General features: G+C 72.6%; 388 protein-coding genes, 4 tRNA genes, 4 pseudogenes and 3 riboswitches (1 of these 399 only partly in view). Of the genes and pseudogenes, 228 read left to right on the plus strand and 168 right to left on the minus strand.

Going from position 1 to position 456,983, the window contains the following annotated elements; translation table 11 throughout:
• Together aceB and AB8735_RS29445 are read right to left on the minus strand one after the other, a co-directional pair.
• A protein-coding gene (aceB, locus tag AB8735_RS29440; RefSeq protein WP_372410510.1) for a malate synthase A crosses the window boundary here: on the minus strand, positions 1-1,292 show its 5' portion. 337 nt of this gene lie to the left of the window's left edge; only the first 1,292 of its 1,629 coding nucleotides appear in the window; its start codon is at positions 1,290-1,292; its stop codon lies beyond the left edge, outside the window.
• Positions 1,293-1,383: 91 nt separating this feature from the next.
• A complete protein-coding gene (locus AB8735_RS29445; RefSeq protein ID WP_372410513.1) occupies positions 1,384-2,079 on the minus strand; it encodes an NTP transferase domain-containing protein in 696 nt (231 codons plus the stop codon).
• A 157-nt stretch (positions 2,080-2,236) separates the two neighbouring features.
• Between AB8735_RS29445 and AB8735_RS29450 the strand changes: the two genes are divergently transcribed.
• Positions 2,237-2,608, plus strand: a complete 372-nt coding sequence (locus tag AB8735_RS29450; protein ID WP_372410515.1) for a DUF5955 family protein — start codon at positions 2,237-2,239, stop codon at positions 2,606-2,608.
• Positions 2,609-2,623: 15 nt separating this feature from the next.
• Here AB8735_RS29450 and AB8735_RS29455 read toward each other — a convergent pair whose 3' ends face one another.
• Positions 2,624-3,412: an IclR family transcriptional regulator gene (locus AB8735_RS29455; protein ID WP_344019839.1), complete on the minus strand. Its 789-nt coding sequence runs from the start codon at positions 3,410-3,412 to the stop codon at positions 2,624-2,626.
• A 238-nt stretch (positions 3,413-3,650) separates the two neighbouring features.
• On the opposite strand from AB8735_RS29455, the gene allB reads away from it, so the two are divergent.
• Positions 3,651-4,985, plus strand: a complete 1,335-nt coding sequence (allB, locus tag AB8735_RS29460; protein ID WP_344019841.1) for an allantoinase AllB — start codon at positions 3,651-3,653, stop codon at positions 4,983-4,985.
• Positions 4,982-6,106: an allantoicase gene (gene alc / locus AB8735_RS29465; RefSeq protein WP_372410518.1), complete on the plus strand. Its 1,125-nt coding sequence runs from the start codon at positions 4,982-4,984 to the stop codon at positions 6,104-6,106. The genes allB and alc overlap by 4 nt, the downstream gene beginning before the upstream one ends.
• A gap of 22 nt (positions 6,107-6,128) precedes the next feature.
• On the opposite strand, the gene AB8735_RS29470 is transcribed toward alc, so the two are convergent.
• Genes AB8735_RS29470 through AB8735_RS29480 form a run of 3 tightly spaced genes read right to left on the minus strand, consistent with a single transcriptional unit; the run spans position 6,129 to position 7,619 of the window.
• Entirely contained in the window at positions 6,129-6,800 is a 672-nt protein-coding gene (locus tag AB8735_RS29470; RefSeq protein ID WP_372410521.1) for a transcriptional regulator, read from the minus strand.
• Between the two features lie 25 nt (positions 6,801-6,825).
• Positions 6,826-6,987, minus strand: a complete 162-nt coding sequence (locus tag AB8735_RS29475) for a DUF6126 family protein (protein ID WP_344019845.1) — start codon at positions 6,985-6,987, stop codon at positions 6,826-6,828.
• Entirely contained in the window at positions 6,984-7,619 is a 636-nt protein-coding gene (locus AB8735_RS29480; protein ID WP_372410524.1) for a helix-turn-helix domain-containing protein, read from the minus strand. The genes AB8735_RS29475 and AB8735_RS29480 overlap by 4 nt, the downstream gene beginning before the upstream one ends.
• A 160-nt stretch (positions 7,620-7,779) precedes the next feature.
• Here AB8735_RS29480 and AB8735_RS29485 point away from each other — a divergent pair, with 160 nt between their 5' ends.
• Complete coding sequence (locus AB8735_RS29485) at positions 7,780-8,193, plus strand: ribonuclease domain-containing protein (RefSeq protein ID WP_344019847.1); 414 nt, start codon at positions 7,780-7,782, stop codon at positions 8,191-8,193.
• A gap of 222 nt (positions 8,194-8,415) precedes the next feature.
• Positions 8,416-9,078, plus strand: coding sequence for a 2-dehydro-3-deoxyphosphogluconate aldolase (locus AB8735_RS29490; protein ID WP_344019849.1), 663 nt, complete (start codon positions 8,416-8,418; stop codon positions 9,076-9,078).
• A gap of 30 nt (positions 9,079-9,108) precedes the next feature.
• On the opposite strand, the gene AB8735_RS29495 is transcribed toward AB8735_RS29490, so the two are convergent.
• The gene (locus AB8735_RS29495; protein ID WP_372410527.1) at positions 9,109-9,735 is read right to left on the minus strand and encodes a LysE family translocator; all 627 of its coding nucleotides are present in this window, start codon (positions 9,733-9,735) and stop codon (positions 9,109-9,111) included.
• A gap of 241 nt (positions 9,736-9,976) precedes the next feature.
• Between AB8735_RS29495 and AB8735_RS29500 the strand changes: the two genes are divergently transcribed.
• The 10 genes and pseudogenes from AB8735_RS29500 to AB8735_RS29545 all read left to right on the plus strand — a co-directional run bounded on the left by AB8735_RS29500 (position 9,977) and on the right by AB8735_RS29545 (position 19,388).
• Complete coding sequence (locus AB8735_RS29500) at positions 9,977-10,696, plus strand: GntR family transcriptional regulator (protein WP_344019965.1); 720 nt, start codon at positions 9,977-9,979, stop codon at positions 10,694-10,696.
• 168 nt (positions 10,697-10,864) lie between these two features.
• A complete protein-coding gene (locus AB8735_RS29505) occupies positions 10,865-11,875 on the plus strand; it encodes a sugar ABC transporter substrate-binding protein (protein WP_344019853.1) in 1,011 nt (336 codons plus the stop codon).
• Entirely contained in the window at positions 11,872-12,915 is a 1,044-nt protein-coding gene (locus AB8735_RS29510) for an ABC transporter permease (protein WP_344019855.1), read from the plus strand. The genes AB8735_RS29505 and AB8735_RS29510 overlap by 4 nt, the downstream gene beginning before the upstream one ends.
• Positions 12,912-13,739, plus strand: coding sequence for an ATP-binding cassette domain-containing protein (locus AB8735_RS29515; RefSeq protein ID WP_344019857.1), 828 nt, complete (start codon positions 12,912-12,914; stop codon positions 13,737-13,739). Before AB8735_RS29510 ends, AB8735_RS29515 begins: the two co-directional genes overlap by 4 nt.
• A 206-nt stretch (positions 13,740-13,945) precedes the next feature.
• Entirely contained in the window at positions 13,946-15,067 is a 1,122-nt protein-coding gene (locus AB8735_RS29520; RefSeq protein ID WP_344019859.1) for an ROK family glucokinase, read from the plus strand.
• Positions 15,064-15,633, plus strand: a complete 570-nt coding sequence (locus tag AB8735_RS29525; protein WP_344019861.1) for a hypothetical protein — start codon at positions 15,064-15,066, stop codon at positions 15,631-15,633. The genes AB8735_RS29520 and AB8735_RS29525 overlap by 4 nt, the downstream gene beginning before the upstream one ends.
• A gap of 39 nt (positions 15,634-15,672) precedes the next feature.
• Positions 15,673-16,450 (plus strand): annotated as a pseudogene (locus AB8735_RS29530) (alpha/beta fold hydrolase); the annotation flags it as partial.
• Positions 16,451-17,616: 1,166 nt separating this feature from the next.
• Positions 17,617-17,910: pseudogene (locus AB8735_RS29535) on the plus strand (carboxymuconolactone decarboxylase family protein); the annotation flags it as partial.
• Positions 17,911-17,931: 21 nt separating this feature from the next.
• A complete protein-coding gene (locus tag AB8735_RS29540; protein WP_372411934.1) occupies positions 17,932-18,576 on the plus strand; it encodes an MBL fold metallo-hydrolase in 645 nt (214 codons plus the stop codon).
• 29 nt (positions 18,577-18,605) lie between these two features.
• Positions 18,606-19,388 carry an exodeoxyribonuclease III gene (locus AB8735_RS29545; RefSeq protein ID WP_372410530.1) on the plus strand — a complete coding sequence of 261 codons (783 nt, stop codon included), beginning with the start codon at positions 18,606-18,608 and terminating at the stop codon, positions 19,386-19,388.
• Between the two features lie 18 nt (positions 19,389-19,406).
• Here AB8735_RS29545 and AB8735_RS29550 read toward each other — a convergent pair whose 3' ends face one another.
• Entirely contained in the window at positions 19,407-21,239 is a 1,833-nt protein-coding gene (locus AB8735_RS29550) for an SGNH/GDSL hydrolase family protein (protein WP_372410532.1), read from the minus strand.
• A gap of 149 nt (positions 21,240-21,388) precedes the next feature.
• On the opposite strand from AB8735_RS29550, the gene AB8735_RS29555 reads away from it, so the two are divergent.
• The gene (locus tag AB8735_RS29555; protein WP_372410534.1) at positions 21,389-21,838 is read left to right on the plus strand and encodes a DUF6278 family protein; all 450 of its coding nucleotides are present in this window, start codon (positions 21,389-21,391) and stop codon (positions 21,836-21,838) included.
• Positions 21,839-21,893: 55 nt separating this feature from the next.
• Here AB8735_RS29555 and AB8735_RS29560 read toward each other — a convergent pair whose 3' ends face one another.
• Complete coding sequence (locus AB8735_RS29560; RefSeq protein ID WP_344019869.1) at positions 21,894-22,676, minus strand: GntR family transcriptional regulator; 783 nt, start codon at positions 22,674-22,676, stop codon at positions 21,894-21,896.
• A gap of 253 nt (positions 22,677-22,929) precedes the next feature.
• Between AB8735_RS29560 and AB8735_RS29565 the strand changes: the two genes are divergently transcribed.
• From AB8735_RS29565 to AB8735_RS29580, 4 genes are read left to right on the plus strand one after another with little or no spacing between them, the layout of a single operon-like run.
• Positions 22,930-23,673: an amino acid ABC transporter ATP-binding protein gene (locus AB8735_RS29565; protein ID WP_372410536.1), complete on the plus strand. Its 744-nt coding sequence runs from the start codon at positions 22,930-22,932 to the stop codon at positions 23,671-23,673.
• Positions 23,674-23,688: 15 nt separating this feature from the next.
• On the plus strand, positions 23,689-24,603 hold the full coding sequence (locus tag AB8735_RS29570) for a glutamate ABC transporter substrate-binding protein (protein WP_372410539.1): 915 nt from the start codon (positions 23,689-23,691) through the stop codon (positions 24,601-24,603).
• On the plus strand, positions 24,600-25,244 hold the full coding sequence (locus tag AB8735_RS29575; protein ID WP_344019875.1) for an amino acid ABC transporter permease: 645 nt from the start codon (positions 24,600-24,602) through the stop codon (positions 25,242-25,244). The genes AB8735_RS29570 and AB8735_RS29575 overlap by 4 nt, the downstream gene beginning before the upstream one ends.
• Positions 25,241-26,110: an amino acid ABC transporter permease gene (locus AB8735_RS29580; protein WP_372410542.1), complete on the plus strand. Its 870-nt coding sequence runs from the start codon at positions 25,241-25,243 to the stop codon at positions 26,108-26,110. The genes AB8735_RS29575 and AB8735_RS29580 overlap by 4 nt, the downstream gene beginning before the upstream one ends.
• Positions 26,111-26,706: 596 nt before the next feature.
• On the opposite strand, the gene AB8735_RS29585 is transcribed toward AB8735_RS29580, so the two are convergent.
• Both AB8735_RS29585 and AB8735_RS29590 read right to left on the minus strand, forming a co-directional pair.
• A complete protein-coding gene (locus tag AB8735_RS29585) occupies positions 26,707-27,882 on the minus strand; it encodes a globin domain-containing protein (RefSeq protein WP_372410544.1) in 1,176 nt (391 codons plus the stop codon).
• Positions 27,883-27,990: 108 nt separating this feature from the next.
• On the minus strand, positions 27,991-28,437 hold the full coding sequence (locus AB8735_RS29590) for an Rrf2 family transcriptional regulator (protein WP_344019881.1): 447 nt from the start codon (positions 28,435-28,437) through the stop codon (positions 27,991-27,993).
• A gap of 131 nt (positions 28,438-28,568) precedes the next feature.
• On the opposite strand from AB8735_RS29590, the gene AB8735_RS29595 reads away from it, so the two are divergent.
• Together AB8735_RS29595 and ggt are read left to right on the plus strand one after the other, a co-directional pair.
• Entirely contained in the window at positions 28,569-29,459 is an 891-nt protein-coding gene (locus tag AB8735_RS29595) for an SGNH/GDSL hydrolase family protein (RefSeq protein ID WP_372410546.1), read from the plus strand.
• 107 nt (positions 29,460-29,566) lie between these two features.
• The gene (gene ggt / locus AB8735_RS29600) at positions 29,567-31,375 is read left to right on the plus strand and encodes a gamma-glutamyltransferase (protein WP_372410547.1); all 1,809 of its coding nucleotides are present in this window, start codon (positions 29,567-29,569) and stop codon (positions 31,373-31,375) included.
• A 3-nt stretch (positions 31,376-31,378) separates the two neighbouring features.
• Here the strand turns inward: ggt and AB8735_RS29605 are convergent, their stop codons facing one another.
• Complete coding sequence (locus tag AB8735_RS29605; protein ID WP_372410549.1) at positions 31,379-31,930, minus strand: isochorismatase family protein; 552 nt, start codon at positions 31,928-31,930, stop codon at positions 31,379-31,381.
• Between the two features lie 226 nt (positions 31,931-32,156).
• Between AB8735_RS29605 and AB8735_RS29610 the strand changes: the two genes are divergently transcribed.
• The 5 genes from AB8735_RS29610 to AB8735_RS29630 all read left to right on the plus strand — a co-directional run bounded on the left by AB8735_RS29610 (position 32,157) and on the right by AB8735_RS29630 (position 38,293).
• A complete protein-coding gene (locus tag AB8735_RS29610) occupies positions 32,157-32,999 on the plus strand; it encodes a nitrilase-related carbon-nitrogen hydrolase (RefSeq protein ID WP_372410550.1) in 843 nt (280 codons plus the stop codon).
• On the plus strand, positions 32,996-34,285 hold the full coding sequence (locus tag AB8735_RS29615; protein ID WP_372410552.1) for an aspartate aminotransferase family protein: 1,290 nt from the start codon (positions 32,996-32,998) through the stop codon (positions 34,283-34,285). Before AB8735_RS29610 ends, AB8735_RS29615 begins: the two co-directional genes overlap by 4 nt.
• Positions 34,282-35,667, plus strand: coding sequence for a dihydropyrimidinase (gene hydA, locus AB8735_RS29620; protein ID WP_372410554.1), 1,386 nt, complete (start codon positions 34,282-34,284; stop codon positions 35,665-35,667). The genes AB8735_RS29615 and hydA overlap by 4 nt, the downstream gene beginning before the upstream one ends.
• Positions 35,668-35,684: 17 nt before the next feature.
• Complete coding sequence (locus AB8735_RS29625; protein WP_344019895.1) at positions 35,685-36,683, plus strand: TIGR03842 family LLM class F420-dependent oxidoreductase; 999 nt, start codon at positions 35,685-35,687, stop codon at positions 36,681-36,683.
• A gap of 641 nt (positions 36,684-37,324) precedes the next feature.
• Positions 37,325-38,293, plus strand: a complete 969-nt coding sequence (locus AB8735_RS29630; RefSeq protein ID WP_372410556.1) for a hypothetical protein — start codon at positions 37,325-37,327, stop codon at positions 38,291-38,293.
• 32 nt (positions 38,294-38,325) lie between these two features.
• On the opposite strand, the gene AB8735_RS29635 is transcribed toward AB8735_RS29630, so the two are convergent.
• The gene (locus AB8735_RS29635; protein ID WP_372410558.1) at positions 38,326-39,381 is read right to left on the minus strand and encodes a biotin/lipoate A/B protein ligase family protein; all 1,056 of its coding nucleotides are present in this window, start codon (positions 39,379-39,381) and stop codon (positions 38,326-38,328) included.
• Between the two features lie 144 nt (positions 39,382-39,525).
• On the opposite strand from AB8735_RS29635, the gene AB8735_RS29640 reads away from it, so the two are divergent.
• From AB8735_RS29640 to AB8735_RS29650, 3 genes are all read left to right on the plus strand, one after another.
• Positions 39,526-41,262, plus strand: coding sequence for a gamma-glutamyltransferase family protein (locus AB8735_RS29640; RefSeq protein WP_372410559.1), 1,737 nt, complete (start codon positions 39,526-39,528; stop codon positions 41,260-41,262).
• Between the two features lie 79 nt (positions 41,263-41,341).
• Entirely contained in the window at positions 41,342-42,163 is an 822-nt protein-coding gene (locus tag AB8735_RS29645) for an inositol monophosphatase family protein (protein ID WP_344019903.1), read from the plus strand.
• 24 nt (positions 42,164-42,187) lie between these two features.
• Complete coding sequence (locus tag AB8735_RS29650) at positions 42,188-43,603, plus strand: phytoene desaturase family protein (protein WP_372410561.1); 1,416 nt, start codon at positions 42,188-42,190, stop codon at positions 43,601-43,603.
• A gap of 483 nt (positions 43,604-44,086) precedes the next feature.
• On the opposite strand, the gene AB8735_RS29655 is transcribed toward AB8735_RS29650, so the two are convergent.
• Positions 44,087-44,668: a Clp protease N-terminal domain-containing protein gene (locus AB8735_RS29655; RefSeq protein WP_372410562.1), complete on the minus strand. Its 582-nt coding sequence runs from the start codon at positions 44,666-44,668 to the stop codon at positions 44,087-44,089.
• Between the two features lie 5 nt (positions 44,669-44,673).
• Positions 44,674-44,898, minus strand: coding sequence for a hypothetical protein (locus AB8735_RS29660; RefSeq protein WP_344019907.1), 225 nt, complete (start codon positions 44,896-44,898; stop codon positions 44,674-44,676).
• Positions 44,899-45,015: 117 nt separating this feature from the next.
• Between AB8735_RS29660 and AB8735_RS29665 the strand changes: the two genes are divergently transcribed.
• The gene (locus tag AB8735_RS29665; RefSeq protein ID WP_372410564.1) at positions 45,016-46,503 is read left to right on the plus strand and encodes an AlkA N-terminal domain-containing protein; all 1,488 of its coding nucleotides are present in this window, start codon (positions 45,016-45,018) and stop codon (positions 46,501-46,503) included.
• Between the two features lie 13 nt (positions 46,504-46,516).
• Positions 46,517-47,032, plus strand: a complete 516-nt coding sequence (locus AB8735_RS29670) for a methylated-DNA--[protein]-cysteine S-methyltransferase (RefSeq protein ID WP_372410566.1) — start codon at positions 46,517-46,519, stop codon at positions 47,030-47,032.
• Positions 47,033-47,068: 36 nt separating this feature from the next.
• Here the strand turns inward: AB8735_RS29670 and AB8735_RS29675 are convergent, their stop codons facing one another.
• A complete protein-coding gene (locus AB8735_RS29675; RefSeq protein WP_344019912.1) occupies positions 47,069-47,386 on the minus strand; it encodes a hypothetical protein in 318 nt (105 codons plus the stop codon).
• A gap of 411 nt (positions 47,387-47,797) precedes the next feature.
• Between AB8735_RS29675 and AB8735_RS29680 the strand changes: the two genes are divergently transcribed.
• A complete protein-coding gene (locus AB8735_RS29680; RefSeq protein WP_372410567.1) occupies positions 47,798-48,595 on the plus strand; it encodes a Tellurium resistance in 798 nt (265 codons plus the stop codon).
• A gap of 76 nt (positions 48,596-48,671) precedes the next feature.
• Complete coding sequence (locus tag AB8735_RS29685; RefSeq protein ID WP_372410569.1) at positions 48,672-49,973, plus strand: NRAMP family divalent metal transporter; 1,302 nt, start codon at positions 48,672-48,674, stop codon at positions 49,971-49,973.
• Between the two features lie 13 nt (positions 49,974-49,986).
• Here the strand turns inward: AB8735_RS29685 and AB8735_RS29690 are convergent, their stop codons facing one another.
• The gene (locus AB8735_RS29690) at positions 49,987-51,312 is read right to left on the minus strand and encodes a radical SAM protein (protein ID WP_344019918.1); all 1,326 of its coding nucleotides are present in this window, start codon (positions 51,310-51,312) and stop codon (positions 49,987-49,989) included.
• Positions 51,313-51,791: 479 nt separating this feature from the next.
• On the opposite strand from AB8735_RS29690, the pseudogene AB8735_RS29695 reads away from it, so the two are divergent.
• Both AB8735_RS29695 and AB8735_RS29700 read left to right on the plus strand, forming a co-directional pair.
• Positions 51,792-52,103, plus strand: a pseudogene (locus AB8735_RS29695) (SH3 domain-containing protein); the annotation flags it as partial.
• A 1,242-nt stretch (positions 52,104-53,345) separates the two neighbouring features.
• Positions 53,346-53,966, plus strand: a complete 621-nt coding sequence (locus AB8735_RS29700) for a hypothetical protein (RefSeq protein WP_372411967.1) — start codon at positions 53,346-53,348, stop codon at positions 53,964-53,966.
• A gap of 66 nt (positions 53,967-54,032) precedes the next feature.
• On the opposite strand, the gene AB8735_RS29705 is transcribed toward AB8735_RS29700, so the two are convergent.
• On the minus strand, positions 54,033-54,980 hold the full coding sequence (locus AB8735_RS29705) for a MerR family transcriptional regulator (RefSeq protein WP_372410570.1): 948 nt from the start codon (positions 54,978-54,980) through the stop codon (positions 54,033-54,035).
• Positions 54,981-55,053: 73 nt separating this feature from the next.
• On the minus strand, positions 55,054-56,757 hold the full coding sequence (locus AB8735_RS29710) for a BCCT family transporter (protein ID WP_344019924.1): 1,704 nt from the start codon (positions 56,755-56,757) through the stop codon (positions 55,054-55,056).
• Between the two features lie 76 nt (positions 56,758-56,833).
• Between AB8735_RS29710 and AB8735_RS29715 the strand changes: the two genes are divergently transcribed.
• Positions 56,834-57,949, plus strand: a complete 1,116-nt coding sequence (locus AB8735_RS29715) for a glycerate kinase (RefSeq protein ID WP_372410572.1) — start codon at positions 56,834-56,836, stop codon at positions 57,947-57,949.
• A 568-nt stretch (positions 57,950-58,517) separates the two neighbouring features.
• On the opposite strand, the gene pssA is transcribed toward AB8735_RS29715, so the two are convergent.
• The 7 genes from pssA to ccrA all read right to left on the minus strand — a co-directional run bounded on the left by pssA (position 58,518) and on the right by ccrA (position 66,275).
• Positions 58,518-59,372: a CDP-diacylglycerol--serine O-phosphatidyltransferase gene (gene pssA / locus AB8735_RS29720; protein WP_344019928.1), complete on the minus strand. Its 855-nt coding sequence runs from the start codon at positions 59,370-59,372 to the stop codon at positions 58,518-58,520.
• The gene (locus tag AB8735_RS29725; protein ID WP_344019930.1) at positions 59,359-60,009 is read right to left on the minus strand and encodes a phosphatidylserine decarboxylase; all 651 of its coding nucleotides are present in this window, start codon (positions 60,007-60,009) and stop codon (positions 59,359-59,361) included. Before AB8735_RS29725 ends, pssA begins: the two co-directional genes overlap by 14 nt.
• A 181-nt stretch (positions 60,010-60,190) precedes the next feature.
• Entirely contained in the window at positions 60,191-61,396 is a 1,206-nt protein-coding gene (locus AB8735_RS29730) for an acyl-CoA dehydrogenase family protein (protein ID WP_372410573.1), read from the minus strand.
• 2 nt (positions 61,397-61,398) lie between these two features.
• Positions 61,399-61,920: a MaoC family dehydratase gene (locus tag AB8735_RS29735; protein WP_372410576.1), complete on the minus strand. Its 522-nt coding sequence runs from the start codon at positions 61,918-61,920 to the stop codon at positions 61,399-61,401.
• A gap of 4 nt (positions 61,921-61,924) precedes the next feature.
• Positions 61,925-62,893 (minus strand): CoA ester lyase, encoded by a 969-nt coding sequence (locus AB8735_RS29740; RefSeq protein WP_344019934.1) that lies wholly within the window; start codon positions 62,891-62,893, stop codon positions 61,925-61,927.
• On the minus strand, positions 62,890-64,902 hold the full coding sequence (locus AB8735_RS29745; protein WP_372410578.1) for a protein meaA: 2,013 nt from the start codon (positions 64,900-64,902) through the stop codon (positions 62,890-62,892). The genes AB8735_RS29740 and AB8735_RS29745 overlap by 4 nt, the downstream gene beginning before the upstream one ends.
• Positions 64,902-66,275 carry a crotonyl-CoA carboxylase/reductase gene (ccrA, locus tag AB8735_RS29750; protein ID WP_372410580.1) on the minus strand — a complete coding sequence of 458 codons (1,374 nt, stop codon included), beginning with the start codon at positions 66,273-66,275 and terminating at the stop codon, positions 64,902-64,904. The genes AB8735_RS29745 and ccrA overlap by 1 nt, the downstream gene beginning before the upstream one ends.
• A gap of 426 nt (positions 66,276-66,701) precedes the next feature.
• On the opposite strand from ccrA, the gene AB8735_RS29755 reads away from it, so the two are divergent.
• Both AB8735_RS29755 and AB8735_RS29760 read left to right on the plus strand, forming a co-directional pair.
• Positions 66,702-68,099, plus strand: a complete 1,398-nt coding sequence (locus tag AB8735_RS29755) for an MFS transporter (RefSeq protein ID WP_372410582.1) — start codon at positions 66,702-66,704, stop codon at positions 68,097-68,099.
• Positions 68,100-68,179: 80 nt separating this feature from the next.
• Positions 68,180-69,391 carry an MFS transporter gene (locus tag AB8735_RS29760; protein WP_372410585.1) on the plus strand — a complete coding sequence of 404 codons (1,212 nt, stop codon included), beginning with the start codon at positions 68,180-68,182 and terminating at the stop codon, positions 69,389-69,391.
• A gap of 54 nt (positions 69,392-69,445) precedes the next feature.
• Here AB8735_RS29760 and AB8735_RS29765 read toward each other — a convergent pair whose 3' ends face one another.
• From AB8735_RS29765 to AB8735_RS29795, 7 genes are all read right to left on the minus strand, one after another.
• A complete protein-coding gene (locus tag AB8735_RS29765; protein ID WP_372410588.1) occupies positions 69,446-69,997 on the minus strand; it encodes a DUF6193 family natural product biosynthesis protein in 552 nt (183 codons plus the stop codon).
• 84 nt (positions 69,998-70,081) lie between these two features.
• Entirely contained in the window at positions 70,082-70,363 is a 282-nt protein-coding gene (locus AB8735_RS29770) for a hypothetical protein (protein WP_372410589.1), read from the minus strand.
• Between the two features lies 1 nt (position 70,364).
• Positions 70,365-75,113 (minus strand): putative T7SS-secreted protein, encoded by a 4,749-nt coding sequence (locus tag AB8735_RS29775; protein WP_372410590.1) that lies wholly within the window; start codon positions 75,111-75,113, stop codon positions 70,365-70,367.
• The gene (locus tag AB8735_RS29780; protein WP_372410593.1) at positions 75,113-75,655 is read right to left on the minus strand and encodes a hypothetical protein; all 543 of its coding nucleotides are present in this window, start codon (positions 75,653-75,655) and stop codon (positions 75,113-75,115) included. Before AB8735_RS29780 ends, AB8735_RS29775 begins: the two co-directional genes overlap by 1 nt.
• Positions 75,652-76,080 carry an SseB family protein gene (locus AB8735_RS29785; RefSeq protein ID WP_372410595.1) on the minus strand — a complete coding sequence of 143 codons (429 nt, stop codon included), beginning with the start codon at positions 76,078-76,080 and terminating at the stop codon, positions 75,652-75,654. The genes AB8735_RS29780 and AB8735_RS29785 overlap by 4 nt, the downstream gene beginning before the upstream one ends.
• A gap of 127 nt (positions 76,081-76,207) precedes the next feature.
• A complete protein-coding gene (locus AB8735_RS29790; RefSeq protein ID WP_372410597.1) occupies positions 76,208-77,032 on the minus strand; it encodes a TetR family transcriptional regulator in 825 nt (274 codons plus the stop codon).
• Positions 77,033-77,111: 79 nt separating this feature from the next.
• Entirely contained in the window at positions 77,112-78,923 is a 1,812-nt protein-coding gene (locus AB8735_RS29795; protein WP_372410599.1) for a 3-hydroxyacyl-CoA dehydrogenase family protein, read from the minus strand.
• A gap of 342 nt (positions 78,924-79,265) precedes the next feature.
• Here AB8735_RS29795 and AB8735_RS29800 point away from each other — a divergent pair, with 342 nt between their 5' ends.
• Positions 79,266-79,907 carry a HEAT repeat domain-containing protein gene (locus AB8735_RS29800; RefSeq protein WP_344026354.1) on the plus strand — a complete coding sequence of 214 codons (642 nt, stop codon included), beginning with the start codon at positions 79,266-79,268 and terminating at the stop codon, positions 79,905-79,907.
• Between the two features lie 125 nt (positions 79,908-80,032).
• Here the strand turns inward: AB8735_RS29800 and AB8735_RS29805 are convergent, their stop codons facing one another.
• On the minus strand, positions 80,033-80,551 hold the full coding sequence (locus AB8735_RS29805) for an N-acetyltransferase family protein (RefSeq protein ID WP_372410601.1): 519 nt from the start codon (positions 80,549-80,551) through the stop codon (positions 80,033-80,035).
• A gap of 185 nt (positions 80,552-80,736) precedes the next feature.
• Between AB8735_RS29805 and AB8735_RS29810 the strand changes: the two genes are divergently transcribed.
• Together AB8735_RS29810 and AB8735_RS29815 are read left to right on the plus strand one after the other, a co-directional pair.
• On the plus strand, positions 80,737-81,198 hold the full coding sequence (locus AB8735_RS29810; protein ID WP_372410603.1) for an SRPBCC family protein: 462 nt from the start codon (positions 80,737-80,739) through the stop codon (positions 81,196-81,198).
• A 240-nt stretch (positions 81,199-81,438) separates the two neighbouring features.
• Positions 81,439-83,907: an MFS transporter gene (locus tag AB8735_RS29815; RefSeq protein WP_372410604.1), complete on the plus strand. Its 2,469-nt coding sequence runs from the start codon at positions 81,439-81,441 to the stop codon at positions 83,905-83,907.
• Between the two features lie 761 nt (positions 83,908-84,668).
• Here AB8735_RS29815 and AB8735_RS29820 read toward each other — a convergent pair.
• On the minus strand, positions 84,669-85,565 hold the full coding sequence (locus AB8735_RS29820; RefSeq protein WP_372410606.1) for a LysR family transcriptional regulator: 897 nt from the start codon (positions 85,563-85,565) through the stop codon (positions 84,669-84,671).
• Positions 85,566-85,814: 249 nt separating this feature from the next.
• Between AB8735_RS29820 and AB8735_RS29825 the strand changes: the two genes are divergently transcribed.
• From AB8735_RS29825 to AB8735_RS29860, 8 genes are all read left to right on the plus strand, one after another.
• Entirely contained in the window at positions 85,815-86,990 is a 1,176-nt protein-coding gene (locus AB8735_RS29825) for an MFS transporter (protein ID WP_372410607.1), read from the plus strand.
• 1,044 nt (positions 86,991-88,034) lie between these two features.
• A complete protein-coding gene (locus AB8735_RS29830) occupies positions 88,035-88,523 on the plus strand; it encodes a PhzA/PhzB family protein (protein WP_344026342.1) in 489 nt (162 codons plus the stop codon).
• 167 nt (positions 88,524-88,690) lie between these two features.
• A complete protein-coding gene (locus AB8735_RS29835) occupies positions 88,691-89,866 on the plus strand; it encodes a 3-deoxy-7-phosphoheptulonate synthase (protein WP_344026340.1) in 1,176 nt (391 codons plus the stop codon).
• Between the two features lie 160 nt (positions 89,867-90,026).
• Positions 90,027-90,650, plus strand: a complete 624-nt coding sequence (locus AB8735_RS29840; RefSeq protein WP_344026336.1) for an isochorismatase family protein — start codon at positions 90,027-90,029, stop codon at positions 90,648-90,650.
• Positions 90,647-92,581, plus strand: coding sequence for an anthranilate synthase family protein (locus AB8735_RS29845; protein WP_344026334.1), 1,935 nt, complete (start codon positions 90,647-90,649; stop codon positions 92,579-92,581). The genes AB8735_RS29840 and AB8735_RS29845 overlap by 4 nt, the downstream gene beginning before the upstream one ends.
• Positions 92,582-92,713: 132 nt before the next feature.
• Positions 92,714-93,550, plus strand: coding sequence for a PhzF family phenazine biosynthesis protein (locus tag AB8735_RS29850; protein WP_344026332.1), 837 nt, complete (start codon positions 92,714-92,716; stop codon positions 93,548-93,550).
• Positions 93,551-93,614: 64 nt separating this feature from the next.
• Positions 93,615-94,280, plus strand: a complete 666-nt coding sequence (gene phzG / locus AB8735_RS29855) for a phenazine biosynthesis FMN-dependent oxidase PhzG (RefSeq protein ID WP_372410611.1) — start codon at positions 93,615-93,617, stop codon at positions 94,278-94,280.
• Between the two features lie 85 nt (positions 94,281-94,365).
• Positions 94,366-94,872 carry a PhzA/PhzB family protein gene (locus AB8735_RS29860; protein ID WP_372410613.1) on the plus strand — a complete coding sequence of 169 codons (507 nt, stop codon included), beginning with the start codon at positions 94,366-94,368 and terminating at the stop codon, positions 94,870-94,872.
• A 32-nt stretch (positions 94,873-94,904) separates the two neighbouring features.
• Here the strand turns inward: AB8735_RS29860 and AB8735_RS29865 are convergent, their stop codons facing one another.
• Positions 94,905-96,242: an IS630 family transposase gene (locus AB8735_RS29865; protein WP_372406756.1), complete on the minus strand. Its 1,338-nt coding sequence runs from the start codon at positions 96,240-96,242 to the stop codon at positions 94,905-94,907.
• 84 nt (positions 96,243-96,326) lie between these two features.
• On the opposite strand from AB8735_RS29865, the gene AB8735_RS29870 reads away from it, so the two are divergent.
• Entirely contained in the window at positions 96,327-97,598 is a 1,272-nt protein-coding gene (locus AB8735_RS29870; protein WP_372410614.1) for an FAD-dependent monooxygenase, read from the plus strand.
• A gap of 56 nt (positions 97,599-97,654) precedes the next feature.
• On the opposite strand, the gene AB8735_RS29875 is transcribed toward AB8735_RS29870, so the two are convergent.
• From AB8735_RS29875 to AB8735_RS29895, 5 genes are all read right to left on the minus strand, one after another.
• Positions 97,655-98,215: an FG-GAP repeat domain-containing protein gene (locus AB8735_RS29875; protein WP_372410616.1), complete on the minus strand. Its 561-nt coding sequence runs from the start codon at positions 98,213-98,215 to the stop codon at positions 97,655-97,657.
• Positions 98,216-98,493: 278 nt separating this feature from the next.
• Entirely contained in the window at positions 98,494-98,691 is a 198-nt protein-coding gene (locus AB8735_RS29880) for a hypothetical protein (RefSeq protein WP_372410618.1), read from the minus strand.
• A gap of 532 nt (positions 98,692-99,223) precedes the next feature.
• A complete protein-coding gene (locus tag AB8735_RS29885; RefSeq protein WP_372410619.1) occupies positions 99,224-100,069 on the minus strand; it encodes a DUF5753 domain-containing protein in 846 nt (281 codons plus the stop codon).
• Positions 100,070-100,076: 7 nt separating this feature from the next.
• Positions 100,077-100,529, minus strand: a complete 453-nt coding sequence (locus AB8735_RS29890; protein ID WP_372411935.1) for a DUF6879 family protein — start codon at positions 100,527-100,529, stop codon at positions 100,077-100,079.
• Positions 100,530-100,569: 40 nt separating this feature from the next.
• A complete protein-coding gene (locus tag AB8735_RS29895; protein ID WP_372410621.1) occupies positions 100,570-100,797 on the minus strand; it encodes a hypothetical protein in 228 nt (75 codons plus the stop codon).
• 705 nt (positions 100,798-101,502) lie between these two features.
• Here AB8735_RS29895 and AB8735_RS29900 point away from each other — a divergent pair.
• Complete coding sequence (locus AB8735_RS29900) at positions 101,503-101,973, plus strand: hypothetical protein (protein WP_372410623.1); 471 nt, start codon at positions 101,503-101,505, stop codon at positions 101,971-101,973.
• A 39-nt stretch (positions 101,974-102,012) separates the two neighbouring features.
• Here the strand turns inward: AB8735_RS29900 and AB8735_RS29905 are convergent, their stop codons facing one another.
• The 3 genes from AB8735_RS29905 to AB8735_RS29915 all read right to left on the minus strand — a co-directional run bounded on the left by AB8735_RS29905 (position 102,013) and on the right by AB8735_RS29915 (position 104,218).
• A complete protein-coding gene (locus AB8735_RS29905) occupies positions 102,013-103,425 on the minus strand; it encodes a hypothetical protein (RefSeq protein ID WP_372410625.1) in 1,413 nt (470 codons plus the stop codon).
• Between the two features lie 140 nt (positions 103,426-103,565).
• Positions 103,566-103,829, minus strand: a complete 264-nt coding sequence (locus AB8735_RS29910; RefSeq protein WP_372410626.1) for a DUF6255 family natural product biosynthesis protein — start codon at positions 103,827-103,829, stop codon at positions 103,566-103,568.
• A complete protein-coding gene (locus AB8735_RS29915; RefSeq protein WP_372410628.1) occupies positions 103,829-104,218 on the minus strand; it encodes a DUF6415 family natural product biosynthesis protein in 390 nt (129 codons plus the stop codon). The genes AB8735_RS29910 and AB8735_RS29915 overlap by 1 nt, the downstream gene beginning before the upstream one ends.
• 251 nt (positions 104,219-104,469) lie before the next feature.
• On the opposite strand from AB8735_RS29915, the gene AB8735_RS29920 reads away from it, so the two are divergent.
• The 11 genes from AB8735_RS29920 (at position 104,470) to AB8735_RS29970 (ending at position 117,763) form a co-directional block, all read left to right on the plus strand.
• Positions 104,470-105,339 (plus strand): helix-turn-helix domain-containing protein, encoded by an 870-nt coding sequence (locus AB8735_RS29920; RefSeq protein WP_372410629.1) that lies wholly within the window; start codon positions 104,470-104,472, stop codon positions 105,337-105,339.
• Between the two features lies 1 nt (position 105,340).
• Positions 105,341-105,571 (plus strand): DUF397 domain-containing protein, encoded by a 231-nt coding sequence (locus tag AB8735_RS29925; protein WP_372410631.1) that lies wholly within the window; start codon positions 105,341-105,343, stop codon positions 105,569-105,571.
• 54 nt (positions 105,572-105,625) lie between these two features.
• Complete coding sequence (locus tag AB8735_RS29930; RefSeq protein WP_372411936.1) at positions 105,626-106,459, plus strand: M55 family metallopeptidase; 834 nt, start codon at positions 105,626-105,628, stop codon at positions 106,457-106,459.
• Positions 106,452-107,789 carry a M20/M25/M40 family metallo-hydrolase gene (locus AB8735_RS29935; RefSeq protein ID WP_344026281.1) on the plus strand — a complete coding sequence of 446 codons (1,338 nt, stop codon included), beginning with the start codon at positions 106,452-106,454 and terminating at the stop codon, positions 107,787-107,789. The genes AB8735_RS29930 and AB8735_RS29935 overlap by 8 nt, the downstream gene beginning before the upstream one ends.
• 5 nt (positions 107,790-107,794) lie before the next feature.
• Positions 107,795-109,768 carry a prolyl oligopeptidase family serine peptidase gene (locus tag AB8735_RS29940; RefSeq protein ID WP_372410632.1) on the plus strand — a complete coding sequence of 658 codons (1,974 nt, stop codon included), beginning with the start codon at positions 107,795-107,797 and terminating at the stop codon, positions 109,766-109,768.
• A gap of 113 nt (positions 109,769-109,881) precedes the next feature.
• Positions 109,882-110,661 (plus strand): 2,3-dihydro-2,3-dihydroxybenzoate dehydrogenase, encoded by a 780-nt coding sequence (locus AB8735_RS29945; protein WP_344026277.1) that lies wholly within the window; start codon positions 109,882-109,884, stop codon positions 110,659-110,661.
• A gap of 193 nt (positions 110,662-110,854) precedes the next feature.
• The gene (dhbC, locus tag AB8735_RS29950) at positions 110,855-112,063 is read left to right on the plus strand and encodes an isochorismate synthase DhbC (protein ID WP_344026376.1); all 1,209 of its coding nucleotides are present in this window, start codon (positions 110,855-110,857) and stop codon (positions 112,061-112,063) included.
• Positions 112,060-113,715 carry a (2,3-dihydroxybenzoyl)adenylate synthase gene (locus AB8735_RS29955; RefSeq protein ID WP_372410634.1) on the plus strand — a complete coding sequence of 552 codons (1,656 nt, stop codon included), beginning with the start codon at positions 112,060-112,062 and terminating at the stop codon, positions 113,713-113,715. The genes dhbC and AB8735_RS29955 overlap by 4 nt, the downstream gene beginning before the upstream one ends.
• Before the next feature lie 22 nt (positions 113,716-113,737).
• The gene (locus AB8735_RS29960; RefSeq protein ID WP_344026273.1) at positions 113,738-114,391 is read left to right on the plus strand and encodes an isochorismatase family protein; all 654 of its coding nucleotides are present in this window, start codon (positions 113,738-113,740) and stop codon (positions 114,389-114,391) included.
• 5 nt (positions 114,392-114,396) lie between these two features.
• Positions 114,397-116,949, plus strand: coding sequence for a condensation domain-containing protein (locus AB8735_RS29965; protein ID WP_372410635.1), 2,553 nt, complete (start codon positions 114,397-114,399; stop codon positions 116,947-116,949).
• A gap of 109 nt (positions 116,950-117,058) precedes the next feature.
• Positions 117,059-117,763: a 4'-phosphopantetheinyl transferase superfamily protein gene (locus AB8735_RS29970; RefSeq protein ID WP_372410637.1), complete on the plus strand. Its 705-nt coding sequence runs from the start codon at positions 117,059-117,061 to the stop codon at positions 117,761-117,763.
• Here AB8735_RS29970 and AB8735_RS29975 read toward each other — a convergent pair.
• Positions 117,748-118,746, minus strand: a complete 999-nt coding sequence (locus AB8735_RS29975; RefSeq protein ID WP_372411937.1) for a cytochrome c oxidase assembly protein — start codon at positions 118,744-118,746, stop codon at positions 117,748-117,750. The genes AB8735_RS29970 and AB8735_RS29975 overlap by 16 nt on opposite strands.
• Positions 118,747-118,926: 180 nt before the next feature.
• Between AB8735_RS29975 and AB8735_RS29980 the strand changes: the two genes are divergently transcribed.
• The gene (locus AB8735_RS29980) at positions 118,927-119,769 is read left to right on the plus strand and encodes a DUF2127 domain-containing protein (RefSeq protein WP_344026267.1); all 843 of its coding nucleotides are present in this window, start codon (positions 118,927-118,929) and stop codon (positions 119,767-119,769) included.
• A gap of 104 nt (positions 119,770-119,873) precedes the next feature.
• The gene (locus AB8735_RS29985) at positions 119,874-120,590 is read left to right on the plus strand and encodes a rhomboid-like protein (RefSeq protein WP_372411938.1); all 717 of its coding nucleotides are present in this window, start codon (positions 119,874-119,876) and stop codon (positions 120,588-120,590) included.
• On the opposite strand, the gene AB8735_RS29990 is transcribed toward AB8735_RS29985, so the two are convergent.
• Positions 120,552-120,625 (minus strand) — tRNA-Lys (locus AB8735_RS29990). The genes AB8735_RS29985 and AB8735_RS29990 overlap by 39 nt on opposite strands.
• 92 nt (positions 120,626-120,717) lie before the next feature.
• Between AB8735_RS29990 and AB8735_RS29995 the strand changes: the two genes are divergently transcribed.
• On the plus strand, positions 120,718-122,640 hold the full coding sequence (locus AB8735_RS29995; protein ID WP_372410639.1) for a sensor histidine kinase: 1,923 nt from the start codon (positions 120,718-120,720) through the stop codon (positions 122,638-122,640).
• Between the two features lie 208 nt (positions 122,641-122,848).
• Here AB8735_RS29995 and AB8735_RS30000 read toward each other — a convergent pair whose 3' ends face one another.
• The 3 genes from AB8735_RS30000 to AB8735_RS30010 all read right to left on the minus strand — a co-directional run bounded on the left by AB8735_RS30000 (position 122,849) and on the right by AB8735_RS30010 (position 125,032).
• On the minus strand, positions 122,849-124,159 hold the full coding sequence (locus AB8735_RS30000) for a hypothetical protein (protein ID WP_372410641.1): 1,311 nt from the start codon (positions 124,157-124,159) through the stop codon (positions 122,849-122,851).
• A 13-nt stretch (positions 124,160-124,172) separates the two neighbouring features.
• Positions 124,173-124,847 carry a 2OG-Fe(II) oxygenase gene (locus AB8735_RS30005; RefSeq protein WP_372410642.1) on the minus strand — a complete coding sequence of 225 codons (675 nt, stop codon included), beginning with the start codon at positions 124,845-124,847 and terminating at the stop codon, positions 124,173-124,175.
• 111 nt (positions 124,848-124,958) lie between these two features.
• Positions 124,959-125,032 (minus strand) — tRNA-Lys (locus tag AB8735_RS30010).
• 197 nt (positions 125,033-125,229) lie between these two features.
• On the opposite strand from AB8735_RS30010, the gene AB8735_RS30015 reads away from it, so the two are divergent.
• From AB8735_RS30015 to AB8735_RS30035, 5 genes are all read left to right on the plus strand, one after another.
• Positions 125,230-126,180 carry an alpha/beta hydrolase gene (locus AB8735_RS30015; RefSeq protein ID WP_372410644.1) on the plus strand — a complete coding sequence of 317 codons (951 nt, stop codon included), beginning with the start codon at positions 125,230-125,232 and terminating at the stop codon, positions 126,178-126,180.
• Complete coding sequence (locus AB8735_RS30020) at positions 126,173-127,282, plus strand: acyltransferase family protein (RefSeq protein ID WP_372410645.1); 1,110 nt, start codon at positions 126,173-126,175, stop codon at positions 127,280-127,282. The genes AB8735_RS30015 and AB8735_RS30020 overlap by 8 nt, the downstream gene beginning before the upstream one ends.
• The gene (locus AB8735_RS30025; protein WP_372410647.1) at positions 127,275-128,570 is read left to right on the plus strand and encodes a sensor histidine kinase; all 1,296 of its coding nucleotides are present in this window, start codon (positions 127,275-127,277) and stop codon (positions 128,568-128,570) included. The genes AB8735_RS30020 and AB8735_RS30025 overlap by 8 nt, the downstream gene beginning before the upstream one ends.
• On the plus strand, positions 128,567-129,241 hold the full coding sequence (locus tag AB8735_RS30030) for a response regulator (protein ID WP_372410649.1): 675 nt from the start codon (positions 128,567-128,569) through the stop codon (positions 129,239-129,241). Before AB8735_RS30025 ends, AB8735_RS30030 begins: the two co-directional genes overlap by 4 nt.
• 65 nt (positions 129,242-129,306) lie before the next feature.
• Complete coding sequence (locus AB8735_RS30035) at positions 129,307-129,921, plus strand: LysE family translocator (protein ID WP_372410650.1); 615 nt, start codon at positions 129,307-129,309, stop codon at positions 129,919-129,921.
• An 18-nt stretch (positions 129,922-129,939) separates the two neighbouring features.
• Here the strand turns inward: AB8735_RS30035 and AB8735_RS30040 are convergent, their stop codons facing one another.
• Positions 129,940-130,290, minus strand: a complete 351-nt coding sequence (locus tag AB8735_RS30040; RefSeq protein WP_344025491.1) for a VOC family protein — start codon at positions 130,288-130,290, stop codon at positions 129,940-129,942.
• 398 nt (positions 130,291-130,688) lie between these two features.
• Here AB8735_RS30040 and AB8735_RS30045 point away from each other — a divergent pair, with 398 nt between their 5' ends.
• The 3 genes from AB8735_RS30045 (at position 130,689) to AB8735_RS30055 (ending at position 133,930) form a co-directional block, all read left to right on the plus strand.
• Positions 130,689-131,915: an aminotransferase class I/II-fold pyridoxal phosphate-dependent enzyme gene (locus AB8735_RS30045; RefSeq protein WP_372410652.1), complete on the plus strand. Its 1,227-nt coding sequence runs from the start codon at positions 130,689-130,691 to the stop codon at positions 131,913-131,915.
• A gap of 63 nt (positions 131,916-131,978) precedes the next feature.
• On the plus strand, positions 131,979-133,109 hold the full coding sequence (locus tag AB8735_RS30050; RefSeq protein ID WP_372410655.1) for an MBL fold metallo-hydrolase: 1,131 nt from the start codon (positions 131,979-131,981) through the stop codon (positions 133,107-133,109).
• A gap of 26 nt (positions 133,110-133,135) precedes the next feature.
• Positions 133,136-133,930 carry a hypothetical protein gene (locus AB8735_RS30055; protein ID WP_372410657.1) on the plus strand — a complete coding sequence of 265 codons (795 nt, stop codon included), beginning with the start codon at positions 133,136-133,138 and terminating at the stop codon, positions 133,928-133,930.
• Between the two features lie 7 nt (positions 133,931-133,937).
• Here AB8735_RS30055 and AB8735_RS30060 read toward each other — a convergent pair whose 3' ends face one another.
• On the minus strand, positions 133,938-134,465 hold the full coding sequence (locus AB8735_RS30060; protein ID WP_372410659.1) for a GNAT family N-acetyltransferase: 528 nt from the start codon (positions 134,463-134,465) through the stop codon (positions 133,938-133,940).
• A gap of 234 nt (positions 134,466-134,699) precedes the next feature.
• Here AB8735_RS30060 and AB8735_RS30065 point away from each other — a divergent pair, with 234 nt between their 5' ends.
• The 3 genes from AB8735_RS30065 to AB8735_RS30075 all read left to right on the plus strand — a co-directional run bounded on the left by AB8735_RS30065 (position 134,700) and on the right by AB8735_RS30075 (position 136,891).
• Positions 134,700-134,984 (plus strand): hypothetical protein, encoded by a 285-nt coding sequence (locus AB8735_RS30065; RefSeq protein ID WP_372410662.1) that lies wholly within the window; start codon positions 134,700-134,702, stop codon positions 134,982-134,984.
• Positions 134,985-135,134: 150 nt separating this feature from the next.
• Complete coding sequence (locus AB8735_RS30070) at positions 135,135-135,911, plus strand: SGNH/GDSL hydrolase family protein (RefSeq protein ID WP_372410664.1); 777 nt, start codon at positions 135,135-135,137, stop codon at positions 135,909-135,911.
• Positions 135,912-136,042: 131 nt separating this feature from the next.
• A complete protein-coding gene (locus AB8735_RS30075) occupies positions 136,043-136,891 on the plus strand; it encodes a trypsin-like serine protease (RefSeq protein WP_372410665.1) in 849 nt (282 codons plus the stop codon).
• Positions 136,892-136,976: 85 nt separating this feature from the next.
• On the opposite strand, the gene AB8735_RS30080 is transcribed toward AB8735_RS30075, so the two are convergent.
• Entirely contained in the window at positions 136,977-137,303 is a 327-nt protein-coding gene (locus AB8735_RS30080) for a hypothetical protein (RefSeq protein ID WP_372410666.1), read from the minus strand.
• A gap of 490 nt (positions 137,304-137,793) precedes the next feature.
• On the opposite strand from AB8735_RS30080, the gene AB8735_RS30085 reads away from it, so the two are divergent.
• Positions 137,794-139,176, plus strand: coding sequence for an amino acid permease (locus tag AB8735_RS30085; protein WP_344025510.1), 1,383 nt, complete (start codon positions 137,794-137,796; stop codon positions 139,174-139,176).
• A 131-nt stretch (positions 139,177-139,307) separates the two neighbouring features.
• The gene (locus tag AB8735_RS30090; protein WP_372410668.1) at positions 139,308-139,679 is read left to right on the plus strand and encodes a nuclear transport factor 2 family protein; all 372 of its coding nucleotides are present in this window, start codon (positions 139,308-139,310) and stop codon (positions 139,677-139,679) included.
• On the opposite strand, the gene AB8735_RS30095 is transcribed toward AB8735_RS30090, so the two are convergent.
• Positions 139,669-140,478: a helix-turn-helix domain-containing protein gene (locus tag AB8735_RS30095; RefSeq protein ID WP_372410669.1), complete on the minus strand. Its 810-nt coding sequence runs from the start codon at positions 140,476-140,478 to the stop codon at positions 139,669-139,671. The genes AB8735_RS30090 and AB8735_RS30095 overlap by 11 nt on opposite strands.
• 72 nt (positions 140,479-140,550) lie before the next feature.
• Here AB8735_RS30095 and AB8735_RS30100 point away from each other — a divergent pair, with 72 nt between their 5' ends.
• Positions 140,551-140,856 (plus strand): 4a-hydroxytetrahydrobiopterin dehydratase, encoded by a 306-nt coding sequence (locus tag AB8735_RS30100; protein ID WP_372410671.1) that lies wholly within the window; start codon positions 140,551-140,553, stop codon positions 140,854-140,856.
• A gap of 65 nt (positions 140,857-140,921) precedes the next feature.
• Here the strand turns inward: AB8735_RS30100 and AB8735_RS30105 are convergent, their stop codons facing one another.
• Together AB8735_RS30105 and AB8735_RS30110 are read right to left on the minus strand one after the other, a co-directional pair.
• Entirely contained in the window at positions 140,922-142,751 is a 1,830-nt protein-coding gene (locus AB8735_RS30105; protein WP_372410672.1) for a long-chain fatty acid--CoA ligase, read from the minus strand.
• Positions 142,752-142,922: 171 nt separating this feature from the next.
• Positions 142,923-143,807 (minus strand): LysR substrate-binding domain-containing protein, encoded by an 885-nt coding sequence (locus AB8735_RS30110; RefSeq protein ID WP_344025521.1) that lies wholly within the window; start codon positions 143,805-143,807, stop codon positions 142,923-142,925.
• Positions 143,808-143,901: 94 nt separating this feature from the next.
• Here AB8735_RS30110 and AB8735_RS30115 point away from each other — a divergent pair, with 94 nt between their 5' ends.
• Positions 143,902-144,960, plus strand: coding sequence for a bile acid:sodium symporter family protein (locus AB8735_RS30115; protein WP_372410674.1), 1,059 nt, complete (start codon positions 143,902-143,904; stop codon positions 144,958-144,960).
• A 46-nt stretch (positions 144,961-145,006) separates the two neighbouring features.
• Here the strand turns inward: AB8735_RS30115 and AB8735_RS30120 are convergent, their stop codons facing one another.
• Positions 145,007-147,061: an exo-alpha-sialidase gene (locus AB8735_RS30120; protein ID WP_372411939.1), complete on the minus strand. Its 2,055-nt coding sequence runs from the start codon at positions 147,059-147,061 to the stop codon at positions 145,007-145,009.
• Between the two features lie 276 nt (positions 147,062-147,337).
• The gene (locus tag AB8735_RS30125; RefSeq protein WP_344025527.1) at positions 147,338-148,270 is read right to left on the minus strand and encodes a zinc-binding dehydrogenase; all 933 of its coding nucleotides are present in this window, start codon (positions 148,268-148,270) and stop codon (positions 147,338-147,340) included.
• 136 nt (positions 148,271-148,406) lie between these two features.
• Between AB8735_RS30125 and AB8735_RS30130 the strand changes: the two genes are divergently transcribed.
• Both AB8735_RS30130 and AB8735_RS30135 read left to right on the plus strand, forming a co-directional pair.
• Complete coding sequence (locus AB8735_RS30130) at positions 148,407-148,865, plus strand: MarR family winged helix-turn-helix transcriptional regulator (protein WP_372410676.1); 459 nt, start codon at positions 148,407-148,409, stop codon at positions 148,863-148,865.
• A 317-nt stretch (positions 148,866-149,182) separates the two neighbouring features.
• A complete protein-coding gene (locus tag AB8735_RS30135) occupies positions 149,183-151,714 on the plus strand; it encodes a GTPase-associated protein 1-related protein (protein ID WP_372410678.1) in 2,532 nt (843 codons plus the stop codon).
• Between the two features lie 46 nt (positions 151,715-151,760).
• Here AB8735_RS30135 and fdhD read toward each other — a convergent pair whose 3' ends face one another.
• Entirely contained in the window at positions 151,761-152,600 is an 840-nt protein-coding gene (gene fdhD / locus AB8735_RS30140; RefSeq protein ID WP_372410680.1) for a formate dehydrogenase accessory sulfurtransferase FdhD, read from the minus strand.
• Positions 152,601-152,828: 228 nt separating this feature from the next.
• On the opposite strand from fdhD, the gene AB8735_RS30145 reads away from it, so the two are divergent.
• A complete protein-coding gene (locus tag AB8735_RS30145) occupies positions 152,829-154,382 on the plus strand; it encodes an aldehyde dehydrogenase family protein (protein WP_344025536.1) in 1,554 nt (517 codons plus the stop codon).
• 10 nt (positions 154,383-154,392) lie between these two features.
• On the opposite strand, the gene AB8735_RS30150 is transcribed toward AB8735_RS30145, so the two are convergent.
• A complete protein-coding gene (locus AB8735_RS30150; RefSeq protein ID WP_372410681.1) occupies positions 154,393-155,757 on the minus strand; it encodes a DUF2254 domain-containing protein in 1,365 nt (454 codons plus the stop codon).
• Positions 155,758-155,863: 106 nt separating this feature from the next.
• Here AB8735_RS30150 and AB8735_RS30155 point away from each other — a divergent pair.
• A tRNA-Leu gene (locus AB8735_RS30155) sits at positions 155,864-155,951 on the plus strand.
• Positions 155,952-156,061: 110 nt separating this feature from the next.
• Here AB8735_RS30155 and AB8735_RS30160 read toward each other — a convergent pair.
• From AB8735_RS30160 to AB8735_RS30175, 4 genes are read right to left on the minus strand one after another with little or no spacing between them, the layout of a single operon-like run.
• On the minus strand, positions 156,062-157,270 hold the full coding sequence (locus AB8735_RS30160; protein ID WP_372410683.1) for a cytochrome P450: 1,209 nt from the start codon (positions 157,268-157,270) through the stop codon (positions 156,062-156,064).
• Between the two features lie 28 nt (positions 157,271-157,298).
• Positions 157,299-158,894 carry an FAD-dependent monooxygenase gene (locus tag AB8735_RS30165; RefSeq protein WP_372410684.1) on the minus strand — a complete coding sequence of 532 codons (1,596 nt, stop codon included), beginning with the start codon at positions 158,892-158,894 and terminating at the stop codon, positions 157,299-157,301.
• Between the two features lie 13 nt (positions 158,895-158,907).
• Positions 158,908-162,213, minus strand: coding sequence for a ferritin-like domain-containing protein (locus tag AB8735_RS30170; protein WP_372410686.1), 3,306 nt, complete (start codon positions 162,211-162,213; stop codon positions 158,908-158,910).
• On the minus strand, positions 162,210-163,739 hold the full coding sequence (locus AB8735_RS30175) for a flavin monoamine oxidase family protein (RefSeq protein ID WP_372410688.1): 1,530 nt from the start codon (positions 163,737-163,739) through the stop codon (positions 162,210-162,212). The genes AB8735_RS30170 and AB8735_RS30175 overlap by 4 nt, the downstream gene beginning before the upstream one ends.
• Before the next feature lie 382 nt (positions 163,740-164,121).
• Here AB8735_RS30175 and AB8735_RS30180 point away from each other — a divergent pair, with 382 nt between their 5' ends.
• The 3 genes from AB8735_RS30180 to AB8735_RS30190 all read left to right on the plus strand — a co-directional run bounded on the left by AB8735_RS30180 (position 164,122) and on the right by AB8735_RS30190 (position 167,434).
• The gene (locus AB8735_RS30180) at positions 164,122-165,150 is read left to right on the plus strand and encodes a DMT family transporter (protein WP_372410689.1); all 1,029 of its coding nucleotides are present in this window, start codon (positions 164,122-164,124) and stop codon (positions 165,148-165,150) included.
• A 334-nt stretch (positions 165,151-165,484) separates the two neighbouring features.
• Positions 165,485-165,964 carry an inorganic diphosphatase gene (locus AB8735_RS30185; protein ID WP_344025564.1) on the plus strand — a complete coding sequence of 160 codons (480 nt, stop codon included), beginning with the start codon at positions 165,485-165,487 and terminating at the stop codon, positions 165,962-165,964.
• A gap of 12 nt (positions 165,965-165,976) precedes the next feature.
• Entirely contained in the window at positions 165,977-167,434 is a 1,458-nt protein-coding gene (locus tag AB8735_RS30190) for a hypothetical protein (RefSeq protein WP_372410690.1), read from the plus strand.
• 23 nt (positions 167,435-167,457) lie between these two features.
• Here the strand turns inward: AB8735_RS30190 and AB8735_RS30195 are convergent, their stop codons facing one another.
• The 3 genes from AB8735_RS30195 to AB8735_RS30205 all read right to left on the minus strand — a co-directional run bounded on the left by AB8735_RS30195 (position 167,458) and on the right by AB8735_RS30205 (position 169,284).
• A complete protein-coding gene (locus tag AB8735_RS30195; protein ID WP_344025568.1) occupies positions 167,458-167,871 on the minus strand; it encodes an SsgA family sporulation/cell division regulator in 414 nt (137 codons plus the stop codon).
• Between the two features lie 289 nt (positions 167,872-168,160).
• Entirely contained in the window at positions 168,161-168,880 is a 720-nt protein-coding gene (locus tag AB8735_RS30200) for a sensor histidine kinase (protein WP_372410691.1), read from the minus strand.
• Between the two features lie 98 nt (positions 168,881-168,978).
• On the minus strand, positions 168,979-169,284 hold the full coding sequence (locus tag AB8735_RS30205) for a YciI family protein (protein ID WP_344025572.1): 306 nt from the start codon (positions 169,282-169,284) through the stop codon (positions 168,979-168,981).
• 41 nt (positions 169,285-169,325) lie between these two features.
• Here AB8735_RS30205 and AB8735_RS30210 point away from each other — a divergent pair, with 41 nt between their 5' ends.
• From AB8735_RS30210 to AB8735_RS30255, 10 genes are all read left to right on the plus strand, one after another.
• Positions 169,326-170,030, plus strand: coding sequence for an endonuclease V (locus AB8735_RS30210; protein ID WP_372410693.1), 705 nt, complete (start codon positions 169,326-169,328; stop codon positions 170,028-170,030).
• 27 nt (positions 170,031-170,057) lie between these two features.
• A complete protein-coding gene (locus AB8735_RS30215; RefSeq protein WP_372410695.1) occupies positions 170,058-170,987 on the plus strand; it encodes a dihydrodipicolinate synthase family protein in 930 nt (309 codons plus the stop codon).
• Positions 170,988-171,118: 131 nt separating this feature from the next.
• Positions 171,119-172,741: a M48 family metalloprotease gene (locus tag AB8735_RS30220; protein WP_372410696.1), complete on the plus strand. Its 1,623-nt coding sequence runs from the start codon at positions 171,119-171,121 to the stop codon at positions 172,739-172,741.
• Positions 172,742-172,783: 42 nt separating this feature from the next.
• Complete coding sequence (locus tag AB8735_RS30225; protein ID WP_372410697.1) at positions 172,784-173,845, plus strand: hypothetical protein; 1,062 nt, start codon at positions 172,784-172,786, stop codon at positions 173,843-173,845.
• Between the two features lie 77 nt (positions 173,846-173,922).
• Positions 173,923-174,312: an MmcQ/YjbR family DNA-binding protein gene (locus AB8735_RS30230; protein ID WP_372410699.1), complete on the plus strand. Its 390-nt coding sequence runs from the start codon at positions 173,923-173,925 to the stop codon at positions 174,310-174,312.
• Between the two features lie 70 nt (positions 174,313-174,382).
• Positions 174,383-175,540: a CaiB/BaiF CoA transferase family protein gene (locus tag AB8735_RS30235; RefSeq protein WP_372410700.1), complete on the plus strand. Its 1,158-nt coding sequence runs from the start codon at positions 174,383-174,385 to the stop codon at positions 175,538-175,540.
• Positions 175,537-176,679, plus strand: a complete 1,143-nt coding sequence (locus AB8735_RS30240) for an acyl-CoA dehydrogenase family protein (RefSeq protein ID WP_372410701.1) — start codon at positions 175,537-175,539, stop codon at positions 176,677-176,679. Before AB8735_RS30235 ends, AB8735_RS30240 begins: the two co-directional genes overlap by 4 nt.
• A 29-nt stretch (positions 176,680-176,708) precedes the next feature.
• A complete protein-coding gene (locus tag AB8735_RS30245) occupies positions 176,709-177,923 on the plus strand; it encodes an acetyl-CoA C-acetyltransferase (protein ID WP_372410703.1) in 1,215 nt (404 codons plus the stop codon).
• A 397-nt stretch (positions 177,924-178,320) separates the two neighbouring features.
• The gene (locus tag AB8735_RS30250; protein WP_372410705.1) at positions 178,321-180,495 is read left to right on the plus strand and encodes a 3-hydroxyacyl-CoA dehydrogenase NAD-binding domain-containing protein; all 2,175 of its coding nucleotides are present in this window, start codon (positions 178,321-178,323) and stop codon (positions 180,493-180,495) included.
• A gap of 163 nt (positions 180,496-180,658) precedes the next feature.
• A complete protein-coding gene (locus AB8735_RS30255; RefSeq protein ID WP_344025592.1) occupies positions 180,659-182,161 on the plus strand; it encodes an RICIN domain-containing protein in 1,503 nt (500 codons plus the stop codon).
• A gap of 29 nt (positions 182,162-182,190) precedes the next feature.
• Here AB8735_RS30255 and AB8735_RS30260 read toward each other — a convergent pair whose 3' ends face one another.
• Complete coding sequence (locus AB8735_RS30260; protein WP_372410708.1) at positions 182,191-183,117, minus strand: serine/threonine dehydratase; 927 nt, start codon at positions 183,115-183,117, stop codon at positions 182,191-182,193.
• A gap of 93 nt (positions 183,118-183,210) precedes the next feature.
• On the opposite strand from AB8735_RS30260, the gene AB8735_RS30265 reads away from it, so the two are divergent.
• Positions 183,211-183,906: a TetR/AcrR family transcriptional regulator gene (locus AB8735_RS30265; RefSeq protein ID WP_372410710.1), complete on the plus strand. Its 696-nt coding sequence runs from the start codon at positions 183,211-183,213 to the stop codon at positions 183,904-183,906.
• Here the strand turns inward: AB8735_RS30265 and AB8735_RS30270 are convergent.
• Positions 183,893-184,630 (minus strand): DUF4097 domain-containing protein, encoded by a 738-nt coding sequence (locus tag AB8735_RS30270; RefSeq protein ID WP_372410711.1) that lies wholly within the window; start codon positions 184,628-184,630, stop codon positions 183,893-183,895. The two genes, AB8735_RS30265 and AB8735_RS30270, sit on opposite strands and share 14 nt — an antisense overlap.
• 199 nt (positions 184,631-184,829) lie before the next feature.
• On the opposite strand from AB8735_RS30270, the gene AB8735_RS30275 reads away from it, so the two are divergent.
• From AB8735_RS30275 to AB8735_RS30285, 3 genes are all read left to right on the plus strand, one after another.
• Positions 184,830-185,474 carry a DUF4360 domain-containing protein gene (locus AB8735_RS30275; protein WP_372410712.1) on the plus strand — a complete coding sequence of 215 codons (645 nt, stop codon included), beginning with the start codon at positions 184,830-184,832 and terminating at the stop codon, positions 185,472-185,474.
• Positions 185,475-185,994: 520 nt separating this feature from the next.
• On the plus strand, positions 185,995-186,210 hold the full coding sequence (locus tag AB8735_RS30280) for a hypothetical protein (protein ID WP_372410714.1): 216 nt from the start codon (positions 185,995-185,997) through the stop codon (positions 186,208-186,210).
• Positions 186,211-186,223: 13 nt separating this feature from the next.
• Positions 186,224-186,931, plus strand: coding sequence for a helix-turn-helix transcriptional regulator (locus AB8735_RS30285; RefSeq protein WP_344025604.1), 708 nt, complete (start codon positions 186,224-186,226; stop codon positions 186,929-186,931).
• Between the two features lie 23 nt (positions 186,932-186,954).
• On the opposite strand, the gene AB8735_RS30290 is transcribed toward AB8735_RS30285, so the two are convergent.
• The 3 genes from AB8735_RS30290 to AB8735_RS30300 all read right to left on the minus strand — a co-directional run bounded on the left by AB8735_RS30290 (position 186,955) and on the right by AB8735_RS30300 (position 190,364).
• A complete protein-coding gene (locus AB8735_RS30290; protein WP_372410715.1) occupies positions 186,955-187,926 on the minus strand; it encodes a hypothetical protein in 972 nt (323 codons plus the stop codon).
• Between the two features lie 94 nt (positions 187,927-188,020).
• Positions 188,021-188,758: a MerR family transcriptional regulator gene (locus AB8735_RS30295; protein WP_344025683.1), complete on the minus strand. Its 738-nt coding sequence runs from the start codon at positions 188,756-188,758 to the stop codon at positions 188,021-188,023.
• Between the two features lie 88 nt (positions 188,759-188,846).
• A complete protein-coding gene (locus AB8735_RS30300) occupies positions 188,847-190,364 on the minus strand; it encodes a M1 family metallopeptidase (protein WP_344025608.1) in 1,518 nt (505 codons plus the stop codon).
• Between the two features lie 274 nt (positions 190,365-190,638).
• Between AB8735_RS30300 and AB8735_RS30305 the strand changes: the two genes are divergently transcribed.
• The gene (locus AB8735_RS30305) at positions 190,639-191,445 is read left to right on the plus strand and encodes a methyltransferase domain-containing protein (RefSeq protein WP_344025610.1); all 807 of its coding nucleotides are present in this window, start codon (positions 190,639-190,641) and stop codon (positions 191,443-191,445) included.
• A 112-nt stretch (positions 191,446-191,557) separates the two neighbouring features.
• Positions 191,558-193,522: a Xaa-Pro dipeptidyl-peptidase gene (locus AB8735_RS30310; RefSeq protein WP_372411940.1), complete on the plus strand. Its 1,965-nt coding sequence runs from the start codon at positions 191,558-191,560 to the stop codon at positions 193,520-193,522.
• On the opposite strand, the gene AB8735_RS30315 is transcribed toward AB8735_RS30310, so the two are convergent.
• On the minus strand, positions 193,506-194,489 hold the full coding sequence (locus AB8735_RS30315; protein WP_372410716.1) for an NAD(P)/FAD-dependent oxidoreductase: 984 nt from the start codon (positions 194,487-194,489) through the stop codon (positions 193,506-193,508). The two genes, AB8735_RS30310 and AB8735_RS30315, sit on opposite strands and share 17 nt — an antisense overlap.
• A gap of 565 nt (positions 194,490-195,054) precedes the next feature.
• Between AB8735_RS30315 and AB8735_RS30320 the strand changes: the two genes are divergently transcribed.
• The 3 genes from AB8735_RS30320 to AB8735_RS30330 all read left to right on the plus strand — a co-directional run bounded on the left by AB8735_RS30320 (position 195,055) and on the right by AB8735_RS30330 (position 202,407).
• Positions 195,055-196,704 carry an ABC-F family ATP-binding cassette domain-containing protein gene (locus AB8735_RS30320; protein ID WP_372410718.1) on the plus strand — a complete coding sequence of 550 codons (1,650 nt, stop codon included), beginning with the start codon at positions 195,055-195,057 and terminating at the stop codon, positions 196,702-196,704.
• A gap of 299 nt (positions 196,705-197,003) precedes the next feature.
• Positions 197,004-200,978 carry a Pls/PosA family non-ribosomal peptide synthetase gene (locus AB8735_RS30325; RefSeq protein ID WP_372410721.1) on the plus strand — a complete coding sequence of 1,325 codons (3,975 nt, stop codon included), beginning with the start codon at positions 197,004-197,006 and terminating at the stop codon, positions 200,976-200,978.
• Position 200,979: 1 nt separating this feature from the next.
• Positions 200,980-202,407: a M1 family metallopeptidase gene (locus AB8735_RS30330; RefSeq protein ID WP_372410723.1), complete on the plus strand. Its 1,428-nt coding sequence runs from the start codon at positions 200,980-200,982 to the stop codon at positions 202,405-202,407.
• Between the two features lie 164 nt (positions 202,408-202,571).
• On the opposite strand, the gene AB8735_RS30335 is transcribed toward AB8735_RS30330, so the two are convergent.
• Both AB8735_RS30335 and AB8735_RS30340 read right to left on the minus strand, forming a co-directional pair.
• On the minus strand, positions 202,572-204,914 hold the full coding sequence (locus tag AB8735_RS30335; RefSeq protein ID WP_372410724.1) for a Tex family protein: 2,343 nt from the start codon (positions 204,912-204,914) through the stop codon (positions 202,572-202,574).
• Positions 204,915-204,974: 60 nt separating this feature from the next.
• A complete protein-coding gene (locus AB8735_RS30340) occupies positions 204,975-205,772 on the minus strand; it encodes an enoyl-CoA hydratase/isomerase family protein (RefSeq protein ID WP_344025623.1) in 798 nt (265 codons plus the stop codon).
• A gap of 101 nt (positions 205,773-205,873) precedes the next feature.
• Between AB8735_RS30340 and AB8735_RS30345 the strand changes: the two genes are divergently transcribed.
• Together AB8735_RS30345 and AB8735_RS30350 are read left to right on the plus strand one after the other, a co-directional pair.
• Complete coding sequence (locus AB8735_RS30345; RefSeq protein ID WP_344025625.1) at positions 205,874-206,458, plus strand: DUF308 domain-containing protein; 585 nt, start codon at positions 205,874-205,876, stop codon at positions 206,456-206,458.
• A gap of 186 nt (positions 206,459-206,644) precedes the next feature.
• Entirely contained in the window at positions 206,645-207,172 is a 528-nt protein-coding gene (locus tag AB8735_RS30350) for an ATP-binding protein (protein WP_372410726.1), read from the plus strand.
• Here AB8735_RS30350 and idi read toward each other — a convergent pair.
• The 3 genes from idi to galE form a co-directional block, all read right to left on the minus strand.
• Complete coding sequence (idi, locus tag AB8735_RS30355; RefSeq protein WP_372410727.1) at positions 207,147-207,773, minus strand: isopentenyl-diphosphate Delta-isomerase; 627 nt, start codon at positions 207,771-207,773, stop codon at positions 207,147-207,149. The two genes, AB8735_RS30350 and idi, sit on opposite strands and share 26 nt — an antisense overlap.
• Positions 207,774-207,880: 107 nt before the next feature.
• Positions 207,881-208,813 (minus strand): cation diffusion facilitator family transporter, encoded by a 933-nt coding sequence (locus AB8735_RS30360; RefSeq protein WP_344025635.1) that lies wholly within the window; start codon positions 208,811-208,813, stop codon positions 207,881-207,883.
• 160 nt (positions 208,814-208,973) lie between these two features.
• The gene (galE, locus tag AB8735_RS30365; protein ID WP_344025637.1) at positions 208,974-209,960 is read right to left on the minus strand and encodes a UDP-glucose 4-epimerase GalE; all 987 of its coding nucleotides are present in this window, start codon (positions 209,958-209,960) and stop codon (positions 208,974-208,976) included.
• 285 nt (positions 209,961-210,245) lie between these two features.
• On the opposite strand from galE, the gene AB8735_RS30370 reads away from it, so the two are divergent.
• The 17 genes from AB8735_RS30370 to AB8735_RS30450 all read left to right on the plus strand — a co-directional run bounded on the left by AB8735_RS30370 (position 210,246) and on the right by AB8735_RS30450 (position 230,623).
• The gene (locus tag AB8735_RS30370) at positions 210,246-212,069 is read left to right on the plus strand and encodes a DUF5941 domain-containing protein (RefSeq protein ID WP_372411941.1); all 1,824 of its coding nucleotides are present in this window, start codon (positions 210,246-210,248) and stop codon (positions 212,067-212,069) included.
• Positions 212,066-212,803 carry a phosphocholine cytidylyltransferase family protein gene (locus AB8735_RS30375; protein ID WP_344025641.1) on the plus strand — a complete coding sequence of 246 codons (738 nt, stop codon included), beginning with the start codon at positions 212,066-212,068 and terminating at the stop codon, positions 212,801-212,803. The genes AB8735_RS30370 and AB8735_RS30375 overlap by 4 nt, the downstream gene beginning before the upstream one ends.
• Positions 212,791-213,852 (plus strand): iron-containing alcohol dehydrogenase family protein, encoded by a 1,062-nt coding sequence (locus AB8735_RS30380; RefSeq protein ID WP_344025643.1) that lies wholly within the window; start codon positions 212,791-212,793, stop codon positions 213,850-213,852. Before AB8735_RS30375 ends, AB8735_RS30380 begins: the two co-directional genes overlap by 13 nt.
• Positions 213,830-214,609 carry a CDP-alcohol phosphatidyltransferase family protein gene (locus tag AB8735_RS30385; protein ID WP_344025645.1) on the plus strand — a complete coding sequence of 260 codons (780 nt, stop codon included), beginning with the start codon at positions 213,830-213,832 and terminating at the stop codon, positions 214,607-214,609. The genes AB8735_RS30380 and AB8735_RS30385 overlap by 23 nt, the downstream gene beginning before the upstream one ends.
• Complete coding sequence (locus AB8735_RS30390; protein WP_344025647.1) at positions 214,606-215,502, plus strand: glycosyltransferase; 897 nt, start codon at positions 214,606-214,608, stop codon at positions 215,500-215,502. The genes AB8735_RS30385 and AB8735_RS30390 overlap by 4 nt, the downstream gene beginning before the upstream one ends.
• A 78-nt stretch (positions 215,503-215,580) precedes the next feature.
• Positions 215,581-216,525, plus strand: coding sequence for an ABC transporter permease (locus tag AB8735_RS30395; RefSeq protein ID WP_344025649.1), 945 nt, complete (start codon positions 215,581-215,583; stop codon positions 216,523-216,525).
• The gene (locus AB8735_RS30400) at positions 216,518-217,300 is read left to right on the plus strand and encodes an ABC transporter ATP-binding protein (RefSeq protein WP_372410730.1); all 783 of its coding nucleotides are present in this window, start codon (positions 216,518-216,520) and stop codon (positions 217,298-217,300) included. The genes AB8735_RS30395 and AB8735_RS30400 overlap by 8 nt, the downstream gene beginning before the upstream one ends.
• A gap of 410 nt (positions 217,301-217,710) precedes the next feature.
• Positions 217,711-218,601 carry a squalene synthase HpnC gene (gene hpnC / locus AB8735_RS30405; protein ID WP_372410732.1) on the plus strand — a complete coding sequence of 297 codons (891 nt, stop codon included), beginning with the start codon at positions 217,711-217,713 and terminating at the stop codon, positions 218,599-218,601.
• Positions 218,598-219,557 (plus strand): presqualene diphosphate synthase HpnD, encoded by a 960-nt coding sequence (gene hpnD, locus AB8735_RS30410; protein WP_344025656.1) that lies wholly within the window; start codon positions 218,598-218,600, stop codon positions 219,555-219,557. Before hpnC ends, hpnD begins: the two co-directional genes overlap by 4 nt.
• Positions 219,558-219,672: 115 nt before the next feature.
• Positions 219,673-221,106: a hydroxysqualene dehydroxylase HpnE gene (hpnE, locus tag AB8735_RS30415; protein ID WP_344025658.1), complete on the plus strand. Its 1,434-nt coding sequence runs from the start codon at positions 219,673-219,675 to the stop codon at positions 221,104-221,106.
• 70 nt (positions 221,107-221,176) lie between these two features.
• Entirely contained in the window at positions 221,177-222,241 is a 1,065-nt protein-coding gene (locus AB8735_RS30420) for a polyprenyl synthetase family protein (RefSeq protein ID WP_344025661.1), read from the plus strand.
• Positions 222,242-222,359: 118 nt separating this feature from the next.
• Positions 222,360-224,381 (plus strand): squalene--hopene cyclase, encoded by a 2,022-nt coding sequence (gene shc / locus AB8735_RS30425; protein WP_372410735.1) that lies wholly within the window; start codon positions 222,360-222,362, stop codon positions 224,379-224,381.
• The gene (locus AB8735_RS30430) at positions 224,381-225,037 is read left to right on the plus strand and encodes a 1-hydroxy-2-methyl-2-butenyl 4-diphosphate reductase (RefSeq protein WP_344025665.1); all 657 of its coding nucleotides are present in this window, start codon (positions 224,381-224,383) and stop codon (positions 225,035-225,037) included. The genes shc and AB8735_RS30430 overlap by 1 nt, the downstream gene beginning before the upstream one ends.
• A gap of 5 nt (positions 225,038-225,042) precedes the next feature.
• Positions 225,043-226,065 carry an adenosyl-hopene transferase HpnH gene (hpnH, locus tag AB8735_RS30435; protein ID WP_344025667.1) on the plus strand — a complete coding sequence of 341 codons (1,023 nt, stop codon included), beginning with the start codon at positions 225,043-225,045 and terminating at the stop codon, positions 226,063-226,065.
• Positions 226,066-226,070: 5 nt separating this feature from the next.
• Positions 226,071-227,237 (plus strand): flavodoxin-dependent (E)-4-hydroxy-3-methylbut-2-enyl-diphosphate synthase, encoded by a 1,167-nt coding sequence (gene ispG / locus AB8735_RS30440; RefSeq protein WP_372411942.1) that lies wholly within the window; start codon positions 226,071-226,073, stop codon positions 227,235-227,237.
• Between the two features lie 78 nt (positions 227,238-227,315).
• Positions 227,316-229,232 carry a 1-deoxy-D-xylulose-5-phosphate synthase gene (gene dxs / locus AB8735_RS30445; protein WP_372410737.1) on the plus strand — a complete coding sequence of 639 codons (1,917 nt, stop codon included), beginning with the start codon at positions 227,316-227,318 and terminating at the stop codon, positions 229,230-229,232.
• Entirely contained in the window at positions 229,229-230,623 is a 1,395-nt protein-coding gene (locus AB8735_RS30450; protein WP_372410739.1) for an aspartate aminotransferase family protein, read from the plus strand. Before dxs ends, AB8735_RS30450 begins: the two co-directional genes overlap by 4 nt.
• Before the next feature lie 48 nt (positions 230,624-230,671).
• Here AB8735_RS30450 and AB8735_RS30455 read toward each other — a convergent pair whose 3' ends face one another.
• On the minus strand, positions 230,672-231,244 hold the full coding sequence (locus AB8735_RS30455) for a hypothetical protein (RefSeq protein WP_372410740.1): 573 nt from the start codon (positions 231,242-231,244) through the stop codon (positions 230,672-230,674).
• Between the two features lie 164 nt (positions 231,245-231,408).
• On the opposite strand from AB8735_RS30455, the gene AB8735_RS30460 reads away from it, so the two are divergent.
• A complete protein-coding gene (locus AB8735_RS30460) occupies positions 231,409-232,788 on the plus strand; it encodes a hypothetical protein (RefSeq protein WP_372410742.1) in 1,380 nt (459 codons plus the stop codon).
• A gap of 62 nt (positions 232,789-232,850) precedes the next feature.
• On the opposite strand, the gene AB8735_RS30465 is transcribed toward AB8735_RS30460, so the two are convergent.
• Positions 232,851-233,651: a tyrosine-protein phosphatase gene (locus AB8735_RS30465; RefSeq protein WP_372410745.1), complete on the minus strand. Its 801-nt coding sequence runs from the start codon at positions 233,649-233,651 to the stop codon at positions 232,851-232,853.
• A 182-nt stretch (positions 233,652-233,833) separates the two neighbouring features.
• Between AB8735_RS30465 and AB8735_RS30470 the strand changes: the two genes are divergently transcribed.
• Positions 233,834-234,631, plus strand: a complete 798-nt coding sequence (locus AB8735_RS30470) for an SGNH/GDSL hydrolase family protein (protein WP_344025679.1) — start codon at positions 233,834-233,836, stop codon at positions 234,629-234,631.
• Between the two features lie 442 nt (positions 234,632-235,073).
• Here AB8735_RS30470 and AB8735_RS30475 read toward each other — a convergent pair whose 3' ends face one another.
• Positions 235,074-235,553 (minus strand): ATP-binding protein, encoded by a 480-nt coding sequence (locus tag AB8735_RS30475; RefSeq protein WP_344021806.1) that lies wholly within the window; start codon positions 235,551-235,553, stop codon positions 235,074-235,076.
• Between the two features lie 110 nt (positions 235,554-235,663).
• Between AB8735_RS30475 and AB8735_RS30480 the strand changes: the two genes are divergently transcribed.
• From AB8735_RS30480 to AB8735_RS30500, 5 genes are all read left to right on the plus strand, one after another.
• The gene (locus tag AB8735_RS30480) at positions 235,664-236,557 is read left to right on the plus strand and encodes a helix-turn-helix domain-containing protein (protein WP_372410748.1); all 894 of its coding nucleotides are present in this window, start codon (positions 235,664-235,666) and stop codon (positions 236,555-236,557) included.
• Positions 236,558-236,560: 3 nt separating this feature from the next.
• Positions 236,561-236,827 (plus strand): DUF397 domain-containing protein, encoded by a 267-nt coding sequence (locus AB8735_RS30485; RefSeq protein ID WP_344021811.1) that lies wholly within the window; start codon positions 236,561-236,563, stop codon positions 236,825-236,827.
• A 189-nt stretch (positions 236,828-237,016) separates the two neighbouring features.
• Positions 237,017-237,763, plus strand: coding sequence for an SAM-dependent methyltransferase (locus AB8735_RS30490; protein ID WP_372411943.1), 747 nt, complete (start codon positions 237,017-237,019; stop codon positions 237,761-237,763).
• A 37-nt stretch (positions 237,764-237,800) separates the two neighbouring features.
• Complete coding sequence (locus AB8735_RS30495) at positions 237,801-238,457, plus strand: alpha-ketoglutarate-dependent dioxygenase AlkB (protein ID WP_344021816.1); 657 nt, start codon at positions 237,801-237,803, stop codon at positions 238,455-238,457.
• 63 nt (positions 238,458-238,520) lie between these two features.
• Positions 238,521-239,699 (plus strand): MBL fold metallo-hydrolase, encoded by a 1,179-nt coding sequence (locus AB8735_RS30500; RefSeq protein ID WP_372410750.1) that lies wholly within the window; start codon positions 238,521-238,523, stop codon positions 239,697-239,699.
• A 95-nt stretch (positions 239,700-239,794) separates the two neighbouring features.
• Here AB8735_RS30500 and AB8735_RS30505 read toward each other — a convergent pair whose 3' ends face one another.
• The 3 genes from AB8735_RS30505 to AB8735_RS30515 all read right to left on the minus strand — a co-directional run bounded on the left by AB8735_RS30505 (position 239,795) and on the right by AB8735_RS30515 (position 244,845).
• Positions 239,795-242,914 (minus strand): amidohydrolase family protein, encoded by a 3,120-nt coding sequence (locus AB8735_RS30505; RefSeq protein ID WP_372410751.1) that lies wholly within the window; start codon positions 242,912-242,914, stop codon positions 239,795-239,797.
• A 270-nt stretch (positions 242,915-243,184) separates the two neighbouring features.
• Positions 243,185-244,081 carry a transketolase family protein gene (locus tag AB8735_RS30510; RefSeq protein WP_372410753.1) on the minus strand — a complete coding sequence of 299 codons (897 nt, stop codon included), beginning with the start codon at positions 244,079-244,081 and terminating at the stop codon, positions 243,185-243,187.
• A 41-nt stretch (positions 244,082-244,122) separates the two neighbouring features.
• The gene (locus tag AB8735_RS30515) at positions 244,123-244,845 is read right to left on the minus strand and encodes a transketolase (RefSeq protein WP_372410754.1); all 723 of its coding nucleotides are present in this window, start codon (positions 244,843-244,845) and stop codon (positions 244,123-244,125) included.
• 83 nt (positions 244,846-244,928) lie between these two features.
• On the opposite strand from AB8735_RS30515, the gene soxR (AB8735_RS30520) reads away from it, so the two are divergent.
• The gene (gene soxR / locus AB8735_RS30520) at positions 244,929-245,456 is read left to right on the plus strand and encodes a redox-sensitive transcriptional activator SoxR (RefSeq protein WP_344021826.1); all 528 of its coding nucleotides are present in this window, start codon (positions 244,929-244,931) and stop codon (positions 245,454-245,456) included.
• Between the two features lie 101 nt (positions 245,457-245,557).
• A tRNA-Pro gene (locus AB8735_RS30525) sits at positions 245,558-245,634 on the plus strand.
• Positions 245,635-245,938: 304 nt separating this feature from the next.
• Here AB8735_RS30525 and cynR read toward each other — a convergent pair.
• Entirely contained in the window at positions 245,939-246,847 is a 909-nt protein-coding gene (gene cynR / locus AB8735_RS30530) for a transcriptional regulator CynR (RefSeq protein WP_372410756.1), read from the minus strand.
• 126 nt (positions 246,848-246,973) lie between these two features.
• Here cynR and AB8735_RS30535 point away from each other — a divergent pair, with 126 nt between their 5' ends.
• The 3 genes from AB8735_RS30535 to AB8735_RS30545 all read left to right on the plus strand — a co-directional run bounded on the left by AB8735_RS30535 (position 246,974) and on the right by AB8735_RS30545 (position 248,739).
• A complete protein-coding gene (locus AB8735_RS30535; RefSeq protein WP_372410758.1) occupies positions 246,974-247,582 on the plus strand; it encodes a carbonic anhydrase in 609 nt (202 codons plus the stop codon).
• A gap of 119 nt (positions 247,583-247,701) precedes the next feature.
• Positions 247,702-248,172 carry a cyanase gene (gene cynS, locus AB8735_RS30540; protein WP_372410760.1) on the plus strand — a complete coding sequence of 157 codons (471 nt, stop codon included), beginning with the start codon at positions 247,702-247,704 and terminating at the stop codon, positions 248,170-248,172.
• 69 nt (positions 248,173-248,241) lie between these two features.
• Complete coding sequence (locus AB8735_RS30545; protein ID WP_372410762.1) at positions 248,242-248,739, plus strand: nucleoside deaminase; 498 nt, start codon at positions 248,242-248,244, stop codon at positions 248,737-248,739.
• A 117-nt stretch (positions 248,740-248,856) separates the two neighbouring features.
• Here the strand turns inward: AB8735_RS30545 and AB8735_RS30550 are convergent, their stop codons facing one another.
• The 3 genes from AB8735_RS30550 to AB8735_RS30560 form a co-directional block, all read right to left on the minus strand.
• The gene (locus AB8735_RS30550; protein WP_344021837.1) at positions 248,857-249,846 is read right to left on the minus strand and encodes a phospholipase; all 990 of its coding nucleotides are present in this window, start codon (positions 249,844-249,846) and stop codon (positions 248,857-248,859) included.
• Positions 249,847-250,042: 196 nt separating this feature from the next.
• The gene (locus AB8735_RS30555) at positions 250,043-251,335 is read right to left on the minus strand and encodes an ATP-binding protein (RefSeq protein ID WP_372410765.1); all 1,293 of its coding nucleotides are present in this window, start codon (positions 251,333-251,335) and stop codon (positions 250,043-250,045) included.
• Positions 251,336-251,337: 2 nt separating this feature from the next.
• Positions 251,338-251,796, minus strand: a complete 459-nt coding sequence (locus tag AB8735_RS30560; RefSeq protein WP_372410768.1) for a hypothetical protein — start codon at positions 251,794-251,796, stop codon at positions 251,338-251,340.
• Between the two features lie 454 nt (positions 251,797-252,250).
• On the opposite strand from AB8735_RS30560, the gene AB8735_RS30565 reads away from it, so the two are divergent.
• The 4 genes from AB8735_RS30565 to AB8735_RS30580 all read left to right on the plus strand — a co-directional run bounded on the left by AB8735_RS30565 (position 252,251) and on the right by AB8735_RS30580 (position 257,826).
• The gene (locus AB8735_RS30565; RefSeq protein ID WP_372410770.1) at positions 252,251-253,597 is read left to right on the plus strand and encodes a phosphatase PAP2 family protein; all 1,347 of its coding nucleotides are present in this window, start codon (positions 252,251-252,253) and stop codon (positions 253,595-253,597) included.
• A gap of 195 nt (positions 253,598-253,792) precedes the next feature.
• Positions 253,793-254,671 (plus strand): LLM class flavin-dependent oxidoreductase, encoded by an 879-nt coding sequence (locus AB8735_RS30570; protein WP_372410772.1) that lies wholly within the window; start codon positions 253,793-253,795, stop codon positions 254,669-254,671.
• 83 nt (positions 254,672-254,754) lie between these two features.
• The gene (locus AB8735_RS30575) at positions 254,755-255,405 is read left to right on the plus strand and encodes a 2'-5' RNA ligase family protein (RefSeq protein ID WP_372410774.1); all 651 of its coding nucleotides are present in this window, start codon (positions 254,755-254,757) and stop codon (positions 255,403-255,405) included.
• Between the two features lie 57 nt (positions 255,406-255,462).
• The gene (locus AB8735_RS30580; protein WP_372410777.1) at positions 255,463-257,826 is read left to right on the plus strand and encodes an ATP-binding cassette domain-containing protein; all 2,364 of its coding nucleotides are present in this window, start codon (positions 255,463-255,465) and stop codon (positions 257,824-257,826) included.
• A gap of 5 nt (positions 257,827-257,831) precedes the next feature.
• On the opposite strand, the gene AB8735_RS30585 is transcribed toward AB8735_RS30580, so the two are convergent.
• The 8 genes from AB8735_RS30585 to AB8735_RS30620 form a co-directional block, all read right to left on the minus strand.
• Positions 257,832-258,785, minus strand: coding sequence for an endonuclease/exonuclease/phosphatase family protein (locus tag AB8735_RS30585; RefSeq protein WP_372410778.1), 954 nt, complete (start codon positions 258,783-258,785; stop codon positions 257,832-257,834).
• A gap of 90 nt (positions 258,786-258,875) precedes the next feature.
• A complete protein-coding gene (locus tag AB8735_RS30590; protein ID WP_372410780.1) occupies positions 258,876-260,060 on the minus strand; it encodes an acyl-CoA dehydrogenase family protein in 1,185 nt (394 codons plus the stop codon).
• 21 nt (positions 260,061-260,081) lie between these two features.
• Positions 260,082-261,026, minus strand: a complete 945-nt coding sequence (locus AB8735_RS30595; protein WP_372410783.1) for a 3-hydroxyacyl-CoA dehydrogenase NAD-binding domain-containing protein — start codon at positions 261,024-261,026, stop codon at positions 260,082-260,084.
• Positions 261,023-261,790 (minus strand): acetoacetate decarboxylase, encoded by a 768-nt coding sequence (locus tag AB8735_RS30600; protein ID WP_372410786.1) that lies wholly within the window; start codon positions 261,788-261,790, stop codon positions 261,023-261,025. The genes AB8735_RS30595 and AB8735_RS30600 overlap by 4 nt, the downstream gene beginning before the upstream one ends.
• Positions 261,775-262,536, minus strand: coding sequence for a crotonase/enoyl-CoA hydratase family protein (locus AB8735_RS30605; protein ID WP_372410788.1), 762 nt, complete (start codon positions 262,534-262,536; stop codon positions 261,775-261,777). The genes AB8735_RS30600 and AB8735_RS30605 overlap by 16 nt, the downstream gene beginning before the upstream one ends.
• Complete coding sequence (locus tag AB8735_RS30610) at positions 262,536-263,771, minus strand: CaiB/BaiF CoA transferase family protein (protein ID WP_372410790.1); 1,236 nt, start codon at positions 263,769-263,771, stop codon at positions 262,536-262,538. Before AB8735_RS30610 ends, AB8735_RS30605 begins: the two co-directional genes overlap by 1 nt.
• Before the next feature lie 238 nt (positions 263,772-264,009).
• The gene (locus tag AB8735_RS30615) at positions 264,010-264,906 is read right to left on the minus strand and encodes a LysR family transcriptional regulator (RefSeq protein WP_344021863.1); all 897 of its coding nucleotides are present in this window, start codon (positions 264,904-264,906) and stop codon (positions 264,010-264,012) included.
• A 60-nt stretch (positions 264,907-264,966) separates the two neighbouring features.
• Positions 264,967-265,632 carry a MerR family transcriptional regulator gene (locus AB8735_RS30620; RefSeq protein WP_344021865.1) on the minus strand — a complete coding sequence of 222 codons (666 nt, stop codon included), beginning with the start codon at positions 265,630-265,632 and terminating at the stop codon, positions 264,967-264,969.
• Between the two features lie 131 nt (positions 265,633-265,763).
• Between AB8735_RS30620 and AB8735_RS30625 the strand changes: the two genes are divergently transcribed.
• Positions 265,764-267,071, plus strand: coding sequence for a YhgE/Pip domain-containing protein (locus AB8735_RS30625; RefSeq protein ID WP_372410793.1), 1,308 nt, complete (start codon positions 265,764-265,766; stop codon positions 267,069-267,071).
• Positions 267,072-267,182: 111 nt separating this feature from the next.
• On the opposite strand, the gene AB8735_RS30630 is transcribed toward AB8735_RS30625, so the two are convergent.
• Positions 267,183-270,986 (minus strand): AAA domain-containing protein, encoded by a 3,804-nt coding sequence (locus AB8735_RS30630; RefSeq protein ID WP_372410796.1) that lies wholly within the window; start codon positions 270,984-270,986, stop codon positions 267,183-267,185.
• Between the two features lie 120 nt (positions 270,987-271,106).
• Positions 271,107-272,324: a restriction endonuclease gene (locus tag AB8735_RS30635; RefSeq protein ID WP_372410798.1), complete on the minus strand. Its 1,218-nt coding sequence runs from the start codon at positions 272,322-272,324 to the stop codon at positions 271,107-271,109.
• Positions 272,325-272,997: 673 nt separating this feature from the next.
• Here AB8735_RS30635 and tkt point away from each other — a divergent pair.
• The 10 genes from tkt to AB8735_RS30685 all read left to right on the plus strand — a co-directional run bounded on the left by tkt (position 272,998) and on the right by AB8735_RS30685 (position 290,380).
• Positions 272,998-275,052, plus strand: coding sequence for a transketolase (gene tkt, locus AB8735_RS30640; RefSeq protein ID WP_372410801.1), 2,055 nt, complete (start codon positions 272,998-273,000; stop codon positions 275,050-275,052).
• A 37-nt stretch (positions 275,053-275,089) separates the two neighbouring features.
• On the plus strand, positions 275,090-276,532 hold the full coding sequence (gene zwf, locus AB8735_RS30645; RefSeq protein WP_344021871.1) for a glucose-6-phosphate dehydrogenase: 1,443 nt from the start codon (positions 275,090-275,092) through the stop codon (positions 276,530-276,532).
• 8 nt (positions 276,533-276,540) lie between these two features.
• Positions 276,541-277,140, plus strand: a complete 600-nt coding sequence (locus AB8735_RS30650; protein ID WP_372411944.1) for a histidine phosphatase family protein — start codon at positions 276,541-276,543, stop codon at positions 277,138-277,140.
• Positions 277,141-277,285: 145 nt separating this feature from the next.
• On the plus strand, positions 277,286-278,251 hold the full coding sequence (locus tag AB8735_RS30655; protein WP_372410803.1) for a CAP domain-containing protein: 966 nt from the start codon (positions 277,286-277,288) through the stop codon (positions 278,249-278,251).
• A gap of 169 nt (positions 278,252-278,420) precedes the next feature.
• Positions 278,421-281,699: a BTAD domain-containing putative transcriptional regulator gene (locus tag AB8735_RS30660; RefSeq protein WP_372410805.1), complete on the plus strand. Its 3,279-nt coding sequence runs from the start codon at positions 278,421-278,423 to the stop codon at positions 281,697-281,699.
• 264 nt (positions 281,700-281,963) lie between these two features.
• A complete protein-coding gene (locus AB8735_RS30665; protein WP_372410807.1) occupies positions 281,964-287,996 on the plus strand; it encodes a glycosyl hydrolase family 18 protein in 6,033 nt (2,010 codons plus the stop codon).
• Between the two features lie 132 nt (positions 287,997-288,128).
• The gene (locus AB8735_RS30670) at positions 288,129-288,566 is read left to right on the plus strand and encodes a MoaF N-terminal domain-containing protein (protein WP_372410808.1); all 438 of its coding nucleotides are present in this window, start codon (positions 288,129-288,131) and stop codon (positions 288,564-288,566) included.
• A 22-nt stretch (positions 288,567-288,588) separates the two neighbouring features.
• A complete protein-coding gene (locus tag AB8735_RS30675) occupies positions 288,589-289,089 on the plus strand; it encodes a MarR family winged helix-turn-helix transcriptional regulator (protein ID WP_344021882.1) in 501 nt (166 codons plus the stop codon).
• Complete coding sequence (locus AB8735_RS30680) at positions 289,086-289,916, plus strand: SDR family oxidoreductase (protein WP_344021884.1); 831 nt, start codon at positions 289,086-289,088, stop codon at positions 289,914-289,916. Before AB8735_RS30675 ends, AB8735_RS30680 begins: the two co-directional genes overlap by 4 nt.
• Before the next feature lie 56 nt (positions 289,917-289,972).
• Entirely contained in the window at positions 289,973-290,380 is a 408-nt protein-coding gene (locus AB8735_RS30685; RefSeq protein ID WP_372410809.1) for an ArsR/SmtB family transcription factor, read from the plus strand.
• Positions 290,381-290,391: 11 nt separating this feature from the next.
• Here AB8735_RS30685 and AB8735_RS30690 read toward each other — a convergent pair whose 3' ends face one another.
• The 5 genes from AB8735_RS30690 to AB8735_RS30710 all read right to left on the minus strand — a co-directional run bounded on the left by AB8735_RS30690 (position 290,392) and on the right by AB8735_RS30710 (position 295,953).
• Complete coding sequence (locus AB8735_RS30690; RefSeq protein ID WP_344021888.1) at positions 290,392-291,723, minus strand: nitrate/sulfonate/bicarbonate ABC transporter ATP-binding protein; 1,332 nt, start codon at positions 291,721-291,723, stop codon at positions 290,392-290,394.
• A gap of 14 nt (positions 291,724-291,737) precedes the next feature.
• Positions 291,738-293,429, minus strand: coding sequence for an ABC transporter permease (locus AB8735_RS30695; RefSeq protein ID WP_372411945.1), 1,692 nt, complete (start codon positions 293,427-293,429; stop codon positions 291,738-291,740).
• A 158-nt stretch (positions 293,430-293,587) separates the two neighbouring features.
• Positions 293,588-293,953 (minus strand): hypothetical protein, encoded by a 366-nt coding sequence (locus AB8735_RS30700; RefSeq protein ID WP_372410811.1) that lies wholly within the window; start codon positions 293,951-293,953, stop codon positions 293,588-293,590.
• Between the two features lie 47 nt (positions 293,954-294,000).
• Positions 294,001-294,180 carry a hypothetical protein gene (locus AB8735_RS30705; protein ID WP_372410813.1) on the minus strand — a complete coding sequence of 60 codons (180 nt, stop codon included), beginning with the start codon at positions 294,178-294,180 and terminating at the stop codon, positions 294,001-294,003.
• Positions 294,181-294,297: 117 nt separating this feature from the next.
• Positions 294,298-295,953, minus strand: coding sequence for an NRAMP family divalent metal transporter (locus AB8735_RS30710; protein ID WP_344021896.1), 1,656 nt, complete (start codon positions 295,951-295,953; stop codon positions 294,298-294,300).
• Positions 295,954-296,250: 297 nt separating this feature from the next.
• Positions 296,251-296,425: riboswitch (M-box (ykoK) riboswitch) on the minus strand.
• A 310-nt stretch (positions 296,426-296,735) separates the two neighbouring features.
• On the opposite strand from AB8735_RS30710, the gene AB8735_RS30715 reads away from it, so the two are divergent.
• Complete coding sequence (locus AB8735_RS30715) at positions 296,736-298,406, plus strand: APC family permease (protein WP_372410814.1); 1,671 nt, start codon at positions 296,736-296,738, stop codon at positions 298,404-298,406.
• 93 nt (positions 298,407-298,499) lie between these two features.
• The gene (locus AB8735_RS30720) at positions 298,500-300,719 is read left to right on the plus strand and encodes an NADP-dependent isocitrate dehydrogenase (RefSeq protein WP_372410815.1); all 2,220 of its coding nucleotides are present in this window, start codon (positions 298,500-298,502) and stop codon (positions 300,717-300,719) included.
• 66 nt (positions 300,720-300,785) lie between these two features.
• Here AB8735_RS30720 and AB8735_RS30725 read toward each other — a convergent pair whose 3' ends face one another.
• A complete protein-coding gene (locus AB8735_RS30725; RefSeq protein ID WP_372410816.1) occupies positions 300,786-301,439 on the minus strand; it encodes a class I SAM-dependent methyltransferase in 654 nt (217 codons plus the stop codon).
• 211 nt (positions 301,440-301,650) lie between these two features.
• Between AB8735_RS30725 and AB8735_RS30730 the strand changes: the two genes are divergently transcribed.
• From AB8735_RS30730 to AB8735_RS30745, 4 genes are read left to right on the plus strand one after another with little or no spacing between them, the layout of a single operon-like run.
• Complete coding sequence (locus AB8735_RS30730; RefSeq protein ID WP_372410817.1) at positions 301,651-302,034, plus strand: SdpI family protein; 384 nt, start codon at positions 301,651-301,653, stop codon at positions 302,032-302,034.
• Positions 302,035-302,081: 47 nt separating this feature from the next.
• Positions 302,082-302,759 (plus strand): hypothetical protein, encoded by a 678-nt coding sequence (locus tag AB8735_RS30735; protein WP_372410818.1) that lies wholly within the window; start codon positions 302,082-302,084, stop codon positions 302,757-302,759.
• Positions 302,756-303,388 carry an SdpA family antimicrobial peptide system protein gene (locus AB8735_RS30740; RefSeq protein WP_372410820.1) on the plus strand — a complete coding sequence of 211 codons (633 nt, stop codon included), beginning with the start codon at positions 302,756-302,758 and terminating at the stop codon, positions 303,386-303,388. Before AB8735_RS30735 ends, AB8735_RS30740 begins: the two co-directional genes overlap by 4 nt.
• A gap of 8 nt (positions 303,389-303,396) precedes the next feature.
• Positions 303,397-304,368, plus strand: a complete 972-nt coding sequence (locus tag AB8735_RS30745) for a sporulation-delaying protein SdpB family protein (protein WP_344022303.1) — start codon at positions 303,397-303,399, stop codon at positions 304,366-304,368.
• 82 nt (positions 304,369-304,450) lie between these two features.
• Here AB8735_RS30745 and AB8735_RS30750 read toward each other — a convergent pair whose 3' ends face one another.
• The 4 genes from AB8735_RS30750 to AB8735_RS30765 form a co-directional block, all read right to left on the minus strand.
• Positions 304,451-304,786 carry a hypothetical protein gene (locus AB8735_RS30750; protein WP_344021911.1) on the minus strand — a complete coding sequence of 112 codons (336 nt, stop codon included), beginning with the start codon at positions 304,784-304,786 and terminating at the stop codon, positions 304,451-304,453.
• Between the two features lie 313 nt (positions 304,787-305,099).
• Positions 305,100-305,615 (minus strand): DinB family protein, encoded by a 516-nt coding sequence (locus tag AB8735_RS30755; RefSeq protein WP_344021913.1) that lies wholly within the window; start codon positions 305,613-305,615, stop codon positions 305,100-305,102.
• Positions 305,616-305,721: 106 nt separating this feature from the next.
• Positions 305,722-306,492: an alpha/beta fold hydrolase gene (locus tag AB8735_RS30760; RefSeq protein WP_344021915.1), complete on the minus strand. Its 771-nt coding sequence runs from the start codon at positions 306,490-306,492 to the stop codon at positions 305,722-305,724.
• Positions 306,485-307,243 carry an alpha/beta fold hydrolase gene (locus AB8735_RS30765; RefSeq protein ID WP_344021917.1) on the minus strand — a complete coding sequence of 253 codons (759 nt, stop codon included), beginning with the start codon at positions 307,241-307,243 and terminating at the stop codon, positions 306,485-306,487. Before AB8735_RS30765 ends, AB8735_RS30760 begins: the two co-directional genes overlap by 8 nt.
• Before the next feature lie 134 nt (positions 307,244-307,377).
• Here AB8735_RS30765 and AB8735_RS30770 point away from each other — a divergent pair, with 134 nt between their 5' ends.
• Positions 307,378-307,881, plus strand: a complete 504-nt coding sequence (locus tag AB8735_RS30770; protein WP_372410822.1) for a hotdog fold thioesterase — start codon at positions 307,378-307,380, stop codon at positions 307,879-307,881.
• Between the two features lie 114 nt (positions 307,882-307,995).
• On the opposite strand, the gene AB8735_RS30775 is transcribed toward AB8735_RS30770, so the two are convergent.
• Positions 307,996-309,246, minus strand: coding sequence for an MFS transporter (locus AB8735_RS30775; protein WP_372410823.1), 1,251 nt, complete (start codon positions 309,244-309,246; stop codon positions 307,996-307,998).
• 139 nt (positions 309,247-309,385) lie between these two features.
• On the minus strand, positions 309,386-311,062 hold the full coding sequence (locus AB8735_RS30780) for a class I adenylate-forming enzyme family protein (protein WP_372410824.1): 1,677 nt from the start codon (positions 311,060-311,062) through the stop codon (positions 309,386-309,388).
• Positions 311,063-311,563: 501 nt separating this feature from the next.
• Between AB8735_RS30780 and AB8735_RS30785 the strand changes: the two genes are divergently transcribed.
• The 7 genes from AB8735_RS30785 (at position 311,564) to AB8735_RS30815 (ending at position 318,605) form a co-directional block, all read left to right on the plus strand.
• The gene (locus AB8735_RS30785; protein WP_372410825.1) at positions 311,564-313,405 is read left to right on the plus strand and encodes an AMP-binding protein; all 1,842 of its coding nucleotides are present in this window, start codon (positions 311,564-311,566) and stop codon (positions 313,403-313,405) included.
• Entirely contained in the window at positions 313,402-314,535 is a 1,134-nt protein-coding gene (locus tag AB8735_RS30790) for a beta-ketoacyl synthase (protein ID WP_372410827.1), read from the plus strand. The genes AB8735_RS30785 and AB8735_RS30790 overlap by 4 nt, the downstream gene beginning before the upstream one ends.
• On the plus strand, positions 314,532-315,437 hold the full coding sequence (locus AB8735_RS30795) for a beta-ketoacyl synthase N-terminal-like domain-containing protein (RefSeq protein WP_372410828.1): 906 nt from the start codon (positions 314,532-314,534) through the stop codon (positions 315,435-315,437). Before AB8735_RS30790 ends, AB8735_RS30795 begins: the two co-directional genes overlap by 4 nt.
• 64 nt (positions 315,438-315,501) lie before the next feature.
• Entirely contained in the window at positions 315,502-315,759 is a 258-nt protein-coding gene (locus AB8735_RS30800; protein WP_344021931.1) for an acyl carrier protein, read from the plus strand.
• On the plus strand, positions 315,756-316,496 hold the full coding sequence (fabG, locus tag AB8735_RS30805) for a 3-oxoacyl-ACP reductase FabG (protein WP_372410830.1): 741 nt from the start codon (positions 315,756-315,758) through the stop codon (positions 316,494-316,496). The genes AB8735_RS30800 and fabG overlap by 4 nt, the downstream gene beginning before the upstream one ends.
• 28 nt (positions 316,497-316,524) lie before the next feature.
• Positions 316,525-317,322, plus strand: a complete 798-nt coding sequence (gene thyX / locus AB8735_RS30810; protein ID WP_372410831.1) for an FAD-dependent thymidylate synthase — start codon at positions 316,525-316,527, stop codon at positions 317,320-317,322.
• Positions 317,323-317,393: 71 nt separating this feature from the next.
• Positions 317,394-318,605 (plus strand): acyl-CoA dehydrogenase family protein, encoded by a 1,212-nt coding sequence (locus AB8735_RS30815; protein WP_344021937.1) that lies wholly within the window; start codon positions 317,394-317,396, stop codon positions 318,603-318,605.
• A gap of 13 nt (positions 318,606-318,618) precedes the next feature.
• Here the strand turns inward: AB8735_RS30815 and AB8735_RS30820 are convergent, their stop codons facing one another.
• Together AB8735_RS30820 and AB8735_RS30825 are read right to left on the minus strand one after the other, a co-directional pair.
• Positions 318,619-319,623 carry a winged helix-turn-helix domain-containing protein gene (locus AB8735_RS30820; RefSeq protein WP_372410833.1) on the minus strand — a complete coding sequence of 335 codons (1,005 nt, stop codon included), beginning with the start codon at positions 319,621-319,623 and terminating at the stop codon, positions 318,619-318,621.
• Between the two features lie 322 nt (positions 319,624-319,945).
• Complete coding sequence (locus tag AB8735_RS30825; protein ID WP_372410834.1) at positions 319,946-320,314, minus strand: DUF4180 domain-containing protein; 369 nt, start codon at positions 320,312-320,314, stop codon at positions 319,946-319,948.
• A gap of 549 nt (positions 320,315-320,863) precedes the next feature.
• Between AB8735_RS30825 and AB8735_RS30830 the strand changes: the two genes are divergently transcribed.
• The 3 genes from AB8735_RS30830 (at position 320,864) to AB8735_RS30840 (ending at position 324,948) form a co-directional block, all read left to right on the plus strand.
• A complete protein-coding gene (locus AB8735_RS30830) occupies positions 320,864-322,150 on the plus strand; it encodes an RICIN domain-containing protein (protein WP_372410836.1) in 1,287 nt (428 codons plus the stop codon).
• 492 nt (positions 322,151-322,642) lie between these two features.
• Entirely contained in the window at positions 322,643-323,884 is a 1,242-nt protein-coding gene (locus AB8735_RS30835) for a DNA/RNA non-specific endonuclease (protein WP_372410839.1), read from the plus strand.
• A gap of 29 nt (positions 323,885-323,913) precedes the next feature.
• Complete coding sequence (locus tag AB8735_RS30840) at positions 323,914-324,948, plus strand: hypothetical protein (protein WP_372410841.1); 1,035 nt, start codon at positions 323,914-323,916, stop codon at positions 324,946-324,948.
• A 209-nt stretch (positions 324,949-325,157) separates the two neighbouring features.
• On the opposite strand, the gene AB8735_RS30845 is transcribed toward AB8735_RS30840, so the two are convergent.
• Positions 325,158-325,358, minus strand: coding sequence for a hypothetical protein (locus AB8735_RS30845; RefSeq protein ID WP_344022317.1), 201 nt, complete (start codon positions 325,356-325,358; stop codon positions 325,158-325,160).
• 112 nt (positions 325,359-325,470) lie between these two features.
• Here AB8735_RS30845 and AB8735_RS30850 point away from each other — a divergent pair, with 112 nt between their 5' ends.
• On the plus strand, positions 325,471-326,286 hold the full coding sequence (locus tag AB8735_RS30850) for an alpha/beta hydrolase (RefSeq protein WP_372410843.1): 816 nt from the start codon (positions 325,471-325,473) through the stop codon (positions 326,284-326,286).
• A 31-nt stretch (positions 326,287-326,317) separates the two neighbouring features.
• Here the strand turns inward: AB8735_RS30850 and AB8735_RS30855 are convergent, their stop codons facing one another.
• A complete protein-coding gene (locus AB8735_RS30855; protein WP_372410844.1) occupies positions 326,318-327,631 on the minus strand; it encodes an XRE family transcriptional regulator in 1,314 nt (437 codons plus the stop codon).
• A gap of 727 nt (positions 327,632-328,358) precedes the next feature.
• Here AB8735_RS30855 and amcB point away from each other — a divergent pair.
• The 3 genes from amcB to AB8735_RS30870 all read left to right on the plus strand — a co-directional run bounded on the left by amcB (position 328,359) and on the right by AB8735_RS30870 (position 330,456).
• Positions 328,359-329,513, plus strand: a complete 1,155-nt coding sequence (gene amcB / locus AB8735_RS30860; RefSeq protein ID WP_372410845.1) for a cyclophane-forming radical SAM peptide maturase AmcB — start codon at positions 328,359-328,361, stop codon at positions 329,511-329,513.
• Positions 329,510-329,701, plus strand: coding sequence for a multiple cyclophane-containing RiPP AmcA (amcA, locus tag AB8735_RS30865; RefSeq protein WP_372410847.1), 192 nt, complete (start codon positions 329,510-329,512; stop codon positions 329,699-329,701). The genes amcB and amcA overlap by 4 nt, the downstream gene beginning before the upstream one ends.
• 62 nt (positions 329,702-329,763) lie before the next feature.
• Entirely contained in the window at positions 329,764-330,456 is a 693-nt protein-coding gene (locus tag AB8735_RS30870; RefSeq protein ID WP_372410848.1) for a pentapeptide repeat-containing protein, read from the plus strand.
• 73 nt (positions 330,457-330,529) lie between these two features.
• Here AB8735_RS30870 and AB8735_RS30875 read toward each other — a convergent pair whose 3' ends face one another.
• Entirely contained in the window at positions 330,530-331,273 is a 744-nt protein-coding gene (locus AB8735_RS30875; protein ID WP_372410850.1) for a CbtA family protein, read from the minus strand.
• Positions 331,274-331,289: 16 nt separating this feature from the next.
• Positions 331,290-331,505, minus strand: coding sequence for a CbtB-domain containing protein (locus tag AB8735_RS30880; RefSeq protein WP_372410851.1), 216 nt, complete (start codon positions 331,503-331,505; stop codon positions 331,290-331,292).
• A 241-nt stretch (positions 331,506-331,746) separates the two neighbouring features.
• Here AB8735_RS30880 and AB8735_RS30885 point away from each other — a divergent pair, with 241 nt between their 5' ends.
• The 3 genes from AB8735_RS30885 to AB8735_RS30895 all read left to right on the plus strand — a co-directional run bounded on the left by AB8735_RS30885 (position 331,747) and on the right by AB8735_RS30895 (position 335,382).
• On the plus strand, positions 331,747-332,307 hold the full coding sequence (locus AB8735_RS30885; protein ID WP_372410852.1) for a histidine phosphatase family protein: 561 nt from the start codon (positions 331,747-331,749) through the stop codon (positions 332,305-332,307).
• Between the two features lie 205 nt (positions 332,308-332,512).
• Positions 332,513-333,793 (plus strand): isocitrate lyase, encoded by a 1,281-nt coding sequence (gene aceA / locus AB8735_RS30890; protein ID WP_344022305.1) that lies wholly within the window; start codon positions 332,513-332,515, stop codon positions 333,791-333,793.
• Between the two features lie 53 nt (positions 333,794-333,846).
• Positions 333,847-335,382 carry a malate synthase A gene (locus AB8735_RS30895; protein ID WP_372410854.1) on the plus strand — a complete coding sequence of 512 codons (1,536 nt, stop codon included), beginning with the start codon at positions 333,847-333,849 and terminating at the stop codon, positions 335,380-335,382.
• A gap of 44 nt (positions 335,383-335,426) precedes the next feature.
• Here the strand turns inward: AB8735_RS30895 and AB8735_RS30900 are convergent, their stop codons facing one another.
• Positions 335,427-336,299, minus strand: coding sequence for an NAD-dependent epimerase/dehydratase family protein (locus AB8735_RS30900; RefSeq protein ID WP_372410856.1), 873 nt, complete (start codon positions 336,297-336,299; stop codon positions 335,427-335,429).
• 172 nt (positions 336,300-336,471) lie between these two features.
• Positions 336,472-336,683: riboswitch (cobalamin riboswitch) on the plus strand.
• Positions 336,684-336,812: 129 nt separating this feature from the next.
• On the opposite strand from AB8735_RS30900, the gene metE reads away from it, so the two are divergent.
• Positions 336,813-339,125: a 5-methyltetrahydropteroyltriglutamate--homocysteine S-methyltransferase gene (metE, locus tag AB8735_RS30905; RefSeq protein WP_372410857.1), complete on the plus strand. Its 2,313-nt coding sequence runs from the start codon at positions 336,813-336,815 to the stop codon at positions 339,123-339,125.
• A gap of 138 nt (positions 339,126-339,263) precedes the next feature.
• On the opposite strand, the gene tgmC is transcribed toward metE, so the two are convergent.
• From tgmC to AB8735_RS30930, 5 genes are all read right to left on the minus strand, one after another.
• Positions 339,264-340,394, minus strand: coding sequence for an ATP-grasp peptide maturase system methyltransferase (tgmC, locus tag AB8735_RS30910; RefSeq protein WP_372410858.1), 1,131 nt, complete (start codon positions 340,392-340,394; stop codon positions 339,264-339,266).
• Positions 340,382-341,338, minus strand: coding sequence for an ATP-grasp ribosomal peptide maturase (tgmB, locus tag AB8735_RS30915; RefSeq protein WP_372410860.1), 957 nt, complete (start codon positions 341,336-341,338; stop codon positions 340,382-340,384). The genes tgmC and tgmB overlap by 13 nt, the downstream gene beginning before the upstream one ends.
• A 9-nt stretch (positions 341,339-341,347) precedes the next feature.
• Positions 341,348-341,623: a putative ATP-grasp-modified RiPP gene (gene tgmA, locus AB8735_RS30920; RefSeq protein WP_372410861.1), complete on the minus strand. Its 276-nt coding sequence runs from the start codon at positions 341,621-341,623 to the stop codon at positions 341,348-341,350.
• Between the two features lie 148 nt (positions 341,624-341,771).
• Entirely contained in the window at positions 341,772-341,921 is a 150-nt protein-coding gene (locus tag AB8735_RS30925) for a hypothetical protein (RefSeq protein ID WP_372410862.1), read from the minus strand.
• A 32-nt stretch (positions 341,922-341,953) separates the two neighbouring features.
• Positions 341,954-342,112 carry a hypothetical protein gene (locus tag AB8735_RS30930; RefSeq protein ID WP_344021980.1) on the minus strand — a complete coding sequence of 53 codons (159 nt, stop codon included), beginning with the start codon at positions 342,110-342,112 and terminating at the stop codon, positions 341,954-341,956.
• Positions 342,113-342,457: 345 nt separating this feature from the next.
• Here AB8735_RS30930 and AB8735_RS30935 point away from each other — a divergent pair, with 345 nt between their 5' ends.
• On the plus strand, positions 342,458-343,666 hold the full coding sequence (locus tag AB8735_RS30935) for a helix-turn-helix transcriptional regulator (protein WP_344021984.1): 1,209 nt from the start codon (positions 342,458-342,460) through the stop codon (positions 343,664-343,666).
• Between the two features lie 140 nt (positions 343,667-343,806).
• Here AB8735_RS30935 and AB8735_RS30940 read toward each other — a convergent pair whose 3' ends face one another.
• The 4 genes from AB8735_RS30940 to AB8735_RS30955 all read right to left on the minus strand — a co-directional run bounded on the left by AB8735_RS30940 (position 343,807) and on the right by AB8735_RS30955 (position 350,341).
• Positions 343,807-346,572 carry a SpoIIE family protein phosphatase gene (locus AB8735_RS30940; protein WP_372410864.1) on the minus strand — a complete coding sequence of 922 codons (2,766 nt, stop codon included), beginning with the start codon at positions 346,570-346,572 and terminating at the stop codon, positions 343,807-343,809.
• Positions 346,573-346,992: 420 nt separating this feature from the next.
• The gene (locus tag AB8735_RS30945; protein WP_344021986.1) at positions 346,993-348,021 is read right to left on the minus strand and encodes an SDR family oxidoreductase; all 1,029 of its coding nucleotides are present in this window, start codon (positions 348,019-348,021) and stop codon (positions 346,993-346,995) included.
• 38 nt (positions 348,022-348,059) lie between these two features.
• On the minus strand, positions 348,060-348,698 hold the full coding sequence (locus AB8735_RS30950) for a DsbA family protein (protein ID WP_372410865.1): 639 nt from the start codon (positions 348,696-348,698) through the stop codon (positions 348,060-348,062).
• On the minus strand, positions 348,695-350,341 hold the full coding sequence (locus AB8735_RS30955) for an MDR family MFS transporter (RefSeq protein WP_372410867.1): 1,647 nt from the start codon (positions 350,339-350,341) through the stop codon (positions 348,695-348,697). Before AB8735_RS30955 ends, AB8735_RS30950 begins: the two co-directional genes overlap by 4 nt.
• Before the next feature lie 149 nt (positions 350,342-350,490).
• On the opposite strand from AB8735_RS30955, the gene AB8735_RS30960 reads away from it, so the two are divergent.
• Positions 350,491-350,955 (plus strand): MarR family transcriptional regulator, encoded by a 465-nt coding sequence (locus AB8735_RS30960; RefSeq protein ID WP_344021992.1) that lies wholly within the window; start codon positions 350,491-350,493, stop codon positions 350,953-350,955.
• 78 nt (positions 350,956-351,033) lie between these two features.
• Positions 351,034-351,765 carry a polysaccharide deacetylase family protein gene (locus tag AB8735_RS30965; RefSeq protein ID WP_344021994.1) on the plus strand — a complete coding sequence of 244 codons (732 nt, stop codon included), beginning with the start codon at positions 351,034-351,036 and terminating at the stop codon, positions 351,763-351,765.
• Here AB8735_RS30965 and AB8735_RS30970 read toward each other — a convergent pair.
• Positions 351,708-352,931, minus strand: a complete 1,224-nt coding sequence (locus AB8735_RS30970) for an MFS transporter (RefSeq protein WP_372410870.1) — start codon at positions 352,929-352,931, stop codon at positions 351,708-351,710. The genes AB8735_RS30965 and AB8735_RS30970 overlap by 58 nt on opposite strands.
• 87 nt (positions 352,932-353,018) lie before the next feature.
• Here AB8735_RS30970 and AB8735_RS30975 point away from each other — a divergent pair, with 87 nt between their 5' ends.
• On the plus strand, positions 353,019-353,936 hold the full coding sequence (locus AB8735_RS30975) for an SMP-30/gluconolactonase/LRE family protein (RefSeq protein ID WP_372410871.1): 918 nt from the start codon (positions 353,019-353,021) through the stop codon (positions 353,934-353,936).
• On the opposite strand, the gene AB8735_RS30980 is transcribed toward AB8735_RS30975, so the two are convergent.
• Positions 353,867-354,841 carry a helix-turn-helix domain-containing protein gene (locus AB8735_RS30980; protein WP_372410872.1) on the minus strand — a complete coding sequence of 325 codons (975 nt, stop codon included), beginning with the start codon at positions 354,839-354,841 and terminating at the stop codon, positions 353,867-353,869. The two genes, AB8735_RS30975 and AB8735_RS30980, sit on opposite strands and share 70 nt — an antisense overlap.
• Positions 354,842-355,122: 281 nt before the next feature.
• Here AB8735_RS30980 and AB8735_RS30985 point away from each other — a divergent pair, with 281 nt between their 5' ends.
• Both AB8735_RS30985 and AB8735_RS30990 read left to right on the plus strand, forming a co-directional pair.
• The gene (locus AB8735_RS30985) at positions 355,123-356,139 is read left to right on the plus strand and encodes a hypothetical protein (RefSeq protein WP_372410874.1); all 1,017 of its coding nucleotides are present in this window, start codon (positions 355,123-355,125) and stop codon (positions 356,137-356,139) included.
• 93 nt (positions 356,140-356,232) lie between these two features.
• Positions 356,233-356,661, plus strand: a complete 429-nt coding sequence (locus tag AB8735_RS30990) for a hypothetical protein (protein WP_372410875.1) — start codon at positions 356,233-356,235, stop codon at positions 356,659-356,661.
• A 50-nt stretch (positions 356,662-356,711) separates the two neighbouring features.
• Here AB8735_RS30990 and AB8735_RS30995 read toward each other — a convergent pair whose 3' ends face one another.
• The 3 genes from AB8735_RS30995 to AB8735_RS31005 all read right to left on the minus strand — a co-directional run bounded on the left by AB8735_RS30995 (position 356,712) and on the right by AB8735_RS31005 (position 361,365).
• Positions 356,712-358,193, minus strand: coding sequence for a M28 family metallopeptidase (locus tag AB8735_RS30995; protein ID WP_372410876.1), 1,482 nt, complete (start codon positions 358,191-358,193; stop codon positions 356,712-356,714).
• Between the two features lie 175 nt (positions 358,194-358,368).
• A complete protein-coding gene (locus AB8735_RS31000) occupies positions 358,369-359,355 on the minus strand; it encodes a serine protease (RefSeq protein ID WP_372410877.1) in 987 nt (328 codons plus the stop codon).
• A gap of 219 nt (positions 359,356-359,574) precedes the next feature.
• Positions 359,575-361,365, minus strand: coding sequence for an FAD-dependent oxidoreductase (locus AB8735_RS31005; RefSeq protein ID WP_344022008.1), 1,791 nt, complete (start codon positions 361,363-361,365; stop codon positions 359,575-359,577).
• Positions 361,366-361,574: 209 nt separating this feature from the next.
• Between AB8735_RS31005 and AB8735_RS31010 the strand changes: the two genes are divergently transcribed.
• The 3 genes from AB8735_RS31010 (at position 361,575) to AB8735_RS31020 (ending at position 364,551) form a co-directional block, all read left to right on the plus strand.
• Positions 361,575-362,579: a winged helix-turn-helix domain-containing protein gene (locus AB8735_RS31010; RefSeq protein ID WP_344022011.1), complete on the plus strand. Its 1,005-nt coding sequence runs from the start codon at positions 361,575-361,577 to the stop codon at positions 362,577-362,579.
• Between the two features lie 156 nt (positions 362,580-362,735).
• The gene (locus tag AB8735_RS31015) at positions 362,736-363,515 is read left to right on the plus strand and encodes a hypothetical protein (RefSeq protein WP_372410878.1); all 780 of its coding nucleotides are present in this window, start codon (positions 362,736-362,738) and stop codon (positions 363,513-363,515) included.
• Between the two features lie 424 nt (positions 363,516-363,939).
• Complete coding sequence (locus tag AB8735_RS31020) at positions 363,940-364,551, plus strand: LuxR C-terminal-related transcriptional regulator (RefSeq protein ID WP_372410879.1); 612 nt, start codon at positions 363,940-363,942, stop codon at positions 364,549-364,551.
• 294 nt (positions 364,552-364,845) lie between these two features.
• Here AB8735_RS31020 and AB8735_RS31025 read toward each other — a convergent pair.
• The 4 genes and pseudogenes from AB8735_RS31025 to lanKC form a co-directional block, all read right to left on the minus strand.
• Positions 364,846-366,321: pseudogene (locus AB8735_RS31025) on the minus strand (ATP-binding cassette domain-containing protein); the annotation flags it as partial.
• Positions 366,269-367,984, minus strand: coding sequence for an ABC transporter ATP-binding protein (locus AB8735_RS31030; RefSeq protein ID WP_372410880.1), 1,716 nt, complete (start codon positions 367,982-367,984; stop codon positions 366,269-366,271). The gene AB8735_RS31030 and the pseudogene AB8735_RS31025, both read right to left, overlap by 53 nt.
• Before the next feature lie 133 nt (positions 367,985-368,117).
• Complete coding sequence (locus AB8735_RS31035; RefSeq protein WP_344022019.1) at positions 368,118-368,237, minus strand: SapB/AmfS family lanthipeptide; 120 nt, start codon at positions 368,235-368,237, stop codon at positions 368,118-368,120.
• Between the two features lie 61 nt (positions 368,238-368,298).
• Positions 368,299-370,881, minus strand: a complete 2,583-nt coding sequence (gene lanKC / locus AB8735_RS31040; protein WP_372410882.1) for a class III lanthionine synthetase LanKC — start codon at positions 370,879-370,881, stop codon at positions 368,299-368,301.
• 719 nt (positions 370,882-371,600) lie between these two features.
• Here lanKC and AB8735_RS31045 point away from each other — a divergent pair.
• Positions 371,601-372,899, plus strand: coding sequence for a hypothetical protein (locus AB8735_RS31045; RefSeq protein WP_372410883.1), 1,299 nt, complete (start codon positions 371,601-371,603; stop codon positions 372,897-372,899).
• A 453-nt stretch (positions 372,900-373,352) separates the two neighbouring features.
• Positions 373,353-374,123, plus strand: coding sequence for a hypothetical protein (locus AB8735_RS31050; protein ID WP_372410884.1), 771 nt, complete (start codon positions 373,353-373,355; stop codon positions 374,121-374,123).
• A gap of 75 nt (positions 374,124-374,198) precedes the next feature.
• Here the strand turns inward: AB8735_RS31050 and AB8735_RS31055 are convergent, their stop codons facing one another.
• Positions 374,199-374,537, minus strand: a complete 339-nt coding sequence (locus AB8735_RS31055; RefSeq protein WP_344022028.1) for a helix-turn-helix transcriptional regulator — start codon at positions 374,535-374,537, stop codon at positions 374,199-374,201.
• Positions 374,538-375,041: 504 nt separating this feature from the next.
• On the opposite strand from AB8735_RS31055, the gene AB8735_RS31060 reads away from it, so the two are divergent.
• The 3 genes from AB8735_RS31060 to AB8735_RS31070 all read left to right on the plus strand — a co-directional run bounded on the left by AB8735_RS31060 (position 375,042) and on the right by AB8735_RS31070 (position 378,817).
• The gene (locus AB8735_RS31060; RefSeq protein WP_344022030.1) at positions 375,042-375,698 is read left to right on the plus strand and encodes a DUF4360 domain-containing protein; all 657 of its coding nucleotides are present in this window, start codon (positions 375,042-375,044) and stop codon (positions 375,696-375,698) included.
• Positions 375,699-375,955: 257 nt separating this feature from the next.
• Positions 375,956-376,513: an ATP-binding protein gene (locus tag AB8735_RS31065; protein ID WP_372410887.1), complete on the plus strand. Its 558-nt coding sequence runs from the start codon at positions 375,956-375,958 to the stop codon at positions 376,511-376,513.
• Between the two features lie 231 nt (positions 376,514-376,744).
• The gene (locus AB8735_RS31070; protein ID WP_372410889.1) at positions 376,745-378,817 is read left to right on the plus strand and encodes a SpoIIE family protein phosphatase; all 2,073 of its coding nucleotides are present in this window, start codon (positions 376,745-376,747) and stop codon (positions 378,815-378,817) included.
• Here AB8735_RS31070 and AB8735_RS31075 read toward each other — a convergent pair.
• Positions 378,810-379,328, minus strand: a complete 519-nt coding sequence (locus tag AB8735_RS31075) for a helix-turn-helix domain-containing protein (protein ID WP_344022037.1) — start codon at positions 379,326-379,328, stop codon at positions 378,810-378,812. The genes AB8735_RS31070 and AB8735_RS31075 overlap by 8 nt on opposite strands.
• Positions 379,329-380,153: 825 nt before the next feature.
• On the opposite strand from AB8735_RS31075, the gene bla reads away from it, so the two are divergent.
• Both bla and AB8735_RS31085 read left to right on the plus strand, forming a co-directional pair.
• Complete coding sequence (gene bla / locus AB8735_RS31080) at positions 380,154-381,071, plus strand: class A beta-lactamase (protein ID WP_372410891.1); 918 nt, start codon at positions 380,154-380,156, stop codon at positions 381,069-381,071.
• A 124-nt stretch (positions 381,072-381,195) separates the two neighbouring features.
• Positions 381,196-382,359 carry an alanine racemase gene (locus AB8735_RS31085; RefSeq protein WP_372410893.1) on the plus strand — a complete coding sequence of 388 codons (1,164 nt, stop codon included), beginning with the start codon at positions 381,196-381,198 and terminating at the stop codon, positions 382,357-382,359.
• 190 nt (positions 382,360-382,549) lie between these two features.
• Here AB8735_RS31085 and AB8735_RS31090 read toward each other — a convergent pair whose 3' ends face one another.
• Together AB8735_RS31090 and AB8735_RS31095 are read right to left on the minus strand one after the other, a co-directional pair.
• Entirely contained in the window at positions 382,550-383,494 is a 945-nt protein-coding gene (locus AB8735_RS31090; RefSeq protein WP_372410895.1) for a LysR substrate-binding domain-containing protein, read from the minus strand.
• 15 nt (positions 383,495-383,509) lie between these two features.
• Positions 383,510-383,710 (minus strand): hypothetical protein, encoded by a 201-nt coding sequence (locus AB8735_RS31095; protein WP_372410897.1) that lies wholly within the window; start codon positions 383,708-383,710, stop codon positions 383,510-383,512.
• Positions 383,711-383,924: 214 nt separating this feature from the next.
• On the opposite strand from AB8735_RS31095, the gene AB8735_RS31100 reads away from it, so the two are divergent.
• The 4 genes from AB8735_RS31100 (at position 383,925) to AB8735_RS31115 (ending at position 386,903) form a co-directional block, all read left to right on the plus strand.
• Positions 383,925-385,085 carry an MFS transporter gene (locus tag AB8735_RS31100; RefSeq protein ID WP_372410899.1) on the plus strand — a complete coding sequence of 387 codons (1,161 nt, stop codon included), beginning with the start codon at positions 383,925-383,927 and terminating at the stop codon, positions 385,083-385,085.
• 105 nt (positions 385,086-385,190) lie between these two features.
• A complete protein-coding gene (gene panD / locus AB8735_RS31105; RefSeq protein ID WP_344022048.1) occupies positions 385,191-385,607 on the plus strand; it encodes an aspartate 1-decarboxylase in 417 nt (138 codons plus the stop codon).
• 318 nt (positions 385,608-385,925) lie between these two features.
• Positions 385,926-386,708 (plus strand): sigma-70 family RNA polymerase sigma factor, encoded by a 783-nt coding sequence (locus AB8735_RS31110; protein WP_344022051.1) that lies wholly within the window; start codon positions 385,926-385,928, stop codon positions 386,706-386,708.
• Positions 386,709-386,726: 18 nt separating this feature from the next.
• Positions 386,727-386,903, plus strand: a complete 177-nt coding sequence (locus tag AB8735_RS31115; protein WP_344022054.1) for a hypothetical protein — start codon at positions 386,727-386,729, stop codon at positions 386,901-386,903.
• Between the two features lie 59 nt (positions 386,904-386,962).
• On the opposite strand, the gene AB8735_RS31120 is transcribed toward AB8735_RS31115, so the two are convergent.
• Positions 386,963-387,202, minus strand: a complete 240-nt coding sequence (locus tag AB8735_RS31120) for a chaplin (RefSeq protein ID WP_372410902.1) — start codon at positions 387,200-387,202, stop codon at positions 386,963-386,965.
• Between the two features lie 289 nt (positions 387,203-387,491).
• Here AB8735_RS31120 and AB8735_RS31125 point away from each other — a divergent pair, with 289 nt between their 5' ends.
• Positions 387,492-388,973, plus strand: a complete 1,482-nt coding sequence (locus AB8735_RS31125) for an SDR family NAD(P)-dependent oxidoreductase (RefSeq protein ID WP_372410903.1) — start codon at positions 387,492-387,494, stop codon at positions 388,971-388,973.
• A 38-nt stretch (positions 388,974-389,011) separates the two neighbouring features.
• Here AB8735_RS31125 and tsaD read toward each other — a convergent pair whose 3' ends face one another.
• Positions 389,012-390,052: a tRNA (adenosine(37)-N6)-threonylcarbamoyltransferase complex transferase subunit TsaD gene (gene tsaD / locus AB8735_RS31130; RefSeq protein WP_372411946.1), complete on the minus strand. Its 1,041-nt coding sequence runs from the start codon at positions 390,050-390,052 to the stop codon at positions 389,012-389,014.
• 157 nt (positions 390,053-390,209) lie between these two features.
• Between tsaD and cbiE the strand changes: the two genes are divergently transcribed.
• Entirely contained in the window at positions 390,210-391,451 is a 1,242-nt protein-coding gene (gene cbiE, locus AB8735_RS31135) for a precorrin-6y C5,15-methyltransferase (decarboxylating) subunit CbiE (protein ID WP_372411947.1), read from the plus strand.
• Entirely contained in the window at positions 391,448-392,215 is a 768-nt protein-coding gene (gene cobM / locus AB8735_RS31140) for a precorrin-4 C(11)-methyltransferase (protein WP_372410905.1), read from the plus strand. Before cbiE ends, cobM begins: the two co-directional genes overlap by 4 nt.
• A 15-nt stretch (positions 392,216-392,230) precedes the next feature.
• Here cobM and AB8735_RS31145 read toward each other — a convergent pair whose 3' ends face one another.
• The gene (locus AB8735_RS31145) at positions 392,231-392,506 is read right to left on the minus strand and encodes a dsRBD fold-containing protein (protein WP_344022064.1); all 276 of its coding nucleotides are present in this window, start codon (positions 392,504-392,506) and stop codon (positions 392,231-392,233) included.
• A gap of 100 nt (positions 392,507-392,606) precedes the next feature.
• Here AB8735_RS31145 and AB8735_RS31150 point away from each other — a divergent pair, with 100 nt between their 5' ends.
• Positions 392,607-393,431, plus strand: coding sequence for a MerR family transcriptional regulator (locus AB8735_RS31150; RefSeq protein WP_372410906.1), 825 nt, complete (start codon positions 392,607-392,609; stop codon positions 393,429-393,431).
• Between the two features lie 2 nt (positions 393,432-393,433).
• Here the strand turns inward: AB8735_RS31150 and AB8735_RS31155 are convergent, their stop codons facing one another.
• Positions 393,434-394,270 carry a hypothetical protein gene (locus AB8735_RS31155; RefSeq protein ID WP_372410908.1) on the minus strand — a complete coding sequence of 279 codons (837 nt, stop codon included), beginning with the start codon at positions 394,268-394,270 and terminating at the stop codon, positions 393,434-393,436.
• Between the two features lie 217 nt (positions 394,271-394,487).
• Here AB8735_RS31155 and AB8735_RS31160 point away from each other — a divergent pair, with 217 nt between their 5' ends.
• A complete protein-coding gene (locus tag AB8735_RS31160) occupies positions 394,488-394,973 on the plus strand; it encodes a hypothetical protein (protein WP_372410909.1) in 486 nt (161 codons plus the stop codon).
• A 60-nt stretch (positions 394,974-395,033) separates the two neighbouring features.
• On the opposite strand, the gene AB8735_RS31165 is transcribed toward AB8735_RS31160, so the two are convergent.
• The 4 genes from AB8735_RS31165 to AB8735_RS31180 all read right to left on the minus strand — a co-directional run bounded on the left by AB8735_RS31165 (position 395,034) and on the right by AB8735_RS31180 (position 401,294).
• Positions 395,034-396,251 (minus strand): MFS transporter, encoded by a 1,218-nt coding sequence (locus AB8735_RS31165; RefSeq protein ID WP_372410910.1) that lies wholly within the window; start codon positions 396,249-396,251, stop codon positions 395,034-395,036.
• 94 nt (positions 396,252-396,345) lie between these two features.
• A complete protein-coding gene (locus AB8735_RS31170; RefSeq protein ID WP_372410912.1) occupies positions 396,346-397,086 on the minus strand; it encodes an arylmalonate decarboxylase in 741 nt (246 codons plus the stop codon).
• A 54-nt stretch (positions 397,087-397,140) separates the two neighbouring features.
• Complete coding sequence (locus AB8735_RS31175) at positions 397,141-397,365, minus strand: tautomerase family protein (RefSeq protein ID WP_344022076.1); 225 nt, start codon at positions 397,363-397,365, stop codon at positions 397,141-397,143.
• Between the two features lie 32 nt (positions 397,366-397,397).
• A complete protein-coding gene (locus AB8735_RS31180) occupies positions 397,398-401,294 on the minus strand; it encodes an amino acid adenylation domain-containing protein (protein WP_372410913.1) in 3,897 nt (1,298 codons plus the stop codon).
• Positions 401,295-401,655: 361 nt separating this feature from the next.
• Here AB8735_RS31180 and AB8735_RS31185 point away from each other — a divergent pair, with 361 nt between their 5' ends.
• Positions 401,656-402,327, plus strand: coding sequence for a FadR/GntR family transcriptional regulator (locus AB8735_RS31185; protein WP_372410914.1), 672 nt, complete (start codon positions 401,656-401,658; stop codon positions 402,325-402,327).
• A gap of 9 nt (positions 402,328-402,336) precedes the next feature.
• Here AB8735_RS31185 and AB8735_RS31190 read toward each other — a convergent pair whose 3' ends face one another.
• Positions 402,337-402,720 carry a VOC family protein gene (locus tag AB8735_RS31190; RefSeq protein ID WP_372410916.1) on the minus strand — a complete coding sequence of 128 codons (384 nt, stop codon included), beginning with the start codon at positions 402,718-402,720 and terminating at the stop codon, positions 402,337-402,339.
• Positions 402,721-402,730: 10 nt separating this feature from the next.
• Complete coding sequence (locus AB8735_RS31195; protein ID WP_372410917.1) at positions 402,731-403,870, minus strand: cobalt-precorrin-5B (C(1))-methyltransferase; 1,140 nt, start codon at positions 403,868-403,870, stop codon at positions 402,731-402,733.
• A 42-nt stretch (positions 403,871-403,912) separates the two neighbouring features.
• On the opposite strand from AB8735_RS31195, the gene AB8735_RS31200 reads away from it, so the two are divergent.
• Positions 403,913-404,683 (plus strand): cobalt-precorrin-6A reductase, encoded by a 771-nt coding sequence (locus tag AB8735_RS31200; protein ID WP_344022086.1) that lies wholly within the window; start codon positions 403,913-403,915, stop codon positions 404,681-404,683.
• Here AB8735_RS31200 and AB8735_RS31205 read toward each other — a convergent pair.
• Positions 404,680-405,810, minus strand: coding sequence for a transaldolase family protein (locus AB8735_RS31205; protein WP_372410919.1), 1,131 nt, complete (start codon positions 405,808-405,810; stop codon positions 404,680-404,682). The genes AB8735_RS31200 and AB8735_RS31205 overlap by 4 nt on opposite strands.
• Before the next feature lie 199 nt (positions 405,811-406,009).
• On the opposite strand from AB8735_RS31205, the gene AB8735_RS31210 reads away from it, so the two are divergent.
• The 7 genes from AB8735_RS31210 to AB8735_RS31240 all read left to right on the plus strand — a co-directional run bounded on the left by AB8735_RS31210 (position 406,010) and on the right by AB8735_RS31240 (position 414,124).
• Positions 406,010-407,614 (plus strand): carboxylesterase/lipase family protein, encoded by a 1,605-nt coding sequence (locus tag AB8735_RS31210; protein WP_372410920.1) that lies wholly within the window; start codon positions 406,010-406,012, stop codon positions 407,612-407,614.
• Between the two features lie 6 nt (positions 407,615-407,620).
• On the plus strand, positions 407,621-409,471 hold the full coding sequence (gene asnB, locus AB8735_RS31215; protein WP_344022092.1) for an asparagine synthase (glutamine-hydrolyzing): 1,851 nt from the start codon (positions 407,621-407,623) through the stop codon (positions 409,469-409,471).
• Positions 409,472-409,533: 62 nt separating this feature from the next.
• Complete coding sequence (locus AB8735_RS31220) at positions 409,534-410,259, plus strand: DsbA family protein (protein ID WP_372410922.1); 726 nt, start codon at positions 409,534-409,536, stop codon at positions 410,257-410,259.
• Positions 410,260-410,567: 308 nt separating this feature from the next.
• Complete coding sequence (locus AB8735_RS31225; RefSeq protein ID WP_372410923.1) at positions 410,568-411,737, plus strand: 3-deoxy-7-phosphoheptulonate synthase; 1,170 nt, start codon at positions 410,568-410,570, stop codon at positions 411,735-411,737.
• Between the two features lie 52 nt (positions 411,738-411,789).
• Positions 411,790-412,599, plus strand: coding sequence for a 2,3-dihydro-2,3-dihydroxybenzoate dehydrogenase (locus AB8735_RS31230; RefSeq protein ID WP_372410924.1), 810 nt, complete (start codon positions 411,790-411,792; stop codon positions 412,597-412,599).
• Positions 412,596-412,943, plus strand: a complete 348-nt coding sequence (locus tag AB8735_RS31235; RefSeq protein WP_344022101.1) for a hypothetical protein — start codon at positions 412,596-412,598, stop codon at positions 412,941-412,943. The genes AB8735_RS31230 and AB8735_RS31235 overlap by 4 nt, the downstream gene beginning before the upstream one ends.
• On the plus strand, positions 412,940-414,124 hold the full coding sequence (locus AB8735_RS31240; RefSeq protein ID WP_372410927.1) for an FAD-dependent monooxygenase: 1,185 nt from the start codon (positions 412,940-412,942) through the stop codon (positions 414,122-414,124). Before AB8735_RS31235 ends, AB8735_RS31240 begins: the two co-directional genes overlap by 4 nt.
• A gap of 142 nt (positions 414,125-414,266) precedes the next feature.
• Here AB8735_RS31240 and rfbB read toward each other — a convergent pair whose 3' ends face one another.
• Positions 414,267-415,250, minus strand: coding sequence for a dTDP-glucose 4,6-dehydratase (gene rfbB, locus AB8735_RS31245; protein WP_344022103.1), 984 nt, complete (start codon positions 415,248-415,250; stop codon positions 414,267-414,269).
• Positions 415,250-416,311 (minus strand): glucose-1-phosphate thymidylyltransferase, encoded by a 1,062-nt coding sequence (locus AB8735_RS31250; protein WP_372410928.1) that lies wholly within the window; start codon positions 416,309-416,311, stop codon positions 415,250-415,252. Before AB8735_RS31250 ends, rfbB begins: the two co-directional genes overlap by 1 nt.
• Positions 416,312-416,477: 166 nt before the next feature.
• Between AB8735_RS31250 and AB8735_RS31255 the strand changes: the two genes are divergently transcribed.
• Positions 416,478-417,608 (plus strand): nucleotide disphospho-sugar-binding domain-containing protein, encoded by a 1,131-nt coding sequence (locus AB8735_RS31255; protein WP_372410929.1) that lies wholly within the window; start codon positions 416,478-416,480, stop codon positions 417,606-417,608.
• A gap of 70 nt (positions 417,609-417,678) precedes the next feature.
• Here AB8735_RS31255 and AB8735_RS31260 read toward each other — a convergent pair whose 3' ends face one another.
• From AB8735_RS31260 to AB8735_RS31275, 4 genes are all read right to left on the minus strand, one after another.
• On the minus strand, positions 417,679-418,497 hold the full coding sequence (locus AB8735_RS31260) for a BTAD domain-containing putative transcriptional regulator (protein ID WP_372410931.1): 819 nt from the start codon (positions 418,495-418,497) through the stop codon (positions 417,679-417,681).
• 224 nt (positions 418,498-418,721) lie between these two features.
• A complete protein-coding gene (locus tag AB8735_RS31265) occupies positions 418,722-419,618 on the minus strand; it encodes an LLM class flavin-dependent oxidoreductase (RefSeq protein WP_372410933.1) in 897 nt (298 codons plus the stop codon).
• 37 nt (positions 419,619-419,655) lie between these two features.
• Positions 419,656-419,961, minus strand: coding sequence for an antibiotic biosynthesis monooxygenase family protein (locus AB8735_RS31270; RefSeq protein ID WP_344022112.1), 306 nt, complete (start codon positions 419,959-419,961; stop codon positions 419,656-419,658).
• Between the two features lie 36 nt (positions 419,962-419,997).
• Positions 419,998-421,521 carry an MFS transporter gene (locus AB8735_RS31275; RefSeq protein ID WP_372410936.1) on the minus strand — a complete coding sequence of 508 codons (1,524 nt, stop codon included), beginning with the start codon at positions 421,519-421,521 and terminating at the stop codon, positions 419,998-420,000.
• A 222-nt stretch (positions 421,522-421,743) separates the two neighbouring features.
• On the opposite strand from AB8735_RS31275, the gene AB8735_RS31280 reads away from it, so the two are divergent.
• Positions 421,744-423,039, plus strand: a complete 1,296-nt coding sequence (locus AB8735_RS31280; RefSeq protein ID WP_344022116.1) for an NDP-hexose 2,3-dehydratase family protein — start codon at positions 421,744-421,746, stop codon at positions 423,037-423,039.
• Positions 423,036-424,034, plus strand: a complete 999-nt coding sequence (locus AB8735_RS31285) for a Gfo/Idh/MocA family protein (protein ID WP_372410939.1) — start codon at positions 423,036-423,038, stop codon at positions 424,032-424,034. The genes AB8735_RS31280 and AB8735_RS31285 overlap by 4 nt, the downstream gene beginning before the upstream one ends.
• Here AB8735_RS31285 and soxR (AB8735_RS31290) read toward each other — a convergent pair.
• Positions 424,004-424,498, minus strand: coding sequence for a redox-sensitive transcriptional activator SoxR (gene soxR, locus AB8735_RS31290; protein WP_372410940.1), 495 nt, complete (start codon positions 424,496-424,498; stop codon positions 424,004-424,006). The genes AB8735_RS31285 and soxR (AB8735_RS31290) overlap by 31 nt on opposite strands.
• Positions 424,499-424,778: 280 nt before the next feature.
• On the opposite strand from soxR (AB8735_RS31290), the gene AB8735_RS31295 reads away from it, so the two are divergent.
• On the plus strand, positions 424,779-425,966 hold the full coding sequence (locus AB8735_RS31295) for an IS701 family transposase (RefSeq protein ID WP_372410942.1): 1,188 nt from the start codon (positions 424,779-424,781) through the stop codon (positions 425,964-425,966).
• On the opposite strand, the gene AB8735_RS31300 is transcribed toward AB8735_RS31295, so the two are convergent.
• From AB8735_RS31300 to cobG, 7 genes are all read right to left on the minus strand, one after another.
• A complete protein-coding gene (locus AB8735_RS31300) occupies positions 425,942-427,900 on the minus strand; it encodes a helix-turn-helix domain-containing protein (RefSeq protein WP_372410945.1) in 1,959 nt (652 codons plus the stop codon). The genes AB8735_RS31295 and AB8735_RS31300 overlap by 25 nt on opposite strands.
• Positions 427,901-428,120: 220 nt before the next feature.
• The gene (locus tag AB8735_RS31305; RefSeq protein ID WP_372411948.1) at positions 428,121-428,600 is read right to left on the minus strand and encodes a CocE/NonD family hydrolase C-terminal non-catalytic domain-containing protein; all 480 of its coding nucleotides are present in this window, start codon (positions 428,598-428,600) and stop codon (positions 428,121-428,123) included.
• A 15-nt stretch (positions 428,601-428,615) separates the two neighbouring features.
• Positions 428,616-429,665: an alpha/beta fold hydrolase gene (locus AB8735_RS31310; RefSeq protein WP_372410947.1), complete on the minus strand. Its 1,050-nt coding sequence runs from the start codon at positions 429,663-429,665 to the stop codon at positions 428,616-428,618.
• Positions 429,662-430,546, minus strand: a complete 885-nt coding sequence (locus AB8735_RS31315; RefSeq protein WP_372410948.1) for an alpha/beta fold hydrolase — start codon at positions 430,544-430,546, stop codon at positions 429,662-429,664. The genes AB8735_RS31310 and AB8735_RS31315 overlap by 4 nt, the downstream gene beginning before the upstream one ends.
• A 199-nt stretch (positions 430,547-430,745) precedes the next feature.
• Positions 430,746-432,251, minus strand: coding sequence for a precorrin-2 C(20)-methyltransferase (locus AB8735_RS31320; protein WP_372410950.1), 1,506 nt, complete (start codon positions 432,249-432,251; stop codon positions 430,746-430,748).
• Positions 432,248-432,874 carry a precorrin-8X methylmutase gene (locus AB8735_RS31325; protein WP_372410951.1) on the minus strand — a complete coding sequence of 209 codons (627 nt, stop codon included), beginning with the start codon at positions 432,872-432,874 and terminating at the stop codon, positions 432,248-432,250. The genes AB8735_RS31320 and AB8735_RS31325 overlap by 4 nt, the downstream gene beginning before the upstream one ends.
• Before the next feature lie 53 nt (positions 432,875-432,927).
• Positions 432,928-434,262 carry a precorrin-3B synthase gene (gene cobG, locus AB8735_RS31330; RefSeq protein WP_372410953.1) on the minus strand — a complete coding sequence of 445 codons (1,335 nt, stop codon included), beginning with the start codon at positions 434,260-434,262 and terminating at the stop codon, positions 432,928-432,930.
• 659 nt (positions 434,263-434,921) lie between these two features.
• A riboswitch (cobalamin riboswitch) is annotated at positions 434,922-435,005 on the plus strand.
• Positions 435,006-435,143: 138 nt separating this feature from the next.
• Between cobG and cobN the strand changes: the two genes are divergently transcribed.
• From cobN to AB8735_RS31355, 5 genes are all read left to right on the plus strand, one after another.
• Positions 435,144-438,743: a cobaltochelatase subunit CobN gene (gene cobN, locus AB8735_RS31335; protein WP_372410955.1), complete on the plus strand. Its 3,600-nt coding sequence runs from the start codon at positions 435,144-435,146 to the stop codon at positions 438,741-438,743.
• A gap of 390 nt (positions 438,744-439,133) precedes the next feature.
• Positions 439,134-439,364, plus strand: coding sequence for a hypothetical protein (locus tag AB8735_RS31340; protein ID WP_372410957.1), 231 nt, complete (start codon positions 439,134-439,136; stop codon positions 439,362-439,364).
• Positions 439,361-440,248, plus strand: coding sequence for an RNA polymerase subunit sigma (locus AB8735_RS31345; protein ID WP_372410960.1), 888 nt, complete (start codon positions 439,361-439,363; stop codon positions 440,246-440,248). Before AB8735_RS31340 ends, AB8735_RS31345 begins: the two co-directional genes overlap by 4 nt.
• Complete coding sequence (locus tag AB8735_RS31350; RefSeq protein WP_372410961.1) at positions 440,245-441,060, plus strand: hypothetical protein; 816 nt, start codon at positions 440,245-440,247, stop codon at positions 441,058-441,060. Before AB8735_RS31345 ends, AB8735_RS31350 begins: the two co-directional genes overlap by 4 nt.
• Before the next feature lie 213 nt (positions 441,061-441,273).
• Positions 441,274-442,170 (plus strand): alpha/beta fold hydrolase, encoded by an 897-nt coding sequence (locus AB8735_RS31355; protein ID WP_372410962.1) that lies wholly within the window; start codon positions 441,274-441,276, stop codon positions 442,168-442,170.
• Positions 442,171-442,182: 12 nt separating this feature from the next.
• Here the strand turns inward: AB8735_RS31355 and AB8735_RS31360 are convergent, their stop codons facing one another.
• Entirely contained in the window at positions 442,183-443,697 is a 1,515-nt protein-coding gene (locus AB8735_RS31360) for a carboxylesterase/lipase family protein (protein ID WP_372410963.1), read from the minus strand.
• Between the two features lie 213 nt (positions 443,698-443,910).
• On the opposite strand from AB8735_RS31360, the gene AB8735_RS31365 reads away from it, so the two are divergent.
• The 3 genes from AB8735_RS31365 to AB8735_RS31375 all read left to right on the plus strand — a co-directional run bounded on the left by AB8735_RS31365 (position 443,911) and on the right by AB8735_RS31375 (position 446,826).
• Positions 443,911-444,699, plus strand: a complete 789-nt coding sequence (locus AB8735_RS31365; RefSeq protein ID WP_344022143.1) for a hypothetical protein — start codon at positions 443,911-443,913, stop codon at positions 444,697-444,699.
• Positions 444,700-444,829: 130 nt separating this feature from the next.
• Entirely contained in the window at positions 444,830-446,092 is a 1,263-nt protein-coding gene (locus AB8735_RS31370; RefSeq protein ID WP_344022145.1) for a VWA domain-containing protein, read from the plus strand.
• The gene (locus AB8735_RS31375; RefSeq protein WP_372410965.1) at positions 446,092-446,826 is read left to right on the plus strand and encodes a hypothetical protein; all 735 of its coding nucleotides are present in this window, start codon (positions 446,092-446,094) and stop codon (positions 446,824-446,826) included. The genes AB8735_RS31370 and AB8735_RS31375 overlap by 1 nt, the downstream gene beginning before the upstream one ends.
• Positions 446,827-446,889: 63 nt before the next feature.
• Here AB8735_RS31375 and AB8735_RS31380 read toward each other — a convergent pair whose 3' ends face one another.
• The gene (locus AB8735_RS31380; protein ID WP_372410966.1) at positions 446,890-447,849 is read right to left on the minus strand and encodes a serine protease; all 960 of its coding nucleotides are present in this window, start codon (positions 447,847-447,849) and stop codon (positions 446,890-446,892) included.
• Between the two features lie 324 nt (positions 447,850-448,173).
• Between AB8735_RS31380 and AB8735_RS31385 the strand changes: the two genes are divergently transcribed.
• From AB8735_RS31385 to AB8735_RS31400, 4 genes are all read left to right on the plus strand, one after another.
• Complete coding sequence (locus AB8735_RS31385) at positions 448,174-448,659, plus strand: helix-turn-helix domain-containing protein (RefSeq protein ID WP_372410968.1); 486 nt, start codon at positions 448,174-448,176, stop codon at positions 448,657-448,659.
• Positions 448,656-449,306, plus strand: a complete 651-nt coding sequence (locus AB8735_RS31390; RefSeq protein ID WP_344022154.1) for a hypothetical protein — start codon at positions 448,656-448,658, stop codon at positions 449,304-449,306. The genes AB8735_RS31385 and AB8735_RS31390 overlap by 4 nt, the downstream gene beginning before the upstream one ends.
• Positions 449,299-450,513, plus strand: coding sequence for an MAB_1171c family putative transporter (locus AB8735_RS31395; RefSeq protein WP_372410971.1), 1,215 nt, complete (start codon positions 449,299-449,301; stop codon positions 450,511-450,513). Before AB8735_RS31390 ends, AB8735_RS31395 begins: the two co-directional genes overlap by 8 nt.
• Before the next feature lie 132 nt (positions 450,514-450,645).
• The gene (locus AB8735_RS31400) at positions 450,646-451,860 is read left to right on the plus strand and encodes a cytochrome P450 (protein WP_372410972.1); all 1,215 of its coding nucleotides are present in this window, start codon (positions 450,646-450,648) and stop codon (positions 451,858-451,860) included.
• Between the two features lie 321 nt (positions 451,861-452,181).
• Here the strand turns inward: AB8735_RS31400 and AB8735_RS31405 are convergent, their stop codons facing one another.
• The 3 genes from AB8735_RS31405 to AB8735_RS31415 form a co-directional block, all read right to left on the minus strand.
• Complete coding sequence (locus tag AB8735_RS31405) at positions 452,182-454,167, minus strand: ABC transporter ATP-binding protein (RefSeq protein WP_372410973.1); 1,986 nt, start codon at positions 454,165-454,167, stop codon at positions 452,182-452,184.
• 496 nt (positions 454,168-454,663) lie between these two features.
• On the minus strand, positions 454,664-455,254 hold the full coding sequence (locus tag AB8735_RS31410) for a YIP1 family protein (protein WP_372410975.1): 591 nt from the start codon (positions 455,252-455,254) through the stop codon (positions 454,664-454,666).
• Between the two features lie 97 nt (positions 455,255-455,351).
• The gene (locus tag AB8735_RS31415; RefSeq protein WP_344022162.1) at positions 455,352-456,848 is read right to left on the minus strand and encodes an APC family permease; all 1,497 of its coding nucleotides are present in this window, start codon (positions 456,846-456,848) and stop codon (positions 455,352-455,354) included.
• Positions 456,849-456,983 lie beyond the last annotated feature (135 nt).

Raw genomic sequence — 456,983 nt, forward strand, 5'->3', positions numbered from 1 at the left:
CGGAGGCCGACGCGCACGGCGTTGAGGAGGCCGTCGACGGTGGGCCGCGCCCCGGTCGTGTCGATCGCGATGAGCTGGGCGGCGGTCACGCGGACGTCCTCGCGGAGGCGCTCCTTCTGGTGCGGGCGGGTGCCGAGGACGGCGTCGAAGGAGGCGCGGGCGACGGGGACGAGGTCGGGGTGGGCGACCCAGGAGCCGTCGAAGCCGTCCGCCGCCTCGCGGTCCTTGTCGGCCCGGACCTTCGCCAGCGCGGCCTCGTTGACGGCGGGATCGCGCCGGGAGGGGATGAAGGCGGCCATGCCGCCGATCGCGTGGGCGCCGCGCTTGTGGCAGGTGCGCACCAGGAGTTCGGTGTAGGCGCGCATGAAGGGCACGGTCATCGTGACCGCGTTGCGGTCGGGGAGGACGAACCGCTCGCCCGCGTCACGGAAGTTCTTGATGAGGGAGAAGAGGTAGTCCCAGCGGCCCGCGTTGAGCCCGGAGGCGTGGTCGCGCAGCTCGTAAAGGATCTCCTCCATCTCGTAGGCGGCGGTGATCGTCTCGATGAGGACGGTGGCGCGGACGGTGCCGTGGGGGAGGCCCAACTGCTCCTGGGCGAAGGTGAACACGTCGTTCCACAGCCGCGCCTCGAGGTGCGACTCGGTCTTGGGCAGATAGAAGAAGGGGCCCTTGCCGGAGGCGGCGAGCCGGCGCGCGTTGTGGAAGAAGTAGAGGCCGAAGTCGACCAGGGCGCCGGGGACGGGGCGTCCGCCGGCGGTGAGGTGGCGCTCGTCCAGGTGCCAGCCGCGGGGGCGGACGACGACGGTGGCGAGCTCGTGCTCGGGGCGCAGGGCGTAGGTCTTGCCCCCGGGAGCGGTGAAGTCGATGCGCCGGGCGGAGGCGTCGATCAGGTTCAGCTGCCCGAGGACGACGTTCTCCCAGGTGGGGGAGGAGGCGTCCTCGAAGTCGGCGAGCCAGACACGGGCCCCGGAGTTGAGGGCGTTGACGGTCATCTTCCGGTCGGTGGGACCGGTGATCTCGACGCGGCGGTCCTCCAGGGCGGCCGGCGCGGGGGCCACCCGCCAGTCGGGGTCCTCGCGGACGTGGGCCGTCTCGGCGAGGAAGTCCAGCGTGCCGGTCCGCGCGATCTCGGCGCGCCGCTCGGCCCGGCGGGCCAGCAGCGCGTCGCGGCGCCCGGTGAACCGTTTGTGCAGGGCGGCGACGAACTCCAGGGCGGGGGCGGTCAGCACCTCCTCCTGCCGGGCGACGGGTGCACCGAGGACGGTCAGCGGGGACGGCGCTGCTGCGGGCATGGGCGGGTCACTCCTCGGACGGGACGACGCGGGTGGCACGGGGTGCCATGGGTGAGTGCCCTGCGGAATATAGATTCCTCATCACGGAACATCAATGGGTCGGGGGAGGTTTCCGGCCGGGCGGGGCTTCCCGGTGTGCTTCCCGGTGCGCTTCCGGGCGGAGAAGCGTGAGATCGGCGGGGGTGTCGATGTCGTCCGGAGCGCCGACGTCCGCGCACTCCACCAGCGTGAGCTCGTCCGCGTGCGCCGCCAGATAGGCCCGGGCGCCCCGGTCCCCGGTGGCGGCCCGGGCCGCGCCCGCCCAGTGCCGGCGGGCCAGCAGCACCGGATGCCCGCGCGCGCCCCCGTACGCCGCCGCCACCAGCGACGCCCCCGCGCGGTGCGCGGCCAGCACCCGGGCCACCGCCGGGGTGCCCACCCGCGGCTGGTCCACCAGCAGCACCACGACGGCGGTGGCCGGGGTGTCCACGAGGGACTCCAGCCCGGCGCGCAGCGAGGAGCCCATGCCGTCCGCCCAGCGGGAGTTGTGCACCACGGTGCAGGGCGTGGGCCCAAGGCGCGCACGGACCTCCTGCGCGCCCGCGCCCAGCACCAGGTGCAGGGGCGCACAGCCCGCCCCCGCCAGTGCGGCCAGCGCGCGCTCCATCAGCGTGCGCCCTCCGTCCTCCCCGTGCTCCAGGAGCGCCTTGGGCCGGCCGCCGAGGCGCCGGCCGCCGCCGGCCGCGAGCAGCAGCCCGGCCACCGGGGGCCCGGCGTCTGTCGCATCCGTGTCCGTCGTCACAGGCATGCCCCATTCCACCGCACGAGCGGGGGCCGTGTGTGCGGGGTCCGCGCGTTCGTCACACGACCGTGAACAGGCAGCCTGAATTTCGCTTTCCGTGTGGCGCGGCACACGGAAAGTGGCGTTAACTGATCCGGGCGAGCGCGTGGGCAGGGGGAGAGTCGTGGCGGAAGGCGCCGTAGTGGTGGAACAGGAGCTGACGGGCCGTCCTGGCGAACGGGATCCGAGAGCGGTCGAACTGAGCGCGGCGGTGTCCCGCCTGCGCCGTGCCCTGGCCGCTCACCCCGCCCTCTTACCCGACCGGGACGCCGCCGAGGACGAGCTCGCCGCGCTCGACGCGATGGCGGGCGCGGGCGAGCCGGAACTCTCCCGGCTGCGCCGCTCCCTGCTGCTGGTCGCGGGCGCCGTCGGCTCGGTCAGCGCCCTGGCCCCGGCCCTCGGTGACGTACGGACGGCGGTGGACCGCTTCGACGCGGAGAAGACGGGCGAGGTGAAGGGGCCGGGCTCCGGGGACGGGGCGGCCGGCGCCCCCTGACGCCGACGGGTCCGGTCAGGCGGACGGCGTCGTGGTCGCGAGCGCGGCCGACAGCTCGACGGCGATCTCCTTGAGCAGCGGCACGATCCGCTCCGTCGCCTCCTCCGTGACCCGCCCCGCCGGACCCGAGATGGAGATGGCCGCGGCCGTGGGGGAGTCGGGCACCGGGACCGCCAGGCAGCGGACGCCGATCTCCTGCTCGTTGTCGTCGACCGCGTAGCCGGAGTCGCGGACCCGGGCGAGGGCGTCGACGAAGGCGTCGGGCGTGGTGATCGTCTTCTCGGTCGCGGCCGGCATGCCCGTACGGCCCAGGATCGCCCGCACCTCGTCGTCCGGCGCCTGCGCGAGCAGTGCCTTGCCGACGCCGGTGGTGTGCGGCAGCACGCGCCGGCCCACCTCGGTGAACATCCGCACGGAGTGCCGCGAGGGCACCTGTGCGACGTAGACGACCTCGTCGCCGTCGAGCAGCGCCATGTTGGCCGTCTCGCCGGTCTCCTCGACCAGGCGGGCCAGGTACGGCCGGGCCCAGTGGCCCAGCAGCCGTGCGGAGCTCTCGCCGAGCCGGATCAGCCGGGGGCCGAGCGCATACCGCCGGTTGGGCTGCTGGCGGACGTAACCGCTGGCCACCAGGGTGCGCATCAGCCGGTGGATGGTGGGCAGCGGCAGCCCGCTGCTCGTGGCCAGCTCGCTCAGGCCCACTTCGCCACCGGCGTCGGCCATCCGCTCGAGCAGGTCGAAGGCGCGCTCGAGGGACTGGACGCCTCCGGTGGCGGAGGAGGTTCTGGGCTCGGCGGACGAGGGCACGGCGCGGGTCCTTCCGGGGGTGGGGTGGTAGTGCAGCCTACCGGGCCGTGGCCGGTGGCTCACGCTCGGTTCGTCCGCACGGAACCACCCTCCCGGCATCCGGAAAGCGCCGGGCGGTGCGAAGTGGATGCCGGAGGGGTTGACGAGCCCCCGGGGACGGCCGGAGACTGCGGGGCGTCGTGCTTCAACAGAACGTTGAAACAGGCCCGTTGGGGGCCGGACGATCGAGGGGGCTCCCATGGCCGGCCCGGAACTGGTGGTGCGCTCGACGAGGGTCGTGACGCCCGAGGGGACGCGCCCGGCCGCCGTCGCCGTCGCGGACGGCCGCATCGCCGCCGTCCTGCCGCACTCCGCCGCCGTCCCGCCCGGCGTCCCGGTCGAGGAACTGGGCGACGACGTGCTGCTGCCCGGCCTCGTCGACACCCACGTCCATGTGAACGACCCGGGGCGCACCGCGTGGGAGGGCTTCGCCACCGCCACCCGGGCGGCGGCCGCCGGGGGCGTGACCACCCTCGTCGACATGCCCCTCAACAGCGTCCCGCCCACGACGACGGTGGCCGGCCTGCGCGTCAAACGGGCCGTGGCCGGGCCGGCGGTCCACGTCGACGTCGGCTTCTGGGGCGGGGCGCTGCCCGGCAACCGGGCGGAGCTGCGCCCGCTGCACGACGCGGGGGTCTTCGGCTTCAAGGCGTTCCTCTCGCCGTCCGGGGTGGAGGAGTTCCCGCACCTGGGCCCGGACGACCTGGAGGCGGTGGCCCGGGAGGTCGCCGGGTTCGGCGGGCTGCTGATCGTGCACGCGGAGGACCCGGACCGGCTCGACCGCGCGCCGCGGCCCGAAGGCCCGCGCTACGCGGACTTCCTGGCCTCCCGGCCGCGGGCGGCGGAGGACGCGGCCGTGGCCCGGCTGGTCGCCGCGGCCGGGCGGTACGGCACGCGGATCCACGTCCTGCACCTGTCCTCCGCCGACGCGCTGGACACCCTCGCCGGCGCCCGGGAGCGGGGACTGCCGGTGACCGCCGAGACGTGCCCGCACTTCCTGACCCTGACGGCGGAGGAAGTCCCGGACGGGGCGACGGAGTTCAAGTGCTGCCCGCCCATCAGGGAGGCGGCCAACCGGGACGCCCTGTGGGACGCCCTCGCCGCCGGGGTCCTGCAGTGCGTGGTCTCCGACCACTCGCCCTGCACCCCGGAGCTCAAGGTCCCCGACTTCGGGCGGGCCTGGGGCGGCATCTCCTCGCTGCAGCTCGGGCTGCCCGCCGTCTGGACCGAGGCGCGGCGGCGCGGGTACGGCCTCGACGACGTGGCCCGCTGGATGTCCGCCGCGCCCGCCGCGCTGGCGGGCCTCACGGGCAAGGGGGCCGTCGAGGCGGGCCGGGACGCGGACTTCGCGGTCCTCGCCCCCGACGAGACCTTCACCGTCGACCCCGCCGCGCTCCACCACCGCAACCCGGTCACCGCCTATGCCGGACGGACCCTGTACGGCGTCGTACGGTCCACCTGGCTGCGCGGCCGCAGGATCCATCACCGCGGCGTCCTCGGCGGACCCGCCGGACGACTTCTGGAGCGCGCGTGACGTCCACCTTCACTGCCCTGACGTCCTTCACCGGTGCGGCGGAGCCCTACGGCGGAGGCGATCCGTACGCCGACTACCGCTCCGCCGCCGTCCCCTTCGCCGGTCTGCCCGATCTCGCCGACCGGCGGCTGGGCGGCGCGGTGGTCGCGGCCAACGACGAGTTCTTCGCCGAGCGGGAGAACCTGCTCGTCCCCGGGCCGGCCCGCTTCGATCCCGAACGGTTCGGCCACAAGGGCAAGATCATGGACGGCTGGGAGACGCGGCGGCGGCGCGGCACCTCGGCCGGGTCGCCGCATCCCGGGGACGGGGACCACGACTGGGCGCTGATACGGCTCGGGGCACCGGGGATCGTCCGCGGCGTGGTCGTCGACACGGCGCACTTCCGCGGCAACCATCCGCGGGCGGTGAGCGTCGAGGCCACGGCGGTCGACGGCACGCCGTCCGTGGCCGAACTGGCGGGCGCCGACTGGACGTTGCTGGTGCCGCCCACCCCGGTCGGCGGCCACGCCGCCAACGCCTTCGCCGTCCACCGCGAACGCCGCTTCACCCACCTGCGGCTCAACCAGCACCCCGACGGGGGAGTCGCCCGGATTCGCGTCCACGGCGAGGCCGTGCCGGACCCGGCCTGGGTCGGGGCGCTGGGCGTCCTGGACGTCGCCGCCCTGGAGAACGGCGGCCTCGTCGAGGATGCCTCCGACCGCTTCTACTCCTCCCCCCTCGGCACGATCCTCCCCGGCCGCCCGCGCCGCATGGACGAGGGCTGGGAGACGCGCCGCCGCCGGGACGACGGCCATGACTGGGTCCGCTACCGGCTGGCCGGGCGCGCGGCGCTGCGGGCGCTGGAGATCGATACGGGGTACCTCAAGGGCAACTCGGCCGGCTGGGCCCGGATTTCGGTCCGGGACGAGGCCTCGAAGGGCGAGTGGTCGGAGATCCTCCCCCGGACGCGCCTCCAGCCGGACGCGGTGCACCGCTTCCCGGTGGGGGGCGGGGGCGTCGTCGCCACGCATCTGCGGCTGGAGGTGTATCCGGACGGGGGGATAGGGCGGTTGAGGGTGTACGGGGAGCTGACGGAGGGGGCGGTGCGGGAGTTGGAGGGGCGGTGGGGGTGGGTGGGGTAGGGCGGGACCGGGGCAAAACCCCCTACCCACCACCCCCCACCCCCTCCCAGAACATCCCCTCAAACCCCTGCAACAACCGCGCATACCGCCACGCCAACCGCTCGCTCAACACCCCACTCCCCAGCCCCTCCTCCACCGCCGCCCGCACCAGGGCATCCGCATCCGCATCCCCCTCCTCACCCGGCGACCGCGCGAAGAAGTCGAAGAAGCCGCACGCTTCGTCGGAGAAGCCGTACCGCGCGCGCAACGCACGTCCCAGCACCCCGCAATAACCGCCCCACGTAGCGAAGTTGACGCTCAGGGCGACGACCACGTCCACCGGCTCCGCCTGCAGCGCCAGCCACGCCGTACAGGCGGGGTATGCCTGGCAGGCGAGCGCCGGTTCGTGGCCGCGGACCGCCGCGTCGTCCAGGCCGCACGCCGCGGCGAGCGGGCCGAGGAGGGCGAGCGCGGTGTCCTCGCCGTCCGCGAGGGCGGTGAAGAAGGCGGCCGTCGCCCCGGCCGAACGCCCGGCGAGATGGCGGTAGGAGACCCGGTCGGCGGCGATGACGTGGTGCTGTTCGAGGGTGAACGCGGCGAGCACCGAGCGCGGGGCGACGCCGTCGGCGATCAGGGGGACGAGGCGGTTGTCGCCCGCCCCGGCTCCGGCTTCCCGTGCCGCGGCGGCAAGGACGTCCTGGGCTGTACGCGCCATGCCGCCAGCGTAGCGACGACGCCGCTCAGCGGCCGCCCAGATAGAAGAGGAGGAAGAAGAAGCCGGCGACGAAGTGGACCGCGACGAGGTAGACGAAGGCGCGGAAGACGATCCCCCGCGGGGTGCGGTCCTCGATGTCCGTCTTCCTGGGCTCGCGGGTGGCGGTCGGCTCGACGATGTCGCTCATGAGTGTCCCCTCCGGTTCGTTCCGGCGTCCCCGAGGCACAGCCCCGCGGCGCCGCTCTGCATCAGCGTGTGCATGAACAGCAGGTCGGCCCCGCCCTGCGTGGCGGCGGAGATGCGGTGCGGGGTGAGCGAGTCGAAGTGCGCCGCGTCGCCGGGGCCGAGCAGGTGCGCCGTCCCGCCGAGGACCAGCCGGAGCCGGCCCCCGGTGACGTAGAGCCACTCCTCGCCGGGGTGCACCCGCACCAGGTCCCCCTGGCCGCCCGGTCCGTACGGCACGTGCAGGCGCAGGGCCTGCATGGCGCGGCCGGCCCCGCCGGCTCGCCAGTACGTCCAGCCGCCGGCCCGCTGGGCCTCCATGCGGTCGGCGCGCACGATCGGGTCGGCCGCCTGTGGCACCTCGCCGAGCAGGTCGGATACCGTCGTTTCGTATGTCCGTGCCAGGGCGAGCAGCATCGGCAGCGACGGGGTGCGGCGCCCGGTCTCCAGCCGGGACAGGTGGGCGGGCGAGAGGCCGGCGCGGGCCGCGGCGGCCTCCAGGGTCAGTCCGCTGCGGGTGCGCAGGGCGCGCAACTGCGGGGCGACGGCGGGCAGCTCGCCGTCCGCGGGGTCGGTGGGTCCGGGCTCCGGGCTCATGTCTCCGGTATAGCCCCGGCGTGCCTCAGGGGCAAAGTTCTTGCCTCTGAGGCAAAGGCCCACCCGAAAGTCTTCGGAAGATCAGGTTCCGGTGAACGATGCGGAAACATCGGCTTTTTGGCATTGACATGTCAGGATGCCGAGCCGCCATCCTGGGCGCATGAGCATCCCCCACCGCATCGCGAAGGCCGGCGTCCTCGCCGCCCTGGCCTCTTCCCTCCTCCTCGGCGGCACCGCCCTCGCGGCCCCCGCCCCCTCCGCCCCGCTCTCCGGGACGGCCCTGGCGTCCGTCGGCCACGTCTGTTACTCGGCGCTGCCGTCGCAGGCCCACGACACCCTGGACCTGATCGACGAGGGCGGCCCCTACCCGTACCCCAAGGACGGGACGGTCTTCAGCAACCGGGAGGGCGTGCTGCCCAAGCAGCGCACCGGCTACTACCACGAGTACACCGTGGTCACCCCGGGCTCGCCGGACCGGGGCGCGCGCCGGATCATCACCGGTGAGCAGTCCCAGGAGGACTACTACACCGCCGACCACTACCGCTCCTTCTCCCGCGTCGACTTCGGCTGCTGAGCGCCGGGTTCCGGGCGCCCGGCCCCCGTGCGGGCCGGGCCGCAGGGAGCAGCTGACGGAGCGTCATCCCGCCCGCGCCACAGGGCAGTAGTCCGCACGCCCCCCGCGCGCGCCTTCGCGCGAAGGGCGCCCGTGAGCCGGGGCCGGATGTCAGTGCCTGCCGTTACCGTTTTTCTCGTCCCGCAACACGATCCACGCGCACGAGAGAGGCGGCGAACTGCCGTGTACCGCTGGGAGATCACCCGGGCCGTCCTGGCCCAGCGCGTCATCGCCACGGTGCGGAGCGACAGCTACGACCGGGCGGCCGAGACCGCGGGGACGCTGCTCTCCGCCGGGTTCACCAGCCTGGAGATATCGCTCGCCACGCCCTTCGGGCTGGAGGCGGTCGCCACCCTCGTCCGGGAGGTCGGCGACGAGGCGGTCATCGGCGCGGGCGCGGTGCTCGACGCGGCCTCCGCGCGGCTGGCCGTCGAGGCGGGCGCCCGCTTCCTGGCCTCGCCGGTGCTCGACGCCGAGGTCGTCCGCACTGGCCACCGCTACGGCGTCCCCGTCCTCCCCGGCGTCGCCACCCCGGCCGAGATCGTCCACGCGCTGGAACTGGGCGCCGACGCGCTGAAGTTCTTCCCCGCCGCGGGCCACCGCCCCGGCGTGCTGCGGGACATCCGGGCCGAGCTGCCCCAGGCCGCCCTGGTGCCCAGCGGCGACCTGGCCGTCGACACCGTCCCCGAGTGGATCGCCGCGGGTGCCGTCGCCTGCGCCCCGGGCCCCGCCCTGGCGGAGGGCGACCGGGACGCGGTGGCCAAGCGGGCCGAGGAACTGCTCGCCCGGATCGCCGACGGCGAAGACGGGGAGGAGGACGAAGACGGCGACGAGGAATGCCGATGATGACGAGGAGTGCCGGCGGCCCGGCGGCGCTCACGCGGCCAACTGCCGTCCGAAACCGGCCAGCAGCATCGCCGAGGCGCCCAGCAGGAGCAGCGCCGCCCCGGCGAGCAGCACCCGGTAGGCCCGGGCCGTCATCCGGTGCCGGGCGCGGGCCACGACCGCCGCGAAGAGGGCCTTGCTGCCCACGAGCAGGGCGTAGAAGCCGATGACGAAGCCGCCCGCGCCGCCCGGCCCGTCCCGCCAGGCGTCCACCAGCAGCGGCGCCCCGGTCGTCAGCCAGAAGAGCCACGGGTGCGGGCTCAGCAGGTTGACGAGCGCCGCCTGCCGGAGCGTCCGGCGCTCCTGGTCGCGCGCCTCCGCCGTGTTCGCCCGCGGCATCTCGGCGGTCCGGGCCTCCCGGAGGGTGGAGGCGGCCAGCCACAGCAGGAAGAGCCCGCCCGCCACCCCGCCGGCGGCGACGGCCCGGTCCGGCAGCGCGGAGAGCGCCGTCACGGACAGCAGGACCACCGGCAGGTCGGTGAGCAGGGGCACCGCGGCCACCCGCAGCCCGGTCGCCAGCCCGCCGCGCAGCGTGCCGGCCAGGACCAGTGCGAGCAGGGGACCGGGGGTGATCCCGGCGCTGAGGCCCAGCGCCGCTCCGAGAGCCGTGATCCTCACCGTGTCCGTCCCTCCGGCACTGCGTCCGTCCCTCCGGCCCTTCCCGGGCCCGCCGGCTCCGTCCCGCGCCGGGCCCGATCCTGCCGCAGACCCGGGCCGGGCGCCTCCGGAGGGCGCCCGACGCCGTACGCGCCCCGCCCAAACCGGCCTTGTCCGTACATCCGGACCTCAGGACTTCCCGTCATCCGGCCCCGGGGCCTACCCTCCCTGGGTGGCGAAGCACCGACCCCTCCAGTTCAGCGTGGACCGCAGCAGCCCCGTCCCCCTCTACTACCAGCTGGCACAGCAGCTCGAGGCGGCCATCGAGCAGGGCGGTCTCGCACCCGGCAGCCTGCTCGGCAACGAGATCGAGCTCGCCGCCCGCCTGGGCCTGTCCCGGCCCACCGTCCGCCAGGCCATCCAGTCGCTCGTCGACAAGGGGCTGCTGGTGCGCCGCCGGGGGGTCGGCACCCAGGTGGTGCACAGCCAGGTCAGACGCCCGCTGGAGCTGAGCAGCCTCTACGACGACCTGGAGACCGCCGGCCAGCGGCCCGCGACCCGGCTCCTCTCCCGCACCGTCGAGCCGGCGAGCGCCCAAGTGGCAGCGGCCCTCGGAGTTCCCGAGGGGGCCGAGGTCGTCCATATCGAGCGGCTGCGCCTGGCGCACGGCGAGCCCGTGGCGCATCTGCGCAACGACCTCCCGGCCGGGCTCCTCGACCTCGACGGCGACGTCCTGGCGGAGACCGGCCTCTACCGGCTGATGCGTACCGCCGGTATCACCCTGCACAGCGCCCGGCAGACCATCGGGGCCCGGGCCGCCACGCCCGAGGAGGCGGAGCTGCTCGGCGAGCCGACGGGCGCGCCCCTGCTGACGATGGAGCGGACGACCTTCGACGACACGGGCCGGGCGGTGGAGTTCGGCTCCCACCTGTACCGGGCGTCGCGGTATTCCTTCGACTTCCAGTTGCTCGCCCGGCCCTGAGGCTGTCATCAAGATGTTCTGACAAAGTATTGACGCGGTGTGGCGTGCGCCACTAGAACTCAGTGACCCGGCCGACGGCCGTGACAGATGGTGACGGATACTGGGGCGTCGGTTCCGCGGAAGCGGGACCCGGCCGCACCGTGACAGACAGTGGAAGGGCAAGTCCTCGTGGCAAGGGTTCGGACAGGCGTACGTGCGGTGAGCGCCGTGCTTGCGGTGGCACTGGCCACCGCGCTGGCGGGGTGCAGCAGCACGGGCGGCAAGCGTGCGGAGGAGCGGGCCGCCAAGGCCGCCCAGGGGCGCGCCGCGGTCGACACCCCGCGGTGGACCTTCGCGATGGTCACCCATTCGGGCGATGGCGACACCTTCTGGGACATCGTGCAGAACGGCGCCAAGCAGGCGGCGGTGAAGGACAACATCAAGTTCCTCTACGCCCATGACGTCGAGGGCAACAAGCAGGCCCAGAACGTCCAGGCCATGATCGACCAGAAGGTCGACGGACTGATCGTCACCCTCGCCAAGCCGGACGCCATGAAGGACGTCGTGGAGAAGGCGAAGAAGGCCGGCATCCCGGTCATCACCGTGAACTCGGGCTCCGAGGAGTCCAAGAAGTTCGGCGCCCTCACCCACATCGGCCAGGACGAGACCATCGCCGGCGAGGCCGTCGGCGACGAGCTCAACAACCGCGGGAAGAAGAAGGCCGTCTGCGTCCTGCACGAGCAGGGCAACGTCGGCCACGAGCAGCGCTGCGCCGGGGTGAAGAAGACCTTCAAGGGCGACCTGGAGAACCTCTACGTCGAGGGCACCAACATGCCCGGCGTCCAGTCGTCCCTGGAGGCCAAGCTCCAGTCGGACCGGGACATCGACGCCGTCGTCACCCTCGGCGCCCCCTTCGCGCCGACCGCCGTCAAGGCCGCGCAGCAGGCCGGCAGCAAGGCCGAGATCGACACCTTCGACCTCAACGAGAAGGTGGCCGCCGCCCTCCAGGACGGCTCCCTCGGCTTCGCGGTGGACCAGCAGCCCTACCTCCAGGGCTACGAGGCCGTGGACCTGCTGTGGCTGTACAAGTACAACGCCGACGTCCTCGGCGGCGGCCGCCCGGTCCTCACCGGCCCGCAGATCATCACCAAGGACGACGCCAAGGCCCTGGCCGACTACGCGAAGCGGGGTACGCGATGAGCGCCCCCACCACCGCCGCGGACGGGGTGGAACCGGCGCCGGCGCGTTCGTACGGGCGCCGCCTCCTCGGCCGGCCCGAGCTGGGCTCGGTCGTCGGTGCCGCCGCCGTCTTCCTCTTCTTCGCCTTCGCCGCCGAAAGCTTCCTGCGCGCCTCCAGCCTCTCCACCGTGCTGTACGCGTCCTCGACGATCGGCATCATGGCCGTTCCGGTGGCGCTGCTGATGATCGGCGGCGAGTTCGACCTCTCCGCCGGTGTGATGGTGACCAGCTCCGCGCTGGTCTCCTCGATGTTCAGCTACCAGATGACCGCCAACGTCTGGGTGGGCGTGGGCGTCTCGCTGCTCGTCACCCTGGCGATCGGCTTCTTCAACGGCTTCGTGCTCACCCGCACCAAGCTGCCGAGCTTCATCATCACGCTCGGCACGTTCCTGATGCTGACCGGCCTCAACCTCGGCTTCACCAAGCTCATCAGCGGCACCGTCTCCACCAAGACCATCGGGGACATGGAGGGCTTCGACTCCGCCCGTGCCCTGTTCGCCTCGCACTTCACCATCGGCGGCGTCGACCTCCAGGTCACCGTCCTGTGGTGGCTCGGCCTCGTCGCCCTGGCCACCTGGGTGCTGCTGCGCACCCGCGCCGGCAACTGGATCTTCGCCGTCGGCGGCGGACCGGACGCCGCCCGCGCGGTCGGCGTGCCCGTCGCGCGCACCAAGATCGGCCTCTATATGGCGGTCGCCTTCTGCGCCTGGATCTCCGGGCAGCACCTGCTGATGTCGTACGACGTGGTGCAGTCCGGCGAGGGCGTCGGCAACGAACTGCTCTACATCATCGCGGCGGTGATCGGCGGCTGCCTGATGACGGGCGGTTACGGCTCGGCCATCGGGTCCGCGGTCGGCGCGTTCATCTTCGGCATGACGAGCAAGGGCATCGTCTACGCGCAGTGGAACCCGGACTGGTTCAAGTTCTTCCTCGGCGCGATGCTGCTGCTGGCGACCCTGCTGAACGCCTGGGTCCGGAAGCGCGCGGAGGCCAGTAAATGAGCGCCCTGGTGAAGCTGGCCGACGTCAGCAAGTACTACGGCAACATCCGTGCCCTCGAAGGGGTCTCCCTGGAGGTCCACGCGGGCGAGATCACCTGTGTGCTGGGCGACAACGGCGCCGGCAAGTCCACCCTGATCAAGATCATCGCGGGGCTGCACCGGCACGACGCGGGCACCTTCGAGATCGAGGGCGAGGAGGTCCGCCTCGGCTCGCCCCGCGAGGCCCTCGACCGCGGCATCGCCACGGTCTACCAGGACCTCGCCGTGGTGCCGCTGATGCCGGTGTGGCGGAACTTCTTCCTCGGCTCGGAGCCGACGAAGGGGGCGGGCCCCTTCAAGCGGCTCGACGTCGAGCTGATGCGCGAGACCACCCGCGCCGAGCTGCACCGCATGGGCATCGACCTGCACGACGTCGACCAGCCCATCGGCACCCTCTCCGGCGGCCAGCGCCAGTGCGTGGCCATCGCCCGCGCCGTGCACTTCGGCGCCAAGGTGCTGGTGCTGGACGAGCCGACGGCGGCACTCGGCGTCAAGCAGTCCGGCGTGGTGCTCAAGTACGTGGCCGCCGCCCGCGACGCGGGCCTGGGCGTGGTGCTGATCACCCACAACCCCCACCACGCCTACCTCGTCGGCGACCGCTTCGTCCTGCTCAAGCGGGGCGCGATGGCCGGCAGCCACGCCAAGTCGGAGATCGCGCTCGACGAGCTCACCCGCCAGATGGCGGGCGGCAGCGAGCTGGAACAGCTCAGCCACGAGCTGGAACGGGCCCCGGTGCCGGACGTCATCGGCGGCAAGCACATCGAGACGCCCGAAGAGAGCGCCTGACCACCCGCGGGGCCTGTCACCAGCAGGCCCCGCCGCCCGTTGTGCGGCGCACACCCCCGGTGAGGCACAATCGGCGACGCGGGCCGCGCCCGCACCGACCGCATCCGCGAGGCCCCGGCCTCCCGAGACCACCGCAGGGACGACGACCTCGTGCGAGCACGCCCCCGATCATCCGCCGCAGCCCGTCCCGTGACGGAGGTATCGCGATGAGCATCTACCGCGAGCGGGTGTACCGGGGCACGGCCAGAGCGACCGTCCTGCGCACCGCCGGCACCCGGGAGCGCCGCTCCCACCTCACGGCGCCGCGCGTGCCCACCGTCGGCATCGACATCGGCGGCACCAAGGTGATGGCCGGGGTCGTCGACGCCGACGGGGCCATCCTGGAGAAGGTCCGCACCGAGACCCCCGACAAGTCCAAGAGCCCCAAGGTCGTCGAGGACACCATCGTCGACCTGGTCCTGGACCTCTCGGACCGGCACGATGTGCACGCCGTGGGCATCGGCGCCGCAGGCTGGGTCGACGCCGACCGCAACCGCGTGCTGTTCGCCCCCCACCTCTCCTGGCGCAACGAGCCGCTGCGCGACCGCCTCGCCAGCCGCCTGTCCGTGCCGGTCCTCGTGGACAACGATGCCAACACCGCCGCCTGGGCCGAGTGGCGCTTCGGCGCCGGCCGGGGCGAGGACCACCTGGTGATGATCACCCTGGGCACCGGCATCGGCGGGGCCATCCTGGAGGACGGCCAGGTCAAGCGGGGCAAGTACGGGGTCGCCGGCGAGTTCGGCCATATGCAGGTCGTCCCCGGCGGGCACCGCTGCCCGTGCGGCAACCGCGGCTGCTGGGAGCAGTACAGCTCCGGCAACGCGCTGGTGCGCGAGGCCCGCGAGCTGGCCGCCGCCGAGTCCCCGGTCGCCTACGGGATCATCGACCGCGTCGGCGGCAACATCTCCGAGATCACCGGCCCGCTCATCACCGAGCTGGCCCGCGGCGGCGACGCCATGTGCGTCGAGCTGCTCCAGGACATCGGTCAGTGGCTGGGCGTCGGCATCGCCAACCTCGCGGCCGCCCTCGACCCGTCCTGCTTCGTCATCGGCGGTGGCGTCAGCGCCGCCGACGACCTGCTGATCGGGCCCGCCCGGGACGCCTTCCGCCGCCATCTGACCGGCCGCGGCTACCGGCCGGAGGCCCGTATCGTCAAGGCGCAGCTCGGCCCCGAGGCGGGCATGGTCGGCGCCGCCGACCTGGCCCGCCTGGTCGCCCGGCGCTTCCGCCGGGCCAACCGGCGGCGCGTCGAACGGTACGAGCGGTACGCGCAGGCCGGCCGCGGGTGAGCACCGTGGAGCACGCCGAGCGCGAGACGGAACACCCCGGGAGCCACCCCCCGGGGCCCCGGCGGTACCGCTGGCTCAAACCGGTGATCGTCTTCCTGCTGATCGCGATCCCCGCGGGCTACCTCTACATCTCCGCGATGCAGAGCCGCGGCGGCAGCGGCACCAAGCAGGAGCAGGCCGCCGCCACCGGCCTGGAGGAGGGCTGGCCCTCCCGGCTCCAGCGCCGCATCTACGAGGTGACCGTCGCGCCGGACGCCGAGGACGTGGCCCACTTCGAGACCAACTCCTGGAAGTCCAGCTCGCTGTACCTGCAGTTCACGACCACGAAGGACCGGCTCGGGCCGTGGCTGCACGCGCACGGGTTCACCACGTCCGACTTCGAGGACGACGACCTCACCATCGACGAGGACGAGGCGGCCCGGGTCGGCTGGAAGTTCGGCGAGGGGCACCACTGGACGGGCGCGGAGCGCGAGGAGGACAAGCCCAAGCCCAGCCTGGAGGTCGTCGTCAACCTGGACGATCCGAACCGTCCGCGCGTCTTCGTCGTGTCCACGACCACGCCCTGAGCCGACACCCGTTCGACTTCGTCGGATAGGTTGGCACGGGTGAGCGAGCAGCAGACCCTTCAGTACCGGACGGACGGCCCCGAGGACGCCCCCGTCCTCGTCCTCGGCCCCGCTCTGGGCACCACCTGGCACATGTGGGACCGGCAGATACCGGAGCTCATCCGCACCTGGCGCGTTCTGCGCTTCGACCTGCCCGGGCACGGCGGGGCACCCGCCCTCCCCGCCGTCACCGTCGGCGACCTCTCCGACCGGCTCCTCGCCACCCTCGACGCGCTCGGCGTCGAGTCCTTCGGCTACGCGGGCTGCTGCATCGGCGGTGCCCTCGGCGCCGATCTCGCGCTGCGCCACCCGCACCGGCTCGCCTCGCTCGCCTTCGTCGGCGCGGCCGCCCGCTTCGGCACGGCCGAGAGCTGGGGCGTACGGGCCTCCGAGGCCCGCTCCCACGGGCTCGGCCCGGCCGCGCGCACGGCGCCCGAGCACTGGTTCACCCCCGGCTTCGCCGCGGCCCAGCCCGCGATCGTCGACTGGGCCGTCCAGATGGTCCGCACCACCGACGTCCCCTGCTACTCCGCCGCCTGCGAGGCGCTCGCGGCCTTCGACGCCCGGCCCGGGCTCGGCCGCGTGGACGTGCCCACGCTGGTGCTCGTCGGTGCCGAGGACCAGGTCACGCCGCCGGCCGACGCACGGGTGCTGGTCGCCGGCATCCACGACGCACGGCTCGCGGTGGTGCCGGGCACCCGGCACCTGGCGCCCGTCGAGCAGCCGGCCGCGGTCACGGACCTGCTGGTCCGGCACTTCACGACGACGTGGCGGCAGCCGTCCGCCCGCCGCGCCGCCGCACCGGGCCCGCTGCCGCAGGCGTCGCCGGTGCCCGACCCGGGCCGGGCCGCGGAGCCCGCGGAGCACCTGGGGGCCGCCCCGGCGCCCCAGGGCGTCTTCGGCCCGCCGCCGACGGCGGCCGCGGGACAGTTCCGCGGCCCGGAGGGCGCCTACGCGGGCGGAGGCCCGGGCGACACACCGGCGGCGAGAGTGCCGTATGCCGGCGCCGCGTTCGGTGCCGGGCCGGGCGGCGCGGAGCCGTTCCGCCCCGGGGCCGACACCTCCGGGGCGGGTACGTCCGGGACGGGCATGTCCGGGGTGGGCACGGAGGCCGACCGTACCGGCCCGTCCGTCGTCGGCATGCCGCACCCGGCCGCGCCCGACGCGGGCCGGAGCGGCGAGGCAGCCCCCGATACGCCCCCCGTCGGGACGAAGCCGTCCCGCCGGGCCGCCGGGACCGACGACTGGCCCGGCCCGGAGCGCACGCCCGGGACCGGCACGTCCCCGGCCCAGGCGGAACCGTCCGTGCGCGCGGCGGGCGCCGACGACCGGTCCGGCGGACCGGCCGAGGCCCCTCCGGCCGGCACCCGGCCGCTCGAGGACATGGCCACCACCATCCTTCCGCGGACCCCCTCCGCCGGGCCGCCGCCCGCCGGCATACCGGCGCCCGCGGCTCCGGGCACCGGCGCCGAGGCCGCGGACCAGCCCTCCACCGGCGGCGTCCCGGCACCGGCGGTCACCGCCGCCGAGCCGCACTACGACGGCGCCGCGGCCCAGGACGCAACCCCGCCGGGCGGGGCTTCGCACCCTGCGACGGCCGCCGGGCCGCCCCTGGACGGCGGCACTCCGTTCCGCGCCGACGAACCGACCACGGACCTGTTCGTCACGAGCGGCCCCCCGCGCCCCGCCGCCGGCCTGCCGGAGACCGCCGCGGAGCCGTACGGCGAGGGCACCGCCCCGCCGGGGGACGGAGTGCCGTCCGTCACCGGCGTTCCGCACCCGGCCGTCGCCCCCGGGGAGCCGGACGCCGACAGCACCCGGGACGGCGCCGGCGAGCCGCACGCGCGAGCGGCCTCCCTCCGCCGTCGCGTCCTCGGCGACTCCCACGTCGACCGCGCCGAGGCCGAGGCCGCCGCGGACCCGTTCAGCCGGGACTTCGAGGAGTTCGCCAACCGGGCGACCTGGGGCGACACCTGGTCGCGCCCGGGGCTCGACCTGCGCACGCGGTCGTTGCTGACGCTGACCGCGCTCACCGTCGGCGGACACCTCGACGAGCTCGCCGCGCACGCACGGGCCGCGCTGCGGCTCGGGGTGAGCCCGGAGGAGATCAAGGAGACGCTCCAGCATGCCGCCCTCTACGCCGGACTCCCCGCCGCGCGGGCCGCGTTCGCGGCCGTCCGGCCGGAAGTGACGGCCCACGTCACTGCGGAGGACGGTGCGCCGGAGCGGCGCCCGTAGCACCATGGGGACATGGGGATCTTGAAACTCACCAAGTACGGCCACGCCTGCGTCCGCCTGGAGAAGGACGGCCGGAGCCTCGTCGTCGATCCGGGAGGGTTCACGGACGAGGACGCGGCCGTCGGCGCGGACGCGGTGCTCGTCACCCACGAGCACCCGGACCACTTCGACGAGGGCCGGCTGCGCCGTGCCCTGGAGGCGAATCCGGCCGCCGAGCTGTGGACGCTGCGCAGTGTCGCCGAGCAGGTCGCGGCCGCCTTCCCGGGCCGGGTGCACACGGTGGGGGAGGGCGACGCCTTCACGGCCGCCGGCTTCGACGTCCAGGTCCACGGGCAACTGCACGCCGTGATCCACCCGGACATCGCGCGCATCACCAACGTCGGCTATTTCGTGGACGGGACGGTCTTCCACCCCGGCGACGCCCTCACCGTCCCCGGGCGGCCGGTGGACACCCTGATGGTCCCGGTGATGGCCCCCTGGAACAGGGTCGCCGACGTCATCGACTACGTCCGCGAGGTCGCCCCGCGCCGGGCGATCGACATCCACGACGCGCTCCTGACCGACCTGGCCCGCCCGGTCTACGACCGGATGCTCGGCCCCGCCGGGCCGGGCGTCGGCGGCGCCGAGCACTCCCGGCTGGCACCCGGGGAGAGCGTGCGACTCTGACTGTCCGACCCGGCCGTTAGGGTGGCCGCATGCGCATCGCCACCTGGAACGTGAACTCGATCACCGCCCGCCTCCCCCGCCTGCTGGCCTGGCTGGAGAGCAGCGCTCCGGACGTGCTCTGCCTCCAGGAGCTGAAGTGCACCGAGGACGCCTTCCCCCGCGAGGAGCTGCGCGCCCTGGGCTACGAGGCCGCCGTCCACGCCACCGGCCGGTGGAACGGCGTGGCGATCCTCTCCCGCGTCGGCCTGGCGGACGTCGTCCCGGGCCTGCCCGGCGGCCCGGAGTACGAGGGCGAGCAGGAGCCCCGCGCGGTCTCGGCGACGTGCGGGGGCGCCCGCGTCTGGTCGGTCTACGTGCCCAACGGGCGCGAGGTGGAGCACGACCACTACGGCTACAAGCTCCGCTGGTTCGAGGCCCTGCGCGACGCCGTGGCGGCCGACGCCGAGGGCGGCCTCCCCTTCGCCGTCCTCGGCGACTACAACGTCGCGCCGACCGACGAGGACGTCTACGACCCGGCCGTCTTCGAGGGCGCCACGCATGTCACCCCCGCCGAGCGCGCCGCCCTCGCGGCCCTGCGCGACACGGGCCTGACGGACGTCGTCCCCCGCCCCCTGAAGTACGACCGCCCGTACACCTACTGGGACTACCGCCAGCTGTGCTTCCCGAAGAACAAGGGCATGCGCATCGATCTCGTCTACGGCAACGCCCCGTTCGCCGCGGCCGTCAAGGACGCCTACGTCGACCGGGAGGAGCGCAAGGGCAAGGGCGCCTCCGACCACGCGCCGGTGGTCGTGGACCTGGATCTCCCGTAGGCGCCCCCGCCCGTCCGCCTAGAGCCGCCGCAGGTCGACCGTGTCGGCGAACGCCTTCATCCCCGCGTCGTTGGGGTGCAGGTGGTCGCCGCCGTCGAAGCGCGGCAGCATCCGGTCCGGCTGCCGGGGGTCCCGGATCGCGCGGTCGAAGTCGAAGACCGCGTCGTAGAGTCCGCCGTTCTCCCGGATGTGCCGGTTGATCGCCGTGCGCTGCGCCTCCGCCGTCGCCGTGCAGTCCCCGTAGCCGCCGCACGGTGCGATGGTCGCGGCGACGACGCGCACCCCGCGCTCGTGCGCCCGCTCGGCGATGGACCGCAGCGCGGCGATCACCTGGGCGGCGGTGGTGTCGGCCCGGATGTCGTTGACGCCCTCGAAGACGACGACGGTACGGACCGAGGTCTGCGCCAGGACGTCGCGCTCCAGCCGGTGTCCGGCGCTCACCCCGCTGAGGGTGGTGCTGGTCCCGTTGCCCGGGTAGCGGTCGTCCACCACGCGGTTGCCGGAGATCCCGCTGTTGAGCACGCCGTACGAGGGCACCGCGGACTGTGCGCGCAGCCGGCGGGCCAGCAGGTCGGGCCAGCGGCCGTCGGCGTCGGGCCTGGACCGTTCCCCGTCGGTGATCGAGTCGCCGAGGGCCACGACCGAGCCCGCCCCGCCGCTCACGTCGATGCCGGTGAGCAGCGGCCAGCTGGTGAGCGACTCGGTGAAGGCGCCCGCGTCCCGGTCCTCGGTCCGGTCCCCGCCGTCGTCCTCGGTGAGGTACGAGTGCTGGTTGGTGTAGTAGTGCACCGGCAACGCCCGTACGGTGCCCGGGAGATGGAGGGAGACCAGGAGACTGGTGTCCGGCGGTACCCGGAATCCCAGCGGGTCGCTGAACTGCTGGGCGCCCGCCGGGATGACGACGTCCTCGCGGTCGCCGAAGGTCAGCGTCCGCGGCCGGCCGGCCGTCGTGGCGCCCTTGCCGCGCAGGGCGACGGTCGCGTGCCCGATCCGCACGGGCTGTCCGGCGAAGGTGTTCTCCAGCCGGATCCGGGTCCGTTGCCCGCCCACCGAGCTGTGCACGACCAGCCGCAGGGTCCGGTCGGTCCAGGGGCCCACGGCGGCGTACCCGGACGGGGGAGCGGCCCAGCTGCCGGTCCACCCGTTCGAGGGAGCGTGCAGGGCCATGGAGAAGATGTGCAGCTGCGTCGACGCGCGGGGGGCGCGCGGGAGGACGACGGACTCGACCTCCCGTCCGCGGGCCACCGGGACGGTCACCGCGTGCAGCCGGGTCGTCTCCGTCCGGTGCCCGGTGGGGGTGTTGAGGTGGGGGAGCGCGACGGCCTTGGTGCTGAGCAGCCCGCGCCGCCAGTCCGGGGCGGTCAGCCGGTAGGCGGTGTGCGAGCCGTCGCGGTAGCGGACGGTTCCGGTGCCGCTCACGTCGCCGCCGGGCCCGGCGGCGGAGCTGCTGGCGACGAGGAAGGAGAGCGCCCGGCCGCGGCCGCGCAGCCGGACGGTCTGCCCGGCGGCCCGTACGTTGTCGGGCTTCCCGGGCGCCGAACGCGGCCAGCGCAGCGGGGCGCCGTCGACGGTGAGCGCGCGGCCGGGCGTCCAGCCCGCCGCCCTGAGGTCCTGGGCGGAGAAGGAGCCGCCCGCCCCGTCGAAGTCCGCTTCGCCGGGGCGGGCGTCGTCGCTGACCGCCGCATTGTCGAAGAGCCGCTCCAGGGGGAGCGGCTCACTGCCTCGTAGGCCCGGATCGGCGAGTGCGGGGGCGTGCACGAGGCCGACGGCGCAGAGCGCCCCCGCCACGGCGGCCCCCGCCGCGCGCCACCGTCTGTGCCGTGGTGCCGTGAGCTTCGTTGTCCGGAGCATGCGTCTCATGCCTCCCGTGATTCCCAGGCTGGGATGTGGCGGGATGAAGCTAAGGAGACGAGCGGGGAACGTCAAGGAGGCCACGAGGGCACGTCCTCGCGCCGCGTGCCGGTGGTGGGCCCGTCCGCGCGGGTGCGATCCTTGCCGGTATGAACATTCCCTTTCTGGGCGGATGGCGCAGGCGGCACGGCGCGGCGCGCGGGGTGGCGGTCCTCGGCACGGAGGGCGCCGCGGGCCGGGACGCGGAGGGGCTCGCGGAGCTGCTGTCGGAGTGCGAACTCCTGCGCGCCCAGGCGGAGTCGGCGGGTGTGACGCTCGACGACGGCCCGGCCTCGTTGGAGGCCCTCGACCAGCTCCAGCCGCGCTGGCGCGACGACGAGGAGCTCCAGTCCTGGCTGGGCAACGACGCGGGGCTGTACCTGGGCACGGTGGTGGTGCGGACGGTTCCGGGGGCGGTGTGGTGTCTGTGGCCGGACGGGCAGCCGGTCGTGCGGCTGGTGGGCGGCCGCGAGGTGGATGTGGTGGAGGCGGGGCATGCGTGGGCGGCGGACGGGGTGCCCGAGCTGTCGCAGTTGTACGCGGAGCTGTCGGAGCACTGAGGGCTCCGGCCCGGCCGGCATCTGAGGATCTGCGGCCGGAGGCCGGACGGAACCCTCAACTGGTGAACGGGATGACGTACTCCAGCCGCCACCGGTCCGCCCGCACCACGATGTCCGACGTCTCCACGGCCCGGTCGTCCCCGTCGAAGTGCGTGCGCTCGACGACCGTGACGCACTGTCCGGCCGCGCAGCCGAGCGCCTCCGCCTCCGGTGTGGTCGCCGGCCGGGAGCCGACCAGCTCCCGGGCCCGGACGACCCGGACGCCGATGGCCGCCAGCCGCCCCCGCACCCCGCGCCGCGCGTACGGCCCGCGCTCGGGGAGGACGACGTCGGTGCCGGCGGTGACCGTCAGCGGCTCCCAGCTGGTGGCCAGCTGCACGGGGTGCCGGTCGGCCAGGTACTCGTACTCCGTGCACAGCACGGGCTCGCCCGCGGCGATGCCCAGCCGCTCGGCGATCGGCGCGGGCGCCGACGTCTCGCTGGAGGACGCCTCCCAGGTCAGCGCGGTGTCCCGGCGGCCGGGGCAGGGCCGCCCGGCGGGGTCGCGGGCCGGATGCAGCTCCGCGGCGAACGGGGTGTCGACCGCCCCCGTCGTGCGCAGCAGCGTGCCCAGCGGCGCCCGGTCGGTGACGAACACGCCCCGGCCGAACTGCCCCTGCGCGTACCCGGCGGCCTTCAGCACCCGCACCGCGCGGTCCACGGTCTGGTCGCTGGCCGCATAGGCGCGTTTGAGCTCGGAGCGGGAGGGGATCCGGGCGCCCACGACGAGCGAGCCGTCGTCGATCCGCCGCCGCAGGTCGTCCGCGATGCGCAGATATACGGGCCTGCTGTCGCCCACTCCGGGCTCCTTCCCCCACGTTCCCCCATCCGGACCCACAGGCTAGGTACCCAGGCTGGGTCTGTGTACCTAGGAAACCCCGAGGTGGGCGACGGGACGGGCGGGTGATTACCGCCGGAATCACCCGATGTACGCGTGTCGCCGGTGATGTCCCGGACGTGCTGGATAGGTTGCACCGACCGGCCGGGACGCGTCAGGCCGGAAAGGGCCGGGGCGGGACGGGACGACAGGGCGAGAGTGAGTTGGGCTGAGCATGGCCGTCGATCCGCTGATCGAACTGCGTGGCGTCAATAAGCACTACGGGGACCTGCACGTCCTGCAGGACATCGACCTCACCGTCGGCCGGGGCGAAGTGGTCGTGATCATCGGCCCGTCGGGCTCCGGTAAATCCACTCTCTGCCGCACCATCAACCGGCTGGAACCGGTGGAGTCCGGGACGATCCTGCTCGACGGGCAGCCGCTGCCCGACGAGGGCCGGGCGCTCGCCCGGCTGCGGGCGGATGTGGGCATGGTCTTCCAGTCCTTCAACCTCTTCGCCCACAAGACCGTGCTCGCCAATGTCTCCCTCGCCCCCGTCAAGGTCCGCGGGCGCGGCAGGGAGGAGGCCGACCGGCGTTCGCGCGAACTCCTCGACCGCGTGGGCCTCCTGGCCCACGCCGAGAAGTACCCCGCGCAGTTGTCCGGCGGCCAGCAGCAGCGCGTGGCCATCGCCCGCGCGCTGGCCATGGATCCGAAGGTGATGCTGTTCGACGAGCCGACCTCGGCCCTCGACCCGGAGATGATCAACGAGGTGCTGGAGGTCATGCAGCAGCTCGCCCGCGACGGCATGACGATGGTCGTCGTCACCCACGAGATGGGCTTCGCCCGCTCCGCCGCCGACCGCGTGGTCTTCATGGCCGACGGCCGCATCGTCGAGGACCGCACGCCCGAGGAGTTCTTCACGGCGCCGGAGAGCGACCGGGCCAAGGACTTCCTCTCCAAGATCCTCAAGCACTGAGCGGGGTGACGAACCGTGCAACGCCGCACCGCCGCACTGGCCTTCGCCGTCCTTTCCCTCCTCGCCGCCGCCTGCGGCCGGGAGGGCAGCCCGCCCGTCAAGGGCCCCAAGCCCGAGAACCTGCCCGCCTACACGGTGGACACCGGCTTCCAGCTGCCCGATTCGCCCACCTGGCGCTCCGCGAAGGGCCGCGGCCACCTCACCGTGGGAGTCAAGGAGGACCAGCCCTACCTGGGCGAGAAGGACCCCGCCACCGGCGTCTACTCCGGCTTCGACATCGAGATCGCCAGGATGATGTCCGCCTCGCTCGGCTTCGACCCGAAGAGCCTCGCCTACCGCACCATCGCCTCCGCCAACCGCGAAACCGCCCTCCAGAACGGCCAGATCGACTACTACGTCGGCACCTACACCATCAACGACCTGCGCAAGAAGCAGGTCGGCTTCGCCGGGCCGTACTACATCGCCGGCCAGTCGCTGCTCGTCCGCAAGGACGAGCACGACATCCACGGCCCGCAGGACCTGGCCGGGAAGCGGGTCTGCTCGGTCGCCGGCTCCACCCCGCTCCGCCGCCTCCAGCAGGACTACCCCAAGGCCGTCGCCGTCGCCTACGACACCTACTCGATCTGCGTCGACAACCTCCTCAGCTTCCAGGTCGCCGCCGTCACCACCGACGACACCATCCTCATGGGCTTCGCCGCCAAGGCGCCGAACGAACTCAAGCTCGCCGGCGAGCCGTTCTCCAAGGAGCCCTACGGCATCGGCGTCCCGCGCGCGGACACCGCGCTGCGCCTCGCCCTCGACGACGCCATCGTGGCGCACGAGAAGAACGGCGACTGGAAGAAGGCATACGACGCCACCCTCGGCCTGTCCGGCGTGCCCGCGCCGAAGCCGCCCGCCGTCGACCGCTACGGCACCGGGAGGACCGCGTGAACGTCCTGACCGACAACCTCTCGCGCTACGGCGAGGGACTGCTCGGCACCGTCGAACTCACCGTCTACGCCTCGCTGCTGGCCCTCGCCCTCGGCTTCCTGATGGCCGCCTTCCGTGTCGCCCCCGTCGCCTCGCTGCGCGCCTTCGGCACCGCGTGGGTCACCGTGCTGCGCAACACCCCGCTGACGCTGCTGTTCTTCGCGGTGGTGCTGGGGCTGCCGAGGTTCGGCGTCGCGCTGCCCTTCCAGCTCTTCGCCGTCCTCGCGCTGGGCTGTTACACCTCCGCCTTCATCTGCGAGGCCGTGCGCTCGGGCATCAACACCGTGCCCGTCGGACAGGGCGAGGCCGCGCGCAGCCTGGGCATGACGTTCCGGCAGACCCTGGGGACGATCGTGCTGCCGCAGGCCTTCCGCTCCGTCATCCCGCCGATCGGCTCCACGCTCATCGCCCTCGCCAAGAACTCGGCGATCGCCGGCTCGTTCAGCGTCACCGAGCTCCTCGGGACGTACAAGACACTCAACGAGCTCGGCTACAGCATCATCTGGACGTTCGTCTGGATCGCCCTCGGCTATCTGATCGTGACCCTGACCATCAGCGCGGTCTTCAACGTGCTGGAGAAGCGGTGGGGAGTGGCCCGATGACCGGCAGCACCGCCCTGTACGACATCCCCGGCCCGCTGGCCAGGCGCCGGCACCGGTTCTACGGCCTCCTGTCCGTGGCCGCCATCCTCGCCCTCGTCGGCTGGGTGCTCTATCTCCTCTTCGACACCGGGCAGTTCACCGCCGAGAAGTGGACGCCCTTCGAATACAAGGGCATTCAGGAGATGCTGCTGCGCGGGCTCGCCAACACGCTGCGGGCCTTCGGCTTCGCGGCGGTGCTGTCGCTCGCCCTGGGCGCCGTGCTCGCGTCCGGGCGGCTCTCCGACCACCGGCCCGTGCGGTGGGTGGCGACCGTGCTGGTCGAGTTCTTCCGGGCCATGCCCGTGCTGGTGATGATCTTCTTCGTCTTCGTCGCCCTCAAGGTCCAGCCGCTGCCCGCGCTCGTCACGGGCCTCACGCTCTACAACGGGTCGGTGCTCGCGGAGGTCTTCCGCACGGGCGTGGACTCCGTCGACCGCGGCCAGCGGGAGGCGGCGTACGCGCTGGGGCTGCACAAGACGCAGGTCATGGTGCATGTGCTGGTGCCGCAGGCGGTACGGGCCATGCTGCCGACGATCATCAGCCAGCTGGTCGTGGCGCTGAAGGACACGTCGTTGGGCTTCCTCATCACGTACGAGGAGTTCCTGCACGCGGGCAAGCTGATCGCGGGGAACCTGGACTACGGGCTGCCGTTCATCCCCGTCGTCATGATCATCTCGCCGGTGTACATCGGGATGTGCATGCTGCTGTCGTGGTTCGCGACGTGGGTGGCGAAGCGGGAGCGGCGGAGCCTGAAGACGAGGGCGGTGGAGGTGGCTCCGGCGGAGCCGGGGACGTTGTTGCCTGGGCCGGCGGGGCATCGGCCGTAGGGGGTTTTGCCCCTGTCCCGCCCTTTCGCCGTTTCCCGCAGGGGCTGCGCCTCTGCGTCACCCCCCTGCGCGCTGCCGCGCGCGGGGGTCGCGCTTCGCGCGGTGGGGGCGGTCCCGCGCTGCCGCGCGGGTGGCGGGGCTTCGCCCCTGCGCCCCACCGGGGGCTGCGCCCCCTGGCGCCCGCTCGGGTTGCGCCCGCTGGGCTCCGACCGGGGCTGCGCCCCTGGCCCCCTGAAGCGCTCTGTGGGCGCTGTCCTCAGGTGCCGGATGGGTTGGGTGTGTGCCCCGGTCCCGCCCTTTCACCGTTTCTTCCGGGGAGACCCCGGGCCCCGTCCGCTCTTCGGGCGGAGTCCTCAAGCGCCGGACGGGCTGAAGTGGCGCGCCGATCCAGCCCGTCCGGCGCTTGAGGACGAGCGGCGAAGCCGCGACAAACGGGGGCCAGGGGCGGAGCCCCGGTCAGGGGTGCAGGGGGCGAAGCCCCCGCCGGGGCGCAGGGGCGGAGCCCCGCCCACCGGGGCGGAGCCACGGTGCCCGGGGCCCCGGGGCTCCGCCCCGGAAGAAACGGTGAAAGGGCGGGCCAGGGGCAAAACCCCGCGTCAGCCCTCCGCCACCAGCCACAGATCCGGCCCGAACACCTCGTAATGGATGTCCGCCGCCGCAACCCCCGCCTCCAGCAACTGCCCCCGCACCGCCCGCATAAAGGGCAGCGGCCCGCACAGAAAGGCCACCGTCCCCGCCGGGACGTCCAGCGTGGACAGGTCCGCGTACCCGGTGCGCTCCGCCGGCCACGCCCCCGCCGGCCGCTCGTACCAGACGTGGGCCTCCGCGTTCGCCAACTTGCCGACGAGCAGCGGCAGATCGTCCCGGAAGGCGTGGTCCGCCTCGCTGCGGTCGGCGTGGACGGCGATGACCCGCCGCTCGGACGCCGTCGTCACCAGGTGCGCGAGCATGCCCTGCATCGGGGTGCAGCCGATCCCGGCCGAGGCGAGGAGCAGCGGCGCGTCGCCCTCGTCGAGGGTCACGTCGCCGAACGGGGCGCCGACGCGTACGACGTCGTCCGTGCCGACGTGGTCGTGCAGGTGGCGGGAGACCTCCCCGTCGCGCTTCACGGAGAACTGGAGGGCGCCGTCGGGCTGTCCGGAGATGCTGTACTGGCGGATCTGCCGGGCGCCGTCGGGGAGGGCGACCTGGACGGAGACGTACTGGCCGGGCCGGGCCGCGGGTGCCGGGCGGCCGTCGAGCGGCCGGACGGTGAAGGTGGTGACGTCGGCGGTCTCCGCGCGGCGGCCGGTGACGCGGCAGTCGGTGAAGACGTCCCCCGCGGGCACCCCGGCCTGCTCGTAGAGCCGGGTCTCCAGCTCGATCAGGGCGTTGGCCATCAGCCAGTAGACCTCGTCCCAGGCGGCCGCCACCTCGGGGGTGACCGCCTCGCCCAGGACCTCGGCTATCGCGGCGAAGAGGTGCCGGTGCACCAGCGGGTACTGGTCGGCGGTGATGCCGAGCGAGGCGTGCTTGTGCGCGATGCGCGAGAGCAGGGTGACCGGGTAGGTGTCCGGGTGCTCGACCAGGGATGTCGCGAAGGCGGCGAACGCGCCTGCCAGCGCCCGCTGTTGGCTGCCGACGGCCTGGTTGCCGCGGTTGAACAGATCGCGCAGCAGCTCCGGGCGGTCGGCGAAGAGCTTCCGGTAGAAGAGCGGGGTGATCTCCCCGACGGCTCCGCCCACGGCGGGCAGGGTGGCGCGGACGATCTCGGTCGACTTCGGGGACAGCATCAAGCGGCTCCTTGCGGTCGCACCTCGGATGCCGGAATATGCATCTGAGATTCGTATTTAACGGGGTGTGTGTGCCGCCCTCGCGGGCGGCGTTTCATGACGGTCCGGTCAGCCCCCCGGACGGGTGGGCAGGCCCAGCAGGACCGGACCGGTCGGGCTCCCGACCAGGTCCTGCATGGTCAGGGGATCGAGGTGGGCGAAGAACGCCTCCTGAGCCTCGCGCAGTGCGCCGCGCAGCCGGCAGGCCGCCCGCAGCGGGCACGGCGGGTCGTCCTCGCAGCCGACGACGTCACCCGTTCCCTCCAACTCCCGCACCAGGCGGCCGAGCGAGCCCGTGAGTCCGGCGGTGGTGAGCGCGAGCCCGCCGCCCCGGCCCCGGCGGGCCTCGACGACGCCCAGGTGCGTCAGGCGGCTGACCACCTTGGCCGCGTGCGTGTACGGCACGCCCATCGCGGCCGCCACCTCGCGGGTGGTCGGCGCGGCCTCGGTCTCGTCCACCACCGCCAGGCGCATGGCGATGCGCAGGGCGATGTCGGTGCTCTTGGTCAGTCGCACGGCCTCAGTCTAGACAATTGGTATCTGAGATTCCAATTAACCTCGGAGGGTCCCGGGCCGACCGGGATTGACAGGAAGTTAACCGCCGGTAAGTCTGTCGCCATTCATCGGACGATCAAACGGAGGATCAGGTGGCGGCTCAGGCACGCGCACACGGCGGGCGGTACGGAAAGGCGCTGGCGGCGGTCGGTGCCGCGACGGCCCTGGCGGCCGGCGCCGCGGCCCCCGCGACCGCGGCCGCCTGCGCCGGCGGCGAGCGCTACGTCGCCCTCGGCGACTCGTACACCTCCGCGCCGGGCGTCCCGGAGCAGAGCGGCGGCGACTGCGCCCGCTCCAGCGTCAACTACCCGTCCCTGACGGCGAAGGCCCTGCACCAGAAGTCCTTCAAGGACGTGAGCTGCAGCGGCGCCAGGACCGACGACTTCTGGCGCGCGCAGGGCGCGAACCCGCCGCAGCTCGACGCCCTGGGCAGGAACACCAGGCTCGTCACCATCGGCATCGGCGGCAACGACATCGGCTTCGGCGAGATCATCGGCACCTGCGCCCAGCTCTCCGCCGGCGACCCGGCCGGCGCCCCCTGCCGCAAGCAGTACACCGCGGCCGACGGCGGCGACCTGCTGAACCAGCGGATCGCGGACACCGCCCCCAAGATCGCCAAGGTGCTGAAGGCCGTGCACCGCAAGGCCCCGCACGCCCGCGTCGTGCTCGCCGGCTACCCGTCGATCATGCCGGACGACGGTGTGGGCTGCTTCCCCTCCGTGCCGATCGCCGCCGGGGACGTCCCCTACCTGCGCGACACCGAGAAGAAGCTCAACGCGATGCTCCGGGAGCAGGCGGGCAAGGCCGGTGTGCGGTACGCCGACACCTACGCCGCCACCGTCGGCCACGACGTCTGCACGTCCGGGGCGGACCGCTGGATCGAGGGCGCCCGGCCGTCCCGTCCGGCCGCGCCGTTCCACCCGAACGCCGACGGCGAGCAGGCCATGGCCCGCCCGGTGATCACCCAGGCGCGGGGCCGCTGAAACCGCGGGGCCGCTGAAGCGCCGTCGCGACGGAGCCGTGTCGCGCCCTGTCGTATGAGCTGTCCGGCGAGTAGGGTCACGGGCCTCTTCGACGACAGGGAGGCACCATGGCAAGACCGCCAGGACCCCGCCGGCTGACCGTCCTCTGCGCGTCCGCCGCGCTGGTGGCCGGACTCGGGGCCGTGCCGGCCGCCGCCCAGGGCGCCCCGGGCGCCCCCGCCAAGTCACCGCTCGCCACCGGCCGCGGCGGCGCCGTGGCGAGCGTCGATGCCGATGCGTCGGCGGCCGGCATCGAGGTGCTCAAGGGCGGGGGCAACGCCGTGGACGCGGCGGTGGCCACCGCCGCCGCGCTCGGCGTCAGCGAGCCGTACTCGGGCGGTATCGGCGGGGGCGGCTACTTCGTCTACTACCGCGCCAAGGACCACAAGGTCTTCACCCTCGGCGGCCGCGAGCGGGCCCCGCTCAGCGCGGACAAGAACCTCTTCGTGGAGAAGGGCCGCCCCGTCCCCTTCGACGAGGCCGTCACCAGCGGCCGCAGCGTCGGTGTCCCCGGCGCGCCCGCCACCTGGGACGCGGCCCTGCGCTCCTGGGGCAGCAGACCGCTCGGCAAGGTCCTCCAGCCCGCCGAGCGTCTCGCCCGCAAGGGCTTCACGGTCGACGCCACCTTCCGGCAGATGACCGCCGACAACGAGAAGCGCTTCCGCGACTTCCCGGACACCGCCCGGCTCTACCTGCCCGGCGGCAAGCTGCCGGCCGTCGGCTCCACGCTGAAGAACCCCGACCTCGCCCGCACCTACGAACTCCTGGGCAGGGAGGGCGTCGGCGCGGTCTACGGCGGGGAGCTGGGGCGCGACATCGTCTCGACCGTCCGCAAACCCCCCGTCGCGCACGGCACTTCGCGCGTGGTCCGCTCCGGCGACCTGACCGCGCGGGACCTGCGCGCGTACACCCTCGAACGGCCCGCGCCGACCCACACCACCTACCGCGGCCTCGACGTCTACGGGCCGGGCCCCTCCTCCTCCGGCGGCACCACGGTCGCCGAGGCGCTCAACATCCTTCAGGAGAAGGGCGATCTGCGCCGGGCGGACCGGGCCGCCTACCTCCACCGGTACCTGGAGGCGAGCCGCATCGCCTTCGCCGACCGCAACCGCTGGGTCGGCGACCCCGCCCAGGAGAAGGTGCCCACCGCCGCGCTGACGTCCCAGAGGTACGCCGCCTCGCGCGCCTGTCTGGTCAAGGACGACCGGGCGCTCACCAGCCCGCTGGCGCCCGGCGACCCGCGCCGCCCGGCGTCCTGCGCGTCGACGGGCCGGGCCGCGCCCACGCCGTACGAGGGGCAGCAGACCACCCATCTGACGACGGCGGACCGGTGGGGCAACGTCGTCGCCTACACCTTCACCCTCGAACAGTGGGGCGGCAGCGGCATCACCGTGCCCGGACGCGGGTTCCTGCTCAACAACGAGCTGACGGACTTCTCCTTCGTCCCCGTCACCCCCGGCGTCCACGACCCCAATCTGCCGGGGCCGGGCAAGCGGCCGCGCTCGTCCATCGCGCCGACGATCGTCCTCGACCACGGCCGGCTCGCCTTCGCGGTCGGCTCGCCCGGCGGCGCGACGATCATCACCACCGTGCTGCAGACCCTGCTCAACCATGTGGACCGCGGCATGCCGCTGGCCGACGCGATCGCCGCGCCGCGCGCCAGCCAGCGCAACGCCGCGACGACCGAGGTGGAGAAGGCCCTCTGGGACAGCCCGGTGCGCCGTCAACTGGAGGCCAGGGGGCAGGCCTTCAAATTGAGCCCGGAGATCGGTGCCGCCACCGGTGTGCAGCGGCTGCCGGACGGGCGCTGGCTGGCCGCGGCCGAGAAGGTGCGGCGCGGCGGCGGCTCGGCGATGGTGGTCCGGCCGGACCGGTAGTCCTCAGCCCAGCAGCGCCAGGACGTCGGCCGTGGCGGCGGTCTCGCCCAGCAGCGGGAAGACCTTCTCCACGGCCACCCGGTGCCGCTCCGCGTCCGGGTCGGTGATCGCGTCGGTCACCACCGTCACGTGGTAGCCGTGCTCGTGCGCCGCGCGGGCCGTGGACTCCACGCCCATGCCGGTGGCGATCCCGCCGATCACGACCTGGGTGACGCCCCGGCGGCGCAGCCGCTCGTCCAGGTCCGTGCCGTGGAAGGCGCCCCAGGTCCGCTTGGTGACGAGGATGTCGTCCTCCCGGCGGCCGAGTTCGGGCCGCAGCTCGGCGAAGCCGGGCGGGTACGCGCGGCCGCGCGGCGGTGCCTCCGTGCGGCCGGGCGCCGCCCCGGCGACGTTGACGAGGACGACCGGCAGTCCCTTGGTGCGGAAGGCGGCGGCCAGTTCGGCCCCGCGGGCGACGATCTCGTCCGCCGGATGGACGGTCGGCAGGGCGGTGATGCCCTGCTGGAGGTCGACGAGGATCAGTGCGGTGGTCGGGTCGAGCGTGGTGACAGGCATGCCCCCACCCTAAGAAAACGTAGGAAAACTTGCAAGCCTGCCTGTCTTTTCTGTCGGGGTCGTGCCGGTCTTGCCTCGGTGCCGGGCGGGGCCTACGGTCGCATCCACGCGGATCTTCGCGTCGTCACGCCCGCATCGTCGGGTCTGCACGCGCGTCGGCATGCCTGTATGCGTCGGCATGTCTACACGCGTCAGCCCGGCGAAATCCCCCGCGGAGGAGCAGCTCATGCCCAACGTTGTGCGCGCCGCCCTGGTCCAGGCCGCCTGGACCGGTGACACCGAATCGATGATCGCCAAGCATGAGGAGCACGCCCGCGCCGCCGCCGCGCAGGGCGCACGGGTGATCGGTTTCCAGGAGGTCTTCAACGCCCCCTACTTCTGCCAGGTGCAGGAGAGCGAGCACTACCGCTGGGCCGAGCCGGTCCCCGACGGCCCGACGGTCACCAGGATGCGGCAACTCGCCCGGGAGACGGGCCTGGTGATCGTCGTCCCCGTCTTCGAGGTCGAACAGCCCGGCCACTACTACAACACCGCCGCCGTCGTCGACGCCGACGGCAGCTATCTGGGCAAGTACCGCAAGCACCACATCCCCCAGGTCAAGGGCTTCTGGGAGAAGTACTACTTCAAACCCGGCAACCTCGGCTGGCCCGTCTTCGACACCGCCGTCGGCCGCATCGGCGTCTACATCTGCTACGACCGGCACTTCCCCGAGGGCTGGCGGCAACTCGGCCTGGCCGGAGCCCAGCTGGTCTACAACCCCTCCGCCACCTCGCGCAGCCTCTCGTCCCATCTGTGGAAGCTGGAGCAGCCCGCGGCCGCGGTGGCCAACGAGTACTTCGTCGCCGCCATCAACCGCGTCGGCCGCGAGGAGTACGGGGACAACGACTTCTACGGCACGTCGTACTTCGTGAACCCGCGCGGCGAGTTCGTCGGCGAGGTCGCCAGCGACACCAAGGAGGAACTGGTCGTCCGCGACCTGGACTTCGACCTCATCGACGAGGTCCGGCAGCAGTGGGCCTTCTACCGGGACCGCCGCCCCGACGCCTACGACGGGCTGGTCCGGCCGTGAGTGCCGTAGCCTCCCTGCATGCCCGGCACCGGGCCGTGCTGCCCTCCTGGCTCGCGCTCTACTACGACGAGCCGCTGGAGATCGTCCGCGGCGAGGGCCGCCAGGTGTGGGACGCGGACGGCCGCCGCTACCTCGACTTCTTCGGCGGGATCCTCACCACCATGACCGCCCACGCCCTGCCCGAGGTCACCGAGGCGGTCGCCGGGCAGGCCGGCCGGATCCTGCACACCTCGACGCTCTACCTCGACCGGCACATGGTCGAACTCGCCGAGCGCATCGCGGAGCTGAGCGGTATCCTCGACGCCCGCGTCTTCTTCACCACCTCCGGCACCGAGGCCAACGACACCGCCCTGCTCCTGGCCACCGCGTACCGCCGCTCCAACCAGGTGCTGGCGATGCGCAACAGCTACCACGGGCGCTCCTTCTCCACCGTCGGCATCACCGGCAACTCCGCCTGGTCGCCCACCAGTCTCTCCCCGCTGCAGACCCTCTATGTGCACGGCGCCGTCCGCACGAGCGGCCCGTACGCGCACCTGACCGACGCGGACTTCATCGCCGCGAGCGTGCGCGACCTGGAGGACATGCTCGGCCAGGCCCACGGCACCGTCGCCGCGCTGATCGCCGAACCGGTGCAGGGCGTCGGCGGGTTCACCGCGCCGCCCGACGGCCTCTACGCCGCCTTCCGCGAGGTCCTCGACCGGCACGGCATCCTCTGGATCAGCGACGAGGTGCAGACCGGCTGGGGCCGGACCGGCGACCACTTCTGGGGCTGGCAGGCCCACGCGGAGAACGGCCCGCCGGACCTCCTCACCTTCGCCAAGGGCATCGGCAACGGCATGGCGGTCGGCGGCGTCGTCGCCCGCGCCGAGGTCATGAACTGCCTGGACGCCAACTCCATTTCGACCTTCGGCGGCAGCCCCGTCACCATGGCCGCCGGCCTCGCCAACCTCCGGTACCTGCTGGACCACGACCTCCAGGGCAACGCCCGCCGCGTCGGCGGCCCGCTCCTGGAGCGGCTGCGCGCCGTCGCCGCCGGACTCCCGGCCGTCCGCGAGGTACGCGGCCGGGGCCTGATGATCGGCGTCGGGCTCGCCTCGCCGCAGGCCGCCGCCCGGGCCCTCGAAGCCGCCCGGGAACAGGGCCTGTTGATCGGCAAGGGCGGCCGGGCGGGCGACGTGCTGCGCATCGCCCCGCCGCTCTCCCTCACCGCCGCCGAGGCCGAGGAGGGCGCGGCCGTACTGGAACGGGTGCTGCGCGAGGTCGACGCGAAGGAGGCGGTGTCATGAGCCGGACCCTGATCCGCGGCGGACTGGTGATCACCGCCGCCGACGAGACGTACGCCGATGTCCTCGTCGAGGACGGCACGGTGGCTGCCCTGGCCGCGCCCTCCGCGGCGCTCGGCTGGACGGCCGACCGGGTCATCGACGCCACCGGGAAGTACGTCGTCCCGGGCGGCGTCGACGCCCACACCCACTTCGACCTCCCCTTCGGCGGGACCGCCTCCTCCGACGACTTCGCGACCGGCACCCGGGCCGCCGCCTGGGGCGGCACCACCACCGTGGTCGACTTCGCGGTGCAGCCGCGCGGCGGCGCCCTGCGCGAGGGGCTGGACGCCTGGCACGCGAAGGCCGAGGGCAGGTGCGCCGTCGACTACGCCTTCCACATGATCCTCTCCGATGTGAACGAGGCGTCGCTGAAGGAGATGGACCGGGTCGTGGGGGAGGGGGTGACCTCGTTCAAACTCTTCATGGCCTACCCGGGGGTGTTCTACAGCGACGACGGCCAGATCCTGCGGGCGATGCAACGGGCCGCCGGCAACGGCGGGTTGATCATGATGCACGCCGAGAACGGTCCCGCCATCGACGTCCTCGTCGAGCAGGCGCTCGCCGCGGGGCACACGGAGCCGCGGTGGCACGGCGAGGTGCGCCGGGCCCTGCTGGAGGCCGAGGCCACCCACCGGGCGATCCGGCTGGCCCAGGTCGCCGGCAGTCCGCTCTACGTCGTCCACGTCTCCGCGCAGGAGGCCGTCGCCGAGCTCGCCCGGGCCCGGGACGAGGGACTCCCCGTCTTCGGCGAGACCTGCCCGCAGTACCTCTACCTATCCACCGACAACCTCGCCGAACCCGGCTTCGAGGGCGCCAAGTACGTCTGCTCCACGCCCCTGCGGCCCCGCGAGCACCAGGCGGCGCTCTGGCGCGCGCTGCGCACCGACGACCTCCAGGTCGTCTCCACCGACCACTGCCCCTTCTGCTTCGCCGGGCAGAAGGAGCTCGGGCGCGGCGACTTCTCGAAGATCCCCAACGGGCTGCCCGGGGTGGAGAACCGGATGGACCTCCTCCATCAGGCGGTGGTGGACGGGCACCTCTCCCGTCGCCGCTGGATCGACATCGCCTGCGCCGCCCCCGCGCGGATGTTCGGCCTGGCCCCGCGCAAGGGCACCCTCGCGCCGGGCGCCGACGCCGACGTCGTCGTCTACGACCCGCACGCCGAGCAGGTGATCTCGGCCGCCACGCACCACATGAACGTCGACTACTCGGCGTACGAGGGCAAGCGGATCACCGGGCGGGTGGAGACCGTCCTCTCGCGCGGCGAAGTCGTCATCGACCGGCGGGAGTTCACCGGGCGTGCCGGGCACGGCCGCTACGTCCCCCGCGCCACCTTCTCTTGAGTTAAGGAGCCCGTCCCTTGGACTTCGGCCTCGTCCTGCAGACCGATCCGCCCGCCTCCGCCGTCGTGGAGCTGATGCGGCGCGCGGAGCGGCGCGGCTTCCGCTATGGGTGGACCTTCGACTCCGCCGTGCTGTGGCAGGAGCCGTTCGTGATCCACAGCCGCATCCTGGAGCACACGGAGCGGCTGATCGTGGGCCCCATGGTCACCAATCCGACGACCCGTACCCCCGAGGTCACGGCCTCCACCTTCGCCACGCTCAACGACATGTACGGCAACCGCACCGTGTGCGGCATCGGCCGCGGCGACTCCGCGATGCGCGTCGCCGGCCGACGCCCCAACACCCTTGCCGTGCTGCGGGATTCGGTCCGCGTCATCCGCGACCTGGCGGAGGGGAGGGAGGCGGACGTCGGCGGCACGGCCCTGCGCCTGCCCTGGGTGCGCGACGGCCGGTTGCCGGTGTGGGTGGCGGCGTACGGACCGAAGGCGCTGGCCCTGGCCGGGCAGGAGGCGGACGGCTTCATCCTGCAACTGGCCGACCCGTTCCTCACGGAGTGGATGGTCCACGCGGTCCGTACGGCCGCGGCCGAGGCGGGCCGTGACCCCGCGTCGGTGAAGATCTGCGTCGCGGCGCCGGCGTATGTCGGGGACGACTTGGCGCATGCGCGTGAGCAGTGCCGTTGGTTCGGCGGCATGGTCGGTAATCATGTGGCCGATCTGGTGGCCCGCTACGGAGCCCACTCCGCTGCCGTCCCGGACGAGCTCACGGAGTATGTCGAGAAGCGCCAGGGCTACGACTACAGCCACCACGGGCGGGCCGGGAATCCGTCCACGGACTTCGTGCCGGACGAGATCGTGGACCGTTTCTGCTTGCTGGGGCCGGTGGAGGCGCATGTGGAGAAGCTGGAGCGGTTGCGGGCGTTGGGGGTGGATCAGTTTGCGGTGTATGCGATGCATGATGCGCGGGAGGGGGTGATCGATGCGTATGGGGAGCGGGTGATTCCGGTGTTGGGGTAGGGGGTTGCCCCGGTCCCGCCCTTTCACCATTTCTTCCGGGGGCTCCGCCCCCTCGGCCCGGCACCGCGGCTCGCCGCGGTGGGCGGGGCTGCGCCCCTGCTCCCCGGCGGGGGCTGCGCCCCCTGCGCCCCTGCTTCCGGGGCTTCGCCCCTGGCCCCCTTTCGGGGCTCCGCCCCGGACCCCGTTGTCGCGGCTCCGCCGCTCGTCCTCAAGCGCCGGACGGGCTGGGTTTCGCGCCCGGCCGGATTCCAAAGCCCAGGCGGGCACTTCAGCCCGGGTGCGCACTTCAGCCGGGGTGCGTACTTCAGCCCGGGCGCGCACTTCAGCCCGTCCGGCGTTTGAGGACTCCGCCCGGAGGGCGGACGGGGTCCGGGGTTTCCCCGGAAGAAACGGTGAAAGGGCGGGACCGGGGCACACACCCAGCCCGTCCGGCGTTTGAGGACAGCGCCCGAAGGGCGCTTCGGGGGGCCAGGGGGCGTAGCCCCCGCCCACCCGCGCGGAGCGCGGGCGCGGGGTGGCGCAGGGGCGCAGCCCCTGCGGGAAACGGCGAAAGGGCGGGGAGGGGCACAACCCCCTACCGACGAGTAAGGTGATCTTGAAAAGACGGCGGCGGCCCGTCGCCGCAGACGCACCGCCGACCGGTGGACCACACAGAACAGGACACCCCCGTGCGCGTGAACGGCCGCCTCTCCGCAGCCACTTGTGCCACGCTGTTACTCGCCGGAGCCGGCATCGACGCCATCGGCCTCGCCGGAACCGCAGCCGCAGCCGCAGCCGCAGCCGCAGCCGCAGCCGCAGCCCCCGGGACCGTCACCGACGGCGGCGTCGGCGCCATCAAGGGCCCCGAGAGCCTGAAGCTCGGCGACGGCGGCGCGCTCTGCGTCTTCAGCGAGCGGCAGGAGCCGGCCGACGTCAAGGGCATCGCCAAGCAGATCGCCCAGCAGAAGCTCAAGCACCCCACCAAGGCCATCGGCGACATCGCCGCCGAGATCATGGGCAGCGGCGACCTGGGCCACTCCTGGACCGTCTACACGGCCCCGGACGGGAAGACCGTCGGCACGTACTCCTTCCAGTCGCCGTGGGACGGCCTCGCCTACAACCCCAAGTTCTGGACCGAGAGCAAGTTCCCCGGCGGTCTGGCCGTCGACTACCCGGACGACTGGGGCAACGACGCCAACGGCGACGCGGCCGACAAGTTCAGCCGCGGCACCCCCGCCGACCACCTCAAGTCCATCGGCTCCGCCACCGAGGACCACCCCACCAAGACCCGCACCGGCCGCTGCAAGCCGGTCAACGAGCAGGGCCGCAAGGCGTTCTTCGCCTTCGTCGACTCCCAGCGCGACAAGGCGTACGCCCCCGACCAGAACTGCACCAACTTCGCGGGCCGCGCCTGGGAGACCGCCACCGGCGAGCACCTCGGCTGGCAGGTCGAGCCGCGCTTCACCCCGTTCCCGGGCGTCGAGAAGTCCCTCTCCGAACAGATCTTCAAGGCCATCACGGGCCACGACGGCAAGGTCGGCGACCCGGGAACGCTCGGCGCGTCCATCCTCAAGGCCAACGGCGGCAGCAAGGACGGCGACGTCCACAAGGAGGTCGCGCTCGACCACTGACGCCGGCCGGGACCCGCGCGCGTCCTACGGGATTACGGGACGCGCGCGGTCCACTCCGCCGAGGAGAACTTCGTCCGCGCCAGCTCCTCGGCCCGCGCCAGTTCCTCCGGCGTGACCGACCCTTCCGTCAGCCCGTACCGCCCCCGGAAGGACTCGATCATCTTGGTGATGACGGCGTCGCGCGGCAGACCCGTCTGCCGCCGCAGCGGGTCGACGCGCTTCTTCGCCGACGTGGTGCCCTTGTCGGAGAGCTTCTCCCGTCCGATGCGCAGGACTTCGAGCATCTTGTCGGCGTCGATGTCGTAGGCCATGGTCACGTGGTGCAGCACCGCGCCGTTCCCGGACACCACGCGCTTCTGCGCCGCGCCCGCGATCTTGCCGGACTCGGTGGCGATGTCGTTGAGGGGCTGGTACCAGGCCTTGACGCCCATGCCCTCCAGGGCGCCCAGCACCCAGTCGTCCAGGTACTTGTAGCTGTCGGCGAAGGACAGGCCCTGGACGAGGGCGTCGGGGACGCAGAGCGAGTACGTGATGGTGTTGCCGGGCTCGATGAACATGGCCCCGCCGCCGGAGATCCGGCGCACGACCTCGATGCCGTGCCGCTCGGCACCCTCCGGGTCCACCTCGTTGCGCAGCGACTGGAAGCTGCCGATCACCACCGCCGGGGCGCCCCACTCCCAGACCCGCAGCGTCGGCGGGCGGCGGCCCGCGGCGACCTCGGTGGTCAGGACCTCGTCGAGCGCCATGTGCAGGGCCGGCGACTGCGGTCCGTCGTGGACGAGCTGCCAGTCGTAGTCCGTCCAGTCCGTGGCCTGGGCCAGCGCCCGGCGGACCGCGACGCCCACGGCCTCCGGGGTGAAGCCGAACAGCACCGCGCCCTCCGGCAGCGCCGCGTCGATCCGCGCCGCGAGCTGCGGGGCGGGCAGGTCGGCGGGGGCGCCCTCCAGCGCGCGGTCGATGTCGAGGAGCGCCTCGTCCGGCTCCAGGAAGAAGTCGCCGGCGACCCGGACGTCGCGCAGCACCCCCTCGCGGACCTCCAGGTCCACGACGACGAGCTTGCCGCCCGGCACCTTGTACTCACCGTGCACGACGCATCTCCTGTCGAAATCGGGCTGACCGGCGGGCCAGCGCCCTCCACCGTAACCGGGAGCGCGGACAGGGCCGCCCCCGGGCACCGGCCCCCCGCCGCCCGGCCCCTTGCGCGCCATCGCCAACTGTGCCTTCCTGGAAGCGTGTTCACCACGCGCCCCACCCTTCGCGGAACGTTCGGCATGGTGTCGTCCACGCACTGGCTCGCCTCGCAGTCCGCGATGGCCGTGCTGGAGGGCGGGGGCAACGCGTTCGACGCGGCCGTGGCGGGGGCGTTCGTGCTGCACGTCGTCGAGCCGCACCTCAACGGGCCCGCCGGGGAGGTGCCCATCATTCTCGCGCCCGCCGGCGGGCCCGTGCGGGTGCTGTGCGGGCAGGGACCCGCACCGGCCGGGGCGTCCCTCGCGCACTACCGGGCGCTCGGGCTGGACCTCGTACCCGGGAGCGGGCCGCTGGCCGCCGCCGTGCCGGGGGCGTTCGACGCATGGCTGCTGCTGTTGCGGGACTACGGGACGCGCTCGCTCGCGGAGGTGCTGGAGTACGCCATCGGGTACGCCGAGCACGGGCATCCGGCCGTGGAAGGGCTCGGCCGGGCCGTCGGGACGGTGCGGGAGCTGTTCGCCACCGAGTGGACCGACTCGGCCGAGGTGTACCTGCCCGGCGGCGTACCACCCGTCCCCGGGCGGCCCTTCCGCAACCCCGCCCTCGCCGCCACCTGGCGCCGGCTGATCGCCGAGGCGGCGGCCGGGGCGGACCGCGAGGCCCGGATCGACGCCGCGCGGCGCGTGTGGCGCGAGGGGTTCGTCGCCGAGGCGCTGCTGCGCGCCGCCGGCCGCCCCACCCTCGACACGACCGGGGAGCGGCACACCGGCACCCTCACCGGGGACGACCTCGCCGCCCACCGGGCCGGGTACGAGGAGCCGGTCACCTACGACTGGCACGGATGGACCGTGTGCAAGGCGGGCCCCTGGTCCCAGGGGCCGGTGCTGCTCCAGCAGCTCGCCCTGCTCGACGACCTCCCCGGGCGCGGGAGCCCGGAGTACGTCCACACCCTGATCGAGGCGGGCAAGCTCGCCATGGCCGACCGGGAGGCGTGGTACGGGGACGCCGCCGAGGTGCCGCTGGACGAGCTGCTGTCCGTGGAATACAACGCGGGGCGGCGGGCCCTGATCGACGCCACCGCCTCGTACGAGCTGCGCCCGGGCAGCCCGGGCGGGCGCGCGCCCCGTCTGCCCCGGTACGCGACGGCCCCCGCCGGGCCGGAGGCCCCTCCCGGCGGGGGCATGCCCGCGCTCTCCGGCGACACCTGCCACCTCGACGTCGTCGACCGCCGGGGCAACATGGTCTCCGCGACGCCCAGCGGCGGCTGGCTGCAGTCCAACCCGGTCGTCCCCGAGCTCGGCTTCCCGCTCGGCACCCGCCTCCAGATGGCCTGGCTGGAGCCCGGGCTGCCCAACTCCCTCGCCCCCGGCCGCCGTCCGCGCACCACGCTCACCCCGTCGCTGGCCCTGCGCGGCGGGGAGCCGGTGATGGCCTTCGGCACGCCCGGCGGCGACCGGCAGGACCAGTGGCAGCTGCCCTTCTTCCTGGCCGTCGCCGCCGGAGAGGACCTCCAGGCCGCCATCGACGCCCCCACCTGGCACCAGGAGAGCTTCCCCGGCTCGTTCCACCCGCGTGTGATGTCCCCCGGCGCCGTCACCGTCGAGTGGCGCGTGGGGGAGGAGACGGTGCAGGAGCTGCGCCGCCGCGGGCACCGGGTGACCGTGGACGGGGCGTGGTCGCTGGGGCGGCTGTGCGCGGTGGCCCGCGACCCGGAGACGGGTGTGCTGTCGGCCGCGGCCAATCCGCGCGGGATGCAGGGCTATGCGGTGGGTCGTTGACTGTGGGCGTTCACCGTCCGTAGGTGCTGAGGCCATCGTCACGTCCCCGGTTGTCAGTGCGGCGTGGTTCGATGGCCGTATGATCGATGAATTTCTCGCAGGTGACCTGACCGCCGTCGACGAGGCGGTCCGCAAGGCGGCCGCCGCCGAGATCATGCCGCGCTTCCGCCAGCTCGCCGCGGACGAGATCGTCGAGAAGAACGGCCCGCACGACCTGGTGACGGTGGCCGACCGGCTGGCCGAGGAGCATCTGACGGCCTCGCTCACCGCCCTGCTGCCCGGCTCCCGCGTGGTCGGCGAGGAGGCGGTGCACGCCGACCCGTCCGTCCTGGAGGCGCTGCACGGCGACGACCCGGTGTGGATCGTGGACCCGGTCGACGGCACCCGGCAGTTCGTCCACGGCGACCCCGGCTTCGCGACCCTGGTCTGCCTGGCCCACCGCGGCGAGCTGCTGGCGTCCTGGACGTACGCGCCCGCCCTGGAGCGGATGGCGACCGCCGTCCGCGGCGGGGGAGCGCGGCTGGACGGCGTCCCGCTGCGGGCCGGTTCGCCGGAGCCCGGCCGGGAGCTGACGGTGGCCATCTCCCACTTCGACTTCACCACCGACGAGGAGAAGCGCGTCCTGGGCCGGCTCACCACGGCCGGGGTCGCCCCGCGCCCGTGCGGCTCGGCGGGGCTGGAGTATCTGAACGTGGCGTGCGGGGACCTGGACGCGACGGCCTTCTCCTGGGAGAACCCCTGGGACCACGCCGCCGGCCTGCTGCTCGTCGCGGAGGCGGGCGGCGCGAGCGGGACCGTGGCCGGCGAGCCGTTCCGGATATCCGGGGGCAACGCCCTGCCGTTCGCCTCCGCGCGGGACGCCGCGACCCTCGGGCATATCCTGGGCCTGCTGGCGTCTTGATCTTCGTGTGAGGGGAGTCCGTCCGTGCCCACCATGCTCGACGCGGTCGTCGTAGGGGCCGGGCCCAACGGGCTGACGGCCGCCGTCGAACTGGCCCGCCGCGGCCTCGCCGTCGAGGTGTACGAGGCGGCCGACGCGATCGGCGGCGGCGCCCGTACCGAGGAGCTGACCCTCCCGGGCTTCCGCCACGACCCGTGCTCCGCCGTCCATCCGCTCGGCATCGGGTCCCCGGCGTTCGCCGCCATGCCGCTGGAGCGGCACGGGCTGGAGTGGCTGCACCCCGGGCTGCCGATGGTGCACCCGTTCCCCGACGGCACGGCCGCCGTCCTCTCCCGGCACGTCGGCGAGACGGCCGCCTCCTTCGGCGCGCGCGACGCGGGGACGTACCGCCGCCTGGTCGCCCCCTTCCGGGGCAAGTGGGCCGCGCTCGCCCGGGACTTCCTGCGCACGCAGTGGGACGGTCCGCCGCGCGACCCCATCGGCTACGCGCGGTTCGGGATGGTGGGCGGACTGCCCGCGGCCTGGCTCGCCCGGCGCTTCCAAGGGCCCAAGGCGCGCGGCCTGTTGGCGGGGCTCGCCGCCCACGGCATCGGCCCGCTCACCGGGCCCGGCACCGCCGGGATGGCCCTGGTCTTCGCGCTCGCCGCGCACGAGCGCGGCTGGCCCGTCCCGCGCGGCGGCTCGCAGTCCATCGCGGATGCCCTCGCCTCATACCTCCGCGAGCAGGGCGGCGCGATCCACACCGGCTTCGAGGTCAAGCGCCTCGACGACCTGCCGCCCGCCCGCGCCTACGTCTTCGACACCTCGCCGACCGCCCTCGCCCGTATCGCCGGGCTCGGCAACGCCTACCGCCGCTTCCGGTACGGACCGTCCGTCTTCAAGATCGACTACGCGCTGTCGGGGCCCGTGCCGTGGACGGCGGAGGCCGCCCGGCAGGCGGGCACGGTCCATGTCGGGCCCACCTACGAGGAGATCGACGCGGCCCTGGCCGCGGCCCTCCAGGGGCGGGACCCCTCCGTCCCCTTCCTCATCACGGCCCAGCCCAGCATCGTGGACCCCGGCCGGGCGCCGGAGGGCAAGCACACGTTCTGGGTGTACGGGCACGTTCCCAACGGCTGGGAGGGCGATGCGACGGAGGTGATCGAGCGGCAGATCGAGCGGTTCGCACCGGGCTTCCGCGACCTCGTCCTCGCCCGGGCCGTCGCGGGCCCCCCGCAACTCGCGGCCCGCAACGCCAACTATGTGGGCGGGGACATCGCGATCGGCTCGGTGGCGGGTTTGCGGCTGCTGATTCGTCCGAAGCTCGCCCGCGTCCCGTACGCGACGGCGCATCCCGCCGTCTACCTGTGCTCGTCGGCGACGCCGCCGGGGCCGGGGGTGCATGGGATGTCGGGGCATCATGCGGCGCGGGTGGTGTGGCGGAGGTTGTGCGGGGGGTAGGTGGGGGTGGTTCTTGCCCCCGGCCCGCCCTTTCGCCGTTTCCCCGGGGCAAGCCCCGGACCCGGCACCGCGCTTCGCGCGGGTGGGCGGGGCTTTGCCCCTGCGCCCTACCGGGGGGCTTCGCCCCCTGGCCCCTGAAGCGCCTTGCGGGTGCTGTCCTCAGGTGCCGGACGGGCTGGGTGTGTGCCCCGGTCCCTCCCTTTCACCGTTTCTTCCGGGGAGACCCCGGGCCCCGTCCGCCCTTCGGGCGGAGTCCTCAAGCGCCGGACGGGCTGAATATCAGCCCGTCCGGCGCTTGAGGACGAGCGGCGGAGCCGCGACAACGGGGGCCAGGGGCGGAGCCCCGGGAGCAGGGGTGCAGGGGGCGCAGCCCCCGCCCTACCGCGGTGGAGCCGCGGTGCCGGGCCGAGGGGGCGGAGCCCCCGGAAGAAACGGTGAAAGGGCGGGCCAGGGGCAAGAACCACCCCCGACACCCCCCACCCCTCACGCCACCGCGCGCAAATCCTCCAGAACCCCCGCCCGCAGATCCCGCGGCGTCGTGCCGAGACTCCGCAGCAGACCCGCCGTCGGCAGGTCGTCGAGCGCGGTGATGCCCAGCAGCACATGCTCGGTGCCGATGCGGTTGTCCTTGCGTTCCAGCGCCTCGCGCAGCGAGCGCTCCAGTGCCCGCTTGGCGCTCGTGTTGAACGGGATGTGCGGCTTCTGGGGTTTGGACGTCGATCCCCGGCGCAGCCACCCGCGCGGCGGCGCGGACGGCGGCCGGTCCAGCGCACCCGGCCCGAAGGCCGTCTCCGCGCTGGCGCGCACCGCGTCCAGATCGATGCCGAGGTGCCGCAGCGCCTCCGCGTCCTCCTCGTCCAGGGAATCGGGCGTCCTGATGGCCGCCCGGCAGGCGTCGGGGGTGATGCCGAGCCGGGCCAGCGTGCCGGTGCCCGGGGCGCCCGTGCGCGTCGTGATCGCCAGGAGGAGGTGCTCGGCGCCGATGCGGGGGTGGTTCAGCAGGCGCGCCTCCTCCTGGGCGACGACCACGGCGATGCGTGCCTCCTTGGTGAACCTCTCGAACATGCCTGTTACCTCCTGGCGTGCTTCTTGTGGACGGCCTGCCTGCTGACCCCGAGGGAGTTCCCGATCTCCTCCCAGGACCAGCCCTGCCGCCGGGCGTTGTCGACCTGGAGCGCTTCCAGTCGTTCGACCAGCCGTCGCAGCGCGGCGACGGCGCGCAGACCCACGCGGGGGTCGGTGTGCATGGCGGCCTCGGTGGTACCGAGGGCGTCCTTCGCTTCGGTTCCGGCCATGCTGTCAACCTTGGATGACAGACACCCGGACTGTCAACCGTCATTGACAGAAGGGTCCGGACGTCGATGTCGGATTTCCGCGAGCCGGGGCCGCCGCCACGGAGGATCCTTGAAGACATGCACACCGACGTCGACCGCTGCGTACGGGCCGTGCGGTCCAAGGACTCCCGCTTCGACGGCTGGTTCTTCACCGCCGTCCGCACCACGCGCATCTACTGCCGCCCCAGTTGCCCGGCCGTTCCGCCCAAGGACCGGAACATGACCTTCTACCCGAGCGCGGCCGCCGCCCAGCAGGCCGGCTACCGGGCCTGCAAGCGCTGCCGCCCCGACGCGAGCCCGGGTTCGCCCCGGTGGAACGAGCGCGCCGACCTCGTCGCCCGCGCCATGCGCCTGATCGCCGACGGCACCGTGGACCGCGAGGGCGTCCCCGGCCTCGCCGCCCGGCTCGGCTACAGCACCCGGCAGGTCGAGCGCCAGCTCCTCGCCGAGCTCGGGGCCGGACCCCTGGCCCTGGCCCGCGCCCAGCGCGCGCAGACCGCCCGGACCCTGATCGAGACCAGCGACCTGACCATGGCGGACGTCGCCTTCGCCGCCGGCTTCGCCTCGGTCCGCGCCTTCAACGAGACCGTCCGCGAGGTCTTCGGCCTCGCCCCGACCGAGCTGCGCATCCGCGCCGGCAACGGCCGCCCGCCGGCCGTCCCCGGCTCCCTGGCCCTGCGCCTGCCCTTCCGCGAACCCTTCCGGCCCGACAACCTCTTCGGCCACCTCGCCGCCACCGCCGTACCCGGCGTCGAGGAGTGGCGCGACGGCGCGTACCACCGCACCCTGCGCCTGCCCTACGGGCACGGCACCGTCTCCCTCGCCCCCCGCCCCGGCCACATCGACTGCCGCCTCTCCCTCACCGACCAGCGCGACCTCGCCGGGGCCATCAGCCGGTGCCGGCGGCTGCTCGACCTGGACGCCGACCCCGAGGCCGTGGACACGCTGCTGCGCACCGACACGCATCTGGCGCCGCTGGTGGACCGGGCCCCGGGCCGACGGGTCCCGCGCACCGTGGACGCCGGGGAGTTCGCCCTGCGGGCCGTCCTCGGCCAGCAGGTCTCGACGGCCGCCGCCCGCACCCTCGCCGCCCGCCTGGTGACCGCCCACGGCACCCCCGTCGCCGCCCCGGGCGGACTCACCCACCTCTTCCCCACCGCCGGGGACCTGGCCGCCCTCGACCCCGCCGGCCTCGCCATGCCGGCCGCCCGCCGCGGCACCCTGCTGCGCCTGGCCGAGGCCCTGGCCTCCGGGGAGCTCGACCTCGGCGCCGGATGCGACTGGACGCGCGCCCGCGCCGTCCTCGACGGCCTGCCCGGCATCGGCCCCTGGACGGCCGGGATCATCGCCATGCGCGGCCTCGGCGACCCGGACGCCTTCATCCCCACCGACCTCGGGGTGCGTCGCGCGGCCGCCGCCGCCGGGCTGCCCGCCACCCCGGGCGCCCTGACCCGGCACGCCGCGGCCTGGCGGCCCTGGCGCGCCTACGCTGTCCAGTACCTGTGGGCCGCGGACGACCACCCGGCCGCCCGGATGCCCACCGACCCCTCCCCGCACCGGAGTTGACCGGAGAAACGTGATGTCCGTCGTTCACACCGTCCTGGAGAGCCCCTACGGCCCGCTCACGCTGGTCGCCACCGACGGGCTGCTCTCCCACCTGTACATGACCGACCAGCGGCACCGGCCGCCCGAGGAGGACTTCGGGGCGCCCGGGGATCCCGGCGACGCCCCCTTCGCCGAGACGGCACGGCAGCTGAAGTCCTACTTCGACGGCGAGTTGACGCACTTCGACCTGCCGCTCGGCCTGCATGGCACGCCCTTCCAGCGCCGCGTCTGGGCCGGTCTCCAGGAGATCCCCTACGGCGTCACCGTCTCCTACGGGGAACTCGCCGAACGTATCGGGGCGCCGGGCGCCTCCCGGGCCGTCGGACTCGCCAACGGCAGGAACCCCGTCGGCATCATCGTCCCCTGCCATCGTGTGGTCGGGGCCGACGGCAGCCTCACCGGCTACGGGGGCGGGCTCGACCGCAAGCGGAGGCTGCTGGCCTTCGAGCGCGGGGTGGCCGGGGCGGGGGAGCAGGAAGGGCTGTTCTGAAGAGGGCCGAGGCCGTCGGGCGGGGGAGCGTCAAGGTCATTGGGGATCGCGGGACTTCACCGGGGCGCCCCCGTCGTCCGCCGTGAGCGCGAGGATCCGGGCCGCGCCCCGCGCCGCCAGCGCACGCCGGCGCTCCCAGCGGGAACGGGGCGGCAGGCTCCGGCCGTCCTGCCGGGGGACGAGCGCCAGGGCGCTCAAGCGGCGGCCGGCCCGGGCCAGTTCGGCCAGCAGCCGGTCGCGGTGGAGTCCGCCGCCGGTCGCGCGCAGGGCGGCGTACAGCCCTTCGATCTCGGCGACGGCCGCCCCGAGGCGCAGGTTGGTGCTGCCGGTCGGGGGTGTCCTGCCCTGCGGCAACTGCGGCCTCCTCGGCGGTAGTCGGTGCGTCGTGAGTTCTCGTTCTGCCGCGACACTTGCCCGTATGCGCAATCTAGCAACCCTTGGCGGCGGTTGTCGGCCCCTCCGTGGCATCGGGGTGGATATGCAGCGCGTTCGAGTATGTCGAAAATATCCGCGAAAAGGTTGGCGAGGGGTAAATTCCGCTTTCCGTGCGAACGTGCCCTTGCATGCGTAGATGCGTATTCTTATACTTTCACGTGTCCGACTCTGGCCCGCTGCCGTCTCCATGGTGTGGTGCGCCCGCATCGGCCGGGCGGTGATCGATTTCTTTTCCGGTGTCCCGACTTCCCCTGTTTTTCCCTCTGTTGACATGCCGATTTGTTGACGTGCCGCTTTGGAGGAGACCGCCGGGAAGGGAGCCGGACAACGATGTGGGAACACCGACGCGGGGGAAAGCCGCGCCTCGCCGGAATACCGGCGCCCGCCCCGCCGCCGGAGGCGGGCGGAAGTCTGTGGCACTACTTCGTCCGCAGCCGGCCGCGGGGGAGCGGTTTCGACGACCCCGTGCACCACCGGCTCTCCAAGAGCCATCCCGAAGTGCCGCTCACCGGCCGGGGAGCGGGGGCCGGCACCCTCCGGGTCCACCTCACCTGGCAGATGCCCTCCTGCGAACTGCGGCCCGCCGGACCGCCGTTGCTGTTCCCGCTGCGGCCGCGCTCCCCGGAGCTCTGGGAACAGCCCCAGGGCCCGGTCATGGTGACCGTCGATCTGGACCTGGCCTGCCTGTACGAACTGGCCGACGGGACAAAGGGCGTGGTGCAGCCGCTTGGCGGACTCGCCGGAAGCCTCCACGCCCCGCCCTATGTGAAGCTGGGCGACGACAACCGCTTCGGAGCGGCCTCCGGCGAGACGCTCTACATCAACCTGGACCGCGCCGCGGAATTCCGGCGCCTGCTGGTGTTCGCCTACATCTACAGCGGAGCCCCCGCCTTCAGCCGGGTGCACGCGACGGTCGGCTTCTACCCGCCCACCGGGCAGCGCTATGTGATCGAACTCCACGAGCGGGACCGGCACGCCCGCTCCTGTGCGGTGGCCCTCATCGAGCGCCGGCAGGACCGCCTGGTCCTGCGCCGCGAGGCCCGTTACGTCTACGGCTACCAGGCCGATCTCGACCGGCTCTACGGATGGGGCCTCCAGTGGGCGCGGGGGCACAAGGCCACGGACTGACCCACGGATCCATTCACGGATCGATCCACGACTGATCCACGACCCACGACAAGGGACGAAAAGGGAGAAGGCAGGGATGTCGTCCACACCTGGTTCGAGGATCACCGTCGGTGCCGACGGCTCCGGCACCCGCCGGGCCGCCCGGCACGGGCAGCCCATCACCTGGCGGAGCTATCTGCGCGCTGTCGGCCCCGGGCTCATCGCCGGCGCCTCGGACACCGACCCCACCACCGTCGCCACCATCGTGGTCATCGCCGCCGGCACCGTCTACGACATGGGCTGGTGCGTCCTGCTGCTGTTCCCGATGCTCGCCGTGATCCAGTCGATCGCCACCCGGGTCGGCATGGCGACCCGGGCGGACCTGCAGGGCGCCGTCACCGCGATGCACCGGCCGGCCTTCGCCCGGCTGCTGCTGGGCTCCATCCTGGTGGTCAACATCGTCACCATCGCCGCCGACCTGGAGGCCGGCGCCGCCGCCCTGGGGCTGCTCACCGGGCAGGACTGGCGCTGGTTCGCCGCACCGCTGTGCCTGGCGCTGCTCGCGGCGGTGATGCTGCTCGGGTACCAGGTCCTCCAACGGGCCATGAAATACCTGCTGCTGGTGCTGTTCGCCTACGCCGCGGCCGCGGTGCTCGCCCGCCCCGACTGGGCCGACGTCCTCCGCGGCAGCCTCGTCCCGCACCTGCACACCGGCAACACCTTCCTGTTCAACCTGCTGTCCCTGATCGGCACCACCGCCACCAGTTACGTCTACGTCTGGCAGACCATCTCCCAGGCGGAGGAGAAGGTCCCCTGGCACCTGCACCGCCTGCGGCAGTTCGACGCGCTCGCCGGCAGCCTCTTCGCCACCGTGGTCTTCTGGTTCCTTCTCGTCGCCGCCGGAGCCACGCTGGGGGTGCACGGCCTGGACGTCAACACCGCCCAGGACGCGGCCCGGTCACTGCGCCCGGTGGCCGGGCCGTGGGCGGGCGACCTCTTCGCGCTGGGGCTGCTGGCCTCCGCCCTGGTGGCGCTGCCGGTCATCGTCGCGACCACCGCGTACGTCACCGGCACGCACCTCAACTGGCGGCGGGGGCTGACCCTCCGCCCCCGGGAGGCCCCCAAGTTCTTCGCCGCCATGGGCGTGTCCGTGCTGGCCGGGCTGATCGCCACCTACGCCGAGGTGCCGCCGATCCAACTCCTCTACTGGGCGGGCGTCGCGGGCGCCATCGGCACGCCCATAGGACTCTTCGCGCTGCTGCGGGCCGCCTCGCACCGGAAGTTGATGGGCGGCCGCGTCCTCGGAACCGGAATGCAGGCCGCCGGATGGGCCGTCACGGTGCTGATCGCGGGGGTCAGCACGCTGGGCCTGTACCAGCTGATCGTGACGGGCCCCTGACGGGCGGAGGTGGTCAGTCCTCCGCGCCCTGCATGCCCTCGGGCAGGCTGTCCATGAACGAACTCACCGAGAACACCGCGCGTCCCGCCCCGGCCGGGCCGTAACCGGGCGGGGACGACAGCCCGAACTCCTCCATCGTGCCGCGGTAGGTCTCCAGCAGCCGGATGTGGTACTCCAGGGGCGCGCCCGCCGGGTTCTGCTTCCCCAGCGGAGTCGTCGGCTCCGGGCACCAGGTGGTGAACCGCGGGGTGATGCCGCGCGACATGAAGTACCGCAGGCCCTCCTCCGTGGAGGAGATGGCCTCGTCGACCGTGGTGAAGCCCGCCGGCGCCGCCATCTCCACGCCCGCGACGAAGTTGGGGATCACATTGCGCGGCCCGAAGATCTCCGCCGAGTCCAGGATCCGGCGGTGCCACTCGTCGCGGCCGACGTAACGCTCCTTGCCGGGGCAGTAGAGCTCGAACAGACGGCGGTCCCACACCTCGTAGTTGGGGTGGTAGATGCGGATCCCGTAGTCGTGGAAGCGCTGGACGTCCTCCTTGGGCAGGGCCTGCGCGACGACCTTGCCGATCCAGCGGCCCGGGAAGCGCTCCTCGATCGCCTGCGCGTAACGCCCGTAGAAGTCCGCCTCGCCGAGGCCCTTCACCTGGGACGTGATCGAGCCGCCGGTGAGCGTGTAGGCGCGGGAGGCGCCCGTGGTGTCGTGCTTGTCGATGATCTCCAGCGCCTCCAGCACCTCCTCGACCGACTTCACCCCGGTGTAGGGGCGGCCGGCCGCCTTGTGCTGGCGCCAGTTGTGGTTGATGTCGCAGTACTGGCACTCCTCCTTCGCGCCGAAGTACTGGCAGACCCGGAAGACCGTCAGGTAGATGAGGTAGCCCCACTGGATGGTCGGCGCGACCTCCATCACCGACTTCCCGTTCGCGAGCGCGTGCCGGTAGTAGTCCGGCATCGGCGGCAGGCCCACGTCCGCGATGTGCCGCCCGTCGAGCATCAGGCCCAGCGTGCCGTCGGGCGTGACGCCCACGCGGTAGGGCGAGTTCGGGTTGACCCGCACCGAGACGACGGTGCGCCGCAGGCCGTACGGGCCGCCGGTGAGGACGATCTCCTCCGGCGGGCGGTTCAGGGCGGCGGCGCCGAGCTCGGGGAGGGTGCCGTGGTCGAAGGAGAAGATGAAGTAGGACTTCGGTTTGACGCTGCCGTTCTCGTCGCCGGTGAGGGCCTCGGCGTCGAAGGCGATGCCGCCGCGCAGCAGGTCCTCCTTGATGACGGCTTCCCGCGGAACCCCGGGGAAGCGCGCCATCAGATCCTCGACCTCGTCCGTCCGGCTGCGTCCCATGACCGCTCCCTCGTGCGTGCGCGTGGTGTCGCCCGGCCGGTGCCGGGCCAGGTGCCGCCCCGGGCGCGGGCAACGACGCACAACGAAGTGCGCCGGGGCGGCACTTGCGCCCTCCGGGGACCGGACGGCGCGTTGCCGATGCTAACGTGCGGGTTCTCCCCGTACGCGACCTAGGTCCAGGGGCCGATACGGGCCGGTGCACGGCGCCCCCGTCACCACCCGGCGAGGGGCGCCCGCGCGGGGGTCCGCCGACGGCGGTGGCGGGACCGAAGCCCTCTGTGGCAATTTGTCGACTTTCTTTGAACGCTCCGCGGCGTACTCCTTCGTGCGCTTGTATGCCCGGTGGGTCCCCCGGGGGAGTGGCGTCCCGGCTGCATCCGGCCGTACCGCCAGGTCCGTCTCGCGGATGTCCCGCCTTCTCCGTGTTCCTGTGCCACTCCGAGCCCGTGAAGGGTGAAAGGAGTGATATGTCGATTTTTATGAAGAGGGTGGACGCCGTCACGACGAGGCGGCGGGCCCTTGCCGTGGGACTGCTGTCCTTGTTCTGCGCCTCGTCGGGGACGGCGCTGGGCGCGATCGCGGACGTGCTGGCGGCCGGGGGCGGCCCGGCCGTGGGGAAGGTGGTCGCGGGCGTCGGCCAGAACGTCCGCGCCGCGCCCAGCACCGGGGCGGCGGTCATCGGCGTGTACGAGCCGGGGGCCCGCGTCCTCGTCGACTGCAAGGCCAACGGCGAGCGGGTGCGCGGGGACAGCCTCTGGTACCGGCTCGCGGACCGGCGGGGCTGGCTGAGCGCGCGGTACGTCCGGATGTCGGGCGCGGTGCCGTTCTGCAGGGACCCGCACGGGGACGACGGACATCACGGCGACGGGGGCCACCACGACAAGCCGAAGCAGGACAAGCCAAAGGGCGCCCCTCCGGCGGTGGGCCCGGCGGGACCGCCCGGGCCTCCTGGGCCTCCCGGCCCTGGCGGACCGCCCGGCCCTGGCGGACCGCCCGGCCCTGGCGGACCGCCCGGCCCTGGCGGACCGCCCGGCCCTGGCGGACCTCCCGGCCCCGGAGGCCCGCCTGGGCCTGCCGGTCCGAAGGGCGATCCGGCCGTCGGACCGGCGGGGCCCAAGGGCGAGCCCGGTCCGGTTGGCCCGGCCGGCCCGCCGGGACCCGCCGGACCGCCGGGTCCGAAGGGTGATCCCGTTGCCGGGCCCACGGGCGCCCAGGGGAAGAAGGGCTCCGCCGGTCCGCCCGGCCCGCCGGGGCGCCCCGGACCCGGCGGTCCGAAGGGCGACAGGGGCGAGCCGGGGATCGTCGGACCTGCCGGGCCGGTGGGACCGACGGGACCTGCCGGACCGCCTGGTCCGAAGGGGGACCCGGTCGTCGGGCCGATGGGGCCGAAGGGCGAGACCGGGCCCACCGGGCCCACCGGCCCGCCGGGTCCGAAGGGAGATCCGGCCGTCGGGCCCGTGGGTCCGAAGGGCGAGAGGGGTGAGCCGGGTCCCGCCGGTCCCGCCGGTCCCGCCGGTCCCGCCGGTCCCGCCGGTCCCGCCGGGCCTGCCGGGCCTGCTGGTCCCGCCGGCCCTGTCGGTTCCGTGGGTGCCGCAGGGCCGTCCGGCTCCGCGGGGCCGAAGGGCGAGAAGGGGGACAGAGGCGACCTCGGTCCTGTTGGTCCCGTCGGTCCTGCCGGACCGCCCGGCCCGAAGGGGGATCCGGTCGTCGGCCCCGCGGGGTCCCGGGGTGAGAAGGGCGACCGGGGCGACCCCGGCCGCGTGGGTCCGGCCGGGCCCACGGGATCCGCCGGGCCTGCTGGTCCCGCCGGGCCTGCTGGTCCCGCCGGGCCTGCTGGTCCCGCCGGTCCGACGGGTCCCGCCGGACCGAAGGGATCCCAAGGGCCCGTCGGGCCGATGGGCCCGGGCGGGATGCCGGGCCCGGTGGGACCTGCGGGCCCCGCCGGCCCCGTGGGTCCGATGGGGCCCGCAGGCCAGAAGGGCGACCAGGGGGATCCCGGCGGACCTCCGGGGCCCGTCGGTCCCATGGGGCCCGTGGGACCCAAGGGAGACCCGGGCGACCCCGGCGGGCCTGCCGGGCCGATGGGACCGGCAGGGCCGAAGGGAGACCAGGGCGACACGGGGCCCAGCGGCGCGGTAGGACCGGCCGGGCCGGTGGGCCCGGTGGGCCCCAGCGGTGCGATCGGACCCACGGGCCCCAGCGGTCCCGCCGGTCCCACGGGTCCGTCCGGTCCGGCCGGAGCGACCGGTCCCGCCGGCCCTCCGGGGCCCGTCGGACCTCCGGGAGCCGCCGGTTCCAGGGGCGACAACGGCGCCCCGGGCCCCCGCGGCGAAACGGGTCCCGCCGGACCGCAGGGCCCGCCCGGTCCTCCCGGACCGCCCGGCGAACCCCGCCCCCTGGACCTCCACACCGTCGAGCGGGACTACACCGTCCCCGCCCTGGCCAAGTCGCAGCTGCTCAGCAGTCCCCCCTGCCCCACGGGCACCCGGATCATCGGCGGCGGGTACACCCAGCCGGGCAACCGGGACCAGGGCGGGATCGAGAAGCTCGACGCGTACCCCAGCGCGCGCGACAACTCCTACCTCGTCTCGGTCAACAGCACGAGCCCGACGGCCGTCCAGATGAAGGTCTTCGGCGTCTGTCTGGCGGGTTGACCGGCGGACGGACCGAGGCGGCGGACGACACCCCCGGCACCGCATCCGGCCCGGCCCCTCCCCGGGTCAGGCCGGATGCGCGCGCAGCCAGCCGAGGACCTGCTCCGCGTGCCGGTCGGGGGGGAAGACGGGATAGAAGACGTGCTCGACGACCCCGTCCCGCAGGACGAGCGTCAGCCGCCTGAACAGCCGCTGCCCGCCCGCCTCGAAGGTCGGCAGCTTCAGCTCGTCCGCCAGCCGCAGATCCGGGTCGGAGAGGATCGCGAACGGCAGGCGCAGCCGCTCGACCACCTCGCGCTGGTACGCGGTGTCCTGGCAGGAGAGCCCGAACACCCGCCCGGCGCCGGCCTCGACGAGCTCCTCGTGGTGGTCGCGGAAGCCGCAGGACTCGGGGGTGCAGCCGCGGGCGCCGGGTATGGAGTCCCAGCCCTCCGGCAGGTCCCGGTCGGGCCGCCCGGTCAGCGGGTACACATAGACCACGGTGCGCCCGGGCCCCGGCGCGTCGAGCCGTACCGTCCGGCCGCCGGTGTCCGTGAGTCCGACGCGGGGCAGGGCGAGGCCGGGCAGGTGGTCGCAGGCGCCGTCGTCCTGGGGGACGGGCAGCCGGGCGGGGAGCCGGGTGAAGTCGTCGTGCACGGGTTCTCCTCGGGGGACGGTGCTGTTGCGGTGGGCGGCCTCGTGCAGTTGCCGGACCAACGCGGCCCGGCGGTCGGACAGTTCGTCGATCCGCCGGGTCAGGTCGTCGATCGCGTCCTGGTAACCGGCCAGCGAGGCCGGGCAGTCGTCGGGGTGCGGCCGGCCGGACTCGATGCAGTCGAGGAAGGGACGGGTGAGCTCGACGGGGATCCCCAGCCGGCTGAGCGCCCGGATCTCCCGGACGATCCGTACGTCGTGCTCGTCGTAGTCGCGGTAGCCGTTTCCCAGCCGGCCGGGCGTGACCAGGCCCAGCGCCTCGTAGTAGCGCACCGCCTTGACCGTCGCGCCCGCCCGCCGGGCGGCATCGCCGATTCTCATCCCGCTCGCCTCCGCTGTCGTTCCCGCAGAAGCTAAACCCTGCCCCCGGGGGCAGGGTCAACAGGCCGTCGGTTCAGGACGGCCCGGGCCCGCCCTCCCCGTCGCCGCGCTCGCGGGCGCTCTCCGCGACGCGGCGCAGCCTGGCGTGCCGGACCGGGCCCTGCTCCGTGATCGCCTCGCCGATCATCGTGCGCAGGGCGTCGCGCAGGCCGTGGAGCGCGTGGTGGCGGGCCGGGCCCGCGCCGGGGTCGGTGCGCAGCTCGGTCAGGAGCGACCAGCACAGGGCGAGCATCACCAGCACGAAGGGGAGGGCGACGAGGATCGTCGCGGACTGGAGGGACTTGAGGCCGCCCGCCACCAGCAGGACGGCCGCCACCGCGGCCATGAGCACGCCCCAGGTGACGACCAGCCAGTTCCTCGGGTGCAGCGCCCCGCGGCTGGTGAGGGAGCCCATGACCAGGGACGCGGAGTCGGCGCTGGTGATGAAGTAGGTCATCACCAGAGCCATCGCGACCCAGGAGACGAGGGTGGACAGCGGCAGGGTCTCGAGCAGGGCGAACAGCGAGGCCTCCGCGCCCTGGGCGACGGTGCCGGCCATGTCGGCGGCGCCGGTCAGGTCCAGGCGCAGGGCGCTGCCGCCCATGACGCAGAACCAGAGGACCGTCGCCCCGCTGGGCACGAGCAGGACGCCGATGAGGAACTCGCGGATGGTGCGGCCGTGCGAGATGCGGGCGATGAAGGTGCCGACGAAGGGGGCCCAGGACAGCCACCAGGCCCAGTAGAAGACGGTCCAGGCGCCCAGCCACTTGGAGTCGGTGAAGGCGCCGGTGCGGGTCGCCAGGGTCACCAGGTCGTGCAGGTAGCCGCCGGCCGAGGCGGGCACGGTGTTGAGGATGAAGACGGTCGGGCCGAGCAGGAAGACGAAGAGCATCAGACAGGCGGCCAGCGCGATGTTGAGCGTGCTGAGCCATTTGACGCCCTTGTGGAGGCCGGAGAAGGCGGAGAGCACGAAGGCGGCCGAGAGGGAGCCGATGATGATCAGCTCCAGCGAGGTGGTGTCCTTGACACCGGTGGTGATGTTCAGCCCCTTGGACACCTGGAGGGCGCCCAGCCCCAGGCTCGTCGCGGTGCCGAAGACCGTGGCGAAGACCGCCAGCAGGTCGATGACCCGGCCCGGCCAGCCGTCGGCGCGCTCCTCGCCCAGCAGCGGGACGAACGCCGAACTGAGCCGGTTTCCGCGGCCCTTGCGGAATCCCGCGTAGGCGAGGGCGAGTCCGGCCATGCCGTAGATGGCCCAGGGGTGCAGCGTCCAGTGGAAGAACGAGTACTCCAGGGCGGTGCGGGCGGCGGCCGGGGAGCTGGGCTCGACGCCGCTGCCCGGCGGCGGGGACACGAAGTGCTGGAGGGGTTCCCCCACGCCGTAGAACATCAGGCCGATGCCCATGCCGGCGCTGAACATCATGGCGATCCAGGCCAGGTTGCTGAACTCGGGCTGGGAGTCGTCCGCGCCGAGCCGGATCCGGCCGTAGCGGCTGACGGCGATGACCACGCACAGCACCAGGAACACGTCGGCCCCGATGACGAACAGCCAGGCGAAGTTGGACAGTACCCAGCCGAGGGCGTCCGTGACGACGCGGTCGAAGGAGTGCTTGCCGACCGCCGCCCAGGCGACCACCGCCAGGACGGCGGCGGCGCCGATGGCGACGAGGGGCAGGTCCGGGCGCTCGTCCCGCGGGTCCCGCGGCGGGGCGTACTCGTCGGTCGTCTCGGTGCTCATGACGCCCCACTATGGCCGGGTTGGGGCGCATTGCGCGGCCTGGCACGCCGCGTCGGCGCCGGGCTACGGTCGGCGGATGACGGACGCACGGGTGCTCATCGCCGCGGACAAGTTCAAGGGTTCTCTGACGGCCGTCGAGGTCGCGGCACACCTGGGCGCGGGGCTGCGCCGGGCTGCGGCCGGGGTGCGCGTCTCGGCGCTGCCCGTCGCCGACGGAGGCGACGGGACGGTGGACGCGGCCGTGGCCGCCGGCTTCGAGCGCCGCACCGCGCGGGTGACCGGGCCGCTCGGCGCGCCCGTCACCGCGGCGTGGGCCCTGCGGGACGACACGGTCGTGGTGGAGATGGCCGAGGCCTCCGGCCTGCGGCGGCTGCCGCCGGGGCGCCTCGCGCCGCTGACCGCCACGAGCTTCGGCACCGGGGAGCTGCTGCGGGCCGCGCTGGACGCGGGCGCGCGGACGGTCGTCCTCGGCGTCGGCGGCAGCGCGTCGACGGACGCCGGGGCCGGCATGCTGGCCGCCCTCGGCGCGCGCCTCCTCGACGCGGCGGGACGTCCCGTCGGGCCGGGCGGTGCGGGGCTGGCCGCACTGGTCCGCGCGGACCTGTCCGGCCTGGACGCGCGGCTGGCCGCGACGGACGTCGTCCTGGCGAGCGACGTCGACAACCCGCTGACCGGGCCGGCGGGGGCGGCGTACGTCTACGCCCCGCAGAAGGGCGCCTCCGCGGCGGACGTCGCCGCGCTGGACGCGGCGCTCGCGAACGCGGCCCGGGTGCTCGGCCCGGCCCCGGCGTCCGCGCCCGGCGCCGGGGCCGCCGGAGGCGTGGGCTACGGGGCCCTGGTCGGCCTGGGAGCGGCCTTCCGGCCCGGAATCGAGCTGCTGCTGGAGACGCTGGGCTTCGACGCGGCGCTGGAACGGACCGACCTGGTGATCACGGGGGAGGGGTCGCTGGACGCGCAGACGCTGCGGGGGAAGGCGGTCGCGGGGGTCGCCCGGGCCGCCGCGGTCCGAGGGGTGCGCGTGCTGGCCGTCTGCGGCCGCCTCGCACTGTCCCCCGAGGACCTCCACGACCTGGGCGTCGCGCGCGCGTACGCGCTCACGGACCTGCAGCCGGACGTCACCCGCTGCATCGCGGAGGCGGGGCCGCTGCTGGAGCGGCTGGGGGAGCGGATCGGGCGCGATCTCCTCGCCTGACGGGCGAGTCCGCCCCGCCGGGCGGGCGCGGCCTGCCCGGCGGGGCAGGGCCTCTCGCGAGGGCAGGGTCCACTTGCGGGTGGCCGGCGCCGTCGGCGTCCGCTCCCGGTGGGGTGTGCACGCGCCTCCGGCGCGTCCTGTCCCCGCCCCCGCACCACCCGGCACCCCCCCCGCAGAGGTGGGGCTCATCCGTGGGTGGCCGACCGCCGTCGGCGTCCGCGGCGCCGGGGAGGGGCGGCCGGGCGGACCGGTACCCGCGGCCGCCGACGGCGCCCGGCCACCCACAGGACGGCCCGGCCAATGCGGCCGGGGTGCCGGGTGGTGCGGGGGCGGGGCAGGCCCGCGCCGTAGGTGCGGGAGCGTCCGACGGTCCGCGGTCGCCGGTGGTGCCCGGCCATCCACGGGCGAGCCCACCTGTCCCGGGCGAGGGTGCCGGGTGGTGCGTGGGTGGGGGAGGCCCGCGCCGCAGGCGCGGAAAGGCCCGGCGGCCCGCAAGCGGGCACAAGGCACGCGCCGCAGGCGCGCAAACGGCCCCGGGCAGAGCCCGGGGCCTTGAAGAAAGCACGCGCTACGGCAGCTGCGCCGCCCGCGCCTCCCGCCGGTTGTCGCGGAAGGTGTTCACGCGACGGGCCGTCGCGAAGAGCGGAATCACCGCACCCAGCACCAGCTGCAGCGCACAGCCGGTCTGGAGCAGCAGCTCACCGCCCGGTGCGTCGAACGCCCACGCCGCCAGCAGGCCCATGCTGAGCACGATCCAGCTGAGCATCGCCACCGCGAGGCGACCCCGCGGCTTGGGGTACTCGACGCGGCTCACCATCAGCCACGCCACACCCAGGATCGCCAGCAGCGTCGGGATGAACGGCAGCTCCAGCAGCACCACGGAGACCACCGTCAGGGCACCGAAGGGGCTCGGCATCCCCTGGAAGATCCCGTCCCGCATCGGCACGCACGAGAAGCGCGCCAGCCGCAGGATCACCGCGAGCAGCACCACCACGGCGGCGACCGCCGAGACCTTCTGGTGCGCGCCCTGGGCGACGACGCCCCACACCACCACGAAGTACGCGGGGGCGAGGCCGAAGCTGATCAGGTCGGACAGGTTGTCCAGCTCGGCACCCATCGCCGAGCTGCGCAGCTTGCGCGCCACCAGGCCGTCGAACAGGTCGAAGACCGAGGCGAGCAGCATCAGCATCACCGCCGTGGCCGCGCTGTTGCGCGCCATGCCGCCGTCCTCGTTGTTGGTGAGGTGGGGCATGAGGATGCCAGTGGTGGTGAAGTACACCGCCATGAAGCCGCAGATGGCGTTGCCCAGGGTGAGGGTGTCCGCTATCGACAGCCGCGTGGACAGCGGCATGTCGTCGACGTCGTCCTCGGGCTCGGCCTCGGGGACCCAGTCGACCTGTGTGTCGGGATCAATCACGGTCAAGGCGCGTCACTCCTGCCGTGGTGGCCTGGCCGACCTCGACGGCCGCCTCGACGCCCTCGGGGAGGTAGACGTCGACGCGCGAGCCGAAGCGGATCAGGCCGATGCGTTCGCCCTGCTCCACCTTGGTGCCCTGCGGAACGTAGGGAACGATGCGCCGGGCCACCGCACCGGCGATCTGCACCATCTCGATGTCACCGAGCTCGGTGTCGAAGTGCCAGACAACCCGCTCGTTGTTCTCGCTCTCCTTGTTGAAAGCCGGCACGAACCCGCCCGGGATGTGCTCGACCGACGTCACGGTGCCGGCCAGCGGGGCGCGGTTCACATGGACGTTGAGCGGGCTCATGAAGATCGCGACGCGGGTGCGCCCGTCCTTCCACGGCATGATGCTCTGCACCACGCCGTCGGCGGGCGAGATGACCCGGCCCTGGGCGATCTCCCGCTCCGGGTCGCGGAAGAACCACAGCATGCCGGCCGCCAGAGCGGTCGACGGCACGGCCAGTGCGGCCCAGCGCCCGGAGCGGCGGGCACGGGTGAGGCTGACCGCCGCCGTGGCGACGGTCGGGAGGAGCCACGGCGATGCTCCGCGCGCAAGGCGGACGACGCGGCCGCGTGGTGCAGAGGAAGAGCTGTGGGGCATGGGTGACCTTCGTAGCGGAGGGTGCCGCGTAACGATATGGGGGACGGCGGCTTTCCGGCGATGCTATCGGTTGCGAGCGACAACTGGCCAAGCGCCAGCGTCAGTCGATGGCCGGACATCGATGACAGGATGTGATCTACTTCTCGGCAAAACCTCCGCTAAACCACACTAATTCGGACAATTACCCCTGGATTCGGTACTCCTCGAGGAGTCGGCGACCGATGATCATTTTCTGGATCTCGGCCGTCCCCTCACCGATCAGGAGCATCGGTGCCTCGCGGTACAGCCGCTCGATCTCGTACTCCTTGGAGAAGCCGTAGCCGCCGTGGATGCGGAAGGCGTCCTCGACCACCTCCTTGCAGTACTCGGAGGCGAGGTACTTGGCCATTCCGGCTTCCAGGTCGTTGCGACGCCCCGAGTCCTTCTTGCGCGCCGCACTCACCATCATGGCATGGGCGGTTTCGACTTTTGTACCCATTTCGGCAAGCTTGAACTGAATCGCCTGATGCTGGGCGATGGGTTTGCCGAAGGTGTGGCGCTGCTGCGCGTAGGAGACGCCGAGTTCGAACGCACGCTGGGCGACGCCGCAGCCACGCGCCGCGACATTGACCCGGCCCACCTCGACGCCGTCCATCATCTGGTAGAAGCCCCGGCCCGTGGCGCCGCCGAGGACCCGGCCGGCCGGGACGCGCAGCCCGTCCATGATCAACTCGGTGGTGTCGACGCCCTTGTAGCCCATCTTGTCGATCTTCCCAGGGATGGTCAGCCCCGGCATGACCTGCCCGAACCCCGGCTCCTTCTCCACCAGGAAGGTCGTCATCGACTTATGTGGCGCCGTCCCCTCCGGATGCCCCTCGTCCGTGCGGCACAGCACCGCCACCAGCGTCGAGGAACCCCCGTTGGTCAGCCACATCTTCTGCCCGGTCAGGACGTAGTCGTCCCCGTCCCGCACGGCCTTCGACGTGATGGCCGACACATCCGAGCCCAGCCCCGGCTCGGACATCGAGAACGCGCCCCGCACCTCGCCCGTCGCCATCCGGGGCAGGAAGTGCTCCTTCTGCTCCTGCGTCCCGTGCTGCTTGATCATGTAGGCGACGATGAAATGGGTGTTGATGATGCCGGAGACACTCATCCAGCCCCGGGCTATCTCCTCCACGCACAGTGCGTAGGTGAGCAGCGACTCCCCGAGACCGCCGTACTCCTCGGGGATCATCAGCCCGAAGACGCCGAGTTCCTTGAGCCCTTCGACGATCTTCGTCGGGTACTCGTCGCGGTGCTCCAGCTCCGTGGCGACCGGGATGATCTCCTTGTCCACGAAGTCGCGGACGGTGGCGAGGATCTCCTGCTGGACGTCCGTCAGTCCGTCGGTCTGCGCGAGGCGGCCCATGCTCATTTCTCCTGCGTCTTCTGGCTGATCGGTTCCGGGCGGCCGGCCTGTTCTCCGCCCCGCTCCTCGATGTACTCGGCGGTCGGCACCATCACCTTGCGCCGGAAGACGCAGACCACGGTGCCGTCCTGCTTGTAGCCGCGGGTCTCGACGTACACGATCCCGCGGTCCGACTTCGACTTCGAGGGCGTCTTGTCCAGGACGGTCGTCTCGCCGTAGATCGTGTCGCCGTGGAAGGTCGGCGCGATGTGCCGCAGCGACTCGACCTCCAGGTTCGCTATCGCCTTCCCGGAGACGTCGGGCACGGACATGCCCAGCAGCAGCGAGTAGACGTAGTTGCCGACGACCACGTTCCGCTTGAAGTCGGTCGTCCGCTCCGCATAGTTGCTGTCCAGGTGCAGCGGGTGATGGTTCATGGTGAGCAGACAGAACAGGTGGTCGTCGTACTCGGTCACCGTCTTGCCGGGCCAGTGCTTGTAGACGTCGCCGACGGTGAACTCTTCGTAGGTGCGGCCGAACTGCACGGTGCTATGCCTCCGGGATCTCGAACTTCGACGTACGGGTCATGCCGGCGGCCCGGCCCTTGCCGGCGATCACCAGCGCCATCTTCCGGCTGGCCTCGTCGATCATCTCGTCGCCGAGCATCGCCGACCCCTTGAAGCCGCCCGCCTCGGAGGTGCAGTACGCATAGGCGTCCAGGATCAGCTCGGCGTGGTCGTAGTCCTCCTGCGACGGCGAGAACAGCTCGTTGGCGATCCCCACCTGGTCCGGGTGGAGCACCCACTTCCCGTCGAAGCCCAGCGCCGCCGCGCGCCCCGCGACCTCGCGGAAGCCGTCGGGGTTGCGGACCTGGAGGTAGGGGCCGTCGATCGCCTGGAGGTCATGGGCGCGGGCGGCCATCAGGATGCGCATCAGGATGTAGTGGTACGCGTCCGCGCCGTAGCCCGCCGGCTGCTCGCCGACGACCAGGGTCCGCATGTTGATCGACGCCATGAAGTCGGCCGGGCCGAAGACGATCGTCTCCAGCCGCGGCGAGGCGGCCGCGATGTCGTCCACGTTCACCAGGCCCTTGGCGTTCTCGATCTGCGCCTCGATGCCGATCCGCCCGACCTCGAAGCCCATCGTCTTCTCGATCTGGGTCAGCAGCAGGTCCAGGGCGACGACCTGCTGGGCGTCCTGCACCTTCGGCAGCATGATGCAGTCGAGGTTGGGGCCCGCGCCCTCCACGACCGTGATCACGTCCCGGTACGTCCAGTGCGTCGTCCAGTCGTTGACGCGCACGACGCGCGCCTTGCCCGACCAGTCGCCCTCGTTGAGCGCCTCCACGATCATGTGGCGGGCCTTCTCCTTGACGAGCGGCGCGCAGGCGTCCTCCAGGTCGAGGAAGACCTGGTCCGCCGGGAGGCCCTGGGCCTTCTCCAGGAAACGGGGGTTGCTGCCGGGCACGGCGAGGCAGGAGCGCCGGGGACGGAGCCGGTTCACGGAAGGCGTGGTCATGCGGAGACCTCCAGGGGGTCGAGCGCGTTCGCTGTGCGGATCTCATCGACGATACGACCGATGATCTCGGTGATGCCGAAGTCCTTGGGGGTGAAGACGGCCGCGACGCCCGCCGCCCGCAGGGCGTCGGCGTCCGCGGCCGGGATGATGCCGCCGACGATCACGGGCAGCTCGCCCGCGCCCGCCGCGCGCAGCCGGGCCAGCACGTCGGGCACCAGCGCGGCATGCGAGCCGGAGAGGATGGACAGCCCGACGCAGTGCACGTCCTCGGCCACCGCCGCCGAGACGATCTGCTCCGGGGTCAGCCGGATCCCCTGGTAGACGACCTCGAAGCCGGCGTCGCGGGCCCGTACGGCGATCTGCTCCGCGCCGTTGGAGTGCCCGTCCAGACCGGGCTTGCCCACCAGCAACCGCAGCCGCCCGCCGCCCAGCTCCTCGGCGGTCCGCGCCACCTTCGCCCGGACCGCGGCCAGCGGCGTCCCCGCCTCCGCCGTGACGGCCAGCGGCGCACCGCTGACGCCCGTCGGGGCGCGGAACTCGCCGAAGACGTCGCGCAGCGCCCAGGCCCACTCCCCGGTGGTCACCCCGGAGCGGACGCACTCCAGCGTCGCCGGCATCAGGTTCTCCGAGCCGGCCGCCGTCTTCTTCAGCACCGACAGGGCTTCCTGGGCGCGCATTTCGTCCCGGTCGTCGCGCCAGCGGTGCAGCGCCGCCACCACCCGCGCCTCGTTGGCGGGGTCCACCGTCATGATGGCGGTGTCGAGGTCCGCGGTGAGCGGGTTGGGCTCGGTGGACTCGTAGCAGTTGACGCCGACGATCTTCTCCTCGCCGGACTCGATGCGCGCCCGCCGGGCGGCGTGCGAGGAGACCAGCTCGGCCTTGAGGTAGCCCGACTCGACGGCCGCCATCGCGCCGCCCATCTCCTGGATCCGGTCGATCTCGGCCAGGCACTCGGCCACCAGCCCGTCCACCTTCGCCTCGATGACGTGCGAGCCGGCGAAGATGTCCTCGTACTCCAGCAGGTCGCTCTCGTGCGCCAGCACCTGCTGGATGCGCAGCGACCACTGCTGGTCCCAGGGGCGCGGTAGCCCCAACGCCTCGTTCCACGCCGGGAGTTGCACGGCGCGGGCGCGGGCGTCCTTGGAGAGGGTGACGGCCAGCATCTCCAGCACGATGCGCTGGACGTTGTTCTCCGGCTGGGCCTCGGTCAGGCCCAGGGAGTTGACCTGCACCCCGTAGCGGAAGCGCCGGTGCTTGGGGTTCTCGATGCCGTACCGCTCGTGCGTGACCTTGTCCCAGATGCGGCCGAACGCCCGCATCTTGCACATCTCCTCGACGAACCGCACCCCCGCGTTGACGAAGAAGGAGATGCGCGCCACCACGTCCCCCCGGCGCTCCTCCGGCACCTGCCCGGAGGCGAACACCGAGTCCAGGACGGCGATGGCCGTGCTCATGGCGTACGCGATCTCCTGGACCGGGGTGGCCCCCGCCTCCTGCAGGTGGTAGCTGCAGATGTTGATCGGGTTCCACTTGGGGATGTGGTGGACCGTGTACGCGATCATGTCGGTCGTCAGCCGGAGGCTCGGCCCCGGCGGGAAGACATGCGTCCCGCGCGAGAGGTACTCCTTGACGATGTCGTTCTGCGTCGTCCCCTGCAGGCTGCGGATGTCCGCGCCCTGCTCCTCCGCCACCACCTGGTACATGGCCAGCAGCCACATCGCGGTGGCGTTGATGGTCATGGAGGTGTTCATCCGCTCCAGCGGGATGTCCTGGAACAGCCGTCGCATGTCGCCCAGTTGGGAGACCGGGACCCCGACCCGGCCGACCTCGCCGCGGGCGAGGACGTGGTCGGGGTCGTAGCCGGTCTGCGTCGGCAGGTCGAAGGCGACGGACAGGCCGGTCTGGCCCTTGGCGAGGTTGCGCCGGTAGAGCTCGTTGGACGCCTCGGCGGTGGAGTGGCCGGCGTAGGTCCGCATCAGCCAGGGACGGTCCTTCTGACGTTCCGTCATCACTGGTCCCTGCTGTGCTTGTTGGTCCGCTCCGCTGGCGCGTCACGGAACAGGTTGATGGCGTCGATGTGGGTGGCCCGCATCTCCTCGTCCCGCACGCCCATGCCCTCCTCCGGGGCGAGGGCGAGCACGCCGACCTTGCCCTGGTGGAGGTTGCGGTGGACGTCGTACGCGGCCTGTCCGGTCTCCTCCAGGCGGTACGTCCGCGACAGCGTCGGATGGATCTTCCCCTGCGCGACCAGCCGGTTGGCCTCCCACGCCTCGCGGTAGTTGGCGAAGTGCGAGCCGACGATCCGCTTCAGCGACATCCACAGATAGCGGTTGTCGTACTGGTGCTGGTAGCCGGAGGTCGAGGCGCAGGTGACGATCGTCCCGCCCTTGCGCGTGACGTACACGGACGCGCCGAAGGTCTCCCGGCCCGGGTGCTCGAAGACGATGTCCACGTCCTCGCCGCCGGTGAGTTCACGGATCCGCTTCCCGAACCGCTTCCACTCCCTGGGGTCCTGCTCGTGCTCGTCCTTCCAGAACCGGTATCCCTCCGCGGCGCGGTCGATGACCGCCTCCGCGCCCATCCTCCGGCAGATCTCCGCCTTCTCCTCGCTGGAGACGACGCAGATCGGGTTGGCGCCGCCGTTGAGCGCGAACTGCGTGGCGTACGAGCCGAGTCCGCCGCTGGCGCCCCAGATCAGCACGTTGTCGCCCTGCTTCATCCCGGCCCCGTTGCGGGAGACCAGCTGCCGGTACGCGGTGGAGTTCACCAGCCCCGGCGCGGCGGCCTCCTCCCAGCTGAGGTGCCGCGGCTTGGGCATCAGCTGGTTGGACTTGACGAGCGCGATCTCGGCGAGTCCGCCGAAGTTGGTCTCGAAGCCCCAGATGCGCTGCTCGGGGTCGAGCATGGTGTCGTTGTGCCCGTCGGCGGACTCCAGCTCCACGGACAGGCAGTGCGCGACGACTTCATCCCCGGGCTTCCAGGCGTTGACGCCCGGCCCGGTGCGCAGCACGACGCCCGACAGGTCGGAGCCGATGACGTGGTACGGCAGGTCGTGCCGCTTGCCGAGCGGCGACAGCTTCCCGTAGCGCTCCAGGAACGCGAACGTCGGGACCGGCTCGAAGATCGACGTCCAGACGGAGTTGTAGTTCACCGAGCTGGCCATCACGGCCACCAGCGCCTCGCCGGGCCCGAGTTCGGGCACCGGCACCTCCTCGACGTGCAGCGACTTGCGCGGATCCTTCTCACGGGTGCTGAGCCCGGCGAACATCTCCGCCTCGTCCTTGTGCACGGTCACCGCGCGGTACGACTCGGGGAGGGGCAGGGCGGCGAAGTCCTCGGTCCCGGTGTCGGGGGAGAGGATGGCGTCGAGTATCTGGTTCACGGTTGTGCCTCCGGCGAAGCGCGTTCAGAGGAAACGGGCTTGAGGGAACGTCGGGGGGATGGTGCCGTCGGTTCGGGAGCGCGCGGGGGTGGTGCGCGCGGGAGGTGCGAGTGCGGTGCTTTCCGCCTGGTGACGCAGACGGGGTCCGGGCGCACGGAGTTGCCTTGTGGGGACAGCCGGCGCACGACGTCGGTGTCTGCGCGCCGGCCGCCCGGACGGGAATCAAGCTATGGCACGGCGTGCCACTCGACAAGACACTGGGTGCCAGGAATTTGAGACATCTGTCACCGGGGGTTCACAGATGAGCGGGGCCGGTCGTCGCCCCGGCGTGATCTGTGCCGCGAATCGGGCGCCGACGGGTTTGGGCCGCCGCCCAGTGCGAAGACGAGCCGCGGTAACGAGCCCCCGTCGAAAGGAAACCGAGTCGTGCCCGGAGACAGCGATGCCCCGACGGTGACAGTCACGGACGAACGACTGGTCAGGCGCGCGGTGAAGGCGGCGGCGCTCGGCAATGCCATGGAGTGGTTCGACTTCGGCGTCTACAGCTATCTCGCCGTCACCATCGGCGACGTCTTCTTCCCCTCCGACGACGGCACCGTCCGACTGCTCTCGTCCCTGGCCACCTTCGCCGTGGCCTTCCTCGTACGGCCGCTCGGCGGGCTCTTCTTCGGGCCTCTCGGCGACCGCGTCGGCCGCAAACGCGTACTCGCCCTGACCATGGTGATGATGGCCGCCGGCACCTTCGCCATCGGGCTGATCCCCTCCTACGCGGCCATCGGCTTCTGGGCCCCGGTCCTGCTGATCGGCTTCCGGATGCTCCAGGGTTTCTCCACCGGGGGCGAGTACGGCGGCGCGTCCACCTTCATCGCCGAGTACGCGCCCGACAAACGCCGCGGTTTCTACGGCAGTTTCCTCGAATTCGGCACTCTTGGTGGTTACGTCGGCGCCGCCGGGCTCGTCACCGTCATGAGCACATGGCTCGGCGGTGACGGGATGCGGGAGTGGGGGTGGCGCGTACCCTTCCTCGTCGCCGGGCCGCTCGGCTTCGTCGGCCTGTATCTGCGGCTGAAGTTGGAGGACACCCCGGCCTTCCGGCGACTGGCCGAGGAATCCGCGGCCCCGTCGGAGGCCATGGGGTTGAGGGAGATCCTCCGCACCCAGCGATCCCGGCTGGCACTCTGCGTCGTCCTGGCCGGCGCCTACGGCATCACCGACTACACGCTGCTCTCCTACCTCCCCACCTATCTCACCGACCGGTTGGGATACGACGACGCGCACGGCACCGCCGTCCTGATCGTCACCATGGTGCTGCTGATGTGCGTGATCACTTCCGTGGGACGGCTCAGCGACCGTGCGGGCCGCAAACCGCTGCTGATGGCGGGCATGGGCGGATTCGTGGCGCTGTCCATACCCGCCTTCCTGCTGCTCCGGCAGGGCAGCCTCGCCGCCGTGCTCGGCGGCATGCTCCTGCTCGGCCTCCCCCTCGTCTGCCTGCTCGGCACGATGTCGGCCGCGCTCCCCGCCCTGTTCCCCACCCGTGTCCGCTACGGCTCGCTGTCCATCGGCTACAACCTCTCGACCTCCCTCTTCGGCGGCACCACCCCGCTGATCATCACGGGTCTGATCCATGCCACCGGCAGTGACATGGCCCCGGCCTGGTACGCCACGGGGGCGGCACTGGTCGGTGTGGCCGCGGTGGCCCGCATGAAGGAGACGGCCCGGCAGCCACTGGAGGGCTCGCCGCCGTCGGTGTCGAGCGAGGAGGAGGCGGAGATCACCGGCTCCGGGGTGCGACGGGATGTGTGTCCTTCGTCTCGTCCGTGACGAGAGGGAACATCTGGGGCGGGTGGTCTTGTTGCGCAGGGTTTGTACCCCCGCCCTCCCTCCCCGGAAAGACCCTCCCTATGCCCCTGGCCCTGCTCGCCCTGGCGATCTCCGCCTTCGGTATCGGGACGACCGAGTTCGTCATGATGGGCCTGCTGCCCAACGTCGCCGACGACCTGGGCGCCTCGGTGCCCACCGCCGGATACCTCGTCTCCGCCTACGCCCTCGGCGTCGTCGTCGGCGCCCCGCTGCTCACCGCCCTGGGCGCCCGCGTCCCCCGCAAACGCATGCTCGTCCTGCTCATGGGTCTCTTCACCATCGGCAATCTTGCCTCGGCCCTGGCCCCCTCTTTCGGGCCGCTGGTCGCGGCCCGCGTGCTCGCCGGACTGCCGCACGGAGCGTTCTTCGGCGTAGGCGCCGTGGTCGCCACGCGCCTTGTCGCCGAGGGCCGGCAGGCACGGGCCGTCGCGACCATGTTCCTCGGCCTGACCGTCGCCAACATCGTCGGCGTCCCCTCGGCCACCCTGCTCGGCCAGCACCTGGGCTGGCGGGCCACCTTCCTGGTCGTCGCCGGCATCGGCCTCCTGGCCATGGCCGCGCTCGCCCTGCTCGTCCCGCGCGTACCGGCCGAGACACAGGGCGGCCTCGCCCGCGAACTGCGCGCCCTCCGCAACCGCCAGGTCCTGCTCGGCCTGCTGACCGCCGTCTTCGGCTTCGCGGGCGTCTTCGCCGTCTACAGCTACCTCGCCTCCATGGTCACCGAGGTCACCGGCCTCTCCGAAACCTCGGTCACCCTGGTGCTCGCCCTCTTCGGCACCGGCATGACCCTCGGCGCACTCGTCGCGGGCCCCCTGACCGACCGCGCCCTGCGCCCCACCCTGTACGGCTCGCTGGCGGCGCTGGCCGCCGTCCTGGTGTTGTTCAACTTCACCGTCCACGTGACGTGGGCAGCGCTGGTGACCGTCGTCGTGCTCGGCGCGGTCGGCTTCCTGACGACAACTCCCTTGCAGATGCTGGTCATGCGCCACGCCCGCCACGCCCCGACCCTGGCCGCCGCCTCCAACCACTCCGCCTTCAACCTCGCCAACGCGGGCGGTGCTTGGCTGGGTGGCGTGGCCATCGCGGCGGGGTGGGGGTGGACGTCGCCGACGCTGGTGGGGGCGGGGCTGGCGGTGGTCGGGCTGGCCGTTGCGGTGGTGGCGGGGCGGCTGGACCGCGGCGGCCGCGCCGACGGCTCGGCCGTGGTCGCCGCCCACGGCGAGCGGACGGCGGAGCGCCAGACCGTCGGCTGAACCGGGGCCGGGCCCGGCCGCTTCATGGCCTCTGGCCGACGGACGAGTGCCGGGTTACCGCAAATCCTGCGGCGTGTCGGTGGCTGCAACCCTCCACTCGTTCCTTGGTCTCTCCTCGGTCCCCTCCCACCGCATGGGCCACCGGTCGGTCCGCCACTCGGACCGGGCCAGGCTCGGCTGTTGAGGGCGAAGGAGCCGGAGGACTTGTCCGGCGTCGGCGAGTTGGTCGTCCTGTTCGGGGCGGGGAGAAGCCAGAACGGGCCCGGCCCTTCCCGCCGCCCCGGATGGGGTGCGCGGAGGTAGCGGAGATGGTCGTGCGGTCCGACCGGGATGGTGTCGGGCACCTTCCATGTCTCGGTGAGGAAGGGGGCCCAAGATGCGGTAGCCGCCGCCGGCAGCAGGCCGGATGTAGGGGATGTCCCATGTCCATCGCTTCTCTGCGCAGCGGCTGAAGTGCAGTTCGCCCATGCCGGTCCACGGGAACAACTGCCGCAGACGTGGCTCCCCATGGGCAGCGTCCAGAAGCTCGGTGGGTACTCGCCTGTCTGACCGGACGGCCTGCCACCCTGCTTCAACGATGGTATCGCTTGAAGAGCCTGTGTACATGACGCCATGGTGACTGCCCGTCTCCAGTGAAGAGAGGCTGAGTAGTCGGCCGAAACTCGATGGCTTCCACCGCCTGACACCACTTCAGCTGGGCCATACTGCCTGATCCCACACCTCCTCAAACTCCCGATGCGAAATTAGACTGGCAGAAAACTCCGGTTGCCCCATCACGTCTTCGATGACCCCGACAGGAACTTCGCTCAGGCCAACCATTGGGCCTTCGTGGGATTCGTCAGCCTTCAACACCTGCCCATCGCGAAACTCGGCTACCTTTCGAGTTTCGTAGCGGTCTGCCCCGATCTCGCTGAACAATACGACGGGCTCCTCCTTGAAGTCGTGATGCCAGACAACCTTCCAGTATTCCATGTCAGTTCTTTCCATGTCTTACCACCCTTCCCGTCAGATCCAAGGCGTCCTGGTTACGTATAACATACACATCGGACCGTTCCAGAGAGCGCATCACCTCAAGGCCTCTTACGTCGATCTCAATAAAGTGGGTGAACTTCGCACCTCCCCATGGTATTCGAAGGAACGCGTAGGACAGCTGTCCCGGCCTTTTTGTGCCAGGTGCTATGTCGGACAGGTATTGTCCATCGCCGAATCGAGCGTCCTTTGGGTTGTCGGCCTTCAGGGAAGGCCACATTTTGTTGCTTTCCAGTATGCCATTGTGGCCGGCTTCATTGGTGTAGTGAAAGAGAGTGCTCAGCTCGTCATCAGGAACTTGTTTCACCCCGTAATCCGGCGCAAGCCCCATCGGATCCACCCACGCATGCGGGTTGTCAACATACGCCACAGGGTTGGATGCAGGGGCCAAGCCCAGGGGATCCTGTGTGAGGTAGCGAGCCGTTTCGGAATCATAATGACGGTGGAAGTTGTAGTGGAGCCCGGTTTCCGGGTCGAAGTATTGGCCGGGGAAGCGGAGCGGGGTGTAGGCGGTGCTGTCCGTTGCCCAGGCGGTGGTTCCCCAGAGGGTGGTGCGGGTGCGCCAGGCTGTTGTGCCTGTCTCGTCGATGAGTTCTGTGGGGGTGCCGACGAGGTCGGTGATGATGGCGAAGAAGCGGCGGTCGATTTCGCGTTGGGACGCGTCGGCTGCCGATATTCGTTCGGTCTGGGCGATGGGGTGGAGGCCGTCGTGGTCCCAGGTGAGGGTGACGGGGTTGGGGAGGGTGGAGGCGGTGGTGGTCTGTTCCGTGAGAGTGGGGCCGTCCCAGGTGAAATCGACCTGTTCGGCGATTTCGTCGGCCGCAGTGAGGCGTTGCTTGGCTATTCGGCGGCCCAAAGGGTCGTAGAGGTAGCGCCAGCGGGTGCCGTCCGGGGTGACCACCGCGGTGAGTTGGTCTTCCGCGTTCCATTCGTAGCGCCAGGTGTCCGGCTTGCGGGACAGGCGGATCTTCTGGCGGAGGATGACGCGGCCCTGCGCGTCGTGTTCGTAACGGACGTTGCCCGCGCGGGTGATGCGGGTTCCGGTGTAGGCCCGGAGGCCCTGGGATTCCGTGCCGGGGTGGTCGGTCGGCCAGGTCGCCGCGGTTTGGTTGCCTGCTGCGTCGTAGGCGTAGCGTTCGGTCCAGCCGTGTGCGTGGACGGCGGTCACCCGGCCCGCCGCGTCGAGGTCGAAGGTGCGGGTACCGGTCGTGGAGTCCGCGATGCCGGTGAGGTGGCCGTCGGGGCGGTAGGTGTACGCGCGGTGGTGGAGGGGGGTCGGGCCGCTGGTCAGGGATTGTGATTGCAGGCGGCCGGCCGGGTCCCAGTGGTGTGCGAGGGTGAGGTCTTCGCCGAAGTGGCGGGCGATCTCGCGGCCCGCCGCGTCGTGTTCCATGGCGAAGGTGTGACCGGAGGCGGTCAGCGACGTGCAGTTGCCCGCCGCGTCGTAAGTCCAGGTGGTCAGTGCTCCGGCGGGAGTGATCCGGCGTACTCGACGGCTCAGTCGGTCGTATGCGTAGGTAAGGGTGCGGCCGTTGGTCGTCTCGGACTTGACCCTGCCCAGGCGGTCCCTGCTGTAGACCAGGGTCGCATCCGGGCCGGTGGCCTGCAGCAGATGGCCCGTGGCGTCGTGGGCGTAGGTGGTGACCGCGTCCCCCGCGGTCTTGGTGACCAGGCGGTCCAGCGCGTCGTACGCGTACGAGACGGTGTCGCCCAGGCCGTTCGTGCGGGAGGTGAGCCGGCCCGCCGCGTCGTGCGCGTAGGTGAGCGTGCGGCCGTCGAAGTCGGTCTCCGAAGTCAGGCGGCCCGCCGGGTCGTAGTCGTAGTCCCAGGTGAGGCCCTGGGGGTTGGTGACCCGGCGCAGGCGGAGCGACGTGTCGTGGGCGAACTCGTAACGGACGCCATCCGGGCCTGTCTTCGCCGTCAGTTGGTCGAAGGGGCCGTATTCGTAGTGCGTCTCGGCGCCGAGGGCGTCCGTGTAGGTGGTGCAGTTGCCCTCGCCATCGTAGGTCCAGTGTTCCTCCGCGCCGTCGGGGGCGATGCGGTGGGCCAGTTGGCCTTCCACGGTCCAGGCGAGACGGGTCGTGCTGCCGAGCGGGTCGGTGACGGCGACGACGCGGCCGAAGGCGTCGCGGTGGAAGGCTGTCACTCCGCCCAGGGGGTCGGTGGTCCCGATCGGCAGACCGGCCGCATCGCAGGTGACGCGGGTGGTGTTGCCGAGCGCGTCGGTGAGCGATACCAGGTGCCCCGTGGCGTCGTAGGTGTAGGACGTGGTGGCGCCCGTGGGGTCGGTGGTGGACGTGCGGTTGCCGGCGCCGTCGTAGGTGTGGCGCCATACGGTGCCGTCCGGGCCGGTTGTTGTCTCCGGGAGCCCGAGTTCGTTGAGGGTGGCCGCGAGGGTCAGACCGTCGGGGCGGGTCACCGTCGTCAGGCGGCCGTCCGCGTCGTAGGTGTACTCCGTCGTGCGGCCCAGGGGGTCAGTCCGCGACAGCAGGCGGTCGTGGCGGTCCCAGGCCGAGAGCGTCGTGGCACCGGTCGGGTCGGTTTGGGCGACGATCTGGGAGCGGCGGTTGATGGTGTAGGTGCTGGTGTTGCCGAGCGAGTCCGTGACGCGTGTTAAGCGCAGGCCCGTTGCAGGGTCGGGGGCGCCGTATTCGAGGGCGCAGCGCATGTGCCCCTCGGCGCCCGACTCGAAGACGCAGCGGTCCTGGTCGTCGTAGACGTACTGGTAGTGGGTGTGGTTGCGGTCCGTCCAGGAGGTGACCCGGCCGCGCTCGTCGTAGGCGAAACGGAGCGGCTGGCCGGAGGAGTTGTAGACCTCGGTCAGGTTGCCGTCGGTGTAGCCGTAGCGGATCAGCTCCGTGTCCGCCAGGTGCAGGGCCGTGATCCTGCCCGCGTGCGTGGTGACGCGGATGCGACGGCCGGAGTGGTGGGTAATGCCGGTCGGGGTGCCGTCGGCGTCGTAGTCGAAGGTGGTGCGGTGGCCGTTGCGGTCGGTGATCTCCTCAAGGAGGCGGATGTCCTCCGTTCCGTAGGATCCGTAGGAAGCGAAGTGCCGCGTGTGGCCCGCTTCGGGGATGTCGATGGTGTAGGTGCCGTCGGAGGACAGGTCCAGCGGCCAGCGAGGGCCCTGCACGGGGAGGGTGGGGACGCCCGGGGCCGGGTGGGGGTACTCCAGGAGACGGCCGTGTTCGTCGACGAAGATGACGCCTTCGCTGTCGATCTCCAGACGCTGGTCCACGGTGCTTGCCCAGGATGGGCCGAACCATCTGCCGCACCGGTAGCCGGACTTCACATGACGGGAGAAGACCAAGGGGAGCGTGCCGGGCAAGGACACATCCGTCTGCGGCAGGAACATGCGCCCCGTGGTGACATCCACTGGATCCGTACCGCCGGTCTCCACCTTCTCGGGGTGGGTTTTCGGCTCGTCCGCAAGCTCCTTGGCGGCCTTGCGGGCCGTGCTCTCGGCGGCTCCTTCGGCTGCTTCCTCCATCCCCTTTCTCGCCGCGTTCATCGCCACGCGGCGGGCCGCGGCGCCGCCCGCGCTCGTGCCGCCGGTCGCCAGGGCGGTCAGCGCGTCGAAGCCGAGGCGGCCGGCGGCCTCGGACGGGTCCTTGCCCCAGCCGGTGCCGAGCAGGGTGGACGGGATCTGGTCCGGGTGGTTGGCCAGGGTGACGAAGCCCGCGCCCAGGTTCGTCATGTGGTCCAGGTAGAGGGCCGGGTGCGTGACGTTGTACGGGTCGATCGGAATGATCGTGCGGGCGAACTTGACCGTGTCTGCCGCGCCCTTGAAGACGCCTCCCGCGACATGGGTGACCTCGACAGCGCCCGCCTGCTGGAAATCGTCGAGGTTCATCCCCATCCGGTCGGTGAACTCCGGCTTCTTGGGGGCGTTGCGCAGCGCGTTGCGGAGGGCGGAGGCGGCGGTCTCGGCTGCGGAGTTGCGCTGCTTTCGGGCCTCGGTCAGCATCTCCTGGGCCGCTTGGATTTTGTCCGCGCCGGCGTTGGGGCAGGATCCGGGCGGGGTGGGGCGTGTGCCGGGGTCCTTGCCCTTGTCCAGTTTCGCGTTGTACGTCTTGGCGGCGTCGTTGTAGCTGTCCACCTGAGCCTTGTAGGTGTCGAAGGCCTTCTTCTGGGCCTCCTTGCCCGCCTTGTAAGTGGCGATGGCCTCCTTGGCCTTGCCCTGGGCCCAGTGCACGGTGTGTTCGTACGCCTTGAGGGCCTTGGCCGCCTCCTCGCACGCCTGCTGGGCCTGGAGCCACTGCTTGGGGTGCATCGCGAACTTCTCGCGGAAGGCGTCGGCGCCCTTGCCCTTCCAGTGTTCGGAGTCCAGGTTCGACATGCCCCGGCCGACCCGTCCGAACGCGCTGGAGAAGTCGGTGAGATGGGAGGTGGCGGACTGGATCCTGCTCGTGCTTCCGTGGACGAGGTCCTTGGGGTCCTCGGTCTCCCCGAGTTGTTTCTCGTTGACGTGGGCGCCGAGGCGGGATGCCATGTGGTCGCCGAAGTCGTCCGCCATGTCGGCCATGTCGTGCAGGCCGACCTTGTCCAGGCCGTCACCGACCTTGTGGGCGGCGTAGTTGATGCCCTTGCCGAGCTGCTTCTCGCCCTCGTCGATCAGGTCCTCGGTCGCATCCCCGACCTTGTCGACGCCCTTCTTGAGGCCGCGCTTGATGCCTCCGATCGAGAAATCCATCAGCGCTCACCCGCGCGCCGGATCATGTCCAGGTCACCGCGGTGGGACTCGTACGTGTCCTTGGCCATGTTCTTGTTCGTCTCAATCATGTGGTCGAAGGAGCGGTCGAACGACTTGCCGCTGTAGTCCACGTGCGCGAAGTTGCCGTGGTCGGCGATCTCGTCCATCGACATCTTCTCGACCTGCTCGTCGGAGAGCGTCGGATCGGCACCGAGGGCGGCCACGCCGACCTTCAACGTCCCCTTGATGTACTGGTCGTTCTCGTAATAGCTACCGGCCGAGAGCCCTACCCGACGGGCGAACTGATTGCCATCCCGGACCAGGGAACGCACGCCCCACTCCCAGCGGTCGCAGAACTCCTTGAGAGCGTCCTTGAGTCCGTCGTGGCCGGTCTCCAACCCGTCCAGGGCGAGTTCCGAGAAACCACGGCCGGCCTGCGACTCACCGATCATCCCGAGCTCCTTCAGCTCGGACAACGCCCCCGTGATCCCCTGCGCAATCTGCCCCAACGCCTCGGGATCCGCCTTCAGATCCTCGCTCACGACGCCACACCCTCCCCGGTGTCGACCACCACTCCGTCCGGCACGACACCCGCCACGGGCGGGAGGAAGAATGGGGTTTCGCTGCCCACATCCAGGGCCACGCCCGTGGGCTCACCAACGGCTGGGATCACGACATCCAGCAGTCGCGCGCCGAGCACGCTGACGAACTCCCAATCAGCGCCCGCCCTTTCCGAGCGCTGCGCGGCGAAGCGCGCCAGCGCTGCCTCGTCCGTGAACGCGTGGATCCACCACAGGCCGCCGTACGCGGATGTCCACAAGCCGCCGCATTCGTCGAGCGGTACGAGCACTGCTGAACGCCGGAACTCACCGACAACTGCCGCAGGCTTTCCCCGTAACGCGTATAAAGCTGTCTTTTCCTGGCTCAACGTCACCGCATTCACCTCGCCGCACAGGTTAGCGAACACCCTGTGCCTTGGATGCGCGTACTTTGGGTGACGAACTCCCTTCACAGCACCCCCGGCCCCCGCATAGCGCGGAGGGGCCGGGCCACCGCCGCCGGGGCGGCAGCCCGTTCACCACCTTCGGTGGCCGTCAGCCCCGCCCGTCCTCCGGCCGCAGCACCTTCTCGATCGCCGCCATCACATCCGCCAGCGGCGCGTCCGTGCGGGCCACGGTGACGAACACCTCGCCCTCCGCATGGGCCGAGGCGGACGGCAGAGGATCACGGCCTGCGCCTATTCCCCGGCCCACCGTCTCGCGGACGATGGTGAAGGCGTGGTCCAGCTGGGCCTCCAGGTCGCCCTCGCCGCCGGCGCGGAGCCAGCGGCGGAGGACGTGGTTGTGGGCGGTGACGACGGCGGAGGCGGCGACCTCGGCGAGGAGGGGGTCGTCGTCGTGGTGGGTGCCCTCCTCGAAGTGGACGAGGAGGTAGCGGGTGAAGAGGCGTTCGTAGCGGGCGACGGAGGCGATCTCGCGCTCGCGGAGGGTGGGGACCTCGCGGGTCAAGCGGTAGCGCTCGACGGAGACCGCCGGGGAGGCCGCGTACATCCGCATGACCTCCTTGATGCCGCGGCAGATCGTGTCGAGCGGGTTCTCGTGCGCGGGCGCGGCGTCGAGGACCGCGGCCGCGCGCACGAGGGTGTCGTCGTGGTCGGGGAAGATCGCCTCTTCCTTGGAGCGGAAGTGGCGGAAGAAGGTCCGGCGGGCGACCCCCGCCGCCGCGGCGATCTCGTCGACGGTCGTCGCCTCGTAGCCCTTGGTGGCGAACAACTCCATCGCGGCGGCGGCGAGTTTGCGGCGCATGGTGAGCCGCTGGGTGGCGGCTCGGCGGCCGCCCGCGCTCTCGGGGGCGGCCGGGCCGGACCCCCTGGTGGCGGCCCCGCGCGACGGGCGGGCTGACTTGGCGGGCTGGGACATGTGGGGAACGTAACACGCGGCCGTGTGGGTGTGCGGGGACGGACCGTGGGGCGGTTCCAGCAGCCCGCCCCAGCCTGTGTCAGGACCCGGCATACTCGCGGAAGCCGCGTCCCGTCTTGCGCCCGAGGCAGCCCGCCGCCACCAGGTGCTCCAGCAGGGGCGCGGGTGCCAGACCCGGGTCGCGGAACTCCTGGTGCAGGACGCGTTCGATGGCCAGGGAGACGTCCAGGCCGACGACGTCGAGGAGTTCGAAGGGGCCCATCGGGTAGCCGCCGCCGAGCTTCATCGCGGCGTCGATGTCGTCGGGGGTCGCGTAGTGCTCCTGGACCATCTTCACCGCGTTGTTGAGGTAGGGGAACAGGAGGGCGTTGACGATGAAGCCGGCGCGGTCGCCGCAGTCGACCGGGTGTTTGCGGATCGCGGTGCAGACGGAGCGGGCCGTGGCGTGCGCCTCGTCGGAGGTGAGGACCGTGCGGACGACCTCGACCAGCTTCATCGCGGGGGCCGGGTTGAAGAAGTGCAGGCCGACGACGTCGCGGGGGCGGGCCGTCGCGCGGGCGCAGGCGATGACGGGGAGGGATGAGGTGGTGGTGGCGAGGACGGCGCCGGGCTTGCAGATCTTGTCCAGGGCGGCGAACAGGTCGCGTTTGGCGTCCAGGTCCTCGGCGATCGCCTCGACGGCCAGGTCGATGTCGGCGAGGGCGTCGAGGGTGCCGGACGGGGTGATGGCCGCGAGGGCTTCGTCGCGTTCGGCGTCGGTGAGGCGGCCCTTGGCCACCGAGCGGGTCAGGGACGCGGCGACGCGGGCCTTGGCCGCCTCCGCCTTCTCCGGTGAACGGGCGGCGAGGACGACGGAGAAGCCCGCCTTGGCGAAGACCTCGGCGATGCCGGAGGCCATGGTGCCGGAGCCGGCGACGCCGACCGAGCGGACCGGGAGGGGGGCCGTCCCGGCGGAGGCCGTGCCCGGTGTCTCCGCGTCGGGGACGACCGTCGCCGAGTCCGGTGCCTCGTACGTATAGAAGCCGCGGCCCGCCTTGCGGCCGGTGAGCCCGGCCGCGGCGAGCTGGCCCAGGATCGGCGCGGGCGCGTGCAGCCGGTCGTGCGAGGCGGCGTACATCGCCTCCAGGACGGTGCGTGCGGTGTCGACGCCGATCAGGTCCAGGAGGGCCAGCGGGCCCATGGGCAGGCCGCAGCCCAGTTTCATCGCGGCGTCGATGTCCTCGCGGCTCGCGTAGCGCGACTCGTACATCGCCGCCGCCTGGTTGAGGTAGCCGAACAGCAGGCCGTCGGCGACGAAGCCGGGCCGGTCGCCGACCGCGACCGGCTCCTTGCCCAGTTCCAGGGCGAGTTCGGTGACCGCGGCGACGGCGGCGGGCGCGGTGAGCACGGACGAGACCACCTCGACCAGTTTCATCGCGGGGGCGGGGTTGAAGAAGTGCAGTCCCAGGACGCGTTCGGGGTGTGCCGAGTCGGCGGCGAGGCGGGTCACGGAGAGGGCGTTGGTGCCGGTGGCCAGGACGGTGTCGGGGCGCACGACGGCGTCGAGGGCGGTGAGGACCTGCTGCTTGAGGGCGTAGTCCTCGGGCACGACCTCGATGACCAGGTCGGCGCCGGCCGCGTCGGCCAGGTCGGTCGAGGTGCGGAACCGGGCCAGCGCGGCGCGGCGTTCGTCCTCGGTGATGCGGCCGCGCGCCGCCCGACGGGCGGTGGCGGAGGCCAGCGCGCCGGTGGCGCGGCGGATGGCGGCCTGGCTGACGTCGATGCCGGTGACCTCGCGGCCGGCGCGGACGAGCACTTCGGCGATCCCGGTGCCCATCGTGCCGAGACCGACCACGGCGACGGTGGAGAGCGGGCCGGTGGACGCGGAGGGAGGGGTGGACTGACGGTCCATCGCAGGGCTCCAGAGGGTGGTGCGACGCGTCCCGGAGCGGGCGCGGCGACTTGACGACGGCCGCGGACGGGTAAGAGGCGTCCACGGGGGAGGAGTTGTGCGACCGGACGGCCCTGTCCCGGGGCCGTGCCGTACTGGAGTGCCGAACCGGCGGACCGACATCGAGGATGCCAAGTGCCAAAGGCGGCTGCGTCACCAGACCGCCCGAGCGCTGGGGTACCTCCCAGCGGTGGCTGGGGGAGAGGCTCGTGCCGGGAGGTTAACTCACCGGTAACCCAGAGCGCCAGGGTGCGTACCCACGACTTACGATGTGGTACAGGCCACTCGGGGAGGAGAGCAGGAATGGAAGAAGAATTCCGCGTACTGCTGAAGCGGGTACGGGCCGAACTGGTCTCCCCGGCCGAGTTCACGGCGTACGAGCGGCTCGTCGCCCTGGTGCGGACGGACGGGCGGGCCGCGCGGGACGCGGTCGCGGAGGTCCTGGTCGCACCCGAACGCCCGCTGTGGGCACGGGAGATCGCCGCCTTCGCGCTCGGGGTGCAGGGCGACCGCCGGGCCTTCGAGACGCTCGTGCTCCTCCTCAACTACCGCGAACCGGTGCGCTGCGCGACCGCCGCGCACGTCCTCGCGCGGCTGCGCGATCCGCGTACGGCGCGGGCGGCGGCCGCGCTCGCGACGAATCCGCTGCGCACGGCGTACGCGCTCTATCCCGTGCGGCTGCTCAGCGAGTTGCGCGCGCCCGAGTCCGTGCCGGCCCTCCTCGCCACGCTGGAGCGGCTGTTGGCGGCCCGGGACCACTGCTGGCCGGTCGCCCGCGCCTGTGTGGAAGGGCTGGGCATGCTGGGCGACCGCCGGGCGGAGGCGACGCTGGTCGCGGCGCGCGAGCACGAACGGCTGCGGCCGGCGGCGGTGGTGGCGCTGGCGCGGCTCAACGGGCGGGCGTTGCCGCGGGTGCAGGGGGTGCGGAGGGTGCCGCGGAGGTAGGGGGTGGGGGAGGTGCGGGGGCGTTCGCCGGGGGCTTCGCCCCCCCGGATCTCCGCCCCCGGATCTCTGCCCTCTGGATCTCTGCCCCCTGGACCTCTGTCGCTGGTCCCCTGCCGGGACAGCGATCACACGGCGCAGACGCGGACATAGCGCACCTCGGTCACCGGCGCGCCGCCCACCGGCTCCACGCGCTCCGCGCCGTCCGCCGCGAGCCCGGCGTGTTCGTAGAAGCGGCGGGCGCGCGCGTTGTCCCGGAGCACCCACAGCGCCTGGCGCATGGCGCCGCGCTCCCGCGCCCCCTGGAGCGCCGCGGCGTACAGCGCCCGGCCCACGCCCGTCCCGATCAGATCGGGGCGGACGTAGAGCGCGTACAGCTCGTCCGTGGCGGCCGGCAGGTCCGCGTCCCGGCACGGGCCGGAGCAGGCCCAGCCCACGACGCCGTCCGCCGCCTCGGCCACCAGGTCGACCACCGGGTCCGTACCCGACGCCAGGACCGTCCGGTGCCGGGCCGCGCCGACGGCCGGGTCCATCGCGTCCAGGTACGCCTGCGGCATCAGGCCCCGGTAGGCCGTACGCCAGCCGGCGACCCGGACCGCCGCGACCGCGTCGGCATCGGCCTCCGTCATCCTCCGTACGCGCACCATGCCGGCCCCCTCCTTGCGCGTCGTCCCGCACGTTAGCGTGGCCCCACGCGTCCGCAGCGGGAAACCTATGTATGTACGCAAAACGAGCGCACGCGGATTTGGGCGCCCGCGATGTTGGTGATTGGCTGTGGCCCGCGGCCGCAGGCAGCGGCGCGCACTGCACCGAACGTCCCGGAGGACACGTCATGGGCCAGGTCGAGGCCACCACGGAGCGGATCATCGCGGCGGACCCGGAGGAGGTCTTCGACGCGCTCGCCGACTACAGCGGCACCCGCGCCAAGCTGCTGCCCGAGCACTTCAGCGAGTACGAGGTGCGCGAGGGCGGCGACGGCGAGGGCACCCTGGTGCACTGGAAGCTCCAGGCCACCAGCAAGCGCGTCCGCGACTGCCTGCTGGAGGTCTCCGAGCCCTCCACCGGGCAGCTGGTGGAGAAGGACCGCAACTCCAGCATGGTCACCACCTGGACCGTCACCCCCGCCGGCGAGGGCCGCGCCAAGGCCGTCGTCACCACGACCTGGACGGGTGCCACCGGCATCGGCGGGTTCTTCGAGCGGACCTTCGCGCCCAAGGGCCTGGCCCGCATCTACGACGCCGTCCTCGGGCGGCTCGCGGCCGAGACGGAGAAGGGCGGGGGCGCCGCCTCCTGAGCTGCGGCCTCTCACGCGGCGTCGTGCGGCGCCACGCGGCCTCATGTGGCCTCATGCGACCTCATGTGATCGTCACCTGATCGAGTGGTTTCCCGGTCCGGCGCCGGACCGCCACCACCCCTCCGACCGGCGGAAAGCCAGCCGGGCCCAACGCTTGGGTAAATCGTCGCGCTTGCTCCCCGTTGTCGCGTAATGCGAGAAAAGGTCGGCCGGGACAGGCGCGACGACGGGAGCAGACACGTGGGCGGGTCCACCTCCGAGGCCACCTTGGCGAAGGGCGGCCGGCTCGCCCTGCCCGCCCCCGAACCATCACTGCCGCCCGGCCGGGAGGACGACCGGCCGGGCGCGGGCCGCGTACGGTTCGTCTTCGCCGGGCTCATCCTCACCCTGCTCCTCGCGGCGCTGGACCAGACCGTCGTCGCCACCGCCCTGCCGAAGATCGTCGGTGAACTGCACGGCCTGGACCGGATGTCCTGGGCCGTCACCTCCTACCTCCTCACCTCCACCGTCGCCCTGCCGCTCTACGGCAAGCTCGGCGACCTCCTCGGGCGCAAGGCCGTCTTCGTCTTCGCCATCGTCGTCTTCATCCTCGGCTCGGGGCTGGCCGGCTGGTCGCGCACCATGGACCAGCTCATCGCCTTCCGCGCGCTCCAAGGCGTGGGCGCCGGCGGCCTGTTGATCGGTGTGCAGGCGATCATCGCCGACATCGTCCCGCCCCGCGAGCGCGGCCGCTACATGGGCGTCATCAGCGCCGCCTTCGGACTCGCCTCGGTCGCGGGTCCCCTGCTGGGCGGGTTCTTCACCGATCACGCCTCCTGGCGCTGGTGCTTCTACGTCAACGTCCCCTTCGGGATGGTCACCCTGCTCGTCGTCCTCAAGGCGCTGGACCTGCCCCGGCCGGTCTCCCGCGGCCGGTTCGACGTGCTCGGCGCGCTGCTGCTGACCGTCGCCTCCACCTGTCTGGTGCTGCTGACCACCTGGGGCGGCACGGAGTACGCGTGGACCTCGCGCGTCACCATCGGGCTGGCCGCCGGAGCGCTGGGAACGGCGCTGCTGTTCGCCGTCGTCGAGCAGTACGCGGCGGAACCGATCATGCCGCCGAGGCTGTTCCGCGACTCCGTCTTCACCGTCTCCGGACTCGTCAACGCCGTCGTCGGCGTCGGGCTGTTCGGCGCCGCCAGCTATCTGCCCACCTTCCTGCAGATGGTGGACGGCGCCGACGCCACCGGCTCCGGGCTGCTGATGCTGCCGATGATGGGCGGCATCGTCGTGGCCTCGCTCGTCGCCGGGCAGGTCGTCAGCCGCACCGGGCACTACAAGCTGCTGCCCATCCTGGGCTGCGCCCTCTCCGCCGAGGGCATGTACCTCCTCTCCCACCTGGAGGCGGGCACCGAACGGCTGGTCTACAGCCTCTGGATGGCGGTCCTCGGCATCGGCATCGGGCTCGCGCTGCCCGTGCTCGTCCTCGCCGTGCAGAACTCCGCGCGCCCGGCCGACCTCGGGACGGCAACCAGCGCCAACAACTACTTCCGGCAGATCGGCGGTTCGATGGGGGCCGCCGTCTTCGGCACCCTCCTCACCCACCGGCTGGCGCACGGGCTCTCCGTCGAACTGCCGCCCAGGGCAGGGCTCCCGGACGCCGACTCCCTCACCCCGGAGCTGGTGCACGCGCTCCCCGCACCGCTGCGGGACGGCTACGTCAGGGCGTACGCGGAGGCCATGCCGCGGATCTTCCTCTACCTCGTTCCGGTGTTCGTCCTCGGCTTCCTGCTCGCCTTCCTGCTGAAAGAGAAACCGCTGGTGTCCCACAACGCCCCCTCCGAAGCGCCCACCGTCGTCCCGCCCGCGCGGAACGAACCCCCGCCACCGCCCCCGCTGATCACCGAGCCGGTCCCGTCCCCCACCTCCCCCTTCGTGGCCGAACCCGCCGTCTCCTTCGCCCACTTCGGCGCGGGCATCCCCGTCACCGGGGCCGTCCAGCACCACGACGGGACGACCGTGCCGCGGGCCGCCCTCACCCTGATCGACGTCCAGGGGCGGCAGATCGGGCGCGGGGCGAGCGGCGAGGACGGCCGCTACGCGCTGAGCACGCCCGGCACCGGGTCGTACGTCCTCATCGCCGCGGCAGGCGGCCACCAGCCGCAGGCGGTCACCGTGACGGTGGGGGAGCGGCCCGTCGAACTGGACGTCGTCCTCGGCGGGGCCGGGCGGCTGGCCGGCACCGTGCGCACGGCGGACGGCACGCCGGTGTGCGAGGCGCTGGTGACGCTGACCAACGTCCAGGGCGAGGTCGTCTCCTCCACGCGCACCGGCCACGACGGGGGGTACGTCATCGACGAACTCGTCGCCGGCGAGTACACGTTGGCCGCCAGCGCGCCCGCCTTCCGCCCGGCGGCACTGCCGGTGACCGTCCAGTCCGCGCGCGAGACCCGCCAGGACGTCGAGCTCGCGGGCGGCGCGGTGCTGCGCGGCACGGTACGGGCGGGTGGGGGGCGCCCCGTCGAGGACGCGCGCGTGACGCTGCTCGACGCGGCGGGGAATGTCGTCGACTCCGCGATCACGGGGGCGGACGGGACGTTCCGCTTCGTGGATCTGGCGGCGGGGGAGTACACGGTGGTGGCGGCGGGGTATCCGCCGGTGGCGACGGTGCTGCGGGTGGCGGGGGGTGGGCGGACGGAGCGGGATTTGCAGGTGGGGCATGCGGATTAGGGGGGTTGGGGGTGGGTTTTGCCCCCGGCCCGCCCTTTCACCGTTTCCTCCGGGGCTCCGCCCCGGGCCCGGGAACGCGCTGCCGCGCGGTGGGCGGGGCTCCGCCCCTGCACCCCGCCGGGGGCTGCGCCCCCTGCACCCCTGCTTCCAGGGCTTCGCCCCTGGCCCCCTTTTCGGGGCTCCGCCCCGGACCCCGTTGTCGCGGCTCCGCCGCTCGTCCTCAATCGCCGGACGGGCTGGAGTGCGTGCCCGGGCCGGAATGGCACGCCCGCGCCGGAAATCCGGCCGAGGCGTGCGATTCCCCAGCCGGGGTGCGCAATCGAGTCAGGGTGTGCACTTCAGACTGGGTGCGTGCTCAGCCCGGGCGCGCCATTTCAGCCCGTCTGGGGGTTGCCCCCTCCGGGGAGTTTGAGGACAGCGCCCGGAGGGCGCTTCGGGGGATGGGGGCGGAGCCCCCCAACGGGGTCTGAGGCAGGGCCCCGGTCAGGCTCAGGGGGCGCAACCCGAGCAGGGCCCAGGAGACGCAACCCAAGCGGGAGCCGGCGGGCACCCCAAGGGTTCCAGGAAGCGAAGCCCAAGCGGGGTCCAGGGGGCGCAGCCCCCGGCGGGGTGCAGGGGCGGAGCCCCGCCCACCGCGCGGAGCGCGTTCCCGGCCCCACCGCGCGGAGCGCGGACCCCGGGCGCCCCGCGCCCGGAGCGGGGTGGCGCAGGGGCGCAGCCCCTGCGGGAAACGGTGAAAGGGCGGGTCCGGGGCAAAACCCCTATTCGACATCCACCCGCATCGCCCGCTGCAAATGCCGAATCAACGCACTAGCCGCCGGATTGGCAGATCCATTCTCCCGCCACGCAAAGGCGATAGACCCCCGCATCGGCGGATCCGTCAGCGGAATCCCCCGCAAAGTCGTCGGCCGCATCACCGCGAACGGCGCCGGCAGAATCGCCACCCCGAGCCCCTTCGCCGCGAGTTCCGCCAGCAGATTCGGGTCACTCGCCTCGAAGGCGATCCGCGGCGGGAATCCCGCTTCGGCGCATGCCTCCTCCACGGTGGTCCGCGCCCCCACGCTCTCGTGGAAGACGATGAGCGGCTCGTCGCGCAGATCGGCGAGCCGGAGCCGGCTGTGGCCCGCGAGGGGGTGGTCGGGGCTGACCGCCGCGACGAGCGGCTCGTCGGCCACGGTCAGGGTCTCCACGCCGGACGGCACGGTGGTCGAGGGGGAGATCGCCACCGCGTCGAAGGTCCCTGCGCGCAACGCGGTGAGCAGGTGGTCCGACGTGGACTCGGAGAGGGTGATCTCGATCGCGGGGTGCTCCCGGTGGAAGTCCGCGAGCAGTCGCGGCAGATCGTAGGCCGAGGCCGAGGAGGCGACCATCCCGACCGAGACCCGTCCGCGCAGCAGACCCGTGTGCTCGTCCACGGCCTGCCGTACTCCGGCCACCGCGGCGAGCGCGGCCCGCGCGTAGGGCAGCACCGCCGCACCGACCTCCGTGAGGAGCACCGTGCGTCCGGTGCGGTCCAGGAGCTTCTGTTTCAGTTCCCTTTCGAGCCGGCGAATTTGAGTGCTCACACCGGGCTGCGCAACATGCAGTCTGGCCGCCGCTTTGGTGAAACTCCTTTCCTCCGCCACGGCAATGAAGTACTCCAACTGCCTCATCTCCATAAGGATTCATTATAACAGCCAGATGGGCCCTGTATTGGACTTATGGAAGGGGAGGCAAGAACATACCTGTCGGGCACGCCTGTTGAGGCTGTGCCCATGCACCTTGCACAGCAAGGACGTTGAGGTGACCGCTTGTTGGTCCACCCGCCGAAAAGTGGACTCTGCACAGGAGGTAAGCAGGTGTCAAATACCGTTGACGTTGGGCCGGGGCAGGTGTCCCGGTTCAGCGTTCCGCTCCTGGGATTTGGCGTGTTCGCGGTCGCCACGAACGAGTTCGTGCTGGCGGGGATGTTGCCGCATCTTGAGGACTCGTTGCATGTCTCGACGGCGGCCGCGGGTCAGGTGGTGACGGTCTATGCGCTGGCGTGTGCGATCCTCGGGCCGGTGCTGGCGACGGTGACGGCGGCGTGGTCGCGGCGGGTGGTGCTGCTGGGGGCCGCGTTGGTGTATCTGGTGGGTACGGTGGGTGCTGCTGTGGCGCCGAACTATGGGTTGTTGTTGGTGGCTCAGGCGGTTGCGGCGGCGGGTACGGGGTTGTTCGTGCCGGTGGGTGCGTCGTCGGGGGCTTCGTTGGTGCCGCCGGAGAAGCGGGGGCGGGCCATTGCGACGGTCCTTACCGGGTTCACGGCGGCGACGGCGTTCGGTGCTCCGATCGGTACGGCGTTCGGGAGCCGGTTCGGGTGGCGCGGGACGATGTGGTTCGTGGCGGCTCTGGCGGTGGTGGGCATCGTGGGGCTGTTGACGTTGGTGCCGCGGAACATTCCGGTGCCGCCGGCGGAGAGTCTGCGGAGGCGGTTCGTGCCGCTGGCGGATCCGCGGGTGCTGACGGCGCTGGCGACGACGGCGTTGGCGTTCACGTCGGTGTACGTCCTTTACACCTACATCGCGGACATCTTCGACGGTGCCACGGGTGGTTCGGGCGGTAGGACGGCGACGTTGATGTTCGTGCTCGGGGTGATCTCGATCGTGGGCAGTTATCTGGCCGGGATCGTGACGGACCGGATCGGGGGCCGGGGTGTGATGGCGATCTGCCTGGTCTGGGTCGCGGTGTGCCTGGCGTTGGTGCAGGTGTTCAGCGGGTCGTTCCCGGCGTCGGTCGGTTTCATCGCGGTCTTCGCGGTGGCCTGCTTCAGCATGAGCGCCCCGCAGCAGCACCGGCTGATCGGGCTGAACCCGCCGCTGGCCTCGGTGCTGGTCTCGCTGCACTCCTCGATCCTGTACGTGGCCATCGCCCTGGCCGGGGCCATCGGCGGTGCGGGACTGTCCATCGGCGGCTCCGGCAGCCTGGGGTACATCGCCGCGGTCATCGCCGTCCTCGGCCTCGCCTTCTCCGAGCTCGCCCACCGGCTCACCCAGCGCAAGGCAGCGGCGGTAGTGGCGGGTTCTGCCGAGCCGGCACAGGAGGCGACGACCGTCACCTCCTGACCGGAACGGTCACAACGGCCCGCGGCCGGTGAGCAACCCCTGGGATCAGGGGCCGCCCACCGGCCGCAGGCATATTCGCATCCCCGCACTCACGCCGCACTGTTTCGACGCGATGACATTGCGTCATGTCCACATGAAGTCAAGGGAGTTCCTTTACGACTTCCCCCTGTTCGTCTTCCCGGTCGCGGGTAGGGTTCCCATACGAAAGGCGTATAGCAGTCATATCCGGTTCGCATCGACGTGCCGTCCGGTGTCAACGACCTTTCGTCGCGGCCGGTGAATTCACGCCATGGCGCATTCGTGTGGGGTCGCGAAGGTTGAGTGGATCTCGGGGGATCCTTCTGTGGTATCCGTCACAGATTGCTGAACTGCCCTGGTGGGGACCATGATTTGAATGCATCCGCCCGATGTGCGTCTCAATTGGGCCCAAGACGTTGCGAGTCAAGCCCCATGCGTGTCAAATAGTCCTCATGCGGCGTACATCGAAATCCGTTGTCTGACGCCGCGGAGTGGGGCAGAATCAACCAAGTCGTTGGCTCCTGCGGAACCAACGGGACAGGTGTATCCAGGGGCGCCCGCGGTACGGCTACGCGAGGGGTGCTCCCGAACGGGGGATCCATATGAGCACCATCTTGTGTCCGACTGCGGCCGTACCGCCCGGCAGCGCGCTCTGTGCTGCCGTTGCCCGTCGAGCGGGCATCGCGACAGCTTCGCACTAGAGAACCGGGTCGGCATGGGTCGGCCCGGGCGTCGCGGCCGCGCCGCCCGCCGGTCAGGCGGGGCGCGCGGCGTCGGCGACCCTGTGCGCGGTCGCGCCGCTCCGGCCGGCTCCATGGCACCGAAACGATTCATCCGTCGGTCCGTCGTTCGCCGGGCCGCGTCGTCCAGCTGTGCCTTTGTGTACCTCGGCACCTCAACCGCCCTCTAGGAGTGTGTGGTTGGGTCTTCGGAAAGAGGCTGGATCCGGGCTCGTCCGGGGCCTGTCCCGACGGATTGCATCATCCGTACACCCGCATTCCATCCACCATCCATGGAGGGGCACTAATGTCCGATTCTGTGCAGTCGCAAGGGTTCACCGACAACGCCGAGCTGCGGCGGATCAACCGCGCCACGGTCGAGAAGTACATGAACACCAAGGGCCAGGACCGGCTGAAGCGGCACGAGCTGTTCACCGAGGACGGCAGTGGCGGCCTGTGGACCACCGACACCGGTGCGCCGATCGCCATCAACGGCCGGGACCGGCTGGCCGAGCACGCGGTCTGGTCGCTCCAGTGCTTCCCGGACTGGGAGTGGTACAACATCAAGATCTCCGGGACCGACGACCCCAACTTCTTCTGGGTCGAGTGCGACGGTCACGGGAAGATCCGCTTCGCCGGGTACCCCGAGGGCTACTACGAGAACCACTTCCTGCACTCCTTCGAGCTGGAGAACGGGAAGATCAAGCAGAACCGCGAGTTCATGAACCCGTTCGAGCAGCTGCGCGCGCTGGGCATCCCGGTCCCGGAGATCAAGCGCGAGGGCATTCCCACCTGATGGCGCCCATCGCCCATCTGACGGACCGTCAGTCATTCTGACGGTCCCGTCGGGCCGGGGGCGGGCCACGGCCGCGCAGCGGACCGTTTCGCCTGTCGTTCCGCCACCCCCCACCTCTTCTCGATCCACCGCTCCCCATCGCCGGATTGGAGTTCGAGTTCGTGATCATGGATAACGTTTTAGAAGACATCAGGATGCGTGATGCTCTGCAGCAGCCCGAGTGGGGTGATGTTCTGCAGGTCAGTCGTGTCCGGGACGCGTTGATGACGCGTCCGCCGCTGGTGCAGGCCTCGGATGTGGCCACGCTGCGCGGGCATCTGGCCAAGGTCGCCGCCGGGCAGGCGCTGATCGTCCAGGCCGGTGACTGCGCGGAGGATCCCCAGGAGTGCACGGTCGCGCATGTGGCGCGCAAGGCGGCGCTGCTGGACCTGCTGGCCGGTGCCCTGCGCCTGGTGGCGCACCGGCCCGTCATCCGGGTCGGGCGGATCGCGGGGCAGTTCGCCAAGCCCCGTTCCAAGCCGACCGAGATGGTCGACGGGGTCGAACTCCCCTCGTTCCGCGGCCACATGGTCAACGGCCCGGAGGCGGACGCGGACAGCCGCTGGCCCGACCCCCTGCGCATCCTGACCGGCTACATGGCCGCCGGCGACATCGTCGAGCACCTGGGCTGGCGCGAACGCGCCGCCGGCCGCGACGTGATCGAGCCCGTCGTCTGGACCAGCCACGAAGCCCTCCTGATGGACTACGAGGTGCCGATGCTGCGCACCGACGAGCAGGACCGGCTCTACCTGGGCTCGACGCACTTCCCGTGGATCGGGGAGCGCACCCGTCAGGTCGAGGGGGCGCATGTGGCGCTGCTGGCCGAGGTGAGCAATCCGGTGGCGTGCAAGGTCGGTCCGAAGATGACACCTGACGAACTCCTCGCGCTGTGCGAGCGGCTGGATCCGTACCGGGAGCCGGGGCGGCTGACGCTGATCGCCCGGATGGGTGCGGAGAATGTCGCGGAGCGGCTGCCGGCTCTGGTCGAGGCGGTGAGGGCGGCCGGTCATCCGGTGATCTGGCTGACCGATCCGATGCACGGCAACACCGTGTCCGCGCCGGGGGGTTACAAGACCCGTCTGGTGGAGACCGTGTCGCTGGAGGTCGCGCGGTTCCTGGAGGCGGTCACGACGGCCGGCGGGGTGGCCGGCGGGCTGCATCTGGAGACCACGCCGCACGACGTGACCGAGTGCGTCGTCGACGCGTCCGGGCTGTCCGGGGTCGGCGAGCGGTACACGTCCTACTGCGACCCCCGGCTCAACCCGTGGCAGGCCGTCAGCGTCGTCTCCTCCTGGAAGGCCTGACCCTCCCCGGGAAGCTGAGCCTCCCCGAGGGCTGAGCCTTCCCGAGGGCCGACTTCCCGGAAGGTCCGACGGCCGCCCCCACCGGGCGCGTTCGCACCGCTATTCGGAAGCGCCCGGCCGCGCTTCGCAGCACTACAGCCAGGAACTGGAAAGCAGGGCCATGTCCGGCATACCTCCCATAAAACCGTATCCGATGCCCTCCGCGGGCGATCTGCCTCCCACCGCCGTCGACTGGACGCCCGACGCCGACCGCGCCGTCCTCCTCGTCCACGACATGCAGCGGTACTTCCTCAAGCCTTTCCCGGACAGCGTCCGCGAGCCGCTCGTCCGCAACGCCGCGGCGCTGCGCGACCGTTGTGCCGCGCTCGGCGTACCGGTGGCCTACACCGCGCAGCCGGGCGGGATGACCGACGAACAGCGCGGCCTGCTCAAGGACTTCTGGGGCCCGGGCATGCGCCCGGAGCCCGCCGACCGCCTGGTGGTGGACGAACTGGCGCCGGCCGACGGCGACTGGGAGTTCACCAAGTGGCGCTACAGCGCCTTCTTCAAGTCGGACCTGTTGGAGAAGATGCGCGCGAGCGGCCGCGACCAGCTCATCGTGTGCGGTGTCTACGCCCATGTCGGCGTTCTGATGACCGCGGTCGAGGCGTACACCAACGACATCCAGCCGTTCTTCGTCGCCGACGCCACCGCGGACTTCTCCGAGGAGTACCACCAGTTGGCCCTGCGGTACGCGGCCGAGCGCTGCGCCCGGGTCGTCACAGCGAAGGAGATCTTCGCATGAGCACCCGTCCCGTCACCGGAGCCACCGGAGCCACCGGCGACCTGCTCGGCCGCGTCCTCGGCACCTCCGGGGACCGTCCGGCCGCCTACGCCCTGCTCCACCGTCCCGAGGCCACCGGCCCCGGCGTCCTGGACGTCCTGGTGGGCGAGGTGTCGCACCCCGCCACCCTGGCCGACATCGAGCTGCCGGACGCCCCGGCCGCCGGGGGCGCCCACCACGAGGTCCTCACGGTCATCCCGTACCGGCAGATCGCCGAGCGCGGCTACCAGTGCGCCGACGACGGCGCACCGCTGATCGCGATGACCGTGACCGGCCAGGAGCGGGTGCCCGTCACCGAGCTCGACCGCATCCCGCGGGTGCCCACCCGGCTCACCGGGGAGCACTTCGACCTCGACGACGACGCCTACGCGGAGACCGTCGGCCGGGTCGTCAAGGAGGTGATCGGCACCGGCGAGGGCGCCAACTTCGTGATGAAGCGCTCCTTCGTCGCCGACATCACCGACTACGGGCCGGACAGCGCGCTGGCGTTCTTCCGCCGGCTGCTCCAGCGGGAGTCGGGCGCCTACTGGACGTTCGTCGTCCACACCGGCGACCGCACCTTCGTCGGCGCCTCGCCCGAGCGGCACGTCAGCCTCGACCACGGCACGGCCGTGATGAACCCCATCAGCGGCACCTACCGCTACCCCGCCTCGGGCCCCAGCCTGCCCGAGGTGATGGAGTTCCTCGCCGACCGCAAGGAGACCGACGAGCTCTACATGGTCGTGGACGAGGAACTGAAGATGATGGCCCGGATCTGCGAGTCGGGCGGCCGTGTGGTCGGCCCGTACCTCAAGGAGATGGCCCGCCTCGCCCACACCGAGTACTTCATCGAGGGGCACAGCACCCGCGACGTGCGCGAGATCCTGCGCGAGACCATGTTCGCCCCCACCGTCACCGGCAGCCCGCTGGAGAGCGCCTGCCGCATCATCGGCCAGTACGAGCCGGCCGGACGCGGCTACTACAGCGGCGTCGCGGCCCTCATCGGCCGGGACGAGGACGGCGGCCGGGCCATGGACTCGGCCATCCTCATCCGCACCGCGGACATCGACGCCACGGGCCGGGTGAACATCGGCGTCGGCGCCACCATCGTGCGCCACTCCGACCCGGCCTCCGAGGCCGCCGAGACCCGGGCCAAGGCCGCCGGTCTCGTCGCCGCCCTGGAGTCCGGCACCGACCAGCGGCTGGGCAACCACCCCAGCGTCAAGGCCGCCCTGGCCCGCCGCAACGAGACCATCGCGGACTTCTGGCTGCGCGACCCCGAGGGCCGCCGCGCCGGCGTCCTGCCCGGACTCGAGGGACGCCGGGTGCTGGTGGTGGACGCCGAGGACACCTTCACCTCGATGATCGACCACCAACTCCGTTCGCTCGGGCTCCAGGTGACGGTCCGCCGGTTCGACGAGGAGTACTCCTTCGACGGGTACGACCTCGTCGTCATGGGCCCCGGCCCCGGCGACCCGCAGGAGACCGGCCAGGCCAAGATGGCCCACCTGCACGCCGCGGTGCGCACCCTGCTCGCCGAGCGCCGCCCCTTCCTGGCCGTCTGTCTCAGCCACCAGGTGCTCAGCCTCCAGCTGGGCTTCGGCCTGCGGCGCCGGGAAGTCCCCAACCAGGGCGTGCAGAAGGAGATCGACCTGTTCGGCCGGACCGAGCACGTCGGCTTCTACAACACCTTCGCCGCCCGCAGCGACCGGGACGAGACCGAGGTGGACGGCGTCGGCACGGTCCGCGTCAGCCGCGACCCGGCGACCGGTGAGGTGCACGCCCTGCGCGGCCCGCACTTCGCCTCCATGCAGTTCCACGCCGAGTCGGTGCTCACCCAGGACGGCCCGCGGATCGTCGGCACCGCGGTGCAGCAGGTCCTGGGCGTGCTGGAGGCGAAGGCCGCCGGCTGACCCCGGCCCCGGCCGGGACACCCCGGCCCGTGCCCCCGCCGGCGCGGGCCCCCGGCGGGACCGGTGCTCCGGTCCCGCCACCACCCATAGCTTTCGCAGCTTTCGCAGCTTTCGCACCGCTTGGAGCAGCACATGCATTCCTACGTCGTCGTCGACGCCTTCGCGACGGAACCCCTCAAGGGCAACCCGGTCGCCGTCTTCTTCGACAGCGACGACCTCTCCGCGGAGCGCATGCAGCGCATCGCGCGGGAGATGAACCTCTCCGAGACCACGTTCGTGCTGACGCCCAAGCAGGGCGGCGACCACCACATCCGGGTCTTCACCCCCGTCAACGAGCTGCCCTTCGCCGGGCACCCGCTGCTGGGCACCGCCATCGCGCTGGGCCGGCGCACCCAGGCGGACAAGCTGCGGCTGGAGACGGCCATGGGCATCGTCCCGTTCGAACTGGAGCGGGAGAACGGCGAGGTGACCGCCGCCTGGATGCAGCAGCCGATCCCGACCTGGGAGCCCTTCGACCGCACCGAGGAGCTCCTCGCCGCCCTCGGCATCCGCGAGTCCACGCTGCCGGTGGAGATCTACCGCAACGGTCCCCGGCACGTCCTCGTCGGCCTGGAGAGCGTCGAGGCCCTCTCGGCCCTCCACCCCGACCACCGCGCGCTCGGCGCCTTCGAGGACATGGCCGCCAACTGCTTCGCCGGCTCCGGCACCGAGTGGCGCAGCCGGATGTTCTCGCCCGCCTACGGCGTGGTCGAGGACGCCGCCACCGGTTCCGCCGCCGGTCCGATCGCCATCCACCTGGCCCGTCGCGGACTGATCGAGTACGGGCAGCGGATCACCATCACCCAGGGCGTCGAGATGGGCCGCCCGTCGCCGATGCGCGCGCTCGCCCACGGCGAGGGCGACCGCGTGGAGTCCGTCGAGGTCGGCGGCAACGGCGCCCTCGCCATCGAGGGCACGCTGCACGTGTGACCCTGCACGTGTGACCTGAACGCCCCCTGCAGACCGATCACTTCCTTCACCGCTGGAGTCACCCGTGAGCAATCCCCCCGCCGCCAAGAGGTCCGAGTCCATGACCGGCGACGTCGACGTCGAGTTCCCGGAGTTCGTCGAGCCGCCCGCCGAGCCCTACGGCCTGCTGCGGTCCTGGCTCGACGCCGCGAAGGAGGCGAAGATCCGCGAGCCCTTCGCGCTCGCCCTCGCCACCGCCGATGAGCGCGGCCGGACCTCGTCCCGGATGGTCGTGGTGTCCGGCGTGACCGACGAGGGGCTGCTCTTCACCTCCCACAGCACCAGCCAGAAGGGCCGCCAACTGGCCGCCAACCCCTGGGCGTCCGGCGTCCTGTACTGGCGCGAGACCAGCCAGCAGATCATCGTCGGCGGCCCGGTGCGGAAGCTCTCCGACGAGGAGGCCGAGGCCGCCTGGAACGCCCGCCCGGTCTTCACCCACGCGATGTCCTCGGCCTGCCGGCAGAGCACGGAGTTCGAGGACTACGCCCAGGTCCAGGCGGCCCGCGCCGAGGGCAGGCGGCTCGCCGCGCTGGAGACGCCGCTGCCGCGCCCCGCCTCGTACTCCCTCTACCGGCTGGAGCCCGAGCTGTTCGAGTTCTGGGCCAACGGCACCGACCGGCTCCACGAGCGGCTGCGCTTCGACCGCGACGGCGAGGGCGGCGGCTGGACCACCCGCCGCCTCCAGCCCTGAGCCACCGGGCCCTCTGCGCCCTTTGCATAGATCTGCACCCTCTGCATCCTCTGCACCCTCTGCACAGAAACGCCTGCGAACAGACATGAACGACAGCACGACGAGGACCCCTGCCCCGTCCGTCTTCACCAGTGACCTCGATCTGCGTGCCCGTAACCGGGAGGCGGTGGAGAAGTATCTGCGGACGGGTGCCGAGGCGCGCCTGGAGCGGTACACGCTCTACACCGAGGACGGCGAGACGGCCCTCTTCTACACCGACATCGGCCGGCCGATCGTCGTCAAGGGCCGGGACCGGCTCAAGCGGCACAACGAGCTCTCGCTGGAGGTCCTGCCCGACTGGGAGTGGATCGACGTCCGGATCTACGAGACCCAGGACCCGAACGTGATCTGGGTGGAGTGCGACGGGGAGGGGACGATCCGCTTCCCCCAGTACCCCGAAGGTCACTACCGCAACCACTTCATCCACGGCTTCACGCTCGAGGACGGCAGGATCAAGTCCAGCCGCGAGTACGCCAATCCGATCGAGCACATGCGGTCGCTGAGCATCGAGACGCCGCACATCAACCGCGACTGGATCCCGACGGACCACTAGTGTGATGCGCCAGAAATCAGAGGCGTAAGTGGCTAGGGAGTCTTGGTGTCGGGCGGGGCGATCTTCGCGAGGTAGTCCGCGAGCGAGTTGAGGATCTCGTCGGCGGTCTTGGTCCAGGTGAAGGGCCGTGGGTTCTCGTTCCACGTCTCGATCCATGCCCTGATGTCGTCTTCCAGGGCCTTCACAGAGCGGTGGACACCGCGGCGGATGAGTTTGTCGGTCAGCAGGCCGAACCACCGCTCCACTTGGTTGAGCCAGGAGGAACCGGTGGGGGTGAAGTGCACGTGGAAGCGGGGATGCCGGCCCAGCCACGTCCTGATCTCGGGGGTGTTGTGGGTGGCGTAGTTGTCGCATACCAGGTGCACATCGAGTTCGCGCGGCACTGCCTTGTCGATCGTGACCAGGAACTTCTTGAACTCGATGGCCCGGTGACGGCGGTGGAGTTCCGATATGACGGTGCCGTCGGCGATGTTGAAGGCGGCGAACAGGCTGGTGATGCCGTGCCGGAAGTAGTCGTGGGTACGCCGCTCGGGCATCCCCGGCATCATCGGCAGGACCGGCTGGGAACGGTCCAGAGCCTGGATCTGGCTCTTCTCGTCCACGCACAGCACTACCGCCTTCTCGGGCGGGTGGTGGTACAGGCCGACGACGTCGACGACCTTGGCGACGAACTGCGGGTCGGTGGAGAGCTTGAAGGTGTCCTGCAAGTGTGGCTTGAGATCGAACCGCTTCCAGATCCGCCCGACCGTCGACTTCGACAGGCCCGAGTGCTTCGCCATGGAGGCCCGCGACCAGTGCGTGTCCCGGCCGGGCGTGGACTCCAGCGTCGCCACGAGGACGTCCTCGACCTGGTCCAGCAGGATCGACGGCGGACGGCCCACGCGCGGCTCGTCCGCCAGTCCGTCCAGACGGCGGGCGATGAAGCGGGACCGCCAGCGGTTCACCGTCGCATGGGCAATGCCCAGCTCGGCGGCGACCTGCTTGTTCGTCCCGCCTTCCGCGCACCGCAGCACGATCTTCGCGCGCAGAGCGAGGTACTGCGCGGTCTTCGCCCGCCTCGCCCAGCGCGTCAGCTGGACATGCTCCTCGTCGGTCAGGACCAGTCCCGCCTTGCGCCGGCCCGGCCGCGGCGCGTCCGTCAGAGCATCCATCCGCCGCTCAGCGAACCGTGTTCGCCACTTGCGGACCGTGTCCGCCGTCACGCCGAGCTTCGCCGCCACACGCACGGTCGGCAGCCCCTCGGCGCAGGCCAGGACAATCCGCGCCCGTTCCGCCAGACGCGCCCCTGCCGCCCCGTCGGCCCACCGCGTCAGCTCCGTGAACTCCTCAGCGGACAACACAATTTCAACAGCACGAGGCCCTGGTGACATGAGAAAACCCTAGCCACTTACGCCTCTGATTTCTGGCGCATCACACTAGCAGCCCCCCGCGAACCTCCGTCTGGAGAACAAAACATGGAAACAACACACTCCTCCACCACCACCGCCGACGTCATCATCGTCGGCGGCGGCATCGGCGGCCTGACGGCCGCCCTCAGCCTGCACGCGGCCGGGATCAAGGCACTCGTCCTCGAATCCGCCCGCGAGATCCGCCCGCTCGGCGTGGGCATCAACCTCCAGCCCGCGGCCGTACGCGAACTCGACGAGCTCGGCCTCCTCGACGAGCTGGCCGCCCTCGGCGTACCGGTCGTGGAGCAGAAGTTCGTCAACAACAGCGGCCGCACCCTCTTCGGCGAGGCGCGCGGCAAGGCCGCCGGCTACAACTGGGACCTCTACTCCGTCCACCGCGGTGAGCTCCAGATGATGCTCCTGGACGCGGTCGTCAAGCGGCTGGGCCCGGACGCGGTGCGCACCGGCGTCCAGGTCGAGGGCTTCGAGGAGACGGCGGACGGAGTACGCCTCCACGCCGTCGACCGCGCGACGGGCTCCCAAGTCACCTTCACCGCAGGCGCCGTTGTGGGTGCCGACGGCATCCACTCCACCCTCCGCGGCCTCCTCCACCCCGACGAGGGCCCGCTCAAGTGGAGCGGCGTCACCATGTGGCGCGGCGTCGCCGAGGCCGAGTCCTTCGCCCCGGGCAACTCCGTCGTCATCGCCGTCGACGACAAGAAGACCGGGCTCGTCGCCTACCAGATCTCCGGCGCCGCCCTCAAGCGCGGCCGCACGCTGATCAACTGGGTCTGCCTCGTCCCCACCGGCAGGCCGGGCCCCCTGGGCAGCGACGTCAGCTGGAACGCCCCCGGAAAGATCGAGGACCTCCTCCCGCACTACGCGGACTGGGACTTCGACTGGGCCGACCTGCGCGACCTCTTCGCGAAGAGCGAGGAGATCCTCGAATACCCGATGGTCGACCGCGACCCCCTCCCGTCCTGGGGCCGGGGCCGCGTCACCCTCCTCGGCGACGCCGCCCATCCCGGTTACCCGGCCGGCGCCAATGGCGGCACCCAGGCGATCATCGACGCCCGGGTCCTCGCCTACCACCTGGCCGTCGAGCCCGACGTCACCAAGGCGCTGGCCGCCTATGAGGCGGACCGTGTCCCGGCGACCGCGGCGATCGTCCTCGCCAACCGCGAGGTGGACCGCGTGGGCCGCAACACGTCCGGTTCCGGGACGGCTTCGGGCAAGGACCTGGAGGAGCTGACGGACTCGTACGACAGGACGACGGGGGAGGCGGAGAAGCTGAACACCCGGGCTTCTCTGACGCCGCCGCGGGTCGAGCGGGGCTGAGGGCGGGGCGGGTGTCCTCCTGCCGGGCGCAGGAGGACACCCGCCAATGAGGCGGATCAGGCCGGGACGTCGCCCGAGACCCCGTACTGCTGGATCGTCTGGCCACCGTCCGTGGTGCGCAGGACGTACCAAGTGCCGTTCGAAGGCCGCCAGATCGCGAAGTCGGCCTTGCCGTCGCCGTCGAAGTCGCCGGAGACGGGGACGTCGCCCGCCGTTCCATATTGCTGGTCCACTCGTCCACCATCGCTACTGCGAATGACGTACCAAATCCCGTTGGACGGCCGCCAAACGGCCAGGTCGGCCTTCCCATCGCCGTCGAAGTCGCCCGGGACGGGGATGTCGCCGGACATCCCCCATTGCCGTATCGTCTGGCCGCCGTCGCTGCTGCGGATGATGTACCAGGTACCGTTCGACGGCCGCCAGACGGCGATGTCGGCCTTGCCGTCACCGTCGAAGTCGGCTCTGAATCGTTGCGGCGCGCTCGTGTCGGCGGTCGCCAGAGTGCGGGGCGCAGCCGGTTCCGGGTTCGCCGCGGCTGTGCCCGAGACTCCGGCGGTGACGCCGAGCAGCGCGAGGCAGAGGGCACTCAGGCGGGTGGAGGGCTTCGTTTTCCTCATGATGTCTCTCGATTCCTGTCGATGGAGCCGACAAGGGATGCGATGAGTTGAGTGCCATGAGGATGCCGGGTCGGGAGCTTCGGCAAAAGACATCGGCAGGTCACTGTCGGCGGCCGGAGGACGCCGTGGGACGGCGGCGCGTGAGCCGGTCCACGAGGACATCCGAGCGCCGAGCGAGTCATGTATACGGAATGCGCACCGCGAAGTGGCTACGGCGCAGCCCCGCCGCACACCTGAGGGGCATGCCGACGGGGCTGGCTGGCTGATGCAGGGCTGCTCTATGCCTGATTCCGGCTGGTCTCCCGGACGCAGTCGAGGCAGACCCATCCGGTCCGTGCGACGAGCCGTGTCCGTTCCTTCGGGTGCTTGCCGCACCACTTGGAGGGCCCGGACCGGTCGGGGAGGTCGCGCTTGATCAGCATCCCGATCACGGTCCGGTTCGACGGGGGTTTGTCGGGGAAGGGGGTGTCAGTCATCGTCGCTGTCGTCCTCTTCCGTGTCCGTGGTGGTCACGATCTCCTCGTTGAAGACGTCGTACCCGTTGACCTCGTCTTTGTCACCCATGTTGGGACTCCTCTCCTTGGCTGTGCGTTGGGGGCCCGGTCTGTTCGCTGCCATCGCCGGGCTCCTCTTCTCGTGGAGGAAGCGGGTGTTGGCGTCACCACCAGGAGTGCGGTTCACGGCTGCCGCCGGCGCAGCGGGGACAGGACAGCCTCCCCGTGTTCCGGCACGTGGTGCAGCCTTCCGGTGCGCCGCCCCCGATCCCGGCACAGTCCGGGCAGAACACCCGCCGATGCCCGGTGCAGGTGCCGCAGTACGTCACGACGTCCGCGTTGTAGAACGGATCGGTCGATGAGGTCCGTTGCCGTGGAATGCCCGGCGTCCCTGCACCGTCCCACGTGATCACGGCCGTGCCGCGCCCGTCCGCCTGCCGCAATTCCTCCATACCGACGACGCTAGGAACGGGTTCGTGGGACCGACAAGAAACTTGCGAAGACTTGCATTTGATCACCCGAGGGAGTCGATCGCCCCTGTGATCAGTGACCGGGCTTCGGCCCCGTAGCGCGCGATGATGGACAGCTCGTTGAAGGTCTCGGTGTAGTCCTGGATCTCCCGTGGCTGGGTGACGGTCAGGTGCGCCGAGACCAGTTCGACGTTTACCTGGGTGTCGTCGTACATGGTGAAGGATTCGACGGGCCAGCCTGAGCCGCGTGGGGTCCCCATGGGGATGATCCCGAGGCTCACGGACGGGAGGGAGGCCATGGCGATCAGGTGGCCGAGCTGGCCGACCATGGTGTTCGCGTCCCCTATGACGGTGTGCAGGACCCACTGCTCGATGAGGACGGCAAACCGATGGTCGCCGGACCGGAGGATGCGCTGCCGGTCCATGCGGACGGCCACCGCTTCGGCGACGTCGTCCGGGGTCTGTCTGAGGTTCACGATCGTGTTCAGGACGGCCGTGGTGTACTCCGCCGTCTGAAGCAGGCCGGGTACCACCCACGACTGGTACATACGGAAACGCCGGGTGCGCTCGAAGAGCGGGAGTACGGATTCCTGGGCGCCTTTCAGCCCTGCCCGTTCGATGCGCCGCCATTCCACGTACATTCCGTCGATGTTGCGGGCGGTGGCGATGAGGTCGGCGGTCTGGCCCTGTGCGCCGCAGTGCAGCGTCCAGGCCCTGATGTCCGCATCCGAGGGCGGGGTTTTGCCGTGCTCGATCCGGGAGCACTTCGACTCGTGCCACCCGGCGAGCGCGGCCAGCGCCCGCGCGGTCAGACCCGAGTCCTTACGGATCTCGCGCAGGCGCTGCCCCAGGGCTTCCCTGGCTTGCCGGACGCTGGACGACGAGGGCATATGAGGGTCAGGCCGGCCGGTACTCCTCGTGCGGTACCGCGCGTTCCCATACGGCCTCGAAGGCCGAGGAGCAGAGCTTCGCCGTCGCCGGTTCGGTGATCAGTTCCTCATCCACGAACCGACCGTCCCCACCGAAGTGGTTGACCACGACCGTGGTGCCATCCAGCAACCAGAAGTCGTTCCCCGGCAAGGACAGATCAGTGGCCCGGTGACGCGGCAGCCAGCGGACCTGTTCGCCCGCCGCGATGTTCGAGAACGTGATGTCGTACTCGAACCGTACGTAGTCGGATGCTGGCTCGCTGACGATCCGTGCGCGCCGTACCTCCACGTCCCGGGCGGTGATCTCCTGGACGAGAGTCAGCCATGGGCGCCACCAGGACGCGCGGTCGGCCGGGTTATCCCGGTGTCCCCGCTGCCAGGCGATGAACATCGGGTCGTCACGCATGTACCCGTCGCGCATCTCCAGGTGGACAGCGGAGCGCTGGCACTGGCGCAGGAGGTCATCGAACGCCGGGGCTGCCACCGCTGACCTCCGGGAAGAACTGCATCATCCGCCGGGGGAACTCGATCACGGTCTCGTGGTCCGGGATGTCCATCTGCGACAGCCGTTCCTCGTCCGTCACCTTCCACGACTGGAAGAGGTAGGTGTCCTTCACGTCGTCCCAGTACACCGTGGGCGACTTGCCGTCGGGGCTGTCGGGGTCCTTGCCGAGCTTGTGCAGGGCCATTGCCTTACCTCCCGAGTGCGGAGCGGCGTTCGTAGGCATGAGCTTGCATCGCATCCACATAGCGGTGCCAGCGACTTGCGCGAACTTGCACGAGAAGGTGGCGGGTTGGCGGCGGGCAGTGCGATGGAGCGGCCGGGCGGTTCGAGGCTTGGGAACCTGTACACGAAGTGCGGGTGCCGCAAGGGAAGGCCGCTTCGGGATGATGCGACAACGAGGTCACGACAACGTGAGTGGGGAGTGGCGGGGCTTCGCTGGCGCCTCCTGTTCGGCCTGCTGCGCGGGGCGGGTGTCCTCCTGCTGGGTGCGGGAGGACACCCGCCCCTGTCGTCGAGTGGCTGTAGGCCGAAGTCTGAGCTACCCATACGTGCGCGGTGGCCACTGCGGCAACTCCGATTGCAACGGACAGAAGATGTAACCACCTTGTACGTTCGGGCCCCTCTGGCGACTCCGCAGGTGCGGAGATGATCCGCGGACTTGCCGTTGTGGAGCCGATTACCGCTGTGTTCGCGAGATAGCAGGAGTCGGTACTGCTCTGGTGCCGAGACTGCCTGCGGCGGTGTCGGGCGCAGAACCCATCCACCATCCTGTGCAGGATCCTGGCTCGCCGGTTGCTCCGCCCCGGTTGGAGTCACTGTTCCCTTGGGGAGTTAGTACGCCTACGATCACCCGTTGCAGACGTCTGATTGATCGAAAGGGTGGAACGCGATGGCGCAGCGGTTATCCCGGCAAGAGTTCGACGTTCTGGTCTCGTACCACGGCTTCGGAATGCAGGAATCCGACGAGTCTTTCGTGCCCGTCGAATATCCCGACGACACTGAATTGGGCATCTTCCTTCAGGCGTTCCAAGGCCGCTTGGATCTCTCCAGTGCCGCACACACCCACATCGCCCCCTTGGCCGTCGAGGTGTGGGACGGCCCCCCGGCACCGGACATGAGCCAGGACTGGGAAGAAACCAAGGAGATCACACTCCACACAAAGAGTGGCGAGTTGGCCATCTGGGACGGCACGGGACGCGCTGACGCCGACGTCATCCGTCTCGGAGACGGCGGAGGCGCCTGGCAGGTGCGTGCGATGTCCTCCGGGCGCCAGGAAGCGGAACGCGCCGAGTACGAGTCGGACGCCTCCGTCAGCGGCATCGAGAAGTATCTGGTGCAGTTCTGGCGGGTAGCACCTTAGCCGGAGGCGAGGGGCGGCCGCGAAGGCCGCCCCTCAAGGTCAGTCGATCTTGACGATGAAGGCGTCGTCCTTGCCGTCGAGTATGCGGTATTTGGCGAAGAAGCTGTTCAGGAGGATACCTCCCGCGCCATTCTCCTTCTTGATGACGGGCTGCACCGAGAAGTTGTTCTCCGGGGCGCTGGGATCGTAGTCATGCTGCGCAGAACCTTCATAGGTGGCAGCGAACGGGAACTCATCGCAGTCGTACTTGTTCCCTTGACTGTAGTCCTTGCCGAAGTACTTGCGGCAGTTCGCCCTGGCAGCGTTCCGGTTGGCCTCGTTCCTCTTCTTGTCGCCCGCGAGCCGATGCAGCGGCTTTTTGAGATCCTTGCCCGGAACGTCCTTCTTGGAGTTCGGCGGTTGGGTCTTCTTCGGGTCGGTGAACGCCTTCTTGATGTGCTCGGCCGCTCCCTTCTCAGGTGCTCCCGGCTTCGTGCTGTAGTGCAGAGTCGAGATGTAGGAGAAGCCTGCGGCACCGCGCCGGGCACCGCTTCCGGATCCATTCTTAAGGTACTTGGCCGCATCCCACTTGGGAGCAAGCAGCGAGATCTGGGACGTTCCGCCTCCGATGTAGGGCTTGGGCAGCTCGACCTTGACCGTCGGCGCGTACACGGCCTCCACCAGGTCCGCCGGCCCGGTGCCCTGCCCCGCGGCGACGTTCACCGTGTGCAGGAAGTGCGCCGGCTTCATCCGCTTGAGATCGTCAAAAGACCGCGCACGGGGCATGTTCCCGCCGTTGGTGGCCTTGGCGCTCGCCGGCCAGATCTTACGCAACTGGTAGTTGATCCGGAACGTTTGCCCGGCGGTGGGAGGGCTTCCCGTCGTCTTGAAGTCGACGACGTCGTAATCGAAGCGGATCTGCCGGTCAGTGTCCTTCGCCACGGAGCCGCGAACGTAAAAGTTCAGGAAGCTGGTTCCAATCGGCTTCCTGTTCTTCACGAACGTCACGCCTATTCCCTTGGCAGTGCAGGCGGCGAAACGGGACTTGACGTAGAAGGGTGCGCCACCCTTCAGGCCATCCTTGCACTCCTGGAGCGAAACGGAACGCGGCGGATCCGGGTAGCTCAGCTTCGCTGCTGCCGCAGCCGTAGTGATCGGCACGGCGTCCGCTGGCGCTGCGGACGGAATGTTGCTCTTCGGCGCGTACTGCGCGGCGCGCCCCAAGGTCTCCTGCGCTGTCACAGGACGGGCGGCGTCCTGGGACGCCGCCTCAAGCCGTGCTGTACCTGAGCCATCTCGAAGTTCGTCCATCGACGGCATCTTCGTGCCGACGGGCACGACATAGACTTCGGCCCGCAGTTCATCGTTGTTCGGGTCAGCGGCAGTGGCCGCGGAAGTGGGCAACAGCAGTGCCGTCGCCGTAGCAGCGGCCAGGGCTCTGGCTATTCGTCGTGCCAAGGGTGCGGATTCCAAGGTTCCCCCTTGAGGGTCTCGCCGATGGGTCGTACACCCATCGGCCGCCCATGACACTGGAGAGGGCCCTTGCGCCGTATGCGCCTCCAGCACCGGATGGCGTGATGCTGTCGAGAAACGGCGCGTAATGGATCATTTGCTCAAGGCGCCGGGCGATCAGGCTTTCTCTCGCGCCAACGCGAGGGGTCACGCCGCGCTGCAGCCCCTGCGGCACTCGTCAGAACGGTGGCAGCGGCACGGTCGTGTGGGGAGGGGGCTACCGCCTGGGGCAACTCCTTGGGGCGCAGGGCGCCGTAGTCCGTGAAGCGGCGGGTGCCGCAGGTGGGGCAGCGGTCCTCGCCGTTGGTGGATTCCCAGCCGGACAGGTGTTGGCAGTGGCTCATGAGTCGGCCCACGGCGTGCATCAGGAGTTCTCCTTCGGGTGGGGCAATTGGGTGTGGTGATGGAGGAGTTGCTCGGCGGATCGGGCGAGGTTGCGGGTGTAGGTGATGGCCGAGATGTAGCCGTTGCCCGGTCCTCGGGCCAGGCGGCGGCGGGCCTCTCTTACGGCGGCGAGTGCGGGGGCGTCCGAGGGGCGGTCGTCCGCGGCGGTCTCCAGCTCCGTGGCGGTCCTGGAGATGTAGCAGTAGAGCCGGGCGATCAGTGCGTGGACGCGTTCGATCGGCGGTAGCTGCTCGTTCAGGGCCGTGGCTTCCCGGATCACGTCCTGGATGGAGGGGCGGGGCGGTGCCGGGGTGAGGGTGCGGGAGATGAGGCCGCCGCCGGTGTTGGCGGTGTGGGGGTAGAAGGGCATGGCGGTCCTTCAGGGGGAGTGCCGGGGGGATGCCGATGCTTCGGCTCGACCACGTTCCCGTAGGCATGAGTTCTGTCGCAAGGAAGGCCCAAAAAGACGTCGAAACTGGAATATGCCAGATCCGGGCATGGCTTGTGCGGGTGTCAACTGGCCCTGGAAGACTGGCGAGTGCGCCCGTCTGAAGGGCAGCAGGGGTGCACTGGCGCGGTACTGAGGCGCGTCAGCGGGTACAGCACGGAAGGGTTCGGGAGTTGGCAGCTCGACGCGGTTCGACGTTCCGTCGGAGGGAGCTCGGCAAGGAGCTCCGTCGGCTACGGGAGAGGAAGGGATTGACCACGAAGGCAGCGGCGGAGGCCATCGAGAGCTCGGAGTCCAAGCTCAACCGGGTCGAGTCCGGTCACAATCAGCTGCCACGCGTTCGTGACCTGGAGGATCTGCTCGTCGTGTACGGGGTCACCGACCCTGCGGATCGTGAGCATCTGCTGTCGCTGCATCGGGACTCGCTCAGTTCTGACTGGTACCGCCCGTATAAGGGCTTCATGCCGTCCGGGCAGCTGCTGTATGTGGGACTGGAATCGGAGGCATCCGCGATGCGGGCCTGGCACTCGCAGGTCGTTTTCGGGCTGCTGCAGACCGAGAACTACGCGCGAGCCATGTTCATGACCGCGAAAATGGTCGATGAACGCACGACCGAGTTCATCGAGTCGAACGTAGCTCTCCGGATGGCGCGTAAGAGGGTCATCCACGGTGACGATCCGGTCGAGCTCCGCGTGATCCTGGACGAGGGAGCGCTGCGCCGGGTGATCGGGGGACCGGACATCATGCGCGAACAGTACGAGGAGATCGAGAAGCTGGCCTCTCTCGACCACGTGAGCGTGCAGATCCTCCCGCAAGCCCTCTCTACGTATCGGGCGCCCGAGAACTTCGTGATGCTGGACTTCGACGCGGGATTTGAGCCCGTCGTCATGGAAGACGGCTCGTCGGTCTTGGCGGTGACCGACAAACCCCGCGAGGTCTGGAAGTACACGAGGAAGTTCGACGCAATGCGCGAAGGGGCGTTGGCCCCCGCCAAGACTGCGGACGTCCTCCACCGACTGGCAAGAGAGATCGATGATTACTGAGATGTGCTTGACAGCCCTGGAACTTGCCGATGAGGACTGCTGGTTCAAGTCCTCGCACAGTATCGAGACGGGGGGCGGCAGCTGCGTCTCCATAGCCGCCTTGCCCGACCGCGTCGGCATACGCGACGACAAGCGGCGCACCGGCCCCGCGTTCGTCGTGCCCCTGCCCGCCTGGGCCTCGTTCGTCGACGAGGTCCGGGCGGGGCGGTTCGGGTGGCGCCGATCGCGGTAACTGGCCTCAGGACCCCTGCCCCGGCGCCCCCGCCTGCGATACAACAGGTGGATGGTGAAGATCCTGATCTCCGCTGACATGGAAGGTGCCACCGGTGTCACCTGGCCCGCCGATGTGATTCCGGGGCGGCCGGAGTGGGAGCGGTGCCGGCGGATGTTCACCTCCGACGTGGACGCCGCCGCGCGGGGGTTCTTCGACGGGGGAGCCGATGCGGTGCTCGTCAACGAGGCGCATGCCAGCATGCGGAATCTGCTGCTGGAGGAGCTGGACGAGCGGGTCGAGATGATCACGGGGCGGCACAAGGGCCTCGGCATGGTCGAAGGGGTGCAGGGCGGGGACGTCGACGGGATCGCGTTCGTGGGGTATCACGCCGGGGCCGGGGAGGAAGGGGTGCTGGCGCATACGTACCTCGCCAATTCGATCACCGGGGTGTGGGTCGGCGGCACGCGGGCGAGTGAAGGGATGCTCAACTCTCTCGTCGTGGCCGAATACGGTGTGCCGGTGGTGCTGGTGACCGGGGACGACCGGACGTGCGAGGACGCCAAGGGGTATGGGCCCCGGGCGCGTTCGGTCGCCGTCAAGGAGTATGTGTCGCGGTACGCGGCGCGCTGCCGGACGCCGGGGCGGACTGCGAAGGAGATCCGGGCCGCTGCCCGGGAGGCTGTCGGGCTCGCGGAGCGGTACGAGCCCGCGCACGCCGGGCCGTTCGTCGTCGACGTGGAGTTCGACGCCGAACATCTGGCGGGGGCCGCCACCTGCGTCCCGGGTGTGGAGCAGCGCGGCGAACGGCGGGTTTCCTACACCACTTCGACCATGTACGAGGCTATCCGTTGCTTCAAGGCGGTCACCACCGTCGTCGCGGCGGCGGTGGAGGAACGGTATGGATGACGAGCGGGTGGACGGGAGCGCGCTGGACGAAGCGGTGCGGTTCACCTCCGAGCTGATCCGGATCGACACGACGAACCGGGGGAGCGGCGACTGCCGGGAGCGCCCGGCCGCCGAGTACGTCGCCGAGCGGCTCGCCGAGGTCGGGATCGAGCCGCTGCTGCTGGAGAAGAAGCCGGGGCGGACGAACGTCGTGGCGAGGATTCCGGGCGCGGATCCCACGGCGGCGGCGTTGCTCGTGCACGGGCATCTGGACGTGGTGCCCGCGGAGCCCGCGGACTGGTCGGTGCATCCTTTCTCCGGGGAGGTGCGGGACGGGCTGGTGTGGGGGCGCGGTGCCATCGACATGAAGGACATGGACGCGATGGTGCTGGCGATGGTGCGGTCCTGGGCGCGCACGGGCGCTGTGCCGCCGCGGGACATCGTGCTCGCGTTCACCGCCGATGAAGAGGACAGTGCGGATACCGGGGCGGCTTTTCTGGCGGGGGAGCACGCGGCGCTGTTCGAGGGGTGTACCGAGGCGATCGGGGAGTCGGGGGCATATACGTTCCACGCGGACGGGGGGTTGAAGGTGTACCCGGTGGGCGCGGGGGAGCGCGGTACGGCGTGGGTGGAGCTGACCGCGCACGGCACGACGGGGCACGGGGCCAAGGTCAACCGGGCCAACGCCGTCTCGCGGCTGGCCGCGGCCGTCGGACGGATCGGGGCTCATGAGTGGCCGGTGAGGATGACCCCGGTCGTGCGGGCGGCGCTGGATGAGCTGGCCGCTGTGCATGGGATCGACGCCGCACTTCCCGTCGACGCGCTTGTCGAAAAGCTGGGCAGGGCCGGTGTCCTCGTGGCGGCGACCGTCCGGAACAGCGCCAATCCGACCGTTCTGAGCGCGGGTTACAAGGTCAACGTCATCCCGGGCACGGCCACCGCGCTCGTCGACGGGCGGACCGTACCGGGCGGGGACGAGGAGTTCGCCGCCACCATGGACCTGCTGACCGGGCCGGACGTGGACTGGGCCTATCTGCACCACGAGCCGGCCCTGCAAGCCCCCGTCGACGCACCGCTGTTCGCGCGGATGCGCGCCGCGCTGGAGCACTTCGACCCGGAGGGGCGTGTGGTGCCGTTCTGCATGTCGGGGGGCACGGACGCCAAGCACTTCGCGCGGCTCGGCATCAAGGGCTACGGCTTCGCCCCCCTCAAGCTGCCCCCGGGCTTCGACTACCAGGGGCTGTTCCACGGCATCGACGAGCGGGTGCCGGTGGAGGCGTTGCACTTCGGTGTGCGCGTTCTGGACCGCTTCATCATGCACGACCCCGTATCCCTCAACGAGGAGGCGTAGAGATCATGGTGCCCACGGCGCCCTGCGGAACCTGGCCGTCCCCCGTGGACGCCGCCCTGGCGGCGTCCCATTCCATACGACCCGGCTTCGTGGGAACGGTCGGTGACGAGGTGTGGTGGGTCGCGTCCCGCCCGGAGGAGGGCGGGCGGCAGACGCTGGTGCGCCGCCGGGCGGGCGGCGCCGAGTCCGTTGCGCTGCCCGCGCCGTGGAACGTGCGGACGAAGGTGCACGAGTACGGCGGCCGGCCGTGGACGGCGGTGGCCCGTCCCCGGGGCGGTCCGCTGGTCGTGTTCGCGCACGGTGCGGATCAGCGGCTCTACGTGTGGGAGCCGGACGGTGCGGCGGAGCCCCGGCCGCTGACTCCGGTGTCCGCGGTCGGCGGCGGGCTGCGCTGGGCGGAGCCGGTGCTGGTCGGGGACGAAGTGTGGTGCGTCCTGGAGGAGTTCACCGGGCCCGGCCCGCTGGACGTACGGCGGGTGATCGCCGCGGTGCCGCTGGACGGCGGCGCGGCGGGCGACCGCGCGGCGGTGCGCGAGCTGACCGACGGGAAGCACCGGTTCGTCACCGGGCCGCGGCTCTCGCCGGACGGGACGCGGGCGGCCTGGCTGGCCTGGGACCACCCGCGGATGCCGTGGGACGGGACCGAGCTGCGTATCGCGCGTATAGAGGAGGGGCGGTTCATCGGGGCGCGGACCCTTCTCGGTGGGCCGGGGGAGGCCGTCGCCCAGGCGGAGTGGGCGGCGGACGGGTCGCTGCTGGCCGTGACCGAGCGGTCGGGCTGGTGGAATCTGCACCGGGTGGACCCGGAGAGCGGTGCGGCCGTCAACCTCTGTGAGAGGGAAGAGGAGTTCGGGGGGCCGCTGTGGCAGCTGGGGTCCCGCTGGTTCGTTCCGCTGGCCGGCGGGCTGGTCGCCGTGCTGCACGGGGCCGGCGGGAAGGCGCTCGGCGTGCTCGACCCCGAGACGGGGGTGCTGGCGGACGCGGCCGGGCCGTGGACGGAGTGGACGCCGGCCCTGGACGCGCACGGTCCCCGGGTCGTCGGCGTCGCGGCGAGCCCCGGGACCGGGTTCGAGGTCGTCGAGCTGGACACCCGCACGGGGCGGGCCCGGGTGATCGGGGCCCGGCACGAGGACGCCGTGGATCCCGCGTACTGTTCGCGGCCGGTGGCCCGGACGTTCGCGGGGAAGGACGGGCGGGAGGTGCACGCCCACGTCCATCTGCCGCGCCACCCGGAGCGGGCGGTGCCCGAGGGCGAGCTGCCGCCGTTCGTGGTGCGGGCGCACGGCGGGCCGACCGGGCGTACGCCGCTCGCGCTCGACCTGGGGGCCTCCTACTTCACCTCGCGCGGCATCGGGGTCGTCGACGTCAACTACGGCGGTTCGACGGGGTACGGGCGCGCCTACCGCGAGCGGCTGTGCGGGCAGTGGGGTGTGGTGGACGTGGAGGACTGCGCCGCCGTGGCCGAGGCGCTGGTCGCCGAGGGGGTCGCGGACCCGGCGCGGCTGGCGGTCCAGGGCGGCAGCGCGGGCGGGTGGACGGCGGCGCTGTCGCTGGTGACGACGGATCTGTACGCGTGCGGCACGTTGCTCTATCCGGCGCTGGACCCGACGGGCTGGGCGGACGGCGGGACGCATGACTTCGAGTCGCGCTACCACGAGAGTCTGATCGGGCCGCCCGATGACGTGCCCGAGCGTTATCGCGAGCGGTCGGCGCTGCGCCGGGCCGGGGAGATCAAGGCGCCGTTCCTGTTGTTGCAGGGGCTGGAGGATCCGGTCTGCCCTGCTGCGGAGAGCGAGCTGCTGGTGCGGGCGGCGGCGGAGCGCGGGCTGCCGCACGCGTATCTGGCGTTCGAGGGGGAGGGGCACGGCTTCCGGCGGGCGGAGTCGCTGGCCCGGTCGCTGGAGGCGGAACTGGGGCTGTACGCCCGGGTGTTCGGGTTCACGGCGGAGGGGGTGCCGGAGCTGGGCCTGACGCGCTGACACGGTCGACGGCGGGCGGCATCCCACCCCCCACGCGCCCGCCGATTCCCTCCCCCACCAGACGTGTGTAAGGTAAGGCTTACCTTATTCAAGCGGAATGGTGGGGAACCGTCGTGGAGCAGTCAGAACTCTCCGGCCGAGTCGCGCTGGTCACCGGCGCCGGGCAAGGCATAGGCGAGGCCGTCGTCCGGGCCCTCGTCGAACGGGGAGCCCGGGTCGCGGCCCTGGACCTGGTGCCCGACGGGGTGGAGAAGCTCGCGGCCGACCTCGGCGCGGAGCGCGTCGCGGCCCGTACCGCCGACGTCGCCGACGGCGCCGCCGTCGAGGCCGTCGTCGAGGAGGTCGAGCGCACGCTGGGCCCGCTCGACATCCTCGTCAACGTCGCCGGGATCCTGCGCCCTTCGCCCGTCGTCGAGCTCACCGACGAGGTGTGGGAGCGGACCTTCGCCGTCAACTCCACCGGCGTCTTCACCGCCTCCCGCGCCGTCGCCCGCCGGATGGCCGCCCGCCGCGCCGGCTGCATCGTCACCGTCGGCTCCAACGCCGCCGGCGTCCCCCGCACCGGCATGGCCGCGTACGCCGCCTCCAAGGCCGCCGCCACCATGTTCACCAAGTGCCTCGGGCTCGAACTCGGCCGCAGCGGCGTGCGCTGCAACGTCGTCTCGCCCGGCTCCACCGACACCGCCATGCAGCGGCAGCTGTGGGACGACGACAAGCCGCCCGCCAAGGTCATCGACGGCGACCCGGAGACCTATCGGACCGGCATCCCCCTCGGCCGCATCGCGCAGCCCTCCGACGTCGCCGAGGCCGTCGCCTTCCTCGTCTCCGACCGCGCCCGGCACATCACCATGCACGACCTCTACGTCGACGGCGGGGCCACGCTGCGCGTCTGACGGACCGTTTCGCCGGTCCGGAGCGCCGCCCCGCGGGCCGGCCGGCACCAGACCACACCCCCACCCACCGCCACCCCCACCCCACGCCCGGTGCAGGCGCACCGGAGGAACGGAGCACCCGGTGACCACGGCTCAGCACGTGACCGCCCGGCCGAGCGGATCCGACACCGTACCGGAAGCGATACCGGAAGCCATGCCGGAGGCCGTACCCGCCGGAACCGCAGCCGCCGGAACCGCACCGGGGCCGGACACCGTCGGCGCCGCGACCGCGCTGCTGGAGGCGTACGACCACCGCGACGCCCGCTTCTTCGCCTCGCCCACCCGCACCCTCCTCGCCCACGGCGTGCGCGCCGAAGTGCCGCACGGCGACACCCCGTTGCACCGCCGCGTCACCGAGACGCTCGACGCCCAGCTGCTCGACGGCCACGAGAACCCCGTCGTCATCGGCGCCGTCCCCTTCCTCCCGGGCGTCCCCGCCGCCCTCGCCGTCCCCCGGGCCGTCCGCTCCGCGCCCCCGCTCGCCGCGGACCCGCTGACCGTCCTGCCCGCCGCGCCCCCCGCCGCCCTCGACTGGGACGTCCGTCCCGTCCCCGCGCCCGAGGGCTACGCCGCCGCCGTCGCCACGGCCGTCGAGCGCATGAAGCGCGGCGAGTTCGGCAAGGTCGTCCTCTCCCGCACCCTGGAGCTCACCGCGCCGCAGGAGCCCGACCTGCCCGGGCTGCTCCGCCGCCTCGCCCGCCGCGACCCGTCCGGCTACACCTTCGCCGTCCCCTCCGGCCCCGGCCGCACCCTGCTCGGCGCCAGCCCCGAACTCCTGCTGTCCAAGCGCGGCGGACGCATCGTCACCAACCCCCTCGCGGGCTCCACCCCGCGCAGCGCCGACCTCGCCGAGGACGTCCGGCGGGCCGCGGCCCTCCTGGAGTCCGAGAAGGACCTGTACGAGCACGCCATGGTCGTCGACGCGATCCGCGACGCCCTCGCCCCGTACTGCCACACGATGGAGGTGCCCGAACGCCCCACCCTCGTGCGCACCGCCGCCATGTGGCACCTGTCCACCACCATCACCGCCGAGCCCGCCGACCCCGGGGTCTCCGCCCTCGAACTGGCCTGTGCCCTGCACCCCACCCCGGCCATCTGCGGCACCCCCGCCGACACCGCCCGCGAGGTCATCGGCGAGCTCGAACCCTTCGACCGCGGCGTCTACACCGGCATGGTCGGCTGGGGCGACGCCAACGGCGACGGCGAATGGGTCGTCACCATCCGCTGTGCGGAGGCCGAGGGCCGCATGCTGCGGCTGTTCGCCGGCGCGGGCATCGTCGAGCAGTCGGACCCGGCGGCCGAGACCGCCGAGACCGCCGCCAAGTTCCGCACCTTCCTCCAGGCCGTGGGGGTCGAGCAGTGAGCACCGGTACGACTCCCGACGCCCCCGGATATCCCGCCGAGTTCGCCGAGCGCTACCGCGACGCCGGCTGGTGGCAGGGCGAGACCTTCGGACGGATGCTGCGCGAGAGGGCCCTCGCCCACCCCGAGCGGATCGCGATCGTCGACCCCGCCGGGGAGACGCGCCGCTGGACCTACGGGGAACTGGACGAGCGCGCCGACCGGCTCGGCGCCGGGCTCCTCGCCCTGGGCATCGGCAAGGGTGACCGGGTCGTCGTCCAACTCCCCAATGTGGCCGAGTTCTTCGAGGTCGTCTTCGCGCTGTTCCGGATCGGCGCGCTGCCCGTCTTCGCCCTGCCCGCGCACCGCGACAGCGAGATCCGCCACTTCTGCGCGTTCACCGAGGCCGCCGCCTATGTGATCCAGGACGTGGCGGAGGGCTACGACTACCGCGAACTCGCCTCCCGCGTACGGGCCGACGTCCCCGGCCTCAAGCACGTCCTCGTCGTCGGCGACCCCGGCGAGCACACCGCGCTGGCCGACGTCCCCGCCGAACCGGTGCCCTTCGAGAACGGACCCGAGCCCCACGAACTCGCCTTCCTCCAGCTCTCCGGCGGCTCCACCGGCGTCCCCAAGCTCATCCCGCGCACCCACGACGACTACATCTACTCGCTGCGCGGCTCCAACGAGATCTGCCGGGTGGACGAGCACAGCGTCTATCTGTGCGCCCTGCCCGCCGCCCATAACTTCCCGCTCAGCTCGCCCGGCACGCTCGGTGCGCTGTACGCAGGCGCCCGCGTCGTCCTCGCCCCGCGCCCCAGTCCGGACGTCGCCTTCCCGCTCATCGAGCGCGAGGGCGTGACGATCACCGGCCTGGTGCCGCCGCTCGCCCTGGTGTGGACCGAGGCCGCGGCCGCCGGCACCCCGTACGACCTCTCCGGCCTGGACGTCCTCCTCGTCGGCGGCGCCAAGTTCAGCGAGGAGGCCGCCCGCCGGGTGACGCCCGCGCTCGGCTGCACCCTCCAGCAGGTCTTCGGCATGGCGGAGGGCCTGGTCAACTACACCCGGCTCGACGACCCCGAGGAGACGATCGTCACCACCCAGGGCCGTCCCATCAGCCCCGACGACGAGATCCGCGTCGTGGACGACGAGGACGCCGAACTGCCCGTCGGCGCCACCGGGCACCTGCTCACCCGCGGCCCGTACACCATCCGCGGCTACTGGCGCGCCCCCGAGCACAACGCCACCGCCTTCACCGCCGACGGCTTCTACCGCACCGGCGACGTCGTCCGGCTCACGGAGAGCGGGCACCTCGTCGTCGAGGGCCGGGCCAAGGACCAGATCAACCGCGGCGGCGAGAAGGTCGCCGCCGAGGAGATCGAGAACCATCTGCTCGCCCACCCGTCGGTGCACGACGCCGCCGTCGTCTCCATGCCCGACACCTACCTCGGTGAACGCACCTGCGCGTATGTGGTGTTGAGGGAGGGCGCGGAGCCGGTGAAGTCGCCCGCCCTGAAGAAGTTCGTCCGGGAACGCGGCCTGGCCGCCTTCAAGATCCCCGACCGGATCGAGTTCGTGGCCGCCTTCCCCCAGACCGGCATCGGCAAGGTCTCCAAGAAGGACCTCCGCGCCGCCATCGCTGCACACCTTGCCGCCGCGACCGAACAGCACTGATCAGTACGGAAAGGCCCGCACCATGGCGCTCCCCGCCATCGCCCCCTATCCCATGCCCACGGAGGCCGACCTCCCGGCGAACAAGGTCGACTGGACCGTCGACCCGGACCGCGCCGTCCTGCTCGTCCACGACCTGCAGAACTACTTCCTCGGCGCCTTCACCGAGGGCGCCTCGCCGGTCACCGAACTCCTCGCCAACGTCTCCCGGTTGAAGAAGGAGTGCGCCCGGCTGGGCGTGCCCGTCGTCTACTCCGCCCAGCCCGGCGGCCAGAGCCCCGCCGAGCGCGGGCTCCAGCAGGACTTCTGGGGGCCCGGCCTGCCCGACGACGCGCGGGCGAAGGCGATCGCCGACGCGGTGGCGCCCGGACCGGACGACACCGTCCTCACCAAGTGGAAGTACAGCGCCTTCGTCCGCTCCGACCTGGACGGGATGATGGCCGCGCAGGGGCGCGACCAGCTCGTCGTCGTCGGCGTCTACGCCCATATCGGCGTGATGATGACCGCCTGCGACGCCTGGATGCGCGACATCAGGCCGTTCCTCGTCGCCGACGCCGTCGCCGACTTCTCGGCCGAGGACCACGCCATGGCCCTGCGCTGGGCCGCCGCCAAGTGCGCCGTCGTCACCACCACCGACCGGCTCCTCACGGACCTCCTCACGGACCTCGAAGGGAACTGACGGTCATGTCCCCCACCCGAGGCCGGGCCCTCCCCGAGTGCGGACCCGCCGACCGCGCACCGCGGACCGCGGGCCCGGCCGACGGGGGGACCGCCGTTCCGGCGGGCCTGCCGCTGACGGCCGCCCAGGCGGAGCTGTGGCACGTCCAGGCCCGCGACCCCCGCAGCCCGGCGCTGAACACCGCCGCGTACCGGGAGATCCACGGGCCGCTCGACCCCGTCCTGTTCGCCGAGGCCCTGCACCGCACCGTCGGCGAGGCCGACGCCCTGCGGATGCGGATCACCGTGGGCCCGGACGGGCTGCGCCAGCGGCCCATCGCCCTCGAACCGCCCGGCCACGGCTTCCCGTTGTGCGCCGCCGACCTGCGCGGCGACGGCGACGCCCGCGCCACGGCCCTGGCCTGGATGCGCTCCGACCTGGAGCGCCCCTTCGACCTCGGCATGGGTCCGCTCTTCGCCCACGGCCTCTTCCGGACCGGCGACGCGCACTGGCTGTGGTACCGGCGCGTCCACGGCGCGGTGCTCGACACGCACGGCCACGCGCTGGTGGACCGCCGCGTGGCCGAGGTCTACACGGCCCTCGCGTCCGGCGCGGACCCCGGGCCCAGCCCGTTCGGCCGGCTGACCGACCTGGTCGCCAAGGACACCGCGTACCGGACCTCGGCGGTCCACGACCGCGACCGGGCGTACTGGCGGCGGAAGTTGGCGGGGTTCACGGGTGCGCCGCCCGCCGGGGCGACGGGGGACACCGGCCCCGCCGGCGCCCCCATCCGGCTGCGGCACACCGCGCACCTCGACGCCGCGGCCACCACCCGGCTGCGCGAACTCGCCGCCGCCGTGCGGGGATCCTGGACCGGGCTGCTCCTCGCCGCGCAGGCGCTGCACCTGTGCCGGGGCGGCCGCACCGGTGACGTCGTCCTCGGGCTGCCGATGACCGGCCGCACCTGCCCCGCCGCCCTCCGCGTGCCGGGAGCCGTGGCGAACGTGCTGCCGCTGCGGCTGACCATCGGCGAGGACACCACCTTCGCCGAGCTCGTGCGCCAGGCCGACCTCGGGATCCGCGAGGCCCGGCGGCACCAGCGGCGGCGCCGGGCCGGCATCCGCAGGGACCTCGGCCTGCCGGACGGCGGACGCTCCCTCGCCGGGCCGCTGGTGCACGTCGTCCCGCGGGAGGACGGGATCACCTTCGCCGGGGCCCCGACCACCCTGCACCCGCTGGCGTCAGGCGCGCCCGACGACCTCGTCGTCACCTTCCGGGACGCCGACGGGGGCGGGCTGCGCATCGACCACGACGCCGCGCCCGCCGTCGACGCGCACCGGCAGGACCTCGCCGGCCTGCTGGCCCGGCTCGCGGACCGCGACCCCCACCTCCCGCTCGCCGCCGAGGGCGAACACGCCCGCGCCCTGGCCGAGTTCAACGACACCGCCACCGCCCTGCCGCCGACCACCCTCATCGGCCCGGCCGAGGCCCGGGCGGCCCGCACCCCCGGCGCGACCGCCCTGATCGCGGACGGCGAGCGGCTGACGTACGCCGAGCTCAACGCCCGGGCCAACCGGCTGGCCCACCACCTGGCCTCCCTCGGGGTGCGCCCCGGCACCTTCGCCGGCATCGCCCTGCCGCGCTCCGCCGACCTGGTGGTGGCCGTGCTGGCCGTCCTCAAGGCGGGCGGCGCGTATTTCTTGGCGGAGGCGGGTTTCTTGGCGGAGGCGGGCGGACCGGCCGGGCCGTACGAAGGGCTCGCTCCCGTCTGCGTACTGACCTCGGGCGCGTCCGCGCCACCGGACATCACCGCGCCCGTCGTGGACCTGTCCGCGGTGGACCTGAGCGGGCTCCCGGCCACCGACCCCGGGCGCCCGCTGACCCCGCACCACCCGGCGTACGCCGTGCGCTCCGGCGGGCGGGCCCTCGTCGTCCCGCAGTCGGCGGCCGACAACCGGCTGCGCTGGCTCCAGGGGCGGTACGGGCTGACCGCCGACGACCGGTTCCTGCCGGCGGATTTCCACGACTCCCCGGCGGACCTGCTGTGGCCGCTGCGGGAGGGCGCCGCGCTGGTCCTCGGCGGCCCGGAGCCGGATGCCGCCGTCCGCGCGCACGGCGTCACCGTGGCCGCCCTCGGCGCCGGGCCCCTCGGCCGCCTCCTCGCGGACCCCGCCCCCACCCGCCTGCGGCACGTCCTGACCCACGGGACGCCACCCGGCCCCGCGGCGGCCGACCGCCTCCGTGCCCTGCTGCACCATCACTACGAGCCTGCCGGGGCCGCGGGCGCGGCGTGCCACACATACGGTCCGGGGGAGACGGACGTGGCCCTCCGGCCAGGCTGGAACGCCCGCCTCCATGTCCTGGACGCCACCCTGGCGCCCTGCCCGCCCGGCGTCACCGGCGAACTGTGCGTCGCGGGCGCCGTGCTGGCCACCGGCTGGCCGGGCCGCCCGGCCCGCACCGCGGCCCGGTTCACGGCCGATCCGTACGGTCCGCCGGGCACGCGCATGTACCGTACGGGCGAGGCGGCCCGTCGCCGCGAGGACGGCGGCGTCGAGCTGCTCGGCGACGTCCTGTGAGCCACACCCCGTGAGCCACACCCTGTGACTCCGGCCTCGGCGGATGCCGCCGCCGGGGCCGGTATCGATGTGACCGATGACTGACGTGACCGATGTGAGGAGCGTGCCCATGCGCCCACGGCCGTTCGGCGACGGCCCGCTGCCCGGCCCGTGGACCCCGGGCGGCTCCGACGGCCCGCACGTGTGGCTGCTGCGCGGCGCCGACGGCACCGGCGGCCACGAGCACGTCCTCGACCCGGGCGAACGCGACCGCGCCGCCGCCTTCGTCCACCCCGCGCACCGCGAGCGCTACGTCGCCGCCCACGTCGCGCTGCGCCGGCTGCTCGGCGCCTACCTGGGCCGGGCGCCGCAGGACGTCGCGCTGGTGCGCGAGCCCTGCCCCTGCTGCGGCGAGCCGCACGGCCGTCCCGCGGTGGCCGGGGCCCCGCTCCACTTCAACCTCTCGCACGCGGGCGACCTGGCGCTGCTCGCCTTCGCGGACGTGCCCGTGGGCGCGGACGTGGAGCAGGAGCCGAGGGCGTCCGTGGTCGCCGACGTCGCGGGGTCGCTGCATCCGCGGGAGGCCGCCGAGCTGCGCGCGTTCCCGGAGGCGGAGCGGGTGCGGGCGTTCGCGCGCTGCTGGACGCGGAAGGAGGCGTACCTCAAGGGCACGGGCACCGGGCTGGGGGAGTCCCTGTCGGTGACGTACGTGGGCTGCGGGGAGCGGCCGGCGTCTCCGGACGGCTGGTCGGTGCGGGACGTGGAGGTGGGGGAGGGGTACACGGCGGCCGTGGCACTGGCCGGGGCGTACCCCCGGGCTCAGCGGCGCCGGTAGCGCTCGCCCACCACGCCCCCGTCCGTCTCCCACCACGGGCGGGTCAGTTCCGCTTCTGCCTTCGCTTCCGTCTTCGCCCCCGCCCCCGCCTTCGCGGCAGGCACAGGCACCCGCTCCAGCTCCGCGTCCAGCCGCCGGTCCAGCGCCGCCGTCCGCCCCCGCTCCGCGCGCAGCCACTCCACGAACACGGCGATGAGGAACGGCAGTCCGACGAGTTCCGCGACGGCGATCATCAGCCCGCCGCCGAGCGCCTGGTCGTGCGCGGGCGAGGGGCCCCAGTCGTGCTGCCGTGTCGCGTACCAGCCGTCCGCCACCAGCGTCCCGCTGGTCATGACGACGATGCCGGGCACCGCGTCCACCAGCCCGTCCACGAAGACCAGGAGCGCCCGCACCGGATGGGTGCACCAGGAGGGCAGCAGCTCCTCGCGCGTCAGCATCGGCAGGACGAAGAGGCAGCCGGCCGTGAGCAGATGCAGGTACAGCAGCCGGTGCACCCACTCGTGGCGCAGCGCGGTCCCGAGGTACGGGGTCAGGTAGACGGCCAGTTCGGAGCCGAGCACCAGCCCGGTGGTCACCAGCGGGAAGGTCAGGACGCGCACCGTCCGGCCCCGCACCGCGCGGTCCAGCCGGGCGACGCCGCCCGCGGACAGGGCGCGGCGGGCCAGGCCCAGGGGGTCGCCGAGGGCCAGGCCGAGCGGGGCGAGGAGGTCGAGCGCGAGGTTCTGCAGGGCGGTGGGCCAGAACAGCTCGTGGCCGTAGACGGCGAGCGAGGACATCGTCGCCACGGCGATCGTCCCGAGCCCCAGGAGCGCGAAGGCCGCCGTGCGGGCGGGGGACCAGCGCTCGCCGCGCCGGTGGAGCCGGACCACGCCCCAGGCATAGAGCCCGCCGAGCAGCGCGACGAGCGCGAGCCCGAAGGGGTCCGCCTGCCAGGTGTCGAGCAGCCGGGCGGGCGTGGGGGCGGGAAGAACACCGTTTGCCATTGCCACGAGGGGTGAGCCTAGTGACGCCAAAAATCCGGCGGTTGGCGGGTCACCTCTCTTTGCGATCCCAAAACAAAGGAGGACGTAGGGCCAAGGGAGCGCCAAGGGGAGGCCAAAAGCGCTGCACACGGCGGGGTGGATCGCAATAATTCTGCGCGGACGGAACGAAGGGGGACATCGGTGGCGGACTCCCCGGGCCTGGTGCCCGCTCCGGGCGTACGGCCGCGGCGCCGCAGGATCGGCTACGAACTGCTGGAATGCGCGCTCCACGGCCACCGCCTCGTCGGCACCGACGCCGAGCGCGTCCGCCCCGGCGACGCGCTCCTGGTGCGCGAGACGTCCGACGGCCACCGCTGGCACCGCTGTCTGCGCTGCGACGCGTGGCTGCCGCTGCCACCGCCGGACCGGCCCGGGCGCGAGGTCCCCGAGGGGCGTCCGGAGATCGAACTCCCGCTGCGCGGCAGGCCGCTGCGGGACCGCTATGTGCTGCGGCTGATCGCGATCGACCGGCTGGTGCACTTCCTGGTCCTCGGCGTGCTGGCCGTCGCCGTCTTCCTCTTCGCCCACGAGCGCACCCGGCTCCGGGGCCCCTTCTACCGGATCGTCGACGACCTGCAGAACGGCGTCGGCGGCCCCAGCGGCCTGCGCGGCCACGGCCTGATCGCCGATCTGGAGAAGGCGTTCGATGTGCACGACCGCACCCTCTGGATCATCGGCCTGGTGATCGCCGCGTACGCCGTGCTGGAGGGCGTGGAGGCGGTCGGGCTGTGGCGCGCCAAGCGCTGGGCGGAGTACCTCACCTTCGTCGCGACGACCGTGCTGCTGATCCCGGAGCTCTACGAGCTGCACGAGCGCGTCAGCCCGTTGAAGCTGTGCACCCTGGTGATCAACCTCGCGGTGGTGGTCTATCTCCTGTTCGCCAAGCGGCTGTTCGGCCTGCGCGGCGGCAGGCGGGCGGAGGAGGCGGTGCGGGAGCGCGACAGCGGCTGGCAGGCGCTGGAGCGGGTCTACCCCGGCGGCTGATCGCGAGGATTTATCCGGTCCATACCGCTTCGGGCTACCATGCGCTCTCATCCCGCGCCCCACGACGCGGGGTTCGACCGGGAGCGGACGGGGTGACGGGCGGCATGATCGCAGGGGAACGGACGGCCCCGTGGGCGTCCCCGGTGCGGCGGCTGCCCGCGACGACGGGGTACGTGGCCCTGCTGCTGGCCATAGCCGCCTGGCAGGCGACGCTGTCCACCGGTCAGCAGGCGCGCTTCATCCGGCACATCAGCAGCAACGTCCACCACCTCGAAGTCGGCAAGTGGTGGACGCTCTTCACCAGCGCCCTGGTGGTGGACGGAGTGCCGGCCCTGGCCGGCATCGCCGCCGTCGCCGCCGTGCTCGGTCTCGCCGAGTGGCGCTGGGGCACCGCGCGCGGCGTGGGCGTCTTCCTCTTCGGCCACCTGGTGGCGACCCTGCTCACCGAGGGCGCGATGTGGCTGATGCGGCTGGCCCATGTGCCGGGTGCCCTGACCCGGGCCCGCGACGTGGGCATCAGCTACGGCCTCGTGGCCACGCTGGCCTGTCTGCTGGCCCTCGCGGGCGAGCGGATCCGGCGCGCGGGTCTGACGGTGCTCACGGCGGCGCTCACCGTGGCGTGGGTGGTCGATCACGAGCTCGCCGACGCGGGGCACTTGGTGGCACTGGGTCTGGGTGTGCTGGGCGCGCGCTCGCGCTGGCTGCGGGCCGCCGCCCCGGGCGCCGTTCCCCCAAGAAGCGGCGTGGCCCCGCCGGTTCACCGGCGGGGCCACGAATTCCAGTGCGCCACCAGGGACTCGAACCCCGGACCTACTGATTAAGAGTCAGTCGCTCTAACCAACTGAGCTAGCGGCGCGGGCAGAAGGTTACCCGATCTCCCGTTCGAAGCAAAACGATGCGGAGGTCCGGCAAGGATTGATCGACCAACTGTGAGCGCATACATACCTTGTGTCATCGAACGGCTCGCTCGCCCCTGTTGTCCCGGTCGTCCCGTCCACGAGGGGCTGGGGAGGGACGGCGCTCGCCGGACTGTGCCTGGCCCCCGTCGCGACCGCGCTCGCCCTGGCCGTCCTCGGCGGCGAACCCGCCGAACTCGCCCGGACCGGCGGCAGTCCGGTGACGGCCGTCTGCTTCCTGGCCGCCGGGGTCTCGGTCCTGCACGGCCGCCGCCCGGACCGACGGCGCCTCGCCCGCGCCCTGTTCGCCGTCTCCGGCCTCACCGGGCTGTACGCGCTCGCCGTCGTGCTCGACGGGACGGCGGCGGCGCAGATCGTGCACGACAGCGGTCTCGGTCCCCTGCCGCCCGGCTGGATCCCGCTCCTGACGAGCGCCGGGGCACTCGGCGGGGCGGGCGCGTTCGCCCTCCTCCCGCTCTGGTTCGCCGGGGACGAACGCGCGGCGCGGGCCGGCAGCGCGGCCACCGCCGCGGCGACGGTGGTCTACGGCAGCGCCCTGGCGTCCCCGTCCCTCGCCGACCGCTTCCCCTGGCTTCCGCAGGCGCTCGCTTTCGTCGTGCTGGGGTGGCTGGTCCCGCGCGCCGTACGCGCCCGGGGCGTCGCGCGCCACCGGCTCCTCGTCCTGCTCGCGGCCTGCGGCGCGTACTGGACGATCCGGTCGCTCGCGCAGGTGCCGCTCGCGCTCCTGCTGTTCGGCGGCACGGGGGCCGCCGTCGCCGCGGCCGTCGTCTGCGCCGCCGACCCCCTCCGGCCCGACCGGCTGCTGCGGCCCGTCGTCGTCGCCCTCGTCCTGGGCCTCACCCTCTCCCGTCTCTACGGCGGGCTGTCCGCGCTGCTGACGGACGGGTTCGGGACCTCGCGCGTCACCGCCGCCGCCGTGGCCTCGGGCCTGGTCGCCCTCGTCGCCCCGCCCGCCGCCCCCCGGCTGCTGCGCGCCCTCGACCTGCTGCCGTACGGCCGCCGCGCCCGGCCGTACGGCACACTGCACGGACTCGGCGACGAACTCGCCCGCCGCCGGGCGCCCGCGGAGACGGCCCGGACCGTCTGCGACACCCTCGTCCGCGGATTCCGCTTCCCGGCCGCGGCGCTGGCGGTGCGGACGCCGCAGGGCTTCCGCGAACTCGCCCGCGCGGGAGGGGCGTCCGCCGACAGCGCGACCGTCGACCTCCGGTACCACGGCGAGTGCGTCGGCCGCCTCACGGTCGGCGTGGCCGGCCTGGACGAGGACGACCGCGCCGTCCTCGAACTCCTCGCCGCCCGGCTCGCCCCCGTCGTCCGCGACACCGGACTCCACGAGGGCCTGCGGGCCGGGCGGGAACGGGTGGTGGCCGCCCGCGAGGACGAACGACGGCGGCTGCGGCGCGAACTGCACGACGGGCTCGGGCCCGCCCTCGCCACGATCCGGCTCAACCTGGAGACCGCCGGATCCCTCCTGCACGGTCCGGAGGCCCGGGTGCCCCGGCAGATGCTCGACGCGGCGCGCGCCGGTGCGGAGCACGGCATCCGTGAAGTACGCCGCCTCACGGACGGGCTGCGCCCGCCGGACGTCGACGAACGCGGCCTGCCCGCCGCGCTGCGCCTGCTCGCCGCCCGCTTCTCGGACGAGGCGCGGATCGCCGTCGAGATCCCCGACACCGTCCCCGACCTGTCCGCGGCCTGCGAGGCGGCGGCGTACCGCATCGCGGAGGAGGCGCTGACGCAGGCGGTGCGGCATGCGGGGGCGTCGGAGGCGGGGCTGCGGCTGGCGGTCTCGGACGGGGAGTTGGCGGTGGAGGTCTCGGACGACGGGACGGGGACGGCGGCGGTGCGTCTGCTGGCCGAACTGGCGGAGGAGGTCGGGGGTGCGGTGGCGGTGGATCCGCGGAGGGGTGGGGGGACGGTGGTGCGGGCGGTGGTGCCGGTGCGGGTGGGTTGAGTGGGGTGGATTGTGCCCCGGTCCCGCCCTTTCTCCGTTTCCCGGGGAGACCCCGGACCCCATTCGCCCTTCGGGCGAAGTCCTCAAACGCCGGACGGGCTGGATTCGGCGCGCCAATCCAGCCCGTCCGGCGTTTGAGGACACCCGCGCGGAGCGCAAAGAAACGGTGAAAGGGCGGGACCGGGGCAAAACCCCCGCGAAGCGGCCATCACCCCCGCGCCGTTACCGCCGGCGTCACCCCCACCACCCCCTCCCCGAACCGCCGGTCGCAATACCGCTCCAGACCCCCGTGCGCCGCCACCCACACCCCCATCTCCCCTTCCCCCGAAGGCGTCTCCGCGAGCAGCCGCTCGAACACCCGCCCGTGATACGCGACGGCGCCCCCGCCCAGCCGGCACATCGTCCACTGCCGGTCCGCCAGTTCGTCCACATGCGCCCGCAGCAGCACCTCCGCGTCGTGGCAGAAGGTGACGTCGTCCTCGAGCACCAGCACATGGGAGAGCCCCCGGCGCCGCGCCAGTTCCACCGCCCGCCGGTGGGACAGCGCGTACCCGACCGCCGGTTCGCCCGCCGCCACGGCGGGCAGGCGGTGGACGATCCCGTCGGCGCCGATCCGGCGGAAGCGCCGGGACGCGGCGACCCAACGCGACGGCGACGCGTCGGAGTTGACGCACACCACCGCGTCGAACCAGTCGAGCGGGTGACCCCGCTCCGCCGCATGTCCCGCCACCCACTCGTCGACCACGTCCCCGTACGCCTCCCGGCAGTGCTCGACGACCGGTTCGACCGCCAGCCCCGCCTCCTCCCACGCGAGGAGCCGGTCGCGGCAGAGCGCGGCCGGCTCCGGAGCGGTCGCGGCGAGGGGCCGGCGCCGCGCCCAGCGCAGGAACGGCAGGCACAACACCCGTGCCCCCGCCGCCCGGTACTTCTTGTGCAGGTATCCCTCCTCCGCGCCGTGCCCGCGCAGCCGCGGATTGAAGCCGGTCCACGCCTCCCGCCGGCAGGCGAACAGCCCCAGGTCCTGCATGCCGATCTCGAACGGCGGCGCGTCCGCGTCCGTGCCGCGCGGGTCGCAGCCCCACGTCCCGAACGAGGCGCCGTCGAACACCGGGTCCCGGTGGGTGCGCACGGTGCGCAGGTCGTCCTCCAGCAGGGGCCCCTGGAACAGGTCGCGCGTGCCGGGACGCGCGTCCGCGAAGGCGAGGAGGCGGGCGAGCGCGCCGGGCGCGAGCAGCACCCCGGAGTCCACGCACAGCACCCACTCGGTGCGGGCCTCGCGGACGGCGAGGTCCCGCAGGGCCGAGCCGCGCACCTGGTCGCAGGAGGCGTACCGCAGCCAGGGGAGCCCGCGCAGCGCGGGCGCGGCGGAACCGTCCGGATCGCCGTCGACGACGAGGAGGTCGCAGCGGGCGGCCGCCTCGGGATGGTGGAGGCGCAGCGCCAGCGCGCTGAAGTACGCCCCGTCGTGGTCCTCGTCGCGGACGACGACGGCGACGGTCAGCCGGACGGAAGGGGGCACGGGGGTCACGGGATCACCGGTCGGCCGCGCCGAGCCAGCCGTGGAAGGCGAACCGGCTGTCCAGCAGCTTCGCGGACGGGCTCGTCACGGGACGGATCTGGTACCAGGCGTCGGCGGGGAAGAAGACGAGCGAGTCGTGGTCGGGCTGCACGTCCCGGAAGGACTCGGCGATGCCCGGCCGTCCCTCGCGGACCGTGCTGTCGAAGATCCGGGTCTGGCCGCCGGTGAACCCGCGCGGCCTGCGGTGCAGGTGGTAGAGGAAGGTGACCCGGCCCGCACCGGCGGAGTCCCGGACCGGGGCCTGCCCCACCGCCCTTTCGCCGTCCGGGAGTTCGTTGTGCATGGTGAGGCCGAAGGACACCCGCGCGTCCGTCACCGGCACCCCCAGCAGCGTCATCACCATCGGCGCCAGCCGTGTCACCACGGCCACCAGCGAGGGGAACCGCGCCGTCTGGTCCGCGCAGCGCCAGACCGGCGGGACGCCCGACTCCGCCTCCGCGCCCCGGTCCCGGACCTCGGCCATCAGCGCGTGACAGCCCTCCTCCAGCAGCCGGTCGGCCGCTGCCGCGCCCAGCACGTCGTCGAACCGGCACAGCTGCGTGGCCAGGACCACCCCCGTCGTGGCCGTCTCCCGTGGCGCGGCGTCACCGGACGGCGGCGCCTCGGCCAGTCCCACGTACTCGCTCATCGGGTCACCTCCGCGTCCGGTGAGGGCATGCGGCAAGAGGTACCACCGGGCGTACGGCGCGAAACGACCGTGGCCCCCGACGGACGAACCGGCGGGGGCCACGATGATCAGTGCGCCACCAGGGACTCGAACCCCGGACCTACTGATTAAGAGTCAGTCGCTCTGACCAACTGAGCTAGCGGCGCGGGCAGAACGTTACCCGATCTTCTGTTCGGGTCAAAATCGCTGCTCAGACGGGTCGGCACCCCCTACCCGTCATACTTCCGGGTTACGCGCGAAGAGCCCACCGCAGCGGGACGCCGACCATCCGGCCCGGTCCCTATCGTCCGTACCGCACCCCAAGAACCCGGTCATCCGGTGACCCGGTACGGAAGGACCTCCGATGGCGCCCCGCCCGCCCGTACGCCGTACGCGCCGCACCCTGCTCGCCGCACTCGTCGCCGCCTCCGTGGCCCTGCCCGTCGCGGCCGAGGCCCGGCCCTCCGCCGTCCCGGCGCCCGCACCGGCCGCCCTGTCGCCGCTGCGGTCCGTCACCCCGGCCGCCCTCGACGGCCGTTACGCCGCCGTGCGCCGGGACATCCTGGCGGCGGAGCGGACGGCCGGGGCCCACGGCGACCACCGGCGCGCCGCCGCGCTGGAGGCGATGGCCGCGCCCGGCCGGCACTTCCTCTCCTTCGACGGCCGCGACGGCGGCCGGTCCGCCGAGGTCGTCGGCGACCTGTCCCGGGCCGACCGGATCGCCGTGCTGGTGCCGGGGTCGGACACCGGCCCGGAGACGTACGGGCGGCTGCGCGCCGGTGCGACGGCCCTCGCGGAACGGCTCGGCGCGCGCTCCGCCGTCGTCGCCTGGCTCGGCTACCGCACCCCGGCTGCGGCGAGCGCCGCGGCGCTCACCCCCGGCCGGGCGGACGCCGCGGCAGGTGAACTGCGCGGTTTCATCGAGGAGTTGCGGCGTGCGACACCTCGCGCCCGCGTCTCGGTGCTGTGCCACTCCTACGGCTCGGTGGTCTGCGGCCGGGCCGCCGCCGGGCTCGACGTCGCCGACCTCGTCCTCTACGGCAGCCCCGGCACCGGCGCCCCCGACGTCGCCGCCCTGCACACCCGGGCCACCGTCTGGGCCGGCCGCGCCGCCGGCGACTGGATAGCGGAGGTGCCGCACGCCCGACTCCAACTTCCCTTCACCACCGTCGGGTTCGGCGCCGACCTCGTGTCGCCCGCCTTCGGCGCCCGGCTCTTCGCGGCGGGCGACGGCGGCCACAGCGACTATCTGCGGCCCGGATCCGTACCGTTGGACAGCATCGCCCGCATCGTCACCGGGCACGGCCGTGCGTGACCTCGCCCGGCGCATCGACGCCGCGACCCCGCCCGGGCGCGACCGCGCCCTCGACGCCCTGCGCGCCTTCGCCATCCTCGGCGTGGTGCTCGGCCACTGGCTCGTCACCGCGCTCGTGGCCGACAGCGGCACCCTGCGCGCCGTCAGCCCGCTGCACGCCATGCCCGCCCTCGCACCCGTCTCCTGGCTGCTCCAGCCGCTGGCCGTCTTCTTCATGGTGGGCGGGCGGGTGGCCGCCGGGGGCTACGCGTCCCGGCGTGTGCCGTATCGGCGGTGGCTCGGGGCCCGGCTGTCACGGCTGTTCGGCCCGGTCGTGGCCGTGATCGCGGTCTGGTCGGCGGCGGCCGGGGCGATGCTGGCCGCCGGGACGTCCCCGGGGACGCTGTACGCACTGCTCAAACTGGTGCTCTCCCCGCTGTGGCTCCTCCTCGTCCTCACCGTGCTCACGGCGGCGACCCCGCTCGTCGCGCGCCTGCACCCGCTCTGGCCGTTCGCCGTCGTCCTCCTCGTCGACCTGGTCCGCTTCGGCCTGGACGGGCCCGCGAATCTCGGCTGGCTCAACGTGGCGGCGGGCTGGCTCGTCCCGTACTGCCTCGGCGCGCACCGTCGGACGACCGGCCGGGCCACCGGCTGGGCGCTGCTGCTCGGCGGAGCCGCCGCCACCGCCGCGCTCGTGCTGTGGGCCGGCTATCCCGCCGCCATGGTCGGCGTCCCCGGCGCCCGGATATCCAACCTCAACCCGCCCACCCTCGCCGCCGTCACCTTCGGCCTCGCCCAGTGCGGGGCGGCCCTGCTGCTGCTCGGACCGCTGCGCCGCGCGCTGCGCCGGCCCGCGGCCTGGGCGGCGGTGGCCCTGCTCAACCTCTCCGCCATGACCGTCTTCCTCTGGCACCAGACCGCGATGATGGCGGTCACCGCCCTCGGCCTCCTCGCCGGCCGGCCCCTGCCCGGACTGCACACCCTTCCCGACGGACCGGACTGGGTGCTGGCCCGGCTCGCCTGGCTGCCGGTGTTCGCGGCGGCGCTGCTGGTGTGCCGGTCCGCCTTCCATATTCACGAGCTGCGCCGCCCCGCCGGTGTTCAGGAGGTACGACATGTCTAGGGTGGATCTTGTGAAACGGGGGGACGGAGAGAACGGAAGAGGCGGCAGGGAACAGACGGTCGCCGCACTGCGCGCGATACCGCGCGCCCTGTTCACGCTCGCACGCGACCCCTTGCCGCGCTCCGTCTGGCTGGGCCCGCTGCCGCACTTCCACATCGTGCTGCTCGCCGCCCTCCTCGCCCTCTACAACGCCAACGAGAACACGCGCATCCTCGCGCCGTCCTCGACCGTGGCACTCCTCACCGCGCTCCAGTCCGTCCCCGCCGTCCTCGCGCTCTCCCGCCCCGTCCCCGCCTGGTGGCTGTCGACCCTCGCCCTGTTCCTGACCGGGCTGCTGGCGGACGAACCCGGTCCCGGGACGACCGGCTGGTGGCCCTGGACCCTGTCCGCGCTGCTCCTGCACACCCTCGTCCTGTTCCTGCTCGCCCTGCGGATCCGCCCCCTCGCGGCGGTCGTGGCACTGGCCGTCACCCTGCTCGCGGGAGCCGCCTGCATCGTGCTCGACGCGGGGCGCCGCCCCCAGGCCGTCGTCTGGGACGCATTGCTCCTCACCCTCGCCGTCGTGCTCGGCGCCGCGCTGCGCCAGGGCCGGGTGGCCCGCACCCGCCTCGCCGAGCAGCAGGAGCTCACCGCCGACGAACGGGCCCGCCGCACCCTCCTGGAGGAGCGCGGCCGCATCGCCCGCGAACTGCACGACGTCGTCGCCCATCACATGTCCGTCGTCTCCATCCAGGCCCAGGTCGCCCCGCACCTGGTCGAGAACCCCTCCCCGGAACTGCGGGAGAACCTCGCCGCCATCCGGGGCAGCGCGGTCGAGGCACTCACCGAACTCCGCCGCGTCCTGGGCGTGCTGCGCTCGGAGGAAGGCCCGGCCGGGGCGCCGCAGCCCACCCTCGCCCAACTCGGCGACCTGGTCGCCACGGTGCGCGGCGCCGGGGTCGCCGTCACCACCGCCACCACCGGCCCGGTGCGGCCGCTCCCGCCCGGCGTCGAGCTCTCCGCCTACCGCATCGTCCAGGAGGCGCTGAGCAACGCGATGCGGCACGCGCCCGGCGCGGCGGTGCGCGTCGAGACGGCGTACGGGGCCGGTACGCTCGCCGTCCGCGTCACCAACTCCGCGCCCGGGCGCCCCGCCCCGCCCTCGCCGGGCGCCGGCCACGGCATCCTCGGCATGCGCGAACGCGCCGCCATGCTCGGCGGCGACCTCGCCACCGGCCCGACCCCGGACGGCGGTTACGAGGTGACCGCCGTCCTGCCCACCACTCCTTCTGCCGAGGCTGCTCCGTGACGACGATCCGCGTACTCATCGCCGACGACCAGGTGATGGTCCGCCAGGGCTTCACCGTGCTGCTCGACGCCGAGCCGGACATCGAGGTCGTCGGCCAGGCCGTGGACGGACTCGACGCCGTCGGCAAGGTCGCCGAACTCGCCCCGGACGTCGTCCTTATGGACATCCGCATGCCCGTCCTCGGCGGCATCGACGCCACCCGCCGCATCACCGCCGCCTCCGACGCCGCCGTCAAGGTCCTCGTCCTGACCACCTTCGACCTGGACGAGTACGTCTACGAGGCGCTGCGCGCCGGTGCCTCCGGCTTCCTCCTCAAGGACGCCTCGGCGGAGGAACTCGCCCAGGCGGTACGGGTCGTGGCCGCCGGTGACGCCCTGCTCGCGCCGAGCGTCACCAGGCGGCTCATCGCCGAGTTCTCCCGGATGGGCGGGAGCAGTCCGCGGGCCCCGCTCAAGGAGCGGGTCGGCGCGCTGACCGAGCGCGAGACGGAGGTGCTGTCGCTGGTCGCCCAGGGCCTGTCCAACGCCGAGATCGCGGAGCGGCTCGTCGTCGCCGAACAGACCGTGAAGACCCACGTCAGCCGGATCCTGCTCAAACTCGGCCTGCGGGACCGGACGCAGGCGGCCGTCTTCGCGTACGAGACGGGCCTGGTGCGGCCTGCCGGCTACTGAACGACGGCCCGGCGTCCAGCTACCCCGATATCCCCGAGCGGGCGGCGCCCCCGCACACTGGCCGCATGTGGATGCAAACAGCAACGGCTGCGGGCGTGCTCGCCCTGCTCACGATCGTGCCCGGCCCCGACATGGCCGTGGTCACCAAGAGGGCCATCGCCTCCGGCCGGGCGGAAGCCCTCCGTACGGCCGCCGGGATCACCACCGGACTGCTCGTCTGGGGGGTGTTCACCGTCGTCGGGCTGGCGGCCGTGCTCGCCGCCTCGGCGGAGGCGTACTTCGTCGTCAAGATCCTCGGCGCGGCGTACCTCGCCTACCTCGGTGTCCAGGCGCTGTGGCAGAGCCGGAAGGCGGCCGTGCCGCAAGCGCGGGAGTCGAAGGGTGCGCGGAACGCGTACACGTCCGGCCTGGTGACGAACGTGCTCAACCCCAAGATCGCCGTGTTCTACACGGGTCTTCTGCCGACCCTGGCCCCGGACGGGCTGTCCACGGCGGCGGGCATGGGCCTGCTGGTCGGGCTGCACGCGGTGCTGACCATGGGCTGGCTCGGCGGCTACGTCCACGTCGTCTCGCGGGCGCGGTCCGTGTTCGAACGGCCGCGTGTGCGGCGCGCGTTGGACCGGGTGACCGGTGTCGTCCTGATCGGCTTCGGGGTGCGGGTCGCCACCGACGCCGGGTGACGACCCGCGGCCGTCCCGTCACTCCTGCTTGCGGTCCACGTACTCGAAGATCGCCCCGTCCGGGTGGCGGGCCACGAGGTTGCGGCCGATGGGCGTCGGCACCGGGCCGGCGATGATCTCCGCGCCGACGGCGCGGAGGTCCGCGAGCGCCTCGTCGACATCCGTCACCGCGATCGTGGCCGTGATCTTCCGAAGGACGGACAACTCCGCCTCGGGGCCGCTCATCAGGAAGAACGAACCGACGGCCGCGACGGCGACGCCGCCGCGCCGGAAGCGCATCGCCTCCGCCCCCGTCAGCCGTTCATAGACGGTGATCGACTCTTCGAGATCGCGGACACATACCCTCAGCGCAGTCCCCAGAATGTTCATGGGAGCCAGGCTAGTTGTCCGACGGTGGGGCGGAAGACGGCCTCACGGGGGAGTGGTGCGCGGCGAACGGCCTCTCCCTGTACAGGAGTTCGTCCGGGCGCGGCGCGGTTCACCCGTACCGGCGAAACGGGTGCCACCGCGCGGAGCGCGAGCCGGGGCGACGGTGCGGGGACCCGGGACGGGGGCACCCCCTCCGGGGGAGGTGAAAGGCGAGGGAGCGGGGCAGAATCCCCCGGGCCGCCCCCGCCCGGCCCCCTCGCCCCGCCGTCACCCGCCCGCCCGCGTCGGGCGGCCCCGCCCCGCCCCGTCTGCGAAGGTGGACGAAAAACGTGCCGTGCCGCAGGCCGGGGAAGAGCGGTGCGCGGCACGTACGCACACATGGAGGAGGTGCGCACGGAATGCAGCAGGGTTCCCCGCCGCCGCCCGTCGACTCCGGTGTTTCCGCCTTCCCCGGCCCCGAGCCCTCCCTGCCCGTGCTCCCCGAGCTCGCCGAACACCTCGCGGCGGACGCCGGGCGGGCGGCGTCCGAACCCCTCGGCGGTGGCACCGCCCTGCGCGAGGCCGCCTGCGGCTACTGGGCGCGGCGCGGGCTCGCCGCCGATCCGGCGAACGTCGTCGCCGTTCCCGGCGCCCAGCCCCTCCTGCTCGCCCTGTTCGCCTCGGCGGGCGGCGAGGTACTGCTCACCAGGCCCTGCGCGGCCTGGTACGGGCCGCTCGCCCGCCTCGCGGGGCGGCTGGCGTACCACGTGCCCGTCCCGGCCGAGTGCGGCGGCGTCCCCGACCCGTTCGCCCTGCTGGAGACCGTCGGCCGGATCCGGGCCGAGGGCGGGAGACCGCGCTTCCTCGTGCTGTCGGTCGCCGACGACACCACCGGCACCGTCGCCCCGCCCGAGATCCTGCACGAGGTCTGCGAGGCCGCGGCCGCCGAGGAGCTCACCGTCATCAGCGACGAGACCTGGCGGGACAGCCGGCACGATCCGCACGCCACGGTCTTCGTCGGCCCCGCCGAGATGTACCCGGACCGCGTCGTCGTCCTCGCCGACCTCGCGGGCGGCCCGGCCCCGGCCGCCTGGCCCGCCGCCGTCGCGCTCTTCCCCCGGGCCGCCCCCGGCCCCGTCCTGCGGACCCGCGCCCTCTCCGTCCTGGCCGCGCTGCGCGCCGAGCTCCCGCCGCCCGTCGCGGGCGCCGCGGCCTGGGCGCTCGGCGAGCCCGCGCCGGTCCGCGCCCGCGCGGCCGCCGCCGCGCGGCTGTACGCGTCCCTGACCGGCGCCGTCCACGCACGGATCACCGCCGCGGGGGCGATCGTCCGCCCCCCGCAGACGGGCCCGCACCTCTACGCCGACCTCGGCGAGCTGCGCGAACCGCTGGCCCGGCGCGGGGTGACCGACTCCGTCGACCTGGAGCGCCGGCTCACCGCCGCGCTCGGCCGGCCCGTCCTCGGCGGCCATCGGTTCGGGGACGAACCGGACGCCCTGCGCGTCCGCCTCTCCGCGCTGTCGCTGCTGGGCACCGACGACGACCTGCGCCGGCGTGCCCTCGACGACCCCGACCCGCCCGCGCTGCCGGACGTCGCCCGGGCGCTGGACGCCCTCGGCGCGGCGTTCGCCGAACTGGCCGGCGGCTGACCCGCCGCCGTCGGCCGGCCCGCCACCGTCGACGAGCCTGCTCTTCCCGAACGGAGCCCTTCGATGACCGAGCAGACCGAGCAGACCGAGCAGACAGGTCAGACCGAGCAGAACGATCAGACAGGTCGGACCGATCGGGGCGATCGGGGCGAGCGCCCGGGGCGCCGCCTCGCGGCCCCGCGCTCCACGGGGGAGATCCGCATCTGGCCCCGGTCGTTCGCCGACCGCCTGACCGCCCCGCTGCCGGGCGTCCGCGCCCTCGCCCGCCTCGCCCGGGAGGGACGGCTGCGTCCCTCCGCCGCCTCCCTGCGCGAGATCCCCGGCGTCCCGGTGGAGCCCGCCCCGCCGCCCGTCGTCAACGCGGCCACGGTGGCCGCCACTTGGGCGGGGCACGCCAGCTGGGTCCTGAGCATCGGCGGCCTCACCGTGCTCACCGACCCCGTCTGGTCCCGCAGGATCCTCGGCACCCCGCCCAGAATCACCCCGGTCGGGGTGGCCTGGGAGGACCTGCCGCGCGTCGACGCCGTCGTCATCAGCCACAACCACTACGACCACCTGGACGCCCCCACCCTCAAGCGGCTGCCCCGCGACACCCACCTGCTCCTGCCCGCCGGACTCGCCCGCTGGGCGCGCCGCCGCCGCTTCACCCAGGTCACCGAGCTCGACTGGTGGGAGGCCGTCGAACTGCCCGGCGCGGCAGGGCCGGTGCGCTTCGACTTCGTCCCTGCCCACCACTGGAGCAAGCGCACCGTCACCGACACCTGCCGCTCCCTGTGGGGCGGCTGGGTGCTGACGGCCCCGGGCGGGCAGCGCGTCTACTTCGCGGGGGACACCGGCTACGGCCACTGGTTCGGACGGATCGGCGCCCGCTACCCCGGCATCGACCTGGCGCTCCTGCCGATCGGCGCGTACGACCCGCGCTGGATGCTCGGCCCCGTGCACACCGACCCCGAGGAGGCCGTGCGCGCCTGCCAGGACCTGGGCGCCCGGGCGATGGCCCCCATGCACTGGGGGACGTTCCTGCTCTCCGCCGAGCCGCCGCTCGAACCCCTGCTGAGAGTGCGGGCGGCGTGGGCCGCGACGGGCCGCCCGCGGGACGAGCTGTGGGACCTGCCGGTCGGCGGGTCCCGGGTGCTGGAGCCGGGCCGGGACCGGGCGGTGCGGCCGGTCCCCGTGGACCCCTTCGCGACGTGACGGCGGGCGCTCCCGGCCGCCGGGGCATGAGCAGCTTCGACGACATCTACGACCGGCCCGATCCGCGTGCCTACTTCGCCCGGCTGGCACCCCTGGACTACCGGATCCCGCACCACGCGCAGCCCGTCTTCCGGGCCGCCGTCGCCGAGCTCGCCCGCCGCCGGCCCGGCGGCCCGGTCACGGTGGTGGACCTCTGCTGCTCCTACGGCATCAACGCCGCCCTGCTCAACCACGACCTCACCCTGGGCGACCTCTACGACCGCTACACGGGCCCGGCGACGGACGGCCTGTCCCGCGAGGAACTCATCGCCTCGGACCGGGAGTTCTACGCTTCCCGCCGCCGGCCGGACGCGTGCCCGGTCGTCGGCGTCGACGTCTCGCCACGGGCCGTGGCCTACGCGGCGGACGCCGGGCTGCTGGACGCCGCGTTCGCCGAGAACCTGGAGACGGCCCCCGCGAGCGCGGCCCTCGCCGCGGCGCTCGCACCGGCCCGGCTGGTCACCGTCACCGGCGGCCTGAGCTACATCGGTCCGCGGACCTTCGACGCCGTCGCCACCGCCTGCCACGGCCGCGCCTGGGTGGTCGCGTTCGCGGTACGGCCCGTGGACTACCGGCCGGTCGCCGACGTCCTGCGCCGGCACGGGCTGGTGACCAGGACTCCCGAACGCACCTTCCCCCAGCGCCGCTTCACCGGACCGGAGGAGCGGCGCAACGCCCTGGAGCGCGTCGGGGCGGCCGGGCTGGACCCGGCCGGGCGGGAGGCGGAGGGCTACTACCACGCCGTCCTCCACGCGTCGCGGCCCGCGCCGGACTGGGGCTGAGGGGGCTCTAGGGGCTCGGCTCCAGGACGTGCACGCGCAGCGGCACCCCGAGCGACGGGTGGCGGGTCTCCCGCTCCTGCCGCATGCCGAGCTTGCGCATGACCCGCTCGGAGGCGTCGTTCCCTATGGCGTGGACGCTGACCACCCGCGCCAGCCCGCGGCCGCTCAGCGCGAAGTCCAGCGCGGCGCGGGCGCCTTCGGTGGCCAGGCCGCGCCCCCAGTACGCCCGGCCGAGGCGCCAGCCGATCTCCACCGCGGGCAGGATCTCCGGCAGATAGCGCGGCACCGACAGGCCCACGAAACCGATGAGTTGGCGGCCCTGGCGCAGCTCGGCCGCGAACAGGCCGATGCCCCGCTCCTCCCACTCCCGTTCCCACGCCGCGATCCCGGCGGCGGTCTGCTTCCGGTCCTGTACGGACCCGTCGCCGATCCAGCGCATCACCTCCGGATCGGCGTTGATGGCGGCCATCGGCTCGATATCGTCCTCGCGCCAACGGCGCAGCGTCAGCCGGGGTGTTCGCAGCGTGGTCGTCATGGGGACATCCTGCCCATCCGCACGCCGCTCAGTCACATCCGGAGTACCCTGCACGCCTTCTGCATCCATGACCGGAATGCTCCTCCGTGTCCGCAACGGCATACGGGCCCGAGCCGGGAGGAACCGGTCACGGGCACCGGCCGAACCCTGTGTCCCAGGACGCCTCGTATAAGGTGACCGACCGAAATCAGACACCCCCACACGGGTCCATTCCGACCCGGTCTGGAGAGAGTTATGCGTCGACGCATATCCGCCCTCGCCGTCACCGCCGCCCTGGCCGGCGGCGTCCTGCTCGGCACCGCCCCCGTCGAGGCCTCGGCCTCGGGCCACACCGTCACCTGCAACTACCCCAAGATGCGCCAGGAGATCGCCCAGTTGAAGGCGAAGGCCAACCGGCTGAAGCACGAGGGCGAGTACGCCGCGGCCAAGCGGACCCTCGCTCAGGCGAACGCCATCCAGCGGAAGCTGAACATGTGCGAGGACGCCGAGCGGAAGGGCTCGCCCAAGTTCCCCGGGTGATTCCGGACGGGGGCGGGCGGGTCCCGCCCCCATTGGCCCGGCGGGTGGAGCGCGCGATATCGAACGTGCGAATGCCCGCCGGAGCGGGGCGTGGAGCGGCGGGGAAAGCGGTAGGGAACCTCTCCACCCAGGAAGGTGAAGGAGCCTCACGTGCGTATCTTCCGCCGCCTCGCCACGACCCTCACCGCCGCGCTCGCCCTGGTCTGCGCCGCGCCTCTGCCCGCCGCCGACGCGAGACCGGCAGCCTCCTACGCCGCGCTCGGCGACTCGTTCTCCTCCGGCCTCGGTGCCCACGACTACGACGCGGCCTCCGGCGCGTGCTTCCGCAGCCCGCACGCCTACGGCCCCCGGTGGGCCGCCGCCCACCACGTCGCCGACTTCTGCTTCCCCGCCTGCGCGGGCGCGACCGCCCACGACCTGGTGACCGGTCAACTCCCGGCCCTGGGACCGGAGACCGCCCTGGTCACCCTCACGCTGGGCGGCAACGACGTCGACTACGCCCGCGTCATGCAGGCCTGCAGCATCGGCCTGTCCGCGAGCTGCGCGGCGGAGGCGGACCGGGCCGAGCGTGCGATGGACCGCACCCTCCCCGCCCGCCTGGACGAGGCGTACGCGGCCATCGCCCACCGCGCCCCGCGCGCCCGCGTGATCGTCCTCGGCTACCCCCATCTCTTCGGCGGCGCCCCCTGCTTGATCCCGGCACCGCCGCGGGCCCACCGGCTGGACGCGGCGGTGGACCACCTGGACGCCGTCATCGCCGACCGCACGCGGGCGGCGGGATTCGCGTACGCGGATCCGCGGGGGAGGTTCGCGGGGCACGGGGCGTGTGCCGCGGATCCGTGGATCAACGGGGCGGGGCTGGCGGTGCAGGAGTCGTACCACCCCAACGGGGAGGGGTACCGGGGATACGAGAGCCTGCTGCCGTGAGGAGGAGGGTGCGGACCCCTAAGGGCCCGTGCCCCCACGGTATGACCCGAGAAGCGACCTCAGGCTGATCAATTCGCCGCCACATCTCCGTACTGTCGATCCCGCCCCGGACCGACATCCAAGGAGACCCAATGCCTCGCCTCTCGCGCCCGGTTACGGCCGTCGCGGCGGCCGCCGCCGCCCTGGTCCTGGCCGGTCCGCCGGCCCAGGCCATGACCGGCGGGCGGCAGTTGCCGGCCCCCGGCGCCGCCCCGTGGCTGGCCACCCTGGCCGTCAAGGGCGACGGTCCGCTGCTGCCGCGCGCGTCCTGCGGCGGGGCGCTGGTCGGGGAGGACACGGTCCTCACCGCCGCCCACTGCCTCGACGGAGTCGATCCCGCCCGGCTGGAGGTGCACATCGGCTCGTCCGTCCTCTCCCGCGACCCGGGGGTCGTCCGCGACCTCGCCCGCACCCGACTGCACCCGGAATACCGGCTCCTTCCGTCCCCCGTGGACCCCGGCGCCCCCGAACTCTCCTCCGCGCAGTACGACATCGCGGTGATCCGCCTCGCCGCACCCGTGCGGGGCGTCCGGCCCCTGGCCCTCGCCCGTCACCGTCCCGCCCCCGGCGCGGACGCGGCCATGTTCAGCCATGGCACCGTCGCCGCGCCCGACCCGTCCCGGCCGGACGTGGAGATCCGCGGTGACGTCCTGCGCCGCGGCGACCTGACGGCCGTCCCGCACGGGGAGTGCGCCGCCGGGACGCCCGCGACCGTGGACCGGGCCTCCACCTTCTGCGCCGGCGACCGCCGCGGCGGCGGCACGACGATGTGCACGGGCGACAGCGGCAGCCCGCTCGTCGTCCGGCAAGGCCGCCGCCCCGAGCTCGTGGGCATCGCCAGCTTCGGCGGCGAGACGGCGGGCAAGAGGTGCGGACAGCCGGCGGACGCGGCGTTCGCGGATGTGGCGGCGGTGCGGGAGTGGGTGGCGCGAGCTTCCTGACGGCCCGGGCGCAGCGGCGCGGCCCGTTGTTGCCGCGGGCCGCGTCGCGGGTTTCTCGGGCGGAGGAGCTTCAGGCGGAGAAGCTTCAGGCGGAGAAGCTGAGGAAGGTGTCCGCGTGCGCGCCGGTGTCCGGCTGGACGGTCGCCAGCGGCACTCCGATGCAATTCGGCAAGTTGTAGACCTTGACCGGACGATCGGTCTGATTGATCAGGACATGGTGCAGCGCGGTGGACAGGTTCGTGCAGCCCTGGGGATTCGGGTAATGCTTGAGCGGCAGGGCGTCCACCTGGAACACCACCACCTCTCCACCGGCCGCCTGGGCCGGAACTCCGCCCCCGAGCGTCAGCGCGGCGGCGAACGAGGCCGCGGTCAGGCCCATGACGAGACGGTTCTTCGCGGTGAATCGACGCATTTCTCCTCCAGATGTCGCTGGATCCGCAGGGGATTGCCGAGCCCTGCCAAGGAGTAAGCCAAGGGGTAGGGGGCGAAGCGGCGTGCGGAAAAGAAATTCCGAAACCATCGCCGCAGGAGTTCCTGCCCCTGAGGGAACGATGTCGGCGGCATGTGCCGACCGGCAACGGCCGAGTCAAGGATTAGCTCGCACGAGTTAATTAGTCGCGTATACGGATAACCCGCTCCAAATATGCCGACGCCGCGGTGGCGGGAAGGTCGCTGTGACCCCGGTCACTGCGATCGGCCGTCGGGTCCGCTGATACTGCTCGTCGCAGAGGCAGCGGACGAATGACGGCCCGCAAGCCGGTTCGCTGGACCATTTCCGGCCAAGAGGCACCCCGCACGGGACAAAAAAGCGCGATTTTGCGCCGGGCCCCCTACTGGTCACCATGTGCTCGTATCGCACAGATCTGCGACCTGCCCGCAGGATGAGAGGCGCACCACCCACCATGCACGACACGACCGACGGCACGCACACGCGCCGTTTCGGCCTCCCCACAGCGGTCGCGCTGGTGATGGGGAACATCATCGGCGGCGGCATCTTCCTGCTGCCCGCCTCCGTCGCCCCGTTCGGCACGGTCAGCCTGCTGGCCTTCGGCGTGCTGACCGTCGGGGCGATCGCGCTCGCGCTGGTCTTCGGCCGGCTCGCCGAGCGGCATCCGCACACCGGCGGCCCGTACGTGTACGCCCGCGCGGCGTTCGGCGACTTCGCCGGGTTCCTGTCGGCATGGTCGTACTGGACCATGACCTGGGTCAGCAACGCCGCCCTGGCGGTCGCCGGGGTCGGCTACTTCCACGTCCTGACCGGCGGCAAGGGCTCCATGGGCGCGGACCTGACCGTCGCCCTGGCCCTGCTGTGGCTGCCGGCGCTGGCGAACCTGGCCGGCACGCGCTGGGTGGGGGCCGTGCAGCTGGTCTCCACCGTGCTGAAGTTCGTGCCGCTGCTGTTCGTCGCGGTCGTCGGGCTGTTCTTCTTCGACCCGAAGAACCTCGGTCACTTCCACGAGGGCGGCGGGAGCTGGGCCGGCGGGCTGACCGCGTCGGCGGCGATCCTGCTCTACAGCTACGTCGGCGTCGAGTCGGCGGCCATGAGCGCGGGCGAGGTCCGCGACCCGGGCCGCAACGTCGGCCGGGCGAGCGTCCTGGGCACCATCGGCGCGGCCCTGGTCTACCTGCTGGGCACGGTCTCCGTCTTCGGCAGCGTCCCGCACGACAAGCTGGTCGACTCCACGGCGCCGTTCTCCGACGCGGTCAACGCGATGTTCGGCGGCGAATGGGGCGGCACGCTGATCGCGGGCGCCGCGGTGATCTCCATCGTGGGCGCGCTCAACGGCTGGACGCTGATGAGCGCCCAGATGCCGTACGCGGCGGCCAAGGACGGCCTGTTCCCGGCGGCCTTCGCCCGCAAGCGGCGCGGGGTGCCGACGGCCGGCGTACTGGCGGCGTCGGTGCTGGCCACCGGGCTGACCGTGATCAACTACGTGTCCGGCGCGGGCGGGGTCTTCAACATCCTCGTGCTGATCACCACGTTCTCCGCGACCGTCCCCTACCTGCTGGCCGCGGCCGCCCAGGTGTACTTCCTGCTGACCGGCCGGCGCGACCGCGTCCGCCCCGGCCGGCTGACCCGCGACATGGTCCTCGCGCTCGGCGCGTTCGCGTTCTCCTTCTGGCTGGTCGCCGGCGCCGGATACGAGGCGGTCTACCAGGGCGTGCTGTTCCTCTTCGCCGGCGTCCTCGTCTACGCGTGGATGGCGGCACGCCGCCCGAAGCCGGCGGAGACGCCGGAGACGGCGGAGGACGCCCCGGCCCCCGAGGTGGTCACGGCGGCGTAGGCCCTTACGTCAGGGGTAATCGCGCCCCTTTCCCGTTCACGACAGGGTGGAGCCATGGCCCCCGGAACCGCGCACTCGGGTCCGGGGGCCTTTCCGTACCCGTCGACCCGTCGAGAGAGGGAGAACCGACCATGTCGCGCTACGAGGACGCCGTCGCCCGCTACTTCACCGCCTGGAACGCCGTCGCCGCGGACGCCCGTGCCCGGGCCGTCGCCGCCGCGTGGACGGAGGACGGCACGTACACCGACCCGCTCGCCGACGTCCGCGGGCACGAGGCGCTCGCCACGGTGATCGCCGGGGCGCGGGAGCGGTTCCCCGGATTCGTCTTCCGGCCGACGGGGGACGTGGACGGGCACCACGACACCGTGCGGTTCTCCTGGGAACTGGTCTCGGAGGCCGACGGCTCCGCGCCCGTCGCGGGGTCGGACGTCGCCACGCTCGCGGGGGACGGGCGCCTGAGCGGCGTCCTCGGATTCCTGGACCGGGTGCCCGCTACGGCGTGAGCGCCTCCCGCAGATACGCGGCCGTCTCCGGGTCGGCGGGGAGGAAGGTCTCCAGGGCCAGTTCGGAGACGGTCACGTCCATGGGGGTGTTGAACGTCGAGACGGTGGAGACGAAGGACAGCGTCCGGCCGCCGTGTTCGAGCACCAGGGGGAGCGCGAAGGGGGCCGCCGGGCCGTCGTCCGTCCGTCCCTCGCCGGGCACGTCCGGCGGCGGATAGGCGCTGACCTCCTCATGGACGGCGCGCAGCGGCGCCGAGCGCAGGACGGCCAGCTGGCGCTCCATCTGGTGCAGCAGATGGGCGCGCCACTGGCCGTAGTTGCGGATGCGCGGGGCCATGCCGCGGGGGTGCAGGGTCAGGCGCATGGCGTTCATCGGCGGAACGAGCAGTTCCGCGGCGACGCCGTCCAGCAGCAGGGCGACGGCCCGGTTGGCCGCCACGACCTCGTAGGTTCCGTCCACGACGAGCGCGGGGCAGGGCTCATGGGCGCTCAGCAGGCGCTGAAGACAGGCGTGCAGTTCGCTCATCGCCGGGTCGTCCAGCGGCCGTTCGGGATAGTGCGGTGCGTAACCCGCGGCGACGAGGAGGGCGTTGCGCTCCCGGACGGGTATGTCGAGGTGGTCCGCGAGACGCAGGATCATCTCCTGGCTCGGCCGGGAACGGCCCGTCTCGACAAAGCTGATGTGGCGGGCGGAGGAGTCGGCGCGCAGGGCGAGCTCCAGCTGGCTGATACGGCGCCGGTTCCGCCACGTGCGCAGGAGCGTGCCCACCGCGGGGGCGCCGGACGGGGCAGTCGTCATGCCGCGACATTACCCGCGCCCCGTGGGACCCTTGTCGAACCGGTGTCGGCGGAGGACGAAGGGACAGGGGACATGCCGGTCGAACCGCTCTCGCAGCAGGACGTCGAGGAGCGCCTCAGGGAACTGCCCGGCTGGACGACGGACGGGGTGCTGCTCCGTCGCTCGTACCGCCTCCCGGGGCACTTCCCGGCGGTGGCCCTGGTGGTGCATATCGCCCGTATCCAGGAGGAGTTGGGGCATCATTCCGATCTGACCCTCGGGTACGACACCGTGACGATCGCCGTGAACACGCACAGCGTGGGCGGCAAGGTCACGGGGCTGGACGTCGAACTGGCCCGCAGGATCGAGGCGATCGCCCCCGGGCACGGGGCGCGCTGACGGCGCGACGGTCCTGTCCGCCCGCGGCCGTGCGGTGGACAGGGCCCGCCCGTGGCCGGGTCCGGTCAGAGTACGGCCTCCTCGTAAAGCGCGTCCACTTCCGTCGCGTACACCTTCTCTATGGCCTTGCGCTTGAGCTTCAGGGTCGGGGTCAGCAGCCCCTGCCCCTCGGTGAACCGGCCGGTGAGGATCCGGAAGGTGCGGACCGACTCGGCCGGGGGGAGGCCGGCGTTGGCCGCCACCACCGCCTCCCGGATCTCCGCCTCCAGCCCGGTGTCGCGCACCAGTTGGGCCAGGGGAAGCAGGGGTCTGCCGCGCAGCGCCAGCCAGTGCGCCACCTCCGCCCGGTCCAGGGTCACCAGGGCCGCGAGGTACGGGCGGCCGTTGCCGACGACCAGGCAGCGGTCGACGAGGGGGTGGGCGCGCACCCGGTCCTCCAGCGCCGAGGGCTGCACGCTCGCGCCGTCCGCGGTCACCAGGACCTCGCTCCGGCGGCCGCCGACGGTCAGATAGCCCTCCTCGTCGAGGGCGCCGAGGTCGCCGGTGGCCAGCCAACCGTCGTACAGCACCGCCCCGGTGGCGCGCGGGTCGTCCAGATAGCCGGAGAAGACCTGGGGGCCGCTCAGCCACACCTCGCCGTCCGGCGCTATCCGCACGCCCGTCCCGGGGACCGGCCGGCCGACCGTGCCGAACCGGGGGCGGTCCGGGGGATTGGCGGTCGCCGCGCCCGTGGTCTCCGTCAGCCCGTAGCCCTCGATGACGGTGATGCCGGCGCCCGCGAAGAACAGGCCCAGGCGGCGGTCCAGGGAGGAACCGCCCGAGAGCGCGAAGCGCAGCCTGCCGCCCAGGGATTCGCGGATCTTGGAGTAGACGAGCTTGTCGAAGACCTGGCGCTGGACGCGCAGCGCGGTGCCCGGCCCCGGGCCGGTGCCGAAGGAACGGTCCTCCAGGGCACCGGCGTAGCGGACGGCGACCTCGGCGGCCTTCTCGAAGGGGCGCTCCTTCCCGGCCCGTTCCGCCTCCCGGCGGGCGGTGGAGTAGACCTTCTCGAAGAGGTGGGGGACCGTGCAGACGGCCGTCGGGCGGAAGGACCGCAGGTCGGCGAGGAGCGCCTCCTGCGACCTCCTGGTCCGGTGCCCCAGCCGGATCCCGGCGCGCACTGACGCCACCTGCACCATCCGTCCCAGGACATGGGCGAGGGGCAGCGCCAGCAGCAGGGCGGGGTCCTCCCCGGGGGGCCGGAAGACGGGGGCCAGGCCGCGGACGATGTTGTCGGTCTCGGCCATGAGGTTGGCGTGGGTGAGGACGCAGGCCTTGGGGCGGCCGGTGGTGCCGGGGGTGTAGATCACGGTGGCCGGTGAGGCGGGGGTGACGGCGGAGCGGCGCCGGTGCACCTCCGTGTCCGGGATGCCGGCGCCCGCCGCGCCCAGTTCACCGGCGGCGTCCGCGTCCAGCTGCCAGAGGCGGACGAGGCGGGGCAGCCGGTCGATGACCGAGCCGACGGTCATGGCGTGGTCCCCGTGCTCGACGACGCAGGCGGTGGCGCCCGCGTCGTGCAGGGTCCAGTAGACCTGCTCGGCCGAGGAGGCGGGGTAGAGCGGGACGGACTGGGCGCCGACGCACCACAGGGCGAAGTCGAAAAGCGTCCACTCGTAGCGCGTGCGGGACATCAGCGCGACCCGGTCGCCGTCGCGGACGCCCTGGGCGAGCAGGCCCTTGGCGACGGCCAGGACCTCGTCGCGGAACGCGCCCGCGGTCACGTCCTGCCACGCACCCTCCGCCCTGCGGCCGAAGGCGACCCGGTCCGGGGCCTCGGCGGCGTGCTCGAACACGATGTCCGCCAGACCGCCGGCGGACGGGGCCGGTGCCAGCGGCGGGACGGTGAACTCGCGCAAATTCTCGCTCCTCGCGACGCTCCGCACAGCGCCGGTGACCGTACCCGATCCCGCTCCGGCGAATCCTCGGTACCGGAAGGCGGACGGGAAGTGCCCGATCCGGGCGGATTGTTGTGCACGGTGTGTCAGGTCCGCAGGTGGCGGGGGCGGTGGGAGTGGCGCGGGTGGTCGTCAGACGGGGTCCGCCGTGGTGTGCAGCCGGTCCCCGGCGGCCAGGACGGCCCTGGCGAGCGCGTCCGCGCTGCCGCGCGCCGCGTCGTCCCGCCCGGGGGCGGCGCCGTGCAGCAGCACCACGTCGATGCCGCCCAGCTCGGGCAGTCCGGCGCGGGCCGGTATGCGCACCAGGCCCGGCGGGATCATGCCGCTGGTGTGGGCCATCACGCCCAGCCCGGCGCGGGCCGCGGCGACCAGGCCGTTGAGGCTGCGGCTGGTGCACACCACCCGCCAGGGACGGCCGTGCCGCTCCAGCACCTCCAGGGCGCGCGCCCGGGTCACGGCCGGGGGCGGGAAGGCCACCAGGGGCAGGGGCCGGTGCGCGTCCAGGCGCAGCCGTTCGCTGCCGATCCACACCAGACGGTCGCGCCAGACGAGCTGCCCGTGCGGCTGGTGGGGGTGGCGCTTGACCAGGACGAGGTCGAAACGGCCGGAGGCCAGCTGCTCGTGCAGGGTCTCCGAGAGGTCGACCGTCAGCTCCAGCTCGACCTCCGGGTGGTCGCGGCGGAAGGCCTCCAGCACCTCCGGGAGCCGGGTCAGCACGAAGTCCTCCGAGGCGCCGAACCGGAGCCGGCCGCGCGGCCGGGTGCCCGCGAACCAGGACGCCGCCCGCTCGTTGGCCTCCAGGATCGTCCGGGCGAACCCCAGCATCGCCTCGCCGTCCTCGGTCAGCGCCACGCTGTGGGTGTCCCGGGCGAACAGCTGACGGCCGGCCGCCTCCTCCAGTCTGCGCACCTGCTGGCTGACGGTGGACTGGCGCAGGCCCAGGCGGTGGGCGGCCTGGGTGAAGCTGAGCGTCTGGGCCACGGTGAGGAACGTCCGCAGATGAGTGGGCTCGAACATATTTCCAGACTAGGCGGTCATCGCAGTCCGTGATGACAGTCAGCGTGCTGAACGGGGTTCCCGATGAGCCCAGGTCAGCGGCAGGCTGGCAGTCATGCCACGACCCGCCTTCCTCAGCCGTTTCCCCCTCGATCCCTATATAGCCGCCCTGCTGGGCACCGTCCTGCTGGCCGTGCTGCTGCCCGCCCGCGGACAGGCCGCCACCGTCGCCGACGGAGCCGCCAAGGTCGTGGTGGCGATGCTCTTCTTCCTCTACGGGGCCCGGCTCTCCACCAAGGAGGCCGTGGCGGGCCTGCGGCACTGGCGGCTGCATCTCACCGTCCTCGCCTGCACCTTCGTGGTCTTCCCGCTGCTCGGGCTGGCCGCCGGCGGCCTTGTGCCCCATGTCCTCACCCCCCGACTCCACGACGGACTGCTCTTCCTCTGCCTGGTGCCCTCCACCGTCCAGTCGTCGATCGCCTTCACCTCCATGGCACGCGGCAACGTGGCGGCCGCCATCTGCGCCGGCTCCTTCTCGAGCATCGTGGGCATCGTCCTGACCCCGCTGCTCGCAGCGGCCCTGCTCGGCAACAGCGGGGCCGGTTTCTCCCTGGACTCGCTGCTGTCGATCGTGTCCCAGCTGCTGGTGCCCTTCCTCGCCGGGCAACTGCTCCGCCGCTGGGTCGGCGGCTTCCTCGGCCGCCACCGGACGGTGCTGGGGCGGGTCGACCGTGCGTCCGTGCTGCTGGTGGTCTACGCGGCCTTCAGCGCCGGCATGGTGCGCGGGATCTGGCACCAGGTCACCCCGTGGCGGCTGCTGGCCCTGCTGGGGGTGGAGGCCGTGCTGCTGGCGTTCATGCTCACCCTCACCACCTATGGGACCCGCCGGATGGGCTTCCCCCGCGAGGACCGGATCGCGATCGTCTTCGCGGGCTCCAAGAAGAGCCTGGCAGCCGGACTGCCCATGGCCACCGTCCTGTTCGGGGCGGACGCCAGCCTGGCCGTGCTGCCGCTGATGCTCTTCCACCAACTCCAGCTGATGGTCTGCGCCGTGCTCGCCAAGCGGTACGGACGCGAGGCCGCCGCGACGGCCGTCCCCTCCATGCCCGCCCCCTCCGCGCCTTCCGGGGGAGCGGTGGTGTCCGCCAACGCCCCGGCCGAACAGGCCGGTTGACGGGGAGCCGCCGACGGCGGGGGTCGGGCGGCCCCGGTCCGGGCCGTCACCGGACCGCTCCGTCCACGCGGTCGAGCGGCAGCCACAGCACCGTGTCGCGCGGGGCGGGCGGCAGGCCCCCGGAACCGTCGGCCCGGGCGAGCTCCGCGTCCGACAGGGCCCGGCGATGGACCCGCACATCGTCCAGATCACCGGTCAGGAAGGCCCGGCCGTCGGGCCGTTGGGCCAGGTGCACCCCGAAGGTCGTGGTCCTGCTGACCGACCCCGGGACACCGGGTGCGGTGGCGGAGACGCCGTCCACGGTGAGCACGATCCGGCCGCCGGCCCGGCGCAGCGTCATCCGGTGCCACGCCCCGTCGTCATAGCGGCCGGGCACCGACACCTGCGCCGTCCGGGCCGGGCCCGGCCCCGCGACGGCGGTCACCCGGCCGGTGACGCGCCCCGCCTCCGGCTCCCCGAACAGCGCCACCTGCGGGGCCCCGCCGACCCCGCCCATCCAGAGGAAGGGCTGCTCGCCGCGGCGCGGACCGGGACCGTAGCGGAACCACAGGGAGGCGGTGAAGTCGCCCGCCCCGAGCGGGAGGGCGGTCCGGTAGGGGAGTCGTAGGGCATCGCCGCCGCCGGCCGCGGGGGCGGCCGCCGGAATCCCCGCTGCCGGACCGTCCTCCTGCGCGTACGCGTACTCACCGCCGGGCCTGCCGCCGTCGCCGGTCCGGGCCCCCGGCGGATGTCCCCCGGCGAAGCGCAGTCCGCCGCCGGACCGCCCGTCCACCGGCCGGGGGCGGCCGAGCACCACCGCTCCCCGGGCCCCCGGGGCCCGGTCCGGTGTCGTCGGGCCCGGTCCGCGGCGCGGGCCCAGCCAGTCCTCGGTGAAGCGGGCGAAGCGGATCTCCTGGCGGGCGTCCCTCCGCCCCGCCTCGTAGAGCAGGCCCACCGCGCCCGGGCCGGCCGGCGCCATGTCCGAGTAACCGGACCAGTCGGCGGTGACCGTACGGCCCCGCTCGACGTCCTCCCAGGTGCGCCCCTGGTCGTAGGAGGAGCGGACGGTCATCGTCCGGCGCCGGTCGGGATCGGCCGGCGCCGCGAACAGCCAGCGGCCCGGTCTCAGCGGCAGCACGGCGCCCTGCACCGTGGGCGTGTACAGATCGGGCAGGGCCCGGAACGGGGCGGCGAAGGTGCGGCCCCCGTCGCGGCTGACGGCGTCGTCGCGGTTGCCGAGGTCCGTGCCGTTCTGCTCGCGCCCGTTGACGTACACCGTGCCGTCCTCCCGCTCCGCCAGGGTGAGTTCCGACGGCCGCTGCCGGTAGGTGCCGTCCCGGGCGACGGGGTGGGTGTCCATCGCGCCGAGCCGCCAGTGGCCGCCTCCGTCGTCGCTGTAGGCCAGGGCCGCATGGCCCGCGGTGAGCCGGGTGCCGTCGTGGCTCTCCGCGTTGACGCCGACCAGGAGCCTGCCCCGGTGCGGTCCGTGGGCGAGCTGGATGCCGTGGCCGGGGCCCGTGGCGTACCAGGAGTTCCAGCCGCGCGGCCGCAGGCCGGAGGTCAGGTCGGCGGGGGCGGACCAGCCGGTGCCGTCGGTGTCGCTGTACTGGAGGTGGGGGACGCGGTCGCAGGGGACCGCGCAGCTCTCCGCGTCCGGACGGCCCCGGTTGGAGGTGGTGACCAGCAGGATCCGCCCGGTGCCGCGGTCCACGACGGGCGCCGGGTTGCCATAGGTGTCCCCGCCTCCCGCACCGACGACCCGCAGCGGGCCCCAGGTGCGGCCGCCGTCGGTGGACCGTTTGAGGACGATGTCGATGTCGGTGGCGTCGCCGCAGTTGTGCCGTCTGCCCTCGGCGAACGCGAGGACGGTCTCCCTGGTGGTGGTGACCAGCGCGGGGATGCGGAAGCAGGCGTAGCCGTGGCCCGGTTCGCGCCGGGCGTCGAACAGGACATGTTCCTCGAACTCCCCCCGGTGCGGGGTGGTTTCCGCCGGCCCGGTGCGGGCCGCCGCCGCAGGGGGGAGGGGGAGGAGCGCGAGCAGCAGTGCTCCTGCCAGCGCCGCCTCCGCCGTCCTTCCGGGCGCTCTTCGGCGTCTGGGGCGGGCCGGGCGGATGGACGGCAGTGGGGTGTGAGGCCGTCCGGGACGGCGGAGTGGGGTGGTGGGGCGTCCGGGAGAGCGCCGGACGGTCGACCGCGGTGCCATGGCCCGTTCCTTTGCGCGTCGGGGCAGGTCGTGACGTGACGTGACGTGACGTTACGTGGCGTGACGTGGCAGGGGCTGCCGGGCGGGAGCGGACGGAGCGTGCGCGGTGAACTCCCGTGTCCGGGGCGGTCACCGTACACGGCCCTTCCTCCCGCAAGGACCATGAAGCAGCACCGCGCCCGAGGATCGCGGGAGTCACACGGGACGCAGCACCACCTTGCCCTGATTGGCGCGCGACTCGATGATCTCGTGCGCCTTCGCCGCGTCCTCCAGGGGGAGCTCCGCGTGGATGCGCGGCCGCAGCCGGCCGTCGGCGGTCATGGCCCAGAGCTCCCGCCGCCACCGCTCCATCAGCTCAGGCTGGTGACGGGCTATCAGCGCCATCTGGAATCCGATGACCGATTTCGCGCCCACCAGCAGGTCGTACGCTTGGACGCTCCCTCCGCCCGAGCTGTAGGCCACCAGGCGCCCGCCCGGGGCGAGGGCGGCCACCGCGGGGGAGAGGAGCTCCCCGCCGACGGCGTCCAGCACGATGTCCACCGGCTCTCCCCAGGACTCCTGCCCGTAGACGACGACCTCGTCCGCGCCCAGCGAGCGGACGAAATCCGCCTTGGCCGGGGACCCGACGGCGGCCACCACACGGCTCGCACCACGTGCCTTGGCGATCTGGAGGGCGAGGTGCCCCACGCCGCTCGCCGCGCCGGTGACGAGGACCGACTCACCCTCGGCGGGCCGGGCCGCCTCGTACGCCCCCAGGGCGACCAGGCCGCAGCGCACCAGGGCGACGGCCTGGGCGGAGCTCGCCCCGCCGGGGATCCGCGAGGCCATCGAGGTGTGCAGGACCGAGTGGTCGGCATAGCCGTCGCCGAAGCAGAGGCCGGTGACGCGCTCGCCGACCAGGAAGCCGGTGACGTCCGGGCCCATGGCGACGATCTCTCCGGCCACCTCGCCCCCGAGGCTCGCGGGCAGCGGCTGCCCGCCCTCGCGGACCTTGCGCACCACGGGCAGGGTGACGCCCACCGCCTCGGTGCGCAGGAGCAGCTCGCCCGGGCCGGGCCGGGGGACCTCGGTCTCCTCGACGCGCAGGACCTCGGGGCCGCCGTTCTGGTGATAGCGGACACGACGCATGGTGCACCTCCACAGGGATGGCTTTGCCAGGACTGTTCGTTGGGATCCCCAACGGCTACGACGATACCGAACTGCGTTGGGAAGTCCAATGGTTTTTCATGGGGAATCCCAACGGGTTTTTCGCTACCCTCGACCCATGGCACACACCGACGCCCGCGCGGCCGGAGAGCCGGCCCTCGCCCACATCCAGACCCTGCCCAGCTGGCTGCTCAACCGCGCCTCGGCGCGCGGGCGGCGGCTCGTCTCCGACGCCCTCGCCCGGGACGGCCTGCGCATGCCCCACCATGCGGTCCTCTCCGCCGTGGCGGACCTCGGCCCGGTGGCCCAGGCCGAGCTGGGCCGCACCACCGGCTTCGACCCCAAGGACATGGTCGGCATCCTCAACGACCTCCAGGCCGAGGACCTCGTCACCCGCGCCCCCGATCCCGCCGACCGCCGCAAGAACGCCATCACCCTCACCGAGGAGGGCCGCCGCCGCCTCGGCCGGCTCACGGAGCTCGGCGACGAGGCCAACGAGGCCCTGCTGGCCGCCCTTTCGCCGGCCGAGCGCCGGCTCTTCCTCGCCCTGCTCGCGCGGATAGTCGACGAGGGCTGACGGCCGGCCGGCGAGGGCCCGCGTGCCTCGCGGCCGGAGCGGGGCGGGAGGCGCACGGGGGGTGCGCGGGAGGCGCGCGGGAGGGGGTGCCGGCCATTCCCCGAAAGTCCCGTCGTCCCCCGCGCGGATCTGGTGGGATGGCCTTCGCCGACGGGCGGGTGTGGAGGAGGGGTGGTGTCAGTGGTCCGGGACCGCGGAGGCCTCGGCGGGCTCGTGACGGGGCGGGTCGTTCCCCCGGGCAAACGGTGCGTATCCCGTGGGGAGTTGGAGAGCTCCCGTGCCGGGGGGCGCCCGGCCGGTCCACAGAGGGGGCGCGCATGACCCCGCACCAGCCGCCCCCCCTCCAGCAGCTGCACTACTCCCGCTCGTCCCCGGACTCGGCCCCCCGCTTCACCGCCGCAGGCCCCGACCTGCCCGCCCTCCTCCTCGGCGAGATCGAGCCACTGCTCACCTACGAGCCACTGGACGACTGCGAGCCACCGGACGACGGACCGGGCCGGGGCGCACCAGGCGGAGCAACACCGGGCGAAGCAACACCGGGCGGAGCAGCACCGGGCGCCGGCGCACCCTGCGACGGAGCCGCACCGGCCGACGCCGCCCCGCCCGGCGAGGGCCCCCGCTTCCCCGTCGTCTTCGGCCACCACCGGCTCGCCGACGGCACCCGGCTGCTGTGCCGCGCGGTCCGCACCGGCACCGACCCCCTGGGCCGGCGCCACCCCTTCCACGCCCACGCCGTGCGCCTGCCCCCGGACGGCCCCCTGCCCGGCGGGCTGCTGCCCGTCGAGGCCTGGGAGTCCCCCTCGTGGGCCGAGCGCACCCCCGGCACCGGCACCCCCGAGCCGCTCGCCGCCCTCGCCCCGGCCCGTCGCATCACCAAGGCCGGCCTGCTGGAGTTCGTCACGGCCCGCGCGGAGCGGCTCGTCCCGTTCCTCACCGATGTACGGACCCTCTTCCGCAGGCCCGACGCGCCCCAACTCCTCGTCATCGAGAGGGACACGGGCCGCATCGCCCACTGGATCGCCGTCGCCAGCGCCGTCCTGCCGCGCGACCTCGCCCACCGGCTCACCTTCACCACCTACACCCGCCGCCCCCTGCTCGCCCGGCAGCAGATCGTCGGGGCCCTGCCGGGCTCGGAGTTCGACTACGCCCATGTGGCCGGCGACCGCCGGTACCGCGTCCACGACTGCGCGGGCGGCCACTCCAGCCCCGCCCGTGACGAGCCCGATCCCTGGGCCTCCGTCGCCGCCCGCGTCCTGCTCGCGGACCGGCCCGCGCTGTTCACGGAGGCCGCCAGGTTCCGCACCGCGGCCGACCGGGACGCGACGCACGACGCCGGCCGCCTCGCCGCCCTGGCCCTCTGCGAGGGCATCCCGCTGGACGCGGCCGGCCGGACCGCGGCGGCCCGCTGGGCCCGCTTCCGCGCCTCCGCCGACCGCCGCGAGCCCAATCCGCTGCTCGCCCCGCTGCTGCGGGCCCTGGCGGTGGCGGGCCCGGACCGCCCGCCGGAGGAGTGGGCGGCCCTCGCCGAACTCGCCGAGTTCTTCGCCCCCTTGGCCTCCCGCACCCCTGGCGCCCAGCTCCGCCGCGACCTGCGCGCCGAGCTGGACCGCGCGGCCCCGGGGGAGCCCCTCGCCCGGGTGCTGGCCCTCGCCCGCCTCGCCGAGGCGCTGCGCGCCGACCACACCCCCGTCCTCACCGCCCGCCTCAGCGCCGCCCTGCTCGGTGACGCCGCCCCGGACCGCGACGCGGTGTGGGCCGCCGTCACCGCCCACCCCGGGCTCACCGCCGCCGTCCTCGGCACCCTGGAGCGCACCGCGGCGACGGGCGACCCGGCGTCCGTCGTCCACCTGCTCACCGGTGGCTTCCCGGCCGCCGACCTCCAGCGGCTCCCGCACCTGCGCATGGCCGCCGCCCTGGCCGACGGCTCCCTCCCGCGCCCCCGCCGCAGCCCGGACGACACCGGCGCCGCGCCCGGACCGAACGACCCCCGGAGCACCGGCCGTTCACCCGACCGGATCGCCTTCCTCGCCCAGCTCGTCAGAAGCGCGGGACGCGGCCAGGGCGCCAACCCCTCCGTACTGCGCACCGCCTTCCGCCTGGTCTGGGGCAGCTCCGCACCCACCCCCGCCGAGACCGCCGCACTGCTGGACGCCCTCCCCGCGGAGCGGCACCGCGCCGCTGGCCTCGACGACGTGCTCGTCCGGTCCGCCCTGGACAGCGCGCCCGACGACGCCGAGGCGCCGGCCGTGGCCAGGATCCTGGTCCTGCGCTGCGGCCCCCGGCTCGACCCGCGCCGGCACGCCGCGCTGCTCCTCCTCGACCAGGCGGGCGCCATCGACGACGGCCAGGAGGTCGCCGGCTTCACGGCCCGCGCCCTGTCCCTGCGCGCGCAGGCCCGCCCCCTGGAGCCCGGTATCGAGGACCGGCTGCGCCATGTCCTCGTCCGCAGACTGCTGTTCGGCGACCCCTGCCCCGACGAGCTGGCCGAGCTCGCCGCGTCCGGCGACGAGGAACTGCTGGGCGCCTATGCCCACGAGGCCCGCGGCGGGGGAGTGGACCTCGCGCTGCGCCGCACCCCCGCGTTCGCCGCCGCCTGCTTCACGGCCTGGTACACGGCCCCCGGCGTGAGCGCCCTCTGGGACGAGCTCCGTACCGGCCTGCTCGACGAGGTGCTGCGCCCCGCCATGCGCTTCCTCCCCCGGGAGCAGCTCGACGAGATCCAGCAGGTCCTCTACGAACAGGACCCGTCCTGGGAGGAGTTGTTCCAGGAGTGGAACAGGCGCCCCGGCGTCCTGGGCCGGCTCGGCGCGCTGCGCCGGTCCTCCCGCGGGGAGCGCAGGGCCGACTGAGGGGAAGGAGGTCACGGCAGCACGATGCGCTCTGAGGGGAAGGAGGTCACGGCAGCACGATGCGCTCCTCCCCGGCGTAGACGTTCATCGACGCCCCGCGCAGGAAGCCCACCAGCGTCATCCCCGTCTCCGCCGCCAGGTCGACCGCCAGTGACGAGGGGGCCGAGACGGCGGCCAGGACGGGTATGCCGGCCATCACGGCCTTCTGGGCGAGTTCGAAGGACGCCCTCCCGGAGACCAGCAGGACCGTTCCGGCGAGCGGCAGAAGCCCCTCGCGCAACGCCCGCCCCACCAGCTTGTCGACGGCGTTGTGCCGGCCCACATCCTCCCGGACGTCCAGGAGTTCGCCGTCCGGGGCGAAGAGCGCGGCGCCGTGCAGACCGCCGGTGCGGTCGAAGACCGTCTGGGCCGCGCGCAGCCGGTCGGGGAGTTCGGTGAGCAGCTCCGGCGCGAGGCGCAGCGGGGCGGGGCCGTCCGAGAGCGGCCAGCGCGCGGTCGTCCGCACGGCGTCCAGGCTTGCCTTGCCGCACAGGCCGCACGACGAGGTGGTGTAGACGTTGCGTTCGAGGCTGATGTCGGGGACGGGCACCCCGGGCGCGAGCCGGACGTCCACGACGTTGTAGGTGTTCCCGCTGCCGTCGGGGGACGTGGCGCCCGCGCAGTAGACGATGTTCGCGAGCTCGGCCGCGTCGCCGAGGACGCCCTCGCTCACCAGGAACCCGGCGGCGAGCGCGAAGTCGTCGCCCGGCGTGCGCATGGTGATCGCGAGCGGTTTGCCGTTCAGCCGGATCTCCAGCGGCTCCTCGGCGACCAGGGTGTCCGGGCGGGCGTTCACCGCCCCGTTGCGGATGCGGATGACGCGGCGGCGTGCGGTGACCCGTCCCATGGGTGATCAGTCCCGGTCTGTTCGGCGGCGGTGGACCGCTCCATTGTCACGGGCGTCATCGGCACGGATGCACGAACACCACCGGACCGTGCGCCCGTTACCGGAGGTCGCACGTGACGTGGGCCTCATCGCCCGCGGGCGTCCTGCCGCGTGCCGCACCGGGGACTACCGTTCGACGGGCAACGTGCTTGTTCCCCGCCCCGACTGTGCACCGAGAGCGGAGATTCCATGGCACCGACCCTCAACTCCCTGGTCCTGCGGCCCGGCGCCGAGTGGGACAGCGCCTGGCAGCGCTGTCTCGCGCTCGCCCCCGAGGCCTTCCGGGACGACCGCGTCCTCAACCTCTGGAACGGCGCCTGGCACGCGGACGGCCGTCCGCTGCCCGCCGTCAGCCCGGTCGACGGGACGCCCGTCGCGGGCCCGCCCCGGCTGGACGCGCCCGCCGCCCACCGGGCCGTACGCGCCGCGCTCGACCAGCACCGCGCCTGGCGCGAGGTGCCCCTCGCCGACCGCAAGGCCCGGGTGAGCGCCGCGCTGGACGCCCTCGACGAACACCGTGAGCTCCTCTCCCTGCTGCTCGTCTGGGAGATCGGCAAGCCCTGGCGGCTGGCCCAGGCCGATGTGGACCGGGCGATCGACGGCGTCCGCTGGTACGTGGACGGGATCGACCGCATGCTGGCCGGGCGCACCCCGCTGGCCGGGCCCGTCTCCAACATCGCCAGCTGGAACTACCCGATGAGCGTCCTCGTGCACGCCATGCTCGTCCAGGCCCTGGCGGGCAACGCGGTCGTCGCCAAGACCCCGACCGACGGCGGGCTGGCCTGCCTGACGCTGGCCAGTGCGCTGATCCACCGCGAGGGCGTCCCCGTCACGCTGGTCAGCGGCAGCGGCGGCGAGCTGTCCGAAGCGCTGGTGCGCGCGCCCGAGATCGGCTGTGTGTCCTTCGTCGGCGGCCGGGACGCCGGTGCCCGGGTGGCCACCGCCGTCGCCGACCTGGGCAAGCGGCACATCCTCGAACAGGAGGGCCTCAACACCTGGGGCATCTGGAACTTCACCGACTGGGACGCCTTCGCCCCGCAGATCCGCAAGACCTTCGACTACGCCAAGCAGCGCTGCACGGCCTACCCGCGCTTCGTCGTCCAGCGCTCCGCCTTCGCGGAGTTCCTCGCCCACTACCTCCCGGCCGTGCGCGCCGTGCGCTTCGGCCACCCGCTGGCCATCGACTGGCCCGCCGACGACCTGCCCGAGCTGGACTTCGGGCCGCTGATCAACGCGGCCAAGGCGAAGGAGCTGACGGACCAGGTCGCCGAGGCGATCGACCGGGGCGCGGTGCCGCTGCACCACGGCTCGCTCGCCGAGGGCCGCTTCCTGCCGGGGCAGGACCGCAGCGCGTACGTCCCGCCGGTCACCCTGCTCAATCCGCCCCCGTCCTCACCCCTCCACCACTCCGAGCCCTTCGGGCCCGTGGACACCATCGTCCTGGTGGACACCGAGGCCGAGCTCCTCGCCGCGATGAACGCCAGCAACGGCGCCCTGGTCGCGACCCTGTCCTGCGACGACCCGGAGACCTACGGGCGGCTGGCACCGCAGATCCGCGCCTTCAAGGTGGGCCACGGCGCGCCGCGTTCGCGCGGGGACCGGCAGGAGCTCTTCGGCGGGTTCGGGGCGTCGTGGCGGGGGGCCTTCGTCGGCGGGGACCTGCTGGTGCGGGCGGTGACCGAGGGACCGTCGGCGGACGAGCGGCTGCCGGGCAACTTCCCCGAGTACCACCTCATGCCCTGACCGGCCGGGATCAGCCGATGCCCTGCCGGTCGGGCACGAGGGCGAACTCCCGCTCCGCCGCGTCCGGCACCGCACGCGTCACGGCCTGCGCCAGCAGTGCGCGGTGCCGCTCCAGCGGCTCCCGCCGCGCCTCGGGGGCGAGCGCCCACAGGTCGTCCAGGCCCGCCATCAGCCGCCGGGTGACCTGGGGACTGCCGGTCGCGCACCGCCGGACCTCGGTCAGCCCGAGGTCCACCAGGTCCGTCCAGCCCGGCAGGTCCTGCACCAGCCGCACCGTCCCCGCGCGGTCGCAGTGGCACAGGGCCCCGAGCGGGCGCCGCGCGACCGCGGCCAGGAACTGCACGATCCGGTCCAGGCACTGCACGGCCGTCGTCGGGTCGTTCACCGCGGGCGACAAGGCGCGCTGGGCGATGTCGGACAGCTGCCGCAGCCCGAACCCGATGTCCTGGTGGAACGTCCGCTCCACCCCCACGGACACCGTGTACCGCAGGGCCCGCGCCGGGGGCGCCTTGCCGGCGCCGTGCACCGCGAGCACCGGCGTCCCCGGCACGACGTAGTCCCCGATGCGCGGGATCAGCCGCAGCACCACCCCGTGCCGCCGCGCCACCCGCACCAGCCGGGCGATGTGCACGTCCCGCAGCACGCCGGCCCGGCCGCGGTGGACGATCTCGGGCCCGGCGGGCGGCAGCGGGGCCGTGCCGCCGCCCCGGGCGTGCTTGTCCAGCACCCGCAGCGACTCCCGGATGATCCGGTCGATGACATGGCTGACCCGCATCAGCCGCAGCGTGGAGTTCACATAGGCGATGAACAGCCCCAGGCTCACCAGCACCAGCAGCACGCACACGATGCTGGAGAAGACCGGCACCGTGGTGACCTTCCGCGGATCGTCCTCCCCCTCGTACGAGGCCTGCACCAGCAGCGCGAACAGGAAGGTCGCCAGGAAGACGGCGAAGGCGCACTTGGTGATCCGGCTGCGCACATAGAGCCGGACGACGCGCGGCGTGAACTGGCCGCTGGCCATCTGGAGCGCGACCAGCGAGATCGAGAAGACCACGCCGACGAAGGTGAGCATCGCCGAGCCGGCCGTCGAGACGATCGTCCGCATATCGTTGGCGATCTTGATGAGCGAGGCGACGGTGTCGTAGTCCCCGTCCTCCTGCAGCAGCCGGACGAACAGCTCGTCCACCGCCAGCACCCCCACCGCCCCCACCACGGCCCCCACCAGCCCCAGCGTCGGCGTGAACCAGAACGTGTCCCGCAGATGCTCCCGCAACGGGGACAGCGGACGGGGAACACGCCTGGTGGGAGCGGGTACGGGACCCTCGGCCGGGGCCTCCGGGACGGTCGATGCAGGGGAATGTCCGTCATTGCCCATAATCGGACCTTATGTCCAGAGGGAAATGCCTGGTGAAAGGCGCTCCGAAACCTTGATAGAGTTATCCATGTCGCCGCGGGGAACACCCCGCAGAGACAGACACCTGGTCCGGGTGGCGGAATGGCAGACGCGCTAGCTTGAGGTGCTAGTGCCCTTTATCGGGCGTGGGGGTTCAAGTCCCCCCTCGGACACCAGCAGAGACCCCAGTTCATCTGGGGTCTTTCTGTTTTTTCGGCCCACGGCGTGACCAGTGGGTGACCAACGGGCCCGGTGGATCGTCGATCCGCCGGGCCCGCCCCGTGCCTCAGGCCGTGCGCACCAGCATCCGGGCCGGGCCGTGGAAGACCAGGTCGTCGGCGTAGCGGACCGGGCCGTCCGGGTCCTGGGCCAGGCGTAGGCCGGGGAGGTCGAGGAGGGCGGCGAGGCCGGTCTCGGCCTCGGCGCGGGCCAGGGGGGCGCCGACGCAGTAGTGCAGGCCGAGGCCGAAGCCGCAGTGGCGGCGGGCGTCGCGGCGGACGTCGAGGCGGTCGGGGTGCGGGAAGCGGCGGGGGTCGCGGTTGGCGGAGCCGAGGACGAGGGTGACCTTGGCGCCGCGGGGGATGCGGCGGCCGCCGATCTCGCCGTCCTCGTGGGCGATGCGGCTGATCATCTGGACGGGGGAGTCGTAGCGGACGAGCTCCTCGACCGCCTCCGGGAGGAGTTGGGGGCGGGCGCGCAGCAGGCCGAGTTGGTAGGGGTGGGCGAGGAGGGCCAGGAGGGACTTGGTGAGGAGGTTGGTGGTGGTCTCGTGGCCGGCGGTGAGGAGGTGGATGCAGGTGCCGACCAGTACGTCGTCGTCCAGGGTGGGGTCGGGGGATGCCGCGTGGAGCATCAGGTCGATCAGGTCGGGTTCACCGGAGGACGGGGCGGGTGTCGTCCTGCGGCGGGACAGTTCTGCGCGGAAGTAGGCGTCGAGTTCGCCGGCGGCCGCGTCGGCCACCGCGTAGGCGTCGGGGCGGCGGGCGGCCCGGGCGCTGGTGGCCTGTTGGAGGTCGACGGCGCGGGCCCGGAACCAGGGGCGGTCGTCGGCGCGGATGCCGAGCAGTTCGCTGATGACCAGGATGGGGAAGGGTGCCGCGAAGCGGTCCACGAGGTCGGCCTGTGCCTCCTCGGCCAGCGCGGCCGTCAGCCGTGCGGCGATCTCCCGGATGCGCGGCCGTAGTTGGTCCACCACGCGCGGGGTGAAGCTCCGGGCGACCAGGGCGCGGATCCTGGTGTGGCGCGGGGGGTCCATGAAGACCATCCAGTTGGCGGCGGTGCGGCGGAGGTGCGGACAGCTCGCGGGCAGGGGTGCGGGCAGTGCGCCCCTGCCGTAGCGGCGGTCGGCGAGGACGCGGGCCACGTCGTCGTGGCGGAAGACGTACCAGCCGGTGTCCGTCTCGTGTACGGGGTCGTCTTCCCGGTAGTGGTGGTAGAGGGGGTACGGGTCGGGGAGGTGGACGTCGGAGGTACGGAAGGGGCCGAGGGTGCTCATGGGTTCCTCCACGGGTGGGTGGCCGGGCTCATCGCGCGCCCCGCACCGTGTCCGCCAGCAGCACCGGGTCCAGCGGCGGCCGCGTCCCGCGCCAGGTGACGTGCCCGTCGGGGCGGACCAGGACGTACGGCCGTCCGTACAGCCGGGCGGCCGTGCGGTCGGGGCAGCGGGTGACGTGGAGCGGGACGCCCCGGTGGGCGAAAGCGCTGGTGACGGGGGTCATGGGCGCCGGGTCGGCGAAGCACAGCAGCCGGAAGGCGGGGCCGAAGAGGTCGAGGGTGGAGGTGCCGTCGGCCAGGCGGGCGTGCGGGGCGCGGGCGCCGGGCAGGGCCCGGGTGCGCCAGGTCCCGTCGTCGCCGTCGGGGTCGCCGACGATCAGCGGGGAGGCGTAGCGGAAGCCGAGGTGGGCGTCCGGGGCGTCGAACTCGGCGCGCACGCCCTCGCGTTCGAGCTGCTCGGCCAGGGCCGCGCGGGCCCGGGCCCCCGCCGTGTCGTCCCGCAGGATCTCCTCGGGCAGGGTGCGGTCCAGGGTGCGCCGCAGATGGGTGTGGGCCTCGGCGAGGCTGCGGCCGGCGACCGGGCGGCGTTCGGCGGTGTAGCTGTCGAGCAGGGCGGGGCCTGCCCAGCCGGCGAGCTCCGCGGCGAGCTTCCAGCCGAGGTCGGCGGCGTCGCAGATGCCGGTGTTCATGCCGAAGCCGCCGGACGGCGAGAGGGTGTGCGCGGAGTCCCCGGCGAGCAGCACCCTCCCGGCGCGGTAGTCGTCGGCGACCCGGTGGGTCAGGTGCCAGACGTGTTCGGAGACCAGCTCCAGCGGGGTGTCCGGGGCGACGGCGGTGCGCAGCAGCGTCATCGCGTCCAGGTGCCGCTCCGCCTCCGCGGTGACGGTCAGCCGGTACAGCTCGTCGCCGTCCATCGACCGCAGGGGGTAGCGCAGGGCGGGCGGCCGGACGAGGAAGTGCACCAGGGCCCGGCGCGGGCCCAGCAGTTCCCCCAGTTTCGGTGCGCGGAAGAGGATGTTGCGGAAGGTGCGGGTGCGGTGGAAGGGCGGGGCGGGGATGCCGAGCGCCTTGCGGACGGGGGAGAAGGCGCCGTCGCAGCCGACGAGCCAGCGGGCGCGCAGCTGAAGGGGGGTGCCGTCGGCGAGGCGGGTGGCCGTGGCGGTGACGCCGTCGTCGTCCTGGACGAACCCGTCGAGGCGGCAGCCCAGGTGCAGCGGGCCGGCGGGGTGCGCGCCGAGCTCGTGGACGAGCAGGGGGATCAGCCAGTGCTGCGGGCAGACCTGTTCGGGCTCGGGCGTCCACGGCGGCTCCGGGCGGGAGTCGGCCGTGCCCATCCGCAGCCGGTGGATCTCGTGGCCGCCGACGGCCGTGATCCAGGCGACGTCCAGCGGGTGGTCGCCGGGCCAGCCCGCGGAACGGATCGCGCCGGCGACGCCCCAGCGCCGGAACAGCTCCATCGAACGGGGGCCCACGGTACCGACCTTGGGGTGGCCGATCCGCCCGTCGCCCGCCTCCAGCAGCAGGAACGGTACGCCCCGGTATCTCAGGTCGAGGGCCAGGGCCAGGCCCACCGGCCCGCCGCCGACGATCAGTACGTCCGTCTCCCATGTCTCCCGTGGGGTCATCCGCCGTCCTCCCTCATGCTCGGCGCTCCTCGTGACCGAAGGCGTCGGCGTAGAACGCCGCCATGTCGGCGACCTGTTCGGGCACCGGCGCGCAGGCGCGCGCCGCGTCGGCCAGATGCGCGCAGCGCAGCGCGAGCGCGCGGCGCGCCACGTCCGGGCGCGGTACGGGCGCGGGCACGGCGTCCAGCTCGAAGGTGGGGCCCGCGGTGCGGCCGCGCCGGCCCGAGTCCATGGTGACCAGCAGCTCGGCGAGCGGGCGCATCATGCCCGTCATGATGTCGATGGAGGCGTTCATCAGCTTCGAGCGGCGCAGGCTGGTGTCGGGCCCGGTGCCGAAGTGCTGGACCATCAGGTGCAGCGACAGCGCGTAGGAGCGGTTGAAGAGCCGGGCGACCTCGCGCGCCGCCGGGTCCGTGACCGGGTCCTTGGCCGCGTCGCCCGTGCCCAGCGTGGGGTTGCGCAGCACCGGGTACGCCGGTTCCCAGGGCAGTTGCCGCCCGTGCGGGCCGGGGACGCGCTCGGTGGTGAGGAGTTCGCCGATGCGCAGGAACGTCTCGAAGTGCGAGGTGTCGGAGGGCGCGGCGGCGCCGAGCACCCCGCCCTCGCCCTGTTCGGTGATGAAGTCGACGGCGAACAGGGCGCTGGAGAGGTCGTCCACCTCCAACTGGTAGTCGGGGTGGGCGGTGTTGACGGACTCCCGCATGAAGACGTGGTGTTCGCCGCCGCCGCGCCCCTTGTCCACCAGGAAGAGCCCGGGGACGGTCCGCAGCCCCTCGCGGACGGCCGCGTACAGCTCGCTGACCGATCCCCACCCCGCGGTGCCGGGCGTGCCGTCGCGCGGTGCGTCGCCCTCGCGGCGGAGCTCCGGGGTGAGCGCGGCGGGCTGTTCGACGGCGATGTACCGCTGGACGCTGCCGATGCCCAGTCCCTCCAGGGCGAAGTCGAGAGGGACGGGCAACTGCCCGTTCAGCGTGCCGAAGTCGATCGCCGGGACGTGGAAGGGCTCGCCCGTGGCCAGGAGGATGTTGTTGACCAGCAGGAAGTGGATCATCTCCTCGCGGGCGACGTTCAGCAGGGCGCCGCGGATCCCGTCGTCGAGCGTCGCCCCGCCCCGGCCGCAGGCCAGCTCCAGCTGCCGGGGCGTCCAGCGCCCGGCGCGCACATAGGCCAGCCCCGCGCCGTGGGTGGGCACCGAGAAGGCCGCGTACAAGTACTGGAGCATCACGGCCAGTTCCAGGGTGGCCGCCTGCCGCAGGACGGTGTGCAGCCGGCCCCGGGTGGTGATCGGGGGCGGCGCGGCGGGGGACGCGTGCACCGGCAGCGGCGGGCGCGCGAGCGCCTGCCGGTTGCGCAGATAGGCGAGCAGGAGGCGGGCCTTGGGGTCGGTGAGGTCGCGGGTGGGCGGCATGTAGTACGTGCGGTCCTTGTTGCGGGGGTCGCACATCTGCCAGGCGAGTTCGGCATAGGTCTCGACCTTGCAGCGGTCGGCGAGGCTGAAGACCTCGGAGCGCATAAAGGTGGAGGTCTGCTCGTAGTAGGCGAAGACCTCCCGGTGGAGGAGGTCGAAGTCGACCTTCTCGCGCGGGATCCGGTCCAGGTGCCAGTCGTCGGGCAGCACGCGGACGGCCAGCGCGCCGACGCCCGCCCAGTGGCCCAGCGCGTCCTCGTCGTCGAAGGAGGCCCGGGCCGAGCCGGGGGCGCGGGGGTCGGTGCAGGGGGCGTCCGCCGGGCCCGCGGAGAGCAGGACCCGGCAGGTGCCCGCCCGTTCGCCGCGCAGCACGAGCACGCCGTGCCCCCGCTCGTCGGTGGTGAGCGCGCACTCCGGCGCGTACGCCTCGCCGTCCGGCGTGCGCACCCCGAGGACGACGGCGTCCCCGCAGCGGGCGCCGGGCGCGCCCGCCACCGGATCGGCGGGCAGCGCACGGGGGTTGTGGTACTGGCGGACGCGCACCCCGACGGCCGCCGGGCGCCCGCGCACGAAGGAGCGCAGGGGTACACGCACGGCGTGGTCCTCGCTCCGGGCGCGGTCGCGGTGGTGGAGCACCACCAGCGCGTCGTCGGACTGGACGACCGCCTCCCGCTCGGTGAGCAGCGTCTCCGGGCGGCCGTCGGCACCGGTCCGGGTCAGGCACAGCGCCGCGTCACCCGCGGCCCGCCAGCCGGGCGCGGGGACGGTGACGACGCCGCAGGTCGCGTCCGACGGATACGCGCCGGCGGGAATGCGGGCGACCAATGCGCCGTCGGTGGTGCGCAGTTCCAGCGGGCCCAGGTCGAGCGGCGGGCCGAGCCGGTGCAGCGGCCCCGGACCGGCCTGCGCCGCACGGCCGGTGACCGGCACCGCGGTGATCATGTCGAGGGCCGCACGGCCCTCCCGGACGTCCGCGGTGAGATGGCGCAGCGGGGAGCCGGGGACCGGGACGAGGAGCCGGCCGGCCGGGTAGGTGCGCAACTCCCCGTCGTGCCAGGGCGCTACGGTGCCCCGTACGCGCCACCGGCCGGGGGTGTCGGGAACCGTCGGGGACGCCATGTTGTCCAGCGCGAGGCGGACGACGATCCCGTCCGCCCCGTCCTCCACCGCGGCGCGCAGGGCGCCGGCGGTGGGGGACCGGATCCCGTCGAGCCACTCGGCGTCGGCGCGTGGGACCACGAACTGGTGGACGGCGCTGTAGCCCAGCCAGTCGGCGAGGGCGTGTTCACCGGTCCCGCCGGTCTCACCGGTCTCACTGGTCCCATCGGTCCCGCCGGTGTCCATGACGCGGGCGAAGGACGTCCAGCGCGGCGGCTGGAAGCCGGTGACGCCACCGGTGAACAGATAGCCGTCGTCGTGCGAGCGGCCGAGCCTGCCGAAGCAGAAGCGGCCGCACATCAGCGCCATGGTCCACCGCGAGGCCGGGTCCAGGTCGAAGACCCGGGCCCGGTTGACGGTGGTGCGCAGATAGGGGTTGTAGTGGCCCCAGACGTCGACGCTGCGGCCGACGAGCGGGTCGGCGGCGTCCGTCCGCCCGTCCGGGCCCTCGACGGCGGTGATCCGGGCGTCGAGCAGGAAGTGCCCGTTGCCGTCGAAGTTCCAGCCCATGGGCGCGCTGAACTCCCCGTCGGCGCACGGCCGTCCGGCGCCGTCGAAGCGCGGGCCGCGCCGGTGCAGCCAGGCGTGGTACTCGGCGGCCGGCCGGTCGGCGGGGAACGGCACGGGGACGGGACCGTCGTCGGTGAGGGCGGTGTTGGTCGCGAGGTCGTTGAGCCCGCTGCGCGGCCCGGTGGGCAGCCGGGTCGTCGCCACGCCCGCGAAGTGCAGCCGGGGCAGGTCGAAGACGCTCATCCGACGACCTCCTCCGTGCGGCCGCGCCCGTCCGGTATCCGCACCGGGCGCCGGCCCGGGACGTAGTGGACGAGCGCGTTGACGGCGTCGAGCGCGGAGCCGATCGCGCCCTCGATCCAGGCGGGCGCGGCCGAGCAGTGCTCGCCCGCGAAGAACAGCCGGCCCACCGGGCGGGCCGCGCGCCGCCGCTCCTCCTCGCACTGGGCGGCCGACTTGCCCCAGCGGGTGGCGCAGCCGACGGACCGGCGGGAGCTGCCCCAGGCGGCGCTGGTGGCGCCCAGCACCATGCCGGGGGTGCGCAACTGCGGGTGCATGGAGGCGAGTTCGTCGAGGACGACGCGGTGCCGCCGGCGGGCCGGCAGCCGGCCGAGCCGCTCGGCCTCGTCACCGATGGTGTAACTGGCCAGCAGCGCGGCCCCGCGCCCCGGTGCTCCGTCCACGGGCGGGTAGTACGTCTGGCGGATCAGCCCTCCGGTGAACGACGCACCGCCGCGGATGCCCTCGTCGTGCCAGAAGGGCTCCCGGCAGTGGAGGGCGACCTTCGTCGCCGGGCAGTAGACGACATCGTCCAGGACCGCGCGCTTGTCGTCGTCGAGACCGCGCAGGCGCATCGTCCGCAGGGCCGGGAAGGGCACGGTGCACACGGCGAAATCGGCTCGCCGGAGGGTCGTGCGGACGCCGTGGCCGACCCTCACCAGCACCTCGTCGTCCCGCACGCCGATGCCGGTGACGTGCCGCCCGCACAGGATCCGGCCCTTCAGCCGGGCGGCGAGCCGGCCGGGGAGCTGGTCCATGCCGCCGTCCAGGCGCAGCAGCGCCGGGCTGGTCTCGGTGAGGATGTCGTCGAGGAAGCTGTTGAGGCGTCCGCTGCACCCGGAGCGGATGTCGGGGTGGGCGGAGAACAGCGAGTGCAGGTCGATCCGGGCCCGGGCGGCGCCGCGCAGGTGCGGCGCGGGGTCGATCCGCGCGACCAGGTCCAGCAGCTGGTGGCGCAGGTCCGCGCGGAGCGCCTCGCGGAGGTCGGGCGGGGCGATGGCGTCGACGATGGCGGTCAGCCAGGCGCCGAAGACCACGACGGGGTCCTGTCCGCCGGGCCCGGGGTCCCGGGGGGCGAGGTCCGCGCGGAAGCCGGCGCACAGCGGGCCGGAGGCGTCGCGGATGCGTACGAAACCGCCGTCGGTGTGCAGGAAGGCGTTCTCCTCGGAGAGCAGGGTGCTGAAGGTGCGCAGTTTTCCGGTGAGCCCCATGCGGTCGATGTATTCCAGGGTGAGGCGGTGCCGGTCGGGAATGCGCATGGCGCCGAGTTCGACGGACGGGGCGCCCGGGCCGGTGCCGAAACGGTGGGTGCGGATGCGGCCGCCGATGCGGGAGTCGGCCTCGATTATGTCCACGCGGAACTGCCGTCGCTCCAGTTCGTAGGCCGCGGTGAGGCCCGCTATGCCGGCGCCGATGACCAGGACGTACGGCCGTTTCTGTTCGATTCGGTCGAATTCGTGTGCATGCCAAAATTCCGGTGTGCCGGACATTGAGTTTCCCCCCGTAAATGTTCGGCTATTTCCCGTTTGCGACTCCAAGGAATGGCATGCGGTTCCTCGGGGCGCAACGCTTTTTCCGGACAAGCGGGGATTCTGTGCCTACCGGCAGGTCACGGGGAAACGGCGTAGGGGAATTACGCCGGGCACATGCGCGGAAAGGGCATCCGTGGACCGCCAGGGACAATCCGGACCGCGCGGCGCCCCTACGGCGGAAGGACCGCCCCGGCCCCGCCGTCCGCTCATCCCTCCGCAGTACTCCATCGGCAGTAGGACCGAGTCCGTACCCGGGGACGACGACGCGGCGGGCGGGACGAGGCATGGTGGAAGGTATGGACGACGACCGTACGGACCGCCCGGAACGCAGAGGCGCCCCGTGAGCTCACTGGCGCTCTCGGTGCTGCTCTGCCTGGTGTCCGCCGTCTGCTACGCGGCCGCGGCCATCGTGCAGGAGCGGGTCGCCGCCGCGGCTCCCGACGGCGGCGGGGTGTACGGGCCGCTGCGCAGCGCCCCCTGGTGGGGGGCCGTGGCGCTCACCGGCCTGGGCGCCGGACTGCACGTCCTGGCGCTGGCCTGGGGCCCCCTGAGCCTGGTGCAGCCGATGGGCGCGCTCACCATCGTCTTCGCCCTCCCGATGGCCGCCCTCTTCGCCCGCCGGCCCGTCGGCGCGGCCGGCCTGCGCGGGGCCCTGCTCGCCACCGGCGGCCTCGCCGGGCTGCTCGCCCTGACCGGGCCGCCCCGCACCGAGTCCCTCTCCGCCGCCGAACGCCCCGTGCTCGCCGGTGCGGTGCTCGCCGGCGTCGCCCTGCTGATGCTCGGCGCCCGGCGGGCGCGCCGCCCTGTGGTGCGCGGCGTCGCCCTGGCCACCGCGGCCGGTGCCGCCTTCGGCATGGCGTCGGTCTTCACCAAGGCCGCGGCGGAGGACCTGGCCCACGGCCTCGGTGCGGGCGTGCTGGTGCCCACCCTGGCCGTCATCGCGGTGCTCGCCTCCGCGGGCATGCTGCTCTCCCAGTCCTCCTACCGCGGCGCGGGCCTGGCCGCCCCCCTGGCGACGGTCACCGTCGTCAACCCCGTCGTGGCCGCGGCGGTCGGCGTCGCCGTGCTCGGCGAGGACTTCCTGTACGGGCTGCCGGGCGGGGTGCTGGCGGGGCTGGCGGGCGCCGTCGCGGCGACGGGGGTGGTCCTGCTGACCTTCCGCGGGGTGAGTGTGCCGGAGGGGGTGGGGCGGGTGCCTGTGGCTCGGGATGGGGCGGGTTCGGACTCGGCCCCGGCCCCGGCCGCGGATCCGGAGCCGGACCCGGCTCCGGGCGTGCGGCCGCGGCCGCGGATCCGGCCGGGGGTGCGACCGCGGGGGCGGTGCCTGGTGCCGGCGGGGCGGGCGGAGGGGGAGGAGGGGCAGGGGTGAGGGGTGGTTTTGCCCCGGTCCCGCCCTTTCACCGTTTCTTCCGGGGCTGCGCCCCTCGCCCCCGCAATGCGGCTGCGCCGCATTGTCCTCAAACGCCGGACGGGCTGAGTTCGCGCCCGGGCGCGGAAACCAGCCCGTCCGGCGTTTGAGGACTTCGCCCGAAGGGCGAATGGGGGTCCGGGGGTCTCCCCCGGAAGAAACGGTGAAAGGGCGGGCCAGGGGCAAACACCCCCCACCCCCACGCCCCATGGTGCCCCGCAGCCCACCACGCCACCATGGTGTCGCGGCCGCGTCAAAGACGACGGGCCGTCAACTACCGGAGCGAGGAGCCCCCGTGGACTTCGACGTCGTCGTGGAAATCCCGCAAGGCAGCCGCAACAAGTACGAGATGGACCACGCGCTCGGCCGCATCCGGCTGGACCGGCTGCTCTTCACCTCCACCCGCTACCCGGCCGACTACGGCTACATCGACGGAACGCTCGGCGCCGACGGCGAGCCGCTGGACGCCCTCGTCCTCTCCGGCGAGGCCACCTTCCCCGGCGTGGTGATCCGCTGCCGGGCGATCGGGATGTTCCGCATGCGCGACGAGGCGGGCGAGGACGCCAAGGTCCTCTGCGTCCCCGCCGGGGACCCGCGCCACGAGCACCTGCGCGACCTGCGCCACCTCCCGCAGTTCGACCGGCTGGAGATCCAGCACTTCTTCGAGGTGTACAAGGAGTTGGAGCCCGGGAAGTCCGTCGACGGCGCCTGCTGGGCCGACCGCGCCGCCGCCGAGGAGGAGATCGCCGCGTCCCGGGCGAGGGCCCGCACCTGATAAAGAAAGACCATGGTCTCCGCCCGCGCCCCGCGCGCGTACCTCCCGGCCGTCGCCCTCGCGTTCGCCGTTCTCCAACTGTGCTACGCGGTCGCGCACATGGACCTCGGCTGGGACGAGACCGTCTACCTCTCGCAGACCGATCCCCACCGCCCCGCCGCCTTCTTCAGCGCCCCCAGGTCGCGCGGCATCAGCCTCCTCGTCGCGCCCGTCGTCGACGTCACCCCCTCGGTGGCGGCGCTGCGCGTGACGCTCGTCCTGCTGTCCTCGGCCGCGCTGTTCGCCGCGTACCGGGTGTGGGAGCCGCTGCTCTCCCGGGGCCGCGCCGCCCTCGCGGCCCTGCTGTTCTGCACGCTGTGGACCACCGTGCTCTACGGCCCGCAGGCGATGCCCAACCTCTGGGTGGCGCTCGCCGCGGTCGCGGCCGTCGGCTGGTTCCTGCGCGCCCGGCGGGAGCCCGGCCGCGCCGCGGCGCTCACCTGGCTCACCGGCACCCTCGCCGCCGCCACCCTCTTCCGTGCGCACGACGGCGTCTGGCTCGCCCTGCCGATGCTGGCCGCCTGCGCGGCGGTGCGGGAGTGGCGGCGGCCCGGCACCGTCGCCGCCGTCCTCGGCGGGCCCGCCCTGGGCGGCGCCCAGTGGGCGGCCGAGGCGTACGCGCGGTTCGGCGGCATCGGCCCCCGGCTCCGCGTCGCCGGCGACACCGAGGGCGGCATGGGCGCCCACCTCGGCGGCGGGCTGCGGGCCGCCTACCGCAGCCTCGACGGGCCTCAGCTCTGCCGCCCCTGCCACATCGCCGCCCCGCCGATCGCCCACACGCTGTGGTGGCTGCTGCTCCCCGCGCTCGCCGCCGTCGCCTGCGTCCTCGCCGCCCGCCGCCGCACCGGCGCGGCCACCGTCCATCTCCCCGTCGCCTGTGCGCTCCTGCTCGCCCTCCCGTACCTCCTGCTGCTCGACTACGCGGCCCCGCGCTTCCTGCTGCCCGCCTACGCCCTCCTCGCGCTGCCCGTCGCCGACCTCGCCGTCCGCGCCGTACGGACGGCCCGGCCGTCCGTCCCCCGCCGCGCCGTCGCCCTGCTGCTGTGCGCCGCCTTCGCCGGCCACCTCGCCGTCCAGGCGAAGGAACTGCGGGCGAACACGGCGGACGCCCGGGACACCACCGTGCGCTACCGCCGCGCCGCCCGGGAGCTCGGCCGCCTCGGGCTGGCCGCCCCCTGCCTGGTCACCGGGCCGCGCGCGCAGCCCGTCGGCTACGAGGCGGGCTGCGCCTCGGCCCAGACCATGGGCAACAACCGCTCCGCCACCACCGCCGACATCGTCCGGGCCGCCGCGTCCGAGCCCGTCGCCCTGCTCTACGACCCCGGCGACCCCTATCTGCCGCCGTACGCCCGTAACTGGAGACCCCACCGTCTCCCGGGCACCGACTGGCTCGCGTACATCCCCCGCACGCCCTTCAAGGACAAACCCTGAACTCCCTTCCGACCGGTCGGTATTCAGATCTGCCGCAACAGCGCCTCGACATCGCCGTCCAGATCCAGGAAGCCGGTCTCACCGCCCACCGGCACCAGCGCGTACGAGCGGGCGAGGAAGCCGCGCAGCTCCTCGGTGTCGATCTGGATCATCGCGACTCCCTCGGGGGCGTGGAACTCCAGGACCGTGCGGTCCGGGCCGCACGGCCACACCCGGACGTCGCCGCCGCCCGAGGGCGACAGCAGCCCGCCGGCCAGCAGTTCGCGCGCGAACGCCCACTCGACCTCGGCGCCGTCGAGCGAGGCGGCCGGGGGGAAGGCGATGTGCACGGCGAAGGGGTCGGCGCGCTCGTAGCGCAGATGGGCGGGGATCGGGCGGGGGCGGGGGGAGGACGCGATGAGCTGCGCCTGGACGGCCTGGTCGATGACAGGGGACAACGCCTGCTCCCTTGCGGTTGGTTGCCGACGGGCGGTGGGACCCGGGGCTCTACGCAGTGGGAGACGGCGGATCGACGGCCTCAGTGCAGGAATTGGGAGTGATATGCGTCACGGCCCTTGGGAAAACCCGGCATTCGGCCTCTGTGCCTATGGATGTGAAGCAAACACGCCAAGTGCCAAGGGTTTATGGCATAGCCGTCTTAGGTGCCCCGCCGCCGCGCCCACCCCTCCCGTCCGAAGGGGCTCCCTCCCCAACGCCCGCCCCGCACCGCACAGTTCCGCCGCTCCTTCAGTGCACCGGCAGCACCGCCAGCACCTCCCATCCCCCCGGCACCGGTCCCGCCGTCAGGGAGCCGCCGATCGCGTCCGCCCGTTCGGCGATCCCGACCAGTCCCAGCCCGCTCTCGCCCCCGGGGGCGCGCCGAGGCACGGCAGGCGCTTCGGCGCACTCGTCGCGCACCGACACGGACACCTGCCCCGCCGACCGCCGGAGCGAGACCGCGACCGCCCGCGCGCCGGGACAGTGCCGCGCCGAGTTCGCCAGCGCCTCGGCGACGATCCGGTGCACCGAGGCCGCCAGCCCCGGCACCGGCTCCGCGCCGAGATCCGGGTCCACCCACAGCTCCACCCGGGTGTCCGGGTGCGCGCGACGGAAGTCCTCGGCCAGCTCGCGCACCCGGTCCAGGCCGTGGAGCGGGGTGCGGTGCGGCCGGTCCTGGCCCAGGACCCGCAGCAGCCGGCGGGCCGTGGCCAGCGCCTCGTCGCCGGCGCGCTGGATGTCGCGCAACGGTGCGGCCGCCCTCTCGTCCGGCGTCACCGTACCGGCCGCCTTCGCCAGCAGCGTCATCGCGGCCACCTGATGGGCCACGAAATCGTGCAACTCGCCCGCCAGCCGCAGCCGTTCGGCCTCCCGGACGGCGGCCGCGGCCCTCGCCCGCTCCGCGTCCCGGCGCCGCGCGCCGCAGAACGCCGCTGTCAGAGGGGAGAGGCGCGGGCGCAGTCGGTTCATGGACCCATGCTGGGGGCCCGGTCACCGGCCCGGGATCGGCCGGTCGGCCAGAGCCCCCGGCCGAAAGGATGAAACTTGTACCACCGAACCGTCCGGCGTCAGGCCGGCGGCGGCCGCTCCTGGCGGTACGTCTCCAGGGCCGGCGCCGTCTTCGTCGGGACGAACTCGGTGATCGAGTACTCGCACACCCCCGCCACCGTGAACGGATCGCTCCGCGTGATCTCCTCGATCTTCTCCCGGTCCACGCCGGCCGCGAGGATCACCCCGCCGTCGCGCGGCACCTTCCGGCCGGAGGCCAGGAACAGCCCGGACGCGTAGTGCGCGTCCAGCCAGGCGACATGCTCCGCGTGCGCGGCTTCCACGCGCTCGAGGGGCGCGATGTAGGTCAGCTCCAGTACGAACATGATCGACAGGCTACGGGCCCGCCCCGTACCGTGGCCGCGTCATGAACCACACGTCCGATGAACTGCCCCCCGACTGGCCCACCACGGAGCGGCAGGCGCTCGCCGTCCAGCTCGACCTGCGCACGCGCGTCGTCCTGGACGAGCCGGGGCCGCCGCCCGGCGCGCCGCTCACCGCCGTCGGCGTCGACGTCGCCTACGACGACGAGCGGGACCTCGTCGCCGCGGCCGCCGTCGCGCTCGACGCGCGCACCCTCGACGTGGTGGCCGAGGCCACCGCCGTCGGCCGGGTCGCCTTCCCCTATGTGCCCGGCCTGCTCGCCTTCCGCGAGATCCCGGCCGTGCTCACCGCGCTGCGCCGCCTCGGCGCCGAGCCCGGCCTGGTGGTCTGCGACGGGTACGGGCTCGCCCACCCGCGCCGCTTCGGCCTCGCCGCCCATCTGGGCGTGCTGACCGGGCTGCCCACGATCGGCGTCGCCAAGAACCCCTTCACCTTCCACTACGCGCCGCCCGGCCCGGACCGGGGCGACGCCTCGCCGCTGCTGGACGGGGACGAGGAGGTGGGCCGGGCCCTGCGCACCCGGACCGGCGTCAAGCCGGTGTTCGTCTCCGTGGGCCACCGGGTGAGCCTGGACCGGGCCTGCGACCATGTCCTCGCCCTGGCCCGGGACTTCCGGCTGCCGGAGACGACGCGGCGGGCGGACGCACTGTGCCGACGGGCTCTGGCGGATGCGGTGACGGACGGGTAGGAACGGGCGTGCCCGCTGCCTACTCCTGTGGAGGCCCCTGTGCGACTCTCCGGCTTCGTCCCGCCCCTGTGCACGCCCTTCACCCCCGGCGGTGAGATCGACACCGCCTCCCTGCGCCGCCTCGTCGAGCACCTGCTCGCGGGCGGCGCCTCCGCGCTCTTCGCCCTCGGGACCAGCGGCGAGACGGCCCATCTGACCGCCGGGCAGCGGCGCACGGTCGTACGGACCGTCGTCGACGCGGCGGGCGGACGCGTGCCCGTGCTCGCCGGGGTCATCGACATGACCACCCCGCGGGTGCTGGAGCACGCGCGCGACGCGGCGGAGACAGGGGCGGACGTCCTCGTCGCCACCGCGCCGTTCTACAGCGGGGTGCACCCCGAGGAGACCGCGGCCCACTTCCGCCGGGTACGGGACGGCGCCGGGCTGCCGCTGCTCGCCTACGACATCCCGCCCTGCGTCCACAGCAAGCTGCCCGGCGACATGCTGCTGTCCCTCGCCGCGGAAGGCACCCTGATCGGCCTCAAGGACAGCAGCGGCGACACCAACGCCCTGCGCCGGCTGCTCGTCGAGCGCCACCGGCGCGGGCTGGAGTCCGTCTTCTCCGTCCTCACCGGCTCCGAACTGACGGTGGACGCGGCCCTGCTGATGGGGGCGGACGGGGTTGTGGCGGGGCTGGGGAACGTGGACCCGGCCGGGTACACGCGGGTGTACGAGCTCGCGCGGACGGGCGACTGGAAGGCGGCCGTGGCCGAACAGGACCGGCTGGCGGCCTTGTTCGCGCTGGTGGAGGCGGGAAGCGGGATGAGCGGGACGGCGTCCGCGATCGGGGGGTTCAAGGCGGCGCTGCGGCTGCTCGGCGTGATCGACTGCGCGGCGACGGCGCCGCCGTTGACGGCGCTGGGGGAGGAAGGGGTGGGGGCGGTGCGGGAGTTGCTGGTGGGGGCGGGGCTGCTCTGAGGAGTGTGCGCCGGGCGGGGTGATCCGACGCTGTTCGGCGTCCGGCGAAATTCCACCCACTCCCACCCCAATCGCACATATGATCCCCTGGTTGTTGCTTCGCCGACTCTTCAGCTGGGGGACCTCGCCCTGTGGGCACCTCTCTGCGCGCCCTCCGGGCCTTCGCCCTGCTGGCCGGATTCCATCTGCTCACCCTGGCCGTGCTCGGCACCCTCCTCGGCGCCGGCATCGCGGCGTGGACCTGGGCGCCGCCCGCCGTAGCGGTCACCGTGACGATCCTGTCCGTGCTGCTCGGAGTGCCGGTCGTGCGGAGCACCTTCCTGCTCGGCAGGCCGGGCCGCGCCGACGCCGTAGGACTGCCGCTCGGCGAGAGCGAGCAGCCCGGACTGTGGCGGACCGTCCGCTCGCTGGCCGAGCGGGTCGGCACCCGCGCGCCCGACGCGATCCTCCTCACCGGGGACGCGAACGCGGGCGTCTCCGAGGACACCCGGCTGCTCGGCCTGCTGCCCGGCCCGCGCCGGCTCTACATCGGCGTTCCGCTGCTGACCGGGCTCACCGAAGCGCAGCTGCACGCCGTGCTCGCCCATGAGCTCGCCCACTACGGCAACACCGACACCCGGCTCGCCGGCCTCACCCACCGCGGCCGTGACGGCGTGCTGCGAACCGTGGAGGCGTTCCAGGAGCAGGAGCGGAAGCGGATCGACAAGAAGCGCTCCCGCCGGGAGAAGGCCGCCGCCGCGGTCGCCGAGGGCCGCGGGGCGAAGGAGGTGAGCACCGGCCGGGCCGGGGCCACCTACCGGATGGCGGCCAAGCCCTTCCTCGCGTACGCCCGGTTCTGTCTGCGGGCCACCCACGGCGCCGGCCGGGCGCAGGAGCTCGCCGCCGACCGGACGGCGGCGCGGATCGCCGGACGGGACGCCACCGCGTCGGCGCTCCGGGAGATGGCCGTGCTCGACACGGCCCACGACTTCTATATGAGCCGCTACGCGACGATGGGCGTCCCGGCGGGCCTTCTCCCGCCGCGCGGCGAGGTCTTCGGCGGCCTGCGCAGACTGCTCACGGCCCCGGAGCGCCAGGAGGACCTGGCGACGCTGCGGAACGAACCACCGGCCGGTGCCCTCTCCTCGTACGACACCCACCCGGCGCCCGCCGACCGGATCCGCCTGATCGGGACGCTGCCCGACGACGGCCCTGCGGCCGCCCCGGCCGGGCCCGCGCTCGCGCTGCTGCACGATGCCGACCGGGTCCTGGCCGAGCTGGAGACAGCCGTCCTCACCCCGGAGACGCTGGCCCTGGAGCGGGTGGAATGGCGGGAGTTGACGCACCGGACCCTGCACGCGCGGGCGATGGAGGGAGCGCGCCCGCTGCGGGAGGCGCTGGCGGCGGAGGGCCCGGCGTCCCCGGCGAGCGCCACGGCGGACCTGACGGCGTTCCTCGACGCCGTCGACGCGGGTTCGCTGTGGCGGATCGCCGGCCACCTGCCCACATCACCGGAGGCCGCGCGGGCCCGGGGCAGGGCCGCCCGGGAGTTCCTGCGCCCCGCGCTGCACTCCGGGCTGTACGGCCTGACCGAACTCGCCCTGACCGAGACGGCGGCGGCCCGCTGGGAGCTGTCCTGGGCGGAGCCGGCGCGACTGCTGCTGCCGGACGGCCGGGAGACCGCCGAGGCGGTGGCGGCCGCGGTACGGCCGGCGGTCGGGGACGTCCCCGACACAGCACCGCTGCGCGAACTGCTGCGCTCGTCCGCCCTCTGAACTTTTCCCTATCCCTGTTTCTCGATCGGATTCTCTTCAGGCATGCTGCTGTCCCTCATCATCATCGCGGTGTCCGTCTTCCTCTGGATCAGGAGAAAGCGGCGCGCGTCCGCCGCACCGTCCGCCGCCCAACTCGCCGCTGCGGGATGGCTGCCGCCGGAGCGCCAGAACACGGGGCGGTCCTTCGCGGACCCCGAGGCCGACGCCATCGAGGCGGCTCTCGCCCGGGGCGACTGGGAGCCCGCCGCGCGGGCGCTCGACGCCACGGGCACCGACTGGGAGCGGCGTTCCGCACTCGTCGGGATCATCGCCAACGCGGCGTCGAAGGACGACGCCTGGCTCCGGGACTGGGAGGCCGCGCGCCCCGACGACCCGGGCGCGGCCGTCGTCAAGGCGGAGGCGAGGATCTTCGTGGCGTGGGACATCCGTGGCACGGCCTATGCCAAGGACACCACGGCCGAGCAGTTCATGGGCTTCCACCGGGTGCTGGACGAGGCCCGCGACGACCTCGACCGCGCCGTGGCCCTGGCCGCGCCGGAGGACCCCACTCCCTATGTCGCCCAGATACCGCTGTACAAGGCCACGGGCGCGTCGCACGACATGATGCGGGAGCTGTGGGCCGAGATCGTCTCGCGCGCGCCGTACCACTTCGACGCCCACGCCTCCGCTCTCCTGTACTGGTACCCGAGGTGGCGCGGATCCGAGGAGCTGGTGCGCGAGTTCGCGTGGGGGACGGCGCGCACGGCACCGCCCGGCAACCTGATGACCATGCTCCCGCTCCAGCACTGGTACGACCACCTCGACGCGGACGCCCCGGACGTCGCCTTCCGCTCGGTGGACCTCACCGCCATGGTCGACGCCGCGCTGATGGACGTGGCGGCCTGCCGTCCGGACCACCCCCGGCTGGCGGACGCACGGCACATGCTGGCGTACGTCCTGGCCAAGCAGGAGCGCTGGGCGGAGGCCGTGGAGCAGTTCCGGCGGGTGGACGGCTATGTGGCGGCCGTGCCGTGGACCCACTACCCGACCAAGGAGGCGGAGGCCTACTGCCTCTACCGCGACGCGTCGATCCTCGGCTCCGGGGCACTCCGTAACGGCCGCTGACGCCCCGGCCGGCGAGGCTGTGGCGGCTCCGGGGCGGGGCCTCCTCCCCGGAGCCCTCACCCTCTACCGTGTGGCACATGCACAACAGCGCCACCAGCCGTGCCACAATCCGCTCCTTCGCCCTCTCCCTCCCCGGCGCAGTCGAGGAATTCCCCTGGGGGGACAGCGCCGTCGTCAAGGTCAACAAGAAGATCTTCGTCTTCCTCGGCACCGAGGGGGACGAGGAGACGCCCGGCATGACGGTCAAGCTCACGGACGACGAGATCCACGGCCACGCCCTCGCCGTGCCGGGTGCCGAGCCCACGGGGTACGGGCTCGGTCCGCACGGCTGGGTGTCCGTGCCGCTGCACGGGGAGGGCGCCCCGGTGGAGCTGCTCTGCGACTGGGTCGAGGAGAGCTACCGCACCGTCGCCCCGAAGAGGCTGGTCGCCGAGCTGGACGCCAGGCCGTCAAATACGGTCACCTGAGCGGGGCTTGTGGAAACTGGAACACGTTCTTAACATCGCGGGTGTTACAGCGGCCTTGTCATACAAGGGTGTGAGCGCATTGGCGGAGCAGGAGCACACAGCGGGCGGCGGCCCCCTCGCGGGACTGCGAGTCGTCGAGCTCGCCGGCATCGGCCCCGGCCCCTTCGCCGCCATGCTCCTGGGCGACCTGGGCGCCGACGTCGTCCGGGTGGACCGCCCCGGCGGGCCCGGACTGGGCATCGACCCCCGGCACGACCTCACCAACCGCAACAAGCGCTCCGTCCTCGTCGACCTCAAGAGCAGTGAAGGGCCGGAGACGGTCCTCGGACTCGTCGAGCGCGCGGACGTGCTCCTGGAGGGCTACCGGCCCGGCGTCGCCGAGCGGCTCGGCGTCGGGCCGGAGGCCTGTCTGGCCCGCAACCCCCGCCTGGTGTACGGGCGGATGACCGGCTGGGGGCAGGAGGGCCCGCTGGCCGGCGCCGCCGGGCACGACATCGGCTACATCGCCGTCACCGGCGCCCTCGGACTGACGGGCGCGGCCGACGGACCGCCGTACGCCCCCGCCAATCTGCTGGGCGACTACGCGGGCGGCTCCCTCTACCTCGTCATCGGGATCCTCGCCGCACTGCGGCACGCCCGGGACACCGGCGCGGGCCAGGTGGTCGACGCGGCGATCGTCGACGGCACCGCGCATCTGACCGCGATGATCCACGGGATGCTGGCGGCGGGGAGCTGGCAGGACCGCCGCGGGGCCAACCTGCTGGACGGCGGGGCGCCGTTCTATGGAACGTATGCCACCGCCGACGGCGGCCACATGGCCGTCGGAGCCCTGGAGCCGCGCTTCTACGCCGAGTTCGCCCGGCTGCTGGGCCTGCCGGAGGAGGCGGCCGCGGCCCGTGACGACCCCGGCCGCTGGGGCGAGCTGAGGGATGCCGTCGCCGCGCGGTTCCGGCGGCGCACCCGCGCCGAGTGGACGGAGGTCTTCGAGGGCTCGGACGCCTGCGTGGCGCCTGTGCTGTCCCTGCGCGAGGCGCCGGACCATCCGCACCTCGCCGCCCGTTCCACCTTCACCCGCCACGACGGCACCGTCCAGCCCGCCCCCGCGCCGCGCTTCTCCGCCACCCCGGCCGGCCTGCGCCGCCCGCCCGCGCTGCCGGGCGCGCACACCGCGGAGGTGGCCCGCGACTGGGACGTGCCCCGGCTCGACCCGAAAGGTCAGCGATCATGAAACGTCAGCTCTTCGACGACGGGCACGAAGCCTTCCGCGCCACCGTACGGACCTTCCTGGAGCGGGAGTTCACCCCGCACCGCGAGCAGTGGGAGAGGGACGGCATCGTCTCGCGCGAGGCGTGGCGGGCCGCCGGGCGGCAGGGCCTCCTCGGCCTCGCCGTGCCCGAGGAGTACGGCGGCGGGGGCACCGCCGACTTCCGCCACAGCGCCGTTCTGGCCGAGGAGTTCGCCCGGGCCGGGGCCGCCGGTTTCGCCGTCCCCCTGCACAACGACATCATCGGCCCGTACCTGACGTCGCTGGCCGCCGAGGAGCAGAAGCGGCGCTGGCTGCCCGGCTTCTGCAGCGGCGAGACCGTCTCCGCCGTCGCCATGACCGAACCGGGCGCCGGCTCCGACCTCCAGGGCATCAGGACGTCCGCCGTCGACAAGGGCGACCACTGGGTGCTCAACGGCTCCAAGACCTTCATCTCCAACGGCATCCTCGCCGACCTGGTGGTCGTCGTCGCCCGGACCACCCCGGAGGGCGGGGCCAAGGGGCTGAGCCTGTTCGTCGTCGAGCGGGGGGCCGAGGGCTTCGAGCGCGGGCGCAACCTGGACAAGATCGGCCAGAAGGCGCAGGACACCGCCGAGTTGTTCTTCCGCGACGTCCGCGTGCCCAAGGAGAACCTGCTCGGCGAGCTGCACGGCGCGTTCGGCCATCTGATGGCCAACCTGCCGCAGGAGCGGCTGACCATCGCCGTCGGGTCCGCCGCCGCGGCCGAGCACCTCCTGGAGGCCACCAAGCGCTATGTGAAGGAGCGCGAGGCGTTCGGCGGGCCGATCTCCCGCTTCCAGCACATCCGCTTCGAGATCGCCGAGATGGCCACGGAGTGCGCGGTCACCCGGACCTTCGTCGACCGCTGCATCGCCGACCACGGCGCGGGCGAACTCGACGCCGTCCACGCCTCGATGGCCAAGTGGTGGGCCACCGAGCTCTACAAGCGGGTGGCCGACCGCTGCCTGCAACTCCACGGCGGGTACGGGTACATGGCCGAGTACCCGGTCGCCCGGGCGTTCACCGACGGCCGGGTCCAGACGATCTACGGCGGCACGACCGAGATCATGAAGGAGATCATCGGCCGTGCGCTGCTGGCCTGACCCCGTTACTCACCAGGAAGGCTGCTGACTTGAGCACCGAAGCGTACGTCTACGACGCCATCCGCACCCCGCGCGGGCGCGGCAAGGCCAACGGCTCCCTGCACGGCACCAAGCCCATCGACCTCGTCGTGGATCTGATCCACGAGCTGCGGCGCCGCTTCCCCGGGCTGGACCCGGCGGCGGTCGACGACATCGTGCTCGGCGTCGTCAGCCCCGTCGGCGAGCAGGGCTCCGACATCGCCCGGATCGCCGCCATCGCGGCCGGGCTCCCCGACACCGTCGCCGGCGTCCAGGAGAACCGCTTCTGTGCCTCGGGCCTGGAGGCCGTCAACCTGGCCGCGGCCAAGGTGCGTTCGGGCTGGGAGGACCTGGTCCTCGCCGGAGGCGTCGAGTCGATGTCCCGGGTGCCGATGGCGTCCGACGGCGGTGCCTGGTTCGGCGACCCGATGACCAACTTCGCGACGGGCTTCGTCCCGCAGGGCATCGGGGCGGACCTCATCGCGACAATCGGCGGCTACGGCCGCCACGACGTCGACGCCTTCGCCGCGCGCTCGCAGGAGCGGGCCGCGACGGCCTGGAAGGAGGGGCGCTTCGACCGCTCCGTCGTGCCCGTGCACGACCGGGCCGGGCTCGTCGTCCTCGACCGGGACGAGCATCTGCGGCCCGGGACGACGCCGGAGACCCTGGCCGGTCTCAAGCCGTCCTTCGCGGCGATCGGCGAGGCGGGCGGGTTCGACGCGGTGGCGCTGCAGAAGTACCACTGGGTGGAGAAGATCGACCACGTGCACCACGCGGGGAACTCCTCCGGGATCGTCGACGGCGCCTCGCTCGTCGCGATCGGCAACCGGGAGGTGGGCGAGCGGTACGGGCTCGTGCCGCGGGCCCGGATCGTCTCCGCGGCCGTCTCCGGCTCCGAGCCGACCATCATGCTCACCGGCCCGGCACCGGCGACGCGCAAGGCGCTCGCGAAGGCGGGGCTGACGATCGACGACATCGATCTCGTCGAGATCAACGAGGCGTTCGCGGCGGTGGTGCTGCGGTTCGTGGACGAGATGGGGGTGGATGTGGAGCGGGTGAATGTGAACGGTGGTGCGATCGCGCTGGGGCATCCGCTGGGGGCCACGGGGGCGATGTTGCTGGGGACGGTCGTTGATGAACTGGAGCGGACGGGTGGGCGGTTCGGGCTGGTGACGTTGTGCGTGGGCGGGGGGATGGGGGTGGCGACGGTGGTCGAGCGGGTCTGACCGCCGGAGGCGGTTTTCTCTCCCCGCCCCGCCCTTTCACCTCCCCCAGAGGGGGTGCCCCCACCCGGGGCAAGCCCCGGACCCGGCACCGCGCTCCGCGCGGTGGGCGGAGCTTCGCCCCTGCACCCCACCGGGGGCTCCGCCCCCTGGACCCCCGAGTCAGCCCGTCCGGCGTTTGAGGACCGGGGGTGTGCCCCCTCCGGGCGAGCCCGCAGGGCGCTCCGGGGTCCAGGGGCACAGCCCCGGTCAGGGGTCCAGGGGGCGAAGCCCCCGGTAAACGCGGCGCAGCCGCGTTACGGGCCCCGGGGCTTGCCCCGGAAGAAACGGTGAAAGGGCGGGCCCGGGGCACAACACCCCACCCCGTACCACCCGCACAGCAGCAACGGAGACGAGCAACGTGACCACCACCAACACCATCACCTGGACCCAGGACGACACCGGCATCGTCACCCTCACCCTCGACGACCCCAACCAGTCCGCCAACACCATGAACCGGGACTTCCAGACGTCCCTGGCCACGGTGGCCGACCGCCTCACCGCCGAGAAGGAAGCCATCCGCGGCGTCGTCATCACCTCCGCCAAGAAGACCTTCTTCGCCGGCGGCGACCTCCGCGAGCTGATCGCGATCCGCCCGGAGGACGCCGAGGCCGCGTTCACCGCCGTAGAGGCGGTCAAGCGCGACCTCCGCCGCATCGAGACCCTCGGCATCCCCGTCGTCGCCGCGGTCAACGGCTCCGCCCTCGGCGGCGGTTACGAGATCGCCCTCGCCTGCCACCACCGCGTCGCCCTCGACGCGAAGGGTTCGAAGATCGGCCTACCCGAGGTCACCCTCGGCCTGCTCCCGGGCGGGGGCGGCGTCACCCGCACCGTGCGCCTCCTCGGCGTCACCGACGCGCTGCTGAAGGTCCTCGTCCAGGGCACGCAGTACCCCCCGCGGGCCGCCCTGGACGCGGGGCTGGTGCACGAGGTCGCCGACACCCCGGAGGAACTCCTCGAAAAGGCCCGGGCGTTCATCGACGCGCACCTCGAGTCCCGGCAGCCCTGGGACACCGAGGGCTATCGGATGCCGGGCGGCACCCCGTCCCACCCCAAGCTCGCCGCCAACCTCCCCGCCTTCCCGGCCACGGTGCGCAAGCAGACGGCGGGCGCCCCCTACCCGGCGCCGCGCGCCGTCCTCGCGGCCGCCGTCGAGGGCGCGTCGCTCGACTTCGAGACGGCCTCCACCATCGAGTCGCGGTACTTCGTCGAGCTGGCGACCGGACAGACGGCCAAGAACATGATCCAGGGGTTCTTCTTCGACCTCCAGGCCGTCAACGCGGGCCGCAGCCGCCCCTCCGGCCCCGAGCCGCGCACGGTGCGCAGGGTGGCGGTCCTCGGCGCGGGCATGATGGGCGCCGGCATCGCCTACGCCTGCGCCAGGGCGGGCATCGAGGTCGTCCTCAAGGACGTCACGGCGGACAACGCCCGCAAGGGCAAGGCGTACGCGGAGGGACTGCTCGCCAAGGCGCTGGCCAAGGGACGGACGACCGAGCGGAAGCGCGACGAGCTCCTCGCCCGCATCACGCCCACCGCGGACGCCGCAGACCTGGCCGGCTGCGACGCCGTCATCGAGGCGGTCTTCGAGGACCCGGCGCTCAAGCACCAGGTGTTCCAGGAGATCCAGCACGTCGTCGCGCCGGACGCGCTGCTGTGCTCCAACACCTCCACCCTCCCCATCACCCTGCTCGCCGAGGGCGTCGAACGGCCCGTCGACTTCGTCGGCCTGCACTTCTTCTCGCCCGTCGACAAGATGCCGCTGGTGGAGATCATCAAGGGGGAGCGGACCGGCGACGAGGCCCTGGCCCGCGCCTTCGACCTGGTGCGCCAGATCCGCAAGACGCCCATCGTCGTCAACGACTCGCGCGGCTTCTTCACCTCGCGCGTCATCGGCCGCTTCATCACCGAGGGCGTCGCGATGGTCGGCGAGGGCATCCCCGCCGCGTCCGTGGAACAGGCCGCCGCGCAGGCCGGATACCCGGCCAAGGTGCTGTCGCTGATGGACGAGCTCACCCTCACCCTGCCCCGGAAGATCCGCGAGGAGACGCGGCGCGCCGTCGAGGCGGCCGGCGGCACCTGGGCCCCGCACCCCGCGGACGCGGTGATCGACCGGATGGTCGACGAGTTCGGCCGCCCGGGCCGCAGCGGCGGCGCAGGCTTCTACGAGTACGTGGACGGCCGCCGGGCCGGGCTCTGGCCGGGGCTGGCCGAGCACTTCGGGAAGGACCTCGCCCCCGGGGAGATCCCCTTCGAGGACCTGAAGGAGCGCATGCTCTTCGCCGAGGCCCTGGACACGGTGCGCTGCCTGGAGGAGGGCGTCCTGACCTCCGTCGCGGACGCCAACGTCGGCTCCCTGCTGGGCATCGGCTTCCCCGGCTGGACCGGCGGCGCGCTCCAGTACATCAACGGCTACGAGGGCGGCCCGGCGGGCTTCGTCGCCCGGGCCGAGGAACTGCGGGCGGCGTACGGCGAGCGGTTCGCGCCGTCCCCGCTGCTGCGGGAGAAGGCGGAGAAGGGGGAGTTCTTCCGGGACTGAGCCGACAGTCCGGCACAGGGCCCCCCGAACCGGGCTCCATCCGGTTCGGGGGGCCCTGTCATGCCACCGCGGATGGGCCATTGACCAGCCGTCAATCGACTGTCGATCAATGGTGTCTACGCTCCGGAGGTCATCTGCACCTGCCATGTATACGGAGTATCCGTTGCGCAGACATGCCATCGCCCTGACCCTCGCCGCCGCGAGTCTGGCCGTCGGCCTCCCGGCCGCCCAGGCCTACGCCGTGACCCCGGCCGCTCCCGCCCCGTCCGTGCCGCGGACGGCGGACGGCGGCGCCTACGCCCGGGCCACGGCCACCGATGCCCAGCAGCGTGCCTTCTGGACCCGGCACGACAAGGACGGCACCTTCCGCCAGTTCAAGGGGGAACTGCGCGACTGGAAGCCGAAGGCCGAGCGCCCGGGGACGAAGACGCCGACCGCCGGCCACACCATGAAGGCCCCCGCCACCGCGCCCCGGCAGAAGGGGAAGAGCCGGTTCGCGGCCGGCTCCGCGGGCGACACCGGGCTGCGCGCCACCACCGGCCGCATCCGCATCGCCTGGCCCGACGAGAACAGACCCGGCATATGGATCATCAGCCTGTGCACCGGCAATGTGATCACCAGTGACAGCAAGGACACCATCGCCACCGCACGGCACTGCATCCCCCACGACGACCAGGGCCGGGTCAACCCCAAGGCGGAGTACGAGTTCACCCCGGGCTACTCCAAGGACTCCAACGGCACCGAGCACGCCCCGTACGGGAAGTGGACGTACCGGGCCGTCGGCGTCGTCGGCGACTTCACCAACGCCCCGCAGAACAACGACACCGCGTTCGTGACGCTCAACACCCAGAACGGCACCCACGTCCAGGACGCCGTCGGTGCCTCCGGCTACCAGTTCGGCATCAACTCCCTGCCGGGCCAGGTGGTGTTCGCGGGCATACCCGCCAAGTCCAACCAGTTCCACACCTGCGCCAAGCAGCCCTACTGGGGTCCCGACAACCCGCCCCAGCTCCTGGGCAAGGGCGGCCCCTGCACCGGCGACAGCGATCTGTCCGGCGGCGCGAGCGGCGGCCCGATCCTCAACGGCGACACCTTCGACAACGGCCCCACCCAGATCGGCGACTTCTCCGGAAGCTACGGCGACGCCCCCGCCGCGGCGGTCTGGCGCGACGCGGCTTTCGCCGTCTTCCGCTCCCTGCAGGGCTCCGGCGGCGGCCGGCCGGCCCACGACAAGGTCACGACCCTGACCAACTGGAACAACAACCTGGCCGACCTCTACGCCTACGGGAAGGACAACGGCACGCCCGTCTACGGCTACCACGCCACGGGAGGCCAGAACCAGCAGTGGCATCTGTGGGACAAGGGCGGCGGCTACTTCCTGATCGAGAACCGCTACACCGAGCAGCAGGGCCTCACCGGGGCCAACTCCCGGGTCCTGGACTACAACTTCTCCAACGGCACGGCCATGTCGCACCAGCTGAACGGCGCCGGGACCGACAACCAGCTCTGGCGGTTCCGCGCCACCACCGGCCACCCCGGGTGGTACACGATCCGCAGCAAGCGCGATGACCTGTGCCTGACCGCTCCCGGCGGCGAGGGCCAGTTGGCGGTGACCTCCTGCGGCTCCGAGGACGGCCTCGACTCCATGCAGTGGAAGCTGCAGTGACGGAGTAGCCGACCGGGGCCACCGGCGCGTCAGCGCACCAGGTCCCCCGGGTCCGTGTTCGCCCCGCACAGCACGACGGCGACGCGCTCGCCCGGGGCGGCGTCATAGCCGGCGAGCCCGGCCAGCGCCGTGGCGCCGGCGTGCTCGACGGCGATGCGGTGCCCGTCCCACAACTGCCGCCGGGCGCGGACGATTTCCCCGTCCGGCACCAGGACATGGTGCACGTCGCCCCGCCGGGCCGCCTCCAGGGCCAGGGCGGAGGCCTGCCGCGCCCCGAGGGCGTCGGCCGCGACCGAGTCCACCGGGACGGGGACCGGGCGTCCCGCCGCCACGGCGGCGTGCAGCGCGCGGGAGCCTTCCGGCTCCACCGCCACCGTCCGGACGCCGTGCTCCCGCGCGGCCGTGGCCACCCCCGCGAACAGGCCGCCCCCGCCCACCGCGACGACCACCGTGTCCAGCCCGGGGAAGCCGTCGCGGATCTCGTCCAGCAGCGTCCCGGCCCCGGCGGCTATCAGCGGGTGGTCATAGGCGTGGGAGGACAGCGCGCCGGACGCCGCGGCGAACTCCGCGCAGGCCGCCTGGGCCTCGGCGTACTCCGAGCCGACCAGCCGCACGTCCGCGCCCAGGGCGCGCAGCCCCGCGACCTTCACCGCCGGGGCAGTGGCCGGCACGAACACGGTGGCGGGCACGCCCTCCTGCCGGGCCGCCCAGGCGCAGGCGAGGCCCGCGTTGCCGCCGGAGGCGATGGTCACCCCGGCGCCGGGCAGGGCGCCGGCCTCGCGGTGGGCCCGGAGGAAGTTCTGCGCGCCGCGGGCCTTGAAGGAGCCCGTGTGCTGGAGGAACTCCAGCGCCAGCCGGATGCCCGGCCGGTCGTGGGGAGCCAGGACGACCGGGCGGACGTGCCCGGCGATGCGGCGGGCGGCGTCCGTGACGTCGGCGTACGTGAGCTGGTCCACTGCGGTGCACTCCCGGGTGATACGTCGCGGGTGATACGTCGGCCGATACGGTGTATCGAATGGCCCGATACACCGTACCGTACGCTGGCACCCATGCCCCGACCTCCGGCTTCCCCCCACCTCGCGACGCCCGAGCGGATCGCCGAGGCCGCCCTCGGGATCGTGGACGAGCAGGGCCCCGGCGCCCTCAGCTTCCGCACGCTCGCCGCCCGCCTCGGCGTCGCGCACGCCACCCTGCAGCGCCGCTGCACCGACCTGGCCGGGCTCCTCGACCTGGTCACCGACCACCTCGCCGGGCTCCTCCCGGAGATCCCGCCCGGCACCGGCTGGGCGCGGGCCACCGAGGCCCGCTTCACCGCGCTCTACGAGGTGCTGACCGCGCACCCCGGGCTGGTGGCCCTGCGCGGGGGCCGCCCCTGGCTCGGCCCCGAACTGCTGAAGCGGCTGGTGGAGCCGCAGTTGGCGGACAGCCTGGCGGCCGGGATGAGTGCGGAGGAGGCCATCGCGGCCTACCGGCGGATGTATCTGCTCACCCTGGGCAGCGCCAGTTTCGTCGACCACCGCGACCCCGGGGCCGCCCGGGCGACGACCCGGACCGCGCTGGCCGCGCTCGACCCGGACGAATTCCCCGTACTGACCGGGCACCTCGGCACGATCCTGCCCGCCGTGGTGGACCACGAGGTCTACTACGGCGCGCTCCGCCAGCTCATCCGCGCCGCGGATCCGGAGAGCGGCACGGATCCGGGGGGCGGCACGGATCCGGAGGGCGGCGCCGTCAGCCCTGCCTGACCTTGATCTCGCCGCTGCTGGTGGTCAGATCCAGCCGGTACTTCCCGGCCGGGTCCTGGGAGACCCCGATGTCCTTGCCGCCGCTCTGCGTCTCCGCCGATACGCGGTAGCGCGCGTCCGGCATGGTCAGGACGAGGCGTCCGCTGGAGGTCTTCGCGGTCACGTCCTGCGGTTCGGCGGAGGTCAGGTCGATCTCCCCACTGGACGCGGTCGCCCGCACGGATCCGCCCTTGAGGCCGCGCCCGGTGATCTGTCCGCTGCTGGACCCGACGGAGACGTCCCCGGTGACCCCGTCCAGACCGATGGCGCCCGAAGAGGTCTTCACCCGCACCGCCCCGACGTCCGACAACCGGATCTCGCCGCTGCTGTTCTCCCCGCTCACCGGCACCCCGGCCGGCTCCTCGACCGTGTAGCTCACGGAACACTCGTCCCCGCAGTCCGCCAGCACGAGGGTGCCGTTCTCGACCCGGTGCGTGGCGCCTTCCGGCTTGTGCCCGTCGTGGTACTCGACTTCGCGGTGGACGGTGACCTTGCCGAGGCCCGCCCTGCCGTGGACCCGGACGCCGCCGGAGTTGTTGTCCACCCGCACCGAGGTGATCCTCTCGCTCAGCGCCGCGTCGTCCTCGAAGGTCTTGCCGGGCGTCAGTCCGTCGCAGGCGCTCAGCCCCGCGACTGCCGTGCCGGTGACGGCCAGGGCTGCGAGAAGACGGACGGTGCGGTGCATGGATGTTCCCCCGGCGGGCTGTGGCGTGTGATGTGGCAACGCTACGGTGCGGGTGGCCGCGGCGACATGGGGAAAACCCCCGGTTCGGCGTTCCGGATTCCGGAAGCCCCGCGGAAACGGCCTGTGCCGCTCTGTGCACGCCGCTTCCACGGTGGTGGCATGAAGCGAGCGTGCCCGTACGCGACGAACGGGAGGGCCCATGTTGGGATCGGTGATGACCGGCGGCACGGCCGTGGCGCTCGCGGCCGCCCTGCTGTCCCCCGGGACGGCCGTCGAGGAGAGACCGCCGCCGGGCAGCGTGGCGGTGGAGCTGCGGACGGTCAACGGATCGGGCTGCGGCGTCCGGACCTCGCTGGCGGTGGCACCGGACTACGCCGGATTCACCACCTCCTACGAGAGCTCCCCCGCCCGGGTGGGCGTCGGCTCCAGGCCGGGGGAGGCCCGCAGGATCTGTCAGCTCGCCCTGGACGTCCAGTTCCCACGGGGGTTCACCTACGCAATCACGGGTACGGAGCACACCGGATACGCGCGGCTGGCGAAGGGGGCCACCGGGCAGCTGACGGTCCGCCATTACGTCCAGGCGGTGCCGTCGTGGCCGACCCGTACCCACCGCTTCACCGGCCCCTACGACGACGTCTGGGAGACCGCCGATTTCGACGACGTCGGCACGGCCGAGTACGCCCCCTGCGGCGAACGGCGGTTGCTCACGCTCAGCACCGAACTGCGGGTGGACGCCGGCACGTCGGATCCCGCGACGACCACCAGCGAGCTGGGGCTGAACGACACCGGCAGCGACACGCTCGCCCGGTACCGCCTGGCCTGGAAGCGATGCCCGGCGGTCTGAAGATCCGGGCGGGGCCGTGAAGGGCCCCGCCGAGGCCGCGCACCGCTGCAACAGCGCACGACCGATCCCCTGTGGTGTCGAGTGGCAACGGCCGGGGAACCGTTGAACCAGGCGCATCGGGCGGTGTGTTCACGCCCGGCGCGGCGCCCGTCCGGCGACAGCCGAGCCGCCGTGTCCGGCCTCCTCCCGGTGATCGCTGGACGGTGCGGGCCTGTCAGGGACCAATTTCCGCTCTCTCCGGCAGGGGCTCAAGGGGCAGCACGCCGCGGAACCGGGTTCCGGCGGTGCCTCGGCCGCCCCGGCGGCCGGCCGTACGGATCCTGGCCAGGGGCAAAGGCCGCGGAGCCGTCCCACGGGAAGCGGGACGGAATGGGACGGCCGCACGTCGGCGGCCTTGTCGCGGCCGTCCGTGCTCCCGATGGTGGGAGCGGAGCTCCCTGTCCGCCGGTCCTGCAAGGCCGCGGGCGAACCGAACGGGAGCTCCGGTGTCGAGTGGCAACGAGCCGAGGAGGCAATCTTCTTGAGCAAGAACGCTCCCTTGCGCGTGACGCGCGGTGGCGGACCGCTCCCGACCCCCGCCGTCGTCATCGTCGTGGTCGTTCTGGGTGTCACCGCCGGCCTGCTGGCCTACGGCGTCCCCGTGGAGGATGTCGTCACGGCCGTCACGGCCGGCGGCGTGGCGGCGAAGGAAATCGTCCGCGGCCTGGCGGCCGTCTTCTCCCGCGACGGGGTGTGAAGGAGGGGCCGGAATGGGGCGTGTGAACAGCGCCCTGGACCAGCCCGACCCCGTCGCAACGCTGGCGCAGTGGCTGCGGTCGCTGCGCCGGCGGTCGGGCAAGAGCTGGAGCCAGGTGGCGCGGACCGCCGAGGAGTTGGGACTGCCGGTCTCCCGGTCGACGCTGGACCGGGCGGCGAAGGGCGAGGTGCTTCCCAAGTGGGGCACGGTCAGGGCGTTCGCGCGCGCCTGCGGGGGAGACGAGCGCGAGGCGAAGCGGCTGTGGACGAGGGCGGACCGGTCCGTGGCGGCCGGGCCCGGCGCACGGGTGCAGGGCGTGCTGCCGCCGCAGTTCGTCAGCGAACCGTGGGAGCTGTTCCAGGCGATGGCCCACCTGCGCCGGGAACACGGCAACCCGACCCTGCGGGAACTGGAGGAACGGGCCTATGTGGACGCCGGGCACAAGGTGAGCCTGCTGCCGCGCAGCACGCTCGGCCCGGCCCTGCGCGGCACCCGGTTCCCGAGGAAGGACCTGCTGCTGAGCTTCGTCCGCCACTGCGGGGGAGTTCCGGAACGGGGGCTGCGGGACTGGGCGGACGCGTGGGAACGGGCGGACGCGTTCCGCCGGGGGCGGGCGCGCCCGCCGGACGAGGTGGCCCGCCTGCGGGACGAACTGGCGCGGACGCGGGAGCAACTGGACCGGGCCCGGCTCGCGTTGGCGGAGGCGCGGGCCGCGAGCTGAACGGGCGCCGGACGGGGCCGGGTTCAGCAGACCCGGCACGTCCGGCGGGTCGCCCGCTGGAAGCCGAGCACGGCCCGCCCCAGCGCCACCCCGTAGAAGCAGAAACCGCCGTACGCGACCGCCACCACCCAGGGGGCGTGGCCGCCCGTCCCCGCGTCCAGCACTCCGGCCCAGGCGAGCGAGCCGTAGACGAGGAGGAACGCCCCGAAAGGGGCGAAGGCGCCCGCGCCCGCCCAGCCGAGGGCGAGCAGCGGCAGGCGTGGGAGCCGGCGGAAGCGGGGGAGGGACAGGACGAGGGCGAGGGCCATCCCGGTCAGGGCGAGGACGACGGTGAGGTCCACGCCGTGCTCGTACAGCCGGATCACCTGGTCCCCGGCGTAGTGCTCGTCGAGGCCCGGGTGCCGGCCGGAGCCCGAGTATCCGACGCGGGACCCGGCGGCCCAGGCCGACTTGAGCAGCGCGTAGGGGAGCAGGGCCGCCACCGCCACGTACCCTGCGCGGGTGCGGCGTTCGACCCGGGCCCGGCGCCCGCGCCCGCCGCAGTGCGGACAGACGCCGCGGGCGCGCCGCCGGTACGCGAGGGCCGTGCCGGTCCACAGGACGGCGCCGAGCGTGGCGACGCCCTGGTTGGCCCAGGCCGCCCAGTCCATCGGGTCCTGGTTGCGGGAGACCAGGTCGAGCAGGTGCGCCGGGCTGAAGAGGAAGCCGAAGCCGGAGACGAACGCGGCGGCGACCGTGCCCCAGGCGGCGGCCGGGGCCCACCGCAGCCCGGGCCGCCGCAGCTTCAGCAGGCCGAGCGCAGCCGCCGCGGTGTACAGGCCCGCGACCGTCCATTCCACCGCCGTGCCATGGGCCTTGGCGCCCAGCGCGTATCCGTAGGCGCGGCCCGGCGAGAGCGCCGCGCCCACCGCGCCCGCCGCGTAGGCCGCCGACCAGACGGCCGCCGCCCGGCCCGCCCACGCGGGCCAGGTGGTCCTGATGTCCGTGATTCCCATGCGGCCAGCCTGTCGCCGGTCCCGCCCCCGCGGCGTCGGGCCGGGGGAGGACCGGCCTCCGCCGCGCGGCGGAGACCCCGGTCACCTCCCGTGGTCACCTCCCGTACGTGGCCTTCAACTCCTCCGTCAGCGACCGCTGGAACGCCGTCATCAGCGCCTGCACCACCAGCGGCTGCATGTGCGCCGAGAGGGACTTCATGGACTCCACCTCCTCGGGGTCCGTGGCCCCCGCCTCGTACGGCCCCCACACCTCCTCGTGGAAGAGCCGGGTGAGCTCGCGCGCCGTCGAACGGGCCTGGTCCAGCAGGACGGTCCGGGCGGCGCGCAGGGTGGTGAGCGTCATGGGGACGGCCAGCAGCTGGACGCCGACGCCCAGCAGGCCGGGGTCCACCCGGAAGCGGACCTCCCCGTCCGCGTCCTCCTCGCGCCGGAGCACGTCCATCGCGGCGAGCTTGTCGATGTCCTCGTCGGTCAGCGGGCGGCCCGCGCGGCGCTCCAGCTCGGCGCGGGTGGTCTCCGCCGCCGCGTCCGGCACCCAGGAGGCCACGACCGCACGGTGGATGGCCAGGTCGTTGGCGCTGAGGTCGTCCGGGAGGCGGCGCAGATAGCGCTCGATGGCGGCCAGGGTGAGGCCCTGGTGCTGCAACTCCTCGATCAGGGCGAGGCGGGAGAGGTGCCCGGGTCCGTAGCGGCCCACGCGGCGGGGGCCGAGACAGGGCGGGGGGAGGAGGCCGCGGGTGCTGTAGAAGCGGATGGTGCGCACCGTGACCCCGGCGCGGGCGGCCAGTTGGTCGACGGTGAAGGACTCCGGCCCACCGGTGTCGTCGTCCATGGCCATGCGCAGTGCCTCGCTCTCCCCGCTCCGGTGGTCCAACACTATGGGTGTACCACCGGAGGGGGAAAGGTCCGGCCCGGTGCCGTCAGTGCTGGTGCGCGGCGAGGGCGGAGCGGATCTGCTGCCAGGACTTGGGCTGTGCGGGCTTGGCGGCGAGCGAACGCGCGCCCTTCGCGGCGGGCTTGGCGATGCCCGCCTTGGCCGCCGCCGCGGCGCCCGGCTTCACGGTGGTGAACAGCCAGGTGTCGAAGAGGGGCTTGAGCTTCTTGCCCGAGACCTGCTCGGCGTAGGCGACGAAGTCCTGGACGGAGGCGTTGCCGTAGCGGTTCTTCGCGGTCCAGCCCTTCAGGGTCTCGAAGAAGACCTTGTCGCCGACGGTGTTGCGGAACGCCTGCAGGGCGATGGCGCCGCGCTGGTAGACGGCCCCGTCGAACTGCTTGTCCGCGCCCGGGTCACCGGGCTTGACCGTCCAGAACGGGTCGTCCGCCGGGTACTGCGCGTAGGTGTAGTCGGCGAGTTCCTGCGCGGTGCCCTCGCCCTCCTTCTCCGACCACAGCCACTGCGCGTAGGAGGCGAAGCCCTCGTTGACCCAGATGTCCCGCCAGTTCTTCACCGAGACGCTGTCGCCGAACCACTGGTGGGCCAGTTCGTGCACGACGAGCGAGACGTTGGCGCCGTTCGCGAACGGCGCGGGGCTGTAGAACGGCCGGGTCTGGGTCTCCAGCGCGAAACGGGTGGGGACGTTGGGCACATAGCCGCCGGCGGCCGTGAAGGGGTACGGGCCGAAGACCGAGCTCTCCCAGTCGAGGACCTCGGAGGTGCGCTCGACGCTGGCCTTCGCGGGGGCGAGCTTGTCGCCCAGGTCCTTGCTGTAGGCGTTGACGACCGGCAGCCCGTTGGACGTCGTGTCCGTGGTGATCTCGAACTGGCCGACGGCCAGCGTCGTCAGGTACGGCGCCTGCGGCTGGGTGGAGCGCCAGTTGTAGCGCGTCCAGCCGAGTTTGGAGGTCTGCGAGGCGAGGACGCCGTTGCTGATGGCCTGGGTGCCGTCGGGGACGGCGACCGAGACGTCGAAGGTGGCCTTGTCACGGGGGTGGTCATTGCTCGGGAACCACCAGGCGGCCGACTCCGGTTCCTGTGCGACGACCCCGCCGTCGGGGGTGCGCTGCCAGGCGGTGAATTTCCCTACCTTGACGGCGGAGGGGGTTCCGCTGTAGCGGACGACGACGGTGATCTGTTTGCCCTGCGGCAGCGAGGCGGGCGGGGTGATCTCCAGCTCGTGGACGCCGGTCTTCGCGAACGCGGCCTTCTTCCCGTTGACCAGCACCTCGTTGACGTCCAGCAGGAAGTCGAGGTTGAAGCGGGACAGCGCCTGGGTGGTGGTGGCGGTGAGGGTCGCGGTGCCCTCCAGCCGGTCCGTCTTCGGCTGGTACTTCAGCCGCAGGTCGTAGTGGGAGACGTCGTAGCCGCCGTTGCCGGAGTCCGGGTAGTAGGAGTCGCCGAGACCCGGCGCACCCGGGGTGCCGTCGGCGGCCGAGGCGGGGACCCCGAGCAGCAGGAAGGCGGCGGCAGCGGCGCCGGAAACGAGAAGTCTGGGACGCACGGGACACTCCAACTCGTAAGGGGTGGACGAGCGATGGGGACAGCGAGGTGATGAAGATCGATCGCAGCCTATGCACTCATCGCGCGCCTGGGAATGGCCATGCCGAATCCGGACATGTGACTGACATCCGGCCGTCATCGCGGAGGGCGGACACCCCATGGAGCGAACGAATCCGGCCACCGAAAGGCCTCGTAGGACCGTTCCGTCACCGTTCGGGGTGATCGCGGGCAAGGACCACCGCGCGGCCCGCCCATCAGTCCTACGATCACCGCCCATGGCCCAACACACGCTGTCGCGTCCCTGGTCGGACGTGGATGCCAGTGCCGACCCCGCCCACCTGGTGACCACCCTGCGGCGGCGCACCAGTTCGCCGTTCCACACCTCCTACAAACGGCGCCTGAGGAACCTCCTGCACGCCCGCCCCGGGCAGCGCTTCCTCGACGTCGGCGCCGGTGCCGGCACGACGGCGCTCGCGCTGACCGCCGAGACCGGGGCCCGCGCGGTCGCCGCCGACCTGTCCCTGGCGATGGCCGGCGCGGCGCGCGCGGGCGGCGTCGGCACGGCGCTGGTGGCCGACGCCCACCATCTGCCCTTCCGCACCGGCAGTTTCGACGGGGCGTGGGCCGACCTCGTCCTCCAGCACGTGGCCGACCCGGGCCGGGTCATCGACGAGATGCTGCGCGTCGTACTGCCCGGCGGCCGCGTCGTGCTGGCCGCCCTCGACTACGGCACCCAGGTGCTGGACATCGGCGAACCCGAACTGGCCCGCCGCGTCCTCGCCCTGCGCGTCGACGACGGGGTGCGCGGCGGGGCGCTCGCCCACCAGCAGCCCGCCATGCTCGCCGAACGCGGCCTGGACGACGTGGCGGCCGAGGCGCACACACTGGTCGTCCGCGACCCGCGGACCGTCGACCACGTCCAGGGCATCCGCGACTGGGCCCGTACCGCGGCCCACCAGGGCCATCTCGCCCCCGCCGAGGCCGACCGCTTCGTCCGCCGCTTCGACGAGGCGGCGGCGACCGGCCGTTTCACCTACGCCGTGACCTTCTTCCTCACCTCCGCCACCCTGCCGGGCTCCTGACACCGAGGTCGGCTGTGGCCCGGAACTCCCTCCGTGACCCTTCTGCACGGGAGTTGACGCGCGTACTGTCCCGCCCGTGCTGAAACCCACACCGAAACCCGTACCGAACCGCATACCGAAGCCCACGCGGAACACCCGTATACCGTGGGCCGCTTTCCTCGCGACGGCCCTGACCGCCCTGCTGGCCGTCCTCCTCTCGCCGCCCGGTCAGGCGCACGCCGCACCCGACCGGGGGCGCGGCGGGGAGAGCAGACCCGTCTACTCCTACGACCGCGCCGTCCGCGAGTCGGTGTGGGTGGAGGTGAGAACCGGGGCCCGCCGCACCGACCGGGTCGCCGTGGACATCATCCGGCCCCGCGAACCCGCCGAACAGGGCCGCCGCGTACCGGTGATCATGGACGCCAGCCCGTACTACTCCTGCTGCGGCCGGGGCAACGAGAGCCAGAAGAAGACCTACGACGCACAGGGCAACCCCGTCCAGTTCCCCCTCTACTACGACAACTACTTCGTCCCCCGCGGCTATGCCGTCGCCCTCGTCGACCTCGCCGGGACCAACCGCTCCGACGGCTGCGTCGACGTCGGCGGCCGCTCCGACGTCCAGTCCGCCAAGGCCGTCGTCGACTGGCTCAACGGCCGGGCGCGCGGCTACGGTTCGCGCACCGGAACCACGCCGGTGAAGGCCGGCTGGTCCACCGGCGCCGTCGGCATGATCGGCAAGAGCTACGACGGCACCGTCGCCAACGGCGTCGCCGCCACCGGAGTGGACGGGCTGAGGACCATCGTCCCGATCGGCGCCATCTCCTCCTGGTACGACTACTACTTCGCCAAGGGCGCGGCCCTCTACGACGGCGGCCCCGACGGGCTCGCCTCCCGCGTCGAGAGCGACGGGGCCCACGCCCGCTGCGCCGCCGTCCAGCGTAAACTCGTCGAGGGCGCGCCGCGCAACGGCGACTGGACGCCGCTGTGGAGCGAACGCGACTACGTCCGCGACGCGGGCAGGGTGAAGGCCAGCGTCTTCGCGGTGCACGGCATGCAGGACCTCAACGTCCGCACCAAGCACCTCGGCCAGTGGTGGGACGCGCTCGCCGCGCACGGCGTGGAGCGCAAGATCTGGCTGTCGACGACCGGGCACGTCGACCCGTTCGACTTCCGCCGCGAGGACTGGGTGCCGACCCTCCACCGCTGGTTCGACCACTACCTGCTCGGCTACGACAACGGCATCGAGCGCGAGCCTGCGGCCGACGTCGAGCGCGCCCCCGGCCAGTGGTCCACCGACCGCTCCTGGCCGCCGGCCGGCACCCGGACGACCACCCTGCGCCCGGCCCCCGGACCCGTCGCCGGGGTCGGCTCACTGGGCCTCGGCCAGGCCGGGCCGGGCGCGACCGCGCGGTTCACCGACGACCCGCGGCACAGCGAGGCCGACTGGTCGGCGGCGGTCGACTCGGCGACGCCCGACAAGGCCGGGTTCGTCACCCGCCCGCTCACCCACGACCTGCGGCTGTCCGGCTCCTCGACGGTGCGGCTGCGCGTGACGCCGTCCACCTCGTCCGCCCACCTGTCGGCCGTCCTCGTCGACCTGGGCCCGGCCTCCGTCCGCGACTACGCGGGCGACGGCGAGGGCATCCGCACCCTGCCCGACCGCACCTGCTGGGGCGGCGGCACCGCGGGTGACACCGGCTGCTTCAAGCGCACCGAGGCCGACGTCAAGCAGGTCGACCGCACCGTCTTCAGCCGCGGCTGGGCGGACCTCGGCCACTACACGTCCGCCCGGCACGGCCGCGCCGTGACCCCGGGCCGGGCCTACACCATCACCCTCGACCTGGCCGCCACCGACCACGTCGTCCCGGCCGGGCACCGTCTGGCGCTCATCGTCGCGGGCACCGACGCCGGGCTGATCGAACCCGCCCCCACCACCCCGCAGTTGACCGTGGACCTCCACGCGACCTCGGCGGACCTGCCGCTGGTCGGCGGCGCCCGGGCCTTCGCCCGCGCCACGTCGGGCGCCGGCGCCGCGCCGTCGCCCCGCCCGGAACACCCGCGCGGACTGCGGATCCCCGCCCTCACCCACCTCCCTTGAATCCCTTGAACCCCTTGAGCGCGAGCGCCACGGCCTCCTGCGCACAGCCCCACGAGACCGTGACGCCCGCGCCGCCGTGCCCGTAGTTGTGCACCACCAGGGCGCCACCGGGCAGCCGTCCGGCCTCCAGCCGGACCCGGTGGCGCGCCGGGCGCAACCCCACCCGGTGCGCCAGCACCCGGGACTCCGTCAGCGCCGGATGTACCCGGGCGCAGCGGGCGATGAGCGTCTGGGCCACGGCCGGGGACGGGACGCGGTCCCAGACGTGCGGACGCGCCGTACCGCCGAGGACGAGCCCGTACGGCTGGGGGAAGAGATAGAGCGTGTCGGTCGCCCGGCCGTCGGCGGCGGCCCCGAACCACTCGGTCACGCCCGGGTTCTCCACGACGACCAGCTGCCCCTGCACCGGGTGGACGTGCGGATCCGCCGCGAGGTGACCGGCGCCCAGGCCCGAGCAGTTGACGACGACGGGCGCCGCCCGGCCCGCCTCGGCCAGGGAGTTGACCGGGCGCAGGGTGACCGTGCCGCCCGCCGCGCCCAACCGGCGCTGCAGATAGCCGAGATGGGCCGGCATGTCGACGAGCGGCAGCCGGGCGCGGACGGCGCGGTCCCAGCCCCTCGGCGTCTCCTCGGGCGTGGCGTCCCGCAGCCCCGGCACCTGCCGTGCCCACCCGCCCAGTTCACTCGCCGAGGTGCCCGCCTCCGTCCCGTCCACCCGGCGGACCCCGGTCTCCTCCGGCCGCCGCGCCAGCTCCGTCATGACGGCGAGGGAGGCGGCCGCCCAGCGGGCGACGGCACCGGCCGGCTCGATCCGGTACGGCCACCACAGCCCTCCGGCCACCGCGGAGGTCGTCTGCGCGGCGGTCTCACGCGTCCACACCTCGACGCGCGCGCCGCGCTCGGCGAGGAGGACGGCGGTGGTCAGCCCGATCACTCCGGAGCCGACGACGATCGCGTCGCTTGCCATGGGGTGAAGGTACCGGGTGGAGGGGGGAGTTGGGGGTGGAGGGGGTGGGTCCGGGGGTGGGGGGTTTGCCCCTGGCCCGCCCTTTCGCCGTTTCCCGCAGGGGCTGCGCCCCTGCGTCACCCCGCTGCGCGCTGCCGCGCGCGGGGTCCCGCGCTTCGCGCGGGTGGCGGGGCTTCGCCCCTGCGCCCCACCGGGGGCTGCGCCCCCTGGACCCCGCTCGGGTTGCCCCCTCCGGGGAGCTTGAGGACGAGCGGCGGAGCCGCGACAAACGGGGGCCAGGGGCGGAGCCCCGGAAGCAGGGGCGCAGGGGCGCAGCCCCCGCCCACCGCCCACCGCCCACCGCCCACCGCCCACCGCCCACCGCCCACCGCCCACCGCCCACCGCCCACCGCCCACCGCCCACCGCCCACCGCCCACCGCCCACCGCCCACCGCCCACCGCCCACCGCCCGGAGGGCGGTCCGGGTCCGGGGCGACCGCCCCGGGGAAACGGCGAAAGGGCGGGCCAGGGGCATCCAAAACCCATTCGGCACCCACCCCACCCCCCGGCTAAAGTCGATCCCGCCATGAACGCCACCCTCGTCGCCAAAGACCTCTCCGCCGGCCACGGCGACCGCACCCTCTTCTCCGGGCTCGACCTCGTCGTCGCCCCCGGCGACGTCATCGGGCTCGTCGGCGCCAACGGAGCCGGCAAGTCCACCCTCCTCCGGCTCCTCGCCGACGCCGGAGGCGGAGGCGCCCGCCCCGAGCAGGGCACGCTGCGCCTCAGCCCCCCGGCCGCCACCGTCGGCTACCTGCCGCAGGAGCCGGACCGCCACCCCGGCGAGACCGTCGGCGCGTTCCTCGCCCGCCGCACCGGCGTCACCGCGGCCCAGGCCGCGCTCGACGCCGCGACCGAGGCGCTCGTCGAGGGCGCGCCGGGCGCCGACGACGCGTACGCGACCGCCCTGGAGCGCTGGCTGGCGCTCGGCGGCGCCGACCTCGACGAGCGCGCCGAGGAGGTGAGCGCGGACCTCGGCCTCAGCGTCGGTCTGGACCGCCCGATGACCAGCCTGTCCGGCGGCCAGGCCGCCCGCGCCGGCCTCGCCTCCCTCCTCCTCAGCCGCTACGACGTCTTCCTGCTCGACGAGCCCACCAACGACCTCGACCTGGACGGCCTCGACCGGCTGGAGCGCTTCGTGACCGGACTGCGCGCCGGCACCGTACTGGTCAGTCACGACCGCGAGTTCCTCACCCGCACGGTCAACCAGGTGCTGGAGCTGGACCTGGCGCAGCAGGAGGTCAACCTCTACGGCGGCGGCTACGCGTCGTACCTGGAGGAGCGCTCCCGTGCCCGCCGGCACGCCCGCGAGGCGTACGAGGAGTACGCGGACACCCGGGCCGGCCTGGAGGCCCGCGCCCGCACCCAGCGGAACTGGATGGAGAAGGGCGTGCGCAACGCCCGTCGCAAGTCCACCGACAACGACAAGATCGGCCGCAAGCTCCGCGCGGAGTCGACGGAGAAGCAGGCGGCCAAGGCCCGGCAGACGGAGCGGCTCATCGAGCGGCTGGACGTCGTCGAGGAGCCGCGCAAGGAGTGGGAGCTGCGGATGGAGATCGCCGCGGCGCCCCGCTCGGGCGCCGTGGTGGCGACCCTGCGCGGCGCCGAGGTCCGCCGCGGGGAGTTCGCCTTCGGCCCGGTGGACCTCCAGATCGACTGGGCGGACCGGGTCGCGGTCACCGGCGCCAACGGCTCGGGCAAGTCGACCCTGCTGGCCGCCCTGCTCGGCAGGCTGCCGCTGGACGCGGGCACCGCCTCGCTCGGCCCCGGTGTGGTCGTCGGCGAGGTGGACCAGGCGAGGGCGCTGTTCTTCGGGCCGGAGACGCTGCTCGACGCCTTCGGGGCGGCGGTGCCGGAGCTGGCCCCCGCCGAGGTCCGTACCCTGCTGGCCAAGTTCGGTCTCAAGGCCGATCACGTCCTGCGGCCGGCCGCGACCCTCTCACCGGGCGAGCGGACCCGTTCCGCGCTCGCCCTGCTCCAGGCCCGCGGCGTCAATTTGCTCGTCCTTGACGAACCGACCAACCACCTCGACCTCCCGGCCATCGAGCAACTGGAGTCCGCACTGGCCTCGTACACCGGAACGCTCCTGCTCGTGACCCATGACCGGCGGATGCTCGACGCCGTGCACACCACGCGCCGGATCAAGGTCGAAGAGGGTCGCATTATCGAGCGCTGAACCTGTGGATTCTCGCTCGGATCGCCCGAACGGGGGAATTTCTTCCCGAAAACAACCCCAGTCGCAGGTCAACTCTTCGCCAAGGGGCAGGGCGGTCCCCCGGCCCGGGAAAACCGTGGTTTTCCGGAGAAACGGCACGTACCGTGGGAAAGGAGTCCGCCCCGAGGCATCTCCCCCGGGCGTTCGGTTTACGGAACATTGGACCTCGTCATACGAACCCGTGGGTGCGGAGCGACGTCTGTGGGTGCGGACGTCCGAGGGGCGTCCGCTTTTCCGACGTCGAATTGAGGCGTAAGGCCATGTCCCCGACTCTGTCCAGCTCCACGCCGCCCACTCCACTGGTTCCCTCGGTGGAGCGGGCGCGTTATCCGGGCGCACCGCCCCACGGTGAGCGCACCCTGATCGATGTCCTCGACGCCACGGCGGCCACGCACCCGGACGCCCCGGCCCTCGACACCGAGACCGGCGTGCTCACCTACCGGGAGCTGTGCGCCGCGGTCGAGGAACGGGCCGACCGGCTGCGCGCCGCCGGAGTCGGGCCGGGTGACAGGGTGGGCGTCCGCGTCCCCTCCGGGACCGCGGAGCTCTATCTGTCGATCCTCGCCGTCCTGCGCTGCTCGGCCGCGTACGTGCCCGTGGACGCCGACGACCCCGAGGAACGCGCCGCCACGGTGTTCCACGAGGCCGAGGTCTGCGGGGTCGTCGGCGCGGACGGCTCGCTCGCCGCGGGCCGGCGCAGGCCGGGAGCGGCCGGGCCCCGGCTCCCGCTGCCGGAGGACGACGCCTGGATCATCTTCACCTCCGGTTCCACCGGTGCCCCCAAGGGCGTCGCGGTGTCCCACCGCAGCGCCGCGGCCTTCGCCGACGCCGAGGCGGCGCTCTTCCTCCAGGACGAGCCGCTGGGCCCCGGCGACCGGGTCCTCGCCGGCCTGTCCGTGGCCTTCGACGCGTCCTGCGAGGAGATGTGGCTGGCCTGGCGGCACGGCGCCTGCCTGGTCCCCGCCCCGCGCTCGCTGGTCCGGGCGGGCCACGAGCTGGGCCCCTGGCTGATCGAGCGGGGGGTGACCGTCGTCTCCACGGTGCCCACCCTCGCCGCCCTGTGGCCCCAGGAGTCGCTGGACCGCGTCCGGCTGCTGATCGTCGGCGGCGAGGCCTGCCCGCCCGGCCTCGTCGAGCGGTTCGCCGTCCCCGGCCGCGAGATGTGGAACACCTACGGCCCCACCGAGACCACCGTCGTCGCCTGCGCCGCCCGGATGGAGCCGGGCGAGCCCGTCCGCATCGGGCTGCCGCTCGACGGCTGGGACCTCGCCGTCGTCGACGAGAACGGCGACCCCGTCCCCTTCGGCGCCGAGGGCGAACTGGTCATCTCCGGCGTCGGCACCGGCCGCTACCTCGACCCCGCCAAGGACGCCGAGCGCTTCCGCCCCTGCGCCGCCCTGGACAGCGAGCGCGCCTACCGCACCGGCGACCTCGTCCGCGCCGACGAGGCGGGCCTGGTCTTCACCGGCCGCGCCGACGACCAGGTCAAGCTGGGCGGCCGGCGCATCGAGCTCGGCGAGATCGACGCCGCGCTCGGCGAGCTCCCGGGCGTACGCGGCGCCGCCGCCGCGGTGCGCACCACCCCGTCGGGCTCGCAGCTGCTCGTCGGCTACCTCGTGCCCGGACCCGGCTTCGACCGGGGGAGCGCCAGAAAGCAGCTGGCCGAGCGGCTGCCCGCCGCCCTCGTCCCCGTCCTCGCCGAGGTCGACGACCTGCCCACCCGCACCTCCGGCAAGGTCGACCGCAACGCCCTGCCCTGGCCCCTGCCCACCACCGGCGACGACGGCACCGTGCGGACCGAGGAGCTGCACGGCACCGCCGCCCGCCTCGCGGAGCTGTGGGAGGAGCTGCTGGGCGTCCGGCCCGGCGCCGACGACGACTTCGTCCTCATGGGCGGCACCAGCCTGACCGCCGCCCGCATGGCCTCGGCCCTGCGCGCGCACCACCCCGGCGTCTCCGTCGCCGGCCTCTACCGGCACACCGTCCTCGCCGACATGGCCGAGCACATCGACTCCCTCGACACACCCGCCCCGGACCCCGCCGCCCACAAGCGGACCGTCCGGCCCGTGCGCCGCCGCACCGGCGCCGCCCAGATCCTCGTCCAGACCGCGCTCTACGGTGTCCAGGGCCTGCGCCTCCTCACCGGCCTCGCCGCCGCCGACAACATCCTCGGCCTGCTCGCCCCGCAGAGCTGGGCGCCGCACACCTCCTGGTGGCTGATCGCCGTCGCCTGGGTCCTGCTCCTCAGCGCCCCCGGCCGGTTCGCGATCGGCGCGGCCGCCTCCCGGCTGCTCACCCATGGGATCACCCCCGGCGCCCACCCCCGCGGCGGCCGGGTCCACCTGCGGCTGTGGACCGCCGAACGCACCGTCGCCGCCTTCGGCGTCCCGGCCCTGATGGGCACCCCGTGGGCCGTCTGGTACGCCCGCGCCCTCGGCTGCCGGGCCGGCCGCGATGTGGCCCTGCACGCCATGCCCCCGGTCACCGGCCTCGCCGAGTTCGGCGACGGCGCGAGCGTCGAGCCCGAGGCCGACATCGCCGGCTGGTGGCTCGACGGCGAGACCCTGCACGTCGGCGCCGTACGGCTGGGCGCGAACGCCCGCGCAGGACACCGCAGCATGCTGATGCCCGGCTCCTCCCTCGGCCCCGGCGCCGAACTGGCCGCCGGCGCCTGCCTCGACGGCCAGGTGCCCGCCGGACAGACCTGGGTCGGCTCGCCCGCCCGCCCCGACGCCGCCGCCCACCGCGCCGGCGGACCGGTCCGCCCGTCCGACGGCTGGCCCGAGCCCCGCGCCGGGCGCTCCCGCCGCTGGGCCGCCGCCTACGCCCTGTCCCTGGCCGGCATGCCGCTGCTGCCGCTGATCGCGGCCGTGCCCGCCCTCGTCGCCACCTACTACCTGATCAAGGGCAGCGGCTCGCTGGGCTCGGTCGCCCTGCGCGTCCTGCTCGCCGTCCCGGTGCTCACCGTCGTCACCACGCTGAGCTGGATGCTGGTCCTCGCGCTCACCGTCCGCGTCCTGAACCGGGGCATCAGGCCCGGCCTCCACCCGGCCTGCGGCGGCGTCGCCTGGCGCGCCTGGTTCATCACACGCCTGCTGGACGGCGCTCGCCGCAACCTCTTCCCCGTCTACGCCAGCCTCGCCACCCCCGTGTGGCTGCGGATGCTGGGCGCGAAGGTCGGCCGCCGCGCCGAGCTGTCCACCGTGCTCCCGCTGCCGTCCCTGCTGACCGTGGACGACGGGGCGTTCCTCGCCGACGACACCCTCGTCGCACCCTACGAACTGCGCGGCGGCTGGCTGCGCCTGGGCACCGCCCGCGTCGGGCGGCGCGCCTTCCTCGGCAACTCCGGCATCATCAGCCCCGGCCGCGCCGTCCCCGACCACGGCCTGATCGGCGTCCTGTCCGACGCGCCCGAGCACGCCGAACCCGGCACCTCCTGGCTGGGCCGCCCCGCCATGCCGCTGCCGCGCGTGGCCACCACGGGCGACACCGGCCGCACCTTCGAGCCGCCCCGGCGCCTCGTCGCGGCCCGCTCGGCCGTCGAACTCTGCCGCGTCCTGCCCCTGATGCTCGGCCTCGCGCTGGCCGACGTGGTGCTCATCGGCGAGCAGCAGGCCCTCAGCACCGGCGGCCTCGGGCTCGCCGCGCTCGTCGGCATCCCGCTGCTCCTCGTCTGCTCCCTGGCCGCCGGCCTTATGGCCACGGCCGCCAAGTGGCTGCTCATGGGCCGCTTCCGGACCAGTGAGCACCCGCTGTGGAGCTCCTTCGTGTGGCGCAACGAGCTGTACGACACCTTCGTGGAATCCCTCGCCGTCCCCTGGTTGGCGGGTCCCTTCACCGGTACCCCCGTGCTCAACTGGTGGCTGCGCACCCTGGGCGTGAAGATCGGCCGGGGCGTGTGGTGCGACACCCACTGGCTGCCGGAGACCGACCTCATCACCCTCGGCGACGGGGTCAGCGTCAACCGGGGCTGCGTCCTCCAGACCCACCTCTTCCACGACCGGATCATGCGTATGGACACCGTCCACCTCGCCGAAGGGGCCTCGCTCGGCCCGCACGGCATCGTGCTGCCCGGCACCCACGTCGGCGCGCACACCGCCATCGCCCCCTCCTCCCTCGTCATGCGCGGCGAGTCCGTCCCGGCGGGCACCCGCTGGGCGGGCAACCCCATCGCGGGCCAGCGGCCGCCGGCGGCCGTCCCGGTGCCCGCGACGGAGCGGGAAGCCGCTGCGTGACATGGGCGGCGGACGATTCGCCTGCAGCCGCCGGGCCCTGCTCGCGGCCGCGGTGCTCCCGCTGACCGCCGCCGCGGCGACCGGTTCCGGTCCCCGGCGGCGGCCGCGGCGGGAGCAGCCGCAGCCGTACTTCCCCGGGCACGGCTCGTACGGCCACCAGACCCTGGCCTACGACCTCAGGATCGGCTACGACCCCGGGGCGCGCTGGCTCGACGGCCACGCCCGCATCGAGGCCGTCGCCAACAGCGGGATCGACCGGATCGAGCTCGACCTCGCCCGGCTCGACGTGCGCGAGGCACGGCTCGACGACCGCCCCGTCGCCTTCCGGCAGCGGGGCGGCAAGCTCCTGATCACCGCGCCCCGGGCGCTCGAGGTGGGCCGGCCGTTCGAGCTGGACATCCGCTACGGCGGCCGGCCCCGCCCGGTCTCCTCCCAGTTCGGACCCATCGGCTGGGACCGCACCGGCGACGACCACGACGGCACGCTCGTCGCCTCCCAGCCGGTGGGCGCGCCGTCGTGGTTCCCCTGCAACGACCGCCCCGACGACAAGGCGTCCTACACCTTCGAGATCACCGTCCCCGGCGGCCACCAGGCGCTGGCCAACGGCTCGTTGGTGGAGCACCGGGAGACGGGCGGGGCGGCGCGCTGGACGTACCACCACCCCGGGCCCATGGCCAGCTACCTCGCGGCGGTCTACACCGGGCGGTTCGCCCGGGAGACCTGGACGGTCCAGGACGCGGGGGCGCCCGTGCCCGTGCACATCGCCTACCCCGCCGGGCTGGCGAAGGAGGTCCGGCACGACCTCGCCCGCCAGGGCCGGATCCTCCAGGTCTTCACCGACCTCTTCGGCGACTACCCCTTCGAGTCCTACGGGGTGGTCGTCGTCGACGCGGAGCTCGCGGCGCCCGTCGAGAACCAGACCCTCTCCGTCTTCGGCACCAACCACATGGACGGCAAACGGAGTTGGGAGACGCTCGTCGCCCACGAGACGGCGCACCAGTGGTTCGGCAACAGCGTCAGCCTGGGCGACTGGCAGCACATCTGGCTCAACGAGGGGTTCGCCACCTACGCCGAGTGGCTGTGGTCCGAGCACCTCGACGAGGACGACGCGGACACGCTCGCCCGGCGGGCCCGCGACGAACTGGCCGGCCGCCGCCAGAACCTGCGCATCGCCGACCCCGGACGGCGGCACCTCTTCGACGACCGCATCTACGTCCGCGGTGCCTGCGCCCTCCACGCGCTGCGCCTCTCGGTGGGCGACACCCGCTTCTTCCGTGTGCTGCGCACCTGGCACGAGGCGCGGCGGGGCGGGAGCGCGGACACGGACGCGTTTCTCGCGCATGCGACGCGGGTGACGGGGCGGGGTGTGGCCGACGTCCTCGGCCCCTGGCTCTTCGAGCGCCGGGTCCCGCGGTACGCGTCGGTGTAGGGGGGATTGAGCCCCAGCCCCGCCCTTTCACCGTTTCCTTGCGCTCCGCGCGGGTGTCCTCAAACGCCGGACGGGCTGAAATTCAGCCCGTCCGGCGTTTGAGGACACGGGTCCGGGCGGAGCCCGGAAGAAACGGTGAAAGGGCGGGCCAGGGGCAGAACCCCTCAGCGGCCGCCACGCTCCGGCCGCACCAGCCCCGCCCGCCGCAGCGCATCCGCCATCGCCCCGCCCGCCGCAGGCGAAGGCGCCTCCCGCCGCGGGCGCGGAGCCCCGCCACCCCGGCGCGGCTCGCGCGCCTCCCGCGGAGCCCGAGGCGCCCGTGCCTCGTCCTCCAACCGCAGCGTCAAAGAGATCCGCTTCCGCGCGACATCCACCTCCAGCACCTTCACCCGCACGATGTCCCCCGGCTTCACCACGTCCCGCGGGTCCTTCACGAACGTCCGCGACATCGCCGACACATGCACCAGTCCGTCCTGGTGCACCCCGACGTCCACGAACGCCCCGAACGCCGCCACGTTCGTCACGACGCCCTCCAGCACCATCCCCTGCTCCAGGTCGCCGATCTTCTCGACGCCCTCCTTGAAGGTGGCCGTCCGGAACGCCGGACGCGGGTCCCGGCCCGGCTTCTCCAGCTCGCGCAGGATGTCGGTGACGGTCGGCAGGCCGAAGGAGTCGCTGACGAACTCCTCGGGGCGCAGCGAGCGCAGCACCCCCGTGTCGCCGATGAGGGCGGCGACGTCGCCCCCGGTCCGCTTCGCCATCGCCCGTACCACCGGGTACGCCTCGGGGTGGACGCTCGACCCGTCCAGCGGGTCGTCCCCGCCGCGGATGCGCAGGAAGCCGGCGCACTGCTCGTACGCCTTGGGGCCGAGCCGGGAGACGTCCTTGAGCGACCTCCGCGAGCGGAAGGGCCCGTTCGCGTCGCGGTGGGCGACGATGTTCTCCGCGAGGGTGCCGCTGATGCCGGAGACCCGGGACAGCAGCGGGGCCGAGGCCGTGTTGACGTCGACGCCGACGCCGTTGACGCAGTCCTCGACGACCGCGTCGAGCGAGCGCGAGAGCTTCACCTCGGCCAGGTCGTGCTGGTACTGCCCGACGCCGATCGACTTGGGGTCGATCTTGACGAGCTCGGCCAGCGGGTCCTGGAGCCGCCGGGCGATGGAGACGGCGCCGCGCAGCGACACGTCGAGCCCGGGCAGCTCCTGGGAGGCGAAGGCGGAGGCGGAGTAGACGGAGGCGCCGGCCTCGGAGACCACGATCTTGGTGAGGCCGAGCTCGGGGTGACGGGAGATCAGGTCCGCGGCCAGCCGGTCCGTCTCGCGGGAGGCGGTGCCGTTGCCGATGGCGACGAGCTCGACGCCGTGCTCGCGGGCGAGCCGGGCGAGGGTGGCCAGCGAGGCGTCCCACTTGTTCTGCGGGACGTGCGGGTAGATCGTCTCGGTCGCGGCGACCTTGCCGGTGGCGTCGACGACGGCGACCTTCACGCCCGTGCGGAAGCCGGGGTCGAGGCCCATCGTCGCGCGGGTGCCGGCGGGCGCGGCGAGCAGCAGGTCCCGCAGGTTGGCGGCGAAGACGCGGACCGCCTCGTCCTCGGCGGCCTGGCGCAGCCGCAGCCGCAGGTCGATGCCGAGGTGGACGAGGATGCGGGTGCGCCAGGCCCAGCGGACCGTGTCGCCCAGCCACTTGTCGCCCGGCCGCCCCCGGTCGGCGATGCCGAAGCGGCGCGCGACGGCCTGCTCGTACGCGCTCGGTCCGGCGGGCGCCTCTCCGGGCTCCTCCGGCTCCAGCACCAGGTCGAGGACGTCCTCCTTCTCGCCGCGCAGCATGGCCAGCACCCGATGCGAGGGCAGCTCGGTGAAGGGCTCGGCGAAGTCGAAGTAGTCGGCGAACTTGGCGCCCGCCTCCTCCTTGCCCTCGCGCACCTTCGCCGCGAGCCGTCCGCGGGTCCACATCCGCTCGCGCAGCTCGCCGATGAGGTCCGCGTCCTCCGCGAAGCGCTCGGTGAGGATCGCCCGGGCGCCCTCCAGCGCCGCGGCGGCGTCCGCGACGCCCTTGTCGGCCGAGACGAACGCGGCGGCCGCGGCCGCCGGCTCGGTACCCGGATCGGCGAGCAGGCCCTCGGCCAGCGGCTCCAGCCCGGCCTCGCGGGCGATCTGCGCCTTGGTGCGCCGCTTGGGCTTGAAGGGCAGATAGATGTCCTCCAGGCGGGCCTTGGAGTCGGCCGCGCGGATCTGCGCCTCCAGCGCCGCGTCCAGCTTGCCCTGCGACCGCACGGACTCCAGGACCGCCGTCCGGCGGTCCTCCAGCTCGCGCAGATAGCGCAGCCGCTCCTCCAGGGTGCGCAGCTGCGCGTCGTCGAGAGCGCCCGTCGCCTCCTTGCGGTAACGGGCGACGAACGGCACGGTCGCGCCGCCGTCGAGCAGCTCGACGGCCGCCTTCACCTGCCGCTCCTGAACGCCGAGTTCCCCGGCGATCCTGCTTTCGACCGACGCACCGTTAGCCGTCACGATCCTGCTCCGCTTCTCTCTTCGAGCTCTCCGAGCCGCGGACTGCATTGTGGCAGGTGCCTACGACAACGCGGACCGCACCGCCCCGGGAGCGGCCGGCACCCGCCAGGCGAACCGCGGCGCTCTCCGCTCCAGGAACGCCGCCCGCCCCTCCGCCATCTCCGCGTCCCCCTGCCCGGCCCAGTACGCGGTCCGTTCCTCCGGAGCCGCGCCCGGAGCCGCCCCCGACGCGAACTCCTTCGCCGCCACCTGCGTCAGCAACGACCGCGACGCCAGCGTCGAGGCGAACTCCGCCACCCGCCCGTCCAGCGCGTCCGGCGCCCACACCTCGTCCACCAGCCCGGTGCGCAACGCCCGCTCCGTGCCGATGAGTTCGGCGGAGAAGAGCAGGTACTTGGCCGTCGCCGGGCCCACCAGCTCCGTCAGCCGCCGGGTGGAGGAGGCGGCGTAGACGATGCCCAGCCGGGCGGGCGTGACGCCGAAGACCGCGCCGTCCGCCGCGAACCGCAGGTCGCACGCCGTGGCGAGTTGGCACCCGCCGCCGACGCAGTGCCCCCGGACCGCGGCCAGCGTCGGCTTGGGGAACGCCGCGAGCGCCTCCTCGGCGGCCACGGCCAGGCCCCGGGGGTCGTCGTCCCGGGAGCCGCCCGCGAGGGAGGAGATGTCCGCGCCCGCGCAGAAGGTGTCGCCCTCGCCGGTCAGCACCACCACCCGCACGGCGGGATCGGCGGCGCACCGGTCCAGGAGCGCGGGGAGGGAGCGCCACATCCCGGGGGTCATGGCGTTGCGCTTGGCGGGGTTGGTGATCCGGATCGTCGCCGTGGTGCCGTCGACGTCCAGGTGCAGTGCGGGCTCCATGCGACGGATGCTAGCCCGGCGACGAAGGCCGGCCCGGCGCCGGATGCCGTCCGCGGCGGCCGATCCTATGATCGAGGCGGGGGCGCTGTGAGGAGGCCCTGATGAAAGGCACCAAGAGCGCGCCGAAACGGCTGAGCCGCGGCTTCGGCGTCCTGGCCCTGCTCGGCGGGATCCTGGTCCTCGCCGGTCTGGTCGGCCTGGTCTACGCAGGCTTCGCGACGCTCACCACGATGGTCCTGTTCGGCTGGCTGCTGCTGATCGGCGGGATCGTCGGCCTGTTGCACGCCGTGCAGTCCAGGGAGAGCGGCTACTTCTGGCTCGCCGTGATCGTGGCGGCGCTCAACATCGCGGCGGGTGTGGTGGTGCTGCGCCACCCGGTGGCGGCGGCCGAGACGCTGACGATGTTCGCCGCGCTGCTCTTCCTGACCGGTGGGCTGTTCCGGCTGGCGGGCAGCCTGGTGGTACGCGGGCCGCAGTTCGGCTGGATGCTGCTCCAGGGCCTCCTGGGGCTGCTGCTGGGCATCCTGGTGCTGGCGAACTGGCCGCACAGCAGCCTGTTCGTCATCGGTACGTTCTTCTCCCTGGAACTGCTCTTCGACGGGCTGGGCCTGATCGCGACGGGCCTCGGCGGGCGGCATGTCGTCCGCATGGTGTCGGACGACGGGAAGCGCTCACCGGAGGCTTGAGTTCCGGGTCGTTCGGCAAGTGGCGATCAGGGCAGCCAGGAACAGTCGTGGGAGTGACCGCGGCATACGCGTGCGATCAAATAGCGTCGATAGGCGGCGACTTCTGATCAGCGGTCCGGCGCGGACTGTGGTGTTCCCAACACTCGGCGTGTGCGGTGGAGCCACGGCGAGGGGTTGGTATCGGACATGGAGATCGTCGGGGGCGTCCCGCCCGAGCCGGGCCGGGCCGCGCCCCGCAAGCCCGTCGAGTGTGCCGGGTACGACGGGATCTGGCGGTTCACCGCCCCCGCGCTCCCCTCCACGGTGCCCCGCGCCCGGCACGGGGTGCACGACCTGATGCGCCGTCAGAACGTGCCGCTCCGCCCCGACCGCCTGGACGGTCTGCTGCTGATCGTCTCCGAGCTGGTCACCAACGCGGTGCAGCACGCCGCGGTGCTCTCCCCGGAGATCGTCGTGGAGATCTCCCTCGGTCAGGGATGGGTGCGGGTGGCCGTCGAGGACGGCCACCCGTTCCGGCCCCGCCCCCTGGAGGCCGACGAGGAACGCACCGGCGGCCGGGGGCTGTTGCTGGTGCAGGCGGTGGTGGACGAGGCCGGCGGCCGCTGCGACGTCGAGCACACGCCCGGCGGCGGCAAGGTCGTCTGGGCCGCCCTGCCGTACGGGTCGGCCGCCCCGGGCGGAGCGGCGCCTACCAGCCCGCCCCGGTCCCGATGAGCTCCCGCACCGCCGGACGCACCGCGTCCAGCACCGTCATGAACCAGGCGGAGAACGTCACCTCGCCCATCAGCTTCTCCAGCTCGGCCGGGGTCACGAAGGCGGTGTCCTCGATCTCCTCGGGATCCGGGTCCAGCCCCTCCCGCACGGTGCCCACGAAGAGGTGGTTGTACTCCTGCTCCACCAGCCCGGACAGCGGATCGGGGTGGTTGTAGCGCACGGTCCCGGCCTCGCGCAGGAGCGCGGGTGCCGCACCGAGCTCCTCGGCGGTGCGGCGGGCGGCGGCCACGAAGGGCGGCTCTCCGGGGTACGGGTGCCCGCAGCAGGTGTTCGACCACACGCCGGGGGAGTGGTACTTGCCCAGGGCACGGCGCTGGAGCAGCAGCCGCCCCGCGTCGTCGAAGAGGAAGACCGAGAACGCACGGTGCAACCGGCCCGGGGAGACATGTGCGGCGAGTTTCTCGGCGGTGCCGATGGTTCTGCCGTCCTCGTCGACCAGCTCCAGCATGATCGGTTCAGCGGAGTCGGCGGAGGCGGCGTCGGCGGACGCGGGGAGCGCGGTGGAGTCGGCGGAGCGGCCCTCGGCTGATGTGATCGGCATTGACCATCCTCGGTGTCGTCTTCGGCCTTCAGTCTGCCGTACGCCCCTTCTGCCGTACGACATGGCGGGCACAACGGCGGACGTCTCCGCCGGGGCCCGCCGCCCGCTCAGTGGCAGAGCCCGGCCTCGTGCTCCGCGTACCCGCCGGGCTCCAGCTGGAAGGTGCAGTGCTCCACCGCGAAGTGGGTTCCCAGGCAGCCCCGCAGGTCGTGCAGCATCTGCTCGTGCCCCGCGGCGTCCAGCGCCGCCCGGTCCACCACGACGTGCGCCGAGAGCACCGGCATTCCGGATGTGATCGTCCACACATGGAGGTCGTGCAGGTCCCGCACCCCCGGCAGCGCCGTGATGTGCGCCCGGACCTCGTCCAGGTCGACATTGCGCGGCGCCGCCTCCAGCAGCACGTCCAGCGCCTCGCGCAGCAGCTTCAGCGTCCTCGGCACGATCATCAGGCCGATCACCAGCGAGGCCACCGGGTCGGCCCGGGTCCAGCCGGTCGCCATGATCACCAGGGCGGCGACCACCACGGCCAGCGAGCCGAGGGCGTCCGAGAGGACCTCCAGGAACGCCCCGCGCACATTGAGGCTCTCCTTCTGCCCGCGCATCAGCAGGGACAGCGACACCAGATTGGCGAACAGGCCCACGAGGCCGAAGACGACCGTCGTGCCGCCCGGCACCGCCTCCGGCTCCGCCAGCCGCTGGACGGCCTCGACGAGGATGTAGCCGCCGACGCCGAGCAGCAGCAGACAGTTGAGCAGCGCCGCGAGGATCTCGGCCCGGGCGTAGCCGAAGGTGCGCCGCCCGCCGGGCGGCCGGTTGGCGAAGTGGATCGCCACCAGCGCCATCGAGACGCCCACCGCGTCGGTCGCCATGTGCCCGGCGTCCGCCAGCAGCGCCAGCGAACCGGTCAGGACGCTGCCGGCGATCTCCGCCACCAGCACCAGGAGAGTGATCCCCAGCGCGATGCGCAGCCGGCCGCGGTGGGCCGCGGCCGCGGTGCCGGTCCGCCCGTGCGAGTGGCCGTGGTCGTGCCCAGCCCCCATGCGCCGCCTCCCGTGTGCCGCCCGTGGTTCCTGCAGAGGTGCCCGGCCGGCGGGAGCGCCGTCCGGGACCTCAGTGAACTACGGGTGGCGGGTGGCGGGCAACGCGACACCGAACACCGTTGTCATCCCCTCTGACCTGCGGGGACGTAGGGCATGGCGGTCAGGCGCCGCGGGCCCCGGGGTGGTGCAGGCACCAGCCCTCCCAGGCCGAGACGACCATGGAGCGCACGTCGTGCCGGGGGCTCCAGCCGAGCCGCCGCCCGATCAGGTCGTTCGCCGCCACCACGCGCGCCGGATCGCCCGCGCGGCGCGGACGGGTCTCGGGCACGAGGTCGGTGCGGCCGGTGACCTCGCCGATCAGGTCGGCCATCTCGCGCACCGACACCCCCCGCCCGGTGCCGACGTTCAGCGTGAGGTCGCCGGAGCCCGGCTGCTCGTCCAGCGCGCGGGCCGCGGCGAGGTGGGCGGTGGCCAGGTCCTCGATGTGGATGTAGTCGCGGACGCAGGTGCCGTCGGGGGTGGCGTAGTCGTCACCGAAGACCAGCGGGCGCTCCCCGCGGGTGATCCGGTCGAACATCATCGGGATGATGTTGAACACACCGGTGTCGGCCAGCTCCGGCCGGGCCGCGCCCGCCACGTTGAAGTAGCGCAGACAGGCCGTGGAGATCCCGTGCGCGGCCCCCGCCGCCCGCACGAGCCACTCGCCCGCCAGCTTGGTCTCGCCGTAGGGGTTGATCGGGTGGCACGGCGTCTCCTCGGTGACGAGGTCGACGTCCGGCATGCCGTAGACGGCCGCGGAGGAGGAGAAGACGAAGCTCCGCACCCCCGCGTCCACCACCGCCTCCAGGAGCACGGTCAGCCCGTGCAGGTTCTCCCGGTAGTAGAGCAGCGGCTTCTCGACCGACTCCCCGACCTGCTTCTTCGCCGCCAGGTGCACCACACCGGTGACGTCCAGCTCCTTCAGCGCCCGGTCGAGGACGTCCCGGTCGAGGACCGAGCCGCGCACCAGGGTCACCTCCGGGGCCAGGCGCTCCGCGTTCCCGCTGGACAGGTCGTCCAGGACGGCCACCCGTTCCCCGGCCTCGGTCATCGCCCGGGCGACGTGCGCCCCGATGTACCCGGCCCCGCCTGTGATCAGCCATGTCATGCACGGCACCCTAGACCAGTCGGGGAGGGGGGCCGGTTTTGTCCCGGAGGGGCGTCCTCCGCCATGCTGGTTCCTGCCGCGACCGGGAACCGGACGGGCGCCCCGGACGTCCTTACGGCGACGGTCCCACCGGGTGCACGTGCGGTGAACGGCGCCTTCGAGTGATCCGATAGCCTCTGCCGGACGTGCCGCACGCCACCGACGACGGGGCCTGCGCGGCACCACCGCTGCCCGGACCCCTGCGCACCCGAGGCGGCCAGGCCCGCTTCCAAGGAGTGAGTTCGTCTGTCGACCGCCATCCTCACCGGCTTGCCGCCCGTCGGCTCCTCCCTGGAGGCCGATCTGCGGTCCCTGGGCTTCGACGTGCGCGTGGCGGACGGCGCCGCCGCGGTGGCCGCCACCCTGGCGGCCCTCCCCACGGGCGACCGCGTCGCCCTGGTCGATCACCGTTTCGTGGGGCACGTCCACAGCCTCCGCCTCGCCCTGACCGACCCCCGCTTCCCGGCCGCCGCCGTGCACGGCGCGGTCACTGCCCGGCCCGAGGCCCGGCCCGCGCTGCTGCGCGCCGCCTCCGCGGCCGACGGCCGGTACGCGGACGCCTTGGTCGGCGCGCAGCCCGCCGCCCCCTCGTGGTCCGTGCCCGTCCTGCCGGACGCCCTGGCCGCCGGCCTGGAGGCCGAGGGCATCGCCGTCCACCGCCCCGACCTGGGCGTCCTGGTCGCCGACGTCCCCGCGGACGGCCCGGCGCGCACCCGCGCGCAGGAGGCCGTCGCCGCCACCGACGACGAGGCCGTCCGGCTGCGCAGCGCGGTGAAGTCCCGCGACGGGTTCTTCACCACCTTCTGCATCAGCCCGTACTCCCGCTACATCGCGCGCTGGTGCGCCCGCCGCGGATTCACCCCCAATCAGGTGACGACGGCCTCGCTGCTGACGGCGCTGATCGCCGCCGCCTGTGCGGCGACCGGCACCCGGCCCGGCTTCGTGGCCGCCGGCCTGCTGCTGATCGCCTCGTTCGTCCTGGACTGCACCGACGGCCAGCTGGCCCGCTACTCCCTCCAGTACTCCACGCTCGGCGCCTGGCTCGACGCCACCTTCGACCGGGCCAAGGAGTACGCCTACTACGCGGGTCTGGCGCTGGGCGCGGCCCGCGGCGGGGACGACGTCTGGGCACTGGCGCTGGGCGCGATGGTCCTGCAGACCTGCCGGCACGTCGTCGACTTCTCCTTCAACGAGGCGAACCACGACGCCACGGCCAACACCAGCCCCACCGCCGCCCTTTCGGGCCGGCTCGACAGCGTCGGCTGGACCGTGTGGGCCCGCCGCATGATCATCCTGCCGATCGGCGAACGCTGGGCGCTGATAGCGGTCCTCACCGCGCTCACCACCCCGCGCATCGTCTTCGTGGTGCTGCTGATCGGCTGTGCGCTCGCCGCCTGCTACACCACCGCGGGCCGCGTGCTGCGCTCGGTGACGCGCAGGGCGCGGCGTACGGACCGGGCGGCGCAGGCGCTGTACGACCTCGCCGACTCCGGGCCGATCGCGGAGGCCGTCTCCCGGTTCGCCCGCGTCAAGGGCGCGGCGACCGCGCCCGTACTGGCCCTGGCGGGCGTCCTCTTCCTCGTCCCGCTGGTGTGGAAGCCCTTCGGCAGCCCGCTGACCCTGATCGGCGCCGCCGTCTACGCGGTCTTCGCCGGTCTGGCCGTCGCCGCGCCCCTCAAGGGCCCCCTCGACTGGCTGGTCCCGCCCGTCTTCCGCGCCGCCGAGTATGTGACGATCCTCGCGCTCGCCGCGCGCTCGGACGCCCCCGGGGCGCTCCCCGCCGCGTTCGGCCTGGTGGCCGCGGTCGCCTACCATCACTACGACACGGTGTACCGCATCCGCGGCGGCACCGGAGCGCCCCCGCACTGGCTGGTCCGGATGATCGGCGGCCATGAGGGACGGGTCCTGGCGGTCACCGTCGCCGCCGTCCTGTGGCAGGGTCGAGGCTTCACGATCGCGCTGACGGCCCTGGCGGCCGCCATCGCGCTGGCGGTGCTCATCGAGAGCGTCCGCTTCTGGGTGTCCGCAGGGGCGCCCGCAGTACACGACGAAACAGGAGAACCCGCATGATCGGCCTCGTGCTGGCTGCCGGCGCCGGACGGCGTCTGCGCCCCTACACCGACACCCTGCCCAAGGCCCTGGTGCCGGTCGACGGCGAGACGACCGTCCTCGACCTGACCCTGGCCAACTTCGCCGAGGTCGGTCTCACCGAGGTCGCGATCATCGTCGGCTACCGCAAGGAGGCCGTGTACGCGCGCAAGGAGGCGCTCGAGGCGAAGTACGGCCTCAAGCTCACCCTGATCGACAACGACAAGGCCGAGGAGTGGAACAACGCCTACTCCCTGTGGTGCGGCCGTGACTCGATCAAGCACACCGTGATCCTCGCCAACGGCGACACCGTGCACCCGGTCTCCGTCGAGAAGACGCTGCTCGCCGCGCGCGGCGACGGCAAGAAGATCATCCTCGCGCTCGACACGGTGAAGAACCTCGCCGACGAGGAGATGAAGGTCATCGTGGACCCCGAGAAGGGCGTCCAGAGGATCACCAAGCTGATGGACCCGGCCACCGCGACCGGCGAGTACATCGGCGTCACCCTGATCGAGGGCGAGGCCGCCGACGAGCTCGCCGACGCCCTCAAGGTCACCTTCGAGAAGGACCCCGACCTCTACTACGAGGACGGCTACCAGGAGCTCGTCAACCGCGGCTTCAAGATCGACGTGGCCCCCATCGGCGACGTCAAGTGGGTCGAGATCGACAACCACGACGACCTCGCCAAGGGCCGGGAGATCGCGTGCCAGTACTGACGAGGCTCATCCCCTCGCCGGTCGTCGTCGACATCCGGGCCGGAGCCCTGGACGATCTCGCCACGGTCCTCGCGGACCAGCGGATCTCCAGCTCCGGCAAGCTGGCCGTCGCCATCAGCGGCGGCTCCGGGGCGGCGCTGCGCAAGCGGCTCGCCCCGGCGCTGCCCGGCGCCTCGTGGTACGAGGTGGGCGGCGGCACGCTGGACGACGCGATCAAGCTGGCCGACGCCATGAAGTCCGGCCACTACGACGCCGTGGTGGGCCTCGGCGGCGGCAAGATCATCGACTGTGCGAAGTTCGCCGCCGCGCGCATCGGCCTGCCGCTGGTCGCCGTCGCGACCAACCTCTCGCATGACGGCCTGTGCTCGCCCGTCGCCACCCTCGACAACGACGCGGGCCGCGGCTCGTACGGCGTGCCCAACCCCATCGCCGTCGTCATCGACCTCGACGTCATCCGCCGGGCCCCCGGCCGCTATGTGCGCTCGGGCATCGGCGACGCCATCTCCAACATCTCCGCCGTCGCGGACTGGGAGCTGGCCAGCCGCGAGCGCGGCGAGGACATCGACGGCCTGGCCGCGGCCCTGGCCCGGCAGGCCGGCGAGGCCGTGCTGCGCCACCCCGGCAGCGTCGACGACGACGGGTTCCTCCAGGTGCTCGCCGAGGGCCTCGTCCTCACCGGCATCGCGATGTCCGTCGCCGGCGACAGCCGCCCGGCCTCCGGCGCCTGCCACGAGATCAACCACGCCTTCGACCTGCTCTACCCCAAGCGGGCCGCGCCGCACGGCGAACAGTGCGGCCTCGGCGCCGCCTTCGCGATGTACCTGCGCGGTGCCCGCGAGGAGTCCGCGCTGATGGTCCGGGCGCTGCGCCGGCACAAACTGCCCGTGCTCCCCGGCGACATCGGCTTCACCGAGGACGAGTTCGTCCGCGCCGTGGAGTTCGCTCCGCAGACCCGGCCCGGGCGGTACACGATCCTGGAGCACCTCGACCTCTCCACCGACCAGATCAGGGACGCATACGCCGACTATGCAGAAACCGTCAGTCGCTGAACTGCGCCCGGTCGTCCACCCCGTGGGTGTGAAGGACCGGCGCAGCGGTGAGCACTGGGCCGGCCGCCTCTACATGCGGGAGATCTCGCTGCGGGTGGACCGGCACCTGGTGAACACCAGGGTGACGCCCAACCAGCTCACCTATCTGATGACCGTCGCGGGTGTCCTCGCGGCCCCGGCCCTGCTGGTGCCCGGGATCCCGGGCGCCGTGCTCGGCGTGCTCGCGGTCCAGCTCTATCTGCTGCTGGACTGCGTCGACGGCGAGATCGCCCGCTGGAAGAAGCAGTACTCGATGTCCGGGGTGTACCTGGACCGGGTCGCCGCCTATCTGTGCGACGCCGCGGTCCTGGTCGGCCTGGGCCTGCGCGCCGCCGACCTCTGGGGCGGCGGCCGGATCGACTGGCTGTGGGCCTTCCTCGGCACGCTCGCCGCGCTCGGCGCCGTCCTGATCAAGTCCGAGACCGACCTCGTCGGCGTCGCCCGCCACCAGGCCGGCCTGCCGCCGGTCAAGGAGTCGGCCGCCGAGCCGCGTTCGTCCGGCGTGGCGCTGGCCCGCAAGGCCGCCGCGGCGCTGAAGTTCCACCGGCTGATCCTCGGCATCGAGGCGTCCCTGCTGATCCTGCTGCTCGCGTTCGTGGACGCGGCCCGCGGTGACCTGTTCTTCACCCGCCTCGGCACGGCCGTCCTCGCCGGGATCGCGATCCTGCAGACGCTGCTGCACCTGGTGTCCGTCCTCGCCTCGAGCAGGCTGCGATGAGCGCCGGGGGCCTGAAGGTCGGCGCGGTCGTCCTCACCATGGGCAACCGCCCCGACGAGCTGCGCGCGCTGCTGGAGTCCGTCGCCAAGCAGACCGGCGACCCGATCGAGGTCGTCCTCGTGGGCAACGGCTCCCCGCTGCCCGAGGTCTCCGTCCCCGGGCTGACCGTCCGCACCGTCGAGCTGCCCGAGAACGTGGGCATCCCGGCCGGCCGCAACGTCGGCATCGAGGCCTTCGGCCCGGCCGGCCGCGACGTGGACGTCCTGCTCTTCCTGGACGACGACGGGCTGCTGCCGAACCAGGACACGGCCCAGCTGTGCCGCGAGGCGTTCGACGCCGACCCGAAGCTCGGCATCATCAGCTTCCGCATCGCCGACCCCGACACCGGGGTCACCCAGCGCCGCCACGTCCCGCGGCTGCGCGCCTCGGACCCGATGCGCTCCTCGCGCGTGACGACCTTCCTCGGCGGTGCCAACGCGGCCCGCACCCGGGTCTTCGCCGAGGCCGGCGGGTTGCCCGACGAGTTCTTCTACGCCCATGAGGAGACCGACCTCGCCTGGCGGGCGCTGGACGCGGGCTGGATGATCGACTACCGGGCGGACATGGTCCTGCACCACCCGACCACCGCCCCCAGCCGGCACGCGGTCTACCACCGCATGGTCGCCCGCAACCGGGTCTGGCTGGCCCGCCGCAACCTCCCCGCGCCCCTGGTCCCGGTCTACCTCGGGGTGTGGATGCTGCTCACCCTGGCCCGCAGGCCCTCGGGCCCGGCGCTGCGCGCCTGGTTCGGCGGCTTCAAGGAGGGCTGGTCGACGCCGTGCGGTCCGCGCCGGCCCATGAAGTGGCGTACCGTGTGGCGCCTGACCCGACTGGGTCGCCCGCCGGTGATCTGACAAGCTCGTGTCTGAGAGCATCGGGCGCTGCCGGGGGCCTCTCCCCGGCAGCGCACTTAGAGGACGAAAGTGTCAACTGTGAGCGAGACAACGCACGACGGTGCGGTCGCGGTGAGTGCTCCGCCCTCACCGGACGGCGGCCTGTCCGCGGCCGAGCTGGCCGGGAAGTACGGCCTTTCGGTCAGCGGCGCCCGCCCGTCGCTGCCGGAGTACGCCCGCCAGCTGTGGGCGCGGCGGCACTTCATCTGGGCTTTCTCCCGGGCCAAGCTGACCGCCCAGTACAGCCAGGCCAAGCTGGGGCAGGTCTGGCAGGTGGCCACGCCGCTGTTGAACGCGGCCGTGTACTACCTCATCTTCGGCGTGCTGATGGACAGCAAGCGGCACGTCGGGGACGGCACCCCCAAGGCGTTCATCCCCTTCCTGGTGACCGGCGTCTTCGTCTTCACCTTCACCCAGAGCTCCTGCCTGGCCGGGGTGCGGGCGATCTCGGGCAACCTCGGTCTGGTGCGGGCCCTGCACTTCCCGCGCGCGGCGCTGCCGATCTCCTTCGCCCTCCAGCAGCTGCAGCAGCTGCTGTACTCGATGGTGGTGCTGGCGGCCATCGTCGTCGGCTGCGGCCACATGCCCCGGCTGTCGTGGCTGGTGATGGTGCCGGTGCTGTGCTGCCAGTTCCTCTTCAACATGGGCCTGGCCATGATCCTGGCCCGGATGGGCAGCAAGACCCCCGACCTGGCCCAGCTGCTGCCGTTCGTCCTGCGCACCTGGATGTACCTGTCGGGTGTGATGTACCCGCTGATCGACAACCTGAGGCGGATGAAGGCCGCGTCCTGGGTGGTGGACCTGGTCAGCGCCAACCCGGCGGCGGTCTACATCGACCTGATGCGCTACGCGCTGATGGGCCACATCCAGGGCGCCCCGCTGCCGCAGCACGTGTGGCCGCTGGCCATCGGCTGGGCCGTGCTCCTGGGCGTCGGCGGGTTCATCTACTTCTGGAAGGCTGAGGAGCAGTACGGCCGTGGCTGAGCAGAAAAAGACCGGCGAGCGCGTCCCCACCGTGATCGCGGACGACGTCCACATCGTCTACCGCGTCTACGGCGGCAACACCGGCCGCGGCAGCGCCACCGCCGCCCTGAACCGGATCATCAAGCGCACGCCCGGCGCCGGGGTCCGCGAGGTCCACGCCGTCAAGGGTGTGAGCTTCACCGCCTACCGGGGCCAGGCCATCGGCCTCATCGGCTCCAACGGCTCGGGCAAGTCCACCCTGCTCAAGGCCATCGCCGGGCTGCTGCCCACCGAGCGGGGCAAGGTCTACACCGACGGCCAGCCCTCGCTGCTGGGCGTCAACGCCGCGATGATGAACGACCTCACCGGCGAGCGGAACGTCATCCTCGGCGGTCTCGCCATGGGGATGTCCCGCGAGGAGATCCGCAGCCGCTACCAGGGGATCGTCGACTTCTCGGGCATCAACGAGAAGGGCGACTTCATCACCCTGCCGATGCGGACCTACTCCTCCGGCATGGCGGCCCGGCTGCGCTTCTCCATCGCCGCGGCCAAGGACCACGACGTGCTGATGATCGACGAGGCGCTGGCCACCGGCGACCGTTCGTTCCAGAAGCGCTCCGAGGCCCGCGTCCGCGAGCTGCGCGAGGAGGCCGGCACCGTCTTCCTCGTCAGCCACAACAACCGCTCGATCCGCGACACTTGCGACCGGGTCCTCTGGCTGGAGCGTGGCGAGCTCCTGATGGACGGGCCGACGGACGAAGTGGTCCGCGCGTACGAGAAGGAGACCGCCCGCTGACCGCGGGCGCCCCGCCCGGCGCCGAGGCCCCTGCCGTCACCGGCGGCACGGGGCCTCGATCCTTGCCCGAATGTGTGAAGTGACATCGACCGGCATATTGGCTGGGTCCCGTCGCGAGTGGCGTGGCATTGTATGGATCAAGCACGGACCTCGGCGAAGACCGGACTCCTGTACGGCGTACGCTGTACCGTGCTCGGGCGGCCCCCGCACCGGAGGAGCGGTGCGCCGTGGTGCTGCGCCGGGGCGGCTTCCGGGGGAGCCAGGGCGGGAGGTCGCGCTGCGGCGTGTCCGAAATAGGATGTTCTGGGTCGGCAGTGTAGAACGGGAGATGTGACGGCGATGGCTGTATGGACAGCGGGGCCTCTCCAGATCAGAGGCGCGTCCGCCGTCTTTGGCCCGGGCAGTCCGCGATGACCGCGATGACGGACGCCCACGCGCGCGCCGTGCTCGACAAGTCCGCGCACGAGAACTTCCCGGTCGCCCCCTTCTTCCTGCCGCGCCGCTGGCGGGACGATCTGATGGCCGTCTACGGATACGCCCGCCTCGTCGACGACATCGGCGACGGCGACCTCGCCCCCGGGGGGCGCGACGCCGAGCTGCTGGGCCTCGACCGCGAACAGGTGCACGACCGGCTCGCCATGCTCGACGCCTTCGAGGCCGACCTGCGGCGGGTGTTCGCCACCACGGGCACCGGCCCCCGCCATCCGCTGCTGCTGAGGCTGCGGCCCACCGTCCGCCGGTGCGGCCTGACGCCCGAGCCCTTCCTCGGCCTCGTCGAGGCCAACCGCCAGGACCAGAAGGTGCGCCGCTACGCCACCTACGCGGACCTCGCGGCCTACTGCGAGCTGTCGGCGAACCCCGTCGGCCGGCTCGTCCTCGGCATCACCGGCACGGCGAGCCCCGAGCGGACCCGCCGCTCCGACGCGGTCTGCACCGCCCTGCAGATCGTCGAGCACCTCCAGGACGTGGCCGAGGACCTCCGCCGCGACCGCATCTACCTCCCCGCCGAGGACATGGAACGCTTCCGGGTGGGCGAGGCCGACCTCGCGCGGCCCATCGGTGGCGCTTCGGTGCGCGCCCTGGTCGCGTACGAGGCGGAACGCGCCCACGACCTGCTGAATGAAGGCACCCCCCTGGTGGGTAGCGTCCACGGCAGGCTGAAGCTGTTGCTCGCGGGGTTCGTGGGCGGGGGGAGGGCCGCGCTCCGTGCGGTCGCCGCCGCAGGACACGACGTACTTCCCGGACCGCCCAAGCCCACCAGGCTCGGCCTGCTGCGCGAGGTGGGGGCGACACTGCGATGAGAGGGGTGAGCGGGACCGTGACGGGAACGCCACACGCGTCCGCGCCGGTACTCGCCGCGTACAGCTACTGCGAGGCCGTCACCGGACGGCAGGCCGGCAACTTCAGCTATGGCATCAGGCTCCTGCCCACCGCGAAGCGGCGGGCCATGTCGGCGCTCTACGCGTTCTCGCGGCGTGTCGACGACATCGGGGACGGCCCGCTGGACGACGAGGCCAAGCGGCTCCGGCTGGAGGAGACGCGAGCTGTGCTCGGCAGGATAAGGGACGGCGAGGTCGAGGAGGACGACACCGACCCGGTGGCCGTCGCGCTGGCGCACGCCGCGCGGCGCTTCCCCATTCCGCTCGGCGGGCTGGACGAACTGATCGACGGCGTCCAGATGGACGTTCGCGGCCAGACCTACGAGACCTGGGACGACCTGGCGGACTACTGCCGCTGTGTCGCGGGCTCCATCGGGCGGCTCTCGCTCGGGGTGTTCGGCACCGTCCCCGGCGCGCGGGACACCGAGCGCGCCTCGGAGTACGCCAACACCCTGGGCCTGGCGCTCCAGCTCACCAACATCCTGCGCGACGTGCGGGAGGACGCGGCCAACGGCCGTACCTATCTGCCCTCCGACGACCTCGCGAAGTTCGGCTGCTCCGCCGGCTTCGGCTCGCCGGTGCCGCCGCCCGGCGCCGACTTCACCGGCCTGGTGGCCTTCGAGGTCCGACGCGCCCGCGCGCTGTTCGCCGAGGGCATGCGGCTGCTGCCGATGCTCGACCGGCGCAGCGGCGCCTGCGTCGCCGCCATGTCCGGCATCTACCGGCGGCTGCTGGAGCGCATCGCCGAGACGCCGCAGGCCGTGCTGCGCGGCCGGGTCTCCCTGCCCGGCCGGGAGAAGGCGCTGGTGGCCGTGCGCGGTCTGTCCGGCTACGACGCGCGCACCGTGCACCGGCAGACCGCCAGGGGGCGCGCTTGATGACGCCGGCCCGCGCCGGCGGGCTCCCGGCGGAGCGGCGGTCACCCGGGGCGACGGGCGGTGCAACCCTCCGCACCGTGGGCGCGTCCCTGACATCGACCGAGAGGGTGGGATCATGACCGAGCGTTCCGCGGACGCGGCCGGCCGTCCCGACGGGGCGGCCGCGGTGGTGATCGGGGGCGGCCTCGCCGGTGTCACGGCGGCGCTCCGGCTCGCCGACGCCGGGCTGCGCGTCACCCTGCTGGAGGGGCGCCCCCGGCTGGGCGGCCTCGCCTTCTCCTTCCGCCGCGGCGAACTCACCGTCGACAACGGCCAGCACGTCTTCCTGCGCTGCTGCACGGCCTACCGCGGGTTCCTCGACCGGATCGGGGCGAGCCACCTGGCCACCCTCCAGGACCGGCTCGACGTTCCCGTCCTCGACGTCGCGCACCGCTCGGGCCGTCCGCGGCTGGGCCGGCTGCGCCGCGGCGCGCTGCCCGTGCCCCTGCACCTGGCGGCGAGCCTGGCCACCTATCCGCACCTGTCGCCCGCCGAGCGGGTGGGCGTGGGGCGCGCCGCGCTCGCGTTGCGCGGGCTCGACCCGGCCGACCCGGCGCTCGACGACGTGGACTTCGCGACCTGGCTGCACCGGCACGGCCAGTCGGCCCGCACGGTCGAGGCGCTGTGGGACCTCGTCGGCGTGGCCACGCTGAACGCCACCGCCGACCAGGCGTCGCTGGGCCTGGCCGCCATGGTCTTCAAGACCGGGCTGCTCTCGGAGCCCGGTGCCGCCGACATCGGCTGGGCGGCCGTGCCGCTCGGCGAGCTCCACGACGTTCGCGCCCGCACCGCCCTGGACAAGGCCGGGGTGCGGGTCGCGCTGCGCACCCGTGTCACCGGGATCGCCCGTGACGCGGAGGGCACCTGGCAGGTGGACACCGAGTCCGGGCCCGGCGGGGCCGAGCGGCTGGCCGCCGGCACCGTCGTCCTCGCCGTCCCGCAGCGCGAGGCGCACGGGCTGCTGCCCGAGGGCGCGCTGCCCGACCCCGCCCGGCTGCTGGGGATCGACACCGCACCGATCCTCAACCTGCATGTGATTTATGACCGCAAAGTGTTGCGGCAGCCGTTCTTCGCCGCCCTCGGCAGCCCTGTGCAGTGGGTCTTCGACCGGACGCACTCCTCGGGGCTGGCGGCCCGCTCCGGGCACGGCCAGTACCTGGCGGTGTCCCAGTCGGCGGCGCAGGACGACATCGACCGGCCCGTGGCCGAGCTGCGGGCGCGCTATCTGCCCGAGCTGGAGCGGCTGTTGCCCGCCGCCCGGGGCGCCACGGTCCGCGACTTCTTCGTGACCCGGGAGCGGACAGCGACGTTCGCCCCCGCTCCGGGCGTCGGCCGGCTGCGGCCGGGCGCCCGCACCGACGCGCCCGGCCTCTTCCTGGCCGGTGCGTGGACCGCCACCGGCTGGCCCGCGACGATGGAGGGTGCCGTGCGCAGTGGTCACAGCGCCGCGGACGCGGCCCTCTCCGGGCTCGGCCGGTCCAGTCGCCATCCTGTGCGGGAGGCGGTTTGACCCAGCGAGCCACCCAGGCGTGCGTCCCCCGGACGGGGCGCGCGTGAGCACGATCACCAGAGGAGAGACCGTGACTTCGGCGATCCCAGCATGCGACACCGGGGACGTCAGCGCCCTGCTGGAGCGCGGACGAACCCTTGCCACGCCGGTGCTGCGTGCCGCCGTGAACCGGCTCGCGGCGCCCATGGACACCGTCGCGGCCTATCACTTCGGCTGGATCGACGCCGACGGCCGGCCGTCCCACGGGGACAGCGGCAAGGCCGTACGGCCCGCCCTCGCGCTGCTGTCGGCCGAGGCGGCCGGCGCCGCGCCCGAGACGGGCGTCCCCGGGGCCGTCGCCGTGGAACTCGTGCACAACTTCTCGCTGCTGCACGACGACCTGATGGACGGGGACGAGCAGCGCCGGCACCGCGACACGGTGTGGAAGGTGCACGGACCGGCCCAGGCGATCCTCGTCGGCGATGCGCTCTTCGCGCTCGCGAATGAACTGTTGCTGGAGCTCGGCACCGCGGAGGCCGGCCGGGCCACCCGCCGGCTGACCACCGCGACGCGCAAGCTCATCGACGGCCAGGCCCAGGACATCTCCTACGAGCACCGCGAGCGCGTGACCGTGGAGGAGTGCCTGGAGATGGAGGGCAACAAGACCGGCGCCCTGCTCGCCTGCGCCGCCTCCATCGGTGCGGTCCTCGGCGGCGCCGACGACCGCACGGCCGACGTCCTGGAGGCGTACGGCTACCACATGGGCCTGGCCTTCCAGGCCGTGGACGACCTGCTCGGCATCTGGGGCGACCCGGAGTCCACCGGCAAGCAGACCTGGAGCGACCTGCGCCAGCGCAAGAAGTCGCTGCCGGTCGTCGCCGCCCTGGCCGCCGGCGGCCCCGCCTCCGAGCGGCTGGCCACCATCCTCGCGGAGGACGCCAAGCTCACCGACGCCCAGCTCGCCGACTTCGACGAGGAAGAATTCGCCAGCCGCGCGGCGTTGATCGAGGAGGCCGGCGGGCGGGAGTGGACCTCCAAGGAAGCCCGCCGGCAGCACGCGACCGCGATCGAGGCGCTCGACGGAGTTGACATTCCCTCCTCCGTCCGGGCGCAGCTCGTCGCCCTGTCGGACTTCGTTGTAGTACGAAAGAGATGATGAATATTCACACGGACTAGCCATCGCGGTCGCCGGTCGGCGCCAGCTCGCGTCGGCCGACGGAAACCCCAGGTACGGCAGTACGGCAGAGAAGCAACTCACTGCATTAGGGGAATTCATGACAGCGACGACCGACGGCGCCGGTACGGCGCCGTCCCGAGCAGCCGAGGACGGCCACGGCACGACCACGCTTTCCGGGCCTTCCGAAAGCGCGGTGCCCCAAGCGGCCGCGCGGGAGGCCGCCGAGCGGGCCACCGCCCGCGCGGTGCAGCACCTGTTGTCCCGCCAGGACGAGCAAGGCTGGTGGAAGGGCGACCTGGAGACGAACGTCACCATGGACGCCGAGGATCTCCTGCTCCGTCAGTTCCTGGGCATCCAGGACGAGCACATCACCCGCGCCACCGCGCGTTTCATCCGTTCGCAGCAGCGGCCCGACGGCGCCTGGGCCACCTTCCACGGCGGACCGGGCGAGCTGTCCGCCACCGTCGAGGCGTATGTGGCGCTGCGGCTCGCCGGGGACGCCCCCGGGGACGACCACATGGCCGCCGCCTCGGCCTGGGTCCGCGAGCGGGGCGGCATTGCCGCCACCCGGGTCTTCACCCGGATCTGGCTGGCCCTCTTCGGCTGGTGGCGGTGGGAGGACCTCCCCGAAATGCCGCCCGAGATCATGTACTTGCCGAAGTGGGTGCCGCTCAACATCTACGACTTCGGCTGCTGGGCCCGGCAGACCATCGTGCCGCTCACCGTCGTCGGCGCCCACCGCCCCGTGCGCCGCGCGCCCTTCGGCCTCGACGAGCTGCACACCGACCCGCGCCGGCCCAACCCGCCGCGCCCCCTGGCCCCGCCCACCACCTGGGACGGCTTCTTCCAGCGCCTGGACAAGGCGCTGCACGCCTACCGGAAGGTCAGCATCGGCCCGGTGCGCCGCGCGGCCATGAACGCCGCCTCCCGCTGGATCATCGAGCGCCAGGAGAACGACGGCGCCTGGGGCGGCATCCAGCCCCCCGCCGTCTACTCCATCATCGCGCTGCACCTGCTCGGCTACGACCTGGACCACCCCGTGCTGCGCGCGGGGCTCGAGTCGCTGGACCGTTTCGCCGTGTGGAGCAAGACGGAGGACGGCGAGCCGGTCCGCATGGTCGAGGCGTGTCAGTCCCCGGTGTGGGACACCTGCCTGGCCACCGTCGCGCTCGCCGACGCGGGGCTGGAGCCCGACCACCCGGCGCTGGTCAAGGCCGTCGACTGGATGCTGGACGAGCAGGTCACCCGGCCCGGCGACTGGTCCGTGCGCCGTCCCGAACTCCCCTCGGGAGGTTGGGCGTTCGAGTTCCACAACGACAACTACCCGGACATCGACGACACCGCCGAGGTGGTCCTCGCGCTCAAGCGGGTGCGTCACCCGCAGCCGCGCCGGGTCGAGGCCGCCGTGGAGCGGGCCATGCGGTGGACCGAGGGCATGCAGTCGAGGAACGGCGCCTGGGCGGCCTTCGATGTCGACAACACCAGCCCCTTCCCCAACAGGCTGCCCTTCTGCGACTTCGGCGAGGTCATCGACCCGCCCTCCGCGGATGTGACGGCCCACGTCGTGGAGGCGCTGGCCGTGCTCGGCCGGCAGCACGACCCGCGCGCCCGGCGCGGCATCGAGTACCTGCTGGCCGAACAGGAGGAGAGCGGCGCCTGGTTCGGCCGCTGGGGCGTCAACTACGTCTACGGCACCGGCGCCGCCGTCCCCGCCCTCGTCGCGGCCGGACTGCCCGCCTCCCACCCGGCGATCCGCCGCGCGGTGCGCTGGCTGGAGAGCGTCCAGAACACCGACGGCGGCTGGGGCGAGGACCTGCGCTCCTACCGCGACCCCGACTGGATCGGCCGCGGCGCCTCCACCGCCTCGCAGACCGGCTGGGCCCTGCTGGCCCTGCTGGCCGCGGGGGAGCGGGAGGGCGAGGCCGTCCGGCGCGGGGTGGACCACCTCGTCCGCACCCAGCGCGCGGACGGGTCCTGGGACGAGCCGTACTTCACCGGTACCGGCTTCCCCTGGGACTTCACCATCAACTACCACCTGTACCGCCAGGTGTTCCCGCTCACGGCCCTCGGCCGCTATCTCCACGGGGACCCCCTGACAGCAGGTCACCGGGAGGACTGATGGACCCGGGCACGGAACCGCCGCCGGCACCGCTGCTGATCGCCTGTGCGCTCGGCATCGAACGGCTCGCCCTGCGCGGCGGGTTGCGCGGTGACCGGAGCGCCGCGACGATCCTGCGGACCGGAATGGGCCCGCAGGCGGCGGACCGTGCCGTGACGCGCGCGCTCGGCGGGGACGGCGGCCCCGCCGCCCTCGCCGACGCCGCGGTGATCGCCACCGGCTTCTGCGCCGGTCTCGCCCCCGGGATGCACCCGGGGGACCTGGTCGTCGCCGACGAGACCCGGGACCATGAGGGACGCATCGACTGCGTCGGCGTGGAGTTGCTGGCCAAGGAGCTTGCGCGAGCGGTACCCAGGCGGGTGATCCACACCGGGCCGCTGGTAGGTTCCGACCATGTGGTGCGCGGGGCGGAACGATCCGCCCTGCACGCCGCGGGCGCCCTGGCCGTGGACATGGAGTCCGCGGCCACGCTCAGAAGCGCCGTCCGGGCGGGCACGCGCCCGGTTGCGGCCGTCCGGGTGGTCGTGGACGCTCCAGAACATGAGCTTGTCCGGATCGGGACGCTGCGCGGTGGAATATCGGCATTCCGCGTGCTGCGCACCGTCCTGCCGGCCTTTTTTGCTTGGCACCGATCGTTGCTGCTCCCCAGGAGGTGAGCCAGATGGCAATGCCGCTCCGACAGACCATCCGCGTAGGGACCTATCTCGCTGAACAGAAGCTGCGCAAGCGCGACAAGTTCCCCTTGATTGTCGAACTGGAACCGCTCTTCGCCTGCAACCTCAAGTGCGAAGGATGCGGCAAGATCCAGCACCCGGCAGGAATCCTCAAGCAGCGGATGCCGGTGGCCCAGGCCGTCGGCGCGGTGCTGGAGTCCGGTGCGCCCATGGTGTCGATCGCCGGTGGCGAACCGTTGATGCACCCTCAGATCGACGAGATCGTGCGGCAGTTGGTGGCAAAGCGGAAATACATCTTCCTCTGCACCAACGCCATGCTGCTGCGCAAGAAGCTCGACAAGTTCACGCCCTCGCCCTACTTCGCCTTCGCGGTGCATATCGACGGTCTGCGCGAGCGGCACGACCAGTCGGTGGCCAAGGAGGGCGTCTTCGACGAGGCGGTGGCGGCCATCAAGGAGGCCAAGCGGCGCGGCTTCCGGGTCACCACCAACTCGACCTTCTTCAACACCGACACCCCCCAGACCATCGTCGAGGTCCTCAACTACCTCAACGACGACCTGAAGGTGGACGAGATGATGATCTCGCCCGCCTACGCCTACGAAAAGGCCCCGGACCAGGACCACTTCCTGGGCGTCAAGGAGACCCGCGAGCTGTTCGCCAAGGCGTTCTCCGGCGGCAACCGCAAGCGCTGGAGGCTCAACCACAGCCCGCTCTTCCTGGACTTCCTGGAGGGCAAGGCCGATTTCCCCTGCACCGCCTGGGCCATCCCCAACTACTCGCTCTTCGGCTGGCAGCGTCCCTGCTACCTGATGAGCGACGGATACGTGCCCACCTACCGGCAGTTGGTCGAGGAGACCGACTGGGACAAGTACGGCCGGGGCAAGGACCCGCGCTGCGACAACTGCATGGCGCACTGCGGCTACGAGCCCACCGCCGTCCTGGCCACCATGGGCTCCCTCAAGGAGTCCCTGCGGGCCGTGCGCGAGACGGTCTCCGGAAACAAGGGCTGATGACCATGTCCCTCATGGAACCGGTGGTGTTGGGGGTGCCGTCCGTTCCGGCCAGGCTGGCCGACCGCAGGGTCAGCCGGGGGATCCGGGTCGGTTCCGTGGCCGTGGGCGGCGGCGCGCCGGTGTCGGTGCAGTCGATGACGACGACGCGGACGTCGGACATCGGTGCGACGCTGCAGCAGATCGCGGAGCTGACGGCGTCGGGCTGCCAGATCGTGCGCGTGGCCTGTCCGACGCAGGACGACGCGGATGCGCTGAAGGTGATTGCCGCCAAGTCGCAGATTCCGGTGATCGCGGACATCCACTTCCAGCCGAAGTATGTGTTCGCGGCGATCGACGCGGGCTGTGCGGCGGTCCGGGTGAATCCGGGCAACATCAAGCAGTTCGACGACAAGGTGAAGGAGATCGCCAAGGCGGCTTCCGGGGCGGGTACTCCGATCCGTATCGGGGTGAACGCCGGGTCGCTGGACCGGCGTCTGCTGCAGAAGTACGGCAAGGCGACTCCGGAGGCGTTGGTGGAGTCGGCGTTGTGGGAGGCGTCGCTCTTCGAGGAGCACGGTTTCCGGGACATCAAGATCTCGGTCAAGCACAACGACCCGGTCGTGATGGTCAACGCCTACCGCCAGCTGGCCGCGCAGTGCGACTACCCGCTGCACCTGGGGGTGACGGAGGCGGGTCCGGCGTTCCAGGGCACCATCAAGTCCGCGGTGGCGTTCGGGGCGTTGCTGTCCGAGGGCATCGGCGACACGATCCGCGTCTCCCTCTCGGCTCCGCCGGCGGAGGAGGTCAAGGTCGGTATCCAGATCCTGGAGTCGCTGAACCTGCGCCAGCGCCGTCTGGAGATCGTCTCCTGCCCGTCCTGCGGCCGTGCCCAGGTGGACGTCTACAAGCTGGCGGACGAGGTGACCGCGGGTCTGGACGGGATGGAGGTCCCGCTGCGGGTGGCGGTCATGGGCTGTGTGGTCAACGGTCCGGGCGAGGCGCGTGAGGCGGATCTGGGTGTGGCCTCGGGCAACGGCAAGGGCCAGATCTTCGTGAAGGGCGAGGTCATCAAGACCGTCCCGGAGTCGAAGATCGTCGAGACCCTCATCGAGGAGGCCCGGAAGCTCGCCGAGCGGATGGAGAAGGACGGCGTCGCCTCCGGTGGACCCGCCGTCACCGTGGCCCCGTAGCGGGTCCGACAGAAAGGCCCGGCGGAGCAGGGCGGGGCCGAGGAGAGCAAGGCCGACGAAGCCTAGGAGGGGGCCGGAGTGTCGTTACTGGAGAACATCCGCGGTCCGCGCGACCTGAAAGCACTGGCCGCAGAGGAACTCGACGAACTCGCCGAGGAGATCCGCCACTTCTTGATCCACGCCGTGGCGAGGACCGGAGGGCACCTCGGCCCCAACCTGGGCGTGGTGGAGCTCACCATCGCCCTGCACCGCACCTTCGACTCGCCCTCCGACCGGATCCTGTGGGACACCGGGCACCAGTCCTACGTCCACAAACTGCTGACAGGGCGTCAGGACTTCTCCAAGCTCCGCAGCAAGGGCGGGCTTTCGGGCTATCCGTCCCGGGAGGAGTCCGAGCACGACGTCATCGAGAACAGCCACGCCTCCACCGTCCTCGGCTGGGCCGACGGCCTGGCCAAGGCCAACCAGGTCCTCGGCCACTGGAACCGGCACGTCGTCGCCGTCATCGGCGACGGCGCGCTCACCGGCGGCATGGCCTGGGAGGCGCTCAACAACATCGCCGCCGCCAAGGACCGGCAGCTGATCATCGTCGTCAACGACAACGAGCGCAGCTACGCGCCCACCATCGGCGGCCTCGCCGACCACCTGGCCACCCTGCGCACCACCGACGGCTACGAGCGGTTCCTCGCCCGCGGCAAGGACGCCGTCCAGCGGCTGCCGCTGCTGGGCAAGCCCCTCTACGAGTCGCTGCACGGCGCGAAGAAGGGGTTCAAGGACGCCTTCGCGCCCCAGGGCATGTTCGAGGACCTGGGGCTGAAGTACGTCGGCCCGATAGACGGCCACGACGTGGCCGCCGTCGAGTCGGCGCTGCGCCGGGCCAAGCGTTTCCACGGACCGGTGCTGGTGCACTGCCGCACCGAGAAGGGGCGCGGTTACCGGCCCGCGCTGGAGGACGAAGCGGACCGCTTCCACACCGTCGGGGTGATGAACTCGCTGACCGGCGAGCCGCTTTCGCCCGCCACGGGGACCTCGTGGACATCGGTGTTCGGCGACGAGATCGTCCGCATCGGCGCGGAGCGGCCGGACGTGGTGGCGCTCACCGCGGCGATGCTCCACCCCGTGGGCCTCACCAGGTTCGCCGAGGAGTTCCCCGACCGGGTCTGGGACGTGGGCATCGCCGAGCAGCACGCGGCGGTGTCGGCGGCCGGTCTGGCGACCGGCGGGCTGCACCCCGTCTTCGCGGTGTACGCGACGTTCCTCAACCGGGCCTTCGACCAAGTGCTGATGGACGTGGCGCTGCACAAGTGCGGCGTCACCTTCGTCCTGGACCGGGCCGGCGTCACCGGTACCGACGGGCCCAGCCACAACGGCATGTGGGACATGTCGATCCTCCAGGTCGTCCCCGGCCTGCGGATCGCCGCCCCGCGCGACGCGACCCGGCTGCGCGCCCAGCTCCGCGAGGCCGTGGACGTCCCCGACGCCCCCACGGTCGTACGGTTCCCCAAGGCGACCGTCGGCGAGGACGTCCCCGCCGTGGACCGCGTCGGCGGCATGGACGTCCTCGCCCGCACCGGCGGGCCGGACGTCCTGCTGGTCTCCGTCGGCGCCATGGCCGAAGTCGCCCTGGAGGCGGCGGAGCTGCTCCGGGCGCGCGGCACCGGCTGCACCGTCGTCGACCCTCGCTGGGTCAAACCGGTCGACCCGGAGCTGCCGGGGCTCGCCGCCGGGCACCGGATGGTGGCCGTCGTCGAGGACAACAGCCGTACGGGGGGCGTGGGATGGGCCGTCGCCCAGGCGCTGCGCGACGCGGACGTGGACCTGCCGGTGGAGGCCATGGGCATCCCCGAGCAGTTCCTCCCGCACGCCAAGCGCGGTGAGGTCCTGGCGGACCTGGGGCTCACCCCCGCCGAGATCGCCGGCCGGATCAGCGCGGTCCTGGCCCGTAGGAAGGGCGGGGGCGCCGCCGCGCCCGCCCGTGAGGAGAACCACGCATGACCGACGGCGACACCAAGGGATTCGACCTGCCCCGGCTGCTGGCCGAGCGCGGTGGCGAGCGGTACGAGCTGCACTCCCGGCACCTCAACCACCAACTGCCGCGGATGCTGCACACCATCGGGTTCGACAAGGTCTACGAGCGGGCCGAGGGCGCGTACTTCTGGGACGCGGACGGGCAGGACTACCTCGACATGCTCGCCGGTTTCGGCGTGATGGGCGTCGGCCGGCACCATCCGGTCGTCCGCAAGGCCCTGCACGACGTGCTGGACGCCTCGCTCGCCGACCTGACGCGCTTCGACTGCCAGCCGCTGCCCGGTCTGCTCGCCGAGAAGCTGCTGGCGTACACGCCGCACCTGGACCGGGTGTTCTTCGGCAACAGCGGGACGGAGGCGGTGGAGACCGCGCTGAAGTTCGCCCGCTACGCCACCGGGAAGCCCCGCGTGCTGTATTGCACGCACGCCTTCCACGGGCTGACCACCGGGTCGCTCTCGGTCAACGGCGAGGACGGCTTCCGCGACGGCTTCGCCCCGCTGCTGCCGGACACCGCCGTCCCGCTGGGCGACCTCGGCGCGCTGGAGCGGGAGTTGCGGCGCGGGGACGTCGCGGCGCTGATCGTCGAGCCGATCCAGGGCAAGGGCGTCCTGGAGGCCCCGCCCGGTTATCTGCGTGCCGCGCAGGAGCTGCTCCACCGGCACAAGGCGCTGCTGATCGCCGACGAGGTGCAGACCGGCATCGGGCGCACCGGGGCGTTCTTCGCGTACCAGCACGAGAGCGGCGTCGAGCCGGACCTGGTGTGCGTGGCCAAGACGCTCTCCGGCGGCTATGTGCCCGTCGGGGCCACGCTCGGCAAGGACTGGATCTTCAAGAAGGTCTACTCCTCCATGGACCGGGTCCTCGTCCACTCCGCGAGCTTCGGCTCCAACGCCCAGGCGATGGCGGCGGGGCTCGCGGTGCTGTCGGTGCTGGAGGACGAGCGGCTCGTCGAGAACGCCCGGGTCACCGGCGACCTGCTGCGGTCCAGACTCGCGGCGCTGGTGGACAAGTACGAGCTGCTGCACGAGGTGCGCGGCCGGGGGCTGATGATCGGCATCGAGTTCGGGCGGCCCAAGTCGCTGGGACTGCGCGGCCGTTGGACGATGCTCCAGGCGGCCCGCAAGGGGCTGTTCGCGCAGATGGTCGTCGTGCCGCTGCTGCAGAAGCACCGCATCCTCACCCAGGTCTCCGGGGACCACCTGGAGGTCATCAAGCTGATCCCGCCGCTGGTCGTCGGCGAGAAGGAGGTCGACCGCTTCGTGGACGCCTTCACCGCGGTGATGGACGAGGCCCATGGGGGCGGGTCCTTGATGTGGGACTTCGGGCGGACTCTGGTGAAGCAGGCGTTGCAGGCGTAGGCGGGGTGCTGGGCACGGGCCGGGTCGGGAGACGGGCCAGGAGATGGGTCAGGAGACGGCGAACTCCGTGATGTTTCCGGTGGTCACGGCCTCGTCGCTCGTGGGGACTTGCTGGAATCCCTGCGTGTCGGAGGGGTTCTGGGCCGGGGGGTGCGGTCTGCCGGACAAGCGGAGCCGGACCGTGCCTCCCGGGCCCACGGGTCCCGAAGCCACGACGGAGACCTGTTCGCCGCAGGCCACCGGATCCGAGACCTCCCAGCTCACCGTGTCACCGGAGTGGTCCAGCCAGCCGATGGTCGGCGCCGCTCCGGGGGTGCACTCCATGGCGAGCGTCCCCTCCACTGTGTACTTGAAGTGCGGTGTGTCGGTGTTGTGCGCCGCGTCGGTGTTCTCTCCGGTCGCGCTCCAGCTGACTTCACCGGTGAAGGAGACCTGTGCGGACTGGTCCTGATTGAGGAACTGGACCGCCTGGTAGTTGGCCGTTCCGTCGCGGCGCCGCTGCTCGGCGGCGGTCGTGGACGGGACGGTGAGGGACAGCGCGAGCGCGGTGGCCGTGGGGAGGAGCACGGCGGTCCGGAGCGGGGTGGAGCGCGCGTGCCCCGTCGTCTTCGCTTTCTTCATGTCAGACACTCTTGGAGGTCGTGGGGCCTTTCGCACGCCGCGTGGGGCTGTCGGGGTAGGTGGGGAAGACCATCCGGGTCAGCCGGCTTGCGGTGGCCATTCCCCGGCCCTTGCATGGTCAGCGAGATCATCCACGGGGGGAGGACTCCCACTGGAGAAGCGACATGCCGACCGCCTCCCCTCGCTTCCGGGCGGGCTTCGTACTCATCGCCGTGCTGGCCCTGCTGCTCGGCTGCTGGCAGCCACCGGATGCCGCCCGGGCCCGGGCTCGCGTCGTCGCCGGGATGGCCCCGAACGACCAGGACCCCGTGCGCTCCCAGCTCTCCGATCAGGCCCTCGACGAGGGCGTCAAGGCGGCCTGCACGAGTGACCCCCAGCATGCCGCCTGCAAACTCCCCAAGGAGCAGTGGGGCAGCGTCGGCCGGACGATCTCCGATGACGCCACCCAGCTGCTGAACGACCCGGAGTTCACGGCGGAGTCCGTCAAGGCCCGGGAGGTCTTCCTGAAGTACGGCGCGAAGCGGGCGGCGCCGAATTTCAGCAAGTTGATCGATGTCGGGTTCAAGAAGGTCCTGCCCGGTGTGCAGACGGTCCTCGACCGCGAGGGGGAGATCTCCGCCGCGACGGGTGTCCTGGCAGCCGGAGTCGGTCAGCAGAAGTTCCCCATCAAGGAGGTCGTCTCGGCCGCGGTCGGTCTCATCCCGGTGGTGGGTGACATCAAGGGCCTCGTGGACGACGTGACCGCCCTGACGAATCCCTCGGATGTGGTGGGCTTCGTGGGAGGCGTGATCGGAGTGGTGGGCACGGCGGTGTCGGTGGTGTTCCCGCCGGCGGCGATCGTGGTCAGCGCGGTCAAACTCGCCTTCAACATCGCGGTGGCCATCTTCACTTCGCTGTTCGGATTCGGCGGGCCGCCGCCGAAGACCTACGACACGGTCGACGCGTTTGTGAAGGACGGCGGGACCGTCGCGATCGGCGAGGACGAGGTCACGGTCGATGTGTCGAAGGATCCAGGGGAACCGTGTGCCTATGGCAACGAGAAGGAGTCGCCCGGCGTCGACTACCCGTCGTTCACCTACGACGTGGGGCATCCCAACGAGAACAGCCAGGTCGGCGGGTACGAAATGCCCGTGAGGATCGAACCCGTCATGGCCGAGACCCCCTTCGCCGGCCGGATCGACGCGTGGCTGACGAACGGGCCGAACGGAGCGGTGCCGTACCACTGCGACGCGCCCTGGAGCAGCTTCACCCTCAATCTCCCCTTCGTCTTCCAGGGCAAGGGCATCGCGCACAACGCCTTCGTCCTGACGCCTCCCGGCGACATGCGGTGCACACAACTGGGCGCGGAGGAGACCATCGACGGAGAGAAGCACATCTGCAAGAACTTCGACGTGGACTACACGATCCAGGCGGCGTTCAGCGCGGAGTTCCTTCCCGCGGACAACAAGAAGCCGCTCAGCTACGGGAAGGTGGTCCCCGTCCACTACTACGGCACGGCGCCGTACTGGATCCCCGAGTCCGCTCCGGCCGCGAAGGCCGCGTGACAACGCGCCCTCGACCACGGGGAGTTCGCCGACGTGGTCGAGGGTGCGCGCCTCGGTGCGGGTCAGTCCGTCAGCAGCAGGGCGCGCAGCCGTTCCCGGGTGGTGTCGGTGAGGCCGAGGCCCTCGGTGAGGTAGCGCTCGGTCGTCCCCCAGCGTTCGTCCAGCGCGGCGAACGCGGCGGCGAGGTAGCCGGTGCGGGCCTCGAACAGCGGGGAGAGCAGCTCCTGCACCTCCGGGGTGGTCCCGGCCTCGGCCGAGCGCCTGAGCCGGTAGCGGCGGTGCGGGGCGTTGGACTCCAGGTAGTCCGCCTCGATGGCGTCGCGCGGCACGCCCAGCGCCAGCAGGGTCACCGCGATCGCCAGGCCCGCGCGGTCCTTGCCCGCCGCGCAGTGCATCAGCGCGGGCACCGAGCCCTCGGCCAGGGTGTGCACGACGCGGCTGTGCTCGGCGGTCTTGCCCGTGATCATCGCCCGGTAGGTGTTCTCCATGCGCTGCGCGGCCCGGCCCTCGCCGAGCTCGGTGCGCAGCAGCTCGGGGCCGCCCTCGCGGACCATCCGCCAGAACTCCTTGCCGTCCGCCGGGTCCGTCATCGGGATGTTGAGGTTCCGCACCCCGGGGAGCGTGACGTCCGGGCCCTCCTCGGCGATGTCGCCGTCGTTGCGGAAGTCCAGGACGGTGTGCAGGCCCAGCGAGTCCAGGAAGACCGCGTCCTCCTCCGTGGCATGGGCGAGGTGGCCGCTGCGGAACAGCGCGCCGGGCCTGACCCGCCTCCCGTCCGCGGCCGGGAGGCCGCCCAGGTCACGGAAGTTGATAACGCCTGCCAGCTGGGGCTCGGTGGCGGGGGCCTGCGGCGTCTGGGTCACGGGCAACTCCTCTGATCTCGGCTTGTTCGCGTGTGTGCCGTTCGGCGGCTGAACGGACCATACGCCGGTGTGCGCCGGCCTATTCCGGGTGGTGCGCCGTTTTCGGGGTGGGATACATCACGGGCCGTCAACCCCTGGTTACGGTGGCGTAGGTCACTCGGGGGCAGGAATGATGTGCTGACGTGGCAGACGATTCGAAATCATTGAGCAAGAGCGCGATCGGGTCGTACGCAGCCGTCGGGGACAGCTTCACCGAGGGCGTCGGCGACCCGGGGCCCGGCGACTCGTTCATCGGCTGGGCCGACCGACTGGCCGTACTCCTGGCCGACGCGGACGAGCGCGAGGAGGGGGCCTTCCGCTACGCCAACCTGGCGGTGCGCGGCAGGCTCCTCGACCAGATCGTCGAGGAACAGGTCCCGCGGGCGAAGGAATTGGGGCCGGACCTCGTCACGTTCTGCGCGGGGGGCAATGACATCCTGCGGCCCGGGTCCGATCCGGACGACGTGGCCGAGCGCTACGAGGCGGCGGTCGCGGACCTGGTCTCCTCCGTGGGGACCGTGCTGCTGTGCACCGGCTTCGACACGCGCGGCATGCCGGTGTTCAAGCATCTGCGCGGCCGGATCGCGACGTACACGGCCCATGTGCGGGCCATCGCCGACCGGCACGGGTGTCCCGTGCTCGACCTGTGGTCGCTGAAGGCGGTGCAGGACCGGCGGGCGTGGAGCGAGGACCGGCTGCACCTGTCGGCCGACGGGCATACGCGGGTCGCGCTGCGCGCGGCGCAGGTCCTGGGGCTGGCCGTGCCGGCCGACCCGGACGAGCCGTGGCCGGCGGAGGATGCGCGGACGCCGGCGGAGGTGCGGCGGGACAATGTCCACTGGGCGCGGGAGCATTTGGTGCCGTGGATCGGGCGGAGGCTTCGGGGGGAGTCTTCGGGGGACAATGTGGAGCCTAAGCGGCCGGATTTGTTGCCGCTGTAGGGGGTGGTGGGGGTTTGCTCTCCCCGCCCCGCCCTAATCCGTTTTCGCGGGGGCTGCGCCCCTGCGGGACCCCGCTGGCGCGCTGCCGCGCGGGTGGGCGGGGCTTCGCCCCTGCGCCCCTGGAGCGCCGGATGGGCTGGGTGTGTGCCCCGGTCCCGCCCTTTCACCGTTTCTTCCGGGGAGACCCCGGGCCCCATCCGCCCTTCGGGCGGAGTCCTCAAGCGCCGGACGGGCTGAATTCAGCCCGTCCGGCGCTTGAGGACGAGCGGCGAAGCCGCGACAAACGGGGGCCAGGGGCGGAGCCCCGGAAGCAGGGGTGCAGGGGGCGCGGCCCCCGCCCCACCGCGCGGCAGCGCGGTGCCGGGCCGAGGGGGCGGAGCCCCCGGAAGAAACGGTGAAAGGGCGGGTCCGGGGCACAAACCGCCGGAACCCCGGGCACGGCTCAGCGTGAGCGCGCCGTACATCCCGCCCGATGCGCCAGATCCGCCCACACCACACGCCCCCGCCCGCCCCCGTCATCGGGACGGACCCCCCACGCCTGGGAGAGGGCGCCGACGAGGAGGAGGCCGCGGCCGCTCTCCTCGTCGGCGCCGCTGCACCGCGCGCGGGGCTCGGTGGAGGCGCAGCCGTGGTCCGCGACCTCTATGCGCAGGAGGGCCGGGCTGACCCGGACCTGGCAGCTGACCTTGTCGCTGTCCGTGTGCCGGACGGCGTTGGTGAAGAGTTCCGAGACGACCAACTGGGCGTCGTCGCAGGCGGTTTCGTCGACACCCCACTCCCTCAGCCGGGCGAGGACTCGTCTTCGCGCCTCCGCCACCGAGGCGTTGAGGGCCGGGAAGTGAAAGGCGTAGGCGTCCGTCGGGCGCCCGCCGAAGCAGCCGCCGCGGCGCCCCAGCAAAGGTGCGTCTTGGGAGGGGACCACTCCGCAACTATGTGCGATGTGAGTCAGGTGTGGCAAGCTTCAGTCTGTAATTTGCAGAATCGGAAGCACAGTCTGTCGGCTTCGTATGCCGCGTGGCACACTGCTGGCATATGACGGCAGTTGGCGGGAGGGGACCAGTGGGGGAAGCGCGGCCGGCAGGGGCCCCGACCGTGCTGCGGGTCGTCCTCGGCAAGCGGTTGCACGATCTGCGGGAGGCGGCCGGGCTCTCCTTCCAGGAGGCGGGCCGCGCGCTGGACGTCACGCACGCCACGATCCGCAGGATGGAGAAGGCCGAGGTCGGCCTGAAGATCCCGTATGTGGAGAAGCTGCTGCGGATCTACGGCGTGGACGACCCGGCCGAGGTCGAGGGGTTCCTCGCGCTCACCCGCGAGGCCAACCGCCCCGGCTGGTGGCACCGCTTCCGCGACGTCCTGCCCGAGTGGTTCAGCGCGTTCGTCAGCCTGGAGGGCGAGGCCAACCTCATACGCGCCTACGAACCGCACTACGTCCCGGGCCTGTTGCAGACCGAGGACTACGCCCGCGCCGTGCTGCGCGCGGGCCAGCCGCACGCTCCCGAGGCCGAGATCGAGCGCGCCGTCGCCGTCCGCCGGGAGCGGCAGAATCTGCTCGCGCGGGAGAAGCCGCCCCTGCTGTGGGTGGTGATGGACGAGACCGTGCTGCGCCGCCCCATCGGCGGGCCGGAGGTGATGCGGGCCCAGGTCGCCCGGCTCATCGAGGCCAGCGCCCTGCCGCACGTACGGCTCCAGATCATTCCGTTCGCCGCCGGACCGCACCCGGCGATGTACGGGCCGTTCCACATCTTCCGGTTCCCCATCGAGGAGCTCCCGGACATCGCGTACGCCGAAAACCTCATCGGCGCCTCCTACTTCGACCAGCGCGAGGACGTCTCGGCCTTCCTGGAGGCATTGGACCGGCTCTGCGCGCAGGCCGCCCCCGCACACACCACCAAGGCATTCCTGGGTGGCATTCGTAAGGAGATCTGAACCATGGATCTGGATCGCGTCTACAACGGCATGCCTGCCACCGACCTCGGGACCGAGGGCTGGAGCAAGCCGTGGAGCGGCGGCAACGGGGGAAGCTGTGTCGAGGTCATGCGCCTGAGGGACGGCCGGGTCGCCCTGCGCCAGTCCACGGACCCGGAGGGTCCCGCGCTGATCTACACGCATAGCGAGATCGAGACCTTCATCCGGGGGGCGAAGGCCGGCCAGGCCGACTTCCTGCTCGCCGGCGCGGACGGCGGACCGCGGACGTGAGCGTCAACGCGGGGCGACCGCGCGTACGTCGGTCATGACCCGAACGTGAAGGGCGTACGAAGACGCCGAGCTGACGAGGCGTCAGGAGACCAAGGCACCAACGGGCAAACGCGAAAGGCAGGACGCAGCGTGACCGAGCAGGGCTTCCCGGCCGAACAGATCGACACCAGCCGGCCGCATCCGGCGCGGATGTACGACTACTACCTCGGCGGCTGGGACAACTACGAGGTGGACCGCGAGGCCGCGGAACGCGTGATCGGGCTGGTCCCCGACGCCCGCCCCAGCGCCCGCGCCAACCGGGACTTCATGCTGCGGGCCGTGCGCGAGGTGGTCCGCGGCGGCGTCCGGCAGATCATCGACATCGGCACCGGCATACCGACGTCGCCCAACACCCATGAGGCGGCACGGGAGATCGCACCGGACGTGCGCGTCGCGTACGTCGACAACGACCCGATCGTGGCGACCCACGCGGGCGCCAAGCTGACGAACACCGGCAACACCGGGTTCGTGCTCGCGGACGTCCGCGAGCCGGAGGCGATCCTGGAGCACCCGGTGGTGCGGGAGTTGATCGACTTCGACGAGCCGGTGGCGCTGCTGCTGGTCGCCGTCCTGCACTTCGTCAAGGACGAGGAGGACCCCGCCGGGATCCTCCGGACGCTCACCGAGGCGCTCCCCAAGGGCAGCCACCTCGTCCTCACCCACGGCACCGGCGACTTCCACCGGCACATCGAGGGCGACGCCGCCGAGGCGTACCGCAACGCCACGGCCCAGCTGACCGTGCGCGGCTACGAGCGGATCCTGCCGTTCTTCGACGGCTACGACCTGCTGGAGCCGGGCCTGGTCCAGGCGCCGCTCTGGCGGCCGGACGGCGAGACGCCCACCCGGTCCGAGCTGGCCAGGGTCGCCTTCTACGGCGGTGTCGGCGTCAAGCACTGACGCTCCCGGAGCCGGGGCGCCCGGTTACGCTGGCCGCATGGACGACGAGCTGTTCCCCCGCCCGTCGGCCGAGGTCGCCCCGGGTGCCGTGCACGTCCCCGGCTGGCTCGACCCGCCCGCCCAGCGCCGGCTGCTCGCGGCCTGCCGGGAGTGGGCCCGTCCGCCGGCGGGCCTGCGCACCGTCCGCATGCCCCGGGGCGGCGAGATGTCCGTCCGCACCGTCTGCCTGGGCTGGCACTGGTACCCGTACGGCTACGCGCGCACCGTCGTCGACGGCGACGGCGCCCCGGTCAAGCCGTTCCCCGGATGGCTGGACGCCCTGGCGCGGGACGCGGTCGCCCGCGCCCATGGCACGGACGCCGGTGAAGAGCCGTATGCCCCCTACGACACCGCGCTGGTGAACTTCTACGAGGCGGGCGCGAGGATGGGCCTGCATCGCGACAGCGACGAGAAGTCCGCCGCCCCGGTCGTCTCGCTCAGCCTCGGTGACACCTGCGTCTTCCGCTTCGGCAACACCCGCACCAGGACCCGGCCCTGGACGGACGTCGAGCTGCGCAGCGGCGACCTGTTCGTCTTCGGCGGCCCCTCCCGCCTCGCCTATCACGGGGTGCCCCGGACCTTTCCGGGCACCGCCCCGGCGGAGCTCGGCCTCACCGGCCGGCTGAACGTGACGCTGCGGGTCAGCGGCCTGTGACCGGGCCTGTCGGAGGTCCGAAGGATAATGGGGAGAACTCATGGGACAACCCTTGGAGGTGCCGTGACCGGCTTCCGCCCGACCAGCTCACCGCTCGACGCCCTGCGACCCGCGGCCTTCGGGGCCGACCCGTCGGGGGAGCGGATGGCACGCATCAGGCGGTCGCCGAATTTCCGGGACGGGGTGTTCGTCAACCCCGTCGCCGCCTCCCGGACGCCGTCCGGCTCGATGCCGGCCTTTCTGAGCACCTACTTCCGCAAGGAGGAGCGCGTCCGCCGCGCCCCCGTCCACGCGATCCCGGTGCACCCCACCACCGTGGCCGACCTGGCCGTGCCCGCCGCCTCGGGGCTGCGGCTGACCTGGATGGGGCATTCGAGCGTGCTGGCCGAGATCGACGGGCACCGCGTCCTGTTCGACCCGGTCTGGTCCGAGCGCTGCTCGCCGTTCGCCTTCGCGGGACCGCGCCGGATGCACCCCGTGCCCGTACCGCTGGCCGAGACCGGCCCCCTGGACGCCGTGGTGATCTCGCACGACCACTACGACCATCTGGACATGCCCACGGTCCGCGCCCTGATCCGCAGCGGGGCGGTCTTCGTGGTGCCGCTGGGGGTGGGCGCCCACCTGGAGCACTGGGGCGTCCCCGCCCGGCGGATCGCCGAGCTGGACTGGCACGAGTCCACGACGGTCGGCGGGCTCACGCTCACCGCCACCCCCGCCCGTCACTTCTGCGGGCGGGCGCTGCGCAACACCCAGCACACGCTGTGGGCCTCGTGGGTGGTCGCCGGGCCCGAGCACCGCGTGTACCACTCCGGTGACACGGGCTACTTCCCGGGCTTCGCGGAGATCGGCGCGCAGTACGGGCCGTTCGACGCCACGATGGTGCAGATCGGGGCGTACTCGGACATGTGGCCCGACATTCATATGACGCCCGAGGAGGGGCTGCGCGCCCACCTCGACCTGCAGGGCGGCGACCCCGGGCGCGGCATCCTGCTCCCCATCCACTGGGGCACCTTCAACCTCGCCCCGCACCCCTGGGCCGAGCCGGCCGACCGCACCGCCGTGGCGGCACGGCGGGCCGGGGCGCGGTACGCGGTGCCGCGGCCCGGGCAGCCCTTCGAGCCGGCGGACGGCCTGGCGCCGGACGCCTGGTGGCGGGAGGCGGCCGCGACGCCGGCCGGGGGCTGGCCGGCCCTGCCGCCCATGGCGGCCGTCGCCGCCCCGGCTCTGGTCACCGAGGGGTGACGCGGCGGGCCGGGGCGCGCCCCTAAGGGGCGCGGGGAACTGCGCGACCAGCTACGACGCACCCGCGGATGACATACCGGACGTCCAGCGGAGCGTTAGCGCTCCAGGTCGCAGCAGGAGTCGCGGCGCAGCCTCCGGCCCACCTCCCGCCAGTCCTCGCCGTGCGTGGTGCTGCCGCCGCGCAGGGCGGGGGCCTGGTCCCCGCCGTAGGCGGCCACCAACTCGTCCTGGGTGAACGGCACTCCGCCGCGCAGCACCGACTCCGTCCGCACCAGCGTGTCGAAGTCGTCGAACGGGTCGCCGTCGACCACCGTCATGTCGGCGAGCTTGCCGGGCTCCAGCGAACCCAGGTCGCGTTCCGCCCCGAAGGCCCGGGCGGGCAGCAGCGTCGCCGTCCGCAGGGCCTCGGCCGCGGAGAGGCCGTGGCGGTGCAGGGCCCGCAGACCCATATGGAGGGAGAGGCCGACCGGGACCAGCGGGGCGTCCGTGCCGAGGGCGACCAGGCCGCCGCCCGACAGGACCCGGCGGTAGACCTCCACCTCCCGGCGCAGCGTGGCCAGTTGGTCGTCGGTGGGCTTCTCGCCGGCCGTCTTGCGGACCAGCTCCACGTCCCACGGCGGCATCAGCCGTGTCACCCGCGGGTCCTCCGCCAGGGCGGGGGCGGAGCCCAGCAGCGGGACGGAGGTGAAGATGGTGGCGATCAGGCGGAAGTCGGTGCGGGTGTAGATCTCCTGCACGTCCTCGAAGGCCCGGCCGGTCGCCGTCGTCGCGTGCCCGAACTCCAGCCGCTGCGTGGCCTGCAGATGCGTCGTCAGGTCCTGGCCGAGCTGGATGCCCGGCGAGCACAGGTGGGAGCCGGTGCGCACCCCCAGCTCCTCGTGCGCGAACCGCGCCGACTCCTCGATGATCCAACCCGGCGCCCGGACATAGGTCTTCACGAAGTCCCAGTCCAGCGCCCCGGCCCTCGACAGCGAGCGGCGCAGGCCCTCCCGGGTGCGGTGCGCCCGGCCCATGCTGTACGCCACCCGCGCCCCGTCGAGGAGCTCCCCGCAGGTCAGCAGGCGCGGCCCGGCCAGCTCCCCGGCGGCCACCGCCTCGCGGATCCGGGCCTGTTCGTAGGAGGCGCCGCCGAGCGAGACGGCGGTGGTGATGCCGTAGGCGAGTTGGAGGGCGGTCTGCCGGCCGCCGTAGGTGATCTGCCAGGGGTGGGTGTGGGCGTCCCACAGCCCCGGGATCACCGTGCGCCGCGACGCGTCAATCCGCCGCTGCGCGGCCCGGCGCGTCCGGTGCGGCTCGACGGCGGCGATCCGGCCGTCGCGCACCACGACGTCCACGTCCTCGCGGACGGTGTCGCCGGTGCCGTCCCAGAACCGTCCGGCGTGCACCACGGTGTCGGCGGGCGTGGGCCGCCGGTAGCCGAGGGGGACCGGGACGGTGCGGGTCCGGCCGCTCTCCACGTCCAGCAGGCGCAGGCGGCCCGCCGACAGGTAGAGGAGGTGCCGGGAGTCCGCGGACCAGGACGGATGGTCGGCGGCCTCGTCGGTGAGCCGGCGCGGCGCGCCCGTCGGCGTGCCGTCCGGCGCGACGGGCAGCAGCCACAGCGCGGACTCGCTGATCACCGCCATGGAGCGGCCGTCGGGGGACCAGACGGGGCCCGAGTCGTAGCGGTCGGAGACGGAGGCGTGGGGCGCGAGGGCGTGCAGCCGGGACGAGCCGTCGGCCGTGTCCACGACGCGGATGAGGTTGTAGCCCTCGCGGAAGCGCTGGTTGAGGCGGTTGCGGTCGCAGTAGGCGAGGTGGCGCCCGTCGGGCGACCAGCTGGGACGGCCGGGCAGACCGCCCGCGCCCATGGGGGTCGCCAGGACCCGGTCCGTGCCCGCCGCCAGGTCGCGCACCAGCAGGTTGCCGGACAGGTCGAGGCAGGCCAGCCGCTTGCCGTCGGGGGAGAGGGCCGGGCTCACCCGGCCGCCGCCGGCCAGCTCGGTGTCCTCGCCGGAGGTCAGGTCGCGGCGGCGGACGGCCAGCAGGCCGTCGCGGTCGTCGGCGTAGACGAGGGCCTTGCCGTCGGCCGTCCAGGACGGCGCCAGCAGATAGCGGGTGGCGTCCGCCCGCACCACCCGGCGGGGCGGTTTTTTGCCCGAAATATCCATCGTCCAGAGGGAGTTGAGGGCGGTGAAGGCGACCTGGCGGCCGTCCGGGGACAGGGCGGGCAGGTGCACCGAGCGGACCGTGCCCGAACCGCCGACCTCGAAGTCGTAGCGCTTGACGCGGTAGCGCGGCCGGTCGAGCGGCAGCCTCGCGGCGAACGGGATCGCCGTCACGCGGCGACTGCCGCCCACCGTCACGATCCTGAACTGTCCCTCGACGGTGAGCAGCAGCTCGTCCCGGGAGACCCAGCGCGGCGGCACCGGTTCGACGTCGCCCTCGACCGGCACCGCGGCCCCGTCCACGACCAGGGTGCACGTGGCCGCGGGCGCGGGCGTCGTGCGCAGATAGGCCAGCCGCCCGCCCGGGCCGACGGCGGGCGTCATGATCTGCGCCTGCGCCTGCGTCGGATCGGTGAGCTCCGTGCGGACCGCGCCGCGCCCGTCCGCGGGGACGGACGCCACCGTACGGGCATCGAGCTTCCCGCCGGCCGCACCGGCGCGGACGAACAGCAGCCGCTTGCCGTCCGGCGACCAGACCGGGTCGAAGTCCTCCCAGGCGCCGCCCTGTTCCGGACCCTCCTGGCCCGGGAGTCCGGTGATCCGGGTGAGCGCGCCGGTGCGGACGTCCACCGTCCAGATCCGGTACGGGCTGCCGGTGACGGGGTCGCCGTCGCGTTCGGAGGCGAAGGCGATCCGGGTGCCGTCGGGCGACCAGGCCGGGCCCCGGTCGTCCCAGGGCCCGTCGGTCAGCTGCCGCAGCCCCGAGCCGTCCGGGCGCAGCGTCCAGATGTGGAAGCCGCCGCCCCGGTAGGCGGCGACGGCCAGCAGCCGGCCGTCGGGGGAGTGCACCGGCCGGGTCGGCTCCAGGTCCGGCGGGGTGATCGCGACGGCGTCGCCGCCCTTGCGCGGCAGCGACCACAGGACGTTCTGCACCTCGGCGACCACGCGGTCGCCGTGCAGGGAGGCCGCGCCGTTGGTGGCCCCGGTGAAGGAGAGGACGGTCTGCGGCGGCGGCCCGGCGGCGGCCCCGGCCGGTGCCGCCGCCTGCTCGATCAGGGTGCCGGTCATCCCCGCGACGGCGGCGGTGCCCGCGGTGGCCTGGAGGAATCTGCGTCGACTGAGGGGAGAAGGGTGGGTGCCCCGGGGGCCCTGGACGTCCAACTGTCCTCCTGTGATGAGGGAGTTGCGCGGAACGCGATGGCGGTACCGTGAAGGATCATGGTTCATGGTGCCCGGGTTCCCGGTCAACACCCCGCCCCGCACGTCCCTTTGCCGGGCTTTCCTCCGTGGGCCTTCTGTGGGCCTTCTGTGGGCCTTCTGCGGGCCCTCTGCGGGCCTTCAATTGAGGAAGGCGGTGAGACGCTGCCGCAACGATCGCGGGTCCAGCCCCAGTCCGGCCAGATGCTCCTCCATCGAGCCGTACCGGCGCAGTTCCCGGCGGGCGACCCCGAGCCCCAGCACCCGGTGCGGCATGTGCCCCAGGGCGTCGTTCGCCGCGGCGGTGGAGGTGCCGGCGACGTACGGCTCGACGAGCGCGACGTCCGCCGGGCCGGCGCCGACGGCGGAGCGCAGGCCCGTGCCGTCGAAGGGCCGGACGGTCGTCGCATAGAGCACCGTGACGTCCAGCCCTTCGACGGCCTCCAGCACGCTCTCCAGCAGCGGGCCCACCGCCACCACCACCCCGCGGCGTCCCTCGCGCACCGGCAGGAAGCAGCCGCCCGTGACCGGGCGGGGTTCGGCGTTGGTCTGTGCCGACAGCCGGACGTACACCTTGTCGTCGCCGGCGGCCACCGCGCGGCGCAGCAGCGCCTCGGCCTCGTCAGGGTGCCCGGGAACGTGCTGCGTCCAGCCGTCGAGGGTGTCCAGGAGCGCGACGTCCCCGGGCGACATATGCGTCAGGCCGCCCGCCGGCCAGTCGTACGAGGCGTTGGCGCTGACCAGCACACCACCGGCGCCCTGGTGCCCGAAGTCCAGCTTGACCTGCTCGAAGGCACGGTCGACCAGAAAGCTCGCGAAGGTGTGGACGATCGGCCGGAGCCCGGCCAGGGCCAGCCCGCCGCCCAGTCCCACCATGAGCTGTTCACGGATCCCGACGTTGATCACCCGGTCGGGGTGGGCGGCGCTCGCCTTCTCGAACCCCGCGAGGCCGATGTCGGCCAGGACGACCGCGGTGCGGGGGTCGGTGTCGAGGATCCCGGAGACGGTGGTCGCGAAGCGTTCGCGCATGGTGTCCACGATCGGTCCCTTCGTTTCGGTGGGGGTCGGTTCGGTGGGGGTCAGTGATGGCTGGGCTCGACCTGGACGACCTTCTCCACCCGGGCCACCACCACGTGCGGCCGCCCCGGATGCGGCGCGGTGAACGCCTCGTACAGCGCCTCGTGGTCCCGGCCGTCCACGGTCACCGCCGACCAGCCGGCCGCGGCGAACCGGGGGGCGATGCCGCCGGGCCAGCCGTGGGTGGCCGTGCTGTTGTCGATCACCACCGTGTGCAGCCGGTCGAGGCCCGTGGCCCCGGCGTAGGCGATCGCCTCGTGGTTGCTGCCCTCGTCCAGCTCCCCGTCCCCGATCAGCACCCAGACCCGGGGCCCGGTCAGTCCCCGGGCCCGCAGCCCGTGCACCGTGCCCACCCCGAGCGGCAGCCCGTGCCCCAGCGAACCGCTGGCGATCTCGACACCGGGCACCAGCGTCCGGTCCGGATGGTGCCCCAGCGGCGAGCCGTACGAGCCGAAGCCGCTCAGCCACTCGACGGGCAGGAAGCCCTTGGCCGCCAGCACGGCGTAGTACGCCATGGGCCCGTGGCCCTTCGAGAGCAGGAAGCGGTCCCGGTCCGGCGCCTCGGCCGTCTCCGGGGTGACGCGCAGGACCCTGTCGTAGAGCACCCACAGCGCGTCGAGCGTCGACGTGGCCGCGAAGCCGTGCTTCTCGTCCCCGGTCATCAGACTCATGAGACCGGCGAGGTCGTCGTACGTGTACGTGGTGTCCACCGAAGTCGAGGTCATGCTGATCAGGCTGCAACTTCAAGTGGGCTTGAAGTCAAGGGCGATCACTCGCCAGAGTGACCGGACCGCTACGCTCTGCGGGCATGACCGACCCGACGGAACTCATGACCATCGGCGAACTCGCCGCACGCAGCGGTCTCGCGGCCTCCGCCCTGCGCTACTACGAGGAACTCGGCCTGATCCGTTCGGAACGCACCCCCGGCGGGCGCCGCCGCTACCCCCGGGCCACGCTGCGCCGCGTCGCCTTCGTCCGCGCCGCCCAGGCCGTCGGGCTCTCCCTGGAGGAGGCCGGTGCGGCCATGGGCCGCCTGCCGGAGGACCGCGCCCCCACCGCCGCCCAGTGGAACAGCGTCGCCCGCACCTGGACCCGGCGCATCGACGAGCGCATCGACGAGCTGGAGCGCCTCAAGCGCCGCCTGACCAGCTGCATCGGCTGCGGCTGCCTCTCCCTGCGCAAGTGCGCGATCTACAACCCCGACGACGCCGCCGCCGGCCGCGGCGCCGGCGCCCGCTACCTCCTCGGCGACGAACCCCCGATACCCGAGCGGCGCGTCCCCCGCCGCCACCCCACCCCCCACGACGACGACCTCCCCCACCGCCCCGCCTCCTGACCGGCCCCCGCCCCGCGAAACCCGTGCGCGACCACCCCGTGGCGTGCGGTATTGTTCTCTTGCGCGGTCGGCAAGGGCGAAAGCCCGGGCCGGACGAGCACCGGGACGTGGCGCAGCTTGGTAGCGCACTTGACTGGGGGTCAAGGGGTCGTGGGTTCAAATCCCGCCGTCCCGACCAGCGATTTTCGCAGGTCGGAGCCCGTTTTCGCAGTGATGCGGAGGCGGGCTTTCGGTTGTTTTGGGGCGTGGTGGTCGCGGTGTGGTCGCGGGCCGGGCTCCGGGGGTATGGAGCGGTGGGTGAGGCGGGCGTTTGCGCCGGACCTCGGAACCGGTGATCCGCGACCGTCTGCGCGACCGCATCGCGGTCGAGCAGACGTCTGGTCTGCAGGGAATCCTTGGTGCCTCGTCGGGTGGGGGCAAGTGCGGCTTTTCGGCTGAGAGTTGGCGGGCAATCTGCCCTCGGTCCGCCCGTCGCCGTGTCGTCAGGAGGGCAGGGTGTATCCGCGCGTGCGGACCAGGTCGTGGGTGAGGCGGGTGAAGGCGTGGGAGGCGGCGCTGTGGTAGGTGCCTTCGTGGTGGAGGAGGGTGACGGTGCGGGTGGGCAGGGGTGGGTCCAGGGGGATGGGGGTGAGGTGGGGGTGGTCGTGGGTGATGGCGTCGGGCAGGACGGTGGCCAGGCCGGTGCGCCGGACGATTTCGGTGAGGGCCTGGACGGAGTTGGCCTCGACCGCGATACGGGGGGCGACCCGGTGCCGGGCGAAGTAGGCGTCGATGTGGCCGCGGGTGGCGAAATCGCCGCTGAGCAGGGCGAGTTGCTCCTCCTTGAGGGACCGTACCGGTAGGGGTTCCGGCCCTGTCCAGGGGTGGTGGGCGCCGGTGACGAGGCCGAGGGTCTCGGTGAACAGCGGGGTCGGGGTGACGCCGGGCAGGTGGGTCCCGGCGAAGGCGATGCCCAGGTCGAGATCGTCGGCGAGCAGGGCGGCCTCGATGCGGTCCTGGCTCGTCTCCGTCAAGGTCAGGCTGATGCCGGGGTGGCGGGTGTGGAGCTCGGCGGTGAGCGGGCCGATGAGGTAGGCGGTGAAGGTGGGGGTGACGCCGAGCCGTAGATGGCCGCGGGAGAGGTCCTGGACGTCGTGGACGGCGCGTTCGGCGGCCGCCAGGTCGCGCAGTGCGCGCCGGGCGTGGTCGGTGTAGACGGCGCCGGCGTCGGTGAGTCGTACCGTGCGGCCGGTGCGGTCCAGCAGTTGCACGCCCAGGGTCCGTTCCAGCTGCTTGATCTGCTGGGAGAGCGTGGGCTGGGAGATGTGCAGGTCCTCCGCGGCGCGGGTGAAGTTGCCGTGCTCCGCGACAGCGAGCAGATAGCGCAGGTGGCGCAGTTCGAGAGTGGCCATGGGGATGACTATAGATGGGGTCAATGAGTTTGATGGTCAGCATCTCTTGGACACTATGAGGGCAGGTCATGCATGGTGGATTTCGCCAGCCCACGGAGGCCGGCAGCCACCGAAGGGAGTGACCCCATGCCTGACCTCGCCGACGGCATCGCCCGTTTCCAGCAGGACGTCTTCCCGGCCAAGGCGGAGCTCTTCGCCCACCTGGCCGCGCATCACACGCCGCACACGCTGTTCATCGGCTGTTCGGACGCCCGGGTGGTGCCGGAGCTGATCACCCAGGGCGAGCCGGGTGAGCTGTTCGTCATCCGCACCGCCGGCAACCTCGTCCCCGCCTACACCCCCGGCGCCAACGGGGTGACGGCGAGCATCGAGTACGCCGTCACCGTGCTGGGCGTGACCGACATCGTGGTGTGCGGGCACTCGGCCTGCGGTGCGATGACCGCCCTGGCCGAGGGGCACGACCTCGGCGGCGCGCCGGTGGTCGCCGACTGGCTGCGTCACGCCGACGCCGCCGTGGCCCGTACCTCCGACATGGCGGCGGGCCCGGAGAAGGTGGGGGCCCTGGTGCGTCAGAACGTGTACGCGCAGCTGACGAACCTGGCCACCCACCCCTCCGTCGCCCGGGCGCTGGCGGAGAAGAAGGTGACGCTGCACGGCTGGGTCTTCGACATCGCCACGGGGCGCGTCGAGGCGCTCGGCCTCACCGGCGCAGGCGCCGCCGCCCTCGCGTCCTGACCGAGGCTTCAACCGGCCCTCTGTCCTGAGCAGTTGACGGAGCCGGTACCACCACCCAAAACCCGCCGTTCCGCTGCTTTCCGCGCGGACCGGCACCCTCCCAGAAAAGGATCCTTCCCATGGTGCACGCCCAGTTCGACCCCACCGCCCGCGAGGCCCTGGCCAACGCCGCTGTCGAGGCCAAGATGCGCAAGAACCTGTCCTGGCAGCAGATCGCCGACGCGTCCGGCCTGTCGGTCGCCTTCACCACCGCCGCCGTCCTCGGCCAGCACCCGCTGCCGGAGCGGTCCGCGAAGGCGGTCGCCGAGCTGCTGGGCCTGGACGGCGACGCCGCGCTGCTGCTGCAGACCATCCCGACCCGCGGTTCGATCCCGGGCGGCATCCCCACCGACCCGACGATCTACCGCTTCTACGAGATGCTCCAGGTCTACGGCACGACCCTCAAGGCCCTGGTCCACGAGGAGTTCGGCGACGGCATCATCTCCGCGATCAACTTCAAGCTGGACGTGAAGAAGGTCGCCGACCCCGAGGGCGGCGAGCGCGCCGTCATCACCCTGGACGGCAAGTACCTGCCGACCAAGCCGTTCTGACCCACGCGGCACGCGCGACACCGGGGCGGGCCGCACCGGCCCGCCCCTCCCGTTTCCCGAGGAGGAGCCATGGACTTCGTCCGGCGCACCATCGACATCGCCCGGCAGAACGTCGCCGAGGGCGGCCGCCCGTTCGCGACCGTCATCGTCAAGGACGGCGAGATCCTCGCCGAGAGCCCCAACAAGGTCGCCCAGACCAACGACCCCACCGCACACGCCGAGATCCTCGCCATCCGCGAGGCGTGCGTGAAGCTGGGCACCGAGCACCTGACCGGCACCACCATCTACGTGCTCGCCCACCCCTGCCCGATGTGCCTGGGCTCGCTCTACTACTGCTCGCCGGACGAGGTCGTCTTCCTCACCGCCCGCGACGCGTACGAGCCGCACTACGTCGACGACCGCAAGTACTTCGAACTCGACAGCTTCTACGGCGAGTTCGCCAGGAACTGGGACGAGCGCCGCCTGCCCATGCGCCACGAGCCGCGTGACGAGGCCGTGGAGGTCTACCGGTTCTGGCAGGAGCGCAACGGCGGCGAGCGCCGTGTGGCCGGCGTCCCCACCGCCTGAGCCCGTCCGAGAGGCAAGATGGAGCGGGTGCAAATCCCGCTGTCCTGGCATGAGAAGCGCCTTTCTGCCCGGGAGAAATCCCGGGCAGAAAGGCGCTTTCCCGACGGTCCGAGGCCGCTACCCGAACAGGCGGTCGCCGCTGTCGGCCATGCGGTGGGTGGCACTGTGGCCGTTCACCCAGTCACGGACGAGCTTGATGGCATTGGCGCACTGCCAGCCGTTGTCGTACTCGCGCACTCCGGTGAAGGCGCCGTAGCCCGCGATGATGCCGTCCACGCGGGCATCGCCCAGCAGTTTGTCGACGTACCACGGATCGTTGTAGGTGGTCGTCCAGGACAGCGTGGCCGCGAGCCGTCCGGCGGCACGGTCCCCGGCGCCCTTCTTCAATTCCGCGCACGTGTTGTAGGTGGCTTCCGTGCAGTTGCCGAACCCCTTGGTGATGTCGGAGTCGCCGTAGTCCATCGCCCGGCGGCCGGCCGGGAATCCGGAACCGGACCGGTTGAAGGCGCCCATGACCTGGTCGCGGGTCCCGGTCGTCGTGATGCCCTCCAGCTTGCCGAGCTTGCCTTCGAGGCTCTTCCAGCCCCTGCCGCCGACGTCCGGGGTGCTGCCGCCGTGGTACTCGTAGAAGCCGTAGAGCACCTGGATCCCGGCACCCGTCAACCTCTGTGCCTTGTCGCGCAGTCCGGCGACGCTGCACCCGCGGTTCGGTGCTTCTCCGCAGTAGTTCGGGTCCTTGATGTCCAGCCAGACCAGGCTCAGCCGGCGCCCTGCCTTGGCGTGGGAGACGATGCGGTCGATCATGCTGTCGAAGCTGGGGCCGTGCCGGGTGTCACCGGCCGAGGAACAGTCGTGATAGGCGCGCCATTCGTTCGGATTCCACCAGGCGCAGACGTCGATCTCGATGCCGTTGGCGCCGTGATTGAGCGCGGCATCGACGCCGTCCAGGGTGTCGACCCGGTGCGCGATGGCGTAGACCGCGTGCCGTTGGTCGGCCGCTGCCGCCGGGTTCGTACCGAGTGCGGTGATGCCGATGATTCCGCACAGTGCCGCTAACAGCGCCAGTAACGTCCGCGGGCCGGCGCCGTGTCGAAGGCGAGTGGTCAAGAAAGGTGCTCCTTCGTGTCCGTGTCGCCGCAGCTGTTCCCGCGGCGCTCACGGTGTGGAGGGTGTGACGGCGGATACGCCGTCCGTCCGTCGCGAAAATATCGCGCCAAGGGCAGATTTCATGACATGTTCTCGGCCTGCTTGCATCGTCAAATGGCCATATCGCGCACCGAGTTGGGAGGGAAGGTCGGGGGCCTCAACGGTCCGTCGAGTGCTGGTGCCGGGGGTTTTCGGGCAGCGTCAGCGTGGCGCGGGCGCCGCCGTCCGGCGGGTTCTCGTAGGTCACCCGGGCGCCCAGTACCTGTGCCTGTCCGGTGACGATCGTCAGGCCCAGGCCCGTGCCCCGCCCGCGTGCCCCGGTACGGAACCGGCGCGGGCCCTCGGCCAGCAGGTCGCCCGGGAAGCCGGGGCCGTGGTCGCGGACCCGTAGTGCCGGGGCGTCCACTTCCAGGACGAAGGGCGGGGCGCCGTGCCGCCGGGCGTTGGTGATCAGGTTGGTGAGGACGCGCTCGACCCGGCGGGGGTCGGTCTCCACGACCGCGTCCGTGCGGACGAGGACCTCCACGTCGGCCGGCACCGCGGGATCGTCCGCCGCCGCGCCCCGGGCCGCGGCGGCCGCCCGGCGGGCCAGGGAGCTCAGCTCCACTTCCTCGTACCGCGCCTGCTCGACGCCCGGGACGTCCAGGCGGGCCACCTCCAGGACGTCCTCGACCAGGAGGCGCAGGTGGCCGACGCCCTTCCTGACCAGGTCGGCCGGGCGGCCGGGCGGCAGCAGGCCGGCGGCGGTCACCAGTCCGGCCACCGGGGTGCGCAGTTCGTGGGCGACGTCGGCGGTGACGCGGCGTTCGGCCTCCAGGCGGGAGCCCAGGGCGTCGGCCATGGTGTCGACGGCGGCGCCCAGCTGGGCGATCTGGTCCGTGCCCGTGGGGCGGACCCGGGCGGTCAGGTCGCCGTCCGCGATCTGCCGGGCGGTGCGCGCGGCGGCGCCGATGCGCCGTCCGGCCCACGCCGCGACGGCGACGCCCAGCACACAGCCGAACGCCGTCGCTCCGGCGCCGGCGCCGATCAGTACCCGGTTCAGGTCGGCCTGGGCCCGGACCTGCGGGGCGTAGGACCGGGACACGGCGACGACGTCGTCGCCGCTGCGGGCGGCGGCCCACATCACCGGGTCCCGGCCGTTCCCGGGGGACTGGAGGTAGGTCGCCCGCACCGGGCGGTCGGTGACCGCCTTGCGCAGGGCGTCCGGCAGCTCCCGCGGGTTGACGAGCGCGTCGGTGTCGATGCCGATGGCATGGTCCTCCAGGGCGCGGAGGAGCTGGGCGTCGGCCGCGCGGGCCGCCTGGCGCTGCTGGTCCTCGGCGGTGCGCTGGTGCACCAGGAACGCGATGAGCGCGGCGACGACCGCGGCGGTCCCGGCGATGACCAGGGCGGTCTTGGTCCGCAGCCCGACGCGGGCCAGGACGGCGGCCGGTGACCGGAGGGCGGCCACCGCTAGCGCTCCGGGATCGGCAGGCGGACGTCGCGGAGCTCGGCCGCCTGGTCCGGCGGCAGGTGGGAGGACCGGATGGCGGCGCGGGTGTAGTACGCGACGTTCTCGTAGTCCTCCAGGCCGCTGAGCTCGACCGTGGCCGGATAGCCGGACTCCGTGCACGCGTCGGTGGTGCACCACATGCCGCTCACCCGGCCCGTGGCCGTGGCCTTCGCGCCGCCCCAGGTCTGCCAGCGCAGTCCGCTGAGCGAGGTGTGCTCGGTGACGCCGAAGGACGTGGGGCGCCGCAGCGGGCGGCCCATGGCGTCGGAGACGTAGACCGGGCCGGCGGCCGTCCGGGCGCTGCTCGGGACCGGGCCCTCGACGTGGAGCCGGTCGGGGCCGCCGCACCCGGTGGTCCCGACGGCCGTCAGCGTCAGCGCCAGCGCGGAGACGGTGGCCGCGGTCGTGGTCCTGCGCATCGCGCGCCTTTCGCGTCGGCGTCGGGAGGTGGCCTGCGGGGGCACGGCCCTCGTCAGGTCCCCAGAATCATACGTTCCGGAAATCACGGGCATTTCCGTCGGTCGTGGGGAGGGGTTCGTGCGGGCCCGGTCCCGGGCCGTCACCGCGCCTCGCGCCCGGTGGTCGTGTCAACCGTCAACGTCCTCAAGGGCTTCGGGGCCGCGGGAATCGGATGCGGCGGGCAACTCATGGCACTCTCGATGCCCACCGGGTGTCGGGAGTCGAGCGCCGCATCGGCCGGCCTTCGCGCCACCCGGGACCGGCGGACCCCACCCGCACCGCTAGCATGTTCGAACTTGTGGTGGCCCTCCTGTCGCCCGCCCTTGATCGAAAGCCGCACGTCCAGCACGAAGAGCGAACCCGTCAACTAAACAAAACAAATCGGCCAAGTAATTGATATCTAAAACATCGCGGGTGTTTTCGCGAATAACCGGCAGAACGACGCTCTCCGCAGGGCGCCGACCGTGGGCGATATTGTGGGCCGTGGTGGGTGTGGTGGCCCTCGGATTCTTTATCGCGTTGGAGATGACCGCACGTCACTACGGTCTACCGGGGCCTCTCACCAATCAGGCAAAAGAGGTGATATTCGCCCCCAAATCAGGGCCGCTGCTGTACGCCAGCATGGCGCTGATGATGGTGGTGCTCACCTGGCGGGAACGGTTCGTCGCGGCCGGTGTCGCGATCGGCATCGACGTCGTCTTCTTCGTGGTCCGATGGGCCGTCGACGCCAAGATGACCCCCGGCTACGGCCACCCCTTCGGCAACGGCGCGCTGTGGGTGATGCTGGGCTGTGCGGTCATCGCCCTCACGCGCCGCACCGGCCGGGAGCGCGCCCTGCTGCTGAAGGGCGTCGGGCTGGGCCTGTTGCTGGTGGCCGGCCGGAAGGTCGGTGACACCTGGCTGCTGATCACGTCGAAGACCCGCCCCACGGTGCTCGACCAGTACGTGGCGGTCGCCGATCACGCGCTGGGCAACCCGTCGTGGCTGGCGGGCCGGATCGTCGAGGCCACCGCTCCGATCGGCACCCATCTCCTCGACTGGGTCTACATCCAGCTCGCGGTGGCCGCGGTCGCCGTCACGCTGTACCAGCTGCGCAACGTGGCGGCCGAGCGCCGCTTCCCGAGCCACCATCTGGTGCGCACCTTCCTGGTGATCGGCCTCCTCGGCCCGGGCATCTACATGATCTTCCCGGTGGTCGGGCCGATCTTCGCCTACGGCGCCGACGGCGGGCACTGGGCGGTGGCCGACCTGTGGCCGAACACGCCGTCGCCGACCGACGTTCCTCACGAGATGCTGTTCAACGGGACCACCCCGCGCAACTGCATGCCCAGCCTGCACACGGCATGGGCCACCGCGATCTTCATCCATTCCCGCAAGGGCCCCCGACTGCTGCGGTACGCGGGGACGTTCTGGCTGATCGCCACGCTCGGCGCCACGCTGGGCTTCGGCTACCACTACGGCACCGACATCATCGCCGGTGTGGTGTTCACGCTCACGATCGAGGCGGGTCTGCGCTCGCTCGCGCGCGGCTGGGACCGGTCGGGGACGTGGATAGTCGCCTACGGTGCAACGATATTCACCGCGCTTCTGGTGTCGTATCGCTATCTGCCGATGGAAATGGCCGAATATCCCTGGGTGTTCGGGCCGCTTCTGCTGCTGGCGACGGCATCGGTGATCTACGGCTACGTACGGACCACCAGACAGTGGGAGTCGAAGGCCGTACCGGTGCGGCAGCCGGAACCACAGCCCGAACTGGTGTGAGGCGGCGGGCGGTCGAGGGCTCCGGTGCTCGTACGTGCTCCGGTGCTCGTACGTGCTCCGGGTGCGGTCACGGCACGATCCGTGCCCCGCACCCGGCACAAGGGCGGCCCGGTTGGGGTTTCATGGCTCCGGCGGCGGCCCCGGACGGCCGTGGCCCCGCCGTTCCCGCGTGAAGCACGTGAAGGGAGACACCCCATGACGCTGCCCGTACTCCTCGGCGCGAACATCGATCCCACCTGGGCCGACGCCCAGCAGCCGGTGCGGCTCGCGCGCCGGATGGACGCCGCGGGTCTGGACCTGCTCACCGTGCAGGACCACCCTTATCAGTCCGCCTTCTACGACACCTGGACGCTGATCGGCTACCTCGCGGCGGCGACCGAACGCGTCACCCTGGTGCCCACCGTGGCCAACCTCCCCCTGCGGCCCCCGGCGATCCTCGCCAAGTCGGCGAGCAGTCTGCACCGCCTGTCCGGGGGCCGGCTCCAGCTCGGGCTGGGGGCCGGGGCGCTGTGGGACGCCATCGCCGCCATGGGCGGCCCCCGCCGCACCCCCGGCCAGGCCGTCGACGCCCTCGACGAGGCGATCGACGTGATCCGCGCGGTGTGGAGCGATGAACGTTCGGTGCGCTTCGAGGGTGCGTACTACCGGGTCAAGGGGCTGCATCCCGGGCCGCCCGCCGGTCCGGACCTGGGGATCTGGCTCGGCGCCTACGGCCCCCGCACCCTGCGGATGACCGGCGCCAGGGCCGACGGCTGGATGCCCTCGCTCGGGTTCCTCCCTCTCGACCGCCTCAAGGACGCCGTCGCCCGCGTCGACGACGCCGCCCGGGAGGCCGGCCGCGACCCCGCCCGTCTGCGCAAGGTCTACAACCTCAACGGCCTGATCGGCACCGCCGATTCCGGTACGCCCTTCCGGGGCACCGTGCGGCAGTGGATCGAGCAGATCACCGGCCTGGTGCGGGACTTCGGGATGAACGCCTTCGTGTACTGGCCCGATGACGACCACGAACGTCAACTCGCGCTGTTCGCAGGGGAGGTCGCCCCCGCCGTACGCGAGGCCCTGGCCGCCCGCTGACGGCGCCGCCCTCCGGCGATGCGGACCAGCGATACCGGACCGGTGATGTGGACCGGTGCGGACGCGGCACCGACCATGGCCGTATGGGCAGGTACGCGGATCTCGGCGGGGCCGTGCCGGAGGGCGTGCTCGCGGTCGAGCCCACGGCGCGGACGGCAGTGGCGTGGCTGCCGCCGGACGGGCTGTGGCCGCTGATCCAGGACATCCGGTGGGAGCACGATCCGCAGGTGCGGCGGTGGCCCCCGCATGTGAACCTGCTGTTCGGCTTCGTGCCGGAGGAGGAGTTCGCGCGGGCCGTGCCGCTGCTCGCCGCCGGGGCGGCCGGGAGTGCGGCGTTCACGGCGCGCCTGGCCGGCGTGCGGTACTTCCGGCACCGGCACTACGCGACGGTGTGGCTCGATCCGGCCGCGGCGGACCCGGCGCCCTGGGCCCGGCTCCAGCGGGCGCTGGGGCTGGGGTTCCCGCTCTGCCGGGGGCGCGGCGGCCGCTTCACCCCGCATCTGTCCCTCGGCCGCACCCGGGACCCGGAGGGGCTGGCCGCCGAGTGCGCCGCCCGGCTCGGAGCGCTGTCGGCGGTGGTCGGGGAGGTGGTCCTGCTCTCCCGGCGCGGCGAGGGACCGATGCGGCCCAGGGCCGTGATCACGCTGGGGACGGGCGGGGTCCGCCGGGTGCCGGAGCACGGGGAGCACGGGGAGCACGGGGAGCGTGGGGAGTACGGGGAGCACGGGACGTAGGCTCGGAGGACCGGGGCCGCGCAGTGGTCCCGCCCTCACGACGGGGACGGAGCCACCATGAGCAGCAGGACCGACGTGCCGCACGCCGCCGACAGCCACGACCTGATCCGCGTGCACGGCGCGCGCGAGAACAACCTCAAGGACGTCGCCGTCGAGATCCCCAAGCGCCGGCTGACGGTGTTCACCGGCGTCTCCGGCTCGGGCAAGAGCTCGCTGGTGTTCGACACGATCGCGGCCGAGTCGCAGCGGATGGTCAACGAGACCTACAGCGCCTTCGTCCAGGGCTTCATGCCGGCGCTCGCCCGGCCCGAGGCCGACGTCCTCGACGGGCTCACCACCGCGATCATCGTCGACCAGCAGCGGATGGGGGCCGACCCCCGCTCCACGGTCGGCACCGCCACCGACGCCAACGCGCTGCTGCGCATCCTGTTCAGCCGGCTCGGCACGCCGCACATCGGCCCGCCCAGCGCGTACTCCTTCAACACCGCCTCGGTCCGGGGCAGCGGCGCCATCGCCGTCGGCACCAGGAAGGCGGTGAAGGCGACCTACTCCCGCACCGGCGGCATGTGCCCGCGCTGCGAGGGCCGGGGCGCGGTCTCCGACATCGACCTCACCCAGCTCTACGACGACTCCAAGTCGCTCTCCGAGGGCGCGCTGACGATCCCCGGCTACAGCATGGACGGCTGGTACGGCCGCATCTTCACCGGCTGCGGCTTCTTCGACCCGGACAAGCCGATCCGGAAGTACACCAAGAGGGAACTGCACGACCTGCTCCACCGGGAGCCGACCAAGATCAAGGTCGAGGGCGTCAACCTCACCTACGAGGGGCTGATCCCGAAGATCCGGAAGTCGATGCTGTCCAAGGACGTCGACGCCCTCCAGCCGCACGTCCGCGCGTTCGTGGAGCGGGCGACGACGTCCGAGGTCTGCCCCGAGTGCGACGGCACCCGGCTCAGCGAGGGCGCCCGGTCGTCGAGGATCGAGGGGATCAGCATCGCCGACGCCTGCGCGATGCAGGTCAGCGACCTCGCCGAGTGGATCCGCGGCCTCGACGAGCCCTCGGTGGCGCCGCTGCTCGCCCAACTGCGGCACAGCCTCGACTCGTTCACGGAGATCGGCCTCGGCTACCTCTCGCTCGACCGCCCGGCGGGCACGCTCTCGGGCGGCGAGGCCCAGCGCGTCAGGATGGTCCGCCACCTCGGATCCTCGCTCACCGATGTGACGTACGTCTTCGACGAGCCCACCACCGGCCTGCACCCCCATGACATCGGGCGGATGAACGACCTGCTGCTGAGGCTGCGGGACAAGGGCAACACGGTGCTCGTCGTGGAGCACAAGCCGCAGACGATCGCGATCGCCGACCACGTCGTCGACCTCGGCCCCGGCGCCGGTGCGGCGGGCGGCACCGTCTGCTTCGAAGGCACCGTCGAGGGGCTGCGCAGGAGCGGCACCGTCACCGGCCGCCACCTCGACGACCGGACCGCCCTCAAGGAGACGGTGCGCGCGGCCACCGGCAAGCTGGCGATCCGCGGCGCCACCACGCACAACCTCCGCAACGTCGACGTGGACATCCCGCTCGGTGTGCTCACCGTCGTCACCGGCGTGGCGGGCTCCGGCAAGAGCTCGCTCCTGCACGGGTCCGTTCCCGCCGGCGAGGGCGTGGTGTCCGTCGGCCAGGGCCCGATCCGCGGCTCCCGGCGGAGCAACCCGGCGACGTACACCGGGCTGTTCGACCCGGTCCGCAAGGCCTTCGCGAAGGCCAACGGCGTGAAGCCGGCACTGTTCAGCGCCAATTCCGAGGGCGCCTGCCCGACGTGCAACGGCGCCGGCGTCGTCTACACGGACCTGGCGATGATGGCCGGCACCGCCCTCACCTGCGAGGAGTGCGAGGGCAGGCGGTTCGACGCGGCGGTCCTGGAGTACCGCCTCGGCGGCCGCGACATCAGCGAGGTGCTCGCCATGTCGGTGACCGAGGCCGAGGAGTTCTTCGGCTCCGGCGAGGCGCGCACTCCGGCGGCCCACCGGATCCTGGGACGGCTCGCCGACGTCGGACTCGGCTACCTCGGCCTCGGCCAGCCGCTCACCACGCTGTCCGGCGGCGAGCGCCAACGGCTCAAGCTGGCCGCCCACATGGCCGACAAGGGCGGCGTCTACCTTCTCGACGAGCCGACCACCGGCCTCCACCTCGCCGACGTCGAGCAGTTGCTCGGACTGCTCGACCGGCTCGTCGACTCCGGCAAGTCGGTCATCGTCGTCGAGCACCACCCGGCCGTCATGGCGCACGCCGACTGGATCGTCGACCTCGGTCCCGGCGCCGGCCACGACGGCGGCCGGATCGTCTTCGAGGGGACGCCCGCCGACCTCGTCGCCGCCCGTTCGACCCTCACGGGCGAGCACCTCGCGGCCTACGTGGGCAACTGAACTCCTCAGTACGCGAGTTCGGCCAGGACGGGTGCGTGGTCGGAGACGGGTTTGCCGCGCCGCTCGGCCGGGTCCTCGGTGATGTCCGGGAGGGGTTCCAGGGCTCCCGTGAAGACCTTCTTGACCCGGGGGAGCAGGGCGTGGCTCACCAGGATGTGGTCGATCAGTTCGGGCTGTCCCTCGAAGACGCGGGAGACCGCGTCCTTCTTGATCAGCGGGGCCAGGTTCCACAGCCGTGCCCTGTCGCCGTCGTCCGGCCGGTCGAAGCCGCCGGTCCCGATGTGGGAGCCGGGAGGGCCGTAGAGGATCTGGGTGGTGGCGGCGGTGGGGCCGTCGTTGAAGTCGCCCAGGACCGCCAGGTCGTGCTTGCGTCCGTCGCCCTGGAGGAGTTCGTCGGCCAGGTGCCGCATGGCGACGGCCTCGGCGCCCCGCCGGAACAGCGCGTAGGCGGTGCAGCGGGCGCGCTCGCCCTCGTCGTGCGGGAAGTGGCGCGCGTCCGGCGGGGGCGGGAAGGTCAGGAGCTTGGACTTGAGGTGGCACACGGCGACCCGGAGGGTGTGCCCGGGCTTCGGCTCCACCTCGACGGCCAGTCCGCCGCGGCTCATCGTGCCGGACGACGAGCCGTCGTCCTCGGTCTGCACCGAGCTCAGGGGTTTGGGCAGGACCGCGGTGTCCTTGACGACCGTCAGGGGCAGCCGGCTGAGGAATCCGACGAAGATGCCCCGAGGGTCGGCGTGCCGGGAGTGCGCCGTGTGCCAGTCCCCGTCCAGCAGGCCGACCACGTCCGCCAGGGCGTCGAGGTTGCCGATCTCCTGGATTCCGAGGAGGTCGGGGGAGAGCCTGTTGACGGTCGCGGCGATCCCCTTGATCTTGGCCTCGTACTCCGCCTTCGTCTTGGGGCCGAACTTCTCCCCGAAACGAAACAGGTTCTCCAGGTTCCAGGTGCCGATGACTGTCATACGGTCAGTTTCGGGAGCGTCGGACCGCGTCGCCCGCCCAGATGGACCGGCCGGGTGAGGGGGGGACGCCTCCTCACCCGGCCGCGTCCGTCACACGAAGGCGCTGTGGCCGGTGACGGCCTTGCCGACGATGAGCGTGTTCATCTCCCGGGAGCCCTCGAAGGAGTAGACGGCCTCGGCGTCGGCGAAGAACTTGGCGATCTCGTAGTCGAGGACGATGCCGTTGCCGCCGAAGAGCTCGCGGGCCCAGGCGACGCACTCGCGCATCCGGGCGGTGGTGAACGCCTTGGCGAGCGCGGCCTGTTCGGCGCCGCCCCGGCCGGCGGCGACCAGCTGGTTGAGCCGGACGACCATGCCGAACATGGCGGTGACGTTGCCCAGCATCTTCACCAGAAGGTCCTGGACCAGCTGGAAGGAGCCGATGGGCCGGCCGAACTGCACGCGACTGACGGCGTATTCGCGGGCCAGCTCGTAGGCGCGCACCGCGATGCCCAGGGCCTGCCAGGCCACCCCGCCCCGGGTGTGGGCCAGGACGGCGGCCGTGTCGCGGAAGCTGTCGATGCGCTGCAGGCGGTCGGCCTCGGGGACCCGCACCCCGTCGAGGACGAGGTCGGCGTTCTGCACGGTCCGCAGCGCGATCTTGCCCTCGATCTTCGTGGCGGTGAAACCGGGCGTGCCCTTCTCCACCACGAAGCCCTTGACGTTGCCGTCGGCCGTATCGCGCGCCCAGACCACGACGAGGTCGGCGAAGGTGCCGTTGCCGATCCAGCGCTTGGCGCCGTCGAGGATCCAGGTGTCGCCCTCGCGCCGGGCGGTGGTGCGCATGCCGCCCGCGACGTCGGAGCCGCCCTCGGGCTCGGTCAGGGCGAAGGCGCCGATCTTCTCCATCGCGGCCATGTCCGGCAGCCAGCGCTCGCGCTGCTCCGGGCTGCCGCCGCCGTGGATGCTGCCCATGGCCAGACCGGTGTGGACGCCGGAGAAGACCGCCAACGAGGGGTCGACGCGGTTGAGTTCCAGGTTGAGGAAGCCGGAGAACAGTTCGCTGCGCGGGCGGCCGTCGCCGAATTCGGGGTAGGCGTATCCGGCCAGCCGGAGCTTGGCCATCTTCTCGACCGCGATGGAGGGGAATTCCGCCCGGTCCCAGGCGGTCTGCGCCAGCGGCTTGATCTCGCTCTCCAAATAGTCGCGAATGGTGGCCAGTTCGGCCCGTTCGGCCTCGCTGAGCAGCTCGGCGAAGCCGAAGAAGTCGGGGGTGGGGTTGGCGGGCTTGGGCATGGTGGCTCCTCCGTAGGTGATTCAGCCGTGGTCGATGTCGCGCAGCGCGGCGTCCAGGGCGAGCTGTTTGCGGTCGCGGAGCAGGGCGCGCTCCCGGTACGCCCCGGGGCCGGTCCCGTACGCGGCCTCGGTCTGGCCGACGACGGTGGCGACGGCGGCGTCGTCCAGCTCCGGGTGGCCGAGGCGCTGCCAGCCCTCGGCGAGGCCGGGGCCCAGGTGCCGCATCATGTGCCGGATGCCGCCGGGGCCGCCGCCGAGGTGGAAGCTCTCGAAGGGGCCGACGGCGGCGTAACGGCCGCCCAGCGACGCCTTCATCACCGTGTCGAGCTCCCCCGCGTCCACCACGCCGTCGAGGACGAGGTGGATGGCTTCCTGGAGCACCGCGCTCTGCAGCCGGTTGGCCGCGAACCCGGGAACTTCCTTGTGCAGCCGTACGGGTGCCTTGCCGAGGGCCCGGTAGAAGGCGACGGCCGCCTCGACGACGTCCTCCGCGGTGCGCTCGCCCGGCACGATCTCCACGAGCGGCACGATGTGCGGCGGGTTGAAGGGGTGCGCCACGAGCAGCCGCGCGGCCACCTCGTCCGGCAGTTCCGCGGCGATCCGCGAGGCGACGATCCCGGAGCTGGAGGTGGCCAGCAGCGCGTCGGCCGGGGCGTGCCGGGCGATGTCGGCGAACAGCCGCTGCTTGAACTCCAGTTTCTCCGGGCCGTTCTCCTGCACGATCCGGGCTCCGGCCACCGCCGAGGCCAGGTCGGGGGTGGTGCGGATGCGGGCGCGCAGCCGTGCCGCGTCGCTGCCGGGCAGTCCGGCGGCGAGCATCGGCAGGGCCTCGTCGACGGCCTTGTCCAGGTCCTCGCGCGGATCGGTGACGGTCACCTCGATTCCGTACGAGGCGAAGAGCGCGGCCCATGCGAGGCCGATGGTGCCGGCGCCGACGACAGCGGCTTTCTGCTCATCGGAGGTCATGACGCGTCCTCCTCGGTCAGGTAGTCGTGGACCGGGACGACCGGGTCCAGGGTGAGATCGGTGACGATGTGGGAGGCCGAGACGATCCCGCGCACCGGCAGGTCCGCCAGCGGCGCCAGGACGTGCGCGAAGAGCTGCAGCCGCGCGGGCCCGGCATAGGACTCCTTGATCACCGGATCGGTGATCCGCGTCCGGACGAGTTCGCAGACGCGCGGGGTGCCGTCGTAGCCGGGAACGGTCTTGAGCATGTACGTGGGCACGGAGATCTGCTCGCGGGCGAGCTCCGGGTCGAGCGGCCGCTGCTTGTAGCCCATCGTCGCGGTGGCCACCCGTACGCTCCCGCAGTCCAGCGTCCCGACCAGCGCGGCGTGTTCGGCGTGCAGGGCGGGCGTGCCCATCGCCTTCGGGTAGGCGCTCACCTCCCGGCCCGCGGCGGTGGCGGCGAAGCTGTCCAGGTACATCGCGTGCAGGTACTCGCCGCGCTCGTCCCCGAAGCGCACCGGGATCGCCTGCCCGGCCTCGACGTACGGGCCGTAGGCCGTGACGTCGCCCATCTTCATCACCTCGAAGCGCACCAGCGGTTCGGCGGGGTCGATGCGCAGCGGCTCGGGCACCACGGCCCGCAGTGCCTCGGGGTCGGTGCGGTAGACGATGCTGAGGTACTCGCGGTCGGTGAAACGGACCGCCACGGGGGCGTAAGCGGGCGCTGTGGCCGGCGTGTTGACGGTGGTCAGGATCTGTGCGCGGTTCACCGTCCGCTCCATTCCGGCGCGCGCTTCTCGGCGAAGGCGCGGACGCCCTCGGCGAAGTCGGCCGAGCGCAGCAGCGCGCCGACCTCGGCGGCCTGGGCGGCGAACGCCTCGGACTCCGGTGCGCCGTCCGCGAGTCGCACGGTCCGCTTCACCGCGGCCAGGGCCAGCGGCGCGTTGGCCGCGATCTCCTCGGCGAGCTCCAGCGCGGCCGGCAGCGCCCCGCCGTCGGGGGTCAGCCGGTTGACGACACCCAGCTCCCGGGCGCGTGCGGCCGTGACCGTCCGTCCGGTCAGCAGCAGCTCCATCGCCAGGTGGTGGGGGATGCGCCGGGGGAGCCGTACGACTCCGCCGCCACCGGCGATCAGTCCGCGTCGGACCTCGGGGAGGGCGAAGCGGGCGCCCTCGGCGGCGACCACCAGGTCGCAGGCCAGGGCCAGTTCGAAGCCGCCGCCCAGGGCGTGGCCCTCGACGGCCGCGATCAGCGGCTTGGCCGTACGCGCCTCGACGAGCCCGGCGAAGCCCTTGCCGGGCACGGTGACCTGCTCGCCGCGGGCGGCTGCCTTGAGGTCCATGCCCGCACAGAAGGTGCCCTCCGCGCCGGTGAGGACGCCCACCCGCAGCGCGGGGTCGGACTCCAGCCGGTCGACGGCCGCGGCGATGCCCAGGGCCACCTCGGCGTCCACGGCGTTGCGGGCCCGCGGCCGGTCGAGGGTGACGACGAGGGTGCCGCCGGTGGTTTCCGTCCGGACGCCGCTCATCAGCGCACCTCCTTGCAGTTGGGCGCGGCCTCGCGGTCGAGCTCGGCGAGCACTTCCTCCGTGTGCTGGCCGGGCAGCGGCGCGTGCCGCCGCACCGAGGCGGGGGTGGCGGAGAAGGCCAGCGGTATGCCGACCACCCGGTACGCGCCCTCGCTCGGGTGCTCGGCCACGTCCAGCAGATGGCCCGCGCGGACGTACGGGTCCTCGGGGGCGTCGTCGAGCCGCAGCACGGGGCCGACGGGGATGCTGTGCTTGGTGCACACCTCCGTCCACTCCTCCGTGGTCAGGAGCGGCGTGACCGTCTCCAGCAGCTCGGCGAGGGCCTCGCCGTCCCGCGCCGCGTCGATGAACTCGCCGTTGACGCGCGGATCCTCGGCCAGGTCGGGGCGGCCCGCCGCCGCGAACAGGTCGCGGAAGTTCTGCGGGCCGTACGGAATGATCATCGCCAGGCCGTCCTTGGTCGGCCGGGCCCGGTGTCCCTTGTTCATGGACAGCGGGAAGCCGGTCGGGCCCATCGGCGGCTCGAAGATCCGCCCCTGCAGGTGCTCGACCAGGTTGAACGCCAACAGCGTGTCCGCCATGGGCACTTCGACCCGCTGGCCCCGCCCGGTCGCGCGCTGGTGGACGAGGGCGGCCAGCGCCGCGTAGACGATCGTCAGCGCGGCGACCTTGTCGGCGAAGATGCTCGGCAGCACGACCGGCGCCCCGACGTCGCCCGCGCGCTGCGCCAGGTCCAGCAGGCCGGACGCGGCCTGCACCGTCTCGTCGTACGCGGCCAGCCGGGCCCGGTCGGAGTCCGGGCGGAAGCCCTGGGCGTGGACGTGGACGAGGCGGGGGTGGGACGGGGCGAGGCTGTCGTGGTCCATGCCGAGGCGGCGCAGGGCGTCGATGCGCATATTGGTGATCAGGATGTCGGCGGTGCTGATCAGCTCCAGGGCCCTGGCGCGTTCGCCCTCGTCCTTGAGGTCGAGCGTCACGCTGCGCTTGTTGCGGTTGACGTTGAGGTTGAGGGGCGTCATGCCGGGCGTGCGGTGCAGCGCGCCGACCCGGACGGTGTCCTTCGGCGACTCGATCTTGATGACGTCGGCGCCGAGGTCGCCGAGGATCTGCGCGGCGTAGGGGCCCATCACGACGGTGGCCATGTCGATGACGCGGACTCCGGCCAGGGGGCCGGCCGGTGCGTCTGTTTCTGCTGCGGCTTCTGCGGCTTCTGCTGTTTCTGCTGCGAATTCCATCACCACTCCAGTACGGAAAACGGGACGGGAAAGAGGGTGCGCCGGGAAGGGGAGTGCGTCGGGAAAGGGAGTGCGTGCCCTTGTCCGGGGCATTCCCGGGAATTCCCGGGGCGCATGGAAAACGCTAGTCCGGTGCGGTGGGGGAACCCAAGCGATCAGTGACACCGATGCGCGAAAAACGGCGTGACCGCAGTGGTCACGCCGTTTCCGGAATCGGTTCACGAGCCGGTCAGGGGGGTCAGGGGGCGAACTCGGCCCCCGCCTCCCTGATCAGGGTGTGCAGGTCGCCGTCCGGCTCGGCCCGGTCCCGGCGCCAGACGAGCCCGGTCGCCAGGGCGGGCGAGAAGTCCCGGAACGGCAGCACGACGCTCGCGTCCCGTCCGTCGCCGTCGCCGCGTCCCGCGTTGAGTAAGGTCATTCCGAACACCGAGCCGTTCGCCACGATCTCGCGCACGCTGGCGTAATCACCGATATTGAGCGTGAGCTCCTTATGGATTCCCGCGGCCTTCAGGCGCACTTTGAGCTGGTCGAAATAGGTCGGGAGCGTGCCGGGCGCCGACGTCACATAGGTGTGGTCGGTGAGCTCACTGAGGGACACCGATGTCCGCCCACCGAATTCGGCGGCCGGCAGCAGCGCGCCCAGCGGCTCGCGCAGCAGCTCCAGCACCTCGATCCCCTCGGCGTGCACGGGCAGGTGCACCAGGGCCATGGCCAGGTCGCCGCGCTGGACGGCGCTCACGAGGTTCGCGCTGTTCCCGGGCCAGCGCTTGACGTCGAACTCCCCGGCGCAGCGCTCCTCGACCCGCGCGAGCCGCTCCTTGAGCAGCGGGTGCAGGACCGGCACCACGCCCACGTACGCCGTCTGCCGCTCGGGCCCCAGGGCCCGGCGCAGCTGCCAGGGGATGTCGTCGAACCGGCCGAGGACGTCCTTCGCGACGGGCAGCAGCGCCGCGCCGGCGCGGGTCAGTGCCACGTGGTGCGAGTCCCGGTCGAAGAGCCGCTGACCGAGCTCGCGCTCCAGGTCCCTTATCCGCTGGCTCAACGGCGAAGTGGCCATGTGCAGTTGACGTGCCGCGCGGGAGAAGCTGAGATTCTCGGCGACCGCCACGAAGTAGCGCAGATGGAAGATCTCCATCGGCGCACCCTAGCCGGACGCCCCAGGGGGGTGCCGGGCGCTACGCGGGGGTGTCGGGCGCTATGCGGGGGTGTCGTCGTCCTCGAACGTCGTCCGGCGGCGGACCTGGTCCTCCTGGGCCAGGCGGCGCAGCAGTTCGAGCATCGGGCCGGAGAGGGCCAGGACGACGACCGCCTGCTCGGCCAGGCTCGGCGAGTCCTCGAGGGCGGCGGCGCGCTCCAGGTCCAGGCGGGCGATGGAGCGGGCCAGCTCCGCGTAGGCGACGAGGCGTTCGGGGCGGTAGTCGGCGTCGAGGCGGCGGAGCTCCTGCAGTGCGACGGCCAGCCCCTGGACGTGCGGGGAGGTGTCGGGCACCTGCCAGTCCATGGCCGCGATCAGACCGGCCACGTCCGCCCGCGCGGCGGTCGCGGCCTCCGTCTCCTCCTCCGCGTCGGCGCCCGGGGACTGGGTGACGGGCACCGGCAGGGCGTAGCTGATGGCCTTGAGGGTGCCGTCGGTGCTGTCCGACCGGTCGACCGCGGTCAGGACGTCGCGGGCGGCGGCGATGGACAGGCCGCCCGTGGTGGTCAGAGCCTTGATCAGCCGCAGGCGCTGGACGTGCTCGTCCCCGTACTCGGCCAGCGTGGCGGCCGTCGCCCGGCCGGCCGGCAGCAGGCCTTCACGACGGAAGTACTTGATGCTGGCGACCGGCACGCCGGTGGTGCGGCTGAGCTCCGAGATCTTCATGCGGCTTCCTCGTCGGTGTGGTGGCCGGGTACCCCGCGGTCGCGATTGGACACCCCCGCCAGATACTGTCACTATCTAGCACTGGATACCTTCAATATCTAGTTACTCTGTGTGATCGAACCGGAGCATTCATGCCTTCCCCTCAGCCCACCTCCGCGCTCCGCAGCCCGCGGCTGTGGATCGGCTCGGGCCTCATCCTCGCGGTGATCGCCGCTCTGTTCTCCCTGCTCTACGTGGGCGGCAACGTCAACCCCAAGGGCCATCTGCGCGATCTGCCCGTCGCGCTGGTGAACGAGGACAAGGGTGCCGTCGTCGCCAAGGGCAAGCGCCTCAACGCCGGTGACCAGGTCGTCTCCGGGGTCAAGAAGTCCGCCGAGGGCAACGACAGCTTCGACTGGCAGGTCCTCGGCAAGGACGAGGCCGACAAGAAGCTCGGCCAGGGCAAGCTCTTCGGCGCGATCGTCGTGCCGGAGAACTTCACCGCCTCGCTGGCCGGACTGATCAGCCCGCAGCAGACGAAGGCCGTCCGGCCGACGATCACCGTGCTGACCAACCAGTCGGCCGGCAGCTTCGGCTCGTCCATGGCGAGCCAGGCGACGCAGAAGGCCGCCCACGCCTCCTCCGCCCAGCTCGGCAAGGAGCTTCTCAAGCAGGCGAACGCCCAGGGCGCCAAGCTCGCCCCGGCCGCCCAGCTGATGCTCGCCGACCCCGTGAGCGTGCAGGTCGCCGACGGCCACCCGCTCGGCACCCACAGCGCCATGGGCCTGAGCGCCTTCTACTACGCCCTGGTCCTGGTCGTCTGCGGCATGCTCGGCGCCAACGCGCTGATCTCCCAGGTCGACACCTTCCTCGGCTACCTGCACACCGACTACGGCCCGTTCCGCCAGCGCAACCCCCTGCGCCACACGAGCCGCGTGCGCACCCTGGCCATCGACTCCGTGCTCATGGTCGGCCTCTCCGTGGTCATGGGCTCCCTGGTCGAGCTCGCCACGGTCGGCATCCTCGGCATGGACGCCTCCCACCTCGGCCTGCTGTGGGTCTACTCCGTGGCCACCATCGCCGTCGTCGGCATCGGCGCCCTGGCCCTGCTGCGCGCCTTCGGCACCCCGGGCATGCTGCTCTCGACGATCGTCTTCGTCGCCATGGCCGTCCCGTCCTCCGGTTCGACCGTGCCGCTGCAGGCGCTGCCCGACTTCTTCCGCCTGCTCTCGGAGTTCGAGCCGCTGCGGCAGATCACCGGCGGTCTGCGCTCGATCCTCTACTACGACGCCCAGGCCGACGCCGGCCTGACCCGCGCCTGGGTCTCCCTGGGCATCGCCCTCGTCGTCGCCGTGCTCTTCGGCTTCGGCATCACCCGCTTCTACGACCGCAAGGGACTGCACCGCGTCCCGAGCTCGGCGAAGTCCATCGAGGTGGAGCCGGAGACCGCGGCCGTCTGAGGCCGGGCTGTCGCCGGACCGGAAGCGCCCATCCGCCGTTGGCGGATGGGCGCTTCCGCGTATCCGGGACAACCGGAACTGCCGATGAATGGCCGTAACCGACGTGACGCGTCAGAGCCGCCCTGAATGGCTGCCGCCATGCCCCGGCCACGGGTGGCGCGGCAGCCGTGCGGAGTCCGCCAGCAGCGCGAAGTACGGTTCCCGGGCCCAGCTCTCCCGGTGCCCTATGACGAACAAGCGCCGTTTCGCACGACTCACCGCCACATTGAGGAGGTTCGGTGCGGCGGCCGCCCACTCCCGCGCCCGGGCTCCTTGGCGGGGGTGTGTTCCCAGTACAAGGATGACGACATCCGACTGCTTGCCCTGCATGGTGTGCACGGTGCCGATGTTCTGGGACACGAACGTCGCTACCTCCTTGTCATGAGCCTCCAGCCTCATGCCCCGCACGGTCCGGGAACACCCCTCGACGACCTCGCGGAACGGACTCAGAACGCGTATCCGGTCGAGGCCGACGCGCCACTCGCCGTTGAGCCGGGACAGGACGCCCGCCAAGGCCTCGCCCTCCTCCAGCACCCACTTGCCACTGGTCTCTCCCGGTGTCACGTCCACCCAACAGCTCAGGGGATAGACACACGCACGGCACCCCTCCCGGCCGGTCCGTACGCACTCGGCACAGCGAGGCCCGGGAAAAGGCTCCTCCTTGGTGCCGTACACCATGAGGCCGTCGTAGGCGATGTCATTGCTCAACGCGAAGATCGTCCGCTCACAACGCCGGTGCACCCGCAGAGGGGATCCGACCCAGACCGACTCCCTTTCCCCGTCGGCCCTTCGGTGCTCCACCTGCGTGCCCCAGCGGTTCACGCGATCCGCCACCCGCTGCGCCGAGGTCTTCGACGGGACCCATTCGTCCATGACTCCGAAGGATGACCGCAGCCGTTCCTGTACGGACACCGGCAGGGGCACGACCGGCTCCAGTTGCAGCGGGTCGCCGACGAGGACCGCTCGTCTGGCACGCCACAGGGCACCCACCGCGGCCTGTGGCGTCGCCTGGCCCGCCTCGTCCACCAGGAGCCAGCCCATCGCCTCCCGGCCGAGGGGTGCGAAAAGCCGGCCGCAGGAGGCGAAGGTGGTGGATACCACGGGCAGGATCAGGAAAAGCGTCTGCCAGACGGCCAATGCCGCATCGCCGGGTACGACGCCGGCGAACGTCTCCTTGAGGTGACGCAGATTCCCCCGGATCGCTGCCGCCTGTGACACGGCGAAGGCCTTGTGTAGATTCAAGGCGGCCAGGAACACTCGCGTACGGGCGGCGCAGAACGCCGCGTCCGACCAGGGTGCGGAGAGTTCTCGTTGTTCATCGGTGAGATCCTCCCAGCCCTCGGGGAGGTGCTGCGGCCAGTCGGAGCGCGCCCGGGCCAGCGCCTGTCGGGCGGCGCGCAATCCTCGTGCCGCGTACGCCGTTTCGTTCTGTGCCTCGCGGTGGGCGGCCTCGGCCTGGGACCGAGCCCGCTCCGCCACGGTGAAGGCCTCTTGACACAGCAGGACCGCGGCGTCTGCCCACTCGGACCGCGTCTGCAGCTGATTCTCGACGCTCTGCCACTCACGGAACGCCCGCCCCATGAAGCTGGGCCAACGACCGGGCCGATGGCCCTCACGGTGTTCTCGCAGCAGGCTCCGGGCGATGTGCGATTCCCCCTGGGCTGCTTCGAGTTCCGCCAGGGCTCTGCTGGCCCGTTCCACCGACTCCTCGTGGCGGGAGCGCGTCTGTGCTTCCGCTCGCTCGGCCTCGCCCAGGCGGGAGAGCAGACTGTCCATGTCGCGCAAGGAGGACCAGACGAGGCTCCGTTCGGCCCTCATGGTCTCCGCGGTACGCAGCGCCCGCACGAACGCCGTCTTCGCTTCGGCCCAGCCGGCCACTGCCGTTGTCCCGGCGGACACGGGCAAGGGCTGGGCCGTCTCCTCCTGGGGAAAACGCTTCCGGGCCGGCGGGTCGAGGAGCGGGGTGCCCTTCTCCAACGCCTGCAGCACATACTGCATACCTGGTTGCTTGGCCCGTTTCTTCGTGGAACCGCGATGGTTCCGGGGTGCCGCCGACCGCGAGGGCGTCCGGCCCCTCAGGCGGAGATCGTCCTCTGGTTTGTCACCCCACCAGTAGCGTGCCAGGAATTCCTTGCGTTTGTCCGCTCTGCCCAGGGGCGCGGCTATGGCGCCCCAAGCCGGTGCTCCGTCCAGCAGTGCGACGGCCTGGTCCAGGAAATACGAGGCTTCTTCGGGCCAGGCGCCTTCCAGCGCGGAAAGCGACGGAAGTTCCGCGGTGATGTTCTCCACGGCACCGTTGTTGGAGGAAGCGATGACGATTTCATGGCCGGTCAGGTTCGCCCATGGCTTCCTTACGCTGAGGTTCTGTCCGTCGCGCTGCCAGGTGATCCGGCCACCGAACGCCTTGTCTGGGTTTTCCAGGGAGGCCAGTTCCTTGGCGCGCTCGACCACCACCGACGCGATCAGGTCACGGAGCATGGTGGTCTTGCCGGTACCCGGGGGACCGTTCACCGAGAACAGGCCGGAGGCAGGACCGAGTTGCGCGACGATGCGATTCACCGAGAACTGCTGGCTCAGTGCCAGGGGCCGGTCATTGCGGGATGGCCATCGGCCCAGAGGGAGTTCGTCCGGAGTGACACTCTCCAGCACCGTCTGTGGTGCCCTGCGTACGTCGACACGATCCTGGTGCCGCACTGTACGCCCATCGGCCAGGTAGGCGGACAGCGCGTCGCCATATCCCGCTTCGGCGCTCTCGGAGACGCGCTCGAGGTCTTTTGGCAGAAGGCTGTTGAGAAAAGCCGGATCGGCATCGGGCAACGTGCCGTCCTTGCGCCGGCGTACCCGGTGGCTGTGGATCCTGATGCTTGCCGGTGACAGCAGACCGGTCACCCCGCACATCTCCGCCACGTGCGCGGCGAAGGCGACGAGGTCGGGAAGCGATACGGGCCGGGACGGAGACTCCGCTGCCGGTGTGGTGGACGCGTCCTGGTCTCCGTCGGTGTCCGGAGTGGACACCGGAGGTATGTGCGTCGGGCTCGAAGCACTGGCCGTCGTGGCATTCGGCCCGGACCGAGCGGTACGGGTCTCCTGGACGTTCTGGACGATCCGGCGGCCGATCGGGGTGAGCGCCCCGGCCACGATGCCGGCTCCGAAGTCTCCTATCAGGGCTCCCAGGGCACCCACCGCGGCGCCACCGAGGATCTCGCGGACGATGGCCCGCCAGCCGTGGGCCGAGGTCGGTGCCGATCCAGTATCCGCCGGGCCGAAGGTCGTGTCGTCGATCCGGGAGGCAGTTCCTGGCGGGACAGAGGTGACGGATGGCTCGCCATAGGGGATGTGGTGGTTGGTCAGGAGAGCGAGGGCCTCGGTCCACGCCTTCTCGGCATCCTCGAAGCCGTCCAGCCAGCTGGGATCGGCCGGCCCGGGGTCGTGTATCCGCCCCGTTGCCCAGGCACAACTGGAGAAGGCCGTGGTGCCGTCCAGGAGTACGCCACGGTCGTCGACGGTGATCGCGAAGACGGAGGTCTCACCGAGCTGCCGTGCGCCGCCGTAGTCCTCCTCGTTTTCTCCGCCGAACGACTCCTCAAGCGCTTTCCGAACCTGTGACAGAGGGAACACGCCGCCGTAGACCGTGTGGCGCCAGGCCTCCTTGGCCGTGTCGATGGCTTCACGCTGCAGGGGGTGACCAGGCTCCCACGGAAGTAGCGGCCAAGGCTGTCCAGGGCGTACATCGAGTTGCTGCACCCATTCCCGCGCGGACATCCGGGCACCGTTTCGGGGCGGTTTCGGGAGCTGCGGCGGACTGAACAGCTCGACAGCACGCCAGTACTGGAGAAGCCGTGCTGTGCTGTGGTGTACGGACTGCTGCTGGACCACGCCGACCGCCCCTCGTGCGATCCTCGACGGAAGTGCCGGTGACCGCCGGCGGAGATCCACTCTAGCCGGGGAGTGGCTCTCCGGAGGCGGCTCGCCAGCTCTTCTTCCGTGACTCCGTGGTCAGGAACGCCGTTTGGGCGGCACCGGTCCGGGGATGACGTCCTTGCCCAGGTGCTCCTTGATGAGGTACTTGAGCTCCGGACCCTCGATCAGCTGCAACCTGCCGTGCTGGCGGGCGAAGTTGTGGCTCGCCCTGCCGAACCACGAGGTGGTGATGAGGACACCCTTCGCAGCCCGTTTGTGCTCCACGACACCGGCCAGGGCCTGGACGGATTCAACACCCACAAGCTTGCTGTACCGCTTGGCCTGAATGATGCATTCACCGTTGAACACCGGGTCCTTGCTGACGGCCACGGCATCCACTCCCTCGTCCTTCGACGCCTGGGTGTTCCACGCCTCCATGCCGATGGCTTCGAAGAGCTGCCGGATGAGGTGCTCGAATTCCGTTGGTGTGAGCTTGACCAACACGGGCCTGCTGTCGAGATCCGCGACGACGTCCATGCTGTCCATGAGCCTGTACTTGCTCAGATCGAACTCGATGATGGGGCGGACCGGTTCGAGATCGTACGGGTTCGGTGACACCAGGGCATTGAGGCGCGTGAGACAAGCGGCCGGTTCCACTTGGCTCAGCCGCAGCCCGCCGAATTCCTCTCGACTCGTGCTCACTGTCACCAGGCAGGGGGAGACCTTGTGACCGGTGGCCCGGTCAACGGCGGTGACATGACCGTTGAGAGTCACGCCGTTGACCACTTTGTCCCGGTCGCTCGAGAAGATCTCGTGGACGGTCCGGAGCGTCATCTGCGCGAGCAGCGACGCGTACAGCTCCTTGCGTTCCTTCTCCGGCCGGGGGATGGGCGTGATCTCGTCCCGGGACTTGACGTACTTGTATCCCCGGACACTCGGAACCGCGTCCTCCGAGGGGAGTTGCATCTCGACCAGCAGGTCACCTGTGGCCGGGCGGAACGCGATGCGGTGCTTCCGGGGAAAGCCCTTCGGGTACGCCGAGGTGTTGAGCGCCTGTCCGAGGAACCATTCGACGGCTTCTGCCTCCCCAGCCCGGTAGTCCTTCATTCGCCGGTCGAGAGCCTCATTGTGCTCCTCGACTTCGCGGAGGGCCTGCCGCTCCTTCTTCCGGTGTTCGGTCCGTTTCCTTTCCAGGGTTCCCCTGCGCTGCTCCTCGGAACGACGGTGCGTCTCCTGGGCTTCGGCAAATCGCTCCCGGCCTGCGGCCACCTCGGATTCGTACCGTTTCCTGCCGATCCCCAACAGAGCGGACAAGCCGCGCGGTTCCTTCGGGGCGAAGTCTTCCCAACGGGGGGTGGGTTCGGGGTGGGACCACGGGCGCTCGTCCAGTGCCGCCGGTGTGTGTGCCCGGCGCAGCCGCTCGAAGGAGACCGGTGGATCGGACACCAGGGAATCCCGCAGCACCTGGTTGAGCTGCTCGACTTGGTGCTCGACTCCGGTGGTGCGCGTACCGGCGAGCTTCACCCGGCTCTGCTCGTGAGCGGCCTTGCGTTCGCGCTCCCGGCGTTTGCGTTCCGCCTCGGCAGCCCTCCGCTCCCGTTCGACCTGCTGGGCCTGCTGCCTCTCGGCACGTAGCGCCGCCTGCTGCTGTCGCTGGTGTTCGCTGTACCAGCTGTTCCGACGCTGAGCCATCGGATCCCTCCCCATGCGCGGACTCGCCGTGAGTCGCCGGCATATTCTCCCCGGGCACGAGCGCCAGTGGGCAACCGCTCCCCTCGGTGATGCCGCACCGTCCCAGCCCTGGTTCTGTGATCAATCGCTGCGGCCACTCTGGCAGATGCCTGTGGCAACAAGCGGCTGATGAGGAGGACTGATGGCCGATCCCGTGCGGCGGTGTCCGGGCGCCGGCACCGCCCCGGGATGCGGCCCCCCGCCCCACGGCGTCTACTGGAGGGGTCCATGCCCCTACCAGAGTCCGGGGACGCCCATGGCCGAGCTGGACACCCTCGCCGTCAACACCGTCCGCTGCCTGTGCGTGGACGCCGTCGAGCAGGCGGAGTCCGGGCACCCGGGTACGCCGATGGGGATCGCGCCGGTCGCGTACACGCTGTGGCAGAAGTTCCTGCGGTTCGACCCGGCCGATCCGATCTGGCCCAACCGGGACCGCTTCGTGCTCTCCGAGGGGCACGCCTCGACGCTGCTGTGGTCGCTGCTGCACCTGGCGGGGGTCCGGGCGGTCGACCCGGACTACGAGGTGCTGGGGCGGCCCGCGGTGACGCTGGACGACCTCAAGACCTTCCGGCAGCTGGACTCGCGGTGCCCGGGGCACCCGGAGTACCGCTGGACCAGCGGCGTCGAGACGACGACCGGGCCGCTGGGCCAGGGCGTCGCCACGTCCGTCGGGATGGCCCTGGCCGGCCGCTGGCTGGCCGCGCGCTACAACCAACCGGGCTTCTCCCTCTTCGACTTCGACGTCTACGCGCTCGCCGGCGACGGCTGCATGATGGAGGGCGTCGCCTCGGAGGCCGCGTCCCTGGCCGGGCACCACAGGCTGGCCAACCTCTGCTGGATCTACGACTCCAACCGGATCACCATCGAGGGCCACACCGACATCACCTTCACCGAGGACGTCGCCGCCCGCTTCCTGGCGTACGGCTGGAACGTGACGACCGTCGCCGACGCCAACGACCTGGCCGCCGTCGAACGCGCCCTCCACTCCTTCCGGGCCGAGACCGAACGCCCCACCCTCATCGTGGTGCACAGCCACATCGGCTACGGCTCGCCCGTCGAGGACTCGCCCGAGGCGCACGGCTCCCCCCTGGGCCCCGACGGGGTGCGGGCGGCCAAGCGGTTCTTCGGCATGCCGGAGGACCAGGACTTCTACGTACCCGACGGCGTCCGGGAGCACTTCGCGCAGGGGATCGGCGCCCGGGGCGCGGAGCTGCGCGCCTCCTGGGAACGGCTCTTCGAGGGCTACCGTGCCGCCTGGCCCGCCTTCGCCAAGGAGACCGAGCTCATCCAGCGCCGCGAACTGCCGGACGGATGGGACCAATTGCTGCCCGACTTCCCGCCCGACCCCAAGGGCCTGGCCACCCGCGACTCCTCCGGCAAGGTGCTCAACGCCCTGGCGCAGCGCCTGCCCTGGCTCATCGGCGGCTCGGCCGACCTCGCGCCGTCCACCAAGACCCTGCTGACCTTCGGCGGCGCCGGGTCCTTCCAGCCGGACAGCCCCCTGGGCCGCAACCTCCACCTCGGCGTCCGCGAACACGCGTCGGCCGCCGTCACCAACGGCATGGCGCTGGTCAAGCTGCGCCCCTACTGGTCCGGCTTCCTGATCTTCTCCGACTACGCCAAGGCGGCCATCAGGCTCTCGGCGCTGATGGAGATCCCGGCCATCCACATCTTCACCCACGACTCCATCGGCGTCGGCGAGGACGGCCCCACCCACCAGCCCGTCGAACAGCTCGCCGGGCTGCGGGCGATGCCCGGCCTGCTGGTCTTCCGGCCCGCCGACGCGGGCGAGGTGGTGGAGACCTGGCGGGCCGTCGCACGGCTCCACCACGAACCCGCGGCCCTCGTCCTGTCCCGGCAGAAGCTCCCGACCCTCGACCGCTCGGTGCTCGGCCCCGCCTCGGGCGTCGCGCACGGCGCCTACGTCCTGGCCGACGCGCCCTCCGGAGCGCCGCAGGTGATCCTGCTCGCCACCGGGTCCGAGGTCCATCTGGCCCTCTCCGCCCGGGAGGAGCTGGCCGCCGACGGCATCGGGGCCCGTGTCGTCAGCATGCCGTGCTGGGAACTCTTCGACCGCCAGCCCCGGGAGTACCGCGATCAGGTGCTGCCGCCCTCGGTGAAGGCCCGGGTGGGCATCGAGCAGGCGTCGACGTTCGGCTGGGACCGGTACGTCGGGGACCGCGGCACCGTCATCGGCATGAACACCTACGGCGCCTCGGCCCCGTTGAAGCAGCTGCTCACGCGGTTCGGGTTCACCCCCGAGCGGGTGGCGCGGGCCGCGCGCGAGCTGGTGGAGGCCGGCCCGTCGTGACGGACGGCCGGGCCGGGGGCGAGCGGAAGGAGCGACGATGAGCAGCCGTACCGCCGGGAACCACGGCCCGCGGCCCGAGGACCATGTCGTCGTCCTCTTCGGCGCCACCGGCGACCTCGCCAAACGCAAACTCCTGCCCGGGCTCTTCCACTTGGCCCGTGCCGGGCTCATGCCTGCCGGCTACCGCGTCATCGGCTCGGCACCGGCCGCCGACGCGCTCTCCACGGACGCGTTCCGCAAGCACGCCCGCGAGGCCGTCGCCGAGTTCGGCACCTCGCAGCCCGAGGGGCCGGCCTGGGAGGAGTTCGAGCGGGCGCTGTCCTTCGGCGCGGCCGACCCCGACGACACCGGGCCGTTGCAGACCGCCGTCCGCGAGGCCGAACAGGCCCTCGGCGGCAGCCCCCGGCGCCTGTTCCACCTCGCCGTACCGCCCAAGGCGTTCCCCTCCGTCATCGCCGAACTCGGCGCGTCCGGCCTCGCGGAGGGCGGACGCGTCATCGTCGAGAAGCCCTTCGGCACCGACCTGGCCAGCGCCCGCGCCCTCGACGGGACGATCCACGCCGTCTTCGACGAGTCCCGGGTCTTCCGCATCGACCACTTCCTCGGCAAGGAGTCCGTCGACAACATCCTCGCCCTCCGCTTCGCCAACGGCCTCTTCGAACCCGTCTGGAACCGCGACCACATCAGCCATGTCCAGATCGACGTACCGGAGAAGCTCACCATCGAGGGCCGGGCCGGGTTCTTCGAAGGGACCGGCACCTTCCGGGACATGATCGTGACCCATCTCTTCCAGATCCTCGGCTTCGTGGCGATGGAACCGCCCGCCGTCCTCACCGCCCAGGCCCTGCGCACCGAGAAGGCCAAGGTCTTCCAGAGCATGCGGCCGCTCGACCCGGCGCAGGCCGTCCGCGGCCAGTACGAGGGGTACCGCGCCGAACCCGGCGTCGACCCCCGCTCCGACACCGAGACCTTCGCCGCCCTGCGCGTGGACATCGACAACTGGCGCTGGGCCGGCGTCCCGTTCTACCTGCGCTCCGGCAAGGCCCTGGCCGAAGGGCGGCACGTGGTGACGCTCGGCTTCCGGGAACCGGCGCTGCGCATGTTCGCCGTCGACGTGCCGGACACCACCAACGAGCTGGTCATCGACTTCGACGACCCCGGCCGCATCACCGCCCGCTTCCTCGCCAAGGAACCGGGGCCCGAGATGAACCTCGGCGAGGCCGAGATGGTCTTCGCCTACACCGACTGCTTCAACACCGCGCACGCGCTGGAGGGTTACGAGCGCCTCATCCTCGATGCAATGCTCGGCGACCAGTCCCTGTTCACCAGCTCCGAAGGGATCGAGCGCCTCTGGGAGGCGTCCGCGCCGCTGCTGGAGAACCCGCCGCCCGTCGAGCCGTACGCCCGTGGGTCCTGGGGGCCCGACGCCGTCCACCGGCTCGTCGCCCCGTACCGGTGGCACCTCCCGGAGGGCGGGTGACGGCCGTCATGGGCGACATCCTGCTGATCCGTCACGGCGAGACCGAATGGAGCCGGACCGGCCGGCACACCGGCCGCACCGACGTGCCGCTCACCCCCGAGGGGGAGCTGCAGGCCGCCTCCCTGGCCCCCGCGCTCGCCGCCCGGCGGATCACCGCGGTGCTGTGCAGCCCGCTGCAACGTGCCGTGCGCACCGCGGAGTTGAGTCTGCCCCGCGGCCGGGGCGTCGTCCTCGAACCCGGGCTCATGGAGTGGGACTACGGCGCCTACGAGGGTCTGACCACCCCCGAGATCCAGCAGCTGCGCCCCGGCTGGGACCTGTGGCGCGACGGCGTCCCCACCGGCGGCCCCGAGCGCCCCGGCGAGACCCTCGCCCGGCTCGGCGAGCGCTGCGACACCGTCCTCGCCCGCGCCGAAGCCGCGCTCCACGACACCGGCGGCGACATCGCGCTCTTCGCCCACGGCCACGTCCTGCGCGCCCTGACCGCCCGCCGCCTGGGGCGGCCGCCGGCGGACGGGGCCCTCTACCGGCTGGACACCGGCACGCTGTCCGTCCTCGGCACCGAGCACGGACGGCGGGTGATCACCGGCTGGAACATTCCGCCCTGACCGGGGCCGAACGGTCCTGACCGGGTCAACGGATCGTCAATCGGACGTTGACCAATCGTTGAACACCTGTTCCTAGCCTCCTCGAGGAAATCACCCCGGGCGCACCGCGTCCCCGGGGCCGCTCGAGGAAGAGGAACGGGCCTCAATGCAGGCGTCGACCACCAAGTCGCCCACCACGTCGTCCATCGCGTCGTCCATCGCGTCGTCCACCGCGTCGCTCAAGAAGTCGTCGATATGGGGCACCCTGGCCCTGGCCGCGCTCGGCGTCATCGCCCTGCCGGCGCCGGCGCAGGCGGCCGCGCAGTCCGGGCAGGTCGCCGGGCTCGCCGGCAAGTGCCTGGACGTCCGCGGCGGCGGCCGGGGCAACGGCACCCCGGTGCAGCTCTACGGCTGCAACGGCACCGAGTCCCAGAAGTGGACGTACGCCGAGCAGCCCGGCCAGGCCGGCGCCACGATGACCGCGTTCGGCAAGTGCCTGGACGTCGCCTCCAGCGGCACCGCCGACGGCACCCCCGTCCAGCTGTGGGACTGCAACGGCAGCGGCGCCCAGAAGTGGGTGCGCCACCAGGGCGACGTCCTGGTCAACCCGCAGTCCGACAAGTGCCTGGACGTGCCCGCCGCCAACGCGAACGACGGCACCGCCCTCCAGATCTACAGCTGCAACCACAGCGCGGCCCAGGTCTGGAAGTTCTCCGGCAGCGACGGGCAGAACCCCGCCCCGGACCCCAAGTCGCTCCAGCGCCAGGTCTTCGACCTCGTCAACGACTACCGCGCGCAGCACGGCAAGGCGCGGCTCCAGTACGACCCGGTCGTCGAGCGCGCCGCCCAGGACGAGGCCGAGGAGCAGTCCCGTCGGCAGCAGCAGGGCCACTACCTCGACCTGATGGCCTCGCTCCGCAAGCACGGCTACCCCCGCCCGTACAGCGAGGTCGCCGAGAACGCGGCGGGCGCCCGCGGCTTCTGGAAGGACGCCCGGTCGGTGGTCGACGCCTGGATCAAGGAGCCGCTGCACGAGCGGAACATCCTCGACGACCGGCACAAGTACACCGGCGTCGGCGTCACGGTCGACGCCAACGGCACCTACTGGTGGGCGCAGGACTTCGTCGGCTGAGGACTGCCCGTTACTACGGTCCGTCACGACTGTCCGTTATGCAGGGACTCGACCCGGAGCGACCCCGGCTCGGGCGAATGGGTTGACGATCTACATCCGGGTCGTTTTCATAAGCGCGTACGAAAATGGGTTGGTTTCGGCGCGTGGAGGTACGCGGCAGGTGGGCGATGTGGGGGGCCTCCGTTTCTCGGTGCTCGGCCCGATGCTGGGCCGGGACGGGGATACCGCGCTGCCGCTGGGCAGCAGACAGCAGCAGGCGACGCTCGCCGTCCTCCTGCTGCGCGCCGGCCGGACGGTGACGGCCGCGGACCTGGTCGACGCGCTCTGGGGTGAGGCGCCGCCCAGGGCGGCCGTCGCCACGATCCGCACATATGTGTCGCGGCTGCGCAAGGTGCTGCACCGCGACCCGGCCGAGTCCGTGCTGGACTCGCTCGGCGACGGCTACCGGCTCCGGCTGCCCGACGACGCCGTCGACGCGGCGCGCGCCGAGGCGCTGGTCGCCCGGGCCGGGCGGGCGAAGGCCGGGGGACGGCCCGAGGAGGCCCGCGAACTGCTGGCCGGGGCGCTCGTCCTGTGGCGCGGCGAACCGCTGGCCGGGCTGCCCGGCCCGTTCGCCGAGCGGCAGCGCCAGTGCCTCACCGAACTGCGCCTCGCCGTTCTGGAGGAGCGCCTGGCCCTCGACCTGGACCTCGGCGGCTCCCTCAGCTGCGTCCCCGAGCTCACCGCGCTCACCGACGAACACCCGCTGCGCGAGGGCCCGTACGCCCTGCTGATGCGCGCCCTGTGCCAGGCCGGGCGGCGGGCGGACGCGCTCGGCGTCTACCGCCGGGCCCGCCGGATCTTCGTCGACGAACTCGGCGTCGAGCCCGGACCCCGGCTCACCGCCCTCCACCGGAGCGTGCTCGACGGCGACCCCACGCTCCTGACACCCCTCCCGTCCCCTGCGACCGTGGTGCGAGCGGCCGAGGCCGCCCCCTTCGTCGGCCGGCACACCGAACTCGCCGCGCTGGAGGCCGTCGCCGCGGCCCCTTTCGGGACCGTGCGCCTGGCCCTGGTCGGCGGCGAGCCCGGCGCGGGCAAGACCGCGCTCCTCCAGCGGCTGCGCGAACGGCTCGCCGGGCGCGGCTGGCGCTCCGTCCGGGGCCGCTGCCCGGAGAGCGACGGCGCTCCCGCGGCGTGGGCGTGGACGGAACTGCTGCGTGAGCTCGCCGCCCTCGGGCACGAACCGCCGCCCGCCGCCGCCCCGTTACTGGACATCTCCGCTCCCGCCGACACGGCCTGCTCCCGCTTCCGGCTGCACGAGGCCGTGGCTGGGCACCTGGCCACGGCGGCGGCCGCCGACCCGCTGCTCGTCCTCCTCGACGACCTGCACCGGGCGGACGAGGAGACCCTCGCCCTGCTGGGACACCTCGCCGAACGGGCCGAGGGCACCCCACTGATGATCGTCGCCGCCTACCGGACCGCCGAGGCCGATGCCGCGTTACGGGACCTGCTGGGCCGGCTGGCCCGCCACCACCCCGCCTGGGTCGAGCTCGGCGGCCTCGGCGACGACGACGTGGCCGCACTGGTCCGGCACGGCGCGCCCGAGGCCGACGACGCGACCGTGCGCGCCGTCGCCGAACGGACGGCGGGCAACCCGTTCTTCGTCCGCGAGACCGCCCGGCTGATGGGCGACCTGGGCGCCTCCGCCGCGCTCCACCGCGTCCCCGCCGGGGTGGCGGCGGTGATCCGGCGTCGGCTGGAGCGGCTCCCCGAGGGCACCCGGACCCTGCTCCGGCAGGCGACCGTCCTCGGCCGGGAGACCGACCTCGACGTGCTCGCCGCCCTGGCCGGCGGCGACCTCGCGACGGTGACCGCCGCGGTGGAGGCGGGAGTGGCGGAGGGGTTGCTCGTCGAGGAGACGGCCGGGCGGGTGCGGTTCGCGCACATGCTGGTCCGCGACACCCTCTACGACGGGATCCCGCTGGCGCGCCGCGCGCGCTGGCACACCGCGGCGGGGGAGGCCCTGCTGCGGGTGCGCCCCGGCCAAGTGAGCCTGCTCGCCCACCACTTCCTCGCCGCGGGCGACCGCGCCACCGCCTCCCGCGCCGCCACGTACGCCCGGGCCGCCGCCGAGCAGGCGCAGCGGCGCTTCGCCCACCGCGAGGCCGTACGCCTGTGGCGGGCCGCGCTGGAGGCGCACGACCGCTCCGGCTCCGGCGGCGGACGGCAGCGCCTGGAACTGGTGATGGGCATGGTCAGGGCGCTCGCCCTGGCCGGGGACGTGGTGGCCGCCCGGGAGCAGCGGGGCGCGGCCGTGGAGGCGGCCGAGGGCATCGGCGACCCGGAGTTCACGGCGGACGTGCTCGCGGCCTTCGACGTGCCCACGGTGTGGACCAATCGCCGCTACGCGGCCCGCGACACCCAGATCGTCGCCACCGCCGAGCGGGTGCTCGGCGAGCTCCCCGCCGGTGCGGCGACGGCCCGCTGCCGGGCGCTCACCACGCTGGCGCTGGAGCTCGACGGCGCCCAGGACGAGCGGGGGCTGCTGGCCGCCCGCCGGGCCGAGTCGGCCGCCCGCGAGCTGGCCGAACCGGTGCTGCTCGCCCAGGCGTTGCACGCCCGGCACGCGCACACCTTCCGGCGGGCGGGTCTGGCGTCCGAACGCGTCCGGATCGGCCAGGAGATCGTCGCCCTCGGCGTCCGCCACGAGCTGGCGCCCGTCGAGGTGTTCGGCCACCTGATCCTCTGCCAGGCGCATGCCGCCCTCGCCGAGCCGTCGATCGCCGACGCACACGCGGCGGCGGTCGAGCGCCTCTCCGACCGCTACGAACTACCGCTCCCCGCAACCCTGTTGTCCTGGTACCGCGCCATGCGCCTGTCGATCGACGGCCGCACGGACGAGGCGGACGCCGCGTACCTCCGCGTCACGGAGGGCCTCGACGGCACGTGGATGTGGGGCATCGAGCGGGACTTGCTGCACTTCGCCCGCTTCTGCCTGCGGGCCGCCGGTCATGGTTCGCTCCTCGATCTCGCGGGCGAGGCGCAGGACCAGTACGACCGTTGGGGCCCCATCTACGCCCGCGGCCAGGCCCTGATGCTCCTGGCCGACGGCCGCACCACCGAGGCCCGCGAGGTGGCGGCCGCGGCGCGCCCGCTCCCGCGCGACTACCTCCTGGAGGCCCGCCTCGGCCTGGCCGCCGTCCTCGCCGTAGAACTCGGCGACCGCGAGATGGCGTCCTCGGTCTACCGCCAGCTCCTCCCCGCCGCGGACGGCCTGGCGGGCGCGGGCAGCGGCGTCGTCACGCTGGGCCCGGTGGCCCACCATCTCGGCGCCCTGGCCCACCTTTTGGACCGCCCGCGCGAGGCCGCGGACCACTACCGCCGGGCGCGGGCGGTGGCGGAGCGGGCGGGGGCGCGGCATTGGGGGGAAGCGGCGCGGAGGGGGTTGGCGGGGGTGGGGGGCTGAGCGGCGGACCGGCGCCGTGGCTCACGTGTTTATCGGGTGTTGACGGGATCCGCATAGGTTCGTTCCTTTCCTGATCAACGACTTCCGACGGAAGTACCCATGAAACGAAGAAGAACCTCTGCAGGGCCCCGGGGCACCGCAGGACGTCCTGGACGCCTGCGGGCGTGGTCGGCGGCCGTGCTGTGCCTGACGCTTCTTGCCGGGCTGGTGCAGACGCTATGGCTTCCGACATCCCCGGCATCGGCTGAGGACGCGGACTTCAGAGTGGCGACCTGGAACATGCAGAACAAGGCGAACAGGCTCGACCTCGGAGTCCCGAGGCTGATGCTGGACCAGGGCATCAAGCTGTTGGCGCTGCAGGAAGTGCGCAATATGAAGGGGAGGAAGAACAAGGTTCACGTCGGTCTGCCCGGAACCTCTCTCGGGATCAAGGTGCTCAACGGCTACACGGTAGAGAGTTCCCGGTTCGACGTCGCGGGCCAGAGTTACTACTACTACCGTGCGTCCGTATATCTAAATCCACCGGGGGGAAAGGAACTCGAAAACCGTGACGTAGCGATCGTGACGAGAGAGGCGGTCGACTGGAACGACGTCGATGTCGTGCCGTTGCCGCTTAGTGTGAACGAAAAGCCCGAATTCGATAAACCGGGATCCGGCGACCCGGAAGGGCCGACGCGGACGCCACTGAAGGAGGATCTCGCTCCCCCGGCCATCGGCGTTCGCGTGAAGGGGACATGGTATTACTCGGTCCACGCGACCAATGGAAGCGACCGCGGCGAAACGAATAACGCTCCTGCGGCCATCAAGGCGATCCGTGATCGCTGGGCCGGCGGGGGCAACTGGGCGGTCATGGGTGACTTCAACCGCACGCCGGAAACATGGAAGTTCAAAGCGAAGGGAAAGTACGCCGACCTCGTGCTGCCCGACGATGAGAAACTCGTTGTTTCAGGGGAGAAGACGCGTCCCAAGAGCGGCAGGGAACTCGACTACCTTGTGGCCAAAGGGGAAGCCGTCAAGGACTACAAGGCCACCATGCTCAAGAGCATCAAGGCGCTCGGCTCCGACCATCAGGCAGTGGTCTTCTCCACCCAGCCCGTGGATCCGGAGAACGTGAATCCGGTCGCGGCCTGCAAGACGAATGCGAAGAGGGCGAGATCAGCCGGTTCGGCCGATGACGTGGAGCTCTGCATCAGCTCGGCGGCCGTCTCGATGGGCGACAGCTATATCTCCGGGGAGGGCGGACGGTGGGCGGGCAACGCCAACGCCTTCCCAGGGGGCGATGTATGGGGTACGGATCGCCGGGCGCGGTGCCCTGACGGGCAGGATTGTGTCTACGGAAAGACCTCCTACGACGGCGGCAATCGCTGCGACCGCTCCGACGTCGCTCCGCTCCTGGGGGCGGACCTGCCGGGAATCCCCAGAGAGCTGCGGTTCAACATCGCATGTTCGGGGGCCGAGACGAAACACATCACCAGCGAGTCGTTCAAGGGCGAGGACCCACAGGTCGAACAGCTCGCCGAGTTGGCGAGTGAACACAGTGTCGGACTGATCACCGTGTCCGTCGGCGGCAACGACATCGGCTTCTCGAAGATCGTTGAGGCATGTGCCTGGCGGTACTACATCGGCTTCTCCTCCGGCGTGGAGGGGCATTACTGCAATGACAGCTCCAAGGAGGAGAGCCTCTCCCGGGAAATGGACGCCGCCCAGGACAGGATCGCGGACACCCTCAAGAAGGTGCGCTCGGTCATGCAGGAGGAGGGCTATGCGGATGATGAATACGACCTCGTGCTGAGTACGTATCCGAATGCGCTGCCCAAGAGCTCGGACGACCGATACGACGTGGACGACAACAAGCAGAACGCGGGCGGCTGCCCGTTCCGGGGTTCCGACATGGACTGGGCGCGTGATTCGGTGATGCCGCGCGTCACAACCATGCTGTACCACGCGGCGAGTTCCGCGGACGCCTCCGTCCTGGACGTCGGCGATGCCTTTGCCGGGCACGAACTGTGTCACAAGAGCGCCAAGCAGGCCGCGAGGAGCAACTCGTCGGACAACCCGTTGCCGGAGGCGGAAGCGGAGTGGGTCCGGTGGGTGCCGTACCTGTACGAGAAGACCAAGGGATGGTTCTGGGGTTCGCAGGGGGACAAGCAGGAGGCCATCCACCCGAACGCCTTCGGCCAGCGAGCTCTCAGCGCCTGCCTGACGGCTTTCGCCAACGCACAGGCCGGGACCCGGGGCCGTTCGAGGGTGTCCACCTGTGCGGGAACCCCCGGCAAGGGAAGCGACGGCATGGGGTTGCGGCAGACCGTCAGGATCTCCGAGGCCCCGCGCAGCGCCATCGCAGGCAAGGCAAGGGTGCTCCAACGATACGCATCCGATTCCAAGTGGGTGTCCACCGGTCCGGACGACAGCCAGCTCGGCCGGTGGTACATCAACGGTGAGTTGCCCAGGACCGGTGGGAAGTTGGAAACCACCATCAGGAATGAGAGCGGGCAGTACCTCCAAGGAGACGGCGGAAGATCGTGGCAGTGGGCATCGGTCTCCGATACGCCCCGGGTGTGGACGCTCGAACGCCAATGGAAGGACGGATCGATCTTCCGGATCACGACCGACGGCGGGAAATGGTGCCTGGCCCCCAGGCGGGGGTGGGGCGCGCTCTGGCCATGCGACGATCCGGGACCGGTGGGCAAGTCTGCCCTGCTGTGGCAGATCGATACCGACATCATCAAAATCACGCCACGTGACACCGAGTTCAAGAGAAACACGGGACTCCTCACGTCCGCCAAGGACGGCCTCGTCGCCGACGTCGACGGCGCCGACCCGTCCCCCGGCACCCGCGTGAAGGGCCTCGCCCCCCACGACCACCCCGCCCAGAAGTGGACGATGCGCCGCTCCCCAGAAGGCTGGCAGATCATCAGCGCCCTGGACGGGCACCCCGCGCTCGCCCATGACACCGGGAAGCATGAGGCCCGGCTCGCCGAGGCGAAGGACGGGGACAACGACCAGCTCTGGCAGGTCGAGGACGCCGGTGACGGCTGGGCCGTCGTCCGCAACGGCGAGTCGTGTCTGACGGCGGGGGACGCCGACGCCACGCTCACCCTGGAGAAGTGCGATCCCAAGAGGGAGGCCCAGCGCTGGAAGGCGCCCGGCGTCACACCGGACAAGCCCGATCCGCAGGAGGCGAAGACCGGCTGGGTCAAGGGCCTCGACGGCAAGTGCCTGGAGGTCAAGGACGGCAACGACGGCAACGGCACCCCCGTCCGCCTCGCCGACTGCGCCCGCACCGCCGCGCAGACCTGGAAGCGGACGGGCTCCGGCACCATCGAGGCGCTCGGCAAGTGCCTGGACGCGGACGGCTCCGGGAAGAACTGGGCCACCAAGGTGCAGCTGGGGGATTGCGACGGCAGACCGGCCCAGCAGTGGAACGCCACCGACGGCAAGGAGCTGAAGAACGTCAACGCCGACCTCTGCCTGGACGTGCCGAATTCCATCTCGAACGACGGCCGTCAGCTCCAACTCTGGGGCTGCAACGACTCCCGCGCGCAGAAGTGGGAGTTCACCGAGCCCACCGGCGAGGACAAGCCGAAGAACGGCGACGCCGGCGACCCCTTCGACGACTCCGCCGACGACCGCGGTACCAAACCCGCCTCCTCCGGCGACTGCCGCCCCGAGGGCATGACCCCGACCGAGGGCGTCTCCACCCGCTACTGCGACGTCTACGACGACATGGGCCGCGAGTGGGTCGGCAAGGACCGCACCCGGCGCATGGTCGGGTACTTCACCGGCTGGCGGGCGGGGGAGAAGGGGGATCCCAAGTACCTCGTCTCCAACATCCCTTGGTCCAAGGTGTCGCACATCAACTACGCCTTCGCCCGCGTCGACAACGACCGGATCTCCATCGGCGACCCGGGTGACGCCAAGAACCCGGCGACCGGTATGACGTGGGACGGTGCGAAGAACGCCATGGACCCGTCGCTCCCGTACAAGGGGCACTTCAACCTGCTCAACACCTACAAGAAGAAGCACCCGGCCGTGAAAACGCTGATCTCCGTCGGCGGCTGGGCGGACACGCGGAATTTCTACGCGATGACGACCAACGGCGACGGGTCGGTGAATCAGGCGGGGATCGATACGTTCGCCGATTCCGTGACCGCGTTCCTGGACCGGTACGGGTTCAACGGCGTCGATATCGACTACGAGTACCCGACCGCCCTCCCCAACACGGGCAACCCCAAGGACTGGGACGTCTCCAACCCCCGTCGCAAGGGGCTTCAGCAGAGCTACAACGCGCTGATGAAGACCCTGCGCGAGAAGCTGGACAAGGCCGGGGCGGACAAGGGGCGTTACTACCTCCTCACCTCCGCCGGGTCCTCGTCCGGGTATCTCGTGCGCGGGCTCGACGCCGGACAGGCGCTCCAGTACCAGGACTTCGTCAACGTCATGACGTACGACCTGCACGGCTCGTGGAACAAGTTCGTCGGCCCGCAGGCGCCGCTGTACGACGACGGCAGGGACAACGAGCTGGCCGACGCCGGCATCTACGACGACAAGGGAGCCAACACCAAGGACTTCCAGAAGCACGGCTACTTCAACGTCGACTGGGCCTACCACTACTACCGCGGCGCGCTCCCGCCCGGCCGCATCAACCTCGGCATCCCGTACTACTCCCGGGGGTGGCGCGACGTACAGGGCGGCTCGGACGGGCTGTGGGGGACCGCGGCGATGCCGGACCAGTCCAAGTGCCCGGAGGGCACCGGGGGCCGGGGACCGGCCAACGCGCAGTCCTGCGGCCTGGGCGCGACCGGGATCGACAACGTCTGGCACGACACCGAGGACGGCCGTGAGGTCGGCGCCGGGTCCAACCCGCTGTGGCACACCAAGAACCTCCAGGACGGTGTCACCCCGGGGTATCTGGGATCGTTCGGGGTCAAGGACGGGAAGCTGACCGGCACTTACGCCGAGAAGTACTCGGCCGCGCTGGAATCCCCCTGGCTGTGGAACGACGCCAAGAAGGTCTTCCTCTCCACCGAGAACGAGCGCTCCATCGACGCCAAGGCGAAGTACATCGCCGACAAGGACATCGGCGGCGCGATGGTCTGGGAGCTCGCCGGCGACTACGGCAAGCGTTCCAACGGCGAATGGGGCATGGGGTACGACCTCACCACCCGCCTGGACAACGCCCTCAAGGGCGCGGGCGCGTACGGCAACGCCAAGGCCGGGGGACGGGCGCAGCCGAGGGAGGTGATCGACGTCAAGGCGGAGCTGGTGGACTTCCCCACGGGGAAGGACGACTTCTACCCGGTCCAGCCCAAGCTGCGGATCACCAACGACAGCAAGGTGACCCTCGGCCGGGGCACCGAGATCTCGTTCGACATCCCGACCTCGACACCGCCCATCGTCAAGGACAACGACTACAAGGAGATCAAGGGGCTCACCCCGGGGCACACCGGCCCCAACGCCGGTGGTCTGAAGGGCGACTTCCACCGGCTCACGCTCAAGCTCGGCTACTGCGAGGACCTGCCGCCGGGCAAGTACCGGGACATCGACCTCAAGTACTACCTGCCGATCACCGGCCCCTCGAACGTCACGTTCAGGATCGGGGACAAGGAGTTCGGCAGCACGGGCGACCGGCGCCGCGAGACCGACGTCGTCGATCCGCCGGCCCCCGCCTCCGGCGACCGCTGCCAGGCGGCCGACTACACGAAGGGGCAGGTCTACCGGCCCGACGGCGGACGGCTCTGGCGGATGTACGACAAGGGTGACAAGGGCTGGATGTTCGAGTATGGCGACAGCCCCTCGGGCCGTCCAATGATGATCGACAACAACCCCGACCAGTCCCGCGTCCACCTGGTGGAGCTCGGTGAGTCCAACCCCAACCAGTACTGGAAGTTCCGCCCGGCGGGGAACGGCCTCTACGCGATTGCCAGCGGCGACCGCTGCCTGACCGTGGCCGACTCCCGCAAGGACGTCGCCTCGGTCGGCTGTGACGGACGGGCCGAGCAGAAGTGGAAGCTCGTCCCGATCGCCGACAACGGGAGCGAAGGGGCACCCGGAGGGCCCCGGCACAACGGGGTGTTCAAGCTCCGCTCGGCCGTCGGCGACCATGACGTCGAGGTCGCCAACGGCACGACGACCCGGGAGACCCACCTTCTGAACGGTGACCCGTCGGCCTCGACGGCCGCGTTCGTGAAGCACGACGGCTGGTACTGGTACGCCCAGTGGTACACCACCGTCGCCCCGGGCCAGGCCGAGTCCAACGGCGGCAAGCCCTGGAAGAAGCTCGGCCCGGCCGCGTAGCGGACGGGGTGGAAGGGGCCCGGTGGAGCGGTGACGCTCCGCCGGGCCCCTTCTCGATGCCGAGGTTGACGTGTCAACCATGACCTCCGTAAGGTCACGGTTGACACATCAACCTCATCGGGAGGTCCCCCCATGACCCGCTTCCCCCTCCGGATCGGCGCCGCCGCGCTCCTCTCCGTCACCGCGATAGGGCTGAGCCCGGCCGTCGCCCAGGCCGCGGACTGCCCGCCGGGCAAGGCCGTCACCCGGACCGCCCCGCCGAAGTTCGCCGACCGCACGCTGAAGATCTCGTACGACAACGGCTTCGTCTTCCGGCTCGACTTCGACGGCGCCCGTACCGCGCACTGGAAGGTCCTCGCCGGCCAGGACCCCGCCGAGGGCACCGTCAAGGTCGCCCACCGCGAACTCGCCCCCGGCGTCTACCGGCTGAAGTGGACCGAGGCCGACGGCACGACCGTCGAGCAGGTCCAGGACTGGCGGAACCGGACCGTCCGCGCGGTGATCCGGTTCGAGCAGGACGGCAAGCAGCAGCGGCTGGACCTCAAGGGCACCTTCGCGACCGTGTGCTGAAGCCGTTCATTAAGGTGCTTCCGTGAGCGACACGGAGTGGTTGGACGGGGACGAACGACGGGCGTGGCGCGGCTACGTCGCCATGAGCGAGATGCTCGAGGCACGGCTGGGGCAGGATCTGCGCAGGGCCGGGCTGTCGAGCGCCGACTACACCGTCCTCGTCCTGCTCTCGGAAGCGCCGGAACGGCGGCTGGGCCTCGGCGAGCTGGGTGCCGAGGCCCAGTGGTCCAAGAGCCGGGTGTCCCACCAGGTCCGGCGGATGCAGGAGCGCGGACTGGTCGAGCGCACGGGCGACGCGGACGACCCGCGCCGGGCCCGCGCCGTCCTGACCGGGCGCGGGGCCGAGGCCCTGCGCGCCGCGGCCCCGCTGCACGTGGCCGGCGTCCGCCGCTACTTCCTGGACCACCTCACACGCGAACAGCAGGCCCAGCTCGTCGAGATCGCCCGCAGTGTCCTGCCGCACCTGGGGCCGGCCCCGCTGCCCCCGGAGCTGCGGGAGGGCCGGGGAGGGGAAGAAGCATGACAACGGAACCGCGCACCTACATCGTCACCGGCGGCGGAACGGGCATCGGCGCCGCCACCGCCCGGCTGCTCCGCGCCGCCGGGCACCACGTCGTCGTCTCCGGGCGGCGGGCCGGGCCGCTGCGGAGCCTCGCGGAGGAGACGGGCGCCCTCGCCCACCCCTCCGACATCGGCGACCCCGAGGCCGTCCAGGGGCTGGTGGATGCGGCCGTGGCCGCCCACGGGCGGCTCGACGGGCTCGTGCTGAACGCGGGCATCGGACGCAGCGGAGCCGTGGGCGAGCTGTCCGTCGAGGTCTGGGAGGAGGTCATGCGGACCAACGTCACCGGACCGTTCCTGCTGCAACGCGCCGCCCTGCCCCACCTGTTGGAGACCCGCGGCGCCGTCGTCGCGGTCGCGTCGGTGGCCGCGCTGCGCAACGGCGTGGGGAACGCCGCCTACGCGACGTCCAAGGCCGCCCTCCTCCAGCTCTGCCGCTCCCTCGCCGTCGACTACGGGGCGCGGGGGCTGCGGGCCAACGTCGTGTGCCCGAGCTGGGTGCGTACGGAGATGGCCGACGGGCGCATGGCGCGGTTCGCCGCCTCCGAGGGGCTGGGGGAGGGGGACGAGGGGCTCGACGCGGCGTACCGGGAGGCCACCCGGCTGACCCCGGCGGGCCGTCCCGGAGCCCCGGAGGAGGTCGCCGAGGCCGTGGCGTGGCTGCTCTCGCCCGCCGCCTCCTACGTCAACGGGGCGGTGCTCACGGTGGACGGCGGGGTGACGGCGCTCGATCCGGGGACGGCGGCGTTCGGTCTCCGCATCGAGCCGCGGGCGGGCGGGGAGGGCTGAGGCTCCGGGCGCGGATCAGGGGCCGCCGGATCAGGGGCCGCCTTTAGACTCGGTGCATGGACCCTCATGATTCGCCGGACCATTCCCGCGGCGTCGAGGAGGCCGTCGCCGTGCTGAAGGCCGTGGCCGACCCGACGCGTTTCCAGGTGCTGTGGGCGCTGGCGCAGCGCGAGCACTCGGTGGGGCAGCTGGCCGAGATGGTGGAGGCGCACGTGGCGGCGGTGTCGCAGCACCTCGCGCGGCTGCGGACCGCGGGGCTGGTGGTGTCGCGGCGGGAGGGCACGCGGATCTACTACCGGGCGGCCGGGGCGCATGTGCGCACGCTGCTCGAAGGGGCGGTGCTGGCCGCCCGGGCCGAGCCGGAGGGGCCGGGGACGGACGGCGGTACGGGCGGGACGGCCGCCGTGGCCCCGGCGCCCGCCCGGGCCACCGCGCGGCTGCGGCCCCGGGCCGTCAACGGCTAGGGCGTGTCCGGCTAGCGGGCGCCTTCGTCCAGGGCGTACTGCTCGGGCGCCGCGTCGTAGGAGTACAGCTCGGCGTAGCGGCCCCAGTCGGTGGCGGTCTCCAGCTGCTGGGTGACCTGTTCGCTGGTGTAGTGGTGGGCCAGCAGGTCGCGGAAGAAGCCGGCGCGCAGGGTGCCGCCGGTGCGGCGCAGGCTGGTGACGATCAGCTTGACCAGGGGCGCGGCCTCCTGCACCGCCTCCGCGAAGATCGTCTTGGATTCCTGGACGTCGGCGCGGGCGAAGGCCGTGCCGCGCGGGGTGAGGACCAGGTCGCCCTCGCTGATCACGGCGAAGCCCAGCAGGTCCAGGGCGTCCACCTGGGGCAGGAGGTCGTCCACCTCCAGGCCGAGCTCCTCGGCGAGGTCCGCGAGGTCGCAGCGGTTGCCGTGCATGGCGAGGATCTCGGCGAGGCCGGAGAGGCCGTCGACGCTGGCGCCGGGCAGCGGGGTGTTGGCGGGCGTGCGGCGGGCGAGTTCGGGGGAGCGGCCGGGCAGGTGCGGGGCGGTGTCCTTCTCGCGGCCGGTCATCACCTGGTAGATCGCGTCGATCAGGGCGTCGAACTCGGGCGCGTTGCGGTCCCGGGGCCGCTCCAGCGGGACGTCGAAGGCGGCCCGCAGGGTGCCCGGGCGGGAGCCGAGGACGACGACGCGGTCCGCCATCAGCACGGCCTCCTCGATGTTGTGGGTGACCAGCACCACGGCCCGGGTGGGGAACTGGCCCGACGCCCACAGCTCCATCAGCTCGCCGCGCAGGTTCTCGGCGGTGAGGACGTCGAGCGCGGAGAACGGTTCGTCCATCATCAGGACGTCCGGCTCGACCACCAACGCCCGTGCGAAGCCGACGCGTTGGCGCATGCCGCCGGAGAGCTCCTTGGGGTAGGCGGACTCGAAGCCGTCGAGGCCGATGAGGTCGATGGCCTGGAGGGCGGCCGTGGCGCGCTCGGAGGCGGGCACGCCCCGTGCCTCCAGGCCGAGTTCGACGTTCTGCTGGACGGTGAGCCAGGGCAGCAGCGCGAAGGTCTGGAAGACCATGGCCGTTCCGGGGTTGGCGCCGGAGAGGGGCTCGCCGCGGTAGGCGACGGTGCCCGAGGTGGCGGGGATCAGCCCGGCCAGACAGCGCAGCAGCGTGGACTTGCCGGAGCCGGAGCGGCCGAGCAGGGCGACGATCTCGCCGGCGCGCACCTCCAGGTCGATGCCGGCCAGGACGGGGAGTTCGCCGTCGGCCCCGGCGTAGGACTTGGTGACCGCCTCGGCGGTGAGCAGCACCTCGCCGTCGGGGTGCGGCGGCGTCACGGTGCGGATCATGGCAGGGCTCCTTCTCACAGGGAGTAGCGGGTCTCGGCCAGGCGGTAGAGGCGGCGCCAGACCAGCCGGTTGAGGCCGACCACGTACAGGGCCATCACCGCGATGCCGGCGATGAGGTGCGGGTAGTCGCCCCGGGAGGTGGCCCGCGCGATGTAGGCGCCCAGGCCGGTGGCGGTCAGCGTGGTGCCGCCGAAGGTGACGACCTCGGAGACGATCGAGGCGTTCCAGGCGCCGCCAGAGGCGGTGATGCCGCCGGTCACGTACGCCGGGAAGATCCCGGGGATGATGAGACGCTTCCAGCGCTGCCAGCCGCGCACCCCCAGGTCGTCCATGGCCTCGCGCAGGTCGGAGGGGACGGCCGCGGCGCCGGCGATGGTGTTGAAGAGGATGTACCACTGGGCGCCGAGCGCCATCAGCAGCACCCCGCCGATATTGATCGACAGCCCGGTCCGCAGGAAGAACCAGGTGGCCAGCGGGAAGAGGAAGTTGGCGGGGAAGCTCGCCAGGAGCTGGACGAACGGCTGGGCGATCCGGGCCAGTTTCGGCGAGAAGCCGATCCTCACCCCGATCGGCACCCACACCACCGTCGCCACCACCACCAGGACGACGACGCGGGCGAGGGTCGCCAGCCCGAGCAGCAGCGGCTCCCCGAACACCCCCAGGCCCGTACGGGCGTTGAGGTAGCCCAGCAGGTCGAGCACGCCCCAGACGACCAGCCCGCCGGCCACCACGGCGAAGACGAGGTCGCCGGTGCGGCGGCGCGTCCGGTTGACGGCCAGCGGCCGGTCGTCGGTGCCCAGCAGCCGCCCGGCCCGGCCCAGCGCCTCGCCGACGGGGCGCGCCAGCCGGCCGAGCAGCCGCGGCCAGGAGGAGCGGCGGACGAAGTCCAGCACCAGGGAGCGCTGGACGTCGGAGGCCTCGGACTGCTCGTTCTTGAACCGCTCGGCCCAGGCGGTCAGGGGCCGCCAGAAGACGAAGTTCACGCCGATGACCATGACGGTCATGGTGGCGACCGCCCAGCCGATCTTGCCCAGGTCGCCGTCGTGGATGGCGGTGCCGGCGAACGAACCGACGCCCGGCAGCGCGTACTTGTGCCCGGAGACGCTGATCGCCTCCGAGGCCACCAGGAAGAACCAGCCGCCGCCGAAGCTCATCATCCCGTTCCACACCAGCCCGATCGCCCCGGCCGGCAGCTCGATCCGCCAGAAGCGCATCCAGCGGGTGAAGCGGAACGAGCGCGAGACCTCGTCCAGTTCGCGCGGCAGGGTGATGAGCGAGTGGTAGAAGCCGAAGGTCATGTTCCACGCCTGGGAGGTGAAGATGGCGAAGACCGAGGCGCATTCGAGTCCCAGCAGGGAGCCGGGGAAGAGGGAGATGAACCCGGTCACGGCCACCGACAGGAAGCCCAGCACCGGGACGGACTGCAGGATGTCCAGGGCCGGGACCAGTACCCGCTCCAGCCGCCTGCTGCGGGCGGCCGCGTAGGCGTAGCAGAGGGTGAAGACGACGGAGGCGGCCAGCGCGGTGAACATCCGCAGCAGGCTGCGCGCCGCGTAGTACGGCAGCTCGGCGGGGTCGGTGTCCACCTTGACGACCTGCGCCGGGTCGAAGGAGACCGTGACGCCCTTGCCCACCCGCAGCAGCAGGTACAGCCCCACGAGCACCGCCGCGGCCACCACCGCGTCCACCCAGGAGGTGCGGGACAGCCGGCCGGTCAGCCGGGCGGGCAGGGAGGTCCGCCAGGCGGCGGAACGCGACGGGTAGGACACGGGGTGGCTCCTGTTGACGGCGGCGTGCCGTCGCCCCCCGAAGGGGGGTCAGGCGCTGCTGCCCGCGGGGCAGCCGGGGTGGTACGGGTCGGTGCTCACGGCAGTCTCGCTTCGTCGCGCTCCGCCCCCAGTCGAGCACACCCGGAGGGCATTGTCGCGGGCAGTGCTCCGCCGTTCCAGCGCACGCCGCGTACGCCCCGTTCCCCGGAGAGCCGGTCCACCAGGCGTTCCAGGGAGGGGGACGGGCCGTCCAGGGTGAAGTCCACCCGCAGGAGGACGGTGGCGCCGTTGTCGGCCGCGACGACGCGCAGGCCGTCCAGCCTGCCGTCGGCGGAGGCGAAGGCCAGCACGCACAGGGCGCGGACCTTGCCCTCGACGCGGCGGTCGCACAGGGCGTGGAGGGTGCCGGTCACCGGCGCGGGGCGCGGGGCCGGGCGGAGGCGGCGGGGCAGGAGCTTCATGGGACACCTCCCGGGGGTCGGATGTCGGAAAGGAGTTGGGGCGGCGGTCAGTGGGCGCGCGGCCGGGGGCGTGCCGGGGCGCCCGTCGTGTGCAGGACGGGGCTGTCGACGGCGCCGTCGGCGACGCGGCGCAGCGCCGTGCGGAGGGCGGTGCGGAGGGGAGCGCGGAGGCCCGTCGCGGTCGGGTACGGGGTCCGGGGGACGTGGAGGACGGACAGGACGGACATGCTTCGGTCACCTCCGTGGCACGGTGGGGTACGGGACAAGTCCCGCAGGGGGAAGGGGTGTTCCCGGGGCGGCGGCGGTGAGGGGAGGGCCGCCGCCCCGGGCGTTCCGGTGGCGCCTCAGTGGCCCAGGGCCAGCTGCGCGATGCGGACGATCACCAGGACCATGGCCGCGAGCAGGTAGGCGCGCAGGGCGGTGAGGCCGACCTTGCGGCCGGTGGAGATCAGCGGCCTGGGCAGCTCGTCCAGGGGCGGCATGCGCCAGGTGTCCCGGCCGGTGCGGTCCACCGGTCCGGAGAGCGCCCAGCCCTTGCGGCGGCGGCGCGTCTCGGCGTACCCGAGGGCGAGGATGCCCGCGACGCCGCAGACGCCCATGATGTCGAGGATCGCGCCCGAGGTGATGCCGGGGAACACCACGGCCGCGGTCAGGATCACCGACAGGGTGACGAGCACGGCGACGACCACCGAGGTGAAGACGTTCATCGCGCGGCCGTTGACCCAGGGGCCGAGCACGGCCTTGTCGTTGCAGAGCAGCAGCAGGAAGACCGAGGCGGAGGGCAGCAGGACGCCGGCGAGGGTCTGGACGCCCTCGGTGAGCAGGCCGAGCGGGGAGCCCGGAATGACCACGATGATCGCGGCGGCGAGGATCAGGCCGGCGAAGACCGCGTAGAAGCCCTTGGCGCCGCGTACGCCGCGGTGCAGCGAGTGCTTGAGGCCCATCACGTCGCCGATGGCGTAGGCCGTCGAGAGGGAGACGGCGGAGGCGCCGATGATCGAGGCGTCCAGCAGCGCGATGGCGAACAGCACGCCCGCGGTCTTCCCCGCGTACTTCTCCAGTCCGACGGCGACGTCACCGGCGTCGGTGAAGTTGCCGAACTCGGCGTGCCCGGCGAAGGCGGCGGCGCAGAAGCCCATCATGGCCGCCGCGCCGAGGACCACGATCACGATGCCCAGCCACAGATCGGCCTTCTCGTAGCGCATGAACCGGGGGGTGATGCGCTTGTCGATCACGTACGACTGCTGGAAGAACAGCTGCCAGGGGGCCACGGTGGTGCCGACGATCGCGATGATCAGCAGCATGACGTCGGAGAGCTGGGCGCCGTGCGGCATGCCGGGGACGACGAAGTCGTGCGCCATCCGCCCGGTGGACGGGTGGACGAGGAAGTAGACCGGGATCAGCAGCAGCGAGCCCGCGCAGAGCAGGACGGCGGTGCGCTCGAAGCGCCGGAAGGAGCCGGTGGACGCGGCGGCCACCACGATCACCGCGGCCAGCAGCACGCTGGGCACCTTCGGCAGTCCCAGGTAGCCCACGGCCAGGGTGATGCCGATGAACTCCGTCACGATCGTCAGCGCGTTGAGCAGGAAGAGGTCGATGACGGAGAACGCGCCCCAGAACTTCCCGAACCGCTCCAGGATCAGCCGGGCGTGCCCGACGCCGGTGACCGCACCGAGCCGCAGCACCATCTCCTGGTTCACATAGAGCACGGGCACCAGGAGCAGCAGCGTCCACAGCAGCGTGGTGCCGTAGTTCTGCCCGGCCTGGCTGTAGGTGCCGAAGGCGCCGGCGTCGTTGTCGCCGACCATGACGATGAGGCCGGGGCCGATGATCGCGAGGAGCGTCCTGAGCTTGGCGGACAGGCCGCGGCGCGGGGCCGTGTCGTCCATCCTGATGGTGCCGAGGGCGCCGCGGATGTCGCCGACGTGGGCGTCGTCGAGGACGGCGGTGCGGTGCGCCGTCACCGGCGGCGGCGTGGCGGTGGTGGTGAGGTCGGTCATGACAGCCTCCCGGTCCCCCGTCAAAAGGGGAGGTTCAGGGCACGCGGCAGCGATCCCCCCTGCGGGCGGGCAGCACGAGGACCCGGGGCGGTGGATACCGCACGGGTGGGTGCTGGGCGCGGGCGCGCAGGGAAGGTGGTTACCGCGTTCCGGAGGTCAACGAGGACGTGCGGATGCGGGGCCGGATGTGGCCCTGACTACTGTGACTGTGACTGCCATCCATGTCTCTCGCCTCCTCCCGGCCGGGGCGCGCGGGGGCGCCGTACGACACGGCAAGGAGCGGACCGGCCCATGACCGGTTCACCCCAACTCGTCAGAGCTTTGGCACTCCACGGCGTAGTCCCCGCAGGCGGGGCAGCCACTTGGGATCACCCCTTAGGCCGGGGAGACCTGTCCTGAACCTGGGCGTCTCTCGACGTCGTGGGGTCAGTGGCCTGTGTCCGTGAAGACGCCTCACCGAACGAGGTGCCTCATACATCGCTGTTTGCATCGCTGTTGTGAGCACTGCGAACGCTCAGCAGCATAGCGCCGTACTTGCGCGTTGACGCAACTACTTGACACAAGCTTGACCCCGAGGTCTACGGGCTGTGACGGAGCCCGCCCTTCCGGGCCCGGGCCGTTACCGTCGGTTGTCGTACTATGTCTGATGTCGCTGTTGCGTTTTCGGCTGTCTCGCGAGTTTCGATGTGCGGTGAACCAGGCCGGTGAGTGGCGCGGGCGGACCTCTCCGCCCGGCCCGGCAGGTGGCGTCACCAGTTTCCCGGCAGAACGGAAAGCACCTCGTGGACCTGAGCGCGGCCAATAACGCGGGCAACAAGAAGGGGCTCAGCCTCTTCGCCCTGATCATGATCGGGCTGGGGTCCATCTTCGGCTCCGGCTGGCTCTTCGGGGCCGGCCAGGCCGCACAGGTCGCCGGCCCCGCCGCGCTGGTGGCCTGGGTGATCGGCGCGATCTTCATCGGCATGATCGCCATGTCCTACGCCGAGGTCGGCGCCGCCTATCCGCTGCCCGGCGCCATGGCCCGCTTCGGCTCCATCTCGCACGGCCCGGTGCTCGGCTTCGTCACCGGCTGGGCCGTGTGGATCGCCACCGCCTCGCTGATCCCCATCGAGGCCATCGCCGGCACCCAGTACATGTCGTCCTGGAACTACGGCTGGGCCCGCGGCCTGGTCTCGAACGGCAGCCTGAGCGCCACCGGCATCGCCACCGCGCTCGTCCTGACCTTCGCCCTCTGGCTCGCCTGCTACTGGTCGGTCACCCTGCTGGCCCGGGCCAACAACCTGCTGACCCTGGTCAAGTTCGCCATCCCGGTCCTCGCCTGCGGCGCGCTCATCGCCTCCGGCTTCCACACCGGCAACTTCACCTCCCACGGCGGCTTCGCCCCCAACGGCTGGTCCGCGGTGCTCACCGCCGTCACCGCCTCCGGCGTCGTCTTCGCCTTCAACGGCTTCCAGGCCGTCGTCAACCTCGGCGGCACCGCCAAGAACCCCGGCCGCGCCATCCCGCTCGCCCTCGTCGGCGCGCTCTCCCTCGGCCTGGTCATCTACCTCGCGCTGCAGGTCGCCTTCCTCGGCGCCGTGCCCCCCGAGAAGCTCGCCGAGGCCGGCGGCTGGAGCGGCATCAACTTCGCCTCGCCCTTCGCCGACCTCGCCAAGCTGCTGATGCTCCACTGGGTCGTCACCATGCTCCAGTTCGGCGCCTTCATCTCGCCGAACGGCGCCAACATCGGCAACGTCGCCTCCTCCGCCTACCTCGCGCAGAACCTCGCCGAGACCGGCTTCTTCCCCAAGAAGATCGCCGAGGTGCACCCCCGCTACGGTGTCGCCCGCCCCGCGATGTGGCTCAACCTGGGCTTCTCCGTCCTCCTGCTGCTCACCATCGGGCACAGCTGGGAGGCCCTGGCCAGCGTCGTCTCCGCCGCGATGGTCGTCTCCTACCTCATGGGCCCGATCGCCGTCGGCGTCTTCCGGAAGACCAAGCCGCAGCTGCCCCGCCCGTTCAAGCTGCCCGCCGCGGCCGTGCTCTGCCCGGTGACCTTCGCCTTCGCCGCCTGCGCCCTGTACTGGTCGAAGTGGCCCAACACCGGCAAGGTCGCCCTCCTCACCCTGGTCTCCGTGCCGATCGCCGCCGTGGTGCTGCGCCGCAAGGGCGAGAAGAGCCTCGCCCGGCAGTTCGCCCCCGCCTGGTGGATGATCGCCTTCCTGCTCTGGCTGGCCCTGCTGTCCGCGCTCGGCAGCACGGAGTTCGGCGGCCACGGCGTCCTCCCGGGCGGCGTGGACATCGCCCTGGTCGCCCTGTCGTCCGTGGGCTTCTACTACTGGGCCGTACGGGCCGGTGTCCGCGCCCACGAGGCCGGGCTGCCCGGCCCCGACCCGGTCCTCGACGCAGCCGCCGCCGACGCCGCCGTCCCCGGGCCCCGGCAGCCCGAGCCCGCCGGGACCGCCGCCCGCTGACCCGGCGGGGCAGGGCCAGGTGAGCGACACCCCGGCGACGAGATATCTTGATATCAAGCAATGTTGCAAACGTGGAGTGGAGCGGAGCACCCGGTGACTGACTCGACCATCATCTACACGCACACCGACGAGGCGCCGGCGCTGGCGACGCATTCGTTCCTGCCCGTCATCCAGGCCTACGCCTCGACCGCCGGGATCACCGTGGAGAACCGCGACATCTCCCTGGCCGGGCGGATCATCGCGCACTTCCCCGAGTACCTGGAGGAGGGCCAGCGCATCGCCGACGCCCTCGCCGAGCTCGGCGCCCTGGCCAAGACCCCCGGCGCCAACATCATCAAGCTGCCCAACATCTCCGCCTCGATCCCGCAGCTGAAGGCCGCGGTCGCCGAGCTCCAGAGCCAGGGCTACGCGCTGCCGGACTATGTGGACGACCCGAAGACCGACGAGGAGCGCGAGATCCGCGCCCGCTACGACAAGGTCAAGGGCAGCGCCGTCAACCCCGTCCTGCGCGAGGGCAACTCCGACCGCCGCGCCCCCGCGTCGGTCAAGAACTACGCCAAGACGCACCCGCACCGCATGGGCGCCTGGACCCCCGAGTCGAAGACGAACGTCGCCACCATGGGTGAGGACGACTTCGCCTCCACCGAGAAGTCCGCCGTCATCGCCGAGGACACCACCCTCCGCTTCGAGCACGTCGCCGCCGACGGCACCGTCACCGAGCTGCGCAAGCCGCTGGCGGTCATCGCCGGCGAGGTCGTCGACGCCTCCGTGATGCGCGCCGCCGCCCTCAACACCTTCCTCGCCGCGCAGGTCGCCCGCGCCAAGGCCGAGGGCGTGCTGTTCTCCGTGCACCTCAAGGCCACGATGATGAAGGTCTCCGACCCGATCGTCTTCGGCCACGTCGTGCGCGTCTTCTTCCCGAAGACCTTCGCCGCGTACGGCGAGAAGCTCGCCGCCGCCGGCCTCTCCCCGAACGACGGCCTCGGCGCCATCCTGAACGGCCTGGCCGCGCTGCCCGAGGGCGACGAGATCAAGGCGTCCTTCGACGCCGAGCTCGCCGAGGGCCCGGAGCTGGCGATGGTCGACTCCGACAAGGGCATCACCAACCTGCACGTCCCGTCCGACGTCATCGTCGACGCCTCGATGCCGGCCATGATCCGCACCTCCGGCCACATGTGGGGCCCGGACGGCAAGGAGGCCGACACCCTCGCGGTGCTGCCCGACAGCTCGTACTCCGGCGTCTACCAGGTCGTCATCGACGACTGCCGCGCCAACGGCGCCTTCGACCCGGCCACGATGGGCTCCGTCCCCAACGTCGGCCTCATGGCCCAGAAGGCCGAGGAGTACGGCTCCCACGACAAGACCTTCGAGATCGCGGCCGCCGGTACGGTCCGCCTCGTCGACGCGGCCGGCAACGTCGTTCTGGAGCAGGCCGTCTCCGAGGGCGACATCTTCCGCGCCTGCCAGACCAAGGACCTGCCGGTCCAGGACTGGGTCAAGCTCGCCGTCACCCGCGCCCGCGCCACCGGCGCCCCGGCCGTCTTCTGGCTGGACGAGAACCGCGCCCACGACGCCCAGCTGATCGCCAAGGTCCGGCAGTACCTGCCGCAGCACGACACCGAGGGCCTGGAGATCAAGATCCTGTCCCCGGTCGAGGCCACCAAGTTCTCCCTGGAGCGCATCCGCCGCGGCGAGGACACCATCTCGGTCACCGGCAACGTCCTGCGCGACTACCTGACCGACCTCTTCCCGATCCTGGAGCTGGGCACCAGCGCCAAGATGCTCTCCGTCGTCCCGCTGATGGCCGGCGGCGGCCTCTTCGAGACGGGCGCCGGCGGCTCCGCCCCGAAGCACGTCCAGCAGCTGGTCAAGGAGAACTACCTGCGCTGGGACAGCCTCGGCGAGTTCTTCGCCCTGGCCGCCAGCTTCGAGCACCTCGCGCAGACCACCGGCAACGCCCGCGCCCAGGTCCTCGCCGACACCCTCGACCGCGCCACGGCGACCTTCCTCAACGAGGACAAGTCGCCCACCCGTCGCGTCGGCGGCATCGACAACCGCGGCAGCCACTTCTACCTGTCCCTGTACTGGGCCCAGGAGCTGGCCGGGCAGACCGTCGACGCCGACCTGGCCAAGGCGTTCGCCCCGCTCGCGGAGACCCTGACCGCGCAGGAGGGGAAGATCGTCGACGAGCTCATCGCCGTCCAGGGCTCCCCGGCCGACATCGGCGGCTACTACCAGCCCGACCCGGCCAAGGCGGCCGCGGTCATGCGCCCGTCGCAGACGTTCAACGCGGCGATCGCGTCGCTCGTCTGACGGAGCCTGACGGACCGTCGGTTTTCCGCCCCGGTCGGCCTCGTGCCGGCCGGGGCGGTTCCGTCTCTACGGGGCCGGCCTGCGCGCCAGCAGGAAGCCCTGCGGCGTCACCTCGAACGCGGCCGTGTCCTGCGGCTCGCGCACCATCCGGGTGTGCACCTCCAGCCCGGCCCGGCACAGCATCTCCGCGATCTCGTCCGGCTGCAGCCGGTGGAAGTCCAGCGCTATCGGGCGGCCGAACCCCTCCGTGCGGTGCGACGTCTCGTCGCCCACCTGGAAGCCGAGCAGCACCTGTCCGCCCGGCGCGAGCACCCGGTGGAACTCCGCGAAGACCCGCGGCCGTTGCTCCCTCGGCACATGGATGACCGAGTACCAGGCCAGCAGCCCGCCGAGCGAGCCGTCCGGTACGTCCAGTTCGAGCATCGAGCCGACGTCGAAGCGCAGGTGCGGGTGGTCGCGACGGGCGATCTCGATCATTCCGGGGGAGAGGTCGACTCCCGACACCGCCGTCCCCAGCCCGGCCAGATGGGCCGTCACCCGGCCGGTGCCGCACCCGACGTCGAGGACGGGGCCACTGTCCCGTACCAGCTCGGCGAAGCCGGAGAGCAGCGCGCGCTCCAGGGGCTTGGACGCGAGCTCGTCGCGGAAGCGGTCGGCGTAGTCGGCGGCGATGGTGTCGTACGACGTGCGGGTGGTGCGGAGGAAGTCGGGTTCGGTCATGGTCGTGACCGTATCCCGTACGGGGGCAGGGGGGCGCCCGGGCTCCGCGTGAAGGATTCACGCCGCTCCCGTGAGGATGCCACTCCCCGGGGGGCCGTTCCTTTGATGGGATGAGTCCCGCACTCGAACGGCGTTGTCGGCCAGAGGAATTCATGCGCGAGTTCCGGCATCGCAGTTGACGATGATGTCTACGTCCTTGGAGGACGAAGCAATGGATCCGGTCGCGGGATTGGTATTCGGCGTAGGCCTGCTCACGCTGGGCGCGCTGATCCACTACATGAAGAACCAAGTGGCGAGCGGAAACATCCGGCGCAACTCGGTGATCGGCATCCGGACCAAGGCGACGATGTCCTCGGACAGCGCCTGGGAGGCCGGGCACGCCGCGGCGACCCCGATGCTGACGGTGACCTGCCTGACCGCCTATGCGGTGGGTGCGACCACCTTGGCGATCGGCCTGGCGCTGATGCTGGGCGACACCAGGAATCCGGCGGTCATCATCGTCCCGCTGATCGGAATCGGCGCGGTTCTCGCGCTGCTCACGGCAGCGTCGGTCAAGGCGAATTCGGCTGCGCGCGCAGCGACTCGTGAGAAATAGGCAGTTCGGCGCGGGCTGGACTGCATCACATGTCAGGGGAGGACATCGTGAAGTTCACATCCAGGAACATCATTGCCACCGTGGTGGCGAGCTCCATCATCGCGGTGGGCGGCGTCGCCGCCCAGAGCGCCGTTGCCGCCGACGGCCGCGCGGTTTCCGCGCCGGGCAAGGCGCAGCTCAAGGAGGCGGCGAAGGAGACGGCCAAGTACAGCGACACGGAGCTGCTGCAGCTGCTCCTCGCCGCCCAGGGCCCGATCGCGGACGCGCATCCCGAGCTGAAGCGGATGCTCGGATTCAACGCCTCCAAGCCGCAGACCGATCAAGCGGCGCTGAAGAAGGTCATCAAGGGGTACCTGGCCGCCCACCCCGAGTTCCACAAGAAAATGGCGGTTCCGTTCCATTCCGGTGACCCGGTGCGCGTCGACGCCGCGCTCCGCGACTTCTCGGTGACCTTCAACGACTTCCTCAAGAAGAACGGTCAGCCGGTGAACACCGGCAAGGCCCAGGTGCGGGCCGCCGGCTGGTTCTACATGGGCGCGTACGTGGCCATCTATGTGAACGCCCTGGGAGCCGCCAACGCGGCTGTGTACACGAACGCCGGAGTCGCCACCAACGCCCTCGCCACCCTCGTGGTCGTCACGTGGTACCTCGAGGACGGCAAGCCGAGCGGTTCGGGCATCGAGCGCGACGCGTTCGTCGGCGCTCTGACCAACGCGCTGACGTGAGTCGCGGCCCGGCGACCACCGAGCAGAACGCCGACGAGCCGACCCCTGGGGGGAGGGACCCCGAGTCGATTCGCTCGATATCAGGTCTGGTCTCTGCCGCGGGCGGCATTCTCCTGGTCGGAGCTCTGCTGGCCGGTTCAATCTTCTTCTCCCTTCCGAGCAATGTGCTTTCCACGCGTGACGGGGGTGATCTCCGGGCGCTGTCGGCGAGGTTCCTGCCCCAGAGTTGGGCCTTCTTCACAAAACCTCCGAGCGATCCCGAGTTCGTTCCCTACACCGTGTCCGGTGATGGTGTCGCCTATGCGTCGCGACTGCCGAATTCGCGCGCCGACAATCTCTACGGACTGACGCGGCGTCAGCGTGCGCAAGGTCCGGAGGTCGCCAACATGGCGAACCAGGTGCGGGAGTGGAAGGACTGCGAGGAGCTGGAGGGGGATTGCCCGGCCGTGGTCGCCGGGTCCTCGGCGCCCGTCTCCGTCACCAATCCGTCCCCGGTGCCGACTCTTTGCGGGCGGTTGGTACTCGTGGAGACGAGGCCCGTCCCGTGGAAGTTCCGCGACAAGTACAAAGGTTGGCGCCTCGACAAGAAGGCCGCTCTTGTGGAGGCGAAGTGTACGCGAAACGACTAGCCGTGCTGATGGAGCGATCCGTCCGGCGTTTTCCTGCCGAGTCCCGGGCTCTCGGGGTGGGCAGATCGATGATCGCGCTTGCCCAGGCGTCGATCCTGATCTTTACGCCGGCATCGCATCTCTTCGTCCCGGTGGGCGGGGATGAGATCAAGGTCGACTGCTCGACCTCGGCCCAGGCCATGTCGCTGTACTGCCTGGCGGACTCCACGGACCGGCAGCTCCTCAACTTCGTTGTTCTGGCGCTGCTTCTGGTCGTCGCGAGCGGGATCCTGCCCCGGTATACGACCGTGCTGCATTTCTGGGCATCGCTCTCCATCGGCCAGTCGGTATCGCTGCCCGACGGCGGCGATGCCGTCGCGCAGGTCGTCACCTTCTTCCTCATCCTGGCCTGTGCCAATGACAGGCGGACGTGGCATTGGCAACGACCCGGTGGTGAAGAGCGGAAGGGGTCGGTCTGGCAGGGGATCGCCTGGGCCGGCTGGTGGGGCGTGCGACTCCAGGTCGCGTACATCTATCTCGACAGCGCCCTGGCGAAACTGTCCGTCGGCCCGTGGTCGGAAGGCAGCGCGACCTATTACGTCGCGCGTATGGAGAACTTCGGGGCGTCCGGCCTGTTCGCCGATCTGTTCCGCTGGTCGACGAGCATCACTCTGCTCGCCCTCCTGTCCGCATGGGGAGCGATGTTCGCGGAGTGCATGATCGCGCTGCTGCTGTTGCGGCGCGGGTCCCGGCAGGCGGTGGCCGCGCTGGTGAGCGCAGGCCTCCACGTGCTGATCATCCTTCAGCTCGGGATCGTCTCCTTCGGGTTCATCATGGTGGGGGCGGTCGTCTGCGCGGCGTCCCGGGGTCTGGACGTGAACGTCCCGCGGTTGAAGGGCCTGTTGGCGCGCACCCGCGGCTCCGCCCGGGAAGACCACCCGTCCGCGCCGGCGGATCCCGAACCGGCGAACAGGACCGACGCGGTGGCGATCGGTTCGTAGCAGGAGAGCAGGCCGACAAGGCCCCTGTGCAGGTGAGCCCCTGTGCCCCATCGGCACAGGGGCCTTGTGCGACGCAATCCGGTCAGCGGCGGACGGTCAGCATCAGCGCCGGCGAGGAGCGCCAGCCGCCGCCCGGGTGCCCGACCAGGTAACTGACCCGGATGGTCCCGGGCATGGAGCGTCCGATGGTGAACAGGGTGCTCCGGCCCACCTCGTCGGCTCCGACCACCCTCCGGTCGACCAGCGAGGTGCGCAGCACCCCGGTGTCCCAGCGGAGTTGGACCTCGTCGCCGCGGGTCATCCGCGGATACGGCTCGATGCGCACGATGAGCCCCGACGATCCGTTCAGCACGACGACGCCGTCCACCGCTCCGTCGACCGAGGGAGCGGCCAGCTGCGCAACAGATGCATCACTCATGTCCTGTTGTCCTGTCCTCATGCGGGTGTGCGGTGACTTCCGGCCAGGGGCGGGGAGCAGACCGTAGTCCCTTCCGGCGGTGCGTGCCAGACCGGCGGCCGCGGAGGAGGACGGAGCCGCGACGGTCGTGGGACGGTCGTGGGGCGGGGAGGCCGTGCGGTGGCCCGTGCCGCCCGGCTCCGGGCGGCTGGTGTACGCCGTCCCGGACACGCCCGCGTCGCGCTCCCGTACGCCGTGCGGAGGGCCAGGTCGTGGCCCGGCGCACGGAAGGCGTACGTCGGGGGGACTCCGCCCGCCGGGGGCGGAGCGCGCGTCAGGCCGGTCCCGCTCCCGCGGCCAGTGTCGCCGGCGCGTAGCCGAGGTCCGGCGGGACGGGGACGCCCAGCGAGCGGGCGATCGGCACGATCATCGCCAGGTGGTGGACGGCGTGGTGGGAGACGAAGAGCAGCTCCCGGCCGACGGTCGAACGGGTGCGGGCCAGCGCGCCGTCGGCGCCGACGACGGTGACGACCTCCACGGGACAGCCGAGGTCGCGCGGGGGCATGGTGCGCACGCGGGTCCGGAGGTTGGCCAGACGGGCCAGCGCCGCGCGGCGGTCGTGCTCCAGGACGCCGCCGCGGGTGCGCCGGTCGTAGTCGACGGTGCCGCTGTCCGCGCCGGCGAGGATCGCGGAGTAGTGGTCCACGCAGTGGCGCACATGGGGGGCGATGCCACTGGCGTCCCGGGGGCGGTGGAGGTACTGCGCGTCAGTGAGTATGCCCACCAACTCCTCCATCCGGAGCAGCTGTTCGGCGGAACGTTCGGTGACCGTGGCCGTGGGATCGTTCAACGATCGTGCTCGCTTTCTTCCGGGACAAGCGGAACAAGCTACCCACGGTAGTGCCCCGCTCACGGCGGACGGAGAGGTTCCGTGCCGGTGGGCGGGGCGTACGGGACTATGCCAGGCGCTTCAGGACGTCGATCACCGTGCGGCACGCCTCCGCGCCGGGCTCGATGGGCGTGTAATGGCCGGTTCCGGGGAGAAGGAGCAGCTCGGCATCGGTGTGCGCCGCCGCGTACGCCGCCGACTGCGCCGGCGGAACCTCCTCGTCCGCCTCGCCGTGCAGCAGGACCGTCGGCACCCCGGTGGTGCCCGCGGTCCGCACCAGCGAGAGCGGGTCGGCCAGAGGGAGGCGGTCCGGTACGAGGCCGGTCCCGCCCAGGAGTTGGAGGGCGGCGTCGTCGCTCAGACCGTCACGGACCGTGGCGGCGAGGTCGGCGACCGGCGCCAGGGCCAGGACCGCCGAGGGCAGGTCCCGGGTGAACCAGGGCGAGTCCGGGGGCAGCAGCCCCCGCGCCCCCGCCCACAGCGCGAGGTGCCCGCCCGAGCTGTGCCCGGCCAGGACGTACGGGCGCCCGCCCGGGATCGTGTCCAGGGCCAGCGCGACGTCGTCGAAGGTCTCCGGGTACCCGCCGGACCCGCCCGAGAGGCGGAAGCCGGGCAGCGCGACGGTGAAGCCGTGCTGCGCCAAGTGGGCCGCCAGCGGCGTCAGATGCGTGCGGTCGTAGCGCCAGAAGCCGCCGTGCAGCAGCACCACCAGGGGGCCCTCGCCCGGCCACAGGTCGTACTCCTGCTCCGGACGGCCGCCGTACCGGCCGCGCCCGGGGGGTGCCACCGGGGCGAGGCCGAGCACCCGCCGCTCCTCCTCCCGGCCGGACTCAGACATGGCTGCGGGCCGTCTCCTCCTGGAGCGCGGCCACGATCGCCGCCACCAGCGGCGCCGGGTCCGGCTGGAAGTAGAAGTGGCCGCCGGACAGCGTCCGCACCCCCCGGAACAGGGTCGTCCGGGCCGCCCAGGTGTGCATCAGGTGCGGGAAGGCGTAGGGGTCCTCGGCCCCGGCGAAGACCGAGAGCGGAACGGGCAGCGGGGCGGCGTCGGCACGCGGCCGCCAGCACTCGGCCAGGCGCAGGTCGGCGCGGAGGACGGGCTCGATCATCCGCCAGAGCTCGGGGTGTTCCAGGGTCTCGCGCGGGGTGCCGCCCAGGGCGACGACGGCCTCCAGCAGTTCGGGGTCGGGGAGGCCGAACCGCTGCTCGGGGCGCGGGTGGTGCTCGGGCGGGTTGATGGCGGACAGGCCCAGCCAGCGGGGGAGCGGCAGACCGCGGTCGCGGAGGGCGAGGGTCAGTTCGTAGGAGGTGATGGCGCCCATGCTGTGGCCGAAGAGGGCGTAAGGGGAGTCGAGATGGGGCCGGAGGTCGTCGAGGAACGTTTCCGCGAGTTCGGCCGCCGAGGTGTGCGGCCGCCCGGGACGGGTGGCCCGGCCCGGGGCCTCCATCAGGCACAGCTCCCAGTCCGGCGGCAGGAGGCCGGCCCACGCCCGGTAGGGGACGTGCGAACCGCCGGCGTGGTGGAGGACGAAGAGGCGCAGCCGGGCGCCCGGGACGGGGCGGGGGCGGATGATCGGGTCGGTGCTCACGGTGCGAGCGTACTGAGCGGGCGGGCGAGGAGTGCGGGCCGGGGCCCCCATGGCTGCCGGCCGGGCGCCGGCCGGGGCCTGATGGGTGCCGGCCGGGGCCCCGCGGACGTCAACCGGCCGCCTACAGTGGCCGGATGGAGAAGACCTTAACCACCGAGGCACCGTTCCCCACCACCGAGGCCCCGTCCGTCACCACCGACGCGTCGGCCGCCTGTTTCCCCGAGCACCTGCCCGCCGCGCTGACGGAGATCATGCAGGGGCACGGCTGCGTCCCCGACGCCCTGTACGCCAAGCTCGGCATGGAGGTGACCGAGGCGAGCGCCGAACGGGTCGCCGGGTCCATGCCGGTGGCGGGCAACACCCAGCCGTACAGCATGCTGCACGGCGGGGCGTCGCTGGCCTTCGCCGAGACGCTGGCCTCGATCGGCGCCGTGCTGCACGCCGGTCCGTCGCGCGTCGCCTACGGGGCGGAGGTGAGCGCCACGCACCACCGGGCCGCGCGTTCCGGCACGGTGCACGGTGAAGCGGTGGCGCTGCACCGGGGGTTGGGCTCGGTCACCTACGACGTGGCGATCCGTGACGACAAGGGACGCCGGCTGTGCAGCGCGCGGGTGACCTGCGGGGTGCGCCAGCGGTAGCGCTGCGCTGGCTGCGATGGGGTGTCGGTCGGCTGCGGCGCCGTCGTGGCTGGGCGCGCAGTTCCCCGCGCCCCTTATGGGGCGCGGCACTGCACCGGACTTCGACAATCCCGCTCAGCTCTTGGAGGGCTCCGAAGCGGGCGCCGCCTGTGCGGGGGCGCCCGCCGCCGTCTTCCGGCCCCGTCCGCCGCGCAGCGAGAAGCCCATGACGGCGAGGGTGAGTACCTGGAGGCCGAGCCCGGTCAGGCCGAGGGCGAACGCGCCGTGGCCGAGGACGAGTCCGCCGGCGAGGCTGCCGAGCGCCTGGCCGGCGTAGACGGCCGAGCCGGACAGCGAGAGCACCACCTGGGTGTGCTCCCCGCCGGCGTTGACCAGCCGCTTCTGCTGGGCAGGGTTGACGGTCCAGCCGATGAGCGACCACAGGACGGTCAGCGCGAACAGGCAGACGACGGTGGTGGCGTTGTCGCCGCCGTAGCGCGCGAGGACGGCGAGCAGCCCCATGACGCCGACGAGGAGGGTCGTGGAGAGCACCGCGATCCGCTGCGGGGGGAAGTGGTCGATCAGCCAGCCGGCCGCGAAGTTGGAGACCACGCCGCACACGCCGTAGACCAGGTAGACCCAGGTGAGGGCGCCGCCGTCGATACCGGCGGTCTTGTCGACGAACCAGGCCAGATAGGCGTAGAGCCCGAACATCGCGGCATAGGTCATCAGGCTGCCGAGCAGGATCGACGGCACGCCGGGCAGGACGGCGGCGCGGGCGCGCGCGGCGAGGGAGGCGACGCCGGCGGACGGCACGGCGGGCAGGGCGCGGGCGAGGCCGACCAGGGCGACGAGGCTGAGCGCGGCGACGAAGACGAACGCGGCCCGCCAGTTCACGAAGTTGGCGATGACGGTGCCCAGGGGGACGCCGAGGGCGCTGGCGAGGGTGAGGCCGCCGAGGATGGCGGTCAGGGCGCGGCCGCGTTCGGCGGGGGCGACGATGGTCGCGGCGCTGGACGAGGCGGAGGGCATGTACATCGCGGCCGAGAGGGCGGCGAGCACCCGGGCGACCATCATCACGGTGTAGTCGGTGGCGGCCGCGGCCAGCAGGTTGGCCAGGACGAAGCCGACCAGGGAGTACATGAGGACCCTGCGGCGGTCGAGGCTGCCGGTGCCGACGGCCAGTAAGGGCCCGGCGACGGCGTAGACGGCGGCGAAGACGGTGATCAGCAGGCCGGCGGTGCCCACGGACACCCCGAGGTCGTCACCGACCTCGGGCAGCACGCCGCTGACGAGGAAGGCGTCGGTGCCCAGCGTGAACGACCCCAGGGTCATGAGCAGGACCGGCCGGCGCGCCGGCGGGCTGGGGAACACCGCATTGATCATGCGCGTACTCAACGAGTCCTCCAGAAGGGGCGGGAGCGCGCTCCGGACGGAGCGGTTCCGGGGAACGCCCGCGGTCCCGGCGATCGCCTCGCCGGGACCGTTGGGACGGGACGGGAACGGGGACGGTGGTTCCGGCGGGTCAGCGGGTGGCGAACTCCGCCGCGTCCCGCGCGGCGAGGTACCCGCGCAGATCGGCGTAACGTTCCCGCAGTTGCCGCTTGAGCACTTTACCGGTGGGCCCGGTGGGGATGTCGGCGTCCTCCGCCGCGAGATCGAGGAGCGCGAGCGGCGGCTGGTCCTTTTCGGCCAGCGCGGCGTTGGCCCGCTCCAGCAGCGTCGCCAACGCCGCGCCGCCGGAGCCCTCGTGGAGGCGGACGACGGCCACGGGCACCACCGCGTCCCCGTCCCGCCCGGCGACCACCGCGCAGTCGGCGGCCTCGGGGAGGGCGAGCAGCAGGATCTCCTCCATCAGCACCGAGTAGCCGTCGCCGGAGTCGGTGCGGATGCGGTCGACCAGCCGGTCGACGTGGAAGAAGTCGCCGTCGGCGGTGCGGTGGACGAGGTCGCCGGAGAGCCGGAAATCGCCGAGGCGGCCGCGGTAGTAGGTGTCGCAGTCGTTCCAGTAGCCGGGGGAGAGGGAGGGGCTGCGCAGGGCGAGCAGCCCGACCTCGCCGTCCTCGGCGGGGGTGCCGTCCTCGCGCAGCACCGTGACGTCGGCCAGCGGGATCGGCCGGCCCAAGTGGCGCGGCCGGGCCGGGGATTCCGCGGTGATCGTGCGGCCCAGGGCCGCCCAGCCGAGTTCGGAGGCGCCCAGGCCGTCGCGGAAGGCCGAGCCGGGGACGGCCTTGCCGTCCTCCAGGTGGTGGCCGAGCCCGATCAGGGTGCGGATGTGGGCGTCGTGCGCGGAGTCGCCGGTGTTCATCCACTCCCGCACCGAGGCGAAGTCCTCGGGGTCCGGCCGGGAGTTGGCCAGGGCGGAGTGCACGGGGTGGAAGGCCTGGACGATGGTGGGCCGGTGGGTGCGCACGGCCCGGGCGAGGCCCTCGGGGCTGCGGTCGGACAGCGAGACGAAGGGGAGCCCCGCGAGGACCGCGTAGAAGGTGAAGGCGATCGCGCCGGAGTGGGAGGCGGCGATGGCCGAGAGCATCACCGAGTCGGCGGGCTCGGGGTGGGTCCCCAGCCGGAAGCGGGCCCCCGCCACGCTCTGCCGGTGGGTCCACACCACCAGCTTGGGCACGCCGGTGGTGCCGGAGGTGTGGCAGAGCACGACGGGGTCGTCGGCGCCGTGCCGGAACAGGGCGCTCTCCGGGAGCGGTTCGCCGTCCAGCCGCCCGGCCGTGCGCCGGGTGTGGATCCAGCGCGGGCCGTCGTCGAGCGCCGTGAGCGCCTTGAGCCCGGCTTCGAGGCGGGCGAGCCGGGTCTCGTCGGTGTAGATCCCCACGGGTCTGCAGCGTTCGACGAGGGCCAGGACGTACTCGGGGATCATCAGTCCGTTGAGCAGCACGGGTATCGCGCCCAGTTGGGCCAGGGCGGTGAGATGGACCTGGTCCTCGAAGGTGTCCTCGATGTGGACGACGACCCGGTCGCGGGGGCCGACGCCCCGGTCGCGGTACCAGGCCGACCAGGCGTCGGCGAGGGCGACGAGCTCGGTGAGGCTGAAGTGGCTCTGTTCCTCGCCCCGGGCGTTGACGACCGGCCGGTCGGCGACGAGGGCGGGGAGGTCGGGGGCCGGGCTGGTGCGCAGCGCCGTGCGCCAGGCGTTTCCGCCGCCGAAGTCCTGCTGGGCGAGCGCGGAGCGCGCTGCGGCGCTCCTCAACGTCCGGGGGGACAGCCGTGTTTCGGGGGACGGCTGCGTATCGGGGGACAACCGCAACGACCTCACCTTTTCCATGGGTAGGCATATCCGGGTAGGCGTATCCGGGTAGGCGTGTTCCCGGGCTGGGGGCAGGGCCGGGAACGCCGAGACATTAGCACCGGGTGCCCTCCGTCGAATTAGCCCGATTCGACGTTGTGCGGCGGGAGTTGCTCACCCGTGCCGGTGTTCGCCGCTGGGCGGGCGGGTTTACGCGCATTGTGTGACCCGTGAGTACCGGCCGAACGCAAGGAATCGGCCAGCGGGCCTGGCCGATTCCCCGTGTTCTGGGGCGCGTTGGTGTTCCCCGGTGGTGAGCGCGGCTACTCTGCGCTGGAACGTGTGTGCGTTCAACTGCGTTCAACGACGTCAGCGATCGTGAGCGGCGCCATGGCTGTCCACGTCCTGCCAAACGATTCCCCAGTGCCAGCACCAGTGGACGGGACATACCTCCAAGGGGGCGCCATGCCTGACTTATCGGTATACCCGCACGCCGACGGCGTGCTCGACAGGCTCCGCACGATCGTCGCCGACGTGCTGGAGGCCGCGCCGGAGAGCGTCGAGGACGACGCCCTCTTCTTCGAGGACCTCGCCCTCGACTCGCTGGAGAAGACGGAGATCGTCGCCCGGGTCGAGAAGGAGTTCCGCCTGAGCCTCGGAGCCGACGACGCCGCGCTGATGCGCAGCGTCGAGGAGTCCGCCGCCGTCCTGCGCGAACGTCTCGACGCGGCGGCCGGCACCGGCCTCGACCCGGTCGCCCTGCTGCTGGGCGGGCACCTCGCCCGCGGCCGCGGCGACCGGATCGCCTACACCGACCCCGACGCCGGCGACGTCACCTACGCCCAACTGCAGGCCGCCGCCGCCCGCTACGCCGGCCGGCTGGCCGGTGCGGACGTCCCGTCCGGCACCCGGGGCCTGATCGTCGCCGACGACTCCGTCGCCACCGTCGTCGCCGTCCTCGGCCTGTGGTGGCACGGCTGCGTCCCGGTCGTGATCAGCCCGATGCTCACCGACGAGGAGGTGCGCCACGTCGCGGCCGACTGCGGCGCCGCCGTCGTCCACCTCGACGCCGCCCCCAAGCGGCAGCGGTCCCTGGAGGCCCTCTTCGGCGACCGCCCGCTGATCGACGGCGCGGACGTCAGGGCCGCGCTCGACGGCGCGCAGTCCGACGGTCGCACGCAGTCCGACGGTCGCGCCCAGTCCGCCGGTCCGGCCGCCGCGACCTGGCCCGAGGACCGCGAGGCCCTCGTCCAGTACACCTCCGGAAGCACCGGCCTGCTCAAGGGAGTCCGGCACCGGGCGGGCGCGCTCGCCGCCGCCCTGACCGGGTTCGGCTCCGTGCTCGGCCTCCGGGAGGACGACACCGTCCTGTCCACGGCCCGCATGTCCTTCGGCTACGGCTTCGGCAGCACCGTGCTCTACCCGCTCGCCGCCGGCGCCCGCACCGTCCTGCTGCGCGGCGCCGTCGACGTCCACTCCGTCACCGCCGCGATCGGCCGGCACCGGCCGACCGTGCTGTGGTCGGTGCCCCGGCTGTACGCCGCCCTGGCCGACGCGGGTGGGCCGCACACCGAGCAGGTGCGGCTGTGCGTCGCCGCCGGCGAGCACCTCGCGGCCCCGCTCGGCGAGCGCATCCGCACCGCCTTCGGCGCCGATGTCGTCAACGGCCTGGGTGCCACCGAGGTCCTGCACATCGTCGTGGCCACCCCGCCCGGCCGCCCCCTGCCCGGCACCATCGGCGTCCCCGTCCCCGGGGTCACCGCCACCGTCCGCGACGCCGACGGACGGCCCGTTCCCGACGGCACCGAGGGGCGGCTGCACATCGCCGGACCCACCGTCGCCCTCGGCTACATCGGCCGCGCGGACGCCGCGGCCCGGACCTTCGCCGACGGCGGCGTCTACACCGGCGACATCGCCGTACGCCGGGACGACGGCACCGTCGTGCACCTGTGCCGCGCCGACGACCTGCTCAACCTCGGCGGCTACAAGGTCGTCCCCGGCGAGATCGAGGCCGTCGTCCGCGAGGTCGCCGGCATCAAGGAGTGCGTGGTCGTCGGCACCACCGACGGCGACGGCCTCGAACAGGCCGTGCTGTACGCCGTCCCCTGCCCCGGCGCGGACACCGCGGCCGTCCGGCGCGCCATCACCGCCACCCTCCGCGGACGGCTCGCCCCCTACAAGCGCCCGGCCCGCGTGGAGTTCCTCGCCGAACTGCCCGTCACCTCCACCGGAAAGCTGGCCGCCTTCCGGCTCAGGGACGGCGGACCGGCGGAACACCGGCTCAAAGAACGGGTGAATCAGCCGTGACCTGGAACATCACCGGCACCGGGGCCGTCGCCAACATCGGCGGCACCCCCGACCGGATCTTCGACGCGCTCTGCGCCGGGCAGGAGACCCGCGCCCCGCTCCGGGCCTTCGACCCCGCCAAGTACCGCGCCCGGTACGCCTACGAGATCGATGACCGCGCCGACGGCAAGGACGAACCGCTGCGCGCCACCACCTGGCTGATCCACGCGATCCGCCAGGCCCTCGCCGAGGCCGGCCTGTCCGAGGACCTCTCCCGCGTCCCCGTCCTCGTCGGCACCACCATGCGCGAACAGCGCAGCGCCGAACTCTGGTGGACCCGGGGCGCCCAAGTGGGCGCCGCCGACTTCCACTTCGGCGGGGCGCTGCGCGCCGCCTTCGGCGCCGCCACCACCTACACCTTCGCCAACGCCTGCTCCGCCTCCCTCTACGCGCTGGGCATGGCCACCGACATGATCGAAATGGGCGCCGCCGACACCGTCGTCGTCGCCGGGACCGACGCGGCCACCGAGAGCGCCTTCGGCACGCTCGACCGCGTCCAGAACGACACCCCCGAGGCGCTGCGCCCGTTCGACGTCTCGCACAAGGGGATGCTGATGGGCGAGGGCGCCGTCGCCGTCGTCGTCCGGCGGGCGGGCACCGGCGGGCCGGCCCCGCAGGCCCGGGTCCGGGCCGTCAGCATGAACTGCGACGCCCACCACGCCACCGCGCCCGACCCCGCCGGCATCCGCGCGGCGGTCCTGGAGGCCCACGAACGGGCCGGGGTCCGGGCCGCCGACATCGACCTGGTGATGCTGCACGGCAGCGGCACCCCGCGCAACGACGAGACCGAGGCGGCCGTCCTCGCCGAGGTGTTCCGGGGCGCCGGTGCGGGACCGCTGATGACGGCGATCAAGTCCATGACCGGCCACACGCTGGGCGGTTCGGGGCTGCTGAGCCTGGTGATGGCCGTCCACGCGATGCGGCGCGGCACCGTCCCGCCCGTCCTCGGCCTGACCGAACCCATCCCCGAGGCCGCCGGTCTCGGCCTCGTGCGGGACAGGGCGGCCACGGCCCCGGTCACCACGGCCCAGATCGACGCCTTCGGCTTCGGCGGCATCAACGCGGTGGCGATCGTGGAGGCGGCCCGATGAAGCACATCGTCGTCACCGGTACCGGACTGGCCGTCCCCGGCCTCGCCCGGCCGCTCGACCTGCTCGCCGACGAGCCGCCCGGGACGGGCTTCGACCCCGCGACCGCCCTGAAGGGAAAGGAGATGCGCGGCAAGGACCGCGCCTCCCGGCTCGGCCTGTGCGCCGCCGACGCGGCCCTGCGCGACGCCGGACTCCTCGCCGACGACGGCACGTACCGGGAGGCGGGCGAGACCACGGCCGTGGTCGTCAGCTCCAACCTCGGCACGCTGGAGACCGCCTGCGAGTTCACCGACACCATCGCCCGCGAGGGTGTCACCGGACTGAGCCCGCTCGGCCTCCCGCAGACCTCCAGCAACGTCGTCGCCGGCTGGATCGCCATCCGCTACGGGCTGCGCGGCCCCAACCTCACCGTCTGCAACGGCGCCACCAGCGGCCTCGACGCCGTCCACTGGGCCTGCCATCTGATCCTCGCCGGCCGCTGCCGGCGGGCCGTCGTCGTCGGTGTCGAACCGGCCTCCGAACCCGCCGGCAGGCTCCTCGGGCAGGAACCGCGCGACGTCACCGCCGCCGTGGTCCTGGAGAGCGCCGCCGACGCGATCGGACGCGGGGCCCGCGCCCACGCGGCCGTCTCCGCCTACGCCCGCGGCGCCGACGCCGCCCGCACCGTCGCCGCCACCGAGTCCCGCGCCCCCGTGCCCGTCCAACTGCGCCTGGCCACCGGCCATCTGGACCTCACCGCCCGGCTCGGCGACTGCTCCGGCGCGCTCGGCGTCCTGCAGTGCGCCGCCGGGGCCGACCATGTCCGCTCCCACGGGACCGGCGCCGTCCTCGCCGTCGCGGGCGGCACCGCCGCCGACGACGCGGCCGCCGCGCTCCTCCTCACGACCGAACTTCGCAACTGAACCTCGTAACAGAACTTCGCAACAGAACGTCGCAACAGAACTTCGCAACTGAAAGGACCCCACCGTGGCCGCTGTCGTGGAGATCGACGACCTGCGCACGATCGTCGCCGAGTCCCTGGAGCTCGAACCCGGGGACGTGGCGGACGACGCCCACTTCACCGACGAGCTCGACATGGACTCCCTCGCCCTGCTGGAGGTCTCCTCCCGGGTCGAGAAGCAGTACGGCATCGCCGTCCAGGACGCCGCCCTCGGCTCCCTGCGCACCCTCGCCGACCTGCTGATCCTCGTCGAATCCCTGCTGGCCGAGGGATCGGCGGCATGAGCGCACGGCCGGTGGCGCTGGTCTCCGGGGGCTCCCGGGGGATCGGCGCCGCGGTCGTCGGCCGGCTCGCCCGGGACGGCTTCGACGTCGCCTTCTGCTACCGCTCGCGCTCGGACGAGGCCGAGCACGCCGAGCGCGCCGCCGCCGCGCACGGCGCCCGCGTCCTCGCCCGGCGGGCCGATGTCGCCGACGCCGACGCGTGCCGGGACTTCGTCGCCGCCGCCGAGGACGAACTCGGGCCCGTCGCCGCCCTGGTGACCGCCGCCGGCATCACCCGGGACAAGGCCCTGGCGACGATGGAGGACGCGCACTGGAACGAGGTGCTGCGCACCAACCTCGACGGCACCTACCACCTCTGCCGTCCCGTCGTCGCGCGGATGGCCCGGCGCCGGTCCGGCGCCGTGGTCACCCTCTCCTCGCTCGCCGGGCTGTACGGCAGCGCCGGACAGGCCAACTACTCCGCCTCCAAGGCCGGGATCATCGGCTTCACCCGGGCCGTCGCCAAGGAGTACGGCTCCTTCGGCGTACGGGCCAACGTGGTGACGCCGGGCTTCATCGAGACGGAGATGACCACCGGCGTCCCCGAGCGCATCAAGAAGAAATATCTGAGCCGGATCCCGCTGTCCCGGTTCGGCACCTGTGACGAGGTGGCCGACCTGGTGTCCTTCCTCGTCTCGGACCGCGCCGCCTACGTCACCGGCCAGGTCCTGGGCGTGGACGGCGGACTGGTCATCTGAAACAGAACAGGCAAGGTAACCAAGTCACATGAAGCCCGTTGAACCCGAAGTCTTCCTCGTCGCCCGCCCCGGCATCGACTACACGGCCGTCGCGGCCTACCTGGAGGAGGTGGGCGGCGGCGACTGGCTGGCCCGGATGGACCGGGGCGAGCTGGACGGCGCCCTGAACGACCCGCAGAACCTCGCCGAGTTCGCCGGGCGGATCTGCTACCGGTCGTGGGAACCGGGCCTGAACCCCAACGTCACCAGGATCCGCACGGACCAGGACGCCTACCTGGCCAACATCCTCTCCAGCATGCACGGTTCCGTCCTGGAGCACGTGAGCTTCACCTTCGTCCTCCACCAGGTCAGCCGGGTCCTCACCCACGAACTGGTGCGCCACCGCGCCGGAGTGGCCGTCTCGCAGGAGTCCCTGCGCTTCGTCCGGCTCCAGGAACTGCCCTTCTGGTTCCCCGACTGGGCCCGGAAGGACCCGGAGCTCATGGAGCGGGCCACCGAAATGCTGGAGCGGATGGAGGAGTTCCAGGGCTGGATGGCCGGGCACTTCGGGCTCGACGAGGACGGCCGCCGCTTCGGCGACAAGAAGCACAAGACCTCGTTCATGCGGCGCTTCGCCCCCGAGGGAGTCGCCACCGGGCTGGCGTGGACCGCGAACGTCCGCACCCTGCGCCATCTGATCGAGGCGCGCACCGCGCCCGGAGCCGAGGAGGAGATCCGGCTGGTCTTCGGCCGGATCGGGGACCTCATGCGCACCGAGGCCCCGGCGCTCTTCTCCGACTTCCAGGTCGAGGACGGGGCCTGGGTGCCCCGCTGGCGCAAGGTCTGAACTCCCCTTGTTCGTTTGACGCCACTGATGCCACTGATTCCACTGATGCCACGTCGGAAAGTGATGACACGATGCCTGTGACAGACATTGCGCCCGGCACCTCCCGCGCCCCGCTGACCGGCCAGGAGATCCTCCGCCGGGCCAAGGAGGCCGCCCCGCAGCTCGCGGCCCGCTCCGAGGAGATCGAGCAGGCCAGGAGGCTCCCCGACGACGTCGTGGAACTCCTGCGCGACACCGGGGTGTTCCGCATGGCCTACCCCAAGGCCTGGCAGGGACCGGTGATGACCCCCGCCGAGCAGACCGAGGTCATCGAGGCCCTCGCCACCGGCGACGCCTCCGCCGCCTGGTGCGCCATGGTCGGGATGGACAGCGGGATCTTCGCCGCGTACCTCGCCGAGGACGCGGCCCGCGAGATCTTCCCCGAACTCGACATGATCACCGCCGGGGCGATCCCGCCGCGCGGCCGCGCCGAGCGGGTCCCCGGCGGCTTCAAGGTCACCGGCCGCTGGCAGTTCGGCAGCGCCATCACCCACGCCGACCGGGTCATCGCCGGCGTCCTCGTCTACGACGCCGACGGCAAGCCGGAGCCCAACCCCAACCCGCGCGGCGGACGCGCCCACTGGCGCATCGTCGTGGGCCGCCCCGAGCAGTTCGAGGTGATCGACACCTGGCACAGCACGGGGCTCGCGGGCAGCGGCAGCCGGGACTACGCGGCCGACGGGATCTTCATCCCCGAGGAGCACACCCTCAGCTTCGCCAACCCCGTCGTCCCCGGCCCCGAGGCCGAGCCCGACGCCATCCTGCGCACCATGCCCGGCGTCGCCCTCGGCGTCGGCCGCGCCGCCCTCGACCACGTCCGGACCATGGCCGGGACCCGCGTCGACGGCCAGAGCCGGACCCCCTGGCGGGACGAGTACCGCGTCCAGATGGCCGTCGCCCAGGCCGAGATGGAGCTGCTGGCCGCCCGGCACGCCGTCTACGGCACGCTGGAGCGCCAGTGGGAGCTCCTCACCCGCGGCGAGGAACTCACCCCCGACGACCGGGTGTCGGCGGCCCTCGCCCGCGTCAACGCCTTCCGCACCGTCCGCGGCCTCGTCGGCCGGCTCTTCGACCTGGTGACCACCTCCGCGGTCTACCGCCCCTCGGTCCTCGACCGGCACCTGCGCGACCTCTACACCATGTGCCAGCACGCCACCGTCCAGGACCAGATCCTCCAGTCCTCCGGTGCCATCCTGCTCGGCGGGACGCCGCGCAACCCGATCGCCGTCGGGCTCGCGGAGTAGCGCCGGGCGGCCCTCAGCAGGGCGTGCCGTCCAGCAGCGCCCGCCCCAGCGGCGTCAGCCGGTGCCGCACCGAGGAGCCCGTGCGCAGCGTCGTGATCAGGCCGGCCGTCCGCAGGACCGTCGCGTGCTCGCTCGCCGAGGCCGGGGAGACCCCCGCCCGGCGGGCGAGCTCGGCCGTCCCGCCCTCGGTGGCGGCGGCGTCCAGCACCCGGGCCCGCGTCTTCCCCAACAGCGCGACCAAATGCCCCAACTGGCCCCCGTCCTCCGCTCCCCGGGCCAGCACCGACTGGTACGCGCCCAGCTCGCGCGCCACCGGGTAGCGCACCTCCAGCGGTGCGTCCGGGTCCGCGCTGTCCAGCCGGAACACCGGGGCGGTCAGGAAGAACGTCGGCGTCAGCACCACCCCCCGCCCCTCCAGGGGCAGATCGACGTCCGCCGTGCACGGCGCGTGCAGCACCGGGGACTCCCAGCGCAGCGACGGGTGCAGCGTCGCGAGCAGGTGCTCCACTCCGTGCTCGGCCATGATCCGCACCCGGTGGGCCCGGTCCGCCTGGACGCAGGCGGCCAGCTGCCGCCAGTACGGCGCGACGGCCGCGTCGTAGTACGAGCGGAACGCCCGGTCGACGAGCCGGGCCGCCGTCCGGTCCCCCTCGTGCAGTTCCCCGATCCACCGGGGCACCGACGACCGCCACTCGTGCGCCACCGACAGATCGGCCGCCCACACGTGCCGCGGCATGCTCCAGGTCGCCTCCAGGCTGTGCTCCAGCGACATGGACCCGCGCACCCGGATGAACGCCTCCGGCACATACTCGTCCAGTCCCGCCGGCGCCAGCTCCAGCAACGGCCGCACCACCGGGCTCAGCTCCCGCAGCGACCGCTGCCGCCACCCCTCCAGCGCGGGTGTGCCGCTCCGCTGCAGCAGCGGCAGGCTGAACGTCGCCTCCGCCAGCGGGTCGGGCGTCGCCGTCAGCCGCACCCGGCCGAGGTCCTCGGCGCTGAAGTGCAGGCGCAGGCTCACGGCTCTCTCTCCTCCGACCTTCGACGTATTTCACCGTATGGGGCGTAGCAGGACAAAGGAATGCTTACTTCCACTTGTCCCGCTCGATGGTAAGCGTTCCCCCGCGCCCGTATTCGGCCAGGGCCGAACTCCTTTGCCCGCACTCGCCCCCGGACCCCAGACTTCCTTGTCGGGCCACAACACCCCAGGCCCATGCCAGGTGCCGTCCGGCCGCCGCGGGGGGATCCGTACAGGCGGTGGGGGGAAACGTCCACCTGGCAGCCGAAGGGCGCCGCTCCGTGTGGGGACGAAGCGGCGCCCTTCGGCATGGGCAGGCCCGGGCCTACCCCTTCAGCCGCTCCCGCAGCTCAGCCTCGTCCACGACGAACCAGGTCTGCCGCCCCCGGTTGCACTCCCGCACGAAGTCCCGCAGCGCCGAACTCTCCGCGGTACGCCCGGAGATGTCCCCGAGCACCACCAAACCCATGCGGTACTGGACGAACTTCTGCACGATCTCCCCGGCGACCCGGCTGCTCAACCGGAAGAACGCCTCGTCGAACCGCCCCACGGGAACGACGGCCCACTCCGCGCCCAAGTACCCGGCGTCACCGATGAGATCGAGTGCGTCGCGTTCACTGCCGATGGGGTCGCCCTCGGGGGAGCAGATCAGGACGGGGATGTCGTGGATGGTTTGGAGGGTGTTCGTGGTCATGGGGTGAGGCTACTTCGGTCCTATCGGTCGCTCGAAGGGGGACGTCTTCGGGGAAGGTCCCATGTGCCGTGCTGTGGTGCCCGGTTCGGCCCACTGTGATCGGCTGTTTGGAGGTCAGGTCCTGCCCAAGGCGCTCGGAATCGGAACGCATGCTTTGGCCGAATAGAAGTACCGTACGGCCGCAAACGCCCGCGCCTGCCGGAAGCCGCCAGCAGCGGACGGGCACCCGGGTGAACGATGGCTGTCGACCCGAAGATGCTGCTCATGAGAGATCGACAGAAGAAGTCAATCGATCAGGAGGCCCGTTGAGGCAAGCCGTCGCCGAGATTATGGCTCCGTGGATGAAATCCCGCTGAAACCGGGCCGAGTAGCGGGACGGAGAAGCCCCCCGGAAGGTCACGGTCCTGACATTGAGCCGACCAATTCCGACGTGTTCATGCCGCATCCGGTGACGCTATGTTCACCTCGATTGCGCACCATCACCCACCGCATAACTGGCAGGGGGCCGGCTTGCGGCAGATATGGCGCCCTGCCGGGGGAAGGGTCATCATGAGCCATTTAAGATCGCCTGGCCGTTGGGCCAGAGGGCTGGTTGCCCTCATGGCAGCCACTGCATCTGCGCTCGCCACCATGACTGTCGTGGCCGGTCCCGCTGCTGCCACGGTTCGTCCGAAGCCCGGTGTGGCGGCCGATCAGCCGAAGCTCGGGGACGCCTGTACGTCCGTCGATCTCGGTAAGCGGTATCCGTACGTCAAGACCGCGCAAGTGGTGCCGACGATCACGCACTTCAAGGGCTGGTATGTCACCGAGGGGTCGACGGGCTCCCAGACGATCGAGACGAGCACGCAGAGCGTGGTCACGGTCCAGGTCGGGCTCTCCGTGAGCATCCAGGGCAGCTTCCAGATCGGTGTGCTCGGGCAGGTGGGCGGGAGCCTGGGCCTGAACGTGCAGATGTCCTCCAGCCACACCAGCAGTGAGTCCAAGTCCATCACCTGGGACTTCCGCAGGCCCGGTTACTACGGCCTCTACGAGGGCACCCGCAAGGTCACCGGCCAGTACGGCAGCCTCAACTGCAACCGCGTCGACCAGGGCAACGGCACCTTCGCCACCAAATGGATCGCAGGCCCCGAGAGCGGCAACTTCACCACCTACACCACACTCGAGGAAGGCGCGGTCCGGTGCGAGGACACCGTGCCCGCCAACAGCATCATGAAGAAGGCGCAGGAGGTGCTCGGTTGCAGCACCGCAGCCGCCCGGGCACACGCACCCGCAGCGAAGAAGGCGCCCACGCCCGCGAAGAAGGATCCGGTCGTCCGGCCCCGGGGCTCCAAAGTGCCGCCGGGCTTCACCTGCGACCAGGGCTACTACAAGGTCGCCACACCTGAACGCTCCCTGTTCTGGACGGCACAGGCCGCCTGGGCCGGCAACGGCGTCCTGCTGAGTCCGGCCCCCTCGTTCGGCTACGACGACCAGTGGCAGGTGTGCCGCGGCCCGGAGACGGGCGGCTTCGCCGAGCACATCTTCATCAACCGGTCCAGCAACAAGTGCCTGGCCGTCGCGGAGGACACCGCGTCCACCGAAGGCGCCCCGCTGCAACAGGCCGACTGCAAGACCGACGACCTCCAACGCTTCTACGTCTACCGGGACGTTCCCGGCTCGGACAAGATCGGTGCCCAGAACAAATTCACCGGATTCATGATCGGACACGAGCGCACCGCAGACGGCCAACCCCTGCGCCAGTACAGCATGGGCAAGCCCGACGGCACCGGAACGTACGCCCTGGTGAAGACGGCGGATGCCGGGGACTGTTTCCCCTTCTGCCCTGCGGTCTCGTGACACAACTTCGGAATTCTTGAAGCGTCCTCACCCCGTCCAACCGATCCGCAGTCGGAACACCGGCCCCCTCCTATGAGCGAGCGGGTTTCTAGCCGAGGGACTCGACCGTCTGCCGAGTCCCCCTGGGGTGATACAGCTCAGCTGAGCAGTCGTCCGGCGTCCAGTCGCCAGGACCACATCGGCCGAGGCCCTCAGCACATTCGCCTTGCGCACCAAGTGGTCCCGGAACAAGCCCATACCCGGGGCCACTTCAGCACGCCACGCCTGCACGGGAACTTCATCGAACAGAGCCGACGCAGCTCGACATAGCGGAGCCATTCGAAGGCGTCACGGCCAGGGCAGGAGAGCGGTCCCGGCCGCCTGCACACGGCGTTTGGCGTATCGAAAAGACAAGGAGAGGGGACGGACATGTCCTTACCCGGTTTACGTCGCCACCACGGAGGACGGGGCCGAAAGCCGAACAGGCTGCGTCGCGCCCTGTCAGGGGCGACGGTGGCCGCGACGGCAGCCGCTGTCGCATTCGGTGGCACAACGACGGCCGCCGCCGCGCCCGCGCATCCCGCCGACCGCGGGAGCGCCGTCACAAAACGCCCGGTGGAACACACCATCACGTTCAAGATGACCACGGTGCGGGTGACGGAGCTGGTCACCAGAACCCCGGACCGCGCGGGCAATGTCACGGTACGGCTGGCCAATGGGAAGACCATTCCCATCCCGGCGGACACCAAGGACCTTGTGATGCGCCGCGCCGCCCAGCAGGCCAAGTCCCAGTTCAAGGCCGCCGAGCCCAGACCATGCGGCATCACCTGGGTCAAGCTCAAGGAGAAGTCCAACCACCACCCGTTCGCCATGGAGACCGGGTTCGATGTCTTGGGCGGGTCAGCCATCGGCTACAGGTGGCGCGTCACCATCAAGGGGCCGAACAACTACGCCCACGAGTACACGAGTCAAGGCAACCTTGCCTGGCGCGACAGCTGGCAGGGCGGCTACACGAGCGATAAGGACCAGGACGAGGGACTCTACACAGCCGAGGTCGATCCCGGCGTATCCCACTTCCAGTTCACGAACCGCGAGATCTGCGTTGCGGAGCCGGCGCGCAGAACGGAGCGCCTTACCAAGCCGAAGGCCGCATGCCTGAAGGTGATGGACCCCAATTCCGGCGGCGGGTGGATCCTGAACACCACCAAGGAGATCAAGCTCCGCAACCAGTCCGAACCGACCGGCCCGAAGGGTGATCGGGCAGCCGGGGCGGAGGCTTGTCTGACGAAGAACCTCGGCAACGGCAGCACGGCTGAGGGGGGCGAGAATGTCACCGGTTGGCTGGACGCGAAGAAGTTCCGCGACACGTACTCGCCTGGAACCTCGCTCGCCCGATGCCATCTGATCGCCAACAACCTCGGCGGGAAGGGAAGGGTAAGGGACGGCGGACTGGCCAACCTCGTCCCCTGCTGGCAGGTAGGGATGAACACCGGGACGCCCAGCATGCGGACCAACGAGATGAAGGTGGAGAAGGTGGTTAAAAAGCCGGCGGGTGAGGAGGGCGCCTTGGGGCCGGATGATGCGGTCCATTACAAGGTGATGCCCCTCTACAAGGACGACGACAGCACGATCCCCACGGGCGTCCTCATGAGCGCTTCGGTTCAGCGGGCGGACGGAACGGGGGAGCTGCTGTTCACCGCCGACTACGTCCCCAACACCGAGGGCAACACCGGGTTGCTCAACCTCGGTAACTGATCAACCAGTTCGCGCCATCGGGAGCCAGCATGAGTTTCACCACCCCACCGCGGCCGGTCGACATCACAGCTGTCTTCCCTCAACTGGCTCCGCTGGCACGCACAGCGACCCGCTTGCACCCACGCCCCGGGTCGCCGTCGAGGCACGACAGCTCAGTCGGCGGGCCGCTGCTGTGGCCCGCCGACGAGCCGTGGCCGTACTGCGACGGCCCGCACGTGCCGGACGGGAATCCGGCCACATCCCCGCAGGACGTGCGGCTGCAGCGGCGCATCCGGGCGGAAGCGGCGAGCCGACCGTCGGGCCATCCTCGCTTCACACCCGAGGAGGTGGCGATCCTCGAACGGATCGACGCCGGCCGTCCATGGCCCAAGAGCCCGGTCGCCATGCTGCCCGTGGCCCAGCTCTATGTACGTGACATTCCCCTGCTGCGTCCGCCCGGGCGGGCCGATCTGCTCCAGGTGCTGTGGTGCCCCTTCGATCACCCGCCGGAGCCCAAGCCCAGGACCGCGCTGTTCTGGCGGTCGGCCGCTGCGGTCACCGACGTCCTCACCACGCCTCCGGAGCCGGCCGTGGTTCAGTTCGGCGGCTATGTGCCGGAGCCGTGCCTGCTCGACCCGGAGCAGACCTCCGAATACCCCAATCGCATGGAGCTGACCAAAGAACTGCGGGAACAGATGCAGGACTGGAACACGTGGCAGGCGGCCGGCGCTGCTCCGGACAGCTCCTACGAGCCCGCCCCGGAGGAGTTCTACGGGAACGTGTTGTCCATCGCTCCCGGTTGGAAGGTCGGCGGCTGGACGCGCTGGGGCCTCACCGACCCCGTCCCCCGTATCTGCCCCGCCTGCGGTGCCGAGTTGGACCCACTGCTGACCATCGCCTCGTCCGAATGGGACGAGAGCACCCGCAGTTGGATCCCGTACGAGGAGCAAGCCCATGCCACGCCCTCCATCGCCAACCCTCACCCCGCGACCCCGGCCGAGACCGAGATCGCCGGAGGCTACGATCTGCAGCTCTACGCCTGCCCGGCATCACCGGACCATCCGCATACCGGTCTGATCCAGTGAGATTTCGGGAGGCCGGCTGCGAGAGAGACGGTGATGGCCGGGGCCGGGACGCGACTTGCCGGTGAACGTCCCCCCGGCGTCAACGCGTGGACGAAGGGCCCGCTGTCCGCATGAGACGTGTGGGGCGGATGCCGCAACGTTACGACGGAATCCGCCAGTTGCCGTCCAGTCCGGGGACAGGGCCGGGTCGCGAAACGCGGGAGGGGAGGTCAGACTTTCACTAGAACGTACGTTCCGGTGCCGTCGGGCTTGCCCATGCTGTACTGGCGCAGGGGTTGGCCTTCGGCGTTGCGCTCGTGTCCGATCACGAATCCGGTGTCCGATCCGGGAACGTCCCGGTAGATGTAGAAGCGTTGGAGGTCGTCTGTTTTGCAGTCGGCCTGTTGTGTTTGCAGGGTGCTCGTGGTCATGGGCGAGGCCGCTTCGGCCTTGTCGTCCGCCCGAAGGGAAGGGGGTATCTCCTTCGGAGCAGATCCCATGTGCCCTGCTGTGATGCTCGGTTCAGGTCGCTACGATCGGTGCATGTCTGAACTGGCGACGTCCTTCCTATCGCTGGACGGTACGAAACTTTCGGGTACCGTGATCTGCCCCGGTGAAGCGGTCAACGACCTGGCCGTTCTCGTTCATGGCGCCGGGGTGACCCGTGAAGAAGGCGGGTTCTTCACCCGCCTCGCCACCGGGCTCGCCGGTGCGGGGATGGCGTCCCTACGCTTCGACCTCCGTGCCCACGGGACCAGCGGAGGCCGCCCGGAGGACATCACGATCGCCGGGGTGGCCAACGATATCCGCGCCGCGGGCGACCGTCTCCGAGCGGTGACCGGGCTCGACCGCCCGGTGCACGTCATCGCGGCCTCGTTCTCCGGCGGCGCGGCGGCACTGCACGCCGCGCACCGACCGCAGGACGTGGGGCGCCTGGTGCTGCTGAACCCGAGGCTCGACTACCGCGAGCGGTACGTCACCAGCCGACCGTACTTCGACGACGAGGGGTACCTGTCGTCGGAGGCGACGAAGTCGCTGGACGAGCGGGGCTTCACCGAGCGAAGCCCGTTCGAGCTGGGCCGGGCCCTGCTCAACGAGGTCTTCCACCTCGCTCCAGAAGCCTTCCTGAAAGCCGTGCGTGCTCCGGTGCTTCTCGTGCACGGAACGAAGGACACCTTCGTTCCGGTGGAGTCGTCCCGCCGATACCTGCCGTTGTTCGGCGGCACGGCCGAACTGATGGAACTCGACGGCGCGCAGCACGGTTTCGCGGTGCACGAAGACCCGCGGTATCTGCACCCGCAGTCGCAGGCATGGCAGGCCCAGGTGGTGGAACGCGTCACGGCGTTCCTCGCTGGTTGAGCGGTCATGCACGAGACGATGAGAAGTGGCTTCAGCGAGGAAGCGCCGTCAGCGCATCCCGCAGCTCGCGCACGCTCGCTCGTCGGGCGTGGGGGCGCAGCGCGGTGACAGTACGACGAAGCTCGGTCAGTGCCTGGCCGAAGTGAGGTGTGGCCGCGAGGCGCAGTGCAGACAGTGCCGTGGTAGCCGCCGCGTCCGGATCTCCGGCCGAGGCGAATGCTCCGGAGAGGTGGGCGGTGAAGAACGCACGGTCCCTGGGGGCAAAGGTGCCCTTCGAAAGGTGCTCGCGCAGGAGCACGACAGCGCGTTCGGGCATACCGGATTCACGGTGGCAAATAGCGCTTTGGGCCATCAGCCGGTCTGCCGTGTAGCCGGCACAGAGCGGTCCGGTGCACGTGGCCGGCTCGGTCGGACCGGCGTCGGCGAGCGATGCGTGTGCCTGTTCCAGGATGTGGGTGACCAGGATGGCGTCCGATCCCGTCAGGGCGATGGCGCGGGCTTCCTGTTGGAGGGCCTCGGCACGAGCACGTGGTGGAAGTGTCCATGGCCCGTGGACGGCGGCATGTGCGAGGTCGCGCATCCGGGGCGCGTCGTCCCGGTCGGTGGCTTGTGCCTTGCGCAGCAGGACGTAGGCGTGCATCGGCCCGTCCCCGCCGACTGTGGCCCATTCGATCGCGCGGTCGTGGAAATACGTCGTGATGTGGCGCGGAGCACCGGCGTCGCGGTGAAGCCAAGCGGTGAACTCCGCAGCACGGGCGCCGACCGTGAGCAACTCGCCTCGGATGTCGGACGGTGCCTCACGGATGAGCTCGCCGACGGCACCGACGATCCCCACGGCAGCAGGGAGGGCCTGGCGAGGCCCGGCACTGCCATCGGTGCGAGCGGCTTCGTCCAAGGCGTGCCGCAAGTGAGCGACCAGATGACGGTCGGTGTAGCGGCGGGCGCGGTCGACGGCCGCTGCCAGGTGGTTGACGGCGGACGGGTCGAGCAGTGGTGCGACACCGGCCAGGACACCGCCGAGAAACGTTCGCCGCTCCACTGACTCCTCCCCACCTGCCTCGGCGGCCGACTCCCGGTTCACGCACGGTCGTGCAGAACGCAAGGGCACGAAACCCAGCTCTTCCAGCGGAACACCGAACATGGCTCGCAGGACGCGTCGGGCTACGGTATTGGGCCAGCCGGGCGTTGCCGATTCCCATCGGCGTACCTGGCGCACCGTAATAGTCGCCGATTCTCCCAGCGCGACGGCGTGGTGCTCATACGCCGCGGCCACGTCCGCCTGGGAGTGCCAGCCGAGACGTAAGCGGGCGGTGATGAACTGCGTGTTGCCCAGAGGTCGGGACACGGCTGCTCCTGGCGGGAGGAGTGCGGGGGAGCCACACGCTACTGCAGGACTCGAGGGCATGCGAAGTGTCCTGTGGTCTGACCTCGTTCCCAATTCGAAGAGGCGGTGGACTGGACAGCGAAGCCGGTGCCCTCGGCCCCAGCAGGTCGAGATATGCACCGTGGCTGCGCTGTCCGGAGGTGAGTGCGTGACGCATACGAAGACTGGGGCGCCTCCGCCTGTATGGGTAGTCCGTGGTGCCCGTCTGCTTATCGACGGCTGTGTGGCGGTGGTCACCCACGTAGGGAGCCCCTGGACCGGCGATCGTGGGCACGGGCCGGTCTATGTGCGCCCAGAGCGCGGTGGCTGCGAGTTCACCGTCGGCGGCCCGTTCGTACCTGCAGGCGGCGACCCCATCGACGAACGCCTCAGCAAAGGCCCTTCTCCCGGAGGTCTTCCCTGAGTTGTCAGCATCCGCCTGAGCAGTGCGGGGCCAAGGACGGCGTGACCACATGTTCGTGTGGTGCCCGGATCTTCGTGGACTACCGAGCACTCGGTGGGGTGGCCCTGAACCTCGGAGATCTATGCCCGGATGAACCAGCCGGTCGTACGAGAAGCGGCATGGGCAGCGCCACGCTCATCCGTAGTGGCACGACGAGGAGGGAGGTGATGGACGGCAGCACGAAAGAGGCAAGCAGAGGTGATCGATTCATGTATGGCGGCTGTTGCTGCCGTTGAGGAGGGTCACATGGGACAAACCCCCGATGGTGTGTCGCGTCGTCGATACGACCTGTGGATGGCGCCCCGGCCGCATACGGTCGTGCTCCAACCCACGAGCTTCTGCAACCTTGACTGTTCCTACTGCTACCTGCGGGACAGGGGATTGAAGAACGACATGCTGCCCGAGACGGCCGACGCCGTGGCGACATCGGTCGAGGGCCTTGTCGGAGGAGACCAGTCGCTGGGCCTGGTATGGCACGGTGGGGAACCCCTGACCTTGGGGACGGAGAAGTTCGCTGCTCTGCTGGCTCCGTTCGAGGCCCTGCGTCGTGAGGGCTGTGTGCATCACTACGTCCAGACCAACGCCACTCTCGTCACCGATGCATGGTGTGACCTGCTTGAGAGGTTCGAGTTCCGCGTCGGGGTGAGCATCGATGGCCCGGATGCCTTGAACACCCAGCGCGTGGACCGCCGGGCTCGGCCGGCCCATGAACGGATCGTTCGGGGAATCGCACGCCTGCGAGAGCGTGGTATTCCATTCACTGTCATCGCGGTTGTGGGCAGGGAGGCCATCGGCTCCCCGGAAGAACTGCTGCACTTCCTCGCTGAGCTGGGCTGCCGCTCGGTGGGCTTCAACATCGAGGAAACCGAGGGCGTGAACACCGAGCGGCTACCGCCCCACCGTGAGCAGGCCCAGGAGTTCTGGCAGCGGGTCCTGGCCTGGTCACGTCGGCACGAGGGCTTGGCGATACGTGAACTGGATCGGTTGTCCGAGTACCTCGACCTCACCCGGAGCGGCCGGTGGCAGGAGTGGGACCGCCGAAGGCTCGATCCCATTCCGACCGTGACCTGGAGTGGCGATGTCGTGTTGTTGTCGCCGGAACTGGCGGACACCACGGATGCCGCGTACGACGACTTCCTGGCCGGGAACGTGCGGGAGCAGACCATCACACAGATGCTGCGGAAGGCGCACCGTCTGCGCTACGTCCGCGAATTCCTGAGCGGCCTGGAGAGTTGCAGGGCCGAGTGCGAATTCTTCGACTTCTGCCGGGGAGCTCAGGCCGGTAACCGCTACTTCGAGAACGGCAGCCTGGACACCACCGAGACAAACTACTGCCGTGTCTCCCGGCAGGCCCTGGTCATGGCACTGTCCACCGCTGTGAAGGAGGAGCAAGCCGCATGACACTGCTCGAGCAGCTCACGGTCACCGACGCGCCCGTAGTACGCGAGTTGATCGCGGCTTACGGTGGGGCGCACGGCGACTACATCCACGCCAAGTTCAACAACAAGCCCACCTGGGACAACTGGGGCAAGTCCTCGGCGACCTTTGACAACAGGCCCACTTGGGACAACTGGAACAAGAAGAAGTAACCCCTTCTGTGGTGGCGCGCCCGCATGGGGCGTGCCACCGCCGGACACTGAAGGACGAACGCATGGATGAACGCAAGGTGGTGCGGCGCGCGAGCGTGACACTGCCAGCTCTGGACGAGCCGGGGCTTTACCTGTCGAGTGTTTCGTCGCTCGAGGGCGGCCGGGGAAAAGTATCCGAGTTCCGTTACTCCGACGTTGACCTCCGCGAGCTGGATCTCGCCGAGACACATCTGCTCGACGGCCTTATCCAGCGTGTACGGACCGGGCGTGCCAGGTTTCACGGGGTAGGGCTCGGGTCAGTACATCTTGCGGACTGTGAACTCACGGCGCTGCAATGGTCGGAGAGCAAGTTCTCCCGTGTTGTCTTCGGCAACTGCAAACTCATGGGGTCCCTGTTCAGGGAGGTGGCCTTAGACAACGTGCTCTTCGAGAACTGCAGATTCGACTACGCCACCTTCGACCGGGTCCGCGTCACCGGCCCGGTGATTTTCTCGAAGTGCACCTTTCGGGAGGCGGTCTTCAAGGCGTCCGACCTCAGCTCTGCTGTTTTCGAAGCGTGTGACCTGCGGTTCGTCGAGTTCGAGGGCGGTGGTGTGTACCGCGGCTGCGACCTACGCGACAACGACCTCTCGACCCTGCGAGGGGCAGCCAGACTTAGGGAGATCGTCATTGACCGTACGCAGGTTGCTCAGCTGGCCGAGGCGCTGGTTGCCGAGCTGAAGGTCACGTACGGCGAGGACATCGACAGCGCATGAGGTGATCCCGTATGAGGTGAAGCGCTCGTACCGGCCCGGCCGTTGGGACGGCCGGGCCGGTACGAGCGGTGTGTCAGTCCCCGGTGCCCGCCGGGCGGAGCCCGGGTGCCCCGGGCGAGAGCACCCGTTCCGCCGCCGTCCCGAAGAAGACCCCGAACGACGCCCACAGCGCGCACGGGACGGCGAGGGACGCCAGGCGGAAGTGCCAGAGGGTGGTGGCCGGGAAGTCCTCCGGGACCTCGTCGACCGCGGGGAGGAAGGCGTACGCCAGGGCGAGCGCGGTGATCAGGACGGTCGCCGCGGCCACCGTGGCGTGCCAGGGGCCCAGGCGCGGGGTCAGACGGCGGCCCAGGAGGAGGGCGCCGGAGCACAGCAGGACGCTGAGGGCGATCATCAGGAAGTAGAGCGCCGTGCGCCTGCCGATGGTGTCCGGTTCGCCCACCGAGGGTGGATTGGCGGGGTACTTGAGGAACGGGAGGAGGTGGAGGGTGAGGAAGGCTGCTGCGGAGAGGAGGAGCGCCGTGGGGCGCGGGCCGAGGTGGCCGGTGCGGCCCAGCAGGGCGCAGTAGGCGAGGGCCGCGAGGCCGCCGAGGGCGAGGGACTCGACGAGGACGCCCGTGGCGAGTCCGGCCGTCGACTGGAGGGAGCGGGAGACCAGTTCGGCGCCGTGCTCGTGGGTGTGGGCGTCCTCGAAGGAGACGGCCGCGTCCACCTGGGGTTCGCCCAGGAGGTAGGCGACGGCGAAGGCGAGCAGGCCGGCGGCTAGGCCGGCCAGCAGGCCGCGGACGAGCAGGGGGCGTACGGGGGCGGGGTGCATGCGCGGGCCTCTCGGCTCAGTGGCAGGGGAAGCCGAGCAGGTGGCGCGCGTCGTGGACCCACTCGTGGACGCCCGCGCCGGAGAGGGCCGCGGTGGCCCCCTGCTCGGCGCCGACGAAGTAGAGCAGGGTCAGGGCGAGCAGGCCGACGAGGATGGCCCATGGGGCGAGGGATTTGAGGGATATAGGGGTGATGACGGGGGCGGTGGGGGCGACGGGGGCGGGGTGGGCCATGGCTGAAACCTCCTGGGAAGGGCGCGTCCCGGTCCTCGGGTCCGAGCAACGGCGGGGGGCGGGTCCGACTCTCACGGTGGCGCGACCGTGCCGGAGTCCCACCGGCTTCCGTCTCCCCGTCGTCCGTGTCCCGGTGACCGTACCGTTTGAGCCACCGTCCGGCTATGGACGGACGGATGCGCACCCGCGCACGGAGGGGCGCCAAGTCGGCTGCTGTGCAGGGCTGGAGAGGGTGGGTGGGATGACGGTACGGGTGGTGTTGTTCGCGGCGGTGACGGGAAGCGAGGGGGTGAGGTTCGGTGATGTGGCGCCGGATGCGGCGGCGTCGGCGGCGGTCCGGGCGGCGGTGGGCGCGCTGCCCGGCTTCGCCCGTGCGTACACCGCCCCGGAGGCCCGCTGCCGGGCGACGGCGGACGCGCTCGGGGTGCACGCGGTGACAGCAGCCGAGTTGGGCGATCTGGACGTGGGGCGGTGGCGGGGGAAGGAGCTCGACGAGGTGGCCGCGGCCGAGCCGGAGGCGCTGGCGGCCTGGCTGGCGGACCCGGCCGCGGCACCGCACGGCGGGGAGACGCTGCTCGCCCTGCTGGCGCGGACCACACAGTGGCTCGCGTCGCAGGCCACGGCCGGTGGCAGGGTGCTGGCGGTCGTTCCGCAGGCCGTCGTACGGGCCGCCGTGGCCGGTGCGCTGGAGCTGCCGCCGGCCGTCTTCTGGCGGCTGGACGTCCCGCCGCTGTCGGCGACCGAGCTCACCGGGCGCGCGGGGCGGTGGAACTGGCGCTGCGGGCGGCCGCCGTACGCGTGAGTCGCCGCGTATTCGCCCACCGGTCGCCGGGTGTTCGCGGAAATTGGCGGGAAGCGACTGTTGATGGCACTGAGTGCCACTGTCACAGTCGTGGTGTGGCTCGTCGGAGTTCGGCTGCGCTCATCTGAACTACCGCGCGGTACAAGGGATTTCGCCTGCCACAAAGGCACACGTGAAGGTCGACGCGAACCGGGAGACGGTGGTCATGGCGCAGGCAGGCACGACGGAGGCCGAGGAACTGGCACGACGGTGGGCGACGGACCCGCGGTGGAAGGGGATCCGGCGCACCTACTCGGCGGCGGATGTGACGCGACTGTCGGGCAGTGTGCGGGAGGAGCACACGCTGGCGCGGCGCGGTGCCGAGCGGCTGTGGCGGCAGCTGCACGAGCGGGACTACGTCCACGCGCTGGGCGCGCTGACCGGCGGCCAGGCCGTGCAGCAGGTCAGGGCCGGCCTCCAGGCGATCTACCTGTCGGGCTGGCAGGTGGCCGCGGACGCCAACCAGGCCGGGCACACCTACCCGGACCAGAGCCTCTACCCGGTCAACTCCGTTCCGGCGGTGGTGCGCCGGATCAACAACGCGCTGCTGCGGGCCGACCAGATCGCGACGGCCGAGGGGGACACCTCGACGGACTGGCTGGCGCCGATCGTCGCGGACGCGGAGGCGGGCTTCGGCGGGCCGCTGAACGCCTTCGAGCTGACGAAGGCGATGATCGCGGCGGGCGCGGCGGGGATCCACTACGAGGACCAGCTGGCGTCGGAGAAGAAGTGCGGCCACCTGGGCGGGAAGGTGCTCGTCCCCACCGCGCAGCACATCCGCACCCTCAACGCGGCCCGGCTGGCCGCCGACATCGCCGGTGTGCCCACCCTGATCGTCGCCCGTACCGACGCCCTCGCGGCCAACCTCCTCACCAGCGACGTCGACGAGCGCGACGCGCGCTTCTGCACGGGGGAGCGGACGGCGGAGGGCTTCCACCGGGTCGAGAACGGCATGGCGCCGGTCATCGCCCGCGGGCTGGCGTACGCACCGTACGCGGACCTGCTGTGGGTGGAGACCGGCACCCCGGACCTGGCCCAGGCACGGGAGTTCGCGGAGGCGGTCCACGCCGAGCACCCGGACAAGATGCTCGCCTACAACTGCTCGCCGTCCTTCAACTGGAAGGCCGCCCTCGACGACGATCAGATCGCCAAGTTCCAGCGCGAACTGGGCGCCATGGGCTACCGCTTCCAGTTCATCACCCTGGCCGGATTCCACTCCCTCAACCACGCCATGTTCGACCTCGCCCGCGGCTACGCCGAGCACGGCATGACGGCCTACGTCGAGCTCCAGGAGCGGGAGTTCGCCGCCCAGGAGGACGGCTTCACGGCGGTGAAGCACCAACGCGAGGTGGGTACCGGCTACTTCGACCTCGTCTCGACGGCGGTCAACCCCGCCTCGTCCACCACCGCCCTGACAGGCTCCACCGAGGAAGAGCAGTTCCATTAGTCCCGTAGACCTGTAGACCCGTGCCGGGCGGACCGGTCCCCCAGGAGACGACCATGACTGCACCCACCCTCACCCCGACCGTCCACCTCCTCGGCGACCGGCCCGCCCGCTCGGACGAGGTCCTCACCCCCGAAGCCCTCGACTTCGTCGCCCGCCTCGACGCCGCCTTCGCCGGCCGCCGGGCCGCTCTCCTGGCCGAACGGCGGCATCGCGCCGCGCTGTTGGCCGGCGGCGGGGCCCTCGACCTCGTCCCGGCGACCTCCGCCGTCCGGGCCGACCGCTCCTGGCGCGTGGCCGCGCCCGCGCCCGGGCTCGCCGACCGCCGCATCGAGATCACCGGTCCGCCCACCCGGCGGGGGGCGGACCGGGCGCTGGCCTCCGGCGCCCCCGTATGGGTCGCCGACTTCGCGGACGGCGTGGCGCCCGCCTGGGGGCGGGTCGTCGAGGGCCAGGCGCACGTCCTGGCGTCGCCCCTGACGGTGCTGGTCCGCCCGCGCGGCTGGCACCTCACCGAGAAACACCTGATGGTCGCCGGCCGCCCCGCCGCGGCCGCCCTCGTCGACGCCGGACTCCACCTCTTCCACCGGGCCCGGGCCGGGCGGGGGAGCGGCGCCGGGGCCGGACCGTACTTCTGCCTCCCCCAGGTGGAGAATCACCTGGAGGCGCGGCTGTGGAACGATGTCTTCACCTTCGCCGAGGACCGGCTCGGCCTCCCGTACGGCACGGTCCGTGCCTCCGCACCCGTCGAAACGATCGGCGCCGCCTTCGAGATGGAGGAGATCCTCTACGAACTGCGCGCCCGCAGCGCCGGTCTGGCCACCGATTCCCGGCGCTATCTCGCCAGCGTCGTACGGGCCTTCCCGCACCGGCCGGACTTCCTCCTCCCGGACCGGGCGAAGATCACCATGACCGTGCCGTTCCTGCGCGCGTACACCGAACTGCTCGTCCGCACCTGCCACCGGCGCGGCGCCCACGCCATCGGCGGTCCGGCCGCCCAGGTGCCCGGCGCCGACGCCGCGGCGCACGAGGCCGTGCTGGCCCGGGTCCGCCTGGACAAGGAACGCGAGGCCGAGGACGGCTTCGACGGCTCCCGCGTCGCACACCCGGACCTCGTCCCCGTCTGCCGCACGGCCTTCGACACGGTCCTGGCCGGCCGACCCCACCAGCTCGAGCGCACCCGCGAGGACGTCCATGTCACGGCTGCCGGGCTGCTGTCCGTCCCCCGCAGCAGCGGCCGGCCCACGGAGGCGGGCGTGCGCGCCGCGCTGGGCGTCGCCCTGCGCTGCGCCGACTCCTGGCTGCGGGGCGGCACTTCGGTCGTCCGCCACGGCCTGGTGGAGGACGCGGCCACCGCGGAGACGGCCCGCTGCCAGGTGTGGCAGTGGCTGCGGCACGATGTGATCTCACCGGCGGCGGTGCTGCGGCTCCTCGCGGAGGAAGCGGCCGCGCTGACGGAGGAGCAGCCCGGGGCGCGGGCGGAGGAGGCGCGGCACGCCGTCGCCCGGACGGTCCTCGGGGCGGAGCCGCCGGGGGCGTTCGGGCCGGACTTCGCGGCCGCCCCCCGGGCGCGGGGCCGGGCGCGCGCCTGAGCCCCGGCCCGGTCGGCGGGGGCTCGGGCGCTTACAGGGAGCGCTCAGATGCCCTGGCCCGCGAAACCCTCCCGCCACGTCGGGTACTCCGGGGTCCAACCCAGCTCCCGGGCGCGGGAATTGAGCGCGCCGCGCTCCCACGGCTCACCGCCGCCCGGCACCGGCTCCGGCGCCGGGACGCCCAGCGCCCCCGCGAGCACCGGCAGCCACTCCCGGCCCCGCGCCGGCTCGTCGTCCACGACGTTCACCGGGCCGGACGGCCAGTCGAGTGCCGCGACCGCCGCGGACGCCGCGTCCGCGACGTGGACGAAGGAGCTCACGGCGTCGTTCGCCTCGATGCCGCCGAGGAAGGCGGCCGGTTCGCCGCGGAGCGCCGCGGCGACCGCGCCGCCGGGGGCGTACCAGGTGCCGGGGCCGTAGAGGATGCCGTACCGCAGCACGACCGCCGTCCCCAGCTCCGCGACGGTCTCCTCCAGGGCGCGGATGCCGCCGACCATCGAGGCGCGCGGGGCCTCGGGGGAGTCGTCGAGGGGGACGGACTCGTCGGCGGGGGTGCCGCCGGGCGCGTAGGCCCAGGCGACGGACTGGGCGACGATCCGCCGGACGCCGGCGGCGCGGGCCGCGTCCACCAGGTTGCGGGTGCCCTCGCGGCGCAGCCTTATGTTGGCGCGGCCGTCCGCCCCGGCCAGGTCGGTGAGTTGGTGGATGACAGCGTCCGGCGCGGCGTCGGCCACCGCCCGCCGTACGGCGTCCGCGTCGAGGACGTCCGCCCGGACCGCGGAGGCGCCCATGCACCGCACGAGCTCGGTCCCCTCCGCCGTCCGGGAGGCCCCGGTGACCTCGTGCCCGGCCTTCAGGAGGAGGGGGACGAGCAGGCGGCCGACGGCGCCGGTGGCGCCCGCGACGAAGATGCGCATGGAAAGGGTCCGTTCGTGCGTGGTGTGCGGTGGTACTTGGTGGTACTCGGTGGTACGTGGCCCAGGCTAGAGCGGAATGCCGTCTCGCATTTGGGCCATTCGCGAGCCGGATGCGTGGGCTACTCGGGAGGGATGAGTTCCAGATCACTTCCCCGGGCGGGCCGGCAACCCCTACGCTGACGGTGCAGCTGGTTCGCCCTGCCCGCCAGGCAGACGCGTCGCAAGAGGGAACCCGGTGGGAATCCGGGACTGCCCCGCAGCGGTGAGTGGGAACGACCGCCGTCATGAGCACTGGGATCCGCGAGGACCCCGGGAAGCGACGGCCAGTAGGAACAGGCACGGCGCCCGCGAGTCCGAAGACCTGCCACTGCCCGTGCGCGTATGGACGCGCACGGAGTTCCGGTGACCTCGTGGGCGGGTCGGCGAACGCGATGGCCGTACCCGGCCGTTCGCTCCTTCGCCTTGCGCGCACCCGTCCCGGGACGCCGCTCAGTGCTCGCGAAGGAGAGTGTTGTGACCAGCAAGTCCGCAGCCGCGGCAGCACGGGCCACCGTGTACGGCTACCCCCGACAGGGTGCCGGCCGGGAACTGAAGAAGGCCGTCGAGGGTTACTGGAAGGGCCGTGTCGACGCCGGTGAACTCCGGCGCACCGCCGCCGCGCTGCGCGCCGCCACCTGGCGGGGCCTCGCCGGGGCCGGCGTGCACGAGGTGCCGACCGGCGACTTCTCGTACTACGACCACGTCCTGGACACGACCGTCATGGTCGGCGCGATCCCCGCCCGGCACCGCGCCGCCGTCGAGGCGGACGCCCTGGACGGCTACTTCGCCATGGCCCGGGGGACGCAGGACGTCGCGCCCCTGGAGATGACCAAGTGGTTCGACACCAACTACCACTACCTGGTACCCGAGTTGGGTCCGGACACCGTCTTCGCGGCCGATTCCGCCAAGCAGGTCGACGAGTTCCGGGAGGCCCGCGCCCTCGGTCTCGACGCACGCCCCGTCCTCGTCGGTCCCCTCACCTACCTTCTGCTCGCCAAGCCCGCCCCGGGCGTCGACGAGGGCTTCGAGCCGCTGACCCTGCTCGACCGGCTGCTGCCCGTCTACGCCGAGGTCCTCGCCGACCTGCGGGCCGCCGGTGCCGAGTGGGTCCAGCTCGACGAGCCCGCCCTCGTCCAGGACCGCAGCCCGGCCGAACTCAACGCCGCCGCACGGGTCTACCGCGACCTCGGCGCCCTCACCGACCGGCCCAAGCTCCTCGTCGCCTCCTACTTCGACCGGCTCGGCGACGCCCTGCCCGTCCTCGCCAAGGCCCCCGTCGACGGGCTGGCCCTGGACTTCACCGGGCCCGCCGCCGGGAACCTCGACGACCTCGCCGCCGTGGGCGGCCTGCCCGGCAAGCGGCTGGTCGCCGGTGTCGTGGACGGGCGCAACGTATGGATCAACGACCTCGCCGGGTCGCTCGCCACCCTCGCCACCCTCCTCGGCCTCGCCGACCGGGTGGACGTCGCGGCGTCCTGCTCGCTGCTGCACGTCCCGCTCGACGTCACCGCCGAACGGGACATCGACGGACAGATCGTCCGCTGGCTCGCCTTCGCCCGCCAGAAGACCGCCGAGGTCGTCCTCCTGGCGCGCGGACTGGAACGCGGCACCGACGCCATCGCCGCCGAACTCGCCGCCAACCGGGCCGACCTGGCCTCCCGCGCGGGCTCGCCCATCACCCGCGACCCGGCCGTGCGCGCCCGCACCGCCGCCGTCACCGACGCCGACGGCCGCCGCTCGCACCCCTACCCCGGGCGGGCCGCCGCCCAGCGCGCCCGGCTCGGCCTGCCGCCGCTGCCGACGACCACCATCGGCTCCTTCCCGCAGACCACCGAACTGCGCACCGCCCGCGCCGACCTGCGCGCCGGACGCATCGGCACCGAGGGCTACGAGGAGCGGATCGAGGCCGAGATCCGGGAGGTGATCTCCTTCCAGGAGAAGGCCGGGATCGACGTCCTGGTGCACGGCGAGCCCGAACGCAACGACATGGTCCAGTACTTCGCCGAGCAGCTCACCGGCTACCTCGCCACCCAGCACGGCTGGGTCCAGTCCTACGGCACCCGCTACGTCCGTCCGCCGATCCTCGCCGGCGACATCTCCCGCCCCGGGCCGATGACCGTCCGCTGGACCTCCTACGCCCAGTCGCTGACCGGCCGCCCCGTCAAGGGCATGCTCACCGGGCCGGTGACCATGCTCGCCTGGTCCTTCGTCCGCGACGACCAGCCGCTCGGGGAGACCGCCCGCCAGGTCGCCCTCGCCCTGCGCGACGAGGTGAACGACCTGGAGGCGGCGGGCACTTCGGTCATCCAGGTGGACGAACCCGCGCTGCGCGAGACCCTGCCGCTGCGGGCCGCCGGACGCCCGGCCTATCTGGCCTGGGCCACCGAGGCGTTCCGCCTCACCACCTCCGGCGTCCGGCCGGACACCCAGATCCACACCCATATGTGCTACGCCGAGTTCGGCGACGTCCTCCAGGCCATCGACGACCTCGACGCCGACGTCATCAGCCTGGAGGCCGCCCGCTCCCACATGCAGGTCGCGGGCGAACTGGCGGACGCCGGCTACCCGAGGGAGGTCGGGCCCGGCGTCTACGACATCCACTCGCCGCGCGTCCCCGACACCGGGGAGGTGACGGCCCTGCTGCGCCGCGCGCTGGCCGCGGTCCCCGCGGAGCGGCTCTGGGTCAACCCCGACTGCGGTCTGAAGACGCGGGGTTGGACGGAGGTGCGGGAGGCACTGGAGCATCTGGTGGCGGCGGCGCGGGAGGCGCGGGGGGAAGTGGGCTGATGCGGTAGGGGTCCCCGACCCCGCCCTTTCTCCCCCAGAGGGGGTGCCCCCAGTTTCTTCGCGCTCCGCGCGGGTGCAACGCGGCTGTGCCGCGTTCGTCCTCAAACGCCGGACGGGCTGATTCAGCCCGTCCGGCGCTCACTGCCACGTGAGGTGTTGCCCCTCCGGACCGACGTGCAGTCGCATTTGTTCGACTGGGGGTTGCCCGTCCTTCTGCCACTGTGCGAGTCGGTCGGCGATCACGTCCCAGAGCCGTTCGGGTCCGGATTGCCGCACCATCCACTGTCCGTCTTCCTGGTACAGCGATGCCCACGCTTCGGCGTCCACGTCGATGACGAGGTGTTCCGTACGCCCGCCCCGGTCGAGGGTGAGGCGTTGGGCCGTAGGAGCGGCGAATTGTGCGATGAAGCGTGGCGTCCACTCCTCCAGGACGTCAGCCCCGAGACCCGTCGGAGAGGCGGTTCCCGCCCTGAGATCGGGCAGCATGCCCAGTGAGGGCGGGAGTTGCGGGCGAGCGAGCATGAAGGATACCTGTCCCCCGAGGACCGGTCCGCTTGCCGTTCCGTCCTCGGAGACCGTGAGCCGCACCAGCTCGGAGGCGTGCATCCAGCCTCCGACCGTGACCAGGATTTCGCCGCCGGGCCGGGTCTGCGTGACCCAGTCAAGAGGGATGGTCCGTACGCCACATGTGACGATCACTCGGTCGTAGGGGCCATCCCCGGGGCAACCTGCAAGACCGTCGGCGACCACGCGGTCGGGCCAGTGCCCGGCCTGTGCGAGCGCCATGCCGGCACGCTCGGACACCGCACGGTCCACTTCCACGGTCGTCACATTGTTCTCGCCGGCGACGTGGGACAGCAAGGCTGTGGAGTAACCCGTTCCCGTCCCGATCTCCAGGACGGCCGTGTTCGTGCGCACGCCCGACTCCTCCAGCATGCGGACGACCAGACTGGGCAGGGTGGATGACGACGACGGGGCGGAGGAAATCCGGCCCTCCACCTGTTCGGGGAAGACCGCACCGGCTACCTGTGTCACCAGGGTGTCGTCTTCGTAGACCCGCGCCAGAGCGGTAGCCGAGTCCGGTCGTTCAGGGCGGTACCAACCTCCTCCGTCGTGCTCGAACCACCCCCGCGACAGGAAGATTTCCCGGGGCACCGCGGACACTGCGGCTTCCCAGCGTGAGCTGTGGAGCACACCCGATGCTTTGAGGTGCCGGACCAGTCCGGCCCGTAGTCGCTCAGACGTGTTGATGTCGGTCACGCGGGGCACTCTCCGTTCTCCAGGACATCAGTGATCGCGGCGGCGATGGGCAGCCCGGCACGGTCTTCCAGCCATGCCCATTGCCCGTTCGGGTTGCACTCCAGGAACCACCAGGCGCCGTCGGCGGTCACGGCGAAGTCGAATGCGCCGAACCGGAGTCCGAAGCTCTCGGTGAACTCGATCAGGGCACGCCGTACCTCTGCGGGGCACTCGACCGGCTCGTACGACAGACTTCCGTACACGGACCGCCAGTCGAGGACGCCGGGCGGGGCAGTGATGCGCGCACAGAGCACCCGGTCCCCGATGACAACAACCCGGACGTCGGCCACCTTCGGGACCTCGGCTTGGAACAGGTGGGCGCTGTGCTTCACCGCATCATCGATCTCGCCCGGTTCGACGCGCGCAGCCCAGATCCCCGCCGGCTCACCACCCACGGTGTACGAGCCCGCGTGCAGTGGCTTGTAGATCGTCGGTTGCTGCGCACAGAACTCTTTGGCGTGCACCGGGTCGTTCGTGATCAGGGTCTCCGGCACCGGCAGCCCGAGCCGGACAGCTTCCGCGAGCTGTGCCGGCTTGTACTCGGCGCGGGCAATCGCTTGGGGATGGCTGAGGTAAAGGCAACCGGGCAGCGCAGCCAGTACACCGCCCAGCCCTCTGCGATTCTCCTTCGCCGCGAACAAAGCCGTCTGCCCGCTGCCAACGGGCTCGTAGATGCTGGGGCGCCGGTGGTAGAGGGCGCGTATGGCGTCCAGATCGGCTGTGCGGCTCCCGACGGTGAGGGTGCCGGACCAACCACCCTGGTGGGTGTTCGCCGCGAGTACGGCGACCCCGGGGAAGTCCCTCCCGGGGTCGAACCGCAGGACGGGCACCCGGCGACGGTTCAACTCGGCGACGACGAGATCAGCAGTCGGATCCTCATGCTGGGTCGAGACCAGCACCGGACGTCCGTCCATGGGCATTCCTCAGTCCTGCTCGGCGTCGTGCCCCGAGTCCGGGTCCATCTTCCCGTCCTTGCTGACCTGGGTGGGCGGGTAGGTATTCACGGACGAGCCGTGCTTGCCCATCTCCATCGGAACAGTCTCACCGTTCTTGCCGATCCAACGGCCGGTCTGGGACTCGGCGTCCAGTCCCGCATACCGCAGCGTCGCCGCACCGTTGCGAAGCGGCTGCATGCGGCGAATACCCCATGGAGCCCGCGAGGTGGAGATCGTGGTGTCCTTCACATTCCCTCCATGCATTGGTAGTTGATGTCCCAGGGCCCGCCGGGCCGCCGGCGGGGTGTTGGACGACCGGGCGATGACGGGGCCGAGCTTCGCAACTCGGATCCCAGTCGTACCGAACCCCAGTCGTACTGAACCTCTGGCTGCTGGTCGCCCGTTCCGGTGGTCACCACAACCCCGGATGCCGGGTCGTGTGGTGCTTGACGTACGCGCCCGAGAACTTGTCGGCCGACGCCTGGTCGCCCCGGTCCCGCGCCGCCCTCTGTGCGGTGTCGAGCCGGACACGGAGGGGGCAGCCCGGGACCGGGGTCGGCATGGCCGGGGGTCCGGCGCTGTGCGGCAAGGGGATCACGGTGCGTTCTCCCCGGGCTCGTGCTGTTCCGGCTCCGTGGGGAGTCGGGTGTCGTCCCCGACCGGGACCGCATCACCCTCTCGGCGTCCGGGCGGGGAGTGGCGGGTCACGCCGATCAGGGGGCGGGGGAACTGGTAGGCGCGCAGGTCGGTCACGGGCGCTCCCGCGTGATTCCCGCCGCACGCTTCTCGCTGTTGGTGGCCAACCGCACCTTGCAGGGGTCCGCCTCCCACTCCTGCCCGCCATGCAGGGGCCGGAGTTGAACGTTCGGACCTTCGTGACCCATCACCTCCCCGACCTGCCCGGTGCGGGCATCCATCACGTACGCCCCTCGGCGGTACGTCTGCCTCGACATGTCCGGCGCCTCCCTGGCGAATGCTTGCGTTACAGGCAGCTAACTCCCGCCGTTCAAGATCAGTTGACACAAAACTGACACAGGCGAGGCCGGGCAGACTGTCAGGAGGGGGGCAGCGCACCACCTCATGGAAGAGTGTGATCGTATGGAGAGCACAGCGGTTGAACGCACGCCGGCAGCTGGGGAGAATATCCAACTCCTCCGCAAATCCCGGGGGATGAGTCAAACCAAGTTGGCACGTACCGCCAGCGTCTCGACATCCCTGCTCAGCAAGATTGAGCAAGGCATCCGAGCGGCGAGCCCTCCGGTGGTAGCGGCGATTGCCGAGGCCCTGCACGTATCCACGGCCCGAATCTATGGTCAGCCGTTCATGGGTCCCTCAGAGCAAAGCGACCTGATGACCAAACTCCGTACGGTCGTTCGTGGTTATACCTTGCCCAAAGAGGATGTGCCGCCGCCCGAGGAGTTGGCCAAGGACCTGCGCAAGGCCGGGGAATTGCGTGCTTCGACGAAGTACCTTGAACTCCTGCGCATGCTGCCGCGGCTACTGGGCCAGGTGACAGCAGCAGCGATGGAAGAGCCGGGAGAGACGGTTGTGTGGTCCGACGTGGCCGATGTCTATGGCTGCGCGTACTCGGTCGCCCACCGACTGGTACAACCCGACCTCGCCGATCTCGTCGTCGCCCGGCAAACCTGGGCGGCACGGCAGACTTGGAATCCTCGCGCCGAGGCCGGTGCAGCGTGGAATGAAGCCGGCACGCACCAGAGCGCGGGGCACTACGGCGATGGCCTCGCCATCATCGACCGGGCCATTACTGGCTACGAACGGGCATTGCGCCTTGGACCCGCGACTCAAGAGGAGGTCCACGCACTGGGGTCCCTCCATCTCCGTGGCGTCGTCCTGGCCTCTCGGGCAAAAGACCACGGAGCCACCCGTAGCCACGTCGAAAAGGCCAAGGCGTTGGCCGAGCAGATGCCCCACGACGTCCTGGCGCACAACACGACGTTCGGGCCGGGCAATGTTGCACTGTACGAACTGGCTTCTCACATCGAGTTGGGACGTCCCGACGAAGCCACCGAACTGTCCGGGCCGCTCATCAGGACTCCTCCACAGGGACTCCGCCCGTCACGAATCGGGCGGCTCTGCATTGACGCTGCTCGCGCTCATCTGGCCGTGAACGATCACAGCGGCGCCGAGGAGGCATTGAGGCAGGCGCACAAGGTCACACCACAGATGGCGCAGGTTCATCCGATGGCCCGTGAGGTACTGCGCGTCCTGGTCATACACCACGAGCGCAGCAAGCCGGAGCTTGTGACAATGGCCCAGCGTTCCGGTCTCATGGCAGAGCTGTAGTCGAGGCTCTGTCCGTGGAACGCAATGAGCCCCGCCGGCCCGGGACATGGGCCGACGGGGCCCTGCCGTGCAGGCCGGGCTCCAGGCCTTGTATCGGCCCGGAGCTTCGGGAAAGGGCGGGCCGGGGGCGGAACCCCCCGTCACGACAACGGCTGCTCCGCCCAGATCACCTTCCCGTCGGGGAGGTAGCGCGTCCCCCACCTCTCCGCCAGCTGTGCCACCAGGAACAGGCCCCGCCCGCCCTCGTCCTCCGCCGCCGCGTAGCGCAGATGGGGGGACGTGCTGCTCGTGTCGGAGACCTCGCAGATCAGCATGCGGTCGCGGAGCAGCCGGACGCGGATCGGGCCGGAGGCGTGCCGGATCGCGTTGGTGATCAGTTCGCTGAGGATCAGCTCGGTGGTGAACACCGCTTCCTCCAGGCCCCATTGCTCCAGCTGCCGGGTGACGTCGGCGCGGGCGCGGGCGACGACCGCGGGGTCGGAGGGCAGCTCCCACTCGGCGATCCGGTCGGCGGGCAGGATGCGGGTGCGGGCCACGAGCAGGGCGATGTCGTCGGTCTGCGGGTCGGGCAGCAGCGCCCCGAGGACCGCCTCGCAGGTCTCCTGGGGCGTCCGGTCCGCGACCGACAGGGCCTCGCGCAGGACGGCCAGCCCCTCGTCGATGTCCCGGCGGCGGTCCTCGACGAGACCGTCGGTGTAGAGGACGAGGTTGCTGCCCGCGGGCAGGCGCAGTTCGGCGGCCTCGAAGGGCAGGCCGCCCAGGCCCAGCGGCGGCCCGGCGGGCAGTTCGGGGAAGTCCACCGAGCCGTCCGGCGCGATGAGGGCCGGCAGGGGGTGCCCGGCGCGCGCCAGGGAGCAGACGCCCGACACCGGGTCGTAGATCGCGTACAGACAGGTGGCGCCCGCCACGGCCCGTTCGTCCTCGGCCTCCGCCGCCTCCAGGTCGATGCGGCCGACCAACTCGTCGAGGTGGCCGAGGAGTTCGTCCGGGGGCAGGTCGAGCGTGGAGAAGTTCAGCACGGCCGTGCGCAGCCGGCCCATGGTGGCGGCGGCGTGCAGACCGTGCCCGACGACGTCGCCCACCACCAGGGCGACGCGGGCCCCGGGCAGCGGGATGACGTCGAACCAGTCGCCGCCGACCCCGGCCTGGGCCGGCAGGTAGCGGTAGGCGACGTCCAGGGCGTTCTGCTCGGGCAGGCCGCGCGGCAGCAGGCTGTGCTGGAGGGTGACGGCCATGTCGTGCTCGCGCGTGAAGCGGCGGGCGTTGTCGATGCATACGGCGGCCCGCGCCGCCAGCTCCTCGGCGAGCGACAGGTCGTCCTCCTCGAAGACCGAGCTGTCCCGGGTGCGCCAGAAGGTGGCGATGCCCAGCAGCACGCCCCGGGCCTTGAGCGGCACAGTGATCATCGAGACGAAGCCGTAGTCCAGCACCGCCTGGGTGCGCGAGGGGTCCTGGGTGCGCCAGCCGGAGGAGGCGGCCAGGTCGGGGACGAGCACGGGGTGGCCGCTGACGAACCCGGTGGCCTGCGGGGTCGGCCCGGCGAAGGTGACCAGCTCGCCCGCCGGATAGAGCGGGCTGTCGGCCGTCGGGCCGGTGAGCGCCACCCGGCGCAGCACCGCCTCCTGGCCGCTCCGCGCGGAGAGCCGGGGCTCGTCGCCGCGGAGCACCGGCTCGGCGAGGTCCACGGTGGCGTAGTCGGTGAACCGGGGCGAGGCCACCTTGGTGAGCTCCTCGGCGGTGCGCCGGACGTCCAGGGACGTGCCGACGGCCACGCTCGCGTCGTACAGCAGCCGCAGCCGCTCGCGCGCCAGCTCCGCCCGGCCGGCCAGCGCCCGCAGCTCGGTGGAGTCCCGCAGGGTGGCCACGCTGCCCGGCGGGCCGCCGAGGCGGTCGGTGGGCCGTACGTTCACGGCCAGCAGCAGGTCGCCGACGGGCAGCACCTCGTCGGTGACCGCGCTCCGGGACGACAGGAGCGCGGCCGTCCGGGGCGCGAGGCCCAGTGCGTCGACGGGCCGGCCCTCGACGTCCGGCGGCAGCTCCAGCAGCCGCCGGGCCTCGTCGTTGGCGAGCAGGACCCGGCCGTCGCCGCCGACGATGACCACGCCCTCGCGCACGGCGTGCAGCACCGCGTCATGGTGTTCGTACATCCGGGTCATCTCGGCCGGGCCCAGCCCGTGGGTCTGCCGCCGCAGCCGCCGGCTCACCAGCGCCGTCCCGGCCGTGGCCAGGGCGAGGGCCGCCGCGCCGGCCCCGAGGACCCACGGCAGCTGCCGGTCGAACGCGCTGCTGACCGCGCTGACCTTGATCCCGGAGGCGACCGCGCCGATGATCGCGCCGCTCTTGTCGTGCACCGGCACGATCGCCTGTTCCTCCTGGCCGAGCGGGCCGTGCACGGTCTCGACGGTGACCTTGCCGGTGCGCAGCGTCGGCTCGACGTTGCCGACGAAGTGCTTGCCGATGAGGGACGGGTCGGGGTGGGTGTAGCGGGTGCCGTTGCGGTCGGTGACCACGATGAAGTCGACGCCGCCGTGCTTGCGGGCGTCCTCGGTCAGCGGCTGGAGGACCGCCGCCGGGTCGGGGCCCGCCATGACGGCCGGCAGCCCGGGGGCGTGCGCAAAGGCCTCGGCGGCGGCGATCGAACGGTCGCGCGCCGCCTGGAACCTGTCGCTCCGCGCCTGGAACAGCAGGGTGCCGACCGCTGCCACGACGAGCACCAGCACGATCAGCACCTGCAGCAGGAACATCTGGCCGGCGACGCTGCGGGTGCTCGTCACCGCCCATGGACGCCGCGTCGACGCCCCTCGCGGATCCTGCCGCCACTGCCGCCGCTCGTGCCGACTGCCCGCGCGCCGGCCGGCGAACCAGCGGCCCGAGGGCCTCCAGGAGCGGCCCCGGATTCGGGCCATACCCCATGTCTACCGTGGTGCCCCGCGCGGCGCGAACGTTGGGCGCCGCGCGGGGGGCCGGGGGAGGCCCGGCGAGGGGACTTCACCACTCCTCGTCGGCGAGCCCGGCGTCCCGGTCCTCGTCGCTGACCACCTGGTTCAGCGCGTCCTCCTTCATCTGCTCGATCTCGTCCGTCACATCTCGCTCCGAGAAGGTCATCTGCCGCTCCTCACACAGCTCGGGAGAGAGGTCGGGTGCTCTTACCGCCCACAGTCCTCAGTCCACACGCAGCCGCGCCGGAGTGCAGCCTTCCGCCGCTCGAACGGGTGATCCGGAGCGCTATCGGCGTCGGAGCGGGGGCGTTCGTGGTGCCGGATGGAAGGTGCCGGATGGAGGGCATCAGGCAGAGGGCGTCGGGCGGAGGGTGCCGGGCGCGGGCGTCAGTGCCGTCGCCGCAGCCCCGCCACACCCACCCCGGCCGCCGCCGCGACCACGGCCACCGCCCCGCCGTGCCGGGCGAGCCACGGCTGTACGCCGTGGGCGACGGCCCGGTCGTCGAAGGTGCCGTGGGCGCCGAAGTCGTGTCCCCCGGCACCGTCCGCCGGGTGCCAGAGGTTGACCGGGGCCAGCTCCTCGTGCGGGATCGCCGTCTGCTGCGAGGAGAAGCCCGTCCGCGCCAGGTAGCGGTCCAGCAGCCCCGGCGCCACCGCGTTGGCCAGCAGCGTGGCGACCGTGCTGCCGCCGACCCAGCGTTCGCGCCGCCCCGGGTGGTCGGCCGCGTGGACGATCGCCCGCGCCGCTACCTCCGGCTGGTAGACCGGCGGCACCGGCCGCGGGCTGCGCGGCAGCCGGGAGAGCGCCCAGCGGAACTGCGGGGTGTTCAGGGCGGGCAGCTGCACCATCGTGGTGCGCACCTTGCTGCCCTGGTGGAGGAGTTCGCAGCGCAGCGCCTCGTTCATGCCCTGGATCGCGTGCTTCGCCCCGCAGTACGCGGACTGCAGCGGGATCCCCCGGTACGCCAGCGCCGAGCCGACCTGGACGATCGTGCCGTGGTCGCGCGGCAGCATCCGCGACAGCGCGGCCTGCGTGCCGTACACACAGCCCAGGTAGGTGACTTCGGTGGCGCGCCGGAACTCGTCCGGCTCGATCTCCACGAACGGCGCGAAGACGGTCGCGAAGGCGTTGTTGACCCAGACGTCCACCGGGCCGAACACCTCCTCGACCCGGTCCGCCGCCGCGCGGACGGCATGGTGGTCGGCCATGTCCACGGGCAGGACCAGTGCCTGCCCGCCGGCCGCGACGACCTCGCGCGCGGCGGCGTCGAGGCCCCTGCGGCCCCGGGCCAGCAGGGCGACCCGGGCGCCGCGTGCGGCGAAGGCCCGCGCCGTGGCGCGTCCCACACCGCCGCTGGCGCCGGTCACGACGACGGTTCGCGCTCCGCTGCGTGTGCGTCCGTTGCGTGTGCTCACCGCCGCCGGGTACCCCTCGGCGGTGACCGCAAACGGGATCATCGGCCGGCCGCCCCCCGCAGCCGGTCCAGGAGAACGGCCGTGGACTCGGCGCCGGCGGCGGCGGGCACGCCGTCGACGACGAATGTGGGCACCTGCCGTATGCCGGCGTGCCCCGCGCGCCGCCGGTCGGCGAGGACGGCGCCGGCGTGCTCGGTCCCGTCGAGCACGGCGCGGACCGCCCCGGCGTCGAGGCCCGCGTCGCGGGCCAGACCGGTGAGGACCGTCCGGTCGGCGACGTCGGCGTTGTCGGTCAGATGGGCCGCGAAGAGCCGTTCCGCCATGGCGTCTGCCAGGCCGTGCTCCGCGGCCGCGCGGATCAGCCGGTGCGCGTCGAAGGAGTTGACCGGCCGGGCGGTGGCCGGGCGCAGCAGCAGTCCCTCGGCTGCACCCAACTCCTCGATCCGGCCGAACAGTTCCCCGAGGCGGTCCGCGTCGAGCCCGTAGCGGACGGCCATCATGTCGCGCAGGGTGGGCCCGGGGACGGCCGGGTGGCCGGGGCGCAGTTCGAAGCTGCGCCAGACGACGTCGACGGGGCGGCCGAGCCGTGCGACGGCCGAATCCAGCCGCCGCTTGCCGATCCAGCACCAGGGACACATCACGTCGGCCCAGAACTCGATCTGTACGGGGCGGGTCATGCCGCCTCCTCCTTCCGGTCCTTCCGGTCGGTGTCCTTGCCGGCGCCTTTGCCGGTGTCCTTGAGGAACAGCGCGAGGACCAGCCCTGCGGCGAGGACGCCGGTGACGATGAGGAAGACGGAGTCCATCGCGCCGGAGAGCCCCTCCAGGACGGGCCGGGCGAGCCGTGGGTCGAGGCGGTCGAGGAAGGAACTGTCGTCCAGGTCGGGGGCCGTGCCGTCGCGCAGCGCGGACAGCAGCCGCCGCGCGGCCGGGGTGTCCGCGACGGCGGGATCGCGGAGGGCGGCGCCGAACTCCGGTGTGCGCTCGGCGTCGTGGAGGGCACCGGCGACCCGGTCGCCGGTGAGGGCGAACAGGACCGAGAGGTAGACGGCCGTGCCCGCGGTGCCGCCGATCTGCCGGAAGAAGGTGTACGAGGCGCTCGCCGCGCCCATCGCCCCGGGCGGCGCCGACGCCTGGATCGCGAGCAGCATCACCTGGAAGCAGACCCCGATCCCGAGCCCCATCAGTGTGGTGACCGTCCCCGTCGTCCACAGCGAGGTGCCGGGGGAGAGGCGGGAGAAGGCCAGGGCGCAGCCCGTCATGCAGGCCAGGCCCAGCAGCAGGAACCCCTTGTGGCGGCCGGTGCGGGTGACGACGGGACCGCACAGCCGGCCGCCGGCGATGATGCCCAGGGTCTGCGGCAGCAGCATCAGCCCTGCCGCGCCGGGGGAGAGGCCCTTGACGATCTGGAGGTACATCGGCAGCACGCTCAGGCCGCCGAACACCCCCATGCCGACGACCGTGTTGACGGCGTTGCTCACGGCGAAGAGCGGCCGGCGGAACATGGCGGGCGGCAGCAGCGCGGCGTCGCCCATCCGGCGTTCCGTCAGGACGAAGGCGGCCAGCCCGGCGGCCCCCAGGCCGGCCAGGGCCAGGGTGCGGGCGGACGCCCAGCCCCAGTGGCCGCCCTGCTCGGCCACCACCAGCAGCGGGGCCAGGCCGAGCAGCAGGGTCAACGCGCCGCCGTAGTCCACGCGATGGGGTACCCGGGTGTGCGGAAGCCGGTACAGGGTGGCGACCAGGAACAGCGCGACCGCGCCGATCGGCAGGTTGACCAGGAACGCCCAGCGCCAGCCCGCGACGCCCCCGAGCCGGTCCAGGCCGGCGAACAGCCCGCCCAGCACGGGGCCGGCCACGCTGGCGACGCCGAACGCCGCCCCGAACCAGGCCTGGTGGCGGCTGCGCCGCTCCGGCGGCAGCATGTCGGCCAGGATCGCGAACGCCAGGGCCATCAGTCCGCCCGCGCCCAGCCCTTGGACGGCCCGGAAGGCGGCCAGCTGGTACATCGACTGCGCCGCCGCGCACAGGGCCGAGCCCAGCAGGAACAGCGAGATCGACACCAGGTACAGGGGTTTGCGGCCGTACAGGTCCGACAGCCTGCCGTACAGGGGCGTGGAGACGACCCCGGTGGCCAGGTACGCGGTGGTCGCCCACGCCTGCAGCGTCAGCCCGTGCAACTGGTCGGCCACGGTGCGCATGACGGCCGCCACGATCATCTGGTCGAGAGCGGAGAGCAGCAGTCCCAGCAGCAGCGCCGCCATCACGGCGGCCACGGTGCGGCGGCCGGGCGGTGACGGCGGGGCGGTGGTGGAAACGGGCATGGGAAACCTCCCGAGGGCAGGCCGGACCTGCCCGAAGCAATTAATTAGGCTCCGTACAATATGGAACCTTACAGGATGGTGTCCCGGCCGGAAGGAGAGCTACTGTGGGGGATCCGAAGACCACGCGCCCGCCCGAGGAGGCCCACCCCATGACCGACGCCCCCGCCCCGGACCCGCGCACCGGCACGTCCCCGGTCGACGAGGCCCAGCAGGCGGTGGCCGGCCTCTTCGCCGCCTACCGGCGGCTGCGCGGTCGCGAACAGCAACGCCCCGACGGACTGACGGGCGCCCAACTCCGAGCCCTGGACGGCCTGGCCGACACCGGCCACGCCACCGCCCGCCAGTTGGCCGGGTACGCCGACGTCACGCCCGCGACCATGACCGGCATGCTCGACGCGCTGGAGAAGAAGGGCGTCATCTCCCGGGAGCCCAGCCCGACCGACCGCCGTGCCGTCCGCGTCGTCCTCACCGAAGAGGGTGCGGGCGTCGTCGAGGCCGCCCGCGGACAGTGGCGCGAGCGCTGGACCGGCGCCCTGGACGGTGTACCCGCCGAGGACGTCGCGGCTGCCGTCCGGGTCCTCGACGCGGTGGCGGGGATGTTCGACGAGATGTGACGGACCGGGGTGTGCCCCACCCACCCGTCCGCCCCGTCCGTCGTGCCCCCGCCGGGCGGGGCGGCCATGCTCGGCTCTGTGAGACCCCTGCGCGTTCTGGCCGCCGCCCTGTTGCTCGTCTTCCTGTCGCCCCCGGGCCCGGCCCGTGCCGCTCCCGTCGAGCGGCTCTACGGCTCCGCCAACCGCACGTTCGCCACCACCGCCCGCCGCGTCGCGCTCACCTTCAACGCCGCCTGGGACACCGCCGGGATCGGCGATGTGCTGCTCACCCTGCGCCGGTACGGGGCGCCCGCCACCTTCTTCCCCACCGGGCAGTTCGCCGAGCGCCATCCGGAGGCCGTGCGCGCCATGGCGGGCTGGGGCGGCGTCGCGAGCCACTCCCACACCCACCCGCACTTCGCCGGGCTCTCCCGGGACGCGGTGGAGCGGGAGGTGACCGCCGCCGACCGGGCGCTGCGGGCGGCGGGCGCCGTGCCGCTGCCGTTCTTCCGCTTCCCGTACGGGGAGGCGACGCCGCAGGGCATCGCCCATGTCAACTCCCTCGGTTTCGCGGACATCGAGTGGACCACGGACACCAAGGGCTATCTCGGGACCGCCGGCGGCATGACCGTCGAGAAGGCCGTGCGGCGCGTGGCCGACGTGCTCGCGCCGGGCGCGATCGTCCAGTTGCACGTCGGCTCCGGGGACGGCTCGGGGCAGGTGCTGGACGCGGAGGCGCTGCCGCGGATCATCGAGCTGGTGCGGTCGCGGGGTTACGAGGTCAGCGACCTGCGGACGTTGCTGGACCCGGTTGTCCCGTCGGCCCCTTGACCCGTTCGACCCGTTCGACCCGTCCCGGCCGGTTCGCGCAACGGGCGCAGCAGCAGCCAGCCGACGGCGGGCAGCGCGATCAGCGGGGCGAGGGCCGCCTGGAGGGACGCCGCGTCGGCCAGCGCCCCGATGGCGGGGCCGGCGATGCCGCCGACGCTGACGGCCAGCCCCAGGGTGACGCCGCTCGCCGTGCCCATGTGCCGGGGCAGGTAGTCCTGACCGAGCGTGACGTGCAGCGAGAACGGCACGTACAGACAGGCCGAGGTCAGCGCGACGAAGCCGTAGAGCGCCGGGCCGGGGACGAGGACGACGCCGGCGACGGCGAGGACGGACAGCGCGTACGAACGGCGGACGACGGTGACACGGCTGTACCGGTTCGCCAGCCGTCCGCCGGCCACCGTGCCCACCGCCCCGCCCAGGTAGAGCACGAACAGGGCCGCGGTGCCCGCGACTTCGCCGCCTCCGGCGCGCTCGCGCACGTACAGCGAGACGAACGCGCTCAGTCCGACGAAGACGACGGACCGGCACATGATCGCCCCCGACAGGCGGGCGAACGACGCCCGGTCGTCCTCCCGTTCGTCCGCGTGGCCCGCCGTGGCCGCCCCGGGCCGCGGATCCGTCCTCGGCACGGCCGCGTACAGCACGGCCGCCACCAGCGCCGGCCCGGCCAGCAGCGGCGAGGCCCGCAGACCGCCGGTGGCGACGACGGCCGCGACCAGCAACGGGGCGGCCGCGAAGCCGATGTTGCCGCCGAGCGAGAACCACCCCATCGCGGCGTGGTCGCCCCCGGCCGCGCCACGGGCCGCCCGCGCCGCCTCGGGATGGTAGGCGGCGACCCCGATCCCCGACACGGCCACCACGGCGAGGGTGAGCGCATACGAATCGCCCGCCCCGCTCAGCGCGACCCCGCCGCCCGCCGTCAGCGTGCTCACCGGCAGCAGCCACGGCATGCGCCACCGGTCGGTGAGGACCCCGAACAGCGGCTGGACGACGGACGACAGGAGGGACGCGGCCAGGACGATCCCGGAGGCGGCGGCGTAGGTGTAGTGCCGCTCGGAGACGAAGAACGGCACCAGCGCGGCGACGGCGCCCTGGTAGACGTCCACGCAGGCGTGCCCGAGGGACAGCAGTCGTATGGCGTTTCGTTGGGTTCGTTGGGAAGACACCTGTCGATCGTGGCGCGACGGCCGCCTGTCGCGCTTCCGATAAAAGGCCACATCATGCCGGAAACCCGCCATGATACAACGGTGCCCATGCGCTTACGATCGCTGGTGACGACGACAACTCTGCTGACGACGCTGCTTGTTGGCGCCCAGGGAGCGGCGACGGCCGCGGAGACGCCGCACTGCGCGGACCGCGCGGCCGTGACCGTCTTCCGTCCGGGCGGCCTGCCCGTGGCGGACTGGCGGGAGAACCTGGAGTTCGACGGCCACGGCACCCTCTGGGTCTCGCACCTGGCCAGGAACCGCGTCGAGGGCTACGCGCCCGACGGCACGCTGCGCACCACCGTCCCGGTGAGCGGCCCGGGCGGGATACGCCGCGGCCCCGACGGCCGGATGTACGTCAACTACGGCATCAACCCCCTGGCCCGCGACGGCGGAATCGTCGCCTTCGACCCGAAGGACGCGCACCCCCGCGCCGCGACGGTCGTCACCGGCACCCGTGGCATCAACGGCCTCGCCATCGACGATGCCGGCAATTTCTACCTGACCCGCGAACTCGCCACCGGCATCCTCAAGATCCGCCCCGACGGCACGCGCGACGAGGAGTGGACGCGCAAGGCGGCCGTCTTCGGTACCAACGGCATCGCGGTGTCCGGCGGTCAGCTCTATGCGAGCGTCCTCACCGACCTGCACTCCTCACTGGTCCGTATCCCCCTCTCCGACCCCGCCCGCCACACTGTCGTCACCCGCCTGAGCCCCAACCCCCTGAAGGCGAAGGTCCTCGACGACCTCACCGTCCTCGACGACGGCGACGTGGTGGTCGCCTCCTTCGCCCGCGGCGAACTCCTCCGCGTGACCCCGTCCACCGGCCGCTCCTGCCTCCTCGCCACCGGCCTCCGCATGCCGACGAGCGTCCGCGCCGCCCACGGCTTCGGCGGCTACGACGCCCGGCACGACCTGTTCGTCACGGAGGCGTCGGGGCGGATCGTGCGGGTGCGCATCGGCTGAGCCCATGGCCCGGCCGGGCGCTGCCGCGGCCGATGCGTCAGGCGGTAGTTGCCCGTCAGCACCCCGCGCCAGTCCGCCAGGAGGGTCCGGAACTCCGTCGGGGAGCAGCCGGTCAGCATGCGGAAGTCGCGGTTGAGATGCGGCTGGTCGGCGTAGCCGGCGGCCGCTGCGGCGTCCGCCCAGGACAGCGGTCCGGTGTCGTACATCAGGGACAGGCTTCTCTGCAGCCGGGCGATACGGGCCACGGACTTGGGCGACAGCCCGATCTCCCGGCGGAACCGGGCGTTCAAGTGCTGGCGCGACCACCCCACTTCGTCCGCCAGCGCGCCGATCCGCACGTCGCCCGAGAGCATCGAGAGCCGTTGCCAGGCATGCCGGACCTGCGCCGGAAGCTCCGGTCCGGCATCGATGCGGGCGATCAGATAGCTGTCCAGCAACCGGAACCGTGCGGGCCAGTCGGGAGCCTCCGCGAGCCGGTCGGTCAGGTGCCGGGAGCCGGTGCCCAGGAGGTCGTGGAAGCCGGCGTACGAGCCGGTGAGTTCCCGCAGAGGGACGCCGAACAAGGCGTGGGCCCCCGGCGCGGTCAGCTGCACCGTCAGGCCGTGCATCCGCCCGGCCTGCTCGATCGTCATCGGCCGGTCCCGCATCCCGGTCACGGGCGAGGCGCCCATGTCCTGCCCCGGTACCCGGGAGTTGGTGACCAGTGTCCGCACCGGCGGCTGGAAGTCGATGACGAGGACCACGGTCGCCAGCGCCGTGATCCGCCGCAACAGCGGCCGTGCGACCGTCCAGTCCTGTCCCGTGTATGCGAGCACGAGGCCGGCGAGACGGGGATGTGGTGTGCGGAAGACGAGTTCGGCCGGACCGGCCGTCCGGACGGGGCTCACAGATGCCTGGTTGTCCACTTGGCTCCCTTGGAAGCACAGAACGCAGGATCCTGAACGCCGAACCCTACTCCCCGCATTCCTCCGGGTCCGGTGCTGCGGCTCCCCGCTTTAGGCAGTCTTGTCCGCCCGCCAGGCCGCTTACGGTCACATTATGAGCGTTATACACCCGCTATGCACCCGTAGGGGTGAATTGCCCGCGCTATCTCTGTTCGAGGTTGACGGGCCGCGATGTGCTGCTGGTGTTGCCCCGGCCCGGGCAATGTCGACCCGGGCAATGCCGTTGAGGAAATGAGGCAAGCATGTCCTCCGCGCATTCACCTACCTCACCCACCCGCCGCACGGGACTCATCGTTCTGAGTGCCTTTGCGCTCGTCGTCGGCTTCCTCCTCGCCGTTCCGCAGCGTGGGTTCGCAACAGAGCCGAAGCCCTCGCCGTCGGTCCGTACACCTGCCATCGCCAAGCCCGTGCCGGGGAAGAGGACTTCGACCGGCGCACCCGCGAACACCGATCCCGTGACCTACCACGGCGGTCCGGTCCAGGACGCACCCCAGGTGTACGTCGTGTGGTGGGGAAACCAGTGGTCCAGTGGGAACAACGATCCCAAGAAGGAGCTGTTCCTCCAGGCCTATTTCCTGGACAGTCTTTACGGCGCCGGTGACAACTGGAGCACCTCGGCCACGCAGTACTGCTCCGGCATCGCGACGGGAACGAAGGACTGCTCCCATGCCGCCACCTTCGTCGGGCACCCCAACTCCAGTCCGCGTGTCGGCCAGTGGGACGACGAGAGCGCGGCCGCGCCGCAGAACCCCACGCAGACCGACATCAACAACGAGGCCGTCAAGGCCGCTCAGTACTTCGGCGCGAGCGGCACCAACACCCAGATCATCATCGACACGCCGCCCGGGGTCGTCCCCAGTGGCTTCAAGACCCAGTACTGCGCCTGGCACTCCGTGGCCGATCTGCCGGGCGGCGGCCAGATCACGTACACCAACTTCCCCTACATCCCGGACGCCGGAGCCACGTGCGGTGCCAATTCCGTGCCCGTCGGAAGTACCGGCGTCAATGCGGACAACGAGGGCGTGACCATCGTCGGCGGCCACGAGTACGGCGAGACCCTCACGGACCCCGGGGTCGGTTCGGGCTGGACCAACGGCACCCTCGACACCGAGACCGCCGACAAGTGTGCGTGGACCAATATGGGCATCGTCACGCTGAACAGCAACCACTACGCCGTCCAGCCGCTGTGGAGCAACAACGCCGGCGGCGGCTCGGGAGCATGCGTCAAGTACTACAACTCGGCTGCCAGCCAGGGCTGATCCGGCCCGGGTGGGCGGAGCCGCGTGTTCCGCCCACCCCTTCCATGGTCCCGCTTCCACGGTCCCGCAGACATGCAGAAACGGCCCCGCAGCATGAGCCACCGTTTCCTTGCACCCCTCGCCCGTACCGCTCTGACACTGCTCGTTCTCACCGGCTGCGCCGACAGCAGCGGGACCACGGCCCCACCCTCGTCCGAACCCGCGTGCCGCGCCCCCGGGGCGGCGATTCTGCCGCATACCGACGGGACCCTCACCGAGGACGACAACGGAGCACGCGTCTGCCTGGCCGAAGGGCGGACGATCGCCGTGTTCCTCAACGCCCGCAGCACGGATGCCCGCACCTTCTGGGAGCCGATCACGGCGCAGCCGTCGTCGGCCGTCCGGCGCGGGAGCAACGGCGCGATGACCCTGCCGATCGGCGTCACCGCCGCCCTGTTCACCACGACCGCCGTCGGCGACGTCCACTTGGCGAGCCGCAGGGGGTCCGGTGGAACGTGGGCGGCGACCCTGGTCGTCCACTGATGCACATGATGCGGGGCTCCGTCCTCGGGGCCCCGCACCGTACCCGCAGATCAGCCCAGCGAGCTCAGGTCATGCGCGTAGATGCCCACCGCATGCGCGATGACATCGATGTTGGTGTCGAAGTACTTCAGGTCGATGTTCTTCAGGTTGTCGCCCTTGGCGTGGTAGTTGGGGTCGTACGCGACGCCCGCCTTGCCGCCGAACTTCTCGGCCTGGACCGCGGTCTTGATGCCCTCGGCGCCGGTGAAGGTGCCGCCCGCGGGGATGCCGGCCTCGATGAACGGGCCGTAGTCGGAGCGGCCGTCGAAGTCGGTGCCCTCGTGGGGCTTGTGCTTGCGGTCGAGGTAGTCGGTGATCAGCTTCTCGATCTCGGCGGAGCCCTTGGGGCCGGGGCCGGAGCCCGTGTGGTCGGAGTCGTCGCCGTCGTAGACGAGTTCGGCCGCGTTGGGGGAGGCGATCATGTCGAAGTTGAGGTAGAGCGCGATCTTCTTGCGCTGCTCGGGGGTGAGCTGCTTGACGTAGAAGTCGGAGCCGAGCAGGCCCAGTTCCTCGCCGGACCACCAGGCGAAGCGCACCTTGTTGGTGGGGTGCTGGGTGTGCCGGGCGAGCTTGAGGGCGACCTCCAGCAGACCGGCGGAGCCGGAGCCGTTGTCGTTGATGCCCGGGCCCTCGGGGACGGAGTCGAGGTGGCTGCCGAGGGAGACCACATGGTTCGCGTCGCCGCCGCGGGTCTCGGCGATCACATTGCGCGTGGTCTTGGGGATGTGCTGCTGCTGGATGGTGAGGGAGAGCTTGACCGGGCCCTTCTTGGCGGCAGTGGTGAGCGCCTCGCCGTCGGCCAGGGAGATGCCCGCGGTGGGGATCTTCCCGTCGGCGGGCTTGTCGAAGCGCGGCCGCGCCGGGGCCGTTCCGCTGTGGTTGTAGATGATCGCGCCGATCGCGCCCGCCTTGGCGGCGGCCGCCTGCTTCTCGGCGTAGGAGCAGACCCCTCGCTTGATCAGGGCTATCTTGCCCGTGAAGGTGTCCGAGGCGTAGTCGTCCGGGGTGCAGCCCGGCTTGTCGCTCACCTTGGCGACGGCGATCTGCGCCTGGATCCCGGCGGCGGGGGTGGACGGCGACAACCTGCCCGCCGTCACCTTCAGTTCGCGCGGGTCGGGGGAGAGGACGGACAGCTTCTCCGTCGTGGTCTTCGCGTCCCAGATGGTGAAGTCCTGGTAGGAGACGCGGTAACCGGCCTGCTTGAGCAGCTTGTACACATAGGCGGAGGACGCCTTGTGGCCCGGCGTCCCCGCCGCCCGGTTGCCGCCGTTGGCGTCGGCGATCCCCTGGAACGCCTTGAGGTGCCGGTAGGCGCCCTTCGCCGACGACTCCCGCTCCAGCTGTCTCGCGAGCCGCTCGGCCTTGCGGTGCTGCCGGTCGTTCCCGCCGTGGGCGTCCGCCGGAGTGGCGGCGATCAGGACGGGTGCGGCGACGGCGGTGGCGACGAGGGCGGTCAGCGCCCTGCGGCCGCGGTTCCGGTGGAGAAGGCGCACGGGGGTCCCTTCGACAGGCGGGCCCCTTTCGTCAAGGCCCGCGACTGGAACGGACCTTACGGAGCGGGGGCCTCCGACGGGACCCCCTGGCCGGTAGCTGACACAAGACCGCCACATGCCCGACAGACGACGCGTGGTGGGACGGATGACGACGCCCCACCACGCGTTCCGTGCGTCAGGTGTTCTGCGCCGTGTCGTAGAGGGCCTTCGCCTCGTCGCCGAAGTACGGGCCGAACATCGTGTTGGGCAGGAAGGTGTAGCCGAAGCTGTTCACCGACGCCTGGAGGCCGGTGCCCGTCGACTCGTCGAAGGAGGTGAACCAGGGACCGCCGCTGGAGCCGCCGGTCATGTTGCAGCTCAGGCCGTGGTCCTTGGTGAGCAGGAAGTCCTTCGTGGCGGTGCCGCTGCAGTGGATGAGCTTGGTCCCGTCGTAGGGGGAGGCGGCGGGGAAGCCGAAGGAGTACATGGCCCGGCCGTAGGCGCCGTTGAAGTCCAGGCCCTGGCCGCCGACCACGTCGGTGAGCTGCTTCCCGTCGAGCGGGGCGACGACGGCGGCGCCGATGTCGTTGTTCATGTCCTCGCTCGCCGTCCACTGCGGGGTGGACAGCGTCTTGGTCGCGGTCCAGGTGCCGTACGGGGCTTGGCCGTCGTGATAGCCGGGCGCGAACGTCCAGTTGGTGTGCCAGCTGCCCTGGTACTTCACACAGTGCCCGGCCGTGATGACGGTGCTGTGGTTCCCGCTGGTGACCGCGTCGCCGGAGCAGGAGGCGGTGCGGCCCTGGAAGGTGAAGAACACCCGGCCGGAGGTCTTGAGGACCGCGCCGCCGCCGGTCCACGGGCCGCCGGCCTGCGGGAAGGAGCGTACGGACGGGTGGGCGGGGGTGGGGGCGGGAGCGGGGGTCGGGGCGACGGTGGTGTGCCGGCCGGTGCTCCGCGGGGCGTCGGCGGGACGGTCGGCCGTCACGTCGAGCGGGGTGGCCGAACGCATGCGCTCCGGCGTCCAGAATTCCGCGACCCGCTGCTGTGCGGCGGCGGTCGGTGCCGCCGCGTGCTCGGTCGCCGGAAGGGCCGAGGCGCCGGCCGTCAGGCCGGGAACGGCGAGCGAGCAGGCGGCCAGCAGCACGGCGGCCGCGGCGGCGGTCGTACGGGGGTGGCGTCTCACGCGTACTCCTTCTGCGGGGGGCCGGCCGGCGCGGGGCGCGGACCGGGCAGACGAGTGGTGCGGTTTCGACGGTGCGAGGGGAAGGGTGCGCGCCTTGACGGTACTCCGTCAAGTTGCACGGGAGTCAACCCCGGGGCCGGACGGTCCGGTTCGGACGGCCCGGCCCCGGGAGCCCGGTGCGGCCCGCAGGATCGGCTGGGCCGCCCGGGGGAAACCGGGTCACCCCACGTCGTACGCGTTCCGCAGCCCCAGCCGCCACCGCAGCTCGTCCCGGCGCTTGAACGCCTCCAGCTCCGGTGCCCGGTACAGCGGGGTGACCGTGCACCGCTCCGCACCCGAACCCGCCTCGTCCAGCAGGGCGTTGACCGCGGCCCGCGCCGACGCGTTGGCGCCCTCCATCGTCGCCAGGTCGATGTCCGTGACGACGTAGTCCCCGGACAGGAACAGGTTCGGGATGGCGGTGCGCGCGGTCGGGCGGTTGGCCCAGGTGCCCACGGGGTGGATGAGGAGCTGTTCGTCGTTGGTGGCGCGGGAGCCGCCGAGTTCGACGGCCGGGTCAAGGAACCAGGAGTGCAGCGCGGAGTCCTTGAGGACGGTGCGGCCCGTGTCGTTGAGGCTCGCCTTGAGCTGGGCCCAGACCTCCCGTGCGACCTCCTCGCGCGTGCACTGCTTGGCCGTTTTCCCGTAGAGGAGGCCGGGACTGTTCCAGTCGGAGATGTCGCAGGACAGGCAGTCGGCCACCGTCCCGTCCCCGAAGTCCCGGCGGAAGTCGTGTCCCCGCCAGAACTGGGCCTGGGAGATGGAGGTGATCGCCCAGGGCGAGTCGAGGTGGTTGATGTGGCCGTGGACGATCGGGGTCGGCTCGGTGAGGTAGAACTGGATGCCGGTCATCCAGTCCGTCTGCAGCCGGTCGCAGCGGGCCAGTTGCGGATCTGCGGCCCGTACCGCCGCGTTCCAGGTCGTACGGGCGTGTTCGACGGGCATGGCGGAGACGAAGTGGTCGGCCTCGGCCGTCCGCCGCTCGCCGCCCGGGCCCTCCAGGACCGCCCCGGTGATCCGCCCGCCCTCCAGCCGCAGGTCGCGCGCCGCCCACCCGGTGCGGAACTCCACGCCCAGGGAGCGCAGATGGGTGACCCACGGGTCGATCCACGCCTCGTTGGTGGGGGCGTTGAGCAGCCGGTCCAGCGGGCCGTCCGCGCCCAGGTGCAGGGCGTTGAAGAGGAACGCCTCCAGCATCGTCGCCACGGTCCGGGTGCTCGCGACCTCGGACTTGGTCGCCACGATGTTGCGGGTGATGCCTATGCACAGCAGCCGCTGGTAGTCGGGGGACATGCGGGCGGCCCGGGTGAACTCCCACCAGGGCGTCCGCTCCCAGTCGTCGAGGCGGCGCCGGTCGCAGCTGGTGAACCAGACCAGGAGGCGGTCGGCGAAGTAGAGGACCTCGTGCGCGGGCAGCCGGGCGAAGGTCTCCAGGAAGGCGACGAGGGCCCGTCGGATCTCGTCGGGCGTGAGCGGGGACGGCCGGGTGCTCCAGCCGGCGAACGGGAAGCGGAGGTCCTCGCGCCCGGTGCGGGCGAAGAGCGCCTCGCCCGGTGCGACCAGATTGTCGTGCACCCCATGGGTGTTGCCGGGGACGGGGATGCGGCGGAGGGTGTCGGGGAGATTGTGGTAGATGCCGGGGATGAAGCGGAAGCCGTGCTCGCCCGGCAGGGGTCTGCGGCCGCCCCGCGCGCTGTCCGGTACGTCCATGCTGCGCGCCTTGCCGCCGAGGGCGCCCTTGCGCTCGTACACGGTCACCTCGAAGCCGCGTTCGGCGAGTTCGTGCGCGGCGGTCAGGCCCGCGACCCCGCCGCCGAGGACCGCGACCCTCCGCGCGCCGGCGCTCCGGCGGCCGGACGCGGCGCCGGCCGTCCCCGTGGCCGCCCCCGTGAGGGCCGCCGTGGCCGCCACCGCCGCGGCCCCGCCGATGAATCCCCTGCGTGTGCTGCTGCCCGTACGCTCGACTGTCACCACAGCTCCTACCATTGGGTAACTGGCGTGTTGGCGGAGGAGCATAGGGGCGCACCCGTCCCACGGACAGCAGACGTCACGCATGGAAGCAGGATGGCCGGAAGCACGCGACCGTGTGATTGAAAGGGGGCTCCGGCCGCCGCGACCATGGACCCGTACCGGCGAACGGGCTTACACGGCGCCCGTGGCCGGGCGGGAGGCGAACGTCTGTGGGACTGCGTATCCATTTCGGTGCCGACGACTTCGCGCGGACCAGGCTCGCGCAGTCGCCCGACCCGATGTGGGAGGTGCTGCTGAGCCTGCACATGCTCCAGACCAATGACGGCCCGCTGGTGTTCGACCGGTGGCGCCGCTCGGTGCGGGGCAGGCTGGACCCCGGCGCGCGGCGCCTGCTCGCGCTGGCCCCGCCGCTCGGCTACTCCCCGGACTTTCTCACCCCGGCGGCCGGTACGGGCGGCATCGACCTGGGCATCAGCGCGCTGCTGTCCACCCCGCGCGCCCGGCTGCGCGGCGACCTCACCGAACTCGCCCTGTCCAAGGGGCGGGTGGCGCCCTGGATGCGCGGCATCGCCGACGGCGACGTGGAGGCGCTGACGGGCCTGGGCGAGGCGATCCGGTCGTACTACCGCCTGGCCCTCGCGCCGCACTGGTCGCGGGTGCGCACCGAGGTGGGCGCCGACCTGGCCGCCCGCGGCCGGGCGGTGCCGACGGCCGGCCTGCCCGCGGGCACCTTCGACCACCTGCTGCGCAGCCTGCACCACGGCCTGGAGTGGCAGCGGCCGGTGCTCATCATGCACGGGCCGCACGTGGACGGGGACCTGTACCTGGACGGCCGGGGGATCCTGCTGCTGCCCTCGTTCTTCTGCTGGCGGATGCCCACGATGCTGCGCAGCCACGACCTGCCGCCCGTCGTGGTCTACCCCATCGAGCACAGCCCCGTCCCGCTGGCCCCCAAGCGGCCGCCCGAAGGGCGCGGGCAGGGGCTGGAGGCGCTGCTGGGACGGACGCGGGCGGTGCTGCTGGAGGCCGTCGCCGAGGGCGGCACCACCACGGAGCTGGCGCGCACCGCCGACATCGCCGCCGCGACGGCCAGTCATCACGTCTCCGTCCTGCGCGAGGCCGGGCTGCTGGTGACCCGGCGGGTGGGCGGGGCCGCCCACCACACCCTCACGCCGCTGGGCGTCCAGCTGCTCAACGGCCGCCGGGTGGCGTGATAGTGAGGCGCCGCCGACCTGCCGGATTAGACGCCCGTCGAATGCCGTGGCCGCCCCGCCCGGCGGGGCGGACCCTGGTCTCCCGGGGGATGCGGGGAAGAGACGGGGGATCGACGTGCGAGGACACGGGCCGGGAGGGCCCGGGCGGTACGCGTCATGGCGATACGCACCATGAACGCGCCGCCCGCGGGACCGAGGGTGCCGACGGGGGTGAGCGCGGGCGTCGCCGTGTACGACCGTGACTCCGGCACCTTCACCGAACGGCTCGCACCGGACGCGCGGTTCCGGTCGGCGTCAGTGGTGAAACTGCTGATCGCGCTCGACCTTCTGTGGGACCGCGAAGCGGTGGACGTCCTGCCGCCGGACGACCGCACCCGGCTGGCCGCGATGCTCGCGAGCAGCGACGACGACGCGGCCGGCCACTTCTGGGAGCGGAACGGGGGGACCGGCGTGATCACGCGCATGGTCTCCCGTCTCGGGCTCACGGGAACCTCGGGGCCGCCGCCGGACTTCCCCGGATACTGGGGGTTTTCGGCCATCACGGCGGCGGACGCGGTCCGCGTCTGGCGCTACCTGCTGGACGAGGCGCCCGCGGCGCTGCGCGACGCCGTACTGGACCCGCTGCGGCGGGCCACCCGGTACGGCACCGACGGCTTCGACCAGTCCTTCGGGATCCCGTCGGCCTTCGCGCGGCCGTGGGCGGTGAAGCAGGGCTGGTCGGGATTCCCGGCGCCCGCCCGCCCGAAGGGCGCGGGCAGGGGCGGAGTGGACCTGGACCGGCCGGCCCTGCACACCACCGGCACGGTGGGCGCGGGCGACCGCGCGGTGGTGGCCGTCCTCACCCTGCACCCGCCCGGCACGGCGTATGCGGCGGGGTGCGCCCGGGTCACGGAGATCGTACGGTCGTTGAGGGTGCCGGGCGCGGGAGCGATGTGACGCTCCGTCGGATTCGCCGACGTGCTTCCCGCTTGCCTGAGTTGCATGCGTTCGTGCGGGGTGTGCGCGGAGCGCGGTACCTTTTCCCGGGTTCCCCTGCTTTCCCGGCTTCTTCCGCTTCCTCTGCTTCTTCCGCTTCTTCTGTTCTTCGGCCTCTTCGCCTTCTTCGGCAGCCCGTCACGGGAGTTGACGGAACCCGCCGGTGACGACCGCTCTTCTCAACTGACTCCAGAGTCAGTTGGCAAGGGCTTCGGGAGGCGCATTCGAGTGAAGTTGGGGCGCGCGATGATAGCACTGTGCGCCCTTACGCCCCCCACGGCTCGGTGATCTCCACCCATGGCCGGGGCCGCCGCCGGTATGAATTGTTGACGTGCCCCGAGCAAGACCGGCATTGGGGGGAGATGGGAAGGGTGGGACGGAATCCGTGATCCGAGTTCTACTGGTGCACGACACCTCGTTGCTGCGCACCGCGCTCGCGGAACTGATCGGAAGAGAGCCGGATCTGGAGGTCTACTCCGCGCCCTGGCGCCGGGCGCCGGCCGCCGTGCGGACCGTCCGTCCGCGGGTGTGCGTGGTGGACATGGACAGCCCCGACGCGGGAGGCCCCGGTGGTCTGCGGGAGTTGTCCGCCGGACGGGACGCGGGGGGCGCGATGCCTGCCCTGCTGGCCCTGGCGAGCGCGGAACGCCCGGGGCCGCTGCGCCGGGCGTACGAGGAGCGAGCCTTGGGGTACTTGAGCAAAAACGCTTCACCTGACCGGTTGGCGGAGGGGATACGGCATGTCGCCCAGGGCGAGCGCTACATCGACGAGTCGCTCGGCTACGGCTTCCTCGAAGCCTCGGAGATCCCGCTCACCAGACGGGAGTTGAGCGTCCTGTCACTCGCGGCCGAGGGCGCCTCCGTCGGCGAGATCGCCCGCAGCCTGCACCTCTCGAACGGAACCGTGCGCAACTACATGTCCGCGATCACCCGCAAGACGGGGGCGCGCAACCGCGTCGACGCGATAAGGATCTCGCGCGTCGCGGGCTGGGTCTGACGGGCCGGCGTCGCCGCCGACCAGATCGCGGTACAGCGGGGAGACGCGCAGCAGTTCGGCGTGCTCCCCGCACACCGTGTGCGGCCCGTCCATGACCAGGATCCGGTCCGCGCGCAGCGCGGAGGCGGCGCGGTGCGCGATGACGACCAGCGTGCCGCGACCGCCCCCGGCGACGGCCGGCCGCCGGGTGAGGGCGTGCTCGGCACGTGCCTCGGCGGCCGGGTCGAGATGACACGTCGCCTCGTCGAGGAGGGCGATCGGGGCGGGGGAGAGGTAGGCGCGCGCCAGCGCGATCTGCTGGCGTTCGCCGGCGGACAGCTCCGCCGGGGCGACCGGCGCGGCGAAGCCGCCGAGGCGCCCGACGATCCGCTCCATGCCGACGGCCCGGGCGGCATCCGCCAACTCGTCCTCACCGGGCGGAACATGCCGCAGGTAGGCGAGATTCTCGGCGAGCGTCCCCGAGAAGACATAGGCCTCCTGCGGGATCAGCAGCCGCAGCGCCCGCGCGGCCTCGCTGTGCGCGGGCGCCCCGCCGAGGGACACGCTCCCGGCGCCCGGGGCGAGCAGGCCGGCCGCGAGCCCGGCGAGGGTCGACTTGCCGACGCCGCTGGGGCCGACGACGGCGAGGTGGCCGCCCGGGGGGACGGTGAGGGTCAGGTCGTGGACGACGGGGGCGGCGTGGGGGCCGTAGGCGAAGGTGAGGCGGTGGAAGGAGAGGGCGGGGGCGGACCCCTGGGGGTGTCCGCCCCCGCCCCGCCCTTTCACCTCCTCCGGAGGGGGTGCCCCCACTTCCGGAAGGGCGGGGGCGGGGGGCGTCAACCGCCGCAGAACCACCGCCAGTCGCGCCCCACTCGTCCCCACCCCATGCACCAGATCCTGCAACGCCGGCAGCAACGACTGCGTCAGATACGCCAACGCCCCGACCAGCGCCCCCGGCGTCACCCCACGCCCCAGCAACCACGGCGCCGACACCAGCAGCAGCACCACCGGCAGCCGCCCCGCCACCGTCAGCGCCGCGATCCGCGCCACCGACCACCGCGCGAGCGAACCCGCCACGGCCCGCTGCGTGTCGACGAGCGCCCCCACCTCCGACCGCACCCGCGAGCCCGCCCCGCCCGCCGCGACGTCCCGCAGCCCCTGGCAGACCTCGCCCAGCGCCCGGGCGATCTCCTCGTCCGCGACGAGGAACGCCTCCTGGCGCCGGGCCAGGACCCGCAGCGTCGCCACGAAGAGCGCCAGCCCCAGCACCAGCGGCCCCGCCACCACCGGCAGCAGCTCCGGCGCCAGCAGGAACAGCCCCGTCAGCGCGCCCGCCGCGGTGAACACGAACGACCGGGTGACCATCAGCAGCCCGGCGAACGCGTCGCGCGCGATCTCCACCTGGTGGGTGAGGCGGGAGACCGCCGCGCCGTCCCCGTCGGCCAGGGCACGGGCCACCACCCGTCGGACGAGCGCGTCGCGCAGCGGCTCGACGACGGCGGCCAGCGCCGGATACGTCCGCCCGGTGCCGTACGCCCCGGCCAGGACCGCGAGCGCGGCGGCGGCCAGCCAGCCCAGTCCGGTGCCGGTCCGGCCGGCGAGGAACCCCCCGTCGAGGGCGTGTGCCAGGGCGTAGCCCAGGGCGAAGGTATGACCCGCCTCCAGGGCGGACCAGCCGGCCAGCCGGGCGAGCGCGCCGCGCCGGGCGGCCAGGAACCGGAGCCCTGCGGAAGGGAGTTCAGGAAGCACCGAACACCGCCCGGTACTCCGGCAGCCGCCACAGCTCGGCATGGGTGCCCGTGGCGCGCAGCCGGCCGTCGTCGAGCCAGGCGACCCGGTCGGCGCGGGCGGCGGTGGAGGCGCGGCGGGCGACGATCACCCGGGTGCGGGCGGCGGTGTCGTGGGCCAGGGCCCGGCCGACCTCCCGCTCGGTGGGGGAGTCCAGGCCGGATGTGGCGTCGTCGAGGACCAGGACGCGTTCCGCGTGGGCGAACGCCCGGGCCAGGCCCAGGCGTTGGGCCTCGCCGCCGGACAGCGGCGCGGCCGTGCGCGGCGTCTCGTACCCCTCGGGCAGCCGCCGGACGAAGCCGTCCGCGCATGCGGCGCGGGCGGCGGCCGTCACCGCCTCCCGGCCGGGGTCGAGGACGCCGAAGGCGAGGGCGTCGCCGACCGTGGCGCCCAGCAGTGCGGGCCGCTCGAAGGCGTGGCCGACGGCGCGGCGCAGTGCGTCGTGGGAGAGGTCCGGGAGCGGGACGCCGTCGAGGGCGACGCTCCCGGAGTCGGGGTCGGAGAGCCGCCCGGCGAGGGCCGCGAGCACCGACTTGCCGCTGCCGGAGCGGCCGACGACGGCCAGCGAGGTGCCGCCGGGCACGACGAGGTCCACGTCCTCCAGGACCGGCCGGCCGCCGCGCACGGCGCCGACGCCGCGCAGCTCCAGGGTGCCGGGGCCGGGCGGCAGTTGGAGCGTGCCGTGGTGCACGGCAGGGACGGTGAGGACCTCGGCGATCCGCCGGCTGGCCGCCCGGGCGCGCACCAGGGCGCCGATCCGCCCGGTGAGCATGCCGACGCCGGTGGCGAGGACGGCGTAGCGGGAGGCGGCCAGCAGGTCGCCCACGCTGATCCGCCCGCGGGAGAGCAGCACTCCGGCGACGGCGAGGACGGTGATCTGGAGCAGCGGCACGAGGGTGACGGCCCGGGCGCCCGCCCGGCCCTGGACCCGCCACATGCGGTGCCCCTGCCGGGAGAGCCCGCCCAACGGTGCGAGCACACGGGCGCGTTCGCGGTCGGCGGTACCGGCGGCCGCGATGGTGCGGGCGCCCGTGACGGCCTCGGCGAGGCGGCCGGCGATGTCCCCCTGGATCCGCTGGTACCGCACGGCGCAGTCGGTGGAGGCGCGGGCGAAGGAGCGCAGCAGCAGGAAGAGCAGGGGCGCGCCCGCGAGGAACGCGGCGGCGAGCCAGGGGCTGATCAGGCCGAGGGCGACGATCGCGCCCAGCGGGCCGACGACGGTGGCCGCGGTGGCGGCCGCGGTGGCGGGGGCGGTCGCGGCGTCGGCGGTGTTGCCGACGAGACGGGTCACGAGGTCCCCGGGCGGGGTGCGGGCGGTGACGCGCGGCCCGGCCGCGAGGACATGGCCGAGGAGCCGGTGGCGCAGCCAGGCGGTGGAGCGGGCGGCGGTGGTGCCGGAGAGGAGGTCGGCGAGGGCGTCCAGGGCGGCGGGCCCGCAGACCAGCGCGGCGCACAGGGCGACCTGGCGCCCGGCCCCGGCGTCGTGGGCGAGCAGCAGGTCGAGGGCGCGGCCGAGGGCCGCGGGCAGCAGGAGCCCGGCGCCGGTGGACAGCAGACCGGCCAGGCCGAGGACGGCGGCGGGCACGGCGGCCTGCCGGACCGCGCCGAGCAGCACGCGGTCGCCGTCGGGGACGGCGTGGGCGGGAGCGGTGCCTCTTCGGGGCATGGCCGGCCTTCGCGTCGATGCGGGCGTGCCCCGGCCGGCCGCCTTGGGGAGGAGGCCGGCCGGGGCCGGTCAAACCTGACGGGCCGTCACGGACGGTCCGTCACAGACGTCGGGGACGTCACAAGCACAGACGTCACAGACACAGCAGAACGCTGGCGGCGCTGATGCAGGAGAGCAGGCTGACGGTGCTCTCTCCGCCGTGACCGCCGTCGTGCTGGTCGGACTCCAGGTTCTGCAGGTCGAGAAGAGCCATGATGTTTCCTTTCCTGGGGACGGTATTTGGTGCGCGGTGCCACTCGGTGACGGCACCGGGTCTAGGAGCCCGCGGGGGCGGGCGCGCCCTTGAGGGGCGGGAGGAACGGCAGGTGGGCCGGGCGGCCGCCGAGCGCGGCGCTCAGGGCCAGCAGACAGCCGGCCGTTCCGGTGGCGAGGTCCATCGAGAGCCGCATCATCTGGTGCCCGGGGAAGGCGAGTTCGCCGCGGTAGTCCATGGCGTACCAGCCCAGGGCGCGGGTCTGCCCGTCCACCTGGCCGCGGGTGACGGCCGGGGCGGTGGTGCGGCTCAGGTGCAGGATCATCCCGGCGCGGCCCTGGAGCAGGCCGGGCTGGGCGTAGAAGCGGGACCGGGCCGCGGTGAGGATGCCGTCGCGGGCGGCGGCGAGGCCGTCCGCGTCCCGGCCGTCACCGGCCAGGGCGGTCAGCAGGTCGTCGAGGACCAGGCCGATCCCCGCGCTGCCGTCGCCGACGTACGGCATGGTGCGCCAGCCCTCGTCGACCTGGAGGCTGCCGCCCTTCGTCGTCACGCACCGGTCGAGGTCCGAGCGGAGCGCGGCCTCGGCGAGGGTGAGCAGCTCGGGGGTGCCGGTCCGTTCGTACAGGCGCAGGAAGAGCAGCGCGGGGCCGGTCGCGCCGCGCATCAGCCCGGCGCGGCGGCCGGCGGGGGCGTCCCCGGCGGCCCGGTCGGCCAATCGGCCGGCGAGCGTCTGCGCGGCGGCGAGGGCCTGCCGGCGCAGCTCCGACTCGCCGGTCGTGGCGGCCAGATGGTCGAGGACGAGGCCGATGCCGGCCACGCCGCCGTGCAGGTCGGAGGTGAGCCGCAGCCAGTTCTCGCGGAGGACGGTGTCCATCAGGTCGAGGGCGCGGCCGGTGTGGCCCAGCCGGTCGAGGACGAACGCGACGCCGGCGACGCCGTCGTAGAGGCCGAGCGGTGTGCCGGGCGGGAGCGGGCCGGTGCGGTCGAGCAGCCAGCGCTCGCCCGCCTCGTACCGCCCGGCCCCGGCCTCGTCGAGGGCGTACAGCACCCCCGCCGCGCCGTGCGCCAGGCCGAGCCCGCCGCCGTCGCCGAACTGGGCGATGTCGCCCGGGAAGAGGCGGTCGTCGCGGTCCGGGGTGGCGGAGGCCAGGATGGCGCGGACCATGGAGTCACGGCTCGCGGGCCAGTCGTCGGGCGCGGGCGGGCGGGCCCGGGTGGCGGGGGCGGTGTCGCGCAGGATCTCGGCCACGGCCTCGTCGAGGAACTCCCGCGGCACGGGGAACTGTTCGGCGATCACCTCGGCGAGATGGGCGGCCTTGCCCCGGTCGATCACGAACAGCGTGGTGACGGGCAGGAACAGCGCGAGGCGCAGACAGGCCAGCGCGTACCGGTCCACATCGGCGCCGCGGCGGTCGGGCGGGGCGAAGAAGCCCGGGTGGGCGACCACCTGTCGGCCGTGCTCCGCCGCGTCCGCCGCGGCCTCGAAGTCGATGAGCCGCACGGAGCGTTCGTCGGGGGTGACCATGATGTTGAACATATGGAGGTCGTTGAAGACCAGCCCCCGGGCGTGCACGGCGGCCACGGCATCCTCGACGGCGCGGTGGATCCGCAGCGCCCAGTCGGTGTACGCGGCGACGGCCGCGGGGTCGGGGGCGTCGGTGAGCAGCGGATGGCGTTCGCCGAAGAAGGAGTTGAGGGGCTTGCCCTCGACGAAGTCCATGACCAGGAACCGGTGGTCGCCGAGGGCGAACCAGTCACGCACCTCGGGCGCGACGCCGAGCCCCGACAGCCGCTCCAGCGCCTCCTTCTCGCGCTCCAGCCGGGCGATGGCGTCGGCCCCGTCGGCCGCGAGACCGGCGTGCGGGCGGCCCTCCTTGAGGACGACCTGCCGCCCGTCGCGGGTGTCGGTGCCGCGGTAGACGCCGCCGCCGTTGGAGAAGTGCAGGGCCTTCTCGATGCGGTACGGGAGGTCGGCGACGGTGGTCGCGTTGCGCGCGGCCAGGTGCGGGGCGAGGAACTCCGGGAGGGTCACCCACGACGGCACCTGGAACGCCGGCTCTCTGAGGTCGGGGACCAGGCGCCCCTCGCCGTCCTCGACCGCGGGGACGAGCGTCCCGCGCCCGTCGACGCAGAAGCGGCGGACGAACGCGCCGTAGCGGACGTAGAGCGGGCCCTCGTGCCAGCGCAGGTCGGTGAGGATGTACGGGCCGGGCCGCCCGCCGATGATCCCGTGCAACTCTTCGAGCACGGACTCGAGTTGCCGCTCGTCGGCCGGGTAGATCGTGACGAACTTCCCGCTGTGGTCCCGGCCCGCGTACTTGGTGTTGCGCAGGTGCAGGAGGTGCGGCGCGGGGACGAACTTGAACGGGATGCCGCGGGGGACGCAGTGGTCCCAGACGTCGGCCGCGGTCTTGTCCGCGGTGTCCGCGGTGGCGGAGACGTGGATCTTCCAGCCCTGGAGGGGGCGGGAACCGGCGTCCCTGGGCTGGATGTTGAGCCAGTCACCGGAGCGGGTGGCCTCCCAGCCGTCCGGGACGGGCCGCCGGGCGGTCTCGAAGAGCGGGCTCTCCTGGGCGGCGGCGGTGTCGGGGGTCTCGTAGAAATGCCTGTCCGCCAGGCAGTAGACCTCGTACCGCTTGTCCATGTGATCCCCCTCGGTGGTGATGAACCGAGATTTTCATGCGGTGGGGTATGAGGACAGTCACAGATGTCATGAAGGGGGTGTGCAGAACGCATGGGTGGGGGTGGGGAGTTGGTTTGCCCCTGGCCCGCCCTTTCACCGTTTCTTCCGGGGGCTCCGCCCCCTCGGCCCGGCACCGCGCTGCCGCGCGGTGGGCGGGGGCTGCGCCCCCTGCACCCCCGCTCCCGGGGCTCCGCCCCTGGCCCCCGTTTGTCGCGGCTTCGCCGCTCGTCCTCAAGCGCCGGACGGGCTGGATTCCGCGCCCGGGTCGGAATCCAAAGCCCGGGCGCACACTCCGGCCCGGGCGCACACTCCGGCCCGGGCGCGCACTTCGGCCCGGGCGCACACTTCAGCCCGTCCGGCGCTTGAGGACTCCGCCCGAAGGGCGGACGGGGTCCGGGGTCTCCCCGGAAGAAACGGTGAAAGGGCGGGACAGGGGCACACACCCAGCCTGTCCGGCGTTTGAGGACAGCGCCCGCAGCGCGCAGCGGGGTGCCGCAGGGGCGCAGCCCCTACGGGAAACGGCGAAAGGGCGGGCCAGGGGCAAAACACCCCGCCCCCACCCCCCCCGCCCGGACATCCCCACCCCCCACCCCCCACCCCGCTACCGTCGTCATGCCAAAAATCCACACAATCCGGACACGGTCCACCGACCACCGACCCCAGAAAGTGAGCGGCCCGCAATGATCGACCCCGACACCACCCTCCTCCTCATGGGCATCACCGCCACCACCCCCTGGGACCGCGACCAGATCCGCCGCCTCAGCGCCCAGACCCGCTCCCGCGGCATCACCCTCGTCGGCGCCGACACCCCGGCGCACCTGCGGTCGGCCACCGCGGAGGAGCTCGCGCAGGTCGACGACGTCGTCGCCCTGGACGTGCACAACCCGGAGGCGTGCCGCGCCTGGGCGGCCACCGAGCCACCGGTCGACGCCGTGCTCGCGATCGGGGAACGGGCCGTCCTGCCGGCCGCGGTCGTCGCCCGGGAGCTCGGCCTGGAGGGCAACGACCCGGACGTCGTGCGGTGCGTCCGCACCAGGGACCTGTGCCGGCAGCGGCTGCGCGACGCCGGCTTCCCGCAGCCGTACAGCGCCGTCTGCGAGGACGTCGCCGGCGCCGAGCACTTCCTGCGCGAGACCCTCCCGGGACCGTGGATCGTCGCCCCGCGCGACGGCCTCGACGGCGCCGGCGTCTCGCGCGTGGACCGCCTCGACCAGCTCCCCGGGGCGGTGCACGGGGCGACGGCCCCGGACGCCGCGCCGTACTTCCTCGTCGAGACCTTCGTCCCGGGCGACGCCTTCTCCGCGGAAGGCGTGATGCTCGACGGCGAGGCCCACGTCCTCGCCCTCACCCGCAGGACCGTCACCGACGAGCTCCTGACGACCGCCCGGTCCCAGCCCGCCGGACTGGACGCGGCCACCGCGGAACGCGCCGGCGAGACGGTCGCCGAGGCCCTCGACGCCCTCGGTGTGACGCACGGGCTCTTCCACGTGGGGTTCTGGGTGAACGGCTCGGGGATCGTCGTCGGGGACGTCCACTGCCGGGCGGGAGGGGAGTTCGTCCACGCCCTGGTCGAGCAGACCCGCCCCGGCCTGGAGCTCTACGGCATGCTCGTCGACGACCTGCTCGACTGCGAGCGGCGGCCGCTGCCCGCCCCCGCCGGGGCCGCGCGCGCCGACTTCCTCCTCGCCCCGCCCGGCCGGCTGCGCGCCGTGCACGGCTGGGACGAACTGCTGCGCCACCCCAACGTCCTCGCGGCGGGCCTCGGCGTGGCGCCGGGCGGCGCCGTCGCGGCGGAGCGGGACGCCGTCGGCCGGCCGGGCGTCTTTGTGACCTGCGCCGCCGCCCCGGACGGACTGGAGGGACTGGCCGGCCGCCTCGCCCGGCAGATCGTCCTCGACGTCGAGGACGACGACCCCGGCGCCGAGGACGGGAACGCGGCCCCGTGGCCCGAGCCCGAGCCCGAACCCGAGCACGCCTAGCGCCGATGTCCACCGGCTTTTCGGACCGCTCCCGGCAGGCACTCACCGTCCGGGGTGCTGCCGGGGCGACGACCGACGGCCGGGCGCCGGCATTGCAGTAGTGACCGGATGTCCGGCCCGACACCGCCCCGGCCGCAGGCATGCGCGTTTGGAACGGCAAACGATGCGCGCCGGGCCCCGCGCGCATCTGACAGGCGGCCGCGGCGGGGGACAAGGGGGACGCATGAGGATGGCGCGATCCATGCGGTCGTCACCATGCTTGGCCGGATCGTTGCACGCGGTAACGGCCCCTGGTGGGAACATCATTTGGTGATCGTGGTGGGGCGCAGCGTGACGGTCGGCGAGCCGTGCGGTCTCGCGGGGAGCGCGTGACACCTGGTGGGGCCCGCCCGTCGCCGGGCCCCGCCGTTCCGCCAGCAGCTGGGGGTCCATGTGGCAGGGGGCCAGGCGTCCGTGATCTCGGAGTGGGTGCTGCCCGCCGTCGTCTGTGCACCGGTGACCTGGGTGAGCCTGGTCTTCCGCTTCCGTGAGGAGGGGAGGCTCCTGGGCAGCCTGCGGTCGGCGGCGCTCACCGCCGGCGTCGTGCTGTGGACGGCGGCGGTGGCGGCGGTGGCCGGGGGGCTGGTGCTGCCGCACGCCTCCAGCGTGCCGCCCGCGGCCGTGGGGGCCGTGGCCGGGACGGGGGTGATACCGCGCGGCCGTGCCGAGCAGACCGGGGCCCGGGCCGTCCTGGCCGTACTGACTCTGGGCGACTCGCTGTTGCTGCACCAGCTCGCCCTGCGGCTGCGCAGCGACCGGGCCGACTGGTGCGACCGGATGGCCGAGGGGTTCCGCGACTGCTGGGACCTCGACGCGTTCGCGACCGACCTGAGGGACCATCTGCTGATGCGGGTGGACGTGCCGGGACGCACCGGCCGGGCGCGCACCGTCCTGCGCAAGGAGATCGTCGAGCGGCATGGCGAGGTCAGGACCGCGGCCCAGAAGTGGATCACCGCGGAGACCCGGGTCGAGAAGGCGTGCCAGCAGCAGGGGCGGCGTCCCACGCCGGAAGAAGTCCGGCTGGTGCGGCGGGCGTTCGGGGAGGCGGAGCAGTATCTGCGGCACCTGCTGGAGCTGGGGCATGCGTACGGGAAGCGCAGTGACGCCCGCAGGCTGCTGGCGCTCAGGGAGCGGCACCTGGCCTATGAGGAAGTGGACGACGACGCCGTCGCGGTCGGGCGGTGACGGGTCTTCGCACCCGCGGCTTCCCCGCTCTCCGGCCCGTTCCTGCCCGGCGCCGGAGGGCGGGTGGCGTCCGGTTCAGGAGTCGCGGTGCGGGGCCCCGGTGGTCACGGGCAGGGGCGCGGCGGGGGAGGGGGACGGTGCCGACGTGGCGCCGGACGGCTCCGCGAAGGTGATCTCCACTCTGGCGCCGAGGGAATCGGCGACGGCGGCGAGCGACTTGAGCGTCAGGTTCTCGCCGCCGGAGAGGATCTGACTGACCCGCCCGGGCGAGACGCCCATGCGGTCGGCCAGGTCCTTGCGGGACATGCCGCGTTCCGCGAGCAGCCCGGCCAGCGAGGCGGTCGCCTGCCGGGCCAGCCTGCCCCCGGCAGGGTCGGCGGTCCGCTCGTCCGCCGTTCTGGTGCGCCAGCTCATCGTTCCCCCCAGTCCTGCGGCTGCTGCCGTCGGTTGTGCATTCACCAACGGCAGGATGCCACCTTTAGGCGTAGCTAAAAGCGGGGAGTGGGGCAAAAAGCCGGTCATTACCGTGGAGTTGGCCGAACGCCACCGCATGACCAGCGGGTTCACGGCGTACGGCGGATTTCGGCCAGATTCGCGCTGTCACTCCGGCGGGGGGCGTGGGGGTGGTCGCCCCGGGGTGTGCGGGGGCGCGGAGGGCGTACGCCCGCAGCCCTAGCCAACCCCCGCGCCGCTTCCTATCATTCGAACGCTCCCCGTCCCAACGGGCCTGTGGATGTCATGAGCATGCTCTTCTTACGCTCCTGACCTGCTCTTCTTCCGGCCCGTCACCAGGATTCCGGCGCCCGCCACGGCGCTCCCCGGCATGCCCTTCCGCCGGGCGGCCGCACGGGCACGGCCGTCCCGGAATCCCTCTGTCGTCCCTCGGGCGGAGGCCCGAGGACAACCGATTGGAGCGCCATGCCTGCAGGTCTGGTCACCGCCGGTGCGCTCGCGGCGATGTTCGCCTCGGCGTTCTCCACCCAGCAGCCCTCCGTCATCACCAACCCGCCGCCGGACAAGATCGTGATAGAGATCGCGTCCGTGCTCGGTTCCGGGTGTCCGGCGGGCACCGCCGCGGTGGCGGTCTCGCCCGACAACACCGCGTTCACCGTGACATACAGCGACTACCTGGCCCAGGTGGGCCTCGGCTCCAAGCCCACCGACTTCCGTAAGAACTGCCAGCTCAACCTGGACGTCCACGTACCGCAGGGTTTCACCTACGCCATCGCCCAGACCGACTACCGCGGCTACGCCAAGCTGGAGTCGGGCGCCTATGGAACCGAGAAGGCCTCTTACTACTTCCAGGGCTCCTCGGCGACGCTGCCCGTCACCCACACCCTCAGAGGCGCCTATGGGGACAACTGGCAGACCACGGACAAGATCGAGGTCGCCGAGATGGTCTGGGCCCCCTGCGGCGAGCGGAAGAACTTCAACATCAACACGGAGCTGAGAGTCTTCGGCGGCACCTCGGACACCTCGAAGACCACCAGCTTCATGGCCATGGACTCGACGGACGGCAGCATCAACACCGTCTACCACCTGGCCTGGAAGGAATGCCCGAAGAGCGCGAAGTAGCCGTCCGGGCGTGAGCGGAACGAACGCCTCCATGGCAGGGTCCGTGGAGGCGTTCACCGTGGCGACGGGGCGTTCACCGCGACTTTATGACCCGTTCATACGGCATCACCTGCGCTCATCGCACTCCGCAACCGTCCTGTGACCCGTAGGGTATAGACCTCTGGCGGAAATCGCGCGAGTGTGGGGAAAACCACCGCGAGGACCAGCGGCCCCCCACGCCTCCGCCTTCGCGTCCCCCCTCGACAGCGCAGAGCCACATGTTTGCTTCCAGCCGCGACACCCTGAGCCCGTCGTTCCCGGCGGACGCCTTCCCCGGTGCTCCGGACCCGGTCGTTCCGTGGCCGTCCGGCATCCCCGGGCCGAGCCGGTTCCTTCCCCGGGCGCTGCCCGGCCCCGCCCTCCCGCGGCTGCCGGAGCTCCCCGCGCCCCCGCCCGCCCGCACCCTCTCGCTGCCCGCGTCCCCGCGCTCCGCGGCCCTGGCCCGCCGCTTCTCCCGGCTGCTGCTCGCCGAGTGGGGGCTGGACGATCTGACGGACGACGCCGTCCTGCTGCTGTCCGAGCTGGTCACCAACGCCGTCGTCCACGTCCCCGAGGGCTCCGGCGGGGTCGAGCTCGCCCTGACCCGCACCTCCTTCCACCTCCTCGCCCAGGTCACCGACTGCGGTGCCGCCCTGCCCGCCTGCTCCCTCGCGGGCGACGACAGCGAGGGCGGGCGCGGCATGTGGCTCGTCGAGCAGATCGCCGACCAGTGGGGGCACCACGCCTCGCCCGAGGGCAAGACCGTCTGGTTCGCCCTTCCCCTGCCCGGCGCGTAGACCGGCCCCCGGAGCCGCCCGCCCTCCCCGGCCCCGACCGATGGGCGGCCGGTCCCGGGGCGGCGGGCCCCGGCGCACCGGCTGCGCGGTGCGCCGCATTCGGAGAGACGATGGATACCGCCGCGGCGCGACGGGCGGGGGCACCAGCGGGAAGCGGGAACCGTGGGAAGGAGCCGCGACCGCCGGGACGGGCCGCCGCATCACCCCGCGCGGGCGCAAGGAGGACCTCCCATGGGCACCACCGACGCACACCGGCCGGGCCCCGGCCGTGCCGCCGGCGCCCCGGCGGAGTCGGGCGGCCTCCTCGACCTGCTCAGCGTGGCCGCCGTGGTGCTGGACCGCGAGGGCCGCATCGTCCTGTGGAGCCCGCAGGCCGAGAAGCTCTTCGGCTGGACCCCGGCCGAGGCGCTGGACCAGTACGCCGCCCGCCTGCTGGTCTCCGGGGAGGACATGGACGTCGTCCTCGACCTCTTCTCCCGGGTCATGGGCGAGGGCGAGAGCTGGGCCGGGGTCTTCCCCGTCCGGCACAAGGACGGCCGCCCCCGGCTGGTCGAGCTGCGCAACGTCCGCCTGGAGGACCGGCACGGCGCCTTCTTCGCCCTGGGCATCGCCACCGACCACGAGGTCCTCCACAGGGTCGAGCGCGACCTGGCGCTGTCGATGCGGCTGGTGGCCCAGTCCCCGATCGGCCTCGCCGTCATCGACACCGACCTGCGCTACGTCATGGTCAACCCGGCCCTGGAACGGATCCACGGCCTGCCCGCCGAGGAGCACATCGGCCGCCGCGTCCGGGACGTCCTGCCCTACATCGACGCCGAGACCAGCGAACGGGCCATGCGCCGGGTGCTCGCCACCGGGCGGCCGCTGCTCGACCGGTTCATCTCCGGCGGCCTCGGCGGCGCCGGCGACGACCGGGCCCGGCTCGTCTCCTACTACCGGCTGGACGACGCCGGCGGGCACGTCCTCGGCCTCGCCGCCTCCGTCATCGACGTCACCGACCGCCACCGCGCCGACATCGCCGCCGCCGAGGCCCGCCGCCGGCTCGCCCTGATCGCCGACGCCTCCGTGCTCATCGGCACCACCCTCGACCTCGACCAGACCGCCCGCGAGCTCGCCGAGGTCGTCGTCCCCGACCTCGCCGACGTCGCCGCCGTCGACATCCTCGACACGGCCCTGGAGGGCAACCGCGCCGCCCCGCCGGACAGCCGGGCCGTCGTCATCCGCGCCCTCGCCGTGGCCGCCGCGGACACCGCGGGCGCCGCCGACGCCGCCCGGGCCGCCGACCCGCCCGGCGAGATCGCCCAGTACCCGGCCGACCGGCTGGTCACCCGCTGCGTCACCACCGGCCGCCCCGTCCACCTGCCCCGCGTCGGCACCCGCGACCTGCCCTGCATCGCCCGCGACCGGACGTCCGCCGCCGTCCTCGCCCGGGCCGGCCTGCACTCCTACGTCGCCGTCCCGCTGATCGCCCGGGGCGAGGTGCTCGGCGCGCTCGACCTCAAACGCACCGACAACCCCGTCCCCTTCGGCGAGGACGACGTCATCCTCGCCGGCGAGCTGGCCGCCCGCGCCGCCGTCTGCATCGACAACGCCCGCTGGTACCAGCGCGAACGCGCCACCGTGCTCAGCCTCCAGCGCACCCTGCTGCCCCAGCGCCCCCCGAACCCCGTCGGCCTCCAGGTCGCCTACCGCTACCAGCCCGCCGGCGCCGCCAGCCAGGTCGGCGGCGACTGGTTCGACGTGGTGCCCCAGGACGGCGGACGCAGCGCCCTGGTCGTCGGCGACGTCATGGGCAGCGGCATCACCGCGGCCGCCGTCATGGGCCAGCTGCGCACCGCCGCCCGCACCCTCGCCGGCCTCGGCCTCGACCCCGCCCGTGTGCTGCGCCACCTCGACCAGGCCGCCATCGGGCTGGGCCAGCTCATCGCCACCTGCGTCTACGTCGTCTACGACCCCGAGGAGGGCTGCTGCCGCGCCGCCAACGCCGGGCACCTGCCGCCCGTCCTCATCCGCGACGGCGAGCCGCCCGTCCTGCTCGAACTGCCCACCGGCGCGCCGCTCGGCGTCGGCGACGTCCCCTTCGAGAGCGTCGTGCTCGAGCTGCGGCCCCGGGACCGGCTCGTCCTCTACACCGACGGACTGGTCGAGACCCGCGACGAGTCCATCGACGTCCGCCTCGCGGAGCTCCTCCGCGTCCTGGGCGGCGCCCGGCGCGGCCTGGAGGAGACCTGCGACCTGCTGCTGTCGACCTTCCGCCTGGGCAACGACGACGACGCCGCCCTGCTGATCGCCGAGGTCAGCTGAGCCCGTACGGCCCCGGCGGACGCCGTTGCTCCGGGGGGCGCCGCAGCCCTGCGGGCCGTCGCGGCTCCGGGGGCCGCCGTTCCGGAGGCAGGGCACGCAGCGCGCTGCGCGCCTGCGAGGCGGAGTCGAGGATGTCCGTCAGCAGGTGGCAGAGCAGGTCCACATGGGCGGCACAGCCCGCCTCCCGGCCCGCGCGCGCCTCCAGCTCGGTGTTCACCTGCTGGAAGACCTGCTCGTCCAGGAAATAGGCGTCCCGCGAAATGCCCAGGCTGTAGGAGACCTTGAGCAGGGTCTCCAGGGTGAGGTTCGACCCGTCCGCCGACTCGGCGTGCGACAGCGTCCGCTTGGACACCCCCGCCCGCTCGGCCAGCCCCGCGAGGGTGAAGGGGCCGTCGGGGTGGTGGTGGCGTATGTAGCGCAGGCGGCGGGCGATGTCACCTTTCGCCGCGGTGATCCGCTCCTCCAGGGAGGAGTGTTCCCGGGGCCCTTCCGGCCCGCCCCCCTGATGCATCGTCCGCCTCTCACCCACCGCTCCGACCCGAGGACTTTAGCGCCCCGCGAACGGGGGTGTGATGTCAACTCCCGGGCGGGGTCGCCTCCCTATGCGGGTTATTGTCCAATTTGTCAATGAAGAAGGTCAATACAGGACCGACTTTAGGCGCAATACATTGCGATTCCGGTGCAGCAAGTTGCAATGTCCGGATGCGGATGGCTAACGTCCGCGGTGGTGCGGGTCGGCGGCCGCTCAAAGCCACGGGGGTGCTTTGAGTGCCGCCGCCCGCCCGTACCCGTAACCCGGCGGGGTGCCGAAGGCGGAAGCCTCCGGCCGTCACGGGACCCGCGCTCCCCGCCGCCGGTACGGCGGCCCGAAGCGCCGCCCGGCCACCGGAGCCGCCGCGCGGTGACCGGAACCGGCCCGCGGCGCATTCCGGCGCCGCGCCAGGCGCCCGGCGGTGCTCACGCCGCTCGAAGTCCGTATTCCTCCCTGATTCCTCCCTGCCGAGGCGATGAGGATCGGCGACACCCGGCCGTCGGCCTTGGGTGCATGAATCAACTTACGGTCAACAAGGCCGAGTTCGGACCCGTGCGACGGGCGACGAGGCTCCCGCCGCACCCGCGCTGTCGCCGCACCGGACGCGGCCCCGGATGCCATCAAAATCTACAGTCTTACTGTAGATGTGTTAGCGTCCTGAACATCCCCTCAACGGCAGGTTCCTGCCACCGTCGGCGCCTGCCGGCAAGGCCGGAGCGCGGTCGGCGAATCGGACGCGTCGACATTCCACCGCTGCGTTCCGGTGCGTGTCCGGGGGTCTGACCCAGGAGAAAGAAGGCGATCGTGGACCGCATCGCATCGCGGATCCCCCGACGTGGGCTGCTGGCTTTCGGGGCCGGCGCGGCGCTTACCGCTACGGTCGCCGCGGGCGGCACGTCCCATGCCGCCGGGCGGGAGGACGGTGAGATCTTCCTGCGGCTGGCGGAACTCGAGCGGGAGCACTCCGCCCGCCTCGGTGTTTTCGCGCGTGATACGGCCACGGGCCGCACCGTGCAGTACAAGAGAAATAGGCGCTTCCCTCTGTGCTCGGTGTTCAAGACGCTCGCGGCAGCGGCGGTTCTGCGGGATATGGACCACCACGGCGAGTTCCTCGCCCGTCGCATCCGGTACACGGAGGGCGAGGTCGAGCGGGCGGGATATGCGCCGGTCACCGGCAAGGCGGAGAACCTCGCCAACGGTATGTCGGTGGCGGAGCTGTGCGCTGCGGCCGTCTCGGAGAGCGACAGCGCCGCCGGCAACCTGCTCCTCGAGCAGCTCGGCGGCCCGAGTGCCGTCACCCGGTTCTGCCGCTCGATCGGGGACGGCGTCACGCGGCTGGACCGGTGGGAGCCCGAATTGAATGCGGCGGAAACGCTTTTGACGGACGTCACCAGCCCTCGGGCGATCGGCCGGACCTACGGGCAACTGGTTCTCGGGAAGGCGCTCGACCCGCGGGACCGCCGGCGGTTGACCCGGTGGCTGCTGGCCTCCACCACCGGCAAGGAGAAGCTCCGGGCGGGTCTCCCGGCCGGGTGGACCGTCGCCGACAAGACCGGTGGCGGTGGCCCGTACGGGACGAACCACGATGTGGGCGTCGCCTGGCCGCCGAATCGCCCCCCGATCGTCCTGGCAATCATGAGCATGCACCGGGACCCCAAGGCTGCGGCCGACAATCCTCTGGTCGCCGAGGCCGCCTCCTTGGTGGCGGCGGAACTGGTCTGAGATTCCAGGCCCTTTACGTCCTCAACCCCGCCTGAACGCATTCCTGTTCACGCGGTCGGCGGCCAATTCCTGCCGAGCGGTCCTACGGCGTGCTGCCACCGCCGATACGTACTGGAGAAAATCCTTGAGCCACACCGACCCCCGGATACCCGACCTCGGGGCGCCCGGTCTGCCCGAACTGCGACTGGACCTGAGCGCGCTGGAGAACAACATCCGGCTCATGGCCCGCTGGTCGCACGAACACGGCGTCGAACTGAGCCCGCACATCAAGACCACCATGACCCGCCCGATCGTCGATCTGCAGATGGCGGCCGGGGCGTGGGGCGTGACCGTCGCCACCACCCGGCAGGCGGGTATCGCCCTCGGCTGGGGAATACGCCGCATCCTCATCGCCAACCAGGTCATCCACGGCACCGACCTCGCCCGGATCAGGAAATGGCTGAGGGAAACACCCGACCTGGAGCTCTACTGCTTCATCGACTCGATGGCGGGGCTGGCCCGCGCCCAGGTGGCCATGGGGCAGGCCCGTAACCCGCTGCGTCTGCTGATCGACGTCGGTGCCGGTCAAGGACGTACCGGGGTCCGGAAGCCGTCCGAGGCGCGTGTGCTCGCCGAGGCCGCGGCGCAGGGGCCGGCCGGTGCCGTTCTGGCCGGCGTCGCGGGGTACGAGGGCATCCGGCCCAACAATCGCGAAGCCGCCACCACGGAGGCCGTCGACGCCCATTGCCGTACCACGGTCGCCATCTTCCACGACCTCGTCCCGTTCTTCCGGACCGAGCGGCCACTGCTGAGCATGGGCGGCTCCGCCTTTCCCGACCGGGCCGTTGCCGCGATCGACGAGCTCCGCCGACGGCACCCGGACATCGCCCTGCTGCCCGTGGTGCGGTCGGGGTGCTACGTGACCCACGATCACGGCACCTATGAGCAGGTGTCGCCGGTTCCGGGCCTCAGGCCGGCGCTGACGGTCCGCGCGGTCGTCCTGTCCACGCCCGAGCCGGGGCACGCCGTCGTCGGCGCCGGGAGGCGCGAACTTCCCTACGACGCCGGGCTCCCCGTCCTCGTGGGCGTGCGGGGCCCGTACGGGATGCGGCTGGAGACGTCGCAGGCCGTGGCGGCCCGGATCTACGACCACCATCTCGTCCTCACCGGCGTGCAGGCCCTGCAGGTGGGGGACGTGGTCGACCTCGGCATCTCCCACCCCTGTTCGGCTTTCGACCGATGGCCTTCCCTCGTGGTGGTAGACGACGAGGAATGCCCGCTCGAGGTCTGGCATCCCCAGTTCCATTGATCGTCCCGTTGCCCCGCTCGGCATTGGGCTCTCGATCGGGGGCGTCCCGCTTCGGCGGCGGGCGGGGTTCGCTCGCCGCCCCGGCGTTTCCCGCGACCGCAGCGCTGCCCGCCCGGCCGCCCTGGCATGACGAACACGCCTTCGCGCAACGGCAGTTGACTCCCGGGGCCATGACGGCCACGGAGTGCGGTCAGTGCTCGCCGAGCTGTCTGAGGAGGGCTGCGGCCTTGGTGACCGTCCGTTGTTCGTCGGGGGTGAGCTGGTCGGTCATCAGCTGGACGAGGTAATCGGTGCCGGACTGCCAGCGTTCCCGGAGGAGCGTGCGTCCCCGGTCGGTGAGCGCTACGAGGACCTGCCGGCCGTCGGTGGGATGGGGCCTGCGTTCCACGACGCCGATGGCCTCGGCCGCGTTGACCGTGGCCAGCATCGACTGGTGCCTCACCTTTTCGGCCCGGGCCAGTTGGGCGACGCTGCACGGACCGTCCCACTCCAGCCGCTTTCCCATCGCGACCTGGGACGGCGTCAGTTCGCCGGAGAAGTTCTGGCGCATCTGCCGGATCAGCAGGCTCATCGCCGTCTGCAGGTCTTCCGCCGCCTCGTGGAGCTGCTCGGGCCGTGGGGTCCGGGAGGATCGGGAAGGGCTGGGCGGTGTCATACCCGGACCGTAGCAGGTGTACAGCATGGCTGTGCAATTGTCGTTGCCGCGGGCTTCCGGCCGGATGAGCCGGAAGTCGTCCCTCACCGGCGCCCGGTCACCGCGTCGACGCGTCCACGCCGAGCCCGGCCAGAAATGCCGCGGCGGCCGGGGACGGGCCGTGCTCCATACCAGCAGTTCCTCGCACACGGGTGCGTCGCGGACGCGAAGGATGTGCACGTCCGCGAGTTCGGCGGCGACGGCCCGGGGGACCATGCCGACCCCGAGGCCGGCGCGTACCAGTTTCGCGAGCGAGGCGACATCGGTCACCTCGAAAGGGGCCTCCGTGGTCAGGCCCGCGGCCTCGAAGGCCGTATCGCGCTGCCGGCGTACCGCGGACCCGGCGGGAAAGTCGACGAAGGGCTCTTCGGCAAGGCGCTGCAGGTCCGTGTGTTCCCGGCGGGCGAGGGGGGCCGGACGCCACGATGGCGACGAGTTCACCGAGAGCCAGTTGCTTCAGGCGCACGCCCTGCGGGCGCGGAAGTCGCCCAGGGCGCGGGGGAGGTCGACCGCGGCGACGGTGGAGATCGCACTGACCGCCAGCTGCCCGCGCAACTTGCCGGTGACCGCGTCGACTTCGGCGCGGGCGCGCTCGACCGCCTCCAGCGCCTGCCGGCCCGCCGGGAGGAACGCCTCGCCCGCCGCGGTGAGACGCACACGACGACATAGCGCATCTGCTGGAGTTCCATTCATCGATCGTGAATCGCGATTTTTCAAGTGAAAAACATGCATTGGACTCATCGATCGCCGCCGACGAAGAATCGACGCCATGTCACCCGCACGAATATCGCCCGCACGAACGGAAACGCCGCCGTCGACGGAAACGCCGCCGTCGCGCGAAACGGGCCCGGGGCCCGGGACGCTGCTGCTGATGGCCGCGGCCTGCGGCCTGTCGGCCGCGAACAACTACTTCGCCCAGCCGCTGCTCGAGGTCATCGGCCGCGACCTGCACATGAGCGCCACGCTCTCCGCGCTCGTGGTCACCGTCGCCCAGGTCGGCTACGCCCTCGGCCTGATCGTCCTCGTCCCCCTCGGGGACCTCTTCGAGCGACGGCGCCTGGCCGTGACCCTGTGTGCCGCGACCGCGGTCTTCCTGTGCGTGACCGCGAGCGCGACCAACGCCGCCATGCTGCTCGCGGGCACCGCGCTCACCGGCCTGACCTCGGTCGCGGCACAGGTCGTGCTCCCGTTCGCGGCCACTCTTTCCCCGCCCGAGCAGCGCGGCCGCACCGTCGGCACCGTCATGACCGGCCTGCTGCTGGGCATCCTGCTGGCGCGCACCGCGGCCGGCCTCCTCTCCGACCTCAGCGGATGGCGCACCGTCTACTGGGCCAACGCCGTGCTCATGGCCGTCATGGCGATCCTGCTGCGGAACGCCCTGCCGCGGCTGCGCACCCCTGCCGGACTGAGCTACCCCGGCCTTCTCGCCTCGACCGCCGCCCTCTTCGCACGCGAACCGGTGCTGCGCTGGCGTGCCGTGCTCGGCGCGCTGTCCTTCGCCGCGTTCAGCGTGCTGTGGACCGCCATGGCCTTCCTGCTCTCCGGCCCGGCCTATGGCTGGAGCGAGTCGGCCATCGGTCTGCTGGGCCTGGTCGGCGCCGCCGGCTCGCTCTCCGCCTCGGTGACCGGACGGCTGGCCGACCGCGGCCTGGTGCACCGGGTCAGCGGCACCGCCGCCCTTCTGCTCCTCGCCTCCTGGGGACTGCTCGCCCTGGGCGGGTCCGGCGGCACCTGGCCGCTGATCGCGCTGCTGGCCGGAGTGGTCGTCCTGGACGCCGCGGTCCAGGGCGTCCACATCAGCAACCAGAACCTCATCTACGCGCTCCACCCGGAAATCCGCAACCGCCTCACCTCCGCCTACATGACCTCCTACTTCGCGGGCGGTGCGATCGGCTCGGCCCTCACCTCCGCCGTGTGGGGCGCCACCGGCTGGTCCGGGGCGTGCGCCCTGGGCGGCGCCCTGTCCGCGGCGCTGGCGGCGACCTGGCTGGCCGAACGCCACCGCGCCGGGCGCAGTCGCCGCGAGTCCTGAAAACCCTGGGGGATTCCGCTCGAACGCGTGACTGGTTGTAAAGTAGGGAAACCGCCCTTGACCTGCAAAAACGCAGGCAGGGAGCCTACTTTCCGGAGTATCTCCATGATCCGCACCATGATGAAGTCCAAGATCCACCGCGCCACGGTGACGCAGGCCGACCTGCACTACGTGGGTTCGCTCACCGTCGACGCCGATCTCATGGACGCCGCCGACCTGCTGCCCGGCGAGAAGGTCGACATCGTCGACATCAACAACGGCGCCCGGCTGTCGACCTATGTCATCGAGGGCCCGCGCGGCTCCGGGGTGATCGGGATCAACGGCGCGGCGGCCCGGCTGATCAGCCCCGGGGATCTCGTCATCGTCATCGCCTACGGGGCGATGGACGACGCGGAGGCCAAGGCCTTCGAGCCGCGCGTGGTCTTCGTCGACGGGCGCAACGCCGTCGTGGACCTGGGCAGCGACCCGGCCGCCGTGCCGGAGGGGGCCGGGCTGTCGCGCGGCGACCTGATCGAGGGCTGAGCGGGGGGAGCCGGCCGGCGCACCGAAAAAGACCTCGGAACGCGCCGGCCTGCCCCTCCCCGTCAACTCCCTTCCCCCGCGGGCGGCTTCGCGCCACCGGACCCGAAAGCGCCGATGTGCTGGGTGCGACCCGCCCCGCCGGTCCGCACGGCGGAACGGGCGGGAGCGCCGTCGCCCCGCCCGCACGGCCGCCGAGGGCGCCCCCTTCACCCAGGGTGGCCGCACCGCTGCGCCGAGTCGCGCATCACCGGGTGCCGGGTCATGCTGAGACCGCCGGCAGTCACTCCTTGGCGTACGAGTGAGGGGACCACGGTGACCATGACGGAAGCTGCCACCCGGCGCCGTGCGCGCCGGACCCCGGCCGCGCCCGGGCTGTTCGCGCGGCTCGCCGCCCTCCCGGACGGGCCCGAGCGGACCAGGCTGCGGCAGGAACTGATCGCCGCGTGGCTGCCCATGGCCGAGCGCATCAGCCTGCGCTACCGGTCGAGCGGGGAGAGCCCGGCCGACCTCCGGCAGGTGGCCGCGCTGGCCCTGGTCCGCGCCGTGGACCGGTTCGACCCCGCCCGCGGGTTCGCCTTCGAGTCCTTCGCCGTCCCCACCATCAACGGGGAGCTCAAGCGCCACGTCCGCGACCACGTCTGGTCGCTGCACATCCCGCGCCGCGACCAGGAGTTGAGGGCCGCCGTGCGCGCCGCCCGCTCGCGGCTGGAGCAGCGGGACGCCGGTGCCCGGGTCACCGAGGCGGCCATCGCCGAGGAGGCCGGGCTGACCGAGGCCGAGGTGCGGCGCGGGATCGACGCGGACGGGGTGCACCACACCCTCTCCCTCGACCATCCCGTCGACGGCGCCGGTGAACTGCCGCTGGCCGACACCCTCGGCCGCGTCGACCGGGCGCTGGACCTGGTGATCGACCGGCAGTCGCTGCGCCCGCTGCTCGACGCCCTCCCCGAGCGGGAGAAGTCCGTCCTCTACTGGCACTTCTTCGGCAATCTCACCCAGCAGCAGATCGGTGCGCGCCTCGGCGTCTCCCAGATGCAGATCTCCCGCATCCTCAGCCGCACCTGCGCCCACCTGCGCCGGCAGCTGCTCGCACCGGCCTGACGACGAGGGGCCCACGCCATGACCCAGCACACGCATCTGACCCCCGACCTGCCGCCGGTCGTCGAGGTCCCCGACCTCCCGGGAGCCTCGAAGGAGGACGCCGCCGCTTCCGACGCGGCCGCCGGACAAGGGTGTGGCGCCCATCACGAGGGTGATGGGCGCCACGGGTGCGCGACGGGCGGTTCCGGCGGCTGACTGTGACCGCCCCGCGCGACTGTGCGGTCCGGTGTACCGCGCAGGCCTTTCGGGACCGATCAGTCGGCGACGCAGGTGTTGCCGAACGTCGGGTTCAGCAGGGCGAGGACGTCGAGCGAGTTGCCGCAGAGGTTGACCGGCACGTGGATCGGCACCTGGATGACGTTGCCGGAGATCACGCCGGGGGAGCCGACGGCCGCGCCGTCGGCGTCGGCGTCGGCGGAAGCGATGCCCGAGGCGCCGGTGACGACGGCGCCGGCTGCGGCGGTCAGGAGTGCGGCCTTGGCGATACGCGACATGGACTGAGCCTTTCTAAGGGGTGTTGAGCGGCCATTGTGTCCGGGGGTTCGGGTGTGAATGCACCAAAAATGGCTGGTGAAGCGAGAATTAACCCATTGAGTGCAATAAGTCAGATGTGATGCACGGGGTTTGAGGGGCTGCGCGATACAGGGGAGCAGCGTGGGTCGTGCCCGTCGGCGTTCCCGGGCGCCCCTGGCGGCTCCGGCACGGTTTGGTGCCGCGGCCGCGCTTCCGTACAGTTTCCTGGAAGCTTCGATCGAACGCATGGACTGGGAACAACAAGCGGCTATGACGGTGACAGAAGAAGGCCGCGGCGACGCGAACGGCGCGGTCGACGGTGCGGGCATCGACCCCGAGCGCCTGGCGGTCTGCCTGGACGTGCTCAAGGAACTGGACGGACTGCCGGTCGACCACCCGGACGCGATCAGCGTCCGGCGGGCCACCTCGGGCATCTACCGCACGGTGAAGCAGCGCCGCCGCCAGGAGCGCCGGGCCGCCAAGACCGAGAACGACCGTCTGGTCACCGAGGCCACCGCCACCGGGTCCGCCGAGCGGATCGACGACGAGACGCAGGGCATCCTGCCCAGCTCCAGCACGCTCGGCGAGATCGCAGGCGTCCTGGAGCGGCCCCGGTCCTGCTACACCTGCAAGACCCGCTACGTCGAGGTCGACGCGTTCTACCACCAGCTGTGCCGCGAGTGCGCCGCCTTCAACCGGGCCCGGCGCGACGCCGGCGCCGACCTGACCGGCCGCCGCGCGCTGCTCACCGGCGGCCGGGCGAAGATCGGCATGTATATCGCGCTGCGGCTGCTGCGCGACGGTGCGCACACGACGATCACCACGCGCTTCCCCAAGGACGCGATCCGCCGCTTCAAGGCGATGCCGGACAGCGACGAGTGGATCCACCGGCTGAAGATCGTCGGGATCGATCTGCGCGACCCCGCGCAGGTCGTCGCCCTGGCCGACTCCGTCGCCGCCGAGGGCCCGCTCGACATCCTGATCAACAACGCGGCCCAGACCGTACGCCGTTCCCCGCGCGCCTACAGCGAGCTGATCACCGCCGAGTCCGCGCCGCTGCCGGCCGGGGAGCTGCCCGCGGCCGAGGTCATCGGCGCCTTCGGCAGCGGTGCCGTCGACTCCGTCGCCGCGCTGCCGGCCGGGCGGGGGGAGGGGCTGACCGCACAGGACGTCACCGATCTCGCGCTCGTCGGCGGGTCCGCGTCGCTCGCCCGGATCGAGGCCGGAACGGCGATCGACGCGGGCGGGCTGGTGCCGGACCTGGACGCGACCAACAGCTGGATCCAGACGGTCTCCGAGGTCGACCCCGTCGAGCTGCTGGAGGTCCAGCTCTGCAACTCGACCGCGCCGTTCATCCTCATCAGCCGGCTGCGGCCGGTCATGGCCGCGGCGGCGGCCCGGCGCAAGTACATCGTGAACGTCTCCGCCATGGAGGGCGTCTTCAGCCGGGGCTACAAGGGGGCCGGACACCCGCACACGAACATGGCCAAGGCGGCGCTGAACATGCTCACGCGCACCAGTGCGCAGGAGATGTTCCAGACGGACGGCATCCTGATGACGAGCGTCGACACCGGCTGGATCACGGACGAGCGTCCGCACCCGGACAAGGTGCGGATGGCGGCCGCGGGCTTCCACGCGCCGCTGGACCTCGTGGACGGGGCGGCGCGGGTGTACGACCCGATCGTGCGGGGCGAGGAGGGGGAGGACCTGTACGGGTGCTTCCTGAAGGACTACCGCAAGGCGGACTGGTAGTCGGAGGGGGTTTGTTGCCCCGGGGCGGGGAGGGAACCTCACCGCCCCACAGGGTGCAGCGCCGCGTACTCCAGCGGTGCCGACGGGTCGATCGACACATCCAGCGGCGCGGGCCGCGCACCCGCCCGTACCAGCAGGTCGCCGACCGCCGCGATCATCGCCCCGTTGTCCGTGCACAGCCGCAGCGGCGGCACCCGCAGTGCGACGCCCGCGGCCGCGCAGCGCTCCTCGGCCAGGGCCCGCACACGGGAGTTGGCCGCGACGCCGCCGACCACGACGAGCGTTCCCACGCCGTGCTCGACGCAGGCGGCGACCGCCTTGCGGGTGAGGACGTCGGCCACGGCCTCCTGGAGCGAGGCGGCGCCGTCCGCGACGGGCAGCGGGCGGCCGGCCGCGCGGTGGCCCTCCGCCCAGCGGGCCGCGGCCGTCTTCAGGCCGGAGAAGGAGAAGGTGTACGGGTCGTCGCGCGGCCCGGTCATGGGGCGCGGGAAGGCGACCGCGCGCGGGTCGCCGTCGCGCGCGGCCCGGTCGACGGCCGGGCCGCCGGGGTAGGGCAGCCCGAAGACCCGCGCGACCTTGTCGAAGCACTCGCCCGCCGCGTCGTCGAGGGTGTCGCCGAGGTGCACGATCGGGTCGCGGGCCAGGTCCCGCACCAGCAGCAGCGACGTATGGCCGCCGGAGACGATCAGCACCACGCACGGGTCGGGCAGCGGCCCGTGCTCCAGCGTGTCGGCCGCCACGTGCCCGGCCAGGTGGTGGACGCCGTACAGCGGCACGCCCAGGGAGTAGGCGATGCCCTTGGCCGCGGCCACACCGACCTGGAGGGCGCCGGAGAGGCCGGGGCCCGTGGTCACCGCGACCGCGTCGATGTCGCCGAGGGACAGGCCGGCCTCGGCCAGCGCCTGCCGGACGACGGGCGTCGCGGCGTGGACGTGCGCCCGGGCCGCGATCTCGGGGACGACGCCGCCGAAGCGGGCGTGCTCGTCCATGCTGGACGCCACCGCGTGGCCCAGCAGCCTTCCGTCCCGGACCAGTCCGGCGCCGGTCTCGTCACAGGACGACTCGATACCCAGCACCACCGGTGAACGCCCCACGACGCGCCTCCTGCTCATCACTAGTAAATGCACATCGTACGCAACAAGGTGCCGGGTGTCGGGCCGTACCCGCAGGTCAGTAGAGTTCCCGTGCCCCCTGTTCGCCAGCTGCCCGAGGACCCTCGTGACCCGCGTGACCCACGTGACCGTCGTAGGCATCGGCGCCGACGGCTGGCCCGGCCTCGCGCCCGACGCGCGGGAGGCGCTGCGCGCGGCGGAGGCCGTCGTCGCGGGCCCCCGCCAGCTCGCCCTGCTGCCTCCCGACTGCACGGCCGAGCGCGTGGCCTGGCCGTCGCCGCTGCGGCCCGCCGTGCCGGGGCTGCTCGCCGCCCACGAGGGGCGCCGGGTCTGCGTCCTGGCCAGCGGCGACCCGATGTTCTTCGGGATCGGCCGGGCGCTGGCCGAGGAGCTCGGCCCGGACCGGCTGCGGGTGCTGCCGCACCCCTCGTCCGCCTCGTACGCCTGCGCCCGCCTCGGCTGGCCGCTGGAGGACGTCGAGGTCATCAGCTTCGTCGGCCGTCCGCTCGCCGCGGTCGGCGCCGCCCTGCACGACGGGCGCCGGCTGCTGCTGCTCAGCGCCGGGGCCGGCACCCCCGCGGAGATCGCCGCGCTGCTGCGCGAGCGCGGCTTCGGCCCGAGCCGGATGACGGTCCTGGAACAGCTCGGCTCCGGCCGAGAGGCGCGGCGCGAGGGTATTGCCGAGGAGTGGGAGCACCCGGCCGGCGATCCGCTCAACGTGGTCGCCGTCGAGTGCCGCCCCGCACCGGACGCGCTCCGGCTGTCGCTCGTGCCCGGGCTCCCGGACGAAGCCTTCGAGAACGACGGGCAGTTGACGAAGCGTCATATACGGGCGGCGACGCTCGCGGCCCTCGCCCCGGCCCCCGGCGAGCTCCTGTGGGACGTCGGCGGCGGCTCCGGCTCGATCGGCGTCGAGTGGATGCGCGCCCACCGCTCCTGCCGGGCCGTCGCCGTCGAGCGCGACCCCGTCCGCGCCGCGCGCATCGGGCGCAACGCCGCCGCCCTCGGCGTCCCCGCCCTGCGCGTCGTCACCGGCGCCGCCCCCGCCGCGCTCGACGGGCTGCCCGCCCCCGACGCCGTGTTCATCGGCGGCGGGCTCACCGCGCCCGGCCTGCTCGACGCCTGCTGGGCCGCCCTGCCCGTGGGCGGCCGGCTCGTCGCCAACACCGTCACCCTCGAGTCCGAGGCCCTGCTCGCCGCCCGGCACCGGCTCCACGGCGGCGAGCTCACCCGGCTCGCCGTCGCCCACGCCGTCCCCGTCGGCACCTTCACCGGCTGGCGGCAGGCCATGCCGGTGACCCAGTGGTCCGTCGTCAAGTCGGCAGCCACGCAAGGTGATTCACGCCAAGGAGATTCGCAGTCATGACCGTGTACTTCATCGGCGCCGGGCCCGGTGCCGCCGATCTGATCACGGTGCGCGGCGCCCGGATCCTGGCCCGGTGCGGCGTTTGTCTCTACGCCGGCAGCCTCGTGCCCCGCGACCTGCTGGACGAGTGCCCGCCCGGCGCCCGGCTGGTCGACACCGCGCGGCTCGATCTGGACGAGATCACGGCCGAGTTCGTCCGGGCCCACGAGGAGGGGCACGACGTCGCCCGGCTGCACTCCGGCGACCCGTCCGTCTTCAGCGCCGTCGCCGAGCAGATGCGCCGCCTGGACGCGCACGGCATCCCGTACGAGATCGTCCCCGGCGTCCCGGCCTTCGCCGCGGCGGCGGCCGCGCTCGGCCGCGAGCTGACCGTGCCGACCGTCGGCCAGACCGTGATCCTCACGCGCATCGCCCAGCAGGCCACGCCGATGCCGCCCGGCGAGGACCTGGCCACCCTCGGGCGCAGCGGCGCGCTGCTCGTCCTGCACCTGGCCGCCCGCTACGCCGACCGCGTCGTCGCCGAACTCCTGCCGCACTACGGCGCCGACTGCCCGGCCGCCGTGGTCGCGATGGCCAGCCGGCCGGACGAACTGGTGCTGCGCGGCACCCTCGCCGACATCGCCGACCGGGTGCGGGAGGCCGGAGTCGTCCGCACCGCCGTGATCATCGTGGGCCGCACGCTGGCCGCGGAGCAGTTTCCGGACAGCCACCTGTACTCGACCACGCGTGACCGCACCCACGCGCCCTGCGACGCGGGGGCCTGAGCCGGGGCGCGGTTGCTACGCCGCCCCGGACATCCGCAGGTCGTGCGCCTCGCGCCGGCCCTTCGCCTCCAGCTGCTCGGCGAGATCCGTCAGCGCGCGGGCGCCCGCCAGCTCCTCGCCCACCCGGGGCTCGCCCGGGTCGTCGGGGTGCCGGGCCGCCTTGCCCCGGGCTCTCAGCTCGGTGCCGTCCCGCAGCCGCAGCATCGCGTCGGCGCGGGCGTGCCGCGCGTCCTCGTCGAACTCGATCTCCACATGCCATCCGGCGACGTGCTCCACGGAAATCACCTCCATACCCCCGCTCCCCAGGCTACGGCGGGCCGTGGCCGCCCGCACACGCGGCGGACGGGGCGCTTGACCCTGACACCGTGTCAGACGATGGAGTGGCCGCACCATGTTCACCATCGGAGACTTCGCCCGGCACGGCCGCGTATCGGTCCGCATGCTGCGGCACTACGACGCCCTGGGGCTGCTGCGCCCGGCCCGTGTGGACCCGGCCAGCGGCTACCGGTCCTACGAGGCCGGCCAGCTCACCCGCCTCAACCACATCATTGCCCTCAAGGATCTCGGTTTCACCCTGCAGCAGGTCCGGGCGATCGTGGACGAGGAGGTCGGCACGGAGGAGCTGCGCGGCATGCTGCGGCTGCGCCGTGCCGAGCTGGAGGCGGCCGCCGCCGCGGCGGCGCACCGGCTGGCCCTGGTCGAGGCGAGGCTCCGCGGCATCGAGAGCGAGGGAACCATGAGCACCGACGACATCGTGGTCAAGAGCATCCCGGCGGTCCGGGTGGCGGAACTCACCGCGGTCGCGGCCGGTTACGGGCCGGAGGACATCGGCCCGGTGATCAAGCCGCTGTTCGCGGAGCTGTGCCGCCGCCTGGAGGAGGCGGGCACGGTGCCGACGGGCCCGTCGGTCGCCTACTACGAGGACGCCGCCGACGGGCGGGGCGGCATCGTCGTCCACGCGGCGATGCCGGTCGCGGCCGCGCCGGGTGCGGAGCACGGCTGCACCACGGTGGAGCTGCCCGCCGTCGCGACCGCCGCCACCGTCGTCCACCGGGGTCCGATGGACGACGTGGCACCGACGGGCCAGGCCCTGGCCCGCTGGATCGACGCCCACGGGTACCGGTCCGTGGGGTACGCCCGGGAGCTCTACCTGGAGTGCCCGGACGACGAGGCGGGCTGGGTGACCGAGCTCCAGGAGCCGGTCGTCCGCGTCTGACGTCAGGGGGCCGCGCAGATCACCTGGGCGTACAGGGTCTGCGGCTCGGTGCCGGTGTTGGTGGCCCGGGTCTCCCAGCCCCGGTCGTCGGCGGTGGCCGCCGAGCCGCTGAGGAAGGTGTCGTCCCGGGCGGAGCCGCCCCCGCCGGTCGGCACCTCGTCCGGCGGGCAGACCGCCGTGGCGCTGGCGGTCTGCCCGGGCTTGACGAGGACCTGGCGGCCGGTGTGCTGGGAGTGCGGCCGGTCCGAGCACATCAGGGTGACGGACGGGCCCTGGCCGTCACCGGTCCGGTTGGCGCCGCGGACCGTCCACTGGTCGCCGGTGGCGATGCCCTGGGTGACGAACACCCGGTCGTCGGAGGTGTCCCAGCCCCCTCCGGTGACCACCTCGCCCGAGGGGCAGGCGTTGCTCACGGAGCCGTTCACCCCCGGTGCCAGGGTGGTCTGCGGGCCGTTGCCCCCGAAGCGGGCCCCGTGCTCCGCGCAGGCCACGAAGGGGGTCAGCGTGCCGGGGGCGTCGTCCGAGCCGTTGAAGCCCCGGACCGTCCAGTCGTCGCCCCCGTGGGTGGTCGACGCCACGAGGTGGACGCCGTCGCTGCCCGCGCCGCCCCCGCCGGTGGGCGTCTCGCCGTGCGGGCAGTGCACCGTGGCCCGGGCGGTCCCGCCGGGCGGCACGGCCACCCGGGACCCGAAGTGCAGGTCGTGGACCGCCCGTGCGCCGTGCCCGTGTTCCGGCGCCGGGGTGCCGTGGCCCTGCGCGGCGGTGGCGGTCAGTGCCAGGGCGAGCAGGGTGGACGCGGCCAGGGCGGGGAGCCGGGGGAGGGCGAAGCGCCTCATCATCTACCTCCGGGAGGAGCGACAGGGGGGACGGAAGGGGGACGGAACGAACGCTTCCGGATTTCTCGGGCGAACGGCCGGGCGCCGGTGCCGCGTCACCCGGACGGCCCACGGAACAGCGGGCCGCGTCCCCCCTGGGGGTGAGCTCTCCTCGAACGGTGGACGGTTTACAGTGTGTCGTCATGTCCAGGGGCGATGCCTCCAGACCGAGGAGAAGTACGTGCGCAAGGCAGCGCAGTTCACGGGGGCGGCGCTCATCGCCGCTGTGCTGATGACCGGTTGTGGCAGCGGGAGCAAGGACGACGGGGACGCGAAGAAGAACGACGCGGCGTCCTCGGGGAGTTCGGGGTCCGGGCAGCAGTCCCAGGCCCCCGCCGCGGGAGGCGACGGGGCGGCGGCCCTCCAGGGCGGCTGGGCGAAGGGCAGCCTGCTCGACAAGAGTCTGATGGTCCTGGCCGTCGCCGGGGACCACGCGTCGCTGTCCGTGGCCCCCAAGGTGGCCTGCTCGGGCAAGGTCGTCACCACCGCCCGGCCGGTGACGTTCGAGCTCAAGTGCCTCGACGGCAGTACGGAGTACGCCAAGGGCACGGTGAAGAGCGTGGACGCGAAGAGCATCACGGTCGCGTGGGCGTCGGGCAAGGAGGACACCCTCAAGAAGGACACGGAGGCGGACAAGCCGGCCGGTCTGCCGAAGGCCGGCGGCTGACCCCGCCGTCCCGCGCGCACCGGCCCGTACCCGCGGAGGTACGGGCCGGTGCGTCGTGCGTCAGCCCTTCGCCCCGCGGGGACCGGGCGTGAAGCCGTGCCGCTTCGCGGCCGTCACCACGGCGAGTGCCGGGAGGGCGAGCACCAGCAGGACCCAGGGGAGGGAACCGGCCCCGGCCGATTCGAGGAGCAGGCCGCCGACCACCCCGCCGCCCGCGACGGCGAGGTTGAAGACGGTGACGAACATCGACTGGGCGACATCGGCGGCGTCCCCGGCCGCGTCGGCGATCGCGGTCTGGAGGAGCGTGGGTCCGCCGCCGAACGTCACGCCCCAGGCCGCGATCCCGGCGAAGACCAGCGGCGCACAGTGCCCGGCGAGGCCCAGCACCAGGGCCGCGAGGGCGAATCCGGCCAGGCTGGCGAGCGTGACGACGCGCAGCAGACGGTCGACCAGGACGCCGGTCAGCCAGATGCCCAGGATGGCGGACGCGCCGAAGACGCCCAGCGCGATGTCGACATGGCCGCCGAGGCCGGCGCCCTTCAGGAAGGGCGCGATATAGGTGTAGAGGATGTTGTGGGCGAGGATCCACAGGAACATCACGCCGAGCACCGGGCGGATGCCCGGCAGGGCGAAGATCTCCGGGATGGGCCGGCGGTCCTCGGCGGTCTGGCCGGGGAAGTCGGGCACCAGCGCGCGGACCCAGAGCATCAGCAGCAGCGCGACGGCGGACATGACCCAGAAGACGCCGCGCCAGTCGAACAGCGACCCCAGCCAGGTGCCCAGCGGGACCCCGAGGGTGAGGGCGATCGGCTGGCCGACGCCCACGACGGCCAGGGCCCGGCCCTGGAGGTGCTCGGGCACCAGACGGCGGCCGTAGCCGGCGAGGAGTCCCCAGATCACGCCCGACGCCATGCCGGCGACGAACCGGGCGACGAGGGTGAGGCCGTAACTGCCCGACAGGGCCGTGGCGGTGTTGAACACGAGCAGCCCGCCGACGGCCGTCAGCAGCAGCGGGCGCCGTCGCATGCCGCGGGTGGCGGCGATGACGGGGACCGCGGCCACGACGGAACCGATGGCGTAGAGCGTGACGAGCTGTCCCGCCAGCCCTTCGGAGACGCCGAGTCCGTCACCGATCTGGGGCAGCAGGCCCGCGGGCATCGTCTCGGTCATGATGGCGAGGAAGCCGGCCGTCGTGAACGCCAGCAGTCTCCACACCGGGATCCGGTTGTCCACCGCGGTCCCGTCCCCGTCCAGAGCGGTCTTTCCGCTGCCGGTCATACTCACGGAGATTCTCCAGTTTTCTCGGGTCACCGCCGGGCGGGGACGGCGGTCCCCGCCCCCGCCCGGCTCCGGTTCGGGTGGCGCGGTGCGCTCAGTGCTCGGCCAGCAACGAGCCGAATCCGCGCAGGCGGTCGGCGATTCCGCTCTGCCGCAGGGCGTGCCAGTACAGCACCGTGTTGTTGGTGACGACGGGCTTGCCGATCCATTCCTCGGCGGCGGCCGCGACCCGCATCATGGCCACGTTGGTGCCGACCTGGACGATGGCCTCCACGTCGGGCCCGTCGATCTCCTTCACGGCGTCGCGGAGTTCGGCCTCGGACACGTGGGAGATCTTCTCCGGGCTGCTGCACCCGAGCCCCCGGACGCGTACGACCTCGTAGCCGCTGTCCGTGAAGAACCGGCTCACCGAGTCGTCACCGACGGGGAGATAGGGGGTGATGACCGCGATCCGGCTCGCCTCGTAGCGGGCCAGGGCGGCGTTGAACGCGTCGGGGCTCATGGTGACGGGCAGGCCGCCGGCGGCCGACCTCATCGACTCCAGGACGGGGGCGTGGGATTCCGGCCCGTCCCAGTAGATCTCGGGGGAGAAGCCGATGACGATGCAGTCGGGCTTGCAGGGGACGATGCCGGCGATGGCCTTGTGGGTCGATTCCCGATAGCTGTCCACCAGGGTGTCGATTCCCTCCACGAGGGAATGGTCGGCCGTCAGCATGCGTCCGGTGTGGTTGGTCACGCCGAAGGGGCGCAGCGCCTCCATCTCCGGCTGCACCGAGGTGTTGGTCGCGGGGACGACCACGCCGACCTTCAGGCGCGGTCCGAGGGAATCGGTCATGACGGGCTCCTTGTCCGTAGCGGGGCCGGTTTTCCGTGGCCGGGTCGGTGGGGGTCAGTAGGAGGGGTGTTTGATCAGCAGGTGCCGGCGTTCCGTGATCCCCGGCCCGTAGACCGTCTCGTTCCAGGCCGATTGGTCGACCGGCTCCAGGGCGACGGAGACGGCGCCGTCGGAGACGCCGAAGTGCCGGGTGACCACCTCGGTGAGCGACTCGGCCAGCCGCTGCCGCTCCTCCTCGGTGAAGTCCTTCGGGAAATGCTGGATATGGACGTGCGGCATACTGTTGTTCCTTGGGATCGTCTGTGCGGATTTCACCGGCCGAGGCGGGTGCGGATCGCCGAGACCAGTTCGGCGACGCCGTGTTCCTTCAGCACGCCGTAGTGGTCGCCCTCCAGGTCGACCACGGCCGGGGGAAGGGCGGAATAGCCGGAACTCCCCTCGATGAACGCGTAGTCGTCGCCCACCGCCTTGAAGAGGGTCACCGGTGCGGCCAGGCTCCGCTCGGCCAGTTCGCGGAAGGAGTACTCGAATTCGTAGGTCTCCGCGACGATGCGGGTGATCCTGCGGATCAACTGCTCGTCCAGCGCCGGTATCAGGTCGCCCACGAACGCCACGAAATCGTCCTCGTCCCGCACGGAGGCGAGGCACCGTTCCAGATCCGGTCCGTCGATGCTGCCGGTGAACACGGAGAACAGGACCGTCAGATAGGCGGGATTGCGGTAGGTGGACTCGCGCCCGAAGCGGTCGCCGCCCTCCGCCCGGACCTTCGGATTGCCGGGGCATATCAGGAAGAGGTTCTCCACCCGTTCACCGGCCTGCTCCAGCTGCCAGGCCGCCTCGAAGGCGACCCGGGCCCCGAAGGAGTAGCCCCAGAGCGTGTACGGCCCTTCGGGCTGGATCCGCCGGATCTCCTCCAGGTCGGCGGCGGCCATGTCCCGGATCGTCGGGTACGGGTCCTCGCCGGCGTTGAGGCCGTGCGCCTGTATGCCGTAGAAGGGCCGGCCGATGTCCACGCGGGAACCGAGGAGCTGGAGGTTCATGGGGTAGCCGCCGAGGCCGGGCCAGCAGAAGACCGGCGAGGCGTCTCCCCTGGCGTGCAGCCGCACCAGGCGGGACGAGTCCCCGGCGGAGCCGCCGTCGATGCGGCGGGCGAGCTGTTCCAGGGTGGGGGTCTCGAAGAGGATCTGCACCGGCAGGGCCGTGCCGAAGTGCCGGTTGACGCGGTGGACGAGGGTCACTGCGAGCAGCGAATTGCCGCCGCTCTCGAAGAAGTTGTCCTCCTTGGACACCGGCTCGTACTTCAGGGCCGTGCCCCACAGCCCGGCGAGGGCCTGTTCGGTGGCGGTGCGCGGCGGCACGAAGGCGCGGCGTTCCAGCCCCCGGGAGATCTGCTCCAGGTCGGCGAGCGTCTTGACGTCGATCTTGCCGTTGGCCGTCAGCGGCAGGGCGTCCAGCACGACGACCTTGTTCGGCAGCATGTAGTCGGGCAGGAAGGCGATCAGGTCGTCCCTGATCATCTCGGTCGGGCCCTTCATATGGACGATGTCCTCGGCCATGCCCTCGCTCGCCTGCTGCCCGGCGTCCACACGGCCGCCGACGAAGAAGTACGAGGGCCCCGTCGGCAGGGAGCAGGCGGTGAGGATGTCGTCCAGGCGCCGTGCGGCGGGCAGCGGGTGGCCGCTTTTGGAGCTGTAGCCGGAGGACATGAAGCCGAAGCCCAGCCCGTTGGCCTGGAGGTGGTGGAGCTTCTTGCCGAGCACGATGTACTCCAGCCAGGGCTCCGGGGCCCGGCCGACGGCGCTGATGCCGATGGCCGACCGCTCGTACACGGCCTGGTTGATCGCGATGACGTGCTTCTTCTCGACCAGCCGGTCCGAGATCCGCTCCAGGCCGCCGCACACGTAGCGGTACTGGCCGGGCGGGAGGTCCGCGACCTTGCCGGGGTGGGACTGGACATAGAGGTCGGTGGGGTCGTCCGGCCGCCGGCCGTCGCCCGGGCGGACGGCGAAGCAGCCCAGGTAGTGGTCCTCGTCGGCCACGTCGAACAGCGGCTTGAGCTCGGGCCGGTGGCCGTCCGGGTGGATGGTCAGCCCGTAGGAGGGCAGGACGCGCTCGAACAGGCCGACCATGTGGCCCGTCTCGAACTCCAGGACTTCCAGCAGGTTGTTCTTGTAGACCGGCTCGATGGCCCGTCTCTTGCCGATGAAGTGGGCCTTCAGCCGTTCGGGCCCGCCCTCGTCCAACTCGCGGACCAGCGTGAGCTGATGGGTGAGCGGGTTGTGGTAGTAGATGCCGGCCCGCAGCCCGGCGACGCCCTCGATCTCCAGATAGAGCTGGGTGGCGTACAGGGCGCCGGGCGAGGCGTAGGCGTACTTGGGCAGCAGCCGTTCCTCGCTGTGGAACTGTCCGAACCACCGCAGGATCGTGCCGAGTTCGGCGAGCGTCAGGTCCTGCGGCCGGCGGGGGCGGGCGGTGACGGGCCCGTCGGCGGCCTCGTCCAGCAGCTTGACGACGTCGGCCCGGCCGATGCCGCCGCCCTCGTAGAAGCGGTAGGTCTTGCGGGCGAAGACCTCCCGGCGCTGCCCGGGGTCCGCGGTCCTGCCCGGCAGGTCGATGTGCGGGCGCCCGGCCAGCTCATGGGCCTCCCGCAGACCGGGGTTGGAGAGCTGCGCCTTTACCTGGAGCTTGCTGGCCTTGGACTGGTGATGGGCGCCGTGGTTGCCCTGGTCCATCAGGGCGGCTTCCTTCGGGTTGAGCTCCACGGCGGCGACCAGGTTCTGGAAGCCGGTGCGGGGGTCGTCCTTGACGACGACGGCCGCCCGCTTGACCCAGGCGTGGTTCTCGATGGTGCGGGCGATCTCGTCGAGCTCGACGCGGTAGCCGCGCAGCTTGATCTGGCTGTCGGTCCGGCCGGCGAAGTGGACGGTGCCGTCGGAGGATTGATGGGCCAGGTCGCCCGTCCGGTACAGCCGGACCGGTTCCGCTCCCGGGGCCGGGGCGAGGTGGAGGAAGCGCTCCTCGGTCAGGTCGGGGCGGTGCAGATAGCCGCGGGCGAGCTGGACGCCGGAGATGTGGAGTTCGCCGATCTCGCCGGGGGCGACGGGGAGTTGGTCCCCGTCGAGGATGTGGTACGCGGTGCCGTCCACCGGGGTGCCGATGGGGATGACGGCCGGCTCGGCGCTCAGCGTCGCCGGGGAGACGGTGTAGGCGGAGGAGTTGATGGTGCACTCGGTGGGCCCGTAGAGGTTCACCAGCCGCGCGGTGGGCAGTTCGGCGAATAACTCGGCCGCCAGTGTGCGGGTCAGCGCCTCGCCGCCGCTGAAGATCCGGGTCAGGCTGGTGCAGCTGCCCAGCCGCTCGGTGTCGACGAGGGCCTGGAGCAGGGTGGGTACGCCCTGGAGCGTGGTCACCTTGTGTCGGACGATCGCGTCGATCAGCCCCTCGGGGTCGCGGTACACGCCCGGAGCCCCCATGACCACGCGCGCGCCCCAGGCCGGCGCGAGGATCTCCCACTGGGCGGCGTCGAAGCTCATCGGGGTCTTCTGGAGGACGACGCTGCCGGTGTCCAGGTGCCCGGAGGCGGCGAGCCAGCGCATCTGGGAGACGACGCTCCGGTGCTCGACCATCACGCCCTTGGGCCTGCCGGTGCTGCCGGAGGTGTAGATGACGTAGGCCAGGTCGTCCGGCCGCGGGCCCTCGGCGTCGGGGAGGGCCCCTTCGCCGTCGCCGGCCCCGTCGAGGGCGACGATGCGGGTCCCGGCCGGGGCGAGCTCCCGCAGCCGGTCCGTCAGATGCGGCTGGCAGAGGACGACCCGGCAACGGGCGTCCTCGACGATGAAGCGCAGCCGCTCCTCGGGGTAGTCGGGGGACAGCGGCAGATAGGCGCCGCCGGCGGTGAGGGCGCCCCACACCCCGACGACGAGGCCGAGGGACGGTTCGGCGAAGACGCCGACCCGGTCGTCGCGTCGCACTCCGGCCCCGTGGAGGAGCGCGGCGGTGCGGGTACTTCGCTCCACGAGATCCCGATAGGTGAGGCTGTCGCCGCCGCAGGTGACGGCGACGGCGTCCGGCCGGTCGCCGGCCCGCGCCCGGAGGACGCCGGGCAGGGTGGCGGGGCCGGGGTCCTCCGCGTCGTCGAGGTTCTTTGCACGGTCGGGGTTCTTTGCACGGTCGCGGTTTTCTGCACGGTCGAGGTTTTCTGCACGCATGAAACGCCTTCCCCGTTGTCTTCCCACGGTGGAACGGTTCTGGGATGGGTGCTGCATACACGGATTCGTGTGCGGATATGTCATGTGCGGACGTCGGAGGGGTCGTTGTCCGGTGGCGCCGACCGCGGGCACGGCGGTCCGGCCCATCCCGTACGATGCGGTGGACCCGGCTGTGCGACCGGCGCGGAGGTGCGACCCGACCCGGGTTGGACAAGTTGACCGCAGCGCCGAACGGCCCTTACGGGGGCTCGGGTCCGGCGGTCTACCCCATGTCCACCCCCAGATTTGTATGATGACTGACGTCTCGTCGCAACTCTACTACTGGTCAGGTGGGCAACAGCAAGGGAAGAAGGGGCGCAACGTGCGCGTGATTGGCCGGAAATCCTCCGTCGAGGAAGTCATCGCCCAGCTCAACGAGGCGCTGACGGCGGGGACTTGGACGATCGGCGATCGGCTGCCGACCGAGCACGAACTGACCGTGAAGCTGGGGGTGAGCCGCACCGTCGTCCGCGAGGCGATCCGTGCCCTGGTGCACCTCGGTGTGCTGGAGACCCGGCAGGGCGCCGGCACCTTCGTGGTCTCCACCGCCGACCCCGCCCCGCTGCTGCGCCGGGTCGGGATGGCGGAGGTGCGGGAGATCTTCGAGATCCAGCTGGGCCTGGACGTCCAGGCGGCCCGGCTCGCCGCCGCCCGGCGCACCGACGCCGACGTGGAGCGGCTGCGCACCCTGCTGGCGGACCGCAACCGCGCCACCACCCCGCAGGAGTTCGCGCGGGCCGACGCCGCGTACCACCTGGCGGTGGTCGAGGCCGCGGACAACAGCGTGCTGCTGGAGTTCTACCGCTTCTTCGTCGGGCGCCTGCGCGACAGCCTGCACGCGCTGCGCAGCCAGGACGAGGTGCCGGAGAGCGGTGACGGGCCGCACGAGGCACTGCTCGCGGCCATCGAGGCGGGCGACGAGGAGGCGGCGGCAGCGGCGGCGGCGGGCGCGATCCGGCCGAGCCTCGACACGCTCGGCCCGCCGGAGAAGTGATCCGCGCGGCTACGGGACGTAGGTGCTCAGCTCGATCAGGTTCCCGTCCGGGTCGCGCACATAGACGCTGAGGATCGGCCCCTCGGCGCCGGTGCGTTCGACGGGACCCTCCACCAAGGGCACGCCGTGCCGGGCCAGTTCGGCGACGACGGTCTCCAGCGGCCCGTCCACGACGAGGCAGAGGTCCGCACTGCCCGGCGTCGGACGGTGGGCCTTCGGCTCGAACTCCCGGCCCGCCTCATGCAGGTTGATCTTGCTGTGGCCGAAGGCGAGGGCCCGGCGCCCGCCCTTGAAGGTCACGGGGGTCATGCCGAGGACGCGTCCGTAGAAGTCGACGGTCGCGTCGAGGTCGGCCACGGTCAGGACGAGGTGGTCGAGACGGTCGATGCGCATGTCTCCGGAATCAGCCCTTCCAGGAAGGGCCGCGCGGCTCCGCGCGGCCGACGATGTTGCCCGCCCGGTCGATGCAGATCACATCCACGGCCACCGGGGCGCCGCGCAGCACGGCCAGCGCCTCGTCGCGCGCCGTCGCGGCGACCAGGTCGCCCAGCGGGACGCCGCGCGCGGCACAGCGCTGGAGGGCGTCCAGACCGGTGTTGGCGGCGGCCACCTCGGCCGCCAGCCCCTCGTCCGCCCCGCCCCGGCGGGCCAGTTCGGCGAGGAAGCCCTTGTCCACCTGCGAGCGGGAGGAGTGCAGGTCCAGATGGCCGGCGGCCAGCTTGGAGAGCTTCGCGAAGCCGCCCGCCACGGTCAGCCGGTCCACCGGGTGGCGGCGGATGTACTTCAGCACGGCCCCCGCGAAGTCGCCCATGTCGAGCAGCGCGTCCTCCGGCAGCCCGTGCACCGCGACCGCGACCTTCTCCGACGTCGAGCCCGTACAGCCCGCCACATGCGTACGGCCCGCCGCGCGGGCCACGTCCACGCCGCGCCGGATGCTGTCGATCCAGGCCGAGCAGGAGTAGGGGACGACGATGCCCGTCGTGCCCAGGATGGAGATCCCGCCGAGGATGCCCAGACGGCCGTTCCAGGTGGAACGGGCGATCTCCTCGCCGTGGTCGACCGAGACCGTGACCTCCACATCGCCCGTGCCGCCGTGCCGGGCGGCCGCTTCGGCGATGTGGTCGGTCATCATCCGGCGGGGCACCGGGTTGATCGCCGGCTCGCCCACCGGCAGCGGCAGACCGGGGCGGGTGACCGTGCCCACGCCCGGCCCGGCCCGGAACACCACGCCCGCCCCGGGCGGCAGCAGCCGCACCGTCGAGCGGATCAGGGCGCCGTGGGTGACGTCCGGGTCGTCCCCCGCGTCCTTCACTATCCCGGCCATCGCGTGCCCGTCGGCCAGTTCCTCCGCCGCCAGCGCGAACGCCGGGGTCTGCCCCTTGGGCAGGGTGATCGTCACCGGGTCGGGGAACTCGCCGGTGAGCAGCGCCGTGTACGCGGCCGTGGTCGCGGCCGTCGCGCACGCCCCCGTCGTCCAGCCGTGCCGCAGTCCGGTGCGCGCGAGTTGCGCCGAACGCCCGCCCGATGCTTTCGTCTCCGTCACGCCGCCGCGCTCCCGCGGTGGTGCGAAGACGAGAGGCGGAGCGTGAGCGGCGAGCGCCACATCCTCATCCTGGGCGGCACGACGGAGGCCCGGCGGCTCGCGGCCCTGCTGGACGCCGACCCGGGCCTGCGCGTGACCAGTTCCCTGGCAGGACGCGTCGCCGAGCCGCGGCTGCCCGCGGGGCAGGTGCGGATCGGGGGGTTCGGGGGGCCGGAGGGCCTGGCCCGGTGGCTGCGCGAGCAGCACGTCGACGCGCTCATCGACGCCACGCATCCTTTCGCCGACACGATCAGTTCCAACGCGGCGAAGGCCGCCGCCGAGGTCCATGTTCCCCTGCTCGCCGTCCGCCGTCCCGGGTGGGTCGCGGGCCCGGGCGACGACTGGCGGACGGTGGACTCGCTGGACGCCGCGGCGCGGGCGCTGCCCCCGCTCGGCGAGCGGGTGTTCCTGACCACCGGGAGGATGGGGCTCGGCGCCTTCGCGCACCTCGAGGGTATGTGGTTCCTCGCCCGCTCGGTGGACGCCCCCCTTCCGCCGGTGCCGCCCCGCATGGAGGTCCTGCTGGCCCGGGGCCCCTTCACGGTCGAGGGCGAGCGCGAACTGCTGCGCCGCCACCGCATCGACGTCCTGGTGACGAAGGACAGCGGGGCGGCGGCGACGGCCGCGAAGCTGGTGGCCGCCCGGGAGGCCGGGATCCCGGTGGTGGTGGTCCGGCGGCCCCCGCTGCCGGAGGGCGTGCGGTCGGCGGGGAGTGTGGCGGAGGCGGCGGAGTGGGCGCGGGAGACGGCGGCTCGCCTGCCGGACGCGCCTTAGGGTTCGCGCGGTGGCGCGGACCGGCCCAGGAGCTCTTCGCTCCGGCGCCAGAACTCCCGCCAGTGCGCCGTGTGGCGCGCCAGCCACTCCTGCTCCAGCTCGTCCGCCAGGGTGCTGTAGGACAGGCCGAACGCGTACAGCGCCTCCACGTCCTGATGGGCGGTGATGTGGCGGCCCGAGAGCGCGTCGCCGACGAGCACGGCGCTCTCGGTGATCGACGGCAGCGCCGACTCGTGCAGCGCGTGCACGACCCCCCAGGCCACCAGGTGGTCCGCGCAAGGGGCGTGGCCGTCGTCCGCCGCACCCGCCTCGATGCCGGTCCATATCAGGTGGGGCGGGTCGGCGCCGTCCGCCGCGAGCGACTGCCACCACTGGTGGCTGAGCTTCTGCTCGTGCAGGTGGTGGACGAGCCGGGCGTGGGCGCGGGCCGCCTCCCCCATGGGGTAGCGGGAGGCGGCCAGCCCCTGTTCGCGCAGGTGCGCGTCCACCCACGCGTCGATGGGCGCGAGGGGCACGGACACGGCGGTGTTGATGTCCCGCAGGCCCCGGCGGGTCGTCCTCGCCCGTTCGAACCCCGTGCACAGCGCCGTGAAGACCTGCTCGTAGCGGTCGGTGCTGAACACGGGGACGACGTCCACGCCGACGCCCCGGGAGACGAGGGCGCTCACGGTCTCCAGCGTCGTCGGCCCGGCGGGGACCTTCAGCAGGAGGTTCGGCCGGTCGACGGCCTCCCAGGCGGCCACGGCCTCGTCGTAGAGCTGCCGCCGGGTGCGGGCCGGCGGCAGGTCGACGGAGACCAGGCCCGTGCGCCCGCGGCTCGTCTCGTAGGAGGGGAGGAAGACGTCGCAGGCCTGCCGGGTGACGGCGGCCGCGGCCCGGCGGGTGGCCTCCCGGTGACCGGCGCCCCCCTGCCCCCGGGCGGTCAGACCGCGGACGTGGCCGGGGCTGTCCACCTGCTCGACCATGTCCTCGACGGTGACCGTCAGCCCGGACAGGTCCCACTCCGTGACGAGCCGCTCCAGTTCGCCCGTCGCCACGTCGTCGTGGCGCCCGCCGCGCAGCCAGACGGAGACGCCCTCGGCGCGCAGCCTCTTGAGGCGACGGCCGGTCACTTCAGCAGCTCGCATGAAGGACCACCTTAGGCAGTGCTCCCGGGAGCCGCGTGCCGCACCCGTCACTCTGTCAAGTGCGTTGGCGACCGGTGCGGTTCGGCCGCCGAAACCTGACGAGGTCGCCACCGGCCGGTGGTCGCCCCACCGCGGGCGCCACATGCTGCTGCCACAGCGAACCGGTGTCCGCCGGATGGCGGGAAGGGGCGAACTGCTCATGCTCTCAAGAGGTTTGCGACCGGACGGCGCCCGGCCCCCGGACGTCTCCCGGGCCCCCGCCGGCGCACCGTTCCGGCCGCGGGTCCGCACCACCGGCGGGGTGGTGGCGGGATCGGCCCAGGGCGGGGTCCAGGCGTTCAAGGGGGTCCCGTACGCCGCTCCTCCGGTGGGCCCGCTGCGCTTCGCGTCGCCGCGGCCGGTGGCGCCCTGGGCCGGGGAGCGGGAGGCGGTGGCACACGCCGCGTCCTTTCCGCAGCCGGGCTGCTCCGACTGCGGCGAGGACGGGCTGTACGCCAACGTCTGGACGCCCGGCACCCGGGGCTCCCGTCCCGTCCTCGTCTATGTGCACGGCGGGGGATGGTTCCACGGGGCCGGGAGCGAGCCGGTCTACGACGGTGCCGCCCTCGCGGCGCGCGGCCTGGTCGTCGTCACGTTCAACTACCGTCTGGGGGTGCTCGGCCAGGGGCTGCACCCCGGCCTCGCCGACCCCGTCACCGGGGCGGACGGCAACTGGGGACTCCAGGACCAGGCGCATCTGGTGCGCTGGGTGCACGAGAACGCGCCGGCCTTCGGCGGCGACCCCGGCAACATCACGCTGTGCGGCACCTCCGGCGGGGGAGCCGGGGTCTGGCGGCTGTCCCTGCTGCCCGGCACCCGACCCCTGATCCGGCGCGCCGTCGTCATCAGCGCGGCCCACGCGGTCTCCCCCGCCACGGGCCTCACCAGGGACGACGCCGAGGAGGTCTTCGACGCCCTGGCCCGGGAGCTGGGCACCCCGGTGCCCGGGCTGCGGGAGGTGCCGGAACCGGTGCTGCGCGGCGCGTGGGAGCGGTACTTCGCGCCGCCGCCGTGGAAGCGCGGCGTGCGGAGCGGCCGCGTCTATCAAGGGCCGGTCGCGGGCGGGCCGCTGATGGACGCGTACGACGACGAACTGCCCACCCCCGGCGTCCCCTTGCTGGTGGTCGGGGCCCGTACCGAGGGGACGTTCTTCACCGGCCCCCGGTCCCCCGTCCGGGTGCCCCGCACGGACACCGAGGAGGAACTGCGCTCGGCCGTGCGCTCCTACCTGTCGGCGCTGCGGTACGGAGCGCCGGGGGAGGAGGCGGTGCGCGCGCTGGTCGACGGATACCGGGAGGCCGCCCGGGACGAGGGGCGGCCGGGGGACGGCCTCTCCCTCTACGCGGAGATCTACGGGGACGGGATCTTCCGCCACCCCTCCGTCCGGCTGGCGGAACGGCACGCGCGGGAGGGCGTCACGCCGCTGTACTACCTGGACTTCGCGCACCCGGTGCTGCCGCCCGGCAGCGGCACACCGCACGAGTCCACCTCGCCCTTCCTGTTCGGGACGTACGGGCAGCCGGACCGCGCGGCGGTGCACGGCGACGGCCCGCTGGAACAGTCCGTCTCCCGCGCCTTCATGGACGCGGTGTCCTCCTTCGCCCGGGACGGCGCGCCCCGCGCCCCCGGGGTGTCCGACTGGCCGGTCCTGACCCCCGGCTCGCACCGGGCGGTCACCCTGGGCGAACACGCCCGGGCGGACATCGCGCCGATACCGAAAACACGTCAACTGCTCTGCTGGGACAGCATCATGGAAAGGAAGTGACGGAGGATGTGCGGTCTTGCGGGATGGGTGAGCCTGCGGCGCGATCTGACCGGGCACGCCGGTGTGGTCGCGGACATGGCGCGGACCATGGAGTGCCGGGGGCCCGACGCGCACGGCCTGTGGGCGTCGCGGCATGCCGTGCTGGGCCACCAGCGCCTGTCCATCATCGACCTGGAGGGCGGCCGGCAGCCGATGGGCGCCGCCCCGGAGGACGACGGCGCCCCCGTCATCACCTACACCGGAGAGGTGTACAACTACCGGGAGCTGCGCGCCGAGTTGGAGCAGGCCGGGCACAAGTTCCGGACCGAGAGCGACACCGAGGTGGTGCTCCGGAGCTATCTGGAGTGGGGCGAGGGGTTCTGCGAGCGGCTCAACGGCATCTACGCCTTCGCCCTCTGGGACCCCCGCAGCGAGGAACTCCTGCTGATCCGCGACCGGATGGGCGTCAAGCCGCTCTACTACTACCCCACGGCCGACGGCATCCTCTTCGGGTCCGAGCCCAAGGCGATCCTCGAACACCCCGAGGCCGAGGCCGTCGTGGACGCCGACGGCCTGCGGGAGATGTTCGGCATAGTGAAGACGCCGGGACACGCCGTCTTCCGCGGGATGCGGGAGGTGCGCCCGGCGACGGTCGTGCGCTTCGGCCGCGACGGGCTGACGGAGCACGCGTACTGGCGGCTGACGGCCCGTCCGCACGAGGACGGCCTGGAAGAGACCGTGGCGAAGGTCCGCGCGCTGCTGGAGGACATCGTCGAGCGCCAGTTGGTCGCCGACGTCACCGTCGGCACCCTGCTCTCCGGCGGCCTGGACTCCAGCGCCGTGACCGCCCTGGCCGCGCGCACCCTGGCGGCCCAGGGCAAGCCGCCGGTGCGCGCCTACTCCGTCGACTTCACCGGCCACGACGAGCGCTTCGAGGCCAACGTGCAGTGGGAGGACCCCGACACCCCGTTCGCGGTCGAGGTCGCCCGGCACGTCGGGGCCGAGCACGTCGTCGTCGAGCTCGACAGCAACGACATGCTCGACCGGGGCGTCCGGGACGCCGTGCTGCGCGCCCAGGACCTCCCCGTGTCCACGGGCGACATGGAGTACTCCCTCTACCTGCTCTGCCGCGCCCTGAAGGAGCGCATGACCGTCGCGCTCTCCGGGGAGGCGGCCGACGAACTCTTCGGCGGATACACCTGGTTCCACGACAAGGAGGCCGTGGAGGCCGACACCTTCCCCTGGCACCACCCGTTCGAGAAGGCCGGCGGCATCGGCGCGCTGCGCGAGGTGGGCATCTGGGACCGGCTCGGCATGGGCGCCTATATCGAGCGGCGCTACACCGAGGCGCTCGACGAAGTGCCCCGCCTGGCCGGGGAGAGCGGCCTGGAGGCCCGGATGCGCGAGGTGAGCTACCTCAACATCACCCGCTGGGAGAACTTCCTGCTCGACCGCAAGGACCGGATGAGCATGGCCGCCAGTCTGGAGGTCCGGGTGCCCTTCACCGACCACCGGCTCGTGGAGTACGTGTTCAACGCGCCCTGGGCCATGAAGACGTTCGACGGCCGGGAGAAGAGCCTGCTGCGGGCCGCCATGCGCGGCGTCCTGCCCGACTCGGTCCTCGACCGGAAGAAGAACCCCTACCCCTCCACCCAGGACCTCTCCTACGAACTGGCGCTCCGGAAAATGGTGGAGGCGCTGCTGACCGAGGACGCGCCGGTGCTGCGCCTGGTCTCGGCGGACGGGGTGCGGCGGCTGCTCGACCGGCCTGAGGGCGCCTTCGCCATGGGCGGCCCCTGGAGCGCCCGCGCGGTCCTGGAGCGCCTGGTGGAGTTCAACGCCTGGGTCGAGCGGTACGGCGTCAGGGTGGACATCTGACCATGGGCACTTCGACCATGGGCAATTCGGCCATGGGAGCTCCGGCCATGGGAGCTCCGGCCATGGGAGCTCCGGCCCCGGGCACCGTCACCGTCTGGTCCGACATCGGCTGCCCCTGGGCGAGTCTGGCCCTGCACACCCTGCGGGCGGCCGCCCGGGCGCGCGGCCGGGAACTCCTCGTCGACCACCGGGCCTTCCCCCTGGAGCTGTTCAACGCGGAACCCACCCCCAAGTACATCGTCGAACCGGAAGTCATCGTCATCGGCGCGCTCCGACCGGAGCTCGGCTGGCGCGTGTGGTCCGGCCGGGAGGCGGACTACCCCTCGACCACGCTGCCGGCCATGGAGGCCGTGCAGGCCGCGAAGGCCCCCGAAGTGGGCGGCCTGCGGGCCTCCGACGAACTGGACGCCGCCCTGCGGCACGCCTTCTACGCGGAGAGCCGGTGCATCAGCGTGCTGCCGGTGATCCTGGAGATCGCCGGGGACTGCCCGGCGGTCGACGCGCGGGCGCTGGGCGATGCCCTGGCCCGTGGGGCGGGGCGCGCGGAGGTGTTCGGCCAGTGGCGCACCGCGCGCGGCCCGGACATCGCGGGCAGCCCCCAGCTGTTCGCGCCGGGCGGCTGGTCCGCGCACAACCCCGGCGCGCGGTTCACCTGGACGGGAGATCCCCGGACCGGCGGGCTGCCCCGCCTGACCGCCTACTCGCCCCGGTGGGCCGAGGAATTGCTGGAATCGCTGGACCGGCCGGAGCCCGAATCCGCTTCCGCCGCCGTGCACGCGTCGCCCTGATTCCCTCTGCGCGTCCGCCGGATGCCCCGCTCGCCCGCCCGGCGAGCGGGGCATCCCGCGTTGGTGCCGCAGGAATCCGGCGACATCCGACGACATCCGGCGACCCCTTCTGAGGAATCCCTAGAGGAATATCAGAGGGATTCTCCGCGGGCGAAGGAGAAAACCTGGAAATCCGTTCGGCGCCGGGTCCGGGGAAAAACGGCCGAACTTCCCCAGAACTTCCCTGACTTGACGGAATCAAGTGCCGGCGCTTTCGGGTCCATTTCCCGGACAGCAGAATTCACAGGCATCCTCAGAAGGAGGTTCGAGTGGATCACTATGTCGCGCTCCTCCGTGGTCTCCCCGCCGCACAGCAGCCCGTCTGGGACGACGACCGGGCCCTGCGCGAGGTGCGTGCCGAACTCGCCGCACGCCCCGCCCTGGTGCGGGCCCGGGACGTCCGGGAACTGCGCTCCCTGCTGGCGCGCGCGGCGGCCGGCGCGGTGACGGTCGTGCAGACGGGGGACTGCGCGGAGAACCCGGACGAGTCGACGCGCGGCGACGTCGCCCGCAAGGCGGCCCTGCTCGACCTGCTCGCCGGCACGCTGAAGGCCGTCACCCACACCCCCGTGCTGCGGGTCGGCAGAATGGCCGGCCAGTACGCCAAGCCCCGCTCCGCCGGGACCGAGGTCGTGGCGGGACGGACGCTCCCGGTCTACCGCGGGCACATGGTCAACAGCCCCGAACCGGACCCGGAGCTCCGGCGCCCGGACCCGCGGCGGATCCTCGCCGGGTACGACGCGGCCCGGGACGTCATGCGCCACCTGGGCTGGTGCGGCACCACCCCGGGACACGGGGTGGACCCCACGGTGTGGACCAGCCACGAGGCGCTCCTCCTCGACTACGAGCTCCCGATGGTCCGCGGCGACGAGAACGGCGCCCCCGTCCTCGCCTCCACGCACTGGCCGTGGGTCGGGGAGCGCACCCGGCAGCCGGACGGGGCGCACGTCGCGCTCCTCGCGACCGTCGTCAACCCGGTCGCGTGCAAGGTCGGTCCGGGGACGACCCCGGCCGAACTGCTCGCCCTGTGCGAACGCCTCGACCCGCACCGGGACCCCGGCCGGCTCACCCTCGTCGCCAGGATGGGCGCGGCCGCGGCGGCCTCCCGGCTGCCGCCCCTGGTGCGGGCCGTCCGCCGGGCCGGCCACCCGGTCCTCTGGCTCTGCGACCCGATGCACGGCAACACCGTGTCCGGCCGCGACGGCCGGAAGACCCGGGTCGTCGAGACCGTCGTCCACGAGGTGGAGGCCTTCCAGGAGGCCGTCACCGAAGCGGGGGGCGTGGCCGCGGGACTGCACCTGGAGACCACGCCGGACGACGTCCTGGAGTGCGTCCCGCAGGAGGCGTCCGAGGACACCGGCGGCAAGTACACGAGCTTCTGCGACCCGCGATTGAACCCCGGCCAGGCGGTGGCGGTGGCCGCGGCCTGGCGCGGGTGACCCGACCGCAACGAACCGCAAGGAACCGGAACGCAGCGAACAGGAGATTGGTGTGAGGAACGGGAACGCATCGGGTACGGCCGACACCCCGGGCACGGCGCTGGTCACCGGGGCCGCGGGCGGCATCGGCAGCGCCGTGGTACGGACCCTCGGCGAGCAGGGATTCGCCGTGGCGGCCGTGGACCGGGCCGGGGCCGCGCCGGAGGAACTCGCGGAGAAGGCCCGGGCGGACGGGCTCCACGTCCGGGCCTTCGCGGCGGACGTCACCTCCGAGCAGGAGGTGGAGGCGCTGCTCGACACCGTGGAAGGCGAACTCGGCCCGGTCCGCAGCCTGGTGAACGCGGCGGGGGTGCTCAGGGCCGGCCGGGCCTGCGCCCTGACCGCCGAGGACTGGGCGGCCACCTTCGCGGTCAACGCGACGGGCGTCTTCCTCGTCTCCACGGCCGTGGTGCGCCGGATGCTGGACGAGGGCCGCGGCGGCGCCGTGGTGACCGTGGCGTCGAACGCGGCCGGCACGGCCCGTACGGACATGGCCGCCTACGCCGCGTCCAAGGCGGCGGCGACGATGTTCACCAAGTGCCTCGGCCTGGAGGTCGCACGGCAGGGCATCCGCTGCAACGTGGTGGCGCCCGGATCCACCGAGACGCCCATGCTCGCCTCCCTGTGGCACGACGGGACGGGCCGGACCCGCACCCTGGAGGGCATGCCCGAGGAGTACAAGGTGGGCATTCCGCTGGGCCGGATCGCCCAGCCCGTCGACGTGGCCGACGCGGTCGCCTTCCTGCTCTCCGACCGCGCCCGGCACATCACGCTCCACGCGCTCACCGTCGACGGCGGCGCCACCCTCGGGGTCCCCGCGTGAAGGCCGTGATCGCCTGGTGGGACCTCGCCCCCTCCGGACGCGACGCCGCCTCGCTGCGGGAGTTCGTCCGGGACGAGGCCGTCGAACGGTTCTCGCGCGTGCGCGGACTGCGCCTGAAGGTCTGGATCTCGGACGGGGCGGCCGCCCGGTGGGGTGCCGTGCTGTTGTGGGAGAGCGCCGAGGCCGCGGAGCAGACACTGCCGCAGCGGGCGGCCGAGATCATCGGATACCCGCCCACGGAACTGCACATCTTCGACGTGGAAGCCTGCGTCGAGGGGGTGCACCCGGGAGGCGGACTCCAGGACCGGGGACTGGTCCACGGGGAAACGGACGGAGCCGCATGATGGACATCCTCGTCGCGGGCGGCGGCATCGGCGGACTCGCCGCCGCCCTGGCCTCGGCCCGCGCGGGCCACCGGGTCACGGTGCTCGAACGCCGGGACGTCTTCGCCGAGCTGGGCGCCGGGATCCAGCTCGCCCCCAACGCCTTCCACGCCCTGGACCTGCTCGGCGTGGGGGACACCGTACGGGCCCGCGCGGTCGGCGTGGACGAACTGCGCCTCATGGACGGGGTGGCGGAGCGGCAGCTCGTATGGATGCCGCTCACCGGCCGCTACCGCGCCCGGTTCGGCAACCCCTACGCCGTGGTGCACCGTTCGGACCTGCACCGGCCGCTGATCGACGCCTGCCGGGACGCCGGGGTGGAACTGCGCCCCGACAGCCGCCTCGTGGGCTACGAGCAGGACGCCGAAGCGGTCCGCGCGGTCCTGAGCACGGGCGAACGCCTGCCCGGACACGCCCTCGTCGGCGCGGACGGCATCCGTTCCACGGTCCGCGGACAGCTGCTGGCCGACGGGGAGCCGCAGGTGTCGGGCCACACGATCTACCGCTCCCTGGTGCCCATGGACGAGGTGCCGGCGGAATTCCGCTGGAACACCGTGACGTTGTGGGCCGGACCGAAGTGGCACTTCGTGCACTACCCCATCGGCGGGGGAGAGTTCCTCAACATGGCGATCACCCGGGACGACGGCGCGCGGGAGGCCGTGGCCGGGATCCCGGTCGAACGCCGGCGGGTCCTGGAGGAGTTCCCGGGCGTCGGGACCGTCGTACGGCGCCTGCTGGAGCTGGGCCGGGACTGGCGCAGCTGGGTCCTGTGCGACCGGCCCCCCGCCGCGACGTGGACGGACGGCCGGGTGGCGCTCCTCGGGGACGCCGCGCACCCCATGCTCCAGTACGCCGCCCAGGGCGCCTGCCAGGCCCTGGAGGACGCGGTCGCCCTGGGCGGTCTGCTGAACCGGCCGGACGACGTGCCCCAGCGGCTGGAGAAGTACGCCGCGGCCCGGCGGGAACGCACGGCCAAGGCGCAGTGGGTGGCCCGGGAGATGGGACGCCGGCTCTACCACCCCGAGGGCGAGGCCGCCCGGGACCGCGACGCCATGCTGGCGGCGCTGACCGAGCAGCAGATGTACGACACGGTGCAATGGCTGCACGGCGAGCGGGACTTCGCGGCGGCCGGCACCATGTGACCCGGGAGCGCGGAGGTTCGCGCGGGAGCCCGGCCGGATCCTTCGGCCGGGCTCCCGCGCGTGCGGCGCGCACCGGACGAGGGGGACGCGGAAGCGCCGGCACCGTGAAGTACGGTGCCGGCGCCATGAGATGCCGGGGGGATCACGCCGTCCGGGCGTCGGCCTCCTTGAGCGGACGCCACCACCAGGGGTTGTCCCGGTACCAGGCCACCGTCTCCGCCAGCCCGGTGTCGAAGGACTTCAGCGGCCGGTAGCCCAGCTCCTCGCGGATCTTGGTGTCGTCGATCGCGTAACGCAGGTCGTGGCCCTTGCGGTCGGCGACCGGACGGACCGAGGAGGCGTCGGCGCCGCAGAGCTCCAGCAGCCGCTCGGTGATCTGCCGGTTGGTCAGGCCGGTGCCGCCGCCCACGTTGTAGACCTCTCCCGGGCGTCCCCGGGAGAGCACCAGGTGGATCGCCCGGCAGTGGTCGTCGACGTGCAGCCACTCCCTGGTCTGGAGCCCGGTCCCGTACAACGGCACGGACAGCCCGCCGAGCAGCTGGGTGGTGAACAGCGGGATCAGCTTCTCGGGGTGCTGGTACGGGCCGTAGTTGTTGGAGCAGCGGGTGATGCGCACGTCGAGCCCGTGCGTGCGCCAGTAGGCGCGGGCCAGCAGGTCGGACGAGGCCTTCGAGGCCGAATAGGGGGAGTTGGGCAGCAGCGGCTCCCGTTCGTCCCAGGAACCGGACTCGATCGAGCCGTAGACCTCGTCGGTGGAGACGTGGACGAAGGTCCGGACTCCCGCGTGTAGCGCGGCCTCCAGGAGGGTGTGGGTGCCCAGGACGTTGGTGCGCACGAAGGCGTGGGGGCCGTCGAGCGAGCGGTCCACATGGGACTCCGCGGCGAAGTGCACGACGGCGGAGTGCCCGGGCATGAGGGAGCCGACCAGCTCCCGGTCGCAGATGTCCCCCTTCACCAGGGTGAGCCGGGGGTGCTCCAGGGGCAGGTTGGCGGTGTTGCCGGCGTAGGTGAGCAGGTCGAGGACGGTGACCTCGGCGTCCTCGTAGCCGGCCAGCCGGCCCGCCAGCAGGGTGCGGACGAAGTGCGAGCCGATGAATCCGGCGCCACCGGTGACGAGGAGGCGCATCAGGCCACCACCGCCCGGCAGTCGTCGCCGACGACGAGGCGGTGCGCATGGGCCCCCGGGGGCGAGGTGACCCGCGACCGGCGGCCGATCAGGGAGCCGCGCACCGGGCCCACGCCGTCGAGGACGGCCCCGTCGAGGAGGATGGAGTCCTCGACGTCCGCGTCCTGGACGGTGCAGCCCTCGCCCAGGGCCGTGTGCGGGCCGATCCTGCTGTTCCGGACGACGGTGCCGGGGCCGATCACCAGGGGCCCGGTGAGCCGGGACCGGGTGACGGTGGCGCCCGGTGCCACGACGACCGCGCCGTCGATCCGGCTCTCGTCGTCGATCCGGCCGTGGACCTCCCGCTCGATGCGGTCGAGCAGGACGCGGTTGCACTCCAGGAGCCCGTCGGTCTTCCCGGTGTCCTGCCAGTATCCGGAGTACTCGAAGGCGGTCACGGTCCGGCCTTCGGCGACGAGGTGCTGGAGGGCGTCCGTGATCTCCAGTTCGCCGCGTCCGCTCGGCCGGATGGCACGCACCGCCTCGTGGATGGCGGGGGTGAAGAAGTACACGCCGATGACCGCCAGATCGCTGACCGGATCGGCGGGCTTCTCGACGAGGCCGCGGACCACCTGGTCGTCACCGACCTCGGCGACGCCGTACTGGCGGGGGTCGAGGACCTTGGTGACCAGGATCTGGGCGGCCGGCCGGCGGGCCGCGAAGGATTCCGCCGCCGCGCCGATCCCCTCGACGAGGACGTTGTCGCCGAGGTACATCACGAAGTCGTCGCCCCCCAGGAAATCCTCGGCGACGGCCACGCAATGGGCCAGGCCGAGCGGGGCCTCCTGCCGTATGTAGGTGATGTCGAGACCGAGGGACGCGCCGTCCCCGATTTCGGCGGTGATCTCGTCGGCGTGGTCGCCGACGATGATTCCCGCCTCGGTGATCCCGATCCGGCGAATGGCCTCCAGGCAGTGGACCAGCACGGGCTTGTTGGCCACCGGTACCAGCTGTTTGGCCATCGAATGGGTCAGGGGGCGGAGCCGTGTTCCCAATCCGCCCGACAGGACAAGTGCCTTCATCGCGACCTCTCACTCCATTGGTGGGGCAGCACTTGCAACGACCATGCCGTGGCCTTCTTGCGGGAGGATCGAGAAGACTTAGCGATTCACCAGGGGAGCGGGGGGAGTCCGGGCTCTCCAGGTTTTCCCTGAGGAGCCCCGAGGAGGGTTTCCTAGGCTGCTGGCCATGCGAATTCTCTTCCTGGCCGGGGGAAGCCCGGCGACGGTCTTCGGGCTCGCCCCGCTCGCCACGGCCGCGCGGAACGCGGGGCATCAGGTGTTCATGGCGGCGACGTCCGAGATGATGCCGGTCGTCAACGGGGCCGGACTGCCCGGGATTTCCGTGACGCCGCACTCGATCCGGGATTTCATGACCACCGGGCGGCAGGGCGAGCCGCTCCAGTGGCCGGCGGATCCGCAGGACCACATCCTGTTCATCGGGCGCGGTTTCGGGCGGATGGCCGCCGACAGCCTTCCCGCCCTGATCGAGCTGGGACGGGTCTGGAAGCCGGACGTGCTGGTGGGCGGGATGCTGTGCTTCGCCGCGCCGCTCGCCGCCGCCCGCCTCGGGATCCCGTACGTCCGGCACGCCTGGGACACGGGCGAGCCGCCCGAGGTCGACGGCGCCGCCGAGAGCGTCATGGGACCGGAACTGGCCGCGGCGGGGCTGGCCCGGCTCCCCGGGCACGATCTCTACATCGACATCTGCCCGCCGAGCCTCCGGCCGGCCGGCGCCCCCGAGGCGCTGCCGATGCGCTTCGTCCCGGGCAACGGGCAGCGCGAGCTGGAGCCGTGGATGTACACGAGGCCCTCCCGTCCCCGTGTCCTGGTGACCGCGGGCAGCAGGGTCAGCCGGCACCAGTACTTCGACTATGTGCGCGGCCTCGCCGAAAAGGTGAGCGCCCTGGGCACGGAGCTGCTGGTCGCGGTGCCGGACGAGGTGGCCGGCGAGGTGGCCGCCGGGCTGCCGGACGTGCGCGCCGGGTGGATGCCCCTGGACGTGGTCACCCCGACGTGCGACCTGGTCGTGCACCACGCCGGCGGCGGCACCGCGCTGGCGGCCATGAACGCGGGCGTCCCGCAGCTGCTGATCCCCAACATGCCCAAGCTGGTGGCTCCTTCCCTGCGGCTGGTGGAGTACGGTGCCGCGCTGATGGCGGAGGACGGCGAGGACTCCCGCGACACCGTCGTGGCGCTGTGCGAGAAGATCCTCGGCGATCCGTCGTACCGGGAGCGGTCGCGCGAACTGGCCCGTGAAATACGGGACATGCCGTTGCCCGCGCGGACGGTGGGCGCGCTGGAGGGGCTGGTGGCCTGAGCCCTCCGAGGGGGAACGGTCGCGGGGCGACACCGACGGCGTCGCCCCGCAGCCGTTCCCCCTCCGGCTGTCACCCGGCGCGTTCCCTCAGGAGCGCGAGCCCGCCGATGAGTTCGGTGTCGAGCCGCGGGTCGCCGACGAGGATGGCCTCGTGCAGCTGCCGGACCCGCAGGCACGGCTCGATGCCCAGCTCGTGGCCCAGGGTGCGGCGCAGCCGGTGGAAGGCGTCGAGGGCCTCCACCTGGCGTCCGGAGCGGTAGAGCGCCAGCATGTTCTGCGCGGTCAGGTTCTCGTTCAGCGGGTGGCGGGCCGACAACGCCCCCAGTTCGCTGAGGAGCTGGTGGTGCAGGCCGAGCCGGAGCTCGGCCTCGAAACACTGCTCCAGCATGCCCAGCCGGGTCTCCGTGAGGCTGTCCACCCGCTCGTGCAGATGGGGTCCCGGGGTGATGCCGGCGAGGACCTCGCCCCGCCAGAGGGCGAGGGCCCGGCGGAAGACGGACGACACGCTCCGGTCGTCCCCGTCGCGCTGGGCCACCCGGCCCTCGTGGAGCAGCGAGGTGAAGTGGGAGAGGTCGAGCGACACTTCGGGTGTCACGATCCGGTAGCTGCGGGAGCCCGTCACCAGGACCTGGCGCGCGGCCCGCAGGGATCCCATGGAGGGCGAGCGGGCCAGGGAGCGCCGGATCTGGAGGATGTAGGTCTGCAGGGTGGGAAGGGCGCTGGGCGGCGGGTCTCCCTCCCACAGTTCCTCCATGCAGGTGTCCGTGGAGACGGGCAGATTCGCATTCAGCAGCAGGAGGGCGAGCAGATGGCGCTGCTTGGGTGCTGTCGGGAGATAGTCAACGCCATGGTCAATGGCGGCAAGCGGCCCCAATACCTGGAATTCCATTGAACCCCCAGCGTAATAAGGGCAGTTGGATTCTGCCCGTGACATCACCACCTTCGGGCAGGAGCCTGTAGGGGGCAACGACACCGGGGGGACTGTGTCAGGTGATGCGGGTGGGGTTGCCGTGCCGCCCCGGGCGAAGTATCCGGTGGCGGCTTCCGGCGTAATGGGTCTGTCCTTTTTGGCTGTCCTTTTCGGCGGAAGGGGGCCGAAAGGGGCCCCTTTTCCTACGTCAATTCCTTCGCTGCGGCGAGCAGTTCGATCTGCTGCTCCCAGGTTCCGCCGATGGGGCAGACGATCACCTGCTCGGCACCGGCGGCCGCGTACTCGGCGAGCCGCTGGGCCACATGCCCGGGAGGGCCCGCCACGGCCACGGCCTCGGACAGCTCCCGGGGAAAGCCGAACTGGAGGTGCAGGACGTCCACCAGGGCGTCGCGGGAGAGACCGCCGAGGTGTCCGTCGAGGGACGCGAACACCGAGACGGTGGCGCGCGGTGCCGGGAGGGCGGCCTCCGCGCGGAGTTCGCCCAGGGTGCGCAGGCCGTCGGAGAGCCCGCGTGCCGTGATGGCGGCGGGCAGCCAGCCGTCGCCGAGGGCCGCGGCCCGCCGCAGGGCCGCGGGCGAGCCGCCCCCGACCCACACGGGCGGCGGCGTGACGGCGGGCAGCAGGGTGACGGTGGAGCCCGGGGCGCCGGGCAGGGCCGTCGGCTTGCCGGCGAGCAGGGACGGCAGGGCGGCGAGGGCCTCGTCGGTGCGGCGGGCGCGCTCGTCCGCCGGCACCCCGGCCGCCTCCCACTCCTCCCGCGGCCGGCCGCCGAGCCCGACCCCCAGGTGCAGACGGCCGCCGGAGGCCGCCTGCAGGCTGCCGATCTGCTTGCCGGCCCAGGCCAGTTGACGCAGCGCCAGCTGGAGCACCGCGAAGCCCACCTCCAGCCGCCGGGTGGCGCCCGCGGCGGCGGAGAGGGCCACCACGCTCTCCAGGAAGGGGTGACCGGTCGCCAAGTGGTCGCTGACCCACAGGGAGTCGAGGCCGGCCTCCTCGGCGCGCCGGGCCACCTCCTGGGGGGCCGGCAGGGAGCCGTCGGCGGCGGTGAGCGAGGAATAGGTGATGCCTGTCTTGATCACGGGTCTCCTTGGGGGCGGGGCGGGGGAGGCGGCGGGGTCAGGCCGTGCCGGGGGCGGACGCCCCCTCGGAGACGACGGAGCACCGGTGGTGGTCGATGGTCACCAGGTCCCGGGTGGGTCCGAAGATCTCCTTGAACTCCGGCCGGGCGACGCACCGTTCGAAGGACTCCCGGTCCGTCCAGACGGCGGTGCTGAAGTACACCGCCGGATCACTCAGCGAGCGGACCAGCTGGTGGCGGACGAGGCCGGGCTGCCGTTCCATGAAGGCCCCGCCCCGGGCGTAGATCTCTTCGTAGTCCCGGGACGAGCCGGTGAGGGTGATCCTGTTCGAGATGACGTACACGAGTCCCACTCCTGGGTGTCGGTGTGCGCGGGGGCGTCAGACGCGCTGGTCCTCGGCGCGGGAGGGCTGCTCCGCGTCCGCGGAACCGGCCGGTGCGCCCGTGGTCCTGGAGCCCGCCAGCATGGCCACGACCAGGACGGCACCCAGGACGCACGCTCCGGCGACCCACCACAGGGCGAGGTGCCAGGCGCTGGTGAAGTGGTCCGCCAGCACGTCGTGGCGCGGCCCGTCGGGCAGGTTGCCCGCGGCGATCTCCTTGGCCAGGGCGGCCGATCCGACCCGGCTCTGGAGGAGGCTGACCAGCAGGGAACCGAACACCGCGAGGACCAGGGCCTCCGCGCCGCCGCGGACGGTGTTGAGGAACCCGGCGGCCATGCCCGCGCGTTCGGGCTCCACCTGGCTCATGGCCTGGCCGTCGGTGATGCCGAACGATACACCCATGCCCGTACCGACGAGAATGAGCGGACCCGCCAGGGCGCCCGCGCCGATGCCCGGCCGCAGGACGGTCAGCCACGCGCTGCCACCGGCGATCAGCAGCAGGGCGAGGCCCATGAGCACCCGGGGCGGGAACCCGCGGGTGATCAGCCAGCCGCCGACCTGGGGCACGACGAGCACGGGGACGGTCATCAGCAGCATCAACATGCCCGCGTGGGAGGCCGATACGCCGCTCGCGCCCTGGAAGTACGTCGGCAGGAAGGTCAGGGTCCCCACGAAGCCGAGGGAGGTGATCAGCGTGCCCACGCACCAGGCGGTGTACCTGCGGTTCCCGATCAGGCTCAGGTCGAGGACCGGGTGCGGGCTGCGGCGCTCCACGACGGCGAAGACGCCCAGCAGGGCCACGCCCAGGAGGAGCGCGCCGATGATGAACGGGCTGCCCCAGCCGCTCTCCGGGCCCTGGACCAGCCCGATCATGACCAGGGCGAGACCGAGGACGAAGGTGACCACTCCCGGTACGTCGACCCGGGGCCGCTCACCGGCCCGGGACTCGGTGATCCGCGTGCTGCCGAGCAGGACGACGGCGAGCACCACCACGTAGAAGAGGAAGCTCGCGCGCCAGCCCAGGCCGCCGACGAGCCAGCCGGAGAGGGTCGGGCCGAAGGCGATGCCGATCCCCACCACGGTGCCCATGGCGGCGAAGGCCCGGGTGCGGGCGGCCCCGTCGAACGCGGTGGCCAGGATGGCCCCCGAACTGGCCAGCACGCCCGCGGCACCGATGCCGGCGAGGGCCCGGGCCAGGTCGAGCACGAGGATGTGCGGGGCCAGTGCGCTGCCCAGGGAGCCGATGCCGAACAGGCCGCCGCCCAGCACGAAGACGCGCCGCCGCCCGAAGAGGTCGGAGAGGGATCCCGCGACCAGGGTGATGGCGGCGAACAGCAGGTTGTAGACGTTCACCACCCACATCAGCGGTGCGCCGGCGGTGTCCAGGTCCTTGCCGATGTCGGGGAGCGCCACGGCCGCTCCCGAGATGGACATCGGCACGACGAGGACGCCCAGCAGGACGACGACGAGCGTCAGGGCCGGACCTGACCGTGGGGGAGAAACCGTGGTGGCTGTGCTCATCGCACGCCCCTTTCCTGGTGTGACGCGAACGGCGACGAACGTAGAAGGTGAAGTTTGGTTGAGGTCCAGGCGCGGGGGGCGACTTCGTCAGGTTGTACGGAACGCCGCCATCAACTCCTCAGGAACGCCCTAGGAATGTGCGTCACTCTGGCCTCTGATCTCACACGACTCTGATCCCGCACAACCCTGCTCCGGATCACGGCCCTTGGAGGAGAGCGAGCGATGATGTTCGCGGACCTGACGGAGTTCCACCAGTGGCTCGCCGAACGCCGCGCGGCCCACGAGTACCGGGTGGTGCCCACCCCCCTGAAGCGCCTGGACGGCTGGGCGGTGGACCCCGGCACCGGCGATCTGCACCATCGCAGCGGACGGTTCTTCAGCGTGCACGGCCTCGACGTCACCGGGTCCCGGCGGGAGGTGGGGCAGTGGCAGCAGCCCATCATCAGCCAGCCGGAACACGGCATCCTCGGCATCCTGGTCAAGGAGGTGGGAGGGGTCCTGTACTGCCTGCTCCAGGCGAAGATGGAGCCGGGCAACGTCAACACCCTTCAGCTGTCGCCCACCGTGCAGGCCACCCGCAGCAACTACACCCGCGTCCACCGGGGCCGCCCGGTGCCGTACCTGGAGCTGTTCACCTCGCTGGGGCGCGGCCGTCCGCTCGCCGACGCGCTGCAGAGCGAACAGGGCTCCTGGTTCCTGGCCAAACGCAACCGCAACATGGTCGTCCGGATCGACGAGGACGTCCCCGTGCTCGACAACTTCTGCTGGCTGAGCCTCGACCAGATCGGCCGGCTGCTGGCCATGGACGACCTGGTCAACATGGACACCCGCACGGTGCTGTCCCACCTGCTGCCCCGGGGGGAGCAGGTGAGCGGCCGTCCCCTGCACACCGTCCCGGAGGTCCTCAACTGGCTGACGCACCACAAGACCACGGACCGCACGGTGCGACGGCCGGTCCCGCTCGCGAAGACCGACGGCTGGCGGGTGTCGGACGACGACGTCCGGCACGAGTACGACCGGCACTTCCGGATCATCGGGGTGGACGTCCGGGCGGAGGACCGCGAAGTGCGCGGCTGGTCCCAGCCGATGCTCGCCCCGTGCGGCGAGGGGATCGCCGCCTTCGTGGTCCGGACCGTCGGGGGAGTGCCGCACGTCCTGGTGCAGGCCCGGGCGGAGGCCGGTACGCCGGACACCGTCGAGATCGCCCCCACGGTGCAGTGCAACCCCGGGAACCTCGCCCACCTCCCGCGCACCCGCCACCCGCGCTACCTGGACGCCGTCCTGGAAGCCCCGCCCGAACGCGTCCTGTTCGACGTGGTGCACTCCGAGGAGGGAGGCCGCTTCTACCACGCGCGCAACCGGTACCGGGCGGTGGAGGTGGGCGACGAGTTCCCCCTCGACGTGGCCGACGGCTTCCGCTGGGTGACCCGCGACCAGCTCGCGCTCCTCAACCAGTTCGGCGGCCTGCTCAACGTGGAGACCAGGAACCTCCTGACCTGCCTGGGATTCATCAAGTGAGGCCGATCCGGCTGGGCCTGCTGGGGAGCGCCGACATCGCCGTCCGCCGGGTCCTGCCCGCCGTGGCGCGCACCCCGGACATCGAGCTCGCGGCCGTCGCCGGCAGGAACATGGCGACGGCCCGGCGGACGGCCGACCGCTTCGGAGGATCCCCGGTCGAGGGCTACGAGCGGCTGATCGCCTCCCCGGACGTCGACGCCGTCTACCTCCCGCTCCCCAACGCCCTGCACGCCCCGTGGACGTTGCGGGCGCTGGAGGCCGGCAAGCACGTCCTCGTCGAGAAGCCGATGACCACCCGGGAGGACCTCACGGCCGAAGCGGTGCGCAGCGCCCGGCGCCGCGGCCTGGTCCTCCGGGAGAACCTCATGTTCGTGCACCACGGCCAGCACGCGCGGGTGCGGGAGCTCGTCGAGGACGGCGCCATCGGCGAACTCCGCCGGCTCTCCGCGACGTTCGCGTTCCCGGCGAGGCCCGCCGGCGACATCCGCCACCGGCCCGAGCTCGGCGGCGGGGCCCTGCTGGACGCCGGGGTGTACCCCCTCGGAGCGGCACAGCTCTTCCTCGGCACCGGCCTTGAGGTCGCCGGTGCCGCGCTGCGCCACGGCCCGACCGGTGTGGACGTCGAAGGGTCCGCGCTCCTGCGCCGGGCGGACGGGGTCTGCGCCCACCTGGCCTTCGGCATGGACCACTCCTACACCGCGCGCTACGAACTGTGGGGCACGCGGGGGCGCATCACGGTGCACCGCGCCTTCACCCCGCCCGCCGACCACCGCCCCGAGATCACCCTGGAACAGGACGGACGCACCCTCGCCGTCGAACATCCCGCGCAGGACCAGTACGCCGCCGCCGTCGCCGCCTTCGTGGCCGCGGTGCGCGGGTCCGGGACGAGGGAGGACGGGCTCGCGTCGGCCGTGGACCGGGCCCGGCTGGTCGACGACGTGCGCACGGCCGCCGGCCGTCCGGCTCAGAACAGGCGGCGTGCGCCCGGTCCCTGACGTCCCAGCACGTCGTTGGGGTTGGACAGCAGGCAGTGCGTCAGCGACAGGCAGCCGCAGCCGATGCATTCGGTCAGCCGCTGCTGGAGGACGACCAGACGGTTGATCCTCGTCTCCAGTTCGGGCTGCCAGGACGAGGCGAGCCGGGCCCAGTCCTCCCGCGTGGGGGTGCGGCCCTCCGGCAGGGTGGCGAACGCCTCGCGGATCGCGTTCAGGGAGAGCCCGACATTCTGTGCCGTCCGGATGACGGCGACCCGGCGCAGCGTGTCCCGGCGGTAGCGACGCTGGTTGCCGCTGGTGCGGCTGCTCCGGATGAGCCCTTCGCGCTCGTAGAAACGCAGCGCGGAGGGCGCCACACCGCTGCGTGACGACAGCTCGCCCATGGTGAGTTCCTTGGCGATGGGACGCGGCGCCGTCGCGTCCGCGGTCCCCTCGCTTGTGGTCTCTGCGCTCTCGGACGACATTCCCAGGACCCCTTCTCCGCCGGCGGAGCACGGCACGATTGTGTCAAGTGGAGGGAGCGGTCCGTCGTTTCGCGCCCCTCGGCACCGCCCGACCCTACCGGGCCGCGACCGCGGTCCGCGCAGGTCGGACGGGGTGCATGGTGGTGGTCACCACAGGTGCCCCCCACCAACTGTGTGATCCGTGGCCCTTCTTGCGGAAGGGGGCGGGGCGGGAGTGTGGAGACCGGGCCGGCCGGGTGCCGTACGCCGGGCCGCGGCAGCAGAAGGAGTGGGAACCAACGTGATCGACCTCGCCGGATCCGAGCTGTCCACCCGTCTCTTCCTGTCCCTGCGCCGCAGCGACCAGCGGAGGAAGGCGCAGCTCTATCTGATGGGCCTGCTCGCCGCGCAGGGACGGAAGTCGATGCGGAACATCTCCGCGGCTCTGGACGGCGCCGACGACGGTGCGACGGAACAGAGCCTCCACCACTTCATCTCCAGTTCCACCTGGGACTGGAGACCGGTCCGGCGGGCGCTCGTCGAGGAGTTGACCTCCTCCTGGCCCCAGCACGCCTGGGTCGTACGGGCCTTGCCGATCTCCAAGGCCGGGAACCTCTCCGTAGGGGTGGACCGCCTGTTCGTGCCCCACCTCGGGCAGTCGATCCACGGCCAGCTGGCCTTCGGGCTCTGGTTCGTCACGGGGCGCTTCTCGGTGCCCGTCAGCTGGCGGCTCTTCCTCCCCCACGACTGGCTGCGCGACACCGAACGGCGCTCCAGGGCGGAGATCCCCCCGACCGTGACGCCGGAGGAACTGGACGAGTGCGCGGTCGAGGCCGCTCTCGCCCTGACGGACCGGGGCGGGCCGCCGAGACGGTGCCCCGTGGTCCTCGACCAGGTGACGGGCCGTCCCGGTCCGGTGGCCGCCGCCTTCGGCCGGGCCGGAGTGCCGTTCCTCGCCGGGATCACCGGGCGGACCGTCCTCTCGGTGGCCGACCCCGCCCTGCCGGGCGCCGGTGCGGCGGCGCTGCCCGCGGAACAGATCCTCCAGGGCGTCCGCGGCCTGCGCCGGCCGGTGCCCCGGTCCGACCGGGGATTCGACCGGGGACGGATCTCCTGGGCGGCCGCGGTGCCGGTGCGCGTCCCCCTCGGACCCGGCGACCGCGCGGCGGGAGCCGAGCCGCTGCACCGCCTGTCCCTCCTCGGGGAGTGGGAGGACCTGGACCAGCCGCCCGTGCGGCTGTGGCTGAGCGGCGTCCCCGGGATGCCCGCCGGGCCGCTGCTGCGCCTGGCCAGGACGGTGCTGGGCGTGCGGCGGGACGAGGAGACCCTGGGGAGGCGCATGGGCCTGCGGGACTTCGAGGGACGGTCCTTCCCCGGGTGGCACCGCCATATGACCCTGGCGTCCGTGGCCTGCGCCATGTCGGCGACGGCGGCGGAGCACCGGGCCCGGGCGGAGAACCGGGCTCAGCAGCTGTCGCTCTCCGCGTGAGCGGACCCCGCCCGGCGGCCGTGGAGGGTCCTCAGCGTCCGGTGCAGCCGCAGGGCCAGCTGGATCTCCAGGGCCCGTGCGGGCTCCTGCCAGGTGAGGCCCAGGAGTTCGCCGATCCGCTCCAGCCGCCGGGCGACGGTGTTCGGATGGACGTGCAGCGCCTTGGCGGCGCGCCGGGGGCTCGCACCGGACGCGAAGTACGTCTCCAGCGTCCGGGCGAGCTCGGTGAACCGCTGGGCGTCGTACCGCAGCACCGGCCCGATCACCGAGTCGACATAGCCCGGGACGGTGAAGGCGTCGGCCAGCAACAGCCCCAGGAAGCCCAGGTCCTGCGGGGTGGCGGCGACGCCGGAGCTGCCGAGCTCGGTCAGGGCGTCGAGACAGCGGCGCGCGTCCTCGTAGAGCTGGGGAACGCGGGTGAGCCCCGTGTACGGGCCGGCGGCGCACACGGTGACGGGGTGCTTCAGGAGACGGGAGAGCTCGTCATGGGCGCCGTGGGCGGCGGCCGACGCGTCGTCGCCGGGCAGCAGCAGCATGGTGCATCCGTTCCGCGCCCCTTTGAGGCCCCGTTTTCGATGGGCGTAGAAGGTGGACCACGCCGAGACGCGTTGCAGGGACTCGCGGTCGGGGCAGACGAGGACGAGGACATGAGGGCCGCCGGGGTCGATCCCCAGCCGCTGGGCCTGCTCGTCCAACTGCCGTTGCGGGCGGCGCGAGTGCGGCGGGGCGAGGAGCGCCTCCAGCAGGTCGTTCCGCACTCCTCCCTCGGCCAGCGCGGCGCTGCGCTCCAGCAGCACGGCCACGGTGAGGAGCCGGGAGATCACCTGGAGCGGCCGGACGCTGCGCTGCCCGGTGAGGGGCGTGCCGGGCAGGAACAGGACGGTGCCCAGGGTCTCTCCGTTCCCGCACGCCGGGGCGATCCATACGCCGTCGTCGAGCAGGACCGGCTCGTCGGCCGTGACGGCGTCCAGACAGCGCTGCAGGAACTGGTCGTCCGAGTACGCGGGCACATGGCCGTGGGAGGCGAGGGTGTTGCCCTTCAAGTCCCGCACCGCCAGCGCACCGTCGAGCGCCACGGCAGCGACCTCCACGACCGTGTCCAGGCCGCTGCCGTCGTGGACGAGGGTGAGCAGGTGGTCGTACGCGGCCTCCAGACGCCGTTGCGTCCTGATCTCCTGCCAGGTGCGGCTCTCCTCCTCCTCCAGGGCGGCCTTGCGCGCGCCGAGGGACTCCACGGTGTCGGCCGTGCTGATGAGCGGTGCCGCGAGCGAGGCCAGCGTCGACAGCGAGTTGATCTCCCGGGCGGTGAACCGCCGTACCTGCCGGTGCGAGGCGTAGAGCACGCCGATCGGACCCGAGGCGCCCTGGAGGGGCACGGCCACGATGGCACGGGTGCCCTCGGCCCTGACCACCCGGTCGATCTCCGTCGCGTGCTCGATCGTCGGATCGGTCAGGTAGTCGTGGGTCGAGAAGGGCGCGCCCTTGGTGAGCGCGGCCTGTCCGAGCCCGGAGGGACCGGCCATGCGCAGCCCGAGGTTGAAGGCCGTGACGTCCCCTTCCGACGCCACGACGGTGAGGTCCCCGCTCGCCGGGTCCACCAGGGCCACGCAGCCCACGTCCGACCGCAGGGTCCGGCGGGCGGCGCGGGCGGCGGTCCGCAGGACGCTCCCCACGCCCTCCGTTCCGGCGCGCGCCAGTTCGCGGGCGGAGTCCACCAGCCCGATGAGCGCGGCCTCCCGCTCCTGGGCCTCGGACAGCCGGTCCAGGACGGAGGTCCCCAGCAGAATGGCTTGTTCCAGTTCTTGCAGGTCCTCGGGGTCCTCTGTCAGGAATCGGGCTTCCTTGAGCAATTCGTCCAGACCATAGGTCGCTTGCTCCTCGGCCAGGGACCTCAGGACATCAAGGGGGGAGGGGACGTCACGTGGCGCAGACATGGATTCCTTCTTCGCTCCTCGGAGCCCGACCTCACGAGCCCGGCGCCGTGGGGAGAGCGGGGAGGGCGCTCCGGGGCAGGGACGATGGGAGGGCCCCTTCCATGGCCGACGAGGCGGGAGGTGCCGTCCGCCGACAACGCTGTCGGCAGACCCTTTACTTGTCCATGACCTTGCCTCACGCGACTCTTCTTCAACAGATGTTTGTATGCCACCCGTTCCTTCAGGGGCGGGTTCCGGCCAGCCCCGCCCTGCCGAACGGCACGGCCAGCACGGGCCCGTCGAAGGTGATCCGCGCCCCCGGCGGATTGCGTCCGCCGTACAGGGGGTCCACCGTGTCGACGACCAGCCCGAGCCGGTGGCCGGGCGGGACGTCGTACGCCGTGGCGGTCATCTCCGTCTCGGCGGCGAACGGCCGTCCCGCCGCGCGGTGGCGGAACGTGACGGGCGCGTGGCTGATCAGCCGGGCGACGCCGAGCGGGCCCACGTCGTAGAGGTAGGCGAAGAACGTGCCCGTCCCGGCGGACGGGGTGACGCGGATCCGCAGACGCGGTGCGCCGCGGAGCGCGCGGTGTGCGGCGGGCGCCTCCCAGCGGGCGGCCGTGCCCGGCGGCAGCAGGGGCAGGACGGCGGTGGGCGGGAGGCCGCGCCGGTCGGCGAAGGAGGAGACGACCGGCAGGCCCGCGTCCGCGCCGGAGTCCAGTCCGGTGCGGACCGTCTACGGGGCGGACGGCAGCGCTGGGGCGAACTCCCCGGCGCTCATGGCCCGTCGGCCGGCGTACTCCTCGTCGGGGAGCCGGCCGGCCGGGAGGGCGGGTCCGGGCCGGGGGCTCACCCGCAGCGGGGCGTCCGGCACTGTCCCCCGCCCGCGCACATACCGGTCCAGCCACCGGGAGGCCCGCCCGCACACTGCCGGCGGGACCACGTCCAGCAGGCAGTGGATGGTCGGCTCGCCGTGCTCCCCCGGCCGGAGTTCGAGGTGCTTCGGCCCCGGGAGGGCCTCGAAGAAGCGCAGCATCTGGTTCGGGCCGGCGAGGAGCGTGTCGCCCCAGTTGTTCACCAGGAACACCGCGGTGCCCCGGGCGCCGAACTCCCGCACCCGGCGCTCCGGGGAGCGGACCGCGGCCCACGCGGGCAGCTCCGGGTCGTCGCGCCCGGCGAGGACCCCCGTGGCGAAGCGGTCCAACTCCCGCCCGGGGCGCCCGAAGAGGCGGGCGAACCCGTACTGGAAGCGGACGGCCGCCGTGTGCGCGGTGCCGTTGGTGAAGAACGCCCCGTGCAGATCGGCCCAGCCGCTCACCGCCACCACCGCGGACACCCGGGGATCCGCCGCGGCCCCCAGCAGCGCGATGCCGGCCCCGTAGGAGTGCCCCAGCAGCCCGACGCGCCGGGGGTCGGCCGCCCTGTGCCGCACGGCCCAGTCGATGACGGCGGACACGTCGGCGACGTCCGCGGGACCGGCCAGGCCCACCTCCCCGGACGAACTCCCGAACCCCCGCGGGGAGTAGGCGACGACGAGATACCCGGCCCGGGCGTACCGCCGGGCCTCCGCCGCGTACAGATGCCGGCCCCCCACCCACACCCCCGGCATCACCAGCAACGGCGGCCGCCCGACGGCGCCTTCCGGCGGGACGACCTCGGCGTCCAGCGCCACGCCCGGCGCCACGGGGATGCGCCACCCTTCGGCGGCGGCCCGCGCGGGGCAGCAGGGAAGACAGAACAGACAGAGCAGCAGGGCCGGCAGCAGGGCCCACCTGCGGCGGATCACGCGGCCGCCGACGGCACGTACGGCCGGCAGAACGGCAGCCGGGCCGCCTGCTCGCCGCGGAAGTGCGTCAGCAGGAGCTCGCTGTACTCGCGGTCCCGCTCCAGGTGCACCACGTGGTCGGCCTCCCGGACCGTGACGAAGACGCCCCGCGGATAGCCCGCGGCGAAGCGCCGGCCGGCGGCGGGCGGCGTCACCGTGTCGTGCTCGCCGGTGAAGACCAGCGTCGGCACGTCCGGCGGCGGGCCGGGGTGGAACAGCCGGGTGGCCCACAGGCGTTGGAGGTTGCCGAGCATCTTGCGCCGCGCCTGCGGAGCGGCCCCGGCCAGCTGGGAGAACAGGACGCGGCGCACGGCCTCGCGGCGGCGCACCGGGCGGGCGGGGTCCGTGCACATGAGGTGGGCCGTGACCTCCTCGGCGAAGCGGGCCGGCCGGCCGTCCCGGAGCAGCTCCGCGCACGCCCGCAGCGTCGCGATCTCCGCCGCCGACGGGGTGCCCGCGATGCCGCTGAACGCGGCGCGCACGACGCTGCGCGGCCGCAGCTGGACGAGGCGGTGGCCGATCAGGGCGCCGTAGGAGGCGCCGACGAGGTTCCAGCGGGCGAACCCGGCCCGCTCCATGGCCAGTCCGGCGGCGCGCGCCAGGAAGTCCACGCCGTAGGACGGCGGGAGGGGCTCCGCGCCGCCCCAGCCCGGCAGGTCGACGGTGACGACCGTCGCGTGCGGGGCGAGTACCGCCGCGTGCCGCTGCCAGGCGTACATGTCCTGGAAGGCGCCGCCGATGAACAGCACGGGATCCAGGACCGGTTGGCCCGGGCAGGGCACGACGCGGCACCGGTAGGCGAAGCCGCCCAGGTGGGGGCGGAGCAGAATCTCGTCGGGCATGCCGGGCCCTTCGTCCTCGTCCGGTGGAACCGTCCGGTGGAACGGTCGGGACCGAGTTCTACCGACCCGCGCCCGCGGCGACACCCCGACCGCGGGACGAAACCACCCGTTGCGCTGAACCGGATTCGCGAACCGGCCCGAGGGGCGGGGGAGTCGGGCGGAACGCCCGCGAACGCCCCCGCCGCCCCTCCCGTGCCCCCTACGCCTCCGGGTACCGGCGGGGCGTCCAGACGATCTCCTCGCCGCCGCCCTCGCCCCGGCGCACCACCTGCGTCTGCGAGGAGCCCACGATCAGGATGGTGCGCATGTCCACCTGTTCCGGGTCGAGTTCGCCGAGCCGGACGACGCGCACGCTCTCCTCCGGGCCCCCGACGTCCCGGCCGAGGACCACCGGCGTCTGCGGGGAGCGGTGCTCCAGGAGCAGGTCGCGGGCCTTGCCCACCTGCCAGATCCGGCTGCGGGAGCCGGGGTTGTAGAGCGCGAGGACCAGATCGGCCCCGGCCGCGGCGCGCAGCCGGTCCGCGATGACCTCCCAGGGCTTGAGCCGGTCGGAGAGGGACACCACCGCGTAGTCGTGGCCCAGCGGCGCGCCCGCGCGGGACGCCGCCGCGTGCGCGGCGGTCATGCCGGGCACGATCCGCACCGGCACCTCGCGGTACGGGTCCCCGGAGGCGACCTCCAGCACGGCGGAGGCCATGGCGAAGACGCCCGGGTCGCCGGAGGAGACGACGGCGACGCGACGGCCCTGCCGGGCCAGGTCGAGGGCGAACTCGGCGCGCTCCGACTCCACCTTGTTGTCGGAGGGGTGCCGGCGCTGGCCCGGACGGACCGGGACGCGGTCGACGTAGGTGCTGTAGCCCACGACGTCCTGGGCGGCGGCCAGTTCACCGCGCGCCTCGGGCGTGAGCCACCGCGGCCCCGCCGGGCCGAGCCCGACGACGACCACCTCGCCGCGCGAGGCCGCCGGCTCGGCGTCGACGCGGCTCGGCAGCACGGCCACCGAGAAGTACGGCACCGACTCCGGGTCGATCTCCGCGAGCCGGCCGGTGCGTTCGCCGCTCATCGTGGCGCGCTCGACATACCGCGCCTCGTCCAGCCGGCCGGCCTTCTCCAGCGCGCCGCGCACCGCGGGGAAGGTGCGGCCGAGCTTCATCACCACCGCGGAGTCGGTGGCGGCGAGGCGCGCCGCGAGCTCCTCCTCCGGGAGCGTGCCCGGCAGGACGGTGAGGATCTCCTCGCCCTCCACCAGGGGTTCGCCGAGCCGGGCGGCGGCGGCGCTGACCGAGGTGACCCCGGGGACCACCTCGGTCGGGTAGCGGTGGGCCAGCCGCTTGTGCATGTGCATGTACGAGCTGTAGAAGAGCGGGTCGCCCTCGGCCAGTACCGCGACCGTGCGCCCGGCGTCCAGGTGCGCGGCCAGCCGGGCGGCGGCCTCCTCGTAGAACTCCTCCATCGCCCCGCGGTAACCGCCGGGGTGGTCGGTGGTCTCCGTGGTGACCGGGTAGACCAGCGGCTCCTCGATGTGGTCCGCGCGCAGGTGGCGTTCGGCGATGGAGCGCGCGATGCTGCGGCCGTGCCGGGCGCTGTGGTACGCGACGACGTCGGCCGCGGCGATGCACTCGACGGCCCGCAGCGTCATCAGCGACGGGTCCCCGGGGCCGAGCCCCACCCCGTACAGCCGTCCCGTGGTCTGGTTCTCGCTCACTCTTCCTCGCTCGCTATCGCGTTGATCGCGGCCGCGGCCATGGCGCTGCCGCCGCGCCGTCCGCGCACCACCAGGTACTCCAGCCCCAGGGGGCTCTCGGCCAGCGCGTCCTTGGACTCGGCCGCGCCGATGAAGCCGACCGGGATGCCGAGCACGGCCGCGGGCCGGGGCGCCCCCTCCGCGACCATCTCCAGCAGCCGGAACAGCGCCGTCGGCGCATTGCCGACCGCCACCACCGCACCGTCCAGCTTCTCCCGCCACAGCTCCAGCGCGGCGGCGCTGCGCGTGGTGCCCATGCGCCGCGCCAGCTCCGCGACGGCCGGGTCGGCGAGCGTGCACAGCACCTCGTTGTCCGCCGGGAGCCGCTTGCGGGTGACGCCGCTGGCGACCATGTTCGCGTCGCACAGGATCGGCGCGCCCGCCAGCATCGCCCCGCGGGCGCGGGCCACCACGTCCGGGGAGTACGCCAGGTCCTTCACCAGGTCGGTCATCCCACAGGCGTGGATCATGCGCACCGCCACCCGGGAGACGTCCGGCGGCAGGCCGCCGAGGTCGGCCTCGGCGCGGATGGTGGCGAAGGACTGGCGGTAGATGGACGCGCCGTCCTTGTCGTAGTCGAACACTGTTGCCTTTGCCTCGCTAGCTGGACTTGCTCGGGGAATCTGTCGTCACGTCGTCAGGTCGTCACGGTACGGGCCGCGGCCACGGTGGCCGGCAGGCCGCCGCCCGGGGCCACCGGCCGCACCGAACCGGGCATTTCGCGGCCTTCGTCCCGTACGGCCACCCGGTAGCCGTCATCGGTCGCCAGGACATCGACCCAGCGGCCGCCGCCGGGCCGGCCGCAGCGCCGCTCGCACCCCGACCAGTACACCGGCAGGGTTTCCGTCCGGGAAGGGCGCGCGCCCGCGAGGGCGGCGCCCGCGTCGGCGCGCACATCCGCGAGGGACTTGGCGCAGCCGGGGCGGCCGGCGCAGGCGCCCGCGCGGTGCCAGGGGGAGGCGGCGTCGGTCACCAGGCCGGCCGCGGCGAGCTCGGCGAGCCGCGCTTCCGCGTGCGCGGCGGCGAGGCCCGGGACGACGACGCCGCGCCAGGGCGTCACGCGCAGCTCGCCGTCGCCGTGTTCGGCGGCGGTACGCGCGAGCAGCCGCCACTGGGCGACGGTCAGCCGCCCGAGCGGGGCGCCGACGGACAGGGCGGTGCGGCCGTCCGGGCCGGGGACCGGGCCGGGGGCGGGGGGCTCCGGGGCGGTCCCGGGCGGGAACGGTACGGGGACGGCGGGGATGCCGGCCGCGGCGAGCCGCCCGGCCAGTCCGGCACGGCTCCCGGGCGGCAGTTCGCGCACGCGCCAGGAGCCGGTGCCGAGCCGGCGCACGGCGTCGAGGAAGTGGAGAGCGGCGAGGAGGGCGGCGCGGGGCGCGTCGGCGCCGTCGACCCGCAGCCCGTCGGGGTCGTCGCCGCAGCGGAGGACGGCACCCCCGGCGGTTGCGATCAATGTCACATCGGGCGCGAGGGCGATGATGTCGCCGCGGCCGTCGTCGAGACCGAAGAGGAAACGCCCGGAGAGGGCGGTCACGGCGGGGTCCGCGCACAGCAGCGCGTCCAGGGCGCGGGCCCAAGTGCGGGTGTCCGCACGGCCGTTGCCGTCGAGGCCGGACAGCGGGGAGGCGACGACGTTCCGCACGCGCTCGTGCCGGTCGGAGGGCAGCAGCCCGGCGGCGCGCAGCCGCCCGCCGAGACCGCCGCCGCAGGTCGCGGCGAGGCCGCGCAGCTGCACGTTGCCCCGGGAGGTGAGGTCGAGGTGCCCGTCGCCCATCTCCTCGGCGAGGGCGCCCAGCTCGTCGGCCTGACGCCCCGTCAGAATCCCGCCCGGCAGCCGGACACGGGCCAGGAACCCGTCGTCGGCGGAGTGCAGCCGGAGCGCGCCGGGACAGGCGTCACCGCGGTCGCGGCCGGTGCCGGGGGCGGGGGGTTCGGTGGGGGATTCGCCGGGGGAGGGGGTGGGGGCGGGCATGGCGGCGAGCATACGACGGCGGTGCGGGGGGTGTCCGGAGGGGGATGTGCCCCGGTCCCGCCCTTTCGCCGTTTCCCCGGGGCGGGGCCCCGGACCCGGACCGCCCTCCGGGCGGTGGCGGGGCTTCGCCCCTGCGCCCCACCGGGGGCTTCGCCCCCTGGCCCCCGCTCGGGTTGCGCCTGCCGGCCCCGCTTGGGTCGCGCCCGTTGGGCCCCTGACCGGGGCTGCGCCCCTGGCCCCCCTGAAGCGCCCTTCGGGCGCTGTCCTCAGGCGCCGGGCGGGCTGGGTGTGTGCCCCGGTCCCGCCCTTTCACCGTTTCTTCCGGGGAGACCCCGGACCCCATCCGCCCTTCGGGCGGAGTCCTCAAGCGCCGGACGGGCTGAAGTGGCGCGCCGATCCAGCCCGTCCGGCGCTTGAGGACGAGCGGCGAAGCCGCGACAGACGGGGGCCAGGGGCGGAGCCCCGGAAGCAGGGGTGCAGGGGGCGCAGCCCCCGCCGGGGCGCAGGGGCGCAGCCCCGCCCACCGCGCGGCAGCGCGGTGCCGGGCCGAGGGGCGGAGCCCCGGAAGAAACGGTGAAAGGGCGGGGCAGGGGCAGTAAACCCCCCTCGGCCCCCGCCGAGGAGATCGCTAAGATGGCGAGGCCAAGACGGCACCAGGGGAGGAAGCCGGCGTAACTCCGGCACGGTCCCGCCACTGTGAGCGCAGCAAGCACACCCGTGCCGACGCGCAGAGTCAGGAACTCCCGCCGTCACCCACCGCCCGGGGCGCGGACCCCGAGGAAGGCCAGCCGCAGCATGCGCACATACCGGTGCCGCGCACCCCGGGCGACCCACGACGCAGACGCGTACGCGTCAGACGCACACGCACCCGGGAGCGCCGCGTGATCCTTCTCCTGTCGACGTCCGACACCGACCTGCTCAGTGCCCGCGCGGCCGAAGGCCCGGTCCCGTACCGGCTCGCCAACCCCGCCCGCCTCCCGCTCGACGAGCTGCCCGCCCTCCTGGAGGGCGCCGAGCTCGTCGTCGTCCGGCTCCTCGGCGGCGTCCGGGCCTGGCAGGAGGGGCTCGACATCCTGCTCGCCGGCGACCGGCCCGTCGTCGTCCTCACCGGCGAACAGGCCCCGGACGCCCAGCTGATGGAGGCGTCCACCGTCCCCGTCGGCATCGCGGCCGAGGCGCACGCCTACCTCGCCCACGGCGGCCCCGCCAACCTCGAACAGCTCGCCCGCTTCCTCTCCGACACCGTCCTCCTCACCGGCCACGGCTTCGAGCCGCCGGCCGCCGCCCCCGCCTGGGGCGAGCTGGAGCGCACCCCCAAGCCGGGCGCGAGCGGCCCGAAGATCGCCGTGCTCTACTACCGCGCCCACCACATGAGCGGCAACACCGCCTTCGTGGAGGCCCTCTGCGGCGCGGTCGAGGACGCCGGCGGGCAGGCGCTCCCGCTGTACGTCGCCTCCCTGCGCGCCCCGGAGCCGGAGCTGATCGAGGCCCTGCGCGGGGCCGACGCCGTCGTCACGACCGTCCTCGCCGCGGGCGGCACCAAGCCGGCCGAGGCGTCGGCCGGCGGGGACGACGAGTCGTGGGACGCCGGCGCGCTGGCCTCCCTCGACGTGCCCGTCCTCCAGGCGCTGTGCCTGACCGGCTCGCGCAGCGCGTGGGAGGAGAACGACGAGGGGCTCTCCCCGCTCGACTCCGCGACCCAGGTCGCCGTCCCGGAGTTCGACGGCCGCATCATCACCGTCCCGTTCTCCTTCAAGGAGGTCGACGAGGACGGTCTGCCCGCCTACGTCGCCGACGCCGAACGCGCCGCCCGCGTCGCCGGGATCGCCGTCCGCCACGCCCGCCTCCGCCACATCCCGGCCGCCGAGAAGCGGATCGCGCTCGTCCTCTCCGCGTACCCCACCAAGCACTCCCGCATCGGCAACGCCGTCGGCCTCGACACCCCCGCCAGCGCCGTGGCCCTGCTGCGCCGCCTCCGCGAGGAGGGCTACGACTTCGGCACGGAAGACGTCCCCGGCCTCGCCTCCGGCGACGGCGACGAGCTGATCTACGCCCTGATCGAGGCCGGCGGCCACGACCAGGAGTGGCTCACGGAGGAGCAGCTCGCCCGCAACCCCGTCCGTATCCCGGCCGCCGACTACCGCCGCTGGTACGCCGAACTCCCCGCCGAGCTGCGGGAGTCCGTCGAGGAGCACTGGGGCCCGGCGCCCGGCGAGATGTTCGTGGACCGCACCCACAACCCCGAGGGCGACATCGTCCTCGCCGCCCTGCGCCGCGGCAACCTGCTGATCCTCATCCAGCCCCCGCGCGGCTTCGGCGAGAACCCCATCGCCATCTACCACGACCCCGACCTGCCCCCCTCCCACCACTACCTGGCCGCCTACCGCTGGATCGCGGCCGCCCGGGAGGACGGCGGCTTCGGCGCCGACGCGATGATCCACCTGGGCAAGCACGGCAACCTGGAGTGGCTGCCCGGCAAGAACGCCGGCCTGTCCGCCGCCTGCGGCCCCGACGCCGCCCTCGGCGACCTCCCGCTCGTCTACCCGTTCCTCGTCAACGACCCCGGCGAGGGCACCCAGGCCAAGCGCCGCGCGCACGCCACGCTCGTGGACCACCTCGTGCCGCCGATGGCCCGCGCCGACTCCTACGGCGACATCGCGCGCCTGGAGCAACTCCTCGACGAGTACGCCCAGATCTCGTCCATGGACCCGGCCAAGCTCCCCGCGATCCGCGCCCAGATCTGGACCCTGATCCAGGCCGCCAAGCTCGACCACGACCTCGGCATGCAGGACCGCCCGGAGGACGACGGCTTCGACGACTTCCTCCTGCACGTCGACGGCTGGCTGTGCGAGGTCAAGGACGCCCAGATCCGCGACGGCCTGCACGTCCTCGGCGGCGCGCCCACCGGCGCCGACCGCGTCAACCTGGTCCTGGCCATCCTGCGCGCCCGGCAGATCTGGGGCGGCACCACCGCCCTGCCCGGACTGCGCGAGGCGCTCGGCCTGGACGAGTCCGCCGCCACCCGCACCACCGCCGACGAGGCGGAGGCGAAGGCCCGCGCCCTGGTGCAGGCCATGGAGGACGCGGACTGGGACCCGTCCGCGATCCCCGCCGAGCACGGCGAACAGGTCGCCGCGATCCTGGAGTTCGCCGCCCGCGAGGTCGTCCCGCGCCTCGCCGCCACGACGGACGAGCTCGCCCACGCCGTGCACGCCCTCGCCGGCGGCTTCGTCCCGGCGGGCCCCTCCGGCTCCCCCCTGCGCGGCCTGGTCAACGTCCTCCCGACCGGCCGTAACTTCTACTCCGTCGACCCCAAGGCCGTCCCCAGCCGCCTCGCCTGGGAGACCGGCCAGGCGCTGGCCGACTCGCTGCTGGAGCGCTACCGCACCGACGAGGGCCGCTGGCCCGAGTCCGTCGGCCTGTCCCTCTGGGGCACCAGCGCGATGCGCACCGCGGGCGACGACGTCGCGGAGGCGCTCGCCCTGCTGGGCATCCGCCCGGTCTGGGACGACGCCTCCCGCCGCGTCACGGGCCTGGAGGCCATCCCCCTCGACGAGTTGGGCCGCCCCCGCGTCGACGTCACCCTCCGCATCAGCGGCTTCTTCCGCGACGCCTTCCCGCATGTGATCGGCCTGCTGGACGACGCCGTACGCCTCGCCGCCTCCCTCGACGAGCCCTCCGAGCAGAACTACGTCCGCGCCCACGCCCAGGCCGACCTCGCCGAGCACGGCGACGAACGCCGCGCCACCACCCGCATCTTCGGCTCCCGCCCCGGGACCTACGGCGCGGGCCTCCTCCAACTCATCGACAGCCGCGACTGGCGCACCGACGCGGACCTCGCCGAGGTCTACACCGTCTGGGGCGGCTACGCCTACGGCCGCGGCCTCGAAGGCCGCCCGGCCCGCGCGGAGATGGAGACGGCCTACAAGCGCATCGCGGTCGCCGCCAAGAACACCGACACCCGCGAACACGACATCGCGGACTCCGACGACTACTTCCAGTACCACGGCGGCATGGTGGCCACCGTCCGCGCGCTCAAGGGCACCGCCCCCGCCGCGTACATCGGCGACTCCACCCGCCCGGAGACGGTCCGCACCCGCACCCTGGTCGAGGAGACCTCGCGCGTCTTCCGCGCCCGCGTGGTCAACCCCCGCTGGATCGAGGCGATGCGCCGCCACGGCTACAAGGGCGCCTTCGAACTCGCCGCCACGGTGGACTACTTGTTCGGCTACGACGCCACCACCGGCGTCGTCCCCGACTGGATGTACGACAAGCTCACCCAGACGTACGTCCTCGACGAGGAGAACCGCGCCTTCCTCCAGGAGGCCAACCCCTGGGCCCTGCACGGCATCGCCGAACGCCTCCTGGAGGCGGAGAGCCGCGGCATGTGGGCCAAGCCGGACGCGGAGACGCTGGAGGCCCTGCGCCAGGTGTTCCTGGAGACGGAGGGCGAGCTGGAGGGCGGGGAGGACGAGGAGTAACCGTCCTTCCGCATGGAACCCGGTGCCCGGCCGACGACGTCGGCCGGGCACCGGTCGTACGCGGCCCCCGTTTCGTCTCGGCACCGGGGGCCGCGGCCTTCCGGACGGGAAGGGAACGGAACGCCCGAAGGCGCCCGTGTCCCCAGAGTGGGGTGACCGCTCGGGGGTGCAAGGGAAAGAGGGAATTCCCCCTCCTCGAAGGGCGATTGTGCGGAAGTGTTCGTAGGTTGGGCCGGCGCGTGCGCCTCCCGCTCCAATGTTCCGTGATTCCGCGATCACATGGCGTAGGCGGCCGCGCCCCTCCATGCTGTCGTCCCTGTCACCCCGACGGGCGCAACGGCACTGCGCCTCGGGGACCCCTTCCGGACATGTGCGGAGGAAAGATGCCTCATGGGCATGAAACTGATCTGGGCGGTCATCGCCGTGGTGACGACGGTCCTCGCGTGGAGCGTGGTGATGGTCACGCTGGGGCAGACCGCCGCGATCGCCACGCTCGTGCCGTCGCTCGGACTGCTGGTGCAGCAGATCGTCCAGGCCGCGACGGCCGGTACCAGGACGGGTGGCAGGGCGCCGACGGCCCCCGGGGACGACACGCGCGACAGCGCCGGGGAACCGCGGTGACGGCCGAGGCCGGGCCGCCCGACGGCGGTGACGACCCGCTGGGCCGGCCGGGACGGAAGCTCGGGCCGATCGCCGCCGGGGTGGGTGCCGCGCACCGGGACTGGCTGGAGCCGGTCCGCGACCAGTACTTCGCCAGCGGCCTGACGGTCGGCGAACTGGCCCGGAAAGCCGGGTGGTCGAAGTCCAAGGTGTCCGAACTCCTGCGCGGCGTAGGGCTCTACCCCAGCTGGGAGCTCACCTACGGAGTGCTGCACGTCCTGGGCATGCCCGCCTGGCCGATGCGCCGCCTGTGGAGCGTCGCGGCGCTCGAGGCGCACAAGAAGCCGGAGTGGGTGAACGGTTGCGTGAAGAGGGTGGTCCTCTCCGCCGGTCCCGGGCTGCCGCCGGTCGACCACCGGGCCTTCGCCGAGAACCACCACGGCGCCTACGCGTCCTACGCCAAGGTCTTCCTGGGCCCCACGGATGCCGCACGCACCGTCGACGAGGTGTTCGACATCCTGTGGCTGCGCTGGCAGGAGGTGCTGAGGAGCGCGAACGTCGAGAAATTCGCCTGGCAGGTCCTGCGCCGCAGGGTCATGGCCCGGGCCTCCCGCATCGACGGCCGCCCCCGGCTCGAAACCGCGGCGTTCGACACCATCGCGCTCCAACAGGCCCCGTTCGACGGACAGTTCGCACAGATCGAGGAGTCGCTGGCCCTCTTCCGGGCCATCGGCCGGCTGCCGGACTTCCAGCTGGACGTCATCGTCCTCAGGTATCTGCGCGGGCTGGACGACAACCGGGTCGCCGACGTGCTCGGAGCCCCCCAGGCCCTCATACGGTCGGCCGAACGCCACGCCAAGCGCTCCTTGACCGCATCCTTCGACCCCGGAGAGAACCACTCGTGACCCCGATCGACGATCTCCTCGTCCGTGCCCTGCTGCGCGACGACCCGCGCCCCCGGCCCGACATCGTGCCCTCCGGCACCGCACCCCGGGAGGACGACGAGCCGGCCCTGTGGTTCGCGCCGGAGGCGGGCGGTCACCATGGGACGACCCCCGCGGCCGTGCATGACCTGCACATCCTCTGCGAGACCGTCGTCACGCACACCGCCGCCACCTCGCTGCGGGACTTCCTCACCGAGGAGCTCCCCGAACCGCGCGGAGCCCTCGTCGTCGGCTGCATCCTCCAGCTCAACGCCGCCGACGACAGCAGCCGCTTCTGGTGGCAGTACGCGTCCGGCGCCGGTGACGACGTCGCCACCTACTGCCTCTACCTGCACCACCTGGCCCTCGGCGAACACGACGCCGCCGAATGGTGGCGCGAGCAGATGCGCATCACCACACAGCCCGACGAGCAGGCGGTGACCCTTCCGGACGGGGCCGGCGTACTGCGCACCGACTCGAGCGTCCCCACCGTGCTGCGCATCCTCGGCCGGCTCGTCGGCCCGTGGGGCCGCCCACGTCGTACGGAAGCCGTCGACGCCGTCATGGAGTACGTTCCCGAAGCCGTCGCGGTCGGCCACCTCGACCACCCGGACCTGGAACTCCCCCTGCCGGGCCCCCACTTCGCGGAGTGCCTCGCCGTCCTCCTCGCCGCGGCCTCGGCCCTCGACTCCGTACCCGCCCGGACCGGCCCGGGCACACCCCGCCTGGACCGCCGCCCGGCTCCCGGCGAACGCCCCATAAATCGTTTTCGGTGGTCATCCATGATCGAGTAGGGTCCTTCCCATGTCCTACATGTTCGTCCGCCTGCGGACCGCCTGAGAAGCCTGCCGCCACCGTCGGCCTGCTTGCGTCCGGCCACCGAAGTGCGGTGCGCCGGACGGCAGTTGCGCCCGTTTTCCCTTCAGCCCCGGCGGCTCACGGCGCCGGCATCGGTTCATCGCCCATGCCCGCCGTGCCGCCGTCCACCGGACATTGGACCGACTCGTATGACATCTGCTTCCGCCAACTCCCCTCTCCCCCGCCGGGCTTGCGACGCGAACACGACGTTCGTGCTCGTGCACGGGGTGTGCACCAGCTCGTCGATGTGGACTCCCCTCCAGCGCGAACTGGCGCTGCTCGGGCAGCGCAGCCTCGCCGTGGACCTGCCGGGGCACGGCTTCGACGCGCAGTACCCGGCCGCCTATCAGGCCCCGCAGGACCTCGACGCATGGGCGGCCGAGCCGTCGAAACTGGCCGGGGTCACCCTGCGGGACAACGTCGACATGGTCGTCGACGTCGTCCGGCGGGTGGCCGCGCACGGGCCGGTGGTCCTGGTCGGCGCCAGCCTCGGGGGGACCACCATCACCGGCGTGGGCAACGCCGTCCCCGATCTGGTGAGCCGGCTCGTCTACATCTCCGGCTGGTCGTGCGTGCAGCGCTCCAACCCCGTCGAGTACATGCAGGAGCCCGAGTTCGAGGGCAACCTGCTGGCCCCGCTGGCCGCGCTGAACGTCGGCGACCCCGCCGCACTCGGCGTCGGCCGGGCCAACTACCGCACCTCCGACCCGGACATGCTGGCCGCGCTCAAGGCGTCGATGATGGCGGACGCCACCGACGAGCAGTTCCGGGCCTTCCTCAACATCCTGCAGCCGGACGAGTCCCTGGCGGTGATGATGTCCGACGCCCGCGGCCACGCGGACACCTGGGGCACCATCGCCCGCACCTATATCCGTCTCACCGAGGACCGGTCGCTTCCCGTGGCCATGCAGGACCGCCTGATCGCCGAGTGCGACGCCTTGACGCCCGGCAATCCGTACGACGTGCACACCCTGGACACCAGCCACGTCGGCTTCCTGCTCAGGTCGGCGGAGGTGGCGGGCATCCTCGGTGGACTGACCGTCTGATCCGCCGGGCCGCTACCCGCCGATCAGCGGCATCGCCCCGAAGGAGTGCTCCCGCCACAGCCGGCGGGAGACCTCCTCGGGGTAGGCGGTGACGGCCGGGCTGGCGTCGAAGACCTGGGTGAGGCGGCGCTCGTCGTCGTACGCGGGCCAGCCGGGGTCGCCGTGGGCGGCGAAGGACGTCCACGCGGTGCGCATGCGGGCGGAGACCTCCTCCGCGACGGCAGAGGGCGGCTCGCCGAACAGTGCGGCGGGCTGCCCCTTGTCCAGGTTGCCGAACACCAGCGGGATGTCGAGGCCGTGGCAGGCGCCGAGGGCGCCGCCCATCCCGGGGGCGGGCCAGGCCAGCTCGTACAGGTGGGCGCGTCCGCCGCCGAGGGTCTGCGCCGTGGCGAGATGGAGGGTCGGCATGCGGAACAGCCAGTCGGACCTGACCAGTTCGTACAGCTCCTCGGGGCCCGCGGCCGGGAAGCCCTCGCGGTAGCCGCGGGCGCCGTCCGGGCCCGGGGCGAAGGCCCGCAGGGCCGCCTCCGCCTGCTCCTCCGTCACCCGGCCGAGCGTGCCGTCGATCAGGGAGAGCAGCCGCTGCTCGTCCCGGGTGTGGCCGACCAGGAGGTCCACGTCCCGGCCGGCGCCGTCGGCCAGGGCCTGCCAGGGGGCGACGGGCAGGACGTCGCCGTCGACGACGGGGGCGAGCGGGATCGTCCCCCGTCCCGCCTGTCCCCAGCGTTCCGCGGAGGCCATCTTGGCGGCGACCGCGTCGCCGGCGGCGGGCAGCCGGTGCGGGGCCACGGTGGACAGGTCCGCCACGGTGGGCCGCAGTCCCAGCTCCGCGGCGAAGGCGGCGGAGATGTCGGCGGCGAGCCCGGGGGAGAAGAACGTGTTCGGCACGCTCTGCGCGACCGCCCGGCGGAAGAGCCCGGCCGCGCGCTCCATCGTCAGCAGCGCGGCGATCGATCCCGCGCCCGCCGACTGGCCGAAGACCGTGACCCGGTCCGGGTCGCCCCCGAAGGCCCGGATGTTGTCGCGCACCCACTCCAGCGCCGCCACCTGGTCGAGCAGGCCCCGGTTGGCGGGCGCCCCCTCGATGTGCGCGAACCCCTCGATGCCGACACGGTAGTTGAACGTCACCACGACGACACCGCCGTCCCGCGCGAGGCGGGCCCCGTCCGTCTCGGGGAGGCCGGACATGCCGACGATATAGGCGCCGCCGTAGATCCACACCAGCACGGGGAGCCCCGCCCCCGGACGCGGCTCGGGCGACCAGACGTTGACCGTCAGCCAGTCCGTGCCCATCGCCTCCCGCGCCAGCTCGTCCATGCCCAGGGCGCCGGCCTGCGGCGGCGGAGGCCCGTACGACAGCGCCGGGCGCACACCGTCCCAGCCCTCGGCCGGCACCGGCGCGGCGAAGCGGAGGGCGCCCACCGGCGGCTCGGCGAAGGGGACGCCGCGGAAGACCGCCACACCCTCCTCCGAGCCGCCGCGCAGCGTCCCGGCCGCGGTGCGGACCTCGTGGGCGGAAGTCGTCATCGCTGCCCCTTCCCGGGCGGGGAGAACGCGTTCACCGGCCATCATGACGGCTGGGCCGGGACGACGGCCAGTTCTTTACGGAGCCCGCCCGGTTCCGGGCAGCGGGGCCCCGTCGGAGGATCCCTACCCGACGGGCCCGTGAGCCCTTGTCAGTGCCGGGTCGTAAGGTGAACTCCTCTGCGTGGCAATGTGAATCAGGGGGAATCGACCGAAATGGCGCGAAAGTACGGCATCGTGGTGGCCGCCGCCGGCCTGGCGGCGGTCGTGGGCCTGACCGGCTGCGGCAAGGGCGGTGACGGCGACAAGAAGTCGGACGACAAGAAGTCCGACAAGGCGGCCGCTTCGTCCCCTGCCGCCCCGGCCGGCGGCGGGCTGGAGAAGCTGTCCGGCAAGGAGATATCCGACCGGGCCAAGAAGGAGCTGCAGTCGGCCACATCGCTGCGGTTCAAGGTGACGGGCACCAAGGGCGGCGAGGCGATGACCGTCGACCTCGCCATGGACAAGCAGGGCAACTGCGTCGGCACGGTCGGCTCCGGCAGTCAGGGCGCCGCAGAGGTCATCAAGGTCGGCGACCAGGTCTGGATGAAGGCCGACGAGAAGCTGTGGAAGGCCCAGGCGGGCCCGCAGGCGGCGGAGCTGCTCAAGGGCCGTTACATCCACGGCCCGGCGAGCGACCCCAAGCTCAAGGGCATGACCACCGCGTGCGACCTGGCGGTGCTCCAGGCCAAGATCGGCTCCGGCGGCGACTCGGGCAAGGAGATCACGAAGGGGGCGCCCGGCTCGGTCGACGGACAGCCCGTCGTTCCGATCTCGGCGGAAGGCACCACGATCAGCGTCGCCTCCACCGGCAGCCCCTACCCGCTGAAGATAGACAACTCCAAGGACGGCAGCACGGTGCGGCTGACCGACTGGAACAAGCCCGTGCAGACGAAGACCCCGCCGGCCGACCAGACCATCGACGTCGAGAAGCTGAAGAAGCCGGGGGCGAGCAACGCCCTGTAAGGGCGACGCCTGCAAGGGCAGCGCCCCGCGCACACCCCGGTGCCTCCGTGCTCCGGGGCGCCCCCGCCGTGCCTCCGCCGCCGCAACTGCCGTTTTGGGTCCCCCGCCTGTCGGTCACTAGGATCCTCGGATGATCATCACAAAACGGCTGGCGGCGGGCGCCTGTGCGCTGCTCGCCGCACTGGCCGGGGGCGTCGTGCCGGCGCAGGCCGCCGACGGGCCCTCCAAGGACTCCCCGAAAGTCGAGCTCGTACTGGACGTCAGCGGCTCGATGCGTGCCCGCGACATCGACGGACAGTCCCGCATGGCGGCCGCCAAGCAGGCGTTCGGCGAGGTCATCGACGCCACTCCGGAAGGGGTACGGCTCGGCATCCGCACGCTCGGCGCCCACTACCCCGGTGACGACAAGACGATCGGCTGCCGCGACAGCAAGCAGGAGTACCCGGTCGGCAAGGTCGACCACACCGAGGCCAAGGCGGCCGTCGCCACCCTCCAGCCCACCGGCTGGACGCCCATCGGCTACGCCCTGCGCGGCGCCGACCAGGACCTGGGCACCGACGGCGGCACCCGCCGCATCGTCCTCATCACCGACGGCGAGGACTCCTGCGGCCAGCCCGACCCGTGCGACGTGGCGCGCGAACTCGCCGCCAAGGGCACGCACTTGACCATCGACACGCTCGGCCTGGCCCACGACGACAAGACCCGCGAGCAGCTCAGCTGCATCGCCGAGGCCACCGGCGGCACCTACACCACCGTCCGCCACACCAAGGAGCTCTCCGGCCGCATCAAGCAGCTGGTGCGCCGCTCCGACACGCCCGTGGACGAGGCCCCCAGGCCCACCAAGGGCGCCGACCAGTGCTCCACCGCGCCCGAGATCGGCGCCGGTGTCTGGACCGACCGCGAGACCTTCGGCGAGCACCGCTGGTACCGCGTCAAGGTCAAGCCGGGCCAGGAGTTGCGCGCCGCCGCGAGCGTCGGCGCCGACCGGCAGGTGGACCGCGACTACGGCGTGCTGGTGAGAGCCGTCGGCGAGAACGGCCAGGAGCTGGTGCGGGGTTCGGACGCGGGCAGCGGCCGCACCGATGTGATGGCCTCCGGTCTGCGCTACCCGGTGAGCAAGGCGAAGAAGGATGACGACAAGGACGCGAAGGTCGTCTGCCTGGAGGTCTCCAGCTCCTTCTCGGCCCCGGCGAACGTCAAGCGCGACCCGGGCCTGCCCGTCGAGCTGGCCGTCGACCTCGTCAAGTCCCCCGACAAGCCGTCCGACTTGGCGGCCTTCGGCCTCGGCCGGGGCTGGGTGCTGCTCGCGGTCCTGGGCGTGACCGGTCTGATCGCGGGTCTGCTGTGGGGCTGGCTGGCCCGCTGGCGCGTCGCGGTGTGGAGGGAGAACTGATGCGAATCCGACGTGCGTTGACCGCCTCCCTCCTGGCGGCCACGGCGCTGTTCACCGGGGCGGGCGCCGCCTCGGCCGGGAACACCGGCCAGAACGGCGACCCGACCGAGGCCGGCACCAGCTTCCGCACCGCCACCGCGATCAAGCAGGACCAGAAGGCCACCGCCGACGGCACCACCGGTGACTACCTCTACTGGCAGTTCCCGGCCGGTGCCGGTCAGCGGCCCACCGCCAAGGCGACCGTGAAGCTGCCCGAGCCGGCCGCCCGCCACGGCGCGGCCACCTGGCAGCTGGACGTCTTCGACGGACTGCGCCGCCGCCAGGCGTGCGCGGAGGGCGAGCAGACGAAGAAGGTGGCGCAGCAGGACACCACGGTCACCCTGACCTGCACCCTGCGCGTCGTCCGTCCGTACGCCGAGCGCTGGTCCGGCGACCCGCTGCCGGGCGCCTATTACGTCCGTCTCACCGTCGTCGACGGGCCCGACCAGGACATGGGCCTGCCGCTCCACGCCGAGGTCGAGGCGAACGCCGAGGACGCCGGCGGGAAGTACGCCGAGGGCGGCGAGCTGGGCGCCCCGCTGCACGCCGGGGCCGTCGCCGAACCCGAGGACGGCTGGACGGGCAGCTGGTGGTCGGACCGCTGGCTGTGGACCGTGGGCGGCGCCGTGCTCGGCGCGCTCCTGGCCATCGGCGGGTACACCCTGACCCGCCACCCGCACCGCTTCTCGCGCTGAGCGACGCCGAAGGCCCTCCCCGGTCCCGGGGAGGGCCTTCGGCGTTCCTGAGGCTCAGGTGTCTCAGTTGCCCGCGGGCGTCGCGCCGTGGACCGCGTCCACGTACAGATCGAGGAGGTCCTCGGTGAAGTACGAGCTGTAGGAGATGTCCGGGGTGTCGCCGCCGGTGTGGTAGCCCCCGATCACCCCGATCAGCGCGTACCCGTTCCCCGAGCGGATCAGGAACGGCCCGCCCGAGGTGCCGCCGATGTACCCGGCGCAGGGGATCTCCAGGAAGTCGCCCGGGGCCTTGGGGTCGGTGCTGGTGTAACGGCGGGTCGCGGAGCGGCAGTCGATCGGCTTGGGGTACTTGGCGTCGCTGCTGCCCGGGTAGCCGATCAGCCGTACGTCCTTGTGCTGGTACCCGGGGTGGAAGGCCAGGTCGAAGCCGCCGACGGCGCGTTCGACCGGCGTGCCGTCGTCCCGGTCGCCGAGCCGGACCACCGTGTAGTCCCAGCGCGCCCCGCCGTCCGTGCCCAGGTCGTAGTAGCGCTGGTCGATGTAGATGGCCTCGACGGGGAAGATCCCGTGCGGCTTGAGCCCGTCGTGGTACTGCGGCACGAACGACAGCCGCTTCTTGGGGTCGGGCCGGCGCAGGCAGTGCGCCGCGCTGACCGCCAGGTCGCGGTACGGGCTGTGGACGACCGTCCCGCCGCAGAAGCGACCCTTGTTCTGCCCGTCGGTCCAGAAGAACGTGCCCACCTGGGGGAGTCCGTCGAAGGGGCGGCTCGGCGGCACGGCACGGGCCGCCGGGACGTCGGTGTTGTCGTCGGCGGCGGCCGCCGAAGCACGGCGCGCGGCCTCCGCCGGGACGGCCGCGGCCATCCGCTCGGCCGTCCAGTACTCGTCCGCCGCGAGCGCCAGCGCGCGCTCCCCGGGATCGGCGGACGCGGACGGTGCGGGCACGAGGGGTGTGAGGGGCGTGAGGGTCGCGAGGCCCAGGAGCAGGGTGACGAGGCCGGTTACGGCGAGGGATCTGCGCATGAGCGTTCCTCTCCGGTGCGCGGGGCGCATACGAGGTGAGCGTGCCATCGTCCTACGGACGGGAGAGGTGTGGTGAGAGCCGGACGCGACAGGATTCACCAGGACGCCGGTATTCCGCCACCGGGCCGAGGGGGTCGCCGGCCACTGGCCGGAAAACGCCCTTCCGGGGAGCCATCAACTCCTGGTTAAGTCATGACCTGCTCGTAACCGGAATCCGACTAGTGCCGGGCGTCGGCGCGTGACAGGATTTCCGACGCGGCCCTCCCGGGCTTAACCACCCGTGAGATGCCCGCGCGAAGGGCCGCACCGAGAACGGGGGACTGGATGGCGGTCAGGGGGGACGGATCGGCGGACGACACCGGCAGCGCACTCGCGGTACGGCTCAACTACCTGTTCGCGAACATGCATCCACCGGGAGCGCCCTACACCAACGCGTACGTCGCCGAGGAGATCGGCAAGGGCGCGGAGGAGTACGGCGGGGTCACGGTGACCGAGCAGTATCTGTCGATGCTGCGCAACGGCAAGCGGAACAACCCCAGCCCGGACGTGCTGCGGGCGCTGGCGAAGTTCTTCGCCGTTCCCGTGTGTTACCTGATGGGCGGCCTGTCCGACTCGCAGGCCGCCCGGGTCGAGGACGAGGTGCGCTTCCTGGCCGCCATGCGCGACCAGCGGGTCCGCTCCATCGCCCTGCGGTCGGTCGGCCTGCCCCCCGAGGTGCAGGACAGCCTGTCCGCGATCATCTGTCAGTTCCGGCAGCAGATGAACCTGCCGGTCGACGCGCCCGAGGCGGGCGGTGAGGAGCACCCGTGACCGTCGCGGCGGACGACCGGCTCTTCACGTACTGGCGGCGGACCGAGGACGCCAACGACGAGGACGGTGCGGTCATGCGGGTGGCGCGGATACGCCGGCGCTGCGGGCAGCTCATCGACGAGCTCGCCCTGCCGGCGCGCACCGGTCTGCCCGCCCTCTGCGAGGCCGTCGCCCGCCGCGTGGGCCGCCCCATCCACCTCGTGCCCATGCGCCTGGACGGCGTGGTCTCCGGCATGACCGCCACCACCGACGACGCGTACTGGATCGTCTACGAGCTGCGCACCTCGCCCTGGCACCAGGCGCACATCGTGCTCCACGAGCTCGGCCACCTGCTGCTCGGCCACGACCAGGACCCCACCGTCACCGAGAACGCCCTCAAGGTGTGGACCCCCTCGGTCGACGTCGCCACCGCCATGCGCCGGATGGGCCTGGCCATGGGCCTCGCCCGCCACCACTGCTACGACGACCTCACCGAGCGCGAGACCGAGGTCCTCGCCACGCTGCTGATGGAGAAGGTCGTCCCGCCCCCGCCGGGCGAGGACCGTCCGCTCACCGGCCGGGCCGCCGTCCTGGCCGCCTCCCTCGGCCCCGCGCTCGAACACGTCCGCCGCGCCCGCGCGGACGAGGAGGGCGGTGGCGGTGTTTGACGCACTCTACCTGACCCTGTCGGCGGCCACCTGGGCCATCGTCGGCTACAAGACCCGCGCCTGGTTCCGCGACCGGGGCAACACCGACCTCGGGCTCACCGCGCTGATGACCGCCGGCGTACCCGTCGTCTTCCTGTTCTCCGCGCCCCGCGTCTACCGCGCCTTCGACCGGCTGACCGGTGTGGCCAACCTCGCGATGGTCTTCCTGTATTCGGCCGTCGTCCTCTTCGCCGCCGGCGCGACCGTGCTGCTGCTGCGCTGGACCAGCCGCGGCGACCGGGCGGCGCACGCCCGCGCCGTCGTCCGCTCCCGGCGGGCCGTGGCCGCCGTCGCCGTCGCCTGGACGGCCGCGATCGTCTGCTTCGCGCTCGGCCGCCCCGACGCGGTCGAGCACCCGCGGGACTTCTCCACCGCCTACGCCGACGCCCCCGGGATCGTCGCCTTCCTGACGCTGTATCTGGCCATCTTCGGCGCGAGCCTCGCCGGGCTCGGCGTCCTGTGCCCGCGCTACGCCGCCACCCTCGGCCCGTCCTGGCTCTCCAAGGGCCTGCGGACGCTCGCCGCGGGCTGCTGGCTGGGCCTGCTGTACTGCGCCTGCAAGCTGGCCGGCTTCCTGCTCACCTGGGCGGGCCGCGACGCGTACTGGCTCTCCAACGGAGTGGCCCCGATGAGCGCTTCCGTCGCCGCCCTCCTCGTCCTGCTCGGCTTCTCGCTCCCCGCGGCCGGCCCCCGGGCCGCCGCCTGGCGCCGTCTGCGCCGGCTGCACCCGCTGTGGCGCGAGGTCACCGAGCAGGTCCCCGAGGTCACCATCGGCGGCCCCCGCTGGACGGGGCGCTGGCCGCTGGCGGACCTGGAGTGGCGGGCCAACCGGCAGATGGCCGAGATCCGTGACGTCCAGCGCGGCGTCCGGCGGCATGTCGAGCCCGCGGCCCTGGACATCGCCCGCCGCCGGGCGGACGCGGCCGGCCTCGCCGAGCCCCGCACGGCCGCCGTCGTCGAGGCGGCGGCGCTGCGCCGCGGTCTGGCGAACCGGTTCACCGGCCATGTCCCCGATCCGCACGCGGACAGCGTGGTGGTGACCGTCGGCACCGACCCGGCGGCCGAGCACGAGCACCTGGCGCTCGTGGCGGACGTCTTCCACGACCGGCTGGTCGACTCCGTGCTCGACGAGCTGCGGTCGGCCGGCACGGCCCGCGCGCCCGGCTGAGGCGCGGGCCCCATGAACGAGGCGGCCATGGACGGGGGTCACGGCCGCCCGCGGCGCCGGGCGGCGCCGGGCCCGTACGTACGCGTACGGGACCCGGTGCCGCCCGCGCCGGTTCCTCCCTAGGCTCGGACCATGCAACTCACCGATGTGCGAACGATCGTCGACGACCCGCACGGCACCTACGCCGCGCTGCGGGAGGCCGGGCCCGTGCACCGCGTCCCGGGCACGGACGGCAAACCGGCCTGGCTGGTGACCCGTTACGAGGACGTGCGCGCGGCCCTCGCCGATCCGCGGCTCTCCCTCGACAAACGCCATGCCGCGCCCGGCAATTACACCGGGATGTCGCTGCCGCCGGCGCTCGACGCCAACCTGCTCAACATGGACCCGCCGGACCACACCCGCATCCGCCGCCTGGTCGTCAAGGCGTTCACGCCCGGCCGGGTGGAGAAGCTGAGGGTGCCGGTGCGGCGGGCCGCCGACGCGCTGCTCGACGCGGCCGCGGCGGACGCCTCCGGCACGTTCGACCTGATCGCCGCCTACGCCGGGCCGCTGCCCATCGCCGTGATGTGCGACCTGCTGGGCGTCCCGCGGGACGACCGCCCCGACTTCCGGTCCTGGACCGACGCGCTGGTCGCCCCCGACCCCGCGCGCCCGGAGGCCGCGAAGGAGGCGGTCGGTCACCTGATGCGCTTCGTCACCCGCCTGCTGGCGGCGAAACGGGCCGCGCCCGCCGACGACCTCCTCTCCGACCTCATCGCCGTCCGCGACGACGAGGGCGGCGGCCGCCTCTCCGAGGACGAACTGCTGTCGCTCGCCTTCCTCCTGCTCTTCGCCGGCTACGAGAACGTCACGCACCTCATCGGCAACACGGTCCTGGCCCTGCTGGACCACCCCGGGCTCCTGACAACCTTGCGAAAAGATCCGGACGGTCTTCCGGCCCTCGTGGAGGAGGTCAACCGCTGGGACGGGCCCGCTCCGCTGGCCATCCGGCGCTTCCCGCTGGAGGACGTCGAGATCGGCGGCATCACCGTGCCCGCGGGCGAGACGGTCCTCCTCTCCCTGGCCTCCGCCAACCGCGACCCCGCCCGCTTCCCCGACCCCGACCGTCTTGACCTGCGGCGCGGCGCGTCCGGCCAGCTGTCGCTGGGCCATGGCATCCACTACTGCCTGGGTGCGGCGCTCGGCCGCATGGAGGCCGAGACGGCGGTCGAGGCGCTGCTGTCCCGCTTCGACGAGCTGGAACTTGCTGTTCCGCGCGGCAGTCTGACGTGGCGTCCGACGGTGCGGGCGCGTGGCTTGATTTCGCTCCCGCTGCGAGGGATTTCGTCAAGACGAACAGGTTTTTGATGCATGGCCCATCCTTGATGAGGTAGAAAAGACATCGAGCCCGCCCGGTGTGCATCCCCCGTCGCACCGGGCGGGCCTTTGGCTTTTGGGGGCGTTGGTGTGGCGTGCGCCCGGTGGGCGGCGGGGGTTTTGCCCCCGGCCCGCCCTTTCACCGTTTCTTCCGGGGCTCCGCCCCTCGGCCCGCAACGCGGCTGCGCCGCGTTCGTCCTCAAACGCCGGACGGGCTGAACAGCCCGTCCGGCGCTTGAGGACAACCCGCGCGGAGCGCAAAGAAACGGTGAAAGGGCGGGCCAGGGGCAAAAACCCCCGGCCCAACGCCGGTCACCGCGTCACATCGGCACCACCCCCGCTCCGCTGCCGCGGAACCCCACCCGCATACTGCGCCCGCTGCAACTCGTACATCCCCCGGAACAACCCGTCCCGCTTCCCGAGCAGTTCCTCGAACGTCCCGCTCTCCCGGAGCCGCCCCCGCTCCAGCACATGGATCAGATCCGCGTGCCGCACCGACGCCAGCCGGTGCGTGATCAGTAGCACCGTCTGACCGCCGTCCGCCAGCTTCCGGATCTGCTCGAACACCTCCAGCTCCGCCCGCGCGTCCAGCGCGGACGTCGGCTCGTCGACGATGAGGATCCGCCCGCCCCGGTACCGCGCCCGCGCGATGCCGATCCGCTGCCACTGGCCGCCGGAGATCTCGTGCCCGCCCACGTAGCCGCGGGCGAGCAACGTGTCCCAGCCGCGCGGCAGTTCCTCCGCCACCCGGTCCGCGCCGGAGTGCTCCGCCGCCTCGGCCAGCCGTTCCCGCGCCGGCGGCCGGTCCGCGCGGCCGATCGCGATGTTCATCCGGAACGTGAACGGCCAGCGGTGGAAGTCCTGGCTGACCATCGCGATCCGGGCGAACAGTTGGGCCCGGTCCAGCTCCGCCGCGTCCACCCCGTCCCACAGGACGCGCCCGCCGGTCGGCCGGTACAGCCCGGCCAGCAGCTTGGAGACCGTGCTCTTCCCGGACCCGTTCTCGCCGACCAGCGCGACGACCCTGCCCACCGGAACGGTGAGGCTCACGTCCCGCAGCGCGACCTTCTCCACGGACGCCTCGTCCGCCTCGTCGCGCGGGTAGGAGAAGGTGACGTTCTCGAAGCGGATCTCCGAGAGGTCCTCCGGCACGGGCAGTCCGCCCACCGGGATGGCCCGCTTCGCGGACTCCTCGCACAGCCGCTCAAGGTCGCCCATGAACCCGGCCTCCTCGTAGAGGTTGTTGACCTGGAGGACCAGCGTGGACAGGCTCTGCGCCCCGGCCCGCGTGGCCAGGACGGCCGTGCCCGCCACCGACAGGTCCATCACCCCGGTCAGCAGCAGGCCGATCAGCGCCAGGTATGTCGCCGCCGTGGCGAGCCCGGTCAGGGCGGCGGCCAGCAGCCGCACCCGGGCCGCGTCCCGGGCCAGCCGGGTCTGCTCGGCCTCCGAACTCTCCGACATGCCGCGGAAGTGCCGCAGCATGAACGGCCCGACGCCGTGCACCCGGATCTCCGGCGCGGGTCCGGTCTTCGTCAGCGTCTGGCTCAACAGCCGCCCCGCCCGGGAGTGCTGCACCCAGCGCAGAAAACTCGTGTACCGCGCCCGGGAGTTGCGCAACGACGCCCACGACCGCGGCACCGTCATCAGTACCAGCAGCGGCAGCAGCACCGGATGCAGCACGGTCAGCACACCGGCCGCCGCCACGAACGAGATCAGCGCCCCGACCACCGCCGTGCAGTAGTGGATCATCCGGCGGGCCGACGACGCCCCGTACTGCGCGGAGTCCAGCAGCCGGTGGAACGCGGCGTCCTCGATCGCCGCCATCTCCACCCGGACGACGTGCTCCAGATACATCTCGGTCGCCACCCGCTCGACCTTCGGCTCCAGCCGCCCCTGCCCCGACGTCGAGAACGACTGCGCCACGGCCCCGACCGCGGACGCGAGCGCCGCCGCGACCATCGCCGGGGTCGCCAGCCACAGCCGGTGCTGGACGCTCCCGGTGAGCGTCACGGCGGCCAGCACGCTGTTCACCGCCACCAGCGCCACGGCCTGGGCGACTCCCCGGACCAGCTCCGAGACCCCCACGGTGCGCAGCGCCCGCCGGTCCGCCCGCCGGGCCAGCCGGACGGTCGTCGCCACCAGGTGCGGCAGCCGCTTCGCCATCGCCCACAGCGACATCTCCAGATACCGGCGCTCGTGCTGCGCCCACCCCGCGTCGTGCACCAGCGGCCCTCCGAAGAGCAGCCGCTCCGACTCCGATCCCGCATCCGACCCGGTGTCCTCCCGCGTGCTCACGCGGCCTCCCCGGGCCGGAGGCCGTCGCCCGGGCCGCCGTGTTCGAAACCGACGCGTTCGATTAACAACAGCCTGCCAGTGGTGTGCGTGTGACCGCCGTGACGGTGATGCACTGCGCCTCCTCGTTGACCTCGCACCGGAACATGCGCTCGGGAAACGGCGCCCTAACGGGCTACGTCACGGGCCCGCACGGGCGGTCCGTCGGTCGTGAGTACGAAGGGACGTCAACGGCCCAGCAATCCCAAGAGGGAGGCCGGAGCGGCCGTTGTGCGATTCACCCTCGCGTGGCCGTTCACCCCATCCGGGACTTGCTTCGCCCCAGGGAACGATCAAGAAACGGGGTCCGCCGGGCCGTGCGGGACCCCCGGGCCGTCCGGCGTTCGCGAACGCGGGGGCGGGGGAAGGGCGGGGACGTGACGCGGGCACGAAGAAGGCCGCCGGCCCGGCGACGGGAGTCGCCGGGCCGACGGCCGGGTACGGAAGGAGACCCGCCGTCTCACCCGCTGCCGGGCGGGAACTTCAGCAGCGCCACCGCCGCGATCATCTGGATGCTCACCGAGGCCACCGCCTTGCGCGTGGACAGATGGTGCTGCCCGCGGATCAGCAGGGTGGCCAGCGCGCAGCCGAAGGCGGTCGTCACGGAGGCCGCGGCGCGGACCGGGACGGAGCTCGCCGAGAGCCAGACGTCGAGGACCAGGCGCGGCAGGTCCGTGGCCCAGAAGATCAGGACGAACAGGCTCGCCGTGGGGCCGATACGGCCGTTGCCGCCGAGGCGGCGGGCGATGGCGTGGGTCACCAGGCCCAGCAGGACGCTGGCGAACAGCACGGCGGCCGAGCCGATGGCCATCGCCTGGAGGGCGAGGGACGGGCTCACGTCCCACTGTGCCCAGAAGGAGTCCTTGGCCAGGGTGCCCAGCGCCCCGCACAGCAGGCACAGGAACATGGCGGCTCCCCAGACGCTCCGGTCCCGGGCTTCGTCGAGGACCTCGACGGGCCGGTACCAGAGCCCGAGTATGAGCCGGTGCCAGAAGAGCCGGCGGGGTCCTGCGCCGGGCGTGCGGGGAGCGGTCGTGGTGGTCGGGGGCATGGGTGCCGTTCTATCACCGTACGGTCCGAAGCCCCGAGTCCGGGTCGTGTACGACGGTCCACGCGCGACGCCGGATGTCAAGGGGTCGGACGGCCCGTCAGGCGGGCGTCGGCTCCACGGGACCGGGGTCGGCGTCGGCCTCCGGCGCCGGGTCCTCGCCGCCCCGCTCCAGGAACTCCTCGCGGATCTCCCGCGGACCGAACGGCCAGATCCGCTCGCGGCGGGCCCACAGCACGAACGCCGCGCACCCCGCGCCGAACCAGGCCAGCGACCATTCGATGGGGTGCCGGCCCGGCGAGTTCCGGTCCGCGTAGCCGTAGATGACGAGCCATCCGGCGAGCGCCAGCAGGCTCGGCAGCGGATACAGCCACATCCGGTACGGCCGCCGCAGCCCCGGCTGGCGGCGGCGCAGCACGGTCACGGCGGCGATCTGGCCGAGCGCCTGCACCAGCACCATGACCGTGGTCAACAGCTGGATGAGCGTGGCCAGATCGGTGTGACGGCCGATCAGATAGCCGACGCAGCCCATCGCCCCCATCGTCAGCAGGCCGAGGACCGGGAAGCGGTGCCGCGGGTGCAGCGTGCCGAACGGGCGGAAGAAGACCTTCTCCCGGGCCGCGTTGTAGGGGATGCGGGACCCTCCGAGCAGCCCGGTGAAGACGGAGGCGACGGCGGTGACGAGGATCAGTACGGTGACGGCGTCGGCGGCCCCCTTGCCCCAGGTCCGCTCCATCACCGCCGAAGCGACCGACGTGGACGCCATGTTGTCCGGGTCGAGCATGTCCTGCCAGTCGACGACGCCCAGGGTGCCCACCTGGAGCAGCAGGTAGATCGCCATGATGCCGAGGATGGACCAGATGATGGAACGGGGCAGGTTGCGGCCGGGGTTCTTGATCTCGGCGCCCATGTACGCCGTGGTCCAGTAGCCCCCGTAGTCGTAGATGCCGATGGTCAGCCCCGCCGCGAAGCCGATCCAGAAGTGGTTGGACGTCAGCTCGAAGGAGTGCGCGGGGTATGTGAAGGCGCGGCCGGGGCTGAAGTTGGCGTACGCGGCGACGATGACGAGGAGGACGGCCACGATCATCACGCACCACATGACGGTCGTGATCCGGGCCATGTTCTCCACCCGGCCCCACAGCAGCGCGACGATGCCCACGATCAGCGCGAGCCCCACGAGGTCGCCCTCCAACTGGCTCATGCCCGGCCAGAGATAGCCCAGGTACTGGGTGAAGCCCATGACGCCGCTGGCCATCCCCAGCGGGAGGTAGAGCATCGACGTCCAGACGAACAGGAACGGCAGCAACTTGCCGGTTCTGTACTGGAAGGCCTCCCGCAGATAGACGTAACTGCCGCCCGCGCCCGGCATGGCGGCCCCCAGCTCGGCCCACACCAGCCCGTCGGCGAGCGCGAGCACCGCCCCGGCGAGGAAGCCGATGACGGCCTGCGGGCCGCCGAACGCCGCGACCATGAGCGGGATGGTGACGAAGGGCCCGATGCCGCACATCTGGCTCATGTTGATGGCCGTCGCCTGGAACAGCCCGATCCGGCGGACGAATCCGACCTGCCCGTCCGGCTCGTTCGCTCCGTCTGCCATGGCGGTGCCTGCCTCTCGTAGCGCGGTGGGGTGCGGTGACTGTGGCGCCGGGGTCACCACCGAGTCAAGACTCGTGCGCGGCGGGTCGTGACCGGTGGGAGGGGTTCCGCTGCGCAGAGCATGACAATCGCCACT

Source organism: Streptomyces luteireticuli (assembly GCF_041519305.1).
GTDB lineage: Bacteria > Actinomycetota > Actinomycetes > Streptomycetales > Streptomycetaceae > Streptomyces > Streptomyces luteireticuli.

Excerpts from the sequence above, each read along its gene's own strand:
- AB8735_RS31365 (WP_344022143.1), top strand. The coding sequence starts at position 443,911 with ATGGCGCGAAAGTACGGCATCGTGGTGGCCGCCGCCGGCCTGGCGGCG.
- lanKC (WP_372410882.1), bottom strand. The coding sequence starts at position 370,881 with ATGGACAAGCGGTACGAGGTCTACTGCCTGGCGGACAGGCATTTCTAC.
- AB8735_RS30575 (WP_372410774.1), top strand. The coding sequence starts at position 254,755 with ATGGGCAGGTACGCGGATCTCGGCGGGGCCGTGCCGGAGGGCGTGCTC.
- AB8735_RS29975 (WP_372411937.1), bottom strand. The coding sequence starts at position 118,746 with ATGGCAAACGGTGTTCTTCCCGCCCCCACGCCCGCCCGGCTGCTCGAC.
- AB8735_RS30145 (WP_344025536.1), top strand. The coding sequence starts at position 152,829 with ATGGCACCGACCCTCAACTCCCTGGTCCTGCGGCCCGGCGCCGAGTGG.
- AB8735_RS29605 (WP_372410549.1), bottom strand. The coding sequence starts at position 31,930 with ATGCCTGTCACCACGCTCGACCCGACCACCGCACTGATCCTCGTCGAC.
- AB8735_RS29865 (WP_372406756.1), bottom strand. The coding sequence starts at position 96,242 with ATGTCACCAGGGCCTCGTGCTGTTGAAATTGTGTTGTCCGCTGAGGAG.
- cynR (WP_372410756.1), bottom strand. The coding sequence starts at position 246,847 with ATGGCCACTCTCGAACTGCGCCACCTGCGCTATCTGCTCGCTGTCGCG.
- AB8735_RS31300 (WP_372410945.1), bottom strand. The coding sequence starts at position 427,900 with ATGTCTGCGCCACGTGACGTCCCCTCCCCCCTTGATGTCCTGAGGTCC.
- AB8735_RS31205 (WP_372410919.1), bottom strand. The coding sequence starts at position 405,810 with ATGCGAGCTGCTGAAGTGACCGGCCGTCGCCTCAAGAGGCTGCGCGCC.
- AB8735_RS30065 (WP_372410662.1), top strand. The coding sequence starts at position 134,700 with ATGCGTCGACGCATATCCGCCCTCGCCGTCACCGCCGCCCTGGCCGGC.
- AB8735_RS29910 (WP_372410626.1), bottom strand. The coding sequence starts at position 103,829 with ATGCACGCCGTGGGCCGACTCATGAGCCACTGCCAACACCTGTCCGGC.
- AB8735_RS30680 (WP_344021884.1), top strand. The coding sequence starts at position 289,086 with ATGACAACGGAACCGCGCACCTACATCGTCACCGGCGGCGGAACGGGC.
- AB8735_RS30265 (WP_372410710.1), top strand. The coding sequence starts at position 183,211 with ATGCCCCGACCTCCGGCTTCCCCCCACCTCGCGACGCCCGAGCGGATC.
- AB8735_RS30305 (WP_344025610.1), top strand. The coding sequence starts at position 190,639 with ATGGCCCAACACACGCTGTCGCGTCCCTGGTCGGACGTGGATGCCAGT.
- AB8735_RS29820 (WP_372410606.1), bottom strand. The coding sequence starts at position 85,565 with ATGGAGATGAGGCAGTTGGAGTACTTCATTGCCGTGGCGGAGGAAAGG.
- AB8735_RS29900 (WP_372410623.1), top strand. The coding sequence starts at position 101,503 with ATGGCGCAGCGGTTATCCCGGCAAGAGTTCGACGTTCTGGTCTCGTAC.
- AB8735_RS31340 (WP_372410957.1), top strand. The coding sequence starts at position 439,134 with ATGGGCATGAAACTGATCTGGGCGGTCATCGCCGTGGTGACGACGGTC.
- AB8735_RS31065 (WP_372410887.1), top strand. The coding sequence starts at position 375,956 with ATGTTTGCTTCCAGCCGCGACACCCTGAGCCCGTCGTTCCCGGCGGAC.
- AB8735_RS30230 (WP_372410699.1), top strand. The coding sequence starts at position 173,923 with ATGCACAACAGCGCCACCAGCCGTGCCACAATCCGCTCCTTCGCCCTC.
- AB8735_RS29480 (WP_372410524.1), bottom strand. The coding sequence starts at position 7,619 with ATGAGCCCGGAGCCCGGACCCACCGACCCCGCGGACGGCGAGCTGCCC.
- AB8735_RS30700 (WP_372410811.1), bottom strand. The coding sequence starts at position 293,953 with ATGAAGCTCCTGCCCCGCCGCCTCCGCCCGGCCCCGCGCCCCGCGCCG.
- AB8735_RS31035 (WP_344022019.1), bottom strand. The coding sequence starts at position 368,237 with ATGGCTCTTCTCGACCTGCAGAACCTGGAGTCCGACCAGCACGACGGC.
- AB8735_RS31070 (WP_372410889.1), top strand. The coding sequence starts at position 376,745 with ATGGGCACCACCGACGCACACCGGCCGGGCCCCGGCCGTGCCGCCGGC.
- AB8735_RS29515 (WP_344019857.1), top strand. The coding sequence starts at position 12,912 with ATGAGCGCCCTGGTGAAGCTGGCCGACGTCAGCAAGTACTACGGCAAC.
- AB8735_RS31100 (WP_372410899.1), top strand. The coding sequence starts at position 383,925 with ATGGCCGCGGCCTGCGGCCTGTCGGCCGCGAACAACTACTTCGCCCAG.
- AB8735_RS31180 (WP_372410913.1), bottom strand. The coding sequence starts at position 401,294 with ATGCGTGCAGAAAACCTCGACCGTGCAGAAAACCGCGACCGTGCAAAG.
- AB8735_RS30960 (WP_344021992.1), top strand. The coding sequence starts at position 350,491 with ATGACCGACGCCCCCGCCCCGGACCCGCGCACCGGCACGTCCCCGGTC.
- AB8735_RS30775 (WP_372410823.1), bottom strand. The coding sequence starts at position 309,246 with ATGATCAATGCGGTGTTCCCCAGCCCGCCGGCGCGCCGGCCGGTCCTG.
- hpnD (WP_344025656.1), top strand. The coding sequence starts at position 218,598 with ATGAGAGGGGTGAGCGGGACCGTGACGGGAACGCCACACGCGTCCGCG.
- AB8735_RS29745 (WP_372410578.1), bottom strand. The coding sequence starts at position 64,902 with ATGACGGAACGTCAGAAGGACCGTCCCTGGCTGATGCGGACCTACGCC.
- AB8735_RS30100 (WP_372410671.1), top strand. The coding sequence starts at position 140,551 with ATGCCGGTCGAACCGCTCTCGCAGCAGGACGTCGAGGAGCGCCTCAGG.
- soxR (WP_344021826.1), top strand. The coding sequence starts at position 244,929 with ATGACCGACCCGACGGAACTCATGACCATCGGCGAACTCGCCGCACGC.
- AB8735_RS30615 (WP_344021863.1), bottom strand. The coding sequence starts at position 264,906 with ATGGAGATCTTCCATCTGCGCTACTTCGTGGCGGTCGCCGAGAATCTC.
- AB8735_RS30270 (WP_372410711.1), bottom strand. The coding sequence starts at position 184,630 with ATGCACCGCACCGTCCGTCTTCTCGCAGCCCTGGCCGTCACCGGCACG.
- AB8735_RS30850 (WP_372410843.1), top strand. The coding sequence starts at position 325,471 with ATGTCTGAACTGGCGACGTCCTTCCTATCGCTGGACGGTACGAAACTT.
- AB8735_RS29845 (WP_344026334.1), top strand. The coding sequence starts at position 90,647 with ATGAGCACCCGTCCCGTCACCGGAGCCACCGGAGCCACCGGCGACCTG.
- AB8735_RS30870 (WP_372410848.1), top strand. The coding sequence starts at position 329,764 with ATGGATGAACGCAAGGTGGTGCGGCGCGCGAGCGTGACACTGCCAGCT.
- AB8735_RS30935 (WP_344021984.1), top strand. The coding sequence starts at position 342,458 with ATGGAGAGCACAGCGGTTGAACGCACGCCGGCAGCTGGGGAGAATATC.
- AB8735_RS31275 (WP_372410936.1), bottom strand. The coding sequence starts at position 421,521 with ATGAGCACAGCCACCACGGTTTCTCCCCCACGGTCAGGTCCGGCCCTG.
- AB8735_RS29670 (WP_372410566.1), top strand. The coding sequence starts at position 46,517 with ATGTCCGTCGTTCACACCGTCCTGGAGAGCCCCTACGGCCCGCTCACG.
- AB8735_RS31145 (WP_344022064.1), bottom strand. The coding sequence starts at position 392,506 with ATGGAGGTGATTTCCGTGGAGCACGTCGCCGGATGGCATGTGGAGATC.
- panD (WP_344022048.1), top strand. The coding sequence starts at position 385,191 with ATGATCCGCACCATGATGAAGTCCAAGATCCACCGCGCCACGGTGACG.
- AB8735_RS30620 (WP_344021865.1), bottom strand. The coding sequence starts at position 265,632 with ATGAAGATCTCGGAGCTCAGCCGCACCACCGGCGTGCCGGTCGCCAGC.
- AB8735_RS30975 (WP_372410871.1), top strand. The coding sequence starts at position 353,019 with ATGCGCTTACGATCGCTGGTGACGACGACAACTCTGCTGACGACGCTG.
- AB8735_RS29810 (WP_372410603.1), top strand. The coding sequence starts at position 80,737 with ATGGGCCAGGTCGAGGCCACCACGGAGCGGATCATCGCGGCGGACCCG.
- zwf (WP_344021871.1), top strand. The coding sequence starts at position 275,090 with ATGAGCAGCCGTACCGCCGGGAACCACGGCCCGCGGCCCGAGGACCAT.
- AB8735_RS29770 (WP_372410589.1), bottom strand. The coding sequence starts at position 70,363 with ATGGAATACTGGAAGGTTGTCTGGCATCACGACTTCAAGGAGGAGCCC.
- AB8735_RS29565 (WP_372410536.1), top strand. The coding sequence starts at position 22,930 with ATGGCCGTCGATCCGCTGATCGAACTGCGTGGCGTCAATAAGCACTAC.
- tkt (WP_372410801.1), top strand. The coding sequence starts at position 272,998 with ATGGCCGAGCTGGACACCCTCGCCGTCAACACCGTCCGCTGCCTGTGC.
- AB8735_RS29835 (WP_344026340.1), top strand. The coding sequence starts at position 88,691 with ATGGATAACGTTTTAGAAGACATCAGGATGCGTGATGCTCTGCAGCAG.
- AB8735_RS30795 (WP_372410828.1), top strand. The coding sequence starts at position 314,532 with ATGAAGCACATCGTCGTCACCGGTACCGGACTGGCCGTCCCCGGCCTC.
- AB8735_RS30600 (WP_372410786.1), bottom strand. The coding sequence starts at position 261,790 with ATGGAGCGGACGGTGAACCGCGCACAGATCCTGACCACCGTCAACACG.
- AB8735_RS30845 (WP_344022317.1), bottom strand. The coding sequence starts at position 325,358 with ATGACCACGAGCACCCTGCAAACACAACAGGCCGACTGCAAAACAGAC.
- AB8735_RS31260 (WP_372410931.1), bottom strand. The coding sequence starts at position 418,497 with ATGGAATTCCAGGTATTGGGGCCGCTTGCCGCCATTGACCATGGCGTT.
- ggt (WP_372410547.1), top strand. The coding sequence starts at position 29,567 with ATGGCAAGACCGCCAGGACCCCGCCGGCTGACCGTCCTCTGCGCGTCC.
- AB8735_RS30830 (WP_372410836.1), top strand. The coding sequence starts at position 320,864 with ATGAGCCATTTAAGATCGCCTGGCCGTTGGGCCAGAGGGCTGGTTGCC.
- AB8735_RS30290 (WP_372410715.1), bottom strand. The coding sequence starts at position 187,926 with ATGGGAATCACGGACATCAGGACCACCTGGCCCGCGTGGGCGGGCCGG.
- hydA (WP_372410554.1), top strand. The coding sequence starts at position 34,282 with ATGAGCCGGACCCTGATCCGCGGCGGACTGGTGATCACCGCCGCCGAC.
- amcA (WP_372410847.1), top strand. The coding sequence starts at position 329,510 with ATGACACTGCTCGAGCAGCTCACGGTCACCGACGCGCCCGTAGTACGC.
- AB8735_RS30165 (WP_372410684.1), bottom strand. The coding sequence starts at position 158,894 with ATGACCCCACGGGAGACATGGGAGACGGACGTACTGATCGTCGGCGGC.
- AB8735_RS30815 (WP_344021937.1), top strand. The coding sequence starts at position 317,394 with ATGCCTGTGACAGACATTGCGCCCGGCACCTCCCGCGCCCCGCTGACC.
- AB8735_RS30985 (WP_372410874.1), top strand. The coding sequence starts at position 355,123 with ATGTCCTCCGCGCATTCACCTACCTCACCCACCCGCCGCACGGGACTC.
- AB8735_RS30485 (WP_344021811.1), top strand. The coding sequence starts at position 236,561 with ATGGATCTGGATCGCGTCTACAACGGCATGCCTGCCACCGACCTCGGG.
- AB8735_RS31315 (WP_372410948.1), bottom strand. The coding sequence starts at position 430,546 with ATGCCCGACGAGATTCTGCTCCGCCCCCACCTGGGCGGCTTCGCCTAC.
- AB8735_RS29655 (WP_372410562.1), bottom strand. The coding sequence starts at position 44,668 with ATGTTCGAGAGGTTCACCAAGGAGGCACGCATCGCCGTGGTCGTCGCC.
- AB8735_RS29610 (WP_372410550.1), top strand. The coding sequence starts at position 32,157 with ATGCCCAACGTTGTGCGCGCCGCCCTGGTCCAGGCCGCCTGGACCGGT.
- AB8735_RS29985 (WP_372411938.1), top strand. The coding sequence starts at position 119,874 with ATGATCGCAGGGGAACGGACGGCCCCGTGGGCGTCCCCGGTGCGGCGG.
- AB8735_RS29790 (WP_372410597.1), bottom strand. The coding sequence starts at position 77,032 with ATGTCCCAGCCCGCCAAGTCAGCCCGCCCGTCGCGCGGGGCCGCCACC.
- AB8735_RS30605 (WP_372410788.1), bottom strand. The coding sequence starts at position 262,536 with ATGAGCGGCGTCCGGACGGAAACCACCGGCGGCACCCTCGTCGTCACC.
- AB8735_RS30110 (WP_344025521.1), bottom strand. The coding sequence starts at position 143,807 with ATGTTCGAGCCCACTCATCTGCGGACGTTCCTCACCGTGGCCCAGACG.
- AB8735_RS30360 (WP_344025635.1), bottom strand. The coding sequence starts at position 208,813 with ATGGGGGCTGGGCACGACCACGGCCACTCGCACGGGCGGACCGGCACC.
- AB8735_RS29715 (WP_372410572.1), top strand. The coding sequence starts at position 56,834 with ATGACGGACGCACGGGTGCTCATCGCCGCGGACAAGTTCAAGGGTTCT.
- AB8735_RS31115 (WP_344022054.1), top strand. The coding sequence starts at position 386,727 with ATGACCCAGCACACGCATCTGACCCCCGACCTGCCGCCGGTCGTCGAG.
- hpnH (WP_344025667.1), top strand. The coding sequence starts at position 225,043 with ATGGCAATGCCGCTCCGACAGACCATCCGCGTAGGGACCTATCTCGCT.
- AB8735_RS31175 (WP_344022076.1), bottom strand. The coding sequence starts at position 397,365 with ATGCCGCACGTCCATATCCAGCATTTCCCGAAGGACTTCACCGAGGAG.
- AB8735_RS30200 (WP_372410691.1), bottom strand. The coding sequence starts at position 168,880 with ATGAACCGACTGCGCCCGCGCCTCTCCCCTCTGACAGCGGCGTTCTGC.
- AB8735_RS30480 (WP_372410748.1), top strand. The coding sequence starts at position 235,664 with ATGACGGCAGTTGGCGGGAGGGGACCAGTGGGGGAAGCGCGGCCGGCA.
- AB8735_RS31030 (WP_372410880.1), bottom strand. The coding sequence starts at position 367,984 with ATGCCCCGAAGAGGCACCGCTCCCGCCCACGCCGTCCCCGACGGCGAC.
- cynS (WP_372410760.1), top strand. The coding sequence starts at position 247,702 with ATGGTGCACGCCCAGTTCGACCCCACCGCCCGCGAGGCCCTGGCCAAC.
- cobM (WP_372410905.1), top strand. The coding sequence starts at position 391,448 with ATGACCGTGTACTTCATCGGCGCCGGGCCCGGTGCCGCCGATCTGATC.
- AB8735_RS30450 (WP_372410739.1), top strand. The coding sequence starts at position 229,229 with ATGACCGACGGCGACACCAAGGGATTCGACCTGCCCCGGCTGCTGGCC.
- AB8735_RS30875 (WP_372410850.1), bottom strand. The coding sequence starts at position 331,273 with ATGCACCCCGCCCCCGTACGCCCCCTGCTCGTCCGCGGCCTGCTGGCC.
- AB8735_RS30585 (WP_372410778.1), bottom strand. The coding sequence starts at position 258,785 with ATGACAGTCATCGGCACCTGGAACCTGGAGAACCTGTTTCGTTTCGGG.
- AB8735_RS29710 (WP_344019924.1), bottom strand. The coding sequence starts at position 56,757 with ATGAGCACCGAGACGACCGACGAGTACGCCCCGCCGCGGGACCCGCGG.
- AB8735_RS30505 (WP_372410751.1), bottom strand. The coding sequence starts at position 242,914 with ATGACCGGCACCCTGATCGAGCAGGCGGCGGCACCGGCCGGGGCCGCC.
- AB8735_RS31125 (WP_372410903.1), top strand. The coding sequence starts at position 387,492 with ATGACGGTGACAGAAGAAGGCCGCGGCGACGCGAACGGCGCGGTCGAC.
- AB8735_RS30050 (WP_372410655.1), top strand. The coding sequence starts at position 131,979 with ATGACCGAGCAGACCGAGCAGACCGAGCAGACAGGTCAGACCGAGCAG.
- AB8735_RS29445 (WP_372410513.1), bottom strand. The coding sequence starts at position 2,079 with ATGCCTGTGACGACGGACACGGATGCGACAGACGCCGGGCCCCCGGTG.
- ispG (WP_372411942.1), top strand. The coding sequence starts at position 226,071 with ATGTCCCTCATGGAACCGGTGGTGTTGGGGGTGCCGTCCGTTCCGGCC.
- AB8735_RS30225 (WP_372410697.1), top strand. The coding sequence starts at position 172,784 with ATGCTGCTGTCCCTCATCATCATCGCGGTGTCCGTCTTCCTCTGGATC.
- AB8735_RS30885 (WP_372410852.1), top strand. The coding sequence starts at position 331,747 with ATGACGGTACGGGTGGTGTTGTTCGCGGCGGTGACGGGAAGCGAGGGG.
- AB8735_RS29765 (WP_372410588.1), bottom strand. The coding sequence starts at position 69,997 with ATGTACACAGGCTCTTCAAGCGATACCATCGTTGAAGCAGGGTGGCAG.
- AB8735_RS29965 (WP_372410635.1), top strand. The coding sequence starts at position 114,397 with ATGTCCCCCACCCGAGGCCGGGCCCTCCCCGAGTGCGGACCCGCCGAC.
- cobG (WP_372410953.1), bottom strand. The coding sequence starts at position 434,262 with ATGCCCGCCCCCACCCCCTCCCCCGGCGAATCCCCCACCGAACCCCCC.
- fabG (WP_372410830.1), top strand. The coding sequence starts at position 315,756 with ATGAGCGCACGGCCGGTGGCGCTGGTCTCCGGGGGCTCCCGGGGGATC.
- AB8735_RS31375 (WP_372410965.1), top strand. The coding sequence starts at position 446,092 with ATGCGAATCCGACGTGCGTTGACCGCCTCCCTCCTGGCGGCCACGGCG.
- AB8735_RS31110 (WP_344022051.1), top strand. The coding sequence starts at position 385,926 with ATGACGGAAGCTGCCACCCGGCGCCGTGCGCGCCGGACCCCGGCCGCG.
- AB8735_RS29550 (WP_372410532.1), bottom strand. The coding sequence starts at position 21,239 with ATGCTCCGGACAACGAAGCTCACGGCACCACGGCACAGACGGTGGCGC.
- AB8735_RS31410 (WP_372410975.1), bottom strand. The coding sequence starts at position 455,254 with ATGCCCCCGACCACCACGACCGCTCCCCGCACGCCCGGCGCAGGACCC.
- AB8735_RS30340 (WP_344025623.1), bottom strand. The coding sequence starts at position 205,772 with ATGGAGCCCGCACTGCACCTGGACGTCGACGGCACCACGGCGACGATC.
- AB8735_RS30115 (WP_372410674.1), top strand. The coding sequence starts at position 143,902 with ATGCCACGACCCGCCTTCCTCAGCCGTTTCCCCCTCGATCCCTATATA.
- AB8735_RS29940 (WP_372410632.1), top strand. The coding sequence starts at position 107,795 with ATGGTGCCCACGGCGCCCTGCGGAACCTGGCCGTCCCCCGTGGACGCC.
- tgmA (WP_372410861.1), bottom strand. The coding sequence starts at position 341,623 with ATGCATGGAGGGAATGTGAAGGACACCACGATCTCCACCTCGCGGGCT.
- AB8735_RS29885 (WP_372410619.1), bottom strand. The coding sequence starts at position 100,069 with ATGCCCTCGTCGTCCAGCGTCCGGCAAGCCAGGGAAGCCCTGGGGCAG.
- AB8735_RS30625 (WP_372410793.1), top strand. The coding sequence starts at position 265,764 with ATGCCTTCCCCTCAGCCCACCTCCGCGCTCCGCAGCCCGCGGCTGTGG.
- AB8735_RS29970 (WP_372410637.1), top strand. The coding sequence starts at position 117,059 with ATGCGCCCACGGCCGTTCGGCGACGGCCCGCTGCCCGGCCCGTGGACC.
- AB8735_RS31360 (WP_372410963.1), bottom strand. The coding sequence starts at position 443,697 with ATGACGACTTCCGCCCACGAGGTCCGCACCGCGGCCGGGACGCTGCGC.
- AB8735_RS30770 (WP_372410822.1), top strand. The coding sequence starts at position 307,378 with ATGGAGAAGACCTTAACCACCGAGGCACCGTTCCCCACCACCGAGGCC.
- AB8735_RS30895 (WP_372410854.1), top strand. The coding sequence starts at position 333,847 with ATGACTGCACCCACCCTCACCCCGACCGTCCACCTCCTCGGCGACCGG.
- AB8735_RS30320 (WP_372410718.1), top strand. The coding sequence starts at position 195,055 with ATGAACGCCACCCTCGTCGCCAAAGACCTCTCCGCCGGCCACGGCGAC.
- AB8735_RS30455 (WP_372410740.1), bottom strand. The coding sequence starts at position 231,244 with ATGAAGAAAGCGAAGACGACGGGGCACGCGCGCTCCACCCCGCTCCGG.
- AB8735_RS30750 (WP_344021911.1), bottom strand. The coding sequence starts at position 304,786 with ATGAGTGATGCATCTGTTGCGCAGCTGGCCGCTCCCTCGGTCGACGGA.
- AB8735_RS30375 (WP_344025641.1), top strand. The coding sequence starts at position 212,066 with ATGATCGGCCTCGTGCTGGCTGCCGGCGCCGGACGGCGTCTGCGCCCC.
- tgmB (WP_372410860.1), bottom strand. The coding sequence starts at position 341,338 with ATGGACGGACGTCCGGTGCTGGTCTCGACCCAGCATGAGGATCCGACT.
- aceA (WP_344022305.1), top strand. The coding sequence starts at position 332,513 with ATGGCGCAGGCAGGCACGACGGAGGCCGAGGAACTGGCACGACGGTGG.
- AB8735_RS29545 (WP_372410530.1), top strand. The coding sequence starts at position 18,606 with ATGCGCATCGCCACCTGGAACGTGAACTCGATCACCGCCCGCCTCCCC.
- AB8735_RS30745 (WP_344022303.1), top strand. The coding sequence starts at position 303,397 with ATGGAGCGATCCGTCCGGCGTTTTCCTGCCGAGTCCCGGGCTCTCGGG.
- AB8735_RS30495 (WP_344021816.1), top strand. The coding sequence starts at position 237,801 with ATGGACGACGAGCTGTTCCCCCGCCCGTCGGCCGAGGTCGCCCCGGGT.
- dhbC (WP_344026376.1), top strand. The coding sequence starts at position 110,855 with ATGCCGGAGGCCGTACCCGCCGGAACCGCAGCCGCCGGAACCGCACCG.
- AB8735_RS29725 (WP_344019930.1), bottom strand. The coding sequence starts at position 60,009 with ATGCCCCACAGCTCTTCCTCTGCACCACGCGGCCGCGTCGTCCGCCTT.
- AB8735_RS30785 (WP_372410825.1), top strand. The coding sequence starts at position 311,564 with ATGCCTGACTTATCGGTATACCCGCACGCCGACGGCGTGCTCGACAGG.
- AB8735_RS29685 (WP_372410569.1), top strand. The coding sequence starts at position 48,672 with ATGTCGTCCACACCTGGTTCGAGGATCACCGTCGGTGCCGACGGCTCC.
- AB8735_RS31415 (WP_344022162.1), bottom strand. The coding sequence starts at position 456,848 with ATGGCAGACGGAGCGAACGAGCCGGACGGGCAGGTCGGATTCGTCCGC.
- AB8735_RS30900 (WP_372410856.1), bottom strand. The coding sequence starts at position 336,299 with ATGCGCATCTTCGTCGCGGGCGCCACCGGCGCCGTCGGCCGCCTGCTC.
- AB8735_RS30950 (WP_372410865.1), bottom strand. The coding sequence starts at position 348,698 with ATGACCCGCCCCGTACAGATCGAGTTCTGGGCCGACGTGATGTGTCCC.
- AB8735_RS30015 (WP_372410644.1), top strand. The coding sequence starts at position 125,230 with ATGGCGCCCCGCCCGCCCGTACGCCGTACGCGCCGCACCCTGCTCGCC.
- asnB (WP_344022092.1), top strand. The coding sequence starts at position 407,621 with ATGTGCGGTCTTGCGGGATGGGTGAGCCTGCGGCGCGATCTGACCGGG.
- AB8735_RS29800 (WP_344026354.1), top strand. The coding sequence starts at position 79,266 with ATGGAAGAAGAATTCCGCGTACTGCTGAAGCGGGTACGGGCCGAACTG.
- AB8735_RS30730 (WP_372410817.1), top strand. The coding sequence starts at position 301,651 with ATGGATCCGGTCGCGGGATTGGTATTCGGCGTAGGCCTGCTCACGCTG.
- AB8735_RS30535 (WP_372410758.1), top strand. The coding sequence starts at position 246,974 with ATGCCTGACCTCGCCGACGGCATCGCCCGTTTCCAGCAGGACGTCTTC.
- AB8735_RS30560 (WP_372410768.1), bottom strand. The coding sequence starts at position 251,796 with ATGCGCAGGACCACGACCGCGGCCACCGTCTCCGCGCTGGCGCTGACG.
- AB8735_RS29665 (WP_372410564.1), top strand. The coding sequence starts at position 45,016 with ATGCACACCGACGTCGACCGCTGCGTACGGGCCGTGCGGTCCAAGGAC.
- AB8735_RS30205 (WP_344025572.1), bottom strand. The coding sequence starts at position 169,284 with ATGTTCGTACTGGAGCTGACCTACATCGCGCCCCTCGAGCGCGTGGAA.
- AB8735_RS31240 (WP_372410927.1), top strand. The coding sequence starts at position 412,940 with ATGATGGACATCCTCGTCGCGGGCGGCGGCATCGGCGGACTCGCCGCC.
- AB8735_RS30090 (WP_372410668.1), top strand. The coding sequence starts at position 139,308 with ATGTCGCGCTACGAGGACGCCGTCGCCCGCTACTTCACCGCCTGGAAC.
- AB8735_RS30925 (WP_372410862.1), bottom strand. The coding sequence starts at position 341,921 with ATGCCGACCCCGGTCCCGGGCTGCCCCCTCCGTGTCCGGCTCGACACC.
- AB8735_RS31380 (WP_372410966.1), bottom strand. The coding sequence starts at position 447,849 with ATGCGCAGATCCCTCGCCGTAACCGGCCTCGTCACCCTGCTCCTGGGC.
- hpnE (WP_344025658.1), top strand. The coding sequence starts at position 219,673 with ATGACCGAGCGTTCCGCGGACGCGGCCGGCCGTCCCGACGGGGCGGCC.
- AB8735_RS30690 (WP_344021888.1), bottom strand. The coding sequence starts at position 291,723 with ATGATCCGCACCGTGACGCCGCCGCACCCCGACGGCGAGGTGCTGCTC.
- thyX (WP_372410831.1), top strand. The coding sequence starts at position 316,525 with ATGAAGCCCGTTGAACCCGAAGTCTTCCTCGTCGCCCGCCCCGGCATC.
- AB8735_RS30095 (WP_372410669.1), bottom strand. The coding sequence starts at position 140,478 with ATGACGACTGCCCCGTCCGGCGCCCCCGCGGTGGGCACGCTCCTGCGC.
- AB8735_RS29510 (WP_344019855.1), top strand. The coding sequence starts at position 11,872 with ATGAGCGCCCCCACCACCGCCGCGGACGGGGTGGAACCGGCGCCGGCG.
- AB8735_RS31210 (WP_372410920.1), top strand. The coding sequence starts at position 406,010 with ATGCTCTCAAGAGGTTTGCGACCGGACGGCGCCCGGCCCCCGGACGTC.
- AB8735_RS30705 (WP_372410813.1), bottom strand. The coding sequence starts at position 294,180 with ATGTCCGTCCTGTCCGTCCTCCACGTCCCCCGGACCCCGTACCCGACC.
- AB8735_RS30515 (WP_372410754.1), bottom strand. The coding sequence starts at position 244,845 with ATGACCTCGACTTCGGTGGACACCACGTACACGTACGACGACCTCGCC.
- AB8735_RS30040 (WP_344025491.1), bottom strand. The coding sequence starts at position 130,290 with ATGAACATTCTGGGGACTGCGCTGAGGGTATGTGTCCGCGATCTCGAA.
- AB8735_RS30330 (WP_372410723.1), top strand. The coding sequence starts at position 200,980 with ATGGGCGGCGGACGATTCGCCTGCAGCCGCCGGGCCCTGCTCGCGGCC.
- AB8735_RS31385 (WP_372410968.1), top strand. The coding sequence starts at position 448,174 with ATGGCGGTCAGGGGGGACGGATCGGCGGACGACACCGGCAGCGCACTC.
- AB8735_RS29880 (WP_372410618.1), bottom strand. The coding sequence starts at position 98,691 with ATGACTGACACCCCCTTCCCCGACAAACCCCCGTCGAACCGGACCGTG.
- AB8735_RS30150 (WP_372410681.1), bottom strand. The coding sequence starts at position 155,757 with ATGGGCAATGACGGACATTCCCCTGCATCGACCGTCCCGGAGGCCCCG.
- AB8735_RS29795 (WP_372410599.1), bottom strand. The coding sequence starts at position 78,923 with ATGGACCGTCAGTCCACCCCTCCCTCCGCGTCCACCGGCCCGCTCTCC.
- AB8735_RS30325 (WP_372410721.1), top strand. The coding sequence starts at position 197,004 with ATGTCCCCGACTCTGTCCAGCTCCACGCCGCCCACTCCACTGGTTCCC.
- AB8735_RS31370 (WP_344022145.1), top strand. The coding sequence starts at position 444,830 with ATGATCATCACAAAACGGCTGGCGGCGGGCGCCTGTGCGCTGCTCGCC.
- AB8735_RS30990 (WP_372410875.1), top strand. The coding sequence starts at position 356,233 with ATGAGCCACCGTTTCCTTGCACCCCTCGCCCGTACCGCTCTGACACTG.
- AB8735_RS30135 (WP_372410678.1), top strand. The coding sequence starts at position 149,183 with ATGACCCCGCACCAGCCGCCCCCCCTCCAGCAGCTGCACTACTCCCGC.
- AB8735_RS29690 (WP_344019918.1), bottom strand. The coding sequence starts at position 51,312 with ATGGGACGCAGCCGGACGGACGAGGTCGAGGATCTGATGGCGCGCTTC.
- AB8735_RS30025 (WP_372410647.1), top strand. The coding sequence starts at position 127,275 with ATGTCTAGGGTGGATCTTGTGAAACGGGGGGACGGAGAGAACGGAAGA.
- AB8735_RS30610 (WP_372410790.1), bottom strand. The coding sequence starts at position 263,771 with ATGGAATTCGCAGCAGAAACAGCAGAAGCCGCAGAAGCCGCAGCAGAA.
- AB8735_RS30590 (WP_372410780.1), bottom strand. The coding sequence starts at position 260,060 with ATGCCCAAGCCCGCCAACCCCACCCCCGACTTCTTCGGCTTCGCCGAG.
- AB8735_RS31250 (WP_372410928.1), bottom strand. The coding sequence starts at position 416,311 with ATGAAGGCACTTGTCCTGTCGGGCGGATTGGGAACACGGCTCCGCCCC.
- AB8735_RS30275 (WP_372410712.1), top strand. The coding sequence starts at position 184,830 with ATGTTGGGATCGGTGATGACCGGCGGCACGGCCGTGGCGCTCGCGGCC.
- AB8735_RS29585 (WP_372410544.1), bottom strand. The coding sequence starts at position 27,882 with ATGCTGTCCCCGAAGTCGACCGAGATCGTCCGCGCCACCCTGCCCGCC.
- AB8735_RS30460 (WP_372410742.1), top strand. The coding sequence starts at position 231,409 with ATGCCGACCGCCTCCCCTCGCTTCCGGGCGGGCTTCGTACTCATCGCC.
- AB8735_RS31190 (WP_372410916.1), bottom strand. The coding sequence starts at position 402,720 with ATGCGCATCGACCGTCTCGACCACCTCGTCCTGACCGTGGCCGACCTC.
- AB8735_RS30295 (WP_344025683.1), bottom strand. The coding sequence starts at position 188,758 with ATGGACGACGACACCGGTGGGCCGGAGTCCTTCACCGTCGACCAACTG.
- soxR (WP_372410940.1), bottom strand. The coding sequence starts at position 424,498 with ATGTCGTCCGAGAGCGCAGAGACCACAAGCGAGGGGACCGCGGACGCG.
- AB8735_RS30170 (WP_372410686.1), bottom strand. The coding sequence starts at position 162,213 with ATGAGCGTCTTCGACCTGCCCCGGCTGCACTTCGCGGGCGTGGCGACG.
- AB8735_RS30315 (WP_372410716.1), bottom strand. The coding sequence starts at position 194,489 with ATGGCAAGCGACGCGATCGTCGTCGGCTCCGGAGTGATCGGGCTGACC.
- AB8735_RS30760 (WP_344021915.1), bottom strand. The coding sequence starts at position 306,492 with ATGTCTGAGTCCGGCCGGGAGGAGGAGCGGCGGGTGCTCGGCCTCGCC.
- AB8735_RS30055 (WP_372410657.1), top strand. The coding sequence starts at position 133,136 with ATGAGCAGCTTCGACGACATCTACGACCGGCCCGATCCGCGTGCCTAC.
- AB8735_RS29485 (WP_344019847.1), top strand. The coding sequence starts at position 7,780 with ATGAGCATCCCCCACCGCATCGCGAAGGCCGGCGTCCTCGCCGCCCTG.
- AB8735_RS30430 (WP_344025665.1), top strand. The coding sequence starts at position 224,381 with ATGGACCCGGGCACGGAACCGCCGCCGGCACCGCTGCTGATCGCCTGT.
- shc (WP_372410735.1), top strand. The coding sequence starts at position 222,360 with ATGACAGCGACGACCGACGGCGCCGGTACGGCGCCGTCCCGAGCAGCC.
- AB8735_RS29830 (WP_344026342.1), top strand. The coding sequence starts at position 88,035 with ATGTCCGATTCTGTGCAGTCGCAAGGGTTCACCGACAACGCCGAGCTG.
- AB8735_RS30490 (WP_372411943.1), top strand. The coding sequence starts at position 237,017 with ATGTACGACTACTACCTCGGCGGCTGGGACAACTACGAGGTGGACCGC.
- AB8735_RS30160 (WP_372410683.1), bottom strand. The coding sequence starts at position 157,270 with ATGAGCACCCTCGGCCCCTTCCGTACCTCCGACGTCCACCTCCCCGAC.
- AB8735_RS29475 (WP_344019845.1), bottom strand. The coding sequence starts at position 6,987 with ATGAGCGACATCGTCGAGCCGACCGCCACCCGCGAGCCCAGGAAGACG.
- fdhD (WP_372410680.1), bottom strand. The coding sequence starts at position 152,600 with ATGGGACGGGTCACCGCACGCCGCCGCGTCATCCGCATCCGCAACGGG.
- AB8735_RS29775 (WP_372410590.1), bottom strand. The coding sequence starts at position 75,113 with ATGGATTTCTCGATCGGAGGCATCAAGCGCGGCCTCAAGAAGGGCGTC.
- AB8735_RS30125 (WP_344025527.1), bottom strand. The coding sequence starts at position 148,270 with ATGCGTCGTGTCCGCTATCACCAGAACGGCGGCCCCGAGGTCCTGCGC.
- AB8735_RS29660 (WP_344019907.1), bottom strand. The coding sequence starts at position 44,898 with ATGGCCGGAACCGAAGCGAAGGACGCCCTCGGTACCACCGAGGCCGCC.
- AB8735_RS29850 (WP_344026332.1), top strand. The coding sequence starts at position 92,714 with ATGCATTCCTACGTCGTCGTCGACGCCTTCGCGACGGAACCCCTCAAG.
- AB8735_RS31255 (WP_372410929.1), top strand. The coding sequence starts at position 416,478 with ATGCGAATTCTCTTCCTGGCCGGGGGAAGCCCGGCGACGGTCTTCGGG.
- AB8735_RS29915 (WP_372410628.1), bottom strand. The coding sequence starts at position 104,218 with ATGCCCTTCTACCCCCACACCGCCAACACCGGCGGCGGCCTCATCTCC.
- AB8735_RS31060 (WP_344022030.1), top strand. The coding sequence starts at position 375,042 with ATGCCTGCAGGTCTGGTCACCGCCGGTGCGCTCGCGGCGATGTTCGCC.
- AB8735_RS30130 (WP_372410676.1), top strand. The coding sequence starts at position 148,407 with ATGGCACACACCGACGCCCGCGCGGCCGGAGAGCCGGCCCTCGCCCAC.
- AB8735_RS31150 (WP_372410906.1), top strand. The coding sequence starts at position 392,607 with ATGTTCACCATCGGAGACTTCGCCCGGCACGGCCGCGTATCGGTCCGC.
- idi (WP_372410727.1), bottom strand. The coding sequence starts at position 207,773 with ATGCCGATCACATCAGCCGAGGGCCGCTCCGCCGACTCCACCGCGCTC.
- AB8735_RS29705 (WP_372410570.1), bottom strand. The coding sequence starts at position 54,980 with ATGAGAATCGGCGATGCCGCCCGGCGGGCGGGCGCGACGGTCAAGGCG.
- AB8735_RS29860 (WP_372410613.1), top strand. The coding sequence starts at position 94,366 with ATGAACGACAGCACGACGAGGACCCCTGCCCCGTCCGTCTTCACCAGT.
- AB8735_RS29935 (WP_344026281.1), top strand. The coding sequence starts at position 106,452 with ATGGATGACGAGCGGGTGGACGGGAGCGCGCTGGACGAAGCGGTGCGG.
- AB8735_RS31120 (WP_372410902.1), bottom strand. The coding sequence starts at position 387,202 with ATGTCGCGTATCGCCAAGGCCGCACTCCTGACCGCCGCAGCCGGCGCC.
- AB8735_RS31400 (WP_372410972.1), top strand. The coding sequence starts at position 450,646 with ATGCAACTCACCGATGTGCGAACGATCGTCGACGACCCGCACGGCACC.
- AB8735_RS30035 (WP_372410650.1), top strand. The coding sequence starts at position 129,307 with ATGTGGATGCAAACAGCAACGGCTGCGGGCGTGCTCGCCCTGCTCACG.
- AB8735_RS30570 (WP_372410772.1), top strand. The coding sequence starts at position 253,793 with ATGACGCTGCCCGTACTCCTCGGCGCGAACATCGATCCCACCTGGGCC.
- AB8735_RS29890 (WP_372411935.1), bottom strand. The coding sequence starts at position 100,529 with ATGCGCGACGGGTACATGCGTGACGACCCGATGTTCATCGCCTGGCAG.
- amcB (WP_372410845.1), top strand. The coding sequence starts at position 328,359 with ATGGGACAAACCCCCGATGGTGTGTCGCGTCGTCGATACGACCTGTGG.
- allB (WP_344019841.1), top strand. The coding sequence starts at position 3,651 with ATGGCCGGCCCGGAACTGGTGGTGCGCTCGACGAGGGTCGTGACGCCC.
- AB8735_RS31280 (WP_344022116.1), top strand. The coding sequence starts at position 421,744 with ATGATGTTCGCGGACCTGACGGAGTTCCACCAGTGGCTCGCCGAACGC.
- rfbB (WP_344022103.1), bottom strand. The coding sequence starts at position 415,250 with ATGCGCCTCCTCGTCACCGGTGGCGCCGGATTCATCGGCTCGCACTTC.
- AB8735_RS30710 (WP_344021896.1), bottom strand. The coding sequence starts at position 295,953 with ATGACCGACCTCACCACCACCGCCACGCCGCCGCCGGTGACGGCGCAC.
- AB8735_RS30940 (WP_372410864.1), bottom strand. The coding sequence starts at position 346,572 with ATGGCCCGAATCCGGGGCCGCTCCTGGAGGCCCTCGGGCCGCTGGTTC.
- AB8735_RS30880 (WP_372410851.1), bottom strand. The coding sequence starts at position 331,505 with ATGGCCCACCCCGCCCCCGTCGCCCCCACCGCCCCCGTCATCACCCCT.
- AB8735_RS30005 (WP_372410642.1), bottom strand. The coding sequence starts at position 124,847 with ATGAGCGAGTACGTGGGACTGGCCGAGGCGCCGCCGTCCGGTGACGCC.
- AB8735_RS30045 (WP_372410652.1), top strand. The coding sequence starts at position 130,689 with ATGCAGCAGGGTTCCCCGCCGCCGCCCGTCGACTCCGGTGTTTCCGCC.
- AB8735_RS29740 (WP_344019934.1), bottom strand. The coding sequence starts at position 62,893 with ATGACCACGCCTTCCGTGAACCGGCTCCGTCCCCGGCGCTCCTGCCTC.
- AB8735_RS31355 (WP_372410962.1), top strand. The coding sequence starts at position 441,274 with ATGACATCTGCTTCCGCCAACTCCCCTCTCCCCCGCCGGGCTTGCGAC.
- AB8735_RS29580 (WP_372410542.1), top strand. The coding sequence starts at position 25,241 with ATGACCGGCAGCACCGCCCTGTACGACATCCCCGGCCCGCTGGCCAGG.
- AB8735_RS29760 (WP_372410585.1), top strand. The coding sequence starts at position 68,180 with ATGCCCCTGGCCCTGCTCGCCCTGGCGATCTCCGCCTTCGGTATCGGG.
- AB8735_RS29470 (WP_372410521.1), bottom strand. The coding sequence starts at position 6,800 with ATGGCGCGTACAGCCCAGGACGTCCTTGCCGCCGCGGCACGGGAAGCC.
- galE (WP_344025637.1), bottom strand. The coding sequence starts at position 209,960 with ATGACATGGCTGATCACAGGCGGGGCCGGGTACATCGGGGCGCACGTC.
- AB8735_RS29520 (WP_344019859.1), top strand. The coding sequence starts at position 13,946 with ATGAGCATCTACCGCGAGCGGGTGTACCGGGGCACGGCCAGAGCGACC.
- AB8735_RS31075 (WP_344022037.1), bottom strand. The coding sequence starts at position 379,328 with ATGCATCAGGGGGGCGGGCCGGAAGGGCCCCGGGAACACTCCTCCCTG.
- AB8735_RS30650 (WP_372411944.1), top strand. The coding sequence starts at position 276,541 with ATGGGCGACATCCTGCTGATCCGTCACGGCGAGACCGAATGGAGCCGG.
- AB8735_RS29555 (WP_372410534.1), top strand. The coding sequence starts at position 21,389 with ATGAACATTCCCTTTCTGGGCGGATGGCGCAGGCGGCACGGCGCGGCG.
- AB8735_RS29895 (WP_372410621.1), bottom strand. The coding sequence starts at position 100,797 with ATGGCCCTGCACAAGCTCGGCAAGGACCCCGACAGCCCCGACGGCAAG.
- AB8735_RS31220 (WP_372410922.1), top strand. The coding sequence starts at position 409,534 with ATGGGAGCTCCGGCCCCGGGCACCGTCACCGTCTGGTCCGACATCGGC.
- AB8735_RS30085 (WP_344025510.1), top strand. The coding sequence starts at position 137,794 with ATGCACGACACGACCGACGGCACGCACACGCGCCGTTTCGGCCTCCCC.
- AB8735_RS29805 (WP_372410601.1), bottom strand. The coding sequence starts at position 80,551 with ATGGTGCGCGTACGGAGGATGACGGAGGCCGATGCCGACGCGGTCGCG.
- AB8735_RS31165 (WP_372410910.1), bottom strand. The coding sequence starts at position 396,251 with ATGACCGGCAGCGGAAAGACCGCTCTGGACGGGGACGGGACCGCGGTG.
- AB8735_RS30580 (WP_372410777.1), top strand. The coding sequence starts at position 255,463 with ATGAGCAGCAGGACCGACGTGCCGCACGCCGCCGACAGCCACGACCTG.
- AB8735_RS30345 (WP_344025625.1), top strand. The coding sequence starts at position 205,874 with ATGAAAGGCACCAAGAGCGCGCCGAAACGGCTGAGCCGCGGCTTCGGC.
- AB8735_RS29960 (WP_344026273.1), top strand. The coding sequence starts at position 113,738 with ATGGCGCTCCCCGCCATCGCCCCCTATCCCATGCCCACGGAGGCCGAC.
- AB8735_RS31045 (WP_372410883.1), top strand. The coding sequence starts at position 371,601 with ATGATCGACCCCGACACCACCCTCCTCCTCATGGGCATCACCGCCACC.
- AB8735_RS30955 (WP_372410867.1), bottom strand. The coding sequence starts at position 350,341 with ATGCCCGTTTCCACCACCGCCCCGCCGTCACCGCCCGGCCGCCGCACC.
- AB8735_RS30210 (WP_372410693.1), top strand. The coding sequence starts at position 169,326 with ATGAACCACACGTCCGATGAACTGCCCCCCGACTGGCCCACCACGGAG.
- AB8735_RS30685 (WP_372410809.1), top strand. The coding sequence starts at position 289,973 with ATGGACCCTCATGATTCGCCGGACCATTCCCGCGGCGTCGAGGAGGCC.
- AB8735_RS30285 (WP_344025604.1), top strand. The coding sequence starts at position 186,224 with ATGGGGCGTGTGAACAGCGCCCTGGACCAGCCCGACCCCGTCGCAACG.
- AB8735_RS31170 (WP_372410912.1), bottom strand. The coding sequence starts at position 397,086 with ATGACCGATTCCCTCGGACCGCGCCTGAAGGTCGGCGTGGTCGTCCCC.
- AB8735_RS29870 (WP_372410614.1), top strand. The coding sequence starts at position 96,327 with ATGGAAACAACACACTCCTCCACCACCACCGCCGACGTCATCATCGTC.
- AB8735_RS30060 (WP_372410659.1), bottom strand. The coding sequence starts at position 134,465 with ATGACGACCACGCTGCGAACACCCCGGCTGACGCTGCGCCGTTGGCGC.
- AB8735_RS29925 (WP_372410631.1), top strand. The coding sequence starts at position 105,341 with ATGTGCTTGACAGCCCTGGAACTTGCCGATGAGGACTGCTGGTTCAAG.
- AB8735_RS30240 (WP_372410701.1), top strand. The coding sequence starts at position 175,537 with ATGAAACGTCAGCTCTTCGACGACGGGCACGAAGCCTTCCGCGCCACC.
- AB8735_RS30725 (WP_372410816.1), bottom strand. The coding sequence starts at position 301,439 with ATGACCGAACCCGACTTCCTCCGCACCACCCGCACGTCGTACGACACC.
- hpnC (WP_372410732.1), top strand. The coding sequence starts at position 217,711 with ATGACCGCGATGACGGACGCCCACGCGCGCGCCGTGCTCGACAAGTCC.
- AB8735_RS30390 (WP_344025647.1), top strand. The coding sequence starts at position 214,606 with ATGAGCGCCGGGGGCCTGAAGGTCGGCGCGGTCGTCCTCACCATGGGC.
- AB8735_RS30190 (WP_372410690.1), top strand. The coding sequence starts at position 165,977 with ATGGTCTCCGCCCGCGCCCCGCGCGCGTACCTCCCGGCCGTCGCCCTC.
- AB8735_RS30840 (WP_372410841.1), top strand. The coding sequence starts at position 323,914 with ATGAGTTTCACCACCCCACCGCGGCCGGTCGACATCACAGCTGTCTTC.
- AB8735_RS30385 (WP_344025645.1), top strand. The coding sequence starts at position 213,830 with ATGCAGAAACCGTCAGTCGCTGAACTGCGCCCGGTCGTCCACCCCGTG.
- AB8735_RS31155 (WP_372410908.1), bottom strand. The coding sequence starts at position 394,270 with ATGATGAGGCGCTTCGCCCTCCCCCGGCTCCCCGCCCTGGCCGCGTCC.
- AB8735_RS31015 (WP_372410878.1), top strand. The coding sequence starts at position 362,736 with ATGGCGATACGCACCATGAACGCGCCGCCCGCGGGACCGAGGGTGCCG.
- AB8735_RS29840 (WP_344026336.1), top strand. The coding sequence starts at position 90,027 with ATGTCCGGCATACCTCCCATAAAACCGTATCCGATGCCCTCCGCGGGC.
- AB8735_RS30670 (WP_372410808.1), top strand. The coding sequence starts at position 288,129 with ATGACCCGCTTCCCCCTCCGGATCGGCGCCGCCGCGCTCCTCTCCGTC.
- AB8735_RS30595 (WP_372410783.1), bottom strand. The coding sequence starts at position 261,026 with ATGACCTCCGATGAGCAGAAAGCCGCTGTCGTCGGCGCCGGCACCATC.
- AB8735_RS30545 (WP_372410762.1), top strand. The coding sequence starts at position 248,242 with ATGGACTTCGTCCGGCGCACCATCGACATCGCCCGGCAGAACGTCGCC.
- AB8735_RS31055 (WP_344022028.1), bottom strand. The coding sequence starts at position 374,537 with ATGAGCTGGCGCACCAGAACGGCGGACGAGCGGACCGCCGACCCTGCC.
- AB8735_RS30080 (WP_372410666.1), bottom strand. The coding sequence starts at position 137,303 with ATGCGTCGATTCACCGCGAAGAACCGTCTCGTCATGGGCCTGACCGCG.
- AB8735_RS29645 (WP_344019903.1), top strand. The coding sequence starts at position 41,342 with ATGATCGATGAATTTCTCGCAGGTGACCTGACCGCCGTCGACGAGGCG.
- AB8735_RS30350 (WP_372410726.1), top strand. The coding sequence starts at position 206,645 with ATGGAGATCGTCGGGGGCGTCCCGCCCGAGCCGGGCCGGGCCGCGCCC.
- AB8735_RS30175 (WP_372410688.1), bottom strand. The coding sequence starts at position 163,739 with ATGTCCGGCACACCGGAATTTTGGCATGCACACGAATTCGACCGAATC.
- AB8735_RS29875 (WP_372410616.1), bottom strand. The coding sequence starts at position 98,215 with ATGAGGAAAACGAAGCCCTCCACCCGCCTGAGTGCCCTCTGCCTCGCG.
- AB8735_RS30825 (WP_372410834.1), bottom strand. The coding sequence starts at position 320,314 with ATGACCACGAACACCCTCCAAACCATCCACGACATCCCCGTCCTGATC.
- AB8735_RS29680 (WP_372410567.1), top strand. The coding sequence starts at position 47,798 with ATGTGGGAACACCGACGCGGGGGAAAGCCGCGCCTCGCCGGAATACCG.
- AB8735_RS29730 (WP_372410573.1), bottom strand. The coding sequence starts at position 61,396 with ATGGGCCGCCTCGCGCAGACCGACGGACTGACGGACGTCCAGCAGGAG.
- AB8735_RS30655 (WP_372410803.1), top strand. The coding sequence starts at position 277,286 with ATGCAGGCGTCGACCACCAAGTCGCCCACCACGTCGTCCATCGCGTCG.
- AB8735_RS30075 (WP_372410665.1), top strand. The coding sequence starts at position 136,043 with ATGCCTCGCCTCTCGCGCCCGGTTACGGCCGTCGCGGCGGCCGCCGCC.